Raw genomic sequence first — 461,373 nt, 5'->3', positions numbered from 1 at the left:
AACGGCGCCCCCGGCATCTTCTCGGCCCGCTGGGCAGGCACCCACGGCGACGACCGCGCCAACCTGAACCTCCTGCTGGCCCAGCTCTCGGACATCGCGGACGAACACAGAGGCGCTCACTTCGCCTGCGCGGCGGCCCTCGCCCTCCCGGACGGCACGGAGAGGGTCGTCGAAGGCCACATGCCGGGCACCCTCCGCCACGCCCCCGTCGGCACGAACGGCTTCGGCTACGACCCGATCCTCCAGCCGGAGGGCTACGAGGTGACGTGCGCGCAGCTGACGCCGGCGGAGAAGAACGCGATCAGCCACAGGGGCAAGGCGTTCAGGGCGCTGGTGCCGGTGGTGAAGGAACTGCTGGGCTGAGAGGCGTACGGCGAAGGCCTCATCCGTGCAAGTTTCGGATGAGGCCTTCGATTTAACGGTTTGTGCGGCCTGAGGGATTCGAACCCTCACGGGATTGCTCCCATCGCGCCCTAAACGCGAGGCGTCTGCCGTTCCGCCAAGGCCGCTAGCGCCTGCCATGCTAGCGGGCAGGCGGCCGGTGTGGGCGGGGATGTTGCTATGTCGACTGGCGACGCCTACCGCCTCGGCACCAAGTGGCGGTCATCGAGTGGCAGTTGGGGCACAGGTAGCGAAGGTTCTCCCGACGGTTGTCGAGCCAGTCCCCGTTGATGTGGTCGATCTGCAGAGTGATGGCCCCACCCCGCCACTTGCCCTCGTTCCCGCACTCGACGCAGCGGTACGGGACGCCCACCTCGGTGAGGGCGCGCTGGAGCCGGTCGCGGTTCTCGCGCGACGATCCTTCCGGGCGTACCCGGAAGACCGTGTCCGCGATGGTCTTCGGCGCTGTGACCCGAGCTGTGCCCCGCACTGTGCCCCATGTACGTCGCTTGAAGTGCGACGTGTCGAGCCCGAGCTCGGACACCCACCGCCGTACCCGGCGGTGGTTCTGGTCGGTCACGGGGAGGTCGAGCGCGCGCATCACGTCGGCGAAGCTGGTGGCGTCGGTCACCGCTGCTCGCAGACGGTCCTCCGGCACCCGGACGCGCCGGTGGGTGAAGTGGGAGATGTCGATTCCCCGCTCGTGGAGCATGTGCCTGAGCGCGGCGCGGGACCTGCCGTCATCGCCTACGCCCAGCAGGCGAGCCATTTCTCTGACGCTCCGTGTGGCCGCTGCGGCGCTCTTGAGCTCCTCCGTGGTGAACGGCAGGTCCGTGGTCGAGCGGTTCAGGCCGGGGAACCGGCTCACATCGATTCCGGCTGCTGCGATCCGTCGGCTGATGTGCGAGAGCGTTCCGGTCGCCGGGGGAACGCCGAGTCTCTGTGCGACCTCGCGGAGCGTCGTAGAGGCGGCGACCGCCTCGGCGATGGCGGTGTCCGTGTACTTGCGCCAGGGGCTCTGCTGCTTGAAGTGGCTGGTGTCGATGCCGTACTCGGCAACCTTCGCCTGAAGTGTCCGGCGTCGGCCGCCGCTCGCCCCCAATTGGAGCCGACGCATCAGGTCGGCCCACCCCTTTGATTCCGCCACGGCTGCGCTGAGCCGGTCCTTCGTGTACGGGCTCGTCCCCATCGGACCCCCTCCCCAGTACGGATCTCGTACGGGTTAACGAGTCGAATATCGGACGGTTACGCCATATCGCGTACTGTCGCGTGCGATAAACGGAACGGCCCGCACCGCCCGAAGTCGGGGGTGCGGGCCGTTCCGGAAAAGCGGGGGCTCAGACGCCCAGGTCCCTCATGATCTTGGCGACGTGGCCCGTGGCCTTCACGTTGTAGAAGGCGTGTTCCACCTTGCCGTCCTCGTCGACGACGACCGTCGAGCGGATCACGCCCGTCACGACCTTGCCGTACAGCTTCTTCTCGCCGAAGGCGCCGTACGCCTCCAGGGTCTCCTTCGACGGGTCGCCGACCAGCGTGACCTTCAGGTTCTCCTTCTCGCGGAACTTCGCCAGCTTCTCCGGCTTGTCCGGGGACACGCCGATGACGTCGTAGCCGGCGGAGGCCAGGACGTCGAGGTTGTCCGTGAAGTCGCACGCCTGCTTCGTGCAGCCGGGGGTCAGCGCCGCCGGGTAGAAGTAGACGATGACCTTGCGGCCCTTGTGGTCCGCGAGGGAGACCTCGTTGCCGTCCGCGTCGGGAAGGGTGAAGGCGGGGGCGGTGTCGCCGGGCTGCAGTCGCTCGCTCATGGCTGGCTCTCCTCGGGGTGTTCGCGTACGCGATAAAGAGCCTAATGGGGGTCTGGCGCGACCCGATCGCGCCGGAGCTGACAGACTGGCCGTCAACGACCGGAATACGACCACGGAGGCAGCGCGGTGTCGGAGGCCAGGACCCCTGCACAGATCGAGGCGGACATCGTCCGCCGGCGCGAGCAGCTCGCCGTCACTCTCGACGAGATCGGCATTCGGATGCACCCGAAGACGATCATCGGGGACGCCAAGGCCAGGGTCGCCTCGACGGTCGACCAGACGGCCGGGCGCGCCTTCGTCGCCGTCAACCGGGTCGTCTCGGACGTGAAGGCCCGCTTCACCCACGAGGACGGCGCGCCCCGTCTGGAGCGGGTCGTTCCGGCGGCCGTCGTGGCCCTCGCCGTCGTCGGGCTGATCGTTTCCTCCTCGCGGCGGCACAAGGCGTGAGCCTCCCCGGCTACGGGCGACACGCCCGGGCAGGTAAGTTCACAGGGTGAGCGAGAACACGCACGACAAGCTGCCCATCCGGATGCTCCACGACCGGGTCCTGGTCCGCACCGATTCCCCGGAGGGGGAGCGGCGTTCCGGCGGCGGCATCCTGATTCCGGCGACGGCCGCCGTGGGCCGTCGCCTGGCCTGGGCCGAGGTGGTCGCGGTCGGTCAGAACGTCCGTACCGTCGAGATCGGTGACCGGGTGCTGTACGACCCCGAGGACCGTGCCGAGGTCGAGGTGCGGGGTGTCGCGTACGTCCTGATGCGGGAGCGCGATCTGCACGCGGTGGCGGCGGACCGGTTCCAGGGGACGTCGGACTCGACGGGCCTGTACCTGTAGGCAGACGAGCGCGAAGGCCCTGGTGACCGGAGTCACCGGGGCCTTTGCCTGTTCTTTGCTAGCCTGGAGACACCCCGACGAGACGCGCCGTACCGGGTTGACGACAAGACGACGCACCCCTGTTGTTCCGTCTCGCGGAGGTGTCTCGTCATGGCCTGGGTTCTGCTGATCGTCGCCGGTCTGCTCGAGGTCGGCTGGTCCATCGGTATGAAGTACACGGACGGCTTCACCCGGCTCTGGCCCAGTGTCCTCACCGGCGCGGGGATCGTCGCCTCCATGATGCTGCTGTCGCAGGCGGCCAAGACGCTGCCGATCGGTACGGCGTACGGCGTGTGGGTCGGCATCGGTGCGGCCGGTGCGGCGGTGCTCGGCATGGTGGTGCTCGGTGAGCCGGCGACCGCCGCCCGGATCTTCTTCGTCTGTCTGCTGCTGGTCGCCGTGGTGGGGCTCAAGGCGACGAGCGGTCACTGACCCCGGGGGCCGCAGGGGCCGCAGGGGCCGCAGGGGTCACAGGAGGTACAGGGACCCCAGGGGCGCCAGGGGCCCCAGGGGCCCCGGAGGCCCCGGACGGCCGTACGGAGGGATGCGCGGCGCCCGGCCCGGCCTCGCCGGTCTCGCCCGCTTCGTACGAGCCCTCCGGCGCGCCCTCGGGCGAGCTCTCGGGCGAGCTCTCAGGCGAGCCCTCCGGCCCGTCCGGCACCGGCGGGACCGGTGGCGCCTCCGCCCCCGGCATCAGCCGGAGCTCGAAGTCGCGTGCGGGGACCCCGTCCAGTGCCTCGCGGGTGAACCGGCCCCAGATCTCGGCGGGCACCCCGCCGCCGTTCATGCGCGGCTGGCCGAGGGCGCCGTACAGCGATTCCTGGGCGCCCGATTCGGGGTCCTGGCCCATGACGGCGACGACGGTGGCGAGCTCGGGGGTGTAGCCGGCGAACCAGGCGGCCTTGTCGTCCTCCGCGGTGCCGGTCTTGCCGGCGGCCGGGCGTCCGGCGGCCTGTGCGGCCGTGCCGGTGCCGGTCTCGACGACGCTCCGCAGGATCGACGTGGTGGTGTCGGCGGCCTCGCGGCTCACGGCCTGTCGGCGGGGGACGCCGGGGAGGTCGAGTGCCTGGCCGTTCCGGCTGATCTCCTCGACGAGGGAGTACGTGCCGTTCCGGCCGTGCGCGGCGAGCGTCGCGTACGCGGAGGCCATGTCGAGGACGCTGGCGGTGGCGGAGCCGAGGGCGATGGAGGGGGAGGCGGTGAGGTCGGGGGTGGAGCCGGGCAGGCCGAGGGCGATCGCGGTGCGCCGTACGTGTGCGGGGCCGACGTCGACGGCCATCTGGGCGTACACGGTGTTCACGGACAGGCCGGTGGCGGCGCCGACGTTGATGTCGCCGTAGCTGGCCTCGTCCTCGTTGGCGGGGTCGTACGGGTCGCCGTTCCATCCCTCCACCGGGCGCCGGTTGGTGCCGTCGTAGACGGTGTACGGGGTGATGGGCCGGCCCTGCTGGGTCTGGGCGTCGTTCTGGACGGCGGCGGTGAAGACGAAGGGCTTGAAGGTGGAGCCGACCTGGTAGTCGCGGCGGGTGGCGTTGTTGACGTACTGCTGGGTGTAGTCGACGCCGCCGTACATGGCGAGGACCTTGCCGTTGGCGGGGTCGACGGCCGCGGCCCCGACCCGTACGTACCGGTCGGTGGGGGCGGTCGTCGGGTCGAGCCGGGAGACGACCCGCTCCTCGACGGCGTCGACGAGGGCCTCCTGTTTGGCGGGTTCCAGGGTGGTGGTGATGCGGAAGCCGCCGCCGGCGAGGGTCTTCTCGTCGACGATCCCGTGGTCGGTGAGGTACTGCTCGACGGCCTGGACGAGGTAGCCGCGCTGGCCGGAGAGGTTGGTCGCGGCGTGGGCGGTCTGGGGGGCGGGGAAGCGGGCGGTGGCGCGGGCGGCGGGGGAGAGCCAGCCTTCGGTGACCATGCCGTCGAGGACGTAGTGCCAGCGGGCGAGGGCCTTGGCCCGGTTCTCGGGGTGGGTGGTGACGTCGTAGGCGCTGGGGGCCTTGAGGAGGGAGGCGAGGTACGCGCCTTCGGCGGTGTCGAGGCGGTCGACGTCCTTGCCGTAGTAGGCGCGGGCGGCGGCCTGGATGCCGTAGGCGTTGCGGCCGAAGTAGCTGGTGTTCAGGTAGCCCTGGAGGATCTCCTCCTTGCTCTTCTCGCGGCCGAGTTTGAGCGCGATGAAGAACTCCTTGGCCTTGCGGGTGAGGGTCTGTTCCTGGCCCAGGTAGTAGTTCTTGACGTACTGCTGGGTGATGGTGGAGCCGGACTGGCGGCCCTTGCCGGTGACGGTGTTCCAGGCGGCGCGGACCATGGCCTTGGGGTCGACGGCGCGCGAGGTCTGGAAGTCGCGTTCCTCGGCGGCGAGGACGGCCCGGCGGACGGGGAGCGGGACCTGGTCGAGGGGGACGTTCTCGCGGTTGACCTCGCCGTCGCGGGCGAGGGGGGTGCCGTCCCGGTAGAGGTAGACGTTGGACTGGGCGACGGCGGCGGCGTTGGCGGGCGGGATCTCCACCAGGAGGTAGCCGGCGACGAAGGCGCCGGTGAGCAGGAGCGCGCCGAGGAGGAGGAGCCCGAGGAGGGTGCGGAGGACGCGGCGGGGGCGGCTTCGCGGTCGGTCGTCGGGTGGTCCGTCGTCGGGGTGTGGTGCGGGGAGGGTGGGGTCCCTCGGCTCCCAGTTCGTATCCGAGCTCGTACCACTCGTACCAGAGGAAGGGGACATGGCATCACATACTGCATGCAATCGGTGGAAACTCCCCGGAAATCTCCCAACCGACCCGAAGGTGGCGTGAAAACCGCTCGCGGCGCGCCGGGCGGAGCCACTAGGGTCGTGCGCTTCGCCGTCGTACGTACCGGAAAGGGCCCTTCATGCTGCGGCTGTACGCGATGGTGGCCGCGGGCGGTTTCCGGCGCTTCGCGACCTACCGGGTGGCCACGGCCGCGGGCGTCTTCACCAACAGCGTCTTCGGCTTCGTGCTCTCGTACACGTACATCGCCCTCTGGGACGAACGGCCGCGGCTCGGCGGCTACTCCATGGACGACGCCCTCGCCTACGTGTGGATCGGGCAGGCGCTGATCACGGTCTGCGGGCTGATGGGCGGCGGCTTCGAGGACGAGCTGATCGAGCGGATCAGGACCGGTGACATCGCGGTCGACCTCTACCGTCCCGCCGATCTCCAGGCCTGGTGGTTCTCGGCCAACGCCGGCCGCTCCGCGTACCAGCTGCTCGGCCGCGGGGTCGCCCCGATGGCGCTCGGGGCGCTGGTCTTCGACTTCACCCTGCCGTCGGGGCCGGGCAGGTGGCTCGCGTTCCTCCTTGCGGTGGCGCTGGGGTCGACGGTCGGCTTCGCGCTCTGGTACCTGGTGGCGATGAGCGCGTTCTGGCTGCTGGACGGCCAGGGGGTGGTGCAGGTGGCCTGGCTGGGCGGCCTGTTCTTCTCCGGGATGCTGCTCCCGCTGAACGTCTTCCCGGGCGCGCTCGGCGAGCTCGCGCGGATGCTGCCGTGGGCGTCGCTGCTGCAGGTGCCGGCCGATGTGTACCTGGGGAGGTACGGGACGGGCCGGGAGCTGGCGGGGGCGTACGCCTTCCAGGGCTGCTGGGCGCTGGTCCTGCTCGGCGCGGGGAGGGCGGCGCAGGCGGCGGCGACGCGGAAGGTGGTGGTGCAGGGTGGGTAGGTCACTGAGCTCGCCGCCGGCTGATTCGTGGCGCACGTACCGGATGGTGGCGGGCATGTGGATCCGGTCGACGATGACGTACCGCTCGTCCTTCGTCCTGACCCTCGTCACCAGCTTCTGCGTCACGTTCTTCGACTTCGTCGTGATCCTTCTGATGTTCGGTCAGGTGCGGGGGCTCGGCGGCTTCTCGTTCGCGGAGGTGGCCCTGCTGTACGGGACGGCGGGCACGTCGTTCGGGATCGCGGACCTGACGATGGGCTCGCTGCAGCGGATGGGGAAGCGGGTGAGGGACGGTTCGCTCGACACGTTCCTGATGCGTCCGGCGCCGCTGCTCGCGCAGGTGGCGGCGGACAAGTTCGCGCTGCGGAGGTTCGGCAGGGTGGCGCAGGGCCTGCTGGTCCTGGTCTGGAGTCTGGTTCTCCTGGACGTGGAGTGGACGCCGCTGAGGGCGGTGCTGCTGCCGGTGACGGTGGTGTGCGGGGCGGTGATCTTCGGTGCGGTGATGGTGGTGGGCGCGTCGGCCCTGTTCTGGATGCAGGACGCGGCGGAGGTCACGAACTCCTTCACGTACGGCGGGAACACCCTCCTCCAGTACCCGCCGACGATCTTCGCGCAGGAGCTGGTGCGGGGTGTCGTGTACGTCGTGCCGCTGGCGTTCGTGAGCTGGCTGCCCGCGCTTTACGTGCTCGGCCGGCCGGCTCCGGCGGGGGTGCCGGAGTGGGCGGCGTTCGCGTCGCCGCTGGTGGCGGCGGTGAGCTGCGGGGTGGCGGGGCTGGCGTGGCGGGCGGGGATCCGCTCGTACAGATCGACAGGAAGCTGAGCGACTATGCCCTTCATCGAACTGGACGGCGTGGAGAAGATCTTCACGGTCCGAAGGAAGGCCGGCCTGTTCCGCCGCGAGAAGCGGGAGGTCAGGGCGGTCGACGGCATCGGTTTCGGCGTGGAGCGCGGGGAGATGGTCGGCTACATCGGCCCGAACGGCGCCGGGAAGTCGACGACGATCAAGATGCTCACCGGCATCCTGACGCCCAGTGGGGGCCGGCTGCGGGTGGCGGGCATCGATCCGGCGCGGGAGCGGACGCGTCTGGCGCAGCGGATAGGGGTGGTCTTCGGTCAGCGGACGACGCTCTGGTGGGATCTGCCGCTGAAGGATTCGTACAGGCTGGTGCACCGCATGTACCGGATCCCCGACGCCCGCTACGAGGAGAACCTGGCCCGCTGCGTGGACCTCCTGGACCTGGGCGACCTGCTCGACGTGCCGGTACGGCAGCTGTCCCTGGGCCAGCGGATGCGCGGCGACATCGCGGCGGCGCTGCTGCACGATCCGGAGGTGCTGTACCTGGACGAGCCGACGATCGGCCTGGACGTGGTGTCGAAGGCGAGGGTTCGCGAGTTCCTGAAGGACCTGAACGCGACCCGGGGCACGACGGTCCTCCTGACCACCCACGACCTCACGGACATCGAGCAGCTCTGCTCGCGGGTGATGGTGATCGACCACGGGCGCCTGATGTACGACGGGGAGCTGGCCGGCCTGCACGCGGTGGGGGAGAGCGAACGGCTCCTGGTGGTGGACCTGGAGCGGGAGCTGCCGCCGATCACGGACGTGCCGGGGGCCCGTTTCGTACGGTCGGAGGGCCCGCGTCAGTGGCTCGCGTTCCCCGCGACGGAGTCGGCGGCGCCGCTGGTGGCGGCGGTGGCGGCGAAGTACCCCCTGCTCGACCTCTCGGTGCGGGAGCCGGACATCGAGGCGGTGATCGCGAAGATGTACGGGGGAACTCGGGACGAGCGCCGGGAGTCCCTGAAGTAGGAGGTCGAGTCGATGGTGAGTTTCTCGTACACGGCGGCGGACGAGGAGAAGAGCAGGGGCGTCCGCCGGATGAAGACGCTGGCGACGGCCCTGCTGGCGCTGGTGGCCGTGGTCTACGGCCTGGCGACGTGGGCGCGGAACGAGGGCTGGGGGGCCTGGGCGGGCTATGTCGCGGCGGCGGCGGAGGCGGGCATGGTCGGCGCGCTGGCGGACTGGTTCGCGGTGACGGCGCTCTTCCGGCGCCCCCTGGGACTCCCCATCCCGCACACGGCGATCATCCCGACGAAGAAGGACCAGCTGGGAGCGTCGCTGGGCACGTTCGTGGGAGAGAACTTCCTCTCGGCCGACGTGGTACGAGGCAGATTGCACGCCCTGGGCATCGGCCGCCGCCTGGGGGCGTGGCTGGCGGACCCGGCACACGCGGACCGGGTGACGGCGGAACTCTCCACGGCCCTACGGGGCGCGCTGACTGTCCTCCGCGACGCGGACGTGCAGGCGGTGGTGGGGGAGGCGATCACGCGACGAGCGGAGGCGGCGGAAATCGCTCCAGGCCTGGGCAAGACCCTGGAGAAGGTGGTGGCCGACGGGGCGCACCACCGGGCGGTGGACCTGATCTGCACGCGCGCGCACGACTGGCTGGTGACGCACGGGGACTCGGTGATGGACGCGGTGCAGGGCGGAGCACCGGGCTGGACGCCACGCTTCGTGGACCGCCGGATCGGCGAACGCGTCTACAAGGAGCTGCTCCGCTTCGTGACGGAGATGCGGGACATGCCGGGGCACCCGGCGCGCGGCGCGATCGACCGCTTCCTGACGGACTTCGCGGCCGACCTCCAGGCGGACACGGACACGCGGGCGCGTGTCGAGCGCCTGAAGTCGGACCTCCTGGCCCGGCCGGAGGTCCAGGACATCATCGCCTCGGCGTGGGCGTCGGTGCGGTCCCTGATCATCGCGGCGGCCGAGGACGACCGCAGCCAGCTCCGCCTCCGCGCCCGCGCCTCCCTGATCTCCCTGGGCACGCGCCTGTCGACGGACGCGAGGCTGCAGGGGAAGGTGGAAGGCTGGGCGGAAGACGCGGCGGCGTACGTGGTCACGACATACCGCCACGAGATCACGTCCCTGATCACCGACACGGTCGCCGGCTGGGACGCCGCCCAGACCTCCCGCAAGATCGAGGCCAACATCGGCCGCGACCTCCAGTTCATCCGCATCAACGGCACGGTGGTCGGCGCCCTGGCGGGCCTCCTGATCTACACGGTGAGCCAGGCGGTGGGCGGCTGAGGCCACTTCCCGGCTGCTTACCGGGGGTGCAGGCCTTCCCGGCTACTTCCCGCGGGTGACGGCGCGGTTCGTCACGCCTTCCCGCGGGTGACGGCCTTACCGGCTACTTCCCGCGGGTGACGGCCCAGGAGGCGGCGGCCATGCCCCCGGCCACGGAGAACACGGCGGGCCAGGCGCCGATCTTCTTGGCGAGCGGGTGGGACCCGGCGAAGGCGGCGACGTAAGCGGTGCCGAGCCCGGCGGCCACCTTCCCCCCACCCACCTGCTGCCACTCCCGAGCGGCGACCCCACCGGCCACGGCGAGCACGACACCCCCGAGGGGCCGCTTCTTGGTCCACCGAGCGACGGCGTACCCACCGACGAGCCCGGCGGCGGCTATGGCGGGGGAGGGGATGCGGGGCATGGTGGGGCCTTCCTGGTCGATGGGTCGGGTCCTTCGAGCGTACGGGAGTCAGAGGGAAGCGTTCAGGGCGCACTCGGCGCAGTGCGTCTCGTCGCCGAGGGGCCGGAACAGCGTCGTCTGGGTATGGCGACCGGCGCACTCCCGGGCACCTTCGAGGCGTGCGGAGATCCGTGGCCCGGAGGAGACCAGGGATGGCAGCTCGCGGCGGGGTACGTCGCGCAGGAGGTAGCGGACGAGGCCGCCGGGCCGGTGTACGGGGGTCGAGGCACTGGGAAGGCCGCGCAGGATGTGTTCGTGGACGTCGGTGGAGGTGTGGCCGGCGTCGAGCCAGCGGGCGGCGAGGTGGGCGAGTTCGTCGCGCATGCCGGGCGGGATGTGGCGGAGGGTGGGGGAGAGGAGGGGAAGTACGCCGACGAGGGCGCGGGCGTCGTCGAGTCGAGGCGACGCCTCCTCGGCTGTCTCGGCGGCCTCCGGGGGAAGGTTGGAGGTGTTCCCCTCAGGGTGTGTCTTTGGATGACCGCCGGTCGGCGGGGCCGTCGGATGACCGGCGGCCGGTTTCCGGGGAGTCGGTGTGACCTGGGAAGACGTGGGGAGGGGTTCCCGGGCGAGGAGTTTGGCGGCCTGGTCGGCGGTCAACGGGGTGCTGGAGACGAGCTGTTGGGTGGACCAGAGGCCGCCGGGTCCCTGGACCCGCCGTTCGTGGACGAAGCCTTCCTCCTTGAGCTGTCGCTTGGCGCGCATGAAGGCGGATCCCCCGATCCGGGCGCGTTCGGCGGTGCGGGAGAGGGATTCGCGGGCGCCGTGGGGGAGGGAGAGCTGCCAGGTCAGGAGGCGGACGGCGTCGGAGGAGAGGCGGGGATGCCGGATGATGTCGTGCGAGAACTGGGTGAAGCCGCGCGAGGGCGCGTTAAAGTGCCGGTAGATCACGGTGTGGAGTCGCTTTCCACTAGTGGTTCAGGCCCTCGCGGATGGTTGGCGCCATCGCGAGGGCCGTTTTGCGCGAACGTAACGCACGGAACGCACGGGAACGGGCACGGTGATCGAAGACCGCTCGTGTGGGTGACGGAGGGGCGCGCTTCAAGGGGGGACTGACTCCAAGCGAGGCTTATGCGCAGCGGCCTGTCATTCTCAACTCCTCACATACGTAAGGGGTGGGGCGATGAAGAAGATCGGCCTGATCGGTGGGATGAGCTGGGAGTCGACGGCGGAGTACTACCGGTTGTTGAACGAGTTCACGCGGGACCGACTCGGCGGACTCCACTCGGCGCGGTGTGTGCTCTACTCGGTGGACTTCGCGGAGATCGAGCAGTTGCAGGTCGAGGGCCGCTGGACGGAGGCGGGCGAGATCCTGGCGGCGGCAGCGCAGGCTCTTGAGGCAGCCGGCGCGGACATGGTGCTGATCTGCACCAACACGATGCACAAGGTCGCGGACCAGGTCGAGGTGGCGGTTTCGATCCCCCTGCTCCACCTGGCCGACGCCACGGCAGAGGTCGTAAGGGCATCTGGCCTGTATCGAGTCGGCCTGCTGGGCACGGCGTTCACCATGGAGCAGGACTTCTACCGAGGCCGGCTGGAAGCCGGGGGACTCGCTGTGCGAGTCCCGGACGCCGACGGCCGTGCGGAAGTTCACCGTGTGATCTACGAGGAACTCTGCCTGGGCATCGTCCGGGAGGAGTCCCGCGCCGCCTACCAGAAGGTCATCAAGGACCTGGTCGCCGACGGCGCGGAAGGCATCATCTTGGGCTGCACCGAGATCGAGCTCCTCATCGGCCCCGGGGACAGTCCCGTCCCGGTCTTCCCCACGGCCCGCCTCCACGCCGAGGCCGCCGTACACGCGGCCCTGTCCGAGTAACGGGGGCTGCTAGGGGTGACCCGGCAACGAGGGCGCGGGCGCGGCCGCCCTCTTCCCGAGTGTGGCGGCCTCCACCACCGCGTCAAGGGCGCTCCTCCGTCGCGTCGCTTCGCGATGGGCTCCGCCCACCCTTGACCCGGCGCCGGAGGCCGCCTCTTCACACTCGGAGGGCGGCCGGGGGCGGGGCCGCGCGGGGGCCCGGGCAGCGCCTGGGGCTGGTGCGCGTCTGGCGGGCTGGTGGGTGGGGGCTGGGCTTGCGGCGGGGGCGGGTGGGTCTGTTCCGCTCGCCCCTGGGTGCGCGGCAGTTGAATGGGGCGGCCCGGGTCGGCTCAGCGTGTCGCGACCGTCCGTCGGCCGGGATTCAGGCCCCGCTGGTCACTCCCGGTGGGGGGAATGGCGCCGGCGGCCACCCGTCATGAGACGGACCCTACTCCGACTCAGGACACTAGTTGATTGCCTGGTGAAACTGCGCGCCGAAGCGACGGGGCTGGATACGAAGCGTCAGCTACTGTGCCAGTCCCCGTCGCCAGCGCGGCATCGATGGTGCCGGCCTGTCGACCGTTGCTGTTGTCCAACCACCTACCGGATCTCAACAAGCCAGAATGCCCGAGAAGAAGCCCAGGTGAGGATCTTCCGGGGTGCCCACGAGCAACGCGCGGTCGAGCAGGATGTTGTTGTGCTCGCAGCTGGTCTCCGGGAGCATCACGCAGGCGTGGCAGGCGGCGAGGTTGGTGCCGCCTGTGCCTGACGCCTCGGATTCGACGCAGAGCGGGTCGGAGGAGCACCACTCGGCACGGCGGACGGCCGAGCGGATCGTCCGGTCGAGGTGGTCCGGCTCGCCCTGGGCGACGAGTCCGCCGAGGCTGCCCGCCGAGTCGCTCGTCGCGGTGTAGACGAGGACCCCTGCCATGTCGTCGGCGGCGTACAGGCGCTCGCGCAGAGAAGCCGATGGATAGCCGGCCTCCAGGCTCCATTCGTTGATGAGGGCATGGGCCAGTGTGTGCAGCAGCACCATGCGGGCAGTCGCGGGGGAAGGGGCGACACGGCTCGGGTCGCCCGCGCGCTGCTCCAACGTCCTCTGGTGAGCGGTACGAATCCTCTCGGCCCGAGCGGCGACGGCGGTGGCCTTCTCCCAGGATCCGAGCCGGTCCTCGTCCAAGCGGAGGAAAACCCCCTCGCCGCGCACTTCCATGGCGGGGAGCCAGCGCAGCGGGGAGTCGGAGAGCGGAACCTCGTGGGGGTCGACCGCCGAGTCCGGGTCGGAAAGCCGGGTGAATGCCTTGAGCGCGCGCACCTCGCGTAGCTTCTTCACCAGCATCGGGCCCGTGACACCGAGCGGGTGGAGCGCGGTCGTGTCACCCAGAGGGGTTTCGCAGACGAATTGCTCGTCGCGGGAGTGTTCCCGCTCGTCGTTGCCCGCGCGGAGCCGCTCGTACTCCTTGCTGCGCAGCGCGCGGTATCGGTGATCGAACGTGGGGGCATCCTCGCCGCTCGGGTCCTCCTCGCGTTCCGCGTCGAGGAGCGTCATCACCTCATCGATCGGAACCGGGCTCTCGCCCTTGAAGGCGAACTTCAGGCACATCTCGACCTCCGCGCGGCTGCTGAGCTTACGGAGCTCCTCCCAGTGCTCGGCGAGCGGATCGGCGCGGCCGTCGCTCCACGGCGGGATGGAGAGCGCCGACTTGAGCACCGGCTGCCACACGGCCGAGGAACCGCGCTGGAGCGTGCGCGGCGTCATACCGCAGACCTGGGCGGGGGCGGACGTACCGAGCCACGGACGAGTGCCACGGCAACGAAGGCCCAGATCCTTCAGCGCACTCTTGCGGAACGAGCCCTCCATGGAGACCTCGGGCACCCCGCAGGTACAGGACACGAGGATCGAGCGGAGTGAGGAACTACGGCCGGAGGTACGCATCTTGAGCGTTCCTCCACACTGCCCGGCGGTCGTGGCGCCGGCGCCGGCGGCTCGATGGACCCAGTGCCAATACGGGAAATCGTCGAGGTGCCCGGCCTCGCAGGCGATCACGAAACGGGAGGGCACGAGGTCGGCCTCGCACGTGCCGCAGACGCTCCGGCCGGCCGGCGGATTGAAGTCGCGGTGCCGGCGCAGGTCGTTGCACTCGGGGCAGGAGTGCATGAGGGGGAAACGACGCACCCGGATGCCGTCCCTGCTGGTGTCCTCGGACGCGGGAGGCAGCCGGAAGTGCTGGACACCGAGGAGACGCGCGAGACGCCGCTCGTGGATCCGGGGGGACTCGTCGCTGCTCCAGTGCTCGTCGGCTCCGTCCAGGCCGGAGACGATGAAGGACTCCTGGTCCACGGCGACGAGCGAGCCGACACCGTACGTGGTGATCGCCTGAGCCCGACGAACGGTGCCGCGCCGGGGCAGATTACGGGCGGGCGCGGCACCGTCCGCGCCGGTCCGGCGGCGACGTGCGGGGGGCGGGGTCATCGGGTTGCCTCCATGAACAGAGCGGACTCGGCGTCGACATCGCGCAGGCTCCACAGGGTGGGCCATGCCTCGGCGTCCTCGGATTCGTCGTCGTACGGCTTCAGGAGCGAGGGCGTGCGACTGCCCCTGACAGGCTCGAAGAGGAGACCGCCGTGCGTGTCGGCCTCGTCGCACCACCAGTCGACGAACTCGTCGAAGGCACGGCCCACCGCGTCGACTTCCTCACGAGTGACGTTCTGGACGCGGTTCAGAAGGATGGGCCTGACCTCCTCGCGGAGGAGGTGTTCGTAGGACTCGACCCGGCCCGCGGAGTCGTTGGCGCGTGCGGCCGGGATGAGGATGCGGGCCAGCGCGACGATCACCGCGTGAAGGCCACGCTCGCGGGCGCGGGCGGAGAAGGGGGTGACCGAGGTGGACTCGACTTCGCGATAGAGCGCGGAATGGAAGTGCAGGAAGTTCTCGTAGTGGGAGCGGTCGCGGGATCGGGTCGCGTTGAGCATGACGGCGACCAGTCCGGGGTGGGCACGGCCGACACGGCTGGTGGCCTGGATGTACTCGGCCGTGGTCTGCGGCTGGCCCATGACAGCCATCAGCCCGAGCCGGTCCACATCGACACCGACCGCGATCATGTTGGTGGCGAGGAGGACGTCCACGGCATCCTCGTCGGGCAGCTTCTTCTCGATGCCCTTGAGGCGGGTGGGGATCTCACTGGCGTCGATCCGACTGGTCAGCTCCGAGTAGTTGGCCACCGAGCGGACGGTCGCGCCTTCGCGTTCGGCGAGCACTTCCAGATACGCCACCACGTCGTCGTGGACCTGAAGTTCGGCCGCGGACAACAGCCGGAGGCTGTTGAAGTAGCCGACGAGACTCCAGTACGCGTCGCGCACCTCGTCCTCGGTCCCGGCTTGCTGGGCACGGTGCAGCAAGGTGGCGTACGTACGGATCAAGAGGGTGGACTGACTGGTGCCGGGGGCCAGTAGCCCGACGTAGCGGCGGCTAGCCTTCTCCTCGCGCGGGGTCTCCACGGCGAACCAGGAATCTCGGGAGTCCAGGCCCGCGGGCGGGAACTGGCGGACGTCACGGGCGAAGAGGTGGAGGCCCTGGTCGGCGGCGCGGCGAATGGTCGCCGTGGAAGCGATCACCTTGGGGCGGCCGGCGAGAGCGTCCACCGCGGTCTCGTACAGGCCGGTGAGCGTGCCCAAGGGGCCGGAGATCAGGTGGAGTTCGTCCTGGACGATCAACTCTGGGGGCGGGGTGCGATCGCTCGGGTCGTTGCGATTGAAGAGCGCCGCGGTGGCAGGACGCCACGGCATCGAGGCGAACTTGTCGACGGTGGCGATCACCAGCGTGGGTCGGGCGTCGTACACGGCCTCGTCGATCAGGTGGACGGGCAGGCCGTCGGCGAAGGCGCAGTCGGTACCGGGACAGCGGACGTGCATGCGCTTGGCGTCCTCGTCGACCTCATAGGCGCGGGCGTCGAGGCGCGTGCCGCACCAGGGGCAGGCATGGAGCTGGACGGGGTTCTCGGTCGCGAGACGCTTGTCGAGATCGCCCCGGAGCTCGGCGAGCCTCCTCTCGGCTTCCGTCAGGGTGTTGGGGGTCGCCGAGCGACCCACCCACATACCGATGGAGAACTCCTCTTGCCCCAACTCGGGCCTGGCACGCCGCATGTGCTCCATGGCGCAGATGAGGATCGCGGCCCGCTCGAACTGCTGGAGCGTGAGCAGCCGGAGCGTGTAACGCATGAGCACCGTGACGCCGCCACCATTCTCCTTCTTGCGGATGCGGCGCAGGAACGAGGTGAGAGCGATCAGACCGAGGTACGCCTCCGTCTTGCCACCACCGGTGGGGAACCAGAGCAGGTCGGAGATGCCCCGGTCGGGGTGCTTGGGATCGTCGATCCCGGCCAGGCAGAGCAGCAGGAACGCGATCTGGAAGGGGCGCCAGCGACCGGCGGTCGGGTCGGGGGAGCCGATGCGACCGCCCTTCACCCATGCGCTGCGGGCACGCTGGTCGGCCATGGCGTGGTTGGCGAGCCGGAACGCCCGCATCAGGTCAGGTTTGGCTTCCAGGAGTTCGATGCCCTCGCGGATACGACCGAGTGCCTCGCGGCAGGCCTCGGCTTGATCCCGTGCCGGCTTCTCGTGCGTGGTGCCGATCAGCGCCTCGGCCTCGATCTCCTTGCGGTCGATCCAGCGCTCGTACCCCTTGGTGAGTTCCCTCAGAGCGGCCAGGATCTTGGCGTCGTCGCGCTCCGCCAGGCCGAGCATGGACAGAGCCGAGCTGTCGATCTCCGGGTTGGAGTCGGTGAGCAGCACCTCCACGGTCGGCACGAACTCGCTGCGCACCTCGGTGACAGCGGCGAAGACGGTGTCGGTCATGCCGATCGGCGGCGGCGTCCAGTCCCACTCGGCGGCGCAGCCGTGACCGACGGCGAAGGTCGGGGCGTGGCGGTGCAACAGGCGGCTGGTCGCGACCTCGTCGTCATGGGAGGCGGCCGGGGCGGGGCGATCGACGAACGCGGTGGAGCCGTTGACGGCGCGGACCGTGAGACCGCATTGGAACAGGGAGAACGCGTCCTGGAGTTCCCGCTCGCCGACTCGGTGGGTGTTCACCAGAGTGACCGTGATCGTGACCGTCTCGGTCGTCGGGTCATAGCGCCTGACGTTGACGCGCAGCGCGGCTCCACCGCCGAGTTCGACCTTCTTGTCGGGATCGGGGGTGGTCACGTCGACCGTGACGTCCGGAAGGGCGAGCTCCTTGCGCCGCCACTGTTCCCGCTGGTCGGAGACGGTGCGAGCCTCGGCACGGCGAGCCGGGATCGGCTTGCCGTCGGCATCGGTGGGTTCGTAGACGGCGGCACGCGCCGAGATCACGATGGCCTCGCTTATGGCGGGAGCGACGGCAAAGGTGAGGCCCATCGACGAGGGGCGGCGAGAACCCGCGGCACCCACCTCTTGGGCGGTGCCGGACTCCTCGATGTTGTCACGGGTGCGCTGGGGGGCGATGTCCAGGCCGTCCTGCTCGTCGTCGTCCGCGCGGAGCTGCTCCTCCGCGGCCGCGTTCGCCGCACGCGGGTAGAGGACACCGGTCAGGTAGCGGTCGATCGGCGCGTCCTGGGTCAGGACCTCGTCCCGGTCCTCCGGCTCGGCGTCTGCAGCGGGGCCGAGGAGCTCACGGCGGAGCCCCACCAGGAGTTCTTCGTCCCGGACCCGATAGTGCTCGGAGTGCCGACCTGCTCCCTGTGTCATGCGCTCTGCTCCTCGTTGTTGTCGGCCCGTCGATACTTTCCGATGCCGGTGATCCGGGGCACGATCCAGACCCCCCGGTCGCCGAGGCCGGCGTTGACGCCTGCGGCGGTGCTGCCCGTCACGGTCTCCAGGGTGTCGATCCGTATGCCGTGGATCTCGTCGGGCCACCAGGGGTCCCAGGTCCGGTTCACCTTCTGCACCTGGAACAGGTCCTCGCGGAAGGTCTCCGAGGCCTCACCGATCTCTCGTCCGTCGTGCACGAGGGCGTAGGGCGGACTCTGGTGTTCTCCCGCCGGCAGGTCGTGGCGCTTGCGCAGTAGCACCTCGTGCCCGGGAAGCACCCGTTCCAGAAGGTACGCCTGGGTCGCGACGGCGTCGGCCTCGTGGCCGGGTGGATTGTTCCGGCAGACGTCTTCCGTCTCGGAGACGATCCCGTACCGGTCGTAGGACCGCCAGCCGCCCACGTACCGGCGGCCGTTCCTCCTGCCTCCCGTGCGCCTCAGGACCGGCAGCTGGGGGGAGTCCAAGTGGTAGAGGTCCTGGCGGGCGCGTGTCATCGCCACGTAGAGCGCTCGCGTCTCGGCGGGGAGGTCCAGCTCGTCCTTGTGCTGTTTGCGGAGTTCGGCCACGGTCGGGGGGGTCAGGACGATCACTCGGTCGAACTCGAGCCCCTTGGCCCGGTGCACAGTGGTGACGACGATCCGTGACGTCTCCGGGTCGGCCGCCTCGTCAGGGAACCGGCCGTCCGCGACGGAGCGGCGTAGCCGCTCCAGGTCGAGCATGTTGCGTCCAGTCCCGCGAGCGGCGCGCCGCAGCGCCGTCCACAGCGCGGTCGTGTTCGGTTCGAACGGCAGGGGGATGTCCGCGAGCAAGGCACGGAAGCGGTCCTCGGTGAGGCCGCTCGCCTCGGTGCGGCGCAGCAACTCGGCCACCCAGTACGGGACCGGCCGTTCCTCGAGCGGGCGCCGCAGCCGGTGGGTGACGCCGTGCTCGTGGAGGAGGCCGGACACCACCAGGGCCTGTCGGTTGTCCCGGGTGAGGATGGCGCAGGTTTCGGAGAGGTTCCGCAGACCGTCCAGGGTCAGTCCGTCGGTGAGGGCTCCCATCCCGTTCGTGGGCTCCAGGAGTAGCTCGCGGAGTTCCTCGTACAGCGTCGCCGCCGAGTCCGCTTCGGCGAGCCGCTGCAACCGCGGGCCGTACGGGAGCGCGGCACCGGCCTCGGGGGTGGCGGCCCGGAAGTTCTGTGTGAGGTGCAGTTCCACCAGGTCATCGGGGAACGAACAGCGCAACCAGTCGAAGAACCGATCGGTCTCGTCGGCGCGCTCGGCCAGATCCTCGATCTGGAAACCGTACACGGTCTGGGCGGCGTCGCCGACGACTGTGAAGCCGCAACTGTCCTGATACCGGTCCAGAAGGGTCTCCACCAGCTCGCGGCGGCCCCCCAACAGGTCCTGGACCTCGTCGATCACGACATGAGCGGGTGGAACGGCGTCGCCCGCCTCCAGCGCCCCCTTCTCGATCGCCTGCGCCGCGGCCGCGATCCGACCTTCGAAGCCGACCGAGTGCCACTCGCCGTCGGGATGGGCCTGACGGAGCACCCCGTATGCCCACGCGTCGAAGGTCTGCGCCCGGACCCTGCGGGCCCGGTCCCCATGCCGGGCGATCCGCTCCCGCAACTCCCGTGCCGCGGCCCGGGAGAAGGTGAGGACCAGGATCTCGGCTGCCTCCAAGCTCTCCTCCGGTTCCTCGTGCCCGCACAGCGCGTCGAGTCGGCGCACCAAGGTGTGCGTCTTGCCGGCCCCTGCCCCGGCCGTGACGAGCACACGCGCGTCCCAGGGTTGCTCGACCACGGTCCGCTGCTCGTCGGTGAGCGGCGGGCTGTCGAGGTAGGCGTCGGTCACTTGCGGCTCCAGAGGTGTTCGAACTGGTTGAACGCGAGCTGGGTGTCGAAATTCGCGATGTTGTCGCTGACATTGAGGATCAGGCAGGTGTCCTTGCCGCCGTTCCTCGGACCGCGCAGGCCACGACCGATCATCTGCTGGTAGACGTTGGTGCTGTAGACTGGGCGGGCCACTACCACGACACGAGTCGCGGGAGCGTCGAACCCTTGGGTGAGGACGCCGTAGTTGGTGAGGACCCGGATGCGGCCCGCGCGGAAGTCCTCGATGCGCCGGCGCCGGTCCTGGGCGCTGGTCGTCGAGTCCACCGCGGCGGCAGGCACCCCGCGGTCGTTCAGCATGGCCGCCACGTACTTGGCGTGGTCCACGGAGGTGGCGAAGAGCAGGGTCGGCCAGTCCTCCGGAAGGGCCACGACTTCGTCGACGATGCGTCGGCTGCGCGCGTGGTCGTCTGCGAGCCGCTGCTCGGCGGCGCGCGCGAGGGTCGCCATCCGGTCCGCCTGCGCCTTCTCCTCGCGTGTCAGCTCGATCCGCCCTCCTTCCAGGGTGCGGTGCTCGACCTGCGCGAGCATGCCCCATTCCTGGAGGTCGCGGTACGGGTCGCCGGAGGGGAAGACGCCCTCGTCGAGCCGCTTGCGGCCGAAGCGCTTGACGAGCCGATCGGTCTCCTCCTCGTTGGTGTTGCGGAACGGGGTGGCGGTCAGGCCCAGCAGGTGGCGCTTCGTCTCGTACTGGGTGAGACCCAGCTGGCTCAGGATCCCCGTGTACCGCTTGGAGACGGCGGTGTGAGCCTCGTCCACGATCACCAGAGCGGCCTGCCTCAGCCAGTCGTATGCCTCGGTGTCCAGGCAGCGTTCCAGTTTGGCGTCCGTCGCGACCACGAGATGCGGATGGTCGACGACGTCTCCGACCTCGTTGGTGCTCCACAGCCGACTGATGGTGAGCGGGCGTTCCGCACCCACCTTGCTCCAGACGAACTTCCAGCTCTGCACGGCCTGCTCGCACAGCTCCTCGGTCTGCGCGATCCACAGCAACGGCCCCCGCAGATCACCGACCTGCTTGACCCACCGGATCACCGCCTCCGCTGTGACCCGGGTCTTGCCGGCGCCGGTGGGCAACGACAGCATGGCGCGCTGTGGGGCGAGACGGTCGAGCAGGGTGCTGATGTTCCGGACCAGGTCCTCCTGGTAGTCGTGGAGACGCGGGAAGTCCCGCGGGCCGTCCACCGTCTCGAAGGCGGGCGGGGAAGGGGTCCTGGAGCCGGCGAAGGCCACCGGTAGCCGCAGGTCCGACACGAAGGCGATGGCCGCCGACGAACCTCCGTAGGCGACCGGTGCGTTGGGGAACCTCGCCTGAATGTCCCTGGCGTGCTGCTGGAGCACCCCGTCGCCATGCGCGTTGAAGGCCATCTGTGCGATCCGGTGAGGGGACGGCTCGGTGCCGTCGGTCTCGTGCAGCTCGGCCTCCAGCAGACCCTCGGGCAGCCCTGACCGCAGGGCCTCCGCCCCGATCAACAGCTCGATCTTGGAGACCACGTCCTCGGCCTCGCGCACGGCCCTGAGCGCTGCCCTCGTCTCGCCGTCCCGGGCCATGCGCTCCTGGTGCTCCAGGACCGCCCTGCACCCGGCCACGCCGAGCCCCAGCTCCAGTTCCCGGTCGATCAGGCGCAGCATCGGCTCGGGGTCGGACGGGACGCGGACCTTCACCGTGCCGCCCTGGCGCACGGCGTCCAGCTGGCGGGGCTTGGTGCCGTTGGGGGTACGGGTCACCTCCTCCAGCTCGGTGCACCGCTGCACCAGGCTGTTCCGGTTGGCGCTGTTGAGGCGCTGGCGCAGTGCGGGGTACAGCTCGACCAGCGCCACCGGGTCACCGTCCGGGACTTCACGGGTCTCCTTGCTGATCACGTCGGCGTAGCGGAGCATGCCCCACTTCTCGACCATCAGCTCGGCGTCCGCCGCGTTCGGCACCAGCAGGGTGGGAAGCTGTTCGGCGCGCAACGCCCGGTACTCGGCCGGGCCGACCGCGACGGTGATCTCCTCGTCCGGGCGGTTGCCCCAGGCGTCGCCGATGCGGCAACGGGTCAGCGCGTCCTCGGGGAAGTCCGCGCCGAACCGGGTCAGCATCACGTAGGTGGCACCCACGAAGGTGTCGTCCTCGCTCCGGGAGACCTCGGTGAGGAGGCTCTCCCAACGAGCGGAGGGGACTTCCTCGACCGTGGTGGGCAGCCGAAGTTTCCGGGCCTTCTCCGGCGAGATCTCGGCGACCGGCAACACGTCGCGGTAGGCGGCCAGCTGCGGCCCGACCGCTTCTTTCAGCGGCTTGATCCCCTGGGAGGTGGCGACCGTCCCGTACTTCCTGAGCAACCAGCGGATCGGCGAGGCCACGGCCTGGCGGGTGCTCGTCTGCGCGCCGATCTGACGCGTCCAGTTGTCCACGACGGCGTCGTCCGGCAGTGCCTTCAGGAAGGCCGCGCGGGACTCCTCCGAGAGCGATCGGAAGAGGTACAGGGGACCGCCGACGGCGGAGCCCTCCACCTTCATCCGGCCGATGGAGGGGCGCGGGGCGTGGTCGTCCAGGGTGCGCAGATAGGCCGAGTGGACCGCCTCCCGGTACTCCTCGAACCATTCCTCGCCGTCCGGTCGCACCGAGGTCGAGGGCAGTGCCCGCAGGCCGATCTCCGCGAAGAAGGGTGCGTCGTCGGAGTGGAAGCCCATGTCGACGGCGATGCTCGGGTCACGCCGCGGGTCGACGACCGGCCCCGGAAGCATGCAGTCGCGCACGGGCCGGAACCTGCCGTCCGCGGTGCGTACGCGCAGCGTCTCGCGGGCGTTCGGGACCCTCTCCAGCACCTTGTGGGCCAGTCGGCGTCCGCCCGCCTGACGGAACAGTTCCCAGAACCGTTCCCACTCGGTGTCCCCGTACCCACCGAAGCCCTGGTCGAGGACGCTGACGAACCGCCCCTCGGCGTCCGCCTCCCGGATGCCGAGGACATCGAGCGCGTGGGCGAGCGAGGGATCCTGGGCGATGTCGCCGACCACGTACACGAGGGACTCCCGCAACCTTCCCTCGTCGGCGCGCCGGAAGACGCGGCCGGGGACGGGGGCGACGAGGCCGTGTTCCTCGGTGAGCACGATCCGGGCCCTGCGGGCCTCCTCGGCGTACGGGGACCTGATCTCGATCATCTCCGCGAGGATGCGGATCGCCACCGCCGAGGCCTCGGCGGTGCCGCACTCGACGAGCGCCTCCAGCCAGGTGCGCACGTCCATGCGCTTGTGCTCGGCTGCCGCGAGGATGTGCTCCACCTTGCCGGAGCGCAGGAGGTCGGCCTCGGCGTTGGGGTGCAGCCAGTCCGTGGGGCGACCAGGGCACTCGTGCCACATGCGGAGCCATCCGGTGAGGCGCTTCTGGTCCTTGTCGAGGCGGGGATGGACCCGCAGTTCGGTGGGCACGCGGAGCACCCCGTCCTGGTCGGGCAGCGACGGTCGGACCGCGGTCCGTTCCCAGATCTCCCGGGTGAGGGACTCGTCCGCCCAGCTGATGGCCTCCTTCGCGCGGCCCGGCAGCAGCGGGAGGTAGGCGGCGGGATCCTCGGCGGGGGCGAGCCGAGGGAGCGCGTCGACGACCAGGGCCGCCGAAACCTTGACCATCTCCTCGTTGAAGGCGGACGAGTCGAGGAGGTTCTGTCGGTCCTCGTTCGTCTTCCACGCGCCGTTGAGGATGCCACTGAGGGACATCTCGTACTTGGTCGGGAAGAACGACCAGAAGCGTCCTCGACCGCGGGACCGGGGGGAGGCGTACAGCCCGCTCTCCGCGTCCCGCTCCAGCGCCGGCACGGCCCAGGCGAGGTCGAGCGCGAGACGGTCGTGCAGCTCACCGGCATCGGCTCGGGCCGCCGGCCCCGGTTCGTGGGTCACGGAGAAGACCCGCCACCGGGCGGTGGCGGTGGGCTTCCCCGTCCGCTCCTCCGTCACGATGTGCAGGTCGCCGTCCTGCTCGGTGGTCAGCACGCGACGGGCGATCGGCCGAGGCCTGCGGTCCTCCAGGACGACCTTCGCCACATGCGGGGAGAGGAGTTGGAAGCCGACTGGGAACTCCTCGCGGGACGCCCCGGCGCTCTTCCGCCCGCCGTGCATGTCCTGGGCCAGCTTGTCGGCGGCACCGGGGAGCAGTGGCAGGCGCACGACGGTGACGGCCCAGTCGAGCAGCTCGTCGAGGACGGCGTCCTGGGCGCGTTCGGCAGCCATGTCCAGGGGGCGCGCCATGCGCAGCACAGGCGCCTCGAACTTCTCTCCCAGGCGGTCCGTCACGCCCGGTACCGAGCGGATCCGCTCGTGGGCCCACTCGCGATCGAACCCGAAGGAGCCAGTGCTGCTGAAGAACTGCGGGGTGTCGGTGACGACGAGCACCGATTTCACGCCGACTCCGAAGCGGCCGATCTGACCGCCTCGTTTCCGCGACATGCTCATCCGAAGAATTGTCTCCGCGCCTTCGGGGGTGACAGGGGAGCCCTCGTTGGCGCAGTAGAGGTGGTTGTTCGTGAGGACGACGTGGGCGGTACCGCCGGGCTCGGAAGCGATCTCGTCGGCCGCGTTCTGCACGAGTTCGAACAGCTGGCGATCGCCGTACCCGCCCTGGGTGATCCGACGCTCGCTGTTGGCGTGCTCCGGAATGAGCCCGGGGTCGACGGCATAGGTCTGCAGGACGCGTTCCGACTGGTCGAGGACGGTGTCGACGACCGGGGAATCGGTAGGTGACATCTGATCTACGGCTCCTGGGATCGAGGAAGAATGGAAGGGCCCCCGGCGGGCCGGCCTTGTGCAGGCCCCAGCGAATCTGGGGCCTGCACAAGGCCGGCCCGCCGCACAGTTCTGCACAGGCCGGGGTCAGCCGCCGTGGTCGGCGGTTCCATACTGTTCGACGTCGAGGCCGTGGACTTCCCTGAGCTCCTCTTTCGTCGTTCCGAAGTCGTCGGTGACCTGCTTCCGTTCCACGTCGGTGGACGCCATGCTCCAAGCCAGCTGGACGGAGCTTAACTCCCGACCGCTCGAGGCGGCGGGGCAACGGACGAATTCATACAACTCAGCCACTCCCGAAGAATCATCCACAGTGAATCACCATCCCTTTGTTCAAAGCATTTTCCGGCACGTCGCATCGCCGCTCGGGCGGTCGTTCGAGGCGGCCACTCCGAGCGGATGTGAAAAATATCAGAAGAATTATTACCGGTTGCGCCGGTCCGCCGGGGGCTTTTCGTGGAGTCCTTACGGGCGTGCGTCGGCGAAGGGTCAGGGAGAAGAGGGTACAGTTATCCCGTGCTTCGCCGAAGGCTTTCCGGGTGGGATCGCCTTTTCCGACTCCTTGAATGTAGGGGAAATTCCCGGGGGGTGCCAGGTGGTTCGCGATTTCTCCATCAACGGAATTTCGGATTCCGCATCAGGCGGCCGTGCGGTCGATTACAAAACGGGCATCGCGGGGTGAATTGATGTAATTCGGTCGAGACTGAAAAGGCTCTCCGTCGACTGAAGGTGTCAAGTTCTGATTGACGAGATCTTTCGCGTCAAATTAGCCTGCTCGTGTCCGTAGTCACAGATAGGAGTGGGGTGGTCGCGTGGAGGCAGGCGAGGAGTTCGGGCCCTGGTTGGCCCGTCAACTCAGGCTCGCTGGCAAGTCCCAGGCGGAGCTGGCGGAGGAACTGGGCCTGACCAGGGCCGCGGTGTCGGCGTGGATCACCAAGAGGTCGGTCCCACGCCCGACCGTCATGGTGGAGATCGCCAAGGCCCTCGGGACGGACCTCGGGACCGTACACACGCGCACCACCGACACCCAGGTCGGACTCCCCGTCACCTGGTACCACCGGCCCGGCTACCACGACGGCGGACGCGACGGCGGCAATGCCGCGGCCTTCGCCTTCGATGCCGATGTCCAGGTGCTCGCCCGCGAGACGTGTCAGAACAGTCTCGATGAGCGACTTGCCGAGAACGGTCGTCCGGTGCGGGTGCGGTACACCATCCACGAACTCACCGGCGAGATGCTGGATGCCTTCCGCAAGGCGATCCTCTGGGACGACCTTCACCCCCACTACTCGTCCGTCTCGCAGACCGCCTCCCACCAGAAGGTCGGACGCGTCGTGGACGCCGGCGTGCGCGACATGTTCGAGAAGGGGCGGCTCGTCCTCCTTCGCATCGACGACTACAACGCGTCCGGCCTCACGGGCGACGACTACGACGACGGCAAGTTCGCCGCCGTTGTCCGGCGCCAGCTGGAGAGCCTCAAGTCCGGGCGTGGCGCGGGCGGTTCCTACGGCCTCGGCAAGGCGACGCTCTGGGCGACCAGCGCGCTCGGCATGGTCCTGATCAACTCCACGCTCTCCGTCCCCCACGAAGGGCGGACCGAGCGTCGTGTCATCGGTCGACTGGAGCTTCCCTGGCGCTCCGTAGACGGGGAGGCGTACGCGGGCCCCGCGTGGCTGGGGCGCCCCGATCCGGACAGCCCGGGTGCGCAGGTGGCCCGCTCCTGGTGGGCGGACGAGGAGACGGTCGCGAGTCTCCACCTCACCCGCGACAGCGACGAACCCGGCACCTCCTTCCTCATCGTCGGCGCCCATGACGTGGCCAGTCTCGACCAGGGCACTGTCGACCTCGATGCCGACGACGAGGACGGCGCCGACGACGACGGGACCCGGGACGTCCGTGCCATGCACCGACGGCTGGTCGAGGCACTGGGACGGGACTTCTGGGCTGCGATGACCGGTGGCGGAAACCGACTCCCTCTCCTGGAGACCTCGGTGCGCACCCTGCGCAACGGCGAGGTCGTCATCGAGGAGGAGAAGGTCGACCCCACCGTCACCCAGCCCTCCCGCACCCGGGCCCTGCGTGCCTTCTACGAAGGCACGACCGTGGACCGGCTCACGGAGGCCGGTCAGGTCGCGCTCCGCACGGTCCCGTTCAAGCTGCCTCTCGCAGGCGGGCGTCGTGGCACGCTCGGCACGCATCAGGCCGTGCTGCTCGTCACGGACGCCGAGGACGCGGACGGCGTCCCCAACCAGGTCCACTCGCTGCGCGGCAACCGGATGACCATCAAGAAGTCCGGCGTCGCGGGGCTACCCCTCGGCGTCAACGCCTTCCAGGCCGTTCTCCTCACGGGGCACGCGGCAGGGGACTCGGTTCCCTTCGTCGAGGAGGCCGAGGACTTCCTGCGTGCGGCCGAGCCGCCCGAGCACGACCGTTGGGGGCAGACGGAGGAGCTCACCCTGCGCTGGTCGCACACCGCGCACCACCGCATCAGCAGGCTCACCACCGAGGTCAACTCGGCGGTGAAGGAGCTGGTCGCCAAGCCGAAGCGCTCCGCCGGAGAGGGTGGTACGAAGCTGCGGAAGGCGCTCACCGTCCCCCGCAAGACCGCGACGCCCCGCCGCGCGGCGGGGCCGTCCCTTCCGGAGCTGGACGGTCTGGAGGCCTCCATCGGCGACGCGGGGGAGTGGCGGATCACCGCCGAGGTGAAGCTTCCCCGTGCCGAGGAGCTCCCCACCATGACGCCGACCGTCCTCCTCGACGTGCGGTCGGGCAGCCGTCCCAGGCTCGACTGGGCGGAACTCGTCGCCGTGGACGGTTGCGAGGTCGAGAACGGCGTGCTCCGTTTTTCGCCTGGCGCCCGGCGCGCCGTGTTCAGAGGCTCCACCGACGTCACCAGCCACCCGGTCCGTACCGCGCTCACACGGCTCGTGCTCGAACTGCGTGCCGGCAAGGGGGAGTGAGCCATGAAGTTCTACCCGTACAAGCGACTCAACCGCCCGATCACCCTCCGGGTGACCTCGGCCTCGCTCAAGTTGCCCTACGGCAACCGTGACCATCTGGACACGTCGGCATACTCCACCCAGCAACGGACCGTCGCCCTGGGCGTGGCGCAGCACGAGGACTGGGTGTCAGCCCGCATCGGCCTGTCCGCCACCCTGCCGCCCGGTGCCGACTCGGACGACGCCCCGTGGACCGAGCTGCGTGTCCTCGCCGTTCTCACCGACGGCGAGACGAACGTGCGCACCGCCGTCGACCTCCGGCAGGACGCTCCCGGGAGCAAGGAGTGGTCCGGCACTGTCGAGGTGTCCCGTGACGATCACGTCGGGCGCGCCACGCTCGCGGCCCTGGCGGTCGCCACGGTCGACGGTGTGCCCGGCAGATCGATCGCGGAGACCGATGAGGACTGGACCGTCGACGTCGTCGCGGAGGAACCGCTCGGCGGCCTGCGCCTCGACGTGAAGCAGGTGAGCTTCTCGAAGAGTTCACGGGAATGGCTGCGTCCCTACTCCGACGCACCCTGGATCGTGGATGCCTCGGGAAGGTTGCCCACGGTCCTGATCAATGCGGACATCGAGGGCTTCTCCGACCTGCTGGGTGCCGAGAGCGGAGGGCTGGAGAGCAAGGTCCACGAGATGCTCGTCGCGCAGATGGCCACCGACGTGTGGACTGCCGTGTTCCACAGTTCTGTGGGCGACCTGGAGGTGGAACCCGACGGATCGCCGGTCTTCCCCACCGACTGGCAGGGCGAAGTACTGCGCGAGATGCTCCCGGACGTGGTTCCGGGCGTCCACGTGGAGGAGGCACTCCGCCGGGTTCACCGGCGGCGCACCGGCGACGCGGGGTGGGTGGAGCTCCAGACCCGTATCCACTACGCGGCCGTGCGGCGCGCCGGCGCGAGCAAGGCCCTCACCAACGCCCTGCGCGGACTCCAGCAGCTGAACCGAGGGGACAAGGCATGATCGAGAAACCGCACCACCTCCCTCCGCGGCTCGGCCTGCTGTCCGCGTCAGCGGCCGACCCGTTCCTCACGGAGGACCTCCTCAAGGGGGTCGAGGGCCATGGCGGAGTCGACCTCGCCAAGGTCGTCGAACCGCTGTCGGGGGACGACCCCCGCTGGGATGTCGTACAGCTCAGGGAACTCGTGGAGGATGCGCTGCACGGGTTCCGCGAGAACAGGACCCAGGCCGATGCCTGGCTGGCGCCCCGCCTCCACGCCACTCTCCGCCTCACGCGGCGGGAGGCAGCGGACCGAAGGCTGTGGACCCATCTGGCCCTGGCCGTCGCCCCGGACTACGTGGCGTGGCGGCACCTCTCTCCGAGCAAGTCGAAGATCAACCCTGAACGCTTCAAGGGCGCACTCGATCGGCAGTGCTTCTCGCGGCTGTGGTGGGCGGCCGAGATGTTCCGCAACGGGGGCGACTACTCCCCGGTCGAGGCGGCCTGCGCCAACCAGGACCTGATCCACTCCGCCCTGCGGCGGGATCTCATCGACCACCGACCCACGGCCCAGGCTCTGGTACGTGTCCTGGGGCGAGGTGTCGCCACCACCGGCCGGGAGATCGAGGGCCTCATGACGGCGATCAACGCTGCCGGAGCGACTCTCGTCTACGACGCGCTGGCCCCGGACGCGCCGCGCGACCCCGAGGTGTTGCGTCGGTGGGTGGCGGAGGCCGAGACCGCGCCCTCGGTCCCGCGGCATTCCCTGCCGGACGGGCCCGACGAGGAGCCCGTCCCGGAGGCCTCGGTGACCGCACTCACCGACTTCTTCACCGATCTGTTCGAGACGGCTCCGGTCAGAGGTCGGGCCTAGCAGGACTGAGGCGGAGGGTCACCTGCCGGTGAGCGGGTGACCCTTCAGACCGCGGTGGTCGAGGGGCTTCACCGTCCGCGTGGGTTGCCAGGCGACCAGGTCCTCGACCCCCCGCTTCAGCCGTTCCGTCACCTCGTTCTCGTCCAGGTCGGGTTCGAGCACGTGTCGCAGCACGTGCAGGGCGAGCCTGGGGGGCACGGCGTTGCCGATCTGCTGGGACACGTCGTTGCCATCCCACGGATATGCGGCGGGGAACGTCTGCAGCACCCCTGCCTCGGCATTGTTGAAACGGTCGAGCTCGTCGTCGAGGTCCGTGTCGGTGCCCTGGTGGACCACGCGGTTCCGGGACACCTTTCCGGTGATCGTGGCGGAAGGGGCGTCGTGGTCACGCCGACCACGAGCCTCCGGCACACCGCCGGTCCCGTAGTTGGAGACGACCGTGAACGGGGGACGGAGGCGCACCTGGCCGCCCGAGAACAGCTGGGCGTTCTTCAGCGCGGTCTCCATGGAGATCCACTTCTCGGGCTTCCTCCGGGTCCCGTCGTTCTCGTTCCCGGCGTTGTCCAGAGGCAGTGTGTCGGCGTGGTGGTCCGCTTTCGACGGCCGGGTGCGAGAAGCACGGCGGTGATACAGCTCGTGGGTCTCCTCCACCTGCGGAAGAGGATCACGGCCGGACCCGCCGAGCCTGGCCATCAGCACCGCGCGCCGGCGGGTCTGGGGAACGCCGAACGCCTCGGTGTGCAGGAACTGTGTCGCGGTCCGGTATCCGAGGGTGTCGAGCACCGCGGCGTACTCCTCCCACACGCGCATCACTGCCGGCACCTGCTCCAGGATGACGGCCTCGTAGGCCGCCGCCCCGGGCCGCCTGCTCCGCTCGATGATCCACCACAGGGGCTGCAGGACGAGTCCCGTCCGCTCGTCGCCCAGCTCCTCGAGCTTGACCTTCAGCTTTTCGAGCACGCCGTCCAGATCGCCGAATTCCTTCAGCAGCCCGGTCAGCTCGGCATCCGGGAATTCGAGGGTCTGGGGCGCCTTGAGCTCCTTCAGGATCCGCTTCGCCTCGTCCGTCGAGTTCCCCAGTTCCTCGAGTCTCTTACGCATGGCCTTGCGCATCTCGGTCCTGGACTGCTCCACCGCCCGCTTCTCGGCCTTGAGCGCCTTGGCCTCGACCTCCTTGCGCCTGAGCTCCTCGTGGATCTGCCGCCAGGTGCGGAAGACCTGCGTCCAGGCCGTCAGCCGGTCGGGGTGATCAGCGGTGTTGTGCACGGCCGTGTGCAGGCGATCGATGTACCGGAGAACGTCGTCCAGTGCCCTGCGACCCGCGCCGTGCCCGGCGACGGTGAAGGTCTGGCACGGCGGCCCACCGGTCAGCACCTGGGCATGCGGGAAGAAGGCGGCACGGTACCGGCGGACGTCGCCCTGGAAGGTGTCCATCCCCGCCTTGGCGCGGGTCGCACATGCTCCGGCGTCCCACTCGATGCCCGTCACCTCGTGCCCGAGGACATGCGCAGCCACATCGAGCCCACCGGGACCTGCGAAGAGGTCCAGAATGCGGAACTTCGCCGGTGAGGAGTGTTGCATTTCGACGTGACTCATGGGCCCGAAGTCTAGCCGGCGAGCCGGGGTGCCCACTGCGCCTCGGCTACGCCCTGTGGACAGAGCGCAGGGCGGTCGCGATGGCAGCACCGAGTGCCCTACCCACCGGTGGGGGCGTGGCATGACCGATCTGCCGGTACCGGGCCGTCTTCCGACCCATGATCCGCCAATCCGGCGGGAAGGACTGCAGAAGGGCCGCCTGGTCCACTGTGATCTTCACCATCTGAGCAGGGTCGTCCGAGCGCGGCCACACGTACTCCACCCCCGGCACCTCGTCGGCCAGTGAGCCGCCGTTCACCCCCATGCGCGCCCAAGCCCGCTTCGTGCCCGACGGCCCGAGGTCCGCACCGCCGCGGTTCTCTGAGCCTCCGACCAATGTCGGAGCCACGGCCGACGCCTGGGCCGCCCAGGCCTCGGCGTCATGCCAACCCCGGGACCTCATGGACGGGAGCAGGACACGACCCACCGGGACAGGCTCTTCCACCGTCGGCTCGGGCGGCGTGAAGGCGTCGAACCACGGTTCCTTGAGCGCCACGAGAACGCCCTGCCGGCGTTCCTGCGGCACCCCGAAATCCGCCGCGTCGAGCACGAACCAGCACAGTCGATAACCGAGATGCGTGAGTTCCGCCCGGACGAAATCGCGAATGCCGGCATACGTCGGGGAGTCGACGAGTGCGGGCAGATTCTCCAACAACAGGGCACGTGGCTGGATCGAGTGGACGAGATAGATCGTGGCGGTGAGGAGCCTCAGTTCCTGATCGCTGTCGGCGCGGCCCACGGCGGCTGAGGCCTTCACCCGCGGGAGACCGGCCGACAGAAGATCGACGTCGAAGGTCTCCGGGTGCTCGTCCGGAAGAAATGAGATCAGGTCCTCACAGATCACGTTCCACTGCGGCCTGTTGGTCAATAGGGTCTCGCACGCCTGAGGTTTGTGGTCGAGGAGGAGGACGGGCGAGAAGCCCGCGCTCTCCAGCCCCGAGGCCAACCCGCCGGCACCGGAGCAGACATCGACGAAGCGAAGCCGATCACTCATCCGTCTTCTGCCTGTTCTTTCCGACCGCCGTGCTGCGGGGCGGTGCGCCTCAGTCGCTCCCGGTCCACCGCGGCCCGTACGGTTGTGGCGACCTCGTCCGCCGGCATGTGTTCCCAGAACCGCAGGACCACCCACCCCTGGGCCTCCAGGTGCTCGGTCGTCTCCTTGTCGCGGGCCATGTTGCGATCGAGTTTCTGCCGCCACCACTCGGCGTTCGCCTTCGGCTGCGTGGCGTGCTCGGGGCAGCCGTGCCAGAAGCAGCCGTCGATCAGTACGGCTACTTTCACGGAGGTGAAGGCGACATCGATCCGTCGTCGGGCCATGCCCGGCACCGGGAACTCGACGCGGTAGCGCAGGCCGGCCGCATGCAGTAGGCGACGGACCGCGAGCTCGGCGGCAGTGTCCTTGCTGGCCTGCCTACTCATGCGGGCCGAGACGGCGGGGGAGGACGGAACGGCTTCGGGCACACCTGCATTCTGCCGGAGGTCTGGTGTGTCACTCCGCCCCGTGGCACTCCCCGTACGTCCGGCCCGAGCCGCACCAGCACTCTGCCGTCCTGGCCGGAGGCCAGGCAGTTGCGCGGCCGCGGGCCGCCAGGGTCGTGGCGTACTGGGGGAGGAGGTCCGCGTTGGAGGGGTGGGTGGATTCTGAGGCGGCGAAGGCTTCGTAGGAGGGGACCGTGGCTCGGACGATGCCCAGGTTGGGGGTGCCGGCGGCTGCGAGTTCGCGGAGGGAGGCCTCGATGTCTGTCAGGTGGGCTCGGTACGTGGGGTACTCCGCCTCCAGTTCCGGGTACGCCGCCAGGAGCTCGTCCAGTTCCCGTTCCGGCCAGTGGAGGACCGCGACCGGGAACGGGCGGGAGAGGGCCGTGCGGTAGGTGCCCAGTTCCGAGCGGAGGCGGGCGATCTCCGCCTGGAGTTCCGCCGGGTCCGACGAGCCCAGCGACCACAGGCGCTTCGGGTCGTGGAGTTCGTCCAGCCCCACCGTGCCCGTGTGCAGGCGGTCCGCCCGTACGTCCCAGGCGTCGTGTTCCCGTGCCAGCATGCGGCGGATCCGGTGGCGGGTGATCAGGAGGGACTGGGTTGCGTGGGGGAGGTCTTCCGGGCTTGCCAGGAGGGCTGCTGCTTCCGTCAGGGTTGACTCCGCCTCCTCCAGTTCATCGTGTGCTTCCAGCGTTTCCGCTGTGATCTCCCACGCTGTCGCGTCCGTGGGCTTCGCCCGTCGCACGCCCTCGATGATCGCCCGTGCCTCGGCCTCGTGGCCGTACTCCCACAGGTTCGCCGCCTTCAGCGCCCTGATCAGGTGCGGGTTCGCGGGGTCGGAGGCGAGGAGGGCGTCGTAGAGGGCCGTCGCGCCCTCGCGGTCTCCCGCCAGTTCCCGGTGGGCCGCGGCCTGGAGATAGAGGGGTTCCCGGTCTCCCGGGTACTGCGCTGCGGTGCGCAGCAGACGCTCGGCTTCGGTGGTGTGGGCGGCAGGCGTGTCAGGGCGCATGCCCTTCACCGTACTGCTGTACGGGCCTGGAGAGTTGGTGCCTCAGCCCTTATCGTGCCCCGCGTGTGGGCCAGGGTGGGGCAGCGGGTGCCGGTGGTCGTCCAGACGCGGGGGCGGCGTTCCGCCGGTGCGCGTGTGCTGTGGGTGTCCGCCGAGGCCTTCGTCACCTGCGGGGTTCTCGTTCTGCTTCTCGTCGTCCACCAGCTGTGGTGGACCAACCAGCAGGCCCGCGCCGAGGCCCGCGATCAGGTGCGTGTTCTTGAGCGGGAGTGGGATGTTTCTCCCCCCGTCGATCCTGGTGATTCTGTCGATCCCGTCGATCCCGTCGATCCCGTCGATCCCGTGGAGGCCGTCGAGCCCGAGCCTGTCGTCGAGTCCGGTTCCCCGCGCGCCACCGTGCCTCCCGCGCCCGCTCCCTCCGCAGCCTTCGCCGTCCTCCGTATCCCCCGGCTCGGGCTCACCGTCCCCGTCGCCGAAGGCATCTCCAAGCGGTCCGTACTCGACAAGGGGTACGTCGGGCACTACCCCGGTACCGGTGCGCCCGGGCGTGTGGGGAACTTTGCGCTGGCCGGGCATCGGAATACGCATGGTGAGCCGTTTCGGTATGTCAATCGGCTCGGCCCCGGGGATCGGATTTTCGTGCGCACGCGTGCGCGTACCTTCGTCTATCGCGTTGATCTTGTGTTGCCCGCGACCTCTCCCCGTGATGTGGGGGTCATCCGGGCCGTTCCTCGGTCCCTCGTCAAGCCCTCTTACGGGTACGACGCTCCCGGCGCCTATCTCACCCTCACCACCTGCACCCCCGAGTTCACCAGCACCTATCGGCTCGTCGTCTGGGCGAAGCTCGTGTCAGCGAGATGATCCGCGTCCCAGTACGAGCGTGAGTGCCGCTCCCGTCGCCGCCAGTCCCGCCGAGACCAGCAGTGCCGTGTTCGGGTCCGTCTTCACCAGGGCCAGTGTCAGGGCCACCCCCGCCGAGGAGCCGATGTAGCGGGCGGTGTTGTTGGCGCCCGAGCCCATCGCCGCCCGCTCCGGCGGTACCGAGTCGACCGCGAGCCGGGGCAGTGCCGCGTTGAGGAGGCCGCTGCCCGCGCCCGCCACCAGGAGGCCCGGGAGGAGGCGCGGCCACGGGCCTTCCAGGGCGCCGAGGAGGGCGAGGATCCCCGCTGCCGACAGGGCGAAGCCTGCAGTCAGTTGGTACGCGGCGGAGAGCCGGCCCGCCAGGCGGCGTGCCTGCAGCGCCGCCACGAACGCCGTGCCCGACCAGAGGAGGAACAGCAGCGCCGAGGCGAGGGGTGACATCCCTGCCCCGCTCTGGAGCAGTGCCGGCACCACGCTGAACAGGCCGATCACCGCCAGGCCCGTGAACAGCGCCCCCAGCGTCGACGCCAGGAACGCGGGCCTCCGCAGCAGCGTCAGGTCGATCATGGGAGTGCGGCTTCGGTGCTCCACCAGCACGAACAGTGTTGTCAGAGCCGCCGATGCCAGGAGCAGGAGGCCCACCTGGGGGCGCAGCCAGCCGTCCCGGCCGAGGGTGAGGGCGGTGAGCAGTGCCGTCAGGGACAGGCCGAGGGTCAGAGCTCCTGTCATGTCTGGGCGGGGTGCCCCTGAGGGCTTCGTTTCCTTCGGCAGTGTCCGTGCCCCTGCCCCTGCGATCGCCAGTGCCGCCGCCCCCAGCGTCCCGTACGCCAGGCGCCAGTCCGCCAGGCTCAGCGCCCCCGCGAGCAGCGGGCCCAGGGCGATGCCTCCGCTGACCGACGCGCCCCAGATGCCGGTCGCCCTGATCCGGTCCCGGCCCGCCGGGTACGCGTGGGCCAGCAGGCCCAGGCTGCCCGCCAGGACGGCCGCGCTCGCCGCGCCCTGGGCGATCCGGGCCGCGGTGAAGGTGAGCGTCGAGCCGGCGAAGGTGCCGAGCGCCGTGGTGAGGCCGAGTGTGAGCGTGCCCAGGAGGAAGATCCGGCGCCGTCCGTGCGCGTCCGCGAGGCTGCCCGCCACCAGGAGGAGGACGGCCAGGCCGAGCGGGGTGCCGTTGAGCAGCCAGGCCTGCGCCGACGCCGGGGTCCCGAACGCGGCGGCCATGTCCGGGAGGGTCAGCATCGGGGCCGTGTAGTTCATCAGCGCCACCGCGGTGGCGGCCGCCGTGACGGAGAGGGTGGCCCGTGGGCGGCTGGTGCGGGTGCCCCGGGTGGCGTGGGTCGTGGTGGCGAGTGTGGGCATGGCAGGGACCTCCACCTCTTAGGTTCGGTGAATGAACCTTACGGTAGCAGCAAAGTTCGTTCATTGAACTCGCGGTGGGTACGATGGGTCCCATGGCTCTCGGCAAGGACTACTCCCAGCAGCAGTGCTCCATCGCCCGCGCCCTGGAGGTCGTCGGCGAACGCTGGACCCTGCTCGTCGTCCGCGACGTCTTCTACGGCGTCCGGCGCTACAACGACTTCCTCGTCCACCTCGGCATCCCCCGCGCCGTCCTCGCCGCCCGCCTCCAGTCCCTCGTCGACGCCGGCGTCCTCGACCGGCGCCGCTACCAGGAGTCGCCCCCGCGCGACGAGTACGTGCTCACCGAGCGCGGCCTCGCCCTCTGGCCCGTCCTGCGCGCGCTGGGGAGGTGGGGGCGCGAGGAGCTGCCCGGCGCCGTGCCCGTGCGCCACTTCCACCACGTCGACTGCGGCACGGAGCTCGGACCGTACGGCGAGTGCCCGGCCTGCCGGATCCCCGTGCCCCCCGCCGACATCGAGATGCGGCCCGGCGCCGGAGTCGACCCGGACCCCGCCGATCCCGTCAGCCGCGCCCTCCTCCGGCCCCGCCGCCTCCTCGTCCCCCTGGAGCCGGCGGCCTCCTGAACCCCGCGGAGAATCCCGCGGGGAGGGCGGGAACTTCCCGGTTTCCCCGTGCGTCCTCTTCCTGAGACGGTCGACAGGCAGTCGGCAGGTCGAGAGGAGGAGGTGACGGGATGACCATCAGGGCCCTGGTCCTGCGCATCATCGCGCCCCTGTTCTTCCTGCTCGCCCTCGCCGACCTGCTCCTCTCCGACGGCGCGAGCCTCTCCGCCGCCGTCGCCCTCGCTGCCACCGGCGTCGTCTGCGCCCTCTTCGGCGCCCGTACGGCCCCCGCCGTGCCGCCCACCGCCGTCCGCACCGCCATACGCGACCGCGAGCGGCGCACCGCCTTCCTGCCCCAGCGCGACCCCGACGCCGCCGGGCGCCGCAGACCCCGCGCTCCCGGCCGTCCCCTCCCGACGGCCGCGTAGGGAGCCTGCCCAGCACGTTCAAGCACCTCTCGCGGATCCGTCATGCCGAAATTCCTCGCTTCCGGCACGACGAGACCCCACGGAGGGCTCCCTTGAACGTCTTCGCTTCCCTGGTCGAGCGGCTCGCCGACCTGCTCCAGCCGCTCTTTTCCACCACCGCCACCGCCGCCGCGATCGTCCTCTTCACCCTGCTCGTACGGGCCGCGGTCCACCCCCTCTCCCGCGCCGCCGCCCGCGGCCAGAAGGCCCGCACCCGGCTCGCCCCGCAGCTCGCCGCGATCCGGAAGAAGCACGCCAAGAACCCCGAGCGGATGCAGAAGGCGATCGCGGAGCTGCACGCCGAGGAGAAGGTGTCGCCGCTCGCCGGCTGCCTGCCCAGCCTGCTCCAGGCGCCCGCGTTCTTCCTGATGTTCCATCTCTTCTCCAGCGGGCGGATGGCCGGGCACAGTCTCTTCGCCGCCCCGCTCGGCGACCACTACGCCGACGCCCTCGCCCACGGCGGCGTCTTCGGCCCGGCCGGCCTCGTCTACCTCGTGCTCTTCGCGATCGTCGGCGCCGTCGCCACGTACAACTACCTCCGGGCCAGGCGGCAGCCGGCGCCGGTCGCGGTCGAGCCCGGCCAGCCGGGGGCCGCGGTGGCCGCCGGCATGGCCCGGTACCTGCCGCTGCTCTCCTTCGCGACCCTGATCTCCGTCGCGGTCGTGCCGCTCGCCGCCGCGCTCTACATCGTCACCAGCACCACCTGGACCGCTGTCGAGCGGGCCTTCCTCTACCGGGACATGCCTCAGGCCGCGAGCGTGGTTACCGCCGCGTAAGGGTCCAGTGTGTGAACGGGGTCTTGCAGACTGACCCGTTCTCTTGGAGGATCGACCAATCCTCCGATGGCCGCACTCCATCGGCCGGGGCACCCTCAGGGCCCTTCCGGGCCCACCTCGACCACAGGGAGAAGACCATGAAGCTGCTGCGTGTCGGTCCGGCGGGAGCCGAGCGTCCCGCCCTGCTCGACCAGGACGGAACGCTCCGAGACCTGTCCGCCCTCGTCGACGACATCGACGGCAGTCTGCTCGCCGACGCCTCCGCCCTCGACCGCATCCGGGGCGCGGCGGCCGCCGGCGTGCTGCCCGCGCTCGACGCCACCGGGCTGCGCGTCGGCCCGCCGGTCGCCCGGATCGGCAAGGTCGTGTGCATCGGGCTCAACTACCACGGGCACGCCGCCGAGACCGGTCAGGCCGCCCCCGCCGAGCCCGTCGTCTTCCTCAAAGCCGCCGACACCGTCGTCGGCCCGGACGACACCGTGCTCGTACCGCGCGGCTCGGTGAAGACCGACTGGGAGGTGGAGCTCGCGATCGTCATCGGCCGCACCGCCCGCTACCTGGAGACCGACGAGGAGGCCCTCGCGCACGTCGCCGGGTACGCCGTCGCCCACGACGTCTCCGAGCGCGAGTGGCAGATCGAGCGCTGCGGCACCTGGGACAAGGGCAAGAACTGCGAGACCTTCAACCCGCTCGGCCCCTGGCTCGTCACCGCCGACGAGGTGCCCGACCCGCAGGACCTCGGCCTGAAGCTGTGGGTCAACGGCGAGCTCAAGCAGGACGGCCACACCTCGGACCAGATCTTCCCGGTCGCGGAGGTCGTCCGGTACGTCAGCCGGTTCATGACCCTGTACCCGGGCGACATCATCAACACCGGTACGCCCGCGGGCGTCGCCATGGGCCAGCCCGAGCCCAAGCCGTACCTGCGCCCCGGTGACGTCGTCGAACTGGAGGTCGAGGGCCTCGGCCGGCAGCGGCAGGAGCTCAAGGGCGCCTGACGGCAAGGGCTCGAGGGCACCTGACGGCAAGCGGGTCGAGAGCGCCTGACCGCCGGACAGGCGCCCTAGAGCTCAAGGGCGCCTGACGGGCAGTGCCCCGAAGGCGGTTACAGAGAGACCACGCGGCCCTCGTCGGCCGACTGCCGTGCCGCCTCCAGGACGTCCAGGGCGGCGGCCGCCTCGTGCGCGGTGACCGGGTTCTCGCCGGTGCCGCGCACCGCGGCGGCGACGGCCGCGTAGTACGCCGGGTAGTCGCCGGGCAGCGACTCCACCGGAATGCCGCCGCCGGTCAGCGGCGACTCCCCGGCCCCGATCCGGCCCCACAGCCCCTCGGGCTCCACGCCCCAGGCCGCACCCGGCCCGGGGCGCAGCCCCTCGCGGAGGTCGGCCTCCTGGGGGTCGAGGCCGTACTTCACGAAGCCGGCGCTCTGCCCGAGCACCCGGAAGCGGGGGCCGAGCTGGGCGGCGGTGGCGCTCACGTACAGGTGGGAGCGGACCCCGTTCGCATGGGTGAGCGCGAGGAACGTGTCGTCGTCGGCCTCGGCGCCCGGCCGGCGCACGTCCGACTCGGCGTACACCGACACCACCGGCCCGAAGAGCACGAGCGCCTGGTCGACGACGTGGCTGCCCAGGTCGTACAGCAGCCCGCCGATCTCCTCGGGCGCCCCCGACTCGCGCCAGCCGCCCTTGGGGTGCGGCCGCCACCGCTCGAAGCGGGACTCGAAGCGCTGGACCTTGCCGAGCGCGCCCTCGTCGAGGAGTCGGCGCAGAGTGCGGAAGTCGCTGTCCCAGCGGCGGTTCTGGAAGACCGACAGCAGCAGGCCGCGCTCCTCGGCGAGGGCGGCGAGCGCGCGGGCCTCGGCGGCGGTCCCGGCGAGCGGCTTGTCGACGACGACCGGGAGACCGGCCTCCAGGGCGGCCGTGGCGACGGCGACGTGCGTCTTGTTGGGGGAGGCGACGACGATCAGGTCGAGGTCGGCGGACGCCCCCTGTTCCCACAGCTCCTCGGGGCGGGCGGCGACCCGGACGCCGGGGTGGGCGGCGCGGGCCTCGGCGGCCCGCTCGGGGTTGCCGGTGGTGACGGCGGCGAGGACGAGGTCCTCGGAGGCGGCGATCAGCGGGGCGTGGAAGACGGAGCCCGCGAGGCCGTAGCCGACGAGTCCGACGCGGAGCGGGGCGGTCATGCCCTCCACTTAAGCAACGCTGTTGCCAAAGTGCAAGCAGCGGCCACAATGGGGGAGTGAGGAAAGAGAACGCGCAGGTACCGGCCCCGCGCAGCCCCAACGCGGCGCTCGTGCTTGACCTGCTGCGCACGGCGGGGGAGACCGGGATCAGCCGCCTGGAACTGGCCGAGCGGACCGGGCTCACCCCGCAGGCCGTCAGCAAGATCACCGCGCGGCTCCGGGCCGAGGGCCTCGCCGTGGAGGCCGGCCACCGCGCCTCGACCGGCGGCAAGCCCCGTACGGTCCTGCGCCTGGTGCCCTCCGCCGCGTACGCCGTCGGCGTCCACCTCGACCGCGACGAGCTGACGGCCCTCCTCACCGACCTCGCGGGCACGGTCCTCGCCCTCCGCCGCCGCCCCGTGGACCTCGGAGCGGGGGCGGGGCCGGTCCTGGACGCGGTGACGGAGGAGGTACGGGCGCTGCTGGGCGGAGTCGCGACGGGCGCCACCGCCCTCGGAGCCGCGACGGGCGCCGGCGTCGTCGGAGTCGCGACGGGTGCCACCGTCCTCGGCGTCGGCCTCGCCATGCCCGGGCCCCTGGACCACCGCGCCGGGGTGCCCGGCCGGGTGACCGGCTTCCCCGAGTGGGCCGGGCATCCCGTACGGGACGAGCTGGCGGCGCGCCTCGGGCTGCCCGTCGTCCTCGACAAGGACACCAACGCCGCCGCCCTCCGCCTTGCCCTGCGCCCCGCCGCCCCCGGCTCCTTCGCCTACGTCCACCTCGGTACGGGGCTCGGCGCCGGCCTCGTCCTCGGCGGCGCGCCGCTGCGCGGGGACAGGACCGGGGCGGGCGAGCTCGGCCACCAGACCGTCCAGCTCGACGGGCCGCCGTGCGGGTGCGGCGGGCGCGGCTGCCTGGAGGTCCTGTGCCTGGCGGCGGTCGCGCGCGGCGAACTCGCCGAGGCCGCGCGGATCCTGGGCACGGGCGCGGCCAACCTCGTCCGGCTCCTCGACATCGACCAGGTCCTCCTGGGCGGGCGGGTGGTGCTCGCCGCGCCGGAGGTCTTCGCGGAGGGGGTACGGGGGGTCCTGGCCGGCCTCGGCCTGACGGCCCCCGTGGGCCTCGCGACCGGCCGGGACGCGGTGGCGGAGGGCGCGGCGTGGCTGACCCTGGCGCCGGTGTTCGGGAAGTGAGCCGACGCCCCGGCGTTCGGGAAGCGAAACAGGGAGCGGATCTTCCGATCATCGGAAAGTAGGCTGATCGGGCGGATCTAGCGGCCCCAACGGGGGAGCCCCCGGTGTCGCTGCCCCGCCCGCCCCCTCCCACCTGGCAGTGTCACCGCCGTCCCCACGCCCGCGAGCAGCAAAGGCACTGCCCCATGGCACCCGCCCCCCTGCGCCTGTGCGGCGTCCGCGCCGTGACCGTGACCGTGGCCGCCGCGGCGGCGGCCTCCCTCGCGATCGCCGCCCCGGCCTCCGCCGTCCCCGCCCCCGACCCGACCGCCCCCACCTGCGAAACCCCGGCCGACGGCGGCTTCCCGCTGGACACCCGGATCCACGGCGGCCCGTCCGACTACCCGGCCGGCGGCCCGTTCCAGGCCCTGAAGCTCGACCTCACCAACACCACCGACGCCCCCTGTTCGGACATCCACCCGGTGCTCGTCCTCACCGACCGCGACCGGGCCCTGCGCCCGGAGCAGATCCGGTTCGAGTTCTACGACGCCGGGTCGGCGCGCTGGCGCCCGGTGACCTTCGAGGCGACCGAGGAGGCCGAGAACGTGGGCGCGTTCACCGGCTTCGGCGGTTTCGCGGTGCCCGCGGGCCGGACCCTCACCGTCCCCGTACGCCTGACGTTCGAGGTGGAGACGGCACCCGACGAGGTCGTCGTCAACGCGGCGGTCGTCCAGCGCCGGGGCGAGGACGGCGACTGGGTGGGCGAGTCCGGCGACTACCGCCTGACCGTGGGCCCCGCCGATCCCGGCACCCCCACCCGCATCCCCACCCCCGCCCCCACTTCCACCGCACCTGACACACCCCGTCCGCCCGCCCCCCCGGCGCCGCCCGTCAAGAAGCCCCGCCCGCCGGTCCCGACCGCGTCCGCCACCCGGAGCCCCGCGGCCCCGGCCGACCCCGCCGGCATCGCACCGGACACCGAACTGGCCAGTACGGGACGGGAGTCCGAGGCGTACCTGTACGTCCTCGCCCCGATCGCCGCGGGCCTGGTCCTGCTCGGTGCCGTCCTCGTCCGGGCCGCCCGCCGCCGTCGGCACCGCTGAGCCATGCTCCGTACACCTTCCCGTTCATCCCCGTCTGCGACCATCCCCGGATGAACTACCAGAGCAGCCCCGGCGCCCCCGTCCGCTCCGGCATCCCCGAGCACGGTCGCGTCCCCAAGTACTACGCCGTCAAGGCCAAGATCGCCCTGATGGTCGACGAGTTGGGGGAGGGCGGGCTGCTGCCCACCGAGCGCGACCTCGCCGTCCGGTACGAGGTGTCCCGCGAGACCGTCCGGCAGGCGCTGCGCGAACTCCTCCTGGAGGGGCGGCTGCGCCGCCAGGGCCGGGGCACGGTCGTCGCGGGACCCAAGCTGGAGCAGCCCCTCTCGCTCGCCAGCTACACGGAGGGCGTCCGCCGCCAGGGCCGCCGCCCCGGCCGCAGCCTGATCTCGCTCGACCGCTTCCCCTGCCCGGAGGCGCTCGCCCCCGAGGTCGGTGCCGAACGCGGCGAGCCCGTCTGGCACATGGAGCGCGTCCTGCTCGCCGACGACGAGCGGGTCGGCCTGGAGTCCACGTACGTCTCCGAGGCCCGCGCTCCCCGCCTGGACACCGAGTTCGACCCCGACTCCTCCTTCTACGCCTACCTCCACGACCGGCTCGGCATCTCCTTCGGCGACGCCGACGAACGCATCGAGACCGTCCTCGCGACCCCGCGCGAGGCCCTGCTCATCGGCACGCCGCCGGCGCTGCCGATGCTGCTGATCCACCGCGTCTCCCGGGACACGGCGGGGCAGCCCCTGGAGCGGGTCCGCACGCTCTACCGGGGCGACCGGTTCAGCTTCACCACCCACCTGGGGCGGCAAGGCTGATCGCACGCCAGGCCGGAGCCCCTCGATCGGTAACGGAACGATAACGGGTCTGGTCCAAGCTTGTCGGTCCGTTCACCGTCCCGTCGTCCGCCGGATCCGTCCGGTCCACCCGATCCCGCGACCGTCGTCGTCATGAAGGTGATCGTCGTAGGAGCCGGCGTGGTGGGAACCATGCACGCCTGGCACGCAGTGGAACGCGGCCACGAGGTCGTACACATCGAGCGCGAGGCCGAGGCGCGCGGGGCTTCGCTCCGCAACTTCGGCCAGATCTGGGTGAGCGGACGGGCAGGCGGGGAGGAGCTCGACACCGCCCTCCGCGCCCGTGAACTCTGGGAGGGCATCGGCGCCCGCGTCCCCGGCCTCGGCTTCCGGGCCATCGGCTCCCTCACCCCCGTACGGAACGAGCTCGAACTCGCCGTCGCCGAGGCCGCCGTGGCCCGCCCCGACGCCGCCGCCCGCGGCTACAAGCTCCTCACGGCCGCCGAGGCGCGCGCGGTCAACCCGGCCCTGCGCGGCGCGTTCGAGGCCGCCCTGTGGTGCGAGCGGGACGCGGCCGTCGAGCCGCGCCTCGCCCAGCTCGCCCTCCGCGAGGCCCTCCTCGCCACGGGCCGCTACACCTTCCTCCCCAACCGTGAAGTCCGGGACGTCGTCGGAGCCAACAGCAATGGATGCAGCGCCGTCCGCGACGACCGCGGCGAGGTCCACACCGGCGACGCCGTCGTCCTGTGCACCGGCGCCTGGCTCTCCGGCCTCGTCCGCGAGGTCGCCGGCGAGATACCCGTCCGCCGCGTCCGGCTCCAGATGATGCAGACCGAACCCCTCGGCGAGCCGCTCACCACCTCCGTCGCCGACGCCGACTCCTTCCGCTACTACCCGGCGTACGCGTCCCCCGCCCTCGACGCCCTCAACGAGGGCCAGGCGCAGGACCCGACCGCCGCCGCCCACAAGATGCAGCTGCTCATGGTGCAGCGCCTCGACGGCGGACTGACCATCGGCGACACCCACGAGTACGAGCACCCCTTCGCCTTCGACACCCTCGAAGACCCCTACGAGCACCTCACCCGCGTCGTCGAGTCCTTCCTCGGCCGCCCGCTGCCGAAGATCCGGCGCCGCTGGGCCGGGGTGTACGCGCAGTGCGTCGACACCAGCCGGGTCGTCCACCGCCAGCGGGTCCGCGACGGCGTCTGGCTGGTGACCGGACCCGGCGGCCGCGGCATGACCTGCTCGCCCGCCATCGCCGAGACGACCGCGAACGAACTGGGCTGGTGAACACCGTGAAGAAGCAGATGACCGACATGAACCTCGTCGTCCTCGACATGGCCGGCACCACCGTCGCCGACGGCGGACTCGTCGAGCAGGCCTTCACGGCCGCCGCCGAACGCCTCGGCGAAGACCCCGCCACGATGATCGACTACGTCCGCGCCACCATGGGCGAGTCCAAGATCTCCGTCTTCCGCCACCTCTTCGGCGGCGACGAGACCCGCGCACAGCAGGCCAACCTCGCCTTCGAGGCCGCGTACGGAGAGCTGGTCTCCGGCGGCCTCATCGCCCCCGTCCCCGGCGCGGCCGAGGCCATCGCCCAGCTGAAGGACCAGGGCCGGACCGTCGTCCTCACCACCGGCTTCGCCCGCGTCACCCAGGACGCCATCCTCGACGCCCTCGGCTGGCGGGACCTCGTCGAGCTGACCCTCTGCCCGGCGGACGCGGGCGGCCGCGGCCGGCCCTACCCGGACATGGTCCTCGCCGCCTTCCTCCGTACCGGAGCCGTCGACGACGTCCGGCAGATCGTGGTCGCCGGCGACACCTCGTACGACATGCTCAGCGGCGTCCGCTCCGGCGCCGGGATCGTCGCCGGCGTCCTCACCGGCGCGCACGACGAGACCGCGCTCAAGGAGCACGGCGCCACGCACGTCCTCGCCTCGGTCGCGGAACTCCCGTTCCTGACAGGGGCGTACGGGGCATGACCAGCGGCATCCGCTTCGACGGCGTCACCGTCACCTACGGGAGCAACACCGTCCTCGACAACCTCGACCTGACCGTCGAACCCGGCGAGGTCATGGCGCTCCTCGGCCCCTCCGGCTCCGGCAAGACGACCGCGCTGCGGGCCGTCGCCGGATTCGTCCGGCCGGCCTCCGGGCGGGTGTTCATCGGCGACCGTGACGTCACCGCGCTCCCGCCGTACAAGCGGGGCATCGGCATGGTCGTCCAGCAGTACGCCCTCTTCCCCCACCTCAGGGTGGACGCCAACGTCGCCTTCGGCCTCAAGGCCCAGAAGGTGCCGAAGGGCGAGATCCCGGGGCGGGTCGCCGAGGCCCTGGAGATGACCGGCATGGCGGCCTACGCCCAGCGCTACCCCCGGGAGCTCTCCGGCGGCCAGCAGCAGCGCGTCGCCATCGCCCGGGCCCTCGCCATCCGCCCGAACGTGCTCCTCCTCGACGAGCCGCTCTCCGCGCTCGACGCCCAGCTGCGCTCCGGGATGCTCGCCGAACTGGCCCGGCTCCACCGCGAGCTGCCGGACGTGTCGATCCTGTACGTCACCCACGACCAGGTCGAGGCGCTGACCCTCGCCGACCGGATCGCCGTCATGGACAAGGCCAGGCTCCAGGACTGCGGCACCCCGCAGGACCTGTACCGGCGGCCCCGTACGGAGTTCACGGCGTCGTTCGTCGGCAACGCGAACCTGTTGCCGGTGACGGTGGCCGCGAAGGGGGTCACCTTCGAGGGCGTCGAGCTGGAGGTGCCGGCTTCCGAGGCCGCGCCCGGTGCGACCGCCACCCTCTGCGTCCGGCCCCACCTCGTGGGCCTCGGCCCCGGGCCGAACCCCCTCCGGGGCCGGATCGTCGAGGTCCAGTGGCGCGGCTCCACCCATCGGTTGTACGTCGAAGTGGGCGGGCACCGCGTCAAGGCGGACGTACGGGAGCTCAAGGAGACGCCGGCGCTCGGTACCGAGGTGACGTTGCACTTCGCGCCCGATGACGCGGTGCTGCTGGCCGCAGGGGTGAACGATGGCTAGTCCCGGCACAGGCCTCATGGAACGGCGGGCCGCACCGGGGGTTGTGCCCACCCGTTCCGCCCCTGGCGGACGATTGCCCACAACGGTGCTCTGGGCTCTCCCTCCCGTCGCCGTCCTCGCGCTCGTCTTCCTCTACCCCCTCGCCCTCGTCGTCCAGGAGTCCTTCGCCCCCGGTGCGTACGCCGAGGTGTTCGCCTCCGCCTCCTTCCGCGAGGCGCTCGTCACCACCGTGTGGCTGGCCGTCGCCGCCACCGTCGGCTGTCTCGTCCTCGGCTTCGTGCTCGCGCTCGTGATCGCGTTCGTGCCCTTCCCCGGCGGGAAGGCGGTGTCGAAGTTCATCGACGTCTTCCTCTCCTTCCCGTCCTTCCTGATCACGCTCGCCCTGCTGTTCGTCTACGGCACGGTCGGCATGGCCAACGGGCTGTGGACGGACGTCACGGGAGCGGCCGAAGGGCCCTTCCACTTCCTCACCACCCCGTGGGGCGTCCTCCTCGCCGAGATCACGTACTTCACCCCGTTCGTGATGCGCCCGCTCCTCGCCGCGTTCTCGCAGATGGAGACCGCCCAGCTGGAGGTGGCGTCCTCGCTCGGCGCCCGGCCGCTGCGGATCGTGCGGCAGGTGATCCTGCCCGAGGCGCTGCCCGCGCTCGCCGCCGGCGGCAGCCTCGTCCTGGTCATGTGCCTCAACGAGTTCGGGATCGTCCTCTTCACCGGCGCCAAGGGCGTCACGACCCTCCCGATGCTCGTCTACTCCAAGGCCATCCTCGAATCCGACTACGCCGCCGCCTGCGTCGTCGCCGTCGTCAACGTCGCGCTCTCGGTCGGCCTCTACGTCCTCTACCGGGGGGTGAGCCGCCGTGCTGGTGCATAGCCGTACGGGCAGGTGGACGGCCTGGACCCTGTTCGCGGTCTTCTTCGTCCCGCTCTTCGCCCTGCCCCTCCTCGTCATCCTCGCCGCCTCGTTCTCCACCCACTGGTCCGGCGCCTTCCCCTCCGGGCCGACCACCGCCCACTACGCGGCGGCCACCCGGGGCGAGTCCCTCCAGGCGCTCACCACCAGCCTGGTCACGGCCGTCACCGCGAGCGTGATCGCGCTGACCGTCGGCACCTGGGCGGCGCTCGCCGCGGCCGCGCTCGGCAAGAAGGGCAAGAGGCTCCTCGACGCCCTGTTCATGCTGCCGGTCGCCGTGCCGTCCGTGGTCGTCGGCCTCGCCGTCCTCGTCGCGTTCTCGCAGCCGCCGGTGCTCCTCAACGGCACCCGCTGGATCGTGATCCTCGCGCACACCGTCCTCGTCACGGCGTTCGCCCACCAGTCGGTCTCGGCGGCCATCCGGCGCCTGGACCCGATGTACGAGCAGGCGGCGGCCAGTCTCGGCGCCCGTCCCTCGTACGTCCTGCTCCGGGTGAAGCTCCCGCTCCTGCTGCCGTCCCTGAACGCGGCCGCCGGGCTCTGCTTCGCCCTGTCCATGGGAGAGCTCAGCGCCACGATGATGCTCTACCCGCCGGACTGGATGCCGCTGCCGGTGCTCATCTTCACCGCCACCGACCGGGGCTCCCTGTTCACCGGCTCGGCGCTCGCCGTGGTCCTCATGGCCGCGACGCTCCTCGCCCTGCTGGCCGTCTCCCGCATCCGTACCAAAGCCTCGTACCGCTAGGAGAGAACAACGTTATGCGTACGTACGCCAAGCCGGTCGCCGCCGTCACCGGCGCCCTCGTCCTCGCCGCGACCCTCACCGCCTGCGGCGGCTCCTCCGACGCCTCCACCGAGAAGGTCGTCACCGTCTACAGCGCCGACGGCCTCAAGGGCGAGGCGGGCGACGGCTGGTACGACAAGGTCTTCGCCGACTTCGAGAAGCAGACCGGCATCAAGGTGAAGTACGTCGAGGGCGGCTCCGGCGAGATGGTGCAGCGCGCCCTCCGCGAGAAGTCCAACACCCAGGCCGACGTCCTCGTCACCCTGCCGCCCTTCATCCAGCAGGCCGGCTCCAAGGGCCTGCTCCAGTCGTACGAGCCGAAGGGCGCCGACCAGGTCGACGGCGCCGACAAGTCCGACGACGGCACCTGGACCTCCGTCGTCAACAACTACTTCGGCTTCGTCCACAACAAGAAGGAGCTCCCGGCCGCGCCCAAGACCTGGGAGGAGCTGCTCGACGCGAAGTACAAGGACAAGCTCCAGTACTCCACCCCCGGCGTCGCGGGCGACGGCACCGCCGTCCTCATCAAGGCGATGCACGACTTCGGCGGCAAGGAGCCGGCGATGGAGTACCTGAAGAAGCTCCAGGCCAACAACGTCGGCCCGTCCTCCTCCACCTCCAAGCTCGCCCCCAAGGTGGACAAGGGCGAACTCCTCGTCGCCAACGGCGACGTCCAGATGAACTTCGCCCAGGCCAAGTCCATGCCGAACCTCGGCATCTGGTTCCCGGCGAAGGACGGCGGCAAGCCCACCACCTTCGCCCTGCCGTACGCGGCCGGCCTGGTGAACAAGGCCCCGCACACCGAGAACGGCAAGAAGCTCCTCGACTTCATGCTGAGCGAGGGCGCCCAGCGCGAGGTCAGCGCCATCGGCGGCGGCTTCCCGGCCCGCAAGGACGTCAAGACCACCGACGCCAACGCCATCGAACTGGCCAAGCTGATGAACGGCGTCGAGGTCTTCGAGCCGGACTGGGCCGACATCGACAAGAACCTCGCGGCGTACGTCGACGCGTGGAAGTCCGCGACCGGAAGCTGATCGGCCGCCGATCGGCAGCCAAGAGTTCACCGTACGACCCTGGAAAGCCTCCGAACATCGCGGAAAGATAACGGGTACGGACCGAAGCTCAACGCCCCTGAGAAATCAGGGGCGTTGACGCGCGTTCGCACCCCTATCGACCCCCTGACGGAGGACTCCGACATGCCGATCACCGGCATCTCCCGCCGCACCGTGCTCGCCGCCGCCGGTGCCACCGCGGCCGTCGCCGCCACCGGCCTCGCCACCGCCCCCGCCGCCCTCGCGGCCACCGCCCCGACGCTCCCGAACGGCACCAGCCAGGACAAGGTGCTCTTCGTCGGCATGGACGGACTGCGGTACGACCGGATCGACGCCGCCAAGGCCCCCACCCTCAAGTCCCTGATGGCGAACGGCACCTACGGCCGCTCCCTGCTCTACGCCAACCCGATGGCCGGCACCCTCTCCGGGCCCGGCTGGTCGACGATCTCCACCGGCGTCTGGCCCGACAAGCACGGCGTGAAGGACAACACCTTCGCCGGCCGCAACTACGGCCAGTACCCCGGCTTCCTCGCCCGCCTGAACCAGGTCCGGCCCGAGCTCTCGCTCTTCGCCGCCGTCGACTGGCCCGAGCTCGACACGTACGGCACCGTCACCCCCGGCGCCGACGCCAAGCTCGTCTACAACAACGACTACGCGGTCAACGACCTCACGATCACCGACATCACCGAGGACGTCCTCCGCAACCAGAACCCCGACGTCCTCTTCGTCTACTTCGGCGAGACCGACGAGATCGGTCACAACTACGGCGCCGCCAGCCCCAAGTACACCGACGCCATCGACGTCCAGGACGGCTACCTCGGTCGGCTCCTCGCCGCCATCCAGGCCCGTCCCACCTACGCCGACGAGCGCTGGACCGTCATCGTCGCCACCGACCACGGCCACACCGACCCGGGCGGCCACGGCGGCTCCAGCATCGAGGAGCGCCGCACCTTCGTCCTCGCCCAGGGCCCCGGCATCGCCGCCGGCGCCCGCCCCATCGACACCCGGCTCGTCGACGTCGCCGCCACCGTCTTCCACCAGCTCGGCATCGTCCCCGACCCCTCCTGGGGCCTCGACGGCAAGCCGATCCAGGAGCGATCCACCGACCCCTTCGACGCCCTCTACCCGTCCCTCTCCGGCCGCGTCGACGAGACCGGCATCCCCGCCGGCGTCCTCGGCTTCACCCACACCGCGCCCAGCGGCTGGTCCGTCATCAACAACGCCATGGGCACCGGCGGCATGACCGAGTGGCGCGGCTGGTCCTTCGCCACCGACGAGTTCTGGTCCCGCACCCAGCGCGACCAGTCCCGCGAGCTCAACGTCCGCGCCCGGGGCGTCTTCGCCGTCGCCGACTCCGACGAGTGGGCCGACAAGGCGTTCTCCGGTACGTACGACTCGACGCTGGTCACCCCCGCGTACGCGGTCACCGGCGCCGCCCGCGTCACCCTCGACTTCACCACCTTCTACCGCCAGGAGGCGCCGCAGACCGCCCAGATCCTGGTGAGCTTCAACGGCGGCACGCCGACGGTCGTCAAGAGCTACACGGCCGACGTCGTCTCACAGCCGCAGTCGGTCACGGTCGCCGTCCCGGCCGGGGCCTCGAACGTCAGCTTCCGTTTCCGTTACACGGGCTCCAACAACTGGTACTGGACGATCGACGGGGTCAAGATCAGCACTTCCTGACCTACGCTGGGGGCGTCGCCACAGCGTCGTCGCGTCGCCCCCAGCACACCGCACGTTCGTCACGTTTGTACGGCAGGAGTCCCGCACCCATGGCAGAGCGCAAGCCGATCGAATCCTGGCTCACCGACATGGACGGCGTCCTCATCCACGAGGGCGTGCCGATCCCCGGCGCCGACGCGTTCATCAAGAAGCTGCGGGAGACCGGGAAACCCTTCCTGGTCCTCACCAACAACTCGATCTACACCGCCCGCGACCTGCACGCCCGCCTCGCCCGCATGGGACTCGAAGTCCCCGTCGAGAACATCTGGACCTCGGCCCTCGCCACCGCCAAGTTCCTCGACGACCAGCGCCCGGGCGGCACCGCGTACGTCATCGGCGAGGCCGGCCTCACCACGGCCCTCCACGACATCGGCTACGTCCTCACCGACCACGACCCGGACTACGTGGTGCTCGGCGAGACCCGTACGTACTCCTTCGAGGCGATGACCAAGGCCGTCCGCCTCATCAACGCCGGCGCCCGCTTCATCTGCACCAACCCCGACGAGACCGGCCCCTCCCTGGAGGGCCCGCTCCCGGCCACCGGCTCCGTCGCCGCCCTCATCACGAAGGCCACCGGCAAGGAGCCGTACTTCGCGGGCAAGCCGAACCCGCTCATGATGCGCACCGGCCTCAACGCGATCGGCGCCCACTCCGAGTCCAGCGCGATGATCGGCGACCGGATGGACACCGACATCCTGGCCGGTCTCGAGGCCGGCATGCAGACCTTCCTGGTCCTGACCGGTCTGACCACGCAGGCGGAGATCGACCGCTTCCCGTTCCGCCCGTCGAAGGTCGTGAAGTCGATCGCGGACCTCGTCGACCGCGTGTAAGGGGCACGGCGTCCAGCCCCTGCGGATGCGAGAAGCGCCGATCCGGGTGACCCTGCCAGTATCAGGAGGTCACGATGCGTTCAGGTCCCATTGCTCTCCGTGCCGCAGGGGCGGCCCTGGTGCTCGTCCTGGCACCGGCGGCCGGTGGCGCGTACGCCCACGACGGGGTGAAGGCGACCGTCACCCCGTCCACCGCCTCGCCCGGCGCCGACGTCGACGTCCGCGTCCAGGGCTGCAAGGGCACGACCGGCGCGGCCAAGTCCCCGGCGTTCGTCGCCGACGCGGAGCTGACCGGCCGGGACGGCGGGGGCGACCCGCTGTTCGGCGACACCACGATCAGGTCGGGCCTCCTGGACGGTACGTACAAGGTCAGCGTGGTCTGCGACGGCCACGACCACCCGGACGTCGGCACCGTGCAGATCCGGCACCAGCAGGAGCCCGCGCACCAGTCGGCCCACCAGCCGACGCACCACGCCACCCCGGTCGCCCCGGTCCGGGCCGGCGGGGGAGGCACCGCCGCCTTCGCCGCACCGGCGGCCCCCGGCGTCGCCCAGACGACCTCCGAGAGCGGCCTCGGCACCCCGTACACCCTGCTCGGCCTCGGCATGGCCGCGGTCGCCGCCGTGGCGGTCGCCTTCCGCAGCTCCCGCCGCCACACCGGTACCGGCACCACCACCGGCAGCGACGGCGGGTGACCGTGCCGTCCGGCACCCGCCCGACGGGCACCGGGCGATTCGTCACCGGCGTGACCTGGGCGCTCCTGCTGTCCGGGCTCTGGCTCTGGGGCCGCGAGGCCACCGAAGGACCCGGCGGCAGCTCCGCGCCGACCACCGGCGACATCGCCGCCGTCGGCCGCCCGCTCGGCGTACCGCTGCCCCCGGCCCACGACCCGCTGCCGCCCCTCGAACCCCGGCGGGTCGACATCCCCTCCCTCGGCATCAGCGCGCCCGTCGTGGCGCGCGGCCTGGACGCCACGGGCGCCATCGATCCGCCGCCCTACGCGATGCCGCACACCGTGGGCTGGTTCGGCTCCGGCACCCGGCCGGGCGCGGCCGGCGCCGCCCTCCTCGTCGGCCACGTCGACACCGCGACCCGCCGGGCCGTCTTCTACGGCCTGAGCGCCGCCCGCCCCGGTGCGAAGGTCCGCATCACCCGGACGGACGGATCGGTCGCCGAGTTCACCGTCGACGACGTCCAGGTCTTCCCGCGCGAGGACTTCGACGCGGGCAAGGTCTACGGGGCCCGCGACTCCCACCGCGCCGAGCTGCGCCTGATCACCTGCGGCGGCACCTTCGACCGGGCGGCGGGGACGTACACGGCGAACGTGGTGGTCTCGGCGTACCTGACGGGGACGGGCGCCTGAGGTCCTGCGCACGGGTGGGACCGGGGCGCGGTCGGCGGGGCGCGTCCCGGGCCGCCGCCGACCGGGCCGGTCCTCGACCGCGGGGCTCACGGGCCGCGGGAGGAGCCCGGTGCCGCCACGGGAGGTCGGGGTTCCGCACACTGTAGAGGCCCTGCCCCCGCCCGGCCCAGGGATGCGGCGTAACTGGCCGACGACGGACGGTAGTTGGGGCGAAAAGCCCGGATAAAGATCAAGACCCCCTCACTTATGGCGAGGGGGTCTTGACTCTGCGTGCGCCGCCAGGGACTCGAACCCCGGACCCGCTGATTAAGAGTCAGCTGCTCTAACCAACTGAGCTAGCGGCGCCTGCTGACAAAGAGAACTCTACCTGACGTGAGGGGGTGCTCCTGACCAATACCGGTCGCCTCCGGCCTGTCGGATGGTCGTATCAGGCCTTCGATCCGTCAAAATGCGATTTGTCCAGACAGTTGAGACACTGACGCCCGAAACAAGGGCCAGAAAGATCTTGACGAGTGTGGAGGGGAATCGCATGAGCGTGCCGGTCTTCGAGGAGTTCGAACCCGCGGCCGACTGCGGCTGCCCGGGCTGCGCCCGGCAGCGGCGCGACCTCGCCCTGGGCCTGCCCGTCCGGTCGGGCGGCCACCCGGCGGCGCACGGCGCCCGCCGCGCGCTGGTCCTGGTGACGGCGGCGGGCGTGGTCCTGGGCGGGGGAGGGGCCGGGGCGGCGACGGCCCTCACCGGCCCGCCGACCCCGCCGATCCCACCGGCTCCGACGGACGCGCTGGACGTGGACGCGCTGGACGCGGGCCCGGCGGAGGCGGGTCTGCCGGGTGCGGGCCGAACGGAGGCGGGCCGGTCGGGTGCGGGCCGGGTGGAGGCGGGTCGGTCGGGCGCGGCCCCGGTGGAGGCGGACCCGGCGGTGTTGTGGGCCCCGGCGACATCCCGGTCCGTCGGCTCGGCGGGCTCGGCGGGTTCGGTGGGCTCGGCGGGTTCGGCGGGCTCGATGGGTTCGGCAGGTTCGGCGGGCTCCCCCGACTCGCCCTGGCCGGGGCCCGAGACCCCGCAGGGCGGACGGGGGCCGCTGCACGGCGGCGCGCCGGGACCGGGCTCGGCCCCGACCCCCGACGCCGTCCCGACGACCAGTCAGATCTCGACGGAGACGCTGCGGAAGACGACCCGCGCGGAGATCATCAACCGGGCCAAGACGTGGGTCGCGGCCCAGGTCCCGTACTCCATGGAGAAGTACTGGCCGGACGGGTACCGCCAGGACTGCTCCGGCTACATCTCCATGGCCTGGAACCTGAGCAGCAACGAGTGGACCGGCAGCCTCGACCGCTTCGCCGTACGCATCGACCGCACCGAGCTCCAGCCCGGCGACATCCTGCTCTTCCACAACCCGGCCAACCCGACCCGCGGCTCGCACGTCACGATCTTCGGCGGCTGGACCGACTACACCCACACCTCCTACATCGCCTACGAGCAGACGAAGCCGCGCACGCGGAAGCAGGCGACGCCGATGGCGTACTGGGAGAACTCCGACCGGTACGTGGCCTACCGCTACAAGGGCGTGGTGAGCGGCGGCACCGGCAGCGGGGCGGAGCCCACGGAGTCGGCGGCGTACCCGGGGACGGGGATGTTCGGTCCGGGCGCGAACAACGCGTACGTCACCCAGCTCGGGAACCTGCTCGTCGCGCGCGGCGGCAAGAAGTTCTACAGCCAGGGGCCCGGCCCGAGGTGGGGCGAGGCGGACCGGCGGGCGACCCAGGCGTTCCAGCTCGCGCAGGGCTGGAAGGGCAAGGAGGCGGACGGCCTGCCCGGACCGCAGACGTGGGCGCTCCTCGTGGCCGGCGGGGGCAAGGACATCGGCGGTTCGAGTGGTTCGGGCGGTTCGAGCACGAATGCGACGGGGTTTCCCGGGCGTGGCTACTTCCGTCCGGGGCAATCCAACGCATATGTGGAGAAGCTGGGCAAACAACTGGTGAAGCGGGGCTTCGGCAAGCACTACCTGTCGGGACCCGGTCCGCGCTGGACGGAGGCGGACCGCCGCAACGTCGAGGCGTTCCAGCGGGCACAGGGCTGGCGCGGCGGAGCGGCCGACGGCTACCCGGGCCCGGAGACCTGGCGGCGCTTGTTCCGATGACCCCGAGAGCATGAGGTGGACCCGAATGACGGCATCGACCCCGAACCCCGCGGACTCCGGCGCGGCGGCCTCGCGTGACGCGGCCCGCACGGCCAGACGCCTGACGGACGGCACCCTCCCCCGCACGTCCCCACCGGAGCCGGTCCACCCCCCGACCACCCCGGAACGCACACCGGCCCCGGGCCCGGCCCCCGGCACGACACCGGGCCCGACGCCGGCGCCTCCGGCGGGGTCGGGTGCGCCCCCGGCGGGACTCGCGTCCGGTACGGAGCCGGTGGCCCGGGCGGGGGCTGTGGCGGGTGAGCCGGGGGTGACCTCGGCAGGGACTGTGCCCGGGGAGGGCCCGGCGGGGCCGGTGTCCGGCGCGGTGGCGCTTGCCGCGCCTGCGCCAGGGGCGACTTCGACGGTGTCCGCGTCCGCGACCGGTACGGAGCCGGCAACCCGGGTCGGGCCGGTGTCGGGTGCTCCGGGGGTGCCCTCGGCGGGACCCGTGTCCGGTGCGGAGCTGGTGGCCCGGGCGGGGGGTGCGCCGGGGGCGACCTCGGTGGTGTCCGCGTCCGCCCCGACGGCTCCTGTGGCCCGGACGGCGAGTGCGCCGGCGGCGGCCTCAGCCACGCCAGTGTCCGTGCCCACGTCCGGTACGGAGCCGGCGACCCGGGCCGGGTCGGTGCCGGGTGCGGTCCCGGCGGGGCCCGTGTCCGGTGTGACGCCGGTGGCCCGGCCGGCGGACGGGCCGGGGGCGGCCCCGGCCGGTTCCCTGTCCGGTGCGGTTCCGGTGACCCGGGTGGGGGTCGCGGCGGGCGCGCCGGGGGCGACCTCCGCCGTTCCCGCGCCCGCTCCGGCCGCGCCCGCGTCCGGTACGGCGTCGGCGCCCCCGGGGGGCTCCGCGTCCGCCCCGGCGCCGGTGCCTCCCATCAGGGCCGCGTCCGGCGCCGAACTGGGCCCCACGCCAGGGCCCGCCTCCGGCACGGCGCCGACCGGGGAACCGGCCCCCGTCCCGTCGGGGGCCCGACCGGGCGGGCCCGCCCCGGTCGGTTCCCCCGCCGGGGCGACCACCCTCGGCGGCGACCGCCCCGCCGGCGAGGCCGACCGTGCGCTCGACTTCGGGCGGATCAGCGGGGCGAGGGTCGGAGCCGTCGCGGTGCCCGTCGCCGCCGTGGTGCGGGTCGCGCGGCGGAAGAACGTGATCGGGGCCGAGACCACCGGCTCGATCCCGGTGCACCTGCTCTTCCGGGACGGCCCGGAGTCCGCCGTCCCCGGCGCGGCGGGCGACGACCCGGGGCCCGACACCGTCTCCATGCCCGCCCCCACCCCGCCGGCGGCGGGCCGCAAGCCCGCCATCCCGGCCCCGTCGAAGGTCCAGGCCGAGCCGCAGCCCAAGCCGCAGCCGCAGCCGCAGTCCAGGCCCCGCCCGCAGGCCGCCGCCTCCCGGCCCGCGCCCACCGCCGATCCCGCTCTCGTCGAGCGGCCCGGGCCGGTGCTGCCCGGATGGGTCGGGGTGGTCGCCGGTGCGCTGGCGGTCGCCTGGTGCGCGGCGCTCGTGTGGTGGGTCGGGGCGGTGCCCGCGGAGGCCGCGCGGATGCTGCGGCTGCCGGCGCGCCCGTACCACGGCATTCCTCTCGGGCAGTGGGCCCTGCTGGCCCTCGGCGTGGTGCTCGCCCTGTTCTCGCTGGGCGGTCTGAGCCGCGGCCGGGTCGGCTACGCCTGGGTGCTGACCCTGTTCGGCGACTACCGCGGCACGGTCCGCCGTACGGGCCTGGTGTGGATCAGCCCGTTGCTGCTGCGCCGCCGGGTGGACGTCCGGCTGCGGCACTGGCGGAGCGAGCCGCTGTCGGCGGTGGACGCGAAGGGCACCGCGCTGGACGTGACCGTCCTGGTGGTGTGGCGGGTGCGGGACACGGTCCGGGCGTCGCTCGGGGTCGAGGGGCACGAGGACTACCTGCGGGAGCAGGTGGAGGCGGCGATGGCCCGGGTGCTCTCGCAGCTTCCGGCGGACGCGTTCCACGAGGACGCGCCGACGCTGCGGGACGCGGAGGCGGTCGGCGAGGCCCTGACGCGGATGCTGTCGGCGGAGTGCGCCCCGGTCGGCGTGGACGTGTTCTCGGCGCAGCCGACGCGCATCGAGTACGCGCCGGAGGTGGCGGCGGCGATGCGCCGGCGCCGGATCGCGGCGATCGACGCGAAGCACCGGGACAGCGTCCTGACCTCGGTGGTGGACGCGGTGGACGACGTGGTCCACCGGCTGACCAGTCGTGGTCTGGTGGAGCTGGACGACTACGAGCGCAAGGCGCTGGTCAAGGACCTGACGGTGGCGTTCTACACGGGCAGGACGGGTCCCGTGGAGGGTGCGTGACGGGGATGGACATGCCCGACTTCCCTCCCTACCTTGATACTTGGTCCAGACCAAAACGCACGTGAAGCAGCACCCCGTACGCGCGCGCACGGCCCCAAGGAACTCCCCACGTTCTCCAGGAGCGACAGCATGCGCAACAAGGCACTCGGGGCGGCGGTGGTGGCGCTCGGCATCGCCGGGGCCACCGTCCTCGCCACCGGCACCGCCGGCAGCCACGGCTACACCGACGCGCCGATCAGCCGTCAGAAGCTCTGCGCCAACGGCACCGTGAGCAACTGCGGCGACATCCAGTGGGAGCCGCAGTCGGTCGAGGGGCCCAAGGGCTTCCCGGCCGCGGGCCCCGCCGACGGGAAGATCTGCGCCGGCGGGAACTCCCGCTTCGCGCAGCTCGACGACCCCCGCGGCGGTGCCTGGCCGACGACGACGCTCGTGGCCGGCCAGAGCTACGGCTTCCGGTGGCAGTTCACCGCCCGCCACGCCACCACGGACTTCCGCTACTACATCACCAAGAACGGCTGGACCGGGACCAAGGCGCTGACCCGGGCGGACCTCGACCCCCAGCCGTTCCTGACCATCCCCTACAACAACCAGCAGCCGCCGTCGACGCTCACGCACTCCGGGACGATCCCGGCGGGCAAGACGGGCCGGCACCTGATCCTGGCGGTGTGGACGATCGCGGACACCGGGAACGCCTTCTACGCCTGCTCGGACGTCAAGTTCTGACGTCTCGTTCCGACGTCTCGTTCCGACGTCTCGTTCTGGCGGTTCAGTTCTGATTGACCGTCAGCTACAGTCCGGCCCATGAGGAGCGCGGACACCGTCGCGGAGCTCGTACGGCGCCAATGGGGCGACCACCGGACCGGCCTGAGGGACGAGCACCACACCCTCACCCACCACCAGGTCGCCGCGGGCGCCGCCGCGCGGGCCGCGCTGCTCGTGGACCTGATGCCACCCGTGCCGGGGGGCGAGCCGCACCTCGGCGTCCTGCTCGACAACACGCCGGAGTACCCGCTCTGGCTCAGCGCGGCGGCCCTCGCGGGGGCCGCCGTCGCCGGGATCAACCCCACCCGGCGCGGCGCCGAACTCGCCCGCGACATCCGGCACACCGCCTGCCGGGTCCTCGTCACCCAGCGCGCCCACCTGCCGCTCCTGGACGGCCTCGCGCTGCCGGGGGTACGGATCCTGGTCACGGACACCGAGGCGTACGGGGAACTCCTCGCCCCGTACGAGGGCGCCCGGCCGGGGGACGCCACCCTCGGCCCCGTACGCCCTGACAGCCGCTTCCTGCTCTCCTTCACCTCCGGTTCGACGGGCGCGCCGAAGGCGGCCCTGTGCAGCCAGGGGCGGCTCGCGGCCGCCGGCGCCTCGCTCGTCTCCCACTTCGGGGTCGGCCGGGACGACGTCCACTACATCTGCATGCCGATGTTCCACGGCAACGCCGTGATCGCCGACTGGGCGCCCGCGCTCGCCGCCGGGGCCGGGGTGGCGCTGCGGGCCCGCTTCTCGGCCTCCCGCTTCCTCCCGGACGTACGCCGCTTCGGCGCCACCTACTTCACGTACGTGGGCCGGGCCGTCCAGTACCTCCTCGCCACCCCGCCGGGACCCGACGACCGCGCCCACCCGCTGCGGCTCGGCTTCGGCACGGAGGCGGGGGCGGTGGACGCGGCCCGCTTCCGGGAACGCTTCGGCGTCCCGCTCGTGGAGGGGTACGGCTCCTCCGAGGGCGGCGCGGCGATCCAGCGGACCCCGGACACGCCGACGGGCGCGATAGGCCGGGCGGCACCGGGCGACGACCTGGCGGTCGTCTCCTCCGAGACGGGGAAGGAATGCCCGCCGGCCCGTTTCTCTCCCACCGGCCGGCTCCTCAACGCCACGGAGGCGGTCGGCGAGCTGGTCAACCGGGGCCGCTCGCCCTTCGAGGGCTACTGGCGCAACCCGGAGGCGGAGGCGGCCCGGCTGCGCGGCGGCTGGTACTGGACCGGAGACCTCTTCTACCGGGACGCGGACGGCTTCCTGTACTTCGCGGGCCGTACGGACGACCGGCTGCGGGTCGACAGCGAGAACCTGGCCGCGGCGATGATCGAGCACATCCTGGCGCGCTGGGACCGGGTGGCGGGCGTCGCGGTCTACGCGGTGCCGGACCCGGTGGCGGGGGACCAGGTGATGGCGGCGCTGGCCCTGCGGGAGGGGGAGGCCTTCGACCCGACGGCCTTCGCGTCCTTCCTCTCCGCCCAGGCGGACCTGGGCACGAAGATGCCGCCGCGCTTCGTCCGGGTGATGCGGGAGCTGCCCCTCACGGCCACGAACAAGATCCACCGCGTGGCCCTCCGCCGGGAGGCCTTCCACTGCGAGGACCCGGTGTGGTGGCGTCCGACTCCGGGCTCTTCGTACGAGCCCCTGACCCCGCAGCAGACGGCGACGCTCGACGAGGAGCACCACCGCCACGCCCGACCCCCCACGTAGACCGCCCTCCACCGCGCGCCCCCGCGCCCGGCGGGCGGCGCGCACCGCCGTGCGGGCCCGCGCCCGGCTGGGCGATGCGCATCCGGGCTTCGCCCGCCCGCGTGGCCCCGCGCCCTGCTGGGCGGCGCCCCCGCCCGGGGCTTCGCCCCGCCCCGTGTGGCCCGCACCCGGCCGGGCGGCGCCCCCCCGCCGTGTGGGCAATCGTCCCGCTGGGGCGGGACGGGTGGGCACACGGGACGGCGCCCCCAGCCGGGCCTAGGCGTTCCGCGCCTGGGCCCGCACCACCGCCGCGGCGCGCTCCCGGTGCGGGTTCGGGCGCGGAAGCCTCGGGCGCCGGCAGGGCGCGGGTCCGTTGTGCCCACCCGTTCCGCCCCAGCGGAACGATTGCCCACAACGGGGCGGCACGAGGCGCCCACAACGGCGGGCGCAGGCCCACAACGGGGGCGGCGGGGGCACCGCCCCGGGCGGGTGGGCACCGCCCCAGCGGAACGCAGGCCCACAACAGGCGTGGGCGCCGCACCCGGCGGTAGGTCCAGCCCTACCCCCGCCGCGCCCCCCAGGGCCATGGCACACCCACCGACCCCGTCCTACCGTTGGCCCCCATGAACCCCCGTACCCCCTGGCAGGCACTCACCCGCCCCCGGTTTCCCCTCGGGGCCTGGCCCTGGCGGGTCGTCGGGTATCTCGCGTCCGGTGCGGTCCTCGGCGCCGCCGCCGGGGCCCTGTTCCTGGTGCTCGGGGTGTTCTCGCTGGTCCTCGTCGGGCTGCCGCCGCTCCTCCTCTCCGGGATCGCTCTCGGCCGCGTCGAGCGCCTCCGGACGAGGATCGTCGACCTCGACCCCGCACCCGACCCGCACCGCGTGCCCACCGCGCCCGGTCTGGCCGCCTGGCTTCGGACCCGAACCAAGGAGCAGGCCACCTGGCGGGAGCTCGCGTACGCCCTGCTGCTCGCCACCGTCCTGTGGCCGCTCGACCTCCTCGCGCTCGCCGTCGGCGTCGGGCTGCCCGTCGCACTCCTCAGCGCCCCCTTCCAGCTGGCCGTGGACGGCCACGAGGCCAAGGTCGTCAAGGCGTACCTGGTCACCTCCTATCCGGAGGCCTTCGCCGTCGCCCTCCTCGGCGCCGTCCTCCTCGTCGCCCTCGCCTACCCGCTGGCCGCCGTCGCAGGTGCCCGCGCCGCCCTGGCCCGGGCGCTGCTCACCCCGCGCGAGACCGAGAAGCAGGCGATCGGCGAGGTCATCGCCTCCCGCGCCCGGCTCGTCGACGCCTTCGAGGCCGAGCGGCGCCGCATCGAGCGCGACCTCCACGACGGGGCCCAGCAGCGCCTGGTCGCCCTCACCATGACCCTGGGCCTGGCCCGGCTCGACGCCCCGCCCGGCGGCCCGCTCGCCGAGCAGCTGGCGAAGGCCCACGAGGAGGCCGGGCAGGCCCTGACCGAGCTGCGGGAGCTGATCCACGGCATCCATCCCCAGGTCCTCGCCGACTACGGGCTCGGCCCGGCGCTCGCCGACGCCGCCGACCGCTCCGCCGTCCCCGTCGAGACCGACGCCGAGGCGCTGCCCCGGCTGCCCCGCGCCGTCGAGAGCGCCGCGTACTTCGCCGGCTGCGAGGCCCTCGCCAACATCGGCAGGCACAGCGGCGCCCGCCGGGCCCGGATCACCGCCCGGCACGCGAAGGGCGTCCTGCGGCTCGACGTCGAGGACGACGGGCACGGGGGCGCCGACCCGGCCCGCGGCTCCGGTCTCACGGGACTCGCCGACCGGATCGCCGTCCTCGATGGCACACTGACGATCATGAGCCCGCCGGGCGGGCCGACCCTCCTGCGAGTGGAGATCCCGTGTCCCGCACCGACCGCAAGCTCCGTGTCGTCCTCGCCGAGGACGGCGTCCTCCTCCGGGAGGGACTGATCGGACTCCTGGCCCGCTTCGGCCACGAGGTCGTCGCCGCCGTCGGCGACGCCGACGCCCTGCGCGAGGCGGTCGCGGCCCACGAGCCCGACATCGTCGTGACCGACGTCCGGATGCCGCCCGGCTTCCAGGACGAGGGCCTGCGCGCGGCGGTCGCGCTCCGCGCCGAGCGGCCCGCCCTGCCGGTCCTGGTCCTCAGCCAGTACGTGCAGCGCAGCTACGCCGCCGATCTCCTCGACGCGGGCGACGGCACCGGCGTCGGCTACCTCCTGAAGGACCGGGTCGGGCAGGTGGAGGAGTTCGCGGACGCCCTGGCCCGGGTCGCGGACGGCGGCACGGTCGTCGACCCGGAGGTCGTACGCCAGCTGCTTCGCCGGCACCGGGACCCCCTGGAGGCGCTGACCCCGCGCGAGCGGGAGGTCCTGGGCCTGGTCGCGGAGGGCCGTTCCAACGGGGCGATCGCCCGCCGCCTCGTCGTGACCGAGGCCGCCGTCGGCAAGCACATCGGCAACATCCTGGCGAAGCTGGACCTGCCCCCGGCCGAGGACACCCACCGCCGGGTCCTGGCCGTCCTCACCTACCTCCGCGCGTGACGGGCGTGGCGCGCGTGGCCTTCGGGCATGCAGGAAGGCCCCCTCACCGAAGTGAGGGGGCCTTCCCTGTCTGTGCGCCGCCAGGGACTCGAACCCCGGACCCGCTGATTAAGAGTCAGCTGCTCTAACCAACTGAGCTAGCGGCGCCTGCTGACAGAGAAAATACTACCTGGTCCCGAGGGGTGCTCGTGACCACCCTCGGGACCACCCCGCCGGGACCCCGCTCCGGGACCCCGCTCCGTACGCCTCAGATCGCCAGCGAGAGCACCACCGGAGCGGCCGGCCGGTTCAGCGTGTCGGCCGCCGCGCGCAGCCGGTGGGCGTGCTCGATCGGCAGCGAGAGCGCCAGGCAGCCCACGGCCGAGCCCGCTGTCAGCGGGACGGCCGCGCAGACCGTGCCCACCGCGTACTCCTGGAGGTCGAGCACGGGGACGGTGGCCGGCTGGCTGTCGAGCTTGGAGAAGAGGATGCGCTCGCTGGTGATCGTCCGGGAGGTCAGCCGGGCGATCTTGTGCCGGGAGAGGTGGTCCCGGCGGCCGTTCTGGTCGAGCTGGGTGAGCAGGCACTTGCCGACCGCGCTGGCGTGCGCGGCCGAGCGGAAGTCCACCCACTCGTTGACCTTGGGCGTGCGCGGGCCGTCGGCGAACTGGGTGATCTTCACCTCGCCGTCGATGTACCGGCTGATGTAGACCGCCGCGCCGACGGAGTCCCGGAGCTCGGTCAGGGTCTCCTGGAGCTTGGCCTCCAGGGCTTCGCGGCGGGTCAGGCCGGAGCCGAGGAGGACGAGGGAGTCCCCGATCACGTACGCGCCGTCGGCGACCTGCTCGACGTACCCCTCGCGGCGGAGCATGAGGAGCAGCGAGGACAGGTGGGCGACGGGCAGGCCGGTCTCGCGCGCGATCTGGACGTCTGTCACTCCGCCACCGTGCCGTGAGACCGTCTCGAGGACGCGCAGGGCGTACTGCACCGAGTGGAACGGCGCGGTGGGCTCGGGCTTCAGCGCCACGGTTTCCCCCTACCAGGTTGTGACCGCAAGCTTTCGTACCACGATAGCCGCCAAGGGGCCTTTACGGGGCGGCTGTTGGCGAGAATGATGCGGAGCACCGGGCCCCTGGTCTGGGCTTTGCCACTCTGGCATATGCCCACGTCATGGGTGGTGCGCAGAGCCTCAGGTCAGGGGCGTGCGCCGGGGTGCCGGGCGTCGGTGTTCGGCCACTGGCTGAGGGGAGAAATTTTCGCCGGGCAGAGCCGCGCGGAGCCGCACGGAGCCGCGCAGAGGGGTGGAATAAGCGGAGGCCCCCTCCTGTTGTTGCCTCGATGTACCTGTACGCGTGCCGAGGAGGGTCCCGACGGTGACCGACGCTATTCGAGGAGAGGCGCGGGGGACCGCGCCCGTACCGCTGTCCGTACTGGACCTGGTGACCGTCGGCAGCGGGCGGACCGCGTCCCAGGCGCTCGCCACCAGCGTCGAGCTGAGCCGGCTCGCCGAGCGGCGCGGCTTCCACCGGCACTGGGTGGCCGAGCACCACTCCATGCCCGGGGTCGCCTCCTCCTCCCCGGCCGTGATCCTCGCCCACCTCGCGGCGCACACCCGCCGCATCCGGCTCGGTTCGGGCGGCGTCATGCTGCCCAACCACGCCCCGCTCGTCGTCGCCGAGCAGTTCGGCACCCTGGAGGCCTTCGCCCCGGGCCGGATCGACCTCGGCCTCGGCCGCGCGCCCGGCACCGACGGGGCCACGGCCGCCGCCCTGCGCCGTACCGACCGCCTCAACGAGGGTGCGGACGACTTCCCGGAGCAGCTGGCCGAGCTGACCCGGTTCCTGGACGACGACTTCCCGGACGGGCATCCGTACGCCCGGATCCACGCCGTGCCGGGTCCCGTGCAGGGCCCGAAGGGGCGCCCGCCGATCTGGCTGCTCGGCTCCTCCGGCTTCAGCGCCCGCCTCGCGGGGCTGCTCGGGCTGCCCTTCGCCTTCGCCCACCACTTCTCGGCCAGGAACACCGTCCCGGCGCTCGACCTCTACCGGGACTCCTTCCGGCCCTCGGGGGTCCTCGACGCCCCGTACGCGATGATCGGCGTCTCGGCCTTCGCCGCCGAGGAGGCGGCGCAGGCCCGCCGCCAGGTCCTCGCGGGCGCGCTCGCGATGCTGCGGCTGCGGACCGGTCGGCCCGGCCTGGTGCCGACGCCGGAGGAGGCGGCGGCGTACGGATTCAGCCCCGCCGAGCGGGAGTTCGTGGACGGCTGGCTCGCGAACATCGTGTACGGCACCCCGGACGAGGTGCGCACGGGCCTGGACGACCTGCGGAAGCGGACGGGCGCGGACGAGCTGATGATCACGGCCAACGGGCACGGCGGCGAGGAGCGGGTGCGGAGCTACGAGTTGATCGCCGACGCGTACGAGCTCCCGGAGCTGCCGGAGGTTCCGGAGCCGTAAAAACCCTGATGTCGGAGGCCGGTTGGTTCACTCCCGAACGAACCGCCGTCCTCCCCTAAGCGAACCTTAAACCGCTCGTCACCGATGGTGGCGGGCGGTTCCGTTTTGTGCTGCACGGCCCTGACAAGGGCTTTCTTCCTCGAATTGGTCTAGTCCTCAATCTGGTTCAGACCATTGACGTGCTGTTCACGCGGCGGATATCACTGCTCCAACTTCCGTACCGCCACCCCCTCCCGGAGGCAGCACGTGCACCCCCGTAAGCCCTTGATCGCCGCGCTCCTCAGCTCGGCCCTCGCCGCCGGCGCCCTCGCCGCCACCGCCGGACTCGGCTCCGCCCAGGCCGCCGAGACCGGCACCACCGCCTCCACGGGCGGCGTGAAAATCGCGTACTACGACCAGTGGAGCGTCTACGGGAACGCCTTCTACCCGAAGCACCTCGACGAGCGGGGGATCGCGGCGAACCTGGACGTCATCAACTACTCGTTCGGGAACATCCACCCGACCGACCTCACCTGTTTCGAGGCCAACAAGGCCGCGGGCGACGACAACAACCCCAGCGCGGGTGACGGCGCAGGCGACTCGTACGCCGACTACCAGAAGTCCTTCTCCGCGGCGGACAGCGTCGACGGCGTCGCCGACAAGTGGGACCAGCCGATCGTGGGCGTCTTCAACCAGTTCAAGGAGCTGAAGGCGAAGTACCCCAAGCTGAAGATCAACATCTCGATCGGCGGCTGGAGCTACTCCAAGTACTTCTCGGACGCGGCCAAGACCGACGCGAGCCGCAAGAAGCTCGTCGCCTCCTGCATCAAGCAGTACATCCAGGGCGACCTGCCCGTCGAGGGCGGCTTCGGCGGCGCCGGCTCCGCCGCCGGCATCTTCGACGGCATCGACATCGACTGGGAGTACCCCGGCTCGGCCGACGGCCACCTCGGCAACCACTACGCCCCCGAGGACAAGCAGAACTTCACGCTGCTCCTCGCCGAGTTCCGCAAGCAGCTCGACGAGTACGGCGCGGCCCACGGCGGCAAGAAGTACCTCCTGACCGCCGCGCTCCCGGCCGGCCAGGACAAGATCAAGAACATCGAGACGGACAAGATCGGCGCGTACCTCGACTACGCGAACATCATGACGTACGACATGCACGGCGCCTGGGACGGCGACGGGCCGACGTACCACCAGTCCCCGCTCCACTCCGGCACCAACGACCCGACCGACGTCATCAAGCCGGGCACCGAGAAGTACTCGATCGAGAACGCGATCGACTCCTGGATCGACGGCAAGCCCGCCTACGGCATCACCGGCGGCTTCCCGGCCAACAAGCTGACCCTCGGCTACGAGTTCTACTACCGCGGCTGGAAGGGCGTCCCCGCCGGGACCACCAACGGCCTCGCGCAGACCGCGACCGGCGGCTCCAACGTCCGCCCGCTGAGCCAGGCGGCCGGCATCGCGTACTACAAGGAGCTCGGCGGCATCGTCGACAACCCGGCCACCACCTTCTGGGACGACCAGGCCAAGTCCGCGTACTTCTACAAGGACGGCGAGTTCTTCACCGGCCTGGACAAGCGCACCATCCAGGCCCGCGCCGACTACGCCCACAACCGCGGTCTCGCCGGCGCGATGATGTACTCGCTCCTCGGCCTCGACGCCAACGCGACCCTCTTCAAGGACATCGTGACGGCGGTCGGCTCGTCCCCGACGACCCCGACCACCCCGCCCACGACCCCGCCGACGACGCCTCCCACGACCCCGCCGACGACGCCTCCGACCACCCCGCCCACCACGCCCCCGACGACGCCGCCCACCGGCTGCACCGCCCCGGCGTACGTGGCCGGCACCGTCTACACCGGCGGTCAGACCGTCTCCTACAACGGCCACAACTGGAAGGCCAAGTGGTGGACGCAGAACGAGACGCCCGGCAGCACCGGCGAGTGGGGCGTCTGGCAGGACCTCGGCGCCTGCTGACCCTCCGCTGAAACCCTTACGACCACTGCCCCCGCCCGGAATGTCCCTCCGGCCGGGGGCAGTTCCATGCCCGCACGGATACGGCGCGGACCGGCAGCGGCTCCGCGTTCCGCTCCTGCACTGGCAGCGGCTCCGCGTTCCGCTCCTACACCGGCAGCGGCTCCGTGCCGATCAGCTCGGCGATGCGGTCCGGGGCCACCGCCCGCGAGTACAGCCAGCCCTGCCCGGTGTCGCAGCCGATCCGGCGCAGCCGGCTGGCCTGCCCGGCCGTCTCGACGCACTCGGCGGTCACGGTGAGGCCGAGCCGGTGCGCGAGGTGCACGAGCGCCTCGACGATCAGTTCGTCCGCAGGGTTGGCGTGCTCCTCGTCCTGGAAGCCGCGGACGAAGGAGCCGTCCAGCTTGAGCACGGAGACCGGCAGCCGGCTCAGATAGGCGAGGTTCGAGTAGCCGGTGCCGAAGTCGTCGATCGCGATCCGCACCCCCATGTCGCTCAGCGCCTGGAGCGCCTGGAGCGGCCGGCCGTTGGAGCCCATCACGGCGGACTCGGTCAGCTCCAGCTGGAGCAGGTGCGGCGCGAGACCGGTATCCGCGAGGATGCCGGCCACGTCGGCGACCAGGTCGGAGTCCCAGACCTGACGGACCGCCACGTTCACGCTGACGAAGATCGGGCGCTCGCGCGGATGGTCCTTCTGCCACTGCCGGGCCTGGCGGCAGGCGGTGTGGAGCACCCACCGCCCCAGCTCCACGATGGAGCCGTCCTCCTCGGCGATCCCGATGAACCGATTCGGCGCGAGCGAGCCGAACTGCGGGTGGTTCCAGCGCACCAGCGCCTCGACCCCGCGCACCGCCCCGTCGGCCAGGTCCACGAGCGGCTGGTACTCCAGGGCGAACTCCCCGCGCTCCACGGCCGGCCGCAGGGTGGAGGAGAGCGCCTGCCGGGTCATCCGGTGGGCGTTGCGCTCGGGATCGAAGAGGGTCCAGCGGGCCTTGCCGTCCGCCTTCGCCCAGTACAGCGTGGTGTCCGCGGCCTGCATGAGGGCGGTCGCCGTCGTCCCGTGCCCGACGCGCTCGACCACGCCGATCGAGGCGGAGACGGAGAGCCGCTGGCCGCCCAGGTCGAAGGGGAGCTGGAGCGCGTCGAGCACCGAGCGCGCCAGGTCCGCGAGTTGTTCCGTGCCGGTGGAGTCCTCGACCAGGATCGCGAACTCGTCGCCGCCGAGCCGCGCCACGAGGTGGCCGCCGTTGCGGGTGTAGCCGTCGCTGTCCGCGCACTCCGTGAGCCGGGTGGCGACGGCGGCCAGGAGCCGGTCGCCGACGCGGTGGCCGAGGGTGTCGTTGACCGCCTTGAAGCCGTCGAGGTCCAGATAGCAGAGACCGATCCGCCCTGTTCTGCCATGGCCGTACGACTCGTATGACTCGTGCGATCCATGCGATCCATGCGATCCGTGCGACGCATCGGAGTCGGGGGCGACGGCGTCCTGGGCCGCGGACTCCAGGGCCGCCTGGAGCCGCTCGAAGAACAGCGCGCGGTTGGGCAGCCGGGTCACTGGGTCGTGCATCTGGAGGTGGCGCAGCCGGGCGTGGAGCTCGCGCCGGTCGCTGATGTCCGCGATCGAGAGCAGGACGCGCCGGCTGTCGGGCACGGGGGCGACGGTGACCTCGGCCCACAGCGAGCGGCCGTCGGCGTGCTTGAGGCGGCGGGTGCAGCGGAAGCGGGAGCGGCGGCCGCGGAGCACCTCGCGGTAGGCGTGCCAGGTGCGTCCGTCGGAGGCGAGGTCGACGAGGTCGGCCGCGGCCTGCTCGCGGAGCGCCGCGGGCTCGGTGCCGAGGAGGGTGCCGAAGGAGTCGTTGGCGGCGACGACGACGCCGTCCTCGTCGACGACGGCCATGGCGAGCTGGGCGACCCGGAAGGCGGCCCGGTAGTCGCGGAGTTCGGCCGCCCGGCGCGCGAGGTGACGCTCCGTGAATGCGGGCTCGGCCGCGTGTGTCTCCGCCGGCTCTGGGTGCACCGGTCCTTCGGGGGTTCCGCTCACCGCTCGCTCCCGTGTGCAGTCGGGCCGGTCACATGTGGTCGGGACGGTCGGCCAAGGAAGAGTGAGCCGATCATAGAGCCAGCCGGGGGAGCGTTCCAGCTCCGAGGCGTCTCCGAGGGGCCTCCGGTGCTGTGGGGCCTGCCACCGGACCGGCCCGCCCGATCGTTTCTGCGCGGGTCTGACACGGGCCGTCGAGGGCCTGACCGAATGTGACTTTCCGTGAGCTGGAGCGCGCTCGTGTCGCGTCGACCCCGCGGCGTGTCCTCACCCGACCGGGGCAGCGGAAACATGCGAAACACCGTGAATCGTCACAAGGTGGGTGGGGTGTCCCGCATTCCCGATCCGGAGGTCCACGTGAGGGCTCAGCAGCCACCCGGGCGAGTGGAACGCCCCCGGCTGCGCGCCGGCGCGGCGGCCTTCACCTCGCTCGCCGCCCTGGCCGCCACCGGGCTCGTCGCGGGCCCCGCCGTCGGCGCGTCCTCGGCGGGGCCCTGCGCCCTGCCCCGTACCGCCGCCCACCACTCGCTCGGCCTCGACACCTGGAACAGCGCCTATCCGCGCCCGAACCAGACCCTCGACGCGGTCATGATCTTCCTGTCCTTCCCGGACTCCACGCCGCTCACCGAACCGGCCGAACTCGCCGCCGACCACTTCCCCGCCACCAGCGAGTTCTTCGACCGCGCCTCCTACGGGCGCTTCAAGCTGCGCCCGCACCCCCGGCCCGGCTGGACCCCGATGCCGCACGCGTCGGAGGCGTACGACATACGGCGGGACTGGGACGCCGGGAAGCGGGCCGCCTACCTCCGCGACGCGATCACCGCCGCCGACGAGGACGTCGACTTCTCGCAGTACGACATCGTCTACCTGGTCGCCGACCCGGACGCGCCCGGCGTGGACTCCGACGCGACCAAGGTCGTCAACCTCGACCACCCCCTCGAGGTCGACGGCACCGAGATCAAGCGCGTCGTCACCGTCTTCGAGCGGCACCCGCCCGACCGCAACGTCCTCGCCCACGAGACCGGCCACGTCTTCGACCTGCCCGACCTCTACCGCCGCCCGGTGGACGGCAAGGGCGACTGGGACACCCATGTGGGGGACTGGGACGTCATGGGCAGCCAGTTCGGGCTCTCCCCGGACCCCTTCGGCTGGCACAAGTGGAAGCTCGGCTGGCTCTCCCGCGCCCAGGTGACCTGCGTGCAGGGCGCCGCCCCCCGGCTCGTCAGCCTGGAGCCGATCGACGCCCCGCCCGCGCCCGGCGGCACCCTCGGCACCCGGCTCGCCGTCGTCCGCACCGGCCCCGACAGCGTCCTGGCGATCGAGGCCAGGAGCAGCGCCGGGAACGACGCCGACACCTGCACCGAGGGCGTCCTCGTCTACCGGGTCCGCGCCCGCACGGCCTCCGGCGACGGCCCGGTCGAGGTCGTGGACGCGCACCCGGACACCCAGGCGTGCGTGGAGCGCTCCGTCTATCCGCCGCTCGCGGACGCCCCCGTCGAGGAGGGCGAGACCCTGACCGTGCCCGGGACCGGGATCCGGATCGAGGTCGCCGACCGCACCTCGGCGGGCGTCTGGACGGTGAAGATCACCCCGCCCGCGGCGCGCTGACCGGGAACGCGGCAGGGAAGCCGGCCGGGAAGCCGACCGGGAACACGAAGAAGCCCCTCGCTTCCGCGAGGGGCTTCTTCCGTCTGTGCGCCGCCAGGGACTCGAACCCCGGACCCGCTGATTAAGAGTCAGCTGCTCTAACCAACTGAGCTAGCGGCGCCTGCTGACGTCGTAGACATTAGCATCCGGATCGGCGGGAGGAAAAATCGATACCCGCACGTCGGCGGCGGAAGCCGCCCGGACGGCCCGCACGCAGGCCCAGAGCACGACCTCGGGCCCCGGCAGCCACGGGTGCCGGGAGTCGGGGGCCACCAGCCAGCGGGGCCCGGAGGAGCCCGACGGCACGAGCGGCGGCACGGTCACCGCGTCCCCGAGTCCGTGGCAGAGCGGCCGGGGAACGGCGTCCCCCCACTCCTCCCAGTCGAGCAGCGCCGGCAGCCGCTGGGCCGTCCCCGGCGCGGCGAACAGCATCATCCGGCCCCGGTGCACCGCGACGGGCCCCGAGCCCGGGCCCTCCTCCCACAGCCGGTCCAGCATCCGGCGCCCGAAGACGGGGTCCACGTTGACGACGTCGAAGACCGTCCCGCAGGGCAGCGCCGCCGGGGAGGCGGGCCGGGACTCCCAGCGGGTCAGCGCGGCGCCGTCGCGGCCCCCGGCGGCCGAGGCGAGCCAGGCGGCCCCGTCGGCGGTCACCCGGGCCGTCTGGTGCCGTCCCTCGTCGCTCTCCCGGAGGAACCGGAAGATGTCGTGCGGGGTCTCGTCGCGCAGCCAGGTCGTCATGGATCCAGGTCTACCGGGCGTGACGCGGCGATTGCCGAGGGTTCCCGGAATCCCGGACAGGAGGGGTGGGCGAGGAGTATCGTGCCCCCTCGGCATATGCCAGGGGGGCTTTTTCGGTCAGGTGTACGTCTCCGAGCCACGCGAGCCCGCCAGGGGCCGGGCGCCTACCGGCCCAGGTGCCCACCGGTCCGGGCGCCTACCGGCCCGGGCGCCTACCGGTCCGGGCGCCTACCGGCCCGGGCGTCCACCCGTCCGGGCGCCCACCCGTCCGGCCCCGGGCTCAGTCCTCCGACGGGCGGCCGTTCGTCCGGATCAGGTCGCGGCCGAACTCGATCATCTTCCGGGCGTAGTCCTCGGTCCACTCCGCCCGCTCGGCGACGTCCGCCGGTGTCAGCCGGTCGAACCGGCGCGGATCCGCGAGCTGCGCGGCCGCGATCGCCTGGAACTCGGTCGCGCGGTCCGTCGCCGCCCGGAAGGCGAGCGTCAGCTCCGTCGCCCGGGACAGCAGCTCGCGGGGGTCCTCTATCGACTCCAGGTCGAAGAAGTGCTCCGGATCGGCGGTCGCCTCGGCAGGCTCGAAGATCAGCGGTGCCGGCCGAAGCCGCCGCTGTGCGCTCCGCTCCGCGGGTTCCGCCATCGTTCTTCTCCTCCTCGCACAGGCACGGCCCGGAAACCCGGGCCGTCTTCCATTCTCCCGCGCCCCGCAAGAGCGCGAACCTCGACCCGTACGCCCCTCACGGCCTCCCGGGCCCCCGTTTGGGACCGGCTCACGGCGTCCAGGCTCACGGCGTCCAGGCTCACGGCGTCCAGGCCACCCGGTGCTCCTCCAGGTGGGAGAGGACCGCGTGGTTCGCCTCCCAGCCGTCCGGGAACGAGACCGCGACGCCCAGCTGCACCGGATCCGTCGACGGATGCTCGTCGAGGAGCTCCGTCACGCCCGCGCGGCACACCACGATGCACGCGTGCCGGTGCCGGGAGGCCAGGACGCACAGGCGGCCCGTCTCCAGGTGGAAGGCGGTCGCGTCCGGGCGCCCGGACAGCGGGTGGAGGACGACCGTCACGTCGTACTCGCGGCCCTGGAGCCGGTTCGCGGTGTCCACCGTCACGCCCGTCACGCCGAGCTCCGCGAGCGCCGCCCGTACCGCCGCCGCCTGGTCGCGGTGGGCGGTGCCGACGGCGATCCGGTCCGGGGTGAGCGGCACCGGGGTCTCCGAGCGCTCCGAGACCGCCGCGCCGCCCCGGTCCAGGAGCCGCCGCACGACCAGGGCGATCGCGCCGACCGCCTCGGGGTCGGTGCGCGGGGTGTGCCGGGCGGGGAGTTCGAGCAGGCCCCAGCCGGACTCGGCCGCCTCGTCGAGGACCCGGTCCGGGCCCGAACCGTCCGAGGCGACGCCGAAGGACAGCTTCCGGTCGCCGGGCCCGGTGCCGCTGCGGAACGGCGTGTACGGGTAGAACGCGTCCGACACCAGCGGCGCCGCCGACGCGGGCAGCCGCCAGGAGACCGGGAGGCGGTGCTGCGGCAGCTCCGGGTTGTGGGCCAGGAGGGTGGACACGGCGCTCGCCGACGGGTCGTACGTGAGCCCCGCCCACTGCTCCGCGCCCACCACCGAGAACGGGTCCAGCTGCCCCGGGTCGCCCACGAACAGCGCCCGCTCGAAGAGCCCCGCCACCGCGAGCAGCGCGTCCGAGCGCATCTGGTACGCCTCGTCGACGATCGCGTGCGCCCACGGCTCGACGTTCTTCACGTGCCCCCACTTGGCGGCCGTCGACAGGACGACCGGCAGCCCGGTCAGCTCGCCCGCCTTCGCCGACTTCCGTACGTTGGCCAGGTCGTCGAGCGCCTTGTCGTACGGGTCGGAGTCGTTCGAGTGCAACCGGCCGACCTCAAGGTCCGGTTCCTTCTCGGCGAGCCGCAGCACCAGGTCGTCCACCTGCGCGTTCGTCTGGGCGACCACCATCAGGGGGCGCCCGGCGGCGGCCAGTTCGAGGGCGGCCCTGACCACGAGCGTCGACTTCCCGGCGCCCGGCGGGGAGTTGACGACGACGCCGCGCGCGGTGCCGTGCAGGGTGTCCGCCAGGATGCCGTCCGTCGCCCGGCCGGCCTCCGCCGACGGGTCGAAGATCTCGGGGCTCACAGCACGTCCTCGGGGGTCACGGCGTCGGGCAGTTCCACGGCGTCCGTACGCGGCGGGCCGCCGTGCGTCCAGGGCGTCTCCTCCGGCTCCGGCAGCTTCGGCCCGACCCGCTGGTCGTGCTCGAACAGCGTCCAGGCGATCCGCTCGCCCTTCTCCGGCACCGAACCCTCCGCGGGCTCCTTGGAGCGCCCCATCCGGTCCAGGATCCGCAGGAGCAGCGAGCCGTCCTCCTCGTACCGCACGAACTCGGCCGTCTGCGGCTTGCCGTCGAGCGAGCGGTACACCTTCACCTTCTCGCCCAGGTGCGGCCGGTCGTCCGTGCGGATCGTGACGAGCGGGCGCGGCGCGGGCCGCTTCGACTCCGTCCACGCCATCGTCACCTCGACCACCTCGGCCGTGAACGCCTCGCCCGCGAGCCGCCGCCCCGCCATCACCAGCGGATCGTCGAGGGCTTCGTGCGCCTCCAGTTGGCCCTGCGCCTGCTCGCGGGCGGCGAGCTTCTGCGCGGCCGTGACGGCGTCGTCCCGGCGCGGCTGCGGCGGCTCGCCGGCCGCGACCCGGTCGCGGTGGCCGGTGAAGGACCAGCGGTCGCGGGTCCAGCGGTCCTCGACCCTGGCGCCCTCCGGCAGTTCACGGAGCAGACCGATCGCCTGCCAGACCGCGTCCCAGGTCGGCTTCAGCTGGGAGACGATCAGCCGGCGCAGCTCCCGCTCGGCCGCGTGCAGTTCGCCGAGGCCCGTGTCGGCCGCCTCGCCGTCCTCGGCCGCGCCGAGCGCCTGCCGAGCCCGGTCGTACCGCTCGATCGCGGGCGCCAGGAGCTTGTTGTCGAAGGCCGGGTCGGTGGCCGGACCGGCCGGCGGGCACAGCAACTGGCCCTGGGCGTCCCGGCCGACCTCGGCGCGGAGCGCCCCCTCCGGGCCGGACTCGCCGTCCCGGGGGTCGATCCAGGCGAGCAGCGCGCCCAAGTGCTGGTCCTCGAGGGAGGACTGGCCGGTCGCCCAGTGCCGGTTGAGGAGGTCGGTCGCCGCGAGGAGCAGCGAGGAGCCGGGCACCCGGGCCCGCTCGCCGAAGTGCGTCAGCCAGCGCCCGAGCAGCGGCACCCGCGGCGGCGCGGGGAACGGGGTCTCCGGGTCCTGCTCGGCCGTCCGCCGGAACCGGGTGGACCGCCCGAGCAGCCGTACGTACTCGATGCCGGCCCGGCTCGGCACGATCAGCTGCGGCGCGTCGGCGCACAGCTCGACCTCGACCTTCACCTTCTTGCCGGTCTCGGGGTCGGTCTCGTTCCTCTCCGCCGCCTCGACGACGTCCGTGAACGAGTCGACGTACGGCAGGATCTCCTCGGCCAGGTCGGCGAGGAACGCGAACCGCAGGTCACGGTCCCGGGGCTGCGGCACCACGAGCAGCCGGGGCTCCTCGGGGTCGGTGCCGACGAGCGCGCCCAGCGGGGCACCCGCCTCACCGGCGGTCGTCAGCGGCACGAGGACCAGCGGGCGGTCCGAAAGCCGCCGGTGCCGGACGGTCGCGAGCGGCTGCGCCCGGCCCGACTCGACGGCCTCCATCCGGGCGAGCGTGGAGATCAACGACATGCCGCCACCCCCGCGAGCGCCTCCTCGCGCAGCGCCCGCGCCCTTCTGAGCGCCGCCACCGCCGGGTCCTCCGGGTCGCCCTCCTCGCCGCGCGCCGCCGCCAGGACCGCGCCCACCGTCGTCAGGCCGCCCAGCTCGCCCCGTACCGAACGGCCCAGGGTCTCCACCGCGCCCGCCTCACGGGAACGCGCCCGGCAGTGGAAGGCCAGCTCGCAGGCGGCCAGGCACTCCGGCGCGTACTGGTGGGGCACGCACTCCACGGCCGCCGTCAGCTCCTCCGCCGTCCGCTCCACCACGTCGAAGCTGATGCCCTCCGGCAGCGCCCGCGCGATCTCGTCGATCCGGGTCAGCCGGGCCAGCTGACGCCGGGTCACCGACCGCTGCTTGCGCACGTCGACCACCGAGGCCGCCGGCACGTTCGAGAAGTCCTTCGGGCAGACGAGGAGCACCGACTGCGCGACCCGCGCCCCCTCCGTACGCGCCGCCACCCGCTCGAGTGCCAGCACGTACACGGCGGCCTGGCGGGCCGCGGCGCCGACCTTCGCCGCGTCGGCCGAACCGTCGATCATCGGGAACGACTTGATCTCCACCACCGTCCACCCGCCGTCGGGGTGCACGACCACCGCGTCCGGCTCCAGGTAGACGGGGGAGCCGGCGACCTCGAGGGCGAGCAGCGGATGGTCGAGCAGCGCCCACGCCCCCGCCTCGGTCGCCTCCCGCAGCGCGAGCGCCGTGCGCGCCACCCGGCCCTCGGGCCCGGCCGCCGCCAGGTCCGGCACGGACACCCCGCCCGGCTCCTCCACGCCGATCAGGCGCAGCAGTTCGCGGCCGCCGTCCGCCTTGACCTTCGCCTCGAAGGAGTTGCCCCGGACTATCGCGAACTGCGACTGCCCGAACGGGGCCGGAGAGCCGAGCTTCGCGGCGAGGGCCGACTTGTCGACCCCGGCGCCGTCGAGGATGGCCCGCCGCCTGCAGCCGGGATTGGCGGCCAGTGCCGCGAGGGCCCGGGCGTCCAGCGGACGCGGCACGACGGCCGGTCCGCGCAGCTCAGCGAGCAGTTGCCGAGGTGTCGTCTGCGGTGCTCGGGACAGACCGCTGTCCGGGGATGTGCTCACCCGCGGAAGTCTCCCATCCACCACTGACAACCGGGGGCGCTTCCACCGTCCCGCGCACCCGGTCGGCGAACCGCAGCGCGTACGGGGCGAGGAGCAGCCCCACGCCCATCACGGCCGCCCCGGCGACCGCATCGAGCAGATAGTGATTGGCGGTACCCATCACGACAAGGGCCGTGACCAGCGGATACGCCACCCCGAGGGCCTTCGTGAGCGGCGTCCGCCCGTACCGCCACAGCATCACCCCGCACCACAGCGCCCAGCCGACGTGCAGGCTGGGCATCGCCGCGTACTGGTTCGTCAGACCGCCCATCCCGCGCGGCGCGCTGGCCTCCCCGCCCCACCAGCCGTACGAGGCGAAGTGCGCCATCGTGTCCGCGAAGCCGTGCGCCGCGCCGAGCAGCCGGGGCGGGGCGGTCGGCAGGAGCGTGAAGCCGACGAGTCCGAGCAGGGTGGCGAGCATCAGCCAGGTGCGGGCGGCCCGGTACTGCGCGGGGCGACGACGGAAGAGCCACACCAGGACCGCCGGGGTCACCAGGTAGTGCAGCGAGGCGTACGCGAAGTCCGCCGGGACCCCGAGCGCGGGGACGGCCGTGAACAGCCGGTTCAGCGGATGCTCGGCGTCGATCCCGAGCCCCTCCTCCAGGCGCAGGATCGCGAGCCCGTGCTCCACGGCCGAGGTCTCGTCGCCCTTCACCAGCAGCCGCCCGCCCGAGTAGGCCGCGTACACGACGGCGAGGAGGGACAGCTCCGCCCACCAGCGTGGCCTGCGCATGAATTGGGTCCCCCCGTCGGCGATCGCCCCGGGGGGAGGGACGCCGGACGGCCCCCGGGGGTTGCCCGGAGGCCACCCCGCATTCACGTCGGCGATGATGGGGAGAGGCACGTCCGCACCGTGAATCCCGTGAACCCCTGGAGCGTCCTTCCCATGGCACCGCGCATCCTGCTCGCCCGGCACGGCCAGACCGAGTGGTCACTTCTCGGCCGGCACACCGGCAGGACCGACATACCCCTGCTCGACGAGGGGCGGCGCGGCGCGAAGCTGCTCGGCGAGCGCCTGCACCGGGGCCCCTGGCAGGGGCTGCCCGGCGTGGAGGTGCGCACCAGCCCGCTGGTCCGCGCGGCCGAGACCTGCGAGCTCGCCGGCTTCGGGGACAGGGCCGAGCCCTGGGACGCGCTGATGGAGTGGGACTACGGGGCGTACGAGGGGCTGACCCCGCCCGAGATCCAGAAGATCCAGCCGGGCTGGTTCATCTGGCGCGACGGCGTCCCCGAGGGCGAGACCCTCGCGCAGCTGTCGGACCGCGCCGACGAGATCGTCGAGTGGGCCCGCTCCGCCGACCGCGACGTCCTGGTCTTCGCCCACGGGCACATCCTGCGCTCGATCGGCGCGCGCTGGCTCGGCGAGGACGTGTCCTTCGCCTCCCGCATCCGCCTCGACCCGACGAGCCTCTCGGTCCTCGGCTGGGCGTACGGCGCCCCGGCGCTCGAGCGCTGGAACGACACGGGGCACCTGGAGCAGTAGCAGCTCCTGGGGCCGTACGCGGGCCGCCGTACGCGGGCCGTACACGCAGGGCCCGTACGAGGGGCGGCCGTGCGCAGGGCCCGTACGAGGGTCAGTACGCGGTTCCGTACGCGCGTCAGCGCGTCCCGGCCAGCACCCTGCTCGTCTCCGAGAGCAGGTCGCGGATCCGGGCCGAGGCGATGCCGTCGAGGGAGTCCACGACGCGCTTCGCCTCCGCCTCCGCCTCGTCCGGGCGGCCCGCGTGCGCCAGGGCCTTGGCGAGGTGGGCGCGGTAGAGCGCGAGGTTCCGGGCGAAGTGCGGGTTCTGCAGGACCGCGGCGCGCTGGGCGTGGCGGGCCGCGCGGCCCCACTCGCCGAGCGCCGCCCAGCAGCCGGCCTCCAGGGCCTCCCGCTCCGGCTCGCCGAAGAAGGACATCCACTCGGGGTCGCCCTCGGCGGGGCCCCGGTCGAACCAGCCGTGCGCGCGGCCGAGGGCCTGCTCGCAGGCGGACCGGTCGCCGAGCCCCGCCCACGCGCCCGCCTCCCGCAGCGAGAGCAGCGAGAGCAGCCGGGCCGAGTCCAGCGGCTGCGCGGCCCGCAGCCCGGCCTGCGCCGCCCGGACCGCCTCGCGGTAGCGGCCGGTGTCCCGGGCGAGGAACGAGGTGTTGCAGAAGGCGTGCGCCTCCAGGGCCGCGTTCCCCGCCACGCGCGCGGTGGCCAGCGCCTCCGCGTAGTGCGAGCGCGCGTCCTCGTGCCGCCCCGAGTCGTGGGCCAGCCAGCCGACGGAGAGGGAGAGCTCGCCCGCGCCCGCGTGCAGCCGGTCCTCGGTGGAGCGGCGGGACATCGTGCCGGTGTCGAGGAGCGCGTACGCGGTACGGAGCGGCTGGGCGGCCACCTTGTAGAGCCCGTCGGCGCCGTGCCGGTCGTCGAGCAGACGGATCCGCCGTACGGCGTCCTCGACGGCCCGCACCTCGGTCTCGCCGATCCGGTGGGTGCCGCGGGGGGAGGGGATCGCGACGGCGGGGCCGCCGAGTCCCAGCGAGGCGGCCGCCAGGGTGGCGGAACCGCTCGTCATGAATGCGCGACGCAGCACGTCGCTCTCCTCATCGTTCCGGGTGGTGATGGCGGCGGGAGGCGCTGCCCCGGCCGGGACGGCCTGCCGCCGGCCGCGCACCGTCTCCCGCGCGGAGAACCCCAGGTCGGCGAGGCCGAGCCCGGGGAACATGTGCAGGAAGACCCGCTCGTACGCGTAGTTGGGGCAGCGGATCTCGCCCGCTTCCACACGCCCGATGTAGCGGGCGTCGCACGCGACCTGTTCGCCGATCTCCCGCGCCGCCCGGCGGACCGCCGCGGCGAACTCCGCCGGCGAGTGCTGTCCGCGGAGCCGACGGAAGGCGAGATTGGGAACTGCCCGTGACATCGCCATGGCCGAGCCCTCTCCTGGTGCTGCCGGGTGTCCGGCGGGCATGAACGTACCTGCTGTGACCGGATGCGTACGCTGAGTTTGGCTACAAATCGGATATCTCGCCTGCGATCTGCCATGAACTGCCATCCTTTGCGGCGGCATCCCGCCGTAGCCGTTGACGCGCACGGGCGTTGAACCGTAAGGGAGAGACGGAACGTGTCTCCTCTGGAGCGAGGAGGGGTCCCCATGTCGGAGATCGGTTCGCAGTCGGCCACGTGGCACGCACCTGTTCCGGACGTCGCGCGCCACCTGCCCACCCCGGAGGCCGTGCGCCCCGCGTCCACCTCGGAGGCCGTGCGCCCCGCACCCGCCCCGGAGGCCGTCGGGCCCAAGACCGCCGTCGGGCCCTGGGACCTGGTGACCGTCCCGGTCCGCCAGGGCCTGGAGGCCGTCGACATCCTGCGCCGCGCCGCCGCCCCCGCCGTAGGCCCCGTCGTCCACGACGGCACCTGCGCCACCCTCGGCTTCCTGGTGCCGCCGGGCACCGCCGCCGCCTGGGACATGCCGGGCAGCGCCTGTACGAGGACCTCGGGGCGGGGCCTGCGCCTCCCCGAGCTGCCGGAGCTCCCCGAACCGGCGGGCGACGGGCCCCGCCCGGCCGGCTGGCTGCTGCCCCCCGGCGACACCGACCCCGTCACCGACCCCGCCGTGCTGCGCGAGGCGCTCGGCGAGGCGGCCCGGCTCATCGAGGCGGCCGACGGCTGCCACTGAGCCGCCCATGCCGCCACTGAGCCGTCCATGCCGCCACTGGGCCCTTCACCGGCCGTGCCCGGATAATGGGGCCGTGGCCAGGAACAAACAGCGTGACCGGGCGGCGGCGGCCGCCCCCGTCGTCGAGACCGTCGACGGCGGGCTCGCCGAACTCATACCCGACCGGGAGCGCCCGCGCGGCTGGACGCTGCTCATCGACGGCGCCCCGCAGTCGCACGTCGACCTCGACGACCCGGCCCGCCTCACCTTCGAGTACCAGCGGCGCCTCGGCCACATCGCCGACCTCGCCGCCCCGCCGAACCGGCCGCTCCAGGTCGTGCACCTCGGCGGCGGCGCGTTCACCCTCGCCCGGTACGTCGCCGCGACCCGGCCCCGCTCCACCCAGCAGATCGTGGAGCTCGACGGGCTCCTGGTCCAGCTCGTCCGCCGGGAACTGCCCCTCGACGCCGGGGCCCGCATCCGGGTCCGCTCCACCGACGCCCGCGCCGGCCTCGCCAAGGTCCAGGACGGCTGGGCCGACCTCGTCATCGCCGACGTGTTCAGCGGGGCCCGCACCCCGGCCCACCTGACCAGCACCGAGTTCCTCACCGAGGTGCGGCGGGTGCTGCGGCCCGGCGGCTTCTACGCGGCGAACCTCGCCGACGGCCCGCCCCTGACCCATCTGCGCGGCCAGATCGCCACCGCCGCCGCCGTCTTCCCCGAACTGGCCCTCACCGCCGACCCGACGGTCCTGCGCGGCCGCCGCTTCGGCAACGCCGTGCTGCTCGCCTCGGACCGCGAACTGCCGGTGGCCGAACTGACCCGCCGGGTCGCCACCGACCCGCACCCGGGCCGCGTGGAACACGGCCGGGCCCTCGCCGACTTCGCCGGCGGAGCGGCCCCGGTCACCGACGCGAGCGCCAAGCCCTCACCCGTACCGCCGCCGTCCGTCTTCCGCTGAGTCCGGCGGGTCGTCGAGAAGGTCGCACCAGAACCGGGCTTGTTCCCAGGCGTATCGCAGCTTTTCGGTGAAGTGGTCGTCCTCTGCTCCGTCCAGTGCTTCGCGACAGGCTGCGAGGTACTGCTCCAGGTCGTGTGCGGCCCGCCCCATGTGCCCTGCGGCGAAGTAGGCGTACGCCAGAAAGTACCGGGTCATGCCGATGAACTGGACGTCGATCGTGGCTGCCCCGGTGGCGCGATCCAGATTTTCCTCGAACAGGGGGAGCGCTCGATGAGGATGGCCGGAGGTCAGCCAGGTACGGGCGAGGTAGTGGCGTGCGGTGAGGGTTTCGGGGTGGTCCTCACCCCGACTCTCGACCAGGTGAGCGAGGCGTTCGGCGAGCAGATCCACGATCTGGTCATGCCGACCCGCTGAAGAGTAGGCACTGGCGAGGGCATAGCGCGCGGTGACGGTGTCGGGATGGTCTTCGCCGAGGTCCCGGACCCGGTCGGCCAGGGCCTTTTCGTGCGGCGGAACGGACTGAGTCCTTTCCAGGAGATCGGCGCGGGCTTTCGCCAGGTTCTCGCGGCAGATCTTGGTACGGGGGTGCTCGTCGCTCAGGACTCGGGCATGGTCGGCCACCGCCTCTTCCAAGAGCACGACGGCGCTGCCGAAGTCGTGCGCCCGGTGAAGGGCCGCGGCGAGGTTGTTGCGCGCGGAGAGGGCGATCGGATGATCCTTTCCGAGAGCGCGGACCGCTTCGGCGAGGCACCCCCTGAGCATGAAGATGTGCAGGTCGAGATGGACGAACTGGTGCGCGTTCGCGAGATCGAGCTGCGCGGCGAGGGTCTTGGCGTGATCCCTTCCGCTGCGCCGGAAGTGGTGTGCGAAGAGCGCCCTGAGCAGCGGGATGGCTTTGCTCGGTTCATCCGTTTCCTGGTGAACTTCTGCGAGTCTGGTCCGCAGGAGGACGACGCGGGGGTGGTTCTCGCCGAGTACGCGAAGAGTCTCGGCGAGGCTCTCCTCAAGGAGGAGCACGGCGCGCTGCAGATCTCCCAGGGACAGGTAGGCGAGGGCCAGGTTGGCGCGACTTGTCAGAGTGAGCGAGTGGTCCCTGCCGACAACCCGTACGAGGTCGGCGACCGTCCGTTCCAGGAGGGGGACGGCATGCTCGGGCCGACCGGCTCGGTGATAGGCGTTCGCGAGGTTGTTGCGTGACGTGAGCGTGCTCTGGGCGGTGTCGCCGAGAACGCGGATCCGGTCGGCGAGCACGGCGGTGTGCAGCTCGATCGCCTTCTCTGCGTCGCCGGCCTCCTCGTAGCAGCGGGCGAGGTTGTTCCGTGAGGTGAGGGTGTCGGGGTGGTCCTCCCCGAGGACACGCACGCGGTCGGCGAGTACGGCGGTGTGGAGTTCGATCGCACCCGCCGCATCGCCGGAGGCGAGGCGGATGCGAGCGAGGGTGTTCCGCGACACGAGGGTGAGGGGGTGCTTCTCCCCCAGGGAACGTTCCCGGGATCCGAGCGCCTCTCGTGCGAACTCGGCTGCCTCCTCGCGGACACCGTCTTCGAGGAGGAAGATGCTCGCCCTGTCGAACCGGCGGACCACGTCGACGCCCGCGGTCTCGACGTCGACCGGGCCGAGTGTCCTGATGTGCGGCACGAGCGCCTGGAAGAGGGGCCGGTTCTGCGGGGCGACGGGATCCTCGGGTACCGCCCTGTCGAGTCCGGCGGCGGCCCGTAGGCGGGCGACCGCGATGTCGTCCGGCTGCCGATGGGGATCGCCGGCATCGGGGGTGCGGGCGACTGCCTGGACGAGGCGGTGGACCGAGAGGGTGCCGTCCTGATGGGTGGTGATCATGCTGTGGGCGGCGAGTCGGCCGACGGCGGTGGCGATCACGGGCGGTGGGGCGAGTCCGTCGAGCAGCGTGCGGGGTATGCGGTCGGGGGCGTACCAGGCGAGCAGGCGCAGGGTCTCTCCGGTGGTCGGGAGGTCGGCGAGCCGGTCGAGGGTGACACGCCAGATCCGGGCGATGGTCCGGTCCGCGTCGCCAGCGGCGGGGCCGGTCGCGAGGGTGTCCGCGGGCCACTGGCGCAGCATCGTCAGATACGCGTCGGCCGTGGTGCCGTTCTCGTGACAGTAGGCGGCGGCCTGTTCGACGGCGAGGGCGAGGTGGCCGAGTTCGGCGCAGACCTCCTCCACGGCCGTGGTGTCACGGGGGCCGGTATGCGTGAGGACACGGGTGAACAGGTCGTGGGCGTCCCGGGGTGTGAACACGTCGAGCTGGATGGGGGTGGCGAGCTGGTGCCATCCTGTCGCCCAACGGGTGGTGATCAGGAATCGCCCACCGCCCGTGGCGCGGTCGAGGAGGGGACGGACACGATCGGGGTGATCGACGTTGTCCAGCACGATCAGCCAGTCCGGATGGCGCGCGAGCCAGGCCAGGGCCCGCTCCTTCTGCACATCGGCGGGCAGGTCGCCGAGTCCCGGTTGCAGGGCGCGTGCAAGGGCGGCCAGACCGGCGTCGACGGAGGCGGCGCTGTCGGCTGTGATCCACCACCGGAGTCGCGCGGCCGAGCGGCTCGCCGCCCATCGTGCGGCGAGTGCGGACTTGCCGACTCCGCCCAGGCCGCTCACCGCGCGCAGAACCACCCCGCCCGGGGAGGCCGCCGCGGACAGCGCCGCGTCAAGGGCATCCAGTTCCCGGTCGCGTCCGACGAACAGCTCCATACGGGGAACGTTCGTGATCCCGCCGTCCGCGGCGTCGGCGGGGAGGGGGCCGTACGCCTCCGCAGGCAGCAGGGTGGCGTTCTCGATGTGCTGGGTGACGGAACCGGAGATGTTCCCGCCTGCGGCCATGCCGCCCTGCACTGCCGAAATACCCGGTCCCGGTCCCTGACCCGTTCCGGCCGTCCTCTTCCCCGGGCGGGCCATGTCAGGAGCCGTGGTGTGCCGTCGAACCGTCCACGTCGCCTCCTGATGCGATCGAGCCCGTGGCCGCGGAGATGCCGCCGGAAGGGGTGGGAGCGGCCGTACTGTTGGAGGCGCTGCTTGCCCGCGAGTTGCGTACGTTGCCCCGGGCGGCGATCGAACCTTCCGCAGCGCTCACCTGAGCCGGGTCCGGGGCCGGACCCTGGCGACCGTCCCTGAGCTGCCGGAGTGATACCCCGAGGGCACCGACACCCGCGAGGGCGCCGATGACGCCACCGATTTGATCGGCTCTTTCGAGGTCCGCTGCCACGACCCATACGAGTAATCCCACAGCAACGACCGCACCAGCGACTGCCAAGGCCGCCCAACACGCGTGCATCCACCCCCGCATGCCCCCATCCTGAGGCAACGGGGCGGAGGAGTCGAGACGTCCGGTGCACCGGGGCCGTCACGTCTGCCGGTCGTCGATCTCCACGCGGGGAGCGGTGTCGTGCCAGACGCAGAAGACCGACAGTTCGCGGCCGCCCTCGGTGAAGGTGACCCGGATCCAGGTCGGCTGCTTCCACACCTGCATCTGCCAGCCGGACGCGGGCGTCGCCGAGACCAGTTCGGCCGAGGTCTCCCCGAGGTCGAAGGTGACCCGGCCGCCGTCCACGGTGTAGGTCTTCACGCCCGAGTCCGCGCCCGAGCCCGGGTTCGTGCCCGCGTCCGGCGGCGGGGTGGTGGTGGGCGCCTCCGCCGTGGGCGTCGGGCGGCGCGAAGGGGTCGCGGACGGGGGCGTCGGGGGCGTACGGGCCTCGCTCGGCGTGGACTTCGGGGCGGCGGGCGCGGACGGCGGGGCGGTCGCGGGGCTCCGGGTGGCGGAGGTCTGCGGATCGTCGCCGGACGCGGGCGCGCCGATGGTGCCGCCGGCCGGGAGGGGCAGCGCGCGCGGCGGGTCGTACACCGTGCCGGACAGCACCGTGTGCACTCCCCACCAGGACAGGGTGACCGCCGCACCGGTGGCGAGCGACCAGGCCAGGGCGTGAACGAGTCCTCTTCGCACCGGGACATAGTGCACTACCGGGGTCAGGTCCGTACCAGAGGGTGGACAGGGCCCGGGACCTCACCCGAATGGCGTACGGTGCCGCCCATGGCAAGTGTGCTCGTGGTCGAGGACGACCAGTTCGTGCGCTCCGCCCTCATCCGGCAGCTGACCGAGGCCTCCCACACCGTACGGAGCGTCGGCACGGCTCTGGAGGCGTTGCGCGAGGTCGCCCATTTCCGCTTCGACGTCGTGATCCTGGACCTCGGTCTGCCCGATCTCGACGGGTCCGAGGCGCTCAAGATGCTGCGCGGGATCACCGACGTCCCGGTGATCATCGCGACCGCCCGGGACGACGAGGCCGAGATCGTACGGCTCCTGCACGCCGGGGCCGACGACTACCTCGTGAAGCCCTTCTCCGTCGACCACCTCACGGCCAGGATGGCCGCCGTCCTGCGCCGCTCCCGGGCCGCCGCCGGCGAGCAGCCGCCGTCCAGGGCCATCCGGGTCGGCGGGCTCACCGTCGACCCGCTGCGCCGTCAGGCGGAGCTCGACGGGGCACCCCTCGACCTGACCCGGCGCGAGTTCGACCTCCTCGCCTTCCTCGCCGGACGGCCCGGCGTCGTCGTCCCGCGCAAGGAGCTGCTCGCCGAGGTCTGGCAGCAGTCGTACGGCGACGACCAGACCATCGACGTACATCTGTCGTGGCTGCGGCGGAAACTGGGCGAAACGGCCGCGCGGCCCCGCTATCTGCACACCCTGCGCGGGGTGGGCGTGAAGCTGGAGCCGCCCCGGGAGCAGGAACCGGGGACGCAGCCGTGAGGTGGGCGCTCGTCAAGGTGTCGCTCGCCGTCACCGCCATGGTCGTCTTCGCCTTCGCCGTCCCCCTCGGGCTCGTCGTCAAGGAGATGGCCCGCGACCGGGCCTTCTCCAACGCCGAACGGCGGGCCGCCGGACTCGCCCCCGTCCTCGCCATCACCACCGACCGCGACGAGCTCGACAAGGCCGTCGCCACCACCGAGGACGGGGCCGCAGGACGCCTCGCGATCCACGTGCCCGCCGCCGAACCCGGCGGCACCGCGCTGGAGATCGGCACTCCGCGCGCCGACCCGGCCGAACTCGCCGCCACCCGCAGCCTCGGCCGCGCCTCCATCGCCGAGGTCCCCGGCGGCTTCGCGCTGCTCCAGCCCACCGCGCTCAGCAGCGCCCAGGTCGCCGTCGTCGAACTGTTCGTCCCCGAGGGCGAGGTCAGCAACGGCGTCGCCACCGCCTGGCTCGTCCTCGCCGGCGTCGGCCTCGCCCTGATCGTCGGCTCCGTAGCCGTCGCCGACCGCCTCGGCGTCCGCATGGTCCGGCCCGCCCAGCGGCTCGCGGGCGCCGCCCACGACCTCGGCGAGGGCAGGCTCGGCGCGCGCGTCCCCGAGGAGGGGCCGCCCGAGCTCAAGTCGGCCGCCGTCGCCTTCAACTCGATGGCCGACCAGGTCGTCCAGCTCCTCGCCAACGAACGCGAACTGGCCGCCGACCTCTCCCACCGCCTCCGCACCCCACTGACCGTCCTCCGGCTCAACGCGGCCTCCCTCGGCTCGGGGCCCGCCGCCGAGCAGACCCGCGCGGCCGTCGAACAGCTGGAGCGCGAGGTCGACATCATCATCCGCACCGCCCGCGAGGCGAAGCCGCAGACCCAGGCGACCGGGCCCGGCGCCGGCTGCGACGCCGCCGAAGTGGTCCGCGAGCGGATGGAGTTCTGGTCGGCGCTCGCCGAGGACGAGGGCCGCCGGGTGCGGGTCGCGGGCGTCGAGCGCCCTGTCCGCATCCCCGTCGCACGCCCCGAGCTCGTCGCCGCCCTCGACGCCCTCCTCGGCAACGTCTTCCGCCACACCCCCGAGGGCACGGCCTTCTCCCTCGACGTCCACAACGGCGAGGACGCCGTCATCGTCCTCGTCTCCGACGCGGGCCCCGGCATCGCCGACCCCGCCGCCGCGCTCGCCCGGGGCGCGGGCAGCGGCCGCGACGGCTCCACCGGCCTCGGCCTCGACATCGTGCGCCGCATGGCCGAGTCGACGGGCGGCGACGTCCGCATCGGCCACTCGGTCCTCGGCGGCACCGAGGTGCGGATCTGGATCAGCCTCGACGGACGCGGAGCCGGTACGGGCGGCGGCGGAGGCCGTCGCGGCCGCCGCCGCAAGGCGTGACGCACCGGGTCCGCGCGCACCGGGTCCGCGCGCACCGGGTCCGTGCGCCCCGGGTCCGTGCGCCCCGGGTCCGTGCGCACCGGCTCCCGCACCCCCGACCTTCCGCCCCCAACCTTTCCTGGTTCCGATGCCTTCCTTAAGCGGAGCCTAAGAATCCCAACCCCGGCTCCCTCCTGGGCATTTGTCCGTTTCCCGCTCGCTAGCGTGCTGCCGCACCCCACCCCCACCCCCGGCACGCAGAGGCAGGCACGCGATGGGCAGCAGTTCGCACCGGCGCAGGACGAGCACCCGGACCAAGGTCGTCGGAGCGGTCGTCGCCGCGGCCGTCATCGGCGGCGCGGCCTTCGCGCTCACCGGCACCGCCCAGGCCGCCGCCGTCGGCGCCGCCTACACCCGGACCAGCTCCTGGACCGGCGGCTACACCGGCCAGTACATCGTCACCAACGAGACGACCGCCACCCAGTCCGACTGGACCCTGGAGTTCGACCTCCCGGCCGGCACCACCATCGGCTCCCTCTGGAACGGCGAGCACACCGTCTCCGGCAGCCACGTCACCGTGAAGCCCGCCAGCTGGAACAAGCAGCTGGCGCCCGGCCAGTCCGTCACCGTCGGCTTCGTCACCTCCGCGACCGGCCAGGCCGGAGACCCGACCGGCTGCCTCATCAACAAGGCGGTCTGCTCCGCCGGGGGCCCCGCCCCCACCCCCAGCGGCCGCCCCACCGAGCAGCCCACCGCGACGGCCACCCCGACCGCCGCCCCGAAGCCGACCGCGACGGCCACCGCGACCGCGAGCCCGAAGCCCACCGCCACGGCCACCGTGAAGCCCACCACGGCGCCGACACCCACCCCCACCGCGACCGCCACCGGTGCTCCCGCCACGGCCGCCAAGTACTCCCCGTACGTCGACACCTCGCTCTACCCGGCGTACGACCTGCTCGCGACCGCCGACGCCACCGGCGTGAAGGAGTTCAACCTCGCCTTCATCACCTCCGGCGGCTCCTGCGCCCCGCTGTGGGGCGGCGTCACCGACCTCGCGAACGACAAGGTCGCCGCCCAGATCGGCGCCCTGCGCGCCAAGGGCGGGGACGTCCGCGTCTCCTTCGGCGGCGCCGCGGGCCACGAGCTGGCCCTGAACTGCTCGACCTCCTCGGCGCTCGCCGCCGCGTACGGCAAGGTCGTCGACCAGTACAAGCTCACCAAGGTCGACTTCGACATCGAGGGCGCGGCCCTGCCGGACACCGCCGCCAACACCCGCCGCTCGCAGGCGATCGCCCAGCTCCAGAAGTCCCACCCCGGCCTGAACGTCTCCTTCACCCTGCCGGTCATGCCCGAGGGCCTCACCCAGCCCGGCGTGGACCTGCTCGCCGACGCCAAGAGGAACGGGGTCCGCGTCGACGCCGTCAACATCATGGCGATGGACTACGGGCCGGCGTACAGCGCCGACATGGGCACGTACGCCATCCAGGCCGCGACCGCGACCCAGGCCCAGATCAAGGGCGTCCTCGGCCTCTCCGACGCGGCCGCCTGGAAGGCCGTCGCCGTCACCCCGATGATCGGCGTCAACGACGTCAGCAGTGAGGTCTTCAAGGTCGAGGACGCCACCCAGCTCGTCGACTTCGCGAAGTCCAAGGGCTTCGGCTGGCTCTCCATGTGGTCCTCGGCCCGCGACAAGCAGTGCGCGGCCGGCGCCGTGAACTACGCCGACCCCACCTGCTCCTCGATCCTCCAGCAGCCCCTGGCCTTCACGAAGGCCTTCGGCGCCTACAAGTAAGACACCGCCAGGTAAGCCACCGCGCCCCCCACACCGCGCGCCCCGGCCGGAACCACCCCACCGCCGGCCGGGGCGCGCACCCCCGTCTCCCACGCGGACGCGCGCGACGCTCCCACGCCTCCTTACGCGGACGCCCGCGCGACCTTCCACTCCTCCGCGTAGTCGTTGAAGATCGCCCGCAGGTGGTGGCCGATCTTCAGGTAGTCCAGGTCGTCGAGGTTGGCGAGGGAGACGCGGACCGACCACTCGGGGCCGTCGAAGCCGCCGCCGTTCAGGAGCACCACGCTGGTCTGCTCGGCGAGCCGGAACAGCGGGTCGACCGGCTCGTAGTTCTTCTCCAGGAAGTCCGCGAAGTCCTTGCCGTGCACCCGCTCCGCCTCCGCGAGGAGGTCGAGCTCGATGTAGTACCCGGCCCGCTGCGGGTCCTCGGCGATCTTCATCTGGGCGCCTTCGAGGAGCAGGTCGAGGCGCTGCTTCACGATGTCCCGGATCTTGTGCTTGTAGGCCTGGCCCTCCTCCAGCATGTCGAAGAGGGAGAAGAGCGCCATCATCACCTGCTGGGGGAGGGAGAGCCCGGCGGTGTGGTTGAGGGCGACCTGGCGGGAGTCGGCCACGAGCCGGTCGATGAAGCGGATCTTCTCCGGCTCCAGGGACAGCGATCCGTACCGCCTGTTCAGGCGGTCCTTCTCCGCCTGCGGCAGACCGGCGATCATCCCGTCGATGACGTTGTCGTCGTGCAGGCCGATGACGCCGAGCCGGTGGCCGGTGCAGCCGTAGTGCTTGGAGTACGAGTACACGAGCAGCGTGTTGCGCGGGATCTCGGCCGCGAGCGAGCGGAAGCCCTCGACGAAGGTGCCGTACACGTCGTCGGTGACGATCAGCAGGTTCGGGTTCGGTCCCGCGACGATGTCCTTGATCTGGTGCGCGACGCGCTCGCTCATCGCGAGGGACGGCGGGTTGGACGGGTTGACGACGCAGACCAGCTTGACCGAGGGGTCGGCCAGCTTGGCGACCTCCTCCGTCGGGTAGCGCCACTCGCGCACCCCGGTCTCCGCGAAGAGGCTCGCGTTGACGGTGACGACGTCGAACTCGTACGTGTCGAGCTCGGGGATCTCGATGTACGGGGTGAAGACGGGGACCATCAGCGCGATCCGGTCGCCCTTCCTCAGGATCCCGTTCTTCATCAGGGAGTCGAAGACGTAGCACATCGCGGCCGTGCCGCCCTCGGTCGCGAACAGCGACAGGTTCCCGGCGGGCGGGCGCTTGTCGAACATCTCGTCGTGCACGTAGCCGCGGACGATCTGCTCGGTGTGGGTGAGCATCCGGTCCGGTACGGGGTAGTTGTCGCCGATCGTGCTGTCGGTCAGCTCGTGCACGAAGGCGTCCTTGTCGAAGCCGAAGCGCTCGACCGCGTACTCCACGCAGCTCTGCAGCAGCTCGATCCCCGGCAGGTCCGGGTGCCGGCGGACGAAGGTGTCGAAGCGCTCGCCGGAGCCCCGGAGCTCGGGCATGCCGCCGAGGTTGTCGGCGGTCCAGACCCGGCGCGACTCGGAGAGCGCGAAGTAGCCGAGCGCGTAGAAGGCCTCGCGGGGGCCGGTGGCGACCCAGTTCGGGTTGCCGCGGCCCGCGTTGAGCATCTGGGCCTGCGACTTCTCCTTCTGGCCCGGCTTGTGGGCCTGCGCGGCCTGTGCGAGCTGGATGAACTTGTCCTTCAGCTCGAACGGCGAGAGCTGCGCGAAGGACTGGATCTCCTGACGGGTGAACGTGGTCTTGGGCACGGCGGGGTTCCTTAGTGGTTGAGGATGACGATGACGGCGCCCCAGATGGTCAGCAGGACGTTGCCCACCGCGTAGGGGATCGTGTAACCGAGCGTCGGGATCTGCGACTTGGACTGCTCGTTGATCGCGCCGATCGCCGCGGTCGTCGTCTGGCCGCCCGCCAGGACGCCCATCAGGATCGGGAAGCGGATCTTCTGCACGTAGTGGCCGACGAGGAAGCCCACGATCAGCGGGAGCACCGTCGCCACCGCGCCCCACACGAGCAGCCCCCAGCCGGCCGTCGACAGGCCGCTGGTGAAGCTCGGCCCGGCGTTGATGCCGACGACCGCGACGAAGAGGCACAGGCCCAGGGTGTCCATGAACCACTGGGCGCCCGGCGGCACATTGCCGTACGTCGGGTACTTGCCGCGGATCCAGCCGAAGACCAGGCCCATGATCAGCGCGCCGCCGGAGGTGGACAGCGAGATCGGGACGCCGGAGACCGTGAGGGCCGGGATGCCGATGCAGCCGCCGAGGAAGATGCCGAGCCCCACCCACAGCATGTCGGTGGCGAAGGAGGTCGGCACGGGCTTGCCGATCGCCTTGCCCGCCGGGTCCACGAGCCGCTTCGGGCCGGTCAGGATCACCGTGTCGCCGCGCTCCAGCCTCGTGGACAGCCGGTACGGGAACTCGGCGCCCGAGCGGTAGATCTTGTCGATGTACACGCCGACCATGAAGGGCTCCCGGCGCAGCTCCGCGACCGTCTGCCCCAGGTGCGCCTTCTCCGAGGCGACCACGTGCAGGGTCTCGGTCTGGTAGCCGAGCAGCTCCACGTCGTCGGTCTCCGGGCCGATGTGCGTACGGGCGTCGAAGTCGACGAGCGAGCCGCGCAGGGCGCTCACCGCGAGGACGTCGCCCGAGCGCAGCACCGTCTGCTGGCTGGGCGCGAGGATCTTCCCCTCGCGCCGCACCCGGGTGATGTAGATGCGGTGCCCGAGCTCCTTCTGCTGGTTCTCGAAGTCGTCGATGGTCCGGCCGACGAGCGGCGAGTGGTCCATCTCGTACGCGCGGAGGACGACCTCGTAGTAGCCCTCGGCGAGGTCCGGGTTGTCGCCCGGGGTGTCCAGCTCCTTCGCGAGCTGTGCGGACTCGGCGGCCAGGTCGCGCTTGTAGAGCTTGGGCAGGACGTTCGCGAGGAGCATCGCGCAGAGGATCGTGCCGAGCGGGTACGTGACGGCGTAGCCGATCGCGACCAGGTTCTCCTCGTTCTTCATCTGGTCGGCGGAGAGCCCCGGCAGGTTCCCGATGGCGTCCTGGGCGACGCCGATGACGGCGGACTGGGTGAGCGCGCCGCCGAGGAGCCCGGCGGAGAGCCCGGGGCCGTACCCCAGCATCACGGCGAAGCCCCAGGAGACGAGGAGGCCCGTCACACAGACCACGACCGCGTTGACGACCTGCGGCAGGCCGTCCTTCTTCAGGCCGCGGAAGAACTGGGGGCCGACCTTGTAGCCGAGGGCGAAGAGGAACATGGTGAAGAAGAGGTTCTTCACCGTGCCGTCGATCGTGACCTTGAACTGGGCGCCGAGCAGCAGCCCCGCCACCAGGCAGCCGGTGACGGCGCCGAGCGCGATCGCCTTGTAGCGGAGCTTGCCGAAGAGGAAGCCGAGTGCGACGGTGATGAAGATCAGCAGCTCGGGGTGGGGGTGAAAGACGTTCCGGTTGAGGAAATCGATCATTGCGGCTCCTCACGCCCCCAGGACGCCGACGAGCAGGGGCCCGGTCAGCGGGAGCAGGAAGTTCGACAGCGTGTACGTGATCGTGTAGCCGAGCATCGGGACCGAGCTCTGGGCGACCTGCGTCACCGAGGTGATCGCCGGGGTCGAGCACTGCTGGCCCGCGATGGCGCCGATGAGCAGGGGTTTCTCGATGTTCAGGAGCTTGCGGCCGACGATCAGCGAGATCGTCGCCGGCACCAGGACCATCGCGATCCCCGCGAACGGCAGCAGCGCCCCGTACTCCTTGAGCAGCGGCCAGGCCTGCGGGCCCGACACCAGGCCCGTGCAGGCGATGAAGATCGCCAGCCCCATGTCCTTGAGGGTGGTGGCGGCCTGCGGCGGGAAGGCGCCGAAGGTCTGGGTCCGGGAGCGGAACCAGCCGAAGAGCAGCCCGGAGACCAGGCAGCCGCCGCCCGTGCCGAGCGACATCGGGACGCCGCCGAACTTCACCGAGATCTGGCCGATGAGGCTGCCGCAGACGATGCCGAGGCCCAGGTAGATGAAGTCGGTGGCGTCGTTCTTGACGGTCGCGCCGACCTTCGCCGCCAGCTTCCCGAGACCGGAGCGCGCGCCGACCAGGGTGAGCACGTCACCGCGCTGCACGACGGTCTCCGGCGTCGCCGGCAGGTGCTGCTCGTTGCGGAGCACGTCCGTGACGTACACCCCGCCGGAGGAGAACTCCGGGTGCTCCTTGGTGAGGGTGTCGATGGACTTGCCGGCCGCCGCCTTGTCCGTCAGGGAGACCTGGGTGGTGGCGAGCGGGGTGTCGAGGCCGGGGATCGCCGGGGTCTCGGGGCCGACGTGCCGTCCCGCGTCGATGATGTTGGACCGGCGGCCCACCATCAGGACCAGGTCGGAGAGGGTCAGCTCGAAGTCGGGCGGGGGAGGGGTGAGGACCTTGGTGCCCCGCTTCACCGCCTCGACGGTGACCCGGCTGCCGTTCTGCCGCTCCACCTGGGAGACGGTGGCCCCGTCCGCGAGCGTGACCAGGAACGTCCGGCCGACCATGCCGGGGAGTGCCTCGCGCTCGTCGGGCTCCAGGCCGCCGCCGGAGCCGCGCATCTTCTCCCACAGGGCGCGGGAGGCGTCGCGGAGGTTGATCCGCAGCAGCATCGGCATGATCTGGCTGGTGTAGATGACGATGGTGACGAGGCCGAAGAGGTAGCAGACCGTGTAGGCGGTGGCGACGTGCCCCTGGTACTCGGTGATCTGCTGCTGCGTCAGGTCGGAGAGCTTGCCGATGGCCTCCGTGGCCGTGCCGACGACCGCGGACTCGGTGGCGGCGCCGGCGAGGATGCCGGCGGCGGTGCCGACGTCGAGGTCGAAGGCCTTGGCGAGACCGAGGGCGATGCCGACGACGCAGACGACCTCGATGAGGCAGAGGGTGAAGAAGCGCAGGCTCTTCCTGTTGAGGTTGGCGAAGAACTGCGGCCCCGCCAGATAGCCGAGCGAGAAGATGAAGATCGCGAAGAAGATCGTCTTCACGTCGTCGGAGATGACGACCTTCGTCCAGGCGCCGAGGAGCAGCGCGACGATCAGCGTGCCGCAGATGCCGCCGAGCGTGATGGGGCCGACGCGAAGCTTGCCGAGGAGGTAGCCGGCGGAGAGACAGAGGAAGAGGGCGAGTTCGGGGTGGTCGCGGAGGACTCCCACACGGCCTCACCCGGCCCAAAAGTGGGTAAATGTGAAGAAATTGGACATGAGGGGACGCTAACAGGGGGCAGGGGGAAGTGGATCACTGCATCGCCCGTACGGGTGAGACGTGCGAGAACGACTCAGGCCCCGGTTCATGCGAACCGGGGCCTGAGTCCATCAGGGTGAGTAACGGGACTCGAACCCGCGACATCCTGGACCACAACCAGGTGCTCTACCAGCTGAGCTATACCCACCACGACCGGTCTTTCGCCCGAGGGCTTCCCTGACCGGCCGAGAAGAAGTCTACAGGGTTCTGGAGGGTGCTCGCGCCACCGTTTTCCGCGGGGGCTTCCCGGGGCCTCCGGGGGCGCGAGCGGGAGGTCATTCCGACGCGGGCAGGACGTGACGCGCCGCGATCTGCTTCGCGGTCTCCGAGTCCGGGCCGGGCTGCGGGACGAAGATCGCCTCGCGGTAGTAGCGCAGCTCGGCGATGGACTCGCGGATGTCGGCGAGCGCCCGGTGGTTGCCGTTCTTCTCCGGACTGTTGAAGTACGCCCTCGGGTACCAGCGGCGGGCCAGCTCCTTGACCGAGGAGACATCGACGATCCGGTAGTGCAGGTGGCTCTCCAGGGCGGGCATGTCGCGCGCGAGGAAGCCGCGGTCCGTGGAGACCGAGTTCCCGCACAGCGGGGCCCTGCCCGGCTCCTTGACGTGCTCGCGGATGTACGCGAGGACCTGGGCCTCCGCGTCGGCGAGGGTGGTGCCGTCGGCGAGCGCGTCGAGGAGCCCGGACTTCGTGTGCATCTCGCGCACGATGGCCGGCATGGTCTCCAGGGCCGCGTCCGGCGGGCGGATCACGATGTCCACGCCTTCGCCGAGCACGTTCAGTTCCGAGTCGGTGACCAGCGCGGCCACCTCGATGAGTGCGTCGTCCGTCAGCGAGAGCCCGGTCATCTCGCAGTCGATCCACACCATGCGATCGTTCATGCGTCCTACCTTAGGGCCCTTCCCGCTGATCGGACCGGCCCCGCGGGCCTTCGGAACCGCCCAGGACAGGCCGACGGGCCCCCGGGGGAGGTGTCCCCGAGGGCCCGTCGGTCCTGCGTCGCGCCGCTTGTGGCGGCGGCGGTCTGTGACGGCGCGCTGCACCGGCCGGAAGGGCCGGTTACGGCGCGCTGCGCTGCCCCGGCAGGGCCGGGCGGCCGGGGGCGTACGCGTCCGACTGCGGCTTGCCCGGCTCCAGCGGCCTGCGGAGCCCCGCCGCGCCCTGGGCGGGCACCGCGGCCTCGAGGACCGCCGTACCGGCCTCGCCCTGCGGCCGCCGGGCGCGGTACGCCGCGCGGTAGGCGGCCGGCGAGGAGCCCAGCTGGCGCCGGAAGTGGCCGCGCAGCGCCACCGGGGAGCGGAAGCCGCACCGGCCGGCGACCTCGTCGACCGAGTAGTCGGAGGTCTCCAGGAGCCGCTGCGCCTGCAGCACCCGCTGGGTGATCAGCCACTGCAGCGGGGCGGAGCCCGTCAGCGAGCGGAACCGGCGGTCGAAGGTCCGCCGTGACATGTAGGCGCGCGCGGCGAGCGTCTCCACGTCGAACTGCTCGTGGAGATGCTCCAGCGCCCAGGCGACGACCTCGGCCAGCGGGTCGGCGCCGATCTCCTCGGGTAAAGACCTGTCGAGGTAGCGCTCCTGACCGCCGCTGCGCCGCGGCGGGACGACCAGCCGGCGCGCAAGGGCGCCCGCGGCCTCGGTGCCGTGGTCGGTCCGCACGATGTGCAGACACAGGTCGATTCCGGCCGCGGTGCCAGCGGAGGTCAGCACGTCCCCGTCGTCGACGAAGAGCTCCCGCGGGTCCACGTGGACCGACGGGTAGCGCTTGGCGAGCGTCGGCGCGTACATCCAGTGCGTGGTCGCCGGGCGGCCGTCGAGCAGTCCGGCCGCGGCCAGGACGAACGCCCCGGTGCACAGCCCGACGATCCTGGCCCCCTCCTCGTGCGCACGGCGCAGCGCTTCGAGCGCCTCCGGCGGCGGCGGCGAGGTGATCGACCGCCAGGCCGGGACGACGACGGTGCCCGCCCGGCCGATGGCCTCCAGGCCGTACGGCGCGGTGAGTTCGAGCCCGCCGGTGGTCCGCAGCGGGCCCTCCTCGCCGGCGCAGACGAGCAGCCGGTAGCGGGGCACCCCGGCGTCCTGCCGGTCGATGCCGAACACGGAGAGCGGGATGGAGCTCTCGAAGATGGGGCCGCCGCTGAACAGCAGCACCGCGACGACTTCGCGACGGCGGCGCCCGGACAGCTTCCGTGCGGCCTCCGGTGCGGCGGAGTCCTGGCTCATGACGCTAAGCCCCCCTCGGTGTTCGCGTCTCCCTGGTCGTGTCGCTGCTGCACGTTTCCCCTCGGTTTTGCACGAGACCCCAGTCTTCGGTACCCATGATCGAATCTACTGTGTCCCGTGGCGCCGGCGTGACAAGTTCTCCATCCGGTGGATTGTCGACAAGGCAACTTGGCGTGAAGCGATCGATCGAGGGATCTTGCCTCCGGCGGCTGCCGGAGGAGCGTGCGTGGCGCCGAACACCCCCGTACGCGGGGGGTGTGAGCCCTTGGGACACGGCTTCCGCGGCCGTCGGTGCCGGGGTTGGCCAACCGTTCCGCCAAGGACTCGCCGGCGGCCGGAAGTTGGCTGAAAACATATGGGGTCGAGTGTACGAACCTGTCAACTCCAAGAGGGGCGGGACCGGCTCGGGGCCCCTCCGGGGCTAGTTCCGGCGCCTCGGACGGACCGGTTCGGCCCGCAGTCCGCGCTCCGAGCGGCGCAGCAGCAGCCGGCAGGCCGCCGTCACCGAGACGAGCCCGAGCGCGGTCCCGGCGGCCCCGCCGAGCGAGGTGCCGTAGACGACGAGCACCACGGGGACCAGGACGCAGCAGAAGACCGCCCAGCGGACGACGTCACCGGCCTGCTCCGCCGCCGCCCCCGCGCCCGCCGCCGCCCCCGCGCCCGCGCCCGTCGCCGCGCCTGCGCCCGCCATCGCCCCCGTGCCTGTCGCCGTTCCCGGCTCCGGCTCCGTGCCGGGCGTCGGGGGGAGGGCGGGCGCCCGGCGGCGGCCGCGGGGCGCGCCGAGCGTGGGGGTGGGGGTGGTGGCGGAGGTCTGGCCGGCGGCGGTCGATGGTGCGGGCACGGGCGGTCTCCCTGCGACGGTGGGACGGGTCTGTGGTGGCGGTGGGGGCAGCGGTCTGTGGCGGTGACGGAGCTGCGGTGGGGCGGCGGTCCGCGGTGACGGTGGGGTGAGGGCGGGTCGGCCGTCCGTGACGACGGCGGGGCTGCGGTCGGGCGAGGGCGGGGCATCGGTCGGGCGGCGACCGGGCGGTGGTCGGGCGGCGGCGGGGCTGCGATGGGGGCATCGGTCGGGCGGCGGCGGGGCTGCGATGGGGCATCGGTCGGGCGGCGGCGGGGCTGCGATGGGGCATCGGTCGGGCGGCGGCGGGGCTGCGATGGGGGCTGTGATCCGTGACGACGGTGGGCTGGACCTGTGGCAACGAGGAGCGGAACGTTCCGGTCACTCTCGGCGACGTCCGTTTGGCCCCCGTACGGACGCCTGTAGGGCACATCCGGCATTGCCAGATCCCGAACCCCTCGTGCATGCTCCCTGGAACGCCGCGCGCGAGCGGCGGGCACGCCGGGTGTGGCACGGCGGGCTCTGGGCAGGAGAGGAGTGTCGCCGTACCCTTGGGGGTATGGGCTTGGGAAGATGATTCCCGGACACAGCTCCGCCGCCACCCGTCGTTCGTCCCCCCTTTCCCCGTCCCTTCCCACGAGGACCTTCTTCGCCGAGACACCGATGGCCGGTCACGAATTCCCCGAACCCGCGGACCGCAAGCGCGTCGCCGATTCCACGGTCGACCCCCTCGCGGTAGAACAGCCACGTCATGCCTGCGACCCGGCCTTCCGGCACGGGGTGGTCGTCGGCTTCGACGGTTCCATGTCCAGTGAGCGCGCCCTCGCGTACGCCATCGGCATGGCCCGCCGCTCCGGATCGGGCCTGATCATCGTGCACGTGGCCAACCGGCTGCCCACCACGGTGTGGGCCGGCTGCGAGCCCCCGGTCTTCGTCGACGTGCCCGACCACCGCACCGAGGTCCTCGGTCTGGAACTGGCCTGCGCCGACCACCTCTCCGAGGTGCCGTGGATCCTGGTCGAGCGCGGCGGGGACATCTGCCACGAGCTGGAGGAGGTCGGCCGGGAGTATTCGGCCGACGCGATCGTGGTCGGCTCCACGCACGGGATCGTCGGCCGGATCTTCGGCTCGGTCGCCGGCCGCCTCGCGCGCCGCGCCCAGCGGCCGGTCATCGTCATCCCGTAACCCCGCAGCTCCCCACGGCCCGTCAGGTCACTCCCTCAACTGCCGTCATCCGGCCATAAATTCGGCCTTCCTCAGGTGAATTGTGCGCTTGTGAAGGGTACATAAAGGTCACCGGAACACAGCAGCTCACGCAGGACAACTGCACACCTGAAGGGAGCCCGCCGTGAACAACGAAGTCGCCGCGGGAAACACCACCTCCACGCTCGGCCACCTGGCACTCGGACTGACCCTGCTGGCCTTCGGCCTGGGCGGAACCGGTGTCATCGACAACGTCGCGGCAGCGGATGCCGCGGGTCTCGCCACCTGGGTCGGCGGCGTGACGCTCTTCCTCGTCGGACTGCTCGCGCTGCGCGCGGGCGACAAGGGCGAAGGCACGGCGTACGCGGCGCTCGGCGCCTTCTGGTTCACCTGGGGCAGCGGCGCCGGCGGGCACGCCTCGGCCGACGCCATGGGGCTCTTCCTGCTCCTGTGGGCGCTCCTCGCGCTCACGCTGACCATGGCCTCCTCGGGCAGCGGACTCTTCGGACAGGGCGTGTACGGGCTGCTGTTCGTCGCGCTGCTGCTGCTCGGCATCGGAGCCATGGCCGACAACAGCGGTCTCGGGAAGGCGGGCGGCTGGGTCGCCGCCGTCGCGGGTCTGGTCGCCTGGTACGGCGCCACGGCCGCGGTCGCCGGCTGGCCGACGGCCCTGCGCCGCGCGTCGGGCGCCCCGGCCGCGGGCTGAGTTCCACCCGTACGACAGGAAACGCAGCGGTCCCCGTGCACGGGAGGTGTGTGCACGGGGACCGCTGTGGTGTCCGGCCGAGGCTCCGGGGGACAGGCCCGGAGGGGCGGGGCGCCGGGGGACAGGCCCGGCGCCCCGCCTCGGCCGCGACGGCTGGGAGGCCTGCGCGACGGCCGAGAGGGGCCGGGTGGGCCTACTCGACGGTGACGGACTTCGCCAGGTTGCGCGGCTTGTCGATGTCGCGGCCCATGGCGAGCGCCGTGTGGTAGGCGAGGAGCTGGAGCGGGATGCCCATGAGGATCGGGTCCAGCTCGTCCTCGTTCTTCGGGACGACGATGGTGTGGTCGGCCTTCGGCTGCGGCTGGTGCGCGACGGCGAGGATGCGGCCGCTGCGGGCCTTGATCTCCTCCAGGGCGGCGCGGTTCTTCTCGAGCAGGTCGTCGTCGGGGACGATCGCGACGGTCGGCAGGGCCGGCTCGATGAGGGCGAGCGGGCCGTGCTTCAGCTCGGAGGCCGGGTACGCCTCGGCGTGGATGTAGGAGATCTCCTTCAGCTTGAGGGAGGCCTCCAGGGCGACGGGGTAGCCGCGCACACGGCCGATGAACATCATCGACTGGGCGCCGGCGTACTCCGCGGCGATCTCCTTGATCTGCTCCTCGGTCTTGAGGATCTCCTCGATCTGCGAGGGCAGCTTGCGCAGGCCCTCGATGATCCGCTTGCCGTCGGTGACGGACAGGTCGCGGATGCGGCCCAGGTGCAGGGCGAGCAGCGCGAAGGCGGTGACCGTGTTGGTGAAGCACTTGGTGGAGACGACGCAGACCTCGGGGCCGGCGTGGACGTACACGCCGCCGTCGGCCTCGCGGGCGATGGCGGAGCCGACGACGTTGACGACGCCGAGGACGCGGGCGCCCTTCCGCTTGAGCTCCTGGACGGCGGCGAGCACGTCGTAGGTCTCACCGGACTGGGAGACGGCGATGTAGAGGGTGTCGGGGTCCACGACCGGGTTGCGGTAGCGGAACTCCGAGGCCGGCTCGGCGTCGGCGGGGATGCGGGCCATGGACTCGATGAGCCCGGCGCCGATGAGGCCGGCGTGGTACGAGGTGCCGCAGCCGAGGATCTTGATGCGGCGGATGGTGCGGGCCTCGCGGGCGTCGAGGTTCAGGCCGCCCAGGTGCACGGTGGAGAAGCGGTCGTCGATGCGGCCGCGCAGCACGCGGTCGACCGCGTCGGGCTGCTCGGAGATCTCCTTGTGCATGTACGTGTCGTGGCCGCCCATGTCGTAGGAGGCGGCCTCCCACTCCACGGTCTCGGGCGTGGCGTTGGTGGACGCGCCGGAGGTGGTGTACGTGCGGAAGTCGTCGGCCTTCAGGGTGGCCATCTCGCCGTCGTTCAGGGTGACGACCTGGCGGGTGTGGGCGATCAGGGCGGCGACGTCGGAGGCGACGAGCATCTCCTTCTCGCCGATGCCGAGGATGACCGGGGAGCCGTTGCGGGCCACCACGATGCGGTCGTTGAAGTCGGCGTGCATCACGGCGATGCCGTAGGTGCCCTCGATGTGCTTGAGCGCCTCGCGGACCTTCTCCTCGAGGGTCTCGGCCTCGGAGCGCGCGATGAGGTGGGTGATGACCTCGGTGTCCGTCTCGGAGGCGAAGACGACGCCCTCGGACTCCAGCTTGGCGCGGAGCTCCTGGGCGTTGTCCACGATGCCGTTGTGGACGACCGCGACCTTGTTCTCGGGGTCGAGGTGCGGGTGCGAGTTGATGTCGCTCGGGGCGCCGTGCGTGGCCCAGCGGGTGTGGGCGATGCCGGTGGTGCCGGTGAAGCGCTTGGGGACCTTGGCCTCCAGGTCGCGGACGCGGCCCTTGGCCTTGACCACCTTCAGGCCGGTGGCCTTCGGGCTGGTGACGACCATGCCGGCCGAGTCGTAGCCGCGGTACTCCAGGCGGGCCAGGCCCTCAAGGAGCAGCGGGGCCACGTCGCGCTTACCGATGTAACCGACGATTCCGCACATAAAGGTGAAACCCCTCCAGGTCAGTGATGAGTGCTGCTCAGCCGCGGACGATTCGGCCCCGGACGATTCAGCCGTAGACGATCCGGCGCAGCTGCCGGAGCGAGAGCTCCGGTGGCGCCACCGCCCGGTGCGGCAGCTCCGTCGCGATCCGTTCGAAGATCTCGGCGTTCACGGCGCCGCCGGACTGCAGTTCGCGGTGGCGGCGGCGGACGAACTCCTCGGTCGTCTCGTCGAAGTACGCCAGCACGTCGAGCACCACCCGGGCGGCCTCACCGCGCTGGAGCGCGGTGCTGCGGACCAGGTGGTCGATGAGGTCGTCGTGCGACGGGCGGCGTTCGAGCACCCGTGAATACTGAGGGGTCACCCAGGCGCTTAGCAAGAATCCTGCCCGAAATCGGGCAGGTGTGCCGCGATCCACACGCGGAACCGGCTCCTTGGTCCAGACCTTGACCGCCGGTAAGGCGCGCGATACGCATGGTCGCCGAAGGGATATACAGAACGAGGGACGTGTCGATCACCCGAAGTCGATCACCCGAAGTCGATCATCCGAAGCTGATCATCCGAAGTTGATCACCCGAAGGGGAGCCCGCCTGTGAGACAGCGCATGACGATTCCGTGCCTGATCGGATCCCTGCTCCTGTTCGCGACCGCCGGAGTCGGCTGCGGAGAGGCCGCCGCCGACGGCGACGGCGCCGACGCCAAGGCACCCGGCAGAGCCGCAGCCGAGCCCGAGGTCCGCCCGCTCGGCCGCATCGTGCCCGTACCCGCCTCCGTCACCCCCGAGGGCGAGCCCTACACCCTCACCGCCGCCACCCGCATCGGCATCGACAAGACCTCCGGCGAGTCCCGGGCCCTCGGCCGCTACCTCGCCGGACTCCTCCGCCCCGCCACCGGCTTCCCGCTGCCCGTCGTCGACGACCGCGCCGCAGGCCGCGGCATCCGGCTCCGCCTCGACCCCGACGAGACCGGCCTCGGCGACGAGGGCTACCGGCTCACCTCCGCACCCGAGGGCCTCACCCTCACCGCCCGCGAACCCGCCGGCCTCTTCCGCGGCGTCCAGACCCTCCGCCAGCAGCTCCCCTCCGCCGTCGAGCGCAAGAGCGTCCAGCCGGGTCCCTGGAAGATCGCCGGCGGCACCGTCACCGACACCCCGCGCTACGCCTACCGGGGCGCCATGCTCGACGTCGCCCGCCACTTCTTCACCGTCGACGAGGTGAAGCGGTACATCGACCAGCTCGCCCTCTACAAGGTCAACACCCTCCACCTGCACCTCTCCGACGACCAGGGCTGGCGCATCGCCGTCGACTCCTGGCCCCGGCTCACCACCCACGGCGGCTCCACCGAGGTCGGCGGCGGCCCCGGCGGCTTCTACACCAAGGCGCAGTACCGGGAGATCGTCGAGTACGCCGCCTCCCGCTACCAGGAGGTGATCCCCGAGATCGACATGCCGGGCCACACGAACGCCGCCCTCGCCTCGTACGCTGACCTGACCTGCGACGGCGTGGCCCCTCCCCTCTACACGGGAACGAAGGTCGGCTTCAGCTCCCTGTGCGCGCCGAAGCAGATCACGTACGACTTCGCGGACGACGTGATCCGAGAGATCGCCGCGCTCACCCCGGGCCGCTACCTCCACATCGGCGGCGACGAGGCCCACTCCACCAGCCACGAGGACTACGCGGCCTTCATGGACAGGGTGCAGCCGATCGTCGCCAAGTACGGCAAGACCGTCGTCGGCTGGCACCAGCTCACCGGCGCCACCCCGGCGAAGGGCGCCCTCGTCCAGTACTGGGGCCTGGACCGCACCCCGGCGGAGGAGAAGGAACGCGTCGCCGCGGCCGCCCGCAACGGCACGGGCCTGATCCTGTCCCCGGCGGACCGCACGTACCTCGACATGAAGTACACGAAGGACACCCCGCTGGGCCTGGCCTGGGCGGGACACGTCGAGGTGCGCAGGTCGTACGACTGGAACCCCTCGACGTACCTCCAGGGCGCCCCGGCGGACTCCGTCCGAGGCGTGGAGGCCCCCCTGTGGACCGAGACCCTCGCCTCCACGGGAGACCTCGACGTCATGGCCTTCCCCCGCCTTCCGGGCGTGGCGGAACTGGGCTGGTCCCCGGCGTCGACCCACGACTGGGACACGTACAAGGAGCGCCTGGCGGAACAGGCCCCGCGCTTCGACGCCCTCGGCATCACGTACTACCGGTCGCCGCAGGTGCCGTGGCCGGCGGAGTAGCCGGTACGTAGATACGGAACGCCCGGCCGGGGAGACCCGGCCGGGCGTTCCACGTGAGTGCGGGCGGTGGGACGGTGCCGTCCTCGGGCTCGAACGACGGGCCGGAGCGAGGCGTTCCCCCGCGGAACCGGGCCCGCTAGGATCTCGTCGCGCTCGCCGGACCGGTCCCGTGGACACGCTCCGATCAGGCGCGTCATCTCTCGCGCACCCTCACTTCGAGCCGACTGCGCACGTATGACCCATCGGAAGGATCAGGCATGTCGCAGCCGTCGCTCAAGAAGAAGAAGCTCTTCGACGGGCTCGCCCCCTGGCAGACGGCTCTCGCCGCGCTCCCGCTGGGACTGATGTTCATCGGCGGCGCGATAGGCGGCGTGGTGGGTGCCCTGGGCATGGTCACCAACGTGAAGATCGCCAAGACGCAGCTGCCGACTCCCGTCAAGGCGGCAGCCATGCTCGGGGTCGGCCTCGCGGCGGTCGGCGTCTTCTTCGTGCTCATAGGCATGTTGCGCAACGTCCTGGCCTGATCCCGGATACGTGCGAGCCCCGGCGGAGGACCGTACTCCGCCGGGGCCCGCACGTATCCGGGGTCAGGCGAAGCGGGCGATCGGGTTCGTCAGGTCGCCGACCAGCTGGAGGGCCGCCGACGGGTCCGCCAGGTCGACCATCTGCTTGTTGTTGCGGAGCTGGAGGCGGTTGAGGGCCGACAGGGCGAAGGTGTCCGTGAACATGTCGTACCGCGCGAACTTCTCCGCCAGTTCCGGCTTCGACGCCTGGTAGTCCTTCACGCACTCCGCCACCGTGCGCCAGAAGTCTTCCTCCGCGAGGACGCCCTCCGCCGCCAGGGTCGCGCCCAGGAAGCGGAAGAAGCAGTCGAAGACGTCCGTGAAGACCGAGAGGAGCTTCATGTCCTCCGGGACCTCGGCGCGGATGCGCTCCACCGCCGGCGGGAGCACCGCCGTCGGGTCCATCACGCAGATCTCCTCCGCGATGTCCTTGAAGATCGCCCGTGCGACCGCACCCCGCTCGTCCAGGACCAGGATCACGTTCTCGCCGTGCGGCATGTAGACCAGGTCGTACGCGTAGAAGCTGTGCAGGACCGGGAGGAGGTACGCGTCCAGGTATCGGCGGAGCCATACCGCCGGCTCCTCGTCCGACTCCTTGATCAGTGCCCCCGCGAACGACGCGCCCGTGTGGTCCACGTGCAGCAGCGAGGCCATCGTCGCCAGGCGCTCGCCCTCCGCGAGCGTCGACACCGGGGACTCGCGCCAGAGCGCCGCCAGCATCTTGCGGTACGGGGAGTAGCGGTCCGTCGCCGCCTCGTACTCCAGGTGCCGGTAGCCGACCGCCGCCCGCTCCCTGATGATCGAGAACCGGGCCGCCCCGAAGACCTCGTCCGAGGCGATCAGCTGCGCCAGCCAGTCGTTGATCGCCGGCGTCGCCTCCATGTACGCCGCCGACAGGCCCCGCATGAAGCCCATGTTGAGGACGGAGAGAGCCGTCTTCACGTAGTGCTTCGCCGGGTCCGTCGTGTTGAAGAACGTACGGATCGACTGCTGCGCCAGATACGCGTCGTCGCCCTCGCCCAGGTACACCAGGCGCTGCTGTGCCACCTCCGCCGCGAAGGTGACGGACAGCTTGTTCCACCACTGCCAGGGGTGCGCCGGTACGAGGAGGTAGTCCGCCAGGTCCAGGCCCCGGGCGGCCAGGGTCGCGGCGAAGCCGTCCACCTCCGCGTCGCCCAGTTCCGCGCGGATGAAGGCCTCGTACTCGATGCCCGCGCCGGCCGTGAAGGTGGTCCGGTCGCGGTGCGCCGCCAGCCAGATCAGGTGGATCCCGCTCGCCGCCTCCGGGGCGTACGCGCGGTACTCGTCGACGCCGAAGCCCAGCCGGCCGTTGTTCGCCACGAAGCAGGGGTGGCCCTCGGTCATCCCCGTCTCGATCGCCTGGAACCCGGCGCGGGCCAGCTCCGCCGAGGTCACGGGCGGCTTGGTCGCCTTGTACGCCGTACCGGCCAGGGTGGAGGAGATCTCCTCCAGGTAGACCGGGAGGATCTCGTCGGTCAGGCCCAGCGAGCCGCGCAGTTCCGTTATGAACTGGAGTGCGTCCAGCGGGAGTTGCTCATCGCCCCGGTGGCGGCTGATCGAGTCCGGGTAGACCTGCCAGTGGTCCAGCGCGAAGCGGTCGGCCGTGAAGCGGTACTCCGTACCGCCGTCGTCGCTGAGGACCTGGTAGCGGCCCTCGCCCAGCTCCTTCGGGTTGAGCAGCCGCTCGTGGGCGAACTCGGCGAGGCCCTTGCGGATCAGGGCGCGGTTGGCGGCGGCCCAGCGCTCGGGGGTGAGGTGTGCGACGGAGTTCATGTCCTGGCTCCGGCGGTTCATATCGCGGCTCCGACGGTGGTCTCGAACTGGGCACGGGTGCAGAAGCTCAGCAGGGCCTTCTTCTCCGGCTTCTGGATCTCTCCGAAGGCGACGAATCCCACGGCCTCGTTGAGCGCGTGCACCGCCTTGTTGCGGACGTCCGGCTCGACGACCACCCGGGCGGTCGCCGGGTCGGCGAACAACTCCGTCATCACGGCGGTGATCACGGTCCGGGTGAAGCCGTGCACGGGGGTGTCCGTGGGCGCCACCAGGAAGTGCATGCCCACGTCGCCGGGCTGCGGCTCGTACAGGCCGACCAGTTCCACCTTCGACGGGTCGTAGCGCTCCATCAGGAAGGCCGGCTCTCCGTCGACCAGGCCGATGAAGGCGTCGTGGTGCGGGTTCGCCGCGATCGCCATGTACTCGCGCTCGACGTCCTGGAGCTTCGCGTCCTGCATCATCCAGAAGGCGGCCTTCGGGTGCGTGACCCACGGGTGGATCAGCTCCGCGTCCGCGAGGGGGTCGAGCGGGCGGATGCCGATGGTCTGGACGGTCATATCGCGAACTCCTGGAAGGCGATGGTCTTCTCTACCGGGTAGTACTCGGAACCCAGCATCTCCCCGATGATGTACGCGTTCCGGTACGGGCCCATGCCCAGGTCCGGCGACGTGATCGAGTGCGTGTGCACGCCGGCGTTCTGCAGGAAGATCCGCCGGCCCGTGGTGTCGATCGCGTAGTTGCGGGCCACGTCGAAGCGGCCCCGGCCGTCGTACCGGAGGCGGTCCTCGATCGGCTTCAGGAAGGCCGGGACGGTGTACTTGTAGCCGGTCGCGAGGATCAGGCCCTCGGTGTCCAGGGTGAAGTCCTTCTCCTGCTCCTCCTGGCGGAAGCCGAGCGTGTACGTGCCCGTCGTCCCGTCGTACGCCGCCGTGTTCAGGGAGGAGTTGGTCAGGAGGCGGGTGGGGACCGGGCCGCCCAGGTTCTTCTGGTAGAGCAGGTCGAAGATCGCGTCGATCAGCTCTCCGTCGATGCCCTTGAACAGGCCCTTCTGCGCCGTCTCCAGGCGGTAGCGGGTCTGCTCGGGCAGCGCGTGGAAGTAGTCCACGTACTCCGGGGACGTCATCTCGAGCGTGAGCTTGGTGTATTCGAGGGGGAAGAAGCGGGGCGAGCGGGTCACCCAGTTCAGCTTGTAGCCGTGGACGTCGATCTCGCTCAGGAGGTCGTAGTAGATCTCCGCCGCGCTCTGGCCGCTGCCGACCAGGGTGATCGACTTCTTCTTCTGGAGCTCCTCCTTGTTCGGGAGGTAGCGCGAGTTGTGGATCAGGTCGCCGCCGAGGCCCTCGCAGGTCTCGGGGATGTGGGGCGGGGTGCCCGTGCCGAGGACGATCCGGTGCGTCCGGAACGTTTCTCCGGATTCCGTGGTCACCGCGTACAGGTCGGCGGTCTCGTCGTACGTCACCGACGCGACCGTCGTCGAGAAGCGGATCGAGGTCAGTTTCCCGGCGGCCCAGCGGCAGTAGTCGTTGTACTCGGTCCGCAGCGGGTAGAAGTTCTCGCGGATATAGAAGGAGTACAGGCGGCCCTTCTCCTTCAGGTAGTTGAGGAAGGAGTACGGCGAGGTCGGGTCCGCGAGGGTGACCAGGTCCGACATGAACGGGGTCTGGAGGTGGGCGCCTTCGAGGAACATCCCCGAGTGCCACTCGAAGTCCGGCTTGGACTCCAGGAACAGGCCGTTCAGTTCGGTGATCGGCTCGGTCAGGCAGGCGAGTCCGAGGTTGAACGGACCGAGCCCGATGCCGATGAAATCAAGAGGCTGCGTGGACAAGGTTCTCTCCCAGGTACTGCTCGGCGTGGCCGGCGATGAGGTCGAGGACTGCGGCGATGTCGGCCGGCGTCGTCTCGGGGTTGAGCAGGGTGAACTTGAGGTACTGGCGGCCGTCGACCTTGGTGCCCGCGACGACGGCCTCGCCGGAGGCGAACAGGGCCTTGCGGGCGTGGAGGTTGGCCCGGTCGACCTCGGCGGGGGAGGCGGCGGCCTCGGGGACGTAGCGGTAGACGAGGGTGGAGAGCTGCGGTTCGACGACGACCTCGTAGCGCGGGTCGGCGGTGAGCAGCGCATGGCCCTCGGCGGCCAGGTCGCAGACCTCGTCGAAGAGCTCCCCGATGCCGTCGGCGCCCATCACGCGCAGGGTCATCCACAGCTTGAGCGCGTCGAAGCGGCGGGTGGTCTGGAGGGATTTGTCGACCTGGTTGGGGATCTGCTCGGCGAGGGTCATGGGGGTCCCCCCTGCTCGAGCGAAGCCGAGAGCTTGGGGGAGAGGGTTGAGGTAGTCCGCGTGGTACGTCGCGTGGCGCAGCGTGGCGCCGTCGCGGACCAGGACGGCGGAGGAACTCACCGGCTGGAAGAAGGACTTGTGGTAGTCGACGGTGACGGAGTCGGCCCGCTCGATGCCGTCCAGGAGGTGGCGGCGGGTGCGGGAGGCGAGCAGTCCGCAGCCGTAGGCGGCGTCGACGTGCATCCAGGCGCCGTACTCGGCGGCGAGGGCGGCGATCTCGGGCAGCGGGTCGATGGAGCCGAAGTCGGTGGTGCCGGCGGTGGCGACGATCGCCATCGGGATCAGGCCCTCGGCGCGGCAGGCCTCCAGTTCGGCGGCGAGGACGACGGACTGCATGCGCTTGTTCCGGTCGACCGGGACGGCGACGACGGCGTCGCGGCCGAGGCCGAGCAGCTGGGCCGACTTCTGGACGCTGAAGTGGCTGCACTCGGAGGAGAAGATCCGCAGCTTCGTCAGGTCGGTGCTGCCGGCCTCCTCGCGGGCGAGGAGCAGGGCCTGGAGGTTGGACTGGGTGCCGCCGCTGGTGAACACGCCGTCGGCGAGCGGGCCGAGGCCGATGCGGCCGGTGGTCCAGTCGATCAGTTTCCGCTCGATGAGGGTGCCGCCGGCGCTCTGGTCCCAGGTGTCGAGGGAGGAGTTGACCGCCGAGAGGACGGCCTCGCCGAGGACGGCGGGGATGACCACCGGGCAGTTGAGGTGCCCGAGGTAGCGAGGGTGGTGGAAGTAGACGGCGTCGCGGAGGTAGACGCTCTCCAGCTCGTCGAGGGCGGCGGAGGGGTCGCCGAGCGGGCGGTCGAGGTCGACGGCGTCGACGAGGGGGGCGAGGTCGGCGGGCGTGACGCCGGTGAACGGGCCTCGCGTCGCGGCGAGTTTCCTCGCCACCCGCTCGACTCCTTCGGTGACGGAGCGTCGGTAGCTCTCCGCCGTCGTGTCGTTGAGCAGGTGGGAGCGCATGCGGGTGCCCTTCCGGGTGTGGGGACGCGGTCGGCCGAGGTGGTCGTTAGTAAGGTTAGCCTAACCTAAGTTTGACCGTGAAGAAGCCCCCCAGCCCTGAGGGGCTGAGGGGCCGTCGGTGAATGGCCGGTTCGCTGCGCCTCTCCTTATGTCTCTCCCGGCGCCTCGTCCCGCGTCTCTCTCGGTGCGTCTCCCTACGCCTCGTCCTGCGCCGTCTCGTCCGGGACCTCGCGCAGCGCGTCCTCGGACAGGCCCTTGCGCCAGTAGCCGACGAACGTGACCCGGCGCCGGTCCAGACCCCGCTCCCGTACGAAGTGGCGGCGCAGCGCCTTCACGGAGCCCGACTCGCCCGCGATCCAGACGTACGGGGCCCGTCCGGGCAGTTCGACGTCGGACACCGCGTCCACGGCGGACGGCGCCCCCTCCTCCCGTACGAGCCAGGTGACCGTGGCGTCCGCCTCGGTCGCGAGCTCCGTCCGGTCGCCGGAGTACGGCACCTCGAGGAACACCCGGGCGCGGGTCTCGGCCGGCAGCCACTCCAGGATCGCGGAGGCGGCGGGCAGGGCCGTCTCGTCGGCCCAGATCAGTACGGAGTCCGCGTCCTCGGGCAGTTGGAAGCGGACGCCCGTGTTCTCGGCGACCGCCGGACCCAGGACCGCCACCCGGTCGCCGGGCTCGGCGCGGCTCGCCCAGCGGCAGGCGGGACCCCCGTCCTCGTGGAGCGCGAAGTCGATGTCCACCTCGTTGGCGGGCTCGGTGCGCTGCTCGCGGACGGTGTACGAGCGCATCACGGCCCGCTCGTCGTCGGGCATCGCGCGCCAGGCGCCGAGGATCGCGTACATGTCCGGGTCGTCCAGGGGCGGCAGGACCGGCGCCTCCTGGCCGGGGTGCGGCAGGAAGAGGGAGAGCGACTGGTCGCGGCCCCCGGCGGCGAAGTTCTTCAGGTAGTCCCCGGTGAAGGTGACCCTGACCAGGGACGGGCCGAGTCGCCGTGTCCGGTCGACCTGGAGGGAGAAGAACTGGAAGGGGGCGGTCTCGGCGTTCGTCATGGAAATGAGGTTAGCCTAACCTCACATTGATCAACAGGGGCTGATTCTGTTGCTAGGGTCTGGCTGATTCAGGAGAGGGGGCTCCTCGTTTCGGCGACGGCGTGACGCCTCTCCGCGTGCGTTGCCACAGAACGAAGGAGATCCATGGCCGACGCTATGGTCGAGAGGGCCCAGCGCTTCATCAACTCGACCTACAACAACGGGGCGATGCTGGGCATATCCAAGCTGGAAGAGGACGGCAAGACCGGCTGGACGGTCATGTACGCCCTCACCCGGGCCCTCCAGTACGAGATGGGCATCACCAGCCTGTCGAACGCCTTCGGCCCCACCACGCTGTCCACGCTGCAGTCGAAGTACCCGAGCATCAACGCCTCCACGGTGCCCTCGGCGAACTTCTGCCGCATCATCCAGTCCGCCCTGTACTGCAAGGGCTACGACGGCGGCGAGATCGACGGCACCTACAACAGCCGGGTCCAGAGCGCCGTGGCGCAGCTCAAGCTCCACATGGGCGTGGACGGCGCCTACCCGGGCACGTCCCTGGAGCCGAAGGTCGTCAAGGCCCTGCTCACCATGGACGCCTACGTCAGCCTCAGCGGCGGCAACGAGCAGATCCGCACCGTCCAGCGGTGGCTGAACGCCCGGTACGTGAACCGCCGGGACTTCTACATCATCCCCGCCGACGGCTATCACTCCCGCGACGTCGCGAAGTCCATGCTCTTCGCCATCCAGTACGAGCTGGGCATGGCCGACGGCGTCGCCAACGGCAACTTCGGCCCCGGCACCCAGTCCGGCCTGAAGTCCCACACCGTCGGCCAGGGCAACAGCAGCACCTGGGCGTACCTGTTCACGGCCGCGATGGTCCTCAACAAGCGCAACGTCCTCTTCGGCGAGTTCACCGGCGGGGTCCAGAGCGAGGTCGAGACCTTCCAGGCCTTCTCCATGCTTCCGGTGACCGGCGTCGGCGACTACGCCACCTGGTCCTCGCTGCTCGTCTCGTACGGCGACCAGACCCGCAGGGGCAGCGCCTGCGACTGCGTCACCAAGATCACGCCGGAGCGCGCCCAGACCCTCGTCAACGCGGGCTACGCGTACGTCGGCCGGTACCTCTACAACCCCTTCCCGAACGGGAAGCTGCCCGAGAAGCAGATCCAGCCGGGCGAGCTGGAGACGATCAAGGCGTACGGGCTGCGCTGCTTCCCGATCTACCAGACGTTCTCCGACTCGTTGAGCTACTTCAAGTACGGCCAGGGCTGCGTCGACGGGACCAACGCCGTCGAATGGGCGCGGGCGCACGGCTTCAAGCCGGGCTCGATCATCTACTTCGCCGTCGACTACGACGCCATGGACGGCGAGGTCACCTCCAACATCCTCCCGCACTTCCGCGGCGTCTCCCGGACCGTCACCGAGAACTCGGGCTACCGGGTCGGCGTCTACGGCCCGCGCAACATCTGCCAGCGCGTGACCGACGCCGGGTACGCCGAGACCGCCTTCGTCTCCGACATGTCGGCCGGCTTCTCCGGAAACCTGGGCTACCCGCTGCCGACGAAGTGGGCCTTCGACCAGATCTCCACGATCACGGTCGGCTCCGGCGCCGGTTCGATCAACATCGACAACGACATGGCCTCCGGCCGGGACCAGGGCCAGGCGGACTTCGACCCGCCCGCCGGGATCGTCTCCGGTCTGGACCGGGACCTCAACCAGGCCGCGTACAAGGCGCCCCTGCTCGCCGACATCCAGTCCTACCTCACCTCCATCGGCGTCCCCGAGACGGGCGGCGAGGGCTGGACCGCGGACGGCGACTGGGTCACGTACGGCGTCATCTCCACCACCGAGGCCTTCAACATGGTCCTCAGCGCCGACTACCTGTTCACCAACCTCGCCAGGACGCTGAAGATCCGCAAGGCGCTCATCCAGGCCCCCGTCCTGTGGGAGCTGCGCAAGCTGAACCCGCTCGACGCGGTCTCCGACGAGGCCGTGAAGGCCGGCCTGCGGGACGACAGCAGCACGGGCTGGGGCCAGATCTTCGCCAAGGTCGCCATCGACGCCCGGAACTACTGCATCCGGCAGGGCCTCCTCAACGCGAGCCCGCTGACCTACGAGGCCGACCTGAAGTCGGTCTGGGACCAGCTCCAGGACCCCGAGTACAACATCCGGTCCGTCGCGTACCTCACGATGTTCAACTCCTACCAGCTGGGCATCCCCTCGCCGTCGCTGACCACCAGCCTCGCCGACACCCAGGCGCTGCTCGCCCGGTACAACGGCACCGGGCCCAAGGCGGAGCAGTACGGGCGCGAGCTCGTCGGCCTCTACCAGGTCCTGGAGAACTACAACGCCCTCAGCCGCGCCTAGCGGCCCCCACCGATCGCGAAGAATGGGTGCATGAGGAAGCTGCTCGTGCCGGCCGGGGTGAACCTGCTGCTCGGCGTGCCCGGAATCGTTCCGTACTTCCTGGTCTGGTACGTCCTGGCCAACGGACCGCTCGCCGCCCTCGGGTGGACGACGCAGGACCCGAACGAGAACGACGGCATGCTGCTGTGGCTGGTCATCGTCGTACCGGTCGTCGGGATCCACGGCCTCGTGTGGGGCCTGGTGAACCGGCGCCTCGCGCGCCGGACGCCCGTCCCGAAGGCCGTGTACTGGACGGTGTGCGCGGTGGCTTCCCTGGCGCCCTTCCTGGCGATCGGGCTGTTCTGACGAAGACTTGAGAGGAGACACGAAGCACATGCAGCAGAAGATGACGCGCCGCACGGTCGTGCGGACCGCCGCCGTCGTGGGCGCGGCCGCCGCCCTCAGCCCGGTCCTGTCCGCCACGGCCGTCGCCGCGCCGAGCGCGGGGGCCGCCGACGGCGCCGTCCCGGGGGCCCGCAAGCCCAAGCGCCCGGCGACGTCCGCGAACGGCTGGACGATCCAGACCAACGTCGACCGCGACTCCCAGGTGTGGACGCGCTCGGTGTCCGGCGCCGGACTGACCGTGCCCGTGTGGATCGGTGACGTCGAGACCGTCCTGCTCCACGTCGTGCGCCGCTTCCACTACGAGGTGGAGGAGCTCCACGCCGGTGACCTCGCCGGCTGGCGCCCCGCCAAGGAGGTGCGCCGCCGCCACCCCGAGTCGAACCTCGCGTCCGGCACGGCCGTGCGGATCCGCCCGGGCATCGGGGCGACGAAGGGAACGCTGTTCCCGCTCCAGACCGACACCGTCCGCGCGATCCTCGCGGACTGCGACGGCGTGGTCCGCTGGGGCGGTGACGACAAGCCGGTGGACGAGTCCCTCTTCTACATCGCCGTCGGCCCGCTCGACCCGCGCCTCGCCGCGCTCGCGGCCCGGATCAGGGAGTGGAACGCCACGCCGGGCGAGGGCGCCGGAGCGATCACGGCCTGATGAGGCATGAAAGAGGGGGTGCACGACTTCAGTCGTGCACCCCCTCTTCCTGTGCGTCCCGTCAGGCCGGCAGGCCCAGCTCCCGGGCGATCAGCATCCGCTGGACCTCGCTGGTGCCCTCGCCGATCTCCAGGATCTTCGAGTCGCGCCACATGCGGGCCACCGGGTACTCGTTCATGAAGCCGTAGCCGCCGTGGACCTGGGTCGCTTCGCGGGCGTTGTCCACCGCCACCGTGGAGGAGTACAGCTTCGCGATCGCCGCCTCCTTCTTGAACGGCTCGCCGAGGACCAGGCGCGAGGCCGCGTCCCGCCAGCCGATCCGGGCCATGTGCGCCTTCGTCTCCATGTCGGCGATCTTGAACTGGATCGCCTGGTACGTGCTGATCGGCGACCCGAAGGCGTGGCGCTCCTTCGCGTACTTCACCGACTCGTCCACACAGCCCTGCGCGAGGCCCGTCGCGAGCGCGGCGATCGCGACCCGGCCCTCGTCCAGGATCCGCAGGAACTGCGCGTAACCCCGGCCCTCCTCGCCGAGCAGGTTCCCCACCGGGACGCGGACGTCGTCGAAGGAGAGCTCACGGGTGTCCGAGGCGTTCCAGCCGACCTTCGAGTACGGCGCCGCGACCGTGAAGCCCGGGGTGCCGGACGGCACGATGATCGAGGAGATCAGCGGACGCCCGTCGGGCTTGCGGCCGGTGACCGCCGTGACCGTCACCAGGCCCGTGATGTCCGTACCGGAGTTGGTGATGAAGCACTTCGAACCGTTGATGACCCAGTGGTCGCCGTCCCGGACGGCGGTGGTGCGGGTGCCGCCGGCGTCGCTGCCCGCTCCCGGCTCGGTCAGACCGAACGCGCCGAGCATCTCGCCGGAGCACAGCTTCGGCAGCCACTCCCGCTTCTGCTCCTCCGTACCGAAACGGAAGACCGGCATCGCGCCGAGCGAGACGCCCGCCTCCAGGGTGATCGCCACGGAGGAGTCGACCCGGGCCAGCTCCTCCAGGGCGATCCCGAGCGCCAGGTAGTCGCCGCCCATGCCGCCGTACTCCTCGGGGAACGGCAGCCCGAACAGGCCCATGCGGCCCATCTCGGCGACGATCTCGTACGGGAACTCGTGCCGCTCGTAGTAGTCGCCGATCTTCGGCGCGACGACGTCGTGCGCGAACTCCTCGACGGTGCGGCGGAGTTCCTCGTGCTCTTCGGAGAGCCGGTGGTCGAGGGACATGTCTTTCGTCACTCCTTGTGGGAGAGGGCGCGGACGGTACGGGAAGGGCTGGGCCGGCCCAGCTGTTCGGCCATCCACACGCTCGTGGCGGTGAGGGCGGCCAGATCGACCCCGGTCTCGATGCCGAGACCGTCGAGCATCCACACGAGGTCCTCGGTGGCGAGATTGCCGGTCGCGCTCTTCGCGTACGGGCAGCCGCCGAGGCCGCCGGCGGAGGCGTCGACCGTGGTCACCCCGTGGCGCAGGGCCGCCAGGGTGTTGGACAGGGCCTGCCCGTACGTGTCGTGGAAGTGCACGGCGATACGGGAGGTGGGGACACCGGCCTCGTTCAGCCCCGTAAGGAGGGCCTGGACGTGCCCCGGGGTCGCGACCCCGATCGTGTCCCCGAGGCTCAGCTCGTCGCAGCCCATGTCGGCGAGGGCCTTCGTGACCCGGACGACCTGCTCGACGGGGACGGCGCCCTCCCAGGGGTCGCCGAAGCACATCGACAGATAGCCGCGCACCTTGAGCCCGGCCTCTATGGCCCGCGTGACGGTCGGCGCGAACATCGCGAGCGCCTCGTCGACGGTCCGGTTCAGATTGGCCCTCGCGAAGGACTCGGTCGCCGAGGCGAACACGGCGACCTCACGGGCGCCGAGCGCGAGGGCCCGGTCGAGACCGCGCTCGTTCGGCACGAGCACCGGGAGCCGTACGGGAAGGTCGCGGACGCGCGGGAACAGCTCCTCGGCGTCGGCGAGCTGGGGCACCCACTTCGGGTGCACGAAGCTCGTCGCCTCGACGGTCGTCAGGCCCGCGGCGGCGAGCCGCCGCACGAACTCGGCCTTCACGTCCGTCGGGACGGCCGTCTTCTCGTTCTGCAGCCCGTCCCGGGCACCGACCTCGTGGATCCGCACCCGGGCGGGGAGCGACGGGTCGGGCACGGTCATCGGCAGTCCGCCGCTCATGCGTCCTCCTCCTCGCGGGGCGTCACCACGGCCAGGATCTGGTCCATGGCGACGGTGGTGCCGGGCGTGACGTCCAGCTCGGTGACGGTGCCGGCGTGCGGGGCGGAGATGACGTGCTCCATCTTCATCGCCTCGACCACCAGCAGGCTCTGCCCGGCCTCCACCTCGTCCCCGACGGCCACCTTCACGACGGTCACGGTTCCGGGCATCGGCGCGGCGAGCGTGTCGGCCCCGCCGTGCCGGGCGCCGGAGAGGGCGGCCTCGACGGGGTCGTGGTCCAGGACGTGCCAGGAGTCGCCGTCCCGGCCCAGCCAGTCGCCGGCGCGGTGGAAGGTGTGGGTGATGCCGTCCACGGTGACGGTCACCCCGGTGGCCGTGACCCGGGAGCCGGCGGGGGCCTCCGCCGTCGCGGGTTCGAGTCCCGGCACTCGGAACGGGAAGGCGAGCGGCTTCGGTGCGCCGCCCAGGCGCCACCCGCTCGGCACGTCGAACGGATCCGTCCAGCCGTCCCGGGGCGCCGGGGCCAGCTCCGCGAGCCGCACGGCGGCGGCCGCCGCGTACACCTCGTCCGGTACGCCCTGCGGGACCAGGCTCTCCGCGTCCCGCTCCACCAGCCCCGTGTCCATCGCCCCGGACACCACGTCCGGGTGGGCGAGGAGACGGCGGAGGAAACCGGCGTTGGTGGGGACGCCCAGGGTGACCAGGTCGGCGAGGGCCGCGCGCAGCTTCCGCAGGGCCGTCGGCCGGTCGGCCGCGTGGACGATGACCTTCGACAGCATCGGGTCGTAGAGGGAGGAGACCTCGCTGCCTTCGAGCAGCCCGGAGTCCGTCCGTACGCCGTTCCCCTGGGGCTCGTTCAGCGCGAGGACCGTGCCGCCCGAGGGCAGGAAGCCGCGCGAGGGGTCCTCCGCGCAGATCCGGGCCTCGATCGCCCAGCCGTCGAGCCGGACGTCGTCCTGGCCGAAGCCCAGCGGCTCACCGGCGGCGACCCGCAGCTGCCACTCCACCAGGTCCAGGCCCGTGATCAGCTCGGTCACGGGGTGCTCGACCTGGAGACGGGTGTTCATCTCCATGAAGTAGTACGCGGACGGGTCACCGCCCGGGACGATGAACTCGACCGTTCCCGCGCCGACATAACCGCAGGACCGGGCGGCCTCCACGGCCGCCGCGCCCATCGCCGCGCGGGTCTTCTCGTCGAGGAGGACGCTCGGCGCCTCCTCGATGATCTTCTGGTGGCGGCGCTGGAGCGAGCACTCGCGCTCGCCGAGGTGCACCACGTTCCCGTGGGCGTCCGCCAGGACCTGGATCTCGATGTGCCGGGGCCGGTCGATCCACCGCTCCACGAGCAGCGTGTCGTCACCGAAGGACGCCCGCGCCTCCCGGCGGGCCGCCGCGATCTCCTCGTCCAGGACCGCGAGGTCCCGCACCAGGCGCATGCCCTTGCCGCCGCCGCCCGCGCTCGGCTTGAGGAGGACGGGAGCACCCAACTCGCGGGCCGCGGACTCCAGTTCGGGGTCGGCCGCGCCGGGCACGACCGGCACGCCGGCGGCCTTCACGGTCTCCTTCGCCCGGATCTTGTCGCCCATGAGGGAGATCGCGGAGGCCGAAGGGCCGATGAAGACGAGGCCCGCGTCCGCGCAGGCCTGCGCGAACCCGGCGTTCTCGGCGAGGAAGCCGTAGCCGGGGTGGACGGCCTGCGCCCCGGTCCGCTTCGCCGCGTCGAGCAGGGCCGGGACGGACAGGTACGACTCGGAGGCCGGCGGCGGACCGATCCGTACCGCCGTGTCCGCCTCCCGTACGTGCCGGGCGTCGGCGTCCGCGTCGCTGTAGACGGCCACCGAGCGCACGCCCATCGCCCGCAGGGTGCGGATGACGCGGACGGCGATCTCGCCCCGGTTGGCCACGAGGACGGTGTCGAACATGCTCTGCATCTCCTGGGAGCCCTTCACATCCGGAAGACGCCGAACTGGGGGTCACCCAGGGGCGCGTTGGCACAGGCGGTCAGGGCGAGGCCGAGGACCTGCCGGGTCTCCAGCGGGTCGATGACCCCGTCGTCCCACAGCCGGGCGGTCGCGTAGTAGGCGTTGCCCTGGCTCTCGTACTGCTCGCGGATCGGAGCCTTGAAGGCCTCCTCGTCCTCCGCGCTCCACTCGTCGCCGAGCTGGTCGCGCTTGACGGTCGCGAGCACGGACGCGGCCTGCTCGCCGCCCATGACCGAGATCTTGGCGTTGGGCCACATCCACAGGAAGCGGGGGGAGTACGCCCGGCCGCACATCGAGTAGTTGCCCGCGCCGTACGACCCGCCGACGACCACGGTCAGCTTCGGGACGCGGGTCGTGGCCACGGCCGTCACCATCTTCGCGCCGTGCTTGGCGATGCCGCCGTGCTCGTACGCCTTGCCGACCATGAAGCCGGTGATGTTCTGCAGGAACACCAGCGGGATGCCGCGCTGGTCGCACAGCTCGATGAAGTGCGCGCCCTTCTGGGCGGACTCGGCGAACAGGATGCCGTTGTTGGCGACGATGCCGACCGGGTGGCCGTGGATCCGGGCGAAGCCGGTGACGAGCGTCTGCCCGTACTCCGACTTGAACTCCTGGAAGCGGGAGCCGTCCACGATCCGGGCGATGACCTCGCGCACGTCGTAGGGGGTGCGGGAGTCGACGGGCACGGCCCCGTAAAGACCGTACGGGTCGACCTTCGGCTCCTCGGCCGGCTCGACCTTCCAGGGCAGCGGCCCGCGCTCGGGGAGGGTCGCCACGATGTTCCGCACGATCCGCAGGGCGTGCGCGTCGTCCTCCGCCAGGTGGTCGGTGACGCCGGAGATCCGGGAGTGGACCTCGCCGCCGCCGAGCTCCTCGGCCGTGACGACCTCGCCGGTCGCCGCCTTCACGAGCGGCGGACCGCCCAGGAAGATCGTGCCCTGGTTCCGTACGATCACGGCCTCGTCGCTCATCGCCGGGACGTACGCGCCGCCCGCCGTGCAGGAGCCCATGACGGCCGCGATCTGCGGGATGCCGGCGCCGGACATCCGGGCCTGGTTGAAGAAGATCCGGCCGAAGTGCTCGCGGTCCGGGAAGACCTCGTCCTGCATCGGCAGGAAGGCGCCGCCCGAGTCGACGAGATAGAGGCAGGGGAGACGGTTCTCGAGCGCGACCTCCTGCGCCCGCAGGTGCTTCTTCACGGTCATCGGGTAGTACGTGCCGCCCTTGACGGTCGCGTCGTTCGCGACGATCACGCACTCGCGCCCGCTGACCCGGCCGATGCCCGCGATGACACCGGCCGCCGGGGCCTGGTCGCCGTACATGCCGTTCGCCGCGAGCGGCGCCAGCTCCAGGAACGGCGAGCCCGGGTCGAGCAGCGTGTCCACCCGGTCCCGGGGCAGCAGCTTGCCGCGCGCGGTGTGCCGCGCCCGGGACTTCTCACCGCCGCCCAGGGCGGCCGCCGCGAGCTTGGCGCGCAGGGTCGCCGCCAGCTCGTGATGGGCCGCCTCGTTGGCCTGCCAGGCCGCGGACGCGGGATCCGCCGCGCTCGTCAGCACAGGTGCCTGCTGCATCCTCCGGGCTCCCTTGCTCGGTTAATGAGCGTTAACGTATGTCGCCCAGGTTAACGACCGCTAACCGGGTTGTCTAGAATCGATTGCATGACCACCAGCCCGACGCGGATCGACGCGCCGACCCGCCGCGAGCAGATCCTCAAGGAGGCCGCCCGCCTCTTCGCCGAGCGCGGGTTCCACGGGGTGGGCGTGGACGAGATAGGAGCCGCGGTCGGCATCAGCGGCCCCGGCCTCTACCGCCACTTCCCCGGGAAGGACGCGATGCTCGCGGAGCTCCTGGTGGGCATCAGCGAGCGGCTCCTGTCCGGCGGGCAGCTGCGCGTGGCCGAGGCCGACGGGGATCCGGTCGTCCTCCTCGGCTCCCTCATCGACGGGCACATCGACTTCGCCCTCGACGACCGGCCGCTGATCACCCTCCACGACCGCGAGCTGGACCGGCTCAAGGACGAGGACCGCAAGCGGGTCCGGCAGCTCCAGCGGCAGTACGTCGAACTGTGGGTCGCGGTCGTCCGCGAGCTGTACCCCGACGCGGGCGAGTCCGAGTCCCGCACGGCCGTCCACGCGGTCTTCGGCCTGCTCAACTCGACCCCGCACTTGGCCGCCCTCGGCCGCGGGCCGATGGAGGACCTGCTGCGGCGGCTGGCACACGGAGCGTTCGGCGCGCTGGGCGCGTAGGGCGCGCGGGGTCCTCCGGTCCGAGGGCCGAAACGTTTACCGATCGGCAAGGCGGCTCCGACAGAATGAACCCCATGCCGATACTCAGCCGCCCCGCCCTCGTCGAGCACCTCGTCCGCACCCGGATCGCGGGAGACGTCGCCACCCCGCGCGACAACAACCTCTCCCACTACCGCAAGCTCGCCAACGGCGACCGGCACTACTGGCTCGGCCTCGAACTCGGCGACCGCTGGACCGACGAGCAGGACGTGCTCGCCGTGATGGCCGAGCGGTGCGGCGTCGTCGACGACCCCGCCCACCGGGTCGGCCAGGACACCATCGACCCCGAACTCACCGTCGACGGCCTCGACCGGATGGCCGCGCGCCTCCGCAAGGCCGCCGCGGGCCGCGAGCGGGTCCTCTTCGCCACCGGTCACCCCGGCTCGCTCATCGACGTCCACAGCCGGGTCGCCGCCGCGCTGCGGGCCCAGGGCTGCGACATCGTCCGGATCCCCGGCGGGCTCGTCGCCGACGAGGGGTACGTCGTGCAGTTCGCCGACGTCGCCGTCTTCGAGCGCGGCGCGAGCCTGTGGCACACCCACTCCCCGGAGCCGATGAACGCGATCCTCGACGCCCTCGGCGAGGACGGCCGCCCGGACCTGGTGATCGCGGACCACGGCTGGGCCGGCCGCGCGGGCCAGCGGGGCATCGACTCCGTGGGCTACGCGGACTGCAACGACCCCGCGCTCTTCATCGGCGAGGCGGAGGGCACGATGCAGGTCACGATCCCCCTGGACGACCACGTCCTGGACCCCCGCTTCTACGAGCCCCTGACGGCGTACACGCTGAACGCGGCGGGGCTTGCCTGAGCCCCCGGTCAGGGGGCGGCCCGGCGCTGTTCCACCCCCGGCGTCGGGTCCAGGTACACCCGGCGGATCGCCGGGAACCGCTCCCTGAGCTGGGACTCCGCGTCCTCGCAGGCCCATTCCACCTGTGCCGCCGACGACACGTCCCGGAAGTCGATCTTCGCCGCGACCATGACCTCGCCGGGGCCCTGGATCAGGGTGATCAGGTCGAGGACGTCGATGACGTGGGGGACGGAGAGCAGTTCCTCGCGGATGCCGTCGCGCATGCGGCGCGGGGCGGGGCGGCCGATGAGGAGTTCGGCGTTGGAGCGGCCCAGGACCCAGGCCACGTACACGAGCAGGATGCCGATGAGGATCGAGGCGACGCCGTCCCAGACGCCGGAGCCGGTGATCTGGACGCCGAGCAGGCCGCCCGCCGCCAGCATGAGGCCGGCGAGGGCGGCAGAGTCCTCCATCACGACCGCCTTGACGGTGGTGTCGGGCGTCCGCCGGAGGTACTGGGCGAAGGGGGCCTTCATCCGCTCCGCCTCCGCCCTGACCTGCTTGATGCCGGTGCGAAGCGAGAAGCCCTCCAGGAGGAAGGCGATGCCCAGGACGATGTACGAGACCAGCGGGTCGCCGAGCTCCTCGCCGTGGGTGAGGGTGTGGATCCCGTCGTAGATCGAGAAGACCGCGCCGCCGACGAAGGTGGCGACCGCGGCCAGCAGCGCCCAGACGTAGCGCTCGCCCGCGTAGCCGACGGGATGGTCCTCGTCGGCCGGCCTGTCGCTCCGCTTCAGCGCGGTGAGCAGCAGGACCTCGGTGACGGTGTCGGCGACCGAGTGGGCGGCCTCCGAGAGCATCGCGCTCGATCCGCTGACCAGGCCCGCGACGGCCTTGGCGACGGCGATCCCGAGGTTCGCCGCCGCCGCCACGATCACCGTGAAGGTGCTCTCTCCCTGTTCCGCCATGTTCGGACGGTATGTCCGATCATCGGCGCGGGACGCGAACGACACCCTCCTGGATGACGGAGATCGCCAGCCGCCCGTCCTGCGTGAAGATCCGGGCCTGCCCGAGACCGCGCCCGCCGGACGAGGTCGGGGACTCCTGGTCGTACAGGAGCCACTCGTCGGCCCGGAAGGGGCGGTGGAACCACATGGCGTGGTCCAGTGAGGCCCCCACGACGTCGCCCACCGCCCAGCCGCCCCGTCCGTGCGCGAGCAGGATCGAGTCGAGCAGCGTCATGTCGGAGACGTACGTGGCGAGGACGACGTGCAGCAGGGGGTCGTCGGCCAGTTTGCCGTTGGTGCGGAACCAGACCTGTGAGCGCGGCTCGCGCGGCTGCCCGACCGTCCCCCACGGGGGCGTCTCGGCATAGCGCAGGTCCACCGCCGCCCGCGCCTCGATCAGCCGGTCCGCGACCTCGCGGGGGAGGTGGCGGGGCAGCATCTCGGCCGGCGTCTCCAGCGACTCCGGGTCCGGCGCGGCCGGCATCTCGACCTGGTGGTCGAGCCCCTCCTCGTACGTCTGGAAGGACGCCGACAGGTGGAAGATCGGCTGCCCGTGCTGGACGGCGACGACCCGGCGGGTGGTGAAGGAGCGGCCGTCGCGGATGCGGTCGACCGTGTAGACGATCGGCGCGCCCGGGTCGCCCGCGCGCAGGAAGTACGCGTGGAGCGAGTGGGCGAGCCGGTCGGCCGGGACGGTCCGGCCCGCCGCCACGAGCGCCTGGGCGGCCACCTGGCCGCCGAAGACGCGGGGGACGATCGAGGGCCGGGACTCGCCCCGGAAGATGTCCTGCTCGATCCGCTCCAGGTCGAGCAGATCGAGCAGGTCATCCAGTGCCGTAGGTGCGTCGGGCACTTACAGGCCCATCGACTTGGCGATGATCGACTTCATGATCTCGCTGGTGCCGCCGTAGATGCGGTTGACGCGGTTGTCGGCGTACAGGCGGGCGATCGGGTACTCGTTCATGTAGCCGTAGCCGCCGTGCAGCTGGAGGCAGCGGTCGATGACGCGGTGCGCGACCTCGGTGCAGAACAGCTTGGCGCTGGCGGCCTCGGCGGGGGACAGCTCGCCCGCGTCCAGGGCCTCCAGGGCGCGGTCGGCGACGGCCTCGGCGGCGTCGACCTCGGCCTGACAGGCGGCCAGCTCGAACTTGGTGTTCTGGAAGGAGGCGACCGGCTTGCCGAAGACCGTGCGGTCCGTGACGTACTGCTGGGCGAAGCGGACGGCGGCCTTGGCCTGGGCGTAGGCGCCGAAGGCGATGCCCCAGCGCTCGGAGGCCAGGTTGTGGCCGAGGTAGTAGAAGCCCTTGCCCTCCTCGCCGAGCAGGTCCTCGGCGGGCACCTTGACGTCGACGAAGGCCAGCTCGGCCGTGTCGGAGGTGCGCAGGCCGAGCTTGTCCAGCTTGCGGCCGATGGAGTAGCCCTCGGACTTGGTGTCCACGGCGAAGAGGGAGATGCCGAAGCGGCGGTCGTCCTCGGACGGCGCGGAGGTGCGGGCGCAGACGATCACGCGGTCGGCGTGGACGCCACCGGTGATGAAGGTCTTGGCGCCGTTGAGGACGTAGTGGGTGCCGTCCTCGGAGAGCTTGGCGGTGGTCTTCATGCCCGCGACGTCGGAGCCGGTGCCCGGCTCGGTCATGGCGAGCGCCCACATCTCCTCGCCGGTGACGAACTTCGGCAGGAAGCGCTTCTTCTGCTCGTCGGTGGCGAGCATCTTGATGTACGGCAGGGCGAGCAGCACGTGGACGCCGGAGCCGCCGAACTGGACGCCGGCGCGCGAGGTCTCCTCGTACAGGACGGCCTCGAACTTGTGGGTGTCCAGGCCCGCGCCGCCGAACTCCTCGGGCACGTTGATGCCGAAGATGCCGAGCTCGCCGAGCTTGTCGTAGAACTCGCGCGGCGCCTGACCCGCGGCGAACCACTCGTCGTAGACGGGGACGACCTCGGCCTCGATGAAGGCGCGGATGGTCTCCCGGAACGCCTCGTGGTCCTCGTTGAATACGGTACGGCGCACGAGCCGCCTCCTTGTCGCTGCCGGTTGTCTAAGCGCTTGCTCAGGGTGTTCTGTTCGAAGTTACCCAGCAGTCACCCACCCTGTCCAGACTCCGAGCCTGTGATCCAGAGCCCCTTCGCCGCGTCGTAGGCGTGGACCGGGCTCCCCTTCGCCCGCCCGCTCGTACGGAAGGCCTGCCCGTCCTCATCGGCGATCCTCGCCACACCGCTGCGCCCCTCCGAGCTCCACTCCAGCTCCAGGAACCAGCGGCAGTCGCAGCCGACCGTGCGGGCGGAGACCAGCAGCTCCTCGGGCTCGGCCGCGGTGACGGCGTAGGGGAACGAGACGGCCGGGATCGTCCGGCCCTCCTCCCCCGAGGCGTCGTACCCGTCGACCGGCCGGGCCAGCGGGCGCGGCGCGTCGAGGTCCACGGCGAACCGGCGGGGGGTGACGGCCCCGCCGCAGCCGTCGTCCATGCGGTACGCCCCCCAGGACAGCGGCGCCGCCCGCCCCACCACGCGCACGTGCAGCCCCTGGAGGACCACGGCGGAGGCCCCCTTCCCCTGCACCGAGAGCCGGACGAGCGTCTGCCCGCCGTGCACGGCACCGAGCGCCCCGGCCCACCGGGCGGCGTCGACCGGCGCCGGGGGAGCGCCGACCCGCGCCGGGGGCCGGTCGGCGAGATAGGTGTGGCCGCAGCCGTTCTCCCAGAGGTGCGAGGCGACGGTGTACGTGAACGGGGGCGCCGTGTCCGTCCCCGCGCGGTCCTCCGGCTCCCGGCCGCGCCCGGGCAGCAGGACGGCCCCGACCACGAGCGCCACGACGGCGGCCACGGCACCGACGACGAGCCAGGGCCTGCGGCGGGTCGGGGCGGGGGCCGGGGCGGGATCGAGGGCGGCCATCACGGCCGCGGGCGGTTCTGCGGGCGCCGCGACCGACGGGCCCCCGGCTGCCGCGACCGGCTCCGCGACCGGCTTCGCGACCGACGGACCCCCGGCCGCCGCGACCGGCTTCGCGACCGGCTCCGCCGGGGGCCTGCGGACGAGGTCCGCGCGTCGCCAGTGCTCCTCCAGCTCCCGGATCTCGTCCGCGGCGGCCCCGCACAGCCGGGCCAGGCGTTCGACGACGGCGAAGGACTCCGGGACGGCCGCACCGGAGCAGTAACGGTGCAGCGTGGAGGCGCTGACCCCGAGGCGCCGCCCCAGCGCCTCGTAACTGCGCCCGTCGCGCGTCTTCAGCGCGCGCACCCGTGCCGCGAACTCCTCGACCTCACCCATCGACCCATCCCCCGCTCGTTCCACCCCTCTTGCGTCCTCCCACGTCAGAGGGGGTGGAATGGTTCCGGGACGGGTGAGGGGCGTGGCACCGTTGCCCGGAGTGGGCGGGGGCCCGAGGGTGGTGGAGCACTGACCGAACGACCCGACGGGGGATCCACCACCGTGAACAAGCTCCGTACCGCACTCGCGGCCACCGCCGCTGCCGCTCTGGGCCTCGCCGCCCTCGCCGCCGCCCCGGCGCAGGCCGCCGCCCAGCCCGCCTTCCTCTCCGCCGCCCAGATGCCGGCGTCGTCGACGCCGTGGACCGCCACCCGCGTCTTCACCGGTGTCCCGGAGAACGGCGGCGCCCTCTGCGCCCCGTACAAGATCCCGGCGCAGAACACCCGCTACCGCGAGTTCACCACCGAGCTCGACACCAACGGCGTCCAGATCACCACCGTCGCCCGCACCGAGGCCGACGCGGTGAAGCTGGTCGACACCCTCCGCAAGTCCCTCGCCGGCTGCGGCCCCCTCCTGGAGCGGCAGAACCCGGGCCTGCACGCCGTCAGCGCCTACCACGGCAAGATCGCCGTGGAGGAGGGCGCCTGGGTCTACAGCCTGGACACCGCCGACCCGCAGATCGGCAACACCGACATCCACCTGTTCTCCGTCGGCCGCGACGGCCGCACCGTCACCTTCGTCCGCTGGGGCCAGATGGGCGACCTGAAGGACGCCCCGCTGTCCGCCTTCCGCACGACGGCGAAGACGGCGGTGAACAAGCTCTGGTGACGGGGGACCGCGCGGGTCACCGCGTGCGGAGCGCGAACCACAGCTCCATCCGTACGTCCGGGTCGTCCAGGTCCCGGTCGAGGAGCGCCGCGCAGCGGGCGATGCGCTGACGGACGGTGTTCCGGTGGATGTCCAGGGCCACCGCCGTTCGGTCCCAGCTGCCGTGGAGGGAGAGCCAGACCCGGAGCGTCTCGGCCAGGGCTTCGGTGAGCGGAGCGAGGAGGGTACGGGCGTAGGCGGCGGCCTCGTCGTGGTCGACGAGCGCGGCGAAACCGTTGGAGCGGTGCCGGACGAGCGCCGCCCGCGAGGCCTCCGCCCTGCGCAGCGCCCGCGCCGCCTGCGCGTCCCCGGCGGCGAGCTCCGAGGCCGCGACGGGGGCGCTCGCCCCGAGGGTCCAGCCCTGCTGGGCGGTGACGGGAGCGGAGGAGGGGAGGAGGAGGCGCACGGTGCCGGGGCGCACGGCGCCCGGGGCGTCCGGGCCCGCGCCGGGGCCCGCCGGTGTCGGGCCCGTGGCCACGTCCGCGGCCACCAGCGGGGTCCCCAGCGCCGCCGCCAGGCTCGCCGCCGCGAACGGGGTGCCGTCGCCGCCGCGCGCGTGGACCACCGTCCAGGGGCCCGGGCCCAGCGCGCCCGCGACCTCCGCCGGGGGCGCGCCGAGCAGCAGCCGGACCAGGGCTCCGTCCCGTACGGTCACGTCCGCGCCCCGGTGCGGGGCCGTGAGCAGGGAGAGCAGGACCACCGCGACGCCCGCGATCGTGTGGTCGCCCGGGCCGCGCCGCTCCGTCGCCACCCCCAGCGTCAGGCCCTCCCCGCCGCCGAGCGCGTACGCGGCGAGCCGCAGCCCGCCGCCGTCCCCGCTCGCCGACGCCGGTCCGCCCGGGCGCGGCCCGAGCACCCCCGCCAGGTCCCGCAGGGCCCGTGCCGCCTCCGCCGGGACCTCCCGGCCGGCCGCCGCCGACTCCGTGCCGTCCGCCCCGAACAGCACCGCCCGCCCGCCGAGCCGCGAGGCGAGCGCGCCGAGCACCGCCGGGACCGGGGCCGGCCGGGCCGCGGCCGCCGCCAGGGACTGCTGGGCCTCGGTCACCCGGCGCAGCTCGTGCAGCCGGGCCTCCGCCATCAGCCGCCACAGCGCTCGCGCCACCGCCGTGAACGGGGTCCGGGGAGGGACCTCCACGAGAGGCAGGCCGTGCCGCTCGCACGCGGCGACGAGCTCCGGCGGCACCGTGTCGTACACCGGCGTCACCCCGAAGGCGAGCGCCGCCGCCCCCGCCTCCACGACCCGCTCGACGTAGTGCGCCGGGTCGGTGAGCTGCACGCCGGCCGTCATGAGCAGCTCGCCGCCGAGCAGATACGGGTACGGGTCGGCCATCTCCGAGGTGTGCACCCAGTGCAGCGGTACGTCCTCGGGCCCGGCGAGCAGCCGCAGGCCCAGGTCGGGGCGGGCGAGCAGCGCGGCGAGCGACACGGGGGGCGCCGGGGGAGTGGAGCTCGGCTCCGCGGGGGGCGTCGGGGGCATCGGCATGGATCCTTCGTACATCCCCCGCCAGGACAGTGGAGGAAACGTACACTTCAAGGTCGCTTTCCGGCCACTTACTGTCGTTCTCATCCCAGGGCCGCGGGTACGGGCGGATGTCCCCGCGATCAGCACCTGGGCACTTCCCCCGCACGACACGCCACCGAGGTGAGAAGAAGGAGGGCCCCATGGCCGTCGACTACACAGTGATCGTCCTGTACTTGGCCGGCATGCTCGCGATGGGCTGGTGGGGCATGCGCCGCGCCAAGTCCAAGAGCGAGTTCCTGGTGGCCGGCCGCCGCCTCGGGCCCTGGATGTACTCCGGGACGATGGCCGCCATCGTCCTCGGCGGCGCCTCCACCATCGGCGGCGTCGGCCTCGGCTACAAGTACGGCCTCTCCGGCGCCTGGATGGTCTTCGCCATCGGCCTCGGCCTGCTCGCGCTGAGCGTGTTCTTCTCCGCCCGCATCGCCCGGCTGAAGGTCTACACCGTCTCCGAGATGCTCGACCTGCGCTACGGCGGCAAGGCCGGCGTCATCTCGGGCGTCGTGATGTGGGCGTACACGCTGATGCTCGCGGTCACCTCGACCATCGCGTACGCCACGATCTTCGACGTCCTCTTCGACCTGCCCCGGACCCTCGCGATCGTCCTCGGCGGCACCATCGTCGTCGCGTACTCGACCCTCGGCGGCATGTGGTCCATCACGATCACCGACATGGTGCAGTTCGTGGTGAAGACCATCGGCGTGCTGCTCCTGCTGCTGCCGATCGCCGTGATCAAGGCCGGCGGCTTCGAGGGCATGCGCGAGGCGCTGCCCACCTCGTACTTCGAGCCCCTCGGCATCGGCGGCGAGACGATCTTCACGTACGTGCTGATCTACACCTTCGGCATGCTCATCGGCCAGGACATCTGGCAGCGGGTCTTCACCGCCCGCACCGACAAGGTCGCCAAGTGGGGCGGCACCGTCGCCGGCACCTACTGTCTGGCGTACGCCCTCGCCGGAGCCGTCATCGGCACCGCGGCCAAGGTCCTCTACCCGAAGCTGCCCAGCGCCGACGACGCCTTCGCCACCATCGTCAAGGACGAGCTGCCGATGGGCGTCCGGGGCCTCGTCCTCGCCGCCGCGCTCGCCGCCGTGATGTCGACCTCCTCCGGCGCCCTCATCGCCTGTGCCACCGTCGCCAACAACGACATCTGGTCACGCCTGCGCGGCTCCGTCGCCAAGAAGGACGAGAACGACCACGACGAAGTGAAGGGCAACCGCCTCTTCATCCTCATCATGGGCGTCGCCGTCATCCTCATCGCCATCGCCCTCAACGACGTCGTCCAGGCCCTCACCGTCGCCTACAACCTGCTGGTCGGCGGGCTCCTCGTGCCCATCCTCGGCGGCCTGCTCTGGCGCCGCGGCACCGTCCAGGGCGCGCTCGCCGCGGTCACCGTCGGCGGCCTGGCCGTCATTGGCCTGATGTGGACTTACGGAATCTTGGCAAATGAGCCTGTTTACTACGGTTTGTTGGCCTCGCTCGCCGCATATGTGATCGTTTCCCTGGCCACCCGCCCGACGGACGCCACCGTGCTCGCGAACTGGCGCGCCCGGCTGGCCGGCCAGGAGACCCCGACCGAGACCGCGCCCGAGTCCACGGACCCGGCACCCGTCACCGCCTGACGGCGGCCCACGCCCCGGGCGTCGCGACCCGACGCCCGGCCCACCGAGAAGCACCCAGGAGGACCCCGACCATGAGCAGCAGCGACCAGAACGCCTTCCGCGGCCCGATCGACTCGTCCCGCATCCCGCGGTACGCCGGTCCCGCGACGTTCGCCCGGCTGCCGCGCCTCGACGAGGTCGGCACCGCCGACGTCGCCGTGGTCGGCGTCCCCTTCGACACCGGCGTCTCCTACCGCCCCGGCGCCCGCTTCGGCGGCAACGCCATCCGCGAGGCCTCCCGCCTCCTGCGCCCCTACAACCCCGCGCAGGACGCCTCCCCGTTCGCCCTCGCCCAGGTCGCGGACGCCGGCGACATCGCCGCCAACCCGTTCAACATCAACGAGGCCGTCGAGACCATCGAGGCCGCCGCCGACGACCTCCTCGGCACCGGCGCCCGCATGATGACCCTCGGCGGCGACCACACCATCGCCCTGCCGCTGCTGCGCTCCGTCGCCAAGAAGCACGGCCCCGTCGCCCTGCTCCACTTCGACGCGCACCTCGACACCTGGGACACCTACTTCGGCGCCGAGTACACCCACGGCACCCCGTTCCGCCGCGCCGTCGAGGAAGGCATCCTCGACACCTCCGCCCTCTCCCACGTCGGCACCCGCGGCCCGCTCTACGGCAAGCAGGACCTCACCGACGACGAGAAGCTCGGCTTCGGCATCGTGACGTCCTCCGACGTCTACCGCCGCGGCGCCGACGAGGTCGCCGACCAGCTGCGCCAGCGCATCGGCGACCGCCCGCTGTACATCTCCATCGACATCGACTGCCTCGACCCGGCCCACGCCCCCGGCACCGGCACCCCCGAGGCCGGCGGCATGACCTCCCGCGAGCTCCTGGAGATCCTCCGCGGCCTCTCCTCCTGCAACCTGGTCTCCGCCGACGTCGTCGAGGTCGCCCCGGCGTACGACCACGCCGAGATCACGGCGGTCGCCGCGTCGCACACGGCGTACGAACTGACGACGATCATGTCCCGCCAGATCGCCGCGGCGCGCGACGCGAAGTAGTTCCTTCGGCGCGGGTCGGGCTTCGCCCGCCCGCGCCGCCGTCGGGTGGTGGGCATACGTTCCGCAGGGCGGAACGGGTGGGCACCACCCGACCACCGGCCCGCACCCGACCACCGAGCCACGCCAAGGGACGACCATGACCCACGACCACGACCTCGTGCTGCGGCCCACGGTCGCCCAGACCGAGGCGGCCCTCAACCCGCCCAAGGGGCGCAACGGCGGCGACCTCGTCGTAGAGACCCTCACCGGCCTCGGCGCCACGACGGTCTTCGGCCTCCCCGGCCAGCACGCCCTCGGCATGTTCGACGCCCTGCGCCGCAGCGACCTCCGCTACGTCGGCCTCCGCGTCGAGAACAACGCCGGCTTCGCCGCCGACGCCTACGGCCGGATCACCGGCGAGGCCGCCCCGCTGCTGCTCTCCACCGGCCCCGGCGCGCTCATGTCGCTCGCCGCGCTCCAGGAGGCGGCCGCCGCCTCCGCCCCCGTCCTCGCGATCGGCAGCCAGATCCCGGTGGCCGGGCTCGGCGGCGGCCGGCACGGCTACCTCCACGAGCTCCGCGACCAGCAGGCCTCGTTCCGCGACGTCGTGAAGTCCGTCCACACGGTCCGTACGCAGTCCCAGATCCCGTCCGCGATCGCGGCGGCCTGGGAGTCGGCGCTCACCGCCCCGCACGGCCCGGTCTGGGTGGAGATCCCGCAGGACGTCCTCCTCGCGGAGACGACGATCCCCGTCGTCACGGCCATGGACGCGACCCCCGAGGACGTCGTCCCGCGCCCCGAGCTGACGGCGGTCGCGGCGCACCTCCTGGCGAACGCCGAGCGGCCCGCGATCATCGCGGGCGGCGGCGTCGTCCGCTCCGACGCCTCCGGCAAGCTCCTCGCGCTCGCCGAGAAGATCGACGCGCCCGTCGTCACCACCTTCGGCGGCAAGGGCGCCTTCCCGTGGGAGCACCCGCTGTCGCTCCAGTCCTGGCTGGAGGACCGGCACACCACGGACTTCCTGGAGGACGCCGACGTCCTCCTCGTCGTCGGCTCGGGCCTCGGCGAGCTGTCCTCGAACTACCACACGTTCGCCCCGCGCGGCCGGGTGATCCAGATCGAGGCCGACGCGGGCAAGCTGGAGTCCAACCACCCGGCGCTCGGCATCCACGCGGACGCCCGCCTCGCGCTCCAGGCCCTCCTGGAGACGGTCGAGGAGCGTACGGACCCGACGGCCCCGGAGCGGGTCTCGGCGGTCCTGGGCAAGGTCCGGGACCGGATCGCGGCCCAGGACCTCGGCCTGGAGCAGCGGATCGTCGCGGCCGTGCGGGAGGCGCTCCCGGACCGGGCGCCGAGCTTCTGGGACATGACGATCCTGGCGTACTGGGCGTGGTCGGCCTTCGACGCGCGGCACCCGAACACGATGCACTCGGCCCAGGGTGCGGGCGGCCTCGGCTACGGCTTCCCCGCCGCCCTCGGCGCGGCCGCCGCGGACCCGTCCCGGCCGGTCCTCGCGGTCTCCGGCGACGGCGGCGCGATGTACTCGATCGCGGAGCTGGCGACGGCGAAGCAGTACGGCCTCGACGTGACCTGGCTGATCGTCGACGACGGCGGGTACGGGATCCTGCGCGAGTACATGACGGGCGCGTTCGGCGAGGCCACGGCCACCGAACTGTCCCGCCCGGACTTCGTGGCCCTCGCCGAGTCCTTCGGCGTCCCGGCGACCCTGACGACCCCGGAGTCCCTGACGGAGGACCTGACGAAGGCCCTCGCGACCCCGGGCCCGTCGGTGGTGGTCCTCCCGGCGCTGCTGCGGATGTTCGAGCCGACGCACCTCTGACGGGCGCGGCGACCCGCCCGGCCGTGGGGGCCGGGCGGGACCGCCCGCTCAGTCGACGAGCCCCTCCCAGGCCTTCCGGTACTCGGCGAGCTGCGCCTCGTACCCCTGGCGGAAATGTGCCGCCTGGGCGGTGATCTGGTCGGTGTCCATGCGCCGCGGGGGTATCAGCCGCGCCACGTCGGCGAAGGCCACCGCCGCCGCCTCGGCGACGAGCCCGCCCCGCTGCCGGGCGGCGAAGACGTCGAGGCCCGCGTTCCGCAGGAAGCCCTCGAAGACCGACCGCGGTCTGCTGGCCGTGTCCCTCAGCTCCCGGTCTGTCGCCGGCGTCACCCGCCCGGTCGCCGCGAACCCGTGCACCGCCCGCAGCGCCGCGTACAGCCGTCCCCACTGGTACGGCTTCCCGTCCTCGACCTTCCCCACGGACCTCCCCTTCCGCTCCACCCACGGCACCGCTCGTCCGGCGGGGCCAGGGATTCCCTACCCGCCCGGGGCCGGTCCTAGGACCGAAGGCCCGTATTTGTTGCGGCGGGATGAAATCGCACGTCGGCCGTGTTGGGCCTTCCGGTAGACCAGGACGAGCGGGAGGCCTTCGTGGCGGCGGTCGGGGAGAAACAGCAGGGCTGGGCGCGCAGGCTGGCCGGGTACGCGTGGCGGTACAAGGCGAACACACTGCTCGCGCTCGGGTCCTCCCTGGCGGGCATGGCCGTGCTCGCGCTCGTGCCGCTCGTCACCAAGGTGATCATCGACGACGTCATCGGGACGAAGACCAGGTCCCTCGCGGTCTGGACCGGCCTGCTCATAGGCGCCGCCGTCCTCGTCTACGCCCTCACCTACGTCCGCCGCTACTACGGCGGCCGTCTCGCCCTCGACGTCCAGCACGACCTGCGCATCGACATGTACGGCACCGTCACCCGGCTCGACGGGCGGCGGCAGGACGAGCTGTCCACCGGGCAGGTCGTCGGGCGGGCCACCAGCGACCTCCAGCTGATCCAGGGCCTCCTCTTCATGCTCCCGATGACGATCGGGAACATCCTGCTCTTCCTCATCTCGCTGGCCGTCATGGCCTACCTGTCGATCCCGCTCACCCTCGTCGCGCTCGCCGTCGCCCCCGCCCTCTGGTGGATCGCCAAGCGCAGCCGCACCCGTCTCCACCCGGCGACCTGGCACGCGCAGCAGCAGGCCGCCGTCGTCGCCGGGGTCGTCGACGGGGCCGTGACCGGCGTCCGGGTCGTGAAGGGCTTCGGCCAGGAGGACCAGGAGACCGGCAAGATCCGCGAGGCCGGGCGGAAGCTGTTCGCGGGGCGCCTGCGGACGATCCGGCTGAACTCGAAGTACACGCCGGCCCTCCAGGCCGTACCCGCCCTCGGCCAGGTCGCCGTCCTCGCGCTCGGCGGCTGGCTCGCCTACCGGCACCAGATCACCCTCGGCACCTTCGTCGCCTTCTCCTCCTACCTGGCCTCCCTCGTCGGCCCGGTCCGCATGCTCGCCATGGTCCTCACCGTCGGCCAGCAGGCCCGCGCCGGCGTCGAGCGGGTCTACGACCTCATCGACACCGAGCCGGTGATCAAGGACGGCACCAAGGAGCTGCCCGCCGACGCGCCCGCGACCGTCGAGTTCGACGACGTGTCCTTCGCCTATGAAGACGGGCGGCCCGTGCTTGACGGCTTCTCGCTGGAGATCCAGCCGGGCGAGACCGTCGCCGTCGTCGGCGCCTCCGGCTCCGGCAAGTCGACCGTCTCCCTCCTCCTGCCCCGCTTCTACGACGTCACCCACGGCGCCGTCCTCGTCGGCGGCCACGACGTCCGCGAGCTCACCCTCGACTCGCTGCGCGCCGCCGTCGGCCTCGTCCCCGAGGACTCCTTCCTCTTCTCGGACACGGTCGCCGCGAACATCGCGTACGGCGTCCCCGACGCCACCCGCGAGCAGATCGAGACCGCCGCCCGCGCCGCCCAGGCGGACCGTTTCATCGCCGAGCTCCCCGAGGGGTACGACACCAAGGTCGGCGAGCACGGCCTCACCCTCTCCGGCGGCCAGCGCCAGCGCGTCGCCCTCGCCCGCGCGATCCTCACCGACCCCCGGCTGCTCCTCCTCGACGACGCCACCTCGGCCGTCGACGCCAAGGTCGAGCACGAGATCCACGAGGCCCTCAAGTCCGTGATGGCGGGCCGTACGACCCTGCTCATCGCACACCGCCGCTCCACCCTCGGCCTCGCCGACCGCATCGCCGTCCTGGAGGACGGCCGCCTCGCCGACATCGGCACCCACGCCGAGCTGGAGCAGCGTTCCCCGCTCTTCCGCCGCCTCCTCACCGACCCCGAGGAGCTCGGCGCCGTCTCGCCCGGCCACCTCACGCCGCCGGACGAGCTCCCCGAGGACCGCACGCTGCGGGCCGAGCTGGACGCCGAGTTCGACGCCGAGCGGGGCATCACCCCGACCCTGTGGGTACGGGACGAGACCACCGGCCGCGAGACCCCCGCGCCCGGGGCCACCCCCGAGCTGCTCGCCGCCGTCGAGGCGCTGCCGCCGGCCACCGACACCCCCGACATCGACGAGGCCCGCGCCGTGTCGCCCGAGGACGCGTACGGCCTGCGCCGTCTCCTCCGCGGCTTCGGCGTCCCGCTGCTCATCAGCCTCGGTCTTGTCGCCCTCGACGCGGGCGCGGGCCTGCTGCTCCCGGTCCTGATCCGGCACGGCATCGACGAGGGCGTGAACCGGCTCGCGATCGGCGCCGTGTGGGCGGCCTCCGCGCTCGCCCTGGTCACCGTCCTCGTGCAGTGGGTCGCGCAGACCGCCGAGACCCGGATGACCGGCCGCACCGGCGAGCGGGTCCTGTACGCGCTGCGCCTGAAGATCTTCGCCCAGCTCCAGCGGCTCGGCCTCGACTACTACGAGCGCGAGCTCACCGGCCGGATCATGACCCGGATGACCACGGACGTCGACGCCCTGTCGACCTTCCTGCAGACGGGCCTGGTCACCGCCTTCGTCTCGGTCGTGACCTTCTTCGGGATCATGGTCGCGCTGCTCGTGCTCGACCTCCAGCTCGCCCTGGTCGTCTTCGCGACCCTGCCGGTCCTCGCCATCGGCACGTACTACTTCCGCCGCTCCAGCGTGAAGGCGTACGAGCTGGCGCGCGAGCGGATCAGCGTCGTCAACGCCGACCTCCAGGAGTCCGTCTCCGGCCTGCGGATCGTGCAGGCCTTCCGCCGCGAGCGCTCGGGCGCGGCCCGGTTCGCCGAGCGCAGCGACTCGTACCGCGAGGCGCGCGTCCGGGGCCAGTGGCTGATCTCGGTCTACTTCCCCTTCGTGACCCTGCTGTCCTCGGTCGCGGCCGCCGCCGTCCTGATCGTCGGCGCGAACCGGATCGAGGCCGGCACCCTCACCACCGGCGCCCTCGTCGCCTACCTCCTCTACATCGACCTCTTCTTCGCGCCCGTCCAGCAGCTCTCGCAGGTCTTCGACGGCTACCAGCAGGCCGCCGTCTCGCTGAAGCGCATGCAGGAGCTCCTCCAGGAGCCGACGTCGACGGCCGCCGCCGACGCGCCCCTGGACGTGCTGTCGCTGCGCGGCGAGATCGCCTTCGAGGACGTCTCCTTCGCGTACGGCGACGAGGAAGAGGCCCTCACCGGGATCGATCTGCGGATCCCCGCCGGGCAGACCGTCGCCTTCGTCGGCGAGACCGGCGCCGGCAAGTCCACGCTGGTCAAGCTGGTCGCCCGGTTCTACGACCCGACGGGCGGCCGGGTCACCGCCGACGGCACCGACCTGCGGGACCTCGACCTCACCGCGTACCGCCACCGGCTCGGCGTCGTCCCCCAGGAGGCGTACCTCTTCGCCGGGACGATCCGCGACGCCATCGCGTACGGCCGCCCCGAGGCGACCGACGCCGAGGTCGAGGCGGCGGCCCGCGCGGTCGGCGCGCACGACATGATCGCCACCCTCGACGGCGGCTACCTCCACGAGGTCGCCGAGCGCGGCCGCAACCTCTCCGCCGGACAGCGCCAGCTGATCGCCCTCGCCCGCGCCGAGCTCGTCGACCCGGACATCCTGCTCCTGGACGAGGCCACGGCGGCCCTGGACCTGGCGACCGAGGCCCAGGTCAACCAGGCCACCGACCGCCTCGCGGGCCGCCGCACGACCCTCGTCGTCGCCCACCGCCTGACGACGGCCGCGCGCGCGGACCGGGTGGTCGTGATGGACCACGGCCGGGTCGCGGAGGACGGCACCCACGACGAACTCCTGGCCCTGGGCGGCCGGTACGCGACGCTGTGGAACACGTTCATCGGGGAGGCGGAGCCGGAGCGGGTCTGAGACCTGGCCCGAGACCGCGTCCGAGGCTTGGCCCGGGACCGCGTCTGAGACCTGGTCCGGGACCGCGTCTGAGGCTTGGTCCGGGACCGCGTCTGAGTACGGGGGATCCGCCGGGTGAGTACCCCGGCGGATCCCCCGCCGCCGTCCCGCGGGCTTGAATCGGGGACATGAGCCACGACCCCCGCGCCCACGCCGCCTCGCCCGTCCCCGTCACCCCGCCGGACGTCGAGGGCGCGCGCCTCCGGAAGCGCTCCCTGATCGGGGCCGGGCTGTTCGTCCCGGCGACCGTGCTCGCCGGAATCGTCGCCCTCACCGCGGAGAACGCGGGCCGCTGCATCACGTACGGGGAGGGCTGCGGCTCCACCCCGGGCTACCCGTACGTCGTGAGCCTGGTGCTGGCGGCCGTGGCCTTCGCGATCGCCCAGGGTGCGGACCGCGCCACCGTCCGTCGGGCCGCGGTCTGGACCCAGCTCGGCGCGGAGTTCGTCTTCCTGCTGCTGGTCATGACGACCTTCGGCTGACGGATACATGCGGAGGCAACCATTCCGGGACCTCGTGCGTCGTACGGCCGTACGACGACTCGCCCGGGAGGGGAACGCATGACCACGGACACCGGCACGTCCCGCGCACTCGCCCGCGTGCTCGTCCCGCTCCTCGCCGCCCTCGCGCTGCTCCTCCTCCCCGGCCCGGGGCCCGGCGGCGGGACCGCCGACGCCGCCTCCGTCTGCCACGGCCGGCCCACCCGGACGATCGCCTTCGCCACCGGCGAGCTGCGCCTCTACCGGACCCGCCAGTACGTCTGCGCCGTCACCGTCGCCAAACGGCCGGGCCCCCGCCGCCCGATGGCCGTCTCGCTCCAGCCGCGCGGCGGCCACCCCGTCGTCCGGTCGGGCCGCTTCGACCGGCAGGCGGGCCCCCTGACCGTCCACGCGCTCAACCGCTGCGTCCGGGCGACCGGTTCGGTGGCGGGCCGGGGGACGGCGACGGGCTGGATCCTGTGCTGATGTACAGGAAAGTCCAAGAGTAAGGATCAACTGGGTCTGGCGGTCCGCACGTTGTCCCCGCTAGGTTCGCGACACCGTTGTGAACCAAGGGGAGGGTGAATGCGCAAGTCGCTGAGATGGGCGCTGTCGCTTTCGGTGCTCATAGGCACCGTCGGGTCGTCCGGTGTGGCCACCGCCGCGGACACGGAGACCGGCAGCGCGGCCGTCGTCGACTCGCAGAGCACGAGCACCGACATCAAGGACCGCATCCTGGCGATCCCCGGGATGAGCCTGATCGAGGAGAAGCCGTACGCGGGCTACCGCTACTTCGTCCTCAACTACGAGCAGCCGATCGACCACAAGCGCCCGTGGCTGGGCACGTTCCAGCAGCGGATCTCGATCCTCCACAAGGACACGAGCCGCCCCACCGTCTTCCGCACCAGCGGCTACGGGCTGAACACCACGCCGAGCCGGACCGAGCCGACCCGGATCATCGACGGCAACCAGGTCTCCATGGAGTACCGCTTCTTCACGCCGTCCCGCCCGGCGCCGGCCGACTGGTCGAAGCTGGACATCTGGCAGGCCGCCAGCGACCAGCACCGCATCTACACGGCGCTGAAGTCGATCTACGGGAAGAACTGGCTGGCCACCGGCGGCTCCAAGGGCGGCATGACCGCCACGTACTACGAGCGCTTCTACCCGCGCGACATGGACGGCGTCGTCGCGTATGTGGCCCCGAACGACGTGGTCAACAAGGAGGACTCGGCCTACGACCGGTTCTTCGAGACCGTCGGCACGAAGGACTGCCGCGACCGCCTGAACAACATGCAGCGCGAGGCCCTCGTCCGCCGCGAGCCGCTGGAGAAGAAGTACAAGGCCTGGGCCGAGTCCGAGGGCGCCACCTTCAACACGGTCGGCTCGCTCGACAAGGCGTACGAGGCCGTCGTCCTCGACTTCGTGTGGGGCTTCTGGCAGTACTACGGCCAGGACGTCTGCGACCAGATCCCGGACGCGGCGACCGCGAGCGACGACGTCGTGTACGACACGATCGACGCGTACTCCGGCTGGTCCGCGTACACCGACCAGGGCCTGGAGTACTACACGCCGTACTACTACCAGGCGGCCACCGAGCTCGGCTCGCCCACCATCAAGCAGCCGCACCTCGACGGTCTGACCCGCTACGGCTACCAGCCGGCCAGCAGCTTCGTGCCGAGCTCGATCCCGATGAAGTTCAAGCCGTGGGTCATGCGCGACGTCGACGACTGGGTCCGCAAGAACGCGAACCACATGCTCTTCGTCTACGGCGGCAACGACCCGTGGGGCTCCGAGCAGTTCCGCGTCGACAAGGGCGCGCGTGACTCGTACGTGTACGTGGCGCCGGGCATGAACCACGGCGCGAACGTCGCCGGACTCGTCGAGTCCGAGCGCACGAACGCCACGGCCCGCATCCTGGAGTGGGCGGGCGTCTCCGCCCCGGCGGTCCAGGCGGCCCAGCCGCTGGCGCGCTTCGACGCGCGCGTCGACCAGCCGGTCGACGAGGACACGACCCGGGAGCACGGCCTCCGGCCGTAACTTCCGGTACGAGCAGGGGGTGCGCCCGTCGGGCGCACCCCCTGCTCACCGCTAGCGCTCGTACGACAGCCCGTACCCCACCGGATACAGCACCTTCGTCGGGTCCTCCGCGCTCTGGACCGGGACCGGCAGCCGGCCCTGGGGCCGGGCCTTGCCGGCCAGGACCCGGACCGCCGCACGGAGTTCGACGTCCGTCCAGGAGTACGCGGCGAGGGTGGCCCGCTGGCCGCCCAGCCGCGCGACGTCGTACGGGTTGCGGATCGCGACCGTCACCACCGGCACCCCCGTCGCGACGAGCCGCGCCACGAGCGTCCGCTGCGGGCTCGTGGCCGAGACGTTGTAGGTGCCGACGAGCACCACGTCCTTGCCGGCCGCCGCCGCCACCGCCTCCTCGATCTTCGCCGCCGTCGGCGTGATCCCGGTGGACAGGGCCGTCGCCGTGAAGCCCAGTTCCGTCAGCGCCGTCGCGAGCGTCCTCGTCGGCGGCCCCGTCGTACCGGACGGTGAGGCCGGGTCCGCGCCGACGACGAGGACCGAGCCGTGGGAGGCCGGATTCAGCGGCAGGAAGCCGTCCTCGTTGAGGAGGAGCGTCGTCGTCGCCTCGGCGATCCGGTCGGCGTGGGCGAGGTGCTCCTCGGTGCCGACCACCCGCTCGACGCCCGCCCGGGTCGCGTACGCCTGCCGGAAGAGGCCCAGCTTCGCCTTGAGCCGCAGGATCCGCAGGATCGATTCGTCGAGCCGGGCCTCCGTCAGTTCGCCGTCCCTGACGGCCTTCAGGACGGCGTTCCAGGCCACGTCGAGCTTCGGCGGGTTGAGCAGCTGGTCCACGCCGGCCTTCAGGGCGAGGACCGGGACGCGCTCGTCCCCGTACTTGGTGCGTACGCCCTCCATGCCGAGGGAGTCGGTGACCACCACGCCGTCGTAGCCGAGCTGTTCGCGGAGGATGCCGGTGAGGATGGGCCGGGAGAGCGTCGCCGGGTCCTCGCTGGGGTCGAGCGCGGGGACCACGATGTGCGCGGTCATGATCGAGTCGATGCCGGCGTCGATCGCCGACCGGAACGGCGGCGCGTCGAGCTCCGCCCACTGCTCCCGGGTGTGGGTGATCGTCGGCAGGCCGAAGTGGCTGTCGACGGCGGTGTCGCCGTGGCCCGGGAAGTGCTTGGAGGTGGCCGCGACCCCGGCCTGCTGGTACCCCTTGACCTGGGCGGCGACGAGACCGGCGACGGCCTGCGGGTCGGAGCCGAAGGAGCGGACCCCGATGACGGGGTTGGCCGGGTTGACGTTCACGTCGGCGACCGGGGCGTAGTTCTGCCGGATGCCGAGGGCGGCGAGCTCCTCGCCCGCGATCTGCGCGGCCTTGCGGGCGTCCGCGTGCGAACCCCCGGCGCCGAGGGCCATCGCCCCGGGCAGCAGGGTGGCGGGCTTGCCGACCCGGCAGACGATGCCGTGCTCCTGGTCGGTGGAGATGAGCACCGGGACCGGGGTGGGCTGCGCGAGCGCGGCCTGCTGGATGCCGTTGGAGAGCTCGGCGATCTGCTGCGGGTCGCGGGTGTTGTGGGCCCAGGAGAAGTAGATGACCCCGCCCACGTGGTAGCGCTCGACCAGCTCGGCGGCGGTGCGGACGCCGATCTCGGCGAGGTTGGCGTCGACGTCGGCCTGGTCGGGGGCGGTGGCGGAGTGCCCGTAGACCCGCATCACGAAGAGCTGGCCGACCTTCTCCTCGAGCGACATCCGGTCGATGATCCGCCGGAGCGCGAGGTCGTTCGATTCGGCATGGGCCGCGGGGGCGAGGGTGCCGGTGACGGCCGCCGCGGCGGCTGCGGCGGTCACCGTGAGGAGGGTGCGTCGGGAGGGGGCGGGGGCGCGGTGGTGCACTGATGCTCCTTCCGGCCGTGCAAGGTTGAAGGAAACTTCCAAGGCGTCACGGATAGCCCGAAAGTAACTGCCAGGTCAAGGCTCCGCGCAGGAATCGCCCACGGACGTCTCAGTCGCCCACGGACGCCTCGGCCGCCCATGGACGCCTCGGCCGACCGCGGACGCCCAGTCACCCACGGACACCTCGGCCGGCCGAGGGCGACTCAGCCGGCCGAGGCGATCGAGGGCCAGAGCTCCTGGAGCGTACGGACCGTCTCCCGGATCGCCGGGCGGCGCGCCGCACCCGTCCGCCACATGGCGTGCAGCCGGCGCGTCGGCACCGGGTCGAGCCGCACCGGCACCACCTCCGGCGGCAGCGCCCCGCGCCCCAGGCGCGGGACGAGCGCGATCCCCAGACCGGCCGCCACCAGCGCCACCTGCGTGTGGTTCTCCTCGGCCTGATGGACGATCAGCGGCTCGTACCCCGTCGCCCGCAGCGTCCGCGTCAGCCAGTCGTGGCAGACCGTCCCCGGCGGCTGCGAGATCCACCGCTCCGCCGCCAGCTCCTCCCGGCGCACCGACTCCCGCGCCGCCAGCGGATGGTCCCGGTGGACGAGGATGTCGCACCGGTCGTCGCCGATGACCACCTGCTCGACCCCCGGCGGCGCCGGCAGCGGCGCGATGTCCCAGTCGTGCGCCACCGCCAGGTCGATCACGCCCCGCGCCACCAGGTCGACCGAGAGGTGCGGGTCCACCTCCGAGAGGCGGGCGTCGAGGTCCGGGTGGAGCCGGGCCAGCTCGGCGAGCACCCGGGGCATCAGACCGCGCGCCGCGCTCGCGAAGCAGGCGATCGTGAGCCGCCCGGCGGGCCGGCCGCGCCGCTCTTCGAGTCGTACCTCCGCCTCCTCGACGAGTGCCAGCAACTGGCGGGCGGTGGCGGCGAGTTGATGTGCGTCGTCGGTGAGCCGGATGCCGCGTCCGCTGCGTTCGAGCAGGGTCGTACGGGTCTCCCGCTCCAGCTTCGCGATCTGCTGCGAGACCGCGGACGGGGTGTAGCCGAGGGCGGTGGCGGCGGCGCCGACACTGCCGTGGACGGCGACGGCGTGCAGGGCGCGCAGACGACCGAGATCCAGCACGGGGCAGCTCCTGAAGGGTCCTCGATGTAGGAATGCTTCATCCCATCATGAAGAGACCTGTGCTGGTGCTACACGGTCGGCGGCGACCATGCTCGACGACATGCGCCCCGCCCACATCGCCCTCGCCGCCCTGGTCGCCGCCCTCTGGGGAGTGAACTTCGTCGTCATCGAGATCGGCCTCGACCACTTCCCGCCGCTGCTCTTCTCCGCCCTCCGCTTCCTCGTCGCCGCGCTGCCGGCGGTGTTCTTCGTCGGCCGTCCGAAGGTCGCCTGGGACGGGGTCTCCCCTGCTCGAACGGAGTTGAGAGCTTGGGGAAGGATCGTGGGCGTCGGACTCGTCCTGGGCGTGGCCAAGTTCGGCCTGCTCTTCACCGGCATGGACCTCGGCGCCCCGGCAGGCCTGTCCTCCCTGATCCTCCAGGTCCAGGCCGTCTTCACCGCCCTCTTCGCCTTCGCCGCCCTCGGTGAACGCCCCGGACGCCTCAAGGTGCTCGGGATGGCGGTCGCCCTCGCCGGCATCGGCGTCGCCGCCGTCGACGAGGGCGGCTCGGGCCCGCTCGTGGGCTTCGCCCTGGTGATCGCGGCGGCGGCCTGCTGGGGCGTCTCCAACGTCCTGACCCGCAAGGCCGCCCCGCCCGACGCGCTCAACTTCATGGTGTGGGTCAGTACGGTGCCGGTCCTGCCGCTGCTCGCCCTCTCCCTCCTCCTGGAGGGCCCCGAGCGCGACCTCGAAGCCCTGCGCGGCCTCGACTGGACGGGCGTCGGCGTCATCGCGTACGTCGCCTGGATCACGACCGTCTTCGGCTTCGGCGCCTGGGGCCGGCTCCTCCGCCGCTACCCGGCCTCCTCCGTCGCCCCCTTCTCCCTCCTCGTCCCCGTCTTCGGCATGTCCTCGGCGGCCCTGTTCCTGGGCGAGTCGGTGAGCCCGCTCCGCTGGTGCGCGGCGGCACTGCTCGTCGGGGGAGTGGCGCTGACGTCCTTCCAGCGGAAGGCGGTGGCGGAGCCGGAGGCTAGGGTTCTGGTGCCGACGCCGAACGGGGGAGCGACACCATGACCCATCCGCAGCAGCCGCAGCCGTACGGGCAGCCGCAGCCGCAGTACGGCCAACCGCAGCCGTACGGGCAGCTTCCCCAGCAGTACGGACAGCCTCCCCAGCCGTACGGGCAGCCTTCCCAGCCGTACGGACAGCCTTCCCAGCAGTACGGACAGCTGTACCCGCCCTCCAACACCCCCGCCCCGCAAGGCTGCGAGGTCTGCGGCGCGCAGCCCGCGGCGGCGGCGACGGTCCGGGCGCACCAGGGCATGGTCGTCATCATGCGCACGGTCACCCGGCGCGGCGTCTACTGCCGCACCTGCGGCCTCGCCGTCTACCGGAAGATGACCTCCGACACCCTGGTGACCGGCTGGTGGGGCATGCTCTCGCTGTTCATCACGCCGTTCGTCGTGCTCGGCAACGTCCTCGGTGCCCGCGCCGCGTTCCGCCGCCTGCCCGAGCCGTACGGCGCCTGGCGCCCGCCCCTGGACCCGGGCCGGCGGGTGCTGCGCCGCGCGCCCGCGATGCTGGTGCTGACCCCGTTCGTGCTCCTCGCGGCCGCGATCCCGACGCTCATCCTCATCGGGCTGATCGCGGGCCCGGGCGATGACGGCAGGCGGGTCGGGCTCTCCGTCGGCGACTGCGTCCGCAACGCCGCCGACTGGCCCGAGCAGTCGCTCCTGAAGGTGGACTGCGGCTCGACGGGCGCCGAGTACCGCGTGGCGGACGAGGCCTCCTGCGGGCCGGAGGACTACATCCTGCACGCCGAATACCAGGTGAACTCCCCGGGGAGGCCGGGCTACTGTGTCACGCCCCTGTGACCGCACGCCGCCGTTGAGAGGTACCGCCCCCGCATGACCTTCGAGAACGTCACCGTCGACAGCGCCGAACCCGCCCCCGGCACCGTCCTGTTGGCGGGGATCCCCGGCAGCGGGAAGTCGACGGTCGCGGCGGCCCTCGCGGCGCGCTTCGCCCGCGCCGCGCACATCGAGGTCGACCACCTCCAGGAGTTGATCGTCCAGGGTGGCCACTGGCCGACCCCGGACGGCGACCCGGAGGCGGACCGCCAGATCCTGCTGCGCGCCCGCAACGGCTGCCTGCTCGCGGACAGCTTCGCCGCGGCGGGCTTCCTGCCGGTCCTCGACGACGTGGTCGTACGCCGCTCCCACCTGGACTTCTACCGCGCCCATGCTCAGGCGGCCCCGCTCCACGTGGTGATCCTGGCCCCGGGCCCGGACAAGGCCTGGGAGCGCAACAACGCCCGCCACAAGAAGCTGACGACGAACTGGGCCTTCCTGGACGAGGCCATGCGCGCGGAACTCTCCGGCGAGGGCGTCTGGATCGACAACGCGGACCAGACGGTGGAGGAGACGGTCGACGCGGTCCTCGCGGCGACCGGCCTCACTGCTTACGCCGACGCGAACTCGAACGGCTCCGCCGGCTCGTAGCGGCCGCTGACGTCCCCGAGCAGCCCCTCCGCCGAGAGGTCGAGCCGCGCCGCCCGGTCGAAGTCGAGCGCGTCGAGCCGGGTCCAGACGATGTCGGGGGAGAACGAGGACTCGAAGGCGTACACCCCGTTGGTCAGGTCCGCGAGGGTGCGCCAGATCGTCGACGAGATGTTCGGCCGGGCCGGGTCGGGCGTCCCGAACGGCTGGGCCGCGTTCCGCATGACGCTCAGGAGCGCCGCGTAGGCACGGGCCGGGGTGTCGGCCGGCGGCAGCCGGTCCACGTAGTAGGCGGCCCGGACGAAGCGGTCGGCGGCCTGCGTGGTGCCCGGCAGGGGCAGCTCGCCGCCGAACCCCTCATGCTCATGAAAGGGTGCGGCGCGCTCAGCCCTCGGAGCGTGGGAAGCCGTCGGTCTTCACGACGATCTCGCGCCCTTCGAGAGGCAGGACGAGGTCCTCGCCGAAGGCGATCGTCTCCTGCTCCGTGTAGACGCCGGTGCGGGCGGGCTTGCTGTGGATGGTGCAGACGTTCTCGGACGGGTCGATGATCACGTAGAGCGGGATCGCACACTCCGCGTACATCCGGAACTTCTTCTCGAAGTCGTTGTCCCGCGTGCTGAGCGAGACGATCTCCAGCACGGCCTCCAGGCTGTGCCACTCGAAGCGGCCGCGCTTGTTCCGCTCGGAGCCGGGGGCGACGATGGCCAGGTCGGGGGCGTAGCCGTAAAGGCTCGACGGGAAGTCGATCATGACGTCCGAGAGGATCTCGCCATGTCCGGCGAGCTGCTGCTCGATCTGAGGGGCGGCCCGAAGGATCACCTTCCACTGCTGCTCGCCCTGGGGGGTCATGATGATCTTTCCGTCCGTGATCTCGACGCGGAAGCCGTTGGGCAGGTTGACGCCGTCCAGGACGTCCCACGCGCTGGAAAGGTCCATCAGTATGGTCGTCATGCGATCCTCCGTGTGGCGCTCGTCACCACGATAGCGGTCGCCTATCCCCGGGGCGCCGCCGTCGACCCCCGTACCACCAGCTCCCCCGGCACCGTCTCCACGCCGCCCGCCGGAGGCTCCTCCGCGTGCATGGCCAGGCGGCCCGCGCGGACCCCCGCCTCGTGCAACGGCAGCCGTACCGTCGTCAGGGCCGGGACCGCGTCCACCGAGAACGGGAGGTCGTCGAAGCCCGCGACCGACACGTCGCCGGGGATCGACAGGCCCCGCTCCCGCAGGGCCGCGCAGACGCCGAGCGCCACCGTGTCGTTGGCGGCGACGACCGCCGTGAGGTGCGGGTCGCGGGCGAGGAGCTCGGTCGTCGCCTCGTGGCCGGAACGGCGGTCGTACGGGCCGTGGACCGTCGGGCCCTCCGCCACGCCCGCCGCGGCGAGGGCCTCCCGGTGGCCCTCCAGGCGGTGCCGGGTCGTCGTCCGGTCGGCCGGGCCCGCCACGTAACCGATGCGCCGGTGGCCGAGGCCGAGGAGGTGCTCGGTGAGGAGCCGCCCCCCGGTGCGGTTGTCGAAGACGAGGGCCGCCGCGCTCGCGTCGCCCGGCGCCGGCGGGCGTCCGCACAGCACGACCCGGGTCCCCGCCTCCGCCAGCTTCGTCAGTTTCCCGGCCGTCGCCGCGAGGTGCTCCGGGTCCTCCAGGGAGCCGCCCATGAGGATCACGGCCGCCGCCCGCTGCCGCTGGAGCAGGGTGAGGTAGGTCAGCTCGCGCTCGGGGGAGCCGCCGGTGTTGCAGACGACGGCGAGCTTCTCGCCCCCGCCGCGCCCCGTGGCGCTCTCCCCGATCGCGCTCTGCGCCGCGCTCGCCATGATCCCGAAGAACGGGTCGGCGATGTCGTTGACCAGCACGCCGACCAGGTCGGAGGTGGCGGCGGCGAGGGCGCTCGCGGGGCCGTTGAGGACGTAGTCCAGCTCGTCCACGGCCCGCAGCACCCGCTCCCTGGTCGACGCGGCGACCGGGTAGTTGCCGTTCAGGACGCGGGAGACGGTGGCGGGGGAGACCCGTGCGCGGGCGGCCACGTCCGCCAGGGTGACGGTCATCGCGTGCGTACCTCCAGCATCGTGTGCGTACCTCCAGGGCCCTTGTCGGCGGCGATGTCGGCAGGCTAGCGTCATCCTCGATGGAAAGCGCTTTCTATCCTTTCGTGAGGAGCGAGGGCGCGGATCGCCGTGGAGGGGAAACTTCGTGACACGCAGGACAGTCCGCATCGCCATGAACGGCGTCACCGGCCGCATGGGACACCGCCAGCACCTCGTCCGCTCGATCCTCGCCCTGCGCGAACAGGGCGGCCTCGACCTCGGCAACGGCGAGACCCTCTGGCCCGAGCCCGTCCTCGTCGGCCGCCGCGAGCACGCCCTGCGCGCCCTCGCCGAGCGCCACGGCCTCACCGAGTGGTCCACCGACCTCGACGCCGTCCTCGCCGACGACACCGTCGACGTCTACTTCGACGCCCAGGTCACCTCGGCCCGCGTCGACGCGATCACCAAGGCCATCGCCGCCGGCAAGCACGTCTACACCGAGAAGCCCACCGCCGCCGACCTCGCCGGCGCCCTGGAACTCGCCCGCCTCGCCGAGGCGAAGGGCATCAAGCACGGCGTCGTCCAGGACAAGCTCTTCCTCCCCGGCCTGCTCAAGCTCAAGCGCCTCGTCGACGGCGGCTTCTTCGGCGAGATCCTGTCCGTGCGCGGCGAGTTCGGCTACTGGGTCTTCGAGGGCGACTGGCAGGAGGCCCAGCGCCCCAGCTGGAACTACCGCGCGGAGGACGGCGGCGGCATCGTCGTCGACATGTTCCCGCACTGGGAGTACGTGCTCCACGAGCTCTTCGGCCGGGTCACGGGCGTCACCGCGCACGTCGCCACGCACGTTCCGCAGCGCTGGGACGAGCAGGGCAAGCCGTACGCCGCCACCGCCGACGACGCCGCGTACGGCATCTTCCAGCTGGAGGGCGGCGCGATCGCCCAGATCAACTCCTCCTGGGCGGTCCGCGTCAACCGCGACGAGCTCGTCGAGTTCCAGGTCGACGGCACCCACGGCTCCGCCGTCGCGGGCCTGCGCAACTGCCGGGTCCAGCACCGCTCGGCCACCCCCAAGCCGGTGTGGAACCCCGACATCCCCGCCGCCTACTCCTTCCGCGACCAGTGGCAGGAGGTCCCCGACAACACCGAGTTCGACAACGGCTTCAAGGCCCAGTGGGAGCTGTTCCTCCGGCACGTCGCGCTCGACGAGCCCTACCACTGGGACCTCCTCGCCGGCGCCCGCGGCGTCCAGCTCGCCGAGCTCGGCCTGAAGTCGGCCGCCGAGGGCCGCCGCCTGGACGTCCCGGAGGTGACCCTGTGACGGTCCGCCTCCCTTCCCCGGACGGCACCACGCGCGCGTACACCCCCCGCACCGAGCCGCTCGCGCTCACCGCGACGGGCCCGCTGACCTCCCGTACGGTCTTCTCCGCCGCGCACGTCGTCGCCGACCCGTACGCCGACACCACCCCCGACTCCCCGGCCGCCGTCGACTGGGACGCCACCCTCGCCTTCCGCCGCCACCTCTGGTCCCACGGCCTCGGGGTCGCCGAGGCGATGGACACCGCGCAGCGAGGGATGGGCCTGGACTGGGCCGGGGCGGCGGAGCTGATCCGCCGGTCCTCCGCCGAAGCGAAGGCCGTCGGCGGCCGGATCGCCTGCGGCGTCGGCACCGACCAGCTCACCGGGCCGGCCACCCCGGCCGAGATCCGCGCGGCGTACGAGGAACAGCTGACGGTCGTCGAGGAGTCGGGCGCGCAGGCCGTCCTCATGGCCTCCCGCGCCCTCGCGGCCGCCGCGCACGGCCCCGAGGACTACCTCGACCTGTACGGCCACCTGCTCCGGCAGGCGGGCGAGCCGGTGATCCTGCACTGGCTGGGCCCGATGTTCGACCCGGCGCTCGACGGCTACTGGGGCTCGTCCGACCTGGACGCGGCCACGGAGACCTTCCTCGACCTGATCGCGGCCCACCCCGACAAGGTCGACGGCATCAAGGTCTCCCTCCTCGACGCCCGGCGCGAGGTCGAACTGCGCCGCCGCCTCCCGGAGGGCGTCCGCTGCTACACGGGCGACGACTTCCACTACCCGGAGCTGATCGCGGGCGACGAACAGGGCTTCAGCCACGCCCTCCTCGGCATCTTCGACCCGCTGGGCCCCCTGGCGGCGGAGGCGGTGCGGACGCTCGACACCGGCGACGCGGACGGCTTCCGCAAGACCCTCGACCCCACCGTCGCCCTCTCCCGGCACCTCTTCCAGCCCCCCACCCGCTTCTACAAGACGGGCGTGGTGTTCCTCGCCTGGCTGGCCGGCCACCAGGACCACTTCGCGATGGTCGGCGGCCTGCAGTCCGCCCGCTCGCTGCCGCACCTCGCGCGCGCGTACGAACTCGCCGACGGCCTGGGCCTGTTCCCGGACCCGGCCCGCGCGGAGTCCCGGATGCGCTCGCTCCTCACCGTGTACGGAGTCCCGCAGTGAACCTCGACCGCTTCAGCATCAACCAGATGACGGTGAAGCAACTGGCCCTGCCCGAGCTGGTGGAGCACTGCCTCCGACTGGGAGTCCCGGGCATCGGGCTGTGGCGCGAACCAGTGCAGGAGTACGGGGTCGAGGCCGCCGCCGCTCTCGTACGGGACGCGGGGCTCACCGTCACCACCCTCTGCCGGGGCGGCTTCTTCACCACCGACGGCTGGGAGGCGGAGAACCGCGCGGCGATCGACGAGGCGGTGACCCTCGGCACCGACACCCTCGTCCTGGTCTCCGGCGGCCTGACCCCGGCCTGCCCCGACCTCCTGTCGGCGAGGGCCCGCATCACGGAGGCGATCGCCGAACTGGCCCCCTACGCGTCCGACCGGGGAATCCGCCTGGCCATCGAGCCCCTCCACCCCATGTACGCCTCCGACCGGTGCGCGGTCTCGACCCTGGACCAGGCCCTGGAGATCGCCGAGCGCTTCCCGGCCGAGCAGGTGGGCGTCACGGTCGACACGTACCACCTGTGGTGGGACGACCGCGCCCCGGCGGCGGTGGAACGCGCGGGCGTGACGGGCCGCATCCACTCCTTCCAGCTCGCCGACTGGACGACCCCCCTCCCGGCGGGCGTCCTCAACGGCCGCGGCCAACTGGGCACGGGCGCGATCGACCTCGCGGCCTGGGCGGCGCTGCTGGAGAAGGCCGGCTACACGGGCCCGGTCGAGGTGGAACTCTTCAACGACGAGCTGTGGGCGAGGGACGGAGTGGAGGTCCTGGAAGAGACCCTGGAGGCCTTCCGGGCGGTCTGACGTGCTGCCGGCCGACGCGGGGCACTCCGCCCCCACCGACGGGGAGGCGGAGTGCCGGGCGACCGGGTTCTAAGAGGTCAGCACGGGCGGATGTGGTACACCGGCGTCCACGAGGCCGTGCCGCTCTGCGGGGCCCTGCTGGTCCAGCGGAGGCTGCCGTCGCTGTTGTAGAACTTCGCGACGGTGCCCGAGGTCTGGTTGTTGTTGAAGTACCCGTCGCCGACCCCGGAGAAGTCGTAGTAGCCGCAGTAGTAGTAGTCCCAGCGGCTGCCGTTGCCGTCCTGGATACACAGGTGCCCGTAGCTGCAGCTGATGGCGGCGGCGTCGGTGGTGCCGGGGGTGGAGAAGGTGACGGACCCGCCGGGCATGGTCGCCTTGCCCTCGGCGATCTGGCGTTCGCCGGGATGGCTCGCCAGGTAGGCGTCGACCTTCTGCTGAAGGCCGTCCGCCTGCCCGGCCACGGGGGCGGCCGACGCGGTGCCGGACAGCAGTTGGCCGGCGGCCAGCGCCACGGCCGCACCCGTCATGGCCAGGCTCTTGATCCACTTCATGCCGTTGTTTCCCCTCACGTTGATGACGTCGACGGCTCGGTCACGACTGCCGCCTCGAAGGCACGCCCATCGTTCCGGTGGCAGGGGACGGCCCTGAAGGGCGAATCTGGACGATTGGTGGCAAGCGCGACTGTCTTGACGAGGTCGCTCGCGCACGCTTTCCGGGGCTCATCAGCGCATTCACGCGGCGGCCGCCGTCACCGACGGCATGATCAAGCGCGCCATGTGGCGAATCAACGCCATCTTGATTTTTTGGGCCGTCCACAGGAAACGTCCCTGCGCCCCACGATGTCCGAGCTCTTCGCTACGGTCGAAGCATGTCCAACGAGGGTCAGCCGTACCGCCCCGCCGTCGTCGAGGGGGTGCTCGAGAGGATCACGTACGCCAACGAGGAGAGCGGGTACACGGTCGCCCGGGTCGACACCGGGCGGGGTGCCGGGGACCTGCTCACGGTCGTCGGCGCGCTGCTCGGGGCCCAGCCGGGGGAGTCGCTGCGGATGGAGGGCCGCTGGGGCTCCCACCCGCAGTACGGCAAGCAGTTCACCGTCGACAACTACACGACCGTGCTGCCCGCCACCATCCAGGGCATCCGGCGCTATCTCGGCTCCGGGCTCGTCAAGGGCATCGGGCCCGTCTTCGCCGACCGGATCACACAGCACTTCGGGCTCGACACCCTCGACATCCTCGAAGAGGCCCCGGCCCGGCTGATCGAGGTGCCGGGGCTCGGGCCCAAGCGGACCAAGAACATCACCGCCGCCTGGGAGGAACAGAAGGCGATCAAGGAGGTGATGGTGTTCCTCCAGGGGGTGGGGGTCTCCACCTCCATCGCCGTGCGGATCTACAAGAAGTACGGGGACGCCTCGATCTCCGTCGTGCGTAACCAGCCCTACCGGCTCGCCGCCGACGTGTGGGGCATCGGTTTCCTCACCGCCGACAAGATCGCCCAGTCCGTCGGCATCCCGCACGACAGCCCCGACCGGGTGAAGGCGGGCCTGCAGTACGCGCTGTCGCAGTCCAGCGACCAGGGGCACTGCTTCCTGCCGGAGGAGCGGCTCATCGCCGATGCCGTGAAGCTGCTCCAGGTCGACACCGGGCTCGTCATCGAGTGTCTCGGTGAGCTCGCCGACGATCCCGAGGGGGTCGTACGGGAGGTCGTGCCGGGCCCCGAGGGGGCACCCGTCACCGCCGTCTATCTCATCCCCTTCCACCGGGCCGAGCTGTCCCTCGCCGGCCAGCTCCGGCGACTCCTTCGGACCGAGGAGGACCGCATGCCGGCCTTCCAGGACGTCGCCTGGGACAAGGCGCTGGCCTGGCTCGCGGACCGTACGGGGGCCTCGCTCGCGCCCGAGCAGGAGGAGGCCGTGCGGCTCGCCCTCACCCGCAAGGTCGCCGTGCTCACCGGCGGTCCCGGCTGCGGCAAGTCCTTCACCGTCCGCTCGATCGTGGAGCTGGCCCGCGCCAAGAAGGCCAAGGTCGTGCTCGCCGCCCCCACCGGCCGGGCCGCCAAGCGGCTCGCCGAGCTGACCGGCGCCGAGGCCTCCACCGTCCACCGGCTCCTGGAGCTGAAGCCGGGCGGGGACGCGGCCTACGACCGGGACCGGCCGCTCGACGCCGATCTGATCGTCGTCGACGAGGCCTCCATGCTGGACCTGCTCCTGGCGAACAAGCTGGTCAAGGCCGTGGCACCGGGTGCCCATCTGCTGCTCGTGGGGGACGTCGACCAGCTGCCGTCGGTCGGTGCCGGTGAGGTGCTCGGTGATCTGCTCGCCCCCGGCAGCCCCGTACCGTCCGTGCGGCTGACCCGGATCTTCCGGCAGGCCCAGCAGTCCGGGGTGGTCACCAACGCGCACCGGATCAACGCCGGCACCCCGCCCCTCACCCAGGGCCTCCCGGACTTCTTCCTCTTCGTCGAGGAGGAGACGGAGGACGCCGCCCGGGTGACCGTGGACGTCGCGGCCCGGCGGATTCCGGCCAAGTTCGGCCTCGACCCGCGCCGGGACGTCCAGGTCCTCGCCCCCATGCACCGGGGCCCGGCGGGCGCGGGCTCGCTCAACGGTCTGCTCCAGCAGGCGATCACCCCGGCCCGCCCGGACCTGCCGGAGAAGCGGTTCGGCGGCCGGGTCTTCCGGGTCGGTGACAAGGTGACCCAGATTCGGAACAACTATGAGAAGGGGGCCAACGGCGTCTTCAACGGTACGGTCGGCGTCGTCACGGCACTGGACACCGTCGAACAGCGGCTGACCGTGCGGACGGACGAGGACGAGGAGGTGGCGTACGACTTCGACGAGCTGGACGAACTCGCCCACGCGTACGCGGTCACCATCCACCGCTCGCAGGGCAGCGAGTATCCGGCGGTGGTGATCCCGGTCACCATGAGCGCCTGGATGATGCTCCAGCGGAACCTGCTCTACACGGCCGTGACCCGGGCCAGGAAGCTCGTCGTCCTGGTCGGCTCCCGTCGGGCGATCGCCCAGGCGGTCCGTACGGTCTCGGCGGGCAGGCGCTTTACCGCACTCGCCCATCGGCTCGCAGGGAGTGCCCTCGTGTGAAAGATCACGGAGGACTACCGGAACCGGGGCGAAGGGGGCAGGATATGAAGGTTGGCGGCACTGAGTGCCGCCGAATGGCCCAATGAGCGACCCCGAGTGCACTCTCCTGAGCCGAATGGGGGATGGTAGAGACAGTCAGGGCAGCTCGAAGATGAGGCACTACGTCGGTGAGGGATGACGTGAGCGACAACTCTGTAGTACTGCGGTACGCGGACGGTGAATACACCTACCCGGTGGTCGAGAGCACCGTCGGCGACAAGGGCTTCGACATCGGGAAGCTCCGAGCCCAGACCGGTCTGGTCACCCTGGACAGCGGATACGGCAACACCGCCGCCTATAAATCCGCCATCACCTACCTCGACGGCGAGCAGGGCGTTCTGCGGTACCGCGGCTACCCCATCGAGCAGCTGGCCGAGCGCTCCACCTTCCTTGAGGTGGCGTACCTGCTGATCAACGGTGAGCTGCCGAAGGTCGACGAGCTGTCGACCTTCAAGAACGAGATCACGCAGCACACCCTCGTCCACGAGGACGTCAAGAACTTCTTCCGCGGTTTCCCGCGGGACGCCCACCCGATGGCGATGCTGTCCTCGGTGGTCTCCGCGCTGTCCACCTTCTACCAGGACAGCCACAACCCGTTCGACGAGCAGCAGCGTCACCTGTCCACGATCCGGCTGCTCGCCAAGCTGCCGACGATCGCGGCGTACGCGTACAAGAAGTCGATCGGTCACCCGTTCGTCTACCCGCGTAACGACCTCGGGTACGTCGAGAACTTCCTGCGCATGACCTTCTCGGTCCCGGCGCAGGAGTACGACCTGGACCCGGTCGTCGTCTCCGCGCTCGACAAGCTGCTGATCCTGCACGCGGACCACGAGCAGAACTGCTCGACCTCCACCGTGCGTCTGGTCGGCTCCTCGCAGGCGAACATGTTCGCCTCGATCTCCGCCGGCATCTCGGCCCTGTGGGGCCCCCTGCACGGTGGCGCCAACCAGTCGGTCCTGGAGATGCTGGAGGGCATCCAGGCCAACGGCGGCGACGTCGACTCCTTCATCCGCAAGGTGAAGAACAAGGAGGACGGCGTCCGCCTGATGGGCTTCGGCCACCGGGTGTACAAGTCCTTCGACCCGCGCGCCAAGATCATCAAGGCGGCGGCGCACGATGTCCTCTCGGCCCTCGGCAAGTCCGACGAGCTGCTCGACATCGCGCTCAAGCTGGAGGAGCACGCGCTCTCCGACGAGTACTTCGTCTCGCGCAACCTCTACCCGAACGTGGACTTCTACACGGGTCTGATCTACCGGGCCATGGGCTTCCCGACCGAGATGTTCACGGTCCTCTTCGCCCTCGGCCGCCTTCCGGGCTGGATCGCCCAGTGGCACGAGATGATCAAGGAGCCGGGTTCCCGCATCGGCCGCCCGCGCCAGATCTACACGGGTGAGGTCCTCCGCGACTTCGTCCCGGTCGAGGCCCGCTAGTCGCCGGTCCCGCAGGCAAGCGAAAAGCGCCCCGCCACCGATCCCCCCACGGGTCGGCGAGCGGGGCGCTTTCCATGTCCCGGTGCGGATTCCCCCCACGGGATCCGGGCCGGGCGTCTGACGCGCGGTCTGCCGGGGTACGTACGGGAGGGCCGCTCAAAGCTCCCCGAGCACGTGCCCCGGCCGCGCTTGCCTGGGACGTCCCCCAAGACATCCCATGAACGTCCCCCAAGACGTTCTTGGCATCGCCCACTTAGACTCGCGAACAGCCCAGATGGTTACCCCCCAATATCTGTGATCTAGATCTCTTTGTGAAGGTCCTGTGCATCACACGTGGGTGAATTCACGTGAACCGCCGCAGTCGCAGGCTGTTGGATACGACGAAGACGGACGAAAAGGCCATGGCCAGGCCCGCGATCATCGGGTTGAGGAGGCCGGCCGCCGCGAGGGGGAGCGCGGCGAGGTTGTAGCCGAAGGCCCAGCCCAGGTTTCCCCGGATCGTCGCGAGGGTCCGCCGGGCCAGCCGGATGGCGTCCGCCGCGACCCGCAGGTCGCCCCGGACCAGGGTCAGGTCGCTCGCCTCGATGGCCGCGTCGGTGCCCGTCCCCATGGCGAGCCCGAGGTCGGCTCCGGCGAGCGCGGCGGCGTCGTTCACCCCGTCGCCCACCATCGCGACCGTACGGCCCTCGGCCCGCAGCCGTCGGATCACCTCGGCCTTTTCCTCAGGCAGCACCTCCGCGATCACCTCGTCGATGCCCACCTCGGCCGCCACGGCCTCCGCGACCGCCCGGTGGTCCCCGGTGAGCAGCACCGGTCGCAGGCCCAGGGCGCGCAGCCGGGCGACCGCCTCGGCGCTGGTGTCCTTGACGGTGTCGGCGACGGTCAGGGTGCCCCGGGCCACCCCGTCCCAGGCGACGTGGACGGCGCCGGGCTCGGTCGTCGCGGGCGCTTCGATCCCCTCGGCTTCGAGGAGGGCGGCGCGGCCGACGAGGACGAGCCGGCCGTCGACGGAGCCGCGCACGCCGAGTCCGGGCGCGTTCTCGAAGGTCTTCGGGGTGGGGAGCTCCCCGCAGCGCTCGGCGGCGCCGGCGGCGATCGCGCGGGCGACCGGGTGCTCGGAGGAGTGCTCCAGGGCGCCGGCGAGCCGCAGCAGCTCGGTCTCGTCGGCGGGGTCGGTGCCGTACCGCCCGCCGTGCACGTGGACGCCGGTCAGCCGCATGCGGCCGGTGGTGACCGTCCCCGTCTTGTCGAGGACGACCGTGTCGACGCGGCGGGTGGACTCCAGGACCTCGGGGCCCTTGATAAGGATGCCGAGCTGGGCGCCGCGGCCGGTGCCGACCATGAGGGCGGTCGGGGTCGCGAGGCCCAGGGCGCAGGGGCAGGCGATGATCAGTACGGCGACGGCGGCGGTGAAGGCGGCGGTGACGTCGTCCGTCAGGAGCAGCCAGGTCACGAGGGTGCCGAGGGCGATGAGGAGCACCACCGGGACGAAGACGGCGGAGATGCGGTCGGCGAGCCGCTGCACCTCGGCCTTGCCGCTCTGGGCGTCCTCGACGAGCTTCGCGATCCGCGCCAGCCGGGTGTCGGCGCCGACCTGGGTGGCCTCGACGACGAGGCGTCCTGAGACGTTGACGCAGCCGCCGGTGACGGTGGAGCCGGGGGTGACGTCCAGGGGCAGCGACTCGCCGGTGAGCAGGGAGGCGTCGACGGCGGAGGCGCCCTCGGTGACGGTGCCGTCGGTGGCGATCTTCTCCCCGGGGCGTACGACGAAGAGGTCGCCGGTACGGAGCTCGCCGACGGGTACGCGTACTTCCCTGCCCTCCCTGAGGACGGCCACGTCCTTGGCGCCGAGCTCCATCAGGGCCCGTAGCGCGGTGCCCGCCTTCCGCTTGGCGCGGGCCTCCAGGTAGCGGCCGAGGAGGATGAAGGTGACGACCCCGGCGGCGACCTCCAGATAGATCGAGGAGGAGGCGTGGGCGCGGTCGGCGGTGAGGTCGAAGCCGTGGCGCATGCCGGGCATGCCGGCGTCGCCGAGGAAGAGGGCCCAGAGGGACCAGCCGTAGGCGGCGAGGGTGCCGACCGAGACGAGGGTGTCCATGGTGGCGGCGCCGTGCCGGAGGTTGGTCCAGGCGGCCCGGTGGAAGGGCAGCCCGCCCCAGACGACGACGGGGGAGGCGAGGGTGAGCGAGAGCCACTGCCAGTCGTCGAACTGGAGCGAGGGGACCATGGCGAGCAGGACCACGGGCGCCGAGAGGAGCGCGGAGACGGTGAGCCGCTGCCGGAGGGAGGCGAGCTCGGGGTCCTCCTCGGCCTCCTCCGGTTCCTCCGGCTCGGGCGGCAGCGGTTCCTCGGCGGTGTAGCCGGTCTTCACGACGGTGGCGATCAGCGCGTCGACGCCGACGTCCGGCGCGTGCTCGACGTACGCCTTCTCCGTGGCGTAGTTGACGGTGGCGGTGACGCCGTCCATCCGGTTGAGCTTCTTCTCGACGCGGGCGGCGCAGGAGGCGCAGGTCATCCCGCCGATCGTCAGCTCGGTGACGGTGGTGCTTGGCATGTGCGGTTCCAAAGGGGAGCAGGGCCGTACCAGTAACGGTACGGCCCTGCCGGGTGCTCGTTCGGGGGAGGTCAGACCAGCTCGTAGCCGGCCTCGTCCACGGCGGCGGCGACGGCCTCGCGGTCGAGGGGGGCGTCGGAGACGACGGTGACCTCGCCGGTCTTGGCGACGGCCGTGACCGAGGAGACGCCGGGAATCGCGGAGATCTCGCCGGAGACCGCGCCCTCGCAGTGGCCGCAGGTCATGCCCTTGACCTGGTAGACGGTGGTGAGTTCGGTCTTCGTCTCTGCGGACATGGCGCTCTCCTCCTGGGTGGTTCGGGGTCTTACGATACTGAGACTATACCCCCAGGGGGTATGAGTCCAGTTCTCCTCGGTCGCGGTGTGACCCGAATCCCGCCGAAGCCTATGGTAAATACCCGATATGTCGCATTCGGGGAGCACGCTCATCCTGATCATGGCGATCGCCGTCCTGGCGCCGCTGCTGGCCTACGCGGTGGGGCGCAGGCTCCCCGTCCCCCTCGTCATCTTCGAGATCCTGCTCGGCATCCTCATCGGCCCCGACGTCCTCGACTGGGCCCGGCCCGACGCGCTGATCGACGGACTCTCCCAGCTCGGCCTCACCATGCTGATCTTCCTCGCCGGGTACGAGATCGAGTTCGGCAAGGTTCGCGGCGACACCCTCAGGCGCTCCGTGTGGGCCTGGGTGATCGCCCTCGGCCTCGGGCTCGCCACCGGCGTCCTGCTCGGCGGCGGCTACACCAAGGGCGTCTTCATCGGCGTCGCCCTGACCAGCACCGCGCTCGGCACCGTCCTGCCGGTGCTGCGGGACGCCGGCGACCTCCACGGGCGGTTCGGCTCGGTCGTCATGGCCTTCGGCGCGGTCGGCGAGTTCGGCCCGATCATCGCGATGGCGCTGCTCCTCAGCGGCCGGGGCGCCGCCGAGTCCACCGCCCTCCTCGCCGTCTTCGCCGCGCTCACGGCGGGGGCCGTCCTCTGGGCGCTGCGGCCCCGCCCGCCCTGGTTCTCGAAGGTCATCGCCAAGACCCTGCACAGCAGCGGTCAGTTCGCGGTCCGCTTCGTCTTCCTGCTGCTCGCCGTGATGCTCGGGGCGTCCACGGCGCTCGGGCTCGACGTGCTGCTCGGCGCCTTCGCGGCCGGACTCATCACCCGGCTCGTCCTGACCGGGGCCGCGCCGGACTCCGGACCGCAGATCCTGGAGAAGGTCGAGGGCGTCGGCTTCGGCTTCCTCGTCCCGGTCTTCTTCGTCGTCACCGGGATCGAGTTCGACCTCGACTCGCTCCTCCGCGGGGGCAGGACCCTGCTCCTGCTGCCGGTCTTCCTGCTGCTCTTCCTGGTCGTGCGCGGCGGGCCGATCTGGTTCCTCGCCCCGCGCGACCTCGACCGCAAGGACCGGGGCGGGCTCGTCCTGTACGGCTCCACGGCGCTGCCGCTCGTCGTCGCCATCACCACCATCGGCGTGGACGACAAGGAGATGACGGCCGGCGAGGCGGCGGCGCTCGTCGGGGCCGGGATGATCTCCGTCCTCGTCTTCCCGCTGCTCGCCATGAAGCTGCGGGCGCGAGAGGAGGACCGGGCGCCGTCCTCGGAGGCGGTCAGCGGTTCGGAAGCGTGGTGAGCGGCTCGCCGGTCAGCGGTGACAGATAGCGCAGGAGCACGGTCTTCAGCTCGGTGATCGCCGCGTCCCGCTCGGCGCCCTCGGGGGCGGCGAGGATCAGCTGCAGGCCCCCCTTGAAGATCGCGAAGGTCATGTCGGCGATGCGGGTGCGGTCCTCGACGGACAGCTCGGGGGCGTAGTGGGCGATGACCTCCTGCACCCGGTTCAGCAGGTTGGCGTGCAGGGCGTCGTGCTCCTCGGCTATCCGGCCCGGCACGTCGGAGCCGTGCATCAGGGCGAGGAAGACCGGGTGCTCGCAGTTGAACGCGATCATCGGGTCGACGACGACGTCGAGCAGCTCGGGCAGTGGCAGGCCGAGGTTCGCCGGGGTGAACGCCTGGCCGTGGGCCTCCCGCATCTCGTTCAGGAGGCGCTCGCCGAGCTCGATCGCGATGGCCTCCTTGTTCGGGAAGTACTGGTAGAGCGTGCCGGGCGAGACGCTCGCCTCCCGGGCGATCGCATTGGTGCTGGTCGCCGTGTACCCGTACGCGCAGAAGACGTTCGCGGCGGCCTGGAGCAGCTGCGCGATGCGGCGCTCGCCGCGTGCCTGGCGGCGGCGCGGTTTCGTTTCTTCGGACATGGCTGTCCCCAGGTCTCCTCGACACACGTTTGACAAACACGAGAGGTCGCTCGCATTCTTGAGAAACGCGAGTGATCACTCGTGTTTGCCAGTCTATGGCAATGGGCGACCCATGCGACCTGCCGGGAAGCGTGTGCGCACGGGTCAGGTGAAGGGGACACCGGGGCATGGCCGAAGTCAAGAAATCAGCGTCCGGCGGGTCCGGCGGGGGATGGACGCGGTTCGTGACCGCCCGCCCGCGCCTCACCCTCCTCGTGGCCCTCGTGCTCACCGCACTCGCCGTCCTCGCGGGCGGCGGGGTCGCCGACCGCATGGGCAGCGGCGGCTGGGAGGACCCGGCCGCCGAGTCCACGTACGCCACCAAGGCCCTGGAGCGGCAGTTCCCGGGCTCCCAGCCGAACGTGCTGCTGCTCGTCGACGCGGGAGGCGCCGGGACCGCCAAGTCCGGGACCGCCAAGTCCGGGAGCGCCGCGGCCGGCGGGACCGCCCTCGTCGACACCCCGGCCGTCGCCGCCGAGGCCCGGAAGCTCGCCGAGAAGCTCGACGCCGAGCCGGGCGTCGACGGCGTCGGCTCCTACTGGTCCACCGGCTCGCCCGCCCTCCGCTCCGAGGACGGCCGCCAGGCCGTGATCGCCGCCCGCATCGCCGGCGAGGAGAAGGACGCCGCCGCCGTCCTCGACCGGATCGCCCCCGCCTACCGGGGCACCCACGGCCCCGTCGAGGTCTCCCTCGGCGGCGGCCTCGCCGTCCGGCACGAGATGCAGACGGTCATCCAGGAGGACCTCCTGCGGGCCGAGCTCATCGCCCTGCCCGTCACCCTCGTCCTGCTCGTCATGGTCTTCGGCAGCGCCGTCGCCGCCCTGCTGCCGCTCGGCGTCGGCATCGTCGCCATCCTCGGCACCAACGCCGTCCTGCGCGGCATCACCGAGTTCACCGACGTCTCCGTCTTCGCGCAGAACCTGACGACCGCCCTCGGGCTCGGACTCGCCATCGACTACGCCCTGTTCGTCGTCCGCCGCTACCGCGAGGAGCTCGCCGCCGGCGCCGACACGTACACCGCCGTCCGCACCACGCTGCGCACGGCCGGGCGGACCGTGCTCTTCTCCGCCCTGACCGTCGCCGTCTCGCTCGCCGCGATGCTGGTCTTCCCGCAGTACTTCCTGCGCTCCTTCGCGTACGCCGGGATCGCCGTCGTCCTGCTCGCCGCCACCGCCGCCCTCACCCTGCTCCCGGCCGCCCTCGTGCTGCTCGGCGACCGGGTCAACGCCCTCGACCTGCGGCGCCTCCTCCGGCGTGGCGGGACGCCCGGGAAGGACGCCGAGGACGACGGCCGGGGGGACACCGGGGCCGGCTGGGGGCGGGCCGCCGCTCTCGTGATGCGCCGGGCGCCCGTCTTCGCCGTCGTCACCACGGCCGGGCTCGTCCTCCTCGGGCTGCCCTTCCTGGGCGTGAAGTTCGGCACCGCCGACGACCGCCAGCTCCCCGTCACCGCCTCCTCCCGCGTCGTCCAGGACCAGCTGCGGGACGGCTTCCCCGGCAACCCGGGCGGCGGCATCACCGTCCTCGCCGAAGGGACGGCCACCCCCGCGCAGTACGCCGACTACCGCGAGAAGATCGCCGCCCTCGACGGCGTCGGCCGGGCCGAGGGGCCCGTCACCGCCGGCGGCGGCTCCGCCTACTTCACGGTGGTGCCCGAGGGCGAGACCGTCGGCGCCGACGCCCAGCGGGTCGTCGGGGAACTGCGCGCGGCCGAGGCCCCGTTCGCGACCTCCGTCACCGGGCCGGCCGCCGTCCTCGTCGACTCCAAGGACGCCATCGCCGACCGCCTGCCCTGGGCGGCCGGGATCATCGTCCTCGTCACCCTGCTCCTCGTCTTCCTGCTCACCGGCAGCGTCCTGATCCCCGTCCAGGCCGTCCTCCTCAACGCCCTCAGCCTCACGGCGATGTTCGGCGCCGTCGTCTGGGTCTTCCAGGAGGGCCACCTCGCCGGCTTCCTCGGCTTCACCTCCACCGGCGACATCGAGACCACCCTGCCCGTGCTCATGTTCTGCGTGGCCTTCGGACTCTCCATGGACTACGGGGTGTTCCTGCTCTCCCGCATCAAGGAGGAGTACGACGCCACCGGCGACCACGAGCACTCCGTCCGCTTCGGACTGCGCCACACCGGCGGCCTGATCACCGCCGCCGCCGTGATCCTCGCCGTCGTCATGGTCGCCATCGGCACCTCCCGCGTCACCAACACCAAGATGCTCGGACTCGGCGTCGCCCTCGCCGTCCTCATGGACGCGATGGTGGTCCGCAGCCTCCTCGTCCCCTCCGTGATGAAGCTGACCGGCCGCCTCACCTGGTGGGCACCGGGACCGCTGCGCCGCTTCCACGACCGCTTCGGCATCAGCGAGACGGACGCCCCGACGAGCGCCGACGCCGACGCCGACGCCGACGACGCCGAGCGGACCTACAGCGCCGTCCGCTGACCCGGCCCGCGACGGTCCGGGGCTGCACGGTCCGCGACGGCCCGGCGCGACACAGCGGAACGCCGGGCTCCGGAAGGGGGATCCGGAGCCCGGCGTCACCGGCGTGCGCGGCGGGACGGGGTCAGTCGCGGCGGGCCCGGTTGCCGGGGCGGCCGGCGACCCAGGCGCGGATCGTGTCCACGTACCAGTAGGGCTTGCCCGACTCCACGTGGTCGGGTGCCGGAAGCAGCCCGTGCTTCCGGTAGGAGCGGATGGTGTCGGGCTGCACTCGGATGTGTGCGGCGATGTCCTTGTACGACCAGAGCCTTCTGTCCGTCATGCCTGGTACCTCCCTGCGCGCCGCGCAGCGGCGGCGGGGGTGCCGTTCGGGGGCGCTGCGGGCGGGCGTCGGCGATCAAGAGATCAATCAGCCTGTGCCCGGTGAAACGGCCCTCCCGACAGGAGGAGAGCGGCTGTCGAACGCCTGTGACGCAAAGCCCGCGTAACGGAGACAAGCGTGACGACAGGGGGATCCGTGTGACGGAAGTGGCACACGCGCCCACCGGTGTGTCCGCGTGCGTCACCCCTGGTCCGCAAGGTATGCGCCGGTCACACACCGCACGAGCGGAGGAAGCGCCGGGTCCGCAGCGCGATCGGGTACGGGACGTCCGGCTCGCACGGGTACATGTCCTGCTCGACGATCGCGAACAGGTCCACGTCCAGGGCCGACGCGGCGGCGAGCACCGGTTCGAGCGCGGGCACCCCGGACGGCGGCTCGCACATCACGCCCCGCGCCACCGCCGGACCGAACGGCACCCCCTCGGCCACCACCCCGGCCAGGACCTCCGGGTCGACCTGCTTGAGGTGGAGGTAGCCGATCCGCTCCCCGTACGTCTCGATCAGCTTGACGCTGTCCCCGCCGGCGTACGCGTAGTGCCCGGTGTCCAGGCAGAGCGCGACCGCGTCCGGGTCGGTGGCGTCGAGGAAGCGCGTCACGCTCTCCTCGCCGTCGAGGTGGGTGTCGGCGTGCGGATGGACCACGATCCGCAGCCCGTACCGCTCGTGCACCTCCCGGCCCAGACGCTCCGTCAGCCGGGTCAGGTCCCGCCACTGCCCGGCGGTGAGCACGGGATCCTCCAGGGCCTCGCCCGTCCGGTCGTCCCGCCAGAAGGAGGGGATGACGACCAGATGGGCCGCGCCCACGGCCTGCGCGAGGGCGGCGTTCTCGGCGACGTGCGCCCAGGTGCGGTCCCAGACGTCCGGCCCGTGGTGGAGCCCGGTGAAGACCGTCCCCGCCGAGACCCGCAGGCCGCGCCGCGCGGTCTCCTCCGCGAGGACGGCCGGATCGGTGGGCAGATAGCCGTACGGACCGAGCTCGATCCAGCCGTAGCCGGCGCCCGACACCTCGTCGAGGAAGCGCTGCCACGGCACCTGCCGGGGATCGTCGGGGAACCACACCCCCCAGGAGTCCGGGGCGGAACCGATCCGGATGCGGGACGGCGAGGACGACGGTTGCGGCGACGGCTTCGTCATGCCTGCCACCTTGACCGCGGCCCGAGAGCAGCGTCAAGCGGTCGTCCGAATGTCCGGACATATCGTTGACACGCCTCCCGGCGGACGACTAGACCTGAGGGCGGAGCGGAGCCGAGGGCGGCCCGACCGAGAGGTGGCGCGTGGAGACGGAGCCGTACGACCTGATCACCATGGGACGCCTCGGTGTGGACCTGTACCCGCTCCAGACCGGCGTCGGTCTCGACCGCGTCGACGCCTTCCGCAAGTTCCTCGGCGGCTCCCCGGCCAACGTGGCCGTCGCCGCCGCCCGCCTCGGCCGCCGCACCGCGCTGATCTCCCGCACCGGCGCCGACCCCTTCGGCACCTACCTGCGCCGCGAGCTCAAGGGCTTCGCCGTGGACGACCGCTGGGTGACCGAGGTCGACGCGTACCCCACCCCCGTCACCTTCTGCGCGCTCTTCCCGCCCGACGACTTCCCGCTGTACTTCTACCGCCGCCCCCAGGCCCCCGACCTGGAGATCCGGCCGCACGAGCTGGACCTCGACGCGATCCGCGCCGCCCGGGTCTTCTGGGCGACCGGCACCGGCCTGTCCGCCGAACCCAGCCGCACCGCGACCCTGGAGGCGCTGCGCGCCCGCTCCGGCCGGGAGGTGACGGTCCTCGACCTGGACTGGCGGCCGATGTTCTGGACGGACCCGACGGCGGCCCGCCCGTACTACACGGAGGCGCTGCGGCACGCGACCGTCGCCGTCGGCAACCTCGACGAGTGCGAGGTCGCCACGGGGGAGCGGGAGCCGGAGGCCGCCGCCCGCGCCCTCCTCGCGACCGGCGCGGTCCGGCTCGCCGTCGTCAAGCAGGGCCCCGCGGGCGTCCTCGCGCTCGCCGCCGACGGGACCCGCGCCGAGGTGCCGCCGCTGCCGGTCGAGGTCGTCAACGGGCTCGGCGCGGGCGACGCGTTCGGCGGGGCGCTCGTCGACGGCCTGCTCGCGGGACAGGACCTCGACACGGTCCTGCGCCGTGCCAACGCCGCCGGCGCGATCGTCGCGGGCCGCCTCGCCTGCGCGCCCGCGATGCCGGACGCCACGGAGATCGCCGCGGCGCTTGCGGCGGGCACGGGAACGATCCCGGAGAAGGGGTAGGGATCGGCCCATGAAATCCCCTCCTTCCCTCCACCTCCCCGCCGGGACCGCCGCCCACGGCCCGTACGCCGTCTCCATCGACCCCGAGCGGGCCGGATGGGCGTACTCCGCCCTTCGCGTCCTCGCCCTCGGACCAGGGGAGATCCACTCCTTCGAGAGCGGGGATTCCGAATGGGTCGTGCTTCCCCTCTCCGGTGCCTGTAGCGTGCGCGTCGACGACGAGATCCTCGAACTCCTGGGCCGCACGAGCGTGTTCGAAGGAGTGACCGACTTCGCCTACGTACCGCGCGACGCCCACGCCCAGATCGCCTCCGGCGCGGGAGGCCGCTTCGCTTTGGCAGGAGCGAAGTGCGAGCGACGACTCCCCGCCCGCTACGGCCCCGCGCCGGAGGTTCCCGTCGAGACCCGGGGCAACGGCAACCGCACCCGCCGCGTGCGGAACTTCGCCTCGGCGGACGCCTTCGCCTGCGACCGGCTGATCGCCGTCGAGGTCGTCACGCCCGGCGGGAACTGGTCCTCCTACCCGCCGCACAAGCACGACGAGCACCGCCCGGGCGCCGAGTCCGTCCTGGAGGAGATCTACTACTACGAGGTCCAGGGCCCCCACGGGTGCGCCTACCAGCGGATCTCGCCCTCCCGGCCCGGCGGCGCCGACCTCCTCGCCGAAGTCAGGGGCGGCGACGCGGTCCTCGTCCCCGACGGCTGGCACGGGCCCTCGATCGCCCAGCCGGGGCACGACCTCTACTACCTCAACGTCATGGCGGGCCCCGGACCCGAGAGGGAGTGGAAGATCTGCTTCCACCCGGACCACACGGAGGGATACGCATGAGGCTCACCGTCGCGCAGGCCCTCGTCCGCTTCCTCGCCGCCCAGCACACCGAGCGCGACGGCGTCCGGCAGCGGCTCATCACCGCCACCTGGGGCATCTTCGGCCACGGGAACGTCGCCGGCATCGGCCAGGCGCTGGTCGAAGAGCAGCACATGCCCTTCCACCAGGGCCGCAACGAGCAGGCCATGGTGCACGCCGCCGTCGGCTACGCCCGCCAGAGGAACCGGCTCTCCGCGCACGCCGTCACCACCTCCATCGGCCCCGGCGCCACCAACCTCGTCACCGGCGCCGCCCTCGCCACGATCAACCACCTCCCGGTCCTCCTCCTGCCCGGCGACACCTTCGCCGGCCGCCCCGCCGACCCCGTCCTCCAGCAGCTCCAAGTCCCTTACGCGGGCGACGTGTCCGTCAACGACTGCCTCCGCCCGGTGTCGCGGTACTTCGACCGGATCACCCGCCCCGAGGCCCTGGTCCCGGCCGCCCTCGCCGCCGTCCGGGTCCTCGCCGACCCCGCCGAGACCGGCGCCGTGACCCTCGCCCTGCCCCAGGACGTGCAGGCGGAGGCGTACGACTGGCCGGAGGAGTTCTTCGCCGAGCGGATCTGGCGCGTCCGTCGCCCCCGCCCCGCCACGGAGGAACTCGACGCCGCCGTCCGGGCCGTGAAGGCCGCGAAACGACCGCTGATCATCGCGGGCGGCGGCGTGAAGCACAGCGGTGCCGAGGACGCGCTGCGCGAGCTGGCCGAGCGCACCGGCCTGCCCGTCGCCACCACCCAGGCCGGCAAGGGCGTCCTCCCGTACGACCACTGGTGCGAGGTCGGCGGCATCGGCCACACCGGTACCGACACCGCGAACGTCCTCGCCCGCACCGCCGACCTGGTCATCGGCGTCGGCACCCGCCTCACCGACTTCACCACCGCGTCCGGCACCCTCTTCCGTCCCGACACGCCGTTCCTGAACCTCAACATCGCCGGATTCGACGCCCACAAGCAGGCCGCGCTGCCCCTCGTCGCCGACGCCCGCGAGGGCCTCACCGCCCTCACCGAGGCACTCGGCGGCCACCGGCAGAGCCGGGCCGAGTGGCACCGCTCGAAGGCCGCCTGGCAGGAGCGGACCGACGCCGCGTACGCCGCCCCCGACGAGGACGCCCGCCCCACCCAGACCCAGGTCCTCGGCGTACTCGACACTCTGGTCGACACCAGCGACATCTTGATCAACGCCGCCGGCTCGCTCCCCGGCGACCTCCACAAGCTCTGGCGGACCCGCTCCCGGGACCAGTACCACGTCGAGTACGGCTACTCCTGCATGGGATACGAGATCCCCGCCGCGATCGGCGTCCTCCTCGCCGCCCCCGGTCGGCCCGTCTGGGCGCTCGTCGGCGACGGTACATACTTGATGAATCCCACCGAAATCGTCACCGCCGTCCAGGAGGGGCTGCCGCTGAAGCTGGTGATCCTGCAGAACCACGGGTACGCCTCCATCGGCGGGCTCTCCGAGGCCGTCGGCGCCGAGCGGTACGGCACCGACTACCGCCACCGGGCGGCGGACGGCGGCTTCACCGGGCCGCCGCTCCCCGTCGACCTCGGCGCCAACGCCGCCTCCCTCGGCATGCGGGTCCTGCGCCCGCGCACCGTGCGTGACCTGCGGGAAGCCCTCGCGGACGCGCGGGCGGCCACGGATCCCACATGTGTCTACGTCGAGACCGAAACGGCAGACAGTGTGTCGGGCCCGCCCCCGGCCCAGGCGTGGTGGGATGTGCCCGTGGCCGAGACGTCGACCCGCCCGTCGGCGGTCAAGGCCCGCGAGGAGTACGACCGGCACGTCACCGCCCGACGCCGCCATCTCTGAAGGAGTAACTCGTCATGACGAAGACCGTCCACCACTGGATCGGTGGCAAGACCGTCGAGGGCACGTCGGGGAACTGGGGCCCGGTCACCGACCCGGCCACCGGCGCCGTCACCACCAAGGTCGCGCTCGCCTCCGTCGACGAGGTCGACGCCGCCGTCGCCGCCGCGAAGGACGCCTTCGCGACCTGGGGCACCTCCTCGCTCGCCCAGCGCACCACGATCCTCTTCAAGTTCCGCGCGCTGCTCGACGCCAACCGCGACGCGATCGCCGAGCTGATCGTCGCCGAGCACGGCAAGGTCCACTCCGACGCCCTCGGCGAGGTCGCCCGCGGCCTGGAGATCGTCGACCTGGCCTGCGGCATCACCACCCAGCTCAAGGGCGAGCTGTCCACCCAGGTCTCCAACCGCGTGGACGTGGCGTCCATCCGCCAGCCCGTCGGCGTCGTCGCCGGCATCACGCCCTTCAACTTCCCGGCCATGGTGCCGATGTGGATGTTCCCGATCGCCATCGCGACCGGCAACACCTTCATCCTCAAGCCCAGCGAGAAGGACCCCTCCCCGTCCCTGAAGATCGCCGAGCTGCTCGCCGAGGCGGGCCTGCCGGACGGCGTGTTCAACGTCGTCCACGGTGACAAGGTGGCCGTCGACCGCCTCCTGGAGCACCCGGACGTCTCCGCGATCTCCTTCGTCGGCTCGACCCCGATCGCCCGCTACATCCACACCACCGCCTCCGCCAACGGCAAGCGCGTCCAGGCGCTCGGCGGCGCGAAGAACCACATGCTGGTCCTCCCGGACGCCGACCTCGACGCCGCCGCCGACGCGGCCGTCTCCGCGGCCTACGGCTCCGCCGGCGAGCGCTGCATGGCGATCTCCGCGGTCGTGGCCGTCGGTTCCATCGGCGACGAGCTCGTCCAGAAGATCCGCGAGCGCGCCGAGAAGATCAAGATCGGCCCCGGCAACGACCCGACCTCCGAGATGGGCCCGCTCATCACGGCCGTCCACCGCGACAAGGTCGCCTCGTACGTCCACGGCGCGGCGGACGAGGGCTGCGAGGTCGTCCTGGACGGCACCGGCTACACCGTCGACGGCTACGAGGACGGCCACTGGATCGGCCTGTCCCTCCTCGACCGCGTGCCGACCTCGGCCAAGGCCTACCAGGACGAGATCTTCGGCCCGGTCCTTTGCGTGCTGCGCGCCGAGTCGTACGAGGAGGGCCTCGCCCTCATCAACGCCTCGCCGTTCGGCAACGGCACCGCGATCTTCACCCGTGACGGCGGCGCCGCCCGCCGCTTCCAGCTGGAGGTCCAGGCCGGCATGGTCGGCGTGAACGTGCCGATCCCGGTGCCGGTGGGCTACCACTCCTTCGGCGGCTGGAAGGACTCGCTCTTCGGCGACCACCACATCTACGGCAACGACGGCGTGCACTTCTACACCCGCGGCAAGGTCGTCACCACCCGCTGGCCCGACCCGTCCGAGGCCCCCGCGGGCGTCGACCTGGGCTTCCCGCGCAACCACTGATCAGCAGTCCTGACGTCTCGGCCCGTACGGCATCCGCCGTGCGGGCCGATCGTTTCCGCCATCCGACTACAGTGCGTGCCCGCCAGGGCATGTCGGCATCACTTTCGGTTACACGTCCCCGTGCGGATGCATGTTCACGAATCGAAAGGATTGTCGATGATGAGTCGTCGTCAGAAGGTCGGCACGCGGACCGGATCGAGGGCCGCGGCGGCCGCCCTGCTCGTCCTGGGTGGTGTGGTCGGCCTGGCCGGCCCGGTGCAGGCCGAGTCGGCCGCGAAGGTCCCGACCTGTCTGGGCAAGCCGGCCACCATCGTGATCACGACCCCGGGAGTGACCACCAACGGCACGAGCGGCGCGGACGTGATCATCGGGACCACGGGGGCGGACATCATCAACGGCCTCGGCGGCAACGACCGCGTGTGCGGCCTCGGCGGCGACGACCAGATCAGCGGCGGTCTCGGCAACGACCAGATCGACGGCGGGGCGGGCAACGACAGGCTGACCGGCGACACCCGCGAACTGTCGGGCAACGCGGAGGGCGCCGCCGGTAACGACACCCTCACCGGCGGAGACGGCAACGACGTCATGGTGGGCGACAACTGGGCCACCGGCGGCGACGCGAGCGGAGGCGGCAACGACAAGCTGTACGGCGGAGTCGGCAACGACGTCATGGTCGGCGACAGCCTCGGCAACAACGCCGCCGGCGGCGGCCGCGACCTCCTGGACGGCGGGGACGCGGACGACGACATGGTCGGCGACTCGCGCGCCACGGCCGGCGACGCGGACGGCGCGGGCGACGACACCCTGCTGGGCGGGGGCGGCTTCACCGACTTCATGATCGGTGACTCCGACGCCACCGGGAACGCCAGCGGCGACGGCGGCGACGACACCCTGAACGGCGGCCCCGACGGCGGTCTGCAGATCGGCGACCACAACATCCGTGCCGCGAGCGGCGGTTACGCGACCGGATCGGGCCGCGACCACATCATCGGCGGCACCGGCTCGGAGATCCTCGTCGGCGAGAGCTCGGTCGTCGACGCCGGCATCACGTCCGCCAGCGACGACAGGATCGAGGGCGGCGGCGGAAACGACTCGATCTTCGGCGACAACGCGGACTTCAACATCGCCGTCACGGTCGGCACGGCCGGCGGCCGCGACGACCTCTTCGGCGGCGACGGCGCCGACCGCATCCACGCGGGCCCCGGCAACGACTCCCTCGACGGCGGCGCCGGCGGCCCCGACGTCTGCGACGGCGAGACCGGCACGGACACGGCCACGGCGAGCTGCGAGACCACCCCGAACGTGCCGTAGCGACCCGACGCACGGAAACCCGGCGGCCCCCGGGGCGCGTACCGACCCGCCCCGGGGGCCTTCCCCGTGTCAGCCGCCCCCGGCGCCCTCGCCGCCCTCGGCGAACGTCCAGCCGAGCATCGCGAACACCCCTTCGTCCGCCGCGCCCGCCGACCGGTACGTGGCGAGCGCCGGTTCGTTGTCCGTGTCCACCGGCACCCACGCGCCCCGACAGCCGCGCCCCCGCGCCTCCGCCACCAGCGCCTCCGTCAGCGCCCGCCCGATCCCGCGCCGCCGGTGGGACTCGTCCACCGCCAACTCGTACAGGCACATCTCCGCGCCCTTGTCGGGGTGGAGCATCTCGATCCCGGAGACGAAGCCGGCCGGGAAGCCGTCCTCCGCGTACGCGATCAGCAGGAGATGGCCCGGCGCCGCCAGGAAGCGGGCCGCCCATTCCTCCCGGGGCGGGCCGTCGTACAGGTGCCCCGCCGCCAGCAGTTCGGCCACCGTCGTGGCCCGCCGGATCTCCATGCCGCCTCCCTGTGTCCGTACGCGTGCTGTCTGCGCGCCTGCCGTCCGCGTACCGCGCGTGCCGTCCGCGTACCGCGCCCGCTGTACGCGGACCGTACTGCGTACGACCTGAGGAGGCCGCCGATTTCCGTCCGTGGTCAACCGTGCCTCGGGGCGGCGCCACCTAGGCTCGACCCATGCGACTCCGACTTCCCCGGTGGGCCGCGGCCTGTGCCGCGCTCGCCGTCCTCGCGGGTGCCGGCACGTGGACCGCCGTCGCCCAGGACGATCCACCGCCCGTGCACCGCGCGGACCGGATGCTCGACGTCGACGGGGTACGGCTCGACACCTCGTACTTCACCGGCGCGGGCGACGGCCGGCGCCCCGCCGTGCTCCTCGGCCACGGCTTCGGCGGGTCCAAGGACGACGTCCGCGCCCAGGCCGAGGGCCTCGCCCGCGACGGGTACGCCGTCCTCACCTGGTCCGCACGCGGCTTCGGCGCCTCCACCGGCGAGATCGGCCTCAACGACCCCGACCACGAGGTCAAGGACGTCGCGAAGCTGATCGACTGGCTCGCCGCCCGCCCCGAGGTCCTCCTCGACAAGCCCGGCGACCCGCGCGTCGGCGTCACCGGCGCCTCCTACGGCGGCGCGATCTCCCTGCTCGCCGCAGGACACGACCCGCGCGTCGACGCGATCGCTCCCCAGATCACCTACTGGAACCTCGCCGACGCCCTCTTCCCGAACGGCGTCTTCAAGAAGCTCTGGGCAGGGATCTTCTTCTCGACGGGCAACACCGGCGAGCGCCCCGGCCCACCGGCCGAGGGCGACTCCTGCGGCCGGTTCACCGCCGAGCTGTGCTCCCTCTACCGGCGCGTCGCCGTCTCCGGGAAGCCTGACGCCGCCGCCCGCGCCCTCCTCGAAGCCCGCAGCCCCTCCGCCGTCGGCGCGCGCGTCAAGGTGCCCGCGCTCCTCGTCCAGGGCCAGTCCGACTCGCTCTTCACCCTCGCCCAGTCCGACGCCATGGCCCGCACCCTCACGGCCAACGGCGCCCCCGTCGCCGTCGACTGGATCGCCGGCGGCCACGACGGCGGCGACCGCGAGACCGAACGCGTCGAACACCGCATCACCACCTGGTTCGACCGCTGGCTGAAGCACGACACCTCCGTCGACACCGGCCCCGCCTTCCGCGTCAGCCGCACCGGCGGCGTCGACTCCACCGACGGGCAGGCCACCCTGCGCGCCGCGACCGCCGACCGCTACCCGGGCCTCACCTCCGGCACCACGAGCCTCGCCCTCGGCGGGCCGCCGCAGACCTTCACCAACCCGCCGGGCGCCGCACCGCCCGCCGTGTCGGCCGTCCCCGGCCTCGGCGGCGGACTCTCCGGACTCTCCTCCCTCGGCGTCGGCCTCTCCCTCGACTTCCCCGGACAGCACGCCCGGTTCGACGCGAAGCCGCAGGCCGAGGCCCTGCGGATCACCGGCACGCCGACCGTCCGCGTCAAGGTCACCTCCACCGCCGCCGACGGCTCCGCCGTCCTCTTCGCCAAGGTGTACGACGTGGGGCCCGACGGACGGCAGCAGGTGCTGCCCGCCCAGCTCGTCACCCCCGTCCGCGTCGAGGGTGCCAAGGCCGGCCGCCTCCTCACCCTGACGCTGCCCGCGATCGACCACGAGGTGGAGGCCGGGCACCGGCTGCGGCTCGTCGTCGCCGCCACCGACCTCGGCTACGCCTCCCCGGCGGTCCCCGCCGGCTACACCGTCGCCGTCGAGGGGCCGCTCACCGTCCCCACCGCGCCCGGCCTCTCCACCCAGGCCGCCGCCCTGCCCTGGTGGGTGTGGGGCCTGCCGCTCCTCGGCCTCGCCGGCGCCGCCGCCCTGCTGCTCACCGCCCGCCGCAAGGCCGCCGCCCCCGCGCCCGACCCCGAACTCGCCGCCGTGCCCCTCCAGATCACGGGTCTTTCCAAGAAGTACAAGGGCGGCGACCGGTACAGCGTCCGTGACCTGTCCTTCCGTGTCGAACAGGGCCAGGTCCTCGGCCTCCTCGGCCCGAACGGCGCGGGCAAGACCACCACCCTGCGCATGCTGATGGGCCTCATCACCCCCGACGAGGGCGAGATCCGGGTCTTCGGCCAGGCCATCAGGCCCGGTGCCCCCGTCCTCTCCCGCGTCGGCGCCTTCGTCGAGGGCGCGGGCTTCCTGCCGCACCTCTCGGGCCGGGAGAACCTCGACCTGTACTGGAAGGCCACCGGCCGCCCCGCCGAGGACGCCCACGTCGACGAGGCCCTGCGGATCGCGAACCTGGGCGGCGCCCTCGAACGCGCCGTCCGCACCTACTCGCAGGGCATGCGGCAGCGCCTCGCCCTCGCCCAGGCCATGCTCGGCCTGCCCGACCTGCTGATCCTCGACGAGCCGACCAACGGGCTCGACCCGCCGCAGATCCGCGAGATGCGCGAGGTGATGATCCGGTACGCGGCCGGCGGCCGGACCGTCATCGTCTCCAGCCACCTCCTCGCCGAGGTCGAACAGTCCTGCACCCATCTGGTCGTCATGGACCGGGGACAGCTCGTGCAGGCCGGACCGACCGCCGAGATCACCGGCTCCGGCGACACCCTGCTCGTCACCCTCCGGGGGACCGTCCCCGACGCCCTGGTCGAGAAGATCGGCACCCTGCCGGGCGTCGGCTCCGCCGCCCGCACCGACGGCGGGCTCCTGGTCCGCCTCGACGGCGCCGACCCGACCGCCCTCATCGGCGAACTCGTCCGCCTGGACGTGCCGCTGACCGGGGTCGGCCCCCACCGGCGTCTGGAAGACGCGTTCCTGACCCTGATCGGAGGCGCCGCGTGACCACCACCGCACCCGCACCCACAAGCGCCCCCGGCTACCGGCCCGGACGCACCCTGCCCCTGCGCGTCGAAGCCCTCCGCCAGTGGAAGCGCCGACGGACCCTGGTCATGGGCGGCATCCTCGTCGCCCTGCCGTTCGTCCTCATCGCCGCCTTCGCGATCGGCGGCCCCGGCGGCGGCGACCGCAACGGCCGCATCACCCTGATGGACACGGCGACGGCCTCCGGCGCCAACTTCGCCGCGACCTGCCTCTTCGTCTCGGCCGGTTTCCTCCTCGTCATTCCGGTGGCGCTGTTCTGCGGGGACACGGTCGCCTCCGAGGCGAGCTGGTCCTCCCTGCGGTATCTGCTCGCCGCACCCGTCCCGCGCTCCCGGCTCCTCGCCTCCAAACTGGCGGTCGCCCTCGGCTACAGCGCCGCCGCGATGCTCCTCCTCCCGCTCGTGGCCCTGGCGGCGGGCACGGTCGCCTACGGCTGGGGACCGCTCCAGCTGCCGACGGGCGGCTCGGTGCCCGCCGGGGACGCCCTGCTCAGGCTCGGGATCGCCGTCGCCTTCGTCTTCGCCTCCCAACTCGTCACCGCGGGACTCGCCTTCTGGCTGTCCACCCGCACCGACGCCCCGCTCGGCGCGGTCGGCGGCGCCGTCGGCCTGACCATCGTCGGCAACGTCCTGGACGCCGTCACCGCGCTCGGCGACTGGCGCGACTTCCTGCCCGCGCACTGGCAGTTCGCCTGGATCGACGCGCTCCAGCCCCAGCTGGAGTGGGGCGGCATGGTGAAGGGCACGGCGATCTCCGTGACGTACGCCCTGGTCCTCTTCGCGCTCGCCTTCCGCGGCTTCGCCCGCAAGGACATCGTCTCGTAGCAGCTCCTACAACCACCCCCTCCGAGCCGCTTCCGCGCCCGCGCGGAAGCGGCTCGTCGTGCCGAGGGCCGCCATCAGCTCGCCCACCCTGCGGCTGTACGTCCGCGCGGACATGCCGAGCCGGGCGGCCGCCGTCTCGTCCGTGACCCCTGACAGGAGGGCGTCGAGCACCGGGCGCAGCTGGGGCGGCAGATCGCGCGGCGGCGGTGGGGGCGGCGCCGCGTACGTCAGCTCCTCGGCCGCCGCCCAGCAGGCGTGATGGGCCCGGACGAGGGCCTGCACCACCACCGGGTCGCGGACGAGCAGCAGCCCGTTGTACAGCAGCTCCAGATCGAGCGGGAGCGCGGCGACCGTCCGGTCGATGACGATCATCTTGAACGGGATGGCCTCCGCGAGGCGGGCCCGGCCGGGGATCCGGAGCCCCCCTTCGAGCCGGGGCAGCGCATGCCGCGGGACGATCCGTCTGACCTCCTCGGCCCGCTCCGCCGCGGCCCGCATGCACGCTCCCGCCAGCTCCAGGAACGGCTCGGGGATCGCGCAGCCCGCGGACGCGACCGGGTCGTCGAAGGTCAGCAACTCGTGCCGGGTGGAGGCGGCCAGTCCGGCGAGTGCGGCGCTGATGCGCCGCGCGCCCCGGACCGGCCGCCCGGCGGGCCGCTGTCCCTCGGTCGCGGCCCGGTTCATCGCCGAACGGGCGAGCATCACGGAGCCCGCGCTCTCTGCCACCGCTGACCACCCCCGCCCGATCGATGTCCACTCCATGTACGCATGTGACTGCACACGGTGACAACCCCTGTTGAAAAGGATGGCGAATCCATGCCATCCCGTATCACCCGTGTCGCCGTTGCCGCATCGAGATCCATCCGCAACCCCTTCGACTGCTCCCCGCGGCCCTCTCGTTCGTCACATTCACAAGTGCCTTGTGAAGAGGGGGAGATGAGATGAGACGACACGACGAGCCGGTGGCCCGGCGCCGCAGGTCCCGTACCACGGCCGCCGTCGCGGCGCTGCTCGCCGCCGGCCTGGCCGTGGCCGGCTGCGGTGCGGGCGGAGGCGGAAGCAGTAACGACAGGAGTAGCACCCAGGGGCTCAAGGGCGGCACCGCGGCCCCCGACGGCGGGACCGCCGCGCCCCGGGAGGGCGAGCAGCGCTCCCCGGCGCCCGCCCCCGACTACCTGTCCACCTTCGCCCTGGACGTGGACACCGCCTCGTACGGCTACGCCCGCCGTGCCCTCGCCGACGGGCGGCTGCCCGACCCCGCGACCGTGCGCCCCGAGGAGTTCGTCAACAGCTTCCGCCCCGACTACCCGCGCCCGTCGGACAACGGTTTCAGCGTGACCCTCGACGGGGGCCGGGCCTGGGACCAGGCGGGGCGGGACGGCTGGTCCCTGGTCCGGGTCGGGCTCGCCACCCGGGGCGCGGACCGGAAGGCCGAACGCCCGCCCGCCGCCCTCACCTTCGTCGTCGACGTCTCCGGCTCGATGGACGAGCCGGGCCGGCTCGACCTGGTCAAGGAGTCCCTCGGGCTGCTCGCCGACCAGCTGCGCGACGACGACTCGATGGCGCTCGTCACCTTCAGCGACGAGGCCGAGACCCGGCTGCCCATGACCCGCGTCGGGGACGCTCGCGACCGGATCCACGAGGTCGTCGACGCGCTCGCGACGAGTTCCTCCACCAATGTGGAGGCGGGCGTCCGCACCGGCTACGACACCGCCGTCGAGGGCCACCGCAAGGGCGCCACCAACCGGGTGGTGCTGCTCTCCGACGCGCTCGCCAACACCGGTGACACCGAGGCCGAGTCGATCCTCGCGCGCATCGACGAGGAGCGCAGGGAGTACGGGATCACGCTCTTCGGCGTCGGCGTCGGCAGCGAGTACGGCGACGACCTCATGGAGCGGCTCGCCGACAAGGGCGACGGGCAGACCACGTACGTCTCCACCCCGGCACAGGCCCGGAAGGTCTTCGTCGACCAGCTGCCCACCCATGTCGAGCTGCGCGCCCGCGACGCCAAGGCGCAGGTCGCCTTCGACCGGCGGACCGTCGAGAAGTTCCGGCTCATCGGGTACGAGAACCGGGCGGTCGCCGACGACGACTTCCGGAACGACCGGGTGGACGGCGGCGAGATCGGGGCCGGCCACACCGTCACCGCGCTCTACGCCGTCAAGACCAGGCCCGGGGCGAGCGGTCCGGTCGCCACCGCGACGGTCCGCTGGCTCGACCCGACGACCCGGGCCCCGCACGAGCGCTCCGGCACGGTCGGGACGGCCGCGCTGACCGGCGACATCTGGGGCGACGGGCACGACAGCCTGCAACTGACCGCGATCGCCGCCTACTTCGCGGACGCCCTGCGCGGCGGCGACCTGCCGGGCGCCCCGGGGCTCGCCCGGCTCACGAACCACGCCGGGGCGATCGCCGACCGGTCGGGTTCGGCGGTGGTCGGCGAGCTGACCGACGCACTCCGGAAGGCTGCCGGGCTCCTCGGCCCCCGGGGTGAGAACCCCTCCGGGGAGGGCGAGTTGAGGTCGGGCGACCCGTACAGCTGACGCGCGCGGCGGGCAGCGGGCCAGAATGGCCGCATGGCCACCCTGCTGCTCGCCCTCGCCGTCGGAAGCACCGGGCTCTACGCCGGTTTCCTGCTGATCTTCCAGACCGGGATCATGCCCGCGCTCGCCCGTCTGACGGACCCGGAGTTCGTCACGGTGATGCGCCGGATCAACGAGTACGTGCCGAGGGCCGTGTTCCTCACGGTCTTCCTCGGCGTGATCGCCTTCCCCGCCGCCGCGTTCTTCGTCCCCCAGGACGGGCGGACGGACGCGCAGAAGTGGCTCGTCCTCGCGGGGCTGGTCTGCGCGGCCCTCAACCACCTGGTGACCATCGGCGGGAACGTCCCGCTCAACACGGCCCTCGCCGCCTCGCAGGACGAGCCCGCGGCGGCCCGGGCCGCCTTCGAGAAGCGCTGGAACGGCTTCCACCGCGTGCGTACGGCCCTGATCACCCTCGCGTTCGGACTGCTCACCGCCGCCGCCGTGCTGTAGGGACCCCGGAGAACAGTCCGCGGAGAACCCTGGGAACCGTACCTACGCGCCGGTTTCTGGCGTGAACTCGCGGTTAGAGGGGCCTTCGGCATCCGCAGGGACCCTGTGAAACCGTACCCCCGAGTCCTGAAACAGTCTTTCGGCATGCACAAGATCTACGCCACTGACGAAAACCTCACGCCCAGAAATCCTGACAAAGGGGGTGAATCACCACGATATCCGGGGGCGTCATTCCGTACCCTCCGGTTTCTTATTGACATGCCTACGGGGGTCTTTTCTAATCAAGCGAGAGTCATCCCGCGCACAGACACCGCACAGGCATGGAGGGGGCAAGGTGGACGTCCGGATCCTGGGGGGACTGTCGGTCCGTGAGAACGGGGTGTCGATCACCCCGACGGCGGCCGCGCCCCGGCAGCTGCTCGCCCTGCTCACCGCCAGCGCCGACCAGGTCGTCCCCGTGACGGTCCTGACCGAGGAGCTGTGGCCGTCCGGCGCGCCGCGCGGCGCCCGCGCCGAACTCCAGGCGCACATAGCCGAGCTGCGGAGCCTCATCGCGGGCGCCCTGCGCGACACCGACCCGGCGGAGCCGCACCCCGGCTGGTCGGACCGGCGCACCGCCGACGCGATCCTCGTCTCCCAGCCCGGCGGCTACCGGCTCGACACCGGCGGCGGCCCCAACGACGTCTGGCAGTTCGAGCGCGCGGCCGGCGCCGGCTACCGGGCCATGGAGGCCGGCGACCTGTCCCGCGCCGCACTCCGCCTCGGCGAGGCCCTCGCCCTCTGGCGCGGCGAACCCTACGCGGGCGTGGCCGCGGGCCCCCGGCTCCGCAGGGAGATCGAGCGCCTCGAAACCTCCCGGCTCAGCGTCCTCGACCAGTGGCTGGAAGCGCAGCTGGGCCTCGGCCGGCACGCCGAACTCGTCCCCGAACTCACCGGACTCGTCGCCCGCTACCGCACCAACGAGCCCCTCCACGCCCACCTCATGGTCGCCCTCCTCCGCTGCGGACAGCCCGACGAGGCCCTCGTCGTGTACGAGCGGCTGCGCGTGACCCTCAAGGGCGAGAGCGGCATGGAACCCTCGGCGCGACTCCGCCGGCTCCAGCGCTCGGTCCTCGCCGCCCGGGAGACGGCCAGCCGGCCCGCGTACGGCCTCCGCATCCCCACGCAGTACAGCCCCGCGCAGTACGGCACCACCCGGCCGGCCCCGGCCCCGTACGTCCCCGACCGGTACGGCACGGACCCGTACGGCCCCGCGCGCACCCGGCTCGTCCCGGCGGGCTCCGTCGGCTGACCGCCCGGCGGGCTCCGTCGGCCGACGACCTGACGGGACGCCAGCACTGTCACCGGGAATGAAGTGCGGCAACTCACCGTTGACCGACTCCCGAAGCCGAATTATTTTCGGCGAGCAGTGCGGGTTTCCTCCCAGGTGCCCGATTTATCGCTCAACTACGGGGGCAGGGGCCATGACGCTGGACGGCGCGGACGGAGCCGGTGGTGCCGACGCGCTGCTCACGGTCCTCGAACTGCTCGCCGGGCAGGCCACGCCCGCCCGCTTCGACACCCTCCTCGACGAGGCCCGGCGGACCGGACTCACCGGCGCGGAACTCCACCGCCTGGAGCGGGCCGTGGAACTCGCCGGCGAGGTCCACACCGCACGCGCCCGCGACGCCCGCCGCGAGGCCGGACTCGCCACCCTCGGCGACACCGCCCGCGACCTCACCCTCTCCTACGACCTCGACAGCCTGCTGCGCGTCATCACCCGCCGCGCCCGCCGGCTCCTCGACCTCGACCTCGCGTACGTGACCCTGCGCGGCCCGCACGGCGCCTGCTACGTCCACACCACCGAGGGCACCCGCACCGCGCCGGGCCCCGGCCCGCGCCTCGCCCCCGGACTCCGGATCGCCGAGGGGTACGGACTCGGCGGCGCCGTCCAGCTCCACGGCGAGCCCGTCTGGACCGCCGACTACCTCGCCGACGAGCGCTTCGCCCCCTCCGGCTCCCTCGACGCCGGCGTCCACGCCCCCGACTTCGACGAGGCCGCCGAATCCGCCCTGCGCGCCGAGGGACTCCACGCGATCGTGGCCGCCCCGCTGCGCAGCGGGGACACCGTCATCGGCGCCCTCCACGGCGCGGACCGGCGCGTCCGGCACCACACGGCCGAGGAGATCGGGCTCCTCGCCGCCCTCGCCGACCTCGCCGCACTCGCCGTCGAGAAGGCCGGCCTCCTCGACCGCACCCGCGCCGAGGTCTCCGAACTGGAACGGGACAGCGCCCGGGTACGCACCCGGCTCACCCGGATGCGGCACGTCAGCGAGGCCCACGGCCGCATCATGAACCTCGTCCTCGCCGGCGGCGACCTGTGCAACGTCGCCAAGGCGGCCGCCGACGCCCTCGACGCGACCGTGCTCGTCCGCGACCCCGGCGGCCGCACCCTCGCCACCGCCGGAGACATCCCCGGCCTCGACGAGGAGGCCGTCGCCAAGGCCTCCCTCGACGCCCACGCCCGGCGCCGCCCCGTCCTCGCCGACGACGACACCTGGGTCGCGCCGGTCATCGCGGGCTCCGAGGACCTCGGCGGCCTCGTCATCCGCGCCGCCGGCGGACTCACCGGCGAGGACGAACGCCTCCTCGAACTCGCCGCCCAGACCGTCGCCTTCCTCCTCCTGATGCGCCGCTCCACCGCCGTCGCCGAAGGACCCGTCCGCGACGAACTCCTCGACGACCTCATCGCCGACCCGCCGCACGCCCCGCAGCAGATCGCCCAGCGCGCCCGCCGCCTCGGCGTCGACCTGCGCCGGCCGCACGTCCTCGTGATCGCCCGGCCCGAGGGCGGCGAGCAGGGCCGGGCGGTGGTGTGGGCGTCCTCGTACGCGTACCGCCTCTCCGGCCTGAAGACCGTGCAGGGCGGCTGCATCGTGCTGCTGCTCCCCGGCATCGACGCCTCGGCCGCCGCCAAGGCCGTCGCCGCCGAACTGTCCCCGCTGCTCGGGCACCCCGTCTCCGTCTCCGCCGCAGGACCCGCCCAGAGCCCGGACGGCATCGGACGGATCCACCAGGAGGCCCACCGCTGCCTGGACGCGATGAGCGCGCTCGGCGGCACCGGATCCGCCGCCTCCGTGCAGGACCTGGGCTTCCTCGGGCTGCTGCTCTCCGACGACAACGACGTCGACGGCTTCGTCGAGGCGGCGATCGGACCCGTACTGGACTACGACGCCGAACGGTTCACCGACCTCACCCACACCCTGGAGGCGTACTTCGCCTCCGGCGGCAGCCCCACGAACGCGGCCGAGGCGCTCCACGTCCACCCCAACACGGTCTCCCGCCGCCTGGAACGGATCGGCGAACTCCTCGGCCCCGAATGGCAGAAGCCCGGCCAGGTCCTGGAGGTCCAGCTGGCGCTGCGCCTCCAGCGCACCCGGGAGGTCCTGACCCGCGGCCGCGCGACGACGGACCCGGGCACCCGACAGCCGGGGCCGTAGCGGTCAGCCGGGACCGTAGCCCATCAGCTGGCCGAGCGGCCCGAGTCGTCGCCCGTCAGCCGGCCGAAGGATCCGAGCCGTAGCCCGTCAGCCGGCCGAACGGTCCGAGCCGTAGCCGTCAGCTCGCCGAGCGGCCCGACGCGTAGCCCGTGTCGTACGCCGCGTCCCAGCCGCCGGCCATGACCGTCGCCGCGTGGGCCGCCGAGGCCAGCGTGATGTGACGGTGCCAGCCGCGGAACGAACGGCCCACGAAGTCCCGCAGCCCCGCCCCCTCGCCGACCTCCGCGAAGTCCCGCTCCACCCGGCGGCCGAGCTTCGTGATCCGCACCAGCGAACCCACCGGGGAGTTCGTCAGATCGCTGATCCACACCCGGGCCGGCGCCCGGCGCGGGTCGTCCCACTCGCCCAGCAGCACCAGCGGACGCATCCGCTCCCCGCCCGGCGTCGGCAGCGCGACCCGCACGGCCGTCGCGAGCGAGGTCCGCGAGGTCCGCGCCCCCGCCACCGTGTCCACCCAGCTCACCGGCCTGCGCAGCCCCTTGAGCGACTCCAGGATCTGCACCGCCGACAGCGGCCCCGCCCCGAAGCCCGGCAGCGAACGGTCGGCGATCGCGAGCCGCGAACCCGGGTTGATCCGCGCCACCACCGGCACGCCCGCCCCCGCGAGCCGCGTCAGGGCCGCCCGCCCCGCCCCGCCCCGGATGTCGAGCAGCACCGGCTTGCGGGTCACGTCGGACCAGCGGGCGGTGTCGAGCGCCGCCGCGACCGCGCACTCCTCCAGGGTCTCCTCGCCGGCCTCCTGCGGAACCTCCGCGCGGTCGCGCCGCGTCCGGTCGTTCACCCAGGGATCCGGCAGGAAGAGACGCCAGTTGACCGGCACGCTCAGCTCGTCGCTCGCGAACCACACCCCGAACGCCTGCTGCCCGTGGAAGACCTGCCCGCGCTCCGGGTCGAACCGCCGGTCCACCCCCACCGAGTGCTCCCCGGCCTTCGGGATCGGCATCGGCCGCACCACCCACGCCTGCGGGCAGGTGTTCCGCTCCAGGTACCGGGCGAGCGCCGCCCGCATCGGCTGCCAGTCCCAGGTGGAACTGGACACGAAGTGGTGCAGGCTCTGCTCGGCCGCGGGACCGCCGATCTGCGCGGCGATGTTGCGGATCGACTTGCGGCCCTGCGCCGTCAGCAGACCGTGCAGGTACTGCTCGGCCTTCAGCCGCTGGTCGCGGCGCGGGAAGCCGGAGAACAGCGCGGCACACAGCTCGGCGTAGACGTCCCCGCGCGAATCGGCCGCGCCGCCGGAGGACCTGACGACGCCCAGGGACACGGCCGGGGCGACGGCCCCGGCGATCCTGCGCTTGGTTGCGACGGATGTACTCACGACACTCCTGCCCGAAGGTTGCGCAGCTCCCTCCCGCTGCTCCACCACCCTCGCCCGCCCCCGCCCGCCGGGACGAGGTGTACCCGGCACCCGAAATGCATCCCGGATGGTGGCCGGACCACCTCCCCCTCCGTCCGAGCAGGTCAGAGCCCCCGTCGCAGCCCCTCGCAGCCTCGCCACAGCCCTGTCACGGACCCCCGTCATGGGCGTACGGAATACCCCGGGACACCCGGGGGGACCACCCCGGCGATACCCCGCGGGGGGATCTGACAGACTCGCCGGCCCCGCTTTGACCCCTCGCACGGCGTGGCCGGACCATCGCAGAGCGAGGCTGCACGGACCGGCCCCCGGTTAATGCCCCAGGCCGGGGGCCGTGTCTGTGCGCCTCGCCTTGCTCGTAACCTTGGGCCCATGGGGCTGCGCAAGGATCTGCCGGTCGTCGCGGTGGTCGCCGCCGGCGGCGCCCTCGGCGCGGCCGCACGCTACGGCGCCTCCCTCGTCCGGCCCACCCCGGACGGCGCCTTCCCCTGGACGGTCCTCACGGTCAACGCGGTCGGCTGCGCGGTGCTCGGCACCCTCATGGTCCTCCTCACCGAGACCACGACCGCCCCGCACCCGCTGCTCCGGCCCTTCCTCGGCACCGGCTTCTGCGGCGGGTTCACCACCTTCTCCACGTACAGCCTCGACACCCAGCGGCTGTTGAGCGCGGGCGACCCGACACGGGCACTGCTCTATCTCGGCGGGACCCTGCTCGCCGCCCTCGCCGCCGTCTGGGCGGGCGTCACCGCCGCCCGGGCGGTCGTACGGGCCCGGGGGAGGCACGCGTGAACTGGCTGCTCGTCGTGGCGGGCGCCGTCGTCGGCGCGCCCCTGCGCTACCTCACCGACCGCGCGGTCCAGGCGCGCCACGACTCGGTCTTCCCCTGGGGCACCTTCACCGTCAACGTCGTCGGATCCTTCGTCCTCGGACTCCTGACCGGCGTCACCTCGGCACAGGCGCACCTGCTGCTCGGCACGGGCCTGTGCGGGGCGCTGACGACGTACTCCACCTTCTCGTACGAGACGTTCCGGCTGTACGAGAACGGGGCGAAGGGCTACGCGGCCCTGAACGTGGCCGGGAGCCTGGCCGCCGGACTCGGAGCCGTATGGCTGGGAGTGGAGACGGCGGCCGGGCTCCGCTGATCCCTACGCGGTGATCCAGTCGCTGGTCGCGATCACCGGCTGGACGCCCTGACGGTGGACGGTGCCCTCGATCAGGCCGTACATCCGGTCGGCCGCGAAGTACACCTCGTTGTCGTTCTTCAGCCCGAACGGCTCCAGGTCCACCAGGAAGTGGTGCTTGTTCGGCAGGTTCAGCCGGACCTCGTTGACCGTGGAGACGTGGTCCAGGACCCGGTCCGCCATCGCGTGCAGGGTCTGCTGCAGCGAGTAGCTGTACGTCTCCGCGAACGCCTCCAGCATGTGGCGCCGCACCTTCGCGTACGAGGCGTCCCAGTCGTGCTCCGGGTTCGCCGCCGCCGAGGCCGAGTTCGCCCAGCGGGCGGTGACCTTGGTGGCCAGGATGCGGTCGTACGCCTCCTGGAGCGTCGTGTACTCGTCCTTGATGAAGCCGTGGAACTCGGAGTTGGTCGAGTTCATGACCGTCAGGTCCTTGAGGCCCGACAGGACCTGGAGGCCGGTGGTCTCCGAGTACGTGATCTGCGCGGTACGGACCTCCTGACCCTTGCGGGCGAAGGAGTGCTGCTCCTTGCGGCTCGGCACCGAGATCCGCTCCCAGGCGAACTCCTCGACCCGGATCTGCGCCTCGTGGATCACGGCCTGGGAACTCACGAAGTGCTTCGCCAGGAGGATGCCGAAGGCCTCGGGGGAGTCGACGCCGTGCTCCTTGGCGAAGGCGTAGATCGTGTTCTTGGTGGTGTCCGTCGGCAGGCAGTTGCCGTTGTCGCCGGTCAGATGGACGTCGCGGTACTCACCGCGCAGCGCCACCGACACGTTCAGGTCGCGGATCTCGTGCCACGCGCCGTCGTTGCCCTTGCGGGTGACCGTGACGATGCGGTTCTCGGCCTTGCCGTACTGGTTCTGGGCGAGGACGTGCTTGCTCATGTGCTGCTCAGCTCCTGCGGGTACGTGGATACGGATATCCCGTACGCCCGGCGTCCAGCGTCCTCCGTCGTCCAGGAGGTGCGCTCCCCGCCGTCCGGCCCGTGAACGGCGGACCGCCCCGGGACTGACGAGCATCCCGGTCCGTAGGTGTCGGCTCGAAGATATGTGCACTTCTGGCCACTGGCAATGGGGAGGGCCTCGCGCAGAGGAAGCGCAGAGGAAGCGTAGGGAAAGCGTCAAGACGGGCATTCGTGGCGTTAGGGGCACGTCAACGGAGGCGGCGAGCGAACGGACAAGAGGTTTCCTCGTCTCGTCCGAGAATCCGTTCTTCCTTCTTCCTGCATCCGGGAGCTCACGATGGCCGACGTGGCCTTCGTCGTCACCACGATCGCGGTCTTCGCGCTGGTGGCCTTCATCGCCAAGGGGGTGGCCAAACTGTGACTGCCGAGAACATCGTCGGTCTGCTCGTCGCGGCCGCTCTCCTGGGCTATCTCGTCCTCGCCCTCGTCAAGCCGGAGAGGTTCTGAGTCCAGAGATGAGTCCGGTTCTTGCTGGAGTCCTCCAGCTTCTGGCGTTGATCGTCGCCCTGGGCCTTTCGTACCGGCCCCTCGGTGACTACATGGCGAAGGTGTACTCCTCGGAGAAGCACTACCGGCCCGAGAAGTGGATCTACAAGGCGATCGGTGCGAACCCGAACGTCGAGATGCGCTGGCCCGCCTACCTGCGGGGCGTCCTCGCCTTCTCCGCCGTGAGCGTCCTCTTCCTCTACCTGCTGCAGCGGGTGCAGGGCTCGCTGCCCGGCTCGCTGGGCTTCGTGTCGATCGACCCGGACCAGGCCTTCAACACGGCCGCGTCGTTCGTGGCGAACACCAACTGGCAGTCGTACTACGGCGAGCAGGCCATGGGCCACGTCGTGCAGACCGGCGGCCTGGCGGTGCAGAACTTCGTGTCGGCGGCGGTGGGGATCGCCGTGGCGGTCGCGCTGGTTCGTGGCTTCGCCCGCTCCCGCACGGGTGACCTGGGCAACTTCTGGGCCGACCTGGTCCGGGGTGTCGTCCGGATCCTGCTGCCGATCTCCGTGATCGGCGCCCTCGTCCTGGTGGCCTGCGGCGCGATCCAGAACTTCTCCGGGATCCACGAGGTCGGGCAGTTCGCGGGCGGCTCGCAGCAGTGGAACGGCGGTGCGGTGGCCTCGCAGGAGGTCATCAAGGAGCTGGGCACGAACGGCGGCGGCTACTTCAACGCCAACTCCGCCCACCCCTTCGAGAACCCCAACGGCCTGTCGAACCTCTTCGAGATCTACCTGATCCTCGTCATCCCGTTCGCGCTGACGCGGACTTTCGGCCGGATGGTCGGCTCGATCCGGCAGGGGTACGCGATCCTCGCCACCATGGCCACCATCTGGGTGGGGTTCACCGCCCTGATGATGTGGACCGAGTTCGCCCACCACGGACCGGCCTTCGACCTCGCGGGCGGGGCGATGGAGGGCAAGGAGACCCGGTTCGGCATCGGCGGTTCGTCGATCTTCGCCGTGGCGACCACGCTGACGTCGACGGGCGCGGTGAACTCCTTCCACTCCTCGTACACCGGTTTCGGCGGCGGGATCACGATGCTGGGCATGCAGCTGGGCGAGATCGCGCCCGGCGGTGTCGGATCGGGCCTGTACGGCATGCTGATCATGGCGATCATCGCGGTGTTCATCGCCGGTCTGATGGTCGGCCGCACCCCGGAGTACCTGGGCAAGAAGATCGGCACGCGGGAGATCAAGTTCGCCGCGCTGTACATCCTCATCACCCCGGCGCTGGTGCTCTGCTTCACCGCGCTGGCGATGGCCCTGCCGACGCCGGCGGACTCGATGACCAACTCCGGCGCGCACGGGTTCTCCGAGATCCTCTACGCCTACACGTCCGGCGCGAACAACAACGGCTCCGCCTTCGCGGGCCTGAACGCCGACACACAGTGGTTCAACACCACGATCGGCATCGTGATGCTGCTCGGCCGGTTCCTGCCGATGGTGTTCGTCCTCGCCCTGGCGGGTTCGCTGGCCGAGCAGACGCCCGTGCCGGAGACGGCGGGCACGCTGCGGACGGAGAAGCCGCTGTTCACCGGCCTTCTCGTCGGCACGATCGTGATCGTCACCGGTCTCACCTACTTCCCGGCCCTCGCCCTTGGCCCGCTCGCCGAAGGACTCGCAGCATGAGCACCCTCACTCCCACCCGGCCCCCGCAGTCAGGGGCGCCCACCGGACGGCCGGCCGAGACCGGACGCGTCGGCAGCGGCCTGTTCGACCCGAAGCAGCTGGTCAAGTCCTTCCCGGACGCGGTCCGGAAGCTCGACCCCCGGATGATGGTCAAGTCGCCCGTCATGTTCGTGGTGCTGGTCGGCTCGGTCGTCACCACCGTCCTTTCGGTCATGAACCCGGGGGACTGGTTCGGCTGGGCGATCACCGCCTGGCTGTGGCTGACCACGATCTTCGCCAACCTCGCCGAGGCCGTGGCCGAGGGCCGGGGCAAGGCCCAGGCCGACACCCTGCGCAAGGCCAAGACCGACACCGTCGCCCGCCGCCTGACGAAGACGGGCGAGGAGCAGGTCCCCGGCACCGCACTGACGATCGGCGACCTGGTGGTCTGCGAGGCCGGTGACGTCATCCCCGGCGACGGCGACGTCGTCGAGGGCGTGGCGTCGGTGGACGAGTCCGCGATCACCGGCGAGTCTGCCCCGGTGATCCGGGAGTCGGGCGGTGACCGGTGCGCGGTCACCGGCGGCACGAAGGTGCTGTCCGACCGCGTCGTCATCAAGATCACCACGAAGCCCGGTGAGACGTTCATCGACCGGATGATCAACCTGGTCGAGGGCGCGGCCCGGCAGAAGACCCCGAACGAGATCGCCCTCAACATCCTGCTCGCCTCGCTGACCATCGTCTTCCTGCTGGCGGTCGTGACGCTGAAGCCGTTCGCGATCTACGCGGGCGCCGACCGGCAGACCTCGATGATCGTCCTGACCGCGCTGCTGGTCTGCCTGATCCCGACCACGATCGGCGCGCTGCTCTCCGCGATCGGCATCGCTGGTATGGACCGCCTCGTGCAGCGCAACGTGCTCGCCATGTCCGGGCGCGCGGTCGAGGCCGCCGGTGACGTCTCCACGCTGCTGCTCGACAAGACCGGCACCATCACCCTGGGCAACCGGCAGGCCTCGGAGTTCGTCCCGGTCGCCGGGACGACGGCCGCCGAACTGGCCGATGCCGCCCAGCTGTCCTCGCTCGCCGACGAGACCCCCGAGGGCCGCTCGATCGTCGTCCTCGCCAAGGAGAAGTACGGGCTGCGCGAGCGCCACCAGGGCGAACTCGCCCACGCCGCATGGATCGAGTTCACCGCCCAGACCCGGATGTCGGGCGTGGACGTGGACGGGCGCAAGGTCCGCAAGGGTGCGACCGGTTCGGTCGTGGCATGGGTGGAGGAACGCGGTGGCCAGGTCGCCCAGGACGTCCAGCAGCTCACCGACGCCATTGCGCAGGCTGGTGGCACGCCGCTGCTTGTGGCTGTGGAGGATGCGGACGGGGCCCGGGTCCTCGGTGTCATCCACCTCAAGGACGTCGTCAAGGAGGGCATGCGGGAGCGGTTCGACGAGCTGCGCCGGATGGGCATCAAGACGGTCATGATCACGGGTGACAACCCGCTGACCGCGAAGGCCATCGCCGAGGAGGCCGGGGTCGACGACTTCCTCGCCGAGGCCACCCCCGAGGACAAGATGGCCCTCATCAAACGGGAGCAGGCCGGCGGCAAGCTGGTCGCGATGACCGGCGACGGCACCAACGACGCCCCCGCCCTCGCGCAGGCCGACGTCGGGGTCGCGATGAACACGGGCACGTCGGCCGCGAAGGAGGCCGGCAACATGGTCGACCTCGACTCCAACCCGACCAAGCTCATCGAGATCGTCGAGATCGGCAAGCAACTCCTCATCACCCGGGGTGCGTTGACGACCTTCTCGATCGCCAACGACGTGGCGAAGTACTTCGCGATCATCCCCGCGATGTTCGCCGTCGCCTACCCGAGCCTGGACAGGCTCAACATCATGGGCCTGGCCTCGCCCCAGTCCGCGATCCTGTCCGCCGTCATCTTCAACGCGCTGATCATCGTGGCCCTGGTCCCGCTCGCCCTCAAGGGCGTGCGCTACCGCCCCTCCAGCGCCGACTCGATGCTGCGGCGCAACCTGGGCATCTACGGCCTGGGCGGCCTGGTCGCCCCGTTCATCGGCATCAAGATCATCGACCTCCTCCTCTCCCTCATCCCCGGAATCGGCTGAACACGATGAACAACTCCGTAGGAAACGCAGGACGGTTGCTCTGGGCCGGACTCCGCGCCCTCCTCGTCCTCACCGTGATCACCGGCGTGCTCTACCCGCTCGCCGTCACCGGGATCGCCCAGGTCGCCTTCCCCGGCAAGGCCAACGGCTCCGAGACCAAGGACGCGAGCGGCAGGGTCGTCGGCTCCGAACTCATCGGCCAGACGTACCTGGCCGGCGGTAAGCCCGACCTCCGCTGGTTCCAGCCGCGCCCGTCCAACGGCCTCGGCACGAACAGCGTCAACACCCAGTACAAGCTGATCCTCTCCGGCGCCACCAACCGCTCCGGCGACAACGCCGACCTGATCAAGTGGGTCAAGGACGCCAAGGCGGCCGTCGTCGAGGACAACTCCACCGCCGACTACCAGGTCAAGCCCTCCGACGTCCCCGCCGACGCCGTCACCTCCTCCGGTTCCGGCCTGGACCCGCACATCTCCCCGGAGTACGCGAAGCTCCAGGTCCACCGCGTCGCCGAGAAGAACCACCTCACCGTCGCCCAGGTCGACAGGCTCGTCGCCGCCCACACCGACGACCGGATCCTCGGCTTCATCGGCGAACCCCGCGTCAACGTCCTCGAACTCAACGTCGCACTGCGCGAAATGGCCGGGCGTCAGTAGGGCAGCACTCGCGTCTCGACCGCCGGGAGGCCCTTGGTCCACCAGTGGTCGTACCGCCCGTACAGCCGTGGATCGCGGTCGGTGAGCAGCGTCCCCAGGGACGCCGCCTCGGCCGCGAGTCCGTCCCAGTCCCCGGCCGTCAGCGGGTGGAAGGCCGAGGCCTCGATCCCGCTGTCGACCGGCCGCCAGACCCCGGCCACGTACCCGTCGACGAGGAGCGTCGGGAGCGTGTCGCCGTTCACGCGGATGACGTGCTTGCGGTACTCCGGCGGTATGACCCGGCTGCGGTCCGCGTACGCGAGGAGGACGCTGTCCCACATCGCCATCAGCCGGGGCGGCGCCGGGACGTCCTCGCCGGGCAGGGCCGCCCCCGGTACGTCGTACAGCACGGTCCCGCCGGGCCCTTCCCGTTGCTCCAGCTCACCCTCCAGGGCCTTCACCGCCTCCCGTACCAGGCCTCGCGGGGCCGTCGTGAACTGCGCCATGTCCGGTACGGACGCGGGCCCGAAGCCCTCCAGGTAGCGCCGGAGCAGGGCGGCCAGGCCGGCGGCGGAGGCCTCCGGGTCGCGGAGCACCGGCAGTTCGCTCGCCGTGACGAAGGCCTGCGCGGTCCCGAACGACCACGGCGGTCCCGTCGGCGCGTGCCACAGCGGCGCGTACTGCCGCACCATCCGCCAGACCACGTTCTCCACCGGCCCGCCCCGGCCGGCTTCGAGGCGCTCCTTCATCTCGGCCCCGGTCCGCACGCTCCCGGCGTACGCCAGGAGGTCGGGGAGCAGCGCGTCGGCGTCGGCGGCCGTGAATCCGGCCTTCGTGAAACGGGGGTCGTGCAGTCGGGAACCGCGCAGCGTCGGCTCCATGCCCTCCCGGAAGGCCCGGTAGTCCTCGGCGTGCACGAGGTGCAGCGTGAGCCGCATCAGCGTCGACCTGACCAACTCGAAGCCGCTCACGGCCCCGTCGAGGTGCTTCGGGTCGAAGTCCGCGACCCGGTTCCACAGCGCCACGTAGGGCGAGCCGGGATGCTGCGCCTGGAGGCCCACCACTCGCCGTACCGCTTCCGTGACGCCGAGCGGCGCCCGCTCCAGGAGCAACTGCCGGTGGAGGGTGGAGCGGTTGAGGGCGCGGGGGGTGAGGGGGGTGAGGGCCATGGCGTGATTCTCCCTCCCGGGCCCCTCGGGCACGCAACGTAGGGTCGTGGCCATGGGGAACGCGTTGTCGCACGTACCGACCCGCCCGCGAGACCACGTCGGGCAGCCGCAGAAGCCGCAGTCGCAGTCGCAGTCGCAGTCGCAGGCGGAGGGCGGGGCGGGCGTCGGCCGGTGGGGTGCGGACGACCGGTTCCGGGGCGTCGCCCTCACCGCCCTCTGCCTCCTCGTCTGCGCCGGCCTCGGGCTGCAGTCCTGGACGGCCCTGCGGGCCACCGGCTTCGACCTCGGCATCTTCGACCAGGCCGTGCGGGCGTACGCGCACTTCGAGCTGCCCAGGTCGCCGATCAAGAACGTCCACCACGAGTTCCCGCCCGGCTTCTCGCTCCTCGGCGACCACTTCACCCCCGCGCTCGCCCTCCTCGCGCCGCTCTACTGGCTGTGGGACGACCCGCGGACGCTGATCCTCGCGCAGGCCGCGCTGTTCGCGGCGGGCGTGCCGGTGGTCCGCCGCATCGCCCGGCACGTCTTCGCGGGCGCGGAGCCGCGCGTCGTACGCCGGGCCGCCGACCTCGGCGGGCTCGTGTACGCGCTCGGCTGGCCGCTCCTCAACTCCTCCTACAACGGCTTCCACGAGGTCGCCTTCGCGGTGCCGTTCACCCTCCTCATGCTGGAGCGGGGGCTTGCGCACCGCTACGGCGCCGCCGCCTTCTGGGCGGCCCTCCTGTGCACGGCCAAGGAGGACATGGGGCTGGTCGTCGGCGCGTACGGCCTCGTCCTCGCGGTCCGCGCCCACCGCGCAGGCCGTCGCACGGGCCGCGCCACGGGGATCGTGCTCGCCCTGGCGGGACCGCTGGTGTCCGCCGTCGTGATCGGCCGGCTCATCCCGGCGATGGGCGGACCCGAGGGCTACTACTGGTCGTACGGGAGCCTCGGCACCGACCCGGGGGACGCCCTGGCCCATGTCCTCACCGCCCCCTGGGTCCTGCTCCAGGCCGCCGTCACGCCCTTCGTCAAGGTCGCCATGCTCGCCTGGATCCTGGGCTCCCTCGCCCTCCTCCCGCTCGGCTCCCCGACCTTCCTGCTCGCCGTCCCCCTCCTCGCGGAACGCGTCCTCTCCGACAACCCCAACCACTGGCCGGTGATCAACCACTACGACGCCTTCCTGTGGCCGATCCTGCTCACGGCGGCCCTGGAGACGCTGGCGAGGCTGCACGCGCGCCGTCGTGGAATCCGTCCCTGGGCGGTCGCCGCGCTCGCCCTCTCCTCCGCGGCGGCCGTCGCCCTCGGCCTGAACCTCCTCGTCCGCCCCGACTTCTGGCGGCCCTCCCCGGACAAACGCCCCCTCGCCACGGCGGCCGCACTCATCCCGGACGGCGCCACCGTGGAGGCCGACAACACCATCGCGCCCCGTCTGACCGCCCGTACGGACGTGGTCATCGCCGACGGCACCCCGCGCGGCGCCGACTGGTTCCTCCTCCGGACGAACGACCGGACCTTCCCCTTCGCCTCCACCGACGAACAGCGCCGGCGGGTCGAACTCCTCCTCGCCCACGGCTACACACAGGTCTGGCAGCGGAACGGCACGGTCCTCCTCCACCGCACCGACCCCGCCACCCCGATCCCCGGCATGCACCGCCCGGGCCCGGACAGCACCCCGATCCGGGAGGCCGTCCCGAAGGACGTGGGCGCGAACCTGCTTCTGCGGTAGGCCCCTTCCCGCCCCGTCCGGTTCACCGGGGCCACGTCCGAGGGTCACGCCGTCCTCACCCACGCTCGTGAGCATCGGCGCATGACCTTCCTGTCCCGTGCCGCGCGCCCGGCCGCCGGCGGTTCGGCCGTCGCCCTCGCCGTCGCCGCCGCACTCCTCGCCCCGACCTCGCCGGCGTACGCCGCGGCCAACGCCGTCCCGACGTACGAGGTGAAGATCAACCTCACCGCGGCGGCCCTCGACGCGAGCTTCGCGCCGAGCGCGGCGGTCAAGTCGGCCTTCGGGATCACCGGTTCGGCCAAGGCCCGCTCGTACAGCTACTACGACACCGACGGTCTCGCGCTCGACGCGCAGGGCTGGAGCGTCCGCCTGCGCCACAAGAGCGGCTCGTCGTTCGAGGAGACGTACAAGAAGCGGTTCCCCGTCACCAACGGCGACATCGACGCCGCCCTCACCACGGCCAACGCCGCCGGCTTCGACAGTTCCGACACCAACTACGACGCCGAGGTCGACTGGGGCTACGCCAAGCAGACCCTCAGCTTCTCCAACGAGAAGTCCCACAGCTCCAGCGGCTACTCGGGCACCACGATGCCGACGAGCACGACCGGCCGCACCTGGCTCGTCAACGACGTCCCCGGCAAGCTGGAGAACTGGGGCGGCACCGGCTGGGGCAGGACCACGCTCCAGGCCTCCCGCGCCCACGGGCCGGTGACCTCCAAGGTGTACGGGGGAGCCTGGGGCCCCTCCGACGACGCGAGCATCGAGGTGCTGCCCGTCGTCGGCGCGAACGGGACCGGCACGGAGTACGTCGTCGAGCTCTCCTTCAAGACCGGCTCGTACGCCGACGCGGCCGACCTGCACGCCGACGCCATCGCCGTCGCCGAGTCCCACGGCTGGCTGTACCACGGCGACATCCTCAAGACACAGCTCATCCTCGACCGTTACTAGGACGCAGGACGTACGAGGGCGGACCGCGCGTTCACCCAGGACTCGCCCGGGCGTTGCGAACACGTCGCCCGGAGTTGAGTGAAGGACTGGACCATGAGGCCGCCCTCACCGGCGACTTTCCACGTCATCCAGGGAGTTCTGATGAATCCGTCGAGCACGCGTCTCCTGCGCCGGCCCGCCCTCGTCGTCCTGCCGCTGTCCGCCGCGCTCGCGTGCTCGGTGGTCGTGGGGACGGCCGACGCCACCCCGGCGCACCACGGCGACCCCGCCGGCCGGGTCCTCTCCACCTCGACGCTGCCCGACATCCCGCTGGCCGCCTTCAGCAACGGCCTGCTGCCGGGCAGCGTCGCCGACGACCGGGGCGTCGACCTCGGCGGCATCGGCAGCGACCTGTACCCGGCCGGGCGGCGCGGCGAGTACTGGACCGTCACCGACCGGGGCCCCAACGGGCAGATAGCCGTCGGCAAGGACAAGCGGCGCACCTTCCCCGTGCCCGGCTTCGACCCGGCCATCGTGAAGATCCGCACCGTCGGCGACCGCCTCCAGGTGCTGAAGTCCATCCCGCTCACCACCGCCTCCGGCGCCCCCGTGACGGGCCTGCCGAACCAGCCGGGCCGCGACGAGGCCCCGTACGACTACAACGCCTCCACCCCGCTCGCGTACGACCCGAACGGCCTCGACACCGAGGGCCTCGTCCGCGACCGGGACGGCAGCTTCTGGCTGGTCGACGAGTACGGGCCCTCGCTCGTGCACGTCTCCGCGAAGGGCCGGGTCCTCGCCCGCCACGTCCCCAAGGGCCTCGGCCTGACCGGCACCGACTACCCGGTCGTCGAGTCGCTGCCGTCGATCTTCCTCCAGCGCAAGGCCAACCGCGGCTTCGAGGGCCTCGCGCTGCTCCCCGACGGCGACCTCGTCCTCGGCCTGCAGAGCCCGCTGCTCAACCCCGACAAGGTCTCCGGCGAGAACTCCCGCACCACCCGCCTGCTGCGCTTCTCGCCCGAGGAGAACCGGGTCACCGCCGAGTACGCCTACCGCTTCGACGCCGTCGGCGTCGTCGAGCCCGGCCAGACCAAGACCTCCGAGCTGAAGCTCTCCGCGCTCGTCGCCGTCGGCGGCGACCGCCTCCTCGTGCAGGAGCGCACCGACAAGGCCGCCCGCCTCTACGAGGTCCGCCTCCGCCGCGGCTCCGACATCCTCGGCACCACCTGGGACACCGCGACGGCACCCACCCTGGAGCAGCTCGACGACACGGCCGCGGCCGAGGTCCCGGTCCTCGACAAGCGGCTCGTCATCGACCTGAACACGGTCGAGGGCGTCCCCGGCAAGATCGAGGGCGTCGCCGTCGAGGGCTCCTCGACCCTCGTCCTGCTCAACGACAACGACTTCGGCATGACGGACGGCCCGGAGGCCTTCGACGCGAACGGCCGCCTCGTCGACAGCGGCGTGGAGACCACCCTCGTACGGGTCAGGCTGGACCGCCCGGTCCGCTGAGGGTCGTCCTCGGTACAGCGGGCCCTCAGTACAGCGGGTTGGCCATCGGCGTGTACCGGGCGTCGGCCCCGTCCACGTCGAGCCAGCGCAGCAGCAGGTTGGTCTTCGCGGGGACGTGGGGCGAGGCGAGCAGGGCGGTGATCTCCGCCGGGCCGCCGTGCTCCGCCGCGTACCCGGCGAAGACCTCCCGCGCCCGGGGCCACAGTTCGCCGGCGAGCTCCGGGTGGCGGTCGGTGAGGGCGCCGGCGATCTCGGAGAGGTTGTTCGTCACCAGGCAGTACGCCAGCCGCTCCCAGCCGTGCGCCGCGTCCAGGACCGGGGCGGGCCCCCGTGACGCGTACCGGTCCAGGAGCGCGCGGTGCCGCTCGGCGACGATCCGTATCCCCTCGTGGTCGCGGAAGACCACCTGCGCCGGGAGGCCGGCGGCGTCCACGCCGACGAGGACGTTCTGCAGATGGCACTCCAGGACCAGGCCGTGCGCCCGCCAGGCGTGCAGCACCGGTGGTACGAGCCGGTCGAGGTAGCGCTGCCACCAGACGAGGGCCCGCTCCGGGGTCAGCCCGTCGAGCGGGTTCCCGGGGAAGCCCTCGCCGATGCCCGCCGCGAGCAGCGGCGTCACCCCGGGCAGCAGATGCGGACGCAGGCCCTCGCGGGCGATCACCGCGAAGCCCTCGTAGGCGTGCTGCCCGCCGAGGTCGGCGGTGCGGTAGCCCCGGTCGGCGAGGAAGCTCGCCGTGGGGAGGGGGTCGAAGACCGGCGCGAGGAGCTCGCCGATCGTCCGCAGCCAGAGGAGGTCGCGCAGCTCCAGACGGCGGTTCCCGTTGGTGATCTGCACGTCCAGGCTGAGCTTGCAGAAGAGGTCGGCCTCCGGCAGGTACACCGTCCGTATGGAGGAGGTCGGCACGGCCGGCCCCGCCTGCGGCGCACTCGCACCGAGCCGGAGCAGCCGCCCGTCACGGAACGCGGGCAGCCCGCTTTCGTGCAGCAGGTCCAGCTCCCAGGGGTGAATGGGGAGAACCACATAGCCGTCGGGCCCCGCCGTCCCCAGCACCTCCAGGAGCGACAGGTCCCCGTCCTCCGCGACGACGTCGGCCCGGACGCCGAGGAGCTCCAGCGGGAACCGGGCGTACGCCTCCGGCGCGTACGGCAGCCAGCTCTCCGGGGCGCCCGCCCCGCGCGCCTTGGGCGCCGGGTGGTACCGGTGCCCGGCGAGCAGCGCCTGCTCCGACCGCAGGTACGGGTCCTCCGGCGGGCACGCGGCGGCGCGCGCGTCCTGCAGCGCCGCGATGACGTCCCGGCTGTCGGTCATCTCGCCGACGACGGTCCTGTTGGTGACGCCGGTGTGCCGGCCGAGCTCGTCGGCGGTCAGCGCCACGAGGGCCTCGAAGGTCAGCGGGAGCCAGCCGCCGTCGGTGCGGACACAGGGTTCGGCGGGCCTGCGGCCCGCCCGTACCCGAAGGAGACGGCCGGTCGCCGGGAGCCGGTGGACGGCGTGGTCCGCGCCCGGGCGGGGCTCGGGCCGGGCCACCTCCCGGATCAGACAGTTGAGGAGGGCGGTGGCCGACAGGGCGTCGGCCCGGTCCTTGGCTTCACTCACGACAGCGCCTTCCCCCCGTTCTCCGGCGGGTCTTCCACCGGTAGGGACATCCTGCGCAGGGTAGTGAGCCTTCATGCACTTCGCTCCGGATCACGACACGGGCGTACGGCAGCCACCGCGCGCCCCCGAGGCGGCCGCCGCCCCACCCCCAGCTTTCGCCCCCGAGGACGACTTCGCCACCGAACTGGCGGCCGTGGCCCCCGGGCTCCTCGCCGCCTACCGCGAGGAACTGCCCCCGGCGCGGGCGGCGGTCCTCGGCCGGCTGTGGCGCGCGCTGCTCCACGAGCCGCTGCCGGGGGTCGCGGAGCGTGACGCGCACGCCGGCCGGGTGGTGCTCGCCGACGGGCGGGTCCTGAGCGGGCCGCCCCGGCGCCCGTACGACCTGGTGGTCCCCGGCGAGGACACGACCGTACGGCTCGACGGCCGCGCCCACGACCACCCGGCCGCCCTCCTCGCCGCGCTCGGCCTGCCGGGCGCCGAGGCCCTCGTCGCCGAACTCGGCCACGGCGTCGCCTCCCTGGCGCTGTCCCGGGCGGGGGCGACCTACCGGCCGGAGGACGCCCGTTCCCTCCCGTACGTCGAGCAGAGCGTCGTCGACGGGCACCCGTACCACCCCTGCTGCCGCAGCCGCCCCGGCCTCTCGGTGGCCGAGCAGCTCGCGTACGCGCCCGAGCACCGCCCCGTCGTCGACCTCGACCTGGTGGCGGTCCCGGCCGACCGGTGCCTCGTCGCGGGGGAGTGGCCGGACCGGCTGCGGGACGGCGACCGGCTGCTGCTGCCCGTGCACCCCTGGCAGAGCGCGCACGTCCTGCCGGGCCTCGGACACGAGCCGTACGCCACCGGAGCGATCCCCGCCCGGCCGCTGATGAGCGTACGGACCCTCGCCCCGCTCGACGGCGGACCGCACCTGAAGACGGCGCTGACCACGCGGATGACCAGCGCGATCCGCGACATCTCGGCGAGCGGCGTCGAGAACAGCGCGCCGCTCTCCGCGCTCCTCGCGCAGGTCGTGGCCGACCCGGCCGGCACACTGACGATCACCCGCAACCTCGCCGGCGCCTCCGCGCTCGTACGCGGGGAGCCCAGCGCCGACCTCGCCGTCCTGCTCCGCGAGTCACCGTCCGCCGCCGCGCGGCTGCGCCCGGGGGAGACGGTCGTGCCGGTGGCGGCGCTCGCCGCCCGCCCCGCCGGAGACGGACCGCCCCTGATCCGGACGCTCCTGGCGTCCGCCGGGGCTCCGGACGCGGGCGCCGACTGGCTGGCCGCCTTCGCCGGCCTCGCGGTGCCGCCGCTCGTCCGCCTCCTGAGCCGGGGCGTCGCGCCCGCCGCCCACGGGCAGAACCTCCTGGTCGTGCTCGACGCGCACGCCCGCCCCCGCCGGCTCGTCTACCGGGACCTCGCCGACGTGAGGCTGAGCCCGAGCCGCCTCGCCCGGCACGGCTTCGACGCGGCTCCCGTCGGCGGGCGGGTGATCGACGACGACCCGGACGTGCTCCGCACGATGCTTTTCGGCCACCTCTTCGGCACGACGTTCGGGACCCTGGTCTCCGCCCTCGCCGCCCTTGCCGAACGCGACCGGAAGGAGGAGGACCGGCTCTGGGACGTCGTCGCCGCCGCGGCCCACCGCGCCTACGACGAGCTCCCCGCGACCCCCGAGAACCGGGCCGACCGCGCGGCCCTCCTCGCCCCGGAACTCCGGGTCAAGGGCCTCACCCTGATGCGCCTGCGGGGCGTGGACCGTGACGCGTGGATCCCGCTCCCGAACCCCCTGGGGCCTGTCCGACCAGGACGTCACCGCCCAGACGTACCTCAGGACCGGACGCCCCGGCCCGGGTCGTGGCGCTGATGGTGGCGGGACTGCCGAGGGAGTCCCCCATGTCGACCGCGATCCGGTCGACGCCCCGGCCGGCCAGGTGGGCGGCGAGGCAGGCCGTGCTGTTGGCGTTGGCGATGTCCTCGGGGACGCCGATCGACGGGGCGAACATGCGGGCCGCGACCCGCCCCGAGGGCGTCGGCGCGGAGTACACGTAACAGCCCAGGAGCCCGAGGCGGTCGCAGGCGGCGCGGAGCCGTTCCACGTCCGGGGCCAGCGCGGCGAGTTCGGACCGCGAGGCCACCGGGACGAGGAGCCGCGGCCGCCCGACCGAGGCGACGCGCACCCCCTCCCCGAGCGCGTCCGGGGCGAGGCCGAGGGCGGGCAGGACGAGCGCGGACTCGCCGCCGGTCGGCTCGCGCAGCTCCACGGGCCCGTACGCGAAGCCGACGCGGGCGTACGGCCCCTTCCGTACGGCCCAGCCGGGGAACGTACGCCCCGCCGTCCGGAGGGAGACCCGGCACGCGTCACCGCCCGCCCGCGCGGCGAGGTACCCCAGGGCGGCGAGCGTGCCGTGCCCGCACGACGGCAACTCCCCCTCGGAGGTGAAGAACCGGAGGGAGAAGGCGGGGCGGCCGTCCCGCTGCTCGGGCTCCGCCGAGACGAAGACGGCGTGCGAGGTCCCCGTCGCCCCGGGCACCCGCCGCCGCTCGTCCTCGCCGAAGGGCCCGTCGTCAAGGACGGCGGTGGGACTCCCGCCCCGACTGTCCCCGCCGTCTGGACCGCTAGGACCGCTCCTGCTGTCGTCCCTGTCGTCCCTGTCGTCCCTGTCGTCCCTGTCGTCCCTGTTGTCCCGCAAGCACGCGCGTACGACCGTCACGGCCGACTCTCCGTCAAGCATCACACGCGTGTCCGTACCCCGTCGGCAGCCTCCGCCAACAGCGGGCCGTCAGAGGCTGCGGGCGGTGATGTCGCCGTACGAGGTGGTGGCCCGGATGCTGAGGCCGGCGGCGGAACCCCCGGCGTTCTGGAGGGAGTTGCGGATCCGGCCGTAGGCGGTGCCGGCGTCGAGGGAGGCGGAGACGCCGCGGGCGGCGCCGACGTTGATCTCGCCGGCTTCGGTACGCAGCACGACGGTGCCGCGCAGGGCCTCGCCGACCCGGAGATCGCCCTTCTGGGTCCTGATCTCGGCGTCGCCGCCGAGACGCCCGACTGTGATGTCGCCGGCCTGCAGGGTGAGGCGGGCGCTCGCGGTCTCGTCGAGCTTCACGGTGGCCTGCGCGCCCTCGAACGTGACGTCGCCGAGCCGCCCGACACCGCGCAGTTCGGCGGCAGCCGCCTTCGCTTCGACCCGGGAACCGGCGGGCAGCTGGACGGTGACCTCGACGGCCCCGGAGGGACCGAAGTACTGGTTCTTCGCCGCGGGGGCCGCGATCCGCAGCACACCGTCCCCGAAGGAGACCCCGGTCTGCTCGGCCGCCTTCACGTCGCGGCTCCTGGAGGCGTCGGCGGGCAGGACCTCGACCGTGGTGTCGGTCCGGTCGGCGGCGATGAACCGGATGCGCCCCGCGGGGATGTCGAGGACGGCGGAGACGGGGGCGGTGGTGGCGAACGTCTGCATGGTGCTTCTCCTTGGACTCGTCGTTTCCGATGAAGGAAAAGCTACGTTGCATTCATGAGTATGGCAACGCTGTCGTTGCGAGGAATCGACATAAGTGCAGGTAGAGCCCGGGATTTCATTGCAACAGTAGTGAAGCTAATGCAACGCACGGCACCCTACTCGTTGCAATCGATTGAAGCTGAACGCTATGGCGTATCGGCCGACCCCGTGCGCCCGCCCACGGGTGCGGGTGGTCACTCCCTCGCGCGGTCGGTGATCCAGCGGGCGGCGAGGAGGCCCGAGGCCGCGGTGAGGGCGGCGGCGGCGATGACGGTGGCGTCGAGGCCGAAGGCGTCGGCGAGGACGCCGGCGACCAGGGCTCCGGCGGCGTAGCCGATGTCCCGCCAGAAGCGGTAGGTGCCGAGGGCGTTGGCGCGCCAGGCGGGGTGGGCGTGGTCGGAGACGGAGGCGATGAGGGCCGGGTAGACCATGGCGGTGCCGATGCCGAGGGCGACGGCGGAGAGGACGCCCGCGAGCAGGGGCCGGTCGAGCAGGGCGAGGGCGAGGAGGAATCCGGCGGCCTGGACGAGCATGCCGGTGACGATGAGGGGTTTGCGGCCGATGCGGTCGGCGAGGTGGCCGGTGGGTATCTGGCCGATGCCCCACAGGATCGGGTAGAGGCCCTTGATGAGGCCGACGGCGGCGAGGCCCAGGCCGTGGTCGGTGAACAGGAGGGGGAAGACGCCCCAGGTCAGGCCGTCGTTGAGGTTGTTGACGAGGCCGGCCTGGCTGGCGCCGCGCAGCGAGCGGTCGCGCCAGGAGGTGCGGATGAACGTGGCGGTCAGGCCCGTGTCCCCGCCGGCGGGCAGGGGCTCGGGGTGCTGGGCGAGTTCGAGGGCGACGTGGGCGGCGGTGTCGCGGACGACGAGGGCCAGGGCGAGCCCGGCGACGACGAAGACGACGCCGATGAGTTCGGGAACGGGGCGCAGGCCGTAGGCGGTGGCGAGGTAGCCGGTGAGGAGGGCGGTGGCGCCGACGGCGGTGTAGCCGGCGGCCTCGTTCAGGCCGGTGGCCAGGCCCCTGCGGGCGGGCCCGACGAGGTCGATCTTCATGTTGACGGTCATCGACCAGGTCAGGCCCTGGTTGAGGCCGAGCAGGACGTTGGCGGCGACGATCCAGCCCCAGGAGGGCGCGTACGCGAGGGCGAAGGGGACGGGGACGCCGATCAGCCAGCCCGCGACGAGCAGTTGCTTGCGGCGGAAGCGCGCCGTGAGCGCGCCGGCGGCGAGGTTGGTGAGGGCCTTGGTGAGGCCGAAGGCGATGATGAAGGAGAAGACGGCCAGGTCGCTGGTCAGTCCGAAGGTTTCGGTGCCGATGAGCGGGACGGTGGTGCGTTCGAGCCCGACGAGGCCGCCGACGCAGACGTTGACGATGACGAGCAGGGTGAACTGCAGCCGGTTCTCCCGCAGTCCGAGCCGTACGGGACGCCCGGAGGCGGTGGTGGCGTTCACGGGTGGGTGGTCTCCCCGCCCCGGACGAGCTGCTGTCCCCGGGCTGCGGCGTACTGGTCGGGTCCGCCGTCGAGGACGGTGATGTCGGTGTGGCCGGCGCGTTCCAGGAGGCTGGCGGCGGTCATGGCGCGCTCGCCGTGCCGGCAGGCCACGACCGCCCCGCCGGGGGCGCCGGCGGCCCGGGCGGCGAGGCTGCCGAGTTCGATGTGCGTGGCGCCGGGCACGTGGCCGGCGGCGAACTCCGCTTCCTGGCGTACGTCGAGGTAGGGGCGGTCTCCGGCGCGGTCGGCCGCGACGAACGGGGTGGCGGTCTGGGGGTTGCCGTCGGCGAGCCAGCCGGGCATGCCGCCGGCGAGGCGGCCCGCGAGCCGCTCGTAACCGATCTTGTACGCCTGCCAGACGATCTCGCCGAGGTCCTGGTCGTCGCCGGTGACGAAGGCGATCGGCGCGGTGTCGGGCAGGAGCCAGCCCAGCCAGGTGGCGAACTGGTCGCGGAGCGGGATGGAGAGGGAGCCGTGGATGTGGCCGGCGGCGTAGTCCGCCGCCGGGCGGACGTCGACGACGTATCCGCCGTCGGCGAGCAGCGAACCGACCTGCCCGGGGGTGAGGACGGGCAGCAGCGGGGTGGCGGCGAGAACGGCGGGACCGCGACGGTTGGCCTCGGCGAGCCGGTCGAAGTAGGCGGGGTAGCTGCCCAGGCTGCCGGTCAGCCGCGCGGTGAACGCGTCCTCGTCGGGTGCGGCGAGCAGCGGGTTGGTCTGCTTCTGCGCGCCGATGGTGGTGGTGCGCTCGCTGCCGGGAGGGGCGGAGCAGAACGAGCCGGCGCCGTGGGTGGGCCACACGGCGGTCGCGTCCGGCAGCCGCGTCAGGCGCTGGAGGGAGCGGTACTGGGCGCGGGCCAGCTCCTCGGTCCGGTCGGCGCCGAGGAGATCGGTGCGGGCGGCGGAGTCCACGATCAGCGAGCCGCCCGTGAACACGCCCAGCTCCCGGCCGTCGTCGAGGAGCAGGAAGGAGAGGTGCTCGTCGGTGTGCCCGGGGGTGGCCAGGGCCCGCAGGGTCAGCCCGCCGAGGTCGACCTCGTCCTCGTCGGCCAGGCCCCGGTGCGCGAAGGCGCGGTGTCCGGCGGCGGACGCCAGCAGCGTGGCGCCGTGGTCGTGGCCGAGCTGTACGGCCCCGGAGAGGAAGTCGGCGTGCAGGTGCGTGTCGGCCGCGTACGCGACGGTCAGGCCGCGCCGCTCGGCGGCGGCGCGCAGGGTCCGCAGGTCGCGGGCGGCGTCGACGGCCAGGGCGCGGCCGTCGCCCAGGTCGACGAGATAGGCGCTGTTGCCGAGACCCTCGTCGACCAGCGGAATCAGATGGTCGTCGGCGAAGCCCACGGGGTCCTCCCAGGATCGACTGCGGGGCCGAGGGGACGGGGTCACCGCACCCGTCCCGGCCTCACTTACAATATTCCATGGATTCATGGAGGATGGCATGGTGAAGACCACCACCGGCTCGAAGGCGGAGCTCTACGACGCGTTCGCGGCCAGCGGCAAGGCGCTGGCCAGCGGAAAGCGGCTGGAGCTGCTCGATCTGCTCGCCCAGGGCGAGCGCACCGTGGACGCGCTCGCGAAGGCGGCCGGGCTGAACCTGACGACCGCCTCGGCGCACCTGCAGACGCTCAAGCGGGCCGGTCTCGTCGCCACCCGCCGGGAAGGCGTACGCATCCACTACCGGCTCGCCGGCCAGGACGTCGCCCGGCTGTTCGCGCTGCTGCGCAAGGTCGCCGAGAACCACCGGGCGGCCGTGCCCGCGGCCCGCGACGCCCACCTCGGCGAGGACGGCGCCGCGGAGATCACCCACGAGGAGCTGCGGGCCCGCGTCGAAGCCGGGGACGTGGTGGTGCTGGACGTGCGGCCGGTGGAGGAGTACCTCGCCGGACACATCCCCGGCGCGATCTCCATCCCCGTCGACGAACTCGCCGACCGCATCGACGAACTGCCCGAGGACACCGAGGCCGTCGTGTACTGCCGCGGCGAGTACTGCGTGCTCGCCTACGACGCCGTGCGCCTGCTGACCGGCCACGGGCGCCGCGCGATCCGGCTCAACGACGGCATGCTCGAATGGCGCCTGGCCGAGATGCCCGTGGACACCGGGACCGGCTGACCCCTCGACCTGACTTCTCGACGGGACCGACGGATCCTGGCGGCTCGGAGTTCGACGACGGCGACGACCGATGAGTTTCTCCGCGAGTCGCAGTCAGAGATCATGACTGGTGCGCAGGGACCGCGAGTTCGGGTCCTTGGCGCACCGGACCGGATCCACCGAGAACCCGACACGAGACACCGAGGAACCCCAGATGCGCACTCTGATCAGCACCGCCTTCATCTCGCTCGACGGCGTCGTGGAGGCCCCGGGCGGCGAGCCCGGCTACCGCAACTCCGGGTGGACCTTCAAGGACGTCGAGTTCCTTCCCGAGGCGTTCGAGATCAAGGGCCGTGAGCAGAAGGAAGCGGCCGCGATGCTGATGGGCCGGACCAGCTACGAGGCGTTCAGCCCGGTGTGGCCCGACATGGAGGACTTCGCCGACTACAAGGCGATGCCGAAGTACGTCGTCTCCACCACCCTCGCCGAAGGCGACCTGGTGTCGAACTGGGGCGAGACGACGATCCTGCGCTCGCTCGACGAGGTCGCCGCGCTGAAGGAGACCGAGGGCGGACCGATCATCGTCCACGGCAGCGCCTCCCTGAACCAGGCCCTCTCGGACGCCGGCCTGATCGACCGCTACCACCTGCTCGTCTTCCCGCTCCTGCTCGGCGCGGGCAAGCGGCTCTTCAGCGCCACGGACAAGGACACCCAGAAGCTGAAGCTGGTGGAGCACGAGGCCTACGCCAACGGCCTGCAGAAGCAGGTCTTCGACGTCGTCCGCTGACGACGGCTCACCGGAGTCCGGAGACCATGCCCGAGGCCCCACCCGCCGCGCGTTCCTACGATCGACCCGCCGCCGACCACCACCTCGTCCACGCCGACCGGGATGCGGCCATGGCCGGGCCACGTTCCGGCTGTGGGACTGGCACGAGGACGCCGCACAACGGATCCGGGACCGCGGGAGGATCAAGAGGTGTCCGATCCCCGGTCGGCCGGTGCCGGCGGACAGGGCGGATGCGCCGGTCGACGAGCGGTGCGGCTCCGGTGCTTCCGTCGCAGGCGGCGAACGGGGGGTCTGTGGGAAGTCGACGGCTGCACGGAGGTCTCGGGGCGGCGGTGGCGCTGGTTCTCGCGGTGTCCACTGCCATGCTTCTGGGCAGGTCGTGGAACGCCTGTGACGTGGGAGTGAACAACGCGGCCAACGGCGGCTTCCTGCTCTGGCTGTTCGTCCCGGGCCTCTGGACGGCCCTGCTGCTGGCCTGGGCCGCGGTGGGTGCCCTCCTCGGGAACCGCCCCCTCCTCCATGCCCTTGCCCTCGCGGTGACGCTCCTGGGTGTCGCCTGGTGCGCCGTCTCGATCTTCTGGGAGGGCACCGCCACCCCTCCGTGCCCCGGCGGCGTGCCCCCGTGGTGGCCGAGCTTCATCCCTGCCCCGGGTGTCTGAGAGCTCGAAACCACCCCCGACCAGCAAAAGGTAGGGATACGGAAAAAATACAGAACCCGTGCAGTCGCCTCCGCGACGCTGGTCCTTCGACCCCGCACCCCGGGGCCCGGTGGAGAGGAGCGAGCATGGGGACAGCACGGGACGCCGTACTCGACTACGCCGCGGGCACCTTACGGCTGCTGCCCGGCCAGGCCGCGGTGACCTCCGCCGTGCTCGAGGGACCGCCCGCCGCCCTCCTGGAGCGGACCCCGCAGCTGGTGCGCGGTTTCGCGGGCGAGCGGACCGACGGCGGGGCCCTGTTCCGCGCGGCGGCCGGACTCCCCGGGGAGACGGCCGCCCCGGGCCCGGCCGCCGGGGCGGACGACGGGCGCGGCTGCGTCCTGGTGCAGTCCCTGCCCGCGCTGAGCCGGGAGTCGGCGGGGAGCGCGATGGCCTCCCGCACGGACCGGCTCACCGGGGCCGCCGACCGGCTGCACTGGGAGCTTGCCGAGCGGGGGGACCTCCCCGGGGGTCCCGCCGCCGGGCGGCTCGCCGCCCGGTACGCGCTCTGCTACGCCGGGGCCGCCCTCCTCTGGCTGTGGCGGGCGGGCGGGGAGAGCTGCCGGGAGTGGACGTACGAGGCCGTGGACACCGTCCTGACGGCACTGGAAGGCCCTTCATGCGTGCCGGACGTCACGGCCGCGCTCGCCCTGCTCGCCTCCTGAGGGTCACCAATAGCCCGGCTCAGGCGGCGAGTTCACCCGCCAGGGCCTGCTGGAAGGTGCGGGTGAGCAGCGGGCCGGGGCCGACGCCCAGCCGGTCGGCGAGCAGTTCCCGGCCGGAGTGGAACTGGAGCAGGGCCGCCGCGGGCTGGCCCGCACGGCACTGGGCGGTCATCAGCAGGCAGCGGAACCGCTCCCGCAGCGGGTACCGGGCCACCAGCCCGGTCAGTTCGGCGAGCAGGCCGTGCGGGAGCCCGGTGGCGAGCTCCGCCTCGGCCCGGTCCTCCAGGGCCGTCAGCCGGGCCTCCTCCAGCCAGGGGCGCTCCTCCTGGGCCAGTTGCTCGGTGGTGTCGGCCAGGGCCTCGCCCTGCCAGAGGTCGAGCGCCGAACGCAGGACGGCGGCGGCCCGTCGCGCGTCCCCCTGCCGCAGCAGCGTGCCGCCGAGCGCGGCACGCTCCGCGAACAGGCGGTGATCGCAGGTCAGTTGTCCGGGGGCGGCCGACAGGCGGTAGCCGCGTCCCACCCGTTCGAGCCGGGCGGCCCCGTCGAGCGGGGCGCGCAGCCGGGAGGCGTAGGTGTGCAGCTGGGCGACGGAGCGGGCCGGGGGACGCTCGCCCCACAGGGCTCGGATCAGGCGGCTGTCGGGGACGACCCGTCCCTCGGCGAGCAGCAGTGCGGCGAGGACCGTGCGGGGCTTCGCGCCGCCCAGGGCGTTCTCCGCGTCCCCCGACGCGGCCCGGATGCGGACCGGTCCGAGCAGTGCTGTCTCCAGGAAGGGCGTCATGGGGAGCGACCGTAGGCGGACGGCTCATCCTCCCGGTATCGGCCGCTTATCGGCGGTCCGGACCGCCGACTCGGGCGGGCCCGTTCCCTCTGTCGGACCCGTGTCCCAGACCTTATGATCATGACAACTTTCAGGGAGGGGGGCCCGGGTTGGCGTCGATACGGTTCGGTCTGCTCGGGACACTCCGGCTGACCTGCGAGGACCGGGAGATCCGGCTCGGCGGGGCCCGTCAGCGTGCGGTGCTGGCCCTGCTCCTGCTGCGGCACGGCCGCACGGTCTCGGTGGAGGAGCTCGCCGAGACCGTCTGGGACGGTTCGCCGCCGCCCACAGCCCGGACCCAGATCTCCATCTGCGTCGCCCAGCTGCGCAAGCTGTTCCGGGAGGCGGGCGTCGACGGCGAGGTCATCGTCACCTCCCACCCCGGGTACCGGCTCGACACCGAGGGCCACGGACTCGACCTCGTGGACTTCCTCTCGCTGACCGGGCAGGCCTCCGCGCTGGCGGGCTCCGGCCGCCCGGCGGAGGCCGCCGACGCCTACCGGCGGGCCCTCGCCCTGTGGCGGGGCCCCGCCCTGGACGGCGTGACCGGTTACGCGCTGGAACAGGAGGCATGCTGGCTGGAGGAGCAGCGGCTGACCGCGCTGGACGGCCACGCCGAACTGCGGCTCGCCCTGGGCCGCCACCAGGAGCTCACCGCCGAACTGGCCGCCCTGGTCAGGGAGCACCCGCTGCGGGAGCGCACCCGGCACTCGCTGATGCTCGCCCAGTACCGCTCCGGCCACCGCGCCGACGCCCTGGAGACCTTCCGCACCGGGCACCAGCTGAGCATCGACGAGCTGGGGCTCGAACCCGGCACCGCACTGCGGGAGCTGCACAACGCGGTCCTCTGCGAGGACCCGGCCATCGCGGCCCCGCCGACCGTCCCCGAGCCCGTCGCGGCCATCGCACCTGCCGAGCCTGTCGTGGCCGTCGCACCTGCCGTGTCCGTCGCGGCCGTCGCACCTGCCGAGCCCGTCGCGGGTGTCTCACCTGTCGCATCTGCCGTGTCCGCCTCGGCTGTCGCACCCGTTACGGCCGAGGAGCCGGAGGAGCAGCAGGGGGCCTCGCCCGCGGACTCCCCGGGCGGGGCCCCCGCCCCCGCCGGCCACCGCCCCGCCCCGCCCATCTCCGCGCCCCTCGCCCCGTCCGACCTCCCCCCGAACATCCCCTCCTTCACCGGCCGCACCGCCGAGACCGAGGTTCTCGACGCCCTCCTCGACGGTCGCCCCGACGGCGAGCCGCCCCGGGTCGCCCTGGTCACCGGGGTGGCCGGGATCGGCAAGACCGCGCTGGCCGTGCACTGGTCGCACCGCGCGGCCGCCTCCTTCCCGGACGGCTGCCTCCATGTGGACCTGGGCTCCGCCCCGGCCGCCCCCGGCGAGGTCCTGGGCCGCCTGCTGCGCTCGCTCGGCGCGCCCGGCGACCGGCTGCCCGACGACGAGGCGTCCCGGATCTCGCTCTACCGCAGGCTGCTGCGCGGCCGCCGGGTCCTCGTCGTCCTGGACGACGCCTCCTCGTTCGCGCAGGTCGCCCCGCTGCTGCCGGCCAACGGCGGCTGCTGTGTGGTCGTCACCAGCCGGGAGAGCATGGAGGAGCTGGTGCTGCGGCACGGCGCCGTGCGGGTGCCGCTGGGGGTACTGGACCGGGCCGACTCCACCGCCCTGCTCGACCGGATCGTCACCGGCGGCCGTACGGCCGCCTCCCGCACGCAGACGGCCCGGCTGGCCGAACTCTGCGACGGGCTGCCGCTCGCCCTCTGCATCGCCGCCGCCCGGCTGGCCACCCGCCCGCACTGGACCGTGCGCCGTCTCGCCGACCGGCTCGCCGACGAGCACCGCCGTCTGGACGAGCTCAGCCTCGGCGGGAGCCGGGTCCGGGCCAGCTTCGAGCTGAGCCACGGCTGCCTGTCGCCGCGCCTCGCCTCCGTGTACCGGCGGCTCTCCCTGCTGGACGTCCCCGACGTGCCGGCCTGGGCCGTCGCCGCCCTCCTGGACTGCCCGGTGGAGACCGCCGAGCAGTACCTGGACGAACTCACCGACGCCCACCTCCTGGAGGTCTCCGGCCCGGACGCCACCGGCCAGTACCGCTACCGCTTCCAGAGCCTGCTCCGCCTCTACGCGCGCGAACGCGCCCAGGAGGACCCCGACCGCCCGGCCGCCGAGGCGGCCCGGGACCGGGCGCTGCACAGCTGGCTGACCGTCGCCGAGGCCGCCCACCGCCGCGAGTACGGCGGCGACCACTCCGTGGTGCACGGCCCGGCCCCCCGCCCGCACGTCGACCGGGACCTCCTGGACGACCTGCTGGCCCGCCCGCTGGACTGGTTCGACTCCGAACGCCACTGCCTGGTGGCGGCCGTCACCCAGTCCGCCCGCCTCGGCCTCGCCGCGCTCGCCTGGGACCTGGCCGCCTCCACCGTCGGCTTCTGCGAGATCCGCAGCAACACCGACGACTGGCGCCGCCTCTGCGAGGAGGGCCTGGCGGCCTCCCGGGCCGCCGGGGACCGGCAGGGCGAGGGCGTGATGCTCGGTGAGCTGGGCGCCGCCCTGCTCTACCGGGGCGAGTCGGAGGCCTCGGTCCGGCTCCTGGAGGAGGCGGACGGCGTACTGCGGGCCGGCGGCGAGGTCTACGGGGCCGCGCTGAACGCCTGCAAGCTGGCCGTCGTGGTCCGCCAGCGGGGCGACGCCGGCGCGGCACGCGCACTCCTGGACGGGGCGCTGCCCGCGCTGCGGGCCGCCGGGGACCTCTCCGCGCAGGCCCACGCGCTCAACAACCTCGCCCAGATCGCCCTGGACGCGGGGGACCCGGAGGAGGCCGTACGCCTCGGCCGGGAGGCGGTCGCGCTGGCCCGGGGGCTGGGCGCGACCCGGGGCGCGGCCCAGGCCTTCCACCGGCTGGGGCGGGCCCTGCTGGCGGCCGGGCGGCTGCCGGAGGCGGAGGAGGCCCTGACCGAGGCGGCCGGAATCGTCCGCGCCAAGCACGACCGGCTGGGCATGGCCTACGTCCTGCTTGGCCTGGCCGAGGCCCGCCTGCGGGCCGGCCGCGCCGACCGGGCCGACGAGGACCTCACCGCCGCGCTCGCCCTGGCCGAGGAGACCGGAAGCACCGTCCTCATGGGCCGCCTGCACCTGCTCCGCGTCGAACTCGAGGAGGCGCGGGCACCGGGCGCGGAGCTCCCGCAGGAGGCCTGATCCGGGCCGCCGTTCAGTCCCAGGGCTCGGTCTGCACGACCATCGTCGTCCCACCGGCCGCGGCCGTCACCGTCGTCCCATCGGCCACCGCGGTACCGGCTGCCAGAGCGACACCCGTGATGACCGCCGCGACCGCCACAACCGCCTTGACCAGACGTCCGTTCCCCATGTCCCCACGTCCTCTCACCCTCGCCCACCGGACTCCGGCCCCTTGCCGGTCCGTTCCCCGGGCGACTCGCTCTGACATCGACAGAAGTTAGGGGAAGGGGACTTCGAGTCCTTATCGACCCGTTATCCCTTCCCTCTCCTTGCCCCTCCGACCTGCGGAAAAGGGCGCGGCCCCCAGCGGGGGAAGCCGGGGGCCGCGCGTGCGGGAGTGGTTCGGAGTGGTCCGGGCGGGACCGGTCAGAACTTCAGGGTCCAGTGGTCGAGCGTGCCGGAGGAGCCGGCCGAGATGTCCTCGACCCGGAGCTTCCACACCCCGCTCGCCGGGGAGGCGGAGGCGTCCACCGTGTAGATCTGCTGGATCACGCCGTCGCCCTCTTCCTCCACGGACTCCTTGACCAGGTACACCTTGCCGTCGGGGGCGACCAGGTGAACGTCCAGGTCACCGCGCCACTCGTGGGTGGCGTGCAGGTACACCTGGAGGTTCTTCGGCGCGTTGCCCGCGATGCCGGTGACGGTGACCGGGACCTCGATGGTGCCCGGGTCCGGGACCGTGTGCGGGGTCTGCACTTCGTACGAGGGGAACGTCATCGACCAGGCGTTGAGGGTGCCGACGGAGCCGGGGGACGGGTCGGAGACCTTCAGCGTCCACTTGCCGTCCGCCGGGGAGGCGGAGGCGTCCACCCGGTAGGTCTCGCGGAGCACCCCGCCGTTCTCGGTGGCGGCGGTGGAGGTCGCACGCAGCGGGTAGGTCCGGCCGTCCGGGGAGAGCAGGTCGATCCGGACGTCGCCGCGCCACTCGTGGGTGATGTCCACCGCGACCTGGAGGGCGGCCGGGGCCTTGCCGCCGATGCCGTCCACCGTGAGGTCGGAGGTGACCGATCCGCCGTCCGGGACGCTGAGGTTGCCGGTCATGGCGAAGGGGGTGGGGAAGTTCAGCGACCAGCCGAGGAGGGTGCCCTTGCCGCCGGCGGAGGCGTCCGTGATCTGCAGCTTCCAGGTGCCGGAGGCGGGGGAGGCGGAGGCGTCGACGGTGAAGGAGCCGAGCGCGCCGCCCGTCTCGGTGGCGGAGGTGGACTTCAGGCGGTACAGCCGCCCGTCGGGGCCGATCAGGTCGATCTTGAGGTCACCGCGCCAGTCGTGCCTGCCCTCCAGCTCGACCCGGAGCGCCTTGGGCGCGTTGCCCGGAACCCCGGTGACGGTCAGCGGGGCCTCCAGGGTGCCCGGGTCCGGGATGATCCGGTCGGTGTCGTCGAAGACCTGGGAGGGACGCGGCCGGGCGGCCGGGGCCGGCTCCGGGGCGACCGTGCCGAGGACGGCCTTGCCGACGTCGATGCGGGGGGTGACGGCACCGGTGTACGTGATCGGCGTGCCGGTGGTGCCCAGCTTCGCCACCAGGTTCGCGATGCTCTCCGTCGGGTACTTCTGGCGCAGTACCGCCAGGGCTCCCGTCACGTGCGGGGCCGCCATCGAGGTGCCGTTCTTCGCCGCGTAGCCGTTGCCCGGGACCGAGGACACCACGGCGGTGCCGGGTGCCATCACGTCAAGGAGCGGGCCGCGGTTGCTGAACGAGGCCACCTGGTCGTCGTCGGTCGTCGCGCCGACCGTCACCGCCGACGGGACGCAGCCGGGGGCGTTGACCGCGTCGCCGTACCCGTTGTTGCCGGCCGCGACGACCGTCGCCACGCCCACCGAGTACAGGCTGTCGATCACGGACTTCCGGGGGTCGGTGTCGCAGGCCGTGGTCCAGCGGCCGGCGCCCAGCGACATGTTGGCCGCGACGATGTCCATGCCGGACTGCTTCAGTGCGTACACCTTCTCCAGCGCCTTGATCTGCGAGCTGGTGAAGCTCAGCACGCAGGGGCTGTTGCCCGCGCCGCAGTAGTCGTCGGAGTCGAAGCGGGAGAACACCTGCATCGCCACGATGTTCGCGCCCGGGGCCACTCCGCGCTTGGGGGCGCCGCTCAGGCCGGTGCCGTTGCCGGCGGCTATGCCCGCCACGTGGGTGCCGTGGGAGCAGGCCGCGCCCAGTTCCGCGCAGGCGCCGGTGTCGGCGTCGGCGCTGCCGGCGCCCTCCTGCGAGGCCTCGCCGTTCGGGCAGAGGCTGGTCGCGCCGTAGCTCTCGTCGTTCACCGAGAAGCAGGCCTCGGCCGTCACCCGGCCGCCCAGGAACGGGTGGTTCTTCGCGACACCGGTGTCGATCACCGCGACCGCGGTGCCCGCCCCGGTGGCGCCGGCGGCGAAGGCCTTGTCCGCGCCGATCTTGACGGTCGACTCGTCCAGCATCGCGGGGACGGGGACGTCCTCCGTCACGCTCACCACGTCCGGGTTGGAGCGGAGTTCGGCGAGGCCCGCCTGGTCCACCGTCAGGGTGACCATCGGCAGCCGCTCGTACGCCACTTCCGTCTCCCCCGCCGCGGCGGCCGTGGCCACGTCGGAGCGGGTCTGGGTCACCACGTTCACCCGGACCGTGCCGCCGCCCGCGGTCCCGGTCTCCAGCGCCGGGTCCACCGGGACCTCGTCGGCGGCGGCCGCCGGGGCCACCCCGACCAGGGGCACCAGGCCCGCCGGCAGTGCACCGAGCAGCAGGCCCGAGGCCATCGCGACGGCCACAGCAGATCTCTTCACGACAGGCTCCAGGGAGTAGGCACCGAGCGGGCGGTGCCGCGGCGGTAGAAGGAAGCGGGGGAGGGGAGGGGGTGACTCGCTGATGAAGCCCGCGAGTTCGGGGCTGGAAGTTCAAGGGGGCGGGGCCGTGTGGTCAGGCCCCGGGGCGGGGACCGGGCAGCAGCGTCGGCTGTTCGTCTGCCCGGTTCCCCTGCGTCTCACGACCCGTCAGGTGGCGTCGGCGCCGTTCTTGGGGTGGCCGCCGTAGAAGACACCGACGTAGTAGGCGTACGCGGTGGACCGGCAGGCGCTCTTCCAGAAGTACGCCGGGCAGGTGTTGTAGTAGAGCATGTTGTAGAAGGCCACGTCGGTGGCGATGCCCTTGTTGCGGTCCAGGTAGTAGCGGTAGCCCTTGTAGGTGTTGCCGATGGTGCCGTAGCCGTAGTCGTGCGAGTCACAGGCGGTACGGAAGTCCCAGCCGTTGGGCTTGTCGGAGGCGCTGGTGCAGTGGTCCTCGAAGATGCCCATGACCCAGGCGCCGGTCGGGGTCTTCTTCCAGCTCGGGTTGTGCCAGCCGTAGTGGGCGACCTTGGTCGCGCAGCCGCTGTACTGGTACCACATCCACGTCTCGGGGCGGGAGCAGTAGCTCGGGTAGGCCTGCGCGGAGGTGATCTCACCGCCGGCGAAGTCCTCGGAGGCCGGGGCGACGCCCTCCGCCTGGGCCAGGCTCGGGGCGCCCTGGACGGCGCTGCCGCCCTCGGGGCGGATGCCGGTGGTCTCCACCGACTGCGGGGCGGCCGCGTCACCGGAGTAGGTGAGCTGCCAGGAGGCGCCGTCCTCGGCGGAGGCGGCGACGACCCGGTCCGAGGCGTCGTAGCTGTAGGTGTTGAGCTGGCTGCCGGACGCCGGGTCGACGACCTTGCGGAGCAGGCCGGAGCCGTCGTACGAGTAGCGGGCCAGGGTCGACACGGTCTGGCCGACGGTGACGGTGATGTCCTTGACCTGGCCCGCGACGTCGCCGAGGGTCTGGCCGGAGGCCGTGGTGGCGGTCGCGTAGTTGACCTTCACGGTCTGCGCGGGGACGTCGGCGCGAGCCGGGTCCTTGACGGTGGAGACGCGGCCGGTGCTGTCGTAGCTGACCGTCGTCTGCTTGAAGGCGGTGTTGCCGACCGCCGTCACCCGCCAGTTGTCGCCGCCGCCGCCGACCTGCTTCCAGGTGTAGGACGGCTTGAGGGAGGCGGCCGCGATCGGGGCGCCGGTGGAGTCCACCGGCACGTCGTCACCGGAGGCGACCTGGGTGAGGTCGATGTTGAGCGTCTCGGTGATCGTGGTCTTCAGTACGCCCGCGAGGTCGTCCCACTGCACGTTCTCCACCAGCGTGGAGCCGTCGGACGCCTTGTAGGTGTTGATGCTGCCGCCGTTGGCGCCGGCCACGGAGTCGGTGAGGTTGTAGCGGACGGACTCGGCGGTGTCCAGGTCGGTGGTGGTGATCGAACCGGAGCCGGGGACCAGCTTGCGGTTCAGCTGGCCGCCGACGAACTCGGCCTCCCAGCTCGGACCGAAGACCCCGAGGTCGGCGCGGGTGGCCGGGGCGTCCTGGGCCTGGGCGACGCCCGGCCCGCTCCCGTCCACCGTGTGCGTACGGCTCATCAGGCCGTACGAGACGTCGTTCTCGGATATCTGGAAGCTGTCGTCGGACGACTGGTACATGCCCGGGCCGATCAGCTGGGTCTCACCGGTGTCCAGCGCCGGGGAGGGGATGTCCTCGGCGACGGCCGACTGCGGGAGCAGCAGGGCCAGTGACACTGCCGCCACTGCGGGCAGCGCGATTTTTCGCACGTTCGGTTCCTTCGGGTCACCGGCGGCATACGGTCCAGACCTTCGCGGCCGGCCCCTGTCTCGCCTGTTCGAACCGGTCGTTCTCGGCCGGCAACGAGAAACCTAGGAACCCGCCCCTTCGATCCGTTATGCCTCCGCCATCGCCCTCCCCGATGCCGCTCCGATGGCACTCGGTTGCCCGTACGGTGACGCCCGCGGACGACCCGTACGCGGTCAGGGTGCGGTGCCGTCGGCGAGCGGCGAACCAGGTGCCAAGTACGGCCTGACCAGTGGATACAGCCCCTCGCTGATCGCTTCTGGACAGCAAAGGCCCCGGCGGGCGGCCGGGGCCTCGCGTGGCTCGCTGAAACTCGGTTGCGTCTCATCGGGGTTGAGTGTCCCTCCCTGCCCACGTGAGTATGCGTACTCACGCGCAGGGGGCCGGCTTGATCAGAGGCTGTGCACATGAGACGAATCCCTGCCTCGGCCCGCATGTTCGCCGGCTCCTCGCGCCGACCGCGACTCACTCTGGCCATGACAGCCTTGGCTGTGCTGGCACTTGGTGCGTGCGGCACCGAGAAGGCGACCACCGGCGGAGAACGGGCCGTGCGCGCGGAGGCTGTGGAGAGCAGGCAGCCTGATCCGACCCTCGCGGAGATACAGGAGCACATCGAGCGGTCGTGCCCCCCTCCGGGCGCCCCGCCCGTGGCGCCGCCGACACCAGCACCGGCACCACCCGGCGAGGAAGTACCGGACGACATGGTCGTGCCGATCACGCCCACGGCGGGACCGGAAGTGGAGCTGAACGCGCGTGACTGGTGCGCCGGCAACCTTCACGAGGAGCGCATAGCCGGGGCCCTCTGGGATCTGACGGATCCCACCCCCACGAAGGTCAGGACGATCCTGAACGACCTCGGCTACGTCGACGAGCGCATCCACGACCTGAAGCAGTCCGGTGCGACCACGCGGTTCTTCCTCGACCTGCGTGAGAAGGGCGGGCGGCTCTGCCTGGAGGGCTCGGCGGCCGGCGAGGAGACCGTCGTCGACAAGTGCGTGGCCCCCGCGACCGGTCGGTTCACGCCTGGAGACCGGAATCGGTGACCACCGGCTCGGGTGATCGGCCCGAAGCCACGGGCGCTCAGAGTGCGGTGAGTCTCCGCGAGGGCCTCCGGTGGCCCCACCGGAACGGTGAGAAGTGGCTCCGCCGAGCGTGAGGCCTCACGCCTTGCCCGTCCGTCCGGCCGAGTCCTCGGAGCTCCAGGACACCGGGGCGCGCTCACTGAAAGCGGGCGGGCGCTCCGCCGAGGCCGTCCGGCGGCCTCCGCACGGCCGCCGGAGGCCGCCTCTGGCCGGTTGCAGCCGGACAGATCAAGCCACCCGGAGCCCTTGCCCCGGCACGCTCGCACCCCGACTGAAAACCACCTCTGACCAGCAAAAAGACCCTCCCGAAGGAGGGTCTTGGATCTTGCGCCCCCGGCAGGACTCGAACCTGCGGCCAAGTGCTTAGAAGGCACCTGCTCTATCCACTGAGCTACGGGGGCCGGGTGGTGGCCGTGTGGCCAGGAGCCCCTGGTGGGTGGGGTGTGCCTGCCGGGACAAGGATAGGGCTCCGATCGCCTTGGCCCGGTTGCTTCACCTGCGTGGCACGATGTGGAGGTTCGGTGAAGCGAACCGATAATCGCAGGCAGGTGCGATTCGCGCAGCGCTTTTCGCGCCACTCGGGGCGGGTGTTGTGCACTCGTTATGCCCGACCTTCCGGTGGCCACCCTTCTCTTCGGCGCGCAGGGCCCCCATACGCTTCAAAAACACTCATAAATTGGGCATTCTTCGCATGTGGTGACCTTGGACGAACGGCCTCAGCTGATCGACGCACTCTCCGCCCTGCGCGACCGAGTCGCCGCCGTGCGTCTCCCACTGCCCCTCCCCGACACGCCCCGCGCCCGCCAGACCCGGGCCGAGTTGCTCGCCCAGCTCGACGACTACCTGGTGCCCCGGCTGAAGGACCCCGACGCCCCGCTCCTCGCCGTCGTCGGCGGATCCACCGGGGCCGGGAAGTCCACCCTCGTCAACTCCCTTGTCGGGCGCCGCGTCAGCGAGGCGGGGGTGCTCAGGCCCACCACCCGGACGCCCGTCCTCGTCTGCCACCCCGAGGACCACCACTGGTTCGCCGGCATGCGGGTCCTCCCGCAGCTCACCCGCGTCTGGCTGCCCCAGGCCGACGAGGACCACCCCGTCGACGAGCCCGCCCCCGAGGAGAACGCGCTGCGGGTCGAGACGGCCGCCTCCCTGCCCCGGGGGCTCGCCCTCCTCGACGCGCCCGACATCGACTCCCTCGTCGTCGAGAACCGGCTCCTCGCCGCCGAGTTGATCTGCGCCGCAGACATCTGGGTGATGGTCACCACCGCCTCGCGGTACGCCGACGCCGTGCCCTGGCACCTGCTCCGTACCGCCAAGGAGTACGACGCCACCCTCGTCACCGTCCTCGACCGCGTCCCCCACCAGGTCATCGGCGAGGTCTCCCGCCAGTACGGGGCACTGCTCGACAAGGCCGGCCTCGACCGCGTGCCCCGGTTCACCATCCCCGAGCTGCCCGAGTCCGCGGGCGGCGGCAGCGGACTGCTGCCCGACAACGCCGTCGCCGCCCTGCGCGACTGGCTCGCCCACCGCGCCCAGGACCCGGCCGCCCGCCAGCAGGCCGCCGACCGGACCGCCTCCGGAGTCATCGACTCCCTCGACGCCCGGCTGCCCGAGCTGGCCGCCGCCGTCGCCGCCCAGTACGCCGCCGCCGGCCGTCTCGCCGGCGTCGTCGAGGCCGCGTACCGGGAGCAGGCCGGGCGGGTGCGCAAGGAGCTCGGCCGCGGCGCCGTCCTCGCCGGCGACGCCCGCACCCGCTGGCGCGGCTACCCCCGCGACAGCACCGCCGAGGAGCTCCTGGACGCCCTCGCCGAGTCCCTCGCCGCCCTCCTCCACTGCGCGGTCTCCGCCGCCGAGGAGCGCGTACGGGACACCTGGCGCCGCGAACCCGCCTCCGAGGCCCTCGGCCCGCCCCGCACCGGCGGCGACCGGGAGACGACGGAACGCATCGGCATGGAGGTGCGCCGCTGGCGCCGCGTGCTCGAAGAACTGGCCGAGGAGGAGGTGCGGAGCGTGGAGCGCCCCTCCGGTTCGCGCGCGGCCCGCACCGCCGTCCCCGAGCCCGACACCGTCGCCGCCCTCCTCGCCGCCTCCCTCCTCGGCGGCCGCCGCGCCCGCGCCGCCGGCGAACGCCTCGCCGAACTCCTCGGCGCCCAGGCCGCCCTGCGGCTCCGCGACAAGGGCGGCGAACTCGTCCTCTCGTACGTCGACCGGGTCCTGCACGCCGAGCGCGACCGGCGCCTCGCCCCCCTGGACGCGCTCGACGTGACCCCCGAGCCGCAGGCGGAGCTGATCGCCGCGCTCTCCGTACTGCAGAAGGAGAAGTGACGTGGTGGACGACGGCCGTGAGCGCGACCGCGAGCGCTGGGACGACGGGCTGATCGCACGGCGGGCGGCCGAGCGGGCCGCCGCCGTCACGGAGGAGGAGCCGCGTGAGGCCAAGGAGGAGGACGACGCCCTGCCGCCCCTCGGCGGCAGTTACGGCGCACCCCTTCGTCGCCGTCTCGACGCCCTCCACGAGCTCGTCGGGCTCTCCCGCACCCGTGTCGAGAGCGAGGCCCTCGCCGAGGCCGGGCGCGTGCTCGACGAGGCCGCCGCCCGCCAGCGGCTCTCCTCCCGGCACACCGTGATCGCCCTCGCCGGAGCCACCGGAAGCGGCAAGTCCACCCTCTTCAACGCCCTCGCCGGCGTGCCCGTCTCCGAGACCGGCCTGCGCCGCCCCACCACCTCCGCGCCCATCGCGCTCAGCTGGTCCGAGGGCGCCGCCGGGCTGCTCGACCGGCTCGCCGTCCCCAGCCGGCTGCGCCGCCGCCCCCTCGCGGGCGGCGCCGGCGACACCGAGCTCCAGGGGCTCGTCCTCGTCGACCTGCCCGACCACGATTCGGCGGTCACCGCCCACCGCGACCAGGTCGACCGGGTCCTCGGCCTCGTCGACGCCGTGATCTGGGTCGTCGACCCCGAGAAGTACGCGGACGCCGCCCTCCACGAGCGCTACCTGCGGCCGCTGGCCGGGCACGCCGAGGTCACCTTCGTCGTCCTCAACCAGATCGACCGGCTCGGCACCGAGGCCGCCGACCTCGTCCTCGACGACCTGCGCCGCCTCCTCGACGAGGACGGCGTGGCGCTCGGCGAGCACGGTGAGCCGGGAGCCACGGTCCTCGCGCTCTCCGCGCTGACCGGCGAGGGCGTGCCCGAACTGCGCGAGCTCGTCGCCCGGTTCGTCCAGGAACGCACCGCGCCCGAACGCCGCCTCGCCGCCGACGTCGACGCCGCCGCCGCCCGGCTGCGCCAGGTGTACGTCGCCGACGGGCGGCCCGGCCTCGACGAGCGGTCCAGGGACGCCTTCACGGACCGGCTCGCCGTCGCCGTCGGCGCCCAGGCCGCGGGCGAGGCCGCCGAGCGGGTCTGGCGCCGCGGCGCCATCCGGGCCTGCGGCACCCCCTGGCTGCGGCTCTACCGCTGGTACGAGCGGATGCGCGCGCACGGCTCCACCGACCCGCACCTCGCGGCCCCCGTCGAGGACGAGCTGACCGCCCGCCAGCGCGTCGAGCAGGCCGTACGGATCGTCGCCGACGAGGCCTCGCGCGGGCTCCCGACGCCCTGGGCGCAGGCGGTCCGCGAGGCGGCCTCGCGCGGGGCCGACGGGCTGCCGGAGGCCCTGGACGAGCTGACGGTCTCCCTCGGGGACCCGGCGGCCCGGCCGCCCCGGCCCGCCTGGTGGCCCGCGGCCGTCCTCGCCCAGGCGGTGATGACGCTCCTGCAGATCTTCGGCGCGCTCTGGCTGGTGGCGCAGATCGTCGGCGTCGTCGAGCCGGGCCTGCTGCCGCCCGTCCTCGTGATGCTCGGCGGGATCATCGGCGGTCCGCTCGTCGAATGGGCCTGCGAGGGCGCCGTGAAGGGCCCGGCCCGCCGGTACGGCCAGGAGGCCGAACGCCGGCTGCGGGAAGCGGCCGCGGCCTGCGGCCGGGCCCGGGTCCTCGATCCGGTGGCGGCGGAGCTCATGCGCTACCGGGAGGTGCGCGAGCAGTACGCGACGGTGGTCGGCACGCGGCCGTCGGTGGCCGCCCGGGTGGTGGGCGGAAGCCGCCCCGGTACGAGGCGTCTCGGCGCGACGCGGGCGGGGGCGCGGGGGAGGTAGCGAGCCCTCGGGCACCCCACTTCCCACCCTCCCGGGTGAGGGAGTTGTCCCCAGGTACGTGGCTGTCCACAGGCCCGAGCGGGATTCCCGCGCTCGGCCGAGGATCGTCTCCACGAGGTGTCCACGCAGCCGGACACCGGGAGAGTGGGGGCGGAACCATGAACGACACGACCGTGACGCTCGTCGGCAACGTGGCGACGGCGGTGGAGTACCGGGACACGACGGCCGGCGGGGTGGCCCGCTTCCGGTTCGCGGTGACCGCGCGCCGCTGGGACCGGGAGCGGGGCCTCTGGTCCGACGGGAACACCAGCTTCTACACGGTGTCGGCCTGGCGCTCGCTCGGCGCCAACCTCGCGGCCTCGGTCTCCGTGGGGGAACCGCTCGTGGTGCACGGCCGGTTGAAGGTCCGCGAGGAGGAGCGCGACGGGCAGCGCAAGACGTTCGTGGACGTGGCCGCGACGGCCGTCGGACACGATCTGAGCCGGGGGACGGCCGCCTTCCGGCGCGCGGCACGGGCGGAGCCCAGGCCGGAGCCGGAGACCGCCGCGCCACAGCCGGAGCAGGACCCGTGGGCGGTGGCGGCGGAGGAGGGAACGGCGGTGACTCCGCAGCTGGTAACCGCTCCCTGACCTTGCGTTGTGGAGATTTGTCGACCAACTCGCCCGGGTGATAACGATTCCGAGTCGGAATGGTTATCTGACCGTACGACAGGGCACCGGGGGGTTTCGCGTCCCTAGGATTCCCGAATACTCGTGCGGCACGTGAGCCCATTGAGTCTGTGAGTTCTGCTGGCGTGCGCTCCCCCCACGCGAATCGACCAAGTTCGCGGAGCAGCGCGCCCGGAGGGGAATCCAATGTTTTCAGTTCGTGGGCGTGGCGTTGCCCGCCTGGCAGCCACGATCCTGGTCTCCGGCCTCGTCGCGACCGGTGCGATGGCGACCGCAGGTCCGGCTCTGGCCGATGAGGGCGCCCCGGGCACCGGCGGTGTCACGGCGAAGTTCGGCGGTTTCACGGAGGACAAGGGCTCCGTCGAGATCACCGAGAAGAACGGCGCCAAGTGGTCCGTCGGCGGCGGTCTGTTCAAGATGGAGGTCGACGGCGGGGGCACCCTCTTCACCTACTGCATCGACCTCCGCACCGAGGCGAAGCACGACTTCGACTACAAGGAAGTCGGCTGGGACGAGTCCTCCCTGCACGACAACGGCAACGCGGGCAAGATCCTCTGGATCCTGGAGAACTCCTACCCGAAGCTGTCCGCCGAGACCCTCGGCGGCAAGGTGGGCGCCGACCTCTCCAAGGGGGAGGCCGCCGCCGGCACCCAGGCCGCGATCTGGACCCTCTCCGACGACGTCGTCGCGACGCCGAAGGACGAGGACGCCGAGAAGCTGAAGGAGTACCTGCTCGAGAAGGCGGTCGAGCTCGACGAGCCGACGGCCTCCCTGAGCCTCTCCCCGGCCACCGTGTCCGGCAAGCCCGGCGAGAAGCTCGGCCCGATCACCGTCACCACCAACGCCACCGCCAAGCTCGCGGCCGCCCCGGGCACCCCCGCCGGCGTCCAGGTCGTCGACAAGGCCGGCAAGCCGGTCACCGACGCCAAGAACGGCGACCAGGTCTACTTCGACGTCCCGGCCGGCACCGCCGACGGCAGCGCCGAGCTGACCGCCGAGGCCACCACCAAGGTCTCCCTCGGCCGCGCCTTCGTCTCCGTCGACGGCCCCTCGCAGACCCTGATCCTGGCCGGCTCCAGCGACTCCACCGTCACCGCCAAGGCCTCCGCCACGTGGGCCAAGAAGGGTGCCGTCCCGTCCGTCTCGGTCGCCAAGGACTGCGCCAAGGGCGGCCTGGAGATCATCGCCGGCAACAAGGGCAACGAGGACTGGACCTTCGACCTGAAGGGCACCTCGTACACGGTCCCCGCCGGCGAGACGAAGACCATCGCCCTCCCGCTCGCCGAGGACGAGTCCTACAAGTTCACGATCACCGGCCCGAACGACTTCGAGGAGACCTTCGAGGGCGTCCTGGACTGCAAGACGGCCACCCCCGGCCCGAAGCCGTCGGAGACCCCCTCCACCACCCCCTCGGCCACGCCTTCCACCCCGTCGACCACCGGCGGCACCACCGGTGACACCACAGGCGGCACGACCGGCACCACGACCGGCGGCGGCGACCTCGCCGAGACCGGCAGCTCCAGCGCCACCCCGATGATCGCCGGCATCGCCGCAGCGCTCGTCGTGATCGGCGGCGGCGCGGTGTTCTTCCTCCGCAAGAAGAAGACCGCCGGCCAGTAACCCCGGAGGCCGGTGACTCGGCCCCCCGCGCACGACCCCGCACGACCCCGGACGCACCCGCGCCCGGGGTCGTCGCACGTCCGGGGGCGACGAACGGTGACGGGGCCGCTACGCAGGGGGTCCGGGATGGAGGGGGCCCGTGGGCGGGTGCCGGCCGGTGGGGTGTGGCGGTGGGGACTCCCATCCCGTCTGCCGTCGACCCAGGCAGAGCCGAGCAGACACAGCACGGGCGTCCAGGTCGTTCGTACAGTGGCGCGCTCCACCTGGACACCCGGCACCGCGCCTGCTCCACGGCATGTGGGTCGACGGCAGACGGGATGGGAGCCGGGGCGGGTTTCAGCTGAGGCGGTCGGTACGGTGCAACTCTCGGAGCGGGCAACGGCAGGGGCAGCCATGGGCACAGACACACCACATCGCGAGTTCCAGGTGGGCGACGTTCTGCGAGTCAGCTGCCCGCCTGCGGAAGGCCGAGTGGTCGAGGTGTCCCGCTTTCACGCCTCGGTTGAGTGGCCATGGGCCGAGATCGATCCGCAGTCTCGGTTCAAGTGGAACCGGCAGAGGGCCTTCGGGGTGTCGCCCGACTCTTCAGACTGGACCATGAGCCTGTTCAAGACCGATCCTGAGCCATGGAACTTGCACGTCGGTGACAGCTGCCTTGTAGGCATACCCGAGACGCTGGTGCGGATCATCGATATCGGCCGCTACGACCCTCCGCAGGATGTCGGCTGGCTTCCCCGCCCTCACACGATGCTGGTCGTCGTGCCTGCCGACTACCCGGACGAGGCTCTTTCCGAGGACGACGGAGACACGATCGACCTTGAATCAGCGGCACCAGTGACGATCGAGATGGTGTCTCGGAGCTGATCAGGGCAGCCCCTCGCGTGCCATGCAGCCCTGATCAGCCCAGCCTTTCAGCACCCGGGGCGCACCCTGGGTGAGTGTCTAATTGCGTGACAACGCCGACGAAACACCGGCGGACGAATGCGGACGCCTGCGGACCCGCAGCGCAGGTGAGAGGCCCAGCAGCCCAAGGGACCGCCCCACCCGAGTTGCTTCGGGACGAAGAGGTCGCAGGTTCAAATCCCGCCACCCCGACGCTGAAGTACAAGGTCGGAGGCCGGTAGCAAATTTGCTACCGGCCTCCGACCTCGCTGGCCCCGGATCAGGTCGAACCCATACACCACTCCCCTGGACACAACCGTTTCGACACCCCTTTCCAGCACCCCTTCAGCCCTCGTGCGAAACTCCCTCCCTGGTCAGAGGGAGGGGCAGGGGCGTGGAGAAGTCCGAGGCGAAGCAGTTGCTGGAACGGGCTCGCGAGATGTGGGATGCGGAGGAGTGGCTGCGTTCCGCCGAGCTGTACGAGCAGGTCCTTGCTCACTATCCGGACGAGGGCCCCAGCGCGGTGTGGTGGTACGACGCAGCACTGGCGTACAAGTTTCTGCGTAACTGGGCAAAGGCCTACGAACTCGGACGTGAGGCTGCTGCCCGCTCGCCGCGCGGCGAGCAGGACCCGGCGTTCTGGAACCTTGGGGTCGCTGCCACGATCCAGCGTGACTGGTCGACCGCCCGTGACGCTTGGGAGGGCTTCGGGATCCCGATGCCAGAGGGCGAGGGGGAGATCAACGGCGCCTTCGGCCCGGCGTGCGTACGGCTGGACACGGGCGGCGAGCGCGAGGTGGTCTGGATCCAGCGGCTCTGCCCAACGCGAGGGCGCGTGATGAACGTCCCTGCCACGAAAGGCCGGCGCTTCGGGGAGATCGTCGTGCACGATGGGGAGCCGACCGGCGAGCGGACGTACAACGGCCAGAGAGTTGCTGTCTTCGACGAACTGCTGCTCTTCGAGGCCTCTTCGCTGCCGACGCTGCATGCGACCGTGAACGCAGCGGATGCATCCGACGTCGATGCCCTGGTGGCTTCATTCTTCGCGCAGGACTTCGGTGCCGAGCCGGCGAGCAGCTTCCACATGCTGTGCGCATGCTGCAGCGAGGGGCGGGTCGACTGGGATGAGGCCGGCGTGCCGACACATGGTGGCTCACAGACTGTCTGGCTGGCCGCTCCTGAGACCGAGGCCCGGCAGCTGCTGGATGCGTGGGCGACGGGCGGCGAACGCAGCTGGAACGGACTGGAGCTGTTGGGTTGAGCCCCGGGGAGTGAGCGGGGAGTGGATCAAGAGAATCGCGCCGCGCAGTGGCCACGTAGACCAACGCACACCAAGCCTTTGACGTGCACAGATACTCAACCGCCCTGGTGGGTGCTGACACATGTGGGTGTGGGCATGGTGAGGCACGCGGCGCACCTTGACGGAGCGACCGCTCCGTCCCGAATGAGTAGGAGCCGTACAGGCGTCAGTCGGCCCAGGCCGGGCCGCCTCTGGGCCGTCCGGGGTCGTTCGACAGCAGCCAATGACGACACTTCAACGGGACTGGTTGGCTCGCCATCTTCACCGGTACCGAGGCCATGAGCGTTTTCAGTCGGGCCACTGATCGGTGATGCCGGTGAGGTCGAGGTGAGGGCCACAACGGACAAAGCCCCTGTGCCGTTGGGGGAGGTGCTCGAAGTCTCAACCCACCGGCACAGGACTCTCACTGATTCCCTACCCTGCGGCGGGCGCTGAAGTCGACAGTGCAGCCCGGCTTGCGTGTCTCGCGCAGGACGAGCTTTGCTTCCTGGCTTTCCTCAAGCGTCAGGCCGGTCCAGGCGAGGTGTTCGCCGGATGCCGAGGGAAGTCTTCCGACTCCCAGATGAAGGTGTCTCTGTCGGTTTTGGCGATGACGGTCATACGGTTGGGGCTTATGCGGGATCTGCGGAAGATCTGCCATGTCTTCAGCCGTGTTATGCCGCGTTCGACCGGTGCCCTCGCCGCTGCCAGGCCCCGGTTGGCGGTGCGCTGAGTGGGGAGTGAGCTCCCCGCCGGGTGGTCGTTTGAGGCTGGTGGTGACCCAGGGGCGGGCGCCCGTGTAGGCGCGATCGGTGAGGATCGGGACACCTTGTCGCTCGCAGATCCGGACGATCTTGGGGTGCGGGCGGCGGTTAGATCGTGGGTGCGGCCCGGCAGGGCGGCTGAGATCCACAGCACTTCGCCAGCGGTGTCGTGATGACCTGGACGTTTACGCCGTGCCAGCGGTGCTTGGCGGAGTAGTTGGCGCGGCTGTCGTCGACGCGGTCGCACTCGACGAGCATCCCGTCCAGCAGGACGAAGTCCGGATCGTGCTCGCGCAGCGTTTTGAGAAGGCCCGGTGCGCGATCGGCGAGCAGTCCGGTGACGGCGATGACGTAGGCGTGGGCGGTGCCGACGGATATCCCGAAGCCGGCCGCGATGCGGGGGAGAGAGTCGTGGCGGCGTAGGTGCACGAGAGCCACGAGCGCACGCCGGTGCGGCGCCAGTTTGCATCGCCGGTCACCCCACGGGTGAGGATGAGTATCGCGACCCACTCGACCAGGGCGTGTAGGAGGTCGAGTGCGGCAGGATGCGGAACCAACAGGGCTCCTGCGTCGATGGGGTGAGACTTCGAACACCTCCCTCAGCGGCACGGGAGCCCTGTGCGTTGTGAACCCCTTCCTCGCTCCGGCTCGTCACCCACCCGATCAGTGGCCATGCGGAAAAAGCTCACTATTGGCTCCATGGCTTTCACGCGAATTTGACGACGGAAATTGTAGGAGGTTCAACTTCACGCGAGAGTCCTGGAGTTGCCAAATTTGAGCTACCGAGGTTAGCTGGTTGTGGGTAGTCATCCCCAAGCCCGCACAGGGGATCATATTGATGAGCTACTCTCCGCACACACGCCAACTTCGGTCAATGGCTGACGGCCTCGGACCAGGGTGTGGGAGTGCATTCCCCAACGAGCCTCGACGCCGGAACCGCTCAGGCCCCAGCCGCTTTGCGGCATCCACTCGGGCGTATGAGTCGTCATTATGTTTTCCATCAGTACGATTCCTTAGAGGTAGGGAAGAGTGGTCGGAGAGGTGTAAACGGCGAGTATCGGAGAGGTGTAAACGATGGCTTTCAAGAAAGTCCGCGTGACGCTACACAGTATCTTCAATGACAATACGGGAGACGACCCGGGGAACGAGCTGGAGATTTTCGGGCGCTGGGACGCCAACCGCCTCAAGTTCGACCCCGACATCGCCGAGGTCGTTAGCCTGGAGCACCATAACCTATGGGACAGGACGGGCGACGACGCTCAGAGCGTGGTAGAGGGAACGGCATTCATCATCGAGTCTTCCGCCGACATAGACTTTTTCGACGGGGAATTCCTGCAGATCGTCGGGCACGTGAGCGAGCAGGATGATTTCGGCCCGAACGATGTCCTTGGCAGCTTCGAGAGAAACTTCAACCTCGGCGATATCCATGACGGTCTGGTGCAGATCCCGCAATTCAATGAGAGTAATCAGCGAGTCAATGTGAAGATGTCGCTGAGGGTGTTGGAGACGGGCTAGCCGGCAGGGTGCCAGTCGGTGACACATTTCGCAGGCCGCGCCAATGAAGACGGTGCCGGTCGCTGGCACCCCCGCGACAGTGAGTCTCACAGGGGCGAGTTCTCGCGTGTGCGACAACGTCGACAAGCGACCGGCAGTAACGAGCTGGGGTAGCGGGACGCGCGAGCGGGTCTTCGCGGACGAGCCAGAACCAGACCGGCCCCGCCATGCTTTGCATATGTCTACGCGTTCTTCGCGATTGAACCAGTCGGAGGCAGCGAATGGGCGATGGCGTTGTGCGAATCGAAAAGATTCTCTGCGTCGTGCAGTCGGAGGAGGGATCCGACGAGGTCGTTCTGCGACGAGATGGCCTTCAGATTTGGCCAGACGGCGACGAAGGAGTGGGAATGTCCAATGGGGTCGAGGTTGCCATTGGGCGTGACATTCTATTCGGAAACTCAACCGAGGTCGCCATGGCGCTATTCGATCAGGATGCCATTGGCGCCGACGATGACCTCGGAACTGCCGTAATTCATGAAAGCGAAGCCGGAAGCGGGCTCCGCACGGCGGACATAGTGGCGCCTGGGTCTCAATATAGGCTCACCTATAAGGTTGGAAGAGTACAGTTCTGAGCGGTCCCAGGCATCGGACCTTGGTCGGGCTCACAGCCAAGTAGCGAAGCCCCAGGATTTGGCCTGGGGCTTCGTCGTTGAGGATGAGGGGCTGTCACCCGAAGACCGCCGCCGGGAGGCGTGGGCCCTCGTTGTCGCCGCGAGCTGTGGCATTCGGTGTCCGCAGGCGGTGACCGCGGCTTTCGGCTACGCGGAGGGCGGCCCGCAAGGCCCTGGTGGACATCGCAGCGCGTCTCGGCATTCCTGAGGCGGACTACTGCGTGCGTACGTCGTACGAGTACTTGGCCGACGGCAAGCCTGTGCTCGTTTCGACGAGTTGGGAGCCGTACAGCATCACGTCCGGCACACTCGCGGTTCTGCCTGAGGGCGGGCCGTACGCGGGGATGGGCGTCGTGCGTCGCATGGCGGAGATCGGCATCACGGTCAGCCGTGCCGTAGAGCAGCCGGAGCCCCGGCAGGCGTCTGCCGAGGAGGCGTCGCTCCTGGGCGTCCAGAAGGGGGCTCTCGTCACGCACATTCGGCGGACGTACTACAGCGCTCAGGGGCAGCCCGTCGAGACGGCGGACATCGTCGTGCCGGCGGCGCTGTCCGAGATCGTCTATGAGGTCCCCATCAACTGAGGAAGGTGTGAGGGGGGGTGGGGTCCGAGCTGAGGGTCCCGAGGCGTGAAAGCTCAGGGGACCCCTACTGTGCTACTCCCCTTGGCCGCCGTGTTCCCCGAAGGAACATCGAACCGGCTCAACCTTGCCCACGACGCTATAGCCGACCACTGACAACGCCCCGAGACAGGTTGCACGCCATGGCTGACTGGCCCCTCCGCTGCCCCGAGTGCGACCGCCCCATGGATTGGAAGGGGTACGCCCTCTGCCTGTGCGAGGAGGACGAGAGCGAGTCTGCCGCTCCCTTTGGCGTTGCCCGGAGCGAGTCCTCTGGTGGCACTGGGCCGACCGCCAGGACGAACCCTTGGAGCGCTGCCCCTTCCCCAACCTGTTCCACTGACACTCACGGGGGGGCGAGCGGCGTCGGGCAAGTGTGTTCGCTGCCCTGCCCTGATCCGGAAGAGCAAGCCTCCGAAATTGCGTGGCCCTCCCCGGGGCTGGGGCGCAGAATCCGTCGGCATGGGAACCGACATACATGGCTTCGTGGAGTGTCGTGCCACGTACCGCACGCTTGAGGTCGAGGACGTCAGTGGCTGGCACGGCGCCATCGATCTGGACCTGCTGTACGGCGGGTGTGACTACGACGCCTTCGGTTGCCTGTTCGGCGTACGGAACTACGCGGGCTTCCGCCCCCTCGCCGCGGAGCGGGGGCTGCCTGGGGATGTCTCGGACGAGGCCCGGCGGGAGTACGAGGACTGGGGGCGGGACGCGCACAACGTGACGTGGATCGGGTGGGAAGAGCTGTCCCGGGTGGACTGGGGCGAGCGGGCGGAGCGAGTGGACGATCGCGTCCACAGGTTCACGCGCGATCCCTCCGGGGACTGGGTGCTGACCGGGAAGGGGTTCTGGGATCGCGCCGACAGGCCGGAGGGTGACGAGTGGATCCAGGGCGGCCGACTTTTTCGGCGCGTGCGCATGAGCCGGCGGGATGCTGTGCCTGAGGGCGGCGAATGGGCTCCGGTGTGGGCCACGATGCGTGCCCTGGCCGACGTCCACGGCGATGAGCATGTCCGGCTCGTCGTCTGGTTCGACAGCTAGACGACGTAGCGCTGCAGGGCTCGCGCGACGGGTTCGCCGGTGCGGCGCGCGTACGCGGTGCGGGCCTTGACCTCGCGCAGGGTGGTGGGCCGCCAGCCGGGGCCTCCGCAGCAGCTCTTGTGGAAGCCGATCCCCGCGTGGAGAAGAACCGACAGCACTCGCCAGGCATCCTTGTCGCGACGCCGGGGCGGCGCGAACGCCGAACCGGCGTGGATCATCACGCGCGCACAGCGCGGACAGCGCCGCTCGCGATCGGGGCCGTGGAATTGCTTGTACGAGGCCCGACACGGCAGGCACACGTAGGAGGTCTTGCCGTGGCTCATGGGGGCAGGCTAGGCGCTTGCGCGGCAGCGCTGCCAGGCAATTGCTCCGCTGACGTGGGTCAGCCATCCCGAGTCGGTCGGATACTCACTCGCGTCAGATCGGATCGGTTCGCCCACGGCGGGCCGAAGAGACCCGCCTTCCGTACTGCAATCCCAGCACCGGCCCCGCCCGATAGCGCCTCTCCGGGACCTCAGGGTGGCCGGTATGGCTGTCGCTGACTGATCCCGCGAGAGCTACGGATCAGAAGGCAGTCGTGCTTATTCCGTGTCCGACAGCACGGGGAGTCGGGCTCACTCAGGCACCTGCTTGCCATGGCCGCGCAGAAGGTCGGCAGCAGCCAGCCGCATGTCCCGTTCGATAGAGACACGTTCGTCCGGCCAGTCTTCCCAACTGCTCCACAGCCCTACGAACAGGTCCACAAGCATGGTCGTAGTGTCCGTCCGTTCCAGATGGCAGGCGCACCAATAGATCTCGTTGCTGGCCTCATAGGGCGTAAGGGAGCTGGTGAGCATGCCTTCCGCCGCCCCGAGCATTCGTTCGCGCCAGGCGTCCTCGACTCCGGGCAGAGGGAGCCCCAGCTCTGCCATGGCCTCCACGAAGAGGTCGCGGATGTCGGCTGGCGGGTCACGTCGAGAGAGCCCTGCCAGCTCGACCAGGGCCGGGCTGTCCAGGCCGTCGGCCAGGGCCTCGGCAGCGATCATCGGCAGGTCCTCGATGGGCTGCTCTCCGAGGGCCAGCTGCATGGCTGCACGGCGTAGGCGATCCATGGGGGGACGTTAACCCTCCCGCCCGTGCGGTTACCAAGGAGTATCCGGGCAGGTCGCCAACCTGGGCGGGGCGGCAGTCCCGGGCCGTCTGTGGGCCGTGCGAGGGGGCTCAGGGGCGATCGGTGGCGACCAACAGTGACGGGTTGGCTACGAGGGTGACCCGGGAACCCGCAGGTCAGGGGGTGCCCCACCTACTGGTTCGCTCCCGGGGGTGGCGGTCAGGCAAGATGGGGTGTATCTGCCCACTCACTCTTTGCCGGACGGTTTCTCTTGGCTGAGTACATCTACACGATGCGCAAGGCGCGCAAGGCGCACGGCGACAAGGTCATCCTGGATGACGTGACGCTGAGCTTCCTGCCGGGCGCGAAGATCGGTGTGGTCGGCCCGAACGGTGCCGGTAAGTCCACCGTTCTGAAGATCATGGCGGGCCTGGAGCAGCCGTCCAACGGTGACGCCTTCCTGTCGCCCGGCTTCACCGTCGGCATGCTCCTGCAGGAGCCGCCGCTCGACGAGTCGAAGACCGTCCTGGAGAACGTCCAGATGGGCGCCGCCGAGGTCATGGGGAAGCTGAAGCGCTTCAACGAGGTCGCGGAGCTCATGGCGACCGACTACTCGGACGCGCTCATGGACGAGATGGGCAAGCTCCAGGAGGACCTGGACCACGCCAACGCCTGGGACCTCGACACCCAGCTGGAGCAGGCCATGGACGCCCTGGGCTGCCCGCCCGGCGACTGGCCCGTCACCAACCTCTCCGGTGGCGAGAAGCGCCGTGTGGCGCTCTGCAAGCTTCTCCTCGAGGCCCCCGACCTGCTGCTCCTCGACGAGCCCACCAACCACCTCGACGCCGAGTCGGTGAACTGGCTGGAGCAGCACCTCGCCAAGTACTCCGGCACCGTCGTCGCCGTCACCCACGACCGGTACTTCCTCGACAACGTCGCCGAGTGGATCCTCGAGCTCGACCGCGGTCGCGCCCACCCGTACGAGGGCAACTACTCCACCTACCTCGACACCAAGGCCACCCGCCTCAAGGTCGAGGGCCAGAAGGACGCCAAGCGCGCCAAGCGGCTCAAGGAAGAGCTGGAGTGGGTGCGGTCCAACGCCAAGGGCCGTCAGGCCAAGTCCAAGGCCCGTCTCGCCCGCTACGAGGAGATGGCGGCCGAGGCCGACAAGATGCGGAAGCTGGACTTCGAGGAGATCCAGATCCCGCCGGGCCCGCGTCTGGGCTCCATCGTCGTCGAGGTCCAGAACCTGTCGAAGGCCTTCGGCGACAAGGTCCTCATCGACGACCTCAGCTTCACGCTGCCGCGCAACGGCATCGTCGGCGTCATCGGCCCGAACGGTGCCGGCAAGACCACGCTCTTCAAGATGCTCCAGGGTCTGGAGACCCCGGACTCCGGCTCCGTCAAGGTCGGCGAGACCGTCAAGATCTCGTACGTCGACCAGAGCCGCGCCAACATCGACCCGAAGAAGACGCTGTGGGCCGTCGTCTCCGACGAGCTCGACTACATCAACGTCGGCCACGTCGAGATGCCCTCCCGCGCCTACGTCTCCGCGTTCGGCTTCAAGGGCCCGGACCAGCAGAAGCCGGCCGGTGTGCTCTCCGGCGGTGAGCGCAACCGTCTGAACCTCGCGCTCACCCTCAAGCAGGGCGGCAACCTGCTGCTCCTCGACGAGCCCACCAACGACCTCGACGTCGAGACCCTGTCCTCCCTGGAGAACGCGCTCCTGGAGTTCCCGGGTGCGGCCGTGGTCATCTCCCACGACCGCTGGTTCCTCGACCGGGTCGCGACGCACATCCTCGCGTACGAGGGCGACTCGAAGTGGTTCTGGTTCGAGGGCAACTTCGAGTCCTACGAGAAGAACAAGATCGAGCGCCTCGGCCCGGACGCGGCCCGTCCGCACCGTGCCACCTACAAGAAGCTGACCCGAGGCTGATCACCTCATGGCTCGGCACATCTACAGCTGTCCCCTGCGCTGGTCGGACATGGACGCCTTCGGGCACGTCAACAACGTCGTCTTCCTGCGGTACCTGGAAGAGGCGCGGATCGACTTCATGTTCCGGCTGGCGCCGGGGGACGGTTCCCCGTCGTTCTCCGGCGGGTCCGTCGTGGCCCGGCACGAGATCGACTACAAGCGGCCGCTGGTCCACCGGCACGAGCCGGTGACCATCGAGTCCTGGGTCACGAAGATAGGCGCGGCGTCCCTGACGATCGCGTACGAGGTCAAGGACGCCGACGTCGTGTACGTCCGAGCGTCCACGGTCGTCGTGCCCTTCGACCTGGAGGCGCAGCGGCCGCGCCGGATCACCTCCGAGGAGCGCGAGTTCCTCCAGGAGTACGTCGACGACGGGATGTCGTCCGCAGCATGACCGTGCTCGCTCCGCTGCACTTCGCCGACCCGAGGGAGGCGGCGGCACTCGCCGCCTTCCTGGGCCGGCTCGTGCACTACGACCGCGCCGCCGCCGTCCGCCTCCAGGCGGGGGGCGGGGCGCTGGCCGTCTTTGGGCGGCCCCCGTCGTTCGAGGTCCTCGCGATCCGCACGGCCAGCCTCGTCGACGCCGTGGACCTCGACGTCACCGTCTCCGCCGGTGAACTCCTCGACGGCATCGAGGAGTCGGCCGGCAAGGCCGTCGTCCCGGACTCCGTGACCGGACCGCCGTGGGCCGGTGTCCTCCCGCCGCGCGGCGGCTGGCAGCCGGTCCCCGGCCTCCCCGACGTCGCCGGGATGCGGGGCGCCGTCGCCGCCGCCGTCGGCGAGTTCCGTACGCGGGACGAGGAGCTGCCGGAGGAGCGGCGCACCCGGGCCGAGCGCGACGCCCTCGGCCGCGAGATCTGGTCCAGGACCCTCGGCACCACCGGGCTGCCGCTGCGCGCCGTGCACGCCGCCCAGTCGCTCGGCTTCCTGCCGCCGGGGGAGGCGCCGGTGGCGCTGTTCGCCTCCGGGCCGTGGCTGCGGCTCCGTACCCCGTACGGCTCGATCGCGCTGCGCACCGGATCCTCGATCTCGCTGGGAGTCGCCCCCCGATGACCGACGTCGAGGTCGACGGGCCCCTCTCCGGGGACGAGCTCAACGCCCTCTTCCGCGCCTCCTGGCCCGGGCATCAGGACACCGACTTCGGGCCCGTCCTCGCCCGGAGCCTGCTGCGGGTCACCGCCCGCCGGGCCGGGCGGCTCGTCGGGTACGTGAACGTCGTCGGCGACGGCGGCGTCCACGCCTTCCTCCTCGACACCACCGTCCACCCCGACGAGCGCCGTCAGGGGCTCGGCGTCACCCTCGTGCGGACCGCCGCCGAGGCCGCCCGTGCGCGCGGTGCGCACTGGCTGCACGTGGACTTCGAGCCGCACCTCGCCGCCTTCCACGAGCGGTGCGGCTTCCGGCCCACGGCGGCCGGGCTCATGAACCTCACCTCCTAGTCGCGTCCCTCCCCGGCGATCGCGACCACCGAGAGTGCCGCCGAGAGCGCCAGCAGGGACACCGGGATCACGGGGGAGCCGTGGGCCTTGTTGTCGCGGGCGAGGATCGGGTCCATGCGATGGGCGGGGTCGTACGCGATCCGGACCGGTCCGCCCGGCTCGGCGATGCGCTCCTCGGCCGAGAACTTGTCGGGATAGCCGCCGACGCAGTCCAGCGTGTGGTGGTACAGGGTCTTCGCGGCCGGTGCCCCCTCGCCGAAGGTCGGGTGGTGGGTCACCCGGACCTTGCCCACCACGACGCAGTCGGCGACCGCGCCCCGGACCGTGGAGTCCCGTGCCTCCACCCAGACCGCCGTCAGGCCCGCCAGGATCAGGACGACCGCGGCGATGCTCCCGCCCTCCCGGAAGAGCGCGTCGTGCGCCAGGAGCGCGACGGCCGCCAGGACGAGGCCTCCGCCCACCGCGAGCACGGTGGGCAGGCCGTGCGGGCTGCGGAGGTTCCAGTCCGCCCACCGCCACAGGAGCGTTCCGGCGACGGCGGGCACGAGCAGCGCCCCGGCGTACGCCACGGCCTTTCCCATAGGCACCTCCGTGAACGGGGACGCCTCCGCGGCCGGTGCCGGTTTCCTCAGCCCTCCGCGTCGTCCGGCCACACCCCGATGTGGTCCTGCTCCAGCTCCAGGGCCACCCGGTGCTCCATGCCGAGGGCCTGGGTGTACTCCGCCGGGAGCTGGAGCCGGCCCGCGCGGTCGAGCATCGCGTACTCCCGTGCCACGAGGGACTCCTGGCCCTGCTCGTCGACCTCCGTGCGGCGCAGCACCTCCGAGGAGGTGCGGCCGTCGCGGATGGCGACCGTGCGGCGGACCTCGGAGGCGACCGCCTGGTCGTGGGTGACGATCACGATCGTCGTGCCCAGCTCCTCGTTGGCGCGGCGGAAGGCCGCGAAGACCTGCTCGCCGGTGGCCGAGTCCAGCTCGCCCGTCGGTTCGTCGGCGAGGAGCACGGCCGGGTTGTTGGCGAGGGCGACCGCGATGGCCACCCGCTGCTGCTGGCCGCCGGAGAGCTGGTGCGGCCGCCGGTCCCGGATCTCCGAGATGCCCAGCATGGCGAGCAGCTCCTCGGCCCGCTCCGCCTTCTGCTTCGAGCGGCCCCGCAACTGCATGGGCAGCGCCACGTTCTGGGCGGCCGTCAGGTACGGCAGGAGGTTCCGGGCGGTCTGCTGCCAGACGAAGCCGACGACCTCGCGGCGGTAGCGCAGCCGCGCCTTGCCGTCCATGCCGAGCAGGTCGCAGCCGGCCACCCGGGCCGCGCCGGCGGTCGGCACGTCCAGGCCCGCCAGGATGTTCATCAGCGTCGACTTGCCGGAGCCCGAGGCGCCGACCAGGGCCATCAACTCGCCCTCCTTCACGAGGAGGTCGAGCCCCTGGAGCGCCTGCACCTCCACCCCGTCCGTGGTGAAGATGCGGACCAGTCGGTCGCAGGCGATGAGCGCGTCATGACCGTACGAGGGCCGGTCGCGGCGCGCCGTGGCCCGCCGCTCCAGCTCCTCCAGGGTCGTGTCGGACGGGGCCGTGTCGGTCTTCGTCATCGTGCGTCTCCTGCCCTGAGTTCCTTGATCGAGCCCCTGCGTCCCGCCCACCACGCCTGTCCGACCGCCGCGAGCCCCGTCAGGACGACGACGGCGAGCGCGGGCAGCGCGAGCGACCACGGGTCGGCCCGCAGCGGGGCGCTGTCCAGCGGGGCGAACCCCGGTGCCGTCGCGAGCGCGAGCCGGAACAGGTCGATGCCCGGGGCGAGCAGAGGCACCGTCGCCCAGCCGACGAGGATGCCGCCGAGCGCCGCGAGCACGGCCTGCGGCAGTGCTTCGAGGCCGAGCAGCCGCCGGGCCTGCTTCCGGGTGAGGCCCATCGTCCGCAGCCGCGCGAGGAGCGTGTTCCGCTCGGGCGCGCTCTGCAGGAGCGAGAGCAGCACGACCACCACGGCGAAGGCGGCGCCCGCGCCGATCGCGCCCAGGTAGATCCGCTCGGCGCCGGACTGGAGCGGCGAGTCCACATAGGTGGCCCGCTGTTCGCTCCGGAGCTTCACGGCGAGGTTCGACGCCTTCGCCTTCACGGCGGCGCGCAGCGCGGTGCCGTCCACCGGCCCGGTGACGAGCAGCTGGGTGTCGGCCCGGTGGGTGAGGTCGGCGCCGTTGACGAGGAGGAAGTCCGCGTCGTCCAGGGCGGGGGTGGTGGAGCGGACCGCGACCACCTTCACCCGGAAGACGCCCGCCGCCGAGATGATCTCCTGCGGTCCGCGGCCGAGCCGTTCGGCGACCGCCGGCGAGGCGATCGCGGGCAGCACCCGCTCGGTGTCCGCCACGGCGCCCTCGCCACCGCGCCCCGTCGAGGCGAGCAGCCCGGCGGGGAAGGGCCCGAAGCCGGTCCGGTTCGCGAGCCGGGTGTACGAGGCGGGCTCGACGCCCACGATCGGCGCGCTCATCGGCAGGTCGGCGGTCCCCCGGGTGGACGGCAGGGAGACCCCGTACTCGGTCTGGACCGGCGCCACGTCCCGTACGCCCGGCAGGCCGCGCACCGACTCGGTGAGCCCGGCGGGCAGCGGGGTCCACTCGACCGAGCCGCCGATCCGGGCGTCCGCGCCGGTCGCCAGGAGCGCCGCCCGGTCGCGGGCGTCGGCGACCCCGGCGAGGACGGAGCCGCCGAAGGCCGCCGTGCTCAGCGCGAGCACGAGGGCGAGCAGCGGCAGGGTGCCCGAGGACGGGGCGCGCCCGGCGCGGGCGAGGGCCAGCGGTCCGACGGCCCCGCGCAGCCGGCGGGCCGGGCGGGCCAGCCAGCGCAGCGGCAGCGGGTAGATCCGTACGAGGACGGAGGCGGCGATCAGGCCGACGAGCACGGGCGCGGAGCTCACCAGCGGGTCGCCGGAGCCGCCGGAGTCGCCCGTGCCGCGCAGCCGCAGCGAGACGACCGCGCCCACGGCGAGGACGAGCAGGGTGAGTTCGAGGACCGTGCGGCGCCGGGAGGGGCGCGCGGTGAGCAGGTCGTCGCGTCCGCCGTGCAGGCGCGGACGCCGGTGCAGGACGACCGCCCGCACGGGCAGGACGAGCGTCGAGATCAGGGCGACGGCCGCGGCGGCGAGGACGGAGGGGCCGAGGGGGATGCCGCCGGAGCCGCCGTCGGGCGGCCGGACGGCCGCCACGGCGAGGCCGAGGGCGAGCGCGGCGGCCGGTACGACGACGGCCGAGGTCTCGCCGAGCAGCCGCAGGCCGATGCCGGTGAGGGAGGCGCCGCGGGAGCGGAGCAGCGCGAGTTCGCTGTCGCGGCGGGCGACGAACAGTCCGCCGGTCATCGCGAGGACGACCGCGGCGACCGCGCCGATCCCGAAGACGGCGACGGCCACGACCGGGTCGATCGCCTCGCGCATCGAGCGGTACGAGTCGACGATCGTGTCGAGATCGGTGGTGAGGGCGGCATTGCCCCCGACGGCCCTGCGCAGCTTGACCAGGTCGGGGCCGCTCGTCGTCGCGGCCAGCGCGGCGGCGAACCGGTCGGTGTCCCGGCCGGTGAGGTGGTCGGCCGTCGGCATGTACCGGAAGAAGATCTCCGGCTCGCTGTTGGTGGAGAGGACGACGGGCGCGGAGCCGGGGGAGAGGAGCAGCGCCCCCTGCCAGTAGTACTTGATCTCGTTGCCGACCATCGCGGCGAGCGCCGGGGTGCGCAGCAGGGGTTCGACGGCCCAGTACGGGGACGCGGGGGCGCGCGGCTCCACGATCCCGGTGACCGTCACGGCGATCGGTTCCGGGCTCGACTTGCTCGGCAGGTGGACGACGGAGCCGGGCTTCAGGTGCAGGGACTCGGCGGTCTGCGCGGTCACCACGGCCTCCGGGGCGTCGGCCGTGCCCGCGGCGAGCCGGCCCTTCCGCAGCGTCGCGTGCTCGGTGAGACGGGACGGGGAGGACAGGACGAACTGGGGGTCGAGCCCGTCGGGCCGGGGCAGCCACGGGTCGGTGCCCTCGACGCGCTTGACCGTGCGGACGCCGTGGACGGTCTGCTCCGGGTCGGTGAGGATCGGCGCGGGCAGCAGTCCGCGTGCGTCGTCGCTCTTCCTCTGGAGGATGCCGGGGGCCAGGCCGGGCCCGTGCTCGGACAGCGGGATCGGCGTCGTCAGTTCGAGGACGGCGTTGCGCGGTTCGGCGTTCCGGATGTCGTGCCGCAGGCCCTCCGTCTCGTACCGGTCGACCGCGCGCGGCAGCGCCGCCGCGAGGTACGCGGTGACCAGGACGAGCAGGGCGAGGGCGGCGGCGGCCCAGGGGGCGGTCCGCAGCCGGGTCCGCACCCAGGGCGCCACCGCGCGGGCGGGCTTGTCGGACCGGGACCGGAGCATGTCGGGGGCCTTCCTGCGTACGGCGGGCATGTCGGGGCCCTCGTGGGGGGCTCGGCCGGTGCCGGGCACGTCGGTGCGGTCGCCGTGCTCGTCAGGAGTCGTCGGCGGCATCAGTTGTCCCCCTGGTGGCGCAGGGTCACGGCCGGGTCGGCGCGGCGCAGGGCGATCGCGGCGACGATGGCGAGGGGCAGGGCGGCGACGCCGGCGAGCAGCAGCGCGACCTGGCCGAGGGGCAGTTCGACGAGGACCGGCGGGACGGGCCGGGCGGCCTGGCCGGTGAGGACGACGAGCGGGACGACCGTCCGGGCCAGGACGGTGCCGAGCCCGATGCCGACGAGCAGGCCGATGCCGATGAGCAGCCCCTGTTCGGCGGCGACGAGCCGGGCGAGCTTGCGGCGCGGTGCGCCGAGCGCCCGCAGCACGCCGAACTCGGCGGCCCGTTCCCGCATCGCGCCGGCCGAGCCGACCGCGAAGCCGACGGCGGCGAGCGCGGCGGCCGCGGCCGCGACCGCCATCAGGGCGGCGTTGGGGCCGGCGCCGAGGGGGTCGCCGAGGAGTTCGGCGGCGACCTCGTCGCGTACGAGGATCTGGGCGGGGTCGGTGTCGGGGCGGGCGCGCAGGGCCGCGGCGACCTCGTCCGCGTGGCCGGGGGCGGTGCTCAGCCACCACTCGGTGGGCGGCAGGGTCGCGGTTCCGTCGGAGTCGGCCGCCAGGAACCGGTTGACCGCGGCCAGGTCGAGGAGGATCGCGCCGCCGTCCTCGGGGGTGGTGGCGCCGGAGGCGACCGAGGCGGTCTGCGCGCCCGGGCCGGTGGTCGGCAGCTCCTTGACGACCTGGCCGACGGTGACGTCGAGCTGCCGGCCGGCGACGGCGACCTCGATCAGCTCGCCGGGCTTGGCGCCGGTCGCCGCCATGAAGGCCTCGGTGGCCACGGCCGTGAGCTGCTCGGGGGCCTTCGGGGTGGGGGCGTTCATCCGCAGGGTGAAGTCCGGCGGTCCCGTGTAGGAGCCGATCCTCGCGCCGACGACGGGGAAGGAGAGGGAGTACGGGGCCGGGCGGTCGCCGGGGCCGGCGGACCCGGCACGACCGATCGCGCCGGCCTCCGTCGTGCTGCCGTCGGGCTGGGTCTGCTCGAAAGCGGAGGCCCAGGGACCGAGGACCTGCGCGGGGGCGTGCGTCTTCGTCCCGCCGTCGGCTCCGACGGTGGTGAAGCGCTCGACGTGCAGCGTCTGGGTGTCGTGCGCGCCGTCGGCGATCGTGCCGGTGAGCTCCAGGTCCGTGAGGGTGAGGAGGCCGCCGGAGCCGCGGGTGCCGTCGGCGCCGGGCACGGCGCCCTCGGCGCCCAGGTCGAGGGTCAGCCGGTGCGTGCGGCCGTCGGAGGGCAGCGCTCCCAGGTCCCGCCGGTACGGGACGCCGCTCGGGTCCTCCAGGACGGCGCCGACCCGGGCGTCGGGCGTTCCGGCGGGTGCGGTCGTCCGCAGGTCGACCGCGAGCGTCCGGGTCCCCGCGGGCAGCCGGAGACCGGTGCCGGCGAAGGCCTTGGGGGTCAGCGGGGCGAGCAGGGACCGGGCCGGGACGTCGGCGAGGTCGGAGCGGAGCAGCAGCCCGCCGGCGTTGCGGGTGTCCATGGCGAGGACGGTGGCGTTCTTCCCGGCCACGTCCAGGGAGGTGCGGTGCACCGGGGCCACGGCCCGGACGCCCGGCACGGCGGCGAGGCGTTCGGTCTTCGTCGGCTCGCCGGAGCCCGCGCCGAGGACGCGGATGTCCGTACCGGCGCGGAAGTCGGCCTGGTCGCGCTGCGAACGCTCCCACGAGCCGCTCTGCCCGATGGCCAGCATGCCCATCGCCACGGCGAGGACCAGGAGGAGGACGGGGCCCGCGCCGCGCAGCGGCCGGCGGCTGAACTGCCAGCCCGCGAGGGCGGCGGAGAGCCCGCGCCCGCCGGCCGCGCGCCGCTCGGCCAGCTTGGCGGCGGGCGGCAGCAGACGCAGCGTCAGGACGGTGCCGGCGAGCAGGGCGAGGGCGGGCGCCGCGACGAGCACCGGGTCGACGGAGCCCCCGCCCGCCTCGTCCGCGCCGAGGGTGCCGCCCGCGGCGGAGGGCCGCTGGAGCTGCCAGTACGCGACGGCCGCGACGGCGAGCAGCCCGAGGTCGGCCCCGGCCCGTACGGGAGCGGGCAGCGCCGCCGAGCGGGCCTTGCGCAGCGAGACGACGGAGCCGTCCCCGGCGGCGAGCGCGGGGGCCACGACGGCCGCCGCGCAGCACAGCGCGACCACGGCGGCGACCAGCCACACCTGGGCCGAGGGCGAGGTGTCGAGGCGCACCCCGAGCGCGGAGAGCGCGGACCGCTCGGCGAAGAGCCGGGTCAGCGGGCCGGACAGGAGCGGGGCGGCGAGCGCGGCGGGCAGGGCGAGCAGCAGCGCCTCGGCGGCGGCGAGCCCGGCGATCCGGCGCCGCGAACCGCCGCGGGCCCGCAGCAGGGCCGTCTCGCCGGAGCGCTCGGTGCTGAGCAGCCGGGCGACGAGCAGCAGCGCGTACGCGGCGAGCAGCACCAGCTGCACGGCGACGATCAGGAGGGTGGAGCGGGAGACGAGCAGGGCCCGCCGGGTCTGGTCCAGGACGGTCGGGAGCGCCGTCGACGCGGAGATCGTCGTCCCGAACGCGTCCGTGGCGCCGGCCAGCTTCGCCGGGCCCTCGGTCGCCGCGGCGCGCAGGGAGTCCATCCGGTCCGTGGTGAAGCCGGTGAAGTCGGCGGAGCCGAGCCAGGTGGTGCCGCCGGGGCTCAGCGCCCCGGAGGTGAGGACGGCCGGGTCGACGTCCAGCGGCCCGTACGTCGTGAACGCGACGGTCCGCACGCCGCGCCCGCCCGCCGGGTCCAGCCGCCAGTACAGGTCGGCGGTGTCGACGGGCCGGTAGACGCCGGTGATCCGGGCCTTCAGCTTCCGCTCGTCGATCCGGTCGGTGAGGTCGAGCACGGTGCCGGGGGAGACCTTGAGCCGCCGGGCCGCCTCCTCGGGCAGCGCCGCCTCGATCACGCCGCCGGCCCGGGCGGGCGAGGGCCAGGAGCCCTTGACGAGCGAGAGCCGCGAGCGGTCGAGCGCGGCGAACTGCGTCAGGTCGGGGTCGCCCTCGCGGGCGGCGGGCGGCTGGAGGCTCCGGGGCAGCGCGTACGGCCCCGAGTGTTCGAGCCGCTGTACGGTCACCGGCAGCCCGTCGAAGGTCTTCCGCACGCCGTCCTCGACGGCGGCCTCGGCGCTGGCCCGTTTCCCGGCCGGTATCTGCCCGCTCACGAGCATCGAGGCGGCGGCCGCGGACCGGCCGCGCAGCCCGGCCTGGAGCGCGGCGTCCCCGATCGCGCCGGAGAAGGCGGCGAGGGTGGCGAGCACCGAGGTCGTCAGGAGCACGGCGAGCAGTGCCGCGGAGAGCAGCAGCCGGTGTGCCCTGACGCGCAGAAATACGAACCCCGTCACCCGTCCCCCTGGACCCGCTGAAGTTTCCTCGGATGCTTTCAGAGGGCACGCGTCACGGGTAACCGCTTTCACACGGACCTTGATTGGATCGTGACCGTTATTCGGCGTTCCGTGTCCGGAACGTTTCAGTCCGTGGAGTGGGCCGCTAGCCCGCCGTGTTCACCATCGACGCCGCCGCGTACGTCAGATAGCGCCACAGCTCGCTCTCGTGCTCCGGGGCGAGGCCGAGCGAGTCGAGGGCGTCGCGCATGTGGCGGAGCCAGGCGTCGTGGGCGGCCTGGTCCACGGTGAACGGGGCGTGGCGCATGCGCAGGCGGGGGTGGCCGCGGTGGTCGCTGTAGGTGCGGGGGCCGCCCCAGTACTGCATCAGGAAGAGGGCGAGGCGCTCCTCGGCCGGGCCGAGGTCCTCCTCGGGGTACATCGGGCGCAGCAGCGGGTCCGCCGCGACGCCCTCGTAGAAGCGGTGGACCAGGCGGCGGAACGTCTCCTCGCCGCCGACCTGCTCGTAGAAGGTCTGCTCCTGCACTGTTTCCCCGGGAATCTCGTTCACCGTTCCATCGTCTCAGATGCCCCGGCCGAGGACCGGAGGCTTAGGACCACCTGTACGGGCGGTCGACCGGGGCCCGGTGGGGCGGGAGAGTGGGGGCATGGGTGCCGTGCGGGACGAGTTCGCCGAGGCCGGCGCGCGGGAGCGGCGCGCGCTCGTGCGGGAGATCGAGGCGGAGGGCCTGCTGACCGACCCCGCCTGGCGGGCCGCCTTCGCCGAGGTGCCGCGCCACCTCTTCGTCCCGTACTACTACGTCTCCGCCCCCGGCGGCTACGAGCGGCTCTGGTCCGGCGACCCCGATCCGGAGCGGCGCGACCGCTGGCTGCGCGGGGCGTACGCGGACACGGCGATCGCCACCCGGGTACGGGACGGCGACCTGGTCTCCTCCGCCAGCCAGCCGTCCCTGATGGCGCTGATGCTCGACGCCCTGGACGTACGCGACGGGGACGACGTCCTGGAGATCGGCGCCGGGAGCGGCTACCACGCGGCGCTGCTCTGCCACCGCCTCGGCGAGGAGCACGTCACCACCGTCGACCTGGACGAGGAGATCGCCGAATCCGCCCGCACCCATCTCGCCGCCGCCGGGTACCGGCCCGCGGTGCTCGCCGCCGACGGCGCCCGCGGCTGCCCCGAGCGCGCCCCGTACGACCGGATCGTGGCGACCTGCGAGGTGCCCTCCGTCCCCTACCCCTGGCTCGCCCAGTGCCGGCCCGGCGCGCTCGTCCTCGCGCCGCTCTCCACCGGGCTGATCCTGTTGCGGGTGCGCGACGCCGCGCACGCGGAGGGACGGTTCCTCGCGACCTCCGCGTACTTCGTGGCGCTGCGGGGCGTCGCCGCGCAGGCCCCGGAGCACGACAACCCGTACCCGGGACCGTCCGGGCACGAGCGCTTCCTCTTCCTGTGGGGCCTGGTCCGCGGGACCCTCGACAGACGCGAAGCGCTCTCGCTCTGGCTGCGCGAGCGGCGGCCGGGGCGGGAGCGCTTCGGGGTGACGGTCAGCGGGGACCGGCAGTGGGCCTGGCTGGACGACCCCGGAGGGCCGTACGCCTGGCCCCTGCCGGGGACCGCCTGACGGTCAGGAGCAGCGGATCGTGATCGTGGTCCAGGCGCCGACGTGCACCCGGTCGCCGTCCTGGAGCTGGACGGGGACGTAGGGCTGGATCGGCTCCTCGCCGCCGTTGACCGTGGTGCCGTTGGTGGAGTTCTGGTCCACCACCGCCCACGAGCCGTCCGGCTGCTGCACGAGCACGGCGTGCTGGTGCGAGACGCCCGGGTCCTCCGGCGGCACCGACAGGTCGATGTCGGGGGACTCCCCGGTGGAGTGCCGGCGGCGGCCGATGGACACCTGGTTGCCCTGGAGCGGCAGGTGCTTGTCCGGCGAGTACGCGGGCAGGTTCAGGCCCGTCGCCTCCGGGCCGCTGCGCTGCATCATCGCCATGAAGTACTCGCGGTCGGGGCCGATGACCGCGGTCCAGGTGAGCGGCTGCTGCGGCGGCTGCGGCGGCTGGAACTGCTGCGGCGGCTGCGGCGCCTGGTGCGGCGGGGGCCCCTGGTGCGGCGGAGGCTGCGGGGCCTGGTGCTGCTGCGGAGGCTGCGGGGCCTGGTGCTGCGGCGGGGCCGGCGGTGCCTGCGGGGGCTGGTGCTGCGAGGGCGGCGACAGGACCCAGTCGTCGTCCGCGCGCGGCTGCGGCGGCGCGGGCGGGGCCGGGGCCTGGGCCTGGGCCTGGGGGTACGCGGGAGGCGCCGGCGGCTGCGGTGCCGACGGGCGCTGCGGCGGGGCCTGGTGGTGCGTGGGCTCGGCGCCCAGCGGCTCGGCCGGCCGGTTCACCTGCGAGGGCCGCGAACCCTGGTAGCCGAACGGGTCCGGCTGCTGCGGGGGCTGCTGCTGCGAGGGCTGCTGCGGAGGCGCGGGCGGCGGGGACTGGAAGCCCGGCGGCAGGTTGAGGCCGGGCGGCGGCCCGGGCTGCCGCGGCGGGGCGCTCGGCGGGGCGTTGTGCGGGGCCAGCGGCGTGTACGAGGTGGCCGTGTTCGTGAGGAAGTTCCAGCGGCACTCCTCGCAGAACGGCGCCATGTGCTCGCGCGGCGTCCGGCACTGCGGGCACAGCTCCGCCTGGGCCGTCGCGTTCGGGTCGCCACCGGGACCGAAGCCGCCGGGGGCGGCGGGCGCACCGGGCGCACCGGGGCCGCCGAAGGGGCGGGGACCGGCGGGGGCTCCGGGGCCTCCGGGACCGCCGAAGGCACCGGGGCCGGTGGGGGCGCCGGGCGCACCAGGGGCGCCGGGGCCGCCAGGACCGCCGAAGGGGCCGGGGCCGCCGGGAGCCGCGGGGGCTCCGGGTGCGCCAGGGCCGTTGAAGGCGCCGGGGGCACCCTGAGGAGCACCGGGGCCGCCGGGGGCGCCCTGCGGGGCCTGGCCGGGGCCGGCCGGGCCGGGGTATCCGTACGCGGGGGGCGGCGGCGGGGGAGGCGGCGGTACGGCACCCGTCGGCGCACCCGCCCCGGCCATGCGATGGCCGCAGACCTCGCACCAGTCGTCGGAGACCGACTGGTGTCCGTTCGGGCAGGTCGGCATGTCGGTGCTTCCCCCTCTCGTCGTCCGGCCCGGTGGCCGGGCTACCTCTTGACGCGAACGGTCTTGGTGGAACGGGTCTCGAGTGTCATCTCGTCCGCTTCCGCGACCTTCGCCTTCAAACGCACAGTACCGGTCGCCGCGTCGACGACGTCGACCACCTTCGAAAGCAGTTTCGCGGTATCCGCGTTGCCGGAGGCCGCCGCGAGCTGCACGGCACGGCCCAGTTTGGCCGTCGCGCCGTCACGATCGCCCGATTTGCGGGCATCCAGACCCTGCTGGATGACGTCCGCCAGCTCGGCCTGGCCCGTGTAGTGCGCGACCTGCGGGTTGATCGACGTCGACATCGCGAGGTCGTCCGTCCACACCGCCCGTACCAGTCCTTGAGACAGCGGACGCGGATCGCCGCCCATCGGGTCCGGGGCGATCAGGGAGACGCGGGCGGCGAGCATCTCCTGGCCGACCGCCGCCTGCGGGACCCGCACGCTCACGTGGTAGTCGCGGGACTCGCTGCCCCACGAGCCCGTCGGGTAGTCCCCGGCGCGCGGCCCGGCCTCCGTACGCCGCCCGGTCAGGTCCTCGACCGCCGGCGCCACCTGCTTCACGAACATGATCTCGACCCCGACCGGGGTCCACAGGCGCAGCGCGACGTCCGCCACGCCCTTGCCCATCGCGTGCTCCATCATCGCCGTGAAGTCGGCGGCGAGCCCGGCCGGATCGGCGACGATGTCGGCGGTGCCGAGGAGCGCCGAGGCGATCCCGGTGACCTCCTTGACCTCCCAGTCCGTGCCGACCCCGCGCGCGTCGCAGGTGAACCGGCCCGCGCAGGCGTCGAGCGCGGCCCGCAGCTCCTCCGGGGACTCGTGCTCGTTGCGGCCGTCGGTGAGCAGGATGCCGTGCCGGATGGTGAGCTCGGTGGAGGAGAGCAGCCGGTCCGCGAGGCGCAGCCAGGTGCCGATCGCCGTGCCGCCGCCCGCGGAGAGCCGGCGCAGCGCCTCCTTGGCCTCGGCGCGGGTCCGGGCGTCGGCGACGGCGAGACCGCCGTCGGCCGGGTAGACCTCCTTCGCCACGTGCGTCCCGGCGACGACGGCGAAGTGCGTGCCGTCCCGCAGGGTGTCGACGGCGGCGGCGGTCGCCTCCCGCGCGCCGCGCATCTTGGTGGCGGGGTAGTCCATCGAGCCGGAGCAGTCGACCATGATCACGACACCGGCCGCTCCACCGCCGGCGAACCCGCCGGTGGTGCCGCCCCCGGTCGAGGTGACCGTGACGATCGCGCTGACGTCCCGGCCGCCCTCCGGCAGGAACTCGTTCTGGTAGACGTCCACCGAGAACTGGGGCACGGTCGGCTTGGAGAAGTTCGCCATCTGTTTTCGGCTCCTACGCGACAGACGCAACAACGGTGAAGGGGACGGGGATCGGCGACCGCTCTCAGGCGGATCCTGCCCCTTGAGGAGTGACGGTGAACGGGACGAGCGCGACCGTGATGTTGTCGTGGCCTCCGCCGTCCAGGGCGTGGCCGACGAGGACCTGCGCGGCGCCCAGCGGGCGGTCCGTGGCGTCCGCCGGGACGACCCGGGCCATGTCCTCCGCGGCCTCCGCGTAGTTCCACAGGCCGTCCGTGCAGACCACCACCACGCCGGAACGATCCGGCTTGAACGCGGCCGTGTGCGGGTCCAGTTCGTACGAGTCGGCGCCGAGCCAGCCGGTGATCGCGTGGGCGCGCTCGTCCGCGTACGCCTCGGCCTCGCTCATCAGGCCCGCCGCGACCATCTGCGCGGCCCACGAGTCGTCCTCGGTGAGCCGGGCGGGCGGGGTGCTGCGGTCGTCCGGCACCCAGTAGGCGCGGCTGTCGCCGACCCAGCCCACGACGAGCAGGCCCGCGGCGACGACGGAGCCGACGATGGTGCAGGCCGGGGCGTTGCGGTGGCGGTGCGGGTCGTGCTCCGAGCCGTCCTGACCGGGCTCCTCCGCGAGGGAGTTGACGGCCTCGGCGGCGGCCACGATCGCCTCGTGCATCGCCTGCTGCGGGTGCGTTCCCCGGGGCAGCGCGGCGAGCAGCGAGGCGCCGGCCGCCTCCGCGGCGGCGGCGGAGGCCTCGTCGGGACGGGTCGCCGAGGAGACGCCGTCGCAGACGATCGCGAGGGTGGCGGGGGAGCCGTCGGGCAGGGTGGTCGACGAGACGGCGAACGCGTCCTCGTTGCGGTGATGGCGCAGCCCGCGGTCGCTGACGGCGGCCACGCCGGCGATCTCCCGCTCCATGTGGTCCCGCTCGCGCGGCTGCGCGTGCCCGCAGTTCTCGCAGTACCCGTCGGTGTCCACCCGCCCGGCCCGGCAGGCCACGCACATCGAGGCGGCGGGCGCGGCGGCGGCGGGGGCCGGGTCCACTCGTACGGCGGTACGGGGATCGGGCGCGGCCAGCTCGAAGTCGCCGTCGGGCGTGGGCGCTGCGCCGGGCGTCGCCGTTCCGCCGGGCGCGGCGGTGACGGGCGCGGGGGACCGCGGCCCGTCCGTGCGGACCTCCATCGTCGGGAGGTCGCGGCCGCCCGAGTCGGTGCCCGGGAGGTCGCCCGGGTGCTGGGTCATCGTCGAGAGCGAACCGGGGTCGCGGGGCGGGGCGTCCGGCCAGGTCACGGGGGTGCCGATCGCCACGGTCGGGCGGTCGGGCCCGGCCTCGGCGGCCGGCGCGGCCGACAGGTCGTAGCCGCACGCCCCGCAGAACCGGTCACCCGACTCCAGCGGCTCCGCGCAGCCCGGGCAGGCGGCGAGTCCGTGCGACGGCTTCGGCTTCTGGGACATCCTCACACCCACGTCCTGGGGCGGAAGCGGTTGGCCCGCTCCACCAGTTCGATCCTCTCCTCGCCCCGCTGGGCGAGCCGGGCCAGTACCCGGTACGAGCGTTCGAGGCCGAAGCGCAGTCCGCGCTCGTCCAGTTCACTTCCGAGCAGCAGCGCGCCGCCGCCCGGTGCCGCACCGGGACTCCCGGAGAGTACCCAGTCGAGGGCCGTCCCGAGGACCTCCGTCGAAAGCCGCTCCCGGCGCACCGCGTCCAGACCGAAGCCCTGGAGCGCGGAGACCTGCGCCGCGGCCGCCGTCAGGTCGGCGCCGAGCGGCTCGTGTGCCGGGCGCCGCCGCAGCCGCGCCCGTACGGCCGCGACCCGCGCCGCCGTGTAGTGGATCGACGCCTCCGGTACGGACTCCAGGGCCTGTACGGCTCCGGTGCGGTCGCCCGCCGCGAGCCGCACCCGGGCGAGCCCGAAGGCCGCGCTGACGAAGCTCGGGTCGGTCGCCCACACCAGGCGGTAGTACTCGGCGGCGTTGTCCAGCTGGCCGAGGACCTCGGCGCAGATCCCGAGGGCCAGCTTCGGCGCCGGTTCGCCGGGGAAGGCGTCGTACACCGCGTCGAAGGCCAGGGCCGCGTGCTCGTGGTCCCCGGTCACCAGGGAGGCGACGCCCCGGTACCAGACGACCCGCCAGTCGTCCGGGTCCCGCTCCTCCAGACCGGCGAGGGTCCGCGCGGCGGCGGGCAGATCGCCCAGCTCCAGCTGGGCCCGCAGGGTGCGCAGCCGCAGCTCGGCGGAGGGCGCGGGCGCGCCCTGGAGCGCCCCGAGGAGCTCGGCAGGCGCGGCGGCCGCGAGACCGGCGAGGAAACCGGCGTTGGGGTCGTTCGCGTCGACGCGCGGCACGGGCAGCGCGAGCGCGGTGGCGGGCGCGTCGAGCGGCGCGAGCGACGCGCCGAGCCCGACGCCGGGGCCGAGCCCGGCGCCGGGAATCGTGGCCATGCCGGCGGGCGCCCCGGCGGCGGTCGCCGCACCGGGAACGGCGACCGGCACCGCACCGGAGACGGCGCCCGGCGCCGCCCCCGCCCCGGCGGTCCGCGCCTGCCCCGGAACGGAGCCGGGCAGCGCCTGACCGGCCGCCGCCCCGCGCCGCTTGCGGCCCCCGCGCGCCCCCAACAGCGACACGTCCTCCGTCAGTTCGGCGAACAGCGCGGTGTCCGTGACCCGCACCTCCGTGCCGAACAGCGTCGAGAGCGCCGGCCGCGGCCGTCCCGACTGGAGCGCCACGACCTCGCGCAGCACGCCCGTCAGCTGCTCCGCCATCTCCTGCGCGGAGGCGAACCGGCGGGCCGGGTCCGGGTCGGTGGCGCGGACGAGGAAGCGGTAGTACGACTCGTACGTCCGGAAGACCTCGATGTGCTCCGGGTCGGGCAACGAGTCCACGAAGACGTTCGTGTAGCCCTGGAAGTCGAAGGTCATCACGGCGAGCGTGCGCGCCACCGTGTACAGGTCGCTGGCCACCGACGGGCCGACCTCGGCCACCTCCGGCGCCTGGTAGCCGACCGTGCCGTAGATCGCGGACTCGTCGTCGTCCATCCGCCGGACCGCGCCCATGTCGATGAGCTTCAGCTGGTCCTCGGTCTGTATGGCGTTGTCGACCTTGAAGTCGCAGTACAGCAGGTTCCTGCTGTGCAGGTGCCCGAGCGCCTCCAGGGCCTCGATGCCGTACGCGCAGGCCTGCTCCACCGGCAGCGGGTCGCGCCGGCCGTCGGGGGTCCGCCGGTCGTTGGCGATCTCCTTGAGCGACTTGCCGCCGACGTACTCCATGACGATGTAGCCGTCCAGGGAGCCGGTGCGCGGGTCGAGGTGCTCGACGAAGTTGTAGATGCGGACGATGTTGGAGTGCTCGATCTCGGCGAGGAAGCGGCGTTCGGAGATCGCCGCGGCCATCGCGTCCTGGTCGCCGGTGTCGAGCAGGCCCTTGAGGACCACCCACCGGTCGGAGACGGCCCGGTCGACCGCGAGGTAGACCCAGCCGAGCCCGCCGTGCGCGAGGCAGCCCGCGACCTCGTACTGGCCGTGGACGATGTCCCCGGCCCGCAGCTTCGGCACGAAGGAGTACGGGTGCCCGCACGAGGTGCAGAAGCCCTCCGCACGGCCCGGCCGGTCGCCCCGCGAGCGGCCCACCGGAGCCCCGCAGTCCGAACGGGAGCAGAAACGCTTCCGCTCGGGAACCTCGGCGTTCTCCATCACCGCGGCCCGCGGGTCGGGGCGCGGCACCTCGGGGATCGTCACCAGACCCGCGCCCAGCCGGTTCCGGGCGGACTGCCCGGTCGACGAGCCCGAACTGCGCACCGACACCGAACGGCCCGTCGAGCCACCGGAGAGCGAGCGCGAGAGCCGCCCGGAGACCGACCGGCGCGAGGTCGAGGACCGGGACGAGGCGCGCGAGGAGGCGCGGGAGCTGCTCCGCGAGGAGCTCGAGTCCGACCCCCCGACGCCCGTCCCCTTCCCCGGCACGGCCATCCCGGTCGGCGTCGACCCGATCATGCCTCCGGGCGCGACGACCGGCGCGAGCCCGCAGGTGTCGCAGTACAGCTCGCCGCCTCCCATGTCCTCGTACGCACCCTCGCACGAAGGACGCTGGCAGCTCCCCACGCCCGTCTCCCCGCTCACCACTGCCGTCCTCCCGCGTCTCCCGCGTCCCTCGTGTCCCGCGGTCCGGACAGCACGTCCGCCACCGCCTGCTGGTAGCGCAGCACCGCCTGTTCCGCGACCCGCAGATCGCAGGGCGCGCTCCACAGCATCCGGCGCGCCGCGTCGTACCGCTCGACGAGCAGCGGGTCCTCCGCCGCGCCGAGCCGCGCCACCTTCGCCTTGTACGCGTCGAGCCGGCCGCGCAGCTCGGCCCGGACCGCGAGCGGCGCGGTGACCGCCGTCAACGACTCGCGGGCCCGCAGCAGTTCGTCCTCCGCCTCCCGCTCCAGGGACTCCAGGAGCGGGGAGAGCCGGTGCCACTGGGCGCGCCTGCGGTACTCGGCGGCGGCCGCGAGCCGCTCCTGCAGCACGATCGGCGGGCCGCTGACGGCCGGCACCTCGGAGGCGGCGATCTTCGCGAGGACCTCGCCGCGCGCCGACCGCGCCTCGGCGAGCGTCCGGTCCGCCCGCGAGAGCACGTCCCGCAGCCGCAGCAGCCGGTCCTCGGAGTCCTGCCGGACCGCGAGGACCGCCTCGATCTCGCGCCGCACGTCCTCCAGGGCCAGGGCGGCCCGGTCGTACCGCTCGGTGTCGGGGCGGCCCCCGCCGGGCGCCGAACTCCCCGCCGCCGGGCGCCAGAACGCCAACGGGTCGGTCACGACCTGGGACCGCAGCGCGGTCAGCTCGGCCGTGATCGCCTCCAGGTCGTCCCCCGCCGGATGCTCCCCGGGCCGCACGCCGACCGAGTGCGCGAGCGAACGCGTCCGGCCCAGCTCGGCGGCGAGCAGGTCTATCCGGGCGGGCAGCGCCGACCAGACGGCGTCGGCGGTGACGACCAGGTCGAGCGAGGAGGCGTACAGCTCGTTCATCCGCCGGACCAGGCCCTCCAGGCTGAACCGCTCGGTGAGCAGGGCGCCCTCGGCGGCCCCGCCCGGCACGAGCACGGTGTCGCCGCGCAGCCGGTCGGTCAGCTCCACGAGCTCCTCCCGGCCGGGCCAGCGGCGCCGCGCGCGCAGCTCACGGGCCTCCCGCAGGGCGCCGGTGTACACGTCGAAGCAGGTCCAGAGCAGGGTGATGGTCCGCTCGGCGGCCGCCCAGCGGTCCCGGGTCGTGCCGGTCAGCTCGGCCCCTTCGAGCAGCCTGCGGCCCGCGTGGTCCTGGAGGGCGAGGAGCGAGTCCTCGACCGCCTTGTGCTCGGCGCCGAGCCGCGCCAGCGCACGGTCCACCTCGTCCCGGTCCATCACCGGCCCGGGGGGTCCCGTGACGCCCATCGGTCACCTCTTCCGCTTCGTGTACAGGGTTGTCACTCCTTCGGGGACGCGTGCCGGGCTACTTGTACAGCGGGGCGGGCGGCCCCGTTATCCCGGGCAGGTCCTTCTCCAGCCACTTCTCGTACGCCTTCTGCCAGGGGCCCTGCCGGTAGCCCACCAGAACCTGGTTGACCCGGCGCACCAGGTCGTCGTTGCCCAGCTTGGCCGCCACCCCGTAGTACTCCTTCGTGAACGGCTTCCCCTTGAGCTCGACCGCCGGGTCCTGCGCGGCCTGGCCGGCCGCGAGGGCGTTGTCGGTGACGACGGCGTCGACCTCGCCCATCTGGAGCCGGGCCAGGCAGTCCAGCTGGTTGGGGACGGTCAGCAGGTCCGGATCGTCCTTGGTGCCGTCGCCCTCGTCCTTGAAGACCGCGCCGAAGGAGTTCTCCGCCAGCGCGTCGTAGGCCGTGGAGCCCTCGGCGGTGCAGACCCGCTTGCCGCGCAGCGAGGAGTCGTAACCGGTGATCCCCGTGGCGAGCTTGGGGGCCAGGACCTGCTGTCCGGCCTGGAAGTAGGCGGTGGAGAAGGCGACCTGCTCGATCCGCTTGCAGTTGATCGTCATGGTGCGCACGACGAGGTCGACCTTGCCGCTGTCCAGGGCGGCGATCCGCTGGTTGGTCGGGATGGTCCGGAAGATGATCGCGTCCGGGTCGCCGAGGATGTCGGCGGCGACGGCCCGGGCCAGGTCGATGTCGAAGCCCTCCAGGACGCCCTTCTCCGGGTTCCGGTAGCCCCAGCGGTAGCTGGACTGGTCGACGCCGACGATCAGCTTCCCGCGCTCCTTGATCGCCCGGATCGACGGGCCGTCCGCCGAGGAGGGCGTGAGGGAGGCCTCGGGGTGCTCGCAGGTGTCGGCCTTGATCTGGACGCCGGTGCCCACGCCGGGGCCGGTCGTCCGGGGCGCGGCTGCCGCGCCGCTCCCGTCGTGGGCGAGGGGCAGCAGCGTGAGCGAGGCGGTGAGCCCGCAGGCCACGGCCATGGAGGCCACCCCGCCCCAGCCCCGCAGCCGCTTCGCAGCCCGGAGCACGGCCCGGCCCGCGCCGCTCGTCGCCCGGAGCACGGGCCGGTCCGCGCCGCTCGCCGCCCGCCGCGCCAGCGGGTCCGTCCCGTTCGGCATCCCGCCCCCTCTCACCGGTACTCCGACAGTCTGCGGTTGATGCCGAGCACGGCGCCCGCCGCACCCAGGATCCCGAGGGCCGCCGCGCCGAGGGGGAGCGCGGTCAGCGCGTCCCTGGCGTTCCCGGCGGAGCGGGTGAACTCGGTCTGCTCGTGCGCGAGGGCCCGCTCCAGGGCCGCGTCGACCTGGTCGAAGGACTGGCCCGTCGACCCCTTGGCGCCGACGACCCGGTCGAGGGCGCCCTCGTAGTCGCCGGCCTCGTCCTTGGCGCGGGCGTCCTTGTGGCGCTCCCGCCACTCGGCCGCGCGCGCGGCCGAGTCGGCGACTGGGTCGCGTCCGGTGTCGTCGTCGGCGAGCTCCCGCGCCTCGGCGAGCGCGGTCGTCAGGGCGCTCATGCTCGCCGTGTAGTCCGCCTCGTACTTGTCGTTCTTGCCGTCCTCGGTGAGGACGGCGCCCCGGGCGACCAGGGTCAGGTTCTCGTTGGCGCGGGCGGTGAGCGAGCTGATCCGGGCCGTGTTGAGGACCTGGAGAGACTCCTGCCCGTGCGCCCGCGCGCTGTTGAGGTCGGTGCGCGTCACGGTGTGCGCGGCGAGCAGCCAGAGCAGGACGGTCACGGCGGCGGCGGTGGCGGCGAGCAGCCCGTGGTTGAAGACCCGGTTGGTCCGGACGTAGTTGCGGCGCTGGGCCCAGACGAGGACGCCGAGGGCGAGCAGACCGAGCGCGAGCGACAGGTACGGCCAGGCGCGGGCCGAGTCGTCGTCCCCGTGCAGCCGCTCCGTCTCCGCCGCGTACAGCCGCTCGGCGGCCGGCAGCAGCGAGCTGGACATCTGCGCGTTGGCGTACCGCAGATAGGCGCCGCCGAGCGGCAGGCCCTGCCGGTTGGCGGCCCGGGCGCGCTCGATCAGGCCCGTGTAGCGGGGGAGCTGTTCGTTGAGGGTGGCGATCTCGCGGGCCGACACGGACGAACCGTCCGTGTTCGCCGCGGCCTTGACGAGGAGCAGGGAGGCGGTGGTGATGTCCCGGGCGTACCGTGCGCGGGACTCCGCGGGCTCCAGGGTGCCCGCCAGGAACCCGGCGGCGGCGGTGGTGTCGGCGTCGGCGAGGGACCGGTAGATGGCGGCCGCGTCGGCGCTCAGGGGCTGGCTGCGGCTGACGACGTCGTCGGCGGCGGAGGCCCGGTCGGTGACCTCCAGGGCGGTGACGGCCCCGAACGCGACGACGAGCAGCGCCAGCACGGCCCCGAGGATCTGGAGCCGGCCGGGCTCGGTGGTCGCGGCCTCCCGCAGCCGCTCCCGCCCCACGGCCCAGGCGCCGCGCCCCGCGGGCGGGGTGGCGGCGGGCGCGGGCGACGGCTGCGCGGGCACGCCACCCGGGCGCGCGGGCGCCGTCGCCGTGCCCTGCGCCGCCGAGGCGGCGGGCGCGTTCGGCGGGTATGTCACTTGACCTCCCCCTCGGTCGCTGACGTCGGCCCGTCCGGCCGGGATGCCGGTGAGGAACCGGTTCCGGTGGCGGGCCACCCGGCCAGCAGTATGGCCTCAGGGGGCCGTCCGCACACCGGGATTGACTGGATCTTGTGCCTATCGTGCCCCATGCCTCCCACGCGTCAGCAGGCGAACCCCTCACTCTGGAATACGTCGATCGGCCGGAATCGGTTCCGTATCGGACGTCGCTCGAACAGGTGAACATGCGTGCGGGGCGTCCCGTCACCCACGACGAGACGCCCCGCATCCACCGCACTCAGCCCTCGTACCGCTCCCGCAGCCGGGCCTTCGCCTCCGGCCCCGCCGCCACCGCGTCCAGGGCGAGCAGCCCCGCACCGAGGACCGGCGGCGCGGTCACGAAGCCGATCACGGCCTTCGGCGCCCGCTCCGCCAGGAGTGCGCGGATCCGCTCCTCCAACTGCGGGTGCCGGGCGGCGAGCACGCTGCCGCCGAGCAGCACCGGCGCCTCCTCGCGGTGGAGCCCGAGCCGGCGGAGCGCGACGTACGCCATGGCGACGACCTCGTCGGCGAGCCGGTGCACGAGCGACTCCGCCACCGGATCGCCCGCGGCCGCGACGCGGAACAGCACCGGCGTCAGCTCGTGCCGCTGCGCCATGGTGATCCGGCCCAGGTGCAGCGCCTCGATCAGCGCGTACATCGACTCCAGGCCGAAGTGCGCGGGCAGCGCGTCGGCGAGGGCGGTGGGCAGGCCCCGCCCGTCCTCGGCGCGCGCCGCGAACCACAGCGCCTCGTCGGCGAGTCCGCCGCCCCCGCCCCAGTCCCCGGAGATCTTCCCGATCGCCGGGAAGCGCGCGGTCCGCCCGTCCGGGGTCATCCCGACGCAGTTGATCCCCGCCCCGCACACCACGGCCACGCCCCGCGGTTCGTCGACCCCGGCCCGCAGGATGGCGAAGGTGTCGTTGTGCACCCCTACGGACGAGCTGAAGCCCCGGCCGAGCAGCTCGGCCCGGAGCGCCTCCTCCTCGACCGGCAGGTCGGCATTGGCCAGACAGGCCGCGACATGCGCGAACGTCGGGGGAAGCCCGGCACCGCCGGCCTCCTCCCACGCCCGCCCGACGATCTCCGTGAGCCCGTCGACCGCCGCCGCCACCCCCACCACCGGCGGCTGGAACCCGCCGCCGCGCGCCGACCCCAGGACGTTCCCGCCCTGCGAGAGCACCGCGACGTCGGTCTTGCTGTTCCCGGCGTCGATCGCGAGGAGCACCTCGTTCAAACCCCCGGTCAAACCCCCGTCCAACCCCCCGTTCACACCCACGCGAGGTGCTCCCGGTTGTGCGCGATCAGCCGGTCGGTGAGCCCGTCGGCGTACGCGTACTGCCCGACCAGCGGGTGCGCGAGCAGCGCCTTGAACACCCGGTCGCGGCCGCCGTGCAGCGCCGCCTCCAGGGCCAGGTCCTCGTAGGCCGTGACGTTCGCGATCAGACCGGCGTACAGCGGGTCCACCGGCGCGACCGGCAGCGGCGTGGCGCCGTGCGCGCCGACCGCCGCCTGCGTCTCGATGACGGCGTCGTCCGGCAGGAACGGCAGCGTGCCGTTGTTGTACGTGTTCACCACCTGGTACGGCGACCCTCCGCCGCCCAGGAGAGAGGCCGCCAGGTCCACGGCCGCCTCCGAGTAGAAGGCGCCGCCGCGCTTGGCGAGCAGCTCCGGCTTCTCGTCGAGCGCCGGGTCCCCGTACATCTCCAGGAGCTCCCGCTCCATCGCCGCGACCTCGGCGGCCCGCGAGGGCTTCGTGCCGAGCTCGCGCACCACCTCGTCGTGCGCGTAGAAGTACCGCAGGTAGTACGAGGGGACGACGCCGAGCCGGTCCAGGACAGGGCGCGGCAGCCGCAGGTCGCCGGCGATCGCGTCGCCGTGTTCGGCGAGCAGCCGGGGCAGCACGTCCTCGCCCTCGGGGCCCCCGATCCGTACCGCCCGCTCCCAGGTCAGGTGGTTGAGCCCGACGTGGTCGAGGTGGACCTCGGAGGGGGCGACGTCGAGGAGCTTCGCGAACTTCCGCTGGAAGCCGATGGCGACGTTGCACAGGCCGACGGCCTTGTGCCCGGCCCGGAGCAGCGCGCGCGTGACGATGCCGACGGGGTTGGTGAAGTCGATGATCCAGGCGTCGGGGTTGGTGCGGCGGACGCGCTCGGCGATGTCGAGCACCACCGGGACCGTGCGCAGCGCCTTCGCGAGGCCGCCGGCGCCCGTCGTCTCCTGGCCGATGCAGCCGCATTCCAGCGGCCAGGTCTCGTCCTGTTCGCGGGCGGCCTGCCCGCCGACCCGCAGCTGGAGCAGGACGGCGTCGGCGCCCTCGACCCCGGCGTCGAGGTCGCCGGTGGTGACGATCTTCCCGTCGTGGTCCTGCTTGGCGAAGATCCGCCGGGCCAGTCCGCCGACGAGGTCGAGGCGCTCGGCGGCCGGGTCGACGAGGACGAGTTCGGTGATGGGCAGGGTGTCGCGCAGCCGCGCGAATCCGTCGATCAGTTCGGGGGTGTAGGTGGACCCGCCCCCCACGACAGCGAGCTTCATTGGTGACTCAGCCCTTCACTCCGGTCAGTGTGACTCCCTCGACGAACGCCTTCTGCGCGAAGAAGAACACGAGGATCACGGGGGCCATGACCAGGACGGTCGCGGCCATGGTCAGATTCCAGTCGGTGTGGTGCGCGCCCTTGAAGGACTCCAGGCCGTAACTGAGCGTCCAGGCGGCCGCGTTCTCGGAGGCGTAGATCTGCGGCCCGAAGTAGTCGTTCCAGCAGTAGAAGAACTGGAACAGGGCCACCGCGGCGATGCCGGGCTTCGCCATCGGGAGCACGACCCGGATCAGGGTGCGGAGTTCGCCGCACCCGTCGATCCGCGCGGCCTCGACGTACTCGTTCGGGATGGTCAGCAGGAACTGGCGCAGCAGGAAGATGGCGAAGGCGTCGCCGAACGCCATCGGGATGATCAGCGGCCACAGGGTGCCGGAGAGGTCCATCTGCTTCGCCCAGAACAGGTACATGGGGATGATCACGACCTGCGGCGGCAGCATCATCATCGAGATGACGAGCAGCAGCGACAGCTGCCGGCCGCGGAAGCGGAACTTCGCGAGCGCGTACGCCACGGGGATCGAGGACACCACGACGAGGGCGGTGCCGAGCCCCGCGTACAGCAGGGAGTTCTTCCACCAGGTCAGGAAGCCCTCCGTCCGGAAGACCCGGACGTAGTTGTCCCAGTGCCAGGAGTTCGGCGTCAGGTCCCGGGTGAGCGCCTGCTGGTCGCTCATCAGGGACGTCAGGAGGACGAAGACGAACGGCAGCACGAAGAACAGGGCGGCGGCGATGCCGAGCGCGTGCACGGCGATCCAGTGCAGCAGCGCCTTGCGGCGGGCCTGCTTCAGGGCCGGGCTCGCCACGGTCCGGACGGGAGCGGTTGCGGTCGTCATGGTTCAGTCACCCGAGCCGATCAGGCCGCCGCGCCTGCGCATCAGCAGGGCGGTGAAGGCCATGGAGAGTGCGAAGAGCACCAGCGCCACCACGCAGGCCGCGCCGTAGTTGAACTGGCTGAAGCCGAGGCTGTAGATGAGCTGCGGCAGGGTCAGCGTGGAGTCGTCCGGATAGCCGGGCTGGAAGGGGGCGCCGGAGCCGCCCATCACGCCCGAGGCGACCTTGGAGGCCACGATCGGCTGCGTGTAGTACTGCATCGCGCCGATGATCCCGGTCACGACCGCGAAGAGCACGATCGGCGAGATGTTCGGCAGCGTGACGTAGCGGAACCGCTGCCACGGGGACGCGCCGTCGAGTTCGGCGGCCTCGTACTGCTCCTTCGGCACGTCGAGCAGGGCGGCCATGAAGATGACCATGAGGTCGCCGATGCCCCACACGGCGAGGACGGTGAGGGCCGGCTTGGCCCAGTCCGCGTCGTTGAACCAGGAGGGGGCGGGGATGCCGACCGCCTCGAGGAACGAGTTGACCGGCCCGGTGCCGGGGTTGAGCAGGAAGACGAAGGCGAGCGTGGCGGCCACCGGCGGGGCCAGGTAGGGCAGGTAGAAGAGGGTGCGGAAGATCCCGGCACCCGTCTTGATCTTGGTGATCAGCATGCCGACGCCGAGGCCGAAGACGACCCGGCAGGTCACCATGACGACCGCCAGCCACAGGGTGTTCTGCATCGCCGGCCAGAACTTCGGCAGGTCGGAGAAGACGTACGTCCAGTTCTCCAGGCCCCGCCAGGTCGGCGGGTTGAGGCCGTCGTACCGCATGAACGAGAAGTACAGGGTGGAGACCAGCGGATAGGCGAAGAAGAAGCCGAATCCGATCAGCCAGGGCGACATGAACAGCGCGGTGCGCAGCGCGTTGCGCCGGCGCTTCGACCGCAGGGTGTTGCGCGCCTCCGGGGAGGCGGCGGCCGGGGCGGCCGCCGCCTTCGCGGGCAGGGTGTCCGTGCTCATGAGGGGGTACCGGCCGTCACTTCGCCGCGGCGATGTCGCGGTCGATCTGGGCCGCGGCGTCCGCGAGGCCCTTCTTGAGGTCCGTGACCTGGCCGCTCTCGTACTTGTGGGCGAGGCTGGAGAGGGTCTCCTGGTAGGCGGGGCCGTTGACCGCGTTGTCCATGGTGGTGGACTCCGGGTGCTTGGCGATGTCCAGGAAGACCTTGAAACGGTCGTCGAACTTCAGGTTCGGGGACTTGAGTGCCTCGAAGGTGGAGGGCACGTTCCCGATGGCGTTCGCGAAGCTCACCACGGCATCGGTGTCCGTGGTCATGTACTTGACCAGCTCCCAGGCCGCGTTCTGCTTCTTGCTCTGCGGCGCGATGCCCATGATCGTGCCGGAGAGGTAGCCCTTGCCGTACTCGGCGATCTCGTCGTCCGCGACCGGCAGCGGCGCCACGCCGACGTCGAACTTCACGCCGGCGTTCTTGATGAAGTTCAGCCGCCACTCGCCGTCCAGCTGCATGGCGACCTGGCCGGTCTGGAAGGGGTGCTTGGCGCCCCACTCGTCACCGAAGGCGGTGCGGTACTTGTCGAGCTTCTCGAACCCGCCGAGCGAGTCCACCAGGGACTTCTGGTACGTCATCATCTCGGCGAAGGCCGGGTCCTTGGCGACGTTCGACTTGCCGTCCTCGGTGAAGTACGTGTGGTCCCACTGCGACATGTAGTGCTCGACGACCGTCTCGTAGCCGAGGTAGTTCGGCATGAAGCCGAGCTGCTCGTACGAGTCGCCCTTCGCCTTCGTCAGCTTCTTGGCGACCTGGGTGAACTGGGACCAGGTCTTCGGCGGGGCCTCGGGGTCGAGCCCGGCCTTCCGGAAGGCGTCCTTGTTGTAGTAGAGCCCGTACGCGTCGGAGAGCAGCGGCAGGGAGCAGCGCCTGCCCTCGAACTGGGTGTACTCCTGGAGGACCTTCGGGAAGGTCTTGTCCAGGTCGAGCTTCGACTTCTCTATGAAGGGCTTGAGGTCGGCGAGCGCGCCCGAGGAGCAGAACTTGCCGACGTTGGAGGTGGTGAACGAGGAGACGACGTCCGGCCCGTTCGAGCCGCCCGCGCGCAGCGCCTGGCCGAGCTTCTCGTCGTTGATGTCGCCGACGACCTTCACCTTGATGTTCGGGTGGGCCTTCTCGAAGCGGGCGACGTTGTCCTCGATCGCCTTGACCTCGGCGGGCGCGTTCCAGCCGTGCCAGAAGGTGATCGTCGTCTGCGCGTTCGGGTCGTCGGCGGCCGCGTTGTTCGCGGAGCCGGTACAGGCGGAGGCGAAGAGGGCGATCGAGGCGGTGGCGGCGAGCGCGGCGGCGGCTCTGCGCGGACGTACGGGCATGACGGGGTCTCCCTGCGGGGGCGGGTTGCGGGCTTTGTGGGGACGGGGTCAGCGCGAGGTGTCGAAGACCTCGTCGCGCGTGGTGGCGAGGGCGCTTTCGAGGGCCCCGCGCAGCACGGGGCTCCGGCGTACGGCGGAGAGGACGAGCCGCGGCCGGGACGGGGCGAGGTCGGCGAGTTCGGACTGCACGCGCGCGCGGAGGGGTTCGCCGCCGGTGACGAGGGCGTCCCCGGCGAGCACGATCAGTTCGGGGTCGAGGACGGTCACGAGGGAGGCGAGTCCGACGGCGAGGCGCTCGGCGTACCGGTCGAGCAGCTCCGCGTACCGCGGGTCGTCCCCATGGGTCTCGGCGGCCCGGGAAAGGAGTCCGCTCACCACCGGTACGAACGGGTGGTCGGGGGTCTCGATCCCGGCCTCGCGGGCGATCCTGGGCACCGCCTGGATGCCCGCGAGCTCCTGGAAGCCGCCGGAGTTGGCCTTGGTGACCTGCCGTACGAGCGGGGTGCCGGGCACGGGCAGGAAGCCGAGCTCGCCGGCGCCGCCGGTGAAGCCGCGGTGCAGCCGCCCGCCGAGGACGAGGGCGGCGCCGAGACCGCCCTCGTTCCACAGCAGGGCGAAGTCGGAGTGGCCGCGGGCGGCGCCCAGGCGCTGCTCGGCGAGGGCGACGAGGTTGACGTCGTTCTCGTACTCGAACGGCATGGGCAGGACGGCGGCCAGCTCCTCCAGGAGGGTGGGGGAGTGCCAGCCGGGCAGGTGGGAGGCGTACCGCAGGCGCCCGGTGGCCGGGTCGAAGGCGCCGGGGGTGCCGATGACGAGGCGTCGCACGTCCGCGTGGGTGACCCCGGCCGCCTTGACCGCCCCGTCGAGGGCGTCGGTGACCTGGCGGACGACGCCGGAGGCGGAGCGGCCGGGGGTGCGGAGCTCGTACTCGCCGACGATCCGGCCCGTGACGTCGGCGACGGCGGCGTGGATGCGGTGCTGGTCGACGTCGAGCCCGGCGGCGTACGCGGCCCGCGCGTCGACCGCGTACAGCTGCGCGTTCGGACCGGGCCGGCCCTCGGTGGTGCCGGTCGCGACGACGAGCCCGGCCGCTTCGAGGCGGGCGAGCAGCTGGGAGGCGGTCGGCTTGGAAAGCCCGGTGAGCTTCCCGATCCGGGTCCGCGAGAGGGGGCCGTGCTCCAGGAGCAGGTCCAGGGCGGCCCGGTCGTTCATGGCCCGCAGGACGCGCGGGGTGCCGGGGGTTCCCGGAGTCGTACCGGCCATGACGGTCGCACCTGCCCTCGTACGGTGACGCACACTGTTAGGAAAGTTTCCTATTCGGTTGGGAGGAAGGTAAGGCGGCCGTCACCAGGGCGTCAATACCCGGGAACGCGACGCGCCCCCGAAGGCAACCAAAGAGTTACCCGCGGGGGCGCGAAGAGAACGGAGGGACCTACTTCGAGAGGTCCGGCCTCGGCAGCGGGGTCGCCGCCGCCGACTGGGGGGAGGTCGTCGAGGCGAAGGCCGACGGGGCCGCCATGCCGGCCGTCGGGTCGGCCTTCGACTCCTCGGCCTGGGGCGGGACGCCGCCCACGATCCGGATGCCGGCCTCGTCCAGGCCCCGCTTGATGCGCCAGCGCAGCTCGCGCTCCACGCCCAGCTTCTTGCCCGGCATCGTCTTCGCCGAGACCCGGATCGTCATCGAGTCGAGCAGCACCTCGCTCAGACCCAGCACCTCCACCGGACCCCACAGACGCTCGTCCCAGGGCTCCTCCTTCGCCATGGAGTCCGCCGCCTCGATGATCACGGCCTTCACCGCGTCCAGGTCCTCCGTCGGCCGGACGGTCACGTCCACGCCGGCCGTCGCCCAGCCCTGGCTGAGGTTCCCTATCCGCTTGATCTCGCCGTTGCGCACGTACCAGATCTCGCCGTCCACCCCGCGCAGCTTGGTCACCCGCAGGCCCACCTCGACGACCTCGCCGGAGGCCACGCCCGCGTCGACCGAGTCGCCGACGCCGTACTGGTCCTCCAGGATCATGAAGACACCGGACAGGAAGTCCGTCACCAGGTTCCGCGCGCCGAAACCGATCGCCACACCGGCCACACCGGCCGAGGCGAGCAGCGGCGCCAGGTCGATCTTGAAGGCGCCGAGGATCATCAGCGCGGCCGTGCCCAGGATCAGGAAGGACGCCACCGAGCGGAGCACCGACCCGATCGCCTCCGAGCGCTGCCGCCGCCGCTCGGTGTTGACCAGGAGACCGCCGAGCGTCGTCCCCTCCACCGCCTGCGCCGAGCGGTTCATCCGCTCGATCAGCTTCGTCAGGGCCCGCCGGACGGCCATCCGGAGCAGCAGCGCGACGACCAGGATCAGCAGGATGCGCAACCCGGTGTTCAGCCAGGTGGACCAGTTCTCCTCCACCCAGCTCGCCGCGTTCGTGGCCCTCTCCGCGGCTTCGTCCAGGGTCACCGGCATCGGTTCGGGTTCGGTGGCAGCCGCCAGGGCGGACCAGGACACGGGACAACCTCCAGGCATCGCGTACGCAGGCCATCCACAGTAACGGGGCGCCGGACGTGGTCCCGTAGCCCTGTTCGAGGGAGAGACGGACCTCACCTGGGCACATACCGGGGAGAGATGCCGATGTGGTCGAGAACACCCCGGGGCCGCCACCCCGATCCCGGTACGTGGTGGCGCCGCGACCAGGCATGAGGAGAGACTGAGAGCAGTTCGTCCCGGCGCGAGCCACGCGCCGCCGGCGTCATAGGAGGCATCCGTGCCGCATGTCCTGGTCCTCAACGCGTCGTACGAGCCGCTCGGCGTCGTACCGCTCCGCCGCGCACTCGTCCTCGTACTGGAGAACAAGGCTCTCTGCCTCGAGGAGTCCGGCGCCTTCCTGCACAGCGAGACCCAAGTCCTCCCCGCTCCCAGCGTGGTGCGACTGAAGCGCTTCGTGCGGGTCCCCTACCGGGGGCCCGTTCCCTTGACCCGCCGAGCGCTCTTCGCGCGCGACGGCGGGCGCTGCGCGTACTGCGGGGCCGTCGCGACCAGCGTCGACCACGTCATCCCGCGCAGCCGCGGGGGCACGCACGCCTGGGAGAACGTGGTGGCGGCCTGCCGCCGCTGCAACCACGTCAAGGCCGACCGGCACCTGCGCGAGCTGGGCTGGCGGCTGCGGCACCAACCCGCCCCGCCGACCGGCCTGGCCTGGCGGATCATCGGGACCGGACACCGGGACCCCCGCTGGCTGCCGTACCTGGAACCGTACGGCGCCGAGGACGTGATGGCCCGGATCGACTCCGTCGCAGACACCCCCGTGAGGGCGCTGACGACGGGTTGAGCCGGGCCTTTCGCGTACGCGGTCCGTGTAAGCGGGGGCCTTCGGTGCGGAGCGGCGCGCCCCTCAGGGGGCGGGTCGCTCCTCCGGCGTGTCCTCCTGCTCCTTCTCGGGAGGGGCCACGGCATACGTCTCCACGGACCACAGCGAGTACCCGAAGCGGGTCGCCCGCGTCTCCCCCTGCACCCGCAGGAAGCGGGTGTCCGCCGCGTCCATCCGGACCGACTCCCGGCCGCCCCTGCCGTCCGCGACGGTCGCCGCCGTCCGCCAGATCCGCCCGTCGGCGGAGACCTGGACCCGGTAGCGGGAGGCGTACGCGTCCTGCCAGTGCAGCACCACCTGCCCTATCCGGGCCGGCTCGGGCAGCTCCAGCTGCCACCAGGCGCCGTCCTCCGCCGGGGAGGACCAGCGGGTCGCCGGGTCGCCGTCCACCGCCGAGGCGGCCGGGAAGTCCGGCGTCTCGTCGCCGGAGGAGGAGGCCGTCGCCGCCCGCGCCAGGTCCGGGCCCGCCGTCCGCGGGAAGGCCCGCACCGTCAGGACCCGCTCCTCGCCCGCGAAGGACACCGGCACCCGGTACGAGCCGGCCGGCACGCCCGCCGCCACCGACACCTCCAACGGGACGCTCGTCCGCGCGCCGCGCTCCACCACGGCCTGCCGCGGCAGCCGCACCACGATCCCCTTCGGGGCCTTCGCCGTCAGCTCCCCGCGGACCTCGCCCGCGCGCCGGCCCGTCAGCTCCACGTCCACCCGCTGCGCCGGGCCGCCGATCTCCGCGTCCGTCTCGGTCCTGGCGAGTTCGAGACCGGCGCGCGGCCCGTCCGCGAACCACGGCACGAGCGAGCGGACCTCGGGCGCCGGCCCTTCGCCGCTCCACACGACCCGCAGCGCGTCCGCCCTCAGCCCCTTCAGCTCGGTCTGCGTCCAGCCGGACGCCGACAGCGGGCCGAGCGGCCGCCAGCCCTCGCCGGGGACGTACGCCTCCACGCGCGCGTCGCCGGCCCTGTCCGGCTCGGTCAGGACCGTCAGGGCCTCCACGGGCCGCGCCCGGTCGAGCCGCACGGTGTACGAGCCGGGGGCGCGGTCGGCCCGCGCCGCCGGGGTCCGGTCGGCGCCGGTCCAGGCCGCCGACTCCGCCACCGCGCGCGTGAGGAACGGATCGAGGACCCCCGAGCCGACCGTCACCCGGCTCGCCTTCAGTTCCTTCCGCTGCCCTTCCAGGTCCAGTTGCGCCCGCCAGGCCGCCGCGCCGTCGCCGCGCGCCTGGGCGAGGAGCATGTCGACCGCCGTCTCGCCCGCCCGGCCGTACCGGGAGAGCTGTTCGAGCCAGGGGCCCGTCTCGTCGTCGAGGGTCCCGTCGGCGGTGGCCGTGAGCCGCTCGGGGGCCCGGCGCATCACCGTGAACGCGTCCCGCAGCTCGCGCGCCACCTTCTCCCGCGCGGCCGTGCCGGCCGCGCCGGTGCTCGTGCGGGACGCCCAGAACGCCGCCAGGAGCGGCTTCAGATAGGCCGATTCGCCCGCCGGGTCCAGGATCGACGAGGAGCCGTTCCCGGCGAGCGCGCGCAGCGCCTCGCGGGCGGCAGGGTCCGGGCCCGCGAGGTCGTCCACCGCCGCCTGCCAGGACTCGCGGGGCCGGTAGCCCCGCGGGTTCCAGGCGTAGTCGGCGGTGGTGAAGAGCGGGACGCGGGAGGCCGCGGGCTGCTCCATGGCGTGCGCGAGGAAGGCGGCGGAACCGGCGGCCACGCCCGGCTCCCGGCCGGTGGCGGGGCCGAGGAACAGCCGGTCCTGCGCGTAGTCGTTGACCGGGTAGTTGTCCATGGTGACCAGCGGGTGGTCGCCGAGGGCCTTGCGGGCACCCGCCAGTTCGCCGCCGGTGATCGTGCGCGGCACGACGCCGACGCCCGTCCACGCCACCCGCACCTCCGCGTCGAGCTCCTGGGCGAGCTTCGTGCGGTACGCGGTCGTGCCGTCCTGGTAGTACTCCGTCGGCATCACCGTCAGCGGCTCGGCGTCCGGGTGCCGCTCGGCGAGGTGCGCGGCGACGGCGTTCGCCACGCGCGCGTGGGCGGTGGCCGCGGCCTCCGGTCCGCGCCCGAAGGCGTCGGCGTCCTTGTCGCAGTGCCACTCGTCGTAGGACGAGTCCTGGAACTGCAGCTGGAAGGAGCGCACCCCGAGCTCCCACATCGCATCCAGCTTCCGCGTCAACGCCGTCACGTCGCCGGCCGAGGCCAGGCACATGGACTGGGCGGGCGCCACGGCCCAGCCGAGCGTCACGTGGTTCCTGCGGGCCCGCTCGGCGAGCGCCCGGAACTCGTCCTGCTGCGCGGCCGGGTAGGGCTCGCGCCACTGCGCCTGGCGGTACGGGTCGTCCCCGGGCGCGTACAGATAGCGGTTCTGCTTGGTCCGGCCCAGGAAGTCCAGCTGGGCGAGCCGCTGGTCCAGGGTCCAGGGGCGGCCGTAGAAGCCCTCGGTGACGCCGCGCTCGGCCGTGCCGGGCCAGTCGCGGACGACGACCCCGGGGATCTCCCCGCCGGGGCCGAGGAGCTGACGCAGCGTCTGGACGGCGTGGAACAGGCCGTCCTCGCCGACCCCGTCCAGGACGACGGTGTCCCGCCCCTGGAAGCGGCCCGTCGCGAGCCGGTAGCCGCCGCGCGGCAGGTCGAGGCGCTCGGGCACGCGCAGCGCGGCCAGCGCCGCCTCCGCGCCGGAGCCGTCGCCGTCGCCGGAGGGCCCGGCGACCCGCAGGACCGGGCCCCGGCCCGGCAGGCCGGTGTGGACGGTCCGTACCCCGGCGGCCCGGAGGAGTTCGCGCAGGGCGGCGAGGGCGTACGGATCGGCGTCGGCGTCCGCGAGCAGCGTCACCTCGTCCCCGAGGCGTACGGAGGACCCGGCGGCGGCCAGCGACTGCGGGCGCGGCCAGACGGCGGGCACGCGCGCGGTGGAGGCGTTCCCCGAGGGCGGCGCGGGAGTCGAAGGCGCCGCAGGAGCCTGAGGTGCCGTCGGCGCGGTCGGGGTCACGGGAGCCGCCGGTGCCGTCGGGGTCGCGGGAGCCGTCGGCGTCGCCTGTGCCGAGCCCGGCACCGCGCCGCCGAGGAGGCCGCCGATGACGGCGGCGGCGACGGCCGTCGCGGTGCGCTTCCTGCGCCCGAGGTGCACGAGCGGTCTCCCTTCGGCGGGATCCGGCGGCTCTGCCGGTTGGTCACGAATGAATCACGAGCCCACCACCCGTCGCACTGGGGTGTCAATGCGCGTGGCCGATGTGTCGGCTTTGCCCGGCGAGCCGTCGGCGAGGTGACGTCACTTCGCCACGTTCCGCCGGTAAAACGAGGTGCGCTGGGTAGGGCTCTGTCGTTGCCCAGGTCGAACCTGTCGAGACGAATCGGGAGACCCCCGTGACCACGACCGCCCGCCACCTCGGACGGATACGCATCCCCCAGCAGTCGGCGCCGGCCGGTGCACCGCTGACCAGCGAGCCGCCGCTGCCCGACGCGTCACCCCTCACCAGTGAGCCGCCCCTCGCCGTGGCGGCCCCCCTGACCAGCGAACCCACCGCCCCCGGCAGCGCGGGCGGCCCGGAGTCCCCCGGAGTGTGAAGTGACCCTGGCCCGTCTCGCCGCCCGTCACGGCGTCGCCACCGTCCACAGCCCGTCAGAAGGCGTCACCGTGCCCGTGCCGGACGCCACCGTGGTGGCCGTCCTCGGCGCCCTGGGCGTCGACGCGGCCACCCCGGAGGCGGTCGCCGCCGCCCTCGACGCGGTCGAACGGGCCGACCGGGAGCGCCTGCTGCCCCCGACCCTGGTCCACCACCACGGCGAAGGACCGGTCCGCCCGCCGGAGGGCCTGCCGCCCGGCACCCGCCTCCGGGTCACCACCGAGGACGGCGAAGTCGTCACCGGCCGGGACTGGTCGGGGCTTCCGCTCGGCGTCCACACCGTCGAGGCGCAGGCCCCCGACGGGCGCGCGGCCACCGCCACCCTGATCGTGAGCCCCGCGCGCGTACCGGGGCCCGGGCGGCGCGCGTACGGGCTGCTCGTCCAGCTGTACTCGCTGCTCTCCACCCGTTCCTGGGGCATGGGCGACCTCGGCGACCTGCGGGAGCTCGCCGGCTGGGCGGGCCGCACGCACGGCGCCGGGTTCGTCCAGGTCAACCCGCTCCACGCGGGCGTGCCCGGGGCGCCCAGCGACCCCTCCCCGTACCGCCCGTCCTCGCGCCGCTTCCCGGACCCCGTCCACCTGCGGATCGAGGAGGTCCCCGAGTACGCCCTGGTGGACCCCGAGCGCCGCGAGGAGCTCGACCGGATCCTCGCCGAGGCCGCCGAACTGCGCGAACAGGTCCTCGGCAAGGGCGCCCTGATCGACCGGGACGCCGTCTGGGACGTCAAGCGCCGGGCCCTGGAGCTCGTCCTCGGAAGCGTGGAGCTCGGTCCCGGCCGCCGCGCCGAGTTCCACGACTTCCTCGCCGAGCGCGGCCGCGCCCTGGAGGACCACGCCACCTACCAGGCCCTCGCCGAGCGGCACGGCCACCACTGGCGGACCTGGCCCGAGGAGCTGCGCACCCCGCGCGCGGCGGAGACCGCCGTGCGCGCCGACCCCGCCCTGGCCGCCCGGGTCGACTTCCACTGCCGGCTCGCCTGGCTGACGGACCGGCAGCTCGCCGACGCCGCCGCGGCCGCCCGCGAGGCCGGCATGGAGGTCGGGATCGTCCACGACCTGGCGGTCGGCGTCCACCCCGAGGGCTCGGACGCCTGGGCCCAGCAGGAGGCCTTCGCGGCCGGCATGTCGGTCGGCGCGCCGCCCGACGCCTTCAACTCCCGGGGCCAGGACTGGGGCCTGCCGCCCTGGCGGCCCGACGCCCTCGCCGCCGCCGGCTACGCCCCGTACCGGGGACTCCTCCGCGAACTCCTCCGCCACGCGGGCGCGCTGCGCATCGACCACGTGATGGGCCTGTTCCGGCTGTGGTGGGTGCCGGAGGGCCGCGAGCCCACCGAGGGCACGTACGTCCGGTACGACGCCGAGGCGATGCTCGCGGTCCTCGTCCTGGAGGCGCACCGCGCCGGCGCCCTCGTCATCGGCGAGGACCTCGGCACGGTCGAGCCGGGCGTACGGGAGGAGCTGGCCCGGCGCGGGGTGTTCGGCACCTCCGTGCTCTGGTTCGAGCGGGACTGGGCGGGCACCGGCCGCCCGCTGCCGGCGGGGGAGTGGCGTACGGAGTGCGTCGCCACCGCCACCACCCACGACCTGCCCTCCACCGCCGCCCGGCTCTCCGGCGAGCACATCGGCCTGCGGCACCGGCTCGGGCTGCTCCCCGGCGACCTGGAGCGCGAGCGGGCGGCGGACGCGGCGGAGACCGCCGAGTGGCTGGACGTGTTCGAGCGGACGGGGCTGCTCCCGGAGGGCCCCGGCGGCGAGGAGGCCGAGATCAGGGCCGTCCACCGGTTCCTGCTCGCCACCCCGGCCCGGATGGTGGGCGTGTGGCTGCCGGACACGGTGGGGGACCGCAGACCGCAGAACCTGCCGGGCACCTGGGACGAGTACCCCAACTGGCGACTGCCCCTCGCGGATCCGGACGGCCGGCCGCTCACCCTGGAGCAGCTCGCCGCCTCGCCCCGGGCGCACGCCCTGCTGAGCGAGCTGCGGGCCCGTACGGCGGAGGAGAACGCCCGTACAGGAGCGGAGAGCGCCCGTACGGCACCCCCGGGCGCGCGGCCCGTTTAGGTGTTCGCTACTTTGGGGCTGTGGACAAGAAGAACGCTCTGCGCGCCGGCTCGCTCGCGGCCGGTACGACGCTGATGATGCTGCTCATGTCGTCCCCCGCGCTCGCGCTCACCCGCGACGACGGTGACGACCCGGCCCCCAAGCTGAGTGTCGCCGAGACCCTCGGCCTGTACGTGGCGGCGCCGCTGGTGCTGTTCCTGGTGATCGCCGGTCTGGTGATGGTGCTCGACAAGTCCAAGAAGAAGGCGTAACCGCCTCTCAGGTCTCCGCCGAGGGCGCCGCACGGTACGAGGTACCGTGCGGCGCCCTCGCGTGCGTCGAGGCCCCTCACACCGTGGTCGCGAGCAGCTTCCTCAGCAGCCCGGCCAGCTGGTCCGCCTCCTCCGCGGTGAGCGCGGCCTCCAGGGCGGCCCGCTGCTCCCCGAGACCGGCCCCGACGGCCTGGTCCACCAGTTCCTTGCCGCGCTCGGTGAGGGTGACCCGCAGCCCGCGCCGGTCGTTCGGGTCGGGGCTGCGGGTGAGCAGCCCGGCCTTCTCCAGCTTGTCGAGCCGGCCGGTCATGCCGCCGGTGGTGATCATCAGCGTGGCGGTCAGCTCGCGCGGCGAGAGCGTGTACGGCGCTCCCGACCTGCGCAGCGTCGCCAGGACGTCGAACTCCCCGAGCGCCATGCCGTAGGGCGCGTACGCCTTGTCCACCTTGCCGCGCATGGCGTTGGCCAGCCGGTAGATGCGGCCGAAGACGGCCATCGGCACCGTGTCCAGGTCGGGGCGGACGGCCGCCCACTGGTCGGTGATGTCGTCGACGGCGTCGTGGTCGGGGCTGTGCGTCTTCATGTCCTCAGTGTTCCCTTCTCCACTCCTCCCTCGCAAGCAAGTCACTTACGAGAAAGTCTCTTACGGGAAAGCCTCTTGCCAGAAAGTAGCTTAATGGTAAGTTACTCATCACGAAGCCAGTCCGGCGCCGCCGCTCCGGCACTCCACCGCAGGGGGAACCGTCATGTCCCGCAAGGCAGCAGTCACCGCGCTCACCGCCCTCGCCCCGATCTCCTGGGGCTCCACCTACTTCGTGACCACCGAGTTCCTGCCGCCCGACCGCCCGCTCCTCACCGGCCTCCTGCGGGCCCTGCCCGCCGGCCTCCTGCTCCTCGCGATCACCCGCAAGCTCCCGCAGGGCGCCTGGTGGTGGAAGTCCGCGGTCCTCGGAGCGCTCAACATCGGCGCCTTCTTCCCGCTGCTCTTCCTCGCCGCCTACCGGCTCCCCGGCGGAGTCGCCGCGGTCGTCGGCTCCGTCGGCCCGCTCTTCGTCGTCGGCCTCGCGGCCCTCTTCCTCGGCGAGAAGCCCACGGCGAAGGCCCTGATCACCGCCGTCGCCGCCGCCTTCGGCGTCAGCCTCGTCGTCCTCAAGGCCGGAGCCGCGTTCGACCTGATCGGCGTCGGTGCCGGACTGCTCTCCTCCCTCTCGATGTCCGCCGGCATCGTCTTCACCAAGCGCTGGGGCCGCCCCGAGGGCGTCGGCGCCCTCGCGCTCACCGGCTGGCAGCTCACCGCGGGCGGCCTGGTCATCGCCCCCCTCGCCTTCCTGATCGAGGGCGCCCCGCCGGCCCTGACCGGCACCAACCTGGCCGGCTACGCCTACCTCGCCTTCGGCAACACCGCGATCTCGTACTTCCTCTGGTTCCGCGGCATCGAGCGGCTGAGCGCCTCCTCGGCCACCCTCCTCGGCCCGCTCTCGCCGATCACCGCGGCCGTCATCGGCTGGGCGGCGCTCGGTCAGGCCCTCGGCCCGGTGCAGGTGCTCGGCATGCTGATCGCCTTCGGCGCCACCCTGGCGGGCCAGCTGAGCCCCCGTACTCCCGAGAAGGCCGCCCCCGAGGTCGAATCGTTCGGCGCAGCTGAAAAGAACGGTCAGGAAGTTTCGATGGACCTGGAGGTTTCGGGGGTGCGACGGTAAGGGGCATGAGCCTCGACACCGCCCGCAACCCGACCGGCACCACCGGCAGCGTCACCACCACCGCCACTGCCACCGACAGCACCACCGCAGCCACCGAGAGGCCGGCACCCGCCAAGGGCGCCGGCCTCGGCGTGCTCCTCGCCCTCCTCGCCACCGTCGTCTGGTCCGGCAGCTTCGTCGTCGCCCGCGCCCTCCACGACACCGTCCCCCCGGTCCAGGCCGCCTTCTGGCGCTGGATCGTCGCCCTCGTCGCCGTCGCCCCGCTCGCCGCCCGCGAGACCTGGCGGCAGCGGCACCTGATCCGCCGCCACCTCCGCTTCCTCGCCCTCGCCTCGCTGCTCGGCATCACCGTCTACAACACCCTCGTCAACCAGGCCGGGACCGCCACCTCCGCCGGAAACATGGGCATGATCATGGCCGCCTCCCCGGTCCTCATGGCCGTCTTCGCCCGGCTCGGCGGCAACCGCCTCGGCCCGCGCCGCACCACCGGCATGCTCATCGCCTGCGCCGGAGTCCTGCTCCTCGTCAGCAAGGGCTCGCTCGCCCCGGACTTCGCCACCGGCGACCTCTGGGTCATGGCCGCCGCCGTCTGCTTCGCCTCCTACAGCGCCCTGCTCAAGCGCCGTCCCGCCGAACTCGGCGGCCTCGCCTTCCTCTTCACCACCTTCGCCCTCGGCGCCCTCATGCTCCTCCCGGCGTACGGGATCAGCCTCGCCGTCCAGGGCGGCTTCGAGCCCACCACCGGCACCGTCGGCCCCCTCGTCTACGTCGGCGTGCTCTCCTCCGCCGTCGCCTTCTTCGCCTGGAACAAGGCCGTCACCCTGATCGGCGCCGCCCGCGCAGGGATCGTCTACTACCTCCAGCCCGTCTGCGTCGCCCTCCTCTCGTACGCCCTCCTCGGCGAACAGCTCGGCCTCCTCGGCGGCGCGAGCATGGTCCTCATCCTCGGCGGGGTCGCGCTGAGCTCCTCCAGGTAGGCGGGTCCGGATATGTTGCGCCCCATGACCGAGTGGGACATCAAGAAGCTCCAGATCCTCCGCACCCTCCGCGACCGCGGCACCGTCACCGCGACCGCGGAGGCGCTGCTCATGACCCCCTCGGCCGTCTCGCAGCAGCTCACCAACCTCGCCAAACAGCTCGGCGTGCGGCTCCTGGAGGCCCAGGGCCGCCGGGTCCGCCTCACCGACGCCGCCCATCTGGTGCTGCGCCACGCCGAGGTGGTCTTCGCCCAGCTGGAGCGCGCCGACGCCGAACTCGACGGCTACCTGCGGGGCGAGGCCGGACAGGTAAGGGTCGCGGCCTTCTCGACCTCCGTGCCCGCGCTCCTCGTCCCCGCCGTACGGCAGCTGCGGACCGCCCACCCCGGGCTCGACGTCCGCATCCGGGAGGCCGAGGCGGCGGAGGCGTACGAGCTGCTCACCGCCGGCGAGGTCGACCTCGCGCTCTCGCTCGCCGCCCACGCGCCCTCCGCGCGCGACCCCAAGTACAGCAGGATGCCGCTGCTCGCCGACCCCCTCGACGTCGCCCTGCCCGCCGGCCATCCGCTCGCCGACGCGCCGGGACTGCGGCTCGCCGACCTCGCCGCCGAGCCCTGGATCTTCGGCGGCTCGGGACCCTGGTCCGAGATCACCACCGCCGCCTGCGAGGCCGCCGGCTTCGTGCCCGAGCAGGCCCACAGCGCCTCCGGCTGGACCGCGATCCTCGCCATGGTCGAGGCGGGTCTCGGGATCGCGCTCGTGCCCCGGATGGCCTCCGCGGACCGCCGGGGCGGCACCGGGGTCGTCATGCGGGTCCTCTCCGCCGACCAGCCGCGCCGCCACGTCGTCGCGGCGGTGCGCAGCGGGGCGGAGGAGGGCCCGGCGGTGGCCCGGGTGCTCGCCGCCCTCCGGCAGGCTGCGGCGGCCCGCGAAACCGTTCAGCAGGGCTGAATATATCCATCGAAAACATTCGATGGACCGGAGGGCGGGCCGCACGGGAGAGTCGAAGCCATGAGCAGCCTCGACGCGAACCAGGACCCGCACGCCAACGACGCCGCCCCCTACTCCGGCGGCGACCCGTACGCCGACTACCGCACCGGTGACTTCCCCTTCACCGAGCTCGTCGACCTCGCCGACCGCCGCCTCGGAGCCGGAGTCGTCGCCGCCAACGACGAGTTCTTCGCCGAGCGGGAGAACCTCATTAGCCGCGAGCGGGCCGTCTTCGACCCGGAGCACTTCGGCCACAAGGGCAAGATCATGGACGGCTGGGAGACCCGCCGCCGCCGTGGCGCCGACGCCGAGAACGTCTTCCCCGCCCCCGAGGACCACGACTGGGCGATCGTCCGCCTCGGCGCCCCCGGCGTGATCCGCGGGATCGTCGTCGACACCGCCCACTTCCGCGGCAACTACCCGCAGAAGGTCAGCATCCAGGCCACCGCCGTCGAGGGCTCGCCCAGCCCCGCCGAGCTGCTCGAGGCGAAGTGGGAGGAGCTCGTCCCGCCGACCCCCGTCCGCGGCCACGCCGCCAACGGCTTCGAGATCAACGCCGAGCGCCGCTTCACCCACGTACGGCTCTGCCAGCACCCCGACGGCGGCGTCGCCCGGTTCCGTGTCCACGGCGAGGTCGTGCCCGACCCCGAGTGGCTGGAGCTCCTCGGCACCCTCGACCTGATCGCCGTGCTCAACGGCGGCTCGTACGAGGACGCCTCGGACAAGTTCTACTCCTCGCCGACCCAGATCATCCTGCCCGGCACCTCCCGCAAGATGGACGACGGCTGGGAGAACCGCCGCCGCCGGGTCCGCGACACCAACGACTGGGTCCGCTTCAAGCTCGTCGCCCAGGGCGCCGTCCGCGCCGTCGAGATCGACACCGCCTACCTCAAGGGCAACTCGGCCGGCTGGATCGCCCTCCAGGGCCGCAACGGCGACAGCGGCGAGTGGTTCGAGATCATCCCGCGCACCCGCCTCCAGCCCGACACCCTGCACCGCTTCAAGCTGCCCGCGCAGGCCGTCGTCACCCACGTCCGGCTCGACGCCTTCCCCGACGGCGGCGTCGCCCGCATGCGGCTGCACGGGGCGCTGACGGAGCAGGGCGCGGCCGACCTGCGCGCCCGGTACGCGGCGCTCGGCGGCTGACCCAAGAGCTTCCGCCCGGCGGCGCGGCCGCGCGCCGACGCCCGCCCGCCGGGCGGACTCCAAACACCGCCTCCGGGCGGACTCCAAGCACGGAGAAGGGGCGCCCCCACGGGGGAGGGCGCCCCTTCTCCGTACTCCCGGCTGCTACTTGGCGGCAGCCGCGTCCGCCGCCCGCGCCTTCAGGGCGCGCTCCACGCCCGCACGGCACTCCGTCACCAGACGCCGCAGCGCCGGGACCGGGTCGTTCTCGGCGATCCACGCGTCCGTCGCGTCGAGGGTCTCCTGCGAGACCTGGAGCGTCGGGTAGAGGCCGACCACGATCTGCTGGATCATCTCGTGGCTGCGGGTCTCCGAGACGTGCTTGATCGACGCGAAGTACTTCGCCGTGTACGGGGCGAGCAGCTCGCGCTGGTCGGCCTGGACGAAGCCGCTGATGACGGCCTCCTGCACGGCGTTCGCCAGCTTGTCGTCCTCGACGACCGAGGCCCAGGCCTCCGCCTTCGCCGCCTCCGTCGGACGGGCCGCGCGCGCGGTGGCCGCGTGCCGCTCGCCCGCCGCCGTACGGTCGCGCTCCAGCTCGGCGGCGATCTCCGCCTCCTCGAAGCGGCCGGTGGCCGCGAGGCGCTCCACGAACGCCCAGCGCAGCTCGGTGTCGACGGCCAGGCCCTCGATGACCTCGGAGCCGTCGAGCAGCGCGACGAGCACGTCGAGCTCCGCGTCCTCGCGGGCCGTCGCCGCGAAGGCACGCGCCCACGCCAGCTGGTGGTCGCTGCCGCCCTCGGCCGCGCGCAGCTGCTCCTGGGCGAAGGCGCCCCAGCGCGCCAGACCGGTCGCGCGCCACTCCGGCGCGGCGTACAGGTCGAGGGCCGCCTTCACCTGGCCCTGGAGCGACTGCACCACACCGATGTCGGACTCCTTGGCGATGCCCGAGAGCACCAGGTCCAGGTAGTCGCGGGTGGCCAGCTCGCCGTCGCGGGTCATGTCCCAGGCCGAGGCCCAGCACAGGGCGCGCGGCAGGGACTCGGCGAAGTCGCCGAGGTGCGCGGTGACGTTCTTCAGGGACACCTCGTCGAGGCGGACCTTGGCGTACGACAGGTCGTCGTCGTTGAGGAGGACGACCGCCGGGCGGGCCTTGCCGGCCAGCTCCGCGACCGGGGTCAGCTCGGCCGCCGCGATGTCCAGCTCCAGGCGGTCGGTGCGGACCAGCTTGCCGGCCTCGTCCAGGTCGTAGAAGCCGATCGCGATGCGGTGCGGGCGCAGCACGGCCTCGCCCTTGGCGCCGGCGGGCAGCGCCGGGGCCTCCTGGCGGACGGCGAAGGCGGTGATGACGCCGTTCTCGTCGGTCTCGATCTCCGGGCGGAGGATGTTGATGCCGGCCGTCTCCAGCCACGCCTTCGACCAGGTCTTCAGGTCACGGCCCGAGGTCTCCTCCAGCGCGCCGAGGAGGTCGGACAGGCGGGTGTTGCCGAAGGCGTGCGCCTGGAAGTACGCCTGGACGCCCTTGAAGAACTCGTCCTGGCCGACGTACGCCACGAGCTGCTTCAGGACCGAGGCGCCCTTGGCGTACGTGATGCCGTCGAAGTTGACGAGCACGTCCTCCAGGTCGTTGATCTCGGCCATGATCGGGTGCGTCGACGGCAGCTGGTCCTGGCGGTAGGCCCAGGTCTTCTCCGCGTTGGCGAAGGTGGTCCAGGCGTTCGGCCAGCGGGTGCCCGGCACCGAGGCCTGGCAGGCGACCGAGGTGTAGGTGGCGAACGACTCGTTCAGCCACAGGTCGTTCCACCACTCCATGGTGACGAGGTCGCCGAACCACATGTGGGCGAGCTCGTGGAGGATGGTCTCGGCGCGCCGCTCGTACGCCGCGTCCGTCACCTTCGAGCGGAAGACGTACTGGTCGCGGATGGTGACCGCGCCCGCGTTCTCCATCGCGCCCGCGTTGAACTCCGGCACGAACAGCTGGTCGTACTTGGCGAAGGGGTAGTCGTACGCGAACTTCTCCTGGAACCAGTCGAAGCCCTGGCGGGTCACGTCGAAGATGTGGTCCGCGTCGAGGAACTCGGCCAGCGAGGGACGGCAGTAGATGCCGAGCGGGACGACCTGGCCGTCCTTGCCCTCGTACGTCGAGTGCACCGAGTGGTACGGGCCGACGATGAGGGCCGTGATGTACGTGGAGATGCGCGGGGTCGGCTCGAAGACCCACACGTCGTTCTCGGGCTTCGGCGTCGGAGAGTTCGAGATCACCGACCAGCCGCTCGGCGCCTTCACGGTGAACTGGAAGGTCGCCTTCAGGTCGGGCTGCTCGAACGAGGCGAAGACCCGCCGCGCGTCCGGCACCTCGAACTGGGTGTACAGATAGGCCTGGTCGTCGACCGGGTCGACGAAGCGGTGCAGGCCCTCACCGGTGTTGGTGTACGCGCAGTCGGCGACGACCTTCAGCTCGTTGCGGCCCGCGAGCAGGCCGGGCAGCGCGATCCGGGAGTCCCGGAAGACGGCGGCGACGTCCAGGGCGTGCCCGTTGAGCACGGCCTCGTGGACGGCGGGGGCGACGAGGTCGATGAAGGTCTCGGCACCGGCCTCGGCGGAATCGAAGCGGACGGTGGTGACGGACCGGTAGGTCCCGCCCTCCTGCGCACCGGTGAGGTCGAGTTCGACCTCGTACGCGTCCACGGTCAGCAGCGCCGCCCGCTGCTGAGCCTCTTCACGGGTCAGGTTTGTCCCAGGCACCCGGTCAACTCCTCGGTTTCGTGACGTTTGGGCCATCCTTCCACGGGCCGCCTCAGCGGCGCACGGAACATTTCCACGGCCCGTCACCGCTGATCCGCAGCAGCCCGGAGCCCGCCACCGGGGCGCTCACCCGGACCTCGCCGATCTCGTTGACCAGCAGGTCCTGCTCCTCGTCGTCGTAGAGCGGATCGAGGGGAGGGGTGTGCTGGTGGACGGTGAAGTGGGACTCCCCGTGGTGCGCGAAGTCCAGCACCCCGGCCGGCCCCTCGTAGACCACCAGATCGTGCGCGAGGCCCTCGACGTGGCTGTCGAAACGGCGCGCGTGGGACAGCGGCAGCACCCGCAGCGTCCAGGGGGTGTCGGCCTCCACCCGCAGGGTCAGCGGGCGGGCGCGCGGGACGAGGGCGACGGTACGCGCGCGTACGTCGTCCTCGTACGCCGTGAGCAGGAAGTCCTCGGCCCGCCCGTACGCGTCGCAGGACTCGATCGTGGTGGACATCGAGTGGTACGACTCGATCTCCAGGAGCACCCAGTGCCCCGCCGGAAGCCCCGGGTCGCAGTGCACGGTCTCCTTGCCGCGCCCCTGGTACACGGAGGGCCGGAACTCCCCGCCGTACGGATCGGCCACCGGCACGGGCGGCGCGGCGGGCGCCGGGGGCGGCGGCGGGGGCACGTAACCGGGGCCCGGGATCGGCGGCGGCGGGGACTCCACCACGATGCCGAAGTCCGTCGCGAGCCCGGCGAGCCCCGAGGCGTACCCCTGACCCACCGCCCGGAACCGCCAGCCGCCGTCCCGCCGGTGGAACTCCCCGAGGACGAAGGCCGTCTCCGTCGTCGCGTCCCCGATCGCGCAGTACGCCACCGGGTTCCCGGACCCGTCCGCGACCCGCACGTCGAGCCCCGGCACCTGCCCGAAGGCGCCCCCGTCGGCGGAGGCGGCGATCACCAGACGCCCCACATCGGGCTCCACGCGCGCGAGGTCCAGCCACAGCCAGTCCGCGGCCGGGCTGCCGGGCGCGCCCGGGGCCGACTTCCCCAGGTGCCGGACGGCCCCCGAGGGATGCTCGGCGTGGTTGTAGAAGACCAGATCGGCATCGCCCCGCACCCGCTCCCCGGGCCCGAGGAGCAGCGCGGAGACGTCCACGTCGGGCACCCCGTGCCCGGTGCGCCAGCTGACCGCGACATGAAGGTCCTGCGGGGGCACCGCGACATCGGCCCCCTTGGGTATCTGGGTCATGGGGGAACTCTGGCACGGCCGGGCACGCCGGAGGGGCGGCTCCCCGCAACGGGAAGCCGCCCCTCTCGAATATCGGCTAGCCCTTGAGCTCGGCCGCGACGAGCTCCGCGATCTGCACGGCGTTCAGCGCCGCGCCCTTGCGCAGGTTGTCGTTGGAGAGGAACAGCGCGAGGCCGTTCTCGACGGTCTCGTCCACGCGGATGCGGCCCACGTACGAGGCGTCCTTGCCGGCCGCCTGGAGCGGGGTCGGGATCTCGGAGAGCTCGACGCCCTCGGCGTCCTTGAGGAGCTCGTAGGCGCGCTCGACGCTGATCGGACGCTCGAAGCGGGCGTTGACCTGGAGCGAGTGGCCGGAGAAGACCGGGACGCGGACGCAGGTGCCGGAGACCTTGAGCTCGGGGATCTCCAGGATCTTGCGGGACTCGTTGCGGAGCTTCTGCTCCTCGTCGGTCTCGTGCGTGCCGTCGTCGACCAGGTTGCCGGCGAGCGGGACGACGTTGAAGGCGATGGGACGCCGGTAGACGTTCGGCTCCGGGAAGGCGACGGCCTCGCCATCGAAGGCCAGCTGGTCGGCCTGCTCGGCCACGGCACACGCCTGCGTGCGCAGCTCGGCGACACCGGCCACGCCCGAGCCGGAGACGGCCTGGTAGGTGGTGGCGATCAGCGCGGTGAGGCCGGCCTCCTGGTGGAGCGGCTTGAGGACCGGCATGGCGGCCATCGTGGTGCAGTTCGGGTTGGCGATGATGCCCTTGGGGCGGTCCTTGACCGCGTGCGGGTTGACCTCGGAGACCACGAGCGGGACCTCGGGGTCGCGGCGCCAGGCGGAGGAGTTGTCGATCACGACGGCGCCCTGGGAGGCGACCTTCTCGGCGAGGGCCTTGGAGGTGGCGCCACCGGCGGAGAACAGCACGATGTCGAGGCCGGTGTAGTCGGCGGTGGAGGCGTCCTCGATGGTCACGCCGTCGACGACCTTGCCCGCGGAGCGGGCGGAGGCGAAGAGCCGCAGCTCGTCGACCGGGAAGTTCCGCTCGGCCAGGATCTTGCGCATGACTGTGCCGACCTGACCGGTGGCTCCGACGATTCCGACCTTCACGGGGACTCCTCCGTACGCGTGTGCAGGGTGCTGCCGGTCCATGATGCGTATGTCCCCGGCCGCCTTGTCCAATCCATTGTCCAAAGGGCGGGACGAGTCGTGGACGACGATCTTCCGGACTTCCGGACGCGAAAGGGGCGGGCACCGGTTCCGGCGCCCGCCCCTCACTCCTGCGGTGTTACGGGGTGACCGCGCCGATCAGGACGCTGCCGGTGCCCGCGACGGTGCCGCGTGCGTTGAGCAGCTGGACCTCGCCGAAGAACTGGCGTCCCTCGGGGGCCGCGCCGGCGACGACGACCTCGGCCGAGACCGGGGCGGTCGCGCCGTTGGCCAGGACGACCGGCTTCGAGGCGTCGACCTTCACGGAGCCGAGCGCGGACGAGTAGTACACGTCCTTGTAGTCGTACGTGGTGCCGCCCGCGGCCTGGACCGAGTAGCCGTCGATGGTGACGGTGTACGTGCCCGCGGCCGGGTTGAGCAGGGAGACGGACTCCTCCGAGTCGCCGTCCGCCGACTGGGCCACGGTCGCGCCGTTCAGCGTGACCGTGAGGTCGAGGTCGGCGGCCCGGTCGGAGGTGTTGCCGATCCCGATGTCGAGCCGCTCCACGCCCTCGCCGATGGTGACGGTCCGGGTCTGCTTCTCGTGGTTCTGGATGGTCGGCGTCTCGGTCTTCTGCGAGCCGAGGGAACCGCCCTTGAGGGTGCCCGTGATGCCCGCGAAGCGGTTGGAGACCTGCCACTGGACGGCGGCCGGGGTGCCGATCTTCGCCTCGGCGACCGTCTGGACGGCCGGGTCGAAGTCGGCGCCGAGGGCGGTGACGTTCAGGGTGTACGGGTTGTCCAGGTCCGGCGACGTGCGGCGGGCCTCGACCTCGATCTCCCAGACGCCGGGCGTCGGGTTCGCGTAGGACCGCAGGTCCGGGCGGCAGGTGTTGGCGGGGTTGTAGTGCGGGTAGCACGTCGTCGAGCCGCTCGACTCCATGCCGACGCCGAACGGGTGGATGGAGATGAACCGGGTCTGGCTCTTCTCCTTCAGACCGCCGAGCGCGACCTCCAGCGTCTTGGCGCCCTTCGGCACGGTGACGAAGTAGGACTTGCTGCTGTTGCGCTGCACCGAGCCGGAGGCGGAGAAGCCGTAGCCCGGGGCGACCAGGTCGTCCGCGACGACCGTGGTGGCGAGGATCTGCTTGTCGACGCCCTCGGTGCGCTCGTCGTCGGCCTCCAGGATGACGCTGTGCACGCCGGCGCTGGTGGGACGGGCCTGGAGCTTGACGGTGACCGGCTTGTTCAGCGGCAGGGAGATCTCGTCGTCGCCGAGGATGCGGAAGGTGCCGTCGTTGTACTTGAGGTCCAGCTCGTGCTCGATCGGCCGGTCCGGGCCGCTCGTGCGCGTGATGGTGACGTCGTAGACCTTCTTCTGGCCGACCTTGAGGCCGCCCTCGCGGTCGTACACACCGGTGCCGGTGTGCGGGGCCGGGAAGATCACGGTGTCGACCGGGGCCTGGACCTTGTAGTCGTGGGCGGTGGCACCGTCCTTGATCGACTCCCAGGCCTCGTCGATGTCGATGAGGCCGGCGCCCTGCTCGTGCGCGGCGACACCGGGGATGCGCTTCGCGGTCGAGGTCAGCGCGGTCCGCAGGGTGAGCGGGGAGAGCGCGATGCCCTTCTGCTTCGCGGCCGAGATCAGCAGCGCGCTCGCGCCCGCCGCCTGCGGCGAGGACATCGAGGTGCCGTTGAACATGCCGTAGCCGGCGGGCAGGGTGTAGCCGGCCTCGGCGACGCCGGCGCCCGGCTGCCAGGTCGGGGTGGAGCTGACGGCCGAGCCGGGGGCGGTGATGGTCGGGGTGAAGCCGCCGTCCTCACGCGGGCCGCGCGAGGAGAAGGGGAACATGGCGTACTTCTTCTCGACGGCCGAGCCGTAGTTGGCCGCCCAGGTCGACTGGGAGACGGCCGCGCCGACCGAGAGGACCTTGTCGGCCAGACCGGGGTCGCCGATCGTGTTGATGCCGGGGCCCTCGTTGCCGGCCGAGATGACCAGCTGGACGCCGTACTGGTCGATCAGGCGGGTGTAGAGGCGCGAGCGGACGTTGTCGCCGTCGTTCTGCTGCGGCAGGCCGCCGATCGACATGTTGACGATGTCGACGCCGCGGTTGACGACGAGGTCCGTCATGCCCTCGGTCAGGGCGGTGTTGGTGCAGCCGCCGGACCAGGTGCACGCGCGCGCGGAGACGATCTTCGCGCCGGGGGCGGCGCCGTTCATCTTCCCGCCGAAGAAGCTGTTGCCCGCGGTGATGCCGGCGACGTGGGTGCCGTGCGCGGACTCGACGAGACCGATGTTGACGAAGTCGTACTTGCCGCCGACCCAGGAGCCGCCCCACGCGTCCGTCGCGACGTCCTTGCGGATCTCGACGACGAACGGGGTGCGCTCGGCGACCTCGGTGGCCGGGTCGTCGGTACCGAAGTAGCCGATCTGGTACCCGTCCTTGTACGGCTTCATCGGCGCGTCGTCCGTGAAGTCGCTGTTCTGGTTCGTGTCCACGCGGACGGTTCCGGCGGCCGGGTCGTACAGCATGCCGAAGACGTCGGTGGTGTCGCCGTCCCGGTTGACGTCGCCCTTCGGGTCGCCGCCTGCGGTGAAGCTCTCCCGGAAGCGGCTGAACTGGTACGAGCCCTCCGGGGCCTTCCAGCTCTGCGAGGCGGCGGTGAAGACCGGGCCGGCGACCGGGGCGGCCTGGACGCGCCAGGTGTTGTCGCCCTCGGTGACCGGGTCGGTGGCGGTGACCCAGTCGACGATCTTGCGCTCGCCGGTGGTGGTCTTCTGCAGGGCCGGGTGGGCCAGGTCGACGCCCGAGTCCAGGATGCCGATGGTCACGCCGCGGCCGTCGGCCTTCGGGTGCTCCTTGACGAAGTCGACCGCGCCCGTCTCGTACGAGGGGTTGTACGGGTTCTTCGCCGGGGTGTCCTTGCCCGGGGCCGGGTACGTCGTCGTGACGGTGGTGCCGTCGACGGCACCCTTCACGGCGTCCGCGCCGGGCGTCGGGTCGTCCTGCGCGACCTCCGCCTGGAGGTCGACGGACTGGACGGAGGAGAGCTGCGTGGCGGCCTTGATGGCGGCGGCGGCCTTGGCGGTCGGCAGGGTGGCGCGGACGTAGCCGAGCGCGTCCTGCTGCTTGCCGACCGAGGCGCCGGCGACGGCGTCGAGCTGGGCCGCGACCTGCTCGGTGGCGCCGGGGACGGTGGCGACGAGGACGGTGACGTTCTTCTCGCCGCTCGCCTCGGCCTCGGTGAGCCGCTGCGCGTCGACGGCGCCGAGCTTGTCCGCCGGGTCCGAGGACTTGACCGGGGGAGTGGCCGCCGGGTCCTCGGCGGCGAGCACGGGCGCGGCACCGGTCGCGATGAGTGCCGCGACGAGTCCCGCGGCGGCCGCGATGCGCGCCGCGCGTCTGGGCCCGTGCATCGCGCTTCCGGGTATGGAGCTCTGGGTTTCGGGGGTGGTCATCTACATCCCTGCTTGTGAAAGGAGGACGTCCGGATTCCGATACCGGATGACCGCTCAGCCTTTCGCAAGTGACAGGGGTTTGTGGAGAGTTGCCCGGGGCCGGATTGCCGCCGCGGCGTAAACCCGCCAGCGCGGTGGAAGCGTCACGCGGGACGAACTCCCTCGAACGGGGGCGAGTTGCCGTGCCGTGCGGCTCAACTCTCCTTCGTGCGGGCGTAGTGGCGGGAGGCCTTGGCGCGGTTGCCGCAGGCCGCCATCGAGCACCAGCGACGGGTGCCGTTCCGCGAGGTGTCGAAGAAGTGCAGGATGCAGGCCTCGTGGGCACAGGCCCGGATCCGGTCGGGCGCGGTGCGCAGCAGGTCGAGGTAGTCGCGGGCGGCGGTCCAGCCGGGGCCCCAGGCGGGATCCGCGAACTCGGGCTCCTCGCCGGGGCCCTCGGCGGTGAGCGTGGCCCGGATGCGGCCGCGGTCGAGGACGGCGTCCACGCGCGCGGTGGCGGCGGGGTCGCCGGGGCGGTCGACGAGCGCGGCGAGCGCGTCCCGGGCGGCGAGGGTGTGCCGCAGGGTGGTCGCGTCGGCGGCGAACCGCTCCTCCAGGCCGTTGGCGGCGAGCCAGACCGCGAGCCCGTCGACGTCCGTCAGCAGGTCCTGGCGGACGCCTTCCAGGTTCCAGCGGGTGTTGAGCAGGTCCAGGGAGACGGGCTCGCCGGTGAGCGGCCGGGGGTCGATGGCGGTCATGGCGGACACCCTCCTCGATGGACTAACCCCTCAAGAGTACGTGAGAGGTTGACTCTCGCTCCGGCTAACCCCTAAAGTCGAGATAGAAGGTTAGCCCGAGAGGGGCTGCCCTGTCCGAGGGGAACCGTCATGTCCGCGATCGGCACGCTCGCCACCCACCACGTCGGCCTCAACGTCACCGACCTGACCCGCTCGCTCGCCTTCTACGGCGACGTCCTCGGCTTCGAGGTCCTCGGCGAGGGAGCGGAGAAGGACAGCCGCTACGCCTTCCTCGGCCAGGACGGCCGCCTGGTCCTCACCCTCTGGCAGCAGTCCGAGGGCACCTACGACTCCGGCCGGCCCGGCCTCCACCACCTCGCCTTCGAGGCCGAGTCCATCGAGCACGTCCGCGCCGCCGAGGCCGCGCTGACCGCCCGCGGCGCCTCCTTCGCGTACGAGGGCGTCGTCGCCCACCGCGAGGGCGCGGCCTCGGGCGGCATCTTCTTCCACGACCCCGACGGCACCCGCCTGGAAATCTCGGTCCCGAAGGGCGCGGAGGCCGCCGAAGCCCCGTCGGAAACGGCCCCGACCTGCGGCTTCTTCTAACCGCGCTTGGTTGTGGGCCGGTGCCCCGCCCGTTGTGGGCAGGCGTTCCGCAAGGGGCGGAACGGGTGGGCACAACGGACGGCGCCCTTGCCGGCGCCAGAGGCTTCCGCGCCTGAACCCGCACCCACCGACCCCGCACTCCCGGAGGCCCCCGTGAACACCGCGTACCACCCCGGCTCCCTTGCCGTACAGGAACGGCTCGGCGTCCAAGACCTCGCCGCCCACGTAGGCCGCTCCATCACCAACGGCATCCGCCCCATCGCCGCCGCCTTCCTGGAGGCCCAGCCCATGCTGATGCTCGGCGCGGCGGACGCCGAGGGCCGCGTCTGGTCCACCCTGCTGACCGGTGCGCCCGGCTTCGTCCGGGCCACCGGCCCGCACACGGTCTCGGTCGCCGCCGCCCTCCCCGAGGGCACGCCCGACGGCACCCCCGTCGGCACGATCGCCCTCGACCCCCGCACCCGCCGCCGCATGCGCCTCAACGGCACGGCGAGGACCAGCGGCCGCGGCTTCACGATCGAGGCCGAGCAGGTCTTCTCGAACTGCCCGAAGTACCTCCAGAAGAGGGAGTGGTACGGCTCCGAGCCCGCAGGCCCGGAGTCCGTCACCGCACGCCACGGCGAGGAACTCACCCCCGACCAGGCGCGCCGGATAAAGGCGGCGGACACCTTCTTCATCGCCACCGCCGCCCCCGACGGCGTCGACACGAGCCACCGCGGCGGCAACCCCGGCTTCGTCCGGGTCGACACGCCCCGGGAGCTCAGCTGGCGCGACTACCCGGGCAACTCGATGTTCCTGACCCTGGGCAACCTGGAGGAGGACGGCCGCGCGGGACTGCTCTTCCTCGACTGGGAGACGGGTCTGACCCTCCAGCTCAGCGGCCGCGCACACACGGAGTACGGCCCCGAGGGCCGAGTGACCCGCTTCCACGTCGACCACACGATCGAGACCCCGGCGGGCAGCCCCCTGCGCTGGTCACCCCCGGAATACTCCCCGGCGAACCCGCCAACACCCTGACCCCGTTGTGGGCTCGTCCGCCGCCCCGGTTGTGGGCAATCGTTCCTCCCCCGGACTCCGTCCGGGGGGACCCCCTGGGCGGAACGGGTGGGCACAACCACGACCGCGCCCCCGCGCCCAGGGCCCCCGACCCGCACCCACCGACCCCGCACCCTGGAGGCCCAGTTGACGACCACCGCCCCACCCCGCCGCGCCGCACCCCCGCGCCCTCGTCCAGGCCTCGCGCTGACCTCGGCCGGCGCCAGCGTCACCGCCCTCCTCCTCCTGGTAGCCATCGGCACCGTCCTCCACCAGCCGCTGCTCATCCCACCCCTCGCCGCCAGCATGGCCCTGGTGGCCGGCGCCCCCGACCTCCCCCTCTCCCAACCGCGCTCGGTCATCGGCGGCCAACTGCTCTCCGCCCTCACCGGCTTCGCGGTGCTCGCCCTGGCCGGGCCGGGCCCGTGGGGCGCCGCGGTGGCGGGCGGCCTCGCGCTCGGCGTGATGATGCTCGCCCGTACCCCGCACTCGCCCGCCGCGGCCACGGCCGTCATCGTCGCCCTCCAGGCCCCGCCGTTCTGGTCGTTTCTCGGCCTTCTCGCCCTCGCCTCCCTCCTCCTGGTCGCCGTCGGCCCGGCGGCCGCCCGTGCCACGGGGCGGACGTATCCCGCGTACTGGCTCTAACCTCGGGGCATGCAGCAGGAGTTGAGGGTGGCGGCCTACGCCGTGTGTGTCCGGGGCGACGAGATACTCCTCGCCCGCTGGGTCGCGAAGGACGGGACCAAGCGGTGGACCCTGCCGGGCGGCGGCATGGACCACGGCGAGGAGCCCGTCCGTACCGTCGTCCGCGAGGTGGAGGAGGAGACCGGGTACGTGACCGAGCCCACCGCCCTCCTCGGCATCGACTCCATCCGGCGCTCCTGGCTCCGCCGGCTCGGCGGGCCGGGCGACTGGCAGGGCCTGCGGATCATCTACGAGGCCCAGGTCACCGGGGGTGCCCTGCGCAACGAGACCGACGGCTCCACCGACCTCGCCGCCTGGCACCCGCTCGACTCCGTGTCCTCCCTCGTCCGCGTCGAACTCGTCGACATCGGCCTCGACCTGTGGCGCGAACGCCCTCCGGTCGGCCGCTCCCGCCTCACCGATCCGGCGAACGGCTGAAAGACGCTCAACCGCCGAAGGCATGATCAACCCCCGCTCGCCTCCCCGGGTCCCTTCCCCCGACCGCACCACAACGATCAGGGGAGCCCGCATGTCAGCCGCACGCACCGCACGTACCGTCGTCGCCGCCACCCTCGTGGCGGGTGTCGCCGCCACCGCCCTCGCCGCACCGGCCCTCGCGGCACCGGTGCGCCACCAGGACCACGCCGCCACCCAGCAGGCCCTGGACGCGGCCGTCGCCGACGGCGTGCCCGGTGCCGTCGCCCAGGCCCGCGACGGGCGCGACCGCTGGACCGGCACCGCCGGCGAGCGCAACGGCGACGACCGCTACCGCGTCGGCTCCATCACCAAGACCTTCACCGCCACCGTCCTCCTCCAGCTCCAGGCGGAGGGCCGCATCGACCTCGACGACCCGGTCGAGAAGTGGCTCCCCGGAGTCGTCCGGGGCAACGGCCACGACGGTACGAAGATCACCGTCCGCCAGCTCCTCAACCACACCAGCGGCATCTACAGCTACACCGAGGACCCCGCCTTCCAGGAGAGGGTCTTCGGTCCCGGCTTCCTGGAGCACCGCTACGACACCTGGACCCCGCAGCAGCTGGTCGACGTCGCCATGGCCCACAAGCCCGACTTCGAGCCCGGCGCCTCCTGGAACTACTCCAACACCAACTTCGTCCTCGCCGGCATGGTCATCGAGAAGGTCACGGGCCGCCCGTACGGCAAGGCCGTCGAGAACCGGATCATCAAGCCGCTCAAGCTCCGCGCCACCACCGTCCCCGGGACCCGCTCGGCCATGCCGGAGCCCAGCAGCCCGGCGTACTCCAAGCTCTCCCGGGACGTGAACGCCCCCGTCCACGAGGTCTCCGACCTCAACCCGAGCATCGCGGGCGCGGCGGGCGAGATCATCTCCGACTCCCGCGACCTGCAGACCTTCTACTCGGCCCTGCTCAAGGGCCGGCTCCTCACGAAGGGCGGTCTGAAGGAGATGACGACCACGGTGCAGATCTCCCCCGAGTACCCGAACGTGGGCTACGGTCTCGGGCTCATGAAGCAGAAGCTCAGCTGCGGAGTGGAGGTCTGGGGCCACGGCGGCGGCATCCACGGCTCCACCTCGCTGGCCCACGTGACCCGCGACGGCGAGCACTCCCTCGCCGGGAACTTCAACGCCGACTGGGCGGGCGACACCGAGAAGGTCATCGAGGCCGAGTTCTGCGGGACCGCCCCGAAGAAGTAGGCCGTCACCTGGGCAGGACGACGACGTACGCGGCGGGCTGCCGGTCCGGCGCGGCCATCAGGGCCGTACGGACCACGGTGGCCTGCTGGTCCATCGCCTCGCGCAGCTTGCGCGGGGTGAGGTGGACGACCGTGATGCCGAGCCGCTCCAGGTGCTCCCGCTTGCGGGTGTACTCGCTCCACAGCTCGTCGTCGTCCTGCCGGGGCGCCCGGGTGTCCAGCTCCACGGCGACCGCCTGGTCCGGCCAGTAGGCGTCCACCCCGCCCAGGTGCGGGCCGCCCGGCAGTCGCAGGTCCACGTTCCACAGCGGGTCCGGCAGCGCGAACTCCCGCACCATCTCGTAGAGCCGCTGCTCGGAGAGCGAGCGGCCCTCGGCGAGCAGGGCGTCCACCGCGTCCACCACGTGCGGCCGGGAGAGCAGCCGGGCCCGGCTCAACTCCCGTACGACCACGCCCGGTTCGCAGTGCCCGCCGCGTACGGCCTCGGTGAGCAGCCGGCGCACCGTCTCCGCGTCCGAGAGGCCCGACACCGCGTCGGCGACGGCGCGGGCGACCGGGGCGACGGGGACGCCGGTGAGCTCCACCGGCTCCGGCGACTCGGGGGCGCGCACGACCCGCACCCAGCCGGTCGAGCGCAGCCGCCGAGTGCGCGGCACGAGCACGTCGATGCGCTCCAGGGCGGTGAGCGGGGGAGCGGAGGAGAAGCGGTGCAGGGTCAGGGCGGCGAGGCCGGTGATCATCGGCTCGGGGCCCTGCGAGGGCACGGCCCCGGTCCTGCGGGCGTAGAGCAGTGCCGCGTTCAACCGGTCCTCGCTGGTGGGGGTCCCGGCCTTGAGCAGGAAGACGCCGGGCAGCAGCTGCTGCCAGCCGCCGGGCCGGCAGCGCGCGGCGACCTCGGCGGCGGGGATGCCCTGCTCCCTCAACTGGTCGGCGGACGCGAGCCGTTGCTCCCGACCGGTGTGGGAGGAGAGGGGGAGGGGGCGGGGGGTGATGGGGGTGTTGTGGTTCATGCCGGGGGTCTTCCGCGCCCGAAGGCTCCCCTAACCCCTGTTACACGCTCGTCGACATTTAGGGACAACCTCGCCCTAAAGTACGCACGTTCGACTGCCGATGGGGGCCACGGTCCGCGGCCCCCATCGGCCGGAACTCACGAGGCCAGGCCGTCGCACTCCTGCGCCCGCAGCGCCCGCGCCAGGTCGTCCCGCGCCTCCAGCACGAGACGACGCAGCGCCGGCGCGGCCGACTCGTGCTCCGACAGCCACGCGTCCGTCGCGGCCAGCGTCTCCGGGCGGTCCTGGAGCCCCGGGAACAGGCCCCGGACCACGTCGATGCCGATCTGGATCGACCGCTCGCCCCACAGCCGCTCGATCGCCGCGAAGTACTTCTCCGCGTACGGCGCGATCAGCTCGCGCTGCGAGGGCTGGACGAAGCCCGCGATGGTCGCCTCGACCAGCGCGTTCGACAGGGTGTCCGACTCGACGACCTGCGCCCAGGCCTGCGCCTTGACCGCCGCCGAGGGCCGCGAGGCGAGCAGACGGGTCTGGTGGCGCTTGCCCGACGCCGTGTCGTCCAGGGCGAGCTCCTCGCCGATCCGGGTCTCGTCCGCACGGCCGTGCACGGCCAGCGGGGAGAGCAGCGCCCAGCGCAGCTCCTGGTCGACGTCGAGGCCGTCGATCTTCGCCGTGCCGTCGAGCAGCCCCTCCAGGAGCTGGAAGTCGGCGTCGGTGGTCGCGGTCGCCGCGAAGAACCGCGCCCAGGTCAGCTGGTGCTCGCTGCCCGGCTCGGCGACCCGCAGCTCGCGCAGCCCGCCCTCGGCGAGCAGCCGCCCGCCCTCCTCGCGCCACGCGGGAGCCGCGTACAGCGTGACGGCCGACTTCGTCCAGCCGTGCACCATCTGCAGGACGCCGATGTCGGTCTCGCGGCCCGCGAAGGCGAGCGCGACGGCGACGAAGTCCCGGGCCGGCATGAGCCCGTCGCGGGTCAGGTTCCACAGCGCCGACCAGCACAGGGCGCGGGCCAGCGGGTCGGTGATGTCGCCGAGGTGTGCCCGCAGCGTCGCGAGCGAGCCCTCGTCGAAGCGGATCTTGCAGTAGGTGAGGTCGTCGTCGTTGACGAGCACCAGGTCGGGCTTGGCCTCGCCCGCGAGCTCGGTGACGACGGTCCGGACGCCGGTGATGTCCGCCTCGGCCCGCGCGTACCGCACGAGCTCCCCGCCCGAGAGCCGGTAGAGGCCGACGGCGGCTCGGTGGGGACGCAGCTCGTCGCCCTCCTGGAGGACGGCGAGCTCGGTGATCCGGCCCTCCGCGTCGTAGGTGACGGCCGGGGTCAGGCTGTTGACGCCGGAGGTCTGGAGCCAGGACTTCGCCCAGGCCTTCATGTCGCGCCCGGAGGTCTCCTCCAGGATCGCGAGGAGGTCGGCCAGGCGTGTGTTCCCGTAGGCGTGGCGCTTGAAGTAGCGGCGCGCGCCCTCCAGGAACGCGTCCCGCCCGGCGTACGCGACGAGCTGCTTGAGCACCGAGGCGCCCTTGGCGTACGTGATGCCGTCGAAGTTGAGCTTGGCGTCCTCCAGGTCACGGATGTCGGCCGTGACCGGGTGCGTGGACGGCAGCTGGTCGGCACGGTACGCCCAGGCCTTGCGGTTGTTGGCGAAGGTCACCCAGCTGTTGGTGAAGCGGGTGGCCTCGGCGTTCGCGAAGGAGCCCATGAAGTCCGCGAAGGACTCCTTCAGCCACAGGTCGTCCCACCACACCATGGTGACCAGGTCGCCGAACCACATGTGCGCCATCTCGTGCAGGATGACGTTGGCCCGGCTCTCGTACGCGGCCTGGGTGACCTTGCCCCGGTAGATGTACTCCTCGCGGAAGGTCACCATGCCCGGGTTCTCCATCGCGCCGAGGTTGTACTCGGGGACGAAGGCCTGGTCGTACTTCCCGAAGGGGTACGGGTAGTCGAAGTTGTCGTGGAAGAAGTCGAAGCCCTGCTTGGTGATCAGGAAGACGTCGTCGGCGTCGAAGTGCTTCGCGAGCGACTTCCGGCACATCGCGCCGAGCGGGATCTCCAGGTCGCCGCGCGTGTAGCTGTCGGTGACGTAGTGGTACGGGCCGGCCACGACGCACGTGATGTACGTGGAGATCGGCGCGGTCTCCGCGAACCGCCACACGCCCTCGGCGTCCTGCTCCCCGGCGCCGTTGCTCCACACCGTCCAGCCCTCGGGCGCGGTCACCGAGAAGCGGTACGGGGCCTTGAGGTCGGGCTGCTCGAAGTTGGCGTACACCCGGCGGGCGTCGGCCGGCTCGTACTGCGTGTAGAGGTAGACCTCGCCGTCCTCCGGGTCGACGAAGCGGTGCATGCCCTCGCCGGTGCGGCTGTAGGCGCACTGCGCGTCCACCACGAGCACGTTCTCGTCGGCCAGGTCGGCGAGCGCGATCCGCGCGCCGTCGAAGACGACCGCCGGGTCGAGGGAGCGGCCGTTGAGCGTGACCGCGTTCACGGACGGGGCGATCAGGTCCACGAAGGTGGCGTCGCCCGCCCCCGTACGGCGGAAGCGGATCGTCGTCTGTGAGCGGAAGGTGCGCACCGCCTCGTCGGAGTCGCCGACCGCCGACCTGAGGTCGAGGACGACCTCGTACCCGTCGACGGACAGCAGCGCGGCCCGCTCGTGGGCCTCGTCGCGGGACAGATTCTCACCGGGCACGGTCACTCCTTCGTGGCGCGTTCGAAACAGCACCGATCCTCCCATGCGCTGCTGTCACGCGGCACATGGCGATGCCGACGCGCGGGAATGCGGCCGGTCCCCCGGGATGTTCCCTCTTTTCGGCGCAACCCCTTCATCGCGGCCTTACCGAGGAGTGACATGTCCGAAAGCAGGACCACCGCCGACTTCTACTTCGACCCGCTGTGCCCGTGGGCCTGGATGACCTCCCGCTGGATGCTGGAGGTGGAGCAGGTGCGCCCGGTCGACGTGCGCTGGAAGGTCATGAGCCTGGCCGTGCTCAACGAGAACCGGCTCGACGAGGTCCCCGCCGAGTACCGCGAGATGCTGGAGACCCAGGCCTGGGGCCCGGTCCGCGTGGTGATCGCCGCCCAGCAGCTGCACGGCGACGAGGTCGTCGGCAAGCTCTACACGGCGCTCGGCACCCGCTTCCACAACAACGGCGAGGGCCCGACCCGCGAGGCGATCGCCGGCGCGCTGAAGGACGTCGGCCTGCCCGAGGACCTGGCGGACTTCGCCGACAAGGACACGTACGACACCGAGCTGCGCGCCTCCCACACGGAGGGCATCGAGAAGGTCGGCCAGGACGTCGGCACCCCGGTCATCGCGGTGCCGGGCCCGACGGGCGACGAGGTCGCCTTCTTCGGTCCGGTCGTCACTCCGACCCCGCGCGGCGAGGCTGCGGCCCGGCTGTGGGACGGCACGCTGCTCGTGGCCTCGACGCCGGGCTTCTACGAGATCAAGCGCACGCGGACGGCGGCGCCCAGCTTCGAGTAGTAGGCCCGCACGGCAGACGGCCCCCGCGATTCACGTCATCGCGGGGGCCGTCCTCTTTTCCGCCTGCCCGGTGAAGGTTGAGAAGACGATCACGAGCAGGAGCCTTTTTCAGACGAAGATCAGAAGGAGATCAGCGGCACCGAGGCCTTCGCCGACAGGTAGCGCTTGTACACGTCCTGCCAGTTGACGACCTGCCACATGGCCTCGATGAAGTCGACCTTCTGGTTCTTGTACTGGAGGTAGAAGGCGTGCTCCCAGGCGTCGAAGACCAGGATCGGGACCGAGCCCTGGCCGACGTTGCCCTGGTGGTCGTAGACCTGCTCGACGATGAGGCGGCCGCTGATCGGCTCGTACGCGAGGACGCCCCAGCCGGAGCCCTGGGTGGTCGCGGAGGCCTTGGTCAGCTGGGCCTTGAACTTGGCGAAGGAGCCGAAGGACTCGGTGATCGCGTCCGCGAGCTCACCGACGCCGTCGGCGGCCAGCGGCTCGCCGCCGCCCTCGCCGCCCTTCGGGCTGGCCATGTTGTTCCAGTAGATGGAGTGCAGGATGTGGCCGGAGAGGTGGAAGGCCAGGTTCTTCTCCAGGCCGTTGATCGCCCCCCACTGGTCCTTCTCGCGCGCCTCCTCCAGCTGCTCCAGGGTGTCGTTCGCGCCCTTCACGTACGCGGCGTGGTGCTTGTCGTGGTGCAGCTCGATGATCTGCGGATTGATCACCGGCTCCAGCGCCGCGTAGTCGTACGGCAGCTCCGGAAGTGTGTAGATCGCCATGTGCCCGAGCCCTTCGACGGCTTATTGCAAGCTGTATGCAAGTGCAGGCTAGCAGTAGGTGCTGGGCAAGTTGATCAGCCCTTCGTCCTAGGACCCGCCCGGGTCCCGGGTCCGGGCATGACGAAGCCCCCGGACCGAGAGGGGTCCGGGGGCTTCGGGGGAAGCGGCGGGGAGCTCAGGAAGCGCGGCCCGCCGCCGTCTTCTGGCGTACGAAGCCGACGACCGCGAGCACCAGCGTCAGCGCGCCCGTGTAGTACAGCTGCACACGGGTGCCCTCCTCGCGGGCCATCAGGACGAAGATCGCGGCCATGCCGGCCAGCGCCACCCAGGTCAGCACCGGGAAGAGCCACATCCGCACGACCAGCTTCTCGGGCGCCTCGCGCTCGGTGCGGCGGCGCAGCACCAGCTGGGAGGCGGCGATGAAGAACCAGACGACCAGGATGATCGCGCCGATGGTGTTGAGCAGCCAGATGAAGGCCTTGTCCGGCGACCAGTAGCTCAGCAGGACGCAGCCGAAGCCGACGACGCAGGAGACGAGCACGGCCGGACGGGGAACCCCGCCGTACAGCTTGCCCAGTGCCTTCGGGCCCTGGCCGCGGGCGACCAGCGAGCCGGCCATCCGGGAGGCGCCGTAGATGTTGGCGTTCATCGCCGAGAGCAGGGCGACGAGCACGACCACGTTCATGATCTGGCCGGCCGCCGGGATGCCCAGGTGGTCCAGGGCGGCGACGTACGGGCCCTTCTCGACGACCGCCTTGTCGCCCCACGGGACGAGGGTGACGATGACCGCCATGGAGCCGATGTAGAAGAGCGCGATCCGCCACATCGCCGTACGGACGGCCTTGGCGACGCCCTGCACCGGGTGCTCCGACTCGGCCGCCGCGATGGTGACCGTCTCCAGGCCGCCGTACGCGAAGACGGAGGCCAGCAGGCCCACGATGAGGCCCTCGGTGCCGTGCGGGAAGAAGCCGCCCTCGCCGGTGAGGTTCGCGGTGCCGGGGGCGTCCGTGCCGGGCAGGACGCCGAGGATCGCGAGGACGCCGATGCCGAGGAAGAGGACGATCGCGCCGACCTTGAGCGCCGCGAACCAGAACTCGAACTCGCCGAAGTTCTTCACCGCCGCCAGGTTGGTGACGCAGAAGACCAGCATGAAGAGCGCGACCCAGGCCCACTCGGGGCTGCCGGGGAACCAGCCGGTCATGATCTTCGCGGCACCGATGCCCTCCAGGCCGACGGCGACGCAGAGCAGGAACCAGAAGGCCCAGCCCGAGGTGAAGCCCGCCCAGGAGCCGAAGGCGCGCTCGGCGTGGACGGAGAAGGAGCCGGAGGCCGGGTTCGCGGCCGACATCTCGCCGAGCATCCGCATCACGAGCATCACGAGGACGCCGGAGATCGCGTAGGCGATGACGATCGACGGCCCGGCGGCGGCGATGCCGGCGCCGGAGCCCACGAAGAGCCCGGCGCCGATGACGCCGCCGAGGGCGATCATCGAGAGATGGCGCTGCTTGAGGCCGTGCGAGAGGCCCTCGGCAGGTGCGGTCGCGCCGTCCTTGCGGTCGGCCGGCGCGGGCGCGGTGGTCCGAGACATGGGCGAACCCTGTTCACTAGCTGAGACGGGGAGGGAGCCCACAGTCTGGGCGGGGGCACCGCTCAGAGGGAACCGGAGTCCGCTATACGGTCACCATCTTCACACAAGGTGAACGTTCGGCTTCGATTTGTGGAGGGGGTGCATAGCAGGTCATGCCGCACTTCGGCATGGAAACGACGCAGGTGTGAAGAGGGGCATAGTATCTTCCGGTTCTGGCGGATCGGAGTCCAGGCCGGACCGGGCGTCCTACGGTGGTCGTCATGAAGCTCGTTGTGCAGGTCCGCCTGATGCCCGATGCCGTGCAGGCACCGGCTCTTGAGCGCACCCTGCGCACGGTCAACCAGTGCGCGAACCGGATCTCGGAGCGGTCGTTCGAGTGCTACGGGCTCAGGGGCTCGGTGCGGGACCTGCGGTCGGTCTGGTACAGGGAGCTCAAGGCGCGCGGGTTGGGGGCGCAGGCGGCGCAGCATGTGATCAAGCGCGTGGTGGACACCTACGCCGCACTGCGGGCAAACGTACGGGTCGGGAATCTCGGCAAGGACGGCTCGGAGCGGCGCCGCAAGGCCGAGTCCAAGCCGATCGTGTTCCGAGCCGACGCGGCGCACACGTTCGACGACCGGTGCTTGTCGTGGAACTACGCTCAGAGGACCGTGTCCATCTGGACGATGGACGGCCGGGTCAAGAGCCTGCGGTTCGTGTGCTCGCAGGGCGCGCTCAAGCAACTGGCCGATTTCCGCAGGGGCGAGTCCGATCTGGTGCACCGCGATGGCAAGTGGTTCCTGGTCGCCACCATCGACCTACCTGAACCAGAGGTGTTCGACCCGAAGGGCTTCATCGGGGTGGACCGGGGCATCAGCAACCTCGCCACCACCTCCGACGGCGCCAACTACAGCGGCCGCCGCTTGAACCGGTACCGGCGCTGGCAGGCCCGCAAGAAGGCCGAACTGCAGGCCAAGCGCACCCGGTCATCGGTGCGGCGACTCAAGAAGCGGGCGCGCCGGGAGGCCCGGCACGCCACCCACATCAACCACCGCATTTCCAAGGACATCGTGGCCGTCGCCCAACGCACCGGGCGCGGCATCTCCGTCGAAGAACTGGCGGGCATCCGCGAACGGGTCACGGTTCGACGCGACCAGCGGGCCACACTGTCGTCCTGGCCATTCCGTCAGCTCGGCTCCTTCCTGGAGTACAAGGCGCGTCGCGCAGGCGTGCCTTTCGTCGAGGTGGACCCGGCCCACACCTCGCAGCGCTGTCCGCGCTGCGGTCACACCGAGCGCGCCAACCGGCCCATTCGGGATCACTTCCACTGTCGTCGGTGCGGGCTCGCTGGTCCGGCCGACCACGTCGCCGGGGTCAACATCGCCAAGCGCGGTGCCCTGGCGTGGGGCTTCGTCAACAGTCCCGCCCCGGATCCGGCATAGCCGGATCCGGGGGATGCGACCCGTGACCGCCCTGCCGTAGGGGGCAGTCGGGAGCGCGAATTGGTGGGGACGATCAAGTCGAAAGGCTGCGTCGTCTACGGCCAAGGAGTTGACATTGAGCAGTACGGATTCACGGACGGTTTATGGGGACCCCACAGTCTCTCCAGTGGACACCCCCTGGCGCAAAAGGGACCTCCATGCACGAGTTCCCAGTGACAAGCGTCACGTGGCGGGAGGTGTGATCGGCGGGCTTTGTTCGATCTCCACGAAGCGCTCGACCGCCGCTTTGTCGGCGGCTGACGGTGATCGAGCGCTCACTCCTGGCATACCGTCAACCTGTCCCTCCCACCCTCACCCCCGCGGAGTACCGATGAGCACCGCCGCCGCCCCCGCCCGTTCCCTCCGGGCGGGCACCGTCCTCGCCGACCTGATCCCGGCGAGCCGCGCCCGCGACATCGCCCTGGTCGTCGGCGGCGCCGCCCTCACCGGCCTCGCCGCGCAGCTCTCAGTCCCGGTCCCCGGCTCCCCGGTCCCGGTCTCCGGTCAGACCTTCGCCGCCCTGCTCGTCGGCACCGCGCTCGGCGCCCGCCGCGGCTTCCTCGCCCTCGCCCTGTACGCGGTCGCGGGCATGGCGGGCGTCCCGTGGTTCGCGCAGGCCTCCTCCGGCTACGGCATGCCGTCCTTCGGCTACATCCTCGGCATGCTCCTCGCCTCGACCGTCGTCGGCGCCCTCGCCCGCCGCGGCGCCGACCGCTCCGTGCTCCGCACCGCCGGCGCGATGGTGCTCGGCTCCGCGCTCATCTACGCGGTCGGCGTGCCCTACCTGGCCCTCGCCACCGGCATGACCCTCGGCCAGGCCGTCGCGGCCGGCCTCACCCCGTTCCTCATCGGCGACGCCCTCAAGGCCGCGCTCGCCATGGGCGCCCTGCCGGCCGCCTGGAAGCTGGTCGGCCGCAAGGGCTGAGACCGCCACGGACACACGAAGGGCCCTGCCGCTCGGAGGAGCGGCAGGGCCCTTTCGTACGCCCGAGGGGCGAGCGGACTACACGCGCTCCAGCTCCTCGGCGGGGGCGACGTTCTTGCCGAGCCGCTGGCGGACCAGCGCGATCGCCATGACGAGCGCGGCCACGAGCAGGGACAGCACGACCTGCTCACGGTTGCTGCCGCCGTCGATCACCATGTAGCCGAGGACGCCGATGATCATGGCGATGGTCGCCCACGTCAGGTACGGGAAGAGCCACATCCGCACGATCAGCTTCTCCGGCGACTCACGCAGGATGATCCCGCGCATCCGCAGCTGGGTCACGCAGATGACCAGCCAGACGAAGAGCGCGACGGCGCCGGAGGAGTTCAGCAGGAAGGCGAAGACGGTGTCGGGCCACTTGTAGTTGAAGAAGACCGCGACGAAGCCGAAGACGACCGAGCCGAGGATCGCGGCCGTCGGCACGCCCCGCTTGTTGGTCTTCGCGAAGGCCTTCGGCGCGTCACCGCGCTGCCCGAGCGAGAAGGCCATGCGGGAGGCCGTGTAGAGGCCCGAGTTCAGGCAGGACAGGACGGCCGTCAGGACGATCACGTTCATGATCTGGCCGGCGTGCGGGATGCCGATGGAGTCGAGGGCGGCGACGTACGAGCCCTTCTCGACGATCGACTTGTCGTTCCACGGCAGCAGCGTCAGGACGACGAGGATCGAGCCCAGGTAGAAGACGCCGATCCGCCAGATCACGCTGTTGGTGGCCTTGGTGACCGCCTTCTGCGGGTCCTCGGACTCACCGGCCGCGAGCGTGACGATCTCGCTGCCCATGAACGAGAAGACGACCATCAGCACACCGGTGAGGACCGCGCCCGCCCCCATCGGGAAGAAGCCCCCGCTGTCGGTGAGGTGCGCGAATCCGGCGCCCGGGTTGTCCGAGCCCGGCAGCACGCCGAAGACGGCGAGCAGACCGATGACGACGAAGGCGCCGATGGCGACGACCTTGATGCCGGCGAACCAGAACTCGAACTCGCCGTACGAGGCGACGGAGCCCAGGTTGGTCGCGGTCAGCACCACCATCACGATGAGCGCCCAGCCCCACTGCGGCACGGCCGGGACCCAGCTCTCCAGGATCTTGGCGCCCGCGGTCGCCTCGACGGCGAGGACGACGACCCAGAAGAACCAGTACAGCCAGCCGATGGTGAAACCGGCCCAGCGGCCCAGGGCCCGGTCCGCGTAGGCGGAGAAGGAGCCGGAGGACGGCCGGGCGGCGGCCATCTCGCCCAGCATCCGCATCACGAAGACGACCATGGCGCCGACGAGTGCGTACGAGAGGAGGATCGCGGGGCCGGCCGCGGCGATGCCGGAGCCGGAGCCGACGAAGAGGCCGGCGCCGATGACGCCGCCGATCGCGATCATCGACAGGTGGCGGTTCTTGAGCCCGGCCTTGAGGCCGTCGGAGGACTGCGAGCCACCGGTGGTGCCGGTCTCCTGGCCGTCCTTCGTCAGGGTCGGTTGCGTGTTCATCGACGCTTCCTCGTGTGTGGGGGGTGCTCGGGTCGCGAGCCCAAGCATTGAACCCCGTGAACAGGGATGATCGGAAGACCTCATTCCAGATCGTCGTACGGGCGACCTCGCGAGAGTCGAAGGTCCGTACCAGGTCGGGTGAAGCTCTCGACCCCGCTGCCTGCTACCCGGGCCCTGACATGCCACACTCGGCATCATGCGCGTCTATATCGGTTCCGACCACGCCGGCTTTGAACTAAAGAACCACCTCGTCGAGTGGCTCAAGGCCCACGGCCACGAGCCCGTCGACTGCGGCCCCCACATCTACGACGCCCTCGACGACTACCCGCCGTTCTGCCTGCGCGCCGCCGAGAAGACGGCCGCGGACCCGGACAGCCTGGGCATCGTCATCGGCGGCTCCGGCAACGGCGAGCAGATCGCCGCGAACAAGGTGAAGGGGGTCCGCGCCGCCCTCGCCTGGAGCGAGCAGACCGCCGCCCTCGGCCGCGAGCACAACAACGCCAACGTGATCTCCGTCGGTGGCCGGATGCACACCCAGGAAGAGGCGACCAAGTTCGTCGAGATCTTCCTGAACACCCCGTACTCGGGTGACGAGCGTCACACCCGCCGCATCGACATGCTGTCGAAGTACGAGACCACCGGCGAGCTCCCCCCGATCCCCGCGCACCACCCGCAGGAGCCGACCGCCTGATGCCCGAGGGGCACACCATCCACCGGCTGGCCGCCGACCACCGCGAGCGGTTCGGCGGCCGGCCCGTGCGCGTCTCCAGCCCCCAGGGCAAGTTCGCCGACTCGGCGGCCCTGCTCGACGGCGCGACCCTGGAGACGACGGAAGCCCACGGGAAGCACCTCTTCCTGGGCTTCCCCGGCGAGGAATGGATCCACATCCACCTGGGCCTCTTCGGCAAGGTGAACTTCGGCGACGCCCCGGCCCCGCCGCCCACGGACACGGTCCGCCTGCGCCTCGCGAACCCCGAGTCGTACGTGGACCTGCGCGGCCCCACCACCTGCGCCCTGATCACGGACGCCGAGAAGCGGGCGATACACGACCGCCTGGGCCCCGACCCGCTCCGCGCCGCCGACGACCCCGACAGGGCCTGGCGCCGGATCTCGAAGTCCCGCACGACGATCGCCGCCCTCCTCATGGACCAGAAGGTCGTCGCGGGCGTCGGCAACGTCTACCGCGCCGAGGTCCTCTTCCGGCACGGCATCGACCCGTACCGCGCGGGCAGGGACCTGACGGCGGGGGAGTGGACCGCGATCTGGGAGGACCTGGCGGAGCTGATGCGCGAGGGCGTCCGCCTGAACCGCATCGACACGGTCCGCCCCGAACACACCCCCGAGGCCATGGGCCGCCCGCCCCGCGTGGACGACCACGGCGGCGAGGTCTACGTCTACCGCCGCGCGAACATGCCGTGCCACATCTGCGGAACCGACATCCGCACGGCGGACCTGGCAGCCCGCAACCTCTTCTGGTGCCCGACCTGCCAGGCCTAGGTGTGGGCATGCGTTCCGCCCGGGGCGGAACGGGTGGGCACACCGCCCCCAGGGCGCTGCCCGACCCGTTGCCGCCCCGCCCCTAGAACCCGTGCGGCAACCAGGGGGCCACCGGGGACCCGAACGCCACGGACGCCTCCACGAGCGCCCCCTCCCGAAGCTCCCGCACACGGCCCGCGCCGGCGAGCGACACCAACGAGACCCCGCCCAGGTACGCCGCCCCCAACTCCCGCACGGACAGCGCGAGATCCGCGGGATCGGACGTCCGGACGCACACCGCGCCCTTCTGGTCCCCGGTCAACCGCCACCGCCCCTCGTTCCAAGGGCAGAACGCGTCCGAGACCTCGAACACCACGTCCACCGGCGCCTGGTACGTCCGCGCCTCCAGCGCCGCGCCCACCTCCACGAGCCGCACGTGCAGCCCGTCCCGGATCGTCGGCTCGCACCGCCGCACGTCGCTCACCAGGTGCTGCCAGCCGTCGTCCACGGGCCGGCTGCGGAACCGTACCGACGAGGTCAGGTCCACCGAGCAGAGGAACCGCCACAGCGCCGCCTCGGCCAGCGGGTCGAGGCCCATCAGCTCGTGCACGTGCACGGTCCCGCCGGAGCCCGCGTGCGACCACTCCGGCTTGATCGCGTAGTGCGCGAATCCCACGACCCCCCCGTCCCGCTCCGCGAGCACGCACTGCCGCGGCGAGGCGCCCTCCCGCTCGCCCGCCGGGTCGAGCAGCGGCAGCCGCTCCCACCCCGGCCGCCTCGCGAGCATCCCGGGCCGCGCCGGGACGAGCTTCGCGTACACCGCCTCGCACACCGCCGAGGACTCCGTCGGGTCGGCCAGGCGCAGGGAGACCCCGTCCGTGCCCTCCGGCACCGTCAGCCGCACCCGGTTCGTGTCGATCCTCGCGTGCACCGAGTACGCCCCGATGCCGTAACCGAACCGCCCGTAGATCTCCGGCTCCGACGCCGTCAGCACGGCCAGGCACTCGCCCGCCGCCCGCAGGTCGTCCAGCTGCCGCCGCATCATCGAGGTCAGGATCCCGCGCCGCCGATGAGTTCCGGCCACGCTGACCATCGTGACCCCGCCCGCCGGGACCGACGCCCCGCCCGGCACCGTCAGCCGGAACGAGAACGCCCCCGCCGTCCCCACGCACAGATCGCCGTCCCAGGCGCCCAGGAAGCGGTCGTGCTCGGTCAGGTCCTGCCAGAGCCGCCGCTCCTCCGGAGACTCCGGCACACCGCCGAACGCGAGCTCGAGCACCCCGTACCAGCGGTCCCACTCCAACGGGTCGAGAACCCGCAGTTCAGTCGTCATATGCCATCGATATCAGCGGCGCGCGCCCGGGGCGACCCGATTTCACGCACATTGTCACCTGGGGTACCCCTGCACGATGTCCGACGGGATGGATAGGGTCCAGGCCAATGGGACAGCGCGCCGGAGTGAACACGTACGCGGCCCGGACACGCAGGCGCGTGCGCCGGGCCCGCGTCGCGCTGCGCAGATCCGCCGTCGACTACTTCCGCGGCGACGGCGCGGACTGGCTCGCCTTCGCGGGACTCCTCCTGATGATCCCCGCCATCGCGTGCGGGACCCTCTTCGACCCCGTCTGGTGCGCGCCCGCCGCGCTCGTCCTGCCCATCGTGGCCGGCGGCCTGCTGCTGCGCCCCGCCAGCCTGCTCGCCCTGTACGCGGCGGCCGCGGGCGCCCTCATCGTCGAGTCCGTCGTCCTCGGCCCGTACACCCAGGGCCCCGCCAGGGTCACCCCCGGCACCGTCCTGGTCGTCGCCGCCTGCGGACTCTTCGGGCTGCTCATCGCCCAGTTCCGGGCCCGGGTCGGCGTGCCCTGGCGGCGCGGCGGCACCATGCTCTTCGACCTGCGCGAACGCATCCGCGTCCAGAGCGCCCTGCCCCGGCTCCCCAAGGGCTGGCACCGCGAGATGGCGCTGCGCCCGGCCGGCGGCCAGTCCTTCTCGGGCGACTTCGTCGTCGCCGCCCGCACCCACGGCGGACGCACCCTGGAGGTCGTCCTCACCGACGTCTCCGGCAAGGGCATGGACGCGGCCTCCCGCTCCCTGCTGCTCTCCGGCGCCTTCGGCGGACTCCTCGGCTCGCTCCCGCCGCACGGCTTCCTCCCGGCGGCCAACGGCTACCTCCTCCGCCAGAACTGGGACGAGGGCTTCGCCACCTCGATCCACCTCGTCCTCGACCTGGAGTCCGGCGACTACGAGCTGTTCTCGGCCGGCCACCTGCCCGCCCTCCAGCTCCACGCGGGCAGCGGGCGCTGGGAGGAGAAGGACGCCGAAGGCCCCCTCCTCGGCGTCTACGACGGGGCCGAGTTCCACCCGGTCAAGGGCTCCCTGCGCCCCGGCGACGTCCTCATGCTCTTCACCGACGGCCTGGTCGAGGCCGCCGACCGGGACATCGCCGAGGGCATCGACCGCCTCACCGGCGAGGCCGACCGCTGCGTCGCCGAGGGCTTCGAGGGCGTCGCCTGGCACCTGATCGAGGCCGTCGCCAAGGACGTCAACGACGACCGGGCGCTGCTGCTCCTCTCCCGCCCCGCCTGACGTGATCTTCTGCACGACGATTCGTCACCCGGCAGTCAGGGCAGGGGGGTTGGTGGCACGATGGAGACAGCGGGGGGTGTTCCGAGACAGGGGCTCCCTGGTGGGCAAGGTGGGACCGACCAAGGGTGTGATCAGTTGTGGCCATTTCACTGTCTGTGGTGTTGCTGTTGGCAATCATCCTGGTGGTGCTGATCCGCGGGGGGAACCTCAAGGGCGGCCCGGCCGTGGTCGCGGTCCTCTTCGGCTTCTTCCTCGCCTCCACCGGCATGGCGGACGACATCCAGCGCTTCCTGGACTCGATAACGCAGACGATCGCCGCCATAAAGTTCTGAGCGACCGGCGGGCCGGCTGCGGGCGGCGGCGTCCCGCTGGCGTCGGCGGCGGCCCGAAACGAAGAAAACCCCAGGTCACCTGGGGTTTTCTTCGTTCAGAGCGGGTGACGGGAATCGAACCCGCGTAGCTAGTTTGGAAGACTAGTGCTCTACCATTGAGCTACACCCGCACAGCGTCGCGCCGCAGGTCACGAGGACCGCGGCACGAGGAGCATGGTAGCCGGTCGGCGGCCTTTCGCGCACACCCCGGAAATCAGGGGGCGCCGCACAGTCCCCGTCCATGTACCCTACGTGTCGCACCGACGGGGTGTGGCGCAGCTTGGTAGCGCGTCCGCTTTGGGAGCGGAAGGCCGTGGGTTCAAATCCCGCCACCCCGACCATGACGATCACGCGCCGACCTCGCGCACCCTTGATCACGTTGTGGGCGTCATCCCGCTTGCGGTTACTATGCAAGCTGCGTGCCCGTGTGTCTTTCTGACCGGGCCGACCTGCCGGAACCGCCACACGCGGCCCCGGTGGATTCCAGGAATCAGCCACAAGGAGACCGAACCGTGAAGAGCGCCGTGGAGACCCTGAACCCGACCCGGGTTCGGCTCACTGTCGAGGTGCCCTTCGAGGAGCTCAAGGACAGCCTCGACGCGGCGTACAAGAAGATCAACCAGCAGGTCACGGTCAAGGGCTTCCGTAAGGGCAAGATCCCGGCTCGCGTGATCGACCAGCGGTTCGGTCGCGGCGCCGTGCTGGAGGAGGCCGTCAACGACGCGCTCCCGAAGTTCTACACCGAGGCCGTCAACGAGGCCGAGGTCAACCCGCTCGGCCAGCCCGAGGTCGACATCACCGAGCTGAAGGACGGCGAGCTGCTGGCCTTCACCGCCGAGGTCGACGTCCGCCCGACGATCGAGATCCCGGACTACTCCGGCATCGAGGTCACCGTCGACGCGGTCGAGGTCACCGACGAGGACGTCGAGAAGTCCGTGGAGCAGCTCCGCGAGCGCTTCGCCTCGACGAAGACCGTCGAGCGCGCCGCCGCCGAGGGCGACGTCGTCACCATCGACCTCGAGGCCAAGGTCGACGGCGAGGTCCTGCCCGACGGTGTCGCCAGCGACGTCTCGTACACCATCGGCTCCGGCGAGCTCCTCGACGGCATCGACGAGGCCGTCAAGGGCCTGGAGGCCGGCGGCGAGGCCACCTTCACCTCGCAGCTGAAGGGCGGCTCCGCCGAGGGCAAGGACGCGGAGGTCACCGTCAAGGTCACCGCCGTCGCCGCCCGTGAGCTCCCCGAGCTCGACGACGAGTTCGCGCAGATGGCGTCGGAGTTCGACACCCTCGACGAGCTCAAGGCCGACAGCCGCAAGCGCCTCGAGAACATGAAGCAGTTCGACCAGGCCACCCAGGCCCAGGAGCGCGTCCTCGACGAGCTCCTCAAGCTGGTCGAGGTCCCGATGCCCGAGAAGCTTCTCGAGGACGAGATCAACACCCGCAAGCACAACCTGGAGCACCACCAGCTCGGCCAGATGGGCCTCGACCTCGCGAAGTACCTGGAGATCCAGGGCAAGACCGAGGAGGAGTTCCTGGCCGAGACCAAGGAGCAGGCCGAGAAGGGCATCAAGACGCAGTTCATCCTCGATGAGCTCGTCAACAAGGAGAAGCTCGACGTCTCCCGCGAGGAGCTCACCGAGCACCTGTTCCGCCGTGCCGCCTCCTCCGGCATGAGCCCCGACCAGTTCGCCCAGGCCGTGGCCCAGCAGGGCCAGGTCCCGATGCTCGTCGGCGAGGTCGCCCGCGGCAAGGCCCTCGCGGTCGTCGTCGAGGCCGCCACGGTCAAGGACACCAACGGCGAGGTCGTCGACCTCTCCGACGACGAGGACGAGGTCGTCGAGGCCGCCGCCGAGGCCGTCGAGGCCGTCACCGGCGAGGCCGAGGTCTCCGAGGACAAGTAAGGGCCCCCGCCCCCGGCGGACCCTGCTCCACGGGCCCGTACGCACTGCTGTGCGTACGGGCCCGTGGACGTAACCGGACCCGCTTATGCGCCCCCAACTACCTTGCGCTCCCAGCGAACAGTTCGGGAACCGGGATGGCGTTGTCCGACCTGCGCGTTAGGGTCCATGAATACGAGGGCACTGCCCTCAGAACAAGACGCTGAGACGGCTTGGGGCCGTCGGAGACGAGCAGGTGGATACGTGACGAATCTGAAGCCTTACGCCGCGGGTGAGCCGTCCATCGGTGGCGGCCTCGGCGACCATGTCTACAACCGGCTGCTCGGCGAGCGGATCATCTTCCTCGGCCAGCAGGTCGACGACGACATCGCCAACAAGATCACCGCGCAGATGCTCCTCCTGGCCGCCGAGCCGGACAAGGACATCTTCCTGTACATCAACAGCCCCGGTGGCTCCGTGACGGCCGGCATGGCCGTCTACGACACCATGCAGTACATCCCGAACGACGTCGTCACCATCGGTATGGGCATGGCGGCCTCGATGGGCCAGTTCCTGCTCACCGGCGGCACCCCCGGCAAGCGCTTCGCGCTGCCGAACACCGACATCCTGATGCACCAGGGCTCCGCCGGCATCGGCGGCACCGCCTCCGACATCAAGATCCAGGCCGAGTACCTCCTGCGCACCAAGAAGCGCATGGCCGAGATCACCGCGCACCACTCCGGCCAGACCGTCGAGGCGATCATCCGCGACGGCGACCGCGACCGCTGGTTCACCGCGGAGGAGGCCAAGGAGTACGGCCTCATCGACGACATCATCACGCACGCCGCGGGTGTTCCGGGCGGCGGCGGCACGGGCGCCTGAGCGCCGGCAGCCCGCCGAAGAGCCCCCAGCCCCCTCTGAACGCCACCAGGACGGTGAACACCCAGATGCAGAACAACCTCTCCCCGAGCGGCCTCTACACCGGCGCGCCGATGGACAACCGCTACGTCGTGCCGCGCTTCGTCGAGCGCACCTCGCAGGGCGTCCGCGAGTACGACCCGTACGCGAAGCTGTTCGAGGAGCGCGTGATCTTCCTCGGCGTGCAGATCGACGACGCCTCCGCCAACGACGTCATGGCGCAGCTCCTGTGCCTGGAGTCGATGGACCCGGACCGCGACATCTCGATCTACATCAACAGCCCGGGCGGCTCCTTCACCGCCCTCACGGCGATCTACGACACGATGCAGTTCGTGAAGCCGGACATCCAGACGGTCTGCATGGGCCAGGCGGCCTCCGCCGCGGCCGTGCTGCTCGCCGCCGGCACCCCCGGCAAGCGGATGGCCCTGCCGAACGCCCGCGTGCTGATCCACCAGCCGTCCGGCGGCACCGGCCGTGAGCAGCTCTCCGACCTGGAGATCGCGGCCAACGAGATCCTGCGCATGCGCAGCCAGCTGGAGGAGATGCTGGCCAAGCACTCCTCGACCCCGATCGAGAAGATCCGCGACGACATCGAGCGCGACAAGATCCTGACGGCCGAGGACGCCCTGGCGTACGGCCTGATCGACCAGATCGTCTCGACCCGCAAGAGCACGGCCTCCGCCGAGCGCTGACGCCCGACCTTCCCTCGCCGTGGTTGGCGTGGCCGAATTGCGACCATGTCAACCACGCCAAGGGGGGCCCGAACGGGGGGCCCGGCAAGGTACCGTCGAATATGAGGCACCAGGAGTCGCTGAACCAAGCGCTCCCAGGCGAAGGGGAAGCACCTCGTGGCACGCATCGGTGATGGCGGCGACCTGCTCAAGTGCTCGTTCTGCGGAAAGAGCCAGAAGCAGGTGAAGAAGCTCATCGCGGGACCCGGTGTGTACATCTGCGACGAGTGCATCGACCTCTGCAACGAGATCATCGAGGAGGAACTCGCGGAGACGAGCGAGGTGCGCTGGGAGGAACTCCCCAAGCCCCGCGAGATCTACGAGTTCCTCGAGGGCTACGTCGTCGGCCAGGAGCCGGCCAAGAAGGCCCTCTCCGTCGCTGTGTACAACCACTACAAGCGCGTCCAGGCCGGCGAGAACGGCGGCGCGCAGGGCCGTGACGACGCCATCGAACTGGCGAAGTCCAACATTCTGCTGCTGGGTCCCACGGGCTCGGGCAAGACGCTGCTCGCGCAGACCCTGGCCCGCATGCTCAACGTTCCGTTCGCCATCGCCGACGCGACGGCGCTGACGGAGGCCGGCTATGTCGGCGAGGACGTCGAGAACATCCTGCTCAAGCTGATCCAGGCCGCCGACTACGACGTCAAGAAGGCCGAGACCGGGATCATCTACATCGACGAGATCGACAAGGTCGCCCGTAAGAGCGAAAACCCGTCGATCACGCGTGACGTGAGCGGTGAGGGCGTGCAGCAGGCCCTCCTGAAGATCCTGGAAGGCACGACGGCCTCGGTCCCCCCGCAGGGCGGCCGGAAGCACCCGCACCAGGAGTTCATCCAGATCGACACGACGAACGTGCTCTTCATCGTGGGCGGCGCCTTCGCCGGCCTGGAGAAGATCATCGAGTCGCGGGCGGGCGCCAAGGGCATCGGCTTCGGGGCGACCATCCGCTCCAAGCGCGAGATCGAGGCGAGCGACCAGTTCCAGGAGGTCATGCCGGAGGACCTGGTGAAGTTCGGGATGATCCCCGAGTTCATCGGCCGTCTCCCCGTCCTCACCTCCGTCCACAACCTGGACCGCGAGGCGCTCCTCCAGATCCTGGTCGAGCCGCGCAACGCGCTGGTGAAGCAGTACCAGCGCCTCTTCGAACTCGACGGCGTGGAACTGGACTTCGACCGCCCGGCCCTGGAGGCCATCGCCGACCAGGCGATCCTCCGCGGCACCGGCGCGCGCGGCCTGCGCGCCATCATGGAGGAGGTCCTCCAGTCGGTCATGTACGAGGTCCCGTCCCGCAAGGACGTGGCCCGCGTGGTCATCACGGCCGACGTCGTCCGCAACAACGTCAACCCGACGCTGGTCCCGCGGATCGTGAAGAACGACGGCAGGCACGAGAAGTCCGCCTGAGCCGTATGGACATGGAAGGGGCGCCCCGCCGAACCGGCGGGGCGCCCCTTCTGCGTACGCGGGGTTACGCCTTGCTGCGGGAGGCCTTGTAGTGCTGGGCCGCCAGCTCGGCGACCTGGTCCAGGGTGAAACCGGTCCCGCCGGTCATCATCGCCGCCGGGTCGACGGCGTTGACGACGCCCAGCGTGCTGTAGTCGGCCCAGATGCAGGTGGGAATCTGGGCGGACTTCGGGCCGGGGGTCGTCTGCGCGCCGGTGCTCTCGAACTGGATGTTCTGGCACTTCATCAGCGCGCCCTCGAAGCCGGCGGGCGTCTTGGACTCGGGGCTGCCGATGGGCGTCATCTTGACGTCCTTCGACGTGGCGGCCTGGTTCTTCTCGTAGTTCGCGAAGGCGGCGTCGAGGGCCTTCTCGGGGTCGGCGATCTCTCCCCACATCCCGTTCAGGCTCATGGACTTGGCCTTGAGGGCATCGGTGCCGGACTTGTAGGAGGCCGCGATCATCTGGGGGTTCTGGATCCCCATGGCGACGGCGTTGGCCTTCTGCTCGGCGGACATGGCGCCGGCCCTGTCGGCGCCCTCCTTCTTGAACTCGCCGATGGCGGCCGCAGGGGCGATCTTGTACCCCTTGGTGTCGTCGGCGACGGCACCGTTCCCGCCGCCACCGAGCACGAAGTACGCGGCCACGCCCAGCGCCGCCACCACCGCGATGCCGCCGATGACGAGGCCGGCCTTGGACTTCTTCGGGGCCGGTGGATGCGGCACGTAGCCGCCGGGGCCCTGCGGGGCGCCGTACTGGGGCTGCTGGCCGTAGGGGCCGGGCTGCTGGGGGTATCCCGGCTGCTGCTGCGGGTAGCCGTACGGGGCCTGCTGCGGCGGGACGCCCTGCGGGGCCTGCTGGGGGTATCCGTAACCCGGCTGCGGAGCCTGCGGCTGGCCGTACGGGCCCGGCTGCTGCGGCGGCTGGCCGTACGGGCCCGGCTGGCCGTAAGGACCGGGCTGCTGGCCGCCGTACGGGCCCGGCTGGTTGTAGCTCATCGACAGGTTCCCCTCACAGGATGTTTATGTCTGCCGGACATCCTGGCGGAACCGCCGTCCCGGACGCGCGGCGGGGGCCACACCGTTACCGAACCAAAGCGTTTCAGGACAGTGCCGGGACACCCCTAAACTGCCCCCGTGACCGAGAACACTCAGCAGCAGACAGCAGCCACCACCGAATTGCCGACCACCTACGCGCCGGCCGAGGTAGAGGGGCCGCTGTACGAGCGCTGGGTAGAGCGCGGGTACTTCGAGGCGGACGCGAAGTCCGAGAAGCCGCCGTACACCATCGTCATCCCGCCGCCGAACGTCACCGGCTCCCTCCACCTCGGCCACGCCTTCCAGCACACGCTGATGGACGCCCTGGTCCGCCGCAAGCGCATGCAGGGCTTCGAGGCCCTGTGGCTGCCCGGCATGGACCACGCCGGCATCGCCACCCAGAACAAGGTCGAGCAGCAGCTCGCCGAGGAGGGCAAGTCCCGCCACGACCTGGGCCGCGAGGAGTTCGTCGAGCGCGTCTGGCAGTGGAAGGAGGAGTACGGCGGCCGGATCCTCGGCCAGATGCGCCGGCTCGGCGACGGCGTCGACTGGAGCCGTGAGCGCTTCACCATGGACGAGGGCCTGTCCCGTGCCGTCCAGACCATCTTCAAGAAGCTCTACGACGACGAGCTGATCTACCGCGCCGAGCGCATCATCAACTGGTGCCCGCGCTGCCTCACCGCGCTCTCCGACATCGAGGTCGAGTACCAGGACGACGCCGGCGAGCTCGTCTCCATCCGGTACGGCGAGGGCGAGGACAGCCTCGTCGTCGCGACGACCCGCGCGGAGACGATGCTCGGTGACACCGCCGTCGCCGTCCACCCCGACGACGAGCGCTACAAGCACCTGGTCGGCAAGCGGATCAAGCTGCCGCTGACCGATCGTACGATCCCGGTCGTCGCCGACACGCACGTCGACCCGGAGTTCGGCACCGGCGCCGTCAAGGTGACCCCGGCGCACGACCCGAACGACTTCGAGATCGGCCGCCGCCACGACCTGCCGTCCCTCACCGTGATGGACGAGCACGGCGTCATCACCGTCCACGGCCCCTTCCTCGGCCTGGACCGCTTCGAGGCCCGCTCGGCGATCGTCGGCGCGCTCAGGGAGCAGGGCCGGATCGTCGCCGAGAAGCGCCCGTACATGCACGCGGTGGGCCACTGCTCGCGCTGCAAGACGACGGTCGAGCCGCGCCTGTCGATGCAGTGGTGGGTCAAGGTCGGTCCGCTGGCCAAGGAGGCCGGCGACGCCGTCCGCGACGGCCGGGTGAAGATCCACCCCGAGGACATGTCGAGGCGCTACTTCGACTGGGTCGACAACATGCACGACTGGTGCATCTCGCGCCAGCTGTGGTGGGGCCACCGCATCCCGATCTGGTACGGCCCCGAGGGCCAGGTCGTCTGCGTCGGACCCGACGAGGAGCCGCCGGCGGGCGAGGGCTGGACCCAGGACCCCGACGTCCTGGACACCTGGTTCTCGTCCGGCCTGTGGCCGTTCTCGACGCTCGGCTGGCCGGAGAAGACCCCGGACCTGGAGAAGTTCTACTCGACCGACGTCCTGCTCACCGGCCACGACATCATCTTCTTCTGGGTCGCCCGGATGATGATGTTCGGCCTGTACGCGATGGACGGCGAGGTCCCGTTCACGACGATCGCGCTGACCGGTCTCGTCCGCGACGAGTTCGGCAAGAAGATGTCGAAGTCCAACCCGAACGCGGTCGACCCGCTGGACTGGATGGACGCGTACGGCTCCGACGCCGTCCGCTTCACCCTGGCCAAGGGCGCCACCCCGGGCGCCGACGTGCCGATCGGCGAGGACTGGGTCCAGGCGTCCCGCAACTTCGCCAACAAGATCTGGAACGCGACCCGTTTCGCGATGATGAACGGCGCGAACATCGAGGGTCCGCTGCCGGACGCCTCCGCGATGTCGGCGACCGACCGCTGGATCCTGTCCCGGCTGAACGAGACGGTCGCTCAGGTCGACGCGTACTACGAGGACTTCCAGTTCGCCAAGCTGAGCGAGTCGCTCTACCACTTCGCGTGGGACGAGGTCTTCGCCTGGTACGTCGAGCTGTCGAAGACCACGTTCTTCGCGGGCGGCGAGGGCGCCAAGGTCTCCGGCCGGGTCCTCGGCGAGGTCCTGGACGTCATGCTGCGACTCCTGCACCCGATCGTCCCGTTCGTCACGGACACCCTGTGGACGACGCTGACCGGCGGCGAGTCCCTCGTCATCGCCGACTGGCCGAAGGACAGCGGCTTCCGCGACGAGGCCGCCGAGCGCGAGATCGAGCTCGTCCAGCGGGTCGTCACCGAGGTCCGCCGCTTCCGCAAGGAGCAGGGCCTCCAGGACGCCCAGAAGGTGCCCGCCCGCCTCACGCTGACCGGCACCCCGCTCGTCGCGCACGAGGCCGCCATCCGTCAGATCCTGCGCCTCCAGCCGGAGGGCGAGGGCTTCGCCGCCACCGCCACCCTGCCGGTCGCCGGCGCCGAGGTCGCGCTCGACCTCTCGGGCACGATCGACGTGGCCGCCGAGCGCAAGCGCCTCGCCAAGGACCTGGCCGCCGCCGAGAAGGAGAAGGCGCAGGCCGAGGGCAAGCTCGGAAACGAGGCCTTCCTCGCCAAGGCCCCGGACAACGTGGTCGACAAGATCAAGGGCCGGCTCGCCAAGGCGGACGAGGACATCGCCCGCATCCAGAACCAGCTGGCGAACCTGCCGCAGGCGTAGCCCGTACGACGAAGGGGCCCGGAACCGTCACGCACGGTTCCGGGCCCCTTCGGTTTTGTCCGTTTGTGGGTGACATCACGCGACTTGTGACCGAAGTCCAGGGGGTCGGGACGAAAGACCCTGGATGATGGAGGGCATGCTCCGCCTCCCCACCGTCCCCGCGCTCCGCCGTTGCGTGGACCGGTGGGCCGTCTCGCCCCGCGCCCTCGACGTCGTCGCCGCGCTCAGCGCCTTCGGTCTGATGGTCCTGGACGTGCCGGGGCTCGCCCGCGCCGACAACTCCCTCACCGGGGTCACCGCGACCCTGGTCCTGGCGGCCGGCGCGGCCACGCTCGTGCTGCGCCGCCGGCTGCCGTGGCTGCCGTACGTGGTGGCGCTCGGCCTGATGGGCTGGCTGCACGAGCTGACCATGATCCAGTTCGCGCTCTACTCGATCGGCCGGTTCCGGGGCCGCCGCGCCGCGATCGCCGCGACCCTGCTGTACGTCGCCGTGGCGTACGCCTACTTCCTCACGCCCGGCTGGCCCGCCGAGCACGGCGAGACCGTCAGCGACTTCCTCAGCCTGGTCGTCCCGATCGGCGTCCTCGCGGCGGGCGTCGGCATCGCCGCGTACCGGCAGGACCTCGTCCGCGCCCTGGAGGTCCAGCGCCGCGAGGCCGCCGCCCGGCAGGCCGTCCAGGAGGAGCGGATCTCCGTCGGCCGGGACGTCCACGACCTGGTCGGCCGCGAGCTCACCGTCCTCGCGGTGCGGGCCGAGGTCCTCTCCGTACGGGCCAGGGGAGAGGCCCACCAGAAGGACTTCGAGGAGCTCGCGGACACCGCCCGGCGCGCCCACCTCATGCTCAACGAGACGATCGTGCGCCGCGCCGACCGGGACGCCGCCACGCCCGGCCTCGGAGGGCTCGCCGAGCTCGCGGAGGAGAGCGAACGGATGGGCAGCCCCGTCGAACTGACGGTCGCCGAGGAGGCCAAGGAGCTGTCCCCGCTCCGGCAGGCCGCCGTCCACCGCGTCGTACGGGAGTGCCTGACGAACGCCGCCAAGCACGCGCCCGGCCTCCCGGTGACCGTCGCGATCACCGTCGAGGGACCCGACCTGCGGATCGAGGTCCGCAACCCGCTGCCGAAGGCCCCGCCGACCCCGGCGCCCGTCTCGACCGGCACCGGCCTGTTCTCCATGGAGGAGCGGGTCACCAGCATGGGCGGCACGCTGAAGGCCCGCCGGGAGGACGGCGCCTACCGGGTGACGGCCCTCCTCCCGACCGGCCTGGGCCGCTGACCCGGCCGACCGTTCCGACCGGCCTGGGCCGCTGACCCGGCCGACCGTTCCGACGGGCCCGGGCCGCTGACCCGGCGGACCGTTTCCGCCTTCCCGGGACAATCCCGGCCGCGCCCCCTCCGTAGACTGGGCTCGTGAGCGAGCCGAGCGACCCGAGTGACCAGTTCGACGACATCGTCGACGCCGAGACAGACCGCGACCCCGATCTGGCGGTGATCGAGGCCGGCAGCCGCACCCTGCGTGCCCAGGCCGGGCCGCCGCAGGGCGACCCCGTGCCCAGCCGCCCCGAGGACCCCGAGCTGGACAAGGCCCTGCGCGAGGTCGAGACCGAGCTGTCCACCCGCTGGGGCGAGACCAAGCTGGAGCCCTCCGTCAAGCGGATCGCGGCCCTGATGGACGTCCTCGGCGAGCCGCAGCGCGCGTACCCCTCGATCCACATCACCGGCACCAACGGCAAGACGTCGACGGCCCGCATGATCGAGGCCCTGCTCGGCGCCTTCGAGCTGCGCACCGGGCGCTACACCTCGCCGCACGTGCAGACCATCACCGAGCGGATCAGCCTGGACGGCGCCCCGATCTCCGCCGAGCGGTTCATCGAGACGTACCAGGACGTCAAGCCGTACGTGGAGCTGGTCGACGCCCGCGAGGAGTACCGGCTCTCCTTCTTCGAGGTCCTCACCGGCATGGCGTACGCGGCCTTCGCGGACGCCCCGGTCGACGCGGCCGTCGTCGAGGTCGGCATGGGCGGCACCTGGGACGCGACGAACGTCATCGACGCCTCCGTCGCCGTCGTCACCCCCATCGACCTCGACCACACCGACCGGCTCGGCGCGACGACCGCCGAGATCGCGGCCGAGAAGTCCGGGATCATCAAGCAGGGCGCGACCGTCATCCTGGCCCAGCAGCCGGTCGACGCCGCCCAGGTCCTGCTGAAGAAGGCCGTCGAGGCGGATGCGACCGTGGCCCGCGAGGGCATGGAGTTCGGCGTCGTCTCCCGCGAGATCGCGGTCGGCGGCCAGCTCCTCACCCTGCGCGGCCTCGGCGGCGAGTACGACGAGATCTTCCTGCCGCTGCACGGCGCCTACCAGGCGCACAACGCGGCGGTGGCGCTCGCGGCGGTCGAGGCCTTCTTCGGGATCGGCGCCGAGCACGCCAGGACCCTGGACCTCGACACCGTCCGCCGGGCCTTCGCCCAGGTGGCCTCGCCGGGTCGCCTGGAGATCGTCCGCTCCTCGCCCACCGTCATCCTGGACGCCGCGCACAACCCGCACGGCGCGCGGGCGACGGCGGAGGGCGTCAGCGAGGCCTTCGGCTTCTCCCGGCTCATCGGCGTGGTCTCCACGAGCGGCGACAAGGACGCCAAGGGGCTCCTCGAGGCCTTCGAGCCGATCTTCGCGGAGGTCGTGATCACCGCGAACTCCAACCCGCGGGCCACCGACGTCGACGCGCTCGCCGCGATCGCGGTCGAGGTCTTCGGCGAGGACCGGGTCGTCGTCGAGCCGCGGCTGCCGGACGCCATCGAGGCCGCCATCACCCTCGCGGAGGAAGAGGCCGAGTACGGCGGCGCGGGTGTCCTCGTGACCGGTTCGATCTTCACGGTCGGCGACGCCCGGCTGCTGCTGCGAAGGGGCTGAACCCGATGCGTGTGCTCTGTTCCTCGACGCTCATCGGCGAGTTCTTCGTGATCGGCTTCGCCGGGCTCGTCGCCATGAAGGACGACGGCCTCGCGACCTCCACCGTCTGGTGGGTCTGCGGCGTGGCCATGGTCCTCTCGGTGCTGCTGTGCGGGATGCTCACCAGGCCCGGCGGGGTGCAGCTCGGCTGGGCCCTGCAGGCGGGGCTGATCCTCAGCGGCTTCTTCGTCCCCACCATGTTCTTCCTCGGAGCGGTCTTCGCCGGTCTGTGGTGGGCCTCGGTGCACTACGGGCGGCGGATCGACGAGACCAAGGCCCGCTGGGCCGCCGCGCAGGCCTCGGCAGGGCCTGACGCTGCGTAATCGAGGGGCGTGCGGGCCCTGTAGCCTCGGAGGTCCCGCACACCGCTTTTCCGAAGGAGTTCCCCCGTGAGCCAGCGATCGCTCGTCCTGCTCAAGCCCGACGCCGTCCGCCGTGGTCTGATCGGCGAGATCATCGGCCGCATCGAGCGCAAGGCCGGCTGGACCATCACGGCCCTGGAGCTGCGCGAGCTCGACCAGGACACGCTGGAGCAGCACTACGGCGAGCACAAGGGCAAGCCCTTCTACGAGCCGCTGATGGGCTTCATGCAGTCCGGCCCGGTCGTCGCGCTCGTCGTCGAGGGCGAGCGGGTCATCGAGGGCCTGCGCACGCTGGCCGGTCCGACCGACCCGATCGCCGCCGCGCCGGGCTCCATCCGTGGCGACTTCGGCACGATCGTCCGCGAGAACCTCATCCACGCCTCGGACTCCGAGGAGTCGGCGGCCCGCGAGCTGAAGATCTTCTTCCCGGGTCTCGTCTGACGCGAAGTCAGGCGGAGTGGGCCGAAGTCGGCCGAACGAACCACCCTGTGGGGCGACCGAAGGAATTTCGGTCGCCCCCAGGCATATGAACGCACATTGCGGGAACGGATCGCCGCGTCCTGCCGTCACCTGTACAGAGGTGGACCACCGCGCGCCATCCGCGTGGGCGGCACTACGATGGAAAACTCCACGCCGCACCACTCTCAGCCATGGGAAACAAGGGGAACTCTATGTCGTTCATCGGCCGTGACATGGCTGTCGACCTCGGGACCGCCAACACGCTGGTGTACGTCAGGGGTCGAGGCATCGTTCTGAACGAACCGTCAGTCGTCGCCATCAACACCAACACCGGGGGCATCCTCGCGGTCGGCGCCGAGGCGAAGAAGATGATCGGCCGGACCCCCGGCAACATCGTCGCCGTGCGCCCGCTCAAGGACGGCGTGATCGCCGACTTCGAGATCACCGAGCGGATGCTCCGCTACTTCATCCTCAAGATCCACAAGCGCCGCTACCTGGCCCGCCCCCGCGTCGTCGTCTGCGTGCCCTCCGGCATCACCGGAGTGGAGCGCCGCGCCGTGATCGAGGCGTCGACCCAGGCCGGTGCCCGCCAGGTGCACATCATCGAGGAGCCCATGGCGGCGGCCATCGGCTCGGGTCTCCCCGTCCACGAGGCCACCGGCAACATGGTCGTCGACATCGGCGGCGGCACCACCGAGGTCGCCGTCATCTCCCTCGGCGGAATCGTCACGGCACAGTCCATCCGGGTCGCCGGCGACGAGCTGGACAACGCGATCATCCAGCACATCAAGAAGGAGTACTCGCTCCTCCTCGGTGAGCGCACCGCCGAGCAGATCAAGATCACCATCGGCTCCGCGTACGACCTCGACAAGGACGAGCACACCGAGATCCGCGGCCGCGACCTCGTCTCCGGCCTCCCCAAGACCGTGGTCATCTCCGCCGCCGAGGTCCGCAAGGCCATCGAGGAGCCGGTCAACGCGATCGTCGACGCCGTGAAGACCACCCTCGACAAGTGCCCGCCGGAGCTCTCCGGTGACGTCATGGACCGCGGCATCGTTCTCACGGGTGGCGGCGCCCTGCTCCGCGGCCTCGACGAGCGCCTCCGGCGCGAGACCGGCATGCCGATCCACATCGCCGAGGACCCGCTGGACTCGGTGGCGCTCGGCTCCGGCAAGTGCGTGGAGGAGTTCGAAGCCCTCCAGCAGGTCCTGGACGCCCAGCCGCGCCGCTAGCGACACCGCTTCACCCGTACAGCCGAACAACCGAACCACGAGGAAAGGCACGGCCGCCGCACGTGAGGGACACACGAGAGAGCCGGCTGCTCCTGGTGCTGCTGATCGCCATCGCGTTCGCACTGATCACGGTGGACATCCGCGGCGGTCAGGAGTCACCCGTCGACGGTGCCCGACAGGCCGCAGCGGCGGTCTTCGGGCCCGTCGAGAACGGTGTGGCGGCCGCCGTCGATCCCGTCGGCAACGCCATAGGCGCGGTACGGGACTCCGGCGAGCGGCACACCCGGATCGCCGCCCTGGAGAAGGAGAACGCCGAGCTCAAGGCGAAGCTCGGCAGCGACGACCGCAACCGCAACCGGCTGCACGAGCTCGACACCATGCTCAAGACCGCCGGCGCCGGGCAGTACGGCATCAAGGGCGCCCAGGTCATCGCCATAGGAGCGGCCCAGGGCTTCTCCTGGACCGTCACCATCGACGTCGGCGCCCGCGACGGCATCAAGCGGGACATGACCGTGCTCAACGGCTCCGGGCTTGTCGGCCGCGTCACCACCGTCGGCCCCTCCACCTCCACGGTCCTGCTCGCCAACGACCCCGACTTCACCGTCGGCACCCGCATGGAGAAGAGCGACGAACTCGGCTTCGCCACCGGCCAGGGCGACAGCCCCCTGCTCGTCCAGCTCCTCAACGGCAAGGCCAAGGTGAAGCCGGGCGACCGGCTCGTCACCTTCGGCTCCCGCGCCGACAAGCCCTTCGTGCCCGGCGTCCCCGTCGGCGAGGTCGTCCGCGTCGACCCCTCGGGCGGCGGTCTGACCCGCAACGTCTACGTCCGCCCGTACGTCGGCTTCACCAAGCTCGACATCGTCGGCGTCGTCGTCCAGGCCCCGCGCTCCGACCCCCGCGACATGGTGCTGCCGCAGAAGCCCAAGCCCGCGCCGACCGTCACCGTCACGGTCACACCGCCGCCACCGGACGGACAGCAGGCGGACCCGCAGAAGCAGGGCCAGAATCAGAACGACGGTCAGAACCAGCAGGACCAGGGGGGCGTGACGCCGTGAAGTTCAACCGCATCCTCCTCTCCGCCACCCTGATCGTGGTGGCCCTGGTCGTCCAGGTCTCCGTCCTCGCCCGCCTCCAACTCCCCGGCGCCGTCCCCGACCTCGTCCTCCTGACCGTCGTCGGACTCGCCCTCGTGTACGGACCCGTCAGCGGCTCCCTCGTCGGCTTCACCGCCGGCCTCCTCTCCGACCTCGCCCCGCCCGCCGACCACGCCGCGGGCCGCTACGCCCTCGTGCTCTGCGTCATCGGCTACCTCGTCGGGCTCGCGAAGCCGGACAACGGCCGGCTGACCTCCGCGACCGGCCCCATGGCCGTCGTCGTCGCCGCGGCCATCGGCTCCACGCTCCTCTACGCGGGCGTCGGCGCCCTCGTCGGCGACACCGCCGCCCGCCATGTCGGCCTCGGCTTCCTGCTGTTCACCGCGGGCCTGTACGACCTGCTCCTCGCGCCCTTCACCGTGCCGCTCATCATGGCCCTGGCCCGCCGCGCCGAGAACGACCCGCTCGCCGACACCGGCGGCGGCAACGGCGCCGACGTCGCCTCCGGCTGGCTCTCCTCCGGCACCGGCCTGAGGATCGGCACCCAGCGCGGCGGCCTGCGCGTGAAGGCCGCACGGAGCCGCGCCACACGGGCCGGACGCATCAAGGGAGTCAAGCGACTGTGATCGAGGGGGCACCGGCAGCATGACCAACATTCCCGAGACCGGGAGGACCCCCCGGGTCCAGATCCGGCTCGTCGTCATCCAGATCCTCGTCTTCTCCCTGCTCCTCACCCTGGGGGGCCGCCTCTGGTACCTCCAGATCCGGAACGGCAAGGAGTACACGGACGAGGCGAAGAACAACCACGTCCAGCAGGTCGTCCAGCCCGCCGTCCGCGGCTCGCTGCTCGACGCCCGCGGCGTCCCGCTCGCCGACAACGAGACCCGGCTCGTGGTCTCCGCGTCCCGCACCGAGCTGATGAAGATGAAGGACCGCGGCAAGGCCGTCCTGACCCGGCTCGCCGACGTCCTCGACATGAAGCCCGACGAGGTCGTCAACAAGATCCGGCTCTGCGACTCCAAGACGCCCAAGCCCTGCTGGAACGGTTCGCCCTACCAGCCGATCCCCGTCACCGACGAGGCCACCACCCAGCAGGCCCTCCAGATCCGCGAGCGCGCCGAGGACTTCCCCGGCATCACCGCCGAACCCACCGCCGTACGCCGCTACCCGGCCCCCGGCAAGGCCCGCACCTCCCAGGTCCTCGGCTACCTCTCGCCCGTCACCGACGCCGAGATCGAGAAGGCCAAGGACACCGACTCGCCGTTCCTCCGCTCCGACCAGGTCGGCCGCTCCGGCCTGGAGCGCACGTACGACAAGCAACTACGCGGCAAGGCCGGCGTCACCCGCTACGAGGTCGACAACCTCGGCCGGGTCATCGGCCAGGCCAAGAACGACCCCGCCGTGCCCGGCGCCAACGTCGTCACCTCCATCGACGCCCGCGTGCAGGCGGTCGCCGAATGGGAACTGCACAACGCGATGGTCGAGGCCCGCAAGGTCGTCGACAGGAACACCAACGAGAACTACAAGGCCGACTCCGGCGCCGTCGTCGTCATGGAGGCCAAGACCGGCCGCATCGTCGCCATGGCCTCGCAGCCCGACTACGACCCCAACGCCTGGGTCGGCGGCATCTCCGCCAAGGACTACACCGCCCTCACCGGCAAGGACTCCAACTTCCCGCTCCTCAACCGGGCCATCCAGGGCCAGGCCGCCCCCGGCTCCATCTTCAAGGTCATCTCGACCACCGCCGCCGTCAACGCGGGCTACGACTTCGACGGCCGCTACCCGTGCACCAGCTCGTACTCCATCGGCAACCAGGTCTTCAAGAACTTCGAATCGCAGAACCACGGCCCCATCAGCCTCGGCCGCGCCCTCGAAGTCTCCTGCGACACCGTCTTCTACGCCCTCGCCCACCAGCAGTGGATCAAGGACGGCGGGATGAAGCCGAAGAAGAACCCGGGCGACTGGTTCTACAAGACCGCCCACCAGTTCGGCCTCGGCGCCGAGACCGGCATCGACCTCCCCAACGAGGTCTCCGGCCGCGTCCCCGACCGCCAGTGGAAGCAGAAGTTCTGGGAGGACAACAAGGACTGGTGGTGCAAGTACGGCAAGAAGGGCGGCACCTACGTCCAGCAGCTCTCGTACGAGAACTGCCTGGAGGGCAACCTGATGCGCGCCGGTGACTCCGTCAACTACTCCATCGGACAGGGCGACACCCTCGTCACCCCCATCCAGATGGCCACCATCTACGCCGCCATCTCCAACGGCGGCACCCTGTGGAACCCCACCGTCGGCAAGGCGATCATCAGCCCCGACGGCAAGAAGGTGCACGAGATCGCGCCCAAGTCGCACGGCAGGCTCCCCTTCGACGCCGACACCCGCAACTTGATAGACGAAGCCCTCGCGGGAGTCGCCACCCGCGGTACCGCCGCCTGGCGATTCGGCGGCTGGCCGCAGGACAAGATCCCGATGCACGCCAAGACGGGTACCGCCGAGGTCTACGGCAAGCAGACGACCTCCTGGTTCGCCACGTACACCAAGGACTACGCGATCGTCATGACGATCTCCCAGGGTGGTACCGGCTCCGGCGCCTCGGGCCCCGCCGTACGCAACATCTACGACGCGCTCTACGGACTTGACGACGCCGGCAACCAGGACCTCAAGCGGGCCCTGCTGCCGCAGCCGCAGAAGGCCCTGCCGAAGATCGAGGCCGACGGCTCCATCGACGCGCCGAAGATCGCACCGTACGACCCCGAGTCGCAGAAGGTGGACCCGGAGAAGGCGGACGGCACCCAGCCGGCCGCCCCGACCCCGGACCCGACAACCCCCACCAAGAAGCCGGACGACAACCAGCTCGCGGGCCCGCCCGCCACCCACCGAGGGAGGCTCTGAACGGATGACCGCACCCCACGGCTTCTCCGTCTCCCGGTACGCACCCGAGCGCGGCACCCTCGCCAAGCTGGCCGCCCGCGACTCGGTGCTCCGCCGGCTCGACTGGCCCATCCTGCTCTCGGCGCTCGCCCTCTCCGGCATCGGCTCCCTGCTCGTCTGGTCCGCCACCCGCGGCCGCACCGAGCTCAATCAGGGAGACCCGTACTACTTCCTCTTCCGGCACGTGCTCAACACCGGCATCGGCCTCGCCCTGATGATCGGCACGATCTGGCTCGGCCACCGCACCCTGCGCGGCGCGGTGCCGATCCTCTACGGCCTCTCGATCGTGCTGATCCTCGCCGTCCTCACCCCGCTCGGCGCCACCATCAACGGCGCCCACGCGTGGATCGTCGTCGGCGGCGGCTTCTCCCTCCAGCCCAGCGAGTTCGTGAAGATCACGATCATCCTGATCATGGCGATGCTCCTCGCCGCCAAGGTCGACGCCGGCGACCAGCTCCACCCCGACCACCGCACCGTCGCCAAGGCCCTCGCCCTGGCCGCCCTCCCCATGGGCATCGTCATGCTGATGCCCGACCTCGGCTCGGTCATGGTCATGATCGTCATCGTGCTCGGCGTGCTCCTCGCCTCCGGAGCCTCCAACCGCTGGGTCCTCGGCCTCATCGGCGCCGGCGTCCTCGGCGCGGTCCTCGTCACCGCGCTCGGCATGCTCGACGAGTACCAGATCAACCGCTTCGCCGCCTTCGCCAACCCCGACCTCGACCCCGCCGGCGTCGGCTACAACACCAACCAGGCCCGCATCGCCATCGGCTCCGGCGGCCTCCTCGGCGCCGGCCTCTTCAAGGGCTCGCAGACGACCGGCCAGTTCGTCCCCGAACAGCAGACCGACTTCGTCTTCACCGTCGCCGGCGAGGAACTCGGCTTCGTCGGCGCCGGCCTGATCCTCGTCCTCCTCGGCGTCATCCTCTGGCGCTCCTGCCGGATAGCTCGCGAGACCACCGAGCTCTACGGCACGATCGTCGCGGCCGGAATCATCGCCTGGTTCGCCTTCCAGTCCTTCGAGAACATCGGCATGACCCTCGGCATCATGCCCGTCGCCGGCCTGCCGCTGCCGTTCGTCTCGTACGGCGGCTCGTCGATGTTCGCCGTATGGGTGGCGATCGGACTGCTCCAGTCGATCCGCGTACAACGCCCGATGACGGCCTGACGGGTCTAGATTCGAGGCATGGCGGAGACGAAGCGCGAGATCGAGCGGAAGTACGAAGCCACCGGGGACACGGGGCTTCCGGACCTCACCCGGGTCCCCGGAGTCTCGTCCGTCGTGGACGACGGCGTCATGGAACTCGACGCCGTCTACCACGACACCCCCGACCTGCGCCTCGCCGCCGACGGGGTGACCCTCCGCCGCCGCACCGGCGGCAGCGACGCCGGCTGGCACATCAAGTTCCCCGTCGCCGCCGGCATCCGCGACGAGATCAGGGCCCCGCTGAGCGACACCCTGCCGGACGAGCTCGCCGGACTCCTGCGCTCCCGCGTCCGCGACGCCGAGATCGTCCCGGCCGTCCATCTCCGCTCCTCCCGTGACGTCCGCCACCTCCTCGACGCCGACGGCACCCTCCTCGCCGAACTCTCCGTCGACACCGTCCACGCCGAACGGCTGCCCGGGGGAGCGGAGGCCGCCTGGACCGAGATCGAGGTCGAACTCGCCGACGACGCGGACCCGGCGATCCTCGACGCGATCGAGGAACGCCTCGGGAAGGCGGGCATCGTCCCCTCGGAAGCCCCGTCGAAACTGGCCAGGGCCCTGACGGAGACCGGCAGCGAACCCCCGGCGACACCCACCCCCGGAGGCGGCACCCCCGAAAAACCCGGCACCGCAGGAGCCGCCGTCCTCGCCTACGTACGCGAACAGGCCGAGGCGATCGTCGCCCTCGACCCCGCCGTACGCCGCGACCTCCCCGACGCCGTCCACCAGCTGCGCGTCGCCTGCCGACGACTCCGCAGCGCCTTCAAGACGTACCGCGCCGTCCTCGACCGGGACGTCACCGACCCCCTCGGCGAGGAGCTGAAGTGGCTCGCCGGCGAGCTCGGCGTCGCCCGCGACCAGGAGGTCCTCGCCGAACGGCTGCGCACCGCGCTCGGCGAGGTCCCCGAGACCCTCCGCCTCGGCCCCGTCGCGGCCCGGCTGCAGATCTGGACCGCCGCCCGCGGCGAAGGCGCCCGGCACAGGGCCCTCGACGCCCTCGACTCCGCCCGCCACCGCGCCCTGCTCGACGCCCTCGACGCCCTGCTCGCCGACCCGCCCCTGCGCCGCGCCGCCTCCCGCAAGGCCCGGAAGGTCCTCACCCGCGCCGTCCTCAAGGACCACGACCGCCTCGCCGCCCGCGTCGACCGCGCCCTCGCCCTCGACCCCGGCCACGACCGGGACCTCGCCCTCCACGAGGCCCGCAAGGCCGCCAAGCGCGCCCGGTACGCCGCCGAGGCGGCCCGCCCCACCCTCGGGAAGCCGGCGAAGAAGCTCGCCAAGCGCGTCAAGGCCGTCCAGTCCCTCCTCGGCGAACACCAGGACGGAGTCGTCGCCCGCGAGACCCTCCGGGAGCTCGCCGTCCAGGCCCACGCGGCCGGCGAATCCGCCTTCACCTGGGGACTTCTCCACGGCAGGGAGGAAGCGGCGGCCATGGACCAGGAGCGGGAACTGCCCGGTGTCTGGGCGCGGGCCTCGGCCCCGAAGATCCGGGCGGCACTGACCCGCTGAGCACCGGGGTACGCTTGAGAGTCGCCCCCCTGCCAGCTCACGAAGGTTCGAGATGTCTGCTGCCGAGTCTGTCTTCCCGCAGCTCGAAGCTCTGCTCCCGCACGTGCAGAAGCCGATTCAGTACGTCGGTGGAGAGCTGAACTCCACGGTCAAGCCGTGGGAGTCCGCCGACGTCCGCTGGGCGCTGATGTACCCGGACGCGTACGAGGTCGGCCTGCCCAACCAGGGCGTCATGATCCTCTACGAGGTGCTGAACGAGCGCGAGGGCGTCCTCGCCGAGCGCACCTACAGCGTGTGGCCGGACCTCGAAGAGCTGATGCGCGAGCACAACGTGCCCCAGTTCACCGTGGACAGCCACCGCCCCGTCGGCGCGTTCGACGTGTTCGGCCTGAGCTTCTCCACGGAGCTCGGCTACACGAACATGCTCACGGCCCTGGACCTGGCGGGCATCCCGCTGGAGTCCAAGGACCGCACCGTCGACCACCCCATCGTGCTCGCCGGCGGCCACGCCGCCTTCAACCCCGAGCCGATCGCGGACTTCATCGACGCGGCGATCATCGGCGACGGCGAGCAGGCCGTCCTCGACATGACCGAGATCATCCGCCAGTGGAAGGCCGAGGGCCGGCCGGGCGGCCGCGAGGAGGTCCTCCTCCGCCTCGCGAAGACGGGCTCGGTCTACATCCCGGGCTTCTACGACGTCGAGTACCTCCCGGACGGCCGCATCGGCCGCGTCGTCCCCAACCGCTCGGGCGTCCCGTGGCGCGTGTCCAAGCACACGGTCATGGACCTCGACGAGTGGCCGTACCCCAAGCAGCCCCTCGTGCCGCTCGCGGAGACCGTCCACGAGCGCATGTCCGTCGAGATCTTCCGCGGCTGCACCCGCGGCTGCCGCTTCTGCCAGGCCGGCATGATCACGCGCCCCGTGCGGGAGCGAAGCATCACCGGCATCGGCGAGATGGTCGAGAAGGGTCTCAAGGCGACGGGCTTCGAGGAGGTCGGCCTCCTCTCCCTGTCCTCGGCGGACCACACGGAGATCGCCGACATCGCGAAGGGCCTGGCCGACCGGTACGAGGAGGACAAGATCGGTCTGTCCCTCCCCTCGACCCGCGTCGACGCGTTCAACGTGGACCTGGCGAACGAGCTGACCCGCAACGGTCGCCGCTCCGGCCTCACCTTCGCCCCCGAGGGCGGCTCCGAGCGCATGCGCAAGGTCATCAACAAGATGGTCTCGGAAGAGGACCTGATCCGTACGGTCTCGACGGCCTACGGCAACGGCTGGCGCCAGGTGAAGCTGTACTTCATGTGCGGCCTGCCGACGGAGACCGACGAGGACGTCCTCCAGATCGCCGACATGGCGATGAACGTGATCGCCGAGGGCCGCAAGGTCTCCGGCCAGAACGACATCCGCTGCACCGTCTCCATCGGCGGCTTCGTCCCCAAGCCGCACACCCCCTTCCAGTGGGCCCCGCAGCTGTCGGCCGAGGAGACGGACGAGCGCCTGCGCAAGCTCCGCGACAAGATCCGCGGCGACAAGAAGTACGGCCGCTCCATCGGCTTCCGCTACCACGACGGCAAGCCCGGCATCGTCGAGGGCCTCCTCTCCCGCGGCGACCGCCGCCTCGGCGCGGTCATCCGCGCGGTGTACGAGGACGGCGGCCGCTTCGACGGCTGGCGCGAGCACTTCTCGTACGACCGCTGGATGGCCTGCGCCGAGAAGACCCTCCCCGAGGTCGGCGTGGACGTCGCCTGGTACACCACCCGCGAGCGCACCTACGAGGAGGTCCTGCCCTGGGACCACCTGGACTCGGGCCTCGACAAGGACTGGCTCTGGGAGGACTGGCAGGACGCCCTCGACGAGACCGAGGTCGACGACTGCCGCTGGACCCCGTGCTTCGACTGCGGCGTCTGCCCGCAGATGGACACGCACATCCAGATCGGCCCCACCGGCAAGAAGCTGCTGCCGCTGACGGTCAAGAAGTAGCGCGAAGACGCAACGAAGAGGCGCCCGGACGGAGAACCGTCCGGGCGCCTCTTCGTGTGTCAGTGGTCCGAGTGGGCCTCGGCCAGGTCGTTCCGGGGGAGGAGGGGGGTGCCCTCGGCGGTCCGGGGGGAGGGGGCCGGGGTGCGTTCCTGGACGGGGACGACCGGCGGGCGGGGGCGGTCCTCGGCGAGGAAGACGCGGCGGACGACCCGCTCGGCCGCGAAGCCGTCGTCCCAGGTGCAGAAGCGCTCGCGGAAGGCCTGGCGCAGTGCGGCGGCCGGCTCGCCCTCCCAGGCGCCGCTGCGGAAGGCCTCGATCAGCTGGTCCTCGGTGGTCGCGATGACGCCGGGGGTGTCGCCGGGCTCGCCGGAGAGCAGGTCGAAGGTCACACCGCGGCAGGTGCGGTACATCTCCCAGTCGTCGGCGTACGTCACGATCGGCCGGTCGAGGTTGGCGTAGTCGAACATGATCGAGGAGTAGTCCGTGATCAGCGCGTCGGCCGCCAGGCAGAGCTCCTCCACCGAGGGGTGGCGGGAGACGTCGACGAGGGCGCCCTGCTCGGAGAGGGTGTTCAGCTCCGGGTCGCCGCCGTAGAAGTAGTGGGCGCGGACCAGGAGGACGTAGTCGGGGCCGAGCTCGCGGGCGAAGCGGGCGAGGTCGAGGCGGGAGACGAAGGCGTCCTTCTGGTGGTCGCGCACGGTGGGGGCGTACAGGAGCGCCTTCTTGCCGGCCGCGATGCCGAGCTCGGTGCGGATCCGGCGCACGTCCGCGGCGGTGGCGCGGTAGTAGACGTCGTTGCGGGGGTAGCCGGTGTTCAGGGTCTGGAAGGCGGCCGGGTAGACCCGCTCCCACTGCTCGGTGGAGTGCTGGTTGGAGGAGACGCTCCAGTCCCAGCGGTCGACGCGCTCCAGGAGCTTGTCGAAGTCCATGCTGCGGGCGACGGCCGGGTAGTGCTGCTGGTCGAGGCCCATGCGCTTGAGCGGGGTGCCGTGGTGGGTCTGCAGGTGGATCTGGCCGGGGCGCTTGATCACGGAGTCGGGGAAGTTGACGTTGTTGACCAGGTACTTGGCCCGGGCCATGGCCTTCCAGTAGCCGAAGGTGGCGGGGGCGATCCGGGTGAGGCCGGAGGGGACGCCCTTGGCGTACTCCTTGTTCACGACCCAGACGCCGCGGATGCCGGGCGCGAGCTTCTTGGCGGCCTCGTGGACGGCGAGGGGGTTGCAGCTGGGGGTGCGGCCCCAGTACGCCGAGTACACGGCGAGGTTCTCGTCGACGGGGAGGCGGCGCTGTACGGCGTAGTAGGCGCGCAGGGCCTTGCGGCCGCCCCAGCGCTTGGACTTGCCGAGGGCGCCGAAGGCCGTCTCGCGGGTGCCGTTGACCGTCTTGAGGGCTTCCCAGGCGGTGTACGAGCCGGTCCGCATGACCTTGAACTTGAGGCCGACCATGCCGGGCGGCGGGGTGAAGCCCGCGGGCTCGTTGCGGCGGTAGGTCTGGCCGGCCTGCTTGAGGTAGGCGCGGCGGTGGCTGCGGGGTATTCGGAAGCCGCGGGCGAAGGTGTAGAGGAAGTGGGAGACCATCCGCTCGAAGACGAGCCTGCGGTACGCGTCGAGGCCGGGGCGGCCCTCGAGGTAGTCGAAGACCCGCTGGTACTGCTCGAAGATCACGAAGTGCTTGCGCGCGGAGCTGCTGCGCATCGAGCTGCCCTGGCGGCGCTGGCGGTACTCGACGACCACGTACTCCAGGCCGGCGACGCGCTGGGCGGCGGCCATGGTCGTGTAGACCATGAGCGCGTCCTCGTAGAGGCCGTCGGTGAAGGCGTAGCCCTCGCCGGTGAAGAAGTCGCGGCGGTAGACGCGGTTCCAGACGACGGCGAAGATCCGGAGCAGTTCGAGGTGGTCGACGGGGTTGACCACCTGGTCGCGGATGCCGGCCAGGATGGGGCCGGTCTTGCTGGCCTCGACCTTGCCGTCGTAGTGGGTGCGGACGTGGTCGAAGATCAGGATCTCGGGGTCGCGGGACTCGGCGAGCCGGTCGGCCATGGCCTGGAGGGAGCCGGGGCGGATCGAGTCGTCGCCGTCGAGGAAGAGCAGGTAGTCGCCGCGGGCGTGTTCGACGCCGGTGTTGCGGGCGGCGCCGATGCCGCCGTTCTGCGCGCGGTGGACGGCCCGGACGCGCGGGTCGCGGGCGGCGAACTCGTCGATGATGGCGCCGCTGCCGTCGACGGAGCAGTCGTCGACCGCGATGACCTCGAAGTCCCGGTAACTCTGTGAGGTCACCGATTCGAGGCACTCGCGGATGTAGCCCTCGACCCCGTACACAGGGATGATCACGCTGAATCGGGGGTTAGCTGCAGCCGGCATGCCGTGTTTCTCCTCAGTCGAACCGCTCGAACGCAGTATGACAGGAGCCCCAACGGCGATCGAACGCCAGAGGCGGGGATCGTCTATCCTGGAGAGCTGCGGTGGCCGGGGGCCACCGCAGAGTCATGTAGCCGAGATCTCCGTGCTCCGCGGCCGGGGCGGACGAGTCGACGGTTAAGCTGCGGACCGGGTACCGGGAGAAGTACTGCAGTTCGACGGTGGGCGTGCGGCCGTCAGGCGGGTCTTCCTCGGAGGGCTTCATGCGTCCTCTGTCGGTCCGCTGGAAAACCGAAAGCACGCCCCGTCACCCTCTCAGGCGCTCGAGCTTGTCGAGCGGGTCTGAAAAGGAAAGGAACGCAGAACTTCATGGCACCCCGGCTCAGCGTCATAGTCCCGATCTACAACGTAGAGCAGTATCTTCTGGCCTGCCTCAACTCGCTCGCGGTACAGACCTTCCAGGACCTGGAAGTGCTGATGATCGATGACGGGTCCACGGACGGCTCGAACGCGATCGCGGCGGAGTTCGCGGCCAAGGACGCCCGCTTCCGGCTGATCCGCAAGGAGAACGCCGGCCTGGGTGCCGCCCGCAACACGGGTCTCGACAGCCTCGCGCCGGAGGCCGAGTTCCTCGCCTTCGTCGACAGTGACGACATGATCCCGCCGGACGCCTACCGGCTGATGATCGAGACCCTGGAGGAGACCGGCTCCTCCTTCGCCACGGGCAACGTCGAGCACATCAACTCGACCAAGGTCTGGCAGTCCCCGATGCACCGCTTCCTCTCCCGGGGCGCGGTCAAGAAGACGCACGTCTCCAGGAAGCGGATGCTCCTGACGGACCGGATCGCCTGCAACAAGGTCTTCCGCCGCGACTTCTGGGAGGCGAACTCCCTGCGCTTCCCCGAGGGCGTGCTGTACGAGGACACCCCGGTCATCGTGCCGGCCCAGTACCTCGCCGAGTCCGTCGACATCATCAGCTCGACCACGTACTACTGGCGTCTGCGCGAGGGCGAGGCGAGCCCCTCGATCACCCAGCGCCGGACCGAGCCCAAGGCCGCCCGGGACCGCGCCTCCGCGGTCGAGTCCGTCAGCCGGTTCCTCGCCGAGCGCAAGGAGCCCCTCGCCGACGAGCTGAAGCGCGAGTACGACCGGACCGTGCTCACCGGCGACCTGCGGATCTTCCTCAACGTGCTGCCCGACGGCGACGACGAGTACCGCGCCGAGTTCCTGCGGGTCGCCAACAAGTACCTCGACCAGGTCGACCTCAAGACGGTCAAGGCGCTGCCCACCGCGCTGCGCGTCAAGTGGCTGCTCGTCCGCAAGCACGCCCTGAACGAGCTGCTCGACTTCATCGAGGCGGAGCGGCTCGGCGAGCCGGTCGAGCTCGACGGCGCCATCCGCAAGTACGCGAAGTTCCCGTCGCTGGACGAGGCCCTGCTGCCCAAGAAGGTCCTGCGCATGGACCAGGACCTGCAGCTCCGCTCCCCGCTGACCGAGCTGGAGTGGCAGGACGGCAAGCTGCGCCTCGCCGGCAACGCCTGGGTCGACCGGGTCGACCAGAACAGCAAGCGCAGCGTCGTCAAGCTGCTGCAGCTGAAGAAGGACGGCACCCAGCGCCGCATGCTCATCCCGCTGGGCAACATCTTCAGCGCCGAGGCCACCACGGCCTCCGGCTACGCGGGCCGCGGCCACAGCTTCGACTGGGCCGGCTGGGAGACCGTCATCGACCCGGCCCGCTTCCGCAAGGGCGGCCAGTGGCAGGAGGGCCTCTGGCACGTGGGCATGCGCGTGCTGTCCGGCGGCCTCGTGCGCTCCCGCTCCGTGCACTCGTACGGTTCGGACCGGCGGGCCTACCCTCCGTACCAGTGGCTCGACGAGGACTACCGGATGGTTCCGGAGCTCCGTCGTGCGGCGCTCAAGCTGCGCATCGAGAAGGTGCCGTTCCTGGTCACCGGCTTCGCGTCCGAGGGTGACGGGATCGTCATCGACGGCGTGTTCCGCGAGTCGGTCGAGGCGGGCACCGCCTTCACCCTGCGGGTCGTCAACCAGAGCAGCGGCGAGGTCCTCGAGTACCCGGCCGAGGTCACCGGGACCGCCGCTGGTCGGACCTCGCTGCGGGTCGGCGTCCCGCTGCGTGACATAGCCCTGCTGCCGGAGCACCTGGACACCACGGAGACCGGCGGCGCCGACCCGGCGAAGGCGATGCGCCGCAACTGGAGCACGCAGCTCCAGATCGAGGAGCCGGGCAAGGAGAACCCGCGGAAGGTCCGCGTCGTCGTCAAGGACGGCGTGGCCGACCACCAGGTCGGCCTGCCCGGCTCCTTCGGCGAGGGCGCCGAGCTGAACGAGGTGGCGGTCCTCTCCGGCACCAACGGCTACCTGAAGTTCTCCGGCCGCCCCCTGCGCGCCAAGATCGTCGGCATCTCCGTCGAGGACGGGGCCTTCACGATCCGGGGCACCGCCCCCGTGGCGCTCTCCGACCACCACCTGGTCGTCAGCGCGAAGAACCGCTTCGACGAGAAGACCGTGCCGGTGACCGTCGGCGCGGACGGGACCTTCGAGGCGACCTTCCGCCCCTCCACGATGTCGGGCGCGACCGGCGGGCTGCCGCTCAAGGCCGGCCGCTGGGTCTTCCGCCTGGAGTCCTCCGGCGACGCCCCGGACATGCCGCTGGTCGTGGACCGGCTCGCCGTGCCCCAGTTCCCGCTGGAGGGGGCGCACAACGGTCGCGAGTACCAGCTGGAGGTCCACTGGCAGGACCACCCGCAGCTGAACTGCATGACCGACCTCACGCCGCTGGAGCGGGGCGACAACCGCCAGTACCAGCTGCGCCAGGAGGTGTACGAGCAGGGCCGCGAGCTGCCGCTGCGCGACCAGGTCCTGTACATCAGCTACAACGGCAAGCAGTACTCGGACAGCCCGCGCGCGCTCCACGAGGAGCTGCTGCGCCGCGGCGCGGACGTCGAGCACCTGTGGCTGGTCCGCGACGGCCAGGTCGAGCTGCCGGACACGGTCGCCCCGGTCCGCTTCCAGGGCACCGAGTGGTACGAGGCGCTGGCGCGCTCGCGCTACATCGTCACCAACGCCCACCTGCCGCACTGGATCAAGCGGCGTCCGGGCCAGGTGATCGTGCAGGCGTGGCACGGCACGATGCTGAAGAAGATCGGCCTGGACATCGACGCGCCGAAGTTCGACCCGAACTACCACGAGCGGCTGGTCAAGGAAGCCGCGAACTGGAACATCCTGGTCTCGTCGAACCGCTTCAGCACGCCCATCCTGAAGCGCGCCATGGGCTACGACGGCCACATCGCCGAGATCGGCTACCCGCGCAACGACTACCTGTACGCCGAGGACCGCGACGAGCGGGCCAAGGAGGTCCGGGAGCGGCTCGGGCTGCCCGAGGGCAAGAAGGTCGTGCTGTACGCGCCGACCTGGCGTGACGACCTGTCGCACGCCCGCGGCCAGTTCAAGTTCGACCTCCGAGTCGACCTGGAGGACGCCCGCCGCCGGCTCGGCGACGACCACGTCTTCCTGATCCGCCGTCACTCCAACATCGTGGACAGCATCCCGGGCGCCGGGAACGGCTTCGTCTACGACGTCTCCGAGTACCCGGACATCGCGGACCTGTACGTGGCCGCCGACATCATGATCACGGACTACTCCTCGGTCATGTTCGACTACGCGCACCTGCGTCGTCCGATGCTGTTCTTCACGTACGACCTGGAGCACTACCGGGACAAGCTTCGCGGCTTCTACTTCGACTTCGAGAACGACGCCCCGGGTCCGCTCATCGGCACGTCCGACGAGCTGATCAAGGCGATCCGCGAGGTCGACGAGGTCGCCGGCGAGTACCAGGAGAAGTACGACAAGTTCCACCACCTCTTCTGCGACCTGGACGACGGCCACGCGGCCTCGCGCCTGGCCGACCTGATGTTCAAGACGGCGGAGGACGGCGCGCCGCTGTAGCGGGCGCCCGCGACACACGAAGGAGCCCCGGTCCGCAGCTGCGGACCGGGGCTCCTTCGTGTGCGGTGTACCGGTTACTTCTTGTCGATGATCTTCAGCGACAGCTGGCCGTTGCTGGAGAAGTACGGGCGCAGCTCGTGCTTGGCCGGGGCGACGGCGGCGGGCACGGCGGACAGCCGGCCCCGCCAGCCGCCCTTGGCCCTCGGCTTCGCCTCGGCGGCCTGGACCGGGGCGCCGGACTGCTTCACCACCGGGTACGGGTAGGTGAAGACGTCCATCGGGACGAGCACGTCGGTGGCCAGCTTGCAGACGCGGATCCGGGCGGAGGTCTGGTCCGGCAGCAGCCAGAGGTCCCAGACGTCCTCGGTGCCGGGCTGGTGGAGGCGGGCCGCGGCGGCGTTGTCCAGGGAGGCCGTGAAGCGTCCGTCGGCGCCGGCCTTCACCGGGAAGCTGAAGTTCTTGTCGGCCTCCTTGCGGTGGACGGCCTCGATCACGCTGCCGGTGCCGGGCTCCACGCCCCAGGCCGCGGCGTCGATGTCGATCGAGGTGGCGCCGGCCTTCAGGCCCGCGACCTCCACGTGCTGGGCGCGCACCCGGCTCTGCACCCGCAGCGTGCCGTCCGTGTGGGCGTGCGGCAGCAGCAGCGAGAGGGCGGGGCCCTCGGCGCGGGGCAGTTCGAGGGACAGAATCTGGAGGGTGTCGCAGCCGGTCGACCGCAGCGGCAGGTCGAAGCCGGCGGCGCGGATCTGCAGCTCCCAGTCGCCCTCGACGAGCGTGCCGAGCGTGGGGACCAGCGCCTCGCCGCCGACGAAGGGGAGGACGACCTCGTCGGCCTTCTTGCGGACGTCCTTGCAGACCAGCTCGGCGTCGCTGCCGGCGGGCAGCCCCTCGACCTTCACCCGGACGTCGCCCTGCGGGGTGACCACGGCGGCGGCCGTGCGGGGGGTGGCCCGGCGGGCCCGCATGGTCTCCACGAGCTGCTCGAAGCGGGCGGCGGTCTCGGCCTCCTGGAAGCGGACCACGTTGGCCACCGCGGCGGCCGCCATCTTCCGGCGCAGGTCCTCGTCGGCCATGAGCTTCTCGATGTGCTCGGCGAGGGCCTTCTTGTCGCCGAGCGGCACGACGTAGCCGTCCTCGCCCTGCGTGATGATGTTGCGCGGGCCGTGCGGCGCGTCGTAGGCGACCGCCGGCAGGCCGGCCGCCATCGCCTCGACGGTGACGTTGCCGAAGGCCTCCAGGCGGGAGGGCAGGACGAAGATCGACGCCTTGGCGAACTCCGGGGTGACCGGGGTGGCCGGGCCCATCAGGAAGACCTGGTTGTTGCTGTCCGTCTCGTTGATCTTCTTGCGCAGGTTGGCGCGCTCGGGACCGGAGCCGTAGATCCGCAGGCTCCAGTCCGGGTGGCGCGGCGCCACGGTGGAGAAGGCCTCGATGAGGTCGGCGAAGCCCTTGTGCGGCTTGAGCAGGCCGGCGGTGACGACGATCTTGTTGTCGCCGGTGGACATCTGGCCCTCGTGGGCCGGGATGCAGTTGGGCATCGGGGAGAGCAGGTGGCTCACGGCGGGGACGACCCCGGCGATGGTCCGGCACTCGTCCGGCGTGGGCGCGGTGATCGCGTCCATCTTCGGGTACGCGTCCCGGAAGAGGGCGTCCCGGATGTGCGGGCCGTACTGCGCGGGCCGCGAGTGCTCCATGGCGACCTTCAGGAAGTCGCCCTCCGCGTAGGCCAGCATGATGGTGATCTTGGGGTTGTTGCTGACCACGACGTCGGCGTCGGTCGTGGCCAGGTACTCCATCAGCCGCTTCTCCGCCAGACGGCCGATCCACGGCTTCTTGTCCGTGGGCTCGTTCGGGTAGATGTGCGGGAACTGCTCGAGCTGCGGGTCGTCGCCGTCGTAGGTGTGGGAGTGCTTCCGGTAGTCCGAGAGGGCGATGGTCTTCACCCGGGGGTCGAGCGGGAAGAACGCCTGGTCGCGGTTGCGGCGGAGGGAGACCAGCTCGACCTCGTGGTGGTCCGCGAGCGCCTTGGCCAGGTTGTGGATCGCGCTGACCACGCCGCCGATGTGACAGCGGTCTACCAGGAGGAAGGATATTTTCACGCCGAGCCTCGATGTCTGCGGATTGGGAAGGAACCCCCGACGGCCGGGGAGGTGACGCACCTTAGGTTACGGGGCCGGGTCCCGGAAGCGGGGGCGCTCCGTCCGTACCGTACGGCCCCCGGGGCGGAGCCGGCGCGTAACGCCTTGGTCTCTTTCGGCCGCGGCGGAAAACCGCCGGGTACCCCGATACGTCGTTCTGGGCATGAACACGGAAAACCCGGGCTGTCTCACCGGAGTGGCGCGCGCCATCGCCCTCGTCGTCGTCCTGCCCGTCCGGCTGGTCTGGGACGCTCTCGCCTGGTGCTTCCGGCAGCTCTGGCGCCGGCTCCTCGCCCCGCTCGGCCACGCCCTGGGATGGCTGCTCCACCACCTCGTCGTCATCCCCCTGCAGTGGCTGTGGAAGTGGGTCCTCGCCCCGGTCGGCCGGGCCCTGTGGTGGCTGATCGACCTGCTCGTCGTCATCCCCCTCCGCTGGCTGTGGAAGTGGGTGCTCGTCCCCGTCGGCAAGGCCCTCCGGTGGGTCGTCGACCTCCTCCTCGTCACCCCGCTCACCTGGCTCTGGCGGTACGTGCTCGGCCCCGTCTGCCGCTTCGTCGGCGCGGCCCTCGCCTGGGCCTGGCGGATCGCCGGACAGGTCTCGCGGGCGATCGGCCGGGCGATCGGCTGGGTCCTGTGGAACGCGGTCGGCCGTCCCCTCGCCTGGGTGTACCAGGCGATCCTCACCCCCGTCGGCCACTGGCTGCGCACCTGGGTGTGGGAGCCCGCCGCCGCCGTCGGCCGTGCCGTCCGCACCGCCGCCCGGGAGGTGTGGACCGCCCTCTTCGGCGGCCCCCGCTGATCCGCCCGCCCGCCTCCACGGCGCCCCGCCGGGGAACCCGAGGTGGCCCGGGCGCGTACTCTGGGTAGTACAAGGAACGTCCTCGGCGCGGCGCCCGCCCCCGAGATCTCCACGCCACGGGCGGGGGTGATCCGGGCGGGAGCCCACGGGACACCCAAGAGCTTCCGGGCGGAGCGCCACCCGCGCCCGCCCCGCACCGAGGAGAAGAACCACTGGGCAAGCGACAGCCCGAAGGCCCGCCGCCCGCACCGGCGGTGCAGCGCATCCGACTGCGCTACACCAAGCGCGGCCGCCTCCGGTTCACCAGCCACCGTGACTTCCAGCGCGCCTTCGAGCGTGCGCTGCGCCGTGCCGAGGTGCCCATGGCGTACTCGGCGGGCTTCACCCCGCACCCCAAGGTGTCGTACGCCAACGCCGCCCCGACGGGCACGGGCTCCGAGGCCGAGTACCTGGAGATCGCGCTCACCGAGGCCCGCGACCCGGAGACCCTCCGGGTCCTGCTCGACGAGTCCCTCCCCGCCGGCCTCGACATCACCGACGCCGTCGAGGCCCGGACCTCGGGTCTCGCCGACCGGCTCACCGCCTCCGTGTGGGAGCTGCGCCTCGAGGGCGTCGCCGTCGAGGAGGCCGAGAAGGCCGTCGAGGCGTTTCTCGCCGCCGAGACGGTGGAAGTACAGCGCAAGACCAAGAACGGAGTCCGCACCTTCGACGCCCGTTCCGCGGTCACCGAGCTGACGGCCGCCCGTCCCCAGGGCGATCCCCAGGGTGATAGGCCGCTGGACAGCGCCTGTGCGATACTGCGCCTGGTTGTTCGGCACGTGACACCTGCCGTGCGACCCGACGACGTCCTGTCCGGTCTCCGAGCTGTGGCCGACCTGGCGCCGCCGGTCCCCGCAGCGGTGACCAGGCTGGCGCAGGGGCTCTTCGACGAGGAGTCCGGCACGGTGACCGACCCGCTCGCGCCCGACCGCGAGGCAGTCACGGCCGCATCACCCACGGCCGCCGGGACCGCCTCAGCGACGGCGCCGGGTGCCGGTACCGCGTAGGGAGCGGTCGTCGTAGCGCCGCCCTGGTACTCGGGAGCCACCTGGGTCGGGCAGCGCACTGACCAGGAGACTTTCGCCAGGCCGTCCGCACAGGGCGTACGGAACCGGCGAGCCAGACATAGAGCTCCCGTGCGGCGCCCGCGCCCCGGACGGCGGCACCGCGCCACAGGCGCGACCGTGCCGCCGGACCGGAACCAGGCGCGGCGCCCGGGAGCGTGACGGGAGAACCCCGCATGCTCGAGTCCAACGAAGACACCAACGCCCCCGGTGACAAGCTGCCGCCGCGCCGCAGGCGCCGCGCCGCTTCCCGCCCCGCCGGTCCGCCGGTGACGGGCGCGACCGCCGAGACCCCCACCGCGGAGGCCGTGGAGGCCCCCGCCGTGGAGGCCGCCCCGGTCGAGGCCGAGGCCGCTCCCGCGCCGCGCACCCGCCGCCGCGCCACCCGCAAGGCCACCGCGCCCGCCGCTGCCGCCGTGGAGACCGTGGCCGAGCCGGTCGCGGAGCCGGTCGCGGAGACCGCCGCGCCCGAGGCCGTCGAGGAGGCCCCCGAGGCCGCCCCCGCCCGCCCGCGCCGCCGTGCCACCCGTAAGGCCACCTCGCCGGTGACCTCCCCGGCCGTCGCCGAGGAGGCCGCGGAGCCCGTGGCCGCCGCCGAGCCGGTCGCCGAGGCGCCGGTCGTCGAGGCCGTCGAGGAGGCCGCGCCGCCGGCCCGTACCCGCCGCCGTGCCACGCGCAAGGCCACCTCGCCGGTGACCTCCCCGGCCGTCGCCGAGGAGGCCGCGGAGCCCGTGGTCGCCGCCGAGCCGGCCGCCGAGGCCGCCCCGGTCGAGGCCGAGGCCGCCCCCGCGCCCCGTACCCGCCGCCGCGTCACCCGCAAGGCCACCGCGCCCGAGGTGACCACCGAGGCCGCCCCCGCCGGTGAGTCGCTGCCGACGTCCACCGTCGAGCAGATCGCCGCCGACGAGGCCGAGGTCGCCGCCGCCGAGACCGCCGCCACCCGTGGCCGCGGCCGTCGCCGCGTCACCTCGCCGCAGTTCACCTCCGAGCCGGCCCCGGCCCGCGAGCCGCGCCGCGCCGCGCGCCCCGCCGTCGCCGTCTTCCAGGCCCCGGTCTTCGCCGAGCCGATGTTCCAGACCCCGGAGACCGCCGCCATGGCCGCCGCCGCCGTGGTCGAGGAGCCGGAGGAGGAAGAGACGGTCGAGGCCGTCGAGACGGTCGAGGCCGTGGAGGAGACCGAGCGCGCCGAGTCCGGCTCCCGCCGTCGCCGCCGTCGCCGCGGCGAGCCCGTCGCCGTCGAGCCCGTCCCGGCCACCGTCGCCGACGAGCCCGAGGTCGAGGCCGTCGCCGACGAGGTCGCCGTCGCCGACGAGATCGAGGAGGCCGAGGAGGCGGACGAGTACGAGGACCGTCCGTCCCGCCGTCGCCGCCGTGGCGGCCGTCGTCGCCGTCGCGGCGAGCTCGCCGAGGTCGAGGAGACCGAGGAGGGCGAGGAGCCGCACGCCGAGGAGACCGAGGAGCCCGAGGAGGGCGAGGAGGAGCCGGAGGAGGCCGAGGCCTACGCCGGCGGCTCCAGCAGCTCCCGTCGCCGTCGCCGTCGCCGCCGTCGCAGCGGGGACGCCGCCGCCGAGGTCGAGACGGCCGACGAGGACGGCGTCCGTACGGTCGTCAAGGTCCGCGAGCCCCGCCCGGCCCGCGAGAAGGCCGAGCCGTCCGACGAGGTCCAGTCCATCAAGGGCTCGACCCGCCTGGAGGCCAAGAAGCAGCGCCGCCGCGAAGGCCGCGAGCAGGGCCGCCGCCGCGTCCCGATCATCACCGAGGCCGAGTTCCTCGCCCGCCGCGAGGCCGTCGAGCGCGTCATGGTCGTCCGCCAGAACGGCGAGCGCACCCAGATCGGCGTCCTGGAAGACAACGTGCTCGTCGAGCACTACGTCAACAAGGAGCAGGCCACCTCGTACGTCGGCAACGTCTACCTGGGCAAGGTCCAGAACGTGCTGCCGTCCATGGAGGCCGCCTTCGTCGACATCGGCAAGGGCCGCAACGCCGTCCTGTACGCCGGCGAGGTCAACTTCGAGGCGCTCGGCATGGCCAACGGGCCGCGCCGCATCGAGTCCGCCCTCAAGTCCGGCCAGTCGGTCCTCGTGCAGGTCACGAAGGACCCGATCGGCCACAAGGGCGCCCGTCTGACCAGCCAGGTCTCCCTCCCGGGCCGCTACCTCGTGTACGTCCCCGAGGGCTCGATGACCGGCATCAGCCGCAAGCTCCCGGACACCGAGCGCGCCCGCCTGAAGACCATCCTCAAGAAGATCGTCCCCGAGGACGCGGGCGTCATCGTGCGCACCGCCGCCGAGGGCGCGAGCGAGGACGAGCTGCGCCGCGACGTCGAGCGCCTGCAGGCGCAGTGGGCCGACATCCAGAAGAAGGCCGCCCAGATCTCGACGTCCGCGCCGAGCCTGCTGTACGGCGAGCCGGACATGACCGTCCGGGTCGTCCGCGACATCTTCAACGAGGACTTCTCCAAGGTCATCGTCAGCGGCGACGACGCGTGGGAGACCATCCACGGCTACGTGAACCACGTCGCCCCGGACCTGACCGACCGCCTGTCCAAGTGGACGAGCGAGGTCGACGTCTTCGCGACGTACCGGATCGACGAGCAGCTCATGAAGGCGCTCGACCGCAAGGTCTGGCTGCCCTCCGGCGGCTCGCTGGTGATCGACAAGACCGAGGCGATGGTCGTCGTCGACGTCAACACCGGCAAGTTCACCGGCCAGGGCGGCAACCTGGAGGAGACCGTCACCAGGAACAACCTGGAGGCGGCCGAGGAGATCGTGCGCCAGCTGCGGCTGCGCGACCTCGGCGGCATCGTCGTCATCGACTTCATCGACATGGTCCTGGAGTCCAACCGCGACCTGGTGCTGCGCCGCCTCCTGGAGTGCCTGGGCCGGGACCGGACCAAGCACCAGGTGGCCGAGGTCACCTCGCTCGGCCTGGTCCAGATGACCCGCAAGCGGGTCGGCCAGGGCCTCCTGGAGTCCTTCTCCGAGACCTGCGTCCACTGCAACGGCCGCGGTGTCATCGTGCACATGGAGCAGCCGGCCACCGCCGGTGGCGGTGGCGGCGGCAAGCGCTCGAAGAAGCGCGGCCGCGGCGGCGCCGAGCACGTCCACGAGCACGAGCACGCCGAGGCCGTGGAGCCGGAGGCCGAGGTCGAGACCGAGGCCGAGGTCGCCGCCGAGCTGGCCGCCCCGGTGGCCGTGCCGGTGCCGATCGCCCCGGACGAGGAGCTGTACGGCTCCGCCGCCGAGGCCGAGGCCGCCGCCACGCGCGGTCGTGGCCGCCGTCGCGCCACCCGCCGGGTGTCCGCGCCGGTCGTCTCGACGCCGGTCGCCCCGGCGCCGGTCGTGGAGACCGAGGCCGTCGACTTCGAGCCGACGCCCGCCGCCGAGCCCGAGCCCGAGCCCGTCGCGGCGCCGGTCGCCGAGCCGGTCGTGGAGCCCGTCGTCGAGCAGGCCGCCGAGCCGGTGGTCGAGGAGACCCCCGCCCCGGCCCCGCGCGGCCGTCGCCGTGCCACCCGTCGCGTGACGTCCCCGGTCGTCTCGACCACGGACGTGGCCGCCGAGGTCGTCGCCGAGCCGGTCGTCGTCGCCGAGCCGGTCGCCGAGACCGCCCCGGAGCCGGAGCCCGTCGTGGCGCCGGTGGCCGAGCCCGTCGTCGAGGAGGCCCCCGCGGCCGCCGCGCCGCGCGCCCGTCGCCGGGTGGTCCGCAAGGCCACCGCTCCCGCCGGTTCGCCCGCGGGCGCCGAGGAGGCGGCCGTCGTCGTGGTGACCACGGCCCCGGCCGAGGTTCCGGCCGAGACCGAGACCGAGGCGGAGGCCGCGCCGGCCAAGAAGACGGCCGCGCGCAAGACCGCGAAGAAGGCCACGGCCAAGAAGGCCGCCACCAAGAAGACGGCGGCGACCAAGAAGACCGCGGCGAAGAAGACCACCGCCAAGAAGGCCACGGCCAAGAAGGCGGCGGAGAAGACCGCGGCTCCGGCCCAGGACTGATCCACCGGGTGCGGGCCGTCCCTCCACGGGGCGGCCCGCACCCGCTCGGGCGAATTTGACCCCCTGTGGCAGCCGCCCGTAACCTAGACCGTCGGCGTGTCTGATCGGCATGCCGCGCCTCTGAGCACCTCCCTCCCGCTCGTCGGGAGAGGCCGCTCGTCCGATTCCGGAACGCCGCGGGCCCCCGGGCCCGTGTGAGCGGCTGGCTTCAGAGGTTCCATCCCGAGTGAGAGAGAGATCCGCGTGTACGCCATCGTGCGCAGCGGTGGTCGCCAGCACAAGGTTGCTGTCGGCGACATCGTTGAGGTTGACAAGATTTCCACTGCCAAGGTTGGCGACACGGTCGAGCTCTCGACCCTGCTCGTTGTCGACGGCGACGCCGTGACCAGCGACCCGTGGGTCCTGGCCGGCATCAAGGTCACGGCCGAGGTCGTGGACCACCACAAGGGCGCCAAGATCGACATCCTGCGCTACAAGAACAAGACCGGCTACCGCCGTCGCCAGGGTCACCGTCAGCAGTACACGGCGATCAAGGTCACCGGTATCCCCGCGGCTGCGAAGTAAGAGGGACTGAGACATGGCACACAAGAAGGGCGCATCGTCCACCCGGAACGGGCGCGACTCCAATGCCCAGCGGCTCGGCGTGAAGCGCTTCGGCGGTCAGGTCGTCAACGCGGGTGAGATCCTGGTCCGCCAGCGTGGCACGCACTTCCACCCCGGCGCCGGCGTCGGCCGTGGCGGCGACGACACGCTGTTCGCCCTGCAGGCCGGTTCGGTGCAGTTCGGCACCCACCGTGGCCGCAAGGTCGTGAACATCGTTCCGGTCGCCTGATCGGAACACTTTGCGGAGGCGGACCTCACTTCCCGTACGGGAAGCGGGTCCGCCTTTCGCGTGTTACTAGATAGACATTCCGCACGTAATTCTCTGGAGGCACACCCATGACCACCTTCGTGGACCGCGTCGAGCTGCACGTCGCCGCGGGTAACGGAGGCCACGGCTGCGCCTCCGTCCATCGCGAGAAGTTCAAGCCGCTCGGCGGCCCGGACGGCGGCAACGGCGGCCGTGGCGGCGATGTGACCCTGGTCGTCGACCAGTCGGTCACCACTCTCCTCGAGTACCACCACTCCCCGCACCGCAAGGCGACCAACGGTCAGCCCGGTGCCGGTGACAACCGCTCCGGCAAGGACGGCCAGGACCTGGTCCTGACCGTGCCCGACGGCACCGTCGTCCTGGACAAGAAGGGCAACGTCCTCGCCGACCTCGTCGGCCAGGGCACCACCTTCGTCGCCGGCCAGGGCGGCCGCGGCGGCCTCGGCAACGCCGCGCTGGCCTCGGCCCGCCGCAAGGCCCCCGGCTTCGCGCTCCTCGGCGAGCCCGGCGAGGCGCGGGACATCGTCCTGGAGCTCAAGACCGTCGCCGACGTGGCGCTCGTGGGCTACCCGAGCGCGGGCAAGTCCTCGCTCATCTCCGTCCTGTCGGCCGCCAAGCCGAAGATCGCGGACTACCCCTTCACCACCCTCGTCCCGAACCTGGGCGTCGTCACGGCCGGCTCGACCGTCTACACGATCGCCGACGTGCCGGGCCTCATCCCGGGCGCCAGCCAGGGCCGCGGCCTCGGCCTCGAGTTCCTCCGCCACGTCGAGCGCTGCTCGGTGCTCGTCCACGTCCTCGACACGGCGACGCTGGAGTCCGAGCGCGACCCGGTCACCGACCTCGACGTCATCGAGGAGGAGCTCAAGCAGTACGGCGGCCTGGAGGACCGGCCCCGGATCGTCGTCCTCAACAAGATCGACATCCCGGACGGCCAGGACCTCGCGGACATGATCCGCCCGGACCTGGAGGAGCGCGGCTACCAGGTGTTCGAGGTCTCCGCCGTGGCCCGTACGGGTCTGAAGGAGCTCTCCTACGCCCTCGCCGGCATCGTCGCCGAGGCGCGCGCGGCCAAGCCGAAGGAGGAGGCGACCCGGATCGTCATCCGCCCGAAGGCCGTCGACGACGCGGGCTTCACCGTCACGTACGACGAGCAGGAAGAGGTCTACCGGGTGCGCGGCGAGAAGCCGGAGCGCTGGGTCCGCCAGACCGACTTCAACAACGACGAGGCCGTGGGCTACCTGGCCGACCGCCTCAACCGCCTCGGCGTCGAGGACGAGCTGATGAAGGCCGGTGCCCGCGCGGGCGACGGCGTCGCGATCGGCTCCGAGGACAACGCGGTCGTCTTCGACTGGGAGCCCACCATGATGGCCGGCGCCGAGATGCTCGGCCGCCGCGGTGAGGACCACCGTCTGGAGGCCCCGCGTCCGGCGGCGCAGCGCCGCCGCGACCGGCAGGCGGAGCGCGACGACGCGCAGCGCGAGTACGACGAGTTCGACCCGTTCTAGAAGGTCCCTTCTCGCGGGTACGGAAGGTGGGGCGGCCGGGTGCCGCCCCACCTTTCCCGCGTTTTCATGCGTTCGGCTGACCCGGCCGGAAGAGAGCCGATCGGGTGGCGGGGCTCCCGTAGCATCCGCGGCGTGACTAGCATCACTTCCCCCCAGGTGGCAGGAAAGCTCGGCGTCGTGGTGATCGCACACAACGACGAGGGCTTGGTCGGTGAGGCGATCCGGTCCGTGCTCGACCAGGGCCCCGTGGTCGCGGAGGTCGTGGCCGTCGACGACGGATCGAGCGACGGCACGGCCCGGGTCCTGGACGAACTGGCCGCCCGCCACCCCCGGCTGCGCGTCGTGCACCGCACGGAGAACAGCGGCGGCTGCGGCACCCCCCGCAACGACGGCGTCCGGGCCGTCACCGCCCCCATCGTGATATTCCTCGACAGCGACGACGTCCTGCCCGAGGGCGCCGCCGAGGCCCTGGTCACGGCGGCCGAGCGGCACGGAGCCCCCGTCGCGGTCGGCGCCTGCGTACGGCGCGAGCTGCCCGAGGGCCGCGACGTGCGCTGGCAGCCCGCGCTCTACCACGAGCCCGCCCTCCTGGAGACGGCCGCGGACCTCGTGCCCCTGGTGCACGACACGCTCTGCGTCAACAAGGTCTACGACCGGGCCTTCCTCGCCGAGCACGGCATCCGGTTCCCCGACGGCCGCTGCGTCTACGAGGACTTCCTCTTCACCGCGCGCGTCCTGGCCGCCGCGCCGCGCGTCGCGGTCGTCCCCGACACCGTCTACATCTGGCACGTCCGCCGGGCCGCCGGGCGCCTCTCGATCTCCCTCGACCGGGACGGCATCGCCAACTGGCAGGCGCGGATCGCCGCCCACCGCATGGCCGTGGAGACCTTCGAGGAGGCCGGCCGCAAGGAGCTGGCCACCGCCTGCCGCACCAAGTTCCTCGAACACGACCTGCGCCTGTACGCCCGCGAGTTGAGGCTGCGCGACGCCGCGTACCGGACCGCGTGGTGGGCGCTGGCCCGCGAGCACATCGGGACCTTCGGGGAGCGCGCGATCGCCGCCGCGGCCGCGCCCGCCCGCTGGGCCGCCCGGTTCGTCCTGGCCGCCGAGGAGCCCCGGGACCTGGAGCGGCTCTCCCGGCTCGCCGCCGAACCCGCCCGGCTGCTCCCGCCCTTCGCCCGGAGCGGGGGAGCAGCCGTCTGGTCCGAGGACCTTCCCGTCGAGCTGGACGGCCTGGACAGCCTGCCGCTCGCCGGGCTCCCGCTGCTCGTCGACGGCGAGCTGCGCACCGGGGCGGGCCGCGGCGAGCTGCGGTTCACGGTCCGGGACCTGTACGGACGGCTGCGCGAGGCCCTGCCCCGTACCGCCCGGATCGACTTCGTGCCCAGGGGCGCCGACACGTCCGTGCGCACCGGGCTTTCCGAGCTTTCCGAGGTGGCCGGCGGCTGGTCGGGACGCGTCCCGGCCGGGCTCACCAGTCTGGCCCGTGAGGGCCGCCACAGGGGGGAGCGGGGCGTGCAGCTCTGGGACGTCCGGGCCACGGTGACGTGTGCGGACGGCAGCTCGTTCACGACGGCGCTCCGGCTGCCGGAGGACCGGCAGCGACGCTCGGTCGTGCCGAGCAGCCGGTACGGTGTACTGCTGGTGCGGCAGTACACGACGGCGAACGGCTCGCTGGCGGTACGGCTCGCACCCGGTGCCCGCGACGGGCTCCAGGCGGTCGGAGCCAGGCTCCACAGGCTCGCCCGTAGATCACAGCGAAAGGGGTTTGGGGCATGACTTACCTGATCACCGGTGGTGCCGGCTACATCGGCTCCCATGTGGTCCGTGCCATGACGCAGGCGGGCGAGCGGGTCGTCGTCCTCGACGACCTGTCCACGGGATACGAGTCGCGGGTGCCCGAGGGCGTGCCCCTGGTGGTCGGCTCCACCCTCGACCGGGAGGTCCTCGACCGGACGATCGCCGAGCACGGTGTGACGGGCGTCGTCCACCTCGCCGCGAAGAAGCAGGTCGGCGAGTCCGTCGAGCTGCCGCTGCACTACTACCGCGAGAACGTCGTCGGCCTCACCGTCCTCCTGGAGGCCGTCGCGGCCGCCGGTGTGCGCAACTTCCTCTTCTCCTCCTCCGCCGCCGTCTACGGCATGCCGGACGTCGACCTCGTCACCGAGGAGACCCCCTGCCTGCCGATGAGCCCGTACGGCGAGACCAAGCTGGTCGGCGAGTGGCTGGTCCGTGCCGCGGGCGCGGCGCACGGCATCTCGACGGCCTGCCTGCGCTACTTCAACGTGGCCGGCGCGGCGACCCCCGAGCTGGCCGACACCGGGGTCTTCAACCTGGTCCCGATGGTCTTCGAGCGCCTCGACGCGGGGGAGTCCCCGCGGATCTTCGGCGACGACTACGCCACGCCCGACGGCACCTGCATCCGCGACTACATCCACGTCGAGGACCTGGCCGACGCGCACCTCGTCGCCGCGCGGAAGCTCGCGGAGTGGGCCGCGGCGGGCGAGCCGCGCGACCTGACCGTCAACATCGGCCGGGGCGAGGGCGTCTCCGTCACCGAGATGGTCCGGCTGATCAACGAGATCACCGACCACACCGCCGAGCCCCTGGTCACCCCGCGCCGCCCCGGCGACCCCGCCCGGGTCGTCGCCGCCGCCGACCGCATCGAGGCGGAGCTGGGCTGGAAGGCCCGCCACGACGTGCGCGACATGATCGAGTCGGCCTGGGCCGGCTGGGTCGCCCGCCGCGGCGCGACCGTCTGACGGCGGGAAACGCGACCGTCTGACGGCGGGAAACGCGACCGTCTGACGACGGAAAAGCAGAGGAAGGGCCGGGGAGTCGTACTCCCCGGCCCCTTCGCGCTCGGCGCGCCGTCAGCGCTCCAGGAAGGCGAACAGCGCCTCCCAGCGGTCGGTGATCTCGTCGGCGGCGTACCGCTTCACGTTCTCGAAGGCGGCGTCGCCCATCCGGTTCCGCAGCTCCTCGTCGGTGATGAGGGTGCTGATGTGGTCGCCGAGCTCGACGGTGTTGCCGAGCCGGGCGAGCAGACCGTCCTCGCCGTCCCGGATGATCTCCCGTACCCCCGGTGCGCAGTCGAACGCGGCGCAGGGCAGACCCGTGGCCATCGCTTCGAGCAGGGTGATCGGAAAGCCCTCGGCGCGTGAGGCCTGGGCGAAGACCGAGGCCTCGGAGAGCGCCCCGAGGACGTCGTTGGTGCGGCCCTTCCACTCCACGGACCCGTCGAGGCCGAGCTCGGTCGTCCGGGCGCGCAGCCGCTGCTCCTCGTCCCCGGTGCCGTAGATCCGCAGCTTCCAGGCGGGGTGGCGGGAAGCGATCTCGGCCCAGCTGTCGAGCAGCATGTCCACGCCCTTCTCGTGCGAGAGGCGGCCGATGGAGACGACGACCTTCTCGCTGCGGGGCGCCGGGACCTCGGGCATGAAGGGCAGCGCGTTGGGCATGTGGCCGACGTTGTCCATGCCGGCCCGGATCCAGCGGTCCGCGTCGCCCGGGGTGAGGATGAGCAGCCGGTCGACGTCCTTGTAGTGCCGCTTCACCCGGGAGAGCCGGGAGGTGGCGGCACTGGCGGCGTACGACTCGTGGCTCATGCCGATGACGAGGAGCCCCTTGGTGTCGGCGAGGGCGACCCACTCCATCGCCCACACCTGGGTGACGATCAGGACGGCGCCGGGCCGGGCGGCGGCGAACAGCGCCGTCATCCGGTCGGCCCGCCTGCGCATGCCGGCGGCGCGGGCCGCGTGCCGCCGGCGTTCGACGGCGTTGAGTTTTCCCCTGATGCCGCGCAGCGGCCGTACCTGCGGCGGATGCGTGTCGTACAGGGTGGTGGTGGCGTACGGCAGCGGTTCGGGGAACTCGTGCTCGCGTCCCGCGGGGGCGGGGGTGATGCCGATGACGTGGACGCGGTGGCCCCGGTCGGTGAACTCCCGGGCCATCTGGTGCGTCCAGGTGGTCACGCCGCCCATCTCGTCCACGCTGTTGGAGACGATGAAGATGTCACGGCCGCCGGAGACGGTGGTCTGCTCGGTCACTTCCCGCTCCTCCTGAAGCAGCTCGGTCACTTCCGGCCCCCGGTGAAGAACCGCGCGACGATCCGCTCGGCCGCGTCGCCCCGGTCGTACTCGCTGAACTCCGCGTTGAACCTCTGGCGGGCCGCCGCGTACTTGATGTCGGCCTCGTCCCTGAAGTTGGCGATCACCCCGAAGAACTCCTCCTCCGTGGACACCACGGGTCCGGGGGCGCGTTCCTTCAGGTCGAAGTAGGTGCCTCGGTTCTCCCTGGCGTACTCCTCGTAGTCGTACGTGAGGAAGACCATCGGCCGGTCGAGGAGCCCGTAGTCGAACATCACGGAGGAGTAGTCGGTGATCAGCCCGTCCGCGAGGGCGAGCAGCGGGGTGACGTCGTGGCGGCGGGAGACGTCGACGACGCGGCCCCGGACCGACGGCGGGAGCGACACGCTGTTCAGGTAGTGCGTCCTGACCAGCAGGGTGTGGGTGTCGCCGAAGCGCTCCGCGAACTCCTCGACGTCGAAGGGGAGCTTGAAGGCGCGCACCTTGCCGCCGGGGGCGGCGCGGAAGGTCGGCGCGTACAGCAGCACCGTCTTCTCCGGGGCGATGCCCAGCTCGGCCGCGAGCGGGCCGCGCTCCCGCCTGCCGGTCTCCGTCTCCCGACGGTGTGCCGCGACGAGTTCGTCGTTGCGCGGGTAGCCGACGGGCAGCAGCACCTCCTCGCGGAGCCGGAAGGCCTTGGCGAGGGTGCGCCGGTCGTGCTCGCCGCGGATCAGGAAGTGGTCGAAGCGGTCGAGGGCCTTCTGGAAGGTCTGCTGGGTGCCCAGGCCGCGGGACTTGGTGTGGGGCTCGTCGAAGCCCATGCGCTTGAGGGCCGTGCCGTGCCAGGTCTGGATATAGGTGGTGCCGGGGCGTTTGGTGAGGCGCAGCGGGAAGCCCTGGTTGTCGATCCAGAACTCGGCCTGGGCGAGGGCCCGGAGGTACTGCCGGCTCCAGCGCTTGACGAGGACGGCGTCCTCGGGGAAGCCGGTCGGCTTGGCCCCGGCGTAGGACCAGACGCCTTCGAAGGGGATGTTCCGGCGGCGCATCTCCTCGTAGATGGCCCGGGGGCTGTCGCTGTACTGCTTGCCGAGGTGGCTCTCGAAGACGACGAGCCCCTTGCGGATCGGCAGCTTGCTGTAGAGCCGGTGGTAGAGGCGGAGCTTGGTCTCGCCCGAGTTCAGGTTGCGCTTCGTGTGGAGCAGCCGCTTCAGGCCGGTCTTCGCGAGGCCGGCCGCGCGCCCGTGCATGGCGCCCTCGATCATCGCCGAGGTGTGCACGGCCGCCTTGCCCTCGGCCGCGAGGACGTACGACAGATTGCCCTTCCTGGTGACCTCCGGGACGAAGCGGTCGGAGACCAACTGGGTCAGCCGGGGGCGGATGCGGACGGGGTCGGCCTCGTCGATGGGGGTGCCGCCGACGGAGACCCGGGTCCTGAGCTTCTGGCCGTCGACCGTGAGGACCAGCCGGACGTCCCAGACCGCGTCGATGACGCCGAGCGGACGGACCGTACGGGCGATGTCCACGCGGCCCTTCCACTCGATCCAGGCGCCGGCGTGGCGGACCGAGGCGACCGGGACGTGCGCGGCCTTGCCGCTGACGCTGCGGCGGGCCGAGATCTCCAGGACGGCGCCGAGCTCCGCGTCAGGGGAGATCCGGCCCAGCGGGTTGACGACGCGTCCGGCGAGTTCGACGACACCGCCGGAGCTCGCGTACGAGGTCAGCCGGTTGCCCAGGGCGAGCGAGGTCAGCGGGCGGGTGTCGTAGCCGGCGGCGGTGACGTCCAGGATGCGGCGGCCCTGCTCGGTGTCCAGGTGCTCGGCGCACCAGTAGACGTGCCCGTCCAGCTCGGCGAGCGCGGTGGTGAGGCGGCCCGGGTTGGTGAGCGCGTCGGTGGCGGGCAGGAGGTGGGTCCAGTCCTCCTTGCTCAGGAGGTAGGCGCAGATGGCGTGCAGGGGCTGCACCTCCTCGTACGCCCGGGGGTCGATGTCGGCGAGGTAGCCGTTGGCGAGTTCGGCGAACTCGCGCCGGTAGTCGTCGCCGAGCAGCGGCAGGTCGCGCAGGTGGAGGACGAGGTCGTGCTTGAGGAACTTGATGTCCTTGCGGTACTTGAGCTCGTCGTACCCCTTGCTCTCCAGGAGGGCGTCCACGCGGCGGTGGATCTCCATGCGGTGGACGAAGTTGGCGATCTCGTGGCGCCGGTTGCTGATCGACTTGGCCGACGCCTTCTCCTGCACGTTCCAGTAGTAGACGTGGTTCGGGATGAGGGTGATGCGGCTCGCGGCGACATAGGCCTGGGCCGAGAAGAGCAGGTCCTCGTAGTGGATGCCGACGGGGAACTCGAGCCCCTGTTCGAGGAGGAAAGCCCGCCGGTAGCACTTGTTCGTCGACAGCGTGTCGAAGACCAGCAGGTCGGACAGTTCGGTGATCGAGTCGATCGTCCGGGTCTGCGAGTAGAGCCAGGGGTACCACTCGGTGGTCTTCTTGTTGCGGCTGTCCAGGTGGACGCGGACGCACAGGCCGGAGACGAGGTCGGAGCCGGTGCTCTCGGCGGCGGCGAGCATGTTGCGACAGGCGTTGCGCTCCAGGACGTCGTCGCTGTCGAGGAACATGACGTACGTGCCGGTGGCCTGCTGGATGCCGAAGTTGCGGGGCGCGCCGCAGCCGCCGCTGTTCCGAGGCAGCTGGAAGGCCCTGACCCGGTTCGGGTGTGCGGCGGCGAGCGCCTGGGCGACCGCGAAGGTGTCGTCCTTGCTGCAGTCGTCGACGATCACCACGTCGACACCGTGCAGGGTCTGCTCCAGGACCGATCGTACGGCCGCCGGCAGACGCTCTGCGTCGTTGTAGGCGATGACGACCACGGAGACGTCAGGCACGTGCACCTCGATTCACTTGTCTTTGCTGCACCCGCATTTCAAACTCCCTGGCGTTCACCATCCGTTACGGCCTGTCACCCTTCGCAGGAATGTACGAATCAGGGGCGGCTCAGTCGTTCCACCCCGTAGTACTCGGCGGCGCACTGGGCGGCCCAGTCCCGCGCGTACGCCGTCGTGAAGAAGGGCTCCGCGAGGCTGCCGATGTGCAGGGGCCGGTACGTCACCTCGGTGCGGCCGGCCGCCGCCTCCGCGCGGATCCGGGCGTCCTGCCGGTCCCAGGCCAGGCTGCGCGCCACCGTCGTCGTGGTCAGCGTCCGCGTCGCGGGCACCAGGGCCGCCGTGCCCGCCACGGCGACGACCCCCGCGAGCCCCGCCGCGAGGGCCGCGAGGGCGGACCGGAGCCCGAGCCGCCGCCCGATCCGATGGCCGAACCAGACCCCGTAACCGCAGAGCGCGATCAGGAACGGCACGAGGAAGCTGGTCCACGTGCGCGCGTACGTCCAGCCGCCCGCTCCGTAACCGCTGCGCAGCCCGTACACGGCCACCAGACTCCCCAGCGCGATCAGGGGCACCGGCAGGACGGCGATCACCAGGACCGTGCCGCGGGCCGGCCGGGGGGTACGGGGGGCGGTCGCCGAGGTGGCGCCCACGGCGCTCTCCGGGGCGGCCTCCGGGGCCCGGCGGCGGGCCGGGCCCGGGGTCTTGAGCGCCACCGCGAGCCCGAGGAGCACCCCGGCGGCGAGGACGCCCGCGTACGCCCACTGGCCGCCGATCGTCTCCCAGACGCGGGACCAGTCCTGGAACGTCGCCCCGATCTCCGACAGGGACAGCGGGCGCTTCGGCTGCTGGGCCCGCCGCCAGCGGGCCCCGGGGGAGGTGAAGAGCACCACCGAGCCGATCAGGAGGCCCAGGCACCAGGCGGCGCACCACGTCGACGCGAAGCGGTCGTGGGCGATGCGCAGCCGGGGCAGGCAGAGCACGCCGGCCGCCGCGACGATCAGCCCCGACATGGCGACGAAGGGCTCGCTGAGGGTGCCGACCGCCGTGCCGAGCAGCACCGCCGAGCCGACGGCGACGGACCGGGCCCAGGGCCGGTGGCTGCGCGACGCCCACACCCCGGAGAGCGCCCCCCAGACGCCGATGATGCTCGGGAGCGTGTGGGAAAGGGTGGCCGGCGCCCAGAGCAGCACCTGGTACGAGCGGGTCCCCGCGAGGAACAGCAGCGCCTCCAGCATCAGGACCGCCGTCGCGGTCACCACCACCGGGAGCGGCAGGCGCAGGGCGCGCAGCACCTCCCGGGCGAGGAGGAAGAGGCCCGCGCCCAGCGCGAGGATCAGGAAGGCGGGCAGCAGCTTCGGCCCCCGCATGCCGTCGGAGTAGAGGACGCCGGTGAGGAAGGCGTTGGTGAGGCGCCCGTTCTGGGTGCGGTAGAAGTCCGAGGTGATCCCCAGGACCCCGAGGTCGCGGGCCTTCCAGAGCGCGCACCAGTCGTCCGAGGTGGGGCGCACGTAGACGCCGAGGAAGGCGCCGACCGAGAGCAGTGCCCCGGCGCCGGCGGCGACGACGAGCGCGATCCAGGTCAGCGCCCGCCGGAGACCCTCCTGGGCCCCGGCCTCGGCCGCCGCCCCGCTCACCGTCCTGTCGGCGTCGCCGGAGCCGCCGGTGTCACCGGAGCCGCCGGAGCCGCCGATGTCGCTGGTGTCGCTGGTGTCCTCCACGTCCTGCCCGCCGTTCTCCGGGCGCGCGTCACCGTGCTCCGAGATGGTTGTCCTGCTCACCTGTCATCGCTCCAGCCGGCCAAGTTCCGTGGCATGTCGCCCCTACGAGTGACAAACGGGTGAAAACGCCACGTACACCAATATCTTCCCCGCATGCTTTGCCCCGTGGACGACATGCCGACCGGGGGCGGTCACTCGGACGACGCCGGGCGGTCACTGCCACGCCGTACCGTGGCCGCGCTGCTCGAAGGAGAGTCCGGTGGCGGTCCTTCCAGTCCTTCAGGACGTCCTCTCGCCCATCCCTCTGGAGTGACCGTTCCATGACCAGGCTTTCCGTCGTCGTCCCCTGCTTCAACGAGGAGGACGTCGTCGAGCGGTTCGACACGCGGATGCGACAAGTGCTCGACGCACTCCCGGTCGGATACGAGATCTGTTACGTCGACGACGGAAGTTCCGACGGAACGCTCGGCAAACTGCGCAAGATCGCCGCCCGGCACCCGCAGCACACCCAGTACGCCTCCTTCAGCCGCAACTTCGGCAAGGAGGCCGCCATGCTCGCCGGCCTGCGCAAATCCACCGGCGACGCCGTGGTCATCATGGACGCCGACCTCCAGCACCCGCCCGAGCTTCTCGCTCGCATGCTCGACCTCTACCACCAGGGCCACGACCAGGTGATGGCACGACGCACCCGCGAAGGCGACAAGAAGGTGCGTACGGCGCTCAGTCGCATGTACTACCGGGCCGTCAACCGTTGGGTGGACGTCGAACTCACGGACGGGGTGGGCGACTTCCGTCTGCTCTCCCGCCCCGCCGTCGACGCCCTGCTCTCGCTGCCCGAGTACAACCGCTTCTCCAAGGGCCTCTTCTCCTGGATCGGCTTCGACACCGTCACCTTCGACTACCAGAACGCCGCGCGCGAGGCCGGCGAGACGAAGTGGAAGTTCAGCTCCCTGCTCAACTACGGCATGGACGGGCTGATCTCCTTCAACAACCGTCCGCTGCGCATCGCCCTCTGGCTCGGCATGATGCTCAGCGGCCTCGCCGCCCTCTACGCGGTGTGGGTGACCGTCGCCGCGATCACCAACGGCGTCACCGCCCCCGGCTACGTCACGCTGGTCGCGATCATCGTGGGGCTCGGGGGAGTGCAGATGGTGATGCTGGGACTGATCGGCGAGTACATCGGCCGCATCTACTACGAGACCAAGCGCCGGCCGCACTTCCTCGTCAAGGAGACCCACCGCTCCTTCGGCCGCGCGGCCGCCGAACGCGCCGCCGCCGAACGGATCCGCATCGTGACCGCCGAGCGGGAGCACTGATGGGCTCGGTCCGGGGGAGCGGGTCCGGGTCCGGGTCCGGGTCCGAGGCCGGTTCCGGCGGTCGGCGGGCGCGGCTCGCCGAGATCTTCCGCTTCGCGCTCGTCGGCGGCGTCAACACCGGTACCTTCTTCGGCTGTTACCTCCTCCTGCACCCCTGGATGCCGTACTTCGCCGCGTACTCCCTCGCCTTCCTCCTCAGCATGATCGGCTCCTTCTTCCTCAACACCTACTTCACCTACCGCACCCGGCCGACGTGGAAGAAGTTCGCCCTCTTCCCGCTCACCAACGTCACCAACTACCTGGTGCAGAGCGTCGGTCTCTACGCGCTCGTCACCTGGGCCGGAATGGACGACAGGATCGCGCCACTCGTCGCGGCCGTCGTCGCGATCCCGTTCACCTACCTGATCTCCCAACGGATCCTGGTGCCCCGCTCCACCGGCCGGCCCGCCGACACCCCCGGTCCGTCCGGTCCGTCCGGTCCAGGGAGCGAAACGGACGAGCGGCAGCCCTCCCGGCTCGCGTAGATTGCCTGACAGCCGCGGCGGGGAGCACGCGGCGCGCAGCACAGCCGAGTGAGGACGACGCAGGTGACGACCCAGGTGACGGGACAGACGGACGTGGCAAGGCAGTACGTGACGGAGGCCCGCAGAATCGTCGTCAAGGTCGGCTCCTCCTCGCTCACCACCGCCTCCGGAGGACTCGACGCCGACCGCGTCGACGCCCTCGTCGACGTGCTCGCCAAGGTCCGCAGCGGCGGCGAGAAGGAGATCGTCCTCGTCTCCTCCGGCGCCATCGCCGCGGGACTCGCACCGCTCGGCCTCGCCCGCCGCCCCAAGGACCTCGCCCGCCAGCAGGCCGCCGCCAGCGTCGGCCAGGGCCTCCTCGTCGCCCGCTACACCGCCTCCTTCGCCCGCTACGGCGTCCGCGTCGGCCAGGTCCTCCTCACCACCGACGACACCAGTCGGCGCGCCCACTACCGCAACGCGTACCGCACCCTGGACCAGCTCCTCGCCATGGGCGCGCTGCCCGTCGTCAACGAGAACGACACCGTCGCCACGGACGAGATCCGCTTCGGCGACAACGACCGGCTCGCCGCCCTCGTCGCCCACCTCGTCCGCGCCGACCTGCTCGTGCTGCTCTCCGACGTCGACGGCCTGTACGACGGAGACCCGTCCAAGCCCGGCACCTCGCGGATCGCCGAGGTCACCGGCCCCGCGGACATCGCCCACGTCGAGATCGGCTCGGCAGGCAAGGCGGGCGTCGGCACCGGCGGCATGGTCACCAAGGTCGAGGCCGCCCGGATCGCCGCCGCCGCGGGCATCCCCGTGGTCCTCACCTCCGCGAGCCGCGCCGCCGACGCCCTCGCCGGCCGGGACACCGGCACGTACTTCCACCGCACCGGCCGCCGCTCCGCCGACCGGCTGCTCTGGCTCGCCCACGCCTCCACCCCGCAGGGCTCCCTCAGCCTCGACGACGGAGCCGTACGAGCCGTCGTCGAGGGCAAGAAGTCCCTCCTCGCGGCCGGTGTCGCGGCCGTCGAGGGCGACTTCGTGGCCGGCGACCCCGTCGAGCTCCGCGACGCCTCCGGCCGGGCCGTCGCCCGCGGCCTCGTCAACTTCGACGCCAAGGAGCTGCCCCGGATGCTCGGCCGCTCCACCCACGAGCTCGCCAAGGAGCTCGGACCCGAGTACGAGCGAGAGGTCGTCCACCGCGACGACCTGGTCGTCATCCGCTGACGGGCCGACGCCGAAACGGCTGAAAGTCTGGCCATCCGGAAGGGACCTTTACCAAAACCGCCCCATGTCCCGCCTCGGGCTGGTCAACTTTGTCTCGGGGGTAAGACAAGGCGGGGTACAGCACCACACGCATCACACAGGAGGCCGCCGGTGAGACGAGCGCGCCCAGGGGCACCGCCCCGCGGGACTGCCGAACGCGCCCTGACCAGTGTCGAGGCCGGAGCCGACTTCGACGAAGCACAGGACAGGTCGGACAGGTCGGACAGGTCAGCCAGGTCGGACCTGTCCACGGACAGGAAGACCGAGACCACCACCGAGACACGTGAGGAACGGCCGGTGTCCAAGCTCTGGCACATCACTCTCAGTGTGTCGGGCGTGGAATCGCCGCTGAAGGAGGTGCGACGCGGGCTCGAACAGCTGGCCCACGACCACCCCTTCCTGCTGACCAGCCGCTACGCCAACGACCACGCCGAGATCCGGTACTGGGAGGAGGCCCGCGACCTGCACGACGCGGCGGCCGTCGCCCTGCGCCTGTGGGGCGAGCACCGGCAGACCGCCAAGCTGCCGCCCTGGGAGATCGTGGGCCTGGAAGTCATCGACCGCGAGACCTACCACCAGCGGATCGCGGAGGGCTACGGCCCGCCGCCCGCCGCCCCGGTCGGCGTCCACCCGTACTGACGGCCGGATCCCCGCCCGGGGGCACGTCCCGGAGCCTGGGCGGGCCCCCGCCCAGGGATACGTCTCGGAGTGCGGGATACGTGAGGGATGTCCGCAGGGGTGCCAGTACCCTGCGGACATGACCTCGCTCACGCCCCTCGACAACCTCTCCCCGGTCACCCGGGCCGCCTACCGGGCCCGTGGCGCCGCCGCCGAAATCGCGCCACTCCCGCGCGCGGCCAAGGACGACGCGCTCCTCGCGATCGCGGACGCCCTCGAAGTCCGCACCGCCGAGATCGTCGAAGCCAACGCCGTGGACATCGCCAAGGCCCGCGAAGCCGGGACCAGCGAGGCCATCATCGACCGTCTGACCCTCACCCCGGAGCGCGTCCGGGCCATCGCCGCCGACGTCCGTGACGTCGCCGCGCTGCCCGACCCCGTCGGCGAGGTCGTCCGCGGCCAGACCCTCCCCAACGGCATCGACCTGCGCCAGATCCGCGTCCCGCTCGGCGTCGTCGGCATCATCTACGAGGCCCGCCCCAACGTCACCGTCGACGCCGCCGCCCTCTGCCTCAAGTCCGGCAACGCCGTCCTGCTCCGCGGCTCCTCCTCCGCGTACGCCTCCAACACCGCCCTGGTGACCGTCCTGCGCGACGCCGTCGGCGGCGCCGGACTGCCCGCCGACGCCATCCAGCTCGTCCCCGGCGAGTCCCGCGAATCGGTCCGCGAGCTGATGCGCGCCCGCGGCCTCGTCGACGTCCTCATCCCGCGCGGCGGCGCCTCCCTGATCAAGACCGTCGTCGAGGAGTCCACCGTCCCGGTCATCGAGACCGGCACCGGCAACTGCCACGTCTACGTCGACGCCCAGACCGACCTCGACATGGCCGTCGACATCCTGATCAACTCCAAGGCCTCGCGGGTCAGCGTCTGCAACGCCGCCGAGACCCTCCTCGTCCACCAGGACGTCGCCGAGGCCTTCCTGCCCAAGGCGCTCGCCGCCCTCGCCGAGGCCGGCGTCACCGTCCACGCCGACGAGCGGGTCCTCGCCCTCTCCGAGGGCTCCAAGGCCACCGTCGTCCCGGCCACGCCCGAGGACTGGGAGACCGAGTACCTCTCGTACGACATCGCCGCCGCCGTCGTCGACTCCCTCGACAAGGCCGTCGACCACATCCGGATGTGGTCCTCCGGCCACACCGAGGCGATCGTCACCACCTCGCAGGCCGCGGCCCGCCGTTTCACCCAGCTGGTCGACTCCACCACGGTCGCCGTGAACGCCTCCACCCGGTTCACGGACGGCGGACAGTTCGGCTTCGGCGCCGAGATCGGCATCTCCACCCAGAAGCTGCACGCCCGGGGCCCCATGGGCCTTCCCGAGCTGACCTCGACCAAGTACATCGTCACCGGTGACGGTCACGTGCGGTAACACCTCCTTACTTATCGGTACGGGGAGGACGGGCAGGGAGACTTCGCACTCTCCCTGCCCAAAACCACCTGCCGGGTCTACTCTGAATCCGTGCCGGACGACGTGGGGGGCAGGCCGTTCCAGGACGGCGGGGACCCCGAGGGAGTCGACCGCGGAGGCGCCGACGAGGTCCACGCCGACGTGGTCTTCGACGAGGCCTTCGTCAGGGCCGCCACCATCCACGAGCCCACCGCGGTCGAGCGGCTCCTCGCCGCCGCCCAGGCCCGTGCCGAGGCCGAGGCGGCCCGCGCCCGCGCCGGTGGCGGATCCGTCGAGGACGACCCCTACGAGGACGGCCCCGACCCCTTCGGCCTCACCTACGAGCCCGACGACATCGGCGACGACGCCAGCCCCTACGGCCGCCACGGCGGGGCCCTGCGCCCCTACCGGGGCCGCGCCCGCTGGCTCCGGCCCGTCGCCTGGGTCCTCGCCCTCGTCATGGGCGTCGGCATGGTCGCCCTCGCCTTCAGCGCCGTCTACCGCGGCGCGGCCGCCAACCACGAGGACCAGGTCCCGCCGCCGGCCACCACCGGCGTCGACACACCGAACCCCAACCCGGCCCCACCGGCCGCCCAGGCCCCCGCCACCGCCCCCGCGGCCGGGGCGGCAGCACCCCGTTAACCGCGGGCGACCGGGTCGGCGGGCCCCCTGTCAATGGCCGGCGGTCGTGTCGGCAGGCACCCCGCCAGTGGCCGAGGGCCGGGTCGGCAGGTACCCCGCCAGCGGCCGAGGGCCGGGTCGGCAGCCACCCCGCCAGCGGCCGACGGCCCGGTCGGCAGGCACCCCGTGGGTCGTCCCGCCCCCTCCGCGACGCACACTGACGGCGGAATTCCTCCGAACTTGTCCCCGGACTTGTCTCCGGGCGTTTACCGAAGGCCCCACAGACCTACCCTGAAGGTATGGCAGGGCGTGGCGACCCGCCTGAGGGGACACCCGAGGGGCTCCCCGGCGGTGAGGACGAGTACCGATCCGTCGTCTTCGACGAGGCGTTCATCCGCGCTGCCCACCTCCAGGAGTTCTCGGCCCGGGAGCGGATGGGCGAGCACGCCCAGGCCGTCCGCAGCCGCTCCTCCTGGGAGAGCCGGAGCGGCTCCCGCCAGGCGGTCATGCTCGTGCTGCTGATCCTCCTCGCCTTCGGAACCGCCATCTACCTGGGCGTACGCAACCCGTACCAGCCCCCCGTCGACCAGCGGGCCGAGCCCCTGCGGACCACCGTGGTCCCGCTCGCCCCCCAGGGCGCCGTCCCGGGCGGCACACCCACCCAGCTCTTCGCCCACAGCCCGGCCGCCGAGTACCGCACCGGGGCCGCCGGCATCAACCTGCCCATCGCGGGGCGCACCTCCCACTTCGCCGAGAGCCAGGTCGTCACCGGCCTCAGCATCGCCAAGGACTACCTGGTGGCCTCCGCCCTGGAGCCCGACGTCCTGTCCGGGGCGACCGCCCGGCCCGTGCGCCTGCTGCTCGACCCGGACCAGCTGGAACAGTTCGACCGGAGCGTGGAGTCCCCCGCCGACGACGGCCGGCACGCCCTCGCCGCCTGGCTCGTCCGCTTCGACCCCCGGCAGGTGGCCCTCGCGGAGCCCGCCGCCCGCGTGCAGGGCGTCCTCCGCTTCGAGGAGGTCGGCCCCGACACGCTGGACGTCACCGCGGACCACACGTACACCTACGCACTCCGCCCGGCCTCCCAGGGCACGGGGCCGGTCGCCGCGGCGTCCCTCTTCACGGTCCACCGCGTGGTGCACTTCCGCTTCGACCGCGAGGACCTGCGCATGCACCGCGCCGAACTGCTGACCAGCACCGTGGAGGCCGGCCCGCAGGCGTGCGGCACCGACACCACGGGTTCCCTGAAGCCGCTCCTGGCGGGAGCGCGGGCCTCCGACGCGAGTACAGGTCCGGCGGTCACCGACCCGTACGCCACCGCCCGCCCGGCCGCCCCCACGCTGTGCGGAGTGCTCGCGCCGAGCGCTCAGCCCTCGCTCTGACCGTCCCCGGTCCCGTCGCCCGACCCGCTCCCGGCCCGGCCTCCGGCACCCTTGCCGTCCCCGGCCGGGTCGCCGTCCGCCTTCTGGCCGCCCTGGCCGCCGAACCGGTTGCGCAGCCGCCCGCCCAGGTCGCCCGCCAGGTCGCCGGCGCCCCCGGCTATGTCCCCGACCAGCTTCAGCAGGGGATCCTTGCTGGTCCGCACCGTGTCGGCGTAGTGCCCGGCCGACTCGCGGAAGGAGTCCGTGACCGAGGTGTCCTTGTCCTCGGTGCGCTTCGGGTAGTGCCCGTCCATGATCCGCTGGAAGTCGCGGCTCTCCGACCACTTCTTCAGCTCCGCCGCCCGGACGGTGGTGAAGGGGTGCGAGCGCGGCAGCACGTTGAGGATCTTCAGGACCGAGTCCCGCAGGTCCCCGGCCTTCTCGTACTCGTCGGCCTGGGCGAGGAACGCGTCCACGTTCATCTCGTGCAGGTGGTTGCCGCCGGCGATCTTCATCAGGCCGCGCATCGAGGCCCGCACGTCCTGGCCGACGAGGAGTCCGGCCCGGTCGGCGGAGAGCTCGGACTTGCGGAACCACTCGCGCAGCGCGGTCACGATGGCCGTGATCGCGACCGTCCCCAGCGGGATCCACGCGATCTTGAGCGCGAGGTTGGTGAGGAACAGCAGCACCGTGCGGTACACGGAGTGCCCGGACAGCGCGTGCCCGACCTCGTGGCCGACGACCGCCCGCATCTCCTCCTCGTCGAGGAGCTCCACCAGACCGGTGGTGAGCACGATGATCGGCTCGTCCAGGCCGATGCACATCGCGTTGGGCTTCGGGTCCTGGACCACGTACATCGGCGGGACCTTCTCCAGGTCCAGGATGTAACAGGCGTCCCTCAGCATGTCGTTGAGGTGGATGAACTGCGCGTCGCTCACCCGGACGGAGTCCGAGAGGTAGAGGAGTCGCAGGCTGCGCTCCGGCAGCAGTCCGCTGAGCGCCTTGAAGGCCGTGTCGAAGCCGCTGAGCTTCCGCAGGGCCACCAGGGCCGAGCGGTCGGCCGGGTGCTCGTAGGCCCGCGAGGAGATGCCCGGGAACCGCTTGCGCTGCCTGCTCGGCACGTTCCCCTGGTCGTTCTCGGTCATGGATGCCCCCTGTTCGTACGAGTCGGTGCTCGTCCCCCTGACTGAACCCACCCTAGGCGCTGGCGCTACCGTGTGCCGGGGACCCTGTGGATAACTAGGGCGCCGAGGACGACCGAAGGGCACGACCGACATGCCGGACACCGCCGACGCCGCAGCCGCGCTGCTCGCGGCCACCGCACAGCAGGGGCCGGGCGACACGCTCCGGATCCTGCTGCTCGTCTCGATGGTGGGCGGGGCCCTGCTCGCCTGGTTCCTGCTGCGCGGGTACCGCAGCGGCGACACGGCCGGCGACGAGACGGCCGCCGACGGCACGGACACCGACAGGGGCCGCGACGCCAACGCCTGAGTCGGCGTGAGCGCGCCGCGACCGCCCGCATACGATGTGCGCGAAGTCTCCGCTCCCATCCCCGATCGATAGGTCTGCCGAAGATGAGCCTCCACAGCACCGCCGCCCACCTGGTCACCCTCGCCGAGGGCGCCGAGCACGGCGGCAACCACGAAAGCCTCAGCCCCTACCTCACCGGCTTCGGTGCCTTCGGCACCCTGCTTCTGCTGCTGTGGATCACCACCCGCTTCAACCGCGACCGCTGAACCGGAGACCGCTGATCAGGCGTCCGCCGCCGTGCCAGTAGGCTCTGCACGCATGGGAGAGCAGGAAGTGCCTACTGGCGGGCGCGGCAAGCGCCGACTCGGCGTGATGGGCGGAACCTTCGACCCGATCCACCACGGACACCTGGTGGCGGCCAGCGAGGTCGCCGCCCTGTTCCACCTGGACGAGGTGGTGTTCGTACCGACCGGGGAGCCGTGGCAGAAGAGCCACAAGGCCGTCTCGTCGCCCGAGGACCGCTATCTGATGACGGTCATCGCCACGGCGTCCAACCCGCAGTTCTCCGTGAGCCGGATCGACATCGACCGCGGCGGTGCGACGTACACCATCGACACCCTGCGGGACCTGCGGTCTCTCAACAGCGACTCTGACCTGTTCTTCATCACCGGGGCCGACGCGCTGTCGCAGATCCTCACCTGGCGCGACGCCGAGGAGCTCTTCTCGCTCGCGCACTTCATCGGCGTCACCCGGCCGGGCCACGACCTCACCGACGACGGACTGCCCAAGGGCGGGGTCTCGCTCGTCGAGGTGCCCGCGCTCGCCATCTCCTCCACCGACTGCAGGGCGAGGGTCGCGCAGGGCGATCCCGTCTGGTACCTGGTCCCGGACGGCGTGGTGCGCTACATCGACAAGCGCCAGTTGTACCGCGGCAAGTGAGCTTCGGGGAGGGGCACCGGTGAACGATCAGCAGCACCCGTACGACCCGTACTATCCGCAGCCGCAGATCATCGGCTACGACGAGTACGGGCAGCCGGTGTACCAGCAGCCGCAGGCGCAGCAGCAGGCGCCCGCACAGCACTACGACCCGTACGGCGGGCAGCAGCCGCAGCAGCAGGCGTACGGCTACGACCCGTACGCCCAGCAGCCCCCGGCCCAGGAGCCGGTCCAGGCCCCGCAGTACGACCCGTACGGGCAGCAGGGCTACGCCTACCCGTCCTACGACACCGGACAGCAGTGGGCCGCCCAGGCCGAACCCGTCCAGGCCCCCGCCCCCGTCCAGGCCGCCCCCGCGGCCCCCGCGCAGCCGGCCGCCCCGGTCGCGGCACCGGCCGGAGTCCCCGGCCAGCGCCCCGCGTCCGAGCGCCCCGCCCCGTCCCGGCAGGACGGGGACGACCGCGCGTACCGCACCGAACAGTTCTCGTTCATCGAGGAGCCCGACGAGGACTCCGAGGACGTCATCGACTGGCTCAAGTTCACCGAGAGCCGCTCGGAGCGGCGCGAGGAGGCCAGGCGGCGCGGCCGCAACCGGGTCGTCGCCCTCGTCGTCGTCCTCGTGCTCGCCGTCGTCGGCGGCGTCGGCTACCTCTGGTCCGCGGGCCTGCTCCCCGGTTCCTCCGACCCGGAGCAGAAGGGCGGGAACACGGCGACCGGCCCGCAGCAGCGCGACACGATCGTCGTCCACCTCCACGACCTCAAGACCGGCAACACCTCCACCGCCCTGCTCGTGGACAACACGACCACCCGCCAGGGCACCACGGTCCTCATCCCCAACTCCGTCGTCGTCGCCGACGCCGAGGGCTCCGGGACCACCCTCGGGAAGTCCGTCGAGGACGACGGCTCCAGCGGCACCCGGGAGGCGATCGGCAACCTGCTCGGGGCGAAGATCGCCGGCACCTGGCGCCTCGACACCCCGTACCTGGAGAACCTCGTCGAGTCCGTCAGCAGCATCGAGATCGACACCGACACGGACGTCCCCGACACCAAGAAGGGCGCCGAGCCGCTGGTGAAGCGGGGCGAGAAGCAGACGCTGAACGGTCGCGCCGCCGTCGCCTACGCCACCTACCGGGGGCCGGGCGAGGCCGAGGCCAAGCAGCTCCAGCGCTTCGGCCAGGTCCTGTACGGGGTGCTGCGCAAGATCTCCAGCGACCCCGAGTCGGCCACGGTCACCATCGAGACCCTCCAGCAGATCCTCGACCCCTCGCTCCCCGAGAAGGACCTCGGCGCCTCCCTGGCCAAGCTCGCCGAGCACGCCAAGATCGGCGACTACAAGACCGCCCTGCTCCCGGTGGGACAGGACGGCGCGCTGACCGAGGGCGCGAGCGACAGCGTGGTGAAGGACATCCTGGGCGGCAAGGTCACCGCCCCCGAGGCGGGCGAGGTGCCCCGGGTCTCGGTGCGGGACGGCTCCGGCAAGAAGGCGGCCGAGGCGGCCCGGGTCGCCCTGATCAACGGCGGCTACGCCTTCGTGGGCGGCGCCGACGCTCCGGCCAGGGAGAAGACGCAGGTCCTCTACGGCGACGACAGCCAGAAGGCGACGGCGGCCGAGGTGGCCAAGACGCTGGGGCTGCCCGCCGGCTCGGTCGAGAAGGGCAAGCCCTCGGGAACGATCGCCGTCACCGTGATCCTGGGCCAGGACTACAAGGCCCCGGGGGCCCGGTAAGGGGCGCCCCGGAAAACGCCGACGGGGCCGTCGGCGGTCCGTGAGACCCTGGAGGGGTACTGGACCGCCGACGAAAGCCTGCTTGTGACCGCCACGGACCGTTCCATCGAGCTCGTCAAGACCGCCGCCCAGGCGGCCGCCGACCGGCTCGCGCACGACATCATCGCGTACGACGTCAGCGACGTGCTGTCGATCACCGACGCCTTCCTGCTCGCCTCCGCGCCCAACGACCGCCAGGTCAAGTCGATCGTCGACGAGATCGAGGAGCGGCTGCAGAAGGAGCTCGGCGCCAAGCCGGTCCGCCGTGAGGGCGACCGCGACGCGCGCTGGATCCTGCTGGACTACGTCGACATCGTCGTCCACGTCCAGCACAGCGAGGAGCGGGTCTTCTACGCCCTGGAGCGGCTGTGGAAGGACTGCCCCGAGCTCGACCTGCCCGAGGACGCCCTGAAGACCCGCGGCAAGGCCGCCGAGCACGCCGCGCTGACCGGCGCCGACATCGAGGCCGGCTCCGGCCTTCCCGAGGGACCGGACGGTGAGCTGAGCTGAGCGCCACCAAGGGCGGCAGCGGCCGCCGCATCGTCCTCTGGCGTCACGGCCAGACCTCCTGGAACCTGGAGCGCCGCTTCCAGGGCTCGACCGACATCGAGCTGACGGAGACCGGCGTCGCCCAGGCGCGCCGGGCCGCACGGCTGCTCGCCGCGCTCAAGCCGGACGCCATCGTGGCCTCCGACCTGAAGCGGGCGGCGGCCACCGCCGCCGAGCTCGCCGCGCTCACCGGCCACGCCGTCGCCCACGACTCCGCCCTGCGCGAGACGTACGCGGGGGAGTGGCAGGGCCTGACCCACGACGAGATCGTCGCGCGGCACGGCGAGCAGTACGCCGCCTGGAAGCGCGGCGAGCCCGTGCGCCGGGGCGGCGGCGAGCTGGAGACCGAGGTGGCCGACCGGGCCGCCCCGGTGGTCCTGGAGCACGCCGACAAGCTCCCCGAGGACGGCACGCTCGTCGTGGTCAGCCACGGCGGCACCATCCGCACCACCATCGGCCGGCTCCTGGGCCTGGAGGCCCGGCACTGGGAGAGCCTGGGCGGGCTCTCCAACTGCTGCTGGTCGGTGCTCGGCGAGGGCGCCCGTGGCTGGCGCCTGATGGAGCACAACGCCGGGACGCTGCCCGAGCCGGTCCTCGGCGACGACGACTGAGCCCCACGACCGGCCTGCCGGACCCGGATTTCACTTTCCGGCAGGTCACAGGCTAAAGTTCTTCTTGTTCGCAGCGCGGAGCGCGAAGAACACGAGGGGCTATAGCTCAGTTGGTAGAGCGCCTGCATGGCATGCAGGAGGTCAGGAGTTCAATTCTCCTTAGCTCCACAGTCACCGGATCCCGTCCCCACCAGGGGGCGGGATTCGTCGTTCCGTCACCCTTTCGCCCTGCGGAGGATCTCGATCCCCCGGCGGCTCTCCTCGTCGCTCGGCGTGTACGTCACGATCCGGCACTCCGGCATCCCGTTGACCGAGAGGGAGACCGAGGTCAGCCGGACCTCGCCCACCAGCTCGTGCCGGAAGGTCTTCACCCGCGTCCCCGGGGGGACCACGTCACCGCTGCGCCAGAGCCGGGCGAACTCCGAGCTGACCTCCGCCAGGCGCCGTACGAACTCCTCCCACTCGGGCTCGCCCACATGGCGGCCGTACGCGCCCCGCAGCTGGGCCACCATCAGCGGCAGCTCCCGCTTCCGGTCGACCACCGGGCACTTGGGCCCCGGCATGCTGAAGAGCGCCCAGAGCACATTGCGTATGCCGAACGGGCCGGTGTCCATGCCCTGTCGGTCCTGTATCAGGAGCCGCTCGTACAGGACGTTGGTCGCGAGGACGTCGTACCGCGCGTTGTAGAGCACCGCCGGGAGCGGGTCCAGGGCGTCGAGGATCCCCTGGATCTCCGGGCTGACCTCCGGGACGTCCGAGGCGGACCGGTCCGGGGCGTACGGCACTTCGGCGAGGTGGTAGAGGTGCTCGCGCTCCGGCCGGTCGAGCCGCAGGGTGCGGGCCACCGCGTCGAGGACCTGCGCGGAGGCGTTGATCGGCCGGCCCTGCTCCAGCCAGGTGTACCAGGTGACGCCGACGCCGGAGAGCTGGGCGACCTCCTCGCGGCGCAGCCCCGGCGTGCGCCGGCGGAGTCCCGGCGGCATGCCCACGTCCTCCGGGGTCACCCTGGCGCGGCGGCTGCGCAGGAACGCGGCCAGTTCCGGTCGTCGCCGTCGCTGCGTCGGTAGTACTGCCACAATCGTCACACCCCCATGGTCGAGTCCCCGTGCCGCCGCTGCCAGGTGGTGTCAGTACCAGCATCGGCGGGCTCTCGTTACCTGTATCCGATCGCGGCCACGCTCGTCGCATGACCTCGACCACGACACGTCCCGCACTCAGTAAAGACCGTGCCACCGACAACCGCCCCGGCCTGCTGCTCGGAGTGGTCCTCGCCGCCCAGTTCATGGCACTCCTCGACGTCTTCATCGTCAACGTCGCCGCCCCCACCATCAGGACCGAACTCTCCGCGTCCGGAGGCGCGCTCCAGCTCGTCATCGCCGGATACACCATCACCTACGCGGTGTTGCTGATCACCGGGGCCCGTCTCGGCGACCTGATCGGCCACCGCCGGGCGTACCTCGGCGGGCTCGCCCTGTTCACCGCCGCCTCCCTCGCCTGCGGACTCGCCGCGGGAACCGGCCAGTTGATCGCCTTCCGCCTGGTACAGGGCGCGGGCTCCGCGCTGATGATCCCTCAGGTGCTCAGCCTCATCCAGCGCAACTTCACGGGCGACCGCCGGGTCCGGGCCCTCAGCGCCTACTCCGCGGTCCTGGCCACCGGCGCGGCCGCCGGCCAGGTCGTCGGCGGGGTCCTGGTGAGCGCCGACCTCTTCGGCACCGGCTGGCGGCCGGTCTTCCTGGTCAACGTCCCCATCGGGATCGCCCTGCTCGTCCTCGGCGCCCGGGTGCTGCCCCGTGACGCCCACGCCGGGCCCACGCGTGCGCGTGCCCTCGACCTGCCGGGTCTGCTCCTGCTCGCCGCCGCCGTGTCCCTGCTGACCGTCCCCCTGGTCCTCGGACAGGAGCAGGACTGGCCGCTGTGGTCCTGGCTCTCCCTCGGCGGCTCGCTGGTGCTCGCCGCCGTCTTCGGTGCGTACGAGTCCCGGCTCGCCCGGCGCGGCGGCGCACCGCTGATCGCCCCGCGCGTCCTGCGCATCCCGGGGATGGGGCGGGCCGTCCTCTGGATCTCCGTGGCGATGGGCGTCAACGCCGGCTTCCTGTTCACCCTCACCCTGCACCTGCAGGGCGGCCTCGGCCACAGCGCCCTGCGCGCCGGACTCACCTTCGGTCCCGCCGCGGTCGTCTTCGGGGCCGTCGGCCTGACCTGGCGGCGCTGGCCGGCCCGGCTGCACCGCGCCCTGGTCCCGGCCGGATTCGTGCTCGCGGCCGCCGCGGCCCTCGCCGTCGGGGGACTGCTCGCGGACGGCGGCACCGGCGGCTGGGGGCTCTACCCGGCCCTGGGCGCCTTCGGCGCGGGGATCTCGCTGGCCTTCAGCCCGGCCCTGACCGGGGCGCTGGCCACCGTACGCCCCGAGGACGCGGCCGACGCCAGCGGACTGCTCGCCACCGTCACGCAGCTCGGCCAGCTCGTCGGCGTCGCCACCTTCGGCACCCTCTTCCTCGGCCGGTACGCGGGTTCCGGAGCTCAGGACTCCGCCGACGCGCTGTGGGCGACCGCCCTGGCCATGGCCGCGGCCTCCGTCGTGGGCGCCGTGACGGGACTGCCGCGACGATCGCGCTGACCCTCTTGCGGGGCCATGGCAGAATCGGACGGCCGGAGGGGGACGAGGATCCGGACGGGAGGGTGACCCACGTGCTCGGCGACAACGGCAGGGTGTCCTATGGGTGTACGGCCTGCGGCCACAGCTGGAGCTGATTCATGGGTGCACACAGGCGGAAGTGCGACTGGTGCGGCAGCGGTACGCCCATCGTGCGCGACATGGACCCCGTCAACCCCGGGTTCCAGTACTGGTGCGAGGAGTGCGCGCGGGCGCTGATCATAAAAGGCGACCCGATCGAGACCTACCGCGAGCTGGAGGGGGAGCCGATCTACGGCCGGCTCCTCGACGAGCACTGCACCCTCAAGCGGTTCTACTCCTTCGCCACGGCCTGACGCCGCAGCGTCCACGCGTATCCCACGAACAGCGCCGTCGCCGTCAGCGGATAGATCGCCGACAGCAGCATCTGCCCCGCGTTCTGGTCGAGTTCGGGGCGGCCCGGGTCGTGCGGCACCCACCACAGCGCGAACGACGCGAAGGCCAGCGCCACGGCCCCCGTCACCGGCCACGCGCGCGTGGCGCGGTCCGCGAGCAGGATCAGCAGGGGCACGCACCAGACCCAGTGGTGGGACCAGGAGATCGGGCTGATCATCAGCGCCGTCAACGCGCAGACGACCACGGCCACCGCCTTGTCGCCGCGCACCGCCGCCCGTACCGCGAGCACCATCGCCGCGCCGCCCAGGACGGCCGCGGTCACCGCCCACCACATGCCCGGGTCGTCCGTGTGCATCAGCCGGGCCAGGACCCCGCGGATCGACTGGTTCGCGGTCTCCTCGGCGAAGCCGACCCGGCCGGTCTCGAACAGGGTCTCCGTCCAGAACCGCTTCGAGTCCGCGGGCAGGGCGAGCGCCACGGCCAGCGTCGTCCCGAGGAACACCCCGGTCGCCGTCAGCGCCGTGCGCAGCCACTGGTTCATGCCCCGGTCCCGGCGCCACAGGAGCAGGCCCGCGGCGAGCAGCAGGACCACGAAGAGCCCCGGTGTGAGCTTCACCGCGGTCGCCAGGCCGATGCCCAGGCCGGCCCAGCGGCTGCCCTCGCGGCGGGTGAGGTCCCAGAGCACCGCCACCGCTATGAGCAGGTTGATCTGGCCGTACCGCAGGGTCGTCCACACCGGCTCGCACCAGACCACGACGGCGGCGACCCACAGCGTCGTGCGCCACAGGTCCGTACGGGACAGGGAGGGGCGGATCAGCTGGAGCGACAGCTGCACCAGGGCGACCACCAGGAGCAGGTTCCCCGCCGTGGTGAGCGTCCGCATCAGCGGAACACCCACCAGGGTCAGCGGGACGAACAGCAGGGCCGCGAAGGGCGGGTAGGTCATGCCGAGGTTCGCCGAGGTCGCCCGCATCGCGTACAGGTCGCCGCCGGCCCGGACCGTCTCCCCCTCGGCCCGGTAGACCATGACGTCGAGCATGTTCACGTGGGCGAGGCGTTGCGCCACCCAGAAGGCCGCGAACGAGAGCAGGCAGACCGCCGCGGCGGTGGCCAGGGGCCACGGCCGGGCGCGGGTTTTCGAGAGCACGGAGACGGACACAGTCGGCGACCCTACCCGGCAGGTCAGGAGGGTCCGGAGAATCGATTTGGAGATCTGCCGGGCGGGCCGTTACTGTTCTGTTCGTCGCCGCGACGAAGAAGATCGAAGCGGACGGCACCTCAAGGGGCTATAGCTCAGTTGGTAGAGCGCCTGCATGGCATGCAGGAGGTCAGGAGTTCAATTCTCCTTAGCTCCACAGAACGGAAGTGAGCCATCCGGTCCGGATGGCTTGCGCCGGTTCTGCGGTAATCTGAATAATTCCCGCACGCGGGGCTATAGCTCAGTTGGTAGAGCGCCTGCATGGCATGCAGGAGGTCAGGAGTTCAATTCTCCTTAGCTCCACAGATCGAAGAAGCGGGTCACCCGGACAGGGTGGCCCGCTTCTTTCGTGCGTGGTCCTCCGGTGCCGCTCCGTGGAACGTCGGTGCGGCCCGCTCGGGCCCTGCGGTACCCTGGCGCCATGCGTGCCGTACGCCTCCTGCTTACCGAGCCGCGCTGACCAGTCCCGACGGGTGACAGACATCCCGTCGGAGTCGGCGCGGCATCCCCTCCTGTGCGAGGGGATTTTTCATTTCGGGCAGTTCGTGGCAGTGGGCAGAGACGATCGATGGAGCATCAAGGACCATGACCGAGATCACGACGGCCGCCGAGACGGCGGCCCCTCATCGCTACACGGCGGCCATGGCCGCCGACATCGAGGCACGCTGGCAGGACTTCTGGGACGCCGAGGGAACCTACGAGGCGCCGAACCCCACCGGTGACCTGGCGGGCGACCCCGCGGTCGCCGCCCTGCCCAAGAAGTTCATCATGGACATGTTCCCGTACCCCTCGGGTGCGGGCCTGCACGTCGGCCACCCGCTCGGCTACATCGCCACGGACGTCTTCGCCCGCCACGCGCGCATGACCGGCCACAACGTGCTGCACACCCTGGGCTTCGACGCCTTCGGCCTGCCGGCCGAGCAGTACGCCGTGCAGACGGGCACGCACCCGCGCGTGTCCACCGAGGCCAACATGGAGAACATGAAGGTCCAGCTGCGACGGCTGGGCCTGGGCCACGACAAGCGCCGGTCGTTCGCCACGATCGACCCGGAGTACTACAAGTGGACCCAGTGGATCTTCCTGCAGATCTTCAACTCCTGGTACGACGACGAGGCCAAGAAGGCCCGGCCGATCGCCGAGCTGATCGAGCAGTTCGAGAACGGCACGCGTGAGGTCCCCGGCACGCGCGCGTGGAGCGAGCTGAGCGCCGCCGAGCGCTCCGACGTCCTGGGCGAGTACCGCCTGGCGTACGCCTCCGACGCGCCCGTCAACTGGTGTCCCGGCCTGGGCACCGTCCTGGCCAACGAGGAGGTCACCGCCGACGGCCGCTCCGAGCGCGGCAACTTCCCCGTCTTCAAGGCCAAGCTGCGCCAGTGGAACATGCGGATCACCGCCTACGCGGACCGCCTGCTCGACGACCTGGACGCACTGGACTGGCCCGAGGCCATCAAGCTGCAGCAGCGGAACTGGATCGGCCGCTCCGAGGGCGCCCGCGTCGACTTCCAGGTCGGCGACACCGGCGCCATCACCGTCTTCACCACCCGCCAGGACACCCTGTTCGGCGCCACCTACATGGTCCTGGCGCCCGAGCACGACCTGGTCGAGAAGATCGTCCCGGCCGCCTGGCCCGAGGGCACCCACGAGGTGTGGACCGGCGGTCACGCCACCCCCTCCGAGGCCGTCGACGCCTACCGCAAGCAGGCCGCCTCCAAGTCCGACGTCGAGCGCCAGGCCGAGGCCAAGGACAAGACCGGCGTCTTCACCGGCGCGTACGCGACCAACCCGGTCAGCGGCGCCCAGGTCCCCGTCTTCATCGCCGACTACGTCCTGATGGGCTACGGCACCGGCGCGATCATGGCCGTCCCGGCGCACGACAGCCGTGACTTCGCCTTCGCGCGCGCCTTCGAGCTGCCGATGCGCTGCGTCGTCGAGCCCTCGGACGACCGCGGCACCGACCCGTCGACCTGGGACGACGCCTTCTCCTCGTACGAGGCGAAGCTGGTCAACTCGGCCAACGACGAGATCTCCCTGGACGGCCTGGGCGTCGTCGACGCCAAGGCGAAGATCACCGCCTGGCTGGCCGACCGCGGCATCGGCGAGGGCACCGTCAACTTCCGCCTGCGCGACTGGCTGTTCAGCCGCCAGCGGTACTGGGGCGAGCCCTTCCCGATCGTCTACGACGAGGACGGCGTCGCCCACTCGCTGCCCGAGTCGATGCTGCCCCTGGAGCTGCCGGAGGTCGAGGACTACTCCCCGCGCACCTTCGACCCCGACGACGCGGACACCCAGCCGGAGACCCCGCTGTCCCGCAACGAGGACTGGGTCAACGTCACCCTGGACCTGGGCGACGGCCGCGGTCCGCGCCGCTACCGGCGCGAGACCAACACCATGCCCAACTGGGCCGGCTCCTGCTGGTACGAGCTGCGCTACCTCGACCCGCACAACTCCGAGAAGCTGGTCGACCCCGCCGTCGAGCAGTACTGGATGGGCCCCCGCGAGGGCATGCCGACCGGCGGCGTCGACCTGTACGTCGGCGGCGCCGAGCACGCCGTGCTGCACCTGCTGTACGCGCGCTTCTGGTCCAAGATCCTGTTCGACCTGGGCCACATCTCCTCGGCCGAGCCGTTCCACAAGCTGTACAACCAGGGCATGATCCAGGCCTTCGTCTACCGGGACGCGCGCGGGATCGCCGTGCCGGCGGCCGAGGTCGAGGAGCGGGACGGCGGCTTCTGGTACCAGGGCGAGAAGGTCAGCCGCGTCCTGGGCAAGATGGGCAAGTCCCTGAAGAACGCGGTCACGCCGGACGAGATCTGCTCCGAGTACGGCGCCGACACCCTGCGCCTGTACGAGATGGCGATGGGCCCGCTGGACGTCTCCCGCCCCTGGGACACGCGCGCGGTCGTCGGCCAGTACCGGCTGCTGCAGCGGCTGTGGCGCAACGTGGTCGACGAGGCGACCGGCGAGGTCACGGTCGTCGACACCGCGCCCGACGAGGACACGCTGCGCGCCCTGCACAAGGCGATCGACGGCGTCGCCCAGGACATGGCCGCGATGCGCTTCAACACCGCCATCGCCAAGATCACCGAGCTGAACAACCACCTGACCAAGTCCGGTGGCGCGATCTCCCGGTCGGTCGCCGAGCAGCTGGTGCTGCTGGTCGCCCCGCTGGCCCCGCACATCGCCGAGGAGCTGTGGCGCAAGCTGGGTCACACCGACTCGGTCGTCCACCAGGACTTCCCGGTCGCCGACCCGGCGTACGTCGTCGACGAGGCCGTGACCTGCGTCGTGCAGATCAAGGGCAAGGTCAAGGCCCGCCTGGAGGTCCCGCCGTCGATCACGGACGCGGACCTCGAGACGCTGGCGCTGGCCGACCCGCACGTGGTCGCGGCGCTGGGCGGCGCCCAGATCCGCAAGGTGATCGTGCGCGCGCCGAAGCTGGTCAACATCGTCGCCGGCTAGCGGCACATAGGGGTTTCCCCTACGGGCAGGTTGGGGGTTCCGATGGAACCCTCAACCTGCCCGTTCCGTTTAACGTGGAGGAACCACAGCCGTGGGGATTCGACGGACGCCGGAGGGGCGCACATGGAAGCCACGATTATCACGATCATGGCGCTGCTCTTCTTGTCCTTCGTGGCGCTCGGGGTGTTCGTCGCCGTGAAGGTCGCGAAGGCCGCCGCGCGGGGCGTCGACCGCACCCTGGACCAGGCCCGGCGCACGGTCGAGGACACCACGCTGCGGGCCAAGAGCTTCGGCCAGGCCGGGGCCGCCGGAGAGCTGGCCCGGCTGCGGCTCTCGCTGCGCACCTCGATGCGCGCCACCCAGGAGGCGTTGCAGGCGGGCGTCGGCGAGGACGCCTCGCTGAAGGAGTCGCTCGACCTGTTCCACCGGCTGAGCGCCCACGGGCTCGAACTGGACGCGGAGCTCAAGCGCCTGGAGCGGGAGCCCGACCGGGCCTGGGTGGCCGGGCAGCTACCCGACCTCACCGCGCGGACCGAGCGGATCACGGGCTCGGCCGACGCGCTGCGGCACGCCGCCCGGGACCGGGCGCTGAGGTTCGCGGAGGACGACCTGTCGACGCTCAGCGCGCAGATCGACGTCGAGGCGGATGCCCTGCGCCACTGGGCGGGCTCGGAGACCACGCCGAGGACGGGCCGCGCGGCCGGTCCCGCGGCGGGTACCGGCATGCCGGACGCGGCGGCGACGGGCGACGGACGGGCACGGCCCGCAGGACCCGCCGGCCAGACCGGACAGGGGGCCGGCGGAGAGCCTTCCGCGATCGCGGCGCCCGAGCCCCGGCGGACCGCCTACTCCTGGGAGAAGTCGGCCCGTCCGGAGACCACGACCTGACGTGACGACCCCGGGCGAAGCCGTGCCGGGGCGCGGGCAGGGGCCCGACGGGGGACCGGGCGAGCCGTGCGGGGCGCGGACCCGTGTCCGCTGAGGGGGGCCGGGCTGCCACACGGCGGCCTCGGCGGGTAACCTCCCGCTCATGTCCCGGCATGTCGCGATCGTCACCGATTCCACGGCCTACCTGCCACGCCAGACGAGGGAGCGGCACGAGATCACCACGGTCCCGCTGACCGTCGTCATCGGCGACCGCGCCCTCGAGGAGGGCACGGAGATCTCGGCGAAGGCCCTTGCCGAGGCCCTGCAGAAGCGCCGGCCCGTCACCACCTCGCGGCCGAGCCCCGAGGTCTTCGCCGAGGCCTACCGCGAGGCCGCCGCGGCGGGCGCGAAGGGCGTCGTCTCGCTCCATCTGTCCGCCGAGGTCTCCGGGACCTACGACGCCGCCGTGCTCGCGGCCAAAGGCGCCCCCGTGCCCGTACGCGTGGTGGACACCCGCATGATGGGCATGGCGCTGGGCTTCTGCGCCCTCGCGGCGGCCGAGGTCGTGGAGGCCGGCGGTTCCCTCGACGAGGCGGTCGCGGCGGCCGAGAAGCGCGCCGCGGGCACCTCCGCCTACTTCTACGTCGACACCCTGGACTATCTGCGCAGGGGCGGGCGCATCGGCGCCGCACAGGCGCTGCTCGGCTCCGCACTCGCCGTGAAACCGCTCCTCGAACTCGACGGCGGGCGGATCGAACTGCGGGAGAAGGTGCGCACGGCCTCGAAGGCGATCGCACGCCTGGAGGAGATCGCCGTGGAGCGGGCCGGCTCCGGCTCCGTCGACATCGCCGTGCACCACCTCTCCGCACCGGAGCGAGCCGCCGCGCTCGCGGACCGGCTCAGGGAACGCGTACCGGGCATCGAGGAACTCCAGGTCAGCGAAGTGGGCGCGGTCATCGGCGCCCACACGGGCCCCGGTCTCCTCGCGGTCGTCGTCTCGCCGCGCTGAGTCCGGTCCGTCCCCCACACGGGTGAGGGAGTTTTCCACAGCGGAGTGCCTGTCCACGGAAGCAGGCTGAGCTCCGCACGGGCCGCCCGTGATCTCTACCGTCACGGACATGACTCTTCGTACACGTATCGCATCGACCACCCCCAGGACCTCGGGCGCGGCGGGTGCTCCGGCCGACAGGCACGGACGGGCCCCGACGCTGCCCGGGGGCGTCGTACGGCGGCGGGGGGAGGCCCTGTTCCCGAGGACGGCCCCGCCGGTGCCGGCGTGGGTGCCGCCTCCGGTGAGTGCGCCGCCTCCGGTGGGCGCGCCGGAGGTTCGGCGAGTGCCAGAGGCGCCGGAGCGCGGTTCCCCGCCAGGGGTACGGGAGCGGCTGGCCGCCCTGCTCCGCGACCGGACCCCGGTGTGGGTGCAGACCAGGTGCGGGCTCGAACCGAAGGCGCTGGCGGCGCTGACGGTGGTCCTGCTCGTGGCCGCGGGCCTCGCGGGCGGGTACTTCTGGACCGGGCGGCCGGAGCCGGTGCGCGCTCCCGAACTCGTCCGCGCCGCTGCCCCCTTGGCCGCGGCACCCGCACCGAAGCCCGGGCCGGGGGAGGGACGGGGGCCGGTGCCGAGGCCGGTGCCGGGGGTCGAGGCCTCCGGTGCGCGGGTCGTCGTCGACGTCGGCGGCAAGGTGCGCAGGCCCGGGGTGCTGACCCTGCCGGCCGGCTCGCGTGTGGCGGATGCCCTGCGGGCGGCGGGTGGGGCCGAGCCCGGCGCGGACCTCACTGGGGTCAACCGGGCCCGCGTCCTGTTCGACGGCGAGCAGGTCCTGGTCGGTCTGCCGGGGGTGCCGACGGGCGGCTCCGACCCCGGCCCCGGTCCCGGCGGCGGTGCCGGGGGCGGTGCGCCGGGGACGCCGCTGAGCCTCAACACCGCCACGGCGGAACAACTCGACGGCCTCCCGGGGGTGGGACCCGTACTCGCCCAGCACATCGTCGACCACCGGACGGAGCACGGCGGCTTCCGGTCGGTCGGGGAACTGCGGGAGGTCGACGGCATCGGTGAGCGCAGGTTCGCCGACCTCGAACCGCTGGTCCGGCCATGAAGCACGACGAGGAGATCGACGAGGAGGGCGGCGCGCGGGAGCCGGCGGGGCGGGAGGGGCCCACCGATCTTCGGCTCGTTCCCCTCGCCGTGGCGGCCTGGGCGGCGGCGGCCTGTGCCGTGGGCACCACCGGGTGGTGGACGGTGGCCGGTGTCACGGTCTGCCTGGTGGGCGCCCTGGTCCTGCTGATGCGCGGGGCGGCCCGGTGGCGCGGCGGCCCGGGCGCCGGCCGTGGGTCTCCCGTGCCGGGGGCCACGCCGGGGTGGCGGTTACGGGCGACCGCGTGGGCCGGGGTCCTGCTCTGTGCGGCGGCCGGGGCCACCTCGGCAGGGCTGCACGCGGCGGACCTTCGGCGGGGGCCCGTGCCGGAGCTGGCGCGGGAGTACGCGCGGGCGCGTCTCGAGGTGGCGGTGACCTCGGATCCACGGCTCACCCGGCCCAAGGTCCGGGGCAACGCGATGGCGCCGGTCTCGGTCGTCCTGGACGGCGAGGTGACCCGGGTCGAGCGGTCGGACGGCTCGGTCCACCGGACCCGGGCGCCGGTCCTGCTGATCGTCCCGTCGGGGGAGGGGCGGGAGGAGTGGCTGAGGCTCCTTCCCACCACCCGGCTGATGGTCGGTGCCCGGCTCGCGCCGCCGCTGCGGCCCGGCGAGCCCTTCGCGGCGGTGCTCAAGGTCGACGGGGCCGGGCCGCCGCGGATCGTCGGCCCGCCGAGCGCGCTGCAACGGACGGCGGGGGACCTGCGGGCCGGGTTGCGGAGGGCGACCGAGAGGCTCGATCCGGACGCGCGGGCCCTGCTGCCCGGACTGGTCGTCGGGGACACCTCCAGGGTCGGCCCCGAGCTGCGGGATGCGTTCGAGGCGACCGATCTCACCCACCTCCTGGCGGTCTCCGGCAGCAACCTCACGATCGTGCTGCTCCTGCTCATCGGGCGGCCCGGGAGGGCGCACCAGGTGGAGCGGGGCGGGCTCGCGCCCCGGATCGGACTGTCGCTGCGGGTCACGGCGCTGGCCGGGGGAGGGCTGACGCTCGCCTTCGTGATCGTCTGCCGGCCCGATCCGAGCGTGCTGCGCGCCGCGGCCTGTGGGCTGGTCGCCCTGCTCGCGATCGGGACCGGGCGCCGGAGATCGCTGATCCCCGCGCTGGCCGCGGTCGTCCTCGTCCTGGTGCTCTACGACCCCTGGCTCGCGCGGAGTTACGGCTTCCTCCTGTCGGTCCTGGCCACCGGGGCGCTGCTGACGATCGCCCCGCGCTGGAGCGAGGCGCTGCGGCGGCGCCGGGTGCCCGGCGGGTTGGCGGAGGCGCTGGGGGCGGCCCTGGCGGCGCAGGCGGTGTGCGCGCCGGTCGTGGTGGTGTTCGCCGCCCGGGTGAGTCTGGTGGCCGTTCCGGCGAACCTCGTCGCCGAACTCGCGGTGGCGCCGGCGACGGTGTGCGGGTTCGCCACGCTCGCCCTGGCGGCGGTCTGGACACCGGCCGCCGAGGGGCTCGCGTGGGTGGCGGGATGGCCGGCCGGGTGGATCGCGTGGGTGGCCCGGACGGGCGCCGCGCTGCCGGGGGCCGAGCTGGCCTGGCCCGGCGGGTGGTGGGGCGGCCTCGCCCTGGCGTTGCTCACGGCGCTGGTGGTCCTCGGGGCGCGCAGGCTGCCGTACCGGGGTGCGGTCGGCGTGACCGTCGCCGCGGTGCTCCTGCTCGTGGTGGTGCGGCCGGTGCCGCTGGCCCGGTGGGTCACGGGGTGGCCGCCGCCGGGCTGGGTGTTCGCGATGTGCCAGGTGGGGCAGGGGGACGCGACGGTGCTCGCGGCGGGCGGGGACTCCGCCGTCGTGGTGGACGCGGGCCCCGACCCCGTGCCGGTGGACCGCTGTCTGCGCGAGCTCGGGGTGCGGCGGGTGCCGTTGCTGGTGCTCACCCACTTCCACGCGGACCATGTGGCCGGGCTTCCGGGTGTGCTGCGGGGGAGGTCGGTGGGGGCGATCCAGACCACGGGGCTCGAAGAGCCGCCCGCCCAGGCCGCGTTCGTGCGGAGGACGGCGGCCGCCGCCGGGGTGCCGCTGATCCGTGCGGGCCCGGGTGAGCGGCGGAGGGTCGGGGCTCTGGAGTGGCGGGTGCTCTGGCCGTGGGCGGGGGCGGCGGAGTCCCCGGTCTCCGGTGGGCCTCCGGGTTCCGGGGAGTCCGGAGGCGGGCCCAACGACGCCAGTGTGGCGATGCTCGTCCGTGCCGCCGGAGGGCTGAGTCTGCTGCTCCTCGGGGACCTCGAACCGCCGGCCCAGCGGGCGTTGTCGCGGGTCCATCCGGAGCTGGGGCCGGTGGACGTGCTCAAGGTCGCCCATCACGGTTCCGCGCACCAGGACCCGGGCCTGATGCGGGTGGTGCGGCCGAGACTCGCGCTGGTGTCGACGGGCCGCGACAACCCGTACGGACATCCCTCGGCCCGGACCCTCGAGGCGCTGCGGGAGGGCGGCGCGCGGGTGCTGCGGACCGATCGGGACGGGGCCATCGCGGTGGTGGGGGCGGGACGCGGGCTGGTGGCCGTACCGGGAGGAGGGTGAGGCGCCGGGAGGGCGAGGCCGTCGGGAGGAGGGTGAGGCGTTGGGAGGGCTTGTAAAGAAAACCTTGTAAAGGAGTCTTTCTAAAGATAGCTTTACATCATGACGGAGAACAGCGAGCCGCAAGCCGGGGGCGAGCAGCCCCGCAGTATCCGACTCACCGACCCGCGCGCCCTGCGGGCCTACGCCCATCCGCTGCGGATGTCGCTGGTGGGGCTGCTGCGCAGCAGTGGGCCCTTCACGGCCACCCGGGCCGCCGAGCTGACCGGCGAATCCGTGGCCAGCTGCTCCTACCACCTGCGGATACTCGCCAAGTACGGGCTGGTGGAGGAGGCACCCGGCGGGCGCGGGCGGGAGAAGCCCTGGCGGGCCACGGCCCGGTACACGGAGTGGCCGGAGTACAGCGAGGACGCGACGGTCGCCGAGGCGGCCGACGCGCTGAGCACCGCCGTCGCCGAGCGCTACTTCGAGCGGGTCACCCGGGCCCTGGAGAACCGGCACCGGCTGCCGAAGGAGTGGCGGGAGGCCGAGCAGTTCGGCGACTCCCTGCTCCACCTCACCCCCGAGGAGCTGGCCGGCATCGGAGAGCGGATCGACGAGCTGCTCCGGCCCTACGAGGCCCGCGCGTCCGACCCGTCCCTCAGGCCGGAGGGCGCACGGCCCGTCAGCATCCTGCGGATCGCCTACCTGGACCAGGACATCCCCGACAGCGAAGAGGAGTGATCGAGATGGCCCTCGTGGAACGCGTACCGGCGCTGCTGCGCGAGCGGACCTTCCGCCGCTACTGGACCGGGCAGACCGTCTCCCTCGCCGGGGACCAGGTCTCGCTCATCGCGATCCCGCTCGCGGCCGTCCTGGTCCTCGGCGCCGACGCCACGGCGATGGGCCTGCTCAAGACCGCCGAACTGCTGCCCGCCCTCCTGCTGAACCTGCCGCTCGGCGCCTGGGCCGACCGCCAGGCCAGTCGCAGACGCGCCATGATCGCGGCCGACCTCGGACGGGCGGCGCTGGTCCTGACCCTCCCCGTCGCCTACGCCCTGGACGCGCTGACGCTCGGCCAGCTGTACGCGGTGGCCTTCGGAATCGGCGCGCTCACCGTGCTCTTCGAGGTCTGCAACGCCACGGTGCTCGTCGCACTCGTCCCCGCCGAGCACTACGTCCAGGCGAACTCGCTGGTCAACGGCAGCCGTTCGATGGCCTGGCTCGCGGGACCCGGCATCGGGGGCCTGCTCGTGCAGTTCCTCACCGCACCTTTCGCCCTGGTCGCGGACGCCGTCACGTACGTGGTGTCGGCCGGGTACCTGGCCCGGATCAAGCCGGTCGAACCCGCGCCGGCGCCCGTGGCCAAGGGGCACTTCACCGAAGGGCTGCGCTGGGTGGTCCGGGAGCGTTCGATGCGCGCGCTCTTCGCCGCCTCCGCCACGGTCCAGTTCTTCAACTTCATGTTCTCCACCCTCTTCGTGCTCTACGCGACCACCGAACTCGGCATCGGCGCGGGCCTGCTCGGCCTCGTGCTCGCGGCCGGAGCCGTGGGCGGTCTCCTCGGGGCGGTGTGGAGCGGGGCGGTCGTCCGGCGGATCGGCATCGGCGGCTCGCTCGTCGCCGGCTTCCTCGGATTCACCCTGCCGCTGCTCCTGGTGCCCCTGGCCGGCGGACCGCTTCCGCTGGTGATCGGCGTGCTCTTCCTCGCGGAGTTCCTCTCCTGCGTCGGGGTGATGTTCGCCGACATCGCCGGAGGGTCCCTTCAGATGGCGCTGATACCCGATGCCGTACGGGCCAGGGTCATGGGCGCGTACCGGACGCTCAACCACGGCTTCCGCCCGCTCGGCGCGCTCGCCGGCGGTCTGCTCGGCACCGCGATCGGACTGCGCCCCACGCTCTGGATAGCCACCGCCGGAGCCGTGCTCGCCGTGCTCTGGCTGCTGCCCTCGCCGGTGCCGAAGACGCGGGAACTGCCCACGCGGGAAGGGGAGTCGGTGGTAATCGCGTAGAGGAGCGGATCATCGAGAAGGCAGACTGCCGGTATGACCACACACGAACCTGCCGCCATCGACGCCTACCTGCGCCGCATCGGTGCGCAGCGGCCGGGGCGGGCCGACGCCGCCGCGCTGCGCGAGCTGCATCTGCTCCACCTGCGGACCGTGCCCTTCGAGAACCTCTCCCTCCACCTCGACGAGCCCGTCGTCCTGGAGGAGAAGGCGCTCCTCGACAAGGTGGTCACCGCCCGCAGGGGCGGGTTCTGCTACGAGATCAACACGGCGTTCGCCGTCCTGCTGCGGGGGCTCGGGTACGAGGTCGCGCTGCTCCAGGCGCGGGTGATCGGACCGGACGGGAAGCCGGGCATCCCGTACGACCACATGGCACTGCTCGTGGAGACGGCCGAGGGGGAGCGGTGGCTGGCCGACGTCGGGTTCGGCGACCACAGCCACTACCCGCTGGCCTTCGACGCCCGCGACGACCAGCAGGACCCGGGCGGGGTCTTCCGGATCGTCGAGACCGAGGAAGGCGACCTGGACGTGCTGCGGGACGGGAAGCCGAAGTACCGGCTGGAGACGCGGCCGCGGGAGCTCGCCGACTTCACGGTGGGCGCCTGGTACCACCAGACCTCGCCCGACTCGCACTTCCCGCGGTCCCTCATCTGCTCCCGGCTCACCGAGGAGGGGCGGATCACGCTCAGCGCCCCGAAGCTGATCGTTCGTACGGGTGGCGAGCGCGAGGAGCGGGTTCTCGAAGGGGAGGAGGCGGTGAGGGACGCGTACCGGGAGCTGTTCGGCATCGAGTTCGACGTGCTGCCGGCCGTAAGAAGCGGAATCCCCAATTCGGACCCTCGGTAACACTTGCCGTCACTCGTCCCGTTTGCCTCGAACGCCTCAACGGTGATCGAATGCGACTTCGTTGCATGGTGAACGAGTCGCACGGGGGTGCGTGAAGAATGTTCGATCGTCTTTTCGGGAAGCGCGTGGCGGGAGCCTCGCGCGGCGGCCCGCTCGCCGGCCTCGCCGTCCCTTCCTCGGCGGGCGTGCTCAGCTGCCGGGTGCTCGACCCCGTGCACGAACCCGTCCGGCAGGCCGAGTTCGTCGTCAGCGACGCGGCGGGCCGCAAGGTCCTGGGCGGCGAGACCGACCCGTACGGCACGGTCCTCGCGACCGTGCCGGCAGGGGAGTACCGGGTCGCCGTCACCTCCGAGGGCTACACGCCGTACCACGGCAGCGCCGTCGTCGCCGAGGGCGAACACCACGGCCTCGGCGACGTCCTGCTCCAGGTCGCGCCCCAGCCCCAGCTCCCCGAGCCGGGCGACTGGGAGATCGACCCCCTGCACTCGCAGATCGGCTTCACGGCGCGCCACATCGGCCTCGCCCGGATCCACGGCCGGTTCAACAGCTTCGCGGGAGCCGTGCGGATCGCCGAGCGCATGGAGCGGTCCGCGATGCACGTCGTCATCGACGCGGCCTCCATCGACACCGGGGTGCAGATGCGCGACGACCACCTGCGCTCCGGCGACTTCCTCGACGTCGGCGCCTACCCGACGCTGGAGTTCTTCAGCGAGCGCTTCGTCCACCGGGGCGGCACCCGCTGGGCCGTCACCGGAGCCCTCACCCTCCACGGCGTGAGCCGCACGGTGACCCTGGACACCCAGTACCTGGGCCTCGGGAACGGCCTGGAGGGTGAGACCCGGGGCGCCTGCCGGGCCACCACCGAGCTGCACCGCGAGGACTTCACCCTCACCTGGCAGACGCTGCTCGCGCGGGGCATCGCGGCCGTCGGGTCCAGCATCAGCATCGACCTCGACGTCCAGATCGTTCCGAAGAAGGGCTGACGGGCTGACGGGCGCGCCCGGGGCCCTACGGGGCCTCCAGCCAGCCCTCGTACTCGGCGGCCAGCGCGTCGAGCGCCGCCGGGTCGAGGCGGGCGTCCGGGTCCTCGACGACCACCAGCCACTGCGCGTCCTCGGCGTCGTCCTCGCCGGCCAGGGCGTCCCGTACGAGCTGCGGTTCCTCGGCCAGGCCGAAAAGGTCGGGGAGCTCCCCGGCGACCTCCTCGGCGGCGTCGCGGTCGGGGAGTACCAGTACGTGTCGTTCACTCACCCCGCCATTCTCGTCCCCGTCCCGGGCGGCGGTGTCAGTGGCCCGTGGGATGCTGGACCGCGATGGCCACCAGAAAGACTTCCCCCGACGACCTCCTCGGCCCCGTGACGCTCGCCGTGGGGCAGGAGGACCTGCTCCTCGACCGCGCCGTCCAGGAGGTGGTGGCGGCCGCGCGGGCCGCCGACGCCGACACGGACGTCCGCGACCTCGCCCCCGACCAGCTCCAGCCCGGGGCGCTCGCGGAGCTCACCAGCCCCTCGCTCTTCGCCGAGCGCAAGGTGCTGATCGTGCGGAACGCGCAGGACCTCTCCGCCGACACGATCAAGGACGTCAAGGCGTACCTGGACGACCCGATCGAGGACATCTCGCTCGTCCTCCTCCACGCCGGCGGCGCCAAGGGCAAGGGGCTGCTCGACGCGGCGCGCAAGGCCGGGGCCCGGGAGGTCGCCTGCCCGAAGACGACGAAGCCGGCGGAGCGGCTGACGTTCGTGCGGCAGGAGTTCCGGGCGCTCGGGCGGTCGGCCACGCCCGAGGCCTGCCAGGCGCTCGTCGACTCGATCGGCAGCGATCTGCGGGAGCTCGCGTCCGCGGTCTCGCAGCTCACGTCCGACGTCGACGGGACGATCGACGAGGCCGTCGTCGGGCGGTACTACACGGGCCGTGCCGAGGCCTCCTCCTTCAACGTCGCGGACCGCGCCGTCGAGGGGCGGGCGGCCGAGGCCCTGGAGGCCCTGCGCTGGTCGCTCTCGACCGGGGTCGCGCCCGTGCTCATCACCAGCGCGCTGGCCCAGGGCGTACGGGCGATCGGCAAGCTCTCCTCGGCGCGGGGCGGGCGGCCCGCCGACCTGGCGCGGGAGCTGGGCATGCCGCCCTGGAAGATCGACCGCGTGCGGCAGCAGATGCGGGGCTGGACCCCGGACGGGGTGTCGCTGGCCCTGCGGGCGATCGCGGAGGCGGACGCGGGGGTGAAGGGCGGGGGCGACGACCCGGAGTACGCCCTGGAGAAGGCGGTGGTCGCGGTGGCGCGAGCGGCGCGGATGCGGCGGGCCTAGCAGGCGGGCCCGGCCGGCGTGCCTGGGCGGTCGGCGGGCCGTGCGGGTTGCCGTGCGGCGCGCGGGTGGTCCTTGGGGGTGTGGGGCGGGGCCGGGCGGTGTCGTGCGGGGCGGTTCGTGGTCGGTGCGGGTCGCGTGGGTGCCGTCCGGGAGGGCCCCCTCCCCGCCCCTTCCCGAAACCCTGCCGGGGGCTGGTGGGGGTTGAGGTGTGTTTTTCCCGGGGGCTCCGCCCCCCGGACCCCCGTAACCGGGCGGCAGCTTCGCGCCGCCTGCTCCGGGCCCGCGGCTCGGCCTGCCCGGGCCGAGCCGCTTGCCGTCGGAGGCCGCCTCGCGCCGTCCGTTCCGGAGGCGGCAGGTCCGTCCCGGGGCCGGCGGCGCAGCGGTTGGTTCGCCCCGCCCTCCCCGTTCGGTCCCGGGTACGGCGAAGGCCCCGTGGCCTCCTGGGGAAGGAGGTCACGGGGCCTTCGGCGTTACAGCTGGTGGGCTCGCGCCCGCGTGGCGAACGCGTCCGCGCGCGAGTCCGGGTGGCCGGGCGGGAGCGGGGTAGAGGGCCCGCTGGTTCCCGTACGGCCGATCACATCAGAGCTCAGCCCTGGAGGGAGGCAACCTTGATGGCCAGCGCCGACTTCTTGTTGGCGGCGGCGTTCTTGTGGATGACACCCTTCGAGACAGCCTTGTCGAGCTGACGCGAGGCGGCACGAGCGGCAACGGTGGCCTTCTCGAGGTCGCCGGCGGCGACAGCCTCACGGGCCTTGCGGATCGCGGTCTTGAGCGAGGACTTGACGGCCTTGTTGCGCAGGCGCGCCTTCTCGTTCGTCTTGTTCCGCTTGATCTGGGACTTGATGTTCGCCACGAAAAGAGCCTTTACAGGTTCGATGTTCCTTCTGGATGCGCCCCGCAGCTGAGAGGGCATGCGAGACACAGCTGTCCACAGTATCAGCCACTCTCAGGGCCGCCCAAACCGGGCGCCGGGCGGCGGGCATGGGACCATGGTGTCTACGTATCCGTTCTGAACATCGCCCGAGACGAGATCCCTGCGTGCCCGCGACTCCTACCAACGTGCCCGAGCCGAGCCGTACCGACCCGGCTCTGATCCGCAACTTCTGCATCATCGCGCACATCGACCACGGCAAGTCCACGCTTGCCGACCGGATGCTCCAGCTGACCGGTGTGGTCGACCAGCGGCAGATGCGTGCCCAGTACCTCGACCGGATGGACATCGAGCGGGAGCGCGGCATCACGATCAAGTCCCAGGCGGTCCGGCTGCCGTGGGCGCCGACCGAGGGGCCGGCTCAGGGCAATACGCACATCCTGAACATGATCGACACTCCCGGGCACGTCGACTTCACCTACGAGGTGTCCCGGTCGCTCGCCGCCTGTGAGGGCACGATCCTGCTCGTCGACGCCGCGCAGGGCATCGAGGCGCAGACCCTCGCGAACCTGTACCTCGCGATGGAGAACGACCTCACGATCGTTCCGGTCCTCAACAAGATCGACCTGCCGGCCGCCCAGCCGGAGAAGTTCTCCGAGGAGCTGGCGAACCTCATCGGCTGCCAGCCGGAGGACGTCCTCAAGGTCTCCGCGAAGACCGGCATGGGCGTCGAGGCGCTGCTCGACCGCGTCGTCCAGGACGTTCCGGCGCCCGTCGGCGTCGCCGACGCCCCCGCCCGCGCGATGATCTTCGACTCCGTGTACGACTCGTACCGCGGTGTCGTGACGTACGTACGAGTGGTCGACGGGCAGCTCAACAAGCGTGAGCGCATCCGGATGATGTCGACCGGAGCCACTCACGAGCTCCTCGAGATCGGTGTCTCCTCGCCCGAGATGACCTCCTCCGACGGCCTCGGCGTCGGCGAGGTCGGCTACATCATCACCGGTGTGAAGGACGTCCGGCAGTCCAAGGTCGGTGACACGATCACCTCCCAGAACCAGGGCGCCACCGAGCCGCTCGGCGGCTACAAGGACCCGAAGCCGATGGTCTTCTCGGGCCTCTACCCCCTGGACGGCTCGGAGTACCCGGACCTCCGCGAGGCCCTCGACAAGCTGCAGCTCAACGACGCCGCGCTGGTCTACGAGCCGGAGACCTCCGCCGCGCTCGGCTTCGGCTTCCGCGTCGGCTTCCTCGGCCTCCTCCACCTCGACGTGATCCGTGAGCGTCTGGAGCGCGAGTTCGGGCTCGACCTGATCGCCACCGCGCCGAACGTCGTGTACCGCGTCGTGATGGAGGACGGCAGCGAGCACACCGTCACCAACCCGAGCGAGTTCCCCGAGGGCAAGATCAGCGACGTGTTCGAGCCCGTCGTGCGCGCCACGATCCTCGCCCCGAGCGAGTTCATCGGCGCGATCATGGAGCTCTGCCAGACCCGTCGCGGCACCCTGATCGGCATGGACTACCTCTCCGAGGACCGGGTCGAGATCCGCTACACCCTGCCCCTCGCCGAGATCGTCTTCGACTTCTTCGACCAGCTGAAGTCCAAGACCCGCGGTTACGCCTCCCTCGACTACGAGCCCACCGGCGAGCAGGCCTCCAGCCTGGTGAAGGTCGACATCCTGCTGCACGGCGACAAGGTCGACGCCTTCTCGGCCGTCACCCACAAGGACGCCGCGTACGCCTACGGTGTCCGGCTCGTCGCCAAGCTGCGCGAGCTCATCCCGCGGCAGGCCTTCGAGGTGCCGATCCAGGCCGCCATCGGCTCCCGGGTCATCGCCCGCGAGACCATCCGCGCCATCCGGAAGGACGTCCTCGCCAAGTGCTACGGCGGTGACATCTCCCGTAAGCGGAAGCTGCTGGAGAAGCAGAAGGAAGGCAAGAAGCGCATGAAGATGGTCGGCTCGGTGGAGGTGCCCCAGGAGGCCTTCATCGCCGTCCTCTCCAGCGACGAGTCCTCCGGCAAGAAGAAGTAACCGGGCGGGCAGGAGTAGCTGCCTTATGCACCGAATGGGCCCACGTGCGAAGCGCACGTGGGCCTGTTCGTTATCCATAGGCCCTTACGTGGCAGCATTCCGGCCTCTACTCTGATCCCGGCTCGAAGGTTACTCGCCAGTTAGTTACGAACCACCAGCAGGCACCGCCGCCGCCCGGAGGACGTCGTGAGCGACACACAGACCCAGATCGAGAACCGGCCGCCCTCCGTGGCGACCCTCTTCCTTGAGCGCGTCGAGCGGACCCCGGATGCGGAGGCCTACCGCTACCCGGTGCCCGCCGCCTCCGGCACCGGCCCGGACGACTGGAAGTCGCTCAGCTGGGGACAGGCCGCCGAGCGGGTCTACGCGATCGCCGCCGGCCTCGTCGACCTCGGCGTCCAGGCCGAGGAGCGCGTCGCCCTCGCCTCCTCCACCCGGGTCGAGTGGATCCTCGCCGACCTCGGCGTGATGTGCGCGGGCGCCGCGACCACCACGGTCTACCCGCAGACCAACGCCGAGGAGTCGGCCTTCATCCTCTCCGACTCCGAGTCCAAGGTCCTCATCGCCGAGGACGCGGCCCAGCTGGCCAAGGCCGTCGAGCGCCGCGCCGATCTGCCGAACCTCCACCACGTCGTCGTCGTCGACACCAAGGGAGTCGAGAGCGACGGCGAGTTCGTCCTCTCCCTCGCCGACCTGGAGGCGCGCGGCAAGGCGTACCTGGAGAAGCACCCCGAGGCGGTCAAGGAGCGGGTCGGCGCGATCACCCCCACGCAGCTCGCCACCCTCATCTACACCTCGGGCACCACCGGCCGCCCCAAGGGCGTCCGCCTCCCGCACGACAACTGGTCGTACATGGCCAAGGCCATCGCCGCCACCGGTCTCGTCACCCAGGACGACGTCCAGTACCTGTGGCTGCCGCTCGCCCACGTCTTCGGCAAGGTCCTCACCTCCGGCCAGATCGAGGTCGGGCACGTCACCGCCGTCGACGGCCGCGTCGACAAGATCATCGAGAACCTGCCGGTGGTCCAGCCGACCTACATGGCGGCCGTCCCCCGCATCTTCGAGAAGGTCTACAACGGGGTCGCCGCCAAGGCCCGCGCCGGCGGCGGCGCCAAGTACAAGATCTTCCAGTGGGCCGCCGAGGTCGCCCGCGAGTACGCCAAGGCCACCCAGGACAACTTCCGCCGCACCGGCACCGCCTCCGCGCCCTTCGGCCTCTCCGCGAAGCACAAGGTCGCCGACGCCCTCGTCTACGGCAAGATCCGCGAGGCCTTCGGCGGCAACCTGCGCGCCTGCGTCTCCGGCTCCGCCGCCCTCGCCCCCGAGATCGGCTACTTCTTCGCCGGCGCCGGCATCCACATCCTGGAGGGGTACGGCCTCACCGAGTCCTCCGCCGCCTCCTTCGTCAACCCGGGCGAGGCCTACCGCACCGGCACCGTCGGCAAGCCGCTCCCCGGCACCGAGGTCCGGATCGCCGACGACGGCGAGATCCTGCTGCGCGGCCCCGGCATCATGGAGGGCTACCACGGCCTGCCGGAGAAGACCTCCGAGGTCCTGGAGTCCGACGGCTGGTTCCACACCGGCGACATCGGCGAGCTGTCCGCCGACGGCTACCTGCGGATCACCGACCGGAAGAAGGACCTGATCAAGACGTCCGGCGGCAAGTACATCGCGCCGGCCGAGGTCGAGGGCCAGTTCAAGGCCGTCTGCCCGTTCGTCTCGAACATCCTCGTCCACGGCGCCGACCGGAACTTCTGCACCGCCCTCATCGCCCTCGACGAGCCCGCCCTCCTCGGCTGGGCCGCCGAACACGGCCTCGGCGGCAAGTCGTACGCCGAGGTCGTCGCCGCCCCGGAGACCGTCAAGCTGATCCAGGGCTACGTCGACCGCCTCAACGAGGGCCTCCAGCGCTGGCAGACGATCAAGAAGTTCCGCCTGCTGCCGCGCGACCTCGACATCGAGCACGGCGAGCTCACCCCGTCCCTGAAGCTGAAGCGCCCGGTCGTCGAGCGCGAGTACAAGGACCTCATCGAGGAGATGTACGCGGGCTCGCGGGAGGCCTGACCTGAGGCCTGACCTGCGGGCCGGGCCGTTACCTCGGGCAGTACGGGACAATGGGGCTCATGCCTTCCGTACTGCCCGATGGTGAGCCCGTGCCCGACGACGGGGCGCTGCCCCCGAGTGCCCTCGAAGGGGCCGGGGAACGGCCGCTCGGGTTCTATCTGCACGTGCCGTACTGCGCGACGCGCTGCGGCTACTGCGACTTCAACACGTACACCGCGAGCGAGCTGCGCGGTACGGGCGGTGTGCTCGCCTCCCGCGACAACTACGCCGAGCAGGTCGTCGAGGAGATCCGGCTCGCCCGGAAGGTCCTCGGGGACGACCCGCGGCCCGTGCGGACCGTCTTCGTCGGCGGCGGCACGCCGACGCTGCTCGCCGCCGGGGACCTCGTACGAATGCTGGGGGCGATCCGGGACGAGTTCGGGCTCGCGGACGACGCCGAGGTGACGACGGAGGCCAATCCGGAGTCCGTGAACCCGGCGTACCTGAGTGAGCTGCGGGAAGGCGGCTTCAACCGGATCTCCTTCGGGATGCAGAGCGCCCGGCAGCACGTGCTGAAGGTCCTCGACCGGACCCACACGCCCGGGCGGCCCGAGGCGTGCGTCGGTGAGGCGCGGGCCGCCGGGTTCGAGCACGTCAACCTCGACCTGATCTACGGCACCCCCGGCGAGACCGACGACGACTGGCGTGCCTCGCTGGATGCGGCGATCGGGGCCGGGCCGGATCATGTCAGCGCGTACGCCCTGATCGTCGAGGAGGGCACGCAGCTCGCCCGGCGCATCCGGCGCGGTGAAGTGCCCATGACCGACGACGACGTGCACGCCGACCGGTACCTGATCGCCGACGCGGCCTTCGAGGAGGCGGGCTTCTCCTGGTACGAGGTGTCCAACTGGGCCACCTCCGAGGCCGGGCGCTGCCTCCACAACGAGCTGTACTGGCGCGGCGCCGACTGGTGGGGCGCGGGGCCCGGTGCCCACTCGCACGTGGGCGGCGTCCGGTGGTGGAACGTGAAGCACCCCGGGGCGTACGCCGCTGCGCTGGCGGGTGGCCGGTCGCCCGGTGCCGGGCGGGAGATCCTCGCGGACGAGGACCGGCGGGTGGAGCGGATCCTGCTCGAGCTGCGGCTTCGGGAGGGGTGCCCGCTGGACCTCCTCAGGCCGGAGGGCCTGGCCGCCTCCCGCAAGGCCCTCGCGGAGGGGCTCCTTGAGGCGGGGCCGTACGGGGAGGGGCGGGCGGTTCTTACGCTGCGGGGGCGGCTGCTTGCCGACGCGGTGGTCCGGGACCTGGTGGACTAGCCCGCCGCCCCGTCGCGGACCCGCACCCGCCGCCGTGTGGGCCCGCGCCCGTGCTGGGCGGTGCCCTTCGCCGCCCTCCGTGTGGGCCCGTGCCCGGCTGGGCCTTCGCCCCGCGCCCGCGTGGTGCCCGCGCCCGGCTGGGCGTCGCCCACCCGCCGTGTGGGCAATCGTCCCGCTGGGGCGGGACGGGTGGGCACACGGGACGGCGCCCCCAGCCGGGCCTAGGCTCCCGCGCCTGGACCCGCACCCCAGCGGCGCCGCACGACGTGGTGCGGGTCCAGGCGCGGAAGCCTCGGGCGCCGGCAGGGCGCGGGTCCGTTGTGCCCACCCGTTCCGCCCCAGCGGAACGACTGCCCACAACGGGGGCGGCACGAGGCGCCCACAACGGGGGCGGCGAAGGCGCTGCCCAGCCGGGTGCGGGTCCGCACGGTGGTGGGCGTTGGTCTGGCGGTCTACGGGGCCGTTACGAAGTCGATCAGTTCCTCCACTCGGCCGAGCAGCTCCGGCTCCAGGTCCTTGTAGGACGTCACGCGCTTGAGGATCGCCTGCCAGACCGCGCCCGTGTTGTCCGAGGGCCAGCCCAGGGCCCGGCAGACGCCCGTCTTCCAGTCCTGGCCCCGGGGGACCGCCGGCCAGGCCGGGATGCCCAGGGCGGACGGCTTCACCGCCTCCCAGACGTCGATGTACGGGTGGCCCACGACCAGCACGTCCGGGCCCGTGACCTGGGCGGCGATCCTCGACTCCTTCGAGCCCGGGACCAGGTGGTCCACCAGGACGCCCAGCCGGGCGTCCGGTCCCGGGCCGAACTCCGCGACGATCGACGGCAGGTCGTCGACGCCCTCCAGGTACTCCACGACCACGCCCTCGATCCGCAGGTCGTCGCCCCAGACCCGTTCCACGAGTTCCGCGTCGTGGCGGCCCTCGACGTAGATCCGGCCCGCCCGTGCCACGCGCGCGCGTGCGCCGGGTACGGCGATCGAGCCCGAGGCCGTACGGGTCGGGCGCACCGGACCGCCCGCCACCGGCCGGACCAGGGTCACGACCTCGCCCTCCAGGAGGAAGCCGCGCGGCTCCAGCGGGAAGACCCGGTGCTTGCCGAACCGGTCCTCCAGCGTCACCGTGCCCGCCTCGCAGCGGATCACCGCCCCGCAGAAGCCCGTGGTGACCTCCTCGACGACCAGGTCGGGGTCCGCCGGGACCTCCGGCACGGGCGCCGACTTCTTCCAGGGCGGTGTCAGATCGGGGTTGTAACTGCGCATGGGCTCGATTCTGTCCAGGACGCGGTGGCGGGGAATCTGCTGGGGGTCCGGGGGTCATCCCCCGGGAGATGCAGTCAAGGCGGCGTCAGATCCGGGTTGTAGCTGCGCATTCGGGTGACGTTAGGGCACGTCGAAGCGCCGTGCCAGTTCATCGCGCTGTGCCCTCACGAACGTGGCGTCCACCACCGCCCCGTGCCCCGGTACGTACGCCGCCTCCTCGCCGCCCAGGGCGAGCAGGCGGTCCAGGGCGTCCGGCCAGCGGGACGGGATCGCGTCCGGGCCCGCCTGCGGTTCGCCCGACTCCTCCACCAGGTCCCCGCAGAAGACGACCTCGCGCCCGCCCGGGACGCAGAGCGCCAGGTCGTGGCCCGTGTGGCCGGGGCCCACGTTCGCCAGGAGCACCTGGCGGTCGCCCAGGTCGAGCGTCCACTCGCCCGAGACCACGTGCCGGGGGGCCACCAGGACGTCCACCGCCTCCGCCGCCGTCTGCGGATCGATCCCTTGCCGTACCGCGTCCTCGCGCAGCGCCTCCCGTTCCCGGGCCAGGGAGAGGAGCTCGTCCGAGCCCACCGCGCCGAAGACCTCCGCGCCTGCGAACACCGCCGTGCCGAAGACGTGGTCGAAGTGGGGGTGGCTCAGTGCGATGTGTGTCACCTTTCGGCCGCCCGTGAGTGCCGTGATCTGTGCCCGCAGCTCCGCGCCCTCCGCGAGCGAGGACCCCGTGTCGTACAGCAATACCGCCCGCGTACCCACGACAAGGCCCACCGTGGCGTCCCAGCCGGGCAGTCGGCGCCTGCCGACTCCGTCCGCGAGGCGCTCCCATCCGTACGCTTCCCAATCCACGTCCATGGGGCGACGCTAACCGGTGCGGGCGCCGCCTCCTTGCCAGGAGCGATGCCCGCCGCCGTACACTGGCCGGGGGATCGCTGGCACTCGGACAGGGCGAGTGCCAAAAGCGGAGCAACCGGAACGACGACGACAGCTGGAGGTGCGCACGATGCTCAGCGAACGCAGACTCGAGGTCCTGCGCGCCATCGTCCAGGACTACGTCGGGACGGAGGAGCCCGTCGGCTCCAAGGCGCTCACCGAGCGCCACAAGCTCGGCGTGTCGCCCGCCACCGTGCGCAACGACATGGCCGTCCTCGAGGAGGAGGGGTACATCGCCCAGCCTCACACCAGTGCGGGGCGCATCCCCACCGACAAGGGCTACCGGCTCTTCGTCGACCGGCTCGCCGGCGTCAAGCCGCTGTCGACGCCCGAGCGGCGGGCCATCCACAACTTCCTCGACGGAGCCGTCGACCTCGACGACGTCGTCGGGCGCACCGTGCGGCTGCTCGCTCAGCTGACCCGCCAGGTCGCCGTCGTCCAGTACCCCTCGCTGACCCGCTCGACCGTCCGGCACGTGGAGCTGCTCTCGCTGGCCCCCGCCCGCCTGATGCTCGTCCTCATCACCGACACCGGCCGGGTCGAGCAGCGCGTCGTCGACTGCCCCGCGCCCTTCGGCGAGACCTCGCTCGCCGACCTGCGGGCCCGGCTCAACAGCCGGGTCGTCGGCCGCCGGTTCGCCGACGTGCCGCAGCTGGTGCAGGACCTCCCCGAGTCCTTCGAGGAGGCCGAGGACCGCGCCACGGTCTCGACCGTGCTCGCGACCCTCCTCGAAACGCTCGTCGAGGAGCACGAGGAGCGGCTGATGATCGGCGGCACCGCCAATCTCGCCCGCTTCGGACACGACTTCCCCCTGATGATCAGGCCCGTCCTTGAGGCTCTGGAGGAGCAGGTCGTGCTCCTCAAGCTGCTCGGCGAGGCCAAGGAATCGGGCATGACCGTACGCATCGGGCACGAGAACGCCCACGAGGGGCTGAGCTCCACGTCCGTCGTCTCGGTCGGCTACGGTTCGGGCGGCGAGGCAGTCGCCAAACTCGGCGTGGTCGGACCGACCCGCATGGACTACCCCGGAACGATGGGAGCGGTACGCGCAGTGGCACGTTACGTCGGACAGATCCTGGCGGAGTCGTAAGTGGCCACGGACTACTACGCCGTACTCGGCGTGCGCCGCGACGCGTCCCAGGACGAGATCAAGAAGGCGTTCCGGAGGCTCGCGCGCGAGCTGCACCCGGACGTCAATCCCGATCCGAAGACGCAGGAACGCTTCAAGGAGATCAACGCCGCCTACGAGGTCCTCTCGGACCCGCAGAAGAAGCAGGTCTACGACCTCGGCGGCGACCCGCTCTCGGCCTCCGGCGGCGGTGGCGCGGGCGGTGGCTTCGGAGCGGGCGGCTTCGGCAACTTCTCCGACATCATGGACGCCTTCTTCGGCACGGCCTCGCAGCGCGGCCCGCGCTCGCGGACCCGCCGCGGCCAGGACGCCATGATCCGCCTGGAGATCGACCTCAACGAGGCGGCCTTCGGTACGACCAAGGACATCCAGGTCGACACGGCGGTCGTCTGCACCACCTGTTCGGGCGAGGGCGCCGCGCCCGGCACCTCCGCGCAGACCTGTGACATGTGCCGCGGCCGCGGCGAGGTCTCCCAGGTCACCCGGTCCTTCCTCGGCCAGGTCATGACCTCCCGGCCCTGCCCGCAGTGCCAGGGCTTCGGTACGGTCGTGCCGACGCCGTGCCCCGAGTGCGCCGGCGACGGCCGCGTGCGGTCCCGCCGTACGCTCACGGTCAAGATCCCGGCCGGTGTCGACAACGGCACCCGCATCCAGCTCGCGGGCGAGGGCGAGGTCGGCCCCGGCGGCGGCCCCGCCGGCGACCTGTACGTCGAGATCCACGAGACCCCGCACGAGGTCTTCCAGCGGCGCGGGGACGACCTGCACTGCACGGTCACCATCCCGATGACGGCGGGAGCGCTCGGCACGAAGGTGCCGCTGCAGACCCTCGACGGCGTCGAGGAGATCGACATCCGCCCGGGCACGCAGTCCGGCCAGTCGATCCCGCTGCACGGGCGCGGCGTGACGCACCTGCGGGGCAACGGCCGGGGCGACCTGATCGTGCACGTCGAGGTGACGACCCCGAACAAGCTCGACGCCGAGCAGGAGCGTCTGCTGCGCGAACTGGCCAAGCTGCGGGGAGAGGAACGGCCCACCGGCCAGTTCCAGCCTGGGCAGCAGGGGCTGTTCTCGCGGCTCAAGGACGCGTTCAACGGGCGGTAGGCGCTCGGCTGGGGGTCCGGGGGGCGTCCCCCCGGGTCAGCACAGTCAGCCGGGGCAGCAGGGCTTGTTCTCGCGCCTGAAGGACGCCTTCGACGGGCGCTGATCCGTACGCAGCGGAAAGGGGCGGCACTCCCGTGCCGCCCCTTTCCCGCGTCCCGGACCGCGCATGACACGATGCCCATATGTCCACCACCGCACTGAACGATCTCTCTCGGTTCCCGATCGTGCAGGCCCCCATGGCGGGTGGCGCCTCCTGTCCCGAGCTCGTCGGAGCCGTCTGCGAGGCCGGGGCGCTCGGGTTCCTCGCCGGCGGGTACAAGACGGCCGGAGGCCTGTACCAGGAGATCAAGCGGGTACGCGGGCTCACCGCACGCCCCTTCGGGGTCAACCTCTTCATGCCGCAGGACGGCCGGCCCGCCGACCCCGCCGCCGTCGAGGTCTACCGCCACCAGCTCGCGGGCGAGTCCACCTGGTACGACACCCCCCTCGGCGAGACCGACGAGGGCCGTGACGACGCCTACGACGCCAAGCTGGCCATCCTCCTGGAGGACCCGGTCCCCGTCGTCTCCTTCACCTTCGGCTGCCCCCCGCGCGAGACCTTCCACGCCTTCGACCGCGCCGGTACGTACACGATCGTCACCGTCACCTCCGCCGACGAGGCCCTCGCCGCGCAGCAGGCCGGAGCCGACGCCGTCTGCGTCCAGGGCGTCGAGGCCGGCGGCCACCAGGGCACGTACCGCGACGACCCGGCCGACGAAGACGCCCCCGGCACCGGGCTCCTCACCCTCGTCACCCAGGTCCGCGAGGCCGTCGCGCTGCCGATCGTCGCCACCGGAGGCATCATGCGCGGTGCGCAGATCGCCGCCGTCCTCGCCGCCGGCGCCGACGCCGCCCAGCTCGGCACCGCCTTCCTCCCCTGCCCCGAGTCGGGCGCCCACCCGCTCCACAAGCAGGCCCTGACGGACCCGCTGTTCACCCGGACCGCCCTCACCCGGGCCTTCTCCGGGCGACCGGCCCGCGGCCTCGTCAACCGCTTCATGCGCGAGCACGGGCCGTACGCCCCCGCCGCCTACCCCGAGATCCACCACCTCACCGCCCCGCTCCGCAAGGCCGCCGCCACCGCGGGCGACGCCCAGGGCATGGCCCTGTGGGCCGGCCAGGGCCACCGCCTCGCCCGCGCGCTCCCCGCCGGGCAGCTGGTCGAGGTGCTGGCCGCCGAACTCGACACCGCCCTCTCCGATCTCTCCGGGCTCGCACACAGGAGCACCTCATGACCGCACCCGTCTTCGTCGTCGACACCGTCCCCGGTGCCGGGAGTTTCCTCCTGGACGGGCCCGAGGGGCGGCACGCCGTCTCCGTGAAGCGGCTGCGGGCCGGGGAGGAGCTCGTGCTCGCCGACGGGCGGGGCCGCTGGGCCGCGTGCGTGGTGGTCTCCGCCGAGGGCAGGGACGAGCTCACCGTGCGGGTCGACGAGGTCCACGAGGACCCCGAGGAGGAGCCCCGCATCACGGTCGTCCAGGCCCTGCCCAAGGGCGACCGGGGCGAACTCGCCGTCGAGACCATGACGGAGACCGGCGTGGACGCGATCGTGCCCTGGGCCGCCTCCCGCTGCATCACCCAGTGGAAGGGCGACCGGGGCCTCAAGGCCCTCGCCAAGTGGCGGTCCACCGCGCGCGAGGCCGGCAAGCAGTCGCGCCGCACCCGCTTCCCCGAGGTCGCCGACCTCATGACGACCAAGCAGGTCGCCGCCCTCCTCGCGGGTGCCGACTTCGCGGCCGTCCTGCACGAGGACCGCGACCACCCCAGTGGCGCGCTCGCCACCGCCGAACTCCCCGGGAAGGGGTCGATCGTGCTCGTCGTCGGCCCCGAGGGCGGGGTCTCCCCGGACGAACTCGCCGCCTTCGAGGCCGCGGGCGCGAAGCCGTACCGCCTCGGCCGCAGCGTCCTGCGCACCTCCACGGCCGGTACGGCGGCGACCGCTCTGGTCCTGGGGCGCACGGGCCGCTGGAGCTAGTTCCCCTTCGTTCGCGGCAGCTCGTCGAAGAGCGGCCGGCCGTCCTCCTCCCGTACGCCGGTCTCGTACGGGAGGAGGGAGCCCACGCGGCCGCGCACCCGGTTGGCGGGTGACCAGGTGGCTTTTCTAGGCTGACCCGCATGGCCGACGAGTCCCCCCTCATCCGCAGTCTGCGCGCCGCCGTGGCCGCCGCCCCCGGTGACGTACCCCTGCGCCTCCACTTCGCCGAGCTGCTCCTCTCCGAGGGGCGGAACGACGAGGCCGTCGCGGAGGCGGCCGTCGCGCTCCAGCACGCTCCCGGCGACGCGGACGCGCGGGCGCTGATGGTGCGGGCGATGGGGGTGCCCCCGGCGGCACCGGTCGCCGAAGAACCCGTGAAGCCCGAGCCCGCGCCCTCCTTCGACTGGGACGCCGCCGAGCAGCAGGTGCAGGACCTCGTCGGGCCCCGGTTCCTCGACGACCCGCAGGCCGACGGCGGCGAGGGGACCGCCGGGGACGCCGCCGCCTGGGACGTCGACGCCCCCGGTGCCGTACGCCTCGCCGACGTCGGCGGCATGGAGGAGGTCAAGGAGCGCCTGGAGGCCGCCTTCCTCGCGCCCATGCGCAACCCCGAACTGCGCAGGCTGTACGGCAAGTCGCTCCGCGGCGGCCTGCTCCTCTACGGGCCGCCCGGCTGCGGCAAGACCTTCATCGCGCGGGCCGTCGCCGGCGAACTCGGCGCCGACTTCCTCACCGTGTCGCTCTCCGACGTCCTCGACATGTGGATCGGGGCCTCCGAGAAGAACATCCACGACATCTTCGAGACCGCCCGCCGCCAGGCCCCCTGCGTCGTCTTCCTCGACGAGCTGGACGCCCTCGGCGCCAAGCGTTCGCGCACCCACCACAGCGGCCTGCGCAACGTCGTCAACCAGCTCCTCACCGAGCTCGACGGCATCGCGAGCGGCACCGGCAACGAGGGCGTCTTCGTCCTCGCCGCCACCAACGTGCCCTGGGACGTGGACATCGCGCTGCGCCGCCCCGGCCGCCTCGACCGCACCCTGCTCGTGCTGCCGCCGGACGCCGCCGCCCGCGAGTCGATCCTCCGCTACCACCTGCGGGAACGGCCCATCGAGGCCGTCGACCTCGGCAAGCTCGTCAAGGCCACCGAGGACTTCTCCGGCGCGGACCTCGCCCACGTCTGCGAGACGGCCGCCGAGGCCGCGCTCCTCGACTCCGCCCGCAGCGGCTCCGTACGCCTCATCACCACCAAGGACCTCCTCGGCGCGGCCCGGCAGATCAGGCCGTCCACCGAGCCGTGGTTCGCCGCCGCCCGGAACGTCGCCATGTTCGCCAACGAGGGCGGCCTGTACGACGACCTCCTCGCCCACCTCAAGCGGAAGCGCAAGCTGTGACCGCCTCCAGCCCGTCCACCGCGCTCGCCCGCGCCGAGGCGCTCTACGAGACCGGGCGGTACGCACAGGCCGGTGAGCTCGTCGCCCGGCACCTGGCGGGCGAACCGGAGGACGCCGAGGCGCTCGTCCTGCTCGCCCGCTGCCACCACCGGGCCGGCGACCGGGCCGCCGCCCTGGCCGCCGTCGACCAGGCGCTCGGGGCCCATCCCGATCTGCTCGGGGCCTGGCTGATGCGGGTCCACATCCTCCTCGCCGACCGGCGGTTCCAGGAGGCCGAGGCCGCCGCGCGGTACTCCGTGGAACTTGCCCCGAACTTCTGGGGCAGCCACTACGCGCTCGGCACCACCCTCGCCGAGCACGCCGAACACACCGGCACGCCCGCGCGTACCGCCGAGGCGTACGAGATCGCGCGGACCGCCGTCGGCCTCGCCCCCGAGGAGGACGCCGCCCACTTCCTCGTCGGCCTCACCGCCCAGCGGCGCGGCGACCACGCCACCGCACAGCGCGCGTACGAGACGACCCTGCGCCTCAACCCGCAGAGCAGCGAGGCCCACAACAACCTGTCGCTGCTGCGGCTGCGGCGCCGCTGGTTCCGGCGCGGGGCCTGGACCCAGGCCGCCGAGGGCTTCGTCGCCTCCGCCGCGCTCGACCTCCAGGACCGCAAGGCCCGCTACAACCTGGAGGCCATGGCCTGGAACACCGCCGCCGGGGCCCGCTGGGTCGCCCTCCTCGGCTTCGTCGCCTCCGCCACCGCGCGCGTCGCGATCCCCGGCCGGGCGACCTGGGCCGACGCGGCCGTCCCGCTCCTGCTCGGCGCGGCCGTGGTCCTCGGCGCCTGGACCGGATGGGGCGTGTGGATGGCCCGCCGGGTGCCGCCCCGGCTGCGCCGGCCGATGCTCCTCGTGGCACGCAACTGCAGGCCCGTGCTGTTCATGGCCGGGGCCGTCGGGCTCCTCGGCCTCTACTCGCTCGTCTCGCTCGCCCTGTGGTCCCTCGACCCGGGCACGGTGAGCGGATTCGGCACGCCCCTGTTCTGGGGCGTGATCATCACGTACTGGGTGAGCCGCTCGGCGCTCAACCGCCGCACACCGAAGGACTGAGGGTTTTCCACAGGCTTCCCCCTGGCTTCCCCCGGCTGTCGGGGGCGGCGGATAGCATGACCGGGTAGTGATCGTCATCCGACCTAGGAGGTCCGGGACATGGCCGGAGAGCCGCAGAGCGACTGCCTGTTCTGCAAGATCGCGGAAGGGGAGGTGCCGGCGACGATCGTCCGCGAGACGGAGACCACCGTCGCGTTCCGCGACATCAACCCGCAGGCGCCCACGCACGTCCTCGTGATCCCGCGCGTCCACTACCCCGACGCCGCCTCCCTGGCCGCCGCCGCGCCGACCGTCGCCGCCGACATACTGCGCGAGGCGGGCGAGGTCGCCGAGCAGGAGAAGATCGACGGCAGCGGCTTCCGGATCGTGTTCAACACCGGCGCCGGAGCCGGCCAGACCGTCTTCCACGCCCACGCGCACGTGCTGGGCGGCCGCGGCCTCAACTGGCCCCCCGGATAACCCGTGTCCGTACGCGAACTGGTCGTCCTCGGGACCGCGAGCCAGGTCCCGACCCGGCACCGCAACCACAACGGCTACGTGCTGCGCTGGGACGGAAAGGGCATCCTCTTCGATCCCGGCGAGGGCACCCAGCGGCAGATGCTGCGGGCCGGGGTCGCCGCGCACGACCTCGACCGGATCTGCGTCACGCACTTCCACGGCGACCACTCGCTGGGCCTGGCCGGGGTGATCCAGCGGATCAACCTCGACCAGGTCCCGCACCCGGTCACCGCCCACTACCCGGCGAGCGGGCAGCGCTTCTTCGAGCGGCTGCGGTACGCCACGGCCTACCGCGAGACCGTGCAGCTGACCGAGGCCCCGGTGGCCGCCGACGGGCCGCTCGCCGTCACCGAGGACTTCACCCTCGACGCCCGCCGGCTCTCCCACCCCGTCGAGTCCTACGGCTACCGGGTCACCGAGCCCGACGGGCGCCGCATCCTGCCCGAGAAGCTCGCCGCGCACGGCATCAAGGGCCCCGACGTCGGCCGCATCCAGCGCGAGGGCGCCCTCGGCGGCGTCTCGCTCGACGACGTCAGCGAGGTCCGGCGCGGGCAGCGCTTCGCCTTCGTCATGGACACCCGGCTCTGCGACGGGGTGCACGCCCTCGCCGAAGGCGCCGACATGCTCGTCATCGAGTCGACCTTCCTCGACGAGGACGTCCGCCTCGCCACCGACCACGGCCATCTGACGGCCGGCCAGGCCGCCGCCGTCGCCCGCGACGCGGGCGTACGGCACCTCGTCCTGACCCACTTCTCGCAGCGCTACTCCGACCCCGCCGCCTTCGAACGGCAGGCGCGGGCGGCCGGGTTCGACGGCGAGCTGAGCATTGCCCAGGACCTCATGAGGGTCCCCCTACCGAAACGAACGTGAACATGCCCGTACCCAAGGCAGAACTGCACCTCCACATCGAAGGCACCCTCGAACCCGAGCTCGCCTTCGCGCTCGCCGCCCGCAACGGCGTCACCCTGCCGTACGCCGACACCGACGCCCTCCGCGAGGCGTACCGCTTCAGCGACCTCCAGAGCTTCCTGGACCTCTACTACGAGCTGATGGCGGTCCTGCGCACCGCCGAGGACTTCACCGAGCTCGCCGACGCGTATCTGGAGCGGGCCGCCGCGCAGGGCGTCCGGCACGCCGAGATCTTCTTCGACCCGCAGGCGCACACCGCGCGCGGCATCCCGATCGGGGTGGTGATCGAGGGACTCGGCGCGTCCCTCGACCGCGCCGAGGAGCGGTACGGGATCTCCACCCGGCTCATCCTGTGCTTCCTGCGCGACGAGTCGGCCGAATCCGCGCTCGCGACCCTGGAGGCCGCGAAGCCGTACCTCCACCGGATCACCGGCGTCGGCCTCGACTCGGCGGAGGTCGGCCACCCGCCGGCCAAGTTCCGCGAGGTGTACGAGGAGGCCGCCCGGCTCGGCCTCCGCCGCGTCGCCCACGCGGGCGAGGAGGGCCCCGCCGCCTATGTGCGCGAAGCACTGGACGTCCTCGGCGTGGAGCGCATCGACCACGGCCTGCGCTGCATGGAGGACCCGTCGCTGGTCGACCGGCTCGCCCGCGAGCGGGTGCCGCTCACGCTCTGCCCCTTCTCGAACGTCCGGCTCCGCGTCGTCGACACCCTCGCCGAGCATCCGCTCCGCACGATGATGTCGGCGGGGCTGTTGGTGACGGTGAACTCCGACGATCCGGCGTACTTCGGCGGGTACGTGGGGGACAACTTCGACGGGGTCCGGGACGCGCTGGGCCTCACGGAGGACCAGCTCCGGGAACTGGCCCGCAACTCGTTCGAGGCGTCGTTCCTGGAGGACGACGAGGCTCGTCGGGCGCGGTACCTCGCGGAGGTGGAGGCGTACCGCTTCGACGCGGCGGAGTAACGGGTGCGGGTGCCGGGGCGGTGCCGCTGCGCGGGGCCTTCCCCCACCCCGCCCCTTCCCGAAACCGGGGGCAAGCCCCCAGGCCCCCGTACGGCCTTCGGCCGTGTCCTCAAACGCCGGACGGGCTGAATTCAGCCCCGCCGGCGTTTGAGGCGCGGGGTCCGGGGCGGAGCCCCGGTTTCGGGAAGGGGCGGGGTGGGGGAACAGCCCTTTCTACCCCCGGCCCGACGGCCTCGCCAGGCCGAACGCCGACCTCGCCACCCGGCGGCGGCCCGTCGCCACCGCGACCGCCGCGACCTCCTGCTCCGGTGCTCCCATCTGGGGGACCAGGGACGTCCCCGACCCCCGGCCCGCGAGCACCGCCGCCGGTGCCCCGCCTCGGCGGTGGATCGAGCCCGGGACCAGGGGGCGGCCCGAGGCGTGGCGGGCCACTGCCGTCATGGGGGCGGCGACCAGGAGGAGCAGGGTGCACAGGGTCAGGCCCATGCCCGGGTAGCCGGCGTGCTCCGAGAGGAGGCTGCCGGTCACCGGGCCGCAGGCCACGCCCAGGGACGAGGCCGAGCCGACCATGACGGCCCAGCGGCCGCGCGGGTCCAGGGAGGCCGCCAGGCCCAGGAGGTAGGACAGGACCACCGGGTAGACGGCGTTCCATGCGATCTCACCGGTCGCGAAGCCTGCCAGGCTCTCCGCGGTCGAGCTCAGCAGGACGCAGCCCGCGATCGCCACCGTGCCCGCGCCGATCGGGACCGCCCGGCCCAGGCGGGAGCCGAGTGCGCCCGCCGCCGTGACGCCGGCGAGGCCCGCGCCGAGTGCCGCCGCGAAGACCGCGCCCACGGTGACCTCGGAGAGGCCCGCCTGGGTGAGCCCGATGCGGCCGCTCACGCCCCAGAGGGCGTTCTGCGCGAGCGACCAGCACAGGATGCCCCCGGCGAGCACGGCACCCGCCCGTCGGTGGGGGAGGGGGCCTGAGGTCGTCGCCGTCTCCCGTACCGCGTGCGTGGCGTGAGGGAGGCGGGCCGTGAGCGGCCACACCAGGGTCGCCGTGCAGGCGATCGCGAGGAGCGGGGCGGCGTGGCCGCCGCCCAGGTGCGGCAGGGTCAGGTACAGGGCGCCCGCCGTCGCCGAGACGGCCAGCAGGCCGAGGGTCGAGGCGCGGTGCGGGTCCCGTCGGCCGGCGATTCCGGCCACGGCCACCGCCGTCGCCGTGCCCGAGCCGAGGCCGCCGAGGACCGCGCCCGCGACCACCAGCGGTACGGAGGCGGTCGCGGCGGCGGAGCCGTATCCGACGGCCATGGCGAGCAGGCCCGTGCGGGCCGCTCGGCGCGGGCCGATCCGGTGTCCGCGCGCGGCGAACGTGAAGCCGGCGGAGGAGGAGGCGAGGAGCAGGACCGAGCCCATCAGGCCCGCCTGGGACGGCGTGACGCCGAGTCCGGCGGAGAGGCGGCCGACGACGGTCGGCAGGAGGTACGGGGCGAGGTAGCCGGCCGTGAAGAGGGCGACGAGGGCGACGAGGGCCCCCGAGCGGCGGGTCCGCGAGGACATGGGCGTTCCCAGGAACAAGAAAGGGGAGGGGTGGAGCGCCCGGTGGTGTGCGCGGGGGCACGGGGTCGCGAACCATGTGTATCAAGCAGGTGAGTGGCGGGAGAAGGCGGTTTCCGCCGGTTCGATGCGTGATCCGGGTCACTTCTGGTTTGGGGGTGGGGTCGGGGGGTATGCCGCGCTCCTTTTGTGCGTCCCGCCCGTCACCCCACCCCCATCGGGCACACTGATCTGATCCGCACCACGACCGGGGAGCCTGCCGTGACCACAACAAGGGGAGAGCAGCCGCAAAACGACGCCGGGGTCGACCCGTTGGTGTGTCTGCGCGAGCCCACCGACCCCGCCTGTGACGTCTTCCTGACGGGCACCGTCTTCCTGGACATCATCTTCACCGGGCTCGATTCCGCCCCCGTGCGCGGCACCGAGTCCTGGGCCCGCGGCATGGGGTCCAGCCCCGGCGGCGTCGCCAACATGGCCACCGCCCTCGCCCGGCTCGGGCTGCGGACCTCCCTCGCCGCCGCGTTCGGCGACGACCACTACGGCGAGTACTGCTGGGACGCCCTGGAGCAGGGCGAGGGGATCGATCTCTCGCTCTCCCGGACCGTGCCCGGGTGGCACTCGCCCGTCACCGTCTCCATGGCCTACGAGGGCGAGCGCACCATGGTCTCGCACGGCCACGAGGCCCCGCCGCTCGACGGCGCCCTGCCCGCCTACCCGCCGCACGCGCGCGCGGCCGTCGCCTCCCTCGTGCCCGGCCGCTCCGAGGACTGGGTCGCCCAGGCCGCCCGCGGCGGCGCCAAGGTCTTCGCCGACGTGGGCTGGGACGACACCGGCCGCTGGGATCTCGCCGGGCTCACCGACCTCCAGCACTGCGAGGCCTTCCTGCCGAACGCCGCCGAGGCGATGCGCTACACCCGCACCGACTGCCCCCGGGCCGCCGCCCGCGCCCTCGCCGACAAGGTCCGTTACGCCGTGGTCACCCTCGGTTCCGAGGGTGCCTACGCCGTCGACGGCGGCACCGGCGAGACCGCCGAGGTGCCCGCGATCCAGGTCTCCGCGCTCGACCCGACCGGCGCCGGGGACGTCTTCGTCGCCGGTTTCGTCACCGGCACCCTCGCCGACTGGCCGCTCGCCGACCGGCTCGCCTTCGCCGGTCTGACCGCCGCCCTGTCGGTGCAGGAGTTCGGCGGCTCGCTGTCCGCCCCGACCTGGGGCGAGATCGCCGCCTGGTGGCAGCACGTCCAGGGCCACGCCCGGCAGGACCCCGAGGCGCTGCGCAGCCGCTACGCCTTCCTGGAGCGGCTCCTGCCCGCCCCCGCCCGCCCCTGGCCGCTGCGCAGGGCCGTGCCGACGATCGGCTTCCGGGCGGCCCACTCGTAAATCCCTTCGGCCTGTCACCGCCGGGTCGTAGGCTTGGTACCCGAGAGGTTGTCGAGCAGCGAGAACCCTGCAACGGGAGGTATGCGCAGGCCACAGTGCCGGCCCATGACTCAGACACCCACAGCCCACAACGGTGCGCCCCGCGACGAGGCGCCCGGACAGGCCCGCGCCCACTTCACCGTCCCCGCGAAGCACCCCATGGTGACCGTCCTCGGCTCCGGTGACTCCCTGCTCCGCGTGATCGAGCGGTCGTTCCCGGGAACCGACATCCACGTCCGGGGCAACCAGGTCAGCGCGGTCGGCGACGCCGTGGAAGTCGCCCTGATACAGCGCCTGTTCGACGAGATGATGCTGGTGCTCCGCACCGGTCAGCCGATGACGGAGGACGCAGTGGAACGCTCGATCGCCATGCTCCGGGAGGAGACCGGGGAGGCGGTCGTCGAGACGCCCTCCGAGGTGCTCACGCAGAACATCCTCTCCAGCCGCGGCCGGACCATCCGCCCCAAGACGCTCAACCAGAAGCGGTACGTCGACGCGATCGACAAGCACACGATCGTCTTCGGCATCGGCCCCGCCGGTACCGGCAAGACCTATCTCGCCATGGCGAAGGCGGTCCAGGCCCTGCAGTCCAAGCAGGTCAACCGGATCATCCTGACCCGGCCCGCCGTCGAGGCGGGCGAGCGGCTCGGCTTCCTGCCCGGCACGCTCTACGAGAAGATCGACCCGTACCTGCGGCCGCTGTACGACGCCCTGCACGACATGCTCGACCCCGACTCGATCCCCAAGCTCATGGCGAGCGGGACGATCGAGGTCGCGCCCCTGGCGTACATGCGCGGACGCACGCTGAACGACGCGTTCATCATCCTCGACGAGGCGCAGAACACGAACCCCGAGCAGATGAAGATGTTCCTCACCCGCCTCGGCTTCGACTCGAAGATCGTCATCACCGGTGACGTCACCCAGGTCGACCTGCCGGGCGGGACGAAGAGCGGTCTGCGGCAGGTCCGCGACATCCTCGACGGTGTCCAGGACGTGCACTTCTCGATGCTCACGTCGCAGGATGTCGTCCGGCACAAGCTCGTCGGCCGTATCGTCGACGCGTACGAGCAGTACGACATCCGCAACGGGAAGTAGCACACAAGCACCATGTCGATCGACGTCAACAACGAGTCCGGTACCGAGGTCGACGAGCAGGCGATCCTCGACATCGCCCGCTACGCGCTCGCGCGCATGCGCATCCACCCGCTCTCCGAGCTCTCGGTGATCGTCGTGGACGCGGAGGCGATGGAGCAGCTCCACATCCAGTGGATGGACCTGCCCGGACCCACGGACGTCATGTCCTTCCCGATGGACGAGCTGCGCCCGCCGTCGAAGGACGACGAGGAGCCCCCGCAGGGCCTCCTCGGCGACATCGTGCTCTGCCCCGAGGTCGCCACCCAGCAGGGCAAGGACGCGCCGACGCAGCACTCCATGGACGAGGAGCTCCAGCTCCTCACCGTCCACGGGGTGCTGCACCTGCTCGGGTACGACCACGAGGAGCCGGACGAGAAGGCCGAGATGTTCGGGCTCCAGGCGGCGATCGTCGACGGCTGGCGCGCGGAGAAGGGCCTCACCGGCCCGTCCCCGGCTCCGACCGTCTCCTGACCCGATGAACGTTTCGCTGATCCTCGGCGCCGTCGCGCTGGTCATCGTCGCCTGGCTCGCCGCCTGCGCCGAGGCGGGTCTCGCCCGCGTCTCCAGCTTCCGCGCCGCCGAGGCCGTACGGTCCGGGCGGCGCGGGGCCGGGAAACTGGCCCAGGTCGCCTCCGACCCGACCCGCTACCTCAACGTGGCGCTGCTCGTCCGCGTCGCCTGCGAGATGGCGGCGAGCGTCCTCGTCACGTACGCCTTCCTCGAATCCTTCCCGGAGACCTGGCAGGCGCTGCTCGCCGCGATCGTCGTGATGGTCCTCGTCTCGTACGTGGCCGTCGGCGTCTCGCCGCGCACCATCGGCCGCCAGCACCCGCTGAACACGGCGACCGCCGCCGCGTACGTGCTGCTGCCGCTGGCCCGGATCATGGGCCCGATCCCGCAGCTGCTCATCCTCATCGGCAACGCGCTGACCCCGGGCAAGGGCTTCCGCAAGGGCCCCTTCGCCTCCGAGGCCGAGCTGCGGGCCATGGTCGACCTCGCCGAGCAGGAGTCGCTCATCGAGGACGAGGAGCGCCGCATGGTGCACTCCGTCTTCGAGCTGGGCGACACCCTCGTCCGCGAGGTGATGGTGCCCCGAACCGATCTCATCTGCATCGAGCGGTACAAGACGATCCGTCAGGCCCTCACCCTCGCGCTGCGCTCCGGGTTCTCCCGGATCCCGGTCACCGGGGAGAACGAGGACGACATCGTCGGCATCGTCTACCTGAAGGACCTGGTCCGCAGGACCCACATCAACCGGGACTCCGAGGCCGACCTGGTGTCCACCGCGATGCGGCCCGCCGCCTTCGTGCCCGACACCAAGAACGCCGGTGACCTGCTGCGCGAGATGCAGCAGGAGCGCAACCACGTCGCCGTCGTCATCGACGAGTACGGCGGCACGGCCGGCATCGTCACCATCGAGGACATCCTGGAGGAGATCGTCGGCGAGATCACCGACGAGTACGACCGGGAGCTGCCGCCCGTCGAGGAGCTCGGCGAGGACCGCTACCGGATCACCGCCCGCCTCGACATCGGAGACCTCGGCGAGCTGTACGGCTTCGGCCCCGACGAGTACGACGACGAGGACGTGGAGACCGTCGGCGGTCTGCTCGCCAAGGCCCTCGGCCGCGTCCCGATCTCGGGCGCCAAGGCGGTCGTCGAGCTGCCGGACGGGCGCTCGCTGCGGCTGACGGCCGAGTCGCCGGCCGGCCGCCGGAACAAGATCGTCACCGTGCTCGTGGAACCGCTGGAACCGGAGGAGAAGCCGGAATGACCCCCGACGAGCTGCGCGCCTTCTGCCTGGACTTCAACGACGCCTCGGAGGAGTTCCCGTTCGGTCCGGACACCTCCGTCTTCAAGGTCGCCGGGAAGATGTTCGCGCTCTCGTGGCTCGACGGCCGGCCGCTGCGGGTCAACCTCAAGTGCGATCCGGACGAGGCGGTACGGCTCCGCGCGGAGCACCCCGCCATCGCCCCCGGGTACCACATGAACAAGCGGCACTGGAACACCGTGACCGTCGGAGAGCTCCCGGACCGGATGGTCCGGGAGCTCGTCGAGGACTCGTACGACCTCGTCGTCGCCGGTCTGCCGAAGGCGGTACGGCTCCGCCTCGACCGCCCGTAGGGGGGCCTCAGGACCGGCGCCGCAGGCCGAGGGCGATCAGGGCCGCCGCGCCGACCACGATCGCCGCGTCGAGGGCGATGACCGTGCGGACCCCGGCGAAGAGGTCGGAGCCGGTGGTGGCGAGGACACCGAGCAGCGGGATGCCGACGGTCAGACCGACCTGCTGGGTGGTGGTGACCAGACCGGTCGCCAGCCCCTGCTCCTCGTCGCGTACGCCGGAGGTGACGGTCACGCCGTACGAGATGATCGCGCCGAGGTGCAGCATCGACGCCACCGAAACGGCCACGGTCGCCAGGACCGCGCCGGACTCCCGGCCGATGCCGAGCAGCGCGGCGGTCAGCAGGCCCTGGCCGAGCAGCGAGACCACCAGGGTGCGCTGGGCGCCGAACCGGCCGATCACCTTCGGGGTGAACATGCCGGCGAGGACCGAGACCGCGCCCTGGACGCCGAAGACGATGCCGGAGGCGAAGGCCGAGAGGCCGAGGGTCTCCTGCAGGTACAGGGTCAGCACGAAGACGATCGTCGACATCATCGAGAAGGTGACCAGACCGCCCAGGTTGCCGAAGGCGACGGTACGGCGGCGCAGCACCGGCAGCGAGACCAGCGGGGCCGGGTGCCGGGACTCGATCACGCCGAAGGCCACGAGCAGCAGCACGCCCAGGGCGAGGGCGACGGGGACGTCCACGCCGCCGAAACCGCGCTCCGCGGCCGTCGTCAGGGCGTAGATCAGGGACAGCAGACCGCCGGTGACGGTCAGCGCGCCGGGCACGTCCAGGCGGGGCCGCTCGGGGGTGCGGGACTCGGGCAGCAGGCCCGGGGCGAGCGGCAGCACGATCAGGGTGAAGACGGCGAGCAGGCCCATCGTGGAGCGCCAGCCGAGGGTGTCGGTCATGACGCCGCCGAGCACCATGCCGATGGTGAAGCCGAGCGACATCAGGGTGCCGGAGATGCCCAGCGCCCTCGCCCGCAGCGGACCCTCGGGGAAGGCGGTGGTGAGCAGCGCCATGCCGGTCGGCACGATCGCCGCCGCGCCGAGGCCCTGGAGGGCGCGGCCGGCGAGGAAGGCGCCCGGGCTCCAGGCGAGGGTGGCGAGCAGGGAGGCCGCGCCGAAGAGCACGAGACCGGAGAGGAAGAGCTTCTTGCGGCCGAAGAGGTCGCCGATCCGGCCGAAGAGCAGCAGGAAGCCGCCGGACGGCAGGGCGAAGGCGGTGACCGCCCACTGGAGGCCGGACGGGTCGAAGCGGAGGTCGGCGCCGAGGACGGGCAGGGCGACGTTCAGGACGGAGAAGTCGAGCGCCACCATGAACTGGGCGGCGCACAGGACGAAGAGGACGAGCCGGTCGCGGCCGGTGAGGGCCGGGGGAGCGGCCGGGGTGGTGGAGGAGGAGGTGGGGGACTCGGGCGGGGAGGTCGTCGTTGCCATGTCCCCACCTTCGGGGGACGGGAACAAAGGCGGGGAGCGGGTACTTATCCTGTTGGTCGCACCACCAGGCACCACCAGGCACCACCGGCATCCACCATGCGTCCAGGGGGAGGAAGCACACGTGGCCACCGCTCTCGAGAGCGCCAGCGCGAAGCAGCACCGACTCGGCGAACTGCGCGAGTTCCTGATGAGCCGTCGGGCCCGGGTCAGCCCGGCCGAGGCGGGACTCCCGGACGGCGGCGCCCGCCGCCGCACCCCGGGCCTGCGCCGCGAGGAGGTCGCCGTCCTCGCGGGCGTCGGGGTCTCCTGGTACCAGTGGCTGGAGCAGGGCCGGGACATCACCGTCTCCCCGCAGGTCCTCGACTCGGTGGCGCGGGTGCTGCGGCTGAGCCCGGCCGAGCGCCGCCACTTGTACGTCCTGGCGGCGCTGAACCCGCCGGCGCTCGAACCGGCCCCGGAGGACCGGGACATGTGCCACGGGCTTCGGCGGCTCATCGACGCGTGGATGCCGTTCCCCGCGCACATCATGGACCAGTACTGGAACACCGTGATGTGGAACGAGGCGGCGGCGATCGTGCTCGGGATGCGCCAGGAGATCGTGCAGAACTGCCTGATCGCCTTCTTCACGGACCCCCTGTACCGCTCGCGGTCGACGCGCTGGGAGGAGCTCGCGCCGAAGGTCGTCGCCCAGTTCCGCTCGGCCTGCTCGGAGTGCCCGGACGACGAGGGCTTCCAGGCGGTGGTCGAGTCGGCCAAGGAGGCGAGCCCGGAGTTCGCGGAGCTGTGGGAGCGGCGGGACATCCTGCCGGGCGGCCAGAACCGCAAGGAGATGGAGCACCCGCTGGTCGGGACGCTGGTCGTCGAGGCCACCCAGCTCCGGGTCCCGGCCCGCCCGGACCTGGTCATCGTGATGCACACCCCGATGCCGGAGGCGAACACGGCCGAGAAGCTGGAGTGGCTGGTGTCGCCGGAGGGGCGCCGCGGGGCGATGTACCCGGTCGCGGGCTGACCCCGGGCGGTCGCGGGCTGACCCCGGGCGGTGGCGGGCTGACCCTGGGCGGTCGCGGGCTGAGACCGGAGCCGATCACGGGCTGAGACCAGGACCGGGTGCCCGTGGGCTCCGACCTATGCTCGGGGCATGACACTCAGCAGCGAGCACGGCGACCTCGGCGCCGAGGACCTCAAGATCATCACCCTGGCGCGGAGCGCCCGCGCCCGTAACGACGTGCCCGAGGGCGCGGCCGTACGCGACGAGACGGGCCGCACCTATGTGGCGGGCACCGTGGAGCTGGAGTCGCTCAAGCTGAGCGCGCTGCGCACCGCGGTCGCGATGGCCGTGGCCAGCGGCGCCCGGTCCCTGGAGGCGGCGGCCGTCGTGTCGACCGCCGATGCCGCCTCGGACGAGGACCGCGCGGCGGTACGGGACCTGGGCGGGCCGGACACCCCGGTGCTGCTCGCGGGTCCGGACGGGAAGCTGCGGGTGGCCGTCACCGCGGGCTGAGCCGAGGGGCGGGATCAGGGCGGCGGGGCCCGGCGACGCGCCGGGCCCCGCCGCCCTTGTGTGTTTGTGAAGGATCACCGCATCTTCTCTTGCCTTCCCCGGCCGTCTGCGCGTCAATGACAGCGGTTCGTCCGACGGACCGTCAGTTCTCCCGTCATTCACGCAGTGTCCGCACCCCTGCGTTCGGTATCGAAAGGGGTTCGAACTCGCCATGAGAAGCAGAAGCACCTTAGGGACCGTCGCGGTACTCACCGGGGCGCTCGCCGCCGCCGGACTCGCCTTCGCCCCGACGGCCGGTGCCGTGTCGCCGGGCTCGGCCACGGCGACGTACGACTGCGGCACGTGGGGCAGCGGCACCGCCAACCTCACGGCCACGCAGAGCGGCACCGCCGCGACCATCACCCTCACGTCGGCCATCACGACCCCGGTCGGGGTCGGCGCCGACACGATCAGCTCCACCCTGACGATGGCCAAGGCCGGCGGCGGCACCCGGGTCTTCACCGGGAAGAAGAACCCGGCACTCGCCGCCGGGCAGTCCGTCAAGATCGGCCCGCTCAGCGGGACCGTGGCCTCGGGCGACAGCCTCAACTCGTACTTCGCGGGGGTCGCCCTCAAGATGGTGATCTTCGGGGTCACGGTGAACTGTGACGCGGTGACCTCGCAGTCGCCGGGTCCGTTCATCTTCAGCTGAGCCCGTACCAACCGGACCGGTGTCGCCCTGGGTGACACCGGTCTCTGTCGTGCTCGTGCGGCCGTGACCTGCGGAAACGCCATCGATCTCGCGATCTTGACAGTATCTGATGGGTCATCAGTCGGTGTATTTCGATTCCATTGACTTCTCTCCGCCCGCAGCCGTCAATGGCGCCCACTCATCCCTCAGGAGGGGGCACACACATGGCACTCACCCGATCCCGGGCGGCGGCCCGAAGACGGCGCTGGACCGCCGTCCTCGGCGCCACCGCCCTCGCGTTCGCCGGCGGCGCGCTCGCCGCCCCGGCCGGCGCGGCGACCACCTCGCAGGCGGTGGACTTCCAGACCCGCTGCGTCCCGCCGCCGATCGCCAACATCCCGCCCATCGAGGGCACCACCACCGCCCAGATCACGGTGGACAAGCCCAGCCCCAAGGTCGGCGAGACCGTGACCGTCACCTACACGGTCACCAAGCCCGCCGCGTCCAACCCCGTCGACCTCGCGCTCCCGGCCGACATCATGACGCCCACCGGAAAGGTGGTCCTCGGCGGCGCCCAGAGCGGCACGGTCACCGTCACCGGCCCCAAGAAGAACCCGCCGGTCCCCGGCAAGGGCTCCTTCCCGGCCTTCTCCATGACGGGCACCTTCACCGCCACCGAGGCCGGCTCGATCACCCTCTCGCCCGGCGACTACAACATCCACACCAGCTACCTCATGGAGCTGGACACCCCCTGTACGGTGCTCAACCCGCCCGCCCCGGTCTCCGAGACGGTCGTCGCGAGCCCCGCCACCCACCCCAACACCCGCGCGCTCCAGCTCGACAACGCCTCCGGCGACCCGGGCGTCCGCGTCACCGTCACCGGCTCCAAGTTCACCCCGCTCACCGAGGTCACCGTCGTCGGCCGCGCCGGAGCGGCGGAGACCGCCGACAAGATGACCGTCACGACCGACAGCGAGGGCGGCTTCGCCGCGCGCCTGAAGGTCAACGACCCGGCGACCACCGGGATCGTGGCGTACGAGGGCGCGGCCTGGGACCCGGAGAAGGGCGCGGGCCCCGTCGCGTACAAGGTGATCGTGCCGGCGCCGCCGAACAGCCAGACGATCACGGCGGCCGTCACCCCCGGTGAGCTGTCCATGACCCAGGCCGGGGACGCCGTCCAGCTGTCCTCCGTCGACTTCGGCGCGGGCGGCGCGGCCAAGGGCGCCCTCCAGACGGTGACCGTCAAGGACTTCCGCGGCGGCCCCGCCGGCTGGTCCCTGACCGGCAAGGTCACCGACTTCACCGGCCCCGGCGGCGCCATCGGCGCCGGGAACCTGTCCTGGACCCCCGCCTGCACCGCCAAGGCGGGCAGCCCCAGCGCCTGCGCCGCAGGCTCGGCGGGACCGGTCGGCAGCGGCGGCGCGACCCTCGCCTCCACCCCGAACGGCACCCTCACGGGCGGCGAGTTCACCGTCGACGCGCAGCTCTCCCTCGACGTCCCGGCGTTCACCGCGCCCGGCTCGTACGCGGGCGTGCTCACGCTGACCCTGTCCTGACCGCTCGCGGGCCGGGCGCGCACCCGGCCGGCCCGCTCCGATCCGCACCCCGGGGGTCCGCACCCGTGCGCACGAAGCCGTACGTCCTCCTCCTGAGCACGCTCCTCGTGCTGCTCGGCCTCGCGCCGGGCGCCCAGGCCGCCGAGAACGGCGAGTGGGCCGTCTACCCGGCCGCCTCGAAGCTCGGCGGCCGCCCGTACTTCTACCTCTCCGCCGATCCCGGCAGCACGCTCACCGACCGCGTCACCGTCGCCAACAAGACCGCCGCCCCGCTCACCTTCCGGCTGTACGGCGCCGACGCCTACAACACCGACCGCGACGGCGGCTTCGCCGTCCGCACCCAGCGGGAGAAGCAGACCGGCGCCGGCGCCTGGATCAAGCCCGAGCGGACCCGGATCACCGTCCCGGCCCGCTCCGCCGTCACGGTCCCCTACACCCTGACCGTCCCCGCCGACGCCGACCCCGGCGACCACCCGGGAGCCCTCGTCGCCCTCGACGAGCGGATCGCCCCGGGGGCGAAGGGCTCCGTCGCCGTCGGCGTGCAGCGCGCGGTCGGCGCCCGCGTCTACCTCCGGGTCAACGGGCCGACCGTCCCCGCCCTCGCCGTCGAGGACCTCGCCCTCGACCAGGACCGGCCGCTCGTCCCCGGCACCCGCACGAGCAGCGCCCTCGTCTCGTACACCCTGCACAACCTGGGCAACGTCACCCTCAACCCCAAGGTCGTCCTGAAGGCCCGGGGCCTCTTCGGCCGCACCCTCCTGGACCGCGACCTCGTCGGGGTCCCGGCCGAGCTGCTGCCCCGGCAGAAGATCCGGCTCACCGAGCGCTGGACCGGCTCCCCGCAGCTCGACTGGGGCGACGTCACCCTCACCGCCACCGCGAAGGACGTGCAGGAGAGCGGCACCGTGTCCTTCCTGGCCCTGCCCTGGCTCGCCGCCGCGGTCCTCGTCACGGGCGGCGCGGCCGGGCTCTACGGCCTGCGGATACGGCGCCGCCGGGCACCGGTCGAGACCCCGGGCGAGGCCTGAGACCGCACTGAGTGCGTGACGCGGGCGCTCATCGGGGACAATGGCCCCCATGAGCGCTCGCAACCAAGAAACCGAAGCCGTCCACCGGGCCGGCTTCGCCTGCTTCGTCGGCCGCCCCAACGCGGGCAAGTCCACCCTCACGAACGCTCTGGTCGGCCAGAAGGTGGCCATCACCTCGAACCGGCCGCAGACCACCCGGCACACCGTCCGCGGCATCGTGCACCGCCCGGACGCGCAGCTGATCCTGGTCGACACCCCCGGCCTCCACAAGCCGCGCACCCTCCTCGGCGAGCGGCTCAACGACGTCGTGCGCACCACCTGGGCCGAGGTCGACGTGATCGGCTTCTGCCTGCCCGCCGACCAGAAGCTCGGCCCCGGCGACCGCTTCATCGCCAAGGAGCTCGCCGGGATCAAGAAGACCCCGAAGGTCGCGATCATCACCAAGACCGACCTGGTCGACTCCAAGACCCTCGCCGAGCAGCTGATCGCGATCGACCAGCTCGGCAAGGAGCTCGGCTTCGAGTGGCAGCAGATCGTCCCGGTCTCGGCCGTCGGCGACAAGCAGGTCCAGCTCGTCGCCGACCTGCTCATCCCGCTCCTGCCGGAGTCCCCGCCGCTCTACCCGGAGGGCGACCTCACGGACGAGCCGGAGCAGGTCATGGTCGCGGAGCTGATCCGCGAGGCCGCGCTCGAAGGCGTACGGGACGAGCTGCCGCACTCGATCGCGGTGGTCGTCGAGGAGATGATCCCGCGCGAGAACCGCCCGGCGGACCGGCCGCTGCTCGACATCCACGCGAACGTGTACATCGAGCGCCCCAGCCAGAAGGGCATCATCATCGGCCCGAAGGGCAGCCGCCTCAAGGAGGTCGGCATGAAGTCCCGCAAGCACATCGAGGCCCTCCTCGGCACCCCGGTCTTCCTCGACCTCCACGTGAAGGTCGCGAAGGACTGGCAGCGGGATCCCAAGCAGCTCCGCAAGCTCGGGTTCTAGGGCAACCCGCCACCGTCCGGCCGGAGGCCGGCGCAGCCGTGCGAAGCCCGCGAGGCCCCAGGGGCCTCGCGGTGCGAGGACGGCAGTGAAGAGGGGGCCCAAGCAGCTGCGGAAGCTCGGGTTCTAGTTCCGGTTTTTCCGGGCGGCGTCCGGGGACGCGTGCCAGCATGGCGCCGTGACAAAGATCGTCAAGGGGGGAAACCTGCCGGTCCCCGGGCAGGTGTGGCGGATCGCGGTCGTCCGGCGGGCCGCCGGTGACGGGGTGCCGGAGGTCGACGCCTCGGCCCTGCTGCTCGACGCCGACGGCCGGGTCAGGGGCGACGGCGACCTGGTCTTCTACAACCAGCCCGCGCACACGTCCGGCGCGGTGCGCCTGCTCGGGCAGGTACGGGACGAGGAGCAGCGGGTCGCCGACTGGCTGGAGATCGACACCGCGCGCGTGGAGCCCGCCGTCCGGCGCATCGTGATCACCGCCTCCAGCGAGGACGGGACGTTCGGCGAGGTGCCGGGCCTGCACATACGGACGACCAGCGCCGCCACCGGCGAGCAGCTGGCGCTGTACGAGGTCGACGACGCGAGCACCGAGACGGCGTTCCTCCTCGGCGAGTTCTACCGGCGCGACGGCGGGTGGAAGTTCCGCGCGGTCGGCCAGGGATACGCCTCCGGCCTCGTCGGCCTCGCCGAGGACTTCGGCATCGTGGGCAGGGACCCGGAACCCGCCCCCGGGGACGAGCCCGCCCCCGAAGACGAGCCCGCCTCCGTCGGCGCCCCGCCCGAGGCCATTCCAGAGGAGCTCCTGGCCAAGGTCCGGGAGGCCGAGGCCGGGGCCGCCGCCCCGGCACGGGCCCGGGTCCCTGCTCAGAGGCCCGCGCGCGTCGGCCCGCAGTCGGACATCGAGCTCTTCGGCGAGGACTTCCCGGAATTCGTCCGCAGCGGCAAGGGCACCACGACCATCACCGTCGACGTGCCGATCCCGGCCGGCTACGTCCTGGTCGACTCCACCCGGAAGGGTGACGGCTACTTCGGAGTGGACAGCCTCGATGAAAAGGGCGAGTGCGACGTCCTGCTCGCGAACACGACCCTGGAGGACCACGAGGGCCGCGGGCTGCTGCGGCACGACGGCCGGAACCCGCTGCGCCTGCGTGTGAACGCCTACGGCAGCGAGTGGACGGTCGCCGTTCGTCCGGTGAGCACCGTGGAGGAGCTCGGCCGCAGCGCCCGGGGGCGGGGAGGCGACGTGCTGCTGTACACGGGTCCGGCCGCCCAGCTCTCCTCCCGGCTCCGCACGGGGTTCGGCCACGCCTATTTCCACGTGCAGGGGCAGGAGCCGGAGGGCCGCGACCACCTGCTGGCCAACGTGGCGAGCAGGTGGCCCAGGGACTCGCGGCCGCTGCCCGAGGGGCCCCTGCTCGTGCAGGTCAAGAGCGCCGAGGGCGAGTGGTCCCTGGAGGTCCGGCCGCCGAAGGAGAACAGGTTCTGGCGCCGCGCCCCCCGCTAGGGCCTACGCGCCTTCCTTGAGGACCCTCGTCACGAGGGTCCTCTGAGCGTCCGTGAGGCGCGGGTCGCGGCAGTGGACCGTGCGGCCGTCGACGGTGATCTCGTACGAGAAGCCGTCCGGCACGCCCCGGTCGCCACCGCCGCCGTCCCCGTCCGCGAGGACGGCGGCGGACAGGGACTCCCACTCGGGTCCCGAGACGTCCACCTCCGCCGACCGCTCGATGCCCGCGAAACCGCCCGTGCGCCGCACTCGAATCCGCATGGGCCCTGTCTACCGCAGAACCGGCCGGCTCACGAGGTCGGTACGCCGACCCGCGCCCAGGCGTCGAGCACGGCCGCGGCCTCCTCGCCCTCGCCGAAGAGCTGCCGGGCCGCCGCCACCGTCGCCCGCGCGAACTCGGAGAACCGGGCCTCCTCGGTCAGGGTGCCGCCGGTCATCACCTCGTACCAGATCCGGCCGGCCCGCTCCCAGGCGTGGTTGCCGAGCGCGGTGGCCGCCAGGTAGAAGGCGTGGTTCGGGATGCCGGAGTTGATGTGCACACCGCCGTTGTCGGAGTTGGTGCGCACGTAGTCGTCCATGTGGGCGGGCTGGGGGTCCTTGCCGAGGACGTCGTCGTCGTACGCCGTGCCCGGGGCCTTCATGGAGCGCAGCGCCTCGCCGCTGACGGAGGGGGCGAGCAGCCCGGCCCCGATGAGCCAGTCGGCCTGGTCCGCGGTCTGGCCGAGGGCGTGCTGCTTCACGAGGGAGCCGAAGACGTCGGACACGGACTCGTTGAGCGCGCCGGCCTGCCCGTAGTACGCGAGGTTCGCCGTGTGCTGGGTGAAGCCGTGGGCCAGCTCGTGGCCGATGACGTCGACCGGCAGGGTGAAGTCGAGGAACAGTTCGCCGTCGCCGTCGCCGAACACCATCTGCTCGCCGTTCCAGAAGGCGTTGTCGTACTTCTCGTCGTAGTGGACGGTGGCGAGGAGCGGCAGCCCCACGCCGTCGATCGAGTCGCGGCCGTAGACCTCGTGGAAGAGGTCGAAGGTGGCGCCGAGCCCGCTGTAGGCGCGGTTGGCCGTGCCGTCGGCGAGCGTCGGCTCTCCCTCGGCGCGCACCTGGTGGCCGGGCAGCTGGGTGCCGTTCTTGGCGTCGTAGATCGTGCGCCGGGGCTTTCCGGTGCCCGGTTCCGCCGGGCCCGAGGCGGGCCGGACGGTCCGGGCCTCGCGATGGCCGAGGTCCACCGCGAGGGTGCGCCGGGCGGCCTCGGCGACGGCGGGGTCCGCGGACCGGGCGAGGCGGTCCAGGACGTGCGGGGGGACGATCGAGCAGAAGACAGGCGTGTGGGCAGTCATCCTTGCAATGTGGCACTGCGTGATGCCGCTGTCACGGGCTGGGACGAGGATTGGCGAAATGGAGTGATGGGTCACCTTTCGCCCTTGACGCGGGCACCGTCCCGCATACTGAAACAGGACGTCCGCCTCTCTCGGACCTGGGCTATGGTGACGCACATCATGCGTTTCGGGCTGCTTCTCCTTAGCTGCCGCGGCGAGGGCCTGTAGTCGTAGGCCGACCCCCTCCCCGCGGGTTTTGGTGCTGCGTTCGACAGTCGGCCGTCCTTCTTGCTGGACCCGAGGAGCCCTACGCAATGTCTCAGTCGCCTTTCGTCAGCCGCCCGACGCCCATCACCAACGCGACCCACACGCAGCAGCCGTCCGGGATGCCGATCCACAAGTACGGCCAGTACGAGGCCGTGAACATCCCCGACCGGACCTGGCCCGAGAAGCGCATCACCAAGGCGCCCCGCTGGCTGTCCACGGACCTGCGCGACGGCAACCAGGCCCTGATCGACCCGATGTCCCCGGCCCGCAAGCGCGAGATGTTCGACCTGCTCGTACGCATGGGCTACAAGGAGATCGAGGTCGGCTTCCCGTCCTCCGGCGAGACCGACTTCGCGTTCGTGCGCTCCATCATCGAAGAGGGCGCGATCCCGGACGACGTCACCATCTCCGTCCTGACCCAGGCCCGCGAGGACCTGATCGAGCGGACCGTGGAGTCCCTGAAGGGCGCCAAGCGCGCCACGGTCCACCTGTACAACGCCACCGCGCCCACCTTCCGCCGGGTCGTCTTCCGCGGCTCGAAGGAGCAGATCAAGCAGATCGCCGTGGACGGCACCCGTCTGGTGATGGAGTACGCGGAGAAGCTGCTGGGCCCGGAGACCACCTTCGGCTACCAGTACAGCCCCGAGATCTTCACCGACACCGAGCTGGACTTCGCCCTGGAGGTCTGCGAGGCGGTCTGTGACGTGTGGCAGCCCGGCCCGGGCCGCGAGATCATCCTCAACCTGCCCGCCACCGTGGAGCGTTCGACGCCGTCGACGCACGCGGACCGGTTCGAGTGGATGTCCCGGAACCTGACCCGCCGCGAGCACATCTGCGTCTCCGTCCACCCGCACAACGACCGCGGCACGGCCGTGGCGGCGGCGGAGCTGGCGATCATGGCCGGCGCCGACCGCATCGAGGGCTGCCTGTTCGGGCAGGGCGAGCGGACCGGCAACGTCGACCTGGTGACGCTGGGCATGAACCTGTTCTCGCAGGGCGTCGACCCGCAGATCGACTTCTCCCAGATCGACGAGATCCGCCGCACCTCCGAGTACTGCAACCAGATGGAGGTCCACCCGCGCCACCCCTACGCGGGCGACCTGGTCTACACCGCCTTCTCCGGCTCCCACCAGGACGCCATCAAGAAGGGCTTCGACGCCATGGAGGCCGACGCGGCCGCCCAGGGCAAGACCGTCGACGAGATCGAGTGGGCCGTCCCGTACCTGCCGATCGACCCGAAGGACGTCGGCCGCTCCTACGAGGCCGTCATCCGGGTCAACTCGCAGTCCGGCAAGGGCGGCATCGCGTACGTCCTGAAGAACGACCACAAGCTGGACCTGCCCCGCCGGATGCAGATCGAGTTCTCGAAGATCATCCAGCAGAAGACCGACAGCGAGGGCGGCGAGGTCACGCCGGCCGCGATCTGGGCCGTCTTCCAGGACGAGTACCTGCCCAACCCGGACAACGCCTGGGGCCGCATCCAGCTGCGTTCCGGCCAGACGACCTCCGACACCGACGGCACGGACACGCTGACCGTCGAGGCGGTCGTGGACGGCGTCGACACCGTCCTGACGGGCTCCGGCAACGGTCCGATCTCCGCCTTCTTCGCCGCGCTGCAGTCCATCGGCGTCGACGCCCGCCTGCTGGACTACCAGGAGCACACGATGAGCGAGGGCGCCTCCGCGCAGGCCGCCTCGTACATCGAGTGCGCCATCGACGGCAAGGTCCTGTGGGGCATCGGCATCGACGCCAACACGACCCGCGCCTCCCTGAAGGCGGTCATCTCGGCGGTCAACCGCTCCGCGCGCTGACCTCACGCCCGCACGGCGCCCCGTCCCCTCCGCGAGGGGGCGGGGCGCCGTCGTGTGTGAGCTGCGTCACGGTTTCAGGCTCGCTTAAGGAAGATCATGGCGACATGCCGGAATCCGCGCCCTATGAGGTGAGTTGACGGCACATCACGGCCTGGCAGATGGTACGGACCATCCCTCCCGGGACCCCCCACGCCTCCCCTCTCCGTACTCCCTGACCTGGAGTTCCGCATGCGCACGTCCGCTGCCGTGGCCGCCGTCCTCGCGGTGACCGGTGCCGCCCTCACCTGGGCCCCCGCCGCTTCCGCCACCACCGCGGAGTGCGTGCCGCATCCGCTCGGCACGGCCGGCCTGTACGCCGAGTTCGTCGAGAAGGACTCCGTCCGCCACTCCGACTCCGAGGGCGCGGTCGCGGTCGGCGGCGACGCCACCTTCGGCGCACCGGGCGGCTCCGGCTTCTCCGTCGGCTCCCGCCTCTCCGACACCGACCTCGCGAAGCTGCCCGGCGGGCACAGCCTGATCGTCGGCGGCACCCTCAAGGCCAGCGGCGTGGTCCTGGTGAAGGGGTCCGGCATCGCCGGCGAGGTCGTGGACAACTCCCGGGGCGAGACCTTCGACGTCGACGGCGACAAGGTCGCCACCGGGCCCTCCCCGATCGACTTCGGCAAGGAGTTCACCGGGCTGCGCAAGCTCTCCGCCGACTGGGCGGGCGTGCGGCCCAACGGCGAGACGGCCGCCGACGGACGGAGCCTCTACCTCACCGGCACCGACGCGAAGCTGAACGTCTTCGCCGTGAGCGGCGCCGACCTGGAGAAGGCCGGCGAGATCTACCTCAAGGTCCCGGTGGGCTCCTCCACCCTCGTGAACGTCATCGGTACCTCGTACGACATGGCCGCCAAGCCCACCTCCGGCGTCTGGATCTCCGAGGGCGGCGACTACGTCCAGGACGACTACGACCGGCACACCGACGGCCACAAGAGCATCCGCTCCAAGCTGCTGTGGAACTTCCCGCAGGCCGAGACCGTCAAGAAGAACTCCTCCGCCTGGCCCGGAGCGATCCTCGCGCCCAACGCCGCCGTCACCATGACCAGCGGACACATCAACGGCTCCGTCATCGCCGAGTCGCTGGACACCGCCTCCGGCTCCGAGACCCACCAGATGAACTTCACCGGCTGCCTTCCCGAGGTGACCACCCCGCAGCCGGTCGTCACCCCCGAGACGCCCAAGCCGACCGACACCCCCGCGCCCACCCCGAGCCAGGGCGGCGCGACCCCGGGCACCCCCGGGACCCCCTCGGCCTCCGCGTCCCCGTCCACGCCGGCCACCGCGGGCACTCCGGGCACCCCGGGCGAGGCCACCACCGCGCCCGCGACGGCCCCGGCCCCGGCTCCGTCCGCCACCCCGGAGGGTGATCTCGCGACGACCGGTTCGGCCATCGGTCCCGGCGCGATCGGGGCCGCCGTGGCCGCCGTCGCCGTCGGCGGAGGCTTCCTGGCCTTCGCGAAGCGCCGCCGCCGCACTTCCTGATCACACGAGAGCGGTGACGTGTCTCGGCCAAGTCGGCGGTGAACTCCTGACGGGGTGCTGACGCCACATCAAGGATGTGGCTAACATCACGCCAACGCCGGCAGTGCAGCCGGGCCGTTGAGGAGGTGCATGTGCGGTCTGCCCGGAATTCACGTGGTGGGAAAGTGGGCATCTGCGGAATCCGCACCTCCTGGAACACCGTCGGAGACGGCGAGTTCTTCTGCGAGGAGTGCGGGGGCGACCGCAACTACCGGCGGCGCACCGGCCGCCGCAGGTTCGCCGTCCTGGGCGTCCCCGTCCTGCCCCGGGGCTGTACCGGCCCCGTCGTCGAGTGCGCGGCCTGTCACACGCACTTCGGTACGGAGGTGCTCGACCACCCGACGACGAGCCGCTTCTCCGCGATGCTGCGGGACGCCGTGCACACCGTCGCCCTGGCCGTCCTCGCGGCCGGCGGCACCGAATCCCGCGAGGTCCTCGAACGGGCCGTCACCGCGGTCCGGTCCGCCGGCTACGCCGAGTGCACGGCCGTCCAGCTCGTCGACCTCGTCGAGGCCCTGGAGGCCGACACCGGGCGCTTCATGCCCGAGGTGAACCCCGAGGGCACGCTCCTCGCGATCGAGCTCCACGAAGCCCTGGAGCCGCTCACCCCGCACCTGGCGCCCGCCGGGCGGGAGTCGATCCTCCTCCAGGCCGCCCGGATCGCCCTCGCGGACGGCGCCTACAGCCCGGCCGAGACCGAGGTCCTCGGAACCGTCGGCAACGCGCTCGCGCTCGCCCCCGAGGACACGGTCCGCCTCCTCGCCTCGGCCCGCACGGTCCCGTAACCCTCGGCTGTCCGTCGAAGGCGGGCAGGTCGTACGACGGGTCCTCCCACAACGGGGCGGGCGCGGGCCCGTAGTGCCCGTCAGGCCAGGTCGTGGGCGTATGCCGTTGCCGCTGCTCGGGAGTTCACGGCCAGCTTCGCGAAGATGTTGTTCAGGTGCCGCGCCACCGTGTGCTCGCTGATCACCAGCGCCTGCGCGATGTCCTTGTTCGTGCCGCCCGAGGCGACCAGGCGGAGGACCTCCGCCTCGCGGGCCGTGAGCCCGCCCGTGAGCAGCGCCGCCGCCCGTCGCGCGTCCGGCACCGCCCCGAGGCGTTCGAACACCGCCCGTGCCGCGCCCAGCTCCAGGCGGGCCGCCTCCTCGTCGCCCACCGCCCGGTCGGCCGACGCGAGCAGCATCCGTACCTGCGCCGCCTCGTACGGCACCCGCAGCTCCAGCCAGCCGGCGAGCGCCCGGCGCAGCAGCCGCAGCGCGGGCTCCGGCCGGGTCTCCGCGAGGGCCACCGCACCCCGCGCCGTGTCGGCCATCGCCCGCAGCAGCGGTACGTCCCCGGCCAGGACCTCCAGTTCCGCCGCCGCGCCCGCCGCCCCCGGCACGTCGCGGACGGCGAGGGCCACCTCGGTGCGGGCGGCGAGCAGCCGGGCCCGGCCGAGGAGGTCGTGGCGGGGGTCGCTCTGGCAGGCGAGCGCCAGGTCGACGCCCGCCACCGCCGCCTCGGCCCGTCCCTGCGCGAGCCGCAGCAGCGCGAGGCCCGGCTGTGGGATCCGGCCCAGCTCGTGGGCGTGCGCGTACGAGGCGGCGGCCTCCGCCAGGCGGCCCTGGCGCCGCTGGACGTCCCCGGCGGCGTAGTACGCGGCGGCCGCCGACTCCAGGCAGTCCACCGGCACCTCCCGGCACGCGAGCCGCGCCTCCGACTCCGCGAGCTCCCACGCCCCGAGGAGGTCGAGCACCTCGACGCGGTACGCCCGGCAGGGGCCCCGGAAGGGGTTCTCGCCGGAGGGGACGGTGAGGGGGGTCTCCATGGGGAGCGTCTTCACAGGGAACGTCTCCACGGGGAGCGGGGCGGCGGCCTCGGCGGGCTCGGCCTCCGTCGGCCGGCCCGTCCACGGCGCAGCGCACCATTCCATCGCCGCGTTCGTCCACTCCACCGCCCGGGCGAAGTCCGCCGCCTGCATGCACCGGGGCAGGGCCAGGCAGTAAAGCCAGCCCGTGAACAGGCCGCTCAGTTCGCCCGCCGAGACCGCGCACATCGCGTCGTCGAGGAGCGCGAGGGCCTCGGCGCGGTGGCCGTCGGCGAGGAGGACGGAGGCCTGGGCGTGGCGGCTCAGGGCCAGCAGGTCCGGGCTGCCGGAGCGGACGGCGAGCCGGGTCATGCGCCGGGCCGCGGCGAGGGCCGCCGCGCTGTCGCCGCGGGCCGACGCCTCCTCCGCCTCGCTCCACGCGAGGAAGCACTGCTCCGGGCAGGGCGGCTCGTCGTCCAGGTGATGGTGGGCCCGGTGCAGCCAGTCGGCCGCCGCCGCGGGCCGCCCGAGGCCCTCGTACTCGTACGACAGCCACCAGGAGGCAAGGCCCGCGCCCCGGTGGTCGCCGCCCGCCACGTACGCCGCGTGCGCCCGCAGCCGGGCCGCGACGGACTCGTCGACGTGGCCCGCCCACCAGGACGCGTCGGCCAGGGTCATCAGGTCGTCGGCGGTCAGCGCGCGGGAGGGGTGCGCGTCGTGGGCGTGCAGCAGTTCGTACGCCTCGGCCCAGGACTCCCGCGCCGCCGCGGTCCTCGCCCGCGCGATCCCGTCGATCGTGGGTGCGGACATGGCCCTCACCTCTTCCGGGTCCTTTCCAGCGTAGGACCGGGAAGAGGTGAGGGCCCCGCGAGCCGCTAGCCGAGCGCGCCGCTGGCGCGCAGCATGTCCTCGCGCTCGACGATCTTCACGCGCTCGCGGCCCTGCGGCTCGCCGAGCGCCTTCTCGGCGGCGTCGAGGGCGTACCAGCCCTCCCACGTCGTGTACGTGACGCCCTTGCCCTCAAGGAAGGACACGACCGCGTCCTCCTCCGGGGTCTCCGGGGTGAGCAGGCGCCCGTTCGCGAAGTCGTCCAGGAGGTTCGCGACGGTCTCGTTGGCGTCGCCCTTGGTGTGGCCGATGAGGCCGACGGGGCCGCGCCGGATCCAGCCGGTGCAGTACGTGGAGGCCAGGTGCGCGCCGGTCTCCTCGATCACGCGGCCGCCCTCGTCCGGGATGGTGCCGGAGACGGCGTCCCAGGGGATCTTGGGCAGCTCGTCGGAGAGGTAGCCGACCGCGCGGTAGACCGCCTGGACGTCCCAGTCCGTGGTGGTGCCGGTGCCCTTGACGTTGCCCGTGCCGTCGAGCTCGGTGCGCTCCGTGCGCAGGCCGACGACCTGGCCGTCCTCGCCGAGGATCTCGACGGGGGACTCGAAGAAGTGCAGGAAGAGCTTGTGCGGGCGGTCGCCGACGTCGCGGATCGCCCAGTTCTCCAGGGTCTTGGCGACCATGTCGGTCTGCTTGTTCTTGCGGCGCTCGGCGATCGAGCCCTCGTCGTAGTCGATGTCCTCGGGGTTGACGATGACCTCGATGTTCGGCGAGTGGTCGAGCTCGCGCAGCTCCATCGGGCTGAACTTCGCCTGCGCCGGGCCGCGGCGGCCGAAGACGTGGATCTCGACGGCCTTGTTGGCCTTGAGGCCCTCGTAGACGTTCGCCGGGATCTCGGTCGGGAGCAGCTCGTCCGCCGTCTTGGCGAGGATGCGCGCGATGTCGAGCGCCACGTTGCCGACGCCGAGGACGGCGACCTTCTCGGCCTTCAGGGGCCAGGTGCGCGGCACGTCCGGGTGGCCGTCGTACCAGGACGCGAAGTCGGCGGCGCCGTACGAGCCGTCCAGCTCCACGCCGGGGATCTTCAGCTCGCGGTCGAACATGGCGCCGGTGGAGAAGATCACCGCGTCGTAGAAGGAGCGCAGGTCGTCGAGGTGGACGTCGGTGCCGTAGTTCACGTTGCCGAAGAGGCGGACCTGCGGCTTGTCGAGGACCTGGTGGAGGGCGGTGATGATGCCCTTGATGCGCGGGTGGTCGGGGGCGACGCCGTAGCGGATGAGGCCGAAGGGCGCGGGCATCCGCTCGAAGAGGTCGATCGACACGCCCGGCTCGGCGGCGGCCTCGGACTTCAGCAGCGCATCGGCGGCGTAGATTCCGGCGGGGCCGGCGCCGACGATCGCGACCCGGAGGGGGCGGGGCATGACTGGGTTCCCTTCGCAAGCGACGTGGCGGCGAAGCCGCCGACACTTAGGCCACCCTAAATAACTCTTCGCGCGGGGTGGTACCCGCCTCCGGTCTATGGCCTCATAAGGCAGACTTATGACTTCCCAAAGGGCGACTAGGACCCGAGGGCGTCGACCGTGATGACCGCCAGCGCCGCCGCGCCGCCGAGCCCGCAGACGAAGAGGAACGTCCCCAGCCAGATGTTGAGGCGCTGCCCGAAGCCCGGCTTCAGGGTGCAGACGTCCGCCGGATCCTCCGGGTCGTAGGCGATCTCGACGTACGGCCCGGAGCCGAAACTGGACACGGTACGGGTCATCCCGCTCCTGTCGACATAGAGGTACGTCCCCGGCACATTGGCCGGCCGGGCGAACTCCTTGACGCCGTGCCCGCGCACGCGCCGCCGGTGGGTCCACGCCCCCAGCTCGTGCACGCCGGCCACGAGGCACGCGCCCGTGAGGACCCCGATCGGGACGATCGCGACGGGATAGACGAAGCCTCCCGCCACCCCGCCGATCACGGACAGGGCGACCACCGCCACGAGGCAGCCGAGCGCCGACCACTTCATCCGGCGCAGGGCCGACCGCTCCCGGCGCGTCCTGAAGGTCCTCAGGACGACGAGGGACCGGCCGTCGACCTCCTCGTCCGGTTCGAGCAGCAGGGAGTTCACGCCGTCGGCGAAGGCGGTGGCGGCGGTCTCGTCCACACCCTCGATCCGGTGGGCCACCGGCGCGGCCCCGGCGGGAACCCGCAGCTCGACGGCGACGGACCCCCCTTCGGCCCGCACCCGGGCCACGGCCTGGCCGGGGATCGAGAGCTCGTCGTGACGGCTCCGCAGGAGCAGCCCCTCGGAGGCGGCGGTCAGATCGGTGCCGCCGTGGCCCTTGAGCACGGGTATGGACGAGATGATCGACATGGACGGGATGGTAGGGGCGGAGTCGGGCCTGCGGGAGGCCTCACTTCGGCTTGAAGAGGATCTTCTCCGGAGGGAGCGTCATCCTCACGGTGTTGCTGTCGGTGATCTCGACGATCCGGTGGAGCCCGATCTGCTCCTTCGGGTCGGCCTGCGTCAGGTCGAGGAACTTGTCCGCGGCTCCGGCCAGATAGGCGGGGAAGGCGTCGAGCGTGATGTGGCCCAGCGAGAAGTACTCCTTCAGGCGGCGGAACAGCTTCGGGAGGATCACCACGTCGTCGGTGATCGACTGCATCCCGGTGATCTTCGCCCCGCTGAGGGTCACGTCGCCGAACGCGTTGCCCGTGGTGTTCCAGATGCCTACTCCGATACCTGCCTGAGCCTCCGCCTTGCCCTCGGCCAGCGCGTCGCGCAGGACGGGAAGCAGTCCCTGGTAGAACGTCGGATACGCCAGACCCAGGCGGAGCAGCTCGTAGTTGGCCGTCCTCTCCTTCAGGAGCTTCACCGACACGTCCAGCTCGTAGCCGCTGGCCCCCGGCGGGTCCCCCGGGCAGGCGAACGCCACGCAGCGGCCGAAGACGTCGGTGCCGTTGGTGAGGATGAAACCCGGGACCGTGTCCGGGGTCGCGGAGATCATGTCGTGCGGATGGTGAGGGTCGGGGGTGCGCTGGATGTCACGGAAACCGAGAAAGGTCAGCAGCGCGTTCGTGGCCTCGTCGCCGAACTTGGCCGGCTGGCGCTTCTCGTCCCCGTAGTTCCCCGTGTAGTGGGTCTCCAGCGCGTCGATGCCTTCGAGCCGGACGTCGACGTGACCGTCGCGCTCCGGCTGCGGCTTCTCGCAGCCCCGGACGAGCTTCCACTCGCCCACGTAGTCCGGGATGAAGGGGACGGTGTCCCCGTCGGGGGCCGTATGGCCGGAGAGATGGAAGGATCCCTTGATCAGCAGCATGGGCATGGTGACTCCCACGGCGATGTGCGTGCGGCATGGAAGGGAACCGGTTCTCCTCCTTCCATGCTGCGACCGAGCGCGGCGGAGCGCCATCGGGACGGTGCCCCCCAGCCGGGCCCAGGCGTTCCGCGCCTGGACCCGCACCGCAGCGGCGGCGCACACGGGGTGCGGGTCCAGGCGCGGAAGCCTCGGGCGCCGGCAAGGGCGCCGTCCGTTGTGCCCACCCGTTCCGCCCCTTGCGGAACGCCTGCCCACAACGGGCGGCGGGGGTCAGCCCGCGATGCCGGCGACGAACGCCGCCCAGGCAGCCGCCGGCACGACGAGGACGGGGCCGTCGGGGACCTTGCTGTCGCGGACGGGGATGACGTCGGTGAAGTCGTATGCGACCTCGACGCAGTCGCCCCCGTCGCCGTTGCTGTAGGAGCTCTTGAACCACTGGGCGTTGTTCACGTCGTACTGGCGCATCGTCTGTAGTCCTCCGCCGCCGACTCGATCAGGGTCAAGGACGCCTCCGGCGACAAGGTGGCGACCCTGAGCAGATCGTAGGCGCGCTGGGCTTGCTTCACCACAGCCGGATCATCGAGGAGCGTCCCCGAAAACCCGGTCTCCGTATAGGCCGTTGGCGGCTGGTCCTCGAACTCCATGAGCTTGAGTGTTCCGGTCATGTGAGCGTGCGCGCCGACCGAGCGAGGCAGGATGGTCACCAGTGCCTGCCGCTCCCGCGCCAGGGTCGTGATGCGATCCAGCGTGGCCGCCATTACCGATGGGCCGCCGACAGGGGTGAGTACGGAGTTCTCGTGCAGTACCACCCAATACTCGGGCCTTGTAGTACCGCTGAGGATCGCCGCCCTGTCGATCCGCGCGGTGACCTTCTCCTCGATGAAGTCCTCCGCGGCGAACGGGTGCGTCGCCAGCGTCACCGCCCGCGCGTACTCTGCCGTCTGCATCAGACCCGGCACCACCAGCGGCGCGAACTCGCAGATCTTCGTCGCTACCCCCTCCAGCTCCGCGACCTCGCTGAAATAAGACGCGTACGGCGACTTGTCGATGAGTCTGCGCCACGTACGTTCGAAAATACCGCCGGTTTGTAGGACCTCGTCGATTCGGATCGCCACATCCAACTGCGGCTTTCGAATTCCCTGCTCGAACAGACCGATGTACGCCCCCGATACGAACACCCGTCTGCCCAGCTCGCTCTGGGTGAGCCCCGCCGCCTCGCGGCGTTCCTTCAGGAGCTCGCCGAAGAACTCCCACGCGTCCTGCTGCTTGCTCTTGGCCATGGATTAACTCCCCAACCCTACGCCGCAGTTGTACGGCCTGCGCGTCTGCCGATTCTACGGATCTGCCCCCACTCTGGAGAGGCGAAGCGGGAAATGGATTCAGAAAGGCATACGTTGGTGAAGGAAGAACACATGAAGGCGACCACGGGGGCAGTCGGAACGGCACAGGAGGCGGTGGCGGAATTGCGCGAGGCCCTCGCGAGGGCGGGAATCACGCTCCCCTCGCTCGGGCTCGACGTCGTCACGCTCGCCGCCGAGCCCCCGCGGCCGCTCGTGGAATTGGGATGCTGCACGGTGGAAACGGCCCGGCTCCTCGCCGCCGCCGTACTGCCGAGGGAGGAGAGTCGATCGTGACGCTGCCCATCGGGTCGTACGTCGTCGAGATCCGCACCGGACGGGTGGGGACGCTCATGGGGCGCGAGGGTCCTTACGTCCAGATCCGGCCGCTGGGCGGCGGGCGGGAGTGGGACGTGGAGCCGGACGGGGTGCGCGAGGCCACCTCGGCCGAGCGGCTGAGCGCGGCCACGGCGCACGTCAACGCCCGCAGCCGGGGCGAGGTCCCGTGACCCCTCCGGTCGGGTGAAACGCCGTTCGGGGCGGTCTGTCGGTCCATCCGCCGCGCCCGAGCTGCGTGCGTCTCGCCGCACCGGTCACGTGGTCGTCCTCAAGGACTCGGCCCGCGACCGGCTCGACACGGTCGTACGGGGGCACGGACAGGAGCACGGGGTGCGGGCCGGCTTCCGTTACCGGCACGCCCTTGTCGGGTACTCGGCGGTGGTGCCGGAGTCCCCAACGGCCACGGATCCGCCTCCAGCATCCTCTGCGGGCTCGGCTGGCCAGCGGACAACCACGCCCGTCAGCGGGCGCGGCGGCGGGTCTGCTGGAGCTCCCGGGTGACGGCCCAGGCGTCGGCCACCGGGCCGAGGTGGCCGAGCTTGTCGGGGTTGAGGACCGTACGGATGCTCTGGATCCGGCCGTCGAGGACGTCGAGGGCGAAGACCTGGAGGATCCTGCCGTCGCGGTCGCGGAAGAGCGCGCCGGGCTGGCCGTTGACCTCGTGCGGCTCGCACGTGACGTCGATCTCCAGGAGTACGGGGAAGACGGCGCCCAGGAGCCGCGCCACGTTCTCCGCGCCCACGATGCTCCTGGCGAAGTTCGGGGCCTTTCCGCCGCCGTCGCCGACGAGTTGGACGTCGGCGGCCAGGAGGTCCTGGAGCCCGCCCACGTCGCCGTTCTTGAGCGCGTCGAAGAACCGCGTGGCCAGTTCCTGGCGTTCCTGGCGGTCGGCCGCGAACCGGGGGCGTCCGTCGTGCATGTGCCGCCTGGCCCGTACGAGCAGCTGCCGGCAGGCGGCCTCCGAGCGGTCGACGGCCTCGGCGATGTCCTGGAAGTCGAAGGCGAAGACCTCCCGCAGGAGGAACACGGCCCGCTCCAGGGGGCTGAGCCGTTCGAGGAGCAGGAGGGCCGCCATCGAGACCGAGTCGGCCAGCTCCACCGAGCGCGCCGGGTCCTGGTACGGATCGCTGAGCAGGGGCTCGGGGAACCAGGGGCCGACGTACTCCTCGCGCCGGACCCGCGCGGAGCGCAGGACGTCGATCGAGAGGCGGGTGACCGTGGCCGACAGGAAGGCCTTGGTCGAGGTGGGCCGGGTGGAGGAGCCGTCGAAGCGCAGCCAGGTCTCCTGGACGGCGTCCTCGGCCTCGCTGACGCTGCCCAGGATCCGGTAGGCGATCGAGAACAGCAGCGGACGCAGCTCCTCGAACTCCTCGACCTTGCTCATGACGGCTTCCTCTCCCCGTGTCCGTACCCGTACCCGCCCTCATGATCATCCAGGCGGGCGGTGTCCGTCAGTGGAACTGGCCGACCTCGTAGTCGCCCGCCGGCTGCCGGGTGATGGCGTTGATCCGGTTCGCCAGGTTCATGAACGCGATGTGCATGACGAGGGCGGCGAGCTCCTCCTCGTCGTAGTGGAGGGCGGCCCGCTCCCAGACCTCGTCGCTGACGCCGCCGGCCCCGTCGGCGACCCGGGTGCCCTCCTCGGCCAGTTCAAGCGCGGCGCGCTCGGCCTCGGTGTAGACGGTGGCCTCGCGCCAGGCCGCCACCAGGTTGAGCCGTACCGGGGTCTCACCGGCGTGGGCGGCCTCCTTGGTGTGCATGTCGATGCAGACCGCGCAGCCGTTGATCTGGCTCACGCGCAGCGCGACCAGCTCCTGGGTCGCGGCCGGCACCGTCGACTCCTTGACGGCCCTGCCCGCCGCCATCATGTGCTTGAAGGCCTTGCCGGCGGTGGCGCTGGCGAAGAGGTTCAGTCGGGCGTCCATGGGGTGCTCCTCGGTGCGGGTCACTGACTGGCTACACCCACGAGACGAGGCAGCCCGGCCCCCTGTGACACGGGGGAATGTGACCTGCGTCTCTCCAGGGCCGCACGCCCTGGCTGTCAGTGCCGTACGGGAGAATGAACACATGAGTCTGTTCCGCGACGACGGCATCGTGCTGCGCACCCAGAAGCTGGGCGAAGCGGACCGCATCATCACGATCCTCACGCGCGGTCACGGCCGCGTACGCGCCGTCGCGCGGGGCGTACGCCGGACGAAGTCGAAGTTCGGGGCGCGCCTCGAACCCTTCTCGCACGTGGACGTGCAGTTCTTCGCCCGGGGGAGTGAGCTGGTCGGACGCGGGCTGCCGCTCTGCACGCAGAGCGAGACCATCGCCGCGTACGGCGGCGGGATCGTCACCGACTACGCCCGGTACACGGCCGGCACGGCCATGCTGGAGACGGCGGAACGGTTCACCGACCACGAGGGCGAGCCCGCCGTGCAGCAGTACCTGCTGCTCGTCGGCGGGCTGCGGACCCTCGCCAGGGGCGAGCACGCGCCCCACCTCATCCTCGACGCCTTCCTCCTCCGCTCCCTCGCCGTGAACGGCTACGCGCCCAGCTTCGAGGACTGTGCGAAATGCGGCCTTCACGGGCCGAACCGGTTCTTTTCGGTCGCGGCGGGCGGGGTCATATGCGGCGACTGCCGGGTGCCCGGAAGCGTCGTACCCTCTGCGGAGGCCATCGGCCTGCTCAGCGCGCTGCTCACCGGCGACTGGGCGACGGCGGACGCGTGCGAGCCGCGTCACGTCAGGGAGGGCAGCGGACTCGTGTCCGCCTATCTGCACTGGCACCTGGAGCGCGGCCTGCGCTCGCTGCGATACGTAGAGAAAAGCTAGGAGAGACCGCTCATGGCCATCGCACGACTCCTCGGGCGCCAGCGTCGGGAGTACAGCACCCCCGAGCCGCACCCGTCCGGTGCCCGCCCGCCGAAGCTCCAGACCGAGCTCGTGCCGGAGCACGTCGCGATCGTCATGGACGGCAACGGCCGCTGGGCCAAGGAGCGAGGCCTCCCGCGCACCGAGGGGCACAAGGTCGGCGCCGAGCAGGTCCTCGACGTGCTCCAGGGCGCGATCGAGATGGGCGTCGGGGCGATCTCGCTGTACGCCTTCTCCACCGAGAACTGGAAGCGCTCCCCCGAAGAGGTGCGCTTCCTCATGAACTTCAACCGCGACTTCATCCGCAAGACCCGCGACCAGCTCGACGCGCTCGGCATCCGGGTCCGCTGGGTCGGCCGGATGCCCAAGCTGTGGAAGTCCGTCGCCAAGGAGCTCCAGGTCGCGCAGGAGCAGACCAAGGACAACACCAAGCTCACGCTGTACTTCTGCATGAACTACGGCGGTCGCGCCGAGCTCACGGACGCGGCGCAGGCGATGGCCGAGGACGTGAAGGCGGGCAAGCTCGACCCGGCGAAGATCACCGAGAAGACCATCCAGAAGTACCTCTACTACCCGGACATGCCGGACGTGGACCTGTTCCTGCGGCCCAGCGGCGAGCAGCGCACCTCCAACTACCTGATCTGGCAGAGCGCGTACGCCGAGATGGTCTTCCAGGACGTGCTGTGGCCCGACTTCGACCGCCGAGACCTGTGGCGGGCCTGCGTCGAGTACGCCCAGCGCGACCGCCGCTTCGGCGGCGTCGACCCGGCGGATCTCGCCGTGCTCGACAAGGCGTGAGCGGGGACGGGGGTTCGATCATGGAGCTGGTGTACACGCCGACGCGTGCGGACGTCCTTGAGGCGATACGGGCACGGAGGCGGACGACGCCGTCCGGGCGCCGGATGCGGTGGCTGATGCCCCTCACGCTGGGCCTGGTGACCCTGGCGATCGTCCTGAAGCTCATCAGCCCCGAGCCCGACACCCGGGGCATCGTGCTCATGGTCTGGCTCGGACTGACCGCCGCCGTCGTGCCCGCGCTGGTCCCCTGGCTCGGCGCCCGGCAGATGTTCCCGATGCTGGAGCGGCAGGGCGAGTTCCGGGCCCGCGTGGACGACGAGGGAGTCCGCTTCACCTCCCGCGACAGCGAGGTCGTCAACCGCTGGCAGATGCTGTCCCGGTACGTCGAGACGCCCACGCTGTTCGTCCTGCTCACCGCCGACAAGGGCGGCGTGGGCTTCGCGGCCCTGCCCAAGCGCGCGCTCGCCGGTCCCGGTGACGTCGACCGGCTGCGTACCTTCCTGGACGCGCGCCTCACCCGTATCTGACGCCGGACATACGAAGGGCCCGCACCGATCGACATCGGTGCGGGCCCCTTCGTATGTCAGGTACGTCAGGTCACTTCCCGGCGCACTCCGCGCACGTGCCGAAGATCTCCACCGTGTGCGCCACGTTCACGAAGCCGTGCTCCGACGCGATCGTCTCGGCCCACTGCTCCACCATCGGGCCCTCCACCTCCACGGCCTTGCCGCAGACGCGGCAGACCAGATGGTGGTGGTGGTCGCCGGTCGAGCAGCGGCGGTAGACCGTCTCGCCGTCGCTGGTGCGCAGGGCGTCGACCTCGCCCGCGTCCGCGAGGGACTGGAGCGTGCGGTAGACGGTGGTCAGGCCGACGGAGTCGCCGCGGTGCTTGAGCATGTCGTGCAGCTCCTGGGCGCTGCGGAACTCGTCCACCTCGTTCAGTGCCGCCGACACTGCGGCCCGCTGCTTGGTCGAGCGGCCGCGTACGGGGGGTCCTGCCGTCGCCACGGGGGCCTCCTTGGATGCTTGTCTGCCCCGCCATTCTGCCAGCCCCCCGTGCCCCCGGGATCAGTCGCGGATCAGACCTTCACGTCGTCCGTCGGCCGCCGGGTGGCCGGAATCTGTGCGTCGCAGTCCCTCGTGGCCGCCTCGGCCGCGCGGGCCCGCCGCTTGGCGAGCGGGGTGGCGAGCGCGGTCAGGGCGATGAAGACCGCGATCGCGTACAGGACGATCGTCGCGCCGGGCGGGGCGTCCACGTAGTAGGTGGTGACCGTGCCGGACAGGGTGACGGTGACGCCGATGAGGACCGCGAGCGCGAAGGTCGTGCGGAAGGAGCGGGACAGCGACTGGGCGGCCGCGACCGGGACCACCATCAGCGCGCTGACCAGGAGCAGGCCGACGACCCGCATGGCGACGGTGACGGTCACCGCGGCCGTGATCGCGATCAGCAGGTTCAGGGCGCGGACCGGCAGGCCGGTGACGCGGGCGAACTCCTCGTCCTGGCTGACGGCGAAGAGCTGCCGGCGCAGGCCGATCGTGACCAGGACCACGAAGGCGGCCAGGATGCTGATCGCGGTGATGTCCTCGGGCGAGACGGTGGTGAGCGAGCCGAAGAGGTACGAGGTCAGGTTCGCGTTGGAGCCGGTGTCCGAGAGGTTGATCAGCATGACGCCGCCGGCCATGCCGCCGTAGAAGAGCAGCGCGAGCGCCATGTCGCCGCGGGTCTTGCCGTATGCCCGGATCAGCTCCATGACGACCGAGCCGACGACGGCGACCAGGGTCGCCATCCACACCGGGTTGGCCGACATCAGGAAGCCGAGGCCGACACCGGTCATCGCGACGTGGCCGATGCCGTCGCCCATGAGGGCCTGGCGCCGCTGGACGAGGTAGACGCCGACGGCGGGCGCGGTGATGCCGATGAGCAGGGCGGCGAGCAGGGCCCGCTGCATGAAGGCGTCGTTGAGGAATTCCATGTCAGGTCAGCAGTCCCGTGCGGAGCGGCTCGCCGGCCGCGTGCGGATGTACGTGGTCGTGGCCGGGCAGGGCGTGCTGGCCGAGGGCCTCGGGCGGCGGGCCGTCGTGGACGACGCAGCCGTCGCGCAGGACGACCGCGCGGTCGATGAGCGGCTCCAGGGGGCCCAGCTCGTGCAGGACGAGGAGGACCGAGGTCCCGCCGGCGACCTGCTCGCGGAGGGTCGCGGCGAGGATCTCCTGGCTCGCGAGGTCCACGCCGGCCATCGGCTCGTCCATGATCAGGAGTTCGGGCTCGGAGGCGAGCGCGCGGGCGATCAGGACCCGCTGGTGCTGACCGCCGGAGAGCGCGGAGACGGAGTCCCCGGCGCGGTCGGCGAGGCCGACGAGGTCGATGGCCCGCTCGACGGCGGCCCGGTCGGTCTTCGTCAGCCAGCCGAACTTCCGGCGGGAGAGCCGGCCGGAGGAGACGACCTCGCGGATGGTGGCGGGGACGCCGCCGGCGGCGGTCGTGCGCTGCGGCACGTAGCCGACGCGGGCCCAGTCGCGGAAACGCTTCCGCTCCGTGCCGAACAGCTCGATCGTGCCGCCGGTCAGCGGGACCTGGCCGATGACGGCGCGGACGGTGGTGGACTTGCCGGAGCCGTTGGCGCCCAGCAGGGCGACGACCTCGCCGCGGTGGACGGCGAGGTCGACGCCCCGGAGGACGGGGCGCGCACCGAGGGCCGCCGTGGCTCCGCGGACGGAGATGACGGGAGTGTCGTCGCTCATGAGGGGCCTCCTACTTGGCGCCGAGCGCGGTCTTCAGGGCGGCCAGGTTGGACCGCATGACCTCGATGTAGTCGTGGCCCTTGGACTTGTCCGTGATCCCCTCCAGCGGGTCGAGCACATCGGTCCTCAGACCGGTGTCGCCCGCGAGGGTCTTCGCGGTCTTGTCGCTCGCGAGGGTCTCGAAGAAGACGGTGGAGACCTTGTCCTTCTTCGCGATGTCCTGGAGTTCCTTGACGCGGGCGGGGCTCGGCTCGGACTCGGGGTCGATGCCGGTGATGCCCTCCTGCTCCAGGCCGTAGCGCTCGGCGAGGTAGCCGAAGGCGGAGTGGGTGGTGATGAAGGTCTTCGTGGCGGTGTTCTTCAGGCCCGTCTCGAACTCGGTGTTCAGGTCGCCGAGCTTCTTCACCAGGGCTTCGGTGTTCTTCTTGTAGTCGGCGGCGTGGTCCGGGTCCGCCTTCTCCAGGGCGCTGCCGACGCCCTTGGCGACCTCGGCGTACTTCACGGGGTCGAGCCAGATGTGGGGGTCGGCGCCGGCCTCGGACGCGTGGTCGTGACCCGCTTCCTCGCCGCCGTGGTCGTGGCCGACCTCGGTGCCGTGCTCTTCGAGCGTGGTGAGACCGGCGGCGTCGACGGTGTTCTTCACGCCGGCCTGGGCGATGGCGTCGTCGACGGCGGGCTGGATGCCCTTGAGGTAGAGGATGACGTCGGCCTCGCCGAGCGCGCCGATCTGCCGCGGCTTGAGCTCCAGGTCGTGCGGCTCGACGCCGGGCTTGGTGAGCGTGTTGACGGCGACGTGGCCGCCGCCTATCTGCTCGGCCAGGTACTGCATGGGGTAGAACGACGCCACCACGTCCAGCTTGCCGCCGCTTCCCTTGTCCGCGGCGTCGGAGGTTCCGGAGCAGGCGGAGAGGGACACGACGCCGAGCGCGACGGCTCCGGCGACGGCGGTGGCGGGTATCAGGCGGCGTACGTTCATGACAGTCATTTTCAACAAAGATGGAAACGGTTGTCAATTGCCTTCCCCGTGCCCTCCCTGTGTTCCGGGCCACCCGGGTTCCCGCGGGCCCTGGATGCGGAACCGATTTGATACGGGGCCCGGGCACGCCGGTAACCTGAGGCATTCGCACTTCGTCGTCGTAATGAAGAGAGCACCGTGGCCGCCGACAAGATCGACACCATCGTCAGCCTGAGCAAGCGCCGTGGCTTCGTCTACCCGTGCAGTGAGATCTACGGCGGCCAGCGCGCCGCCTGGGACTACGGGCCGCTGGGTGTCGAGCTGAAGGAGAACATCAAGCGCCAGTGGTGGCGTTACATGGTCACCGCGCGCGAGGACGTCGTCGGCATCGACTCGTCGGTCATCCTGGCCACCGAGGTCTGGGAGGCCTCCGGCCACGTCGCCACCTTCACCGACCCGCTGACCGAGTGCACCTCCTGCCACAAGCGCTTCCGCGCCGACCACCTGGAGGAGGCGTACGAGGAGAAGCACGGCCGCCTCCCCGAGAACGGCCTCGCCGACCTCAACTGCCCCAACTGCGGCAACAAGGGCACCTTCACCGAGCCGAAGAACTTCTCCGGCCTGCTCGCCACCCACCTCGGCCCGACCCAGGACAGCGGCTCCGTCGCCTACCTGCGTCCCGAGACCGCCCAGGGCATCTTCACCAACTTCGCCCAGGTGAAGACCACCGCGCGCAAGAAGCCCCCGTTCGGCATCGCGCAGATGGGCAAGTCCTTCCGGAACGAGATCACTCCGGGCAACTTCATCTTCCGGACCCGCGAGTTCGAGCAGATGGAGATGGAGTTCTTCGTCAAGCCGGGCGAGGACGAGCAGTGGCAGGAGTACTGGATGCAGCAGCGCTGGAACTGGTACACCGGCCTGGGTCTCCGCGAGGAGAACATGCGCTGGTACGAGCACCCGCAGGAGAAGCTCTCCCACTACTCGAAGCGCACCGCCGACATCGAGTACCGCTTCTCCTTCGGCGGCAGCGAGTGGGGCGAGCTCGAGGGCGTCGCCAACCGCACCGACTACGACCTGACCGCTCACTCCAAGGCCTCCGGCGCCAACCTGGCCTACCTGGACCAGGAGTCCGGCGAGAGCTACACGCCGTACGTCATCGAGCCGGCGGCCGGTGTCGGCCGCACGATGCTGGCCTTCCTCCTCGACGCGTACAACGAGGACGAGGCCCCCAACGCCAAGGGCGTCATGGAGAAGCGCACCGTGCTGCGCCTCGACCACCGCCTGGCCCCGGTCAAGGTCGCCGTCCTGCCGCTGTCGCGCAACGCGCAGCTCTCCCCGAAGGCCAAGGGCCTCGCGGCGGACCTGCGCCAGAACTGGAACATCGAGTTCGACGACGCCGGCGCCATCGGCCGCCGCTACCGCCGCCAGGACGAGATCGGCACCCCGTACTGCGTCACCGTCGACTTCGACACCCTCGAGGACAACGCGGTGACCGTGCGCGAGCGCGACACCATGAAGCAGGAGCGCGTCTCCCTCGACCAGATCCAGGGCTACCTGGCCAGCCGCCTCATCGGCGCCTGAACCGTCTGATCGCGGACACGCGAAAGCCCCCGGCCCCTTCCCGCAGGAAGGGACCGGGGGCTTTCCCGTGTCGTCAGGCGGTCGCCGCGGCAGCGGCGGCCGCGGCCTCCGCCTCGGCCTGGCGCCGGGCCCCCTCGGCCGCGCGGCGCTTGCCGAACCAGGCCGTCCACACGCCGAGGGCGCCGAGGACGCCGTAGATCATGATCGGGCTGAGCGTGACCATGGTCTTGGTCGCGAGGACGTACGCGAGGGCGATGCGGACCAGGGCCTCGGTCACGTACACCACGCCCCACACCAGCGTCATCGTGCGCATGGTGTTCCGGAAGCCCTCGAACTGCCACATGCCGTTCCACCAGGCCGTGGACTCGGGGGTGCCGTCGGTCGCGAACTTGCGGCCGAAGTAGAACATCAGCGGACGCGGGGCGAGCAGCGTCACCAGGCAGAGCAGGCCGAACAGGCCCGTCACCGACGAGTCCTTGATCAGCAGGGCGCGGGCGGTGTGTGCGCCGACCAGCGAGACCACGGCCGTGATCACCAGGAAGACCAGGGTGACCATGGCGAACTCGTCGATCTTGCGGCGCCAGGCCGCCACGATCGCGGTGTCGAGAACCGGCCAGGCACTGCTCAGGAGCAGCGCGGAGAACTCGGACCAGCCGTGGTCCTCGGTCAGCGTGTTGTACGTGAGGATCGGCGCGACGACGTTCAGGCCGATGGTGAGGACCCACCCGATCGCGGAGGCCCCGCCTGATCGAGCCGGCTTGGCGGGTGCGGGCGTGGACATGGTTCCCCCTGGGTGTTTCTACGGTCGAGGTGCGGGAGAACGCTAGTCATGCACCGGACAGGGAAGGGGAAACTCCAAGCCAAATGATCTTCAAAACGCCGCGCGGCTCAGGCGCGTAGTGCTCGCTGTACGAGGGAGACGACCGCCGTGAACGCGTCCTCGACGTCCGGGGCCGACCAGTCGGCCGCGTGCGCCGGGTTGTGGAAGCGGTCCGTGGCGTCGAAGACCGCGCGGGCCGTGGTCGCGAAGTCCCGCTCCGGCGCCGCGAACAGGTCCTCGCGGTGACCGTCCTCCAGGATGCGCGCGATCTGCTCCACGAGGTGCTCCTCGTGCCGGTCGACCACCGCGCTGTTCTCGCCGATCAGCACCTGGAAGGTGGCCATCAGCTCCGGATCGCCGCCCGCCTTCTTGCGCTTCAGGGCGAACAGGGCCGTGAGCCAGCCGGTCAGCCGCTCGTCCGCCGGACCCCCGGCCTCGACGTACGGGCCGAGGGCAACGATCGTCCGCTCCAGCCACCGCTCGGTGACCGCCTCGCGCAGCGCCGCCTTCGTACGGAAGTGGCGGTACACGCTGCCGTGGCTCACGCCGAGCACCCGCGCCACGTCGACGACGGTCGCCTTTGCCGGGCCGTAGCGCCGCAGCACCTCCTCGGTGGCTTCGAGGATGCGCTCTGCGGTCAGGGTCTCGGTGGCGGCCATGGAATGACAGTACCTGTCAGTGCTCGCTGTCCAAGTGGGCCATCTGGGCCTCCGGGTAGCGGGCGCCGGCCGCCGCGTCCGCCGGGACGGCCTCCTCGATCGCGGCCAGGTCGGCGGCGTCGAGCGTGACGTCCAGGGCGCCGAGCGCCTCGGTAAGGCGGTCGCGGCGGCGGGCGCCGACCAGCGGGACGATGTCCTCGCCCTGAGCCAGGACCCAGGCGATCGCGGTCTGCGCAACCGTGACGCCCTTGGCCTCGGCGATCGTGCGGAGTCGGTCCACCAGGTCCAGGTTGTGGTCGAGGTTCTCGCCCTGGAAGCGCGGGCTGAAGCCGCGGAAGTCGCCCGGGGCCAGCTCGCGGTCCCGGGTGAAGTGGCCGCTGATCAGGCCGCGGGAGAGGACTCCGTACGCGGTGACGCCGATGCCGAGCTCGCGGGCCGTCGGGAGGATCTTCTCCTCGATGGAGCGGGAGATCAGGCTGTACTCGATCTGGAGGTCCGCGATCGGGGCGACGGCCGCCGCCCGGCGCAGGGTGTCCGCGCCGACCTCGGAGAGGCCGATGTGCCGGACGTGGCCCGCCTCGACCAGTTCGGCGATGGCGCCGACGGTCTCCTCGATCGGCACGTCCGGGTCGACGCGGGCGATCCGGTAGACGTCGATGTGGTCGGTGCCGAGGCGCTGGAGCGAGTACGCCGCGAAGTTCTTCACGGCGTTCGGGCGGCCGTCGTAGCCGGTGAAGCCGCCCTCGACCGTGCGCAGGGCGCCGAACTTCACGCTCGTCAGCGCCCGCTCGCGGGCGGCGGTCGGGGCCGTCCGCAGGGCCTCGTTGATCAGCAGCTCGTTGTGGCCCATCCCGTAGAAGTCGCCCGTGTCGAGCAGGGTGACCCCGGCGTCGAGGGCCGCGTGGATGGTCGCGATCGACTCGGCGCGGTCGGCCTCGCCGTACAGGGCGGACATGCCCATGCAGCCGAGGCCGAGCGCGGAGACGACGGGGCCGGTGGAGCCGAGGGGACGGGTGGGGACGGTGGTCTTCGGTGTGGTGGTCATGGAACAACCATGACATGTGCGATGACAGATTTCAATATCTGTCAGTCCATCTTCGATTGGGCGGGTCACTTCACCGTGCGGGGAAGGCGCAGGCTCAGCAGCAGCGTCAGCGCCACCACACCCAGCTGGACCAGGAGCGTCGTCCGCAGCGCCGCGCCCATGTCGGCCGGCGAGGAGGCCAGCGAGAGGAAGAGCGAACCGAGCGTCGCCACGCCGAGGGTCAGCGCCGACTGCTGCGTGGTCACCATGACCCCGCTGCCCACGCCCGCCCGCTCCGACGGCACCTCGGAGAGCACCACCCGGAACAGCACCGGCAGCTGGAGCCCCTGGCCGAGGCCCGCCACCGCCATGCCCGGTACGAGGTCCCAGACGGAGAGCCCCTGCCAGTCGTGGCCCACCGACCAGGCGATGGCCGCGATGCCGAGGCCCTGGAGCAGGGCCCCCACCGGCACGATCCGGGTGCCCCAGCGCCGTACGAGCCGCGGGCCCGCCAGCGAGGCGCCGAAGAAGGCGAGCGCCATCGGCACGAGCGCCAGGCCCGAGGCCACCGCGCCCATCTCCAGGCCCTGCTGGAGCGCCACCGCGATCACGAACATGAAGCCGGAGAAGCCCAGTGAGAGCGCGAGGACCACGGGGAGTCCGCGCCGCAGCGGGACCAGGGCGAGCAGGCTCGGCGGGACCAGCGGGACGGCGCCCCGGCGGTCCGCACGCCGCTCCACCCACCAGAAGGCCCCCGCCGCGAACGGGAACACCGCGAGCGACACCCAGGTCCACAGCGGCCAGCCCGCCGCCCGGCCCTCCGTCAGCGGCGCGAGCAGGGAGAGCAGCGCCAGCGCCAGGAGCAGCGTGCCCGGCACGTCCACCGGCGCCGGGCGGTCCGAGCGGGTCTCCGGCACGGTACGGAGGGCGAGGGCCAGACCCGCCACCGCCACCGGCACGTTCACCAGGAACACCGCGCGCCAGCCGGAGCCCGCGATGTCGGCGGTCACGAGCACCCCGCCCAGGATCTGGCCGGCCGCCATCGAGAGACCGGCGGTCGCCCCGTACAGGCTGAGCGCCCTCGCCCGGCGCGGGCCCTCCGTCGAGGAGTGGATGGTCGCGAGCACCTGCGGCAGCATCAGCGCCGCCGCCGCGCCCTGCGCCACCCGCGCCGCGACGAGGGTCCAGGCGTCCGGGGCGAGCCCGCAGGCGAGCGAGGTGAGGCCGAAGGCCGCCATGCCGGCGAGGAAGAGCCGACGGCGGCCGAAGAGGTCGCCGAGCCGTCCGCCGAGGACGAGCAGCACCGCGTACGACAGGCCGTACCCGGCGACGACCAGCTCCAGGAGTGCCGGTCCCGCCGCCAGGTCGTGGTCGATGGACGGCAGGGCGACGTTGACGATGAAGAAGTCGATGAGGGGGAGCGCGGCGCCGAGCAGCATGGTGAACAGGCCGAGGGTGCCGAGCGCCGGGGCCGGCGCCCGGCGGCCGGACGGGGCCGCGGTACGGACGGAAGGGGAGGTCGTAGTCACGGGACCGAGCCTCCGCCTCCGCTCAGCCTGGTACCAGAGTGTCTTTATCCTGGTACAAGCACTACCTGGAAACCGGCTGACCACCCCGGCACCCTGGAGGCATGACCGTCATGGCGATGAGCGCACCCGCGCGCGACACCGCGAGCGAGATCGTGAGCGAGACCGAGGTACGGCGCCATGAGCTGGCCGCCTTTCTCCGCAGCCGGCGCGAGCGCATCACCCCCGAGCAGGTCGGCCTGCCCCGGGGCCGGCGCCGCCGCACCCCCGGACTGCGCCGCGAGGAGGTCGCGCACCTCTCCGCCGTCGGCGTCACCTGGTACACCTGGCTCGAACAGGCCCGTGACATCCAGGTCTCCCCGCAGGTCCTGGACGCCCTCGCCGGGGCCCTGCTGCTCGACCCGACCGAGCGCAGCCACCTCTTCGCCCTCGCCGGGGCCGCCGACCCGCACCCCGAGGCGCCCTGCCCGGCCGTCACGCCCACCCTGCGCCGACTGCTCGACCAGCTGGAGCCCGTGCCCGCCGCGGTCCAGAACAGCCGGTACGACTTCCTCGCCCACAACCGCACCTTCGGGAAGCTCTTCTGCGACCTGGACGCGCTGCCCCGCGAGGACCGCAACTCCCTCTGGCTGGCCTTCACGAACGAGGACTTCCGGGCCTCGGTCACCGACCTGCCCGAGGTCACGCGCATGCTGGCGGGGAAGCTCCGCGCCGCCATGGCCGAGCACCTGGCCGAGCCCGCCTGGAAGGAGCTCGTACGGCGTCTCGAAGAGGCCTCGCCCGAGTTCCGGGAGCTGTGGGCGCGGCACGAGGTGGTCGCCCCCGGCGGCCGCGTGAAGATCATCCGCAACGCGCGCGTGGGGCTGCTCAGCTTCGAGCACACCAACCTGTGGCTCGGCCCGAACGCCGGGACGCACCTCGTCACGTACGTCCCCGTGGACGACGCCACCCAGGCCGGCGTCGCCCGGCTCCTCGACCTGGTGGTCCGGGAGCAGGAGGACCGGGGCGAGGAGGCTCTGGCCGTGGCCTGAGGGATCCCGGATCCCGGATCCCGGATCCCGGATCCCGGATCCAAGATCCAAGATCCAAGATCCAGAATCCCGGATCCAGAATCCTGGATCCGTATTTTGGATCCAGGATCAGGCCGAGGGCGTCTTGGCCATCGCCTGAGGTCCGCCCTCCGTCGAGCCCTCCGTGCCGCCCGCCGCGTCCTCCTCCGGCGCCAGGCACCGTGCCGTCCGCTCCGCCGTACGCCGCGCCCACGGGCCGCTGGTCAGTGCGCCGACCGCCAGGACGGCCAGCCCGCAGCCCGTGATGATCCAGTAGCCGGGGCGGGCCGCCGCCACGAAGGCGTCCGCCTGCGGCGCGGCGCCGGCACCCGCCGCCAGGACCGTGCCGATCACCGCGACGCCGAGCGTCTGCCCGACCTGGCGGCTCGTCGAGGCCACCGCCGCCGCCACCCCGGCCTGCGCGCGGGGCATCCCGGAGACGGCGGTGTTGGTGATGGGGGCGTTCACCAGGCCGAAGCCGATGCCGAAGACCACGTACCCGGTGAGGAGCAGCGGATCGCTCGTCTCGGCCGAGAAGGCCGCGAAGAGCAGCGGCCCGGCCGCCATCGCCGTCCCCGCGAGCAGCAGCGAGGGGCGCGGCCCGCGCGCCGCCGTGAGCCGCCCCGACAGCGGGGCGAAGACGAAGGTCATGCCGGCCATCGGCAGCATCCACAGCCCGGCGGACAGCGGGGAGAGGCCGCGCACGTCCTGGAGGTACAGGGTGTTCAGGAAGAGGAAGCCGCCGAGCGAGGCGAAGGCGCAGACCGCGATGACGGTGGCCCCGCTGAACGGCGCGCTGCGGAAGAACCGCAGGTCGATGAGGGGCTCGCGGCGGCGGGGCTCGTAGAACAGGAGCCCGACGAGGGCGACGGCCGCGATCCCGGCGAAGAGCGGGTCGGTCTCGATGATCGCGTATGTGAGGGAGCCGAGGAGCACCGTCACCAGGACCTGTCCGACGGGGTCGGGGCGCCGGGGCCGGGGCGCGCGGGACTCGGGGACGTACCGCAGGGTCAGGAGCAGGGCGAGGAGGGCGACCGGCAGGTTCACCCAGAAGATCGCCCGCCAGTCGACCGACTGGACGAGCACACCGCCCACCAGGGGCCCGGCGGCCATGGAGACGCCGACGACCCCGCCCCAGACGCCGATGGCACGCGCGCGTTCGGCCGGTTCCGTGAAGGTGTTGGTGATGATCGACATGGCGACCGGGTTCAGCATCGAGCCGCCCACGGCCTGGACCGCCCGGAAGGCGATCAGGGCCTCGAGGTTCGGCGCGAGGGAGCAGAGCAGCGAGCCGAGGGCGAAGACGGTCAGGCCGGTGACGAAGACCTTGCGGCGGCCGATCCGGTCGGCGGTGGAGCCCGCGAGCATCAGCAGGGAGGCGAGGACCAGCGTGTAGGCGTCGATCACCCACTGCATGCCGGCGACGGTGGCGCCGAGATCGCGCCGCATGGCGGGCAGGGCGACGTTGAGCGCGGTGTTGTCCAGGCTGACGATGAGCAGGCTCATGCAGCAGATCGCGAGGACGACGAGACGGCGACCGCGTGTGAGCTCGGGCATGTGCGGATCGTATGGCTGTCTAAGAAACTCCGCAGTGCGGGACAATGGCCGAATGACCGCGTTCACCCCTCTCGCCATCGGGCCGCACATCGTGCAGCCGCCGGTGGTGCTCGCCCCCATGGCCGGCATCACCAACGCCCCCTTCCGTACCCTCTGCCGTGAGTTCAGCGGCGGCAAGGGGCTGTTCGTGAGCGAGATGATCACGACGCGCGCCCTGGTCGAGCGCAACGAGAAGACGATGCAGCTCATCCGCTTCGACGAGACGGAGAAGCCGCGCTCGATCCAGCTGTACGGCGTGGATCCCGTGACGGTCGGCAAGGCCGTGCGGATGATCGTCGACGAGGACCTCGCCGACCACATCGACCTGAACTTCGGCTGCCCGGTCCCCAAGGTGACCCGGAAGGGCGGCGGCTCGGCCCTGCCCTACAAGCGGCCGCTGCTGCGGGCGATCCTGAACGAGGCCGTGTCCAACGCGGGCGACCTGCCGGTCACGATGAAGATGCGCAAGGGCATCGACGACGACCACATCACCTACCTGGACGCGGGCCGGATCGCGGTCGAGGAGGGCGTCACGGCGATCGCCCTGCACGGCCGGACGGCGGCCCAGCACTACGGCGGCACGGCCGACTGGGACGCGATCGCGCGGCTCAAGGAGCACGTGCCGGAGATCCCGGTGCTCGGCAACGGCGACATCTGGTCGGCGGACGACGCGCTGCGGATGATGCGCGAGACGGGCTGCGACGGCGTCGTCGTGGGCCGCGGCTGCCTGGGTCGCCCGTGGCTCTTCGGGGACCTCGTGGCGGGCTTCGAGGGCACGGGCGAGTACGCCCAGCCGGGTCTGCGGGAGGTCGCGGACGCGATGGTGCGGCACGCGCGGCTGCTCGGCGAGTGGCTCGGCGACGAGGCACGCGGTGTCATCGACTTCCGCAAGCACGTCGCCTGGTACCTGAAGGGCTTCGCGGTCGGCTCCGAGATGCGTAAGAAGCTCGCGATCACCTCTTCCCTGGACGAGCTGCGCGCTCAGTTGAGCGAGCTCGACCTGGACCAGCCGTGGCCGGTGGGTGCGGACGGTCCTCGGGGCCGTACGTCCGGAAACAACCGAGTCGTCCTGCCGGACGGCTGGTTGAAGGACCCCTATGACTGCGCCGGAGTGAGCGAGGACGCCGAGCTGGACACGTCCGGAGGCTGAGATTCCGCCCCTTCCGGGGGAGTGATCCTCGCCACCCCTGAGGGGGGTGGTGCTCAGATGAGCAGGTTACGTGTGGATGCAAGGACTGAAGGGGTGGCACTGAGTGCCACCCCTTTTGTGTTCAAGAGTTGAACGCAAGTGAGGCGTTAAGGCGCTCAGATGAGCGACTACCCCCTGATTCGGGTCAACTGGTCTTCGGGGCCTGAAACCGGAATGTTCGCCTCGGTAACTTTCGAAGTGCTGGCGGATGGGTGGTTAAGACCGAGTGACCGGCAGGCGTACCTCCCCAGAAGCCTTCGATCTGGGTATGTTCCTCGCCGTCAGGGCAGCCAACCGAGTCATCGAGGAGTCGGGACCCGTGTCGGAAATTAATGATCAGAAGTTCGTCTACGACTTCACCGAGGGCAACAGGGACCTGAAGGACCTGCTCGGTGGCAAGGGCGCCAACCTCGCCGAGATGACCAACCTCGGCCTTCCGGTGCCTCCGGGCTTCACGATCACCACCGAGGCGTGCAAGGTCTACCTCGAGAGCGGCTCGGAGCCGGTCGAGCTCCGCGACGAGGTCACCGCGCACCTCGACGCCCTCGAGCAGCAGATGGGCAAGAAGCTCGGCCAGGCCGACAACCCGCTTCTCGTCTCCGTCCGCTCGGGCGCCAAGTTCTCCATGCCGGGCATGATGGACACCGTCCTCAACATCGGCCTCTCCGACGAGTCGGTGGCCGGCCTCGCCCGCCAGGCCGACAACGAGCGCTTCGCGTGGGACTCGTACCGCCGCCTGATCCAGATGTTCGGCAAGACCGTCCTCGGCGTCGACGGCGAGCTCTTCGAGGAGGCCCTCGACGAGGCCAAGGCCGCGAAGAAGGTCGCCAGCGACACCGACCTGGACGCCGCCGACCTCAAGAAGGTCGTCAAGCACTTCAAGAAGATCGTGAAGGCCCAGACCGGCCGCGACTTCCCGCAGGACCCGCGCGAGCAGATGGACCTCGCCATCGAGGCCGTCTTCAACTCCTGGAACACGGACCGCGCCAAGCTGTACCGCCGCCAGGAGCGCATCCCGGGCGACCTCGGCACCGCCGTCAACGTCTGCTCGATGGTCTTCGGCAACCTCGGCCCCGACTCCGGCACCGGCGTCGCCTTCACCCGCGACCCCGCCTCCGGCCACCAGGGCGTCTACGGCGACTACCTGCAGAACGCGCAGGGCGAGGACGTCGTCGCCGGCATCCGCAACACCGTGCCGCTGGCCGACCTCGAGTCGATCGACAAGAAGTCGTACGACCAGCTCATGCACATCATGGAGACCCTGGAGACCCACTACAAGGATCTCTGCGACATCGAGTTCACCATCGAGCGCGGCCAGCTCTGGATGCTCCAGACCCGTGTCGGCAAGCGCACCGCCGGTGCCGCCTTCCGCATCGCCACGCAGCTCGTGGACCAGGGCCTGATCGACGAGGCCGAGGCGCTCCAGCGCGTCACCGGCGCCCAGCTCGCCCAGCTGATGTTCCCCAAGTTCGACGAGAACGCCAAGGTCGAGCAGATCGGCCGCGGCATCGCCGCCTCCCCGGGCGCCGCCGTCGGCAAGGCCGTCTTCGACTCGTACACGGCCGTCAAGTGGTCCCGCTCCGGCGAGAAGGTCATCCTGATCCGCCGCGAGACCAACCCGGACGACCTGGACGGCATGATCGCCGCCGAGGGCATCCTCACCTCCCGCGGAGGCAAGACCTCGCACGCCGCCGTCGTCGCCCGCGGCATGGGCAAGACCTGTGTCTGCGGCGCCGAGGAGCTCGAGGTCGACACCAAGCGCCGCCGGATGACCACCGCCGACGGCCAGGTCGTCGAGGAGGGCGACGTCGTCTCCATCGACGGCTCCACCGGCAAGGTCTACCTCGGTGAGGTACCCGTCGTACCGTCCCCGGTCGTCGAGTACTTCGAGGGCCGCATGCACGCCGGCGCCGACGACGCCGACGAGCTCGTCGCCGCCGTCCACCGGATCATGGCCTACGCCGACCGCGTCCGCCGCCTCCGCGTCCGCGCCAACGCCGACAACGCCGAGGACGCCTCCCGCGCCCGCCGCTTCGGCGCCCAGGGCATCGGCCTGTGCCGCACCGAGCACATGTTCCTCGGCGAGCGCCGCCAGTACGTCGAGCGCCTCATCCTGGCCGACACGGACGCCGAGCGCGAGGAGTCCCTGAAGGCGCTGCTCCCGCTGCAGAAGCAGGACTTCATCGAGCTCTTCGAGGCCATGGACGGGCTGCCCGTCACGGTCCGCCTGCTCGACCCGCCGCTGCACGAGTTCCTGCCCGACATCACCGAGCTGTCGGTGCGCGTCGCCCTCGCCGAGTCCCGCAAGGAGCCGCACGAGAACGACCTGCGCCTGCTCCAGGCCGTGCACCGGCTGCACGAGCAGAACCCGATGCTGGGTCTGCGCGGCGTCCGCCTCGGCCTGGTCATCCCCGGCCTGTTCACCATGCAGGTCCGGGCGATCGCCGAGGCCGCGGCCCACCGCATCGACGCCAAGGGCGACCCGCGCGCCGAGATCATGATCCCGCTCGTCGGCACCGTCCAGGAGCTGGAGATCGTCCGCGAGGAGGCCGAGCAGGTCATCGCCGAGGTCCAGGCGCGGACCGGCGTCGAGCTGAAGCTCGCGCTGGGCACCATGATCGAGCTGCCGCGCGCCGCCGTGACCGCCGGTCAGATCGCCGAGGCCGCGGAGTTCTTCTCCTTCGGCACCAACGACCTGACCCAGACGGTCTGGGGCTTCTCCCGCGACGACGTGGAGGCCTCGTTCTTCACCGCGTACCTGGAGAAGGGCATCTTCGGCGTCAGCCCCTTCGAGACCATCGACAAGGACGGCGTCGGAGCGCTCGTGCGCAGCGCCGTCCAGGCCGGCCGGGCCACCCGCCCCGACATCAAGCTCGGTGTCTGCGGCGAGCACGGCGGCGACCCGGAGTCGGTGCACTTCTTCCACGAGGTCGGCCTCGACTACGTCTCCTGCTCGCCCTTCCGGATCCCGGTGGCGCGCCTGGAGGCCGGTCGTGCCGCCTCCGGTGCGAAGGGCAGCGACAGCCGCTGAGTGCCGGGGCCTTGGCCCCGTGAGCCACCGGGGCCGCCGTCGGTCACCTCTCACCCTCACCGGCGGGCGGCGGCTCCGGATTCACAAAGATGACGGGACGGACACCTTTTGTGCGGAGGTGTCCGTCCCGTTGTTTGTTCGTTTGTTCGTCGAGCTGATGTGAGTCAATGTTCAATTGCGACTGATTGAATTATTGGACATTGAACATCTTCCATTCCTCGGCGCAAAGAACGGGGCGGGCGCGACCCCCGGATCCCCACCCGGGGGCCGCACCCTTTACCGATGTCGGGCAGGTGAGCCGCAACCTCGCCGACCGCCGCCGGACGGGCAAAGCCCCCCACGGTCTTCACCACGTCACCTCGGTCCTGAAGGTTTCCTGTCCGACCCGTACAGCTTTTCGGTTCCGCCCCGATTGCCGCGATGCCTTTCAACTGTGGCTGAAACACCCTGGTAACGTGCAGTGATGCTGTGCATACTCGTCGTCGGGGGTGGTTGCGAGTGCACAGGTGGGGACCTTCATGCTGCGGATTCATTTCACCGGGAACGATTTGGCGGGGGTGCGGACGGCCGCCCGGCCGGACGTTCTGTGGGAAACGATTCTGAGCTTTCACCGTTTAAGGGACCGGCGCGGCCCCGTCGTCTACGGAGAATGGCGCGCGGACGCCCGGATGCGACTCGGCGGTGAGACCCGCCTCCTCGCCGCCCTCGTTCCCAGTCGCGGCTATTTCCCCGACTTCCTGACGCCCGCCGAGGGCGTCCACGGCCTCGACGAGGGCCTCCAGGCCATCCGCGCCACCGAACCCGGCCGGCTCCGCGACGAGCTCTCGCTGCTCGCCGCCGACCGTTCCGGCGGCCGGACCGTGCCCCACTCGCTGCGCGCCCTCGCCGACGGCGGCGCGGAGCCCTTCGACCGGCTCGTGGGGGCCCTGCGCAGCTACCACCGGGCCGCCATCGAACCGTACTGGCCGCACATCCGGGCCCGCGTCGAGGCCGACCGGGCCCGCCGCGGCCGGGCCCTCCTGGACGGCGGCGCCGAGGAACTGCTCGCCTCGCTGCCGCCGATGCTGCGCTGGCGCGCACCCGTCCTGGAGGCGGACTACCCCGTCGACCGGGACGTCCACCTCGACGGCCGTGGACTGCTGCTCCAGCCCTCGTTCTTCTGCCGGGGGACCCCGGTGGTGCTGCGCGACCCCGCGCTGCCGCCGGTCCTCGTCTACCCCGTCACGCACGGCGAGGCACCGACCGTCCGCGCGCCCGGCGGCTCCTCGCTCGCCAAGCTGGTCGGCCAGACCCGCTCGGCCGTCCTGCACGCCATCGGGGACGGCGGCACGACCAGCGAACTGGCCCGCAGGGCCGGGGTGTCACTGGCCTCGGCCAGCCAGCACGCGGGCGTGCTGCGCGAGGCCGGACTCATCGCGACCCTCCGCCACGGCAACGCCGTCCTGCACACCCTGACGCCGCTGGGCGCGGCCCTGCTCGGCGGTGCGCAACGGCAGATGGACCTGCGGTGCTACACGGGTAGATACGCGGGGAACAGGCCGGCCACCTCGTAGCCGACGCGGGGCGGGGCGTCGATGTCGGTGCGGGGCGCTAGGTTCCCGGCATGGACGTCGACGCACACCTGCTCGATTCGGTCGCGCTCCCGGGAGGGCGCGAACTGGTTCACGGCCGCCCCTTCGAGCTGCGGGGGACCGGCCTGCACCGGGCCCTGCTGCTGCACGGCGCCGACCTCGAAGTACACGAACTGGAGGCGCTGTTCGCGGGGGACCGGGCGCCGGACGTCGTCTTCCCGCTGCCGTGGCCGGGCTGGGGCGGGGGAACCCACTCGGTCCACCCCGACCTGGCCTTCGCCGCCTTCTCCGGACAGCGGTCGGTGCGGGCGGTGCGCGCCGACGGCACGACCCGGTGGGTGTACGAGCACGCCTGCTGGGACCAGGCGGTCGGGCACCCGCACACCGGTGACGAACGGCAGATCTGCGGAGGGATCGAGTCGGGCTCCTGCCAGGTCTCCGACGACGGGCGGTTCGTGTGGGCGCACGTCGTCCTGGAGGCGGGAGACGACCCCGACGACTACCTGGAGGGCTGGGTCGTCCTGGACGCCGAGGACGGCCGCGAGCTGGCCCGGCTCCCCCTGCCGGACAGCGTGGCCTCCGGCTCGTGGCACCTCACCCACCCCGACGGCGTGCACATGGGCCTGTGCGTCGGCATGGGCCAGGACGGCGTCCTCGTGTACTGGGGGCGCTGGGACGGGCGGCAACTGACCGTCCACGACGGGCTGAACGAGGGGCTCGACCGCATCCTGTTCGACGTCCACCCCGACCACGCCGGATTCCTCACGGTCGAGCACTACGGCAACGACCTCCAGCTGCACGCCCTCGACGGCACGGTCCTCGCCGAGAACGAGGACGTGCGATGGGACCACTGCTGCGGTTTCCTCGACGGCGACACGGTCATCGCCACCACCCGGATCGAGTACGACTCCGACCCCGAGGCGCACGGCACCTGGCTCCTCGATGCCCGCACCCTGGAGAGACGCGGGCGCGTCCGCTATCCCTCGGGCCCGGCCGACGGCTCGGTCCGCCCCCTCGGCGACGGCACCTGGCTCACGTACGACGCCACGGCGGACACCGTCCACCGCTGGACGGCCTGAGGGCGGGGACCTTCGACACCGGGGCCCGGTCCCGGGGCGGGGCACACTGGGGGCATGCGTGCCACCCGGGACATCAGTGACCGTCACGACCTCGACGTGCTGCTGCGGCGCTTCTACGGCGCCGCCTTCGCCGACCCGCTGATCGGGCCCTTCTTCACCGAGATCGCCGGGACCGACCTGGAGGCGCACCTGCCGCGCATCGCCGACTTCTGGGAGCGCGCCCTCTTCCGCACCGCCGACTACGGGCGCGACGCCTTCGCCCCGCACGCCGCCCTCCACGCCGCCCGGCCGCTCACCGCCGCCCACTTCGGCCGCTGGGTGCAGCTCTGGCACGCGAGCGTCGACGGGCTCCACCGGGGGCCGCGCGCCGAGCGGGCCAAGGAGCAGGGCGAGCGGATCGCGCTCGCCCTGCTGCGCCGGCTCACCGGGCCCGCGGCGGCCACCGAGGGCACGGGCGGCGGGTTCGTCCCGCTGGCGGCGCTCGAACTGCGCTCGGTCGCCTGAGCGAAAAGAATCCTCGGGAGAGCGATGAGTTCCGAGGGGCAGGCCCGTCTTACCTCTCGACAGCACCGAACGAGAGAGACGAGAGCGCCATGGCCCCGCAGATGATCTTCGTGAACCTGCCCGTGAAGGACGTCGACGCCAGCAAGGCCTTCTTCGAGAAGCTCGGCTACTCCTCGAACCCGCAGTTCAGCGACGAGACCACCGCCTGTGTGGTCATCAGCGACACGATCTTCGCGATGCTCCTCGAAGAGCCCAAGTTCAAGTCCTTCATGGCCCCCGGCAAGGAGATCTCCGACGCGACCAGGACCACCGAGGTCCTGGTCACGCTGAGCGCCGAGAGCCGGGAGGAGTGCGACCGGCTCGCCGACGCCGCCCTCGCCGCCGGCGGCGGTCCGGCGAAGGAGCCGCTGGAGATGGGCTTCATGTACGGCCGCTCCTTCACCGATCTGGACGGCCACCACTGGGAGGTCTTCTGGATGGACCCGGCGGCCGTCGAGGGCCAGGCCTGATTCGGGCCGCAGGCCTCAGGCCGAGACTCCGCCGTCGATCACCAGGTCCGTGCCGACGGCGGAGCCCGCGTCGTCCGACGCGAGGTACAGCACCGCAGCCGCCACCTCCGCCGCCGACGAGATGCGGCCGAGGGGCGACTGCTCCTTCATCCGGACCTCCCGCTCGGCCTCCGTCTCGCCGGGCCGCAGCGACATCGTGGACTCCGCCGCGCCGGGGCTGACCGCGTTGATCCGGACCCCGTCGCCGATGTGGTCCAGGGCCGCCGCCCGGGTCATCGCCGAGACCGCCGCCTTGGAGACCTGGTAGCCGAAGACCCCGGGGATCCGGACGTGCGGGCCCAGGTTGGACGCGATGTTCACGATGGCCCCGCCGCCGTTCGCCCGCATGTGCGCGACCTCGGCCTGGAGCGCGTGCAGGACGCCCGTGACGTTGATGTCGAGCAGCGTCCGCCAGTCGTCGAGGGGAAGGTCGGCGGCGCTGTGGCCGCCGCCCCGGAAGACCCCCGCGTTGTTCACGGCGACGTCCAGGCCGCCGAACAGCTCGACCGTGCGCCGGACCAGCTCCCGGGTGGACCCGGCGCTCGCCACGTCGGCGGTCACCGCGGCGGCCGTGCCCCCGGCGGCCTCGATCAGGGCGACCGTCCCGTCGAGGGACTCCGCCGTACGGCCGGCGACGACGACCTTCGCGCCCTCGGCGGCGAAGGCGAGCGCGATGACTCGGCCGAGACCGGAACCGGCGCCGGTGACGAGGACGGTGCGGTCGGTGAAGCGTGCGGACATGGGAGCTCCTTATCGGGTGCGGGAGGTGACGGTGGCGAGGACGGTGAACAGGACGGCCGCGGCCGCCAGTGACACCGCGTCCCCGCCGAGGAGGAGCAGTCCGGCGAAGGCCAGTCCGTAGGCGGCGCTCAGCAGGATCAGTTCGGCGCGGTCGAGCCGGAACTCGGCGCCGATGCGGGGGAGCGGGACGGCGAGCGAGGCGAGCGTGAAGATGAGCGTCATCTGCACGGCGCCGAGGAGGAGGAGGAAGCCGTGCCGGGAGTCCACGGCCCGGGGTCGTCGTAACCGTGTCGTCGTCGTTTCCATCCCCATCCCCCTCTGAACTTGACCGTACGTTCCAGAATGAAGCCCGAAGAAAGGGCGCCCCCGTGGGCGCCCACTGCTCAGCCCAACAGCCCCAGTGCCTGCTCCGCCGCGTCCGTCACCCGGCCCGGGTCGCTCGACACCTTGCCGACCACCCGGATCCCCTGGAGCAGGACGAGCAGCATCCGGGCGAGCGCCCGCGGGTCCCGGTCGGCCGGGAGCTCGCCCCCGGCGCGGGCCCGGGTGAGCGCCCCGTGCAGGAGCGTCTCGATCTGTTCCCAGCTCAGCTCGACCCGGCGGGCGACCACCGTGTCGTGCGGGCCGAGCTCCGCCGCCGAGTTGGTGACGAAGCAGCCGTTCAGGCGCTCCCCGTCCGCCGCCGCCTCGGTGGCGAAGCGGCGGACGAGCGCCCGCACGGCCGGCAGCGCCGGGCCCGGCGCGGACAGCTCCTCGACGATCCGCGGGTCGCGGGTCTCCAGGTAGCGGTTCATCGCCTTCAGGTACAGCTCGTGCTTGTTGCCGAAGGTCGCGTAGATGCTGGCGCGGCCGATGCCGAGGTGCTCCACGAGGTCCGACATCGTCGTCGCCTCGTAGCCGCGCGCCCAGAACAGTTCGAGCGCCGCCTGGAGCGCGGCCTCCGGATCGAATTCCTTGGTCCTGGCCACGAGAGGACCGTACGGCTATCTGGAACGATCGGTCAAGTTACTTCGTGCGCACCGGATAGACCGCCACCGCGACCTCGTCGTCGTCCAGGCACCGGCCCGTCTCCAGGTCGAAGCGCTGCTTCAGGAGCGGCGAGGCCACGAACGGCCGCCCGCCCACCGAGCCGATGAGCCCCCGGGAGAGCACCTGCGCCCCCGTGAACGGATCGCGGTTGTCGATCGCGTACGTCCGGCCCGCCCGGTCCCGGAAGACCGCCGCCTGCCGGCCGTCCGGAAGGAGTGCCGCCACGCCCCGGCCGGGGGTCAGCCGGGCCTCCTCGCAGACCGCCATCCAGGAGTCGGGGGAGACGGAGAGCTCGAGTGTCGTCGTCATCGGGAGGTGGCCCCTTCCAGGTTTCCGATCGTGAGAATCGTGAGGTCCGGCTTGATCTGGTCGCGCTCCGGCACGAACCGGACCGACGGGTCCGGCGCCCCGGGCGCGTTCACGAAGGACACGAAGCGCCGCAGCCGCTCCGGGTCGTCCAGGGTCTCGGCCCACTCGTCGCGGTAGTCGGCGACGTGCGCGGCCATCAGCGCCTCCAGCTCGTCGCAGAGCCCGAGCGAGTCGTGCACCACCACGTCCTTGAGGTGGTCGAGCCCGCCCTCCAGGCGCTCCAGCCAGGTCGACGTCCGCTCAAGACGGTCCGCCGTCCGGATGTAGAACATCAGGAACCGGTCGATCAGACGGACCAGTTCGGCGTCCGAGAGGTCCTGGGCGAGCAGGTCCGCGTGGCGCGGGGTCGCGCCGCCGTTCCCGCCGACGTACAGGTTCCAGCCGTTCGCCGTCGCGATGATCCCGAAGTCCTTCGACTGGGCCTCCGCGCACTCGCGGGCGCAGCCCGAGACCGCCGACTTCAGCTTGTGCGGGGCGCGCAGGCCCCGGTAGCGCAGCTCCAGCTGGATCGCCATCTTCACGGAGTCCTGGACGCCGTAGCGGCACCAGGTCTGCCCGACGCAGGACTTCACCGTGCGCAGTGCCTTGCCGTACGCGTGTCCCGACTCGAAGCCCGCGTCGACCAACCGGGTCCAGATCGAGGGCAGTTGGTCCACCCGGGCGCCGAAGAGGTCGATCCGCTGGCCGCCGGTGATCTTCGTGTAGAGGCCGAAGTCGCGGGCCACCTCGCCGATCACGATCAGCTTGTCCGGGGTGATCTCGCCGCCGGGGATGCGCGGCACCACCGAATAGGAGCCGTTGCGCTGCAGGTTGGCGAGGAAGTGGTCGTTGGTGTCCTGGAGGGAGGCCTGCTCGCCGTCCAGGATGTAGCCGCCAATCCCGAGTGTCGGGGCGAGGGAGGCCAGGATGGACCCGACGGTCGGCTTGCAGACCTCGCAGCCCTCACCGCCCCGCGCCTCCTCGCGCCCGTGCGAGTCGAGCAGCGCCGCGAAGGAGGTCAGGCGCAGGGTGCGGGCGATCTCGTACAGCTCGCTCCGGGTGTACGAGAAGCAGCCGCACAGCCCCTTGTCGACGGCGGCCGGCAGCAGCTTCTCGATCACCTTCACGCAACTGCCGCAGCCCGTACCGGCCTTGGTGCACCGCTTCACCTCGGGCAGGCTCGTGCACTGGCCGATCGCGTGCTTCGTCACGTTGTGGCAGGAGCAGATGACGGCGTCGTCCGGCAGCGCCGACGGGCCGAGCGAGACCGGGGCGCCCGCGCCCGCCGGGAGCACCAGCTGCTCGGGGGAGACCGGCGGGACCGTGCCGGTGAGCGGGCGGAGCAGGCCGTACTGCTCGGCGTCGCCGACCAGGACGCCGCCGAGCAGCACCCCGTCACCGGAGATCACCAGCTTCTTGTAGACGCCCGAGCGGGAGTCGGAGTACACGACGTCGAGGCAGCCCTCGGCCGTGCCGTGCGCGTCGCCGAAGGAGGCCACGTCCACGCCGAGCAGCTTCAGCTTGGTCGACATGTCGGCGCCGGTGAAGCCGTCGCCGCTCGCGTGGTCGGCGATGGCCGCAGCCGCCGTCTGCGCCATCTCGTAGCCCGGCGCCACCAGGCCGTACACCCGGCCGTCCGAGGCCAGCGCGCACTCGCCGATCGCGAAGACCGCGGGGTCGGAGGTCCGGCAGAACTCGTCCACGGCGATGCCACCGCGCTCGCCGACGGCGAGGCCGCAGTCGCGGGCCAGCTGGTCCCGGGGGCGTACACCCGCCGAGAACACGACCATGTCCGTGGCCAGTTCGGAACCGTCCGACAGCTTCATGCCCACCACGGCGCCGTCGCCCCCGGTCACGATCTCCTGCGTGCCCGTGCCCGTGTGGACGGTCAGACCCATCCCCTCGATCGTCCGCAGCAGGGCCGCACCGCCGCCCTCGTCGACCTGCACCGGCATCAGGCGCGGCGCGAACTCCACGACGTGCGTGTCGAGCCCGAGGCCCTTGAGCGCGCCCGCCGCCTCCAGGCCGAGCAGGCCGCCGCCGACGACCGCGCCGGTCGTCGCCGTCTTCGCGTACTCCTCGATCGCGAGGAGGTCCTCGATCGTGCGGTAGACGAAACAGCCCTCGGCGTCCTTGCCGGGGACGGGCGGCACGAAGGGGTACGAGCCGGTGGCCAGGACGAGCGTGTCGTACGCGAAGACCCGGCCGGAGCGGGCGGTGACCGTCCGGGCCGCCCGGTCCACCGTCTCGGCCGGGTCGTTCACGTACAGCTCGATGCCGTGCTTCTCGAGGAACCCGTCCTCGACCATCGACAGGTCGTCCGGGGTCTTCCCGGAGAAGTACGAGGTCAGCTGGACGCGGTCGTAGGCCGGGCGCGGCTCCTCGCAGAGCACCACGATCCTGGCCCGCTCGGTGACGCCACGGTCGGCGAGCGCCTCGAGGAACCGCTGGCCGACCATTCCGTGGCCGACCAGGACGATGGTGGGGGTGGTCATGAGGAGCCTCCGTCGTGGGTGAGCAGGTGGAGCAGGGGGGCCGCGTCGGGCAGGGCCTCGTCGCCCTCCCAGGCCCTTGCGAGCGCGCCGACCGCGGCGAGGTCGCCGAGGAGGACGCCCCCGACGAGCCGGTCCCCGCGGACGACGACCTTCCGGTAGGCGGCGCGCGTGGCGTCGGCGAGCTGGACGACGTCGTCGCCCGGCTGGGCGGTGACTTCACCGAACGCGGCGAGGTCGAGGGGCCGCGCCCCTCCGAGCGTGAGGCGGGTGAGGGCGCGGGTGCCGGTGTAGCGCGCGGCGGGTGCGCTTCCGGCCGATGCGGGCTGCGCCTCGGCTGGCGCTGGCGCGGGTGTCGCCGCTGTGGGCTGCGCCCCGCCCGCTGTGGGCATGCGTTCCGCCGGGGCGAGGGGGGTCCCCCCTGCTCGAGCGAAGCCGAGCGCTTGGGGGAGGGTGGGCACAGCGGACCCGCGCCCTGCCGGCGCCAGAGGCTCCCGGGCCTGGGCCCGCACCGGATGCGCGGCGTCCTCGTGGTGCGGGTCGGTGCGGAGGGCGGGGGCGCGGCCAGGCGCGCCGTCCCGTGTGCCCACCCGTCCCGCCCCAGCGGGACGATTGCCCACACGGGGGTGGGCGCCGTCCCGCGTGCGCGCGGGCGCGGGGGCGTCCCCAAGAGCGCCGTCCCGTGTGCCCGCGCGGGCTTCGGCGGAGGCGCCGGTCAGGGCGCCCGTGCGGGCAGGCGCGGGTGTTTCCGCGAGTAGTACGTCCGCCAGGACGTCCGCCTGTTCCAGTGCCGGGCCCGCCAGGCCGTACACGCGCCCCCCGTGCTCCGCGCAGTCGCCGATCGCGTGGATGTGCGGGTCCGAGGTGCGGAGCTCGTCGTCGACCACGATGCCCGTCGCGACGGACAGGCCCGCCTCCCTCGCCAGGGCCACCCGGGGGCGGACCCCGCACGCCAGGACCACGACCTGGGTGTCGAGGACGTAACCGTCGGCGAGTTCGACCGCCGTGACCGCCCCGTCCCGCTGCCGCAGGCCGCTCACCCGGCACTCGGTGTGCACCTCGACCCCCAGCGCCTCGACGTGCGAGCGCAGCAGGGCGGAGGCCTGGGCGTCGAGTTGGCGTTCCATGAGGCGCTCGCCCTGCTGGGTCAGGACCACGTCCGCGCCGAGCGCCGCGAGGGCCCGCGCGGCCGAGACGCCGAGGAGCCCGCCGCCGATGACGACGGCCCGCACCCCGGGCCGTACGAGCGCGCGCAGCGACAGGCAGTCGTCGAGCGTACGGAAGGGGTGGACGCCGGCCGGGAGCGCCGCGCCCCGCAGGCCCCGCAGCGGTGGGAGGACCGGGTTCGAGCCCGTCGCCAGGACCAGGCGGTCGTACCCGACCAGCGAGCCGTCCGCGCACTCGACCGTCCGGGCCGCCCGGTCGATCCGTACCGCCCGGACCCCGAGCCGTACCGGCTCCCGGGTTCCGGGCAGGGCGATGACCTCGGGGGCGTACCGTCCGGCGAGGACGTCGGCGAGCAGCACCCTGTTGTAGGGGGCGTGCGGTTCCTCGCCGAGGAGGGTGACGGGCAGGCGCTGGGCGAGCCGGGCGCCCGCCGTTCCGCCCCCGACCACCACGATCCGTGTACTCATACCGGAAGGGTGCGAGGCCGGTGTTACCCGTCGGGATCCCGGCTGTTTCCCGGACGGAACGCTGATCTCCGTCCGGACCGGATGCCGCTGTGAGGCCGCAAGCTCAGAACCTACTCAACGATCAAGCGACCGATGGACGGGGCAACGATCGCCTCCCTAGGCTCGCGACCATGCCCGACATCTCGCTGACCACCCTTGTCCTGCTCTGCCTCGCCGCCCTCGTGGCGGGCTGGATCGACGCCGTGGTGGGCGGTGGCGGGCTGCTCCAGCTGCCCGCCCTGCTGCTCGGTCTTCCGCACGTCCCGGCCGCGTACGTCCTCGGCACCAACAAGGCCGTCTCGATCGTGGGCACCACCGGGGCCGCGATCACCTACCTCCGCAAGGCGCCCGTGCGGGTGTGGACGGCGGTACGGATCGGGCTCGCGGCCCTCCTCGGCTCGATGGGCGGCGCGTTCTTCGCGGCCGGGATCAGCAGCGAGGTGCTGCGCCCGGTGATCATGGTGGTGCTGCTCGCGGTCGCGGCCTTCGTGATGCTGCGGCCCTCCTTCGGCGCGAAGGTCGAGGGGGAGGAGCGGGCGCCGCTGACCCGGGCGCGGATCGTGACCGCGATCGTGGTCGTCGGCGGCGGGATCGGCTTCTACGACGGCCTGTTCGGTCCCGGCACCGGGACCTTCCTCGTCCTCGCGCTGACGGCCGTGCTCCACCTGGACCTGGTGACCGCCTCGGCCACCGCGAAGATCGTGAACGTCTGCACCAACGCGGGCGCGCTCGCCATGTTCGCGTACCAGGGCAGCGTGTACTGGCAGCTCGCGGCCGTCATGGCCGTCTTCAACCTGGCCGGCGGGATGCTCGGGGCGCGGATGGCGCTGAGCAAGGGGGCCGAGTTCGTCCGCGGCGTCCTGCTCGTCGTGGTGCTCTCGCTGGTCGCGAAGCTGGCCTTCGACCAGTGGGCGTGATCTTTCAGCGGACCCCGATGAGGTGGCCGAAGGCGACCACGTTCCCCTGGTAGCCGTTCTTCTTCGAGAAGCCGCCGCCGCAGGTGATCACCCGGATCTCGGCCCGGCCGGCCTCGTCGTAGACCTTCCGGGACGGGAAGTCCTTGTTGTCGTACACCTCGATCGCGTCGATCGTGAACACGGCGGTCTTCCCGTCCTGCCGGTCCACCTCGATCCGGTGGCCCTTCTTGAGCGCGCCGAGCGTGTAGAAGACGGCGGGTCCGTCGGCGTTGTCGACGTGGCCCGCGATGATCGCGGTGCCCTTGGCGCCGGGCGTGGTGCCGTCCCCGTACCAGCCGGCCATGTTCCGGTCCGCGGCCGGCGGCACGTCGAGCGCGCCGTTCTCCTTGAGGCCGAGCCGCATCATCGGGGCGTCCACGTCGGTCTCGGGGATCCGCAGCCGGACCGGCGGCGAGGGCGGCAGCGGGTCGGCGGCGGCGTCGGTGTGCACGCTCGGCCCGGCGGCGAAGGCCTGCGCGGCCGACGGCACGGGCGGGGTGACGGTCTCCGAGCCGTTCTGGACGAGCCAGATCCCGGCGCCGGCGGCCACGGCTATGACCCACCCCTTGCTCTTGTTGCTCACCTGGATTCCCTCGGTCCCTCGGTCGCTTCGTGCATGTGGCCCTGGGGCGTGGTCCCGGGATGCGGCCCCGGAACGCCGCCCCGGGGTGTGGCCCTGCCCCCGCCGGGCCGTGTACGGGCGCGCGGCGGGGGCAGGACGGGCGGTGGTCTCAGTGGTCCTGCGCGCCGCTCGCCCGGCGGCGCAGGAGCCAGACCCCGCCGACGGCAGCCGCGGCCAGCACCGCCGCGCCCGCCGTGACCTGGGCGGTGTCGGGGCCGACGCTGCCCCCGACACCGGTCTGGACGTGGCCGCTGGGACTCCGGTGCTTGACCCACAGGTCGCCCCGGGCGGTCTTGCCGTTGTCGCAGGCCACGCTGATCCAGTAGGAACCGGCCTTGACGTGCTCCGGCACCTCGAACTGTCCGACCACGACCTCCTTGTGCGTGCTCGGCTTCAGCTGGAACTCGCCCGCGCCGAGCGAGTTCGCGTCGCCGACACCGTGCCCGTGCTTGCCGCAGGCGAGCGTGTTCACGGTGACGGTCTCGCCGGGGGACACGGACGACGGGTTGATCTCCAGCGACTCGTGGTTCCCGTTCGACTCGTGGTTGCCGTTCGACTCGTGGTTGCCGTTCGACTCGTGGTTCCCGCTCGACTCGTGGCTCTCGCTGTTCCACGATGAGGGGTCGTTGTCCGCGTACGCCGCGGGGGCGGCGAACGCCCCGATCGCGACGACCGCCAGCGCGGTACCGGTGAACAGACGGGCAGTGGTGCGCATGGGGGTCCTCCGGGGCGCGCGAGCGGTCATGCCGGCTGGTCCTGCCGGGAGGGACATCCCGGAGCCGGACCTTCTAAGACCGAGATAAGAGCCGCGCCGCACACCCCGCCTGCTGATGGATCATCAGGATTGCTCCGTCCGATACGGTGTGTCGCCTGGATTTCGGACATTTCCGCAGGTCAGAGCGGTTCATGGAGTGTCATCTGACGGTCCGTGCCGAACGGGTGAGCAGGTGCAGGGGGTATGCGAAAGGGCCGGGGCGCCCGAAGGCACCCCGGCCCCTCTCCCTCCCGGCGCCTTTCCGTCAGCCGCGGTCCGCCCCGCAGCCGGGACCGGACGGCAGGCAGCCGACCGGCCGGCCGGCGGAGCCCACCGACGCGTACCGACATCGCCGGCATTCGTGCAGGACCAGCACGATCCGCTCCCCGGCGCAGCCCACGGCGGGCGAGGTGTACGTCCGGTGCGGCGTCGCCGCGGCGCACCGGGGGCAGTCGAGCGTCCGCTCCTCACCGTTCGTCATCGTCCCGCCCTCCCCGCACCGCCCCGAGGGCCGGCCCCGAGGGCGGCGAGGGCTCCGAGGAAGAGCCACGCCTGCTCCGGGACTCCCGCGCCCGCCGCGGGGGAGAGCACCAGGATGATGCCGAGGACGAGCGAGGCGAGGAACGCGGCGCTCTTGACCGGAAGGTCTACTCTGAGATCGACGAACACGGGGTTCTCCCTTGTGTGTGGTCGGAAGGCCGCCCCTGCTCCTGCCCGGATGCGAAGGGGCGGCCTCGGCCGTTTCTTCCGCGTCTGTTCCGCAAGGTATGTCAGGTCACATGGGGTGTCCCTCCTCCCTGCCTGAGCGGTGCCAGGCTCGATGTCCCGAGTGTGCGGCGGCCGGTGGGCCCGGGCAATGGCTGGAAGACGCGCGTAGACCGGTACTGACGGAGCGGAACGCCCGCACCGGTCTGTCAACTTCTGTGAAGCTGACGGACAATGACGGACCATCGGAGAACACTCGGGAACCGTCCTGCCGGGAACCTCCTGCGGGAACGTCCTGCGACGCGAAGGGCACCGCTCATGACCGACACGGCCTCCTCGCCGGCCCCGTACGGCCCGCAGGAGCGCTTCGCCGCCGAGTTGCGCGAGCTGCGCCGGCAGACCCTCACCAAGCCGACGCTCGACGCGCTCGCGCGGTCCATGGAGTGCGCGCGCAGCAACGTCTCGATGATCCTGAACGGCCGCCGCTTCCCCTCCTGGGAGCACATGTGCGCGCTCGTCGAGGCCCTCGGCGGGAAGCCCGCCGACTGGCGGGACCGCTGGCTGACCGCCCGGCGCGAGATCGAGGAGGCGGGCAGGGCGGGCGAGGCCCCGCCGGTGCCGCTGCCGCCGCCCCTCCCGCTCGACGCGCTCGCGGGCGGGGAGACGCTGCCCGGAGTCCACTGGTACAAGGACAACCGGGAGTTCTACGAGGCCGCGGCGGAGCGGGTGCGGGGCGCCGGTTCGGAGATCCGGGTCACCTACACGCGCCGCTACCCGCCCGACCAGACCAGTACGAACGCCTCCCGCGAGTACTTCAGGGCGGTCCAGGACTGGGCCGCCGCCGACAGCGAGGACGAGCGGAGCGTGCGCCGGATCATCGGCGTGCCCGAGCGGGACGCGGTGCCCGACAAGGACGTCCTGGCCTGGGTGCGGCGGCATCACGGGGAGACCGAGGGCATCCTCAACTACGAGGCGGCCGTGATGCGGTGGACCGCCGCCGCCGACGGCCTCAACATGGCGCTGATCGACGACAGCGTGGCCTTCCTGGCCTTCTCCGGCGGGTCGAAGCAGCGGCTCAACGGCTTCAGCGTCGAACATCCCAGGTTCATGGGGTACTTCGCCGCCTACTTCGACCAGCTGTGGGTCGCCCTCCCCTCACTCGCCCACTACCTGGACGAACTCCCCGGCTGAGCGCCGGCCGCGATCTCCTCCGGAGTCACGCTGTCGTACGCTGCGAACACCCGCCCGATCAGCTCCTCGTCCACCGCGAACGTCGTCTCGTCGATCGCCGTCACCGGCGCGATCGTCCGGGAGTTCGTCACGAACGCCGCCCGGAAGCCCGGGAGGTCGGCCAGGGTGACCGGGCGCCGGACCGAGGGCAGGCGCGGCTCCAGGAGGGCCATGGTGATGCCGGTGAGGCACGGTGCCGACGGCCAGACCACCGAAGTGCCGTCCCAGAAGGCGATGTTGGTGACCGCGCCCTCGGCGATCTCGCCGTACGGGGAGGTCAGCAGGGCCTCGTCGAAGCCGGCCCGGCGGGCCGCCTCGCCGTGGTAGCGCTGGCCGAAGCCGCCCAGGTGCTTGATGTGCGGCGCGGGCCGCCAGTAGTCGACGGTCGTCAGGCGCTGCGGGGCGCCGGGGCCGTCGGGGGCCGGGTCCGCGACGGTCACCACGGTGCGGGCGCCCTCGTACACGTACACCCGGACCGAGGCGTCCCGCCGCCCGGCGTTCGCGAGGGCCCCGGTGACGAGCTCGCGCACCCGCTTGCCCTCCAGCTCCCGGTCGAAGAGCTCGCGGGTCGAGCGGTCGAGGCGGTCGAGGTGCAGGGCGAGGCCCTTCACGCGCCCGTCCCGTACCTGCATCGCCGTGAAGTGGCCGTAGCCGCTCATGAGGGCGGCGAGGAGCTCCGGGTCGGCCGCCGGGGTGCCGTCGATCTCGATGCGCGGGGGAGGTGTCGTCATGCCCTCACCGTACGACCCGCGGAACGCACGTGGCCCGGACCGCACTTGGCTTGGACTGCACGTGGCCCGGACCGCACGTGGCCCTGACCGGACTTCGTACGGAAGACGCTTGACCTCAACCAAGCTTGAGGTATCACGATCATCCGCATGCTGTTCCGACTGCTCGCACCCCGCCTCCGGCCGTACCGGTCCCTCCTCGTCCTCCTCGTCGCCCTCCAGCTCGTCCAGACCCTCGCCTCCCTCACCCTGCCCACCCTCAACGCCGGCGTCATCGACCACGGCGTCCTGCGCGGCGACACCGGCCGGGTCCTCTCCGGCGGCGCCGTGATGATCGCCGTCACCCTCCTCCAGGCCGCCGCGGCCGCCGCCGCCACCTACACCGGCGCCAGGATCGCCATGGGCGTCGCCCGCGACCTGCGCTCCGAGGTGTTCCGCCGCGTCCAGGACTTCTCCGCCCGGGAGCGCGGCCGCTTCGGCGCCGCCTCCCTCATCACCCGGACCACCAACGACGTCCAGCAGATCCAGACGTTCACCGTCCTCGTCCTCACCATGCTGGTCGCCGCCCCGCTGCTCTGCGCCGGCGGACTCGTCATGGCCCTGCGCCAGGACGTGCCGCTCGCGCTCGTCCTGTTCGCGTTCGTGCCCGTGATGACCGGCGCCGTCGGCACCGTCGTGCTGCGCATGCGGCCCCTCTTCCGCGGCATGCAGGAGCGCGTCGACCGGGCCAACCGCGTGCTCCGCGAGCAGATCACCGGCGTCCGGGTGGTCCGCGCCTTCGTCCGCGACCGGCACGAGCGGGAACGGTTCGCCACGGCCAACGACGAACTCCTCACCGTCGGCCTCAGGGCCGGCCGGCTCCAGGCCCTCATGTTCCCCACGGTCCTGATCGTCTGGCAGCTGACGACCGTCGCCCTCGTGTACGTCGGCGCCCACCGCATCGACTCCGGCGCCCTCCAGCCGGGCGGGCTCGTCGCCTTCCTCGGCTACCTCCTCCAGACCTCGATGTCCGTGATGATGGTCCTCTTCCTGTTCATGCACATGCCCCGCGCCGAAGCCGGTGCCGAGCGCGTCCGCGAGGTCCTCGACACCCGCTCCTCCGTCACCCCGCCCGCCGACCCCGTCCGGACCCTCGCAGGCCCCGGCCGCCTCGACCTCGACGGCGTCGGCTTCCGCTACCCGGGCGCGGAGGAGTCCGTCCTCCACGACGTGGCCCTGGTCGCCCGGCCCGGCGAGACCACCGCCGTCGTCGGCTCCACCGGCGCGGGCAAGTCGACCCTCCTCGGGCTCGTGCCCCGGCTCTTCGACGCCACGGACGGCGAGGTCCTCGTCGACGGCGTCGACGTGCGGCGGCTCGACCCGCAGCTGATGGCGAAGACCGTCGGACTCGTCCCCCAGAAGCCGTACCTCTTCTCCGGGACCGTGGCGACCAACCTCCGGTACGGCCGGCCCGACGCGACCGACGAGGAGCTCTGGCACGCCCTGGAGGTCGCCCAGGCCGCCGACTTCGTACGCGAACTCGACGACGGCCTCGACGCCCCCGTCTCCCAGGGCGGCGCCAACTTCTCCGGCGGCCAGCGCCAGCGCCTCGCCATCGCGCGCGTGCTCGTCGCCCGCCCCCGCCTCTACCTCTTCGACGACTCCTTCTCCGCGCTCGACCCCCGGACCGACGCCCGGCTCCGCACCGCCCTGCGCGAGGAGACCGCCGACGCCACCGTCGTCATCGTCGCCCAGCGCGTCTCCACCATCCGGCACGCCGACCGGATCGTCGTCCTCGACCGGGGCCGCACCGTCGGCACCGGCACCCACACGTCCCTCATGCGGGACAACCCCACCTACCGGGAGATCGTCCTCTCCCAGCTCACCGAGGAGGAAGCCGCATGAGCACGGCGACCGAGACCCGCGCCCCTCGCCCCACCACCAAGGCCCCCGCCACCGTCCCCGCCCGCACCGGCCCCCCTCCCCAGCGCGGCCCCGGCCTCGCCGCCCCCTCCCTCGAACGCTCCCTCTCCTTCCGCTCCTCCGGCCTCCGCCTCCTGCGCACCCTCGCCCCCGACCGGGCCCTCCTCCTCGCCGTCCTCGCCGCCGGTGCCGCCGCCGTCTCCCTCTCCGTCCTCGGCCCCCTCTTCCTCGGCCGCGCCACCGACCTCGTCATCACCGGTGCCACCGGCCCCGCGGGCGTCGACTTCGCTGCCGTCGGCCGGATCCTCGCCCTCTCCGTCGCCGTCGTCACCGGCTCCTCCGCCCTCACCTGGGTCCAGCTGCGGATCGCCACCACCGTCGTCCAGCGCGCGGGCCACCGGCTGCGCGAACGCGCCCAGCACAAGCTGGCGAAGCTGCCCCTCACCTACCTCGACGGGCAGCCGCGCGGCGAGGTCCTCTCCCGCACCACGAACGACATCGACAACATCGTCCAGACCCTCCAGCAGGCCTTCAGCCAGATGACGCGCGCCCTGCTCACCCTGGCCGGCGTCCTCGTGATGATGTTCTGGATCTCCCCGCTGCTCGCCCTCGTCGCCCTCGCCACCGTGCCCGTGTCCGTCGCCGTCGCGACCTTCGTCGGCAAGCGCGCCCAGCCCCAGTTCGTGAAGCAGTGGGCGGTCACCGGTCGGCTCGGCAGCCACGTCGAGGAGATGATCACCGGCCACACCGAGGTCGTCGCCTTCGGCCGCCGCGCCGAGGCCGTGGCCCGCTTCGACGAGCTCGGCGAGGAGCTCTACCGGGCGAGCTTCCGCGCCCAGTTCGTCTCCGGCTTCATCCAGCCCGCCCTGACCCTCGTCGGCAACCTCAACTACGTCGCCATCGCCGTCGTCGGCGGCCTGCGGGTGGCGAGCGGCACGCTGTCCGTCGGCGACGTGCAGGCCTTCATCCAGTACTCGTACGACTTCAACGGCCCCATCAACCAGGTCGCCGCCATGGCCAACCTCCTCCAGTCCGGCGTCGCCTCCGCCGAGCGGGTCTTCGACCTCCTCGACGCAGAGGAGGAGTCCCCGGACCCGACCGAACCCCGGAAGCCCGCCGAGCTGCGCGGCCGGGTCTCCTTCGAGAAGGTCGCCTTCCGCTACGAGGACGGCAGGCCGCTCATCGAGGACCTGTCGCTCACCGTCGAACCCGGCCGCACCGTCGCCATCGTCGGCCCCACCGGCGCCGGCAAGACGACCCTGGTCAACCTGCTCATGCGCTTCCA

At 72.0% G+C, this 461,373-nt stretch carries 382 protein-coding genes, 11 tRNA genes, 2 pseudogenes and 1 riboswitch (2 of these 396 running past the window's edge); of the genes and pseudogenes, 232 read left to right on the top strand and 163 right to left on the bottom strand.

Going from position 1 to position 461,373, the window contains the following annotated elements:
- Nucleotides 1–363, top strand: the 3' portion of a protein-coding gene (rdgB, locus tag SVTN_RS14220; protein ID WP_041129425.1) for an RdgB/HAM1 family non-canonical purine NTP pyrophosphatase. Its footprint begins 246 nt before the window's first position; the window shows 363 of its 609 coding nt (coding positions 247–609); its start codon lies beyond the left edge, outside the window; the stop codon is at nt 361–363.
- A gap of 63 nt (nt 364–426) precedes the next feature.
- Here the strand turns inward: rdgB and SVTN_RS14215 are convergent.
- The 3 genes from SVTN_RS14215 to bcp form a co-directional block, all read right to left on the bottom strand.
- A tRNA-Leu gene (locus SVTN_RS14215) sits at nt 427–509 on the bottom strand.
- Nucleotides 510–559: 50 nt separating this feature from the next.
- Nucleotides 560–1,570: an HNH endonuclease gene (locus SVTN_RS14210; protein ID WP_052499109.1), complete on the bottom strand. Its 1,011-nt coding sequence runs from the start codon at nt 1,568–1,570 to the stop codon at nt 560–562.
- 148 nt (nt 1,571–1,718) lie between these two features.
- Nucleotides 1,719–2,186 carry a thioredoxin-dependent thiol peroxidase gene (gene bcp / locus SVTN_RS14205; RefSeq protein WP_041129424.1) on the bottom strand — a complete coding sequence of 156 codons (468 nt, stop codon included), beginning with the start codon at nt 2,184–2,186 and terminating at the stop codon, nt 1,719–1,721.
- 126 nt (nt 2,187–2,312) lie between these two features.
- On the opposite strand from bcp, the gene SVTN_RS14200 reads away from it, so the two are divergent.
- From SVTN_RS14200 to SVTN_RS14190, 3 genes are all read left to right on the top strand, one after another.
- On the top strand, nt 2,313–2,633 hold the full coding sequence (locus tag SVTN_RS14200; protein WP_041129423.1) for a DUF3618 domain-containing protein: 321 nt from the start codon (nt 2,313–2,315) through the stop codon (nt 2,631–2,633).
- 46 nt (nt 2,634–2,679) lie between these two features.
- Complete coding sequence (locus SVTN_RS14195; RefSeq protein ID WP_030554720.1) at nt 2,680–3,018, top strand: GroES family chaperonin; 339 nt, start codon at nt 2,680–2,682, stop codon at nt 3,016–3,018.
- Nucleotides 3,019–3,074: 56 nt separating this feature from the next.
- Nucleotides 3,075–3,136: riboswitch (guanidine-III (ykkC-III) riboswitch) on the top strand.
- Nucleotides 3,137–3,168: 32 nt separating this feature from the next.
- Entirely contained in the window at nt 3,169–3,489 is a 321-nt protein-coding gene (locus SVTN_RS14190) for a DMT family transporter (RefSeq protein ID WP_041129422.1), read from the top strand.
- Here SVTN_RS14190 and SVTN_RS14185 read toward each other — a convergent pair.
- A complete protein-coding gene (locus SVTN_RS14185) occupies nt 3,467–5,767 on the bottom strand; it encodes a transglycosylase domain-containing protein (protein ID WP_078908346.1) in 2,301 nt (766 codons plus the stop codon). The genes SVTN_RS14190 and SVTN_RS14185 overlap by 23 nt on opposite strands.
- Before the next feature lie 149 nt (nt 5,768–5,916).
- Here SVTN_RS14185 and SVTN_RS14180 point away from each other — a divergent pair, with 149 nt between their 5' ends.
- Genes SVTN_RS14180 through SVTN_RS14165 form a run of 4 tightly spaced genes read left to right on the top strand, consistent with a single transcriptional unit; the run spans nt 5,917 to nt 9,808 of the window.
- The gene (locus tag SVTN_RS14180) at nt 5,917–6,720 is read left to right on the top strand and encodes an ABC transporter permease (RefSeq protein WP_041133883.1); all 804 of its coding nucleotides are present in this window, start codon (nt 5,917–5,919) and stop codon (nt 6,718–6,720) included.
- Nucleotides 6,721–6,763: 43 nt separating this feature from the next.
- Nucleotides 6,764–7,540, top strand: a complete 777-nt coding sequence (locus SVTN_RS43210) for an ABC transporter permease (protein WP_052499108.1) — start codon at nt 6,764–6,766, stop codon at nt 7,538–7,540.
- 6 nt (nt 7,541–7,546) lie between these two features.
- Nucleotides 7,547–8,527: an ABC transporter ATP-binding protein gene (locus SVTN_RS43205; RefSeq protein ID WP_041129421.1), complete on the top strand. Its 981-nt coding sequence runs from the start codon at nt 7,547–7,549 to the stop codon at nt 8,525–8,527.
- Nucleotides 8,528–8,539: 12 nt separating this feature from the next.
- Complete coding sequence (locus tag SVTN_RS14165; protein WP_041129420.1) at nt 8,540–9,808, top strand: DUF445 domain-containing protein; 1,269 nt, start codon at nt 8,540–8,542, stop codon at nt 9,806–9,808.
- Between the two features lie 103 nt (nt 9,809–9,911).
- On the opposite strand, the gene SVTN_RS14160 is transcribed toward SVTN_RS14165, so the two are convergent.
- A complete protein-coding gene (locus tag SVTN_RS14160) occupies nt 9,912–10,211 on the bottom strand; it encodes a hypothetical protein (protein ID WP_041129419.1) in 300 nt (99 codons plus the stop codon).
- Between the two features lie 48 nt (nt 10,212–10,259).
- On the bottom strand, nt 10,260–11,138 hold the full coding sequence (locus SVTN_RS14155) for a hypothetical protein (protein WP_041129418.1): 879 nt from the start codon (nt 11,136–11,138) through the stop codon (nt 10,260–10,262).
- A gap of 232 nt (nt 11,139–11,370) precedes the next feature.
- On the opposite strand from SVTN_RS14155, the gene SVTN_RS14150 reads away from it, so the two are divergent.
- Nucleotides 11,371–12,063 carry an aspartate/glutamate racemase family protein gene (locus SVTN_RS14150; RefSeq protein ID WP_041129417.1) on the top strand — a complete coding sequence of 231 codons (693 nt, stop codon included), beginning with the start codon at nt 11,371–11,373 and terminating at the stop codon, nt 12,061–12,063.
- Nucleotides 12,064–12,652: 589 nt separating this feature from the next.
- Here the strand turns inward: SVTN_RS14150 and drmB are convergent.
- From drmB to SVTN_RS46135, 5 genes are all read right to left on the bottom strand, one after another.
- Entirely contained in the window at nt 12,653–14,515 is a 1,863-nt protein-coding gene (gene drmB, locus SVTN_RS14145) for a DUF1998 domain-containing protein (RefSeq protein ID WP_041129416.1), read from the bottom strand.
- Entirely contained in the window at nt 14,512–17,766 is a 3,255-nt protein-coding gene (locus SVTN_RS14140; protein WP_041129415.1) for a helicase-related protein, read from the bottom strand. Before SVTN_RS14140 ends, drmB begins: the two co-directional genes overlap by 4 nt.
- Nucleotides 17,763–19,667 (bottom strand): UvrD-helicase domain-containing protein, encoded by a 1,905-nt coding sequence (locus SVTN_RS14135; RefSeq protein ID WP_041129414.1) that lies wholly within the window; start codon nt 19,665–19,667, stop codon nt 17,763–17,765. The genes SVTN_RS14140 and SVTN_RS14135 overlap by 4 nt, the downstream gene beginning before the upstream one ends.
- Nucleotides 19,664–24,421, bottom strand: coding sequence for a DEAD/DEAH box helicase (locus SVTN_RS14130; protein ID WP_041129413.1), 4,758 nt, complete (start codon nt 24,419–24,421; stop codon nt 19,664–19,666). The genes SVTN_RS14135 and SVTN_RS14130 overlap by 4 nt, the downstream gene beginning before the upstream one ends.
- Nucleotides 24,422–24,547: 126 nt before the next feature.
- Nucleotides 24,548–24,670 (bottom strand): hypothetical protein, encoded by a 123-nt coding sequence (locus SVTN_RS46135; protein ID WP_281192364.1) that lies wholly within the window; start codon nt 24,668–24,670, stop codon nt 24,548–24,550.
- 599 nt (nt 24,671–25,269) lie between these two features.
- Between SVTN_RS46135 and SVTN_RS14120 the strand changes: the two genes are divergently transcribed.
- Genes SVTN_RS14120 through SVTN_RS14110 form a run of 3 tightly spaced genes read left to right on the top strand, consistent with a single transcriptional unit; the run spans nt 25,270 to nt 29,264 of the window.
- Nucleotides 25,270–27,414: a helix-turn-helix domain-containing protein gene (locus SVTN_RS14120; RefSeq protein WP_041129411.1), complete on the top strand. Its 2,145-nt coding sequence runs from the start codon at nt 25,270–25,272 to the stop codon at nt 27,412–27,414.
- 3 nt (nt 27,415–27,417) lie between these two features.
- Complete coding sequence (locus SVTN_RS14115; RefSeq protein ID WP_041129410.1) at nt 27,418–28,413, top strand: hypothetical protein; 996 nt, start codon at nt 27,418–27,420, stop codon at nt 28,411–28,413.
- Nucleotides 28,410–29,264, top strand: coding sequence for a DUF6339 family protein (locus SVTN_RS14110; RefSeq protein WP_041129409.1), 855 nt, complete (start codon nt 28,410–28,412; stop codon nt 29,262–29,264). Before SVTN_RS14115 ends, SVTN_RS14110 begins: the two co-directional genes overlap by 4 nt.
- 18 nt (nt 29,265–29,282) lie before the next feature.
- Here SVTN_RS14110 and SVTN_RS14105 read toward each other — a convergent pair whose 3' ends face one another.
- From SVTN_RS14105 to SVTN_RS14090, 4 genes are all read right to left on the bottom strand, one after another.
- Nucleotides 29,283–30,860, bottom strand: coding sequence for a DNA cytosine methyltransferase (locus tag SVTN_RS14105; protein WP_245727536.1), 1,578 nt, complete (start codon nt 30,858–30,860; stop codon nt 29,283–29,285).
- Between the two features lie 46 nt (nt 30,861–30,906).
- Entirely contained in the window at nt 30,907–31,893 is a 987-nt protein-coding gene (locus tag SVTN_RS14100; protein WP_041129408.1) for a DNA cytosine methyltransferase, read from the bottom strand.
- The gene (locus SVTN_RS14095; protein WP_052499664.1) at nt 31,890–32,318 is read right to left on the bottom strand and encodes a very short patch repair endonuclease; all 429 of its coding nucleotides are present in this window, start codon (nt 32,316–32,318) and stop codon (nt 31,890–31,892) included. Before SVTN_RS14095 ends, SVTN_RS14100 begins: the two co-directional genes overlap by 4 nt.
- Before the next feature lie 70 nt (nt 32,319–32,388).
- The gene (locus tag SVTN_RS14090) at nt 32,389–33,384 is read right to left on the bottom strand and encodes an SEC-C domain-containing protein (protein ID WP_041129406.1); all 996 of its coding nucleotides are present in this window, start codon (nt 33,382–33,384) and stop codon (nt 32,389–32,391) included.
- Between the two features lie 63 nt (nt 33,385–33,447).
- Here SVTN_RS14090 and SVTN_RS14085 point away from each other — a divergent pair, with 63 nt between their 5' ends.
- Nucleotides 33,448–34,245, top strand: a complete 798-nt coding sequence (locus SVTN_RS14085) for a class E sortase (protein ID WP_281192363.1) — start codon at nt 33,448–33,450, stop codon at nt 34,243–34,245.
- On the opposite strand, the gene SVTN_RS14080 is transcribed toward SVTN_RS14085, so the two are convergent.
- On the bottom strand, nt 34,234–35,601 hold the full coding sequence (locus SVTN_RS14080; protein WP_041129405.1) for an MFS transporter: 1,368 nt from the start codon (nt 35,599–35,601) through the stop codon (nt 34,234–34,236). The two genes, SVTN_RS14085 and SVTN_RS14080, sit on opposite strands and share 12 nt — an antisense overlap.
- Before the next feature lie 83 nt (nt 35,602–35,684).
- Between SVTN_RS14080 and SVTN_RS14075 the strand changes: the two genes are divergently transcribed.
- The 4 genes from SVTN_RS14075 (at nt 35,685) to SVTN_RS14060 (ending at nt 38,441) form a co-directional block, all read left to right on the top strand.
- The gene (locus SVTN_RS14075; protein WP_425428972.1) at nt 35,685–36,224 is read left to right on the top strand and encodes a winged helix-turn-helix transcriptional regulator; all 540 of its coding nucleotides are present in this window, start codon (nt 35,685–35,687) and stop codon (nt 36,222–36,224) included.
- A gap of 110 nt (nt 36,225–36,334) precedes the next feature.
- Complete coding sequence (locus tag SVTN_RS14070; RefSeq protein WP_041129403.1) at nt 36,335–36,631, top strand: DUF6412 domain-containing protein; 297 nt, start codon at nt 36,335–36,337, stop codon at nt 36,629–36,631.
- Nucleotides 36,632–36,723: 92 nt separating this feature from the next.
- Nucleotides 36,724–37,446, top strand: coding sequence for a YidC/Oxa1 family membrane protein insertase (locus SVTN_RS14065; RefSeq protein WP_041129402.1), 723 nt, complete (start codon nt 36,724–36,726; stop codon nt 37,444–37,446).
- Nucleotides 37,447–37,583: 137 nt separating this feature from the next.
- Nucleotides 37,584–38,441, top strand: a complete 858-nt coding sequence (locus SVTN_RS14060) for a fumarylacetoacetate hydrolase family protein (RefSeq protein WP_041129401.1) — start codon at nt 37,584–37,586, stop codon at nt 38,439–38,441.
- A gap of 107 nt (nt 38,442–38,548) precedes the next feature.
- Here the strand turns inward: SVTN_RS14060 and SVTN_RS14055 are convergent, their stop codons facing one another.
- Complete coding sequence (locus SVTN_RS14055; protein WP_041129400.1) at nt 38,549–39,625, bottom strand: Gfo/Idh/MocA family oxidoreductase; 1,077 nt, start codon at nt 39,623–39,625, stop codon at nt 38,549–38,551.
- A gap of 56 nt (nt 39,626–39,681) precedes the next feature.
- Between SVTN_RS14055 and SVTN_RS14050 the strand changes: the two genes are divergently transcribed.
- From SVTN_RS14050 to SVTN_RS13990, 13 genes are all read left to right on the top strand, one after another.
- Complete coding sequence (locus SVTN_RS14050) at nt 39,682–40,797, top strand: ROK family transcriptional regulator (protein WP_041129399.1); 1,116 nt, start codon at nt 39,682–39,684, stop codon at nt 40,795–40,797.
- A 185-nt stretch (nt 40,798–40,982) separates the two neighbouring features.
- On the top strand, nt 40,983–41,879 hold the full coding sequence (locus SVTN_RS14045) for a hypothetical protein (RefSeq protein ID WP_041129398.1): 897 nt from the start codon (nt 40,983–40,985) through the stop codon (nt 41,877–41,879).
- Between the two features lie 50 nt (nt 41,880–41,929).
- Nucleotides 41,930–42,688 (top strand): GntR family transcriptional regulator, encoded by a 759-nt coding sequence (locus SVTN_RS14040; RefSeq protein ID WP_041129397.1) that lies wholly within the window; start codon nt 41,930–41,932, stop codon nt 42,686–42,688.
- Nucleotides 42,689–42,820: 132 nt separating this feature from the next.
- Nucleotides 42,821–43,957 carry a TIGR03364 family FAD-dependent oxidoreductase gene (locus tag SVTN_RS14035; protein ID WP_041129396.1) on the top strand — a complete coding sequence of 379 codons (1,137 nt, stop codon included), beginning with the start codon at nt 42,821–42,823 and terminating at the stop codon, nt 43,955–43,957.
- Nucleotides 43,958–43,974: 17 nt separating this feature from the next.
- Nucleotides 43,975–44,652, top strand: a complete 678-nt coding sequence (locus SVTN_RS14030; protein ID WP_041133879.1) for a phosphonatase-like hydrolase — start codon at nt 43,975–43,977, stop codon at nt 44,650–44,652.
- Nucleotides 44,649–45,701: an ABC transporter ATP-binding protein gene (locus SVTN_RS14025; RefSeq protein WP_041129395.1), complete on the top strand. Its 1,053-nt coding sequence runs from the start codon at nt 44,649–44,651 to the stop codon at nt 45,699–45,701. Before SVTN_RS14030 ends, SVTN_RS14025 begins: the two co-directional genes overlap by 4 nt.
- Nucleotides 45,694–46,572, top strand: coding sequence for a 2-aminoethylphosphonate ABC transporter permease subunit (locus tag SVTN_RS14020; protein WP_041129394.1), 879 nt, complete (start codon nt 45,694–45,696; stop codon nt 46,570–46,572). Before SVTN_RS14025 ends, SVTN_RS14020 begins: the two co-directional genes overlap by 8 nt.
- Nucleotides 46,559–47,356, top strand: a complete 798-nt coding sequence (locus SVTN_RS14015; protein ID WP_041129393.1) for an ABC transporter permease — start codon at nt 46,559–46,561, stop codon at nt 47,354–47,356. The genes SVTN_RS14020 and SVTN_RS14015 overlap by 14 nt, the downstream gene beginning before the upstream one ends.
- A gap of 14 nt (nt 47,357–47,370) precedes the next feature.
- A complete protein-coding gene (locus tag SVTN_RS14010; RefSeq protein ID WP_041129392.1) occupies nt 47,371–48,429 on the top strand; it encodes a 2-aminoethylphosphonate ABC transporter substrate-binding protein in 1,059 nt (352 codons plus the stop codon).
- 162 nt (nt 48,430–48,591) lie between these two features.
- The gene (locus SVTN_RS14005) at nt 48,592–50,130 is read left to right on the top strand and encodes an alkaline phosphatase family protein (RefSeq protein WP_041129391.1); all 1,539 of its coding nucleotides are present in this window, start codon (nt 48,592–48,594) and stop codon (nt 50,128–50,130) included.
- Nucleotides 50,131–50,219: 89 nt separating this feature from the next.
- On the top strand, nt 50,220–50,999 hold the full coding sequence (locus SVTN_RS14000; protein ID WP_030691536.1) for an HAD-IIA family hydrolase: 780 nt from the start codon (nt 50,220–50,222) through the stop codon (nt 50,997–50,999).
- Between the two features lie 74 nt (nt 51,000–51,073).
- Nucleotides 51,074–51,694, top strand: coding sequence for a hypothetical protein (locus SVTN_RS13995; protein WP_041129390.1), 621 nt, complete (start codon nt 51,074–51,076; stop codon nt 51,692–51,694).
- Nucleotides 51,691–52,362 carry a class F sortase gene (locus SVTN_RS13990; RefSeq protein WP_425428971.1) on the top strand — a complete coding sequence of 224 codons (672 nt, stop codon included), beginning with the start codon at nt 51,691–51,693 and terminating at the stop codon, nt 52,360–52,362. The genes SVTN_RS13995 and SVTN_RS13990 overlap by 4 nt, the downstream gene beginning before the upstream one ends.
- Nucleotides 52,363–52,633: 271 nt before the next feature.
- Here SVTN_RS13990 and SVTN_RS13985 read toward each other — a convergent pair.
- A tRNA-Lys gene (locus SVTN_RS13985) sits at nt 52,634–52,707 on the bottom strand.
- A 184-nt stretch (nt 52,708–52,891) separates the two neighbouring features.
- On the opposite strand from SVTN_RS13985, the gene SVTN_RS13980 reads away from it, so the two are divergent.
- From SVTN_RS13980 to SVTN_RS13955, 6 genes are all read left to right on the top strand, one after another.
- A complete protein-coding gene (locus SVTN_RS13980) occupies nt 52,892–54,502 on the top strand; it encodes a peptidoglycan-binding protein (RefSeq protein WP_041129389.1) in 1,611 nt (536 codons plus the stop codon).
- 904 nt (nt 54,503–55,406) lie between these two features.
- Entirely contained in the window at nt 55,407–56,855 is a 1,449-nt protein-coding gene (locus SVTN_RS43200; RefSeq protein ID WP_425428970.1) for an SPFH domain-containing protein, read from the top strand.
- Nucleotides 56,856–56,984: 129 nt separating this feature from the next.
- Nucleotides 56,985–57,578: a lytic polysaccharide monooxygenase auxiliary activity family 9 protein gene (locus SVTN_RS13970; protein WP_041129388.1), complete on the top strand. Its 594-nt coding sequence runs from the start codon at nt 56,985–56,987 to the stop codon at nt 57,576–57,578.
- Between the two features lie 78 nt (nt 57,579–57,656).
- Nucleotides 57,657–59,318, top strand: a complete 1,662-nt coding sequence (locus SVTN_RS13965) for an AMP-binding protein (RefSeq protein ID WP_041129387.1) — start codon at nt 57,657–57,659, stop codon at nt 59,316–59,318.
- 602 nt (nt 59,319–59,920) lie between these two features.
- Nucleotides 59,921–61,225, top strand: coding sequence for a sensor histidine kinase (locus tag SVTN_RS13960; protein ID WP_041129386.1), 1,305 nt, complete (start codon nt 59,921–59,923; stop codon nt 61,223–61,225).
- On the top strand, nt 61,156–61,818 hold the full coding sequence (locus tag SVTN_RS13955; RefSeq protein WP_041129385.1) for a response regulator: 663 nt from the start codon (nt 61,156–61,158) through the stop codon (nt 61,816–61,818). Before SVTN_RS13960 ends, SVTN_RS13955 begins: the two co-directional genes overlap by 70 nt.
- Nucleotides 61,819–61,891: 73 nt before the next feature.
- Here the strand turns inward: SVTN_RS13955 and SVTN_RS13950 are convergent.
- Nucleotides 61,892–61,965 (bottom strand) — tRNA-Lys (locus tag SVTN_RS13950).
- Between the two features lie 100 nt (nt 61,966–62,065).
- Nucleotides 62,066–62,824, bottom strand: a complete 759-nt coding sequence (locus tag SVTN_RS13945; protein WP_041129384.1) for an IclR family transcriptional regulator — start codon at nt 62,822–62,824, stop codon at nt 62,066–62,068.
- A 346-nt stretch (nt 62,825–63,170) separates the two neighbouring features.
- Between SVTN_RS13945 and SVTN_RS13940 the strand changes: the two genes are divergently transcribed.
- Nucleotides 63,171–64,253: an LLM class flavin-dependent oxidoreductase gene (locus SVTN_RS13940; protein WP_052499106.1), complete on the top strand. Its 1,083-nt coding sequence runs from the start codon at nt 63,171–63,173 to the stop codon at nt 64,251–64,253.
- Nucleotides 64,254–64,499: 246 nt separating this feature from the next.
- On the top strand, nt 64,500–66,215 hold the full coding sequence (locus tag SVTN_RS13935; RefSeq protein WP_041129382.1) for a glycosyl hydrolase family 18 protein: 1,716 nt from the start codon (nt 64,500–64,502) through the stop codon (nt 66,213–66,215).
- Nucleotides 66,216–66,360: 145 nt separating this feature from the next.
- On the opposite strand, the gene SVTN_RS13930 is transcribed toward SVTN_RS13935, so the two are convergent.
- Nucleotides 66,361–68,250, bottom strand: coding sequence for a putative bifunctional diguanylate cyclase/phosphodiesterase (locus SVTN_RS13930; protein WP_041129381.1), 1,890 nt, complete (start codon nt 68,248–68,250; stop codon nt 66,361–66,363).
- A gap of 324 nt (nt 68,251–68,574) precedes the next feature.
- Here SVTN_RS13930 and SVTN_RS13925 point away from each other — a divergent pair, with 324 nt between their 5' ends.
- Nucleotides 68,575–69,855 carry a M6 family metalloprotease domain-containing protein gene (locus SVTN_RS13925; protein WP_425428969.1) on the top strand — a complete coding sequence of 427 codons (1,281 nt, stop codon included), beginning with the start codon at nt 68,575–68,577 and terminating at the stop codon, nt 69,853–69,855.
- Nucleotides 69,856–69,941: 86 nt separating this feature from the next.
- On the opposite strand, the gene SVTN_RS13920 is transcribed toward SVTN_RS13925, so the two are convergent.
- The 7 genes from SVTN_RS13920 to SVTN_RS13895 form a co-directional block, all read right to left on the bottom strand.
- A tRNA-Lys gene (locus tag SVTN_RS13920) sits at nt 69,942–70,015 on the bottom strand.
- Entirely contained in the window at nt 70,006–70,635 is a 630-nt protein-coding gene (locus tag SVTN_RS41445; RefSeq protein WP_063782255.1) for a hypothetical protein, read from the bottom strand. Before SVTN_RS41445 ends, SVTN_RS13920 begins: the two co-directional genes overlap by 10 nt.
- Nucleotides 70,636–70,915: 280 nt before the next feature.
- Nucleotides 70,916–71,272 (bottom strand): hypothetical protein, encoded by a 357-nt coding sequence (locus SVTN_RS13915; protein WP_041129380.1) that lies wholly within the window; start codon nt 71,270–71,272, stop codon nt 70,916–70,918.
- 160 nt (nt 71,273–71,432) lie between these two features.
- On the bottom strand, nt 71,433–72,770 hold the full coding sequence (locus tag SVTN_RS13910) for an AAA domain-containing protein (RefSeq protein ID WP_041129379.1): 1,338 nt from the start codon (nt 72,768–72,770) through the stop codon (nt 71,433–71,435).
- On the bottom strand, nt 72,767–74,356 hold the full coding sequence (locus SVTN_RS13905; RefSeq protein ID WP_041129378.1) for a hypothetical protein: 1,590 nt from the start codon (nt 74,354–74,356) through the stop codon (nt 72,767–72,769). The genes SVTN_RS13910 and SVTN_RS13905 overlap by 4 nt, the downstream gene beginning before the upstream one ends.
- On the bottom strand, nt 74,347–75,471 hold the full coding sequence (locus SVTN_RS13900; protein ID WP_041129377.1) for a hypothetical protein: 1,125 nt from the start codon (nt 75,469–75,471) through the stop codon (nt 74,347–74,349). Before SVTN_RS13900 ends, SVTN_RS13905 begins: the two co-directional genes overlap by 10 nt.
- Complete coding sequence (locus tag SVTN_RS13895) at nt 75,404–76,243, bottom strand: phosphatase PAP2 family protein (RefSeq protein ID WP_041129376.1); 840 nt, start codon at nt 76,241–76,243, stop codon at nt 75,404–75,406. Before SVTN_RS13895 ends, SVTN_RS13900 begins: the two co-directional genes overlap by 68 nt.
- A 153-nt stretch (nt 76,244–76,396) precedes the next feature.
- Here SVTN_RS13895 and SVTN_RS13890 point away from each other — a divergent pair, with 153 nt between their 5' ends.
- A complete protein-coding gene (locus SVTN_RS13890; RefSeq protein WP_041129375.1) occupies nt 76,397–76,993 on the top strand; it encodes a histidine phosphatase family protein in 597 nt (198 codons plus the stop codon).
- 115 nt (nt 76,994–77,108) lie between these two features.
- Here the strand turns inward: SVTN_RS13890 and SVTN_RS13885 are convergent, their stop codons facing one another.
- The gene (locus SVTN_RS13885) at nt 77,109–78,398 is read right to left on the bottom strand and encodes an NsdA family TPR-like regulatory protein (RefSeq protein WP_041129374.1); all 1,290 of its coding nucleotides are present in this window, start codon (nt 78,396–78,398) and stop codon (nt 77,109–77,111) included.
- A 225-nt stretch (nt 78,399–78,623) separates the two neighbouring features.
- Between SVTN_RS13885 and SVTN_RS13880 the strand changes: the two genes are divergently transcribed.
- Both SVTN_RS13880 and SVTN_RS13875 read left to right on the top strand, forming a co-directional pair.
- The gene (locus SVTN_RS13880) at nt 78,624–79,148 is read left to right on the top strand and encodes a hypothetical protein (protein WP_245727535.1); all 525 of its coding nucleotides are present in this window, start codon (nt 78,624–78,626) and stop codon (nt 79,146–79,148) included.
- A 73-nt stretch (nt 79,149–79,221) separates the two neighbouring features.
- Nucleotides 79,222–80,088 (top strand): spermidine synthase, encoded by an 867-nt coding sequence (locus tag SVTN_RS13875; RefSeq protein WP_041129373.1) that lies wholly within the window; start codon nt 79,222–79,224, stop codon nt 80,086–80,088.
- Here the strand turns inward: SVTN_RS13875 and SVTN_RS40990 are convergent.
- Together SVTN_RS40990 and SVTN_RS13865 are read right to left on the bottom strand one after the other, a co-directional pair.
- A complete protein-coding gene (locus SVTN_RS40990; protein ID WP_159026449.1) occupies nt 80,056–82,923 on the bottom strand; it encodes a tetratricopeptide repeat protein in 2,868 nt (955 codons plus the stop codon). The genes SVTN_RS13875 and SVTN_RS40990 overlap by 33 nt on opposite strands.
- 520 nt (nt 82,924–83,443) lie before the next feature.
- The gene (locus SVTN_RS13865; protein WP_041129372.1) at nt 83,444–84,040 is read right to left on the bottom strand and encodes a hypothetical protein; all 597 of its coding nucleotides are present in this window, start codon (nt 84,038–84,040) and stop codon (nt 83,444–83,446) included.
- 87 nt (nt 84,041–84,127) lie between these two features.
- On the opposite strand from SVTN_RS13865, the gene SVTN_RS13860 reads away from it, so the two are divergent.
- The 3 genes from SVTN_RS13860 to SVTN_RS13850 all read left to right on the top strand — a co-directional run bounded on the left by SVTN_RS13860 (nt 84,128) and on the right by SVTN_RS13850 (nt 87,982).
- Nucleotides 84,128–84,841 carry a response regulator transcription factor gene (locus tag SVTN_RS13860; RefSeq protein WP_041133873.1) on the top strand — a complete coding sequence of 238 codons (714 nt, stop codon included), beginning with the start codon at nt 84,128–84,130 and terminating at the stop codon, nt 84,839–84,841.
- Nucleotides 84,838–86,211 carry a sensor histidine kinase gene (locus tag SVTN_RS13855; protein WP_041129371.1) on the top strand — a complete coding sequence of 458 codons (1,374 nt, stop codon included), beginning with the start codon at nt 84,838–84,840 and terminating at the stop codon, nt 86,209–86,211. Before SVTN_RS13860 ends, SVTN_RS13855 begins: the two co-directional genes overlap by 4 nt.
- A 253-nt stretch (nt 86,212–86,464) precedes the next feature.
- On the top strand, nt 86,465–87,982 hold the full coding sequence (locus SVTN_RS13850) for a glycoside hydrolase family 18 protein (protein ID WP_041129370.1): 1,518 nt from the start codon (nt 86,465–86,467) through the stop codon (nt 87,980–87,982).
- Nucleotides 87,983–88,104: 122 nt separating this feature from the next.
- On the opposite strand, the gene SVTN_RS13845 is transcribed toward SVTN_RS13850, so the two are convergent.
- The 7 genes from SVTN_RS13845 to SVTN_RS45505 form a co-directional block, all read right to left on the bottom strand.
- A complete protein-coding gene (locus SVTN_RS13845; RefSeq protein WP_041129369.1) occupies nt 88,105–89,760 on the bottom strand; it encodes a bifunctional aspartate transaminase/aspartate 4-decarboxylase in 1,656 nt (551 codons plus the stop codon).
- Nucleotides 89,761–89,771: 11 nt separating this feature from the next.
- Nucleotides 89,772–91,475: an aspartate-alanine antiporter gene (gene aspT, locus SVTN_RS13840; RefSeq protein ID WP_041129368.1), complete on the bottom strand. Its 1,704-nt coding sequence runs from the start codon at nt 91,473–91,475 to the stop codon at nt 89,772–89,774.
- A 9-nt stretch (nt 91,476–91,484) separates the two neighbouring features.
- Entirely contained in the window at nt 91,485–93,167 is a 1,683-nt protein-coding gene (gene aspT, locus SVTN_RS13835; RefSeq protein WP_041129367.1) for an aspartate-alanine antiporter, read from the bottom strand.
- 163 nt (nt 93,168–93,330) lie between these two features.
- A tRNA-His gene (locus tag SVTN_RS13830) sits at nt 93,331–93,403 on the bottom strand.
- A gap of 127 nt (nt 93,404–93,530) precedes the next feature.
- Nucleotides 93,531–94,136 (bottom strand): oligoribonuclease, encoded by a 606-nt coding sequence (gene orn, locus SVTN_RS13825; RefSeq protein WP_041129366.1) that lies wholly within the window; start codon nt 94,134–94,136, stop codon nt 93,531–93,533.
- Between the two features lie 178 nt (nt 94,137–94,314).
- The gene (locus tag SVTN_RS13820) at nt 94,315–95,475 is read right to left on the bottom strand and encodes a helix-turn-helix domain-containing protein (RefSeq protein WP_041129365.1); all 1,161 of its coding nucleotides are present in this window, start codon (nt 95,473–95,475) and stop codon (nt 94,315–94,317) included.
- Nucleotides 95,476–95,896: 421 nt separating this feature from the next.
- Entirely contained in the window at nt 95,897–96,316 is a 420-nt protein-coding gene (locus SVTN_RS45505; protein WP_041129364.1) for a hypothetical protein, read from the bottom strand.
- A gap of 660 nt (nt 96,317–96,976) precedes the next feature.
- Between SVTN_RS45505 and SVTN_RS13810 the strand changes: the two genes are divergently transcribed.
- Together SVTN_RS13810 and SVTN_RS13805 are read left to right on the top strand one after the other, a co-directional pair.
- Entirely contained in the window at nt 96,977–97,498 is a 522-nt protein-coding gene (locus tag SVTN_RS13810) for a universal stress protein (protein WP_030493924.1), read from the top strand.
- A 163-nt stretch (nt 97,499–97,661) separates the two neighbouring features.
- On the top strand, nt 97,662–98,222 hold the full coding sequence (locus tag SVTN_RS13805; RefSeq protein ID WP_041129363.1) for a GPR1/FUN34/YaaH family transporter: 561 nt from the start codon (nt 97,662–97,664) through the stop codon (nt 98,220–98,222).
- Between the two features lie 193 nt (nt 98,223–98,415).
- On the opposite strand, the gene glmS is transcribed toward SVTN_RS13805, so the two are convergent.
- Both glmS and SVTN_RS13795 read right to left on the bottom strand, forming a co-directional pair.
- A complete protein-coding gene (gene glmS, locus SVTN_RS13800) occupies nt 98,416–100,233 on the bottom strand; it encodes a glutamine--fructose-6-phosphate transaminase (isomerizing) (protein ID WP_041129362.1) in 1,818 nt (605 codons plus the stop codon).
- A gap of 67 nt (nt 100,234–100,300) precedes the next feature.
- Nucleotides 100,301–100,576: a hypothetical protein gene (locus SVTN_RS13795; protein ID WP_041129361.1), complete on the bottom strand. Its 276-nt coding sequence runs from the start codon at nt 100,574–100,576 to the stop codon at nt 100,301–100,303.
- A gap of 261 nt (nt 100,577–100,837) precedes the next feature.
- Between SVTN_RS13795 and SVTN_RS13790 the strand changes: the two genes are divergently transcribed.
- Together SVTN_RS13790 and SVTN_RS13785 are read left to right on the top strand one after the other, a co-directional pair.
- Complete coding sequence (locus SVTN_RS13790; protein WP_099055193.1) at nt 100,838–102,466, top strand: beta-N-acetylhexosaminidase; 1,629 nt, start codon at nt 100,838–100,840, stop codon at nt 102,464–102,466.
- Between the two features lie 257 nt (nt 102,467–102,723).
- Entirely contained in the window at nt 102,724–102,990 is a 267-nt protein-coding gene (locus SVTN_RS13785) for a hypothetical protein (protein ID WP_041129359.1), read from the top strand.
- A 63-nt stretch (nt 102,991–103,053) separates the two neighbouring features.
- Here SVTN_RS13785 and SVTN_RS13780 read toward each other — a convergent pair whose 3' ends face one another.
- From SVTN_RS13780 to SVTN_RS13760, 5 genes are all read right to left on the bottom strand, one after another.
- A complete protein-coding gene (locus SVTN_RS13780) occupies nt 103,054–104,823 on the bottom strand; it encodes an IucA/IucC family protein (protein ID WP_041133872.1) in 1,770 nt (589 codons plus the stop codon).
- 17 nt (nt 104,824–104,840) lie between these two features.
- Complete coding sequence (locus SVTN_RS13775) at nt 104,841–105,380, bottom strand: GNAT family N-acetyltransferase (RefSeq protein ID WP_041129358.1); 540 nt, start codon at nt 105,378–105,380, stop codon at nt 104,841–104,843.
- A complete protein-coding gene (locus SVTN_RS13770) occupies nt 105,377–106,648 on the bottom strand; it encodes a lysine N(6)-hydroxylase/L-ornithine N(5)-oxygenase family protein (RefSeq protein WP_041129357.1) in 1,272 nt (423 codons plus the stop codon). Before SVTN_RS13770 ends, SVTN_RS13775 begins: the two co-directional genes overlap by 4 nt.
- Complete coding sequence (locus tag SVTN_RS13765) at nt 106,629–108,113, bottom strand: pyridoxal phosphate-dependent decarboxylase family protein (protein ID WP_041129356.1); 1,485 nt, start codon at nt 108,111–108,113, stop codon at nt 106,629–106,631. Before SVTN_RS13765 ends, SVTN_RS13770 begins: the two co-directional genes overlap by 20 nt.
- Nucleotides 108,114–108,307: 194 nt before the next feature.
- Nucleotides 108,308–109,162: a siderophore-interacting protein gene (locus SVTN_RS13760; RefSeq protein WP_041129355.1), complete on the bottom strand. Its 855-nt coding sequence runs from the start codon at nt 109,160–109,162 to the stop codon at nt 108,308–108,310.
- Between the two features lie 291 nt (nt 109,163–109,453).
- On the opposite strand from SVTN_RS13760, the gene SVTN_RS13755 reads away from it, so the two are divergent.
- The 3 genes from SVTN_RS13755 to SVTN_RS13745 are packed head-to-tail and all read left to right on the top strand — an operon-like array spanning nt 109,454 to nt 112,541.
- The gene (locus tag SVTN_RS13755; RefSeq protein WP_425429048.1) at nt 109,454–111,511 is read left to right on the top strand and encodes a glycoside hydrolase domain-containing protein; all 2,058 of its coding nucleotides are present in this window, start codon (nt 109,454–109,456) and stop codon (nt 111,509–111,511) included.
- 30 nt (nt 111,512–111,541) lie between these two features.
- Nucleotides 111,542–111,856 carry a hypothetical protein gene (locus SVTN_RS13750; protein WP_041129353.1) on the top strand — a complete coding sequence of 105 codons (315 nt, stop codon included), beginning with the start codon at nt 111,542–111,544 and terminating at the stop codon, nt 111,854–111,856.
- 28 nt (nt 111,857–111,884) lie between these two features.
- Nucleotides 111,885–112,541, top strand: coding sequence for a hypothetical protein (locus SVTN_RS13745; RefSeq protein WP_041129352.1), 657 nt, complete (start codon nt 111,885–111,887; stop codon nt 112,539–112,541).
- Nucleotides 112,542–112,602: 61 nt separating this feature from the next.
- Here SVTN_RS13745 and SVTN_RS13740 read toward each other — a convergent pair whose 3' ends face one another.
- Genes SVTN_RS13740 through SVTN_RS13725 form a run of 4 tightly spaced genes read right to left on the bottom strand, consistent with a single transcriptional unit; the run spans nt 112,603 to nt 118,260 of the window.
- Nucleotides 112,603–113,763, bottom strand: a complete 1,161-nt coding sequence (locus tag SVTN_RS13740) for an acyl-CoA dehydrogenase family protein (RefSeq protein ID WP_041129351.1) — start codon at nt 113,761–113,763, stop codon at nt 112,603–112,605.
- An 8-nt stretch (nt 113,764–113,771) separates the two neighbouring features.
- Nucleotides 113,772–114,707, bottom strand: coding sequence for a hydroxymethylglutaryl-CoA lyase (locus tag SVTN_RS13735; protein WP_041129350.1), 936 nt, complete (start codon nt 114,705–114,707; stop codon nt 113,772–113,774).
- Entirely contained in the window at nt 114,704–116,638 is a 1,935-nt protein-coding gene (locus SVTN_RS13730; RefSeq protein WP_041133871.1) for an acetyl/propionyl/methylcrotonyl-CoA carboxylase subunit alpha, read from the bottom strand. The genes SVTN_RS13735 and SVTN_RS13730 overlap by 4 nt, the downstream gene beginning before the upstream one ends.
- A gap of 14 nt (nt 116,639–116,652) precedes the next feature.
- Nucleotides 116,653–118,260 carry a carboxyl transferase domain-containing protein gene (locus tag SVTN_RS13725; RefSeq protein ID WP_041129349.1) on the bottom strand — a complete coding sequence of 536 codons (1,608 nt, stop codon included), beginning with the start codon at nt 118,258–118,260 and terminating at the stop codon, nt 116,653–116,655.
- A gap of 87 nt (nt 118,261–118,347) precedes the next feature.
- On the opposite strand from SVTN_RS13725, the gene SVTN_RS13720 reads away from it, so the two are divergent.
- Complete coding sequence (locus SVTN_RS13720) at nt 118,348–118,935, top strand: SACE_7040 family transcriptional regulator (protein WP_041129348.1); 588 nt, start codon at nt 118,348–118,350, stop codon at nt 118,933–118,935.
- 74 nt (nt 118,936–119,009) lie between these two features.
- The gene (locus SVTN_RS13715) at nt 119,010–119,783 is read left to right on the top strand and encodes a phosphatase (RefSeq protein ID WP_041129347.1); all 774 of its coding nucleotides are present in this window, start codon (nt 119,010–119,012) and stop codon (nt 119,781–119,783) included.
- Between the two features lie 8 nt (nt 119,784–119,791).
- Here the strand turns inward: SVTN_RS13715 and SVTN_RS13710 are convergent, their stop codons facing one another.
- The 4 genes from SVTN_RS13710 to SVTN_RS13695 all read right to left on the bottom strand — a co-directional run bounded on the left by SVTN_RS13710 (nt 119,792) and on the right by SVTN_RS13695 (nt 124,036).
- Nucleotides 119,792–120,730: a cation diffusion facilitator family transporter gene (locus SVTN_RS13710; protein ID WP_041129346.1), complete on the bottom strand. Its 939-nt coding sequence runs from the start codon at nt 120,728–120,730 to the stop codon at nt 119,792–119,794.
- A 19-nt stretch (nt 120,731–120,749) separates the two neighbouring features.
- Complete coding sequence (locus SVTN_RS13705) at nt 120,750–121,622, bottom strand: acyl-CoA thioesterase (protein WP_041129345.1); 873 nt, start codon at nt 121,620–121,622, stop codon at nt 120,750–120,752.
- A complete protein-coding gene (locus SVTN_RS13700) occupies nt 121,623–122,780 on the bottom strand; it encodes an acyl-CoA dehydrogenase family protein (RefSeq protein ID WP_041129344.1) in 1,158 nt (385 codons plus the stop codon). It lies immediately after the preceding gene.
- 71 nt (nt 122,781–122,851) lie between these two features.
- A complete protein-coding gene (locus tag SVTN_RS13695) occupies nt 122,852–124,036 on the bottom strand; it encodes a helix-turn-helix domain-containing protein (protein WP_041129343.1) in 1,185 nt (394 codons plus the stop codon).
- A gap of 162 nt (nt 124,037–124,198) precedes the next feature.
- Between SVTN_RS13695 and SVTN_RS13690 the strand changes: the two genes are divergently transcribed.
- Nucleotides 124,199–124,804: a hypothetical protein gene (locus tag SVTN_RS13690; RefSeq protein ID WP_041129342.1), complete on the top strand. Its 606-nt coding sequence runs from the start codon at nt 124,199–124,201 to the stop codon at nt 124,802–124,804.
- A 16-nt stretch (nt 124,805–124,820) separates the two neighbouring features.
- Here the strand turns inward: SVTN_RS13690 and SVTN_RS13685 are convergent, their stop codons facing one another.
- Nucleotides 124,821–126,341, bottom strand: coding sequence for a PucR family transcriptional regulator (locus SVTN_RS13685; protein ID WP_052499103.1), 1,521 nt, complete (start codon nt 126,339–126,341; stop codon nt 124,821–124,823).
- Between the two features lie 164 nt (nt 126,342–126,505).
- Here SVTN_RS13685 and SVTN_RS13680 point away from each other — a divergent pair, with 164 nt between their 5' ends.
- The 3 genes from SVTN_RS13680 (at nt 126,506) to SVTN_RS13670 (ending at nt 130,852) form a co-directional block, all read left to right on the top strand.
- Nucleotides 126,506–127,984 (top strand): sodium:solute symporter family protein, encoded by a 1,479-nt coding sequence (locus SVTN_RS13680; RefSeq protein WP_041129340.1) that lies wholly within the window; start codon nt 126,506–126,508, stop codon nt 127,982–127,984.
- A 71-nt stretch (nt 127,985–128,055) separates the two neighbouring features.
- Nucleotides 128,056–129,033 carry an agmatinase gene (gene speB, locus SVTN_RS13675; RefSeq protein WP_041129339.1) on the top strand — a complete coding sequence of 326 codons (978 nt, stop codon included), beginning with the start codon at nt 128,056–128,058 and terminating at the stop codon, nt 129,031–129,033.
- A gap of 136 nt (nt 129,034–129,169) precedes the next feature.
- Complete coding sequence (locus tag SVTN_RS13670) at nt 129,170–130,852, top strand: thiamine pyrophosphate-binding protein (protein ID WP_041129338.1); 1,683 nt, start codon at nt 129,170–129,172, stop codon at nt 130,850–130,852.
- 48 nt (nt 130,853–130,900) lie between these two features.
- Here SVTN_RS13670 and SVTN_RS13665 read toward each other — a convergent pair whose 3' ends face one another.
- Nucleotides 130,901–131,272 carry a hypothetical protein gene (locus SVTN_RS13665; RefSeq protein WP_041129337.1) on the bottom strand — a complete coding sequence of 124 codons (372 nt, stop codon included), beginning with the start codon at nt 131,270–131,272 and terminating at the stop codon, nt 130,901–130,903.
- A gap of 171 nt (nt 131,273–131,443) precedes the next feature.
- Here SVTN_RS13665 and SVTN_RS13660 point away from each other — a divergent pair, with 171 nt between their 5' ends.
- From SVTN_RS13660 to SVTN_RS13645, 4 genes are all read left to right on the top strand, one after another.
- Nucleotides 131,444–135,160, top strand: coding sequence for an ABC transporter ATP-binding protein (locus SVTN_RS13660; RefSeq protein WP_041133870.1), 3,717 nt, complete (start codon nt 131,444–131,446; stop codon nt 135,158–135,160).
- 167 nt (nt 135,161–135,327) lie between these two features.
- Nucleotides 135,328–135,681, top strand: coding sequence for a hypothetical protein (locus SVTN_RS13655; protein ID WP_052499102.1), 354 nt, complete (start codon nt 135,328–135,330; stop codon nt 135,679–135,681).
- Nucleotides 135,682–135,759: 78 nt separating this feature from the next.
- Nucleotides 135,760–136,164: a hypothetical protein gene (locus SVTN_RS13650; RefSeq protein ID WP_041129336.1), complete on the top strand. Its 405-nt coding sequence runs from the start codon at nt 135,760–135,762 to the stop codon at nt 136,162–136,164.
- Between the two features lie 99 nt (nt 136,165–136,263).
- Entirely contained in the window at nt 136,264–137,715 is a 1,452-nt protein-coding gene (locus SVTN_RS13645) for an alpha/beta hydrolase family protein (RefSeq protein WP_041129335.1), read from the top strand.
- A 51-nt stretch (nt 137,716–137,766) separates the two neighbouring features.
- Here the strand turns inward: SVTN_RS13645 and SVTN_RS13640 are convergent, their stop codons facing one another.
- Together SVTN_RS13640 and SVTN_RS13635 are read right to left on the bottom strand one after the other, a co-directional pair.
- The gene (locus SVTN_RS13640) at nt 137,767–139,590 is read right to left on the bottom strand and encodes a glycoside hydrolase family 3 protein (protein WP_041129334.1); all 1,824 of its coding nucleotides are present in this window, start codon (nt 139,588–139,590) and stop codon (nt 137,767–137,769) included.
- A 203-nt stretch (nt 139,591–139,793) separates the two neighbouring features.
- Nucleotides 139,794–140,705: a LysR family transcriptional regulator gene (locus SVTN_RS13635; RefSeq protein WP_041129333.1), complete on the bottom strand. Its 912-nt coding sequence runs from the start codon at nt 140,703–140,705 to the stop codon at nt 139,794–139,796.
- Nucleotides 140,706–140,805: 100 nt separating this feature from the next.
- Here SVTN_RS13635 and SVTN_RS13630 point away from each other — a divergent pair, with 100 nt between their 5' ends.
- The 3 genes from SVTN_RS13630 to SVTN_RS13620 are packed head-to-tail and all read left to right on the top strand — an operon-like array spanning nt 140,806 to nt 143,186.
- A complete protein-coding gene (locus SVTN_RS13630; protein WP_052499662.1) occupies nt 140,806–141,759 on the top strand; it encodes an EamA family transporter in 954 nt (317 codons plus the stop codon).
- Entirely contained in the window at nt 141,756–142,559 is an 804-nt protein-coding gene (locus tag SVTN_RS13625; RefSeq protein ID WP_245727534.1) for an LppU/SCO3897 family protein, read from the top strand. Before SVTN_RS13630 ends, SVTN_RS13625 begins: the two co-directional genes overlap by 4 nt.
- A 33-nt stretch (nt 142,560–142,592) precedes the next feature.
- The gene (locus SVTN_RS13620; protein ID WP_041129332.1) at nt 142,593–143,186 is read left to right on the top strand and encodes an AAA family ATPase; all 594 of its coding nucleotides are present in this window, start codon (nt 142,593–142,595) and stop codon (nt 143,184–143,186) included.
- On the opposite strand, the gene SVTN_RS13615 is transcribed toward SVTN_RS13620, so the two are convergent.
- Genes SVTN_RS13615 through SVTN_RS13605 form a run of 3 tightly spaced genes read right to left on the bottom strand, consistent with a single transcriptional unit; the run spans nt 143,147 to nt 145,222 of the window.
- Nucleotides 143,147–143,518 carry a linear amide C-N hydrolase gene (locus SVTN_RS13615; protein WP_245727897.1) on the bottom strand — a complete coding sequence of 124 codons (372 nt, stop codon included), beginning with the start codon at nt 143,516–143,518 and terminating at the stop codon, nt 143,147–143,149. The two genes, SVTN_RS13620 and SVTN_RS13615, sit on opposite strands and share 40 nt — an antisense overlap.
- Nucleotides 143,519–143,567: 49 nt before the next feature.
- Nucleotides 143,568–144,134 (bottom strand): Uma2 family endonuclease, encoded by a 567-nt coding sequence (locus tag SVTN_RS13610; RefSeq protein ID WP_041129331.1) that lies wholly within the window; start codon nt 144,132–144,134, stop codon nt 143,568–143,570.
- A 41-nt stretch (nt 144,135–144,175) separates the two neighbouring features.
- The gene (locus SVTN_RS13605; RefSeq protein WP_041129330.1) at nt 144,176–145,222 is read right to left on the bottom strand and encodes a LacI family DNA-binding transcriptional regulator; all 1,047 of its coding nucleotides are present in this window, start codon (nt 145,220–145,222) and stop codon (nt 144,176–144,178) included.
- A gap of 145 nt (nt 145,223–145,367) precedes the next feature.
- Here SVTN_RS13605 and SVTN_RS13600 point away from each other — a divergent pair, with 145 nt between their 5' ends.
- From SVTN_RS13600 to SVTN_RS13590, 3 genes are read left to right on the top strand one after another with little or no spacing between them, the layout of a single operon-like run.
- A complete protein-coding gene (locus SVTN_RS13600) occupies nt 145,368–146,519 on the top strand; it encodes a Gfo/Idh/MocA family protein (protein ID WP_041129329.1) in 1,152 nt (383 codons plus the stop codon).
- On the top strand, nt 146,516–147,670 hold the full coding sequence (locus SVTN_RS13595; protein ID WP_041129328.1) for a dihydrodipicolinate synthase family protein: 1,155 nt from the start codon (nt 146,516–146,518) through the stop codon (nt 147,668–147,670). The genes SVTN_RS13600 and SVTN_RS13595 overlap by 4 nt, the downstream gene beginning before the upstream one ends.
- Before the next feature lie 26 nt (nt 147,671–147,696).
- Entirely contained in the window at nt 147,697–148,470 is a 774-nt protein-coding gene (locus tag SVTN_RS13590) for a sugar phosphate isomerase/epimerase family protein (RefSeq protein ID WP_052499661.1), read from the top strand.
- A 77-nt stretch (nt 148,471–148,547) separates the two neighbouring features.
- Here SVTN_RS13590 and SVTN_RS13585 read toward each other — a convergent pair whose 3' ends face one another.
- Nucleotides 148,548–149,021: a hypothetical protein gene (locus tag SVTN_RS13585; protein WP_041129326.1), complete on the bottom strand. Its 474-nt coding sequence runs from the start codon at nt 149,019–149,021 to the stop codon at nt 148,548–148,550.
- A gap of 317 nt (nt 149,022–149,338) precedes the next feature.
- On the opposite strand from SVTN_RS13585, the gene recD2 reads away from it, so the two are divergent.
- Entirely contained in the window at nt 149,339–151,570 is a 2,232-nt protein-coding gene (gene recD2, locus SVTN_RS13580) for an SF1B family DNA helicase RecD2 (RefSeq protein WP_041129325.1), read from the top strand.
- 179 nt (nt 151,571–151,749) lie between these two features.
- Entirely contained in the window at nt 151,750–153,039 is a 1,290-nt protein-coding gene (locus SVTN_RS13575; RefSeq protein WP_041129324.1) for a citrate synthase, read from the top strand.
- A 343-nt stretch (nt 153,040–153,382) separates the two neighbouring features.
- On the opposite strand, the gene SVTN_RS13570 is transcribed toward SVTN_RS13575, so the two are convergent.
- Together SVTN_RS13570 and SVTN_RS13565 are read right to left on the bottom strand one after the other, a co-directional pair.
- Nucleotides 153,383–155,593: a heavy metal translocating P-type ATPase gene (locus SVTN_RS13570; protein WP_052499101.1), complete on the bottom strand. Its 2,211-nt coding sequence runs from the start codon at nt 155,591–155,593 to the stop codon at nt 153,383–153,385.
- 71 nt (nt 155,594–155,664) lie between these two features.
- Nucleotides 155,665–155,889, bottom strand: coding sequence for a heavy-metal-associated domain-containing protein (locus SVTN_RS13565; protein WP_041129322.1), 225 nt, complete (start codon nt 155,887–155,889; stop codon nt 155,665–155,667).
- Between the two features lie 127 nt (nt 155,890–156,016).
- Here SVTN_RS13565 and SVTN_RS13560 point away from each other — a divergent pair, with 127 nt between their 5' ends.
- Nucleotides 156,017–157,231: a cation:proton antiporter gene (locus SVTN_RS13560; protein WP_041129321.1), complete on the top strand. Its 1,215-nt coding sequence runs from the start codon at nt 156,017–156,019 to the stop codon at nt 157,229–157,231.
- Here SVTN_RS13560 and SVTN_RS13555 read toward each other — a convergent pair.
- Nucleotides 157,209–157,850, bottom strand: coding sequence for a TetR/AcrR family transcriptional regulator (locus SVTN_RS13555; RefSeq protein ID WP_041129320.1), 642 nt, complete (start codon nt 157,848–157,850; stop codon nt 157,209–157,211). The two genes, SVTN_RS13560 and SVTN_RS13555, sit on opposite strands and share 23 nt — an antisense overlap.
- Before the next feature lie 167 nt (nt 157,851–158,017).
- On the opposite strand from SVTN_RS13555, the gene SVTN_RS13550 reads away from it, so the two are divergent.
- Entirely contained in the window at nt 158,018–160,324 is a 2,307-nt protein-coding gene (locus tag SVTN_RS13550; protein ID WP_052499100.1) for an MMPL family transporter, read from the top strand.
- A 121-nt stretch (nt 160,325–160,445) separates the two neighbouring features.
- Here the strand turns inward: SVTN_RS13550 and SVTN_RS13545 are convergent, their stop codons facing one another.
- Nucleotides 160,446–160,643: a helix-turn-helix transcriptional regulator gene (locus SVTN_RS13545; protein WP_041129319.1), complete on the bottom strand. Its 198-nt coding sequence runs from the start codon at nt 160,641–160,643 to the stop codon at nt 160,446–160,448.
- 269 nt (nt 160,644–160,912) lie between these two features.
- Complete coding sequence (locus SVTN_RS13540; RefSeq protein ID WP_041129318.1) at nt 160,913–161,836, bottom strand: sugar phosphate isomerase/epimerase family protein; 924 nt, start codon at nt 161,834–161,836, stop codon at nt 160,913–160,915.
- Between the two features lie 170 nt (nt 161,837–162,006).
- Here SVTN_RS13540 and iolC point away from each other — a divergent pair, with 170 nt between their 5' ends.
- The 5 genes from iolC to SVTN_RS13515 all read left to right on the top strand — a co-directional run bounded on the left by iolC (nt 162,007) and on the right by SVTN_RS13515 (nt 168,458).
- Nucleotides 162,007–162,954: a 5-dehydro-2-deoxygluconokinase gene (iolC, locus tag SVTN_RS13535; protein WP_041133864.1), complete on the top strand. Its 948-nt coding sequence runs from the start codon at nt 162,007–162,009 to the stop codon at nt 162,952–162,954.
- 10 nt (nt 162,955–162,964) lie between these two features.
- Complete coding sequence (gene iolB / locus SVTN_RS13530; RefSeq protein ID WP_041129317.1) at nt 162,965–163,783, top strand: 5-deoxy-glucuronate isomerase; 819 nt, start codon at nt 162,965–162,967, stop codon at nt 163,781–163,783.
- Nucleotides 163,780–165,630, top strand: a complete 1,851-nt coding sequence (gene iolD, locus SVTN_RS13525; protein ID WP_041129316.1) for a 3D-(3,5/4)-trihydroxycyclohexane-1,2-dione acylhydrolase (decyclizing) — start codon at nt 163,780–163,782, stop codon at nt 165,628–165,630. Before iolB ends, iolD begins: the two co-directional genes overlap by 4 nt.
- Before the next feature lie 14 nt (nt 165,631–165,644).
- The gene (gene mmsA, locus SVTN_RS13520) at nt 165,645–167,147 is read left to right on the top strand and encodes a CoA-acylating methylmalonate-semialdehyde dehydrogenase (protein ID WP_041129315.1); all 1,503 of its coding nucleotides are present in this window, start codon (nt 165,645–165,647) and stop codon (nt 167,145–167,147) included.
- A 156-nt stretch (nt 167,148–167,303) separates the two neighbouring features.
- Nucleotides 167,304–168,458, top strand: a complete 1,155-nt coding sequence (locus tag SVTN_RS13515; RefSeq protein ID WP_052499099.1) for a calcium-binding protein — start codon at nt 167,304–167,306, stop codon at nt 168,456–168,458.
- A gap of 69 nt (nt 168,459–168,527) precedes the next feature.
- On the opposite strand, the gene SVTN_RS13510 is transcribed toward SVTN_RS13515, so the two are convergent.
- Nucleotides 168,528–168,968, bottom strand: a complete 441-nt coding sequence (locus tag SVTN_RS13510; RefSeq protein WP_041129314.1) for a GNAT family N-acetyltransferase — start codon at nt 168,966–168,968, stop codon at nt 168,528–168,530.
- Between the two features lie 176 nt (nt 168,969–169,144).
- On the opposite strand from SVTN_RS13510, the gene SVTN_RS13505 reads away from it, so the two are divergent.
- Nucleotides 169,145–171,793, top strand: coding sequence for a CocE/NonD family hydrolase (locus SVTN_RS13505; RefSeq protein ID WP_041129313.1), 2,649 nt, complete (start codon nt 169,145–169,147; stop codon nt 171,791–171,793).
- Entirely contained in the window at nt 171,790–172,656 is an 867-nt protein-coding gene (locus SVTN_RS13500) for an ABC transporter permease (protein ID WP_041129312.1), read from the top strand. The genes SVTN_RS13505 and SVTN_RS13500 overlap by 4 nt, the downstream gene beginning before the upstream one ends.
- 6 nt (nt 172,657–172,662) lie before the next feature.
- Here the strand turns inward: SVTN_RS13500 and SVTN_RS13495 are convergent, their stop codons facing one another.
- On the bottom strand, nt 172,663–173,382 hold the full coding sequence (locus SVTN_RS13495; protein WP_041129311.1) for a helix-turn-helix domain-containing protein: 720 nt from the start codon (nt 173,380–173,382) through the stop codon (nt 172,663–172,665).
- A 215-nt stretch (nt 173,383–173,597) separates the two neighbouring features.
- On the opposite strand from SVTN_RS13495, the gene SVTN_RS13490 reads away from it, so the two are divergent.
- From SVTN_RS13490 to SVTN_RS13475, 4 genes are all read left to right on the top strand, one after another.
- A complete protein-coding gene (locus SVTN_RS13490; RefSeq protein WP_041129310.1) occupies nt 173,598–175,199 on the top strand; it encodes a vWA domain-containing protein in 1,602 nt (533 codons plus the stop codon).
- A gap of 33 nt (nt 175,200–175,232) precedes the next feature.
- Nucleotides 175,233–175,691, top strand: coding sequence for an anthrone oxygenase family protein (locus tag SVTN_RS13485; protein WP_041129309.1), 459 nt, complete (start codon nt 175,233–175,235; stop codon nt 175,689–175,691).
- Nucleotides 175,692–176,025: 334 nt separating this feature from the next.
- Nucleotides 176,026–176,982 carry an AfsR/SARP family transcriptional regulator gene (locus SVTN_RS13480; RefSeq protein WP_078908335.1) on the top strand — a complete coding sequence of 319 codons (957 nt, stop codon included), beginning with the start codon at nt 176,026–176,028 and terminating at the stop codon, nt 176,980–176,982.
- A 172-nt stretch (nt 176,983–177,154) separates the two neighbouring features.
- Nucleotides 177,155–179,170, top strand: coding sequence for a helix-turn-helix domain-containing protein (locus SVTN_RS13475; protein ID WP_052499098.1), 2,016 nt, complete (start codon nt 177,155–177,157; stop codon nt 179,168–179,170).
- A 118-nt stretch (nt 179,171–179,288) separates the two neighbouring features.
- Here the strand turns inward: SVTN_RS13475 and SVTN_RS13470 are convergent, their stop codons facing one another.
- A complete protein-coding gene (locus tag SVTN_RS13470) occupies nt 179,289–180,548 on the bottom strand; it encodes an IS701 family transposase (protein WP_041129308.1) in 1,260 nt (419 codons plus the stop codon).
- Nucleotides 180,549–180,959: 411 nt separating this feature from the next.
- Here SVTN_RS13470 and crcB (SVTN_RS13465) point away from each other — a divergent pair, with 411 nt between their 5' ends.
- Together crcB (SVTN_RS13465) and crcB (SVTN_RS13460) are read left to right on the top strand one after the other, a co-directional pair.
- On the top strand, nt 180,960–181,376 hold the full coding sequence (crcB, locus tag SVTN_RS13465; protein ID WP_041129307.1) for a fluoride efflux transporter CrcB: 417 nt from the start codon (nt 180,960–180,962) through the stop codon (nt 181,374–181,376).
- Nucleotides 181,373–181,729 (top strand): fluoride efflux transporter CrcB, encoded by a 357-nt coding sequence (gene crcB, locus SVTN_RS13460; protein WP_041129306.1) that lies wholly within the window; start codon nt 181,373–181,375, stop codon nt 181,727–181,729. The genes crcB (SVTN_RS13465) and crcB (SVTN_RS13460) overlap by 4 nt, the downstream gene beginning before the upstream one ends.
- Nucleotides 181,730–181,732: 3 nt before the next feature.
- Here the strand turns inward: crcB (SVTN_RS13460) and pucL are convergent, their stop codons facing one another.
- Entirely contained in the window at nt 181,733–182,650 is a 918-nt protein-coding gene (pucL, locus tag SVTN_RS13455; RefSeq protein WP_041129305.1) for a factor-independent urate hydroxylase, read from the bottom strand.
- 437 nt (nt 182,651–183,087) lie between these two features.
- On the opposite strand from pucL, the gene kdpF reads away from it, so the two are divergent.
- Genes kdpF through SVTN_RS13435 form a run of 4 tightly spaced genes read left to right on the top strand, consistent with a single transcriptional unit; the run spans nt 183,088 to nt 187,608 of the window.
- Complete coding sequence (gene kdpF, locus SVTN_RS41440) at nt 183,088–183,177, top strand: K(+)-transporting ATPase subunit F (protein WP_037673713.1); 90 nt, start codon at nt 183,088–183,090, stop codon at nt 183,175–183,177.
- An 8-nt stretch (nt 183,178–183,185) separates the two neighbouring features.
- Nucleotides 183,186–184,850, top strand: a complete 1,665-nt coding sequence (gene kdpA, locus SVTN_RS13445; protein ID WP_041129304.1) for a potassium-transporting ATPase subunit KdpA — start codon at nt 183,186–183,188, stop codon at nt 184,848–184,850.
- Entirely contained in the window at nt 184,847–186,952 is a 2,106-nt protein-coding gene (kdpB, locus tag SVTN_RS13440) for a potassium-transporting ATPase subunit KdpB (RefSeq protein ID WP_041129303.1), read from the top strand. Before kdpA ends, kdpB begins: the two co-directional genes overlap by 4 nt.
- A 5-nt stretch (nt 186,953–186,957) precedes the next feature.
- Nucleotides 186,958–187,608 carry a potassium-transporting ATPase subunit C gene (locus SVTN_RS13435; protein ID WP_041129302.1) on the top strand — a complete coding sequence of 217 codons (651 nt, stop codon included), beginning with the start codon at nt 186,958–186,960 and terminating at the stop codon, nt 187,606–187,608.
- On the opposite strand, the gene SVTN_RS13430 is transcribed toward SVTN_RS13435, so the two are convergent.
- Nucleotides 187,602–188,756, bottom strand: a complete 1,155-nt coding sequence (locus tag SVTN_RS13430) for a winged helix DNA-binding domain-containing protein (protein WP_041129301.1) — start codon at nt 188,754–188,756, stop codon at nt 187,602–187,604. The genes SVTN_RS13435 and SVTN_RS13430 overlap by 7 nt on opposite strands.
- Nucleotides 188,757–188,808: 52 nt before the next feature.
- On the opposite strand from SVTN_RS13430, the gene SVTN_RS13425 reads away from it, so the two are divergent.
- The 3 genes from SVTN_RS13425 to SVTN_RS13415 all read left to right on the top strand — a co-directional run bounded on the left by SVTN_RS13425 (nt 188,809) and on the right by SVTN_RS13415 (nt 192,903).
- Nucleotides 188,809–190,464, top strand: coding sequence for a DUF2079 domain-containing protein (locus tag SVTN_RS13425; RefSeq protein ID WP_078908334.1), 1,656 nt, complete (start codon nt 188,809–188,811; stop codon nt 190,462–190,464).
- A gap of 81 nt (nt 190,465–190,545) precedes the next feature.
- Entirely contained in the window at nt 190,546–191,412 is an 867-nt protein-coding gene (locus tag SVTN_RS13420; protein ID WP_041129300.1) for a CYTH domain-containing protein, read from the top strand.
- A gap of 141 nt (nt 191,413–191,553) precedes the next feature.
- Entirely contained in the window at nt 191,554–192,903 is a 1,350-nt protein-coding gene (locus SVTN_RS13415; protein ID WP_041129299.1) for an esterase-like activity of phytase family protein, read from the top strand.
- A gap of 25 nt (nt 192,904–192,928) precedes the next feature.
- Here SVTN_RS13415 and SVTN_RS13410 read toward each other — a convergent pair whose 3' ends face one another.
- Nucleotides 192,929–194,500 (bottom strand): IucA/IucC family protein, encoded by a 1,572-nt coding sequence (locus SVTN_RS13410; RefSeq protein WP_041129298.1) that lies wholly within the window; start codon nt 194,498–194,500, stop codon nt 192,929–192,931.
- A gap of 73 nt (nt 194,501–194,573) precedes the next feature.
- Between SVTN_RS13410 and SVTN_RS13405 the strand changes: the two genes are divergently transcribed.
- On the top strand, nt 194,574–196,346 hold the full coding sequence (locus SVTN_RS13405) for an IucA/IucC family protein (protein ID WP_063782254.1): 1,773 nt from the start codon (nt 194,574–194,576) through the stop codon (nt 196,344–196,346).
- A gap of 7 nt (nt 196,347–196,353) precedes the next feature.
- On the opposite strand, the pseudogene SVTN_RS45500 reads toward SVTN_RS13405, so the two are convergent.
- The 4 genes and pseudogenes from SVTN_RS45500 to SVTN_RS13385 form a co-directional block, all read right to left on the bottom strand.
- A pseudogene (locus SVTN_RS45500) lies at nt 196,354–197,214 on the bottom strand (PhzF family phenazine biosynthesis protein); the annotation flags it as partial.
- 48 nt (nt 197,215–197,262) lie between these two features.
- The gene (locus SVTN_RS13395; RefSeq protein WP_041129296.1) at nt 197,263–197,934 is read right to left on the bottom strand and encodes a DUF4097 family beta strand repeat-containing protein; all 672 of its coding nucleotides are present in this window, start codon (nt 197,932–197,934) and stop codon (nt 197,263–197,265) included.
- Nucleotides 197,935–198,167: 233 nt separating this feature from the next.
- The gene (locus SVTN_RS13390; protein ID WP_041129295.1) at nt 198,168–199,424 is read right to left on the bottom strand and encodes an MFS transporter; all 1,257 of its coding nucleotides are present in this window, start codon (nt 199,422–199,424) and stop codon (nt 198,168–198,170) included.
- Entirely contained in the window at nt 199,421–200,800 is a 1,380-nt protein-coding gene (locus SVTN_RS13385; RefSeq protein WP_041129294.1) for an MBL fold metallo-hydrolase, read from the bottom strand. Before SVTN_RS13385 ends, SVTN_RS13390 begins: the two co-directional genes overlap by 4 nt.
- A 97-nt stretch (nt 200,801–200,897) precedes the next feature.
- Between SVTN_RS13385 and SVTN_RS13380 the strand changes: the two genes are divergently transcribed.
- From SVTN_RS13380 to SVTN_RS13365, 4 genes are all read left to right on the top strand, one after another.
- Complete coding sequence (locus SVTN_RS13380) at nt 200,898–201,569, top strand: ArsR/SmtB family transcription factor (RefSeq protein ID WP_041129293.1); 672 nt, start codon at nt 200,898–200,900, stop codon at nt 201,567–201,569.
- 193 nt (nt 201,570–201,762) lie between these two features.
- Nucleotides 201,763–202,335 (top strand): dihydrofolate reductase family protein, encoded by a 573-nt coding sequence (locus tag SVTN_RS13375; protein ID WP_041129292.1) that lies wholly within the window; start codon nt 201,763–201,765, stop codon nt 202,333–202,335.
- A gap of 395 nt (nt 202,336–202,730) precedes the next feature.
- A complete protein-coding gene (locus SVTN_RS13370; protein WP_245727533.1) occupies nt 202,731–202,994 on the top strand; it encodes a hypothetical protein in 264 nt (87 codons plus the stop codon).
- 125 nt (nt 202,995–203,119) lie between these two features.
- Nucleotides 203,120–203,698: a hypothetical protein gene (locus SVTN_RS13365; protein WP_041129290.1), complete on the top strand. Its 579-nt coding sequence runs from the start codon at nt 203,120–203,122 to the stop codon at nt 203,696–203,698.
- A gap of 19 nt (nt 203,699–203,717) precedes the next feature.
- Here the strand turns inward: SVTN_RS13365 and SVTN_RS13360 are convergent, their stop codons facing one another.
- On the bottom strand, nt 203,718–204,479 hold the full coding sequence (locus tag SVTN_RS13360; RefSeq protein WP_041133858.1) for an AfsR/SARP family transcriptional regulator: 762 nt from the start codon (nt 204,477–204,479) through the stop codon (nt 203,718–203,720).
- A gap of 149 nt (nt 204,480–204,628) precedes the next feature.
- On the opposite strand from SVTN_RS13360, the gene SVTN_RS13355 reads away from it, so the two are divergent.
- On the top strand, nt 204,629–207,706 hold the full coding sequence (locus tag SVTN_RS13355; protein WP_052499097.1) for an AfsR/SARP family transcriptional regulator: 3,078 nt from the start codon (nt 204,629–204,631) through the stop codon (nt 207,704–207,706).
- A gap of 13 nt (nt 207,707–207,719) precedes the next feature.
- Here the strand turns inward: SVTN_RS13355 and SVTN_RS44255 are convergent, their stop codons facing one another.
- The 3 genes from SVTN_RS44255 to SVTN_RS13345 form a co-directional block, all read right to left on the bottom strand.
- Nucleotides 207,720–207,875: a hypothetical protein gene (locus tag SVTN_RS44255; RefSeq protein WP_159026448.1), complete on the bottom strand. Its 156-nt coding sequence runs from the start codon at nt 207,873–207,875 to the stop codon at nt 207,720–207,722.
- Nucleotides 207,876–208,111: 236 nt separating this feature from the next.
- Complete coding sequence (locus tag SVTN_RS13350; RefSeq protein ID WP_342669677.1) at nt 208,112–210,499, bottom strand: proprotein convertase P-domain-containing protein; 2,388 nt, start codon at nt 210,497–210,499, stop codon at nt 208,112–208,114.
- 207 nt (nt 210,500–210,706) lie between these two features.
- The gene (locus tag SVTN_RS13345; RefSeq protein ID WP_245727532.1) at nt 210,707–212,317 is read right to left on the bottom strand and encodes a phospholipase A2; all 1,611 of its coding nucleotides are present in this window, start codon (nt 212,315–212,317) and stop codon (nt 210,707–210,709) included.
- Between the two features lie 738 nt (nt 212,318–213,055).
- On the opposite strand from SVTN_RS13345, the gene SVTN_RS13340 reads away from it, so the two are divergent.
- Nucleotides 213,056–213,397 (top strand): hypothetical protein, encoded by a 342-nt coding sequence (locus tag SVTN_RS13340; RefSeq protein WP_245727531.1) that lies wholly within the window; start codon nt 213,056–213,058, stop codon nt 213,395–213,397.
- 367 nt (nt 213,398–213,764) lie between these two features.
- On the opposite strand, the gene SVTN_RS13335 is transcribed toward SVTN_RS13340, so the two are convergent.
- Nucleotides 213,765–213,837: transfer RNA gene (locus SVTN_RS13335), tRNA-Arg, on the bottom strand.
- Nucleotides 213,838–214,138: 301 nt separating this feature from the next.
- Here SVTN_RS13335 and SVTN_RS13330 point away from each other — a divergent pair.
- From SVTN_RS13330 to SVTN_RS13305, 6 genes are all read left to right on the top strand, one after another.
- Nucleotides 214,139–215,758 carry a dynamin family protein gene (locus tag SVTN_RS13330; protein ID WP_041133853.1) on the top strand — a complete coding sequence of 540 codons (1,620 nt, stop codon included), beginning with the start codon at nt 214,139–214,141 and terminating at the stop codon, nt 215,756–215,758.
- Nucleotide 215,759: 1 nt separating this feature from the next.
- Nucleotides 215,760–217,568, top strand: a complete 1,809-nt coding sequence (locus SVTN_RS13325) for a YfjP family GTPase (RefSeq protein WP_052499096.1) — start codon at nt 215,760–215,762, stop codon at nt 217,566–217,568.
- Between the two features lie 158 nt (nt 217,569–217,726).
- A complete protein-coding gene (locus SVTN_RS13320) occupies nt 217,727–218,197 on the top strand; it encodes a single-stranded DNA-binding protein (protein WP_041129289.1) in 471 nt (156 codons plus the stop codon).
- A gap of 225 nt (nt 218,198–218,422) precedes the next feature.
- Nucleotides 218,423–219,856, top strand: coding sequence for an LAETG motif-containing sortase-dependent surface protein (locus SVTN_RS13315; RefSeq protein WP_041129288.1), 1,434 nt, complete (start codon nt 218,423–218,425; stop codon nt 219,854–219,856).
- A gap of 597 nt (nt 219,857–220,453) precedes the next feature.
- Nucleotides 220,454–220,720 carry a hypothetical protein gene (locus SVTN_RS40985; protein ID WP_159026447.1) on the top strand — a complete coding sequence of 89 codons (267 nt, stop codon included), beginning with the start codon at nt 220,454–220,456 and terminating at the stop codon, nt 220,718–220,720.
- Nucleotides 220,721–221,132: 412 nt separating this feature from the next.
- Entirely contained in the window at nt 221,133–221,999 is an 867-nt protein-coding gene (locus SVTN_RS13305) for a tetratricopeptide repeat protein (RefSeq protein ID WP_041129287.1), read from the top strand.
- Between the two features lie 543 nt (nt 222,000–222,542).
- On the opposite strand, the gene SVTN_RS46590 is transcribed toward SVTN_RS13305, so the two are convergent.
- On the bottom strand, nt 222,543–222,935 hold the full coding sequence (locus tag SVTN_RS46590) for a transposase family protein (RefSeq protein ID WP_425428968.1): 393 nt from the start codon (nt 222,933–222,935) through the stop codon (nt 222,543–222,545).
- Complete coding sequence (locus tag SVTN_RS46585) at nt 222,890–223,219, bottom strand: helix-turn-helix domain-containing protein (protein ID WP_425428967.1); 330 nt, start codon at nt 223,217–223,219, stop codon at nt 222,890–222,892. Before SVTN_RS46585 ends, SVTN_RS46590 begins: the two co-directional genes overlap by 46 nt.
- Before the next feature lie 636 nt (nt 223,220–223,855).
- Between SVTN_RS46585 and SVTN_RS13295 the strand changes: the two genes are divergently transcribed.
- From SVTN_RS13295 to SVTN_RS13285, 4 genes and pseudogenes are all read left to right on the top strand, one after another.
- On the top strand, nt 223,856–224,296 hold the full coding sequence (locus SVTN_RS13295) for a hypothetical protein (protein WP_041129286.1): 441 nt from the start codon (nt 223,856–223,858) through the stop codon (nt 224,294–224,296).
- 260 nt (nt 224,297–224,556) lie between these two features.
- The gene (locus SVTN_RS44250; RefSeq protein WP_218922679.1) at nt 224,557–224,907 is read left to right on the top strand and encodes a hypothetical protein; all 351 of its coding nucleotides are present in this window, start codon (nt 224,557–224,559) and stop codon (nt 224,905–224,907) included.
- A gap of 209 nt (nt 224,908–225,116) precedes the next feature.
- Nucleotides 225,117–225,527, top strand: a pseudogene (locus SVTN_RS13290) (UTRA domain-containing protein); the annotation flags it as partial.
- Nucleotides 225,528–226,025: 498 nt separating this feature from the next.
- A complete protein-coding gene (locus SVTN_RS13285) occupies nt 226,026–226,604 on the top strand; it encodes a hypothetical protein (RefSeq protein WP_041129285.1) in 579 nt (192 codons plus the stop codon).
- Here the strand turns inward: SVTN_RS13285 and SVTN_RS13280 are convergent.
- Complete coding sequence (locus SVTN_RS13280) at nt 226,601–226,927, bottom strand: hypothetical protein (protein WP_041129284.1); 327 nt, start codon at nt 226,925–226,927, stop codon at nt 226,601–226,603. The two genes, SVTN_RS13285 and SVTN_RS13280, sit on opposite strands and share 4 nt — an antisense overlap.
- A gap of 291 nt (nt 226,928–227,218) precedes the next feature.
- Nucleotides 227,219–227,671, bottom strand: a complete 453-nt coding sequence (locus tag SVTN_RS40980; RefSeq protein WP_052499094.1) for a hypothetical protein — start codon at nt 227,669–227,671, stop codon at nt 227,219–227,221.
- Between the two features lie 294 nt (nt 227,672–227,965).
- Here SVTN_RS40980 and ettA point away from each other — a divergent pair, with 294 nt between their 5' ends.
- The 4 genes from ettA to SVTN_RS13255 are packed head-to-tail and all read left to right on the top strand — an operon-like array spanning nt 227,966 to nt 231,108.
- On the top strand, nt 227,966–229,630 hold the full coding sequence (ettA, locus tag SVTN_RS13270; protein ID WP_041129283.1) for an energy-dependent translational throttle protein EttA: 1,665 nt from the start codon (nt 227,966–227,968) through the stop codon (nt 229,628–229,630).
- Nucleotides 229,631–229,637: 7 nt separating this feature from the next.
- On the top strand, nt 229,638–230,063 hold the full coding sequence (locus SVTN_RS13265; RefSeq protein WP_041129282.1) for an acyl-CoA thioesterase: 426 nt from the start codon (nt 229,638–229,640) through the stop codon (nt 230,061–230,063).
- On the top strand, nt 230,060–230,722 hold the full coding sequence (locus SVTN_RS13260) for a DUF8010 domain-containing protein (RefSeq protein ID WP_041129281.1): 663 nt from the start codon (nt 230,060–230,062) through the stop codon (nt 230,720–230,722). The genes SVTN_RS13265 and SVTN_RS13260 overlap by 4 nt, the downstream gene beginning before the upstream one ends.
- Nucleotides 230,719–231,108: a GNAT family N-acetyltransferase gene (locus SVTN_RS13255; protein ID WP_041129280.1), complete on the top strand. Its 390-nt coding sequence runs from the start codon at nt 230,719–230,721 to the stop codon at nt 231,106–231,108. The genes SVTN_RS13260 and SVTN_RS13255 overlap by 4 nt, the downstream gene beginning before the upstream one ends.
- Here the strand turns inward: SVTN_RS13255 and SVTN_RS13250 are convergent.
- The 5 genes from SVTN_RS13250 to SVTN_RS13230 form a co-directional block, all read right to left on the bottom strand.
- Complete coding sequence (locus SVTN_RS13250; protein WP_041129279.1) at nt 231,105–231,689, bottom strand: hypothetical protein; 585 nt, start codon at nt 231,687–231,689, stop codon at nt 231,105–231,107. The two genes, SVTN_RS13255 and SVTN_RS13250, sit on opposite strands and share 4 nt — an antisense overlap.
- Nucleotides 231,690–231,736: 47 nt before the next feature.
- A complete protein-coding gene (locus SVTN_RS13245; protein ID WP_041129278.1) occupies nt 231,737–232,696 on the bottom strand; it encodes an ABC transporter ATP-binding protein in 960 nt (319 codons plus the stop codon).
- A complete protein-coding gene (locus SVTN_RS13240) occupies nt 232,693–235,488 on the bottom strand; it encodes an FtsX-like permease family protein (protein WP_041133849.1) in 2,796 nt (931 codons plus the stop codon). The genes SVTN_RS13245 and SVTN_RS13240 overlap by 4 nt, the downstream gene beginning before the upstream one ends.
- A 110-nt stretch (nt 235,489–235,598) precedes the next feature.
- Nucleotides 235,599–238,958, bottom strand: coding sequence for an ABC transporter permease (locus tag SVTN_RS13235; RefSeq protein WP_041129277.1), 3,360 nt, complete (start codon nt 238,956–238,958; stop codon nt 235,599–235,601).
- 145 nt (nt 238,959–239,103) lie between these two features.
- Nucleotides 239,104–239,508, bottom strand: coding sequence for a globin (locus tag SVTN_RS13230; RefSeq protein ID WP_041129276.1), 405 nt, complete (start codon nt 239,506–239,508; stop codon nt 239,104–239,106).
- A 97-nt stretch (nt 239,509–239,605) separates the two neighbouring features.
- Between SVTN_RS13230 and SVTN_RS13225 the strand changes: the two genes are divergently transcribed.
- Nucleotides 239,606–240,577, top strand: coding sequence for a methyltransferase domain-containing protein (locus tag SVTN_RS13225; RefSeq protein WP_041129275.1), 972 nt, complete (start codon nt 239,606–239,608; stop codon nt 240,575–240,577).
- Nucleotides 240,578–240,580: 3 nt separating this feature from the next.
- On the opposite strand, the gene SVTN_RS13220 is transcribed toward SVTN_RS13225, so the two are convergent.
- From SVTN_RS13220 to SVTN_RS13155, 14 genes are all read right to left on the bottom strand, one after another.
- Nucleotides 240,581–242,074 (bottom strand): FHA domain-containing protein, encoded by a 1,494-nt coding sequence (locus SVTN_RS13220; protein ID WP_041129274.1) that lies wholly within the window; start codon nt 242,072–242,074, stop codon nt 240,581–240,583.
- Nucleotides 242,075–242,115: 41 nt separating this feature from the next.
- Nucleotides 242,116–243,435, bottom strand: a complete 1,320-nt coding sequence (locus SVTN_RS13215; RefSeq protein ID WP_041129273.1) for a vWA domain-containing protein — start codon at nt 243,433–243,435, stop codon at nt 242,116–242,118.
- 64 nt (nt 243,436–243,499) lie between these two features.
- On the bottom strand, nt 243,500–244,867 hold the full coding sequence (locus SVTN_RS13210) for a PP2C family protein-serine/threonine phosphatase (RefSeq protein ID WP_174518257.1): 1,368 nt from the start codon (nt 244,865–244,867) through the stop codon (nt 243,500–243,502).
- 2 nt (nt 244,868–244,869) lie between these two features.
- Nucleotides 244,870–247,461, bottom strand: a complete 2,592-nt coding sequence (locus SVTN_RS13205) for a serine/threonine-protein kinase (protein WP_052499093.1) — start codon at nt 247,459–247,461, stop codon at nt 244,870–244,872.
- A 59-nt stretch (nt 247,462–247,520) separates the two neighbouring features.
- Nucleotides 247,521–248,816 carry a coiled-coil domain-containing protein gene (locus SVTN_RS13200; RefSeq protein ID WP_041129271.1) on the bottom strand — a complete coding sequence of 432 codons (1,296 nt, stop codon included), beginning with the start codon at nt 248,814–248,816 and terminating at the stop codon, nt 247,521–247,523.
- A 58-nt stretch (nt 248,817–248,874) separates the two neighbouring features.
- The gene (locus SVTN_RS13195) at nt 248,875–249,834 is read right to left on the bottom strand and encodes a glutamate ABC transporter substrate-binding protein (protein ID WP_245727895.1); all 960 of its coding nucleotides are present in this window, start codon (nt 249,832–249,834) and stop codon (nt 248,875–248,877) included.
- A 149-nt stretch (nt 249,835–249,983) separates the two neighbouring features.
- Nucleotides 249,984–251,411, bottom strand: coding sequence for a hypothetical protein (locus SVTN_RS13190; RefSeq protein WP_041129270.1), 1,428 nt, complete (start codon nt 251,409–251,411; stop codon nt 249,984–249,986).
- A gap of 298 nt (nt 251,412–251,709) precedes the next feature.
- On the bottom strand, nt 251,710–252,687 hold the full coding sequence (locus SVTN_RS13185; RefSeq protein WP_245727529.1) for an N-acetylglucosamine kinase: 978 nt from the start codon (nt 252,685–252,687) through the stop codon (nt 251,710–251,712).
- A 32-nt stretch (nt 252,688–252,719) separates the two neighbouring features.
- Nucleotides 252,720–253,985 carry a 6-phospho-beta-glucosidase gene (locus SVTN_RS13180; protein ID WP_041129268.1) on the bottom strand — a complete coding sequence of 422 codons (1,266 nt, stop codon included), beginning with the start codon at nt 253,983–253,985 and terminating at the stop codon, nt 252,720–252,722.
- 7 nt (nt 253,986–253,992) lie between these two features.
- Nucleotides 253,993–254,877 (bottom strand): carbohydrate ABC transporter permease, encoded by an 885-nt coding sequence (locus tag SVTN_RS13175; RefSeq protein WP_041129267.1) that lies wholly within the window; start codon nt 254,875–254,877, stop codon nt 253,993–253,995.
- Nucleotides 254,878–254,880: 3 nt separating this feature from the next.
- Entirely contained in the window at nt 254,881–255,879 is a 999-nt protein-coding gene (locus tag SVTN_RS13170) for a carbohydrate ABC transporter permease (protein WP_041129266.1), read from the bottom strand.
- Nucleotides 255,880–255,895: 16 nt separating this feature from the next.
- Entirely contained in the window at nt 255,896–257,239 is a 1,344-nt protein-coding gene (locus SVTN_RS13165) for an ABC transporter substrate-binding protein (protein WP_041129265.1), read from the bottom strand.
- A 48-nt stretch (nt 257,240–257,287) separates the two neighbouring features.
- Entirely contained in the window at nt 257,288–258,502 is a 1,215-nt protein-coding gene (locus SVTN_RS13160) for an ROK family transcriptional regulator (RefSeq protein WP_041129264.1), read from the bottom strand.
- Between the two features lie 169 nt (nt 258,503–258,671).
- Complete coding sequence (locus tag SVTN_RS13155; RefSeq protein WP_041129263.1) at nt 258,672–259,733, bottom strand: mechanosensitive ion channel family protein; 1,062 nt, start codon at nt 259,731–259,733, stop codon at nt 258,672–258,674.
- Nucleotides 259,734–259,989: 256 nt separating this feature from the next.
- Here SVTN_RS13155 and SVTN_RS13150 point away from each other — a divergent pair, with 256 nt between their 5' ends.
- Nucleotides 259,990–260,553 (top strand): HNH endonuclease, encoded by a 564-nt coding sequence (locus SVTN_RS13150; protein WP_041129262.1) that lies wholly within the window; start codon nt 259,990–259,992, stop codon nt 260,551–260,553.
- A gap of 63 nt (nt 260,554–260,616) precedes the next feature.
- Here the strand turns inward: SVTN_RS13150 and SVTN_RS13145 are convergent, their stop codons facing one another.
- A complete protein-coding gene (locus SVTN_RS13145) occupies nt 260,617–263,703 on the bottom strand; it encodes a glycoside hydrolase family 84 protein (protein WP_052499092.1) in 3,087 nt (1,028 codons plus the stop codon).
- 236 nt (nt 263,704–263,939) lie between these two features.
- On the opposite strand from SVTN_RS13145, the gene SVTN_RS13140 reads away from it, so the two are divergent.
- The 3 genes from SVTN_RS13140 to SVTN_RS13130 are packed head-to-tail and all read left to right on the top strand — an operon-like array spanning nt 263,940 to nt 266,513.
- Nucleotides 263,940–264,140, top strand: a complete 201-nt coding sequence (locus SVTN_RS13140; protein ID WP_041129261.1) for a hypothetical protein — start codon at nt 263,940–263,942, stop codon at nt 264,138–264,140.
- A 1-nt stretch (nt 264,141) separates the two neighbouring features.
- Nucleotides 264,142–266,262 (top strand): 4-alpha-glucanotransferase, encoded by a 2,121-nt coding sequence (gene malQ / locus SVTN_RS13135; protein WP_041129260.1) that lies wholly within the window; start codon nt 264,142–264,144, stop codon nt 266,260–266,262.
- A gap of 20 nt (nt 266,263–266,282) precedes the next feature.
- Complete coding sequence (locus SVTN_RS13130) at nt 266,283–266,513, top strand: hypothetical protein (protein WP_041129259.1); 231 nt, start codon at nt 266,283–266,285, stop codon at nt 266,511–266,513.
- Between the two features lie 76 nt (nt 266,514–266,589).
- Here the strand turns inward: SVTN_RS13130 and SVTN_RS13125 are convergent, their stop codons facing one another.
- On the bottom strand, nt 266,590–267,096 hold the full coding sequence (locus SVTN_RS13125; RefSeq protein WP_041129258.1) for a MarR family winged helix-turn-helix transcriptional regulator: 507 nt from the start codon (nt 267,094–267,096) through the stop codon (nt 266,590–266,592).
- 163 nt (nt 267,097–267,259) lie between these two features.
- Here SVTN_RS13125 and SVTN_RS13120 point away from each other — a divergent pair, with 163 nt between their 5' ends.
- Genes SVTN_RS13120 through alc form a run of 4 tightly spaced genes read left to right on the top strand, consistent with a single transcriptional unit; the run spans nt 267,260 to nt 271,326 of the window.
- On the top strand, nt 267,260–268,213 hold the full coding sequence (locus SVTN_RS13120; RefSeq protein ID WP_041129257.1) for an EamA family transporter: 954 nt from the start codon (nt 267,260–267,262) through the stop codon (nt 268,211–268,213).
- 5 nt (nt 268,214–268,218) lie between these two features.
- Entirely contained in the window at nt 268,219–269,190 is a 972-nt protein-coding gene (locus SVTN_RS13115) for a DMT family transporter (protein WP_078908328.1), read from the top strand.
- A gap of 24 nt (nt 269,191–269,214) precedes the next feature.
- Entirely contained in the window at nt 269,215–270,141 is a 927-nt protein-coding gene (locus SVTN_RS13110) for a LysR family transcriptional regulator (protein ID WP_041129256.1), read from the top strand.
- 60 nt (nt 270,142–270,201) lie between these two features.
- A complete protein-coding gene (gene alc, locus SVTN_RS13105; RefSeq protein WP_041129255.1) occupies nt 270,202–271,326 on the top strand; it encodes an allantoicase in 1,125 nt (374 codons plus the stop codon).
- A gap of 144 nt (nt 271,327–271,470) precedes the next feature.
- On the opposite strand, the gene pepN (SVTN_RS13100) is transcribed toward alc, so the two are convergent.
- From pepN (SVTN_RS13100) to SVTN_RS13080, 5 genes are all read right to left on the bottom strand, one after another.
- A complete protein-coding gene (pepN, locus tag SVTN_RS13100; RefSeq protein ID WP_041129254.1) occupies nt 271,471–274,050 on the bottom strand; it encodes an aminopeptidase N in 2,580 nt (859 codons plus the stop codon).
- A 52-nt stretch (nt 274,051–274,102) separates the two neighbouring features.
- Nucleotides 274,103–275,287 carry a TerD family protein gene (locus SVTN_RS13095; RefSeq protein ID WP_041129253.1) on the bottom strand — a complete coding sequence of 395 codons (1,185 nt, stop codon included), beginning with the start codon at nt 275,285–275,287 and terminating at the stop codon, nt 274,103–274,105.
- Between the two features lie 76 nt (nt 275,288–275,363).
- Complete coding sequence (locus tag SVTN_RS13090; protein ID WP_041129252.1) at nt 275,364–276,380, bottom strand: aspartate-semialdehyde dehydrogenase; 1,017 nt, start codon at nt 276,378–276,380, stop codon at nt 275,364–275,366.
- Nucleotides 276,381–276,558: 178 nt separating this feature from the next.
- The gene (locus SVTN_RS13085; protein WP_041129251.1) at nt 276,559–279,879 is read right to left on the bottom strand and encodes a S8 family serine peptidase; all 3,321 of its coding nucleotides are present in this window, start codon (nt 279,877–279,879) and stop codon (nt 276,559–276,561) included.
- 194 nt (nt 279,880–280,073) lie between these two features.
- Nucleotides 280,074–280,616 (bottom strand): CGNR zinc finger domain-containing protein, encoded by a 543-nt coding sequence (locus tag SVTN_RS13080; RefSeq protein WP_041129250.1) that lies wholly within the window; start codon nt 280,614–280,616, stop codon nt 280,074–280,076.
- 129 nt (nt 280,617–280,745) lie between these two features.
- On the opposite strand from SVTN_RS13080, the gene SVTN_RS13075 reads away from it, so the two are divergent.
- The 5 genes from SVTN_RS13075 to SVTN_RS13055 all read left to right on the top strand — a co-directional run bounded on the left by SVTN_RS13075 (nt 280,746) and on the right by SVTN_RS13055 (nt 284,592).
- Nucleotides 280,746–281,201, top strand: coding sequence for a VOC family protein (locus SVTN_RS13075; protein ID WP_041129249.1), 456 nt, complete (start codon nt 280,746–280,748; stop codon nt 281,199–281,201).
- Between the two features lie 153 nt (nt 281,202–281,354).
- Entirely contained in the window at nt 281,355–282,218 is an 864-nt protein-coding gene (locus tag SVTN_RS13070; RefSeq protein WP_041129248.1) for a pyridoxamine 5'-phosphate oxidase family protein, read from the top strand.
- Between the two features lie 165 nt (nt 282,219–282,383).
- Entirely contained in the window at nt 282,384–282,881 is a 498-nt protein-coding gene (locus SVTN_RS13065) for an HPP family protein (RefSeq protein ID WP_245727527.1), read from the top strand.
- A gap of 9 nt (nt 282,882–282,890) precedes the next feature.
- Entirely contained in the window at nt 282,891–283,358 is a 468-nt protein-coding gene (locus SVTN_RS13060) for an NUDIX hydrolase (protein WP_041129247.1), read from the top strand.
- Nucleotides 283,359–283,449: 91 nt separating this feature from the next.
- Entirely contained in the window at nt 283,450–284,592 is a 1,143-nt protein-coding gene (locus SVTN_RS13055; protein WP_041129246.1) for a serine hydrolase domain-containing protein, read from the top strand.
- A gap of 4 nt (nt 284,593–284,596) precedes the next feature.
- On the opposite strand, the gene SVTN_RS13050 is transcribed toward SVTN_RS13055, so the two are convergent.
- Entirely contained in the window at nt 284,597–285,601 is a 1,005-nt protein-coding gene (locus SVTN_RS13050; RefSeq protein ID WP_041129245.1) for a hypothetical protein, read from the bottom strand.
- A gap of 137 nt (nt 285,602–285,738) precedes the next feature.
- On the bottom strand, nt 285,739–288,285 hold the full coding sequence (pepN, locus tag SVTN_RS13045) for an aminopeptidase N (RefSeq protein ID WP_174518256.1): 2,547 nt from the start codon (nt 288,283–288,285) through the stop codon (nt 285,739–285,741).
- 159 nt (nt 288,286–288,444) lie between these two features.
- Here pepN (SVTN_RS13045) and SVTN_RS13040 point away from each other — a divergent pair, with 159 nt between their 5' ends.
- Complete coding sequence (locus SVTN_RS13040; RefSeq protein WP_041129243.1) at nt 288,445–289,080, top strand: mycothiol-dependent nitroreductase Rv2466c family protein; 636 nt, start codon at nt 288,445–288,447, stop codon at nt 289,078–289,080.
- A gap of 119 nt (nt 289,081–289,199) precedes the next feature.
- Here SVTN_RS13040 and SVTN_RS13035 read toward each other — a convergent pair whose 3' ends face one another.
- Both SVTN_RS13035 and SVTN_RS13030 read right to left on the bottom strand, forming a co-directional pair.
- Entirely contained in the window at nt 289,200–289,847 is a 648-nt protein-coding gene (locus SVTN_RS13035; protein ID WP_041129242.1) for a superoxide dismutase, read from the bottom strand.
- Nucleotides 289,848–290,022: 175 nt separating this feature from the next.
- A complete protein-coding gene (locus SVTN_RS13030) occupies nt 290,023–291,435 on the bottom strand; it encodes an amino acid permease (protein WP_041129241.1) in 1,413 nt (470 codons plus the stop codon).
- Between the two features lie 260 nt (nt 291,436–291,695).
- Between SVTN_RS13030 and SVTN_RS13025 the strand changes: the two genes are divergently transcribed.
- Both SVTN_RS13025 and SVTN_RS13020 read left to right on the top strand, forming a co-directional pair.
- A complete protein-coding gene (locus SVTN_RS13025; RefSeq protein WP_052499090.1) occupies nt 291,696–292,856 on the top strand; it encodes an RNA-guided endonuclease InsQ/TnpB family protein in 1,161 nt (386 codons plus the stop codon).
- 370 nt (nt 292,857–293,226) lie between these two features.
- On the top strand, nt 293,227–293,820 hold the full coding sequence (locus SVTN_RS13020; protein ID WP_041129240.1) for a biotin transporter BioY: 594 nt from the start codon (nt 293,227–293,229) through the stop codon (nt 293,818–293,820).
- Nucleotides 293,821–293,898: 78 nt separating this feature from the next.
- Here the strand turns inward: SVTN_RS13020 and SVTN_RS13015 are convergent, their stop codons facing one another.
- Nucleotides 293,899–295,353, bottom strand: coding sequence for an amino acid permease (locus tag SVTN_RS13015; RefSeq protein WP_041129239.1), 1,455 nt, complete (start codon nt 295,351–295,353; stop codon nt 293,899–293,901).
- Between the two features lie 196 nt (nt 295,354–295,549).
- Here SVTN_RS13015 and SVTN_RS13010 point away from each other — a divergent pair, with 196 nt between their 5' ends.
- Nucleotides 295,550–296,044, top strand: coding sequence for a ribose-5-phosphate isomerase (locus SVTN_RS13010; protein WP_041129238.1), 495 nt, complete (start codon nt 295,550–295,552; stop codon nt 296,042–296,044).
- Nucleotides 296,044–296,850 (top strand): Fpg/Nei family DNA glycosylase, encoded by an 807-nt coding sequence (locus tag SVTN_RS13005; protein ID WP_041129237.1) that lies wholly within the window; start codon nt 296,044–296,046, stop codon nt 296,848–296,850. Before SVTN_RS13010 ends, SVTN_RS13005 begins: the two co-directional genes overlap by 1 nt.
- An 82-nt stretch (nt 296,851–296,932) precedes the next feature.
- Here SVTN_RS13005 and SVTN_RS13000 read toward each other — a convergent pair whose 3' ends face one another.
- Nucleotides 296,933–298,162, bottom strand: coding sequence for a GNAT family N-acetyltransferase (locus SVTN_RS13000; protein WP_041129236.1), 1,230 nt, complete (start codon nt 298,160–298,162; stop codon nt 296,933–296,935).
- A 107-nt stretch (nt 298,163–298,269) separates the two neighbouring features.
- On the opposite strand from SVTN_RS13000, the gene SVTN_RS12995 reads away from it, so the two are divergent.
- Complete coding sequence (locus SVTN_RS12995) at nt 298,270–299,415, top strand: PP2C family protein-serine/threonine phosphatase (RefSeq protein WP_041129235.1); 1,146 nt, start codon at nt 298,270–298,272, stop codon at nt 299,413–299,415.
- Between the two features lie 137 nt (nt 299,416–299,552).
- Nucleotides 299,553–299,747 (top strand): hypothetical protein, encoded by a 195-nt coding sequence (locus tag SVTN_RS12990; protein WP_041129234.1) that lies wholly within the window; start codon nt 299,553–299,555, stop codon nt 299,745–299,747.
- 99 nt (nt 299,748–299,846) lie between these two features.
- Here the strand turns inward: SVTN_RS12990 and SVTN_RS12985 are convergent.
- Nucleotides 299,847–299,917 (bottom strand) — tRNA-Gly (locus SVTN_RS12985).
- A 133-nt stretch (nt 299,918–300,050) separates the two neighbouring features.
- Between SVTN_RS12985 and SVTN_RS12980 the strand changes: the two genes are divergently transcribed.
- The 5 genes from SVTN_RS12980 (at nt 300,051) to clpX (ending at nt 304,713) form a co-directional block, all read left to right on the top strand.
- Nucleotides 300,051–300,127: transfer RNA gene (locus SVTN_RS12980), tRNA-Pro, on the top strand.
- Between the two features lie 171 nt (nt 300,128–300,298).
- The gene (tig, locus tag SVTN_RS12975) at nt 300,299–301,687 is read left to right on the top strand and encodes a trigger factor (protein WP_041129233.1); all 1,389 of its coding nucleotides are present in this window, start codon (nt 300,299–300,301) and stop codon (nt 301,685–301,687) included.
- A gap of 240 nt (nt 301,688–301,927) precedes the next feature.
- Complete coding sequence (locus SVTN_RS12970) at nt 301,928–302,545, top strand: ATP-dependent Clp protease proteolytic subunit (RefSeq protein WP_041129232.1); 618 nt, start codon at nt 301,928–301,930, stop codon at nt 302,543–302,545.
- 65 nt (nt 302,546–302,610) lie between these two features.
- A complete protein-coding gene (locus tag SVTN_RS12965) occupies nt 302,611–303,273 on the top strand; it encodes an ATP-dependent Clp protease proteolytic subunit (RefSeq protein WP_030684990.1) in 663 nt (220 codons plus the stop codon).
- Between the two features lie 156 nt (nt 303,274–303,429).
- Nucleotides 303,430–304,713 carry an ATP-dependent Clp protease ATP-binding subunit ClpX gene (gene clpX / locus SVTN_RS12960; protein WP_015033605.1) on the top strand — a complete coding sequence of 428 codons (1,284 nt, stop codon included), beginning with the start codon at nt 303,430–303,432 and terminating at the stop codon, nt 304,711–304,713.
- A 64-nt stretch (nt 304,714–304,777) separates the two neighbouring features.
- On the opposite strand, the gene SVTN_RS12955 is transcribed toward clpX, so the two are convergent.
- On the bottom strand, nt 304,778–305,749 hold the full coding sequence (locus tag SVTN_RS12955; protein ID WP_041129231.1) for a membrane protein: 972 nt from the start codon (nt 305,747–305,749) through the stop codon (nt 304,778–304,780).
- 138 nt (nt 305,750–305,887) lie between these two features.
- On the opposite strand from SVTN_RS12955, the gene SVTN_RS12950 reads away from it, so the two are divergent.
- From SVTN_RS12950 to SVTN_RS12895, 12 genes are all read left to right on the top strand, one after another.
- A complete protein-coding gene (locus SVTN_RS12950; RefSeq protein ID WP_041129230.1) occupies nt 305,888–308,509 on the top strand; it encodes a valine--tRNA ligase in 2,622 nt (873 codons plus the stop codon).
- A gap of 136 nt (nt 308,510–308,645) precedes the next feature.
- Nucleotides 308,646–309,785: a sensor histidine kinase gene (locus tag SVTN_RS12945; protein ID WP_041133842.1), complete on the top strand. Its 1,140-nt coding sequence runs from the start codon at nt 308,646–308,648 to the stop codon at nt 309,783–309,785.
- A gap of 134 nt (nt 309,786–309,919) precedes the next feature.
- Nucleotides 309,920–311,419 carry a bifunctional tetrahydrofolate synthase/dihydrofolate synthase gene (gene folC, locus SVTN_RS12940; RefSeq protein ID WP_041129229.1) on the top strand — a complete coding sequence of 500 codons (1,500 nt, stop codon included), beginning with the start codon at nt 309,920–309,922 and terminating at the stop codon, nt 311,417–311,419.
- A 5-nt stretch (nt 311,420–311,424) separates the two neighbouring features.
- On the top strand, nt 311,425–311,781 hold the full coding sequence (locus SVTN_RS12935; RefSeq protein WP_041129228.1) for a DUF4233 domain-containing protein: 357 nt from the start codon (nt 311,425–311,427) through the stop codon (nt 311,779–311,781).
- Between the two features lie 66 nt (nt 311,782–311,847).
- Entirely contained in the window at nt 311,848–312,261 is a 414-nt protein-coding gene (ndk, locus tag SVTN_RS12930) for a nucleoside-diphosphate kinase (protein ID WP_041129227.1), read from the top strand.
- A gap of 230 nt (nt 312,262–312,491) precedes the next feature.
- On the top strand, nt 312,492–313,511 hold the full coding sequence (locus tag SVTN_RS12925) for a rod shape-determining protein (protein ID WP_017239313.1): 1,020 nt from the start codon (nt 312,492–312,494) through the stop codon (nt 313,509–313,511).
- 62 nt (nt 313,512–313,573) lie between these two features.
- On the top strand, nt 313,574–314,566 hold the full coding sequence (mreC, locus tag SVTN_RS12920) for a rod shape-determining protein MreC (RefSeq protein WP_041129226.1): 993 nt from the start codon (nt 313,574–313,576) through the stop codon (nt 314,564–314,566).
- On the top strand, nt 314,563–315,231 hold the full coding sequence (gene mreD, locus SVTN_RS12915; RefSeq protein ID WP_041129225.1) for a rod shape-determining protein MreD: 669 nt from the start codon (nt 314,563–314,565) through the stop codon (nt 315,229–315,231). The genes mreC and mreD overlap by 4 nt, the downstream gene beginning before the upstream one ends.
- A 19-nt stretch (nt 315,232–315,250) precedes the next feature.
- Nucleotides 315,251–317,494: a penicillin-binding protein 2 gene (gene mrdA / locus SVTN_RS12910; protein WP_041129224.1), complete on the top strand. Its 2,244-nt coding sequence runs from the start codon at nt 315,251–315,253 to the stop codon at nt 317,492–317,494.
- 4 nt (nt 317,495–317,498) lie between these two features.
- On the top strand, nt 317,499–318,698 hold the full coding sequence (rodA, locus tag SVTN_RS12905) for a rod shape-determining protein RodA (RefSeq protein WP_041129223.1): 1,200 nt from the start codon (nt 317,499–317,501) through the stop codon (nt 318,696–318,698).
- A gap of 18 nt (nt 318,699–318,716) precedes the next feature.
- Nucleotides 318,717–320,246, top strand: coding sequence for a CYTH and CHAD domain-containing protein (locus SVTN_RS12900; RefSeq protein WP_041129222.1), 1,530 nt, complete (start codon nt 318,717–318,719; stop codon nt 320,244–320,246).
- A 52-nt stretch (nt 320,247–320,298) separates the two neighbouring features.
- Entirely contained in the window at nt 320,299–322,227 is a 1,929-nt protein-coding gene (locus SVTN_RS12895) for a TIGR03960 family B12-binding radical SAM protein (protein ID WP_041129221.1), read from the top strand.
- A 59-nt stretch (nt 322,228–322,286) separates the two neighbouring features.
- On the opposite strand, the gene SVTN_RS12890 is transcribed toward SVTN_RS12895, so the two are convergent.
- Entirely contained in the window at nt 322,287–324,587 is a 2,301-nt protein-coding gene (locus SVTN_RS12890; RefSeq protein ID WP_052499088.1) for a bifunctional glycosyltransferase/CDP-glycerol:glycerophosphate glycerophosphotransferase, read from the bottom strand.
- A 366-nt stretch (nt 324,588–324,953) separates the two neighbouring features.
- Here SVTN_RS12890 and SVTN_RS12885 point away from each other — a divergent pair, with 366 nt between their 5' ends.
- Nucleotides 324,954–328,550, top strand: a complete 3,597-nt coding sequence (locus SVTN_RS12885; protein WP_041129220.1) for a bifunctional glycosyltransferase/CDP-glycerol:glycerophosphate glycerophosphotransferase — start codon at nt 324,954–324,956, stop codon at nt 328,548–328,550.
- Nucleotides 328,551–328,624: 74 nt separating this feature from the next.
- Here SVTN_RS12885 and SVTN_RS12880 read toward each other — a convergent pair whose 3' ends face one another.
- Nucleotides 328,625–330,604, bottom strand: coding sequence for a glycosyltransferase (locus SVTN_RS12880; protein WP_052499087.1), 1,980 nt, complete (start codon nt 330,602–330,604; stop codon nt 328,625–328,627).
- Nucleotides 330,605–330,851: 247 nt separating this feature from the next.
- Between SVTN_RS12880 and SVTN_RS12875 the strand changes: the two genes are divergently transcribed.
- The 8 genes from SVTN_RS12875 to galE all read left to right on the top strand — a co-directional run bounded on the left by SVTN_RS12875 (nt 330,852) and on the right by galE (nt 341,717).
- A complete protein-coding gene (locus SVTN_RS12875) occupies nt 330,852–331,487 on the top strand; it encodes a hypothetical protein (RefSeq protein ID WP_052499086.1) in 636 nt (211 codons plus the stop codon).
- A gap of 254 nt (nt 331,488–331,741) precedes the next feature.
- Nucleotides 331,742–332,533 carry a TIGR03936 family radical SAM-associated protein gene (locus SVTN_RS12870; RefSeq protein WP_041129218.1) on the top strand — a complete coding sequence of 264 codons (792 nt, stop codon included), beginning with the start codon at nt 331,742–331,744 and terminating at the stop codon, nt 332,531–332,533.
- A gap of 233 nt (nt 332,534–332,766) precedes the next feature.
- Complete coding sequence (locus tag SVTN_RS12865; RefSeq protein WP_041129217.1) at nt 332,767–336,576, top strand: Rne/Rng family ribonuclease; 3,810 nt, start codon at nt 332,767–332,769, stop codon at nt 336,574–336,576.
- Between the two features lie 243 nt (nt 336,577–336,819).
- Nucleotides 336,820–337,140: a 50S ribosomal protein L21 gene (gene rplU / locus SVTN_RS12860; RefSeq protein ID WP_015033583.1), complete on the top strand. Its 321-nt coding sequence runs from the start codon at nt 336,820–336,822 to the stop codon at nt 337,138–337,140.
- Nucleotides 337,141–337,153: 13 nt separating this feature from the next.
- Nucleotides 337,154–337,408, top strand: a complete 255-nt coding sequence (rpmA, locus tag SVTN_RS12855; protein WP_010041940.1) for a 50S ribosomal protein L27 — start codon at nt 337,154–337,156, stop codon at nt 337,406–337,408.
- Nucleotides 337,409–337,515: 107 nt separating this feature from the next.
- Nucleotides 337,516–338,955, top strand: coding sequence for a GTPase ObgE (obgE, locus tag SVTN_RS12850; protein WP_041129216.1), 1,440 nt, complete (start codon nt 337,516–337,518; stop codon nt 338,953–338,955).
- A gap of 132 nt (nt 338,956–339,087) precedes the next feature.
- Complete coding sequence (locus tag SVTN_RS12845; RefSeq protein ID WP_041129215.1) at nt 339,088–340,734, top strand: glycosyltransferase family 2 protein; 1,647 nt, start codon at nt 339,088–339,090, stop codon at nt 340,732–340,734.
- Nucleotides 340,731–341,717, top strand: a complete 987-nt coding sequence (gene galE, locus SVTN_RS12840) for a UDP-glucose 4-epimerase GalE (RefSeq protein ID WP_041129214.1) — start codon at nt 340,731–340,733, stop codon at nt 341,715–341,717. Before SVTN_RS12845 ends, galE begins: the two co-directional genes overlap by 4 nt.
- Nucleotides 341,718–341,828: 111 nt before the next feature.
- On the opposite strand, the gene SVTN_RS12835 is transcribed toward galE, so the two are convergent.
- The 3 genes from SVTN_RS12835 to SVTN_RS12825 form a co-directional block, all read right to left on the bottom strand.
- Entirely contained in the window at nt 341,829–342,935 is a 1,107-nt protein-coding gene (locus SVTN_RS12835) for a glycosyltransferase (protein WP_078908744.1), read from the bottom strand.
- Between the two features lie 92 nt (nt 342,936–343,027).
- Nucleotides 343,028–345,898 (bottom strand): bifunctional glycosyltransferase/CDP-glycerol:glycerophosphate glycerophosphotransferase, encoded by a 2,871-nt coding sequence (locus tag SVTN_RS12830; RefSeq protein WP_041129212.1) that lies wholly within the window; start codon nt 345,896–345,898, stop codon nt 343,028–343,030.
- 92 nt (nt 345,899–345,990) lie between these two features.
- Nucleotides 345,991–347,670, bottom strand: coding sequence for a DUF6056 family protein (locus SVTN_RS12825; RefSeq protein ID WP_041129211.1), 1,680 nt, complete (start codon nt 347,668–347,670; stop codon nt 345,991–345,993).
- Between the two features lie 260 nt (nt 347,671–347,930).
- Here SVTN_RS12825 and SVTN_RS12820 point away from each other — a divergent pair, with 260 nt between their 5' ends.
- The 7 genes from SVTN_RS12820 to SVTN_RS12790 all read left to right on the top strand — a co-directional run bounded on the left by SVTN_RS12820 (nt 347,931) and on the right by SVTN_RS12790 (nt 354,763).
- On the top strand, nt 347,931–348,926 hold the full coding sequence (locus SVTN_RS12820; RefSeq protein WP_041129210.1) for a glycosyltransferase family 2 protein: 996 nt from the start codon (nt 347,931–347,933) through the stop codon (nt 348,924–348,926).
- Nucleotides 348,926–349,450: a GtrA family protein gene (locus tag SVTN_RS12815; RefSeq protein WP_245727525.1), complete on the top strand. Its 525-nt coding sequence runs from the start codon at nt 348,926–348,928 to the stop codon at nt 349,448–349,450. Before SVTN_RS12820 ends, SVTN_RS12815 begins: the two co-directional genes overlap by 1 nt.
- A 108-nt stretch (nt 349,451–349,558) precedes the next feature.
- Nucleotides 349,559–350,662, top strand: a complete 1,104-nt coding sequence (gene proB / locus SVTN_RS12810) for a glutamate 5-kinase (RefSeq protein WP_041133838.1) — start codon at nt 349,559–349,561, stop codon at nt 350,660–350,662.
- 150 nt (nt 350,663–350,812) lie between these two features.
- Nucleotides 350,813–351,340 carry a hypothetical protein gene (locus SVTN_RS12805; protein WP_041129209.1) on the top strand — a complete coding sequence of 176 codons (528 nt, stop codon included), beginning with the start codon at nt 350,813–350,815 and terminating at the stop codon, nt 351,338–351,340.
- Between the two features lie 118 nt (nt 351,341–351,458).
- On the top strand, nt 351,459–352,742 hold the full coding sequence (locus SVTN_RS12800) for a glutamate-5-semialdehyde dehydrogenase (RefSeq protein WP_041129208.1): 1,284 nt from the start codon (nt 351,459–351,461) through the stop codon (nt 352,740–352,742).
- A 90-nt stretch (nt 352,743–352,832) separates the two neighbouring features.
- A complete protein-coding gene (locus tag SVTN_RS12795) occupies nt 352,833–353,402 on the top strand; it encodes an SCO2584 family spore wall biosynthesis protein (RefSeq protein WP_041129207.1) in 570 nt (189 codons plus the stop codon).
- Between the two features lie 278 nt (nt 353,403–353,680).
- Nucleotides 353,681–354,763, top strand: coding sequence for an SCO2583 family membrane protein (locus tag SVTN_RS12790; RefSeq protein ID WP_041129206.1), 1,083 nt, complete (start codon nt 353,681–353,683; stop codon nt 354,761–354,763).
- Here the strand turns inward: SVTN_RS12790 and SVTN_RS12785 are convergent.
- Nucleotides 354,748–355,887 carry a M48 family metallopeptidase gene (locus tag SVTN_RS12785; RefSeq protein WP_041129205.1) on the bottom strand — a complete coding sequence of 380 codons (1,140 nt, stop codon included), beginning with the start codon at nt 355,885–355,887 and terminating at the stop codon, nt 354,748–354,750. The genes SVTN_RS12790 and SVTN_RS12785 overlap by 16 nt on opposite strands.
- A 130-nt stretch (nt 355,888–356,017) precedes the next feature.
- Here SVTN_RS12785 and SVTN_RS12780 point away from each other — a divergent pair, with 130 nt between their 5' ends.
- From SVTN_RS12780 to SVTN_RS12750, 7 genes are all read left to right on the top strand, one after another.
- On the top strand, nt 356,018–356,233 hold the full coding sequence (locus SVTN_RS12780; protein ID WP_041129204.1) for a hypothetical protein: 216 nt from the start codon (nt 356,018–356,020) through the stop codon (nt 356,231–356,233).
- A gap of 83 nt (nt 356,234–356,316) precedes the next feature.
- On the top strand, nt 356,317–356,478 hold the full coding sequence (locus SVTN_RS44785; RefSeq protein ID WP_030684916.1) for a hypothetical protein: 162 nt from the start codon (nt 356,317–356,319) through the stop codon (nt 356,476–356,478).
- A 52-nt stretch (nt 356,479–356,530) separates the two neighbouring features.
- Nucleotides 356,531–357,151, top strand: a complete 621-nt coding sequence (gene nadD / locus SVTN_RS12770) for a nicotinate-nucleotide adenylyltransferase (protein WP_052499085.1) — start codon at nt 356,531–356,533, stop codon at nt 357,149–357,151.
- 19 nt (nt 357,152–357,170) lie between these two features.
- A complete protein-coding gene (locus SVTN_RS12765; RefSeq protein WP_041129202.1) occupies nt 357,171–358,874 on the top strand; it encodes an LCP family protein in 1,704 nt (567 codons plus the stop codon).
- An 84-nt stretch (nt 358,875–358,958) separates the two neighbouring features.
- Nucleotides 358,959–359,423 (top strand): ribosome silencing factor, encoded by a 465-nt coding sequence (gene rsfS, locus SVTN_RS12760; protein WP_041129201.1) that lies wholly within the window; start codon nt 358,959–358,961, stop codon nt 359,421–359,423.
- Complete coding sequence (locus tag SVTN_RS12755; RefSeq protein WP_041129200.1) at nt 359,420–360,073, top strand: histidine phosphatase family protein; 654 nt, start codon at nt 359,420–359,422, stop codon at nt 360,071–360,073. Before rsfS ends, SVTN_RS12755 begins: the two co-directional genes overlap by 4 nt.
- Before the next feature lie 95 nt (nt 360,074–360,168).
- Nucleotides 360,169–360,241, top strand: a tRNA-Ala gene (locus SVTN_RS12750).
- 47 nt (nt 360,242–360,288) lie between these two features.
- Here the strand turns inward: SVTN_RS12750 and SVTN_RS12745 are convergent.
- Complete coding sequence (locus tag SVTN_RS12745) at nt 360,289–361,158, bottom strand: helix-turn-helix transcriptional regulator (RefSeq protein ID WP_078908325.1); 870 nt, start codon at nt 361,156–361,158, stop codon at nt 360,289–360,291.
- 101 nt (nt 361,159–361,259) lie between these two features.
- Here SVTN_RS12745 and SVTN_RS12740 point away from each other — a divergent pair, with 101 nt between their 5' ends.
- Nucleotides 361,260–362,693 carry an MFS transporter gene (locus SVTN_RS12740; protein WP_174518255.1) on the top strand — a complete coding sequence of 478 codons (1,434 nt, stop codon included), beginning with the start codon at nt 361,260–361,262 and terminating at the stop codon, nt 362,691–362,693.
- A gap of 137 nt (nt 362,694–362,830) precedes the next feature.
- Nucleotides 362,831–363,064, top strand: coding sequence for a hypothetical protein (locus SVTN_RS12735; protein WP_015033559.1), 234 nt, complete (start codon nt 362,831–362,833; stop codon nt 363,062–363,064).
- Here SVTN_RS12735 and SVTN_RS12730 read toward each other — a convergent pair.
- Entirely contained in the window at nt 363,043–364,263 is a 1,221-nt protein-coding gene (locus SVTN_RS12730; protein WP_041129198.1) for a glycosyltransferase 87 family protein, read from the bottom strand. The genes SVTN_RS12735 and SVTN_RS12730 overlap by 22 nt on opposite strands.
- 123 nt (nt 364,264–364,386) lie before the next feature.
- On the opposite strand from SVTN_RS12730, the gene SVTN_RS12725 reads away from it, so the two are divergent.
- The 11 genes from SVTN_RS12725 (at nt 364,387) to SVTN_RS12675 (ending at nt 377,084) form a co-directional block, all read left to right on the top strand.
- A tRNA-Ala gene (locus SVTN_RS12725) sits at nt 364,387–364,459 on the top strand.
- Between the two features lie 73 nt (nt 364,460–364,532).
- A tRNA-Ala gene (locus tag SVTN_RS12720) sits at nt 364,533–364,605 on the top strand.
- A 282-nt stretch (nt 364,606–364,887) separates the two neighbouring features.
- The gene (gene leuS / locus SVTN_RS12715; RefSeq protein ID WP_041129197.1) at nt 364,888–367,761 is read left to right on the top strand and encodes a leucine--tRNA ligase; all 2,874 of its coding nucleotides are present in this window, start codon (nt 364,888–364,890) and stop codon (nt 367,759–367,761) included.
- Between the two features lie 123 nt (nt 367,762–367,884).
- Nucleotides 367,885–368,649, top strand: a complete 765-nt coding sequence (locus SVTN_RS12710) for a hypothetical protein (RefSeq protein ID WP_041129196.1) — start codon at nt 367,885–367,887, stop codon at nt 368,647–368,649.
- A 142-nt stretch (nt 368,650–368,791) separates the two neighbouring features.
- Nucleotides 368,792–369,637 carry a DegV family protein gene (locus SVTN_RS12705; protein ID WP_041129195.1) on the top strand — a complete coding sequence of 282 codons (846 nt, stop codon included), beginning with the start codon at nt 368,792–368,794 and terminating at the stop codon, nt 369,635–369,637.
- A gap of 325 nt (nt 369,638–369,962) precedes the next feature.
- A complete protein-coding gene (locus tag SVTN_RS12700; protein WP_425428965.1) occupies nt 369,963–370,724 on the top strand; it encodes a ComEA family DNA-binding protein in 762 nt (253 codons plus the stop codon).
- Nucleotides 370,721–373,270, top strand: coding sequence for a ComEC/Rec2 family competence protein (locus SVTN_RS12695; RefSeq protein ID WP_041129194.1), 2,550 nt, complete (start codon nt 370,721–370,723; stop codon nt 373,268–373,270). Before SVTN_RS12700 ends, SVTN_RS12695 begins: the two co-directional genes overlap by 4 nt.
- A gap of 99 nt (nt 373,271–373,369) precedes the next feature.
- Nucleotides 373,370–373,990: a winged helix-turn-helix domain-containing protein gene (locus tag SVTN_RS12690; RefSeq protein WP_052499084.1), complete on the top strand. Its 621-nt coding sequence runs from the start codon at nt 373,370–373,372 to the stop codon at nt 373,988–373,990.
- Nucleotides 373,991–373,995: 5 nt separating this feature from the next.
- Nucleotides 373,996–375,258, top strand: coding sequence for an MFS transporter (locus SVTN_RS12685; protein WP_041133834.1), 1,263 nt, complete (start codon nt 373,996–373,998; stop codon nt 375,256–375,258).
- Between the two features lie 33 nt (nt 375,259–375,291).
- Nucleotides 375,292–376,101: an arylamine N-acetyltransferase family protein gene (locus SVTN_RS12680; protein WP_041129193.1), complete on the top strand. Its 810-nt coding sequence runs from the start codon at nt 375,292–375,294 to the stop codon at nt 376,099–376,101.
- Between the two features lie 98 nt (nt 376,102–376,199).
- Nucleotides 376,200–377,084 carry a YceI family protein gene (locus SVTN_RS12675; RefSeq protein ID WP_041129192.1) on the top strand — a complete coding sequence of 295 codons (885 nt, stop codon included), beginning with the start codon at nt 376,200–376,202 and terminating at the stop codon, nt 377,082–377,084.
- A gap of 25 nt (nt 377,085–377,109) precedes the next feature.
- Here the strand turns inward: SVTN_RS12675 and SVTN_RS12670 are convergent, their stop codons facing one another.
- Nucleotides 377,110–377,352 (bottom strand): hypothetical protein, encoded by a 243-nt coding sequence (locus SVTN_RS12670; RefSeq protein ID WP_041129191.1) that lies wholly within the window; start codon nt 377,350–377,352, stop codon nt 377,110–377,112.
- A 62-nt stretch (nt 377,353–377,414) separates the two neighbouring features.
- On the opposite strand from SVTN_RS12670, the gene holA reads away from it, so the two are divergent.
- Nucleotides 377,415–378,404 carry a DNA polymerase III subunit delta gene (holA, locus tag SVTN_RS12665; protein WP_041129190.1) on the top strand — a complete coding sequence of 330 codons (990 nt, stop codon included), beginning with the start codon at nt 377,415–377,417 and terminating at the stop codon, nt 378,402–378,404.
- Nucleotides 378,405–378,990: 586 nt separating this feature from the next.
- Here holA and rpsT read toward each other — a convergent pair.
- Nucleotides 378,991–379,257: a 30S ribosomal protein S20 gene (gene rpsT / locus SVTN_RS12660; protein WP_030494120.1), complete on the bottom strand. Its 267-nt coding sequence runs from the start codon at nt 379,255–379,257 to the stop codon at nt 378,991–378,993.
- A gap of 185 nt (nt 379,258–379,442) precedes the next feature.
- Between rpsT and lepA the strand changes: the two genes are divergently transcribed.
- From lepA to hemW, 3 genes are all read left to right on the top strand, one after another.
- Nucleotides 379,443–381,308 (top strand): translation elongation factor 4, encoded by a 1,866-nt coding sequence (gene lepA, locus SVTN_RS12655; RefSeq protein ID WP_041129189.1) that lies wholly within the window; start codon nt 379,443–379,445, stop codon nt 381,306–381,308.
- 186 nt (nt 381,309–381,494) lie between these two features.
- A complete protein-coding gene (locus tag SVTN_RS12650; protein ID WP_041129188.1) occupies nt 381,495–383,372 on the top strand; it encodes an AMP-dependent synthetase/ligase in 1,878 nt (625 codons plus the stop codon).
- Between the two features lie 59 nt (nt 383,373–383,431).
- The gene (hemW, locus tag SVTN_RS12645; RefSeq protein ID WP_425428964.1) at nt 383,432–384,664 is read left to right on the top strand and encodes a radical SAM family heme chaperone HemW; all 1,233 of its coding nucleotides are present in this window, start codon (nt 383,432–383,434) and stop codon (nt 384,662–384,664) included.
- Between the two features lie 452 nt (nt 384,665–385,116).
- Here hemW and SVTN_RS12640 read toward each other — a convergent pair whose 3' ends face one another.
- Together SVTN_RS12640 and SVTN_RS12635 are read right to left on the bottom strand one after the other, a co-directional pair.
- Nucleotides 385,117–385,923, bottom strand: coding sequence for a DUF3097 domain-containing protein (locus tag SVTN_RS12640; protein ID WP_041129186.1), 807 nt, complete (start codon nt 385,921–385,923; stop codon nt 385,117–385,119).
- Nucleotides 385,924–386,043: 120 nt separating this feature from the next.
- On the bottom strand, nt 386,044–386,772 hold the full coding sequence (locus SVTN_RS12635; RefSeq protein ID WP_041129185.1) for an MBL fold metallo-hydrolase: 729 nt from the start codon (nt 386,770–386,772) through the stop codon (nt 386,044–386,046).
- A 148-nt stretch (nt 386,773–386,920) separates the two neighbouring features.
- Here SVTN_RS12635 and hrcA point away from each other — a divergent pair, with 148 nt between their 5' ends.
- The 9 genes from hrcA to SVTN_RS12590 all read left to right on the top strand — a co-directional run bounded on the left by hrcA (nt 386,921) and on the right by SVTN_RS12590 (nt 395,957).
- Nucleotides 386,921–387,940 carry a heat-inducible transcriptional repressor HrcA gene (hrcA, locus tag SVTN_RS12630; RefSeq protein ID WP_030684865.1) on the top strand — a complete coding sequence of 340 codons (1,020 nt, stop codon included), beginning with the start codon at nt 386,921–386,923 and terminating at the stop codon, nt 387,938–387,940.
- Nucleotides 387,941–389,080 carry a molecular chaperone DnaJ gene (gene dnaJ, locus SVTN_RS12625; RefSeq protein WP_041129184.1) on the top strand — a complete coding sequence of 380 codons (1,140 nt, stop codon included), beginning with the start codon at nt 387,941–387,943 and terminating at the stop codon, nt 389,078–389,080. It abuts the gene before it with no gap.
- 182 nt (nt 389,081–389,262) lie between these two features.
- Nucleotides 389,263–390,354 carry a nitronate monooxygenase gene (locus SVTN_RS12620; protein ID WP_041129183.1) on the top strand — a complete coding sequence of 364 codons (1,092 nt, stop codon included), beginning with the start codon at nt 389,263–389,265 and terminating at the stop codon, nt 390,352–390,354.
- Entirely contained in the window at nt 390,351–391,094 is a 744-nt protein-coding gene (locus tag SVTN_RS12615; protein ID WP_041129182.1) for a 16S rRNA (uracil(1498)-N(3))-methyltransferase, read from the top strand. The genes SVTN_RS12620 and SVTN_RS12615 overlap by 4 nt, the downstream gene beginning before the upstream one ends.
- Before the next feature lie 140 nt (nt 391,095–391,234).
- Nucleotides 391,235–392,485, top strand: coding sequence for an ATP-binding protein (locus SVTN_RS12610; RefSeq protein ID WP_041129181.1), 1,251 nt, complete (start codon nt 391,235–391,237; stop codon nt 392,483–392,485).
- The gene (locus SVTN_RS12605; RefSeq protein ID WP_041129180.1) at nt 392,482–393,585 is read left to right on the top strand and encodes a tetratricopeptide repeat protein; all 1,104 of its coding nucleotides are present in this window, start codon (nt 392,482–392,484) and stop codon (nt 393,583–393,585) included. Before SVTN_RS12610 ends, SVTN_RS12605 begins: the two co-directional genes overlap by 4 nt.
- 99 nt (nt 393,586–393,684) lie before the next feature.
- Nucleotides 393,685–394,044 (top strand): histidine triad nucleotide-binding protein, encoded by a 360-nt coding sequence (locus SVTN_RS12600; protein WP_041129179.1) that lies wholly within the window; start codon nt 393,685–393,687, stop codon nt 394,042–394,044.
- Nucleotides 394,045–394,047: 3 nt separating this feature from the next.
- Nucleotides 394,048–394,953: a ribonuclease Z gene (locus SVTN_RS12595; RefSeq protein WP_041129178.1), complete on the top strand. Its 906-nt coding sequence runs from the start codon at nt 394,048–394,050 to the stop codon at nt 394,951–394,953.
- A gap of 2 nt (nt 394,954–394,955) precedes the next feature.
- Nucleotides 394,956–395,957: an adenosine deaminase gene (locus tag SVTN_RS12590; RefSeq protein ID WP_041129177.1), complete on the top strand. Its 1,002-nt coding sequence runs from the start codon at nt 394,956–394,958 to the stop codon at nt 395,955–395,957.
- A gap of 213 nt (nt 395,958–396,170) precedes the next feature.
- On the opposite strand, the gene SVTN_RS12585 is transcribed toward SVTN_RS12590, so the two are convergent.
- Nucleotides 396,171–397,499: an MFS transporter gene (locus SVTN_RS12585; RefSeq protein ID WP_041129176.1), complete on the bottom strand. Its 1,329-nt coding sequence runs from the start codon at nt 397,497–397,499 to the stop codon at nt 396,171–396,173.
- 258 nt (nt 397,500–397,757) lie between these two features.
- On the opposite strand from SVTN_RS12585, the gene SVTN_RS12580 reads away from it, so the two are divergent.
- The 5 genes from SVTN_RS12580 (at nt 397,758) to SVTN_RS12560 (ending at nt 402,170) form a co-directional block, all read left to right on the top strand.
- A complete protein-coding gene (locus SVTN_RS12580; RefSeq protein WP_052499083.1) occupies nt 397,758–398,876 on the top strand; it encodes a carbohydrate kinase family protein in 1,119 nt (372 codons plus the stop codon).
- A 105-nt stretch (nt 398,877–398,981) separates the two neighbouring features.
- Nucleotides 398,982–400,010, top strand: a complete 1,029-nt coding sequence (locus SVTN_RS12575) for a PhoH family protein (protein ID WP_041129174.1) — start codon at nt 398,982–398,984, stop codon at nt 400,008–400,010.
- Nucleotides 400,011–400,022: 12 nt separating this feature from the next.
- Nucleotides 400,023–400,520 (top strand): rRNA maturation RNase YbeY, encoded by a 498-nt coding sequence (ybeY, locus tag SVTN_RS12570; protein WP_041129173.1) that lies wholly within the window; start codon nt 400,023–400,025, stop codon nt 400,518–400,520.
- Nucleotides 400,521–400,524: 4 nt separating this feature from the next.
- On the top strand, nt 400,525–401,820 hold the full coding sequence (locus tag SVTN_RS12565; protein ID WP_041129172.1) for a hemolysin family protein: 1,296 nt from the start codon (nt 400,525–400,527) through the stop codon (nt 401,818–401,820).
- The gene (locus tag SVTN_RS12560) at nt 401,817–402,170 is read left to right on the top strand and encodes an MmcQ/YjbR family DNA-binding protein (protein WP_041129171.1); all 354 of its coding nucleotides are present in this window, start codon (nt 401,817–401,819) and stop codon (nt 402,168–402,170) included. The genes SVTN_RS12565 and SVTN_RS12560 overlap by 4 nt, the downstream gene beginning before the upstream one ends.
- Before the next feature lie 7 nt (nt 402,171–402,177).
- Here SVTN_RS12560 and SVTN_RS12555 read toward each other — a convergent pair whose 3' ends face one another.
- On the bottom strand, nt 402,178–403,593 hold the full coding sequence (locus SVTN_RS12555) for an MFS transporter (RefSeq protein WP_041129170.1): 1,416 nt from the start codon (nt 403,591–403,593) through the stop codon (nt 402,178–402,180).
- Between the two features lie 187 nt (nt 403,594–403,780).
- On the opposite strand from SVTN_RS12555, the gene SVTN_RS12550 reads away from it, so the two are divergent.
- From SVTN_RS12550 to SVTN_RS12520, 7 genes are all read left to right on the top strand, one after another.
- A complete protein-coding gene (locus SVTN_RS12550) occupies nt 403,781–404,602 on the top strand; it encodes a helix-turn-helix transcriptional regulator (RefSeq protein WP_425429047.1) in 822 nt (273 codons plus the stop codon).
- Between the two features lie 129 nt (nt 404,603–404,731).
- Nucleotides 404,732–405,094, top strand: a complete 363-nt coding sequence (locus SVTN_RS12545; protein WP_041129168.1) for a cytidine deaminase — start codon at nt 404,732–404,734, stop codon at nt 405,092–405,094.
- 211 nt (nt 405,095–405,305) lie between these two features.
- A complete protein-coding gene (locus tag SVTN_RS12540) occupies nt 405,306–405,785 on the top strand; it encodes a hypothetical protein (protein ID WP_041129167.1) in 480 nt (159 codons plus the stop codon).
- 203 nt (nt 405,786–405,988) lie between these two features.
- A complete protein-coding gene (locus SVTN_RS12535; protein WP_041129166.1) occupies nt 405,989–407,320 on the top strand; it encodes a beta-xylosidase in 1,332 nt (443 codons plus the stop codon).
- A gap of 65 nt (nt 407,321–407,385) precedes the next feature.
- Entirely contained in the window at nt 407,386–408,348 is a 963-nt protein-coding gene (locus SVTN_RS12530; protein WP_041129165.1) for a WxL protein peptidoglycan domain-containing protein, read from the top strand.
- A gap of 40 nt (nt 408,349–408,388) precedes the next feature.
- Nucleotides 408,389–409,339 carry a GTPase Era gene (gene era / locus SVTN_RS12525; protein ID WP_425428963.1) on the top strand — a complete coding sequence of 317 codons (951 nt, stop codon included), beginning with the start codon at nt 408,389–408,391 and terminating at the stop codon, nt 409,337–409,339.
- Between the two features lie 175 nt (nt 409,340–409,514).
- Nucleotides 409,515–410,837 (top strand): TerD family protein, encoded by a 1,323-nt coding sequence (locus tag SVTN_RS12520; RefSeq protein ID WP_052499082.1) that lies wholly within the window; start codon nt 409,515–409,517, stop codon nt 410,835–410,837.
- A gap of 3 nt (nt 410,838–410,840) precedes the next feature.
- Here the strand turns inward: SVTN_RS12520 and SVTN_RS12515 are convergent, their stop codons facing one another.
- Nucleotides 410,841–411,098 (bottom strand): protealysin inhibitor emfourin, encoded by a 258-nt coding sequence (locus SVTN_RS12515; protein WP_041129163.1) that lies wholly within the window; start codon nt 411,096–411,098, stop codon nt 410,841–410,843.
- Nucleotides 411,099–411,127: 29 nt separating this feature from the next.
- Nucleotides 411,128–412,171 carry a M4 family metallopeptidase gene (locus SVTN_RS12510; RefSeq protein ID WP_041129162.1) on the bottom strand — a complete coding sequence of 348 codons (1,044 nt, stop codon included), beginning with the start codon at nt 412,169–412,171 and terminating at the stop codon, nt 411,128–411,130.
- Nucleotides 412,172–412,464: 293 nt separating this feature from the next.
- Here SVTN_RS12510 and leuA point away from each other — a divergent pair, with 293 nt between their 5' ends.
- The 3 genes from leuA (at nt 412,465) to SVTN_RS12495 (ending at nt 416,576) form a co-directional block, all read left to right on the top strand.
- A complete protein-coding gene (gene leuA / locus SVTN_RS12505; protein ID WP_041129161.1) occupies nt 412,465–414,228 on the top strand; it encodes a 2-isopropylmalate synthase in 1,764 nt (587 codons plus the stop codon).
- A 228-nt stretch (nt 414,229–414,456) separates the two neighbouring features.
- Entirely contained in the window at nt 414,457–415,752 is a 1,296-nt protein-coding gene (locus SVTN_RS12500; protein ID WP_041129160.1) for a choice-of-anchor A family protein, read from the top strand.
- A 131-nt stretch (nt 415,753–415,883) separates the two neighbouring features.
- On the top strand, nt 415,884–416,576 hold the full coding sequence (locus SVTN_RS12495; protein WP_041129159.1) for a TerB family tellurite resistance protein: 693 nt from the start codon (nt 415,884–415,886) through the stop codon (nt 416,574–416,576).
- Between the two features lie 80 nt (nt 416,577–416,656).
- Here SVTN_RS12495 and SVTN_RS12490 read toward each other — a convergent pair whose 3' ends face one another.
- From SVTN_RS12490 to SVTN_RS12465, 6 genes are all read right to left on the bottom strand, one after another.
- Nucleotides 416,657–418,387: a helix-turn-helix domain-containing protein gene (locus tag SVTN_RS12490; protein ID WP_041129158.1), complete on the bottom strand. Its 1,731-nt coding sequence runs from the start codon at nt 418,385–418,387 to the stop codon at nt 416,657–416,659.
- Nucleotides 418,388–418,452: 65 nt separating this feature from the next.
- The gene (locus SVTN_RS12485; RefSeq protein ID WP_041129157.1) at nt 418,453–419,823 is read right to left on the bottom strand and encodes an FAD-dependent oxidoreductase; all 1,371 of its coding nucleotides are present in this window, start codon (nt 419,821–419,823) and stop codon (nt 418,453–418,455) included.
- Between the two features lie 137 nt (nt 419,824–419,960).
- On the bottom strand, nt 419,961–420,758 hold the full coding sequence (locus SVTN_RS12480) for a hypothetical protein (protein ID WP_041129156.1): 798 nt from the start codon (nt 420,756–420,758) through the stop codon (nt 419,961–419,963).
- A 40-nt stretch (nt 420,759–420,798) separates the two neighbouring features.
- Entirely contained in the window at nt 420,799–421,710 is a 912-nt protein-coding gene (locus SVTN_RS12475) for a hypothetical protein (protein WP_041133832.1), read from the bottom strand.
- 264 nt (nt 421,711–421,974) lie between these two features.
- The gene (locus SVTN_RS12470) at nt 421,975–422,169 is read right to left on the bottom strand and encodes a DUF397 domain-containing protein (RefSeq protein ID WP_041129155.1); all 195 of its coding nucleotides are present in this window, start codon (nt 422,167–422,169) and stop codon (nt 421,975–421,977) included.
- A complete protein-coding gene (locus tag SVTN_RS12465) occupies nt 422,151–422,984 on the bottom strand; it encodes a helix-turn-helix domain-containing protein (RefSeq protein ID WP_041129154.1) in 834 nt (277 codons plus the stop codon). Before SVTN_RS12465 ends, SVTN_RS12470 begins: the two co-directional genes overlap by 19 nt.
- 132 nt (nt 422,985–423,116) lie before the next feature.
- Between SVTN_RS12465 and SVTN_RS12460 the strand changes: the two genes are divergently transcribed.
- On the top strand, nt 423,117–423,338 hold the full coding sequence (locus tag SVTN_RS12460; protein WP_041129153.1) for a hypothetical protein: 222 nt from the start codon (nt 423,117–423,119) through the stop codon (nt 423,336–423,338).
- Nucleotides 423,335–423,550: a hypothetical protein gene (locus tag SVTN_RS12455; protein ID WP_041129152.1), complete on the top strand. Its 216-nt coding sequence runs from the start codon at nt 423,335–423,337 to the stop codon at nt 423,548–423,550. Before SVTN_RS12460 ends, SVTN_RS12455 begins: the two co-directional genes overlap by 4 nt.
- 290 nt (nt 423,551–423,840) lie before the next feature.
- Here the strand turns inward: SVTN_RS12455 and SVTN_RS12450 are convergent, their stop codons facing one another.
- Both SVTN_RS12450 and SVTN_RS12445 read right to left on the bottom strand, forming a co-directional pair.
- Nucleotides 423,841–424,764, bottom strand: coding sequence for an RNA polymerase sigma-70 factor (locus SVTN_RS12450; protein ID WP_041129151.1), 924 nt, complete (start codon nt 424,762–424,764; stop codon nt 423,841–423,843).
- 67 nt (nt 424,765–424,831) lie between these two features.
- The gene (locus SVTN_RS12445; protein WP_041129150.1) at nt 424,832–425,305 is read right to left on the bottom strand and encodes a carboxymuconolactone decarboxylase family protein; all 474 of its coding nucleotides are present in this window, start codon (nt 425,303–425,305) and stop codon (nt 424,832–424,834) included.
- Nucleotides 425,306–425,447: 142 nt separating this feature from the next.
- Here SVTN_RS12445 and recO point away from each other — a divergent pair, with 142 nt between their 5' ends.
- The 3 genes from recO to SVTN_RS12430 are packed head-to-tail and all read left to right on the top strand — an operon-like array spanning nt 425,448 to nt 427,561.
- Nucleotides 425,448–426,197 (top strand): DNA repair protein RecO, encoded by a 750-nt coding sequence (recO, locus tag SVTN_RS12440; RefSeq protein WP_030684767.1) that lies wholly within the window; start codon nt 425,448–425,450, stop codon nt 426,195–426,197.
- Between the two features lie 12 nt (nt 426,198–426,209).
- Nucleotides 426,210–427,034: an isoprenyl transferase gene (locus SVTN_RS12435; protein ID WP_041129149.1), complete on the top strand. Its 825-nt coding sequence runs from the start codon at nt 426,210–426,212 to the stop codon at nt 427,032–427,034.
- A 20-nt stretch (nt 427,035–427,054) separates the two neighbouring features.
- On the top strand, nt 427,055–427,561 hold the full coding sequence (locus tag SVTN_RS12430; protein ID WP_078908321.1) for a YcxB family protein: 507 nt from the start codon (nt 427,055–427,057) through the stop codon (nt 427,559–427,561).
- Nucleotides 427,562–427,631: 70 nt separating this feature from the next.
- Here the strand turns inward: SVTN_RS12430 and SVTN_RS12425 are convergent, their stop codons facing one another.
- The 4 genes from SVTN_RS12425 to SVTN_RS12410 all read right to left on the bottom strand — a co-directional run bounded on the left by SVTN_RS12425 (nt 427,632) and on the right by SVTN_RS12410 (nt 430,752).
- Nucleotides 427,632–428,042, bottom strand: coding sequence for a Fur family transcriptional regulator (locus SVTN_RS12425; protein WP_041129147.1), 411 nt, complete (start codon nt 428,040–428,042; stop codon nt 427,632–427,634).
- Nucleotides 428,043–428,113: 71 nt separating this feature from the next.
- Complete coding sequence (locus tag SVTN_RS12420; protein WP_041129146.1) at nt 428,114–429,007, bottom strand: metal ABC transporter permease; 894 nt, start codon at nt 429,005–429,007, stop codon at nt 428,114–428,116.
- Between the two features lies 1 nt (nt 429,008).
- Nucleotides 429,009–429,776: a metal ABC transporter ATP-binding protein gene (locus SVTN_RS12415; RefSeq protein WP_041129145.1), complete on the bottom strand. Its 768-nt coding sequence runs from the start codon at nt 429,774–429,776 to the stop codon at nt 429,009–429,011.
- A gap of 10 nt (nt 429,777–429,786) precedes the next feature.
- Nucleotides 429,787–430,752 carry a metal ABC transporter substrate-binding protein gene (locus SVTN_RS12410; RefSeq protein ID WP_041129144.1) on the bottom strand — a complete coding sequence of 322 codons (966 nt, stop codon included), beginning with the start codon at nt 430,750–430,752 and terminating at the stop codon, nt 429,787–429,789.
- Between the two features lie 177 nt (nt 430,753–430,929).
- On the opposite strand from SVTN_RS12410, the gene SVTN_RS12405 reads away from it, so the two are divergent.
- Entirely contained in the window at nt 430,930–432,312 is a 1,383-nt protein-coding gene (locus SVTN_RS12405) for a glycine--tRNA ligase (RefSeq protein WP_041129143.1), read from the top strand.
- A 73-nt stretch (nt 432,313–432,385) separates the two neighbouring features.
- Here the strand turns inward: SVTN_RS12405 and SVTN_RS12400 are convergent, their stop codons facing one another.
- From SVTN_RS12400 to SVTN_RS12385, 4 genes are all read right to left on the bottom strand, one after another.
- Entirely contained in the window at nt 432,386–433,093 is a 708-nt protein-coding gene (locus SVTN_RS12400) for a VC0807 family protein (RefSeq protein WP_041129142.1), read from the bottom strand.
- Nucleotides 433,094–433,200: 107 nt separating this feature from the next.
- Nucleotides 433,201–433,791, bottom strand: coding sequence for a TetR/AcrR family transcriptional regulator (locus tag SVTN_RS12395; RefSeq protein WP_041129141.1), 591 nt, complete (start codon nt 433,789–433,791; stop codon nt 433,201–433,203).
- Nucleotides 433,792–433,807: 16 nt separating this feature from the next.
- Nucleotides 433,808–434,836, bottom strand: coding sequence for an aldo/keto reductase (locus SVTN_RS12390; RefSeq protein WP_041129140.1), 1,029 nt, complete (start codon nt 434,834–434,836; stop codon nt 433,808–433,810).
- A gap of 65 nt (nt 434,837–434,901) precedes the next feature.
- On the bottom strand, nt 434,902–436,254 hold the full coding sequence (locus SVTN_RS12385; protein WP_052499655.1) for an MFS transporter: 1,353 nt from the start codon (nt 436,252–436,254) through the stop codon (nt 434,902–434,904).
- Nucleotides 436,255–436,445: 191 nt separating this feature from the next.
- Between SVTN_RS12385 and SVTN_RS12380 the strand changes: the two genes are divergently transcribed.
- Nucleotides 436,446–437,372 (top strand): MmyB family transcriptional regulator, encoded by a 927-nt coding sequence (locus SVTN_RS12380; protein WP_041129138.1) that lies wholly within the window; start codon nt 436,446–436,448, stop codon nt 437,370–437,372.
- Nucleotides 437,373–437,480: 108 nt separating this feature from the next.
- Here SVTN_RS12380 and SVTN_RS12375 read toward each other — a convergent pair whose 3' ends face one another.
- Nucleotides 437,481–438,947, bottom strand: a complete 1,467-nt coding sequence (locus tag SVTN_RS12375; protein ID WP_063782250.1) for an MFS transporter — start codon at nt 438,945–438,947, stop codon at nt 437,481–437,483.
- A 52-nt stretch (nt 438,948–438,999) separates the two neighbouring features.
- On the opposite strand from SVTN_RS12375, the gene dusB reads away from it, so the two are divergent.
- From dusB to SVTN_RS12345, 6 genes are all read left to right on the top strand, one after another.
- Nucleotides 439,000–440,136: a tRNA dihydrouridine synthase DusB gene (gene dusB, locus SVTN_RS12370; RefSeq protein WP_041129137.1), complete on the top strand. Its 1,137-nt coding sequence runs from the start codon at nt 439,000–439,002 to the stop codon at nt 440,134–440,136.
- A 358-nt stretch (nt 440,137–440,494) separates the two neighbouring features.
- A complete protein-coding gene (gene ppdK, locus SVTN_RS12365) occupies nt 440,495–443,206 on the top strand; it encodes a pyruvate, phosphate dikinase (RefSeq protein WP_041133830.1) in 2,712 nt (903 codons plus the stop codon).
- Between the two features lie 518 nt (nt 443,207–443,724).
- Complete coding sequence (locus SVTN_RS12360; protein WP_174518253.1) at nt 443,725–444,759, top strand: ArsR/SmtB family transcription factor; 1,035 nt, start codon at nt 443,725–443,727, stop codon at nt 444,757–444,759.
- 50 nt (nt 444,760–444,809) lie between these two features.
- Nucleotides 444,810–445,856: a hypothetical protein gene (locus SVTN_RS12355; protein ID WP_041129136.1), complete on the top strand. Its 1,047-nt coding sequence runs from the start codon at nt 444,810–444,812 to the stop codon at nt 445,854–445,856.
- 54 nt (nt 445,857–445,910) lie between these two features.
- Entirely contained in the window at nt 445,911–446,360 is a 450-nt protein-coding gene (locus SVTN_RS12350; protein ID WP_041129135.1) for a group III truncated hemoglobin, read from the top strand.
- Between the two features lie 89 nt (nt 446,361–446,449).
- Nucleotides 446,450–446,869: a VOC family protein gene (locus tag SVTN_RS12345; RefSeq protein ID WP_041129134.1), complete on the top strand. Its 420-nt coding sequence runs from the start codon at nt 446,450–446,452 to the stop codon at nt 446,867–446,869.
- Between the two features lie 15 nt (nt 446,870–446,884).
- On the opposite strand, the gene SVTN_RS12340 is transcribed toward SVTN_RS12345, so the two are convergent.
- The 6 genes from SVTN_RS12340 to SVTN_RS12315 form a co-directional block, all read right to left on the bottom strand.
- Nucleotides 446,885–447,649 carry an SDR family NAD(P)-dependent oxidoreductase gene (locus SVTN_RS12340; protein ID WP_041129133.1) on the bottom strand — a complete coding sequence of 255 codons (765 nt, stop codon included), beginning with the start codon at nt 447,647–447,649 and terminating at the stop codon, nt 446,885–446,887.
- A gap of 9 nt (nt 447,650–447,658) precedes the next feature.
- Nucleotides 447,659–447,916, bottom strand: coding sequence for a hypothetical protein (locus tag SVTN_RS44975; protein WP_041129132.1), 258 nt, complete (start codon nt 447,914–447,916; stop codon nt 447,659–447,661).
- 116 nt (nt 447,917–448,032) lie between these two features.
- Nucleotides 448,033–448,617, bottom strand: coding sequence for a TetR/AcrR family transcriptional regulator (locus SVTN_RS12330; RefSeq protein WP_041129131.1), 585 nt, complete (start codon nt 448,615–448,617; stop codon nt 448,033–448,035).
- 37 nt (nt 448,618–448,654) lie between these two features.
- The gene (gene nirD / locus SVTN_RS12325) at nt 448,655–448,987 is read right to left on the bottom strand and encodes a nitrite reductase small subunit NirD (protein WP_041129130.1); all 333 of its coding nucleotides are present in this window, start codon (nt 448,985–448,987) and stop codon (nt 448,655–448,657) included.
- A complete protein-coding gene (gene nirB / locus SVTN_RS12320) occupies nt 448,984–451,521 on the bottom strand; it encodes a nitrite reductase large subunit NirB (protein ID WP_041129129.1) in 2,538 nt (845 codons plus the stop codon). Before nirB ends, nirD begins: the two co-directional genes overlap by 4 nt.
- A complete protein-coding gene (locus SVTN_RS12315; protein WP_425429046.1) occupies nt 451,518–453,140 on the bottom strand; it encodes an FAD-dependent oxidoreductase in 1,623 nt (540 codons plus the stop codon). Before SVTN_RS12315 ends, nirB begins: the two co-directional genes overlap by 4 nt.
- Nucleotides 453,141–453,322: 182 nt before the next feature.
- Between SVTN_RS12315 and SVTN_RS12310 the strand changes: the two genes are divergently transcribed.
- Complete coding sequence (locus tag SVTN_RS12310) at nt 453,323–454,108, top strand: sulfite exporter TauE/SafE family protein (protein WP_041129127.1); 786 nt, start codon at nt 453,323–453,325, stop codon at nt 454,106–454,108.
- 4 nt (nt 454,109–454,112) lie between these two features.
- Here SVTN_RS12310 and SVTN_RS12305 read toward each other — a convergent pair whose 3' ends face one another.
- The 4 genes from SVTN_RS12305 to SVTN_RS12290 form a co-directional block, all read right to left on the bottom strand.
- Entirely contained in the window at nt 454,113–454,730 is a 618-nt protein-coding gene (locus tag SVTN_RS12305; protein WP_041129126.1) for a class F sortase, read from the bottom strand.
- Between the two features lie 148 nt (nt 454,731–454,878).
- A complete protein-coding gene (locus SVTN_RS12300) occupies nt 454,879–455,484 on the bottom strand; it encodes a hypothetical protein (RefSeq protein ID WP_041129125.1) in 606 nt (201 codons plus the stop codon).
- 304 nt (nt 455,485–455,788) lie between these two features.
- Nucleotides 455,789–456,004: a hypothetical protein gene (locus SVTN_RS12295; protein WP_041129124.1), complete on the bottom strand. Its 216-nt coding sequence runs from the start codon at nt 456,002–456,004 to the stop codon at nt 455,789–455,791.
- Nucleotides 456,001–456,192, bottom strand: a complete 192-nt coding sequence (locus SVTN_RS12290; protein ID WP_041129123.1) for a hypothetical protein — start codon at nt 456,190–456,192, stop codon at nt 456,001–456,003. Before SVTN_RS12290 ends, SVTN_RS12295 begins: the two co-directional genes overlap by 4 nt.
- A gap of 354 nt (nt 456,193–456,546) precedes the next feature.
- On the opposite strand from SVTN_RS12290, the gene SVTN_RS12285 reads away from it, so the two are divergent.
- Entirely contained in the window at nt 456,547–457,419 is an 873-nt protein-coding gene (locus SVTN_RS12285) for a helix-turn-helix domain-containing protein (RefSeq protein WP_041129122.1), read from the top strand.
- Here the strand turns inward: SVTN_RS12285 and SVTN_RS12280 are convergent.
- On the bottom strand, nt 457,395–458,189 hold the full coding sequence (locus SVTN_RS12280; RefSeq protein ID WP_052499080.1) for an aminotransferase class IV: 795 nt from the start codon (nt 458,187–458,189) through the stop codon (nt 457,395–457,397). The two genes, SVTN_RS12285 and SVTN_RS12280, sit on opposite strands and share 25 nt — an antisense overlap.
- 147 nt (nt 458,190–458,336) lie before the next feature.
- Between SVTN_RS12280 and SVTN_RS12275 the strand changes: the two genes are divergently transcribed.
- Nucleotides 458,337–460,070 carry an ABC transporter ATP-binding protein gene (locus tag SVTN_RS12275; protein ID WP_041129121.1) on the top strand — a complete coding sequence of 578 codons (1,734 nt, stop codon included), beginning with the start codon at nt 458,337–458,339 and terminating at the stop codon, nt 460,068–460,070.
- A protein-coding gene (locus SVTN_RS12270) for an ABC transporter ATP-binding protein (protein WP_041129120.1) crosses the window boundary here: on the top strand, nt 460,067–461,373 show its 5' portion. Its footprint extends 583 nt past the window's final position; 1,307 of the gene's 1,890 nt are visible here — the first part of the coding sequence; it begins with the start codon at nt 460,067–460,069; its stop codon lies off the right edge, out of view. The genes SVTN_RS12275 and SVTN_RS12270 overlap by 4 nt, the downstream gene beginning before the upstream one ends.

The organism is Streptomyces vietnamensis (assembly GCF_000830005.1).
Lineage (GTDB): Bacteria > Actinomycetota > Actinomycetes > Streptomycetales > Streptomycetaceae > Streptomyces > Streptomyces vietnamensis.
Note: the sequence above shows the minus strand (reverse complement) of the source record. Positions and strands in the feature narration are given on the sequence as shown.

Excerpts from the sequence above, each read along its gene's own strand:
- SVTN_RS14210 (WP_052499109.1), bottom strand. The coding sequence starts at position 1,570 with ATGGGGACGAGCCCGTACACGAAGGACCGGCTCAGCGCAGCCGTGGCG.
- bcp (WP_041129424.1), bottom strand. The coding sequence starts at position 2,186 with ATGAGCGAGCGACTGCAGCCCGGCGACACCGCCCCCGCCTTCACCCTT.
- SVTN_RS14190 (WP_041129422.1), top strand. The coding sequence starts at position 3,169 with ATGGCCTGGGTTCTGCTGATCGTCGCCGGTCTGCTCGAGGTCGGCTGG.
- SVTN_RS14185 (WP_078908346.1), bottom strand. The coding sequence starts at position 5,767 with ATGTCCCCTTCCTCTGGTACGAGTGGTACGAGCTCGGATACGAACTGG.
- SVTN_RS43210 (WP_052499108.1), top strand. The coding sequence starts at position 6,764 with ATGGTGGCGGGCATGTGGATCCGGTCGACGATGACGTACCGCTCGTCC.
- SVTN_RS43205 (WP_041129421.1), top strand. The coding sequence starts at position 7,547 with ATGCCCTTCATCGAACTGGACGGCGTGGAGAAGATCTTCACGGTCCGA.
- SVTN_RS14165 (WP_041129420.1), top strand. The coding sequence starts at position 8,540 with ATGGTGAGTTTCTCGTACACGGCGGCGGACGAGGAGAAGAGCAGGGGC.
- SVTN_RS14160 (WP_041129419.1), bottom strand. The coding sequence starts at position 10,211 with ATGCCCCGCATCCCCTCCCCCGCCATAGCCGCCGCCGGGCTCGTCGGT.
- SVTN_RS14150 (WP_041129417.1), top strand. The coding sequence starts at position 11,371 with ATGAAGAAGATCGGCCTGATCGGTGGGATGAGCTGGGAGTCGACGGCG.
- drmB (WP_041129416.1), bottom strand. The coding sequence starts at position 14,515 with ATGACCCCGCCCCCCGCACGTCGCCGCCGGACCGGCGCGGACGGTGCC.
- SVTN_RS14140 (WP_041129415.1), bottom strand. The coding sequence starts at position 17,766 with ATGACACAGGGAGCAGGTCGGCACTCCGAGCACTATCGGGTCCGGGAC.
- SVTN_RS14130 (WP_041129413.1), bottom strand. The coding sequence starts at position 24,421 with ATGTCACCTACCGATTCCCCGGTCGTCGACACCGTCCTCGACCAGTCG.
- SVTN_RS46135 (WP_281192364.1), bottom strand. The coding sequence starts at position 24,670 with ATGGCGTCCACCGACGTGGAACGGAAGCAGGTCACCGACGACTTCGGA.
- SVTN_RS14115 (WP_041129410.1), top strand. The coding sequence starts at position 27,418 with ATGAAGTTCTACCCGTACAAGCGACTCAACCGCCCGATCACCCTCCGG.
- SVTN_RS14110 (WP_041129409.1), top strand. The coding sequence starts at position 28,410 with ATGATCGAGAAACCGCACCACCTCCCTCCGCGGCTCGGCCTGCTGTCC.
- SVTN_RS14105 (WP_245727536.1), bottom strand. The coding sequence starts at position 30,860 with ATGAGTCACGTCGAAATGCAACACTCCTCACCGGCGAAGTTCCGCATT.
- SVTN_RS14100 (WP_041129408.1), bottom strand. The coding sequence starts at position 31,893 with ATGAGTGATCGGCTTCGCTTCGTCGATGTCTGCTCCGGTGCCGGCGGG.
- SVTN_RS14095 (WP_052499664.1), bottom strand. The coding sequence starts at position 32,318 with ATGAGTAGGCAGGCCAGCAAGGACACTGCCGCCGAGCTCGCGGTCCGT.
- SVTN_RS14090 (WP_041129406.1), bottom strand. The coding sequence starts at position 33,384 with ATGCGCCCTGACACGCCTGCCGCCCACACCACCGAAGCCGAGCGTCTG.
- SVTN_RS14080 (WP_041129405.1), bottom strand. The coding sequence starts at position 35,601 with ATGCCCACACTCGCCACCACGACCCACGCCACCCGGGGCACCCGCACC.
- SVTN_RS14075 (WP_425428972.1), top strand. The coding sequence starts at position 35,685 with ATGGGTCCCATGGCTCTCGGCAAGGACTACTCCCAGCAGCAGTGCTCC.
- SVTN_RS14070 (WP_041129403.1), top strand. The coding sequence starts at position 36,335 with ATGACCATCAGGGCCCTGGTCCTGCGCATCATCGCGCCCCTGTTCTTC.
- SVTN_RS14060 (WP_041129401.1), top strand. The coding sequence starts at position 37,584 with ATGAAGCTGCTGCGTGTCGGTCCGGCGGGAGCCGAGCGTCCCGCCCTG.
- SVTN_RS14055 (WP_041129400.1), bottom strand. The coding sequence starts at position 39,625 with ATGACCGCCCCGCTCCGCGTCGGACTCGTCGGCTACGGCCTCGCGGGC.
- SVTN_RS14045 (WP_041129398.1), top strand. The coding sequence starts at position 40,983 with ATGGCACCCGCCCCCCTGCGCCTGTGCGGCGTCCGCGCCGTGACCGTG.
- SVTN_RS14040 (WP_041129397.1), top strand. The coding sequence starts at position 41,930 with ATGAACTACCAGAGCAGCCCCGGCGCCCCCGTCCGCTCCGGCATCCCC.
- SVTN_RS14035 (WP_041129396.1), top strand. The coding sequence starts at position 42,821 with ATGAAGGTGATCGTCGTAGGAGCCGGCGTGGTGGGAACCATGCACGCC.
- SVTN_RS14030 (WP_041133879.1), top strand. The coding sequence starts at position 43,975 with ATGACCGACATGAACCTCGTCGTCCTCGACATGGCCGGCACCACCGTC.
- SVTN_RS14025 (WP_041129395.1), top strand. The coding sequence starts at position 44,649 with ATGACCAGCGGCATCCGCTTCGACGGCGTCACCGTCACCTACGGGAGC.
- SVTN_RS14020 (WP_041129394.1), top strand. The coding sequence starts at position 45,694 with ATGGCTAGTCCCGGCACAGGCCTCATGGAACGGCGGGCCGCACCGGGG.
- SVTN_RS14010 (WP_041129392.1), top strand. The coding sequence starts at position 47,371 with ATGCGTACGTACGCCAAGCCGGTCGCCGCCGTCACCGGCGCCCTCGTC.
- SVTN_RS14005 (WP_041129391.1), top strand. The coding sequence starts at position 48,592 with ATGCCGATCACCGGCATCTCCCGCCGCACCGTGCTCGCCGCCGCCGGT.
- SVTN_RS14000 (WP_030691536.1), top strand. The coding sequence starts at position 50,220 with ATGGCAGAGCGCAAGCCGATCGAATCCTGGCTCACCGACATGGACGGC.
- SVTN_RS13995 (WP_041129390.1), top strand. The coding sequence starts at position 51,074 with ATGCGTTCAGGTCCCATTGCTCTCCGTGCCGCAGGGGCGGCCCTGGTG.
- SVTN_RS13980 (WP_041129389.1), top strand. The coding sequence starts at position 52,892 with ATGAGCGTGCCGGTCTTCGAGGAGTTCGAACCCGCGGCCGACTGCGGC.
- SVTN_RS13970 (WP_041129388.1), top strand. The coding sequence starts at position 56,985 with ATGCGCAACAAGGCACTCGGGGCGGCGGTGGTGGCGCTCGGCATCGCC.
- SVTN_RS13965 (WP_041129387.1), top strand. The coding sequence starts at position 57,657 with ATGAGGAGCGCGGACACCGTCGCGGAGCTCGTACGGCGCCAATGGGGC.
- SVTN_RS13960 (WP_041129386.1), top strand. The coding sequence starts at position 59,921 with ATGAACCCCCGTACCCCCTGGCAGGCACTCACCCGCCCCCGGTTTCCC.
- SVTN_RS41445 (WP_063782255.1), bottom strand. The coding sequence starts at position 70,635 with ATGACGACCTGGCTGCGCGACGAGACCCCGCACGACATCTTCCGGTTC.
- SVTN_RS13915 (WP_041129380.1), bottom strand. The coding sequence starts at position 71,272 with ATGGCGGAACCCGCGGAGCGGAGCGCACAGCGGCGGCTTCGGCCGGCA.
- SVTN_RS13905 (WP_041129378.1), bottom strand. The coding sequence starts at position 74,356 with ATGTCGTTGATCTCCACGCTCGCCCGGATGGAGGCCGTCGAGTCGGGC.
- SVTN_RS13895 (WP_041129376.1), bottom strand. The coding sequence starts at position 76,243 with ATGCGCAGGCCACGCTGGTGGGCGGAGCTGTCCCTCCTCGCCGTCGTG.
- SVTN_RS13890 (WP_041129375.1), top strand. The coding sequence starts at position 76,397 with ATGGCACCGCGCATCCTGCTCGCCCGGCACGGCCAGACCGAGTGGTCA.
- SVTN_RS13885 (WP_041129374.1), bottom strand. The coding sequence starts at position 78,398 with ATGGCGATGTCACGGGCAGTTCCCAATCTCGCCTTCCGTCGGCTCCGC.
- SVTN_RS13880 (WP_245727535.1), top strand. The coding sequence starts at position 78,624 with ATGTCGGAGATCGGTTCGCAGTCGGCCACGTGGCACGCACCTGTTCCG.
- SVTN_RS40990 (WP_159026449.1), bottom strand. The coding sequence starts at position 82,923 with ATGGCCGCAGGCGGGAACATCTCCGGTTCCGTCACCCAGCACATCGAG.
- SVTN_RS13860 (WP_041133873.1), top strand. The coding sequence starts at position 84,128 with ATGGCAAGTGTGCTCGTGGTCGAGGACGACCAGTTCGTGCGCTCCGCC.
- SVTN_RS13850 (WP_041129370.1), top strand. The coding sequence starts at position 86,465 with ATGGGCAGCAGTTCGCACCGGCGCAGGACGAGCACCCGGACCAAGGTC.
- aspT (WP_041129368.1), bottom strand. The coding sequence starts at position 91,475 with ATGATCGATTTCCTCAACCGGAACGTCTTTCACCCCCACCCCGAGCTG.
- orn (WP_041129366.1), bottom strand. The coding sequence starts at position 94,136 with ATGAACGATCGCATGGTGTGGATCGACTGCGAGATGACCGGGCTCTCG.
- SVTN_RS13820 (WP_041129365.1), bottom strand. The coding sequence starts at position 95,475 with ATGAGCCAGGACTCCGCCGCACCGGAGGCCGCACGGAAGCTGTCCGGG.
- SVTN_RS13810 (WP_030493924.1), top strand. The coding sequence starts at position 96,977 with ATGGCCGGTCACGAATTCCCCGAACCCGCGGACCGCAAGCGCGTCGCC.
- glmS (WP_041129362.1), bottom strand. The coding sequence starts at position 100,233 with ATGTGCGGAATCGTCGGTTACATCGGTAAGCGCGACGTGGCCCCGCTG.
- SVTN_RS13790 (WP_099055193.1), top strand. The coding sequence starts at position 100,838 with ATGACGATTCCGTGCCTGATCGGATCCCTGCTCCTGTTCGCGACCGCC.
- SVTN_RS13785 (WP_041129359.1), top strand. The coding sequence starts at position 102,724 with ATGTCGCAGCCGTCGCTCAAGAAGAAGAAGCTCTTCGACGGGCTCGCC.
- SVTN_RS13780 (WP_041133872.1), bottom strand. The coding sequence starts at position 104,823 with ATGAACTCCGTCGCACACCTCACCCCCGAGCGCTGGGCCGCCGCCAAC.
- SVTN_RS13775 (WP_041129358.1), bottom strand. The coding sequence starts at position 105,380 with ATGACCGTCCAGACCATCGGCATCCGCCCGCTCGACCCCCTCGCGGAC.
- SVTN_RS13765 (WP_041129356.1), bottom strand. The coding sequence starts at position 108,113 with ATGCGCTCCCACCTGCTCAACGACACGACGGCGGAGAGCTACCGACGC.
- SVTN_RS13760 (WP_041129355.1), bottom strand. The coding sequence starts at position 109,162 with ATGACGAACGCCGAGACCGCCCCCTTCCAGTTCTTCTCCCTCCAGGTC.
- SVTN_RS13755 (WP_425429048.1), top strand. The coding sequence starts at position 109,454 with ATGGGCATCACCAGCCTGTCGAACGCCTTCGGCCCCACCACGCTGTCC.
- SVTN_RS13750 (WP_041129353.1), top strand. The coding sequence starts at position 111,542 with ATGAGGAAGCTGCTCGTGCCGGCCGGGGTGAACCTGCTGCTCGGCGTG.
- SVTN_RS13745 (WP_041129352.1), top strand. The coding sequence starts at position 111,885 with ATGCAGCAGAAGATGACGCGCCGCACGGTCGTGCGGACCGCCGCCGTC.
- SVTN_RS13740 (WP_041129351.1), bottom strand. The coding sequence starts at position 113,763 with ATGTCCCTCGACCACCGGCTCTCCGAAGAGCACGAGGAACTCCGCCGC.
- SVTN_RS13735 (WP_041129350.1), bottom strand. The coding sequence starts at position 114,707 with ATGAGCGGCGGACTGCCGATGACCGTGCCCGACCCGTCGCTCCCCGCC.
- SVTN_RS13730 (WP_041133871.1), bottom strand. The coding sequence starts at position 116,638 with ATGCAGAGCATGTTCGACACCGTCCTCGTGGCCAACCGGGGCGAGATC.
- SVTN_RS13725 (WP_041129349.1), bottom strand. The coding sequence starts at position 118,260 with ATGCAGCAGGCACCTGTGCTGACGAGCGCGGCGGATCCCGCGTCCGCG.
- SVTN_RS13720 (WP_041129348.1), top strand. The coding sequence starts at position 118,348 with ATGACCACCAGCCCGACGCGGATCGACGCGCCGACCCGCCGCGAGCAG.
- SVTN_RS13715 (WP_041129347.1), top strand. The coding sequence starts at position 119,010 with ATGCCGATACTCAGCCGCCCCGCCCTCGTCGAGCACCTCGTCCGCACC.
- SVTN_RS13710 (WP_041129346.1), bottom strand. The coding sequence starts at position 120,730 with ATGGCGGAACAGGGAGAGAGCACCTTCACGGTGATCGTGGCGGCGGCG.
- SVTN_RS13695 (WP_041129343.1), bottom strand. The coding sequence starts at position 124,036 with ATGGGTGAGGTCGAGGAGTTCGCGGCACGGGTGCGCGCGCTGAAGACG.
- SVTN_RS13685 (WP_052499103.1), bottom strand. The coding sequence starts at position 126,341 with ATGTACGAAGGATCCATGCCGATGCCCCCGACGCCCCCCGCGGAGCCG.
- SVTN_RS13680 (WP_041129340.1), top strand. The coding sequence starts at position 126,506 with ATGGCCGTCGACTACACAGTGATCGTCCTGTACTTGGCCGGCATGCTC.
- speB (WP_041129339.1), top strand. The coding sequence starts at position 128,056 with ATGAGCAGCAGCGACCAGAACGCCTTCCGCGGCCCGATCGACTCGTCC.
- SVTN_RS13670 (WP_041129338.1), top strand. The coding sequence starts at position 129,170 with ATGACCCACGACCACGACCTCGTGCTGCGGCCCACGGTCGCCCAGACC.
- SVTN_RS13655 (WP_052499102.1), top strand. The coding sequence starts at position 135,328 with ATGAGCCACGACCCCCGCGCCCACGCCGCCTCGCCCGTCCCCGTCACC.
- SVTN_RS13650 (WP_041129336.1), top strand. The coding sequence starts at position 135,760 with ATGACCACGGACACCGGCACGTCCCGCGCACTCGCCCGCGTGCTCGTC.
- SVTN_RS13645 (WP_041129335.1), top strand. The coding sequence starts at position 136,264 with ATGCGCAAGTCGCTGAGATGGGCGCTGTCGCTTTCGGTGCTCATAGGC.
- SVTN_RS13630 (WP_052499662.1), top strand. The coding sequence starts at position 140,806 with ATGCGCCCCGCCCACATCGCCCTCGCCGCCCTGGTCGCCGCCCTCTGG.
- SVTN_RS13625 (WP_245727534.1), top strand. The coding sequence starts at position 141,756 with ATGACCCATCCGCAGCAGCCGCAGCCGTACGGGCAGCCGCAGCCGCAG.
- SVTN_RS13620 (WP_041129332.1), top strand. The coding sequence starts at position 142,593 with ATGACCTTCGAGAACGTCACCGTCGACAGCGCCGAACCCGCCCCCGGC.
- SVTN_RS13610 (WP_041129331.1), bottom strand. The coding sequence starts at position 144,134 with ATGACGACCATACTGATGGACCTTTCCAGCGCGTGGGACGTCCTGGAC.
- SVTN_RS13605 (WP_041129330.1), bottom strand. The coding sequence starts at position 145,222 with ATGACCGTCACCCTGGCGGACGTGGCCGCCCGCGCACGGGTCTCCCCC.
- SVTN_RS13590 (WP_052499661.1), top strand. The coding sequence starts at position 147,697 with ATGACGGTGAAGCAACTGGCCCTGCCCGAGCTGGTGGAGCACTGCCTC.
- SVTN_RS13585 (WP_041129326.1), bottom strand. The coding sequence starts at position 149,021 with ATGAAGTGGATCAAGAGCCTGGCCATGACGGGTGCGGCCGTGGCGCTG.
- recD2 (WP_041129325.1), top strand. The coding sequence starts at position 149,339 with ATGTCCAACGAGGGTCAGCCGTACCGCCCCGCCGTCGTCGAGGGGGTG.
- SVTN_RS13570 (WP_052499101.1), bottom strand. The coding sequence starts at position 155,593 with ATGCCAAGCACCACCGTCACCGAGCTGACGATCGGCGGGATGACCTGC.
- SVTN_RS13565 (WP_041129322.1), bottom strand. The coding sequence starts at position 155,889 with ATGTCCGCAGAGACGAAGACCGAACTCACCACCGTCTACCAGGTCAAG.
- SVTN_RS13560 (WP_041129321.1), top strand. The coding sequence starts at position 156,017 with ATGTCGCATTCGGGGAGCACGCTCATCCTGATCATGGCGATCGCCGTC.
- SVTN_RS13555 (WP_041129320.1), bottom strand. The coding sequence starts at position 157,850 with ATGTCCGAAGAAACGAAACCGCGCCGCCGCCAGGCACGCGGCGAGCGC.
- SVTN_RS13550 (WP_052499100.1), top strand. The coding sequence starts at position 158,018 with ATGGCCGAAGTCAAGAAATCAGCGTCCGGCGGGTCCGGCGGGGGATGG.
- SVTN_RS13545 (WP_041129319.1), bottom strand. The coding sequence starts at position 160,643 with ATGACGGACAGAAGGCTCTGGTCGTACAAGGACATCGCCGCACACATC.
- SVTN_RS13540 (WP_041129318.1), bottom strand. The coding sequence starts at position 161,836 with ATGACGAAGCCGTCGCCGCAACCGTCGTCCTCGCCGTCCCGCATCCGG.
- iolC (WP_041133864.1), top strand. The coding sequence starts at position 162,007 with ATGGGACGCCTCGGTGTGGACCTGTACCCGCTCCAGACCGGCGTCGGT.
- iolB (WP_041129317.1), top strand. The coding sequence starts at position 162,965 with ATGAAATCCCCTCCTTCCCTCCACCTCCCCGCCGGGACCGCCGCCCAC.
- iolD (WP_041129316.1), top strand. The coding sequence starts at position 163,780 with ATGAGGCTCACCGTCGCGCAGGCCCTCGTCCGCTTCCTCGCCGCCCAG.
- mmsA (WP_041129315.1), top strand. The coding sequence starts at position 165,645 with ATGACGAAGACCGTCCACCACTGGATCGGTGGCAAGACCGTCGAGGGC.
- SVTN_RS13515 (WP_052499099.1), top strand. The coding sequence starts at position 167,304 with ATGATGAGTCGTCGTCAGAAGGTCGGCACGCGGACCGGATCGAGGGCC.
- SVTN_RS13510 (WP_041129314.1), bottom strand. The coding sequence starts at position 168,968 with ATGGAGATCCGGCGGGCCACGACGGTGGCCGAACTGCTGGCGGCGGGG.
- SVTN_RS13505 (WP_041129313.1), top strand. The coding sequence starts at position 169,145 with ATGCGACTCCGACTTCCCCGGTGGGCCGCGGCCTGTGCCGCGCTCGCC.
- SVTN_RS13490 (WP_041129310.1), top strand. The coding sequence starts at position 173,598 with ATGAGACGACACGACGAGCCGGTGGCCCGGCGCCGCAGGTCCCGTACC.
- SVTN_RS13485 (WP_041129309.1), top strand. The coding sequence starts at position 175,233 with ATGGCCACCCTGCTGCTCGCCCTCGCCGTCGGAAGCACCGGGCTCTAC.
- SVTN_RS13475 (WP_052499098.1), top strand. The coding sequence starts at position 177,155 with ATGACGCTGGACGGCGCGGACGGAGCCGGTGGTGCCGACGCGCTGCTC.
- crcB (WP_041129307.1), top strand. The coding sequence starts at position 180,960 with ATGGGGCTGCGCAAGGATCTGCCGGTCGTCGCGGTGGTCGCCGCCGGC.
- pucL (WP_041129305.1), bottom strand. The coding sequence starts at position 182,650 with ATGAGCAAGCACGTCCTCGCCCAGAACCAGTACGGCAAGGCCGAGAAC.
- kdpA (WP_041129304.1), top strand. The coding sequence starts at position 183,186 with ATGAGTCCGGTTCTTGCTGGAGTCCTCCAGCTTCTGGCGTTGATCGTC.
- kdpB (WP_041129303.1), top strand. The coding sequence starts at position 184,847 with ATGAGCACCCTCACTCCCACCCGGCCCCCGCAGTCAGGGGCGCCCACC.
- SVTN_RS13435 (WP_041129302.1), top strand. The coding sequence starts at position 186,958 with ATGAACAACTCCGTAGGAAACGCAGGACGGTTGCTCTGGGCCGGACTC.
- SVTN_RS13430 (WP_041129301.1), bottom strand. The coding sequence starts at position 188,756 with ATGGCCCTCACCCCCCTCACCCCCCGCGCCCTCAACCGCTCCACCCTC.
- SVTN_RS13425 (WP_078908334.1), top strand. The coding sequence starts at position 188,809 with ATGGGGAACGCGTTGTCGCACGTACCGACCCGCCCGCGAGACCACGTC.
- SVTN_RS13420 (WP_041129300.1), top strand. The coding sequence starts at position 190,546 with ATGACCTTCCTGTCCCGTGCCGCGCGCCCGGCCGCCGGCGGTTCGGCC.
- SVTN_RS13415 (WP_041129299.1), top strand. The coding sequence starts at position 191,554 with ATGAATCCGTCGAGCACGCGTCTCCTGCGCCGGCCCGCCCTCGTCGTC.
- SVTN_RS13405 (WP_063782254.1), top strand. The coding sequence starts at position 194,574 with ATGCACTTCGCTCCGGATCACGACACGGGCGTACGGCAGCCACCGCGC.
- SVTN_RS13395 (WP_041129296.1), bottom strand. The coding sequence starts at position 197,934 with ATGCAGACGTTCGCCACCACCGCCCCCGTCTCCGCCGTCCTCGACATC.
- SVTN_RS13380 (WP_041129293.1), top strand. The coding sequence starts at position 200,898 with ATGGTGAAGACCACCACCGGCTCGAAGGCGGAGCTCTACGACGCGTTC.
- SVTN_RS13375 (WP_041129292.1), top strand. The coding sequence starts at position 201,763 with ATGCGCACTCTGATCAGCACCGCCTTCATCTCGCTCGACGGCGTCGTG.
- SVTN_RS13365 (WP_041129290.1), top strand. The coding sequence starts at position 203,120 with ATGGGGACAGCACGGGACGCCGTACTCGACTACGCCGCGGGCACCTTA.
- SVTN_RS13360 (WP_041133858.1), bottom strand. The coding sequence starts at position 204,479 with ATGACGCCCTTCCTGGAGACAGCACTGCTCGGACCGGTCCGCATCCGG.
- SVTN_RS44255 (WP_159026448.1), bottom strand. The coding sequence starts at position 207,875 with ATGGGGAACGGACGTCTGGTCAAGGCGGTTGTGGCGGTCGCGGCGGTC.
- SVTN_RS13340 (WP_245727531.1), top strand. The coding sequence starts at position 213,056 with ATGGTCGTGCCGATCACGCCCACGGCGGGACCGGAAGTGGAGCTGAAC.
- SVTN_RS13320 (WP_041129289.1), top strand. The coding sequence starts at position 217,727 with ATGAACGACACGACCGTGACGCTCGTCGGCAACGTGGCGACGGCGGTG.
- SVTN_RS13315 (WP_041129288.1), top strand. The coding sequence starts at position 218,423 with ATGTTTTCAGTTCGTGGGCGTGGCGTTGCCCGCCTGGCAGCCACGATC.
- SVTN_RS40985 (WP_159026447.1), top strand. The coding sequence starts at position 220,454 with ATGAGCCTGTTCAAGACCGATCCTGAGCCATGGAACTTGCACGTCGGT.
- SVTN_RS13295 (WP_041129286.1), top strand. The coding sequence starts at position 223,856 with ATGGCTTTCAAGAAAGTCCGCGTGACGCTACACAGTATCTTCAATGAC.
- SVTN_RS44250 (WP_218922679.1), top strand. The coding sequence starts at position 224,557 with ATGGGCGATGGCGTTGTGCGAATCGAAAAGATTCTCTGCGTCGTGCAG.
- SVTN_RS13285 (WP_041129285.1), top strand. The coding sequence starts at position 226,026 with ATGGGAACCGACATACATGGCTTCGTGGAGTGTCGTGCCACGTACCGC.
- SVTN_RS13280 (WP_041129284.1), bottom strand. The coding sequence starts at position 226,927 with ATGAGCCACGGCAAGACCTCCTACGTGTGCCTGCCGTGTCGGGCCTCG.
- SVTN_RS40980 (WP_052499094.1), bottom strand. The coding sequence starts at position 227,671 with ATGCAGCTGGCCCTCGGAGAGCAGCCCATCGAGGACCTGCCGATGATC.
- SVTN_RS13265 (WP_041129282.1), top strand. The coding sequence starts at position 229,638 with ATGGCTCGGCACATCTACAGCTGTCCCCTGCGCTGGTCGGACATGGAC.
- SVTN_RS13260 (WP_041129281.1), top strand. The coding sequence starts at position 230,060 with ATGACCGTGCTCGCTCCGCTGCACTTCGCCGACCCGAGGGAGGCGGCG.
- SVTN_RS13255 (WP_041129280.1), top strand. The coding sequence starts at position 230,719 with ATGACCGACGTCGAGGTCGACGGGCCCCTCTCCGGGGACGAGCTCAAC.
- SVTN_RS13250 (WP_041129279.1), bottom strand. The coding sequence starts at position 231,689 with ATGGGAAAGGCCGTGGCGTACGCCGGGGCGCTGCTCGTGCCCGCCGTC.
- SVTN_RS13245 (WP_041129278.1), bottom strand. The coding sequence starts at position 232,696 with ATGACGAAGACCGACACGGCCCCGTCCGACACGACCCTGGAGGAGCTG.
- SVTN_RS13240 (WP_041133849.1), bottom strand. The coding sequence starts at position 235,488 with ATGCTCCGGTCCCGGTCCGACAAGCCCGCCCGCGCGGTGGCGCCCTGG.
- SVTN_RS13225 (WP_041129275.1), top strand. The coding sequence starts at position 239,606 with ATGGGTGCCGTGCGGGACGAGTTCGCCGAGGCCGGCGCGCGGGAGCGG.
- SVTN_RS13220 (WP_041129274.1), bottom strand. The coding sequence starts at position 242,074 with ATGCCGACCTGCCCGAACGGACACCAGTCGGTCTCCGACGACTGGTGC.
- SVTN_RS13215 (WP_041129273.1), bottom strand. The coding sequence starts at position 243,435 with ATGGCGAACTTCTCCAAGCCGACCGTGCCCCAGTTCTCGGTGGACGTC.
- SVTN_RS13210 (WP_174518257.1), bottom strand. The coding sequence starts at position 244,867 with ATGTCCCAGAAGCCGAAGCCGTCGCACGGACTCGCCGCCTGCCCGGGC.
- SVTN_RS13205 (WP_052499093.1), bottom strand. The coding sequence starts at position 247,461 with ATGGGAGGCGGCGAGCTGTACTGCGACACCTGCGGGCTCGCGCCGGTC.
- SVTN_RS13200 (WP_041129271.1), bottom strand. The coding sequence starts at position 248,816 with ATGGGCGTCACGGGACCCCCCGGGCCGGTGATGGACCGGGACGAGGTG.
- SVTN_RS13195 (WP_245727895.1), bottom strand. The coding sequence starts at position 249,834 with ATGGCCGTGGCCTGCGGGCTCACCGCCTCGCTCACGCTGCTGCCCCTC.
- SVTN_RS13180 (WP_041129268.1), bottom strand. The coding sequence starts at position 253,985 with ATGAAGCTCGCTGTCGTGGGGGGCGGGTCCACCTACACCCCCGAACTG.
- SVTN_RS13175 (WP_041129267.1), bottom strand. The coding sequence starts at position 254,877 with ATGACGACCGCAACCGCTCCCGTCCGGACCGTGGCGAGCCCGGCCCTG.
- SVTN_RS13170 (WP_041129266.1), bottom strand. The coding sequence starts at position 255,879 with ATGAGCACGGACACCCTGCCCGCGAAGGCGGCGGCCGCCCCGGCCGCC.
- SVTN_RS13165 (WP_041129265.1), bottom strand. The coding sequence starts at position 257,239 with ATGCCCGTACGTCCGCGCAGAGCCGCCGCCGCGCTCGCCGCCACCGCC.
- SVTN_RS13160 (WP_041129264.1), bottom strand. The coding sequence starts at position 258,502 with ATGGCCGGTACGACTCCGGGAACCCCCGGCACCCCGCGCGTCCTGCGG.
- SVTN_RS13125 (WP_041129258.1), bottom strand. The coding sequence starts at position 267,096 with ATGAAGACGCACAGCCCCGACCACGACGCCGTCGACGACATCACCGAC.
- SVTN_RS13120 (WP_041129257.1), top strand. The coding sequence starts at position 267,260 with ATGTCCCGCAAGGCAGCAGTCACCGCGCTCACCGCCCTCGCCCCGATC.
- SVTN_RS13115 (WP_078908328.1), top strand. The coding sequence starts at position 268,219 with ATGAGCCTCGACACCGCCCGCAACCCGACCGGCACCACCGGCAGCGTC.
- SVTN_RS13110 (WP_041129256.1), top strand. The coding sequence starts at position 269,215 with ATGACCGAGTGGGACATCAAGAAGCTCCAGATCCTCCGCACCCTCCGC.
- alc (WP_041129255.1), top strand. The coding sequence starts at position 270,202 with ATGAGCAGCCTCGACGCGAACCAGGACCCGCACGCCAACGACGCCGCC.
- SVTN_RS13095 (WP_041129253.1), bottom strand. The coding sequence starts at position 275,287 with ATGACCCAGATACCCAAGGGGGCCGATGTCGCGGTGCCCCCGCAGGAC.
- SVTN_RS13085 (WP_041129251.1), bottom strand. The coding sequence starts at position 279,879 with ATGACCACCCCCGAAACCCAGAGCTCCATACCCGGAAGCGCGATGCAC.
- SVTN_RS13080 (WP_041129250.1), bottom strand. The coding sequence starts at position 280,616 with ATGACCGCCATCGACCCCCGGCCGCTCACCGGCGAGCCCGTCTCCCTG.
- SVTN_RS13075 (WP_041129249.1), top strand. The coding sequence starts at position 280,746 with ATGTCCGCGATCGGCACGCTCGCCACCCACCACGTCGGCCTCAACGTC.
- SVTN_RS13060 (WP_041129247.1), top strand. The coding sequence starts at position 282,891 with ATGCAGCAGGAGTTGAGGGTGGCGGCCTACGCCGTGTGTGTCCGGGGC.
- SVTN_RS13055 (WP_041129246.1), top strand. The coding sequence starts at position 283,450 with ATGTCAGCCGCACGCACCGCACGTACCGTCGTCGCCGCCACCCTCGTG.
- SVTN_RS13050 (WP_041129245.1), bottom strand. The coding sequence starts at position 285,601 with ATGAACCACAACACCCCCATCACCCCCCGCCCCCTCCCCCTCTCCTCC.
- SVTN_RS13040 (WP_041129243.1), top strand. The coding sequence starts at position 288,445 with ATGTCCGAAAGCAGGACCACCGCCGACTTCTACTTCGACCCGCTGTGC.
- SVTN_RS13035 (WP_041129242.1), bottom strand. The coding sequence starts at position 289,847 with ATGGCGATCTACACACTTCCGGAGCTGCCGTACGACTACGCGGCGCTG.
- SVTN_RS13030 (WP_041129241.1), bottom strand. The coding sequence starts at position 291,435 with ATGTCTCGGACCACCGCGCCCGCGCCGGCCGACCGCAAGGACGGCGCG.
- SVTN_RS13025 (WP_052499090.1), top strand. The coding sequence starts at position 291,696 with ATGAAGCTCGTTGTGCAGGTCCGCCTGATGCCCGATGCCGTGCAGGCA.
- SVTN_RS13020 (WP_041129240.1), top strand. The coding sequence starts at position 293,227 with ATGAGCACCGCCGCCGCCCCCGCCCGTTCCCTCCGGGCGGGCACCGTC.
- SVTN_RS13015 (WP_041129239.1), bottom strand. The coding sequence starts at position 295,353 with ATGAACACGCAACCGACCCTGACGAAGGACGGCCAGGAGACCGGCACC.
- SVTN_RS13010 (WP_041129238.1), top strand. The coding sequence starts at position 295,550 with ATGCGCGTCTATATCGGTTCCGACCACGCCGGCTTTGAACTAAAGAAC.
- SVTN_RS13005 (WP_041129237.1), top strand. The coding sequence starts at position 296,044 with ATGCCCGAGGGGCACACCATCCACCGGCTGGCCGCCGACCACCGCGAG.
- SVTN_RS13000 (WP_041129236.1), bottom strand. The coding sequence starts at position 298,162 with ATGACGACTGAACTGCGGGTTCTCGACCCGTTGGAGTGGGACCGCTGG.
- SVTN_RS12995 (WP_041129235.1), top strand. The coding sequence starts at position 298,270 with ATGGGACAGCGCGCCGGAGTGAACACGTACGCGGCCCGGACACGCAGG.
- SVTN_RS12965 (WP_030684990.1), top strand. The coding sequence starts at position 302,611 with ATGCAGAACAACCTCTCCCCGAGCGGCCTCTACACCGGCGCGCCGATG.
- SVTN_RS12955 (WP_041129231.1), bottom strand. The coding sequence starts at position 305,749 with ATGAGCTACAACCAGCCGGGCCCGTACGGCGGCCAGCAGCCCGGTCCT.
- SVTN_RS12945 (WP_041133842.1), top strand. The coding sequence starts at position 308,646 with ATGCTCCGCCTCCCCACCGTCCCCGCGCTCCGCCGTTGCGTGGACCGG.
- SVTN_RS12935 (WP_041129228.1), top strand. The coding sequence starts at position 311,425 with ATGCGTGTGCTCTGTTCCTCGACGCTCATCGGCGAGTTCTTCGTGATC.
- SVTN_RS12925 (WP_017239313.1), top strand. The coding sequence starts at position 312,492 with ATGTCGTTCATCGGCCGTGACATGGCTGTCGACCTCGGGACCGCCAAC.
- mrdA (WP_041129224.1), top strand. The coding sequence starts at position 315,251 with ATGACCAACATTCCCGAGACCGGGAGGACCCCCCGGGTCCAGATCCGG.
- rodA (WP_041129223.1), top strand. The coding sequence starts at position 317,499 with ATGACCGCACCCCACGGCTTCTCCGTCTCCCGGTACGCACCCGAGCGC.
- SVTN_RS12900 (WP_041129222.1), top strand. The coding sequence starts at position 318,717 with ATGGCGGAGACGAAGCGCGAGATCGAGCGGAAGTACGAAGCCACCGGG.
- SVTN_RS12895 (WP_041129221.1), top strand. The coding sequence starts at position 320,299 with ATGTCTGCTGCCGAGTCTGTCTTCCCGCAGCTCGAAGCTCTGCTCCCG.
- SVTN_RS12890 (WP_052499088.1), bottom strand. The coding sequence starts at position 324,587 with ATGCCGGCTGCAGCTAACCCCCGATTCAGCGTGATCATCCCTGTGTAC.
- SVTN_RS12885 (WP_041129220.1), top strand. The coding sequence starts at position 324,954 with ATGGCACCCCGGCTCAGCGTCATAGTCCCGATCTACAACGTAGAGCAG.
- SVTN_RS12875 (WP_052499086.1), top strand. The coding sequence starts at position 330,852 with ATGAACACGGAAAACCCGGGCTGTCTCACCGGAGTGGCGCGCGCCATC.
- SVTN_RS12865 (WP_041129217.1), top strand. The coding sequence starts at position 332,767 with ATGCTCGAGTCCAACGAAGACACCAACGCCCCCGGTGACAAGCTGCCG.
- rpmA (WP_010041940.1), top strand. The coding sequence starts at position 337,154 with ATGGCACACAAGAAGGGCGCATCGTCCACCCGGAACGGGCGCGACTCC.
- obgE (WP_041129216.1), top strand. The coding sequence starts at position 337,516 with ATGACCACCTTCGTGGACCGCGTCGAGCTGCACGTCGCCGCGGGTAAC.
- galE (WP_041129214.1), top strand. The coding sequence starts at position 340,731 with ATGACTTACCTGATCACCGGTGGTGCCGGCTACATCGGCTCCCATGTG.
- SVTN_RS12835 (WP_078908744.1), bottom strand. The coding sequence starts at position 342,935 with ATGGGCGGCGTGACCACCTGGACGCACCAGATGGCCCGGGAGTTCACC.
- SVTN_RS12820 (WP_041129210.1), top strand. The coding sequence starts at position 347,931 with ATGACCAGGCTTTCCGTCGTCGTCCCCTGCTTCAACGAGGAGGACGTC.
- SVTN_RS12815 (WP_245727525.1), top strand. The coding sequence starts at position 348,926 with ATGGGCTCGGTCCGGGGGAGCGGGTCCGGGTCCGGGTCCGGGTCCGAG.
- SVTN_RS12800 (WP_041129208.1), top strand. The coding sequence starts at position 351,459 with ATGACCTCGCTCACGCCCCTCGACAACCTCTCCCCGGTCACCCGGGCC.
- SVTN_RS12790 (WP_041129206.1), top strand. The coding sequence starts at position 353,681 with ATGGCAGGGCGTGGCGACCCGCCTGAGGGGACACCCGAGGGGCTCCCC.
- SVTN_RS12785 (WP_041129205.1), bottom strand. The coding sequence starts at position 355,887 with ATGACCGAGAACGACCAGGGGAACGTGCCGAGCAGGCAGCGCAAGCGG.
- SVTN_RS12780 (WP_041129204.1), top strand. The coding sequence starts at position 356,018 with ATGCCGGACACCGCCGACGCCGCAGCCGCGCTGCTCGCGGCCACCGCA.
- SVTN_RS44785 (WP_030684916.1), top strand. The coding sequence starts at position 356,317 with ATGAGCCTCCACAGCACCGCCGCCCACCTGGTCACCCTCGCCGAGGGC.
- nadD (WP_052499085.1), top strand. The coding sequence starts at position 356,531 with ATGGGAGAGCAGGAAGTGCCTACTGGCGGGCGCGGCAAGCGCCGACTC.
- SVTN_RS12740 (WP_174518255.1), top strand. The coding sequence starts at position 361,260 with ATGACCTCGACCACGACACGTCCCGCACTCAGTAAAGACCGTGCCACC.
- SVTN_RS12735 (WP_015033559.1), top strand. The coding sequence starts at position 362,831 with ATGGGTGCACACAGGCGGAAGTGCGACTGGTGCGGCAGCGGTACGCCC.
- leuS (WP_041129197.1), top strand. The coding sequence starts at position 364,888 with ATGACCGAGATCACGACGGCCGCCGAGACGGCGGCCCCTCATCGCTAC.
- SVTN_RS12710 (WP_041129196.1), top strand. The coding sequence starts at position 367,885 with ATGGAAGCCACGATTATCACGATCATGGCGCTGCTCTTCTTGTCCTTC.
- SVTN_RS12705 (WP_041129195.1), top strand. The coding sequence starts at position 368,792 with ATGTCCCGGCATGTCGCGATCGTCACCGATTCCACGGCCTACCTGCCA.
- SVTN_RS12695 (WP_041129194.1), top strand. The coding sequence starts at position 370,721 with ATGAAGCACGACGAGGAGATCGACGAGGAGGGCGGCGCGCGGGAGCCG.
- SVTN_RS12690 (WP_052499084.1), top strand. The coding sequence starts at position 373,370 with ATGACGGAGAACAGCGAGCCGCAAGCCGGGGGCGAGCAGCCCCGCAGT.
- SVTN_RS12685 (WP_041133834.1), top strand. The coding sequence starts at position 373,996 with ATGGCCCTCGTGGAACGCGTACCGGCGCTGCTGCGCGAGCGGACCTTC.
- SVTN_RS12680 (WP_041129193.1), top strand. The coding sequence starts at position 375,292 with ATGACCACACACGAACCTGCCGCCATCGACGCCTACCTGCGCCGCATC.
- SVTN_RS12675 (WP_041129192.1), top strand. The coding sequence starts at position 376,200 with ATGTTCGATCGTCTTTTCGGGAAGCGCGTGGCGGGAGCCTCGCGCGGC.
- holA (WP_041129190.1), top strand. The coding sequence starts at position 377,415 with ATGGCCACCAGAAAGACTTCCCCCGACGACCTCCTCGGCCCCGTGACG.
- hemW (WP_425428964.1), top strand. The coding sequence starts at position 383,432 with ATGCCTTCCGTACTGCCCGATGGTGAGCCCGTGCCCGACGACGGGGCG.
- SVTN_RS12640 (WP_041129186.1), bottom strand. The coding sequence starts at position 385,923 with ATGCGCAGTTACAACCCCGATCTGACACCGCCCTGGAAGAAGTCGGCG.
- SVTN_RS12635 (WP_041129185.1), bottom strand. The coding sequence starts at position 386,772 with ATGGACGTGGATTGGGAAGCGTACGGATGGGAGCGCCTCGCGGACGGA.
- hrcA (WP_030684865.1), top strand. The coding sequence starts at position 386,921 with ATGCTCAGCGAACGCAGACTCGAGGTCCTGCGCGCCATCGTCCAGGAC.
- SVTN_RS12620 (WP_041129183.1), top strand. The coding sequence starts at position 389,263 with ATGTCCACCACCGCACTGAACGATCTCTCTCGGTTCCCGATCGTGCAG.
- SVTN_RS12615 (WP_041129182.1), top strand. The coding sequence starts at position 390,351 with ATGACCGCACCCGTCTTCGTCGTCGACACCGTCCCCGGTGCCGGGAGT.
- SVTN_RS12610 (WP_041129181.1), top strand. The coding sequence starts at position 391,235 with ATGGCCGACGAGTCCCCCCTCATCCGCAGTCTGCGCGCCGCCGTGGCC.
- SVTN_RS12600 (WP_041129179.1), top strand. The coding sequence starts at position 393,685 with ATGGCCGGAGAGCCGCAGAGCGACTGCCTGTTCTGCAAGATCGCGGAA.
- SVTN_RS12590 (WP_041129177.1), top strand. The coding sequence starts at position 394,956 with ATGCCCGTACCCAAGGCAGAACTGCACCTCCACATCGAAGGCACCCTC.
- SVTN_RS12585 (WP_041129176.1), bottom strand. The coding sequence starts at position 397,499 with ATGTCCTCGCGGACCCGCCGCTCGGGGGCCCTCGTCGCCCTCGTCGCC.
- SVTN_RS12575 (WP_041129174.1), top strand. The coding sequence starts at position 398,982 with ATGACTCAGACACCCACAGCCCACAACGGTGCGCCCCGCGACGAGGCG.
- ybeY (WP_041129173.1), top strand. The coding sequence starts at position 400,023 with ATGTCGATCGACGTCAACAACGAGTCCGGTACCGAGGTCGACGAGCAG.
- SVTN_RS12565 (WP_041129172.1), top strand. The coding sequence starts at position 400,525 with ATGAACGTTTCGCTGATCCTCGGCGCCGTCGCGCTGGTCATCGTCGCC.
- SVTN_RS12560 (WP_041129171.1), top strand. The coding sequence starts at position 401,817 with ATGACCCCCGACGAGCTGCGCGCCTTCTGCCTGGACTTCAACGACGCC.
- SVTN_RS12555 (WP_041129170.1), bottom strand. The coding sequence starts at position 403,593 with ATGGCAACGACGACCTCCCCGCCCGAGTCCCCCACCTCCTCCTCCACC.
- SVTN_RS12550 (WP_425429047.1), top strand. The coding sequence starts at position 403,781 with ATGAGCCGTCGGGCCCGGGTCAGCCCGGCCGAGGCGGGACTCCCGGAC.
- SVTN_RS12545 (WP_041129168.1), top strand. The coding sequence starts at position 404,732 with ATGACACTCAGCAGCGAGCACGGCGACCTCGGCGCCGAGGACCTCAAG.
- SVTN_RS12540 (WP_041129167.1), top strand. The coding sequence starts at position 405,306 with ATGAGAAGCAGAAGCACCTTAGGGACCGTCGCGGTACTCACCGGGGCG.
- SVTN_RS12535 (WP_041129166.1), top strand. The coding sequence starts at position 405,989 with ATGGCACTCACCCGATCCCGGGCGGCGGCCCGAAGACGGCGCTGGACC.
- era (WP_425428963.1), top strand. The coding sequence starts at position 408,389 with ATGGCCCCCATGAGCGCTCGCAACCAAGAAACCGAAGCCGTCCACCGG.
- SVTN_RS12515 (WP_041129163.1), bottom strand. The coding sequence starts at position 411,098 with ATGCGGATTCGAGTGCGGCGCACGGGCGGTTTCGCGGGCATCGAGCGG.
- SVTN_RS12510 (WP_041129162.1), bottom strand. The coding sequence starts at position 412,171 with ATGACTGCCCACACGCCTGTCTTCTGCTCGATCGTCCCCCCGCACGTC.
- leuA (WP_041129161.1), top strand. The coding sequence starts at position 412,465 with ATGTCTCAGTCGCCTTTCGTCAGCCGCCCGACGCCCATCACCAACGCG.
- SVTN_RS12500 (WP_041129160.1), top strand. The coding sequence starts at position 414,457 with ATGCGCACGTCCGCTGCCGTGGCCGCCGTCCTCGCGGTGACCGGTGCC.
- SVTN_RS12490 (WP_041129158.1), bottom strand. The coding sequence starts at position 418,387 with ATGTCCGCACCCACGATCGACGGGATCGCGCGGGCGAGGACCGCGGCG.
- SVTN_RS12485 (WP_041129157.1), bottom strand. The coding sequence starts at position 419,823 with ATGCCCCGCCCCCTCCGGGTCGCGATCGTCGGCGCCGGCCCCGCCGGA.
- SVTN_RS12480 (WP_041129156.1), bottom strand. The coding sequence starts at position 420,758 with ATGTCGATCATCTCGTCCATACCCGTGCTCAAGGGCCACGGCGGCACC.
- SVTN_RS12475 (WP_041133832.1), bottom strand. The coding sequence starts at position 421,710 with ATGCCCATGCTGCTGATCAAGGGATCCTTCCATCTCTCCGGCCATACG.
- SVTN_RS12470 (WP_041129155.1), bottom strand. The coding sequence starts at position 422,169 with ATGCGCCAGTACGACGTGAACAACGCCCAGTGGTTCAAGAGCTCCTAC.
- SVTN_RS12465 (WP_041129154.1), bottom strand. The coding sequence starts at position 422,984 with ATGGCCAAGAGCAAGCAGCAGGACGCGTGGGAGTTCTTCGGCGAGCTC.
- SVTN_RS12460 (WP_041129153.1), top strand. The coding sequence starts at position 423,117 with ATGAAGGCGACCACGGGGGCAGTCGGAACGGCACAGGAGGCGGTGGCG.
- SVTN_RS12450 (WP_041129151.1), bottom strand. The coding sequence starts at position 424,764 with ATGAGCAAGGTCGAGGAGTTCGAGGAGCTGCGTCCGCTGCTGTTCTCG.
- SVTN_RS12445 (WP_041129150.1), bottom strand. The coding sequence starts at position 425,305 with ATGGACGCCCGACTGAACCTCTTCGCCAGCGCCACCGCCGGCAAGGCC.
- recO (WP_030684767.1), top strand. The coding sequence starts at position 425,448 with ATGAGTCTGTTCCGCGACGACGGCATCGTGCTGCGCACCCAGAAGCTG.
- SVTN_RS12435 (WP_041129149.1), top strand. The coding sequence starts at position 426,210 with ATGGCCATCGCACGACTCCTCGGGCGCCAGCGTCGGGAGTACAGCACC.
- SVTN_RS12430 (WP_078908321.1), top strand. The coding sequence starts at position 427,055 with ATGGAGCTGGTGTACACGCCGACGCGTGCGGACGTCCTTGAGGCGATA.
- SVTN_RS12420 (WP_041129146.1), bottom strand. The coding sequence starts at position 429,007 with ATGGAATTCCTCAACGACGCCTTCATGCAGCGGGCCCTGCTCGCCGCC.
- SVTN_RS12415 (WP_041129145.1), bottom strand. The coding sequence starts at position 429,776 with ATGAGCGACGACACTCCCGTCATCTCCGTCCGCGGAGCCACGGCGGCC.
- SVTN_RS12410 (WP_041129144.1), bottom strand. The coding sequence starts at position 430,752 with ATGAACGTACGCCGCCTGATACCCGCCACCGCCGTCGCCGGAGCCGTC.
- SVTN_RS12400 (WP_041129142.1), bottom strand. The coding sequence starts at position 433,093 with ATGTCCACGCCCGCACCCGCCAAGCCGGCTCGATCAGGCGGGGCCTCC.
- SVTN_RS12395 (WP_041129141.1), bottom strand. The coding sequence starts at position 433,791 with ATGGCCGCCACCGAGACCCTGACCGCAGAGCGCATCCTCGAAGCCACC.
- SVTN_RS12390 (WP_041129140.1), bottom strand. The coding sequence starts at position 434,836 with ATGACCACCACACCGAAGACCACCGTCCCCACCCGTCCCCTCGGCTCC.
- SVTN_RS12385 (WP_052499655.1), bottom strand. The coding sequence starts at position 436,254 with ATGCTGCTCGGCGCCGCGCTCCCCCTCATCGACTTCTTCATCGTCAAC.
- SVTN_RS12380 (WP_041129138.1), top strand. The coding sequence starts at position 436,446 with ATGACCGTCATGGCGATGAGCGCACCCGCGCGCGACACCGCGAGCGAG.
- SVTN_RS12375 (WP_063782250.1), bottom strand. The coding sequence starts at position 438,947 with ATGCCCGAGCTCACACGCGGTCGCCGTCTCGTCGTCCTCGCGATCTGC.
- dusB (WP_041129137.1), top strand. The coding sequence starts at position 439,000 with ATGACCGCGTTCACCCCTCTCGCCATCGGGCCGCACATCGTGCAGCCG.
- SVTN_RS12360 (WP_174518253.1), top strand. The coding sequence starts at position 443,725 with ATGCTGCGGATTCATTTCACCGGGAACGATTTGGCGGGGGTGCGGACG.
- SVTN_RS12355 (WP_041129136.1), top strand. The coding sequence starts at position 444,810 with ATGGACGTCGACGCACACCTGCTCGATTCGGTCGCGCTCCCGGGAGGG.
- SVTN_RS12350 (WP_041129135.1), top strand. The coding sequence starts at position 445,911 with ATGCGTGCCACCCGGGACATCAGTGACCGTCACGACCTCGACGTGCTG.
- SVTN_RS12345 (WP_041129134.1), top strand. The coding sequence starts at position 446,450 with ATGGCCCCGCAGATGATCTTCGTGAACCTGCCCGTGAAGGACGTCGAC.
- SVTN_RS12340 (WP_041129133.1), bottom strand. The coding sequence starts at position 447,649 with ATGTCCGCACGCTTCACCGACCGCACCGTCCTCGTCACCGGCGCCGGT.
- nirD (WP_041129130.1), bottom strand. The coding sequence starts at position 448,987 with ATGACGACGACACTCGAGCTCTCCGTCTCCCCCGACTCCTGGATGGCG.
- nirB (WP_041129129.1), bottom strand. The coding sequence starts at position 451,521 with ATGACCACCCCCACCATCGTCCTGGTCGGCCACGGAATGGTCGGCCAG.
- SVTN_RS12310 (WP_041129127.1), top strand. The coding sequence starts at position 453,323 with ATGCCCGACATCTCGCTGACCACCCTTGTCCTGCTCTGCCTCGCCGCC.
- SVTN_RS12300 (WP_041129125.1), bottom strand. The coding sequence starts at position 455,484 with ATGCGCACCACTGCCCGTCTGTTCACCGGTACCGCGCTGGCGGTCGTC.
- SVTN_RS12295 (WP_041129124.1), bottom strand. The coding sequence starts at position 456,004 with ATGACGAACGGTGAGGAGCGGACGCTCGACTGCCCCCGGTGCGCCGCG.
- SVTN_RS12285 (WP_041129122.1), top strand. The coding sequence starts at position 456,547 with ATGACCGACACGGCCTCCTCGCCGGCCCCGTACGGCCCGCAGGAGCGC.
- SVTN_RS12280 (WP_052499080.1), bottom strand. The coding sequence starts at position 458,189 with ATGACGACACCTCCCCCGCGCATCGAGATCGACGGCACCCCGGCGGCC.
- SVTN_RS12275 (WP_041129121.1), top strand. The coding sequence starts at position 458,337 with ATGCTGTTCCGACTGCTCGCACCCCGCCTCCGGCCGTACCGGTCCCTC.